At 50.6% G+C, this 439,182-nt stretch carries 380 protein-coding genes, 1 tRNA gene, 1 other RNA gene, 23 pseudogenes and 2 riboswitches (1 of these 407 cut by a window edge); of the genes and pseudogenes, 179 read left to right on the plus strand and 226 right to left on the minus strand.

The genetic code is table 11. The annotated features are described in order from the left end of the window. Nucleotides 1-301 carry the 3' end of an IS1634 family transposase gene (locus tag KDW_RS16210; RefSeq protein WP_151754429.1) on the plus strand. 1,340 nt of this gene lie to the left of the window's left edge, so the window shows 301 of its 1,641 coding nt (coding positions 1,341-1,641); its start codon lies beyond the left edge, outside the window; the stop codon is at nt 299-301. Nucleotides 302-486: 185 nt separating this feature from the next. Continuing rightward, a complete protein-coding gene (locus KDW_RS16215; RefSeq protein WP_151756915.1) occupies nt 487-714 on the plus strand; it encodes a hypothetical protein in 228 nt (75 codons plus the stop codon). A 28-nt stretch (nt 715-742) separates the two neighbouring features. Here the strand turns inward: KDW_RS16215 and KDW_RS16220 are convergent, their stop codons facing one another. Then, nucleotides 743-967: a hypothetical protein gene (locus KDW_RS16220; RefSeq protein WP_151756916.1), complete on the minus strand. Its 225-nt coding sequence runs from the start codon at nt 965-967 to the stop codon at nt 743-745. Nucleotides 968-1,120: 153 nt separating this feature from the next. On the opposite strand from KDW_RS16220, the gene KDW_RS16225 reads away from it, so the two are divergent. Together KDW_RS16225 and KDW_RS32845 are read left to right on the plus strand one after the other, a co-directional pair. Next, nucleotides 1,121-1,972: a C40 family peptidase gene (locus KDW_RS16225; protein WP_151756917.1), complete on the plus strand. Its 852-nt coding sequence runs from the start codon at nt 1,121-1,123 to the stop codon at nt 1,970-1,972. 145 nt (nt 1,973-2,117) lie between these two features. Continuing rightward, nucleotides 2,118-2,513 (plus strand): hypothetical protein, encoded by a 396-nt coding sequence (locus tag KDW_RS32845; RefSeq protein ID WP_198925288.1) that lies wholly within the window; start codon nt 2,118-2,120, stop codon nt 2,511-2,513. A gap of 46 nt (nt 2,514-2,559) precedes the next feature. On the opposite strand, the gene KDW_RS16235 is transcribed toward KDW_RS32845, so the two are convergent. Continuing rightward, nucleotides 2,560-3,738, minus strand: coding sequence for an FAD-dependent oxidoreductase (locus KDW_RS16235; RefSeq protein WP_162005285.1), 1,179 nt, complete (start codon nt 3,736-3,738; stop codon nt 2,560-2,562). A gap of 518 nt (nt 3,739-4,256) precedes the next feature. On the opposite strand from KDW_RS16235, the gene aroA reads away from it, so the two are divergent. Continuing rightward, nucleotides 4,257-5,612 (plus strand): 3-phosphoshikimate 1-carboxyvinyltransferase, encoded by a 1,356-nt coding sequence (gene aroA, locus KDW_RS16240; RefSeq protein ID WP_198925289.1) that lies wholly within the window; start codon nt 4,257-4,259, stop codon nt 5,610-5,612. A 10-nt stretch (nt 5,613-5,622) separates the two neighbouring features. On the opposite strand, the gene KDW_RS31805 is transcribed toward aroA, so the two are convergent. Further along, nucleotides 5,623-5,760, minus strand: a complete 138-nt coding sequence (locus KDW_RS31805; RefSeq protein ID WP_162005286.1) for a nucleoside phosphorylase — start codon at nt 5,758-5,760, stop codon at nt 5,623-5,625. Nucleotides 5,761-5,779: 19 nt separating this feature from the next. Next, nucleotides 5,780-7,344: pseudogene (locus KDW_RS16245) on the minus strand (nuclease/transposase family protein). Between the two features lie 414 nt (nt 7,345-7,758). On the opposite strand from KDW_RS16245, the gene KDW_RS16250 reads away from it, so the two are divergent. From KDW_RS16250 to KDW_RS16260, 3 genes are all read left to right on the plus strand, one after another. Beyond that, the gene (locus tag KDW_RS16250; RefSeq protein WP_151756919.1) at nt 7,759-8,064 is read left to right on the plus strand and encodes a hypothetical protein; all 306 of its coding nucleotides are present in this window, start codon (nt 7,759-7,761) and stop codon (nt 8,062-8,064) included. A 205-nt stretch (nt 8,065-8,269) separates the two neighbouring features. Then, nucleotides 8,270-9,400, plus strand: coding sequence for a radical SAM family protein (locus KDW_RS16255; RefSeq protein ID WP_151756920.1), 1,131 nt, complete (start codon nt 8,270-8,272; stop codon nt 9,398-9,400). A 208-nt stretch (nt 9,401-9,608) separates the two neighbouring features. Then, nucleotides 9,609-11,747: an APC family permease gene (locus tag KDW_RS16260; protein ID WP_233097723.1), complete on the plus strand. Its 2,139-nt coding sequence runs from the start codon at nt 9,609-9,611 to the stop codon at nt 11,745-11,747. A gap of 56 nt (nt 11,748-11,803) precedes the next feature. On the opposite strand, the gene KDW_RS16265 is transcribed toward KDW_RS16260, so the two are convergent. The 3 genes from KDW_RS16265 to waaF (KDW_RS16275) are packed head-to-tail and all read right to left on the minus strand — an operon-like array spanning nt 11,804 to nt 15,165. After that, nucleotides 11,804-12,973: a glycosyltransferase family 9 protein gene (locus KDW_RS16265; RefSeq protein WP_151756921.1), complete on the minus strand. Its 1,170-nt coding sequence runs from the start codon at nt 12,971-12,973 to the stop codon at nt 11,804-11,806. Between the two features lie 7 nt (nt 12,974-12,980). Beyond that, on the minus strand, nt 12,981-13,826 hold the full coding sequence (locus KDW_RS16270) for a GNAT family N-acetyltransferase (RefSeq protein WP_151756922.1): 846 nt from the start codon (nt 13,824-13,826) through the stop codon (nt 12,981-12,983). Continuing rightward, nucleotides 13,807-15,165, minus strand: coding sequence for a lipopolysaccharide heptosyltransferase II (gene waaF / locus KDW_RS16275; RefSeq protein ID WP_151756923.1), 1,359 nt, complete (start codon nt 15,163-15,165; stop codon nt 13,807-13,809). The genes KDW_RS16270 and waaF (KDW_RS16275) overlap by 20 nt, the downstream gene beginning before the upstream one ends. A gap of 125 nt (nt 15,166-15,290) precedes the next feature. Here waaF (KDW_RS16275) and KDW_RS33895 point away from each other — a divergent pair, with 125 nt between their 5' ends. Further along, the gene (locus KDW_RS33895; protein WP_233097724.1) at nt 15,291-15,491 is read left to right on the plus strand and encodes a hypothetical protein; all 201 of its coding nucleotides are present in this window, start codon (nt 15,291-15,293) and stop codon (nt 15,489-15,491) included. A 59-nt stretch (nt 15,492-15,550) separates the two neighbouring features. Here the strand turns inward: KDW_RS33895 and KDW_RS16285 are convergent. From KDW_RS16285 to ispE, 5 genes and pseudogenes are all read right to left on the minus strand, one after another. Beyond that, nucleotides 15,551-16,542, minus strand: a pseudogene (locus KDW_RS16285) (glycosyltransferase family 9 protein); the annotation flags it as partial. A gap of 3 nt (nt 16,543-16,545) precedes the next feature. Beyond that, the gene (gene waaF / locus KDW_RS16290) at nt 16,546-17,598 is read right to left on the minus strand and encodes a lipopolysaccharide heptosyltransferase II (RefSeq protein WP_269822478.1); all 1,053 of its coding nucleotides are present in this window, start codon (nt 17,596-17,598) and stop codon (nt 16,546-16,548) included. A 122-nt stretch (nt 17,599-17,720) separates the two neighbouring features. Next, nucleotides 17,721-18,587, minus strand: a complete 867-nt coding sequence (locus KDW_RS16295; RefSeq protein WP_151756926.1) for a hypothetical protein — start codon at nt 18,585-18,587, stop codon at nt 17,721-17,723. 177 nt (nt 18,588-18,764) lie between these two features. Continuing rightward, nucleotides 18,765-18,926, minus strand: coding sequence for a DUF5679 domain-containing protein (locus KDW_RS32280; RefSeq protein ID WP_170296548.1), 162 nt, complete (start codon nt 18,924-18,926; stop codon nt 18,765-18,767). 29 nt (nt 18,927-18,955) lie between these two features. Continuing rightward, nucleotides 18,956-19,885 carry a 4-(cytidine 5'-diphospho)-2-C-methyl-D-erythritol kinase gene (gene ispE / locus KDW_RS16300; protein ID WP_151756927.1) on the minus strand — a complete coding sequence of 310 codons (930 nt, stop codon included), beginning with the start codon at nt 19,883-19,885 and terminating at the stop codon, nt 18,956-18,958. Between the two features lie 247 nt (nt 19,886-20,132). Between ispE and KDW_RS16305 the strand changes: the two genes are divergently transcribed. Continuing rightward, entirely contained in the window at nt 20,133-21,140 is a 1,008-nt protein-coding gene (locus KDW_RS16305) for a hypothetical protein (RefSeq protein ID WP_151756928.1), read from the plus strand. Nucleotides 21,141-21,201: 61 nt separating this feature from the next. On the opposite strand, the gene KDW_RS16310 is transcribed toward KDW_RS16305, so the two are convergent. Next, nucleotides 21,202-21,999 carry a hypothetical protein gene (locus KDW_RS16310; protein WP_151756929.1) on the minus strand — a complete coding sequence of 266 codons (798 nt, stop codon included), beginning with the start codon at nt 21,997-21,999 and terminating at the stop codon, nt 21,202-21,204. A 377-nt stretch (nt 22,000-22,376) separates the two neighbouring features. Here KDW_RS16310 and KDW_RS16315 point away from each other — a divergent pair, with 377 nt between their 5' ends. Together KDW_RS16315 and KDW_RS35945 are read left to right on the plus strand one after the other, a co-directional pair. After that, on the plus strand, nt 22,377-23,258 hold the full coding sequence (locus tag KDW_RS16315; protein WP_162005288.1) for a tyrosine-type recombinase/integrase: 882 nt from the start codon (nt 22,377-22,379) through the stop codon (nt 23,256-23,258). 73 nt (nt 23,259-23,331) lie between these two features. Continuing rightward, nucleotides 23,332-24,179: pseudogene (locus KDW_RS35945) on the plus strand (purine-nucleoside phosphorylase). 114 nt (nt 24,180-24,293) lie between these two features. Here KDW_RS35945 and KDW_RS16325 read toward each other — a convergent pair. Further along, nucleotides 24,294-24,977 carry a hypothetical protein gene (locus tag KDW_RS16325; RefSeq protein ID WP_151756931.1) on the minus strand — a complete coding sequence of 228 codons (684 nt, stop codon included), beginning with the start codon at nt 24,975-24,977 and terminating at the stop codon, nt 24,294-24,296. A gap of 506 nt (nt 24,978-25,483) precedes the next feature. On the opposite strand from KDW_RS16325, the gene KDW_RS16330 reads away from it, so the two are divergent. Further along, entirely contained in the window at nt 25,484-25,792 is a 309-nt protein-coding gene (locus KDW_RS16330; protein WP_162005289.1) for a twin-arginine translocase TatA/TatE family subunit, read from the plus strand. Nucleotides 25,793-25,915: 123 nt separating this feature from the next. Next, nucleotides 25,916-26,269 (plus strand): 4a-hydroxytetrahydrobiopterin dehydratase, encoded by a 354-nt coding sequence (locus KDW_RS16335; RefSeq protein ID WP_151756933.1) that lies wholly within the window; start codon nt 25,916-25,918, stop codon nt 26,267-26,269. Between the two features lie 170 nt (nt 26,270-26,439). Here KDW_RS16335 and ispF read toward each other — a convergent pair. From ispF to KDW_RS16380, 10 genes and pseudogenes are all read right to left on the minus strand, one after another. Continuing rightward, nucleotides 26,440-26,911, minus strand: a pseudogene (gene ispF, locus KDW_RS35950) (2-C-methyl-D-erythritol 2,4-cyclodiphosphate synthase). 2 nt (nt 26,912-26,913) lie between these two features. Continuing rightward, nucleotides 26,914-27,606 carry a 2-C-methyl-D-erythritol 4-phosphate cytidylyltransferase gene (gene ispD / locus KDW_RS16345; RefSeq protein WP_151756934.1) on the minus strand — a complete coding sequence of 231 codons (693 nt, stop codon included), beginning with the start codon at nt 27,604-27,606 and terminating at the stop codon, nt 26,914-26,916. 94 nt (nt 27,607-27,700) lie between these two features. Next, entirely contained in the window at nt 27,701-28,345 is a 645-nt protein-coding gene (locus KDW_RS16350; RefSeq protein WP_151756935.1) for a PIN/TRAM domain-containing protein, read from the minus strand. Next, nucleotides 28,339-28,782 (minus strand): hypothetical protein, encoded by a 444-nt coding sequence (locus KDW_RS16355; protein ID WP_151756936.1) that lies wholly within the window; start codon nt 28,780-28,782, stop codon nt 28,339-28,341. The genes KDW_RS16350 and KDW_RS16355 overlap by 7 nt, the downstream gene beginning before the upstream one ends. A 655-nt stretch (nt 28,783-29,437) precedes the next feature. Continuing rightward, the gene (locus tag KDW_RS16360; RefSeq protein WP_151756937.1) at nt 29,438-30,166 is read right to left on the minus strand and encodes a DNA repair protein RadA family protein; all 729 of its coding nucleotides are present in this window, start codon (nt 30,164-30,166) and stop codon (nt 29,438-29,440) included. 86 nt (nt 30,167-30,252) lie between these two features. Continuing rightward, on the minus strand, nt 30,253-30,765 hold the full coding sequence (locus KDW_RS16365) for an ATPase domain-containing protein (protein ID WP_151756938.1): 513 nt from the start codon (nt 30,763-30,765) through the stop codon (nt 30,253-30,255). A gap of 243 nt (nt 30,766-31,008) precedes the next feature. Beyond that, nucleotides 31,009-33,441 (minus strand): annotated as a pseudogene (locus KDW_RS35955) (ATP-dependent Clp protease ATP-binding subunit); the annotation flags it as partial. A gap of 1,070 nt (nt 33,442-34,511) precedes the next feature. Continuing rightward, nucleotides 34,512-34,664: a hypothetical protein gene (locus KDW_RS31810; protein ID WP_162005290.1), complete on the minus strand. Its 153-nt coding sequence runs from the start codon at nt 34,662-34,664 to the stop codon at nt 34,512-34,514. Next, complete coding sequence (locus tag KDW_RS16375; protein ID WP_151756939.1) at nt 34,648-35,286, minus strand: S1 RNA-binding domain-containing protein; 639 nt, start codon at nt 35,284-35,286, stop codon at nt 34,648-34,650. Before KDW_RS16375 ends, KDW_RS31810 begins: the two co-directional genes overlap by 17 nt. Before the next feature lie 22 nt (nt 35,287-35,308). Then, a complete protein-coding gene (locus tag KDW_RS16380) occupies nt 35,309-36,145 on the minus strand; it encodes a S1 RNA-binding domain-containing protein (RefSeq protein WP_151756940.1) in 837 nt (278 codons plus the stop codon). A gap of 429 nt (nt 36,146-36,574) precedes the next feature. Between KDW_RS16380 and KDW_RS16385 the strand changes: the two genes are divergently transcribed. After that, nucleotides 36,575-37,189: an NUDIX hydrolase gene (locus tag KDW_RS16385; RefSeq protein ID WP_162005291.1), complete on the plus strand. Its 615-nt coding sequence runs from the start codon at nt 36,575-36,577 to the stop codon at nt 37,187-37,189. 171 nt (nt 37,190-37,360) lie between these two features. Further along, complete coding sequence (locus tag KDW_RS16390) at nt 37,361-37,744, plus strand: hypothetical protein (protein ID WP_151756942.1); 384 nt, start codon at nt 37,361-37,363, stop codon at nt 37,742-37,744. A 65-nt stretch (nt 37,745-37,809) separates the two neighbouring features. Here the strand turns inward: KDW_RS16390 and KDW_RS16395 are convergent, their stop codons facing one another. From KDW_RS16395 to KDW_RS36450, 11 genes and pseudogenes are all read right to left on the minus strand, one after another. After that, entirely contained in the window at nt 37,810-38,772 is a 963-nt protein-coding gene (locus KDW_RS16395; protein ID WP_151756943.1) for a P1 family peptidase, read from the minus strand. 374 nt (nt 38,773-39,146) lie between these two features. Then, on the minus strand, nt 39,147-39,812 hold the full coding sequence (rpe, locus tag KDW_RS16400; protein WP_151756944.1) for a ribulose-phosphate 3-epimerase: 666 nt from the start codon (nt 39,810-39,812) through the stop codon (nt 39,147-39,149). 11 nt (nt 39,813-39,823) lie between these two features. Beyond that, the gene (gene pgl, locus KDW_RS16405) at nt 39,824-40,561 is read right to left on the minus strand and encodes a 6-phosphogluconolactonase (protein WP_151756945.1); all 738 of its coding nucleotides are present in this window, start codon (nt 40,559-40,561) and stop codon (nt 39,824-39,826) included. A gap of 424 nt (nt 40,562-40,985) precedes the next feature. Further along, the gene (locus KDW_RS16410; protein WP_162005292.1) at nt 40,986-42,251 is read right to left on the minus strand and encodes a glucose-6-phosphate dehydrogenase assembly protein OpcA; all 1,266 of its coding nucleotides are present in this window, start codon (nt 42,249-42,251) and stop codon (nt 40,986-40,988) included. 92 nt (nt 42,252-42,343) lie between these two features. Then, a complete protein-coding gene (zwf, locus tag KDW_RS16415) occupies nt 42,344-43,894 on the minus strand; it encodes a glucose-6-phosphate dehydrogenase (protein WP_151756947.1) in 1,551 nt (516 codons plus the stop codon). 367 nt (nt 43,895-44,261) lie between these two features. Further along, nucleotides 44,262-45,407 carry a transaldolase gene (tal, locus tag KDW_RS16420; RefSeq protein WP_151756948.1) on the minus strand — a complete coding sequence of 382 codons (1,146 nt, stop codon included), beginning with the start codon at nt 45,405-45,407 and terminating at the stop codon, nt 44,262-44,264. Between the two features lie 128 nt (nt 45,408-45,535). After that, nucleotides 45,536-47,560: a transketolase gene (gene tkt / locus KDW_RS16425; RefSeq protein WP_151756949.1), complete on the minus strand. Its 2,025-nt coding sequence runs from the start codon at nt 47,558-47,560 to the stop codon at nt 45,536-45,538. Between the two features lie 187 nt (nt 47,561-47,747). Next, complete coding sequence (gene mutS, locus KDW_RS36435) at nt 47,748-49,103, minus strand: DNA mismatch repair protein MutS (RefSeq protein ID WP_151756950.1); 1,356 nt, start codon at nt 49,101-49,103, stop codon at nt 47,748-47,750. Further along, nucleotides 49,100-49,621 carry a hypothetical protein gene (locus KDW_RS36440; protein WP_162005293.1) on the minus strand — a complete coding sequence of 174 codons (522 nt, stop codon included), beginning with the start codon at nt 49,619-49,621 and terminating at the stop codon, nt 49,100-49,102. Before KDW_RS36440 ends, mutS (KDW_RS36435) begins: the two co-directional genes overlap by 4 nt. Nucleotides 49,622-49,666: 45 nt before the next feature. Beyond that, a pseudogene (locus KDW_RS36445) lies at nt 49,667-49,828 on the minus strand (hypothetical protein); the annotation flags it as partial. A 179-nt stretch (nt 49,829-50,007) separates the two neighbouring features. Then, nucleotides 50,008-50,526 (minus strand): annotated as a pseudogene (locus KDW_RS36450) (MutS N-terminal domain-containing protein); the annotation flags it as partial. Between the two features lie 257 nt (nt 50,527-50,783). Between KDW_RS36450 and KDW_RS16445 the strand changes: the two are divergent. After that, the gene (locus KDW_RS16445) at nt 50,784-51,230 is read left to right on the plus strand and encodes a LapA family protein (protein WP_162005294.1); all 447 of its coding nucleotides are present in this window, start codon (nt 50,784-50,786) and stop codon (nt 51,228-51,230) included. Here KDW_RS16445 and KDW_RS16450 read toward each other — a convergent pair. From KDW_RS16450 to KDW_RS16520, 15 genes are all read right to left on the minus strand, one after another. After that, nucleotides 51,207-52,634 carry a hypothetical protein gene (locus KDW_RS16450; RefSeq protein WP_151756953.1) on the minus strand — a complete coding sequence of 476 codons (1,428 nt, stop codon included), beginning with the start codon at nt 52,632-52,634 and terminating at the stop codon, nt 51,207-51,209. The genes KDW_RS16445 and KDW_RS16450 overlap by 24 nt on opposite strands. Continuing rightward, a complete protein-coding gene (locus tag KDW_RS16455; protein WP_151756954.1) occupies nt 52,631-53,242 on the minus strand; it encodes a hypothetical protein in 612 nt (203 codons plus the stop codon). The genes KDW_RS16450 and KDW_RS16455 overlap by 4 nt, the downstream gene beginning before the upstream one ends. A gap of 212 nt (nt 53,243-53,454) precedes the next feature. Next, entirely contained in the window at nt 53,455-54,876 is a 1,422-nt protein-coding gene (locus KDW_RS16460) for an FtsW/RodA/SpoVE family cell cycle protein (RefSeq protein WP_233097725.1), read from the minus strand. A 90-nt stretch (nt 54,877-54,966) separates the two neighbouring features. Then, on the minus strand, nt 54,967-55,419 hold the full coding sequence (locus KDW_RS16465; RefSeq protein ID WP_151756955.1) for an FHA domain-containing protein: 453 nt from the start codon (nt 55,417-55,419) through the stop codon (nt 54,967-54,969). A 12-nt stretch (nt 55,420-55,431) separates the two neighbouring features. Next, on the minus strand, nt 55,432-55,854 hold the full coding sequence (locus KDW_RS16470) for an FHA domain-containing protein (protein ID WP_151756956.1): 423 nt from the start codon (nt 55,852-55,854) through the stop codon (nt 55,432-55,434). Further along, a complete protein-coding gene (locus tag KDW_RS16475) occupies nt 55,841-56,332 on the minus strand; it encodes a DUF3662 domain-containing protein (protein ID WP_162005295.1) in 492 nt (163 codons plus the stop codon). The genes KDW_RS16470 and KDW_RS16475 overlap by 14 nt, the downstream gene beginning before the upstream one ends. Further along, the gene (locus tag KDW_RS16480; RefSeq protein WP_151756958.1) at nt 56,329-57,291 is read right to left on the minus strand and encodes a bifunctional riboflavin kinase/FAD synthetase; all 963 of its coding nucleotides are present in this window, start codon (nt 57,289-57,291) and stop codon (nt 56,329-56,331) included. The genes KDW_RS16475 and KDW_RS16480 overlap by 4 nt, the downstream gene beginning before the upstream one ends. Before the next feature lie 123 nt (nt 57,292-57,414). After that, entirely contained in the window at nt 57,415-58,305 is an 891-nt protein-coding gene (gene truB / locus KDW_RS16485) for a tRNA pseudouridine(55) synthase TruB (RefSeq protein WP_162005296.1), read from the minus strand. Between the two features lie 18 nt (nt 58,306-58,323). Continuing rightward, the gene (locus KDW_RS16490) at nt 58,324-59,388 is read right to left on the minus strand and encodes a DHH family phosphoesterase (RefSeq protein WP_151756960.1); all 1,065 of its coding nucleotides are present in this window, start codon (nt 59,386-59,388) and stop codon (nt 58,324-58,326) included. Continuing rightward, entirely contained in the window at nt 59,385-59,822 is a 438-nt protein-coding gene (gene rbfA, locus KDW_RS16495; RefSeq protein ID WP_151756961.1) for a 30S ribosome-binding factor RbfA, read from the minus strand. The genes KDW_RS16490 and rbfA overlap by 4 nt, the downstream gene beginning before the upstream one ends. A 72-nt stretch (nt 59,823-59,894) precedes the next feature. Continuing rightward, nucleotides 59,895-61,961, minus strand: coding sequence for a translation initiation factor IF-2 (gene infB / locus KDW_RS16500; RefSeq protein WP_151756962.1), 2,067 nt, complete (start codon nt 61,959-61,961; stop codon nt 59,895-59,897). Further along, on the minus strand, nt 61,954-62,637 hold the full coding sequence (locus tag KDW_RS16505) for a hypothetical protein (RefSeq protein ID WP_151756963.1): 684 nt from the start codon (nt 62,635-62,637) through the stop codon (nt 61,954-61,956). The genes infB and KDW_RS16505 overlap by 8 nt, the downstream gene beginning before the upstream one ends. Before the next feature lie 509 nt (nt 62,638-63,146). Next, the gene (gene rnpM, locus KDW_RS16510) at nt 63,147-63,518 is read right to left on the minus strand and encodes an RNase P modulator RnpM (RefSeq protein ID WP_151756964.1); all 372 of its coding nucleotides are present in this window, start codon (nt 63,516-63,518) and stop codon (nt 63,147-63,149) included. A gap of 17 nt (nt 63,519-63,535) precedes the next feature. Continuing rightward, entirely contained in the window at nt 63,536-64,789 is a 1,254-nt protein-coding gene (nusA, locus tag KDW_RS16515; RefSeq protein WP_233097726.1) for a transcription termination factor NusA, read from the minus strand. Nucleotides 64,790-65,077: 288 nt separating this feature from the next. Beyond that, complete coding sequence (locus KDW_RS16520; protein WP_162005297.1) at nt 65,078-65,626, minus strand: DinB family protein; 549 nt, start codon at nt 65,624-65,626, stop codon at nt 65,078-65,080. Between the two features lie 192 nt (nt 65,627-65,818). Between KDW_RS16520 and KDW_RS16525 the strand changes: the two genes are divergently transcribed. Beyond that, nucleotides 65,819-66,970 (plus strand): acyl-CoA dehydrogenase, encoded by a 1,152-nt coding sequence (locus KDW_RS16525; protein ID WP_151756966.1) that lies wholly within the window; start codon nt 65,819-65,821, stop codon nt 66,968-66,970. A gap of 161 nt (nt 66,971-67,131) precedes the next feature. On the opposite strand, the gene KDW_RS16530 is transcribed toward KDW_RS16525, so the two are convergent. From KDW_RS16530 to KDW_RS16550, 5 genes are all read right to left on the minus strand, one after another. Then, a complete protein-coding gene (locus KDW_RS16530) occupies nt 67,132-68,439 on the minus strand; it encodes a hemolysin family protein (RefSeq protein WP_151756967.1) in 1,308 nt (435 codons plus the stop codon). Nucleotides 68,440-68,619: 180 nt separating this feature from the next. Next, nucleotides 68,620-70,743: a (Fe-S)-binding protein gene (locus KDW_RS16535; RefSeq protein WP_151756968.1), complete on the minus strand. Its 2,124-nt coding sequence runs from the start codon at nt 70,741-70,743 to the stop codon at nt 68,620-68,622. Between the two features lie 199 nt (nt 70,744-70,942). After that, the gene (locus tag KDW_RS16540; protein ID WP_151756969.1) at nt 70,943-71,908 is read right to left on the minus strand and encodes an electron transfer flavoprotein subunit alpha/FixB family protein; all 966 of its coding nucleotides are present in this window, start codon (nt 71,906-71,908) and stop codon (nt 70,943-70,945) included. Nucleotides 71,909-71,918: 10 nt separating this feature from the next. Continuing rightward, a complete protein-coding gene (locus KDW_RS16545; protein WP_151756970.1) occupies nt 71,919-72,704 on the minus strand; it encodes an electron transfer flavoprotein subunit beta/FixA family protein in 786 nt (261 codons plus the stop codon). 286 nt (nt 72,705-72,990) lie between these two features. Continuing rightward, nucleotides 72,991-73,680: a hypothetical protein gene (locus tag KDW_RS16550; protein ID WP_151756971.1), complete on the minus strand. Its 690-nt coding sequence runs from the start codon at nt 73,678-73,680 to the stop codon at nt 72,991-72,993. 69 nt (nt 73,681-73,749) lie between these two features. Between KDW_RS16550 and KDW_RS16555 the strand changes: the two genes are divergently transcribed. Continuing rightward, complete coding sequence (locus KDW_RS16555) at nt 73,750-74,271, plus strand: GNAT family N-acetyltransferase (protein WP_198925292.1); 522 nt, start codon at nt 73,750-73,752, stop codon at nt 74,269-74,271. Beyond that, a complete protein-coding gene (locus KDW_RS16560) occupies nt 74,240-74,479 on the plus strand; it encodes a hypothetical protein (RefSeq protein WP_151756973.1) in 240 nt (79 codons plus the stop codon). Before KDW_RS16555 ends, KDW_RS16560 begins: the two co-directional genes overlap by 32 nt. Nucleotides 74,480-75,160: 681 nt before the next feature. Here the strand turns inward: KDW_RS16560 and KDW_RS16565 are convergent. Both KDW_RS16565 and KDW_RS16570 read right to left on the minus strand, forming a co-directional pair. Then, complete coding sequence (locus KDW_RS16565) at nt 75,161-75,388, minus strand: hypothetical protein (RefSeq protein WP_151756974.1); 228 nt, start codon at nt 75,386-75,388, stop codon at nt 75,161-75,163. Between the two features lie 255 nt (nt 75,389-75,643). Further along, entirely contained in the window at nt 75,644-76,162 is a 519-nt protein-coding gene (locus tag KDW_RS16570) for a PRC-barrel domain-containing protein (protein ID WP_151756975.1), read from the minus strand. A gap of 244 nt (nt 76,163-76,406) precedes the next feature. Between KDW_RS16570 and KDW_RS35000 the strand changes: the two genes are divergently transcribed. The 3 genes from KDW_RS35000 to KDW_RS16585 all read left to right on the plus strand — a co-directional run bounded on the left by KDW_RS35000 (nt 76,407) and on the right by KDW_RS16585 (nt 78,686). After that, a complete protein-coding gene (locus KDW_RS35000) occupies nt 76,407-76,907 on the plus strand; it encodes a prenyltransferase (protein ID WP_162005298.1) in 501 nt (166 codons plus the stop codon). Continuing rightward, nucleotides 76,907-77,335, plus strand: a complete 429-nt coding sequence (locus KDW_RS35005; RefSeq protein ID WP_151756977.1) for a prenyltransferase — start codon at nt 76,907-76,909, stop codon at nt 77,333-77,335. The genes KDW_RS35000 and KDW_RS35005 overlap by 1 nt, the downstream gene beginning before the upstream one ends. A 544-nt stretch (nt 77,336-77,879) precedes the next feature. Then, nucleotides 77,880-78,686, plus strand: coding sequence for an RIO1 family regulatory kinase/ATPase domain-containing protein (locus KDW_RS16585; protein WP_151756978.1), 807 nt, complete (start codon nt 77,880-77,882; stop codon nt 78,684-78,686). A gap of 10 nt (nt 78,687-78,696) precedes the next feature. Here the strand turns inward: KDW_RS16585 and KDW_RS16590 are convergent, their stop codons facing one another. Both KDW_RS16590 and KDW_RS16595 read right to left on the minus strand, forming a co-directional pair. Continuing rightward, entirely contained in the window at nt 78,697-79,149 is a 453-nt protein-coding gene (locus KDW_RS16590; RefSeq protein ID WP_151756979.1) for a hypothetical protein, read from the minus strand. Next, a complete protein-coding gene (locus KDW_RS16595; RefSeq protein WP_162005299.1) occupies nt 79,146-80,267 on the minus strand; it encodes an APC family permease in 1,122 nt (373 codons plus the stop codon). The genes KDW_RS16590 and KDW_RS16595 overlap by 4 nt, the downstream gene beginning before the upstream one ends. Nucleotides 80,268-80,656: 389 nt before the next feature. Here KDW_RS16595 and KDW_RS16600 point away from each other — a divergent pair, with 389 nt between their 5' ends. From KDW_RS16600 to ptsP, 4 genes and pseudogenes are all read left to right on the plus strand, one after another. Then, on the plus strand, nt 80,657-82,198 hold the full coding sequence (locus tag KDW_RS16600; RefSeq protein ID WP_151756981.1) for a pyridoxal phosphate-dependent decarboxylase family protein: 1,542 nt from the start codon (nt 80,657-80,659) through the stop codon (nt 82,196-82,198). 123 nt (nt 82,199-82,321) lie between these two features. Beyond that, a pseudogene (locus KDW_RS33930) lies at nt 82,322-82,656 on the plus strand (alcohol dehydrogenase catalytic domain-containing protein); the annotation flags it as partial. A gap of 42 nt (nt 82,657-82,698) precedes the next feature. After that, the gene (locus KDW_RS16610) at nt 82,699-83,346 is read left to right on the plus strand and encodes a zinc-dependent alcohol dehydrogenase (protein WP_269822480.1); all 648 of its coding nucleotides are present in this window, start codon (nt 82,699-82,701) and stop codon (nt 83,344-83,346) included. A gap of 63 nt (nt 83,347-83,409) precedes the next feature. Continuing rightward, nucleotides 83,410-85,157 (plus strand): annotated as a pseudogene (gene ptsP / locus KDW_RS33935) (phosphoenolpyruvate--protein phosphotransferase). A 50-nt stretch (nt 85,158-85,207) separates the two neighbouring features. Here ptsP and KDW_RS16625 read toward each other — a convergent pair. From KDW_RS16625 to KDW_RS16680, 12 genes are all read right to left on the minus strand, one after another. Further along, entirely contained in the window at nt 85,208-85,471 is a 264-nt protein-coding gene (locus KDW_RS16625) for an HPr family phosphocarrier protein (RefSeq protein WP_151756986.1), read from the minus strand. A gap of 70 nt (nt 85,472-85,541) precedes the next feature. Continuing rightward, nucleotides 85,542-86,216, minus strand: coding sequence for a class II aldolase/adducin family protein (locus tag KDW_RS16630; RefSeq protein WP_162005301.1), 675 nt, complete (start codon nt 86,214-86,216; stop codon nt 85,542-85,544). Between the two features lie 25 nt (nt 86,217-86,241). After that, the gene (locus tag KDW_RS16635; RefSeq protein WP_151756988.1) at nt 86,242-89,133 is read right to left on the minus strand and encodes a VWA domain-containing protein; all 2,892 of its coding nucleotides are present in this window, start codon (nt 89,131-89,133) and stop codon (nt 86,242-86,244) included. Further along, complete coding sequence (locus KDW_RS16640) at nt 89,120-91,186, minus strand: vWA domain-containing protein (RefSeq protein ID WP_151756989.1); 2,067 nt, start codon at nt 91,184-91,186, stop codon at nt 89,120-89,122. The genes KDW_RS16635 and KDW_RS16640 overlap by 14 nt, the downstream gene beginning before the upstream one ends. 20 nt (nt 91,187-91,206) lie before the next feature. After that, nucleotides 91,207-91,656: a DUF58 domain-containing protein gene (locus KDW_RS16645; RefSeq protein WP_443092586.1), complete on the minus strand. Its 450-nt coding sequence runs from the start codon at nt 91,654-91,656 to the stop codon at nt 91,207-91,209. After that, nucleotides 91,554-92,102, minus strand: a complete 549-nt coding sequence (locus KDW_RS16650; protein WP_162005302.1) for a DUF58 domain-containing protein — start codon at nt 92,100-92,102, stop codon at nt 91,554-91,556. The genes KDW_RS16645 and KDW_RS16650 overlap by 103 nt, the downstream gene beginning before the upstream one ends. Before the next feature lie 19 nt (nt 92,103-92,121). Continuing rightward, nucleotides 92,122-93,234 carry an AAA family ATPase gene (locus KDW_RS16655; RefSeq protein ID WP_151756992.1) on the minus strand — a complete coding sequence of 371 codons (1,113 nt, stop codon included), beginning with the start codon at nt 93,232-93,234 and terminating at the stop codon, nt 92,122-92,124. Between the two features lie 3 nt (nt 93,235-93,237). Then, nucleotides 93,238-94,890: a DUF8809 domain-containing protein gene (locus KDW_RS16660; protein ID WP_151756993.1), complete on the minus strand. Its 1,653-nt coding sequence runs from the start codon at nt 94,888-94,890 to the stop codon at nt 93,238-93,240. Nucleotides 94,891-94,968: 78 nt separating this feature from the next. After that, entirely contained in the window at nt 94,969-95,862 is an 894-nt protein-coding gene (locus KDW_RS16665; RefSeq protein WP_151756994.1) for an ABC transporter permease, read from the minus strand. Next, nucleotides 95,859-96,851 (minus strand): ABC transporter ATP-binding protein, encoded by a 993-nt coding sequence (locus tag KDW_RS16670; protein ID WP_198925293.1) that lies wholly within the window; start codon nt 96,849-96,851, stop codon nt 95,859-95,861. The genes KDW_RS16665 and KDW_RS16670 overlap by 4 nt, the downstream gene beginning before the upstream one ends. Nucleotides 96,852-96,863: 12 nt before the next feature. Continuing rightward, on the minus strand, nt 96,864-97,502 hold the full coding sequence (locus tag KDW_RS16675; protein WP_162005303.1) for a DUF8815 domain-containing protein: 639 nt from the start codon (nt 97,500-97,502) through the stop codon (nt 96,864-96,866). A gap of 86 nt (nt 97,503-97,588) precedes the next feature. Continuing rightward, nucleotides 97,589-99,580 (minus strand): DUF8726 domain-containing protein, encoded by a 1,992-nt coding sequence (locus tag KDW_RS16680; protein ID WP_151756996.1) that lies wholly within the window; start codon nt 99,578-99,580, stop codon nt 97,589-97,591. A 477-nt stretch (nt 99,581-100,057) separates the two neighbouring features. Between KDW_RS16680 and KDW_RS16685 the strand changes: the two genes are divergently transcribed. Next, the gene (locus KDW_RS16685; protein ID WP_151756997.1) at nt 100,058-100,588 is read left to right on the plus strand and encodes a hypothetical protein; all 531 of its coding nucleotides are present in this window, start codon (nt 100,058-100,060) and stop codon (nt 100,586-100,588) included. On the opposite strand, the gene ilvC (KDW_RS16690) is transcribed toward KDW_RS16685, so the two are convergent. The 4 genes and pseudogenes from ilvC (KDW_RS16690) to rpiA form a co-directional block, all read right to left on the minus strand. Then, nucleotides 100,589-101,569: a ketol-acid reductoisomerase gene (gene ilvC, locus KDW_RS16690; protein ID WP_151756998.1), complete on the minus strand. Its 981-nt coding sequence runs from the start codon at nt 101,567-101,569 to the stop codon at nt 100,589-100,591. A gap of 57 nt (nt 101,570-101,626) precedes the next feature. Beyond that, nucleotides 101,627-102,491 (minus strand): annotated as a pseudogene (gene panB, locus KDW_RS16695) (3-methyl-2-oxobutanoate hydroxymethyltransferase). Next, complete coding sequence (panC, locus tag KDW_RS16700) at nt 102,476-103,408, minus strand: pantoate--beta-alanine ligase (protein ID WP_151756999.1); 933 nt, start codon at nt 103,406-103,408, stop codon at nt 102,476-102,478. The pseudogene panB and the gene panC overlap by 16 nt, the downstream one beginning before the upstream one ends. 30 nt (nt 103,409-103,438) lie before the next feature. Then, nucleotides 103,439-104,137 carry a ribose-5-phosphate isomerase RpiA gene (rpiA, locus tag KDW_RS16705; protein ID WP_151757000.1) on the minus strand — a complete coding sequence of 233 codons (699 nt, stop codon included), beginning with the start codon at nt 104,135-104,137 and terminating at the stop codon, nt 103,439-103,441. 340 nt (nt 104,138-104,477) lie between these two features. On the opposite strand from rpiA, the gene KDW_RS16710 reads away from it, so the two are divergent. Both KDW_RS16710 and KDW_RS35010 read left to right on the plus strand, forming a co-directional pair. After that, the gene (locus KDW_RS16710) at nt 104,478-106,352 is read left to right on the plus strand and encodes a response regulator (protein WP_151757001.1); all 1,875 of its coding nucleotides are present in this window, start codon (nt 104,478-104,480) and stop codon (nt 106,350-106,352) included. A gap of 164 nt (nt 106,353-106,516) precedes the next feature. Beyond that, nucleotides 106,517-106,639 (plus strand): hypothetical protein, encoded by a 123-nt coding sequence (locus KDW_RS35010; RefSeq protein ID WP_269822454.1) that lies wholly within the window; start codon nt 106,517-106,519, stop codon nt 106,637-106,639. A 19-nt stretch (nt 106,640-106,658) separates the two neighbouring features. On the opposite strand, the gene KDW_RS16715 is transcribed toward KDW_RS35010, so the two are convergent. From KDW_RS16715 to metH, 9 genes are all read right to left on the minus strand, one after another. Beyond that, nucleotides 106,659-107,510, minus strand: coding sequence for a PspA/IM30 family protein (locus KDW_RS16715; protein WP_151757002.1), 852 nt, complete (start codon nt 107,508-107,510; stop codon nt 106,659-106,661). A gap of 125 nt (nt 107,511-107,635) precedes the next feature. Next, nucleotides 107,636-109,189: a flotillin family protein gene (locus KDW_RS16720; protein WP_151757003.1), complete on the minus strand. Its 1,554-nt coding sequence runs from the start codon at nt 109,187-109,189 to the stop codon at nt 107,636-107,638. A 6-nt stretch (nt 109,190-109,195) separates the two neighbouring features. Further along, nucleotides 109,196-109,936, minus strand: a complete 741-nt coding sequence (locus KDW_RS16725) for an NfeD family membrane protein (RefSeq protein ID WP_151757004.1) — start codon at nt 109,934-109,936, stop codon at nt 109,196-109,198. Then, nucleotides 109,923-110,261 (minus strand): hypothetical protein, encoded by a 339-nt coding sequence (locus tag KDW_RS16730; protein ID WP_151757005.1) that lies wholly within the window; start codon nt 110,259-110,261, stop codon nt 109,923-109,925. The genes KDW_RS16725 and KDW_RS16730 overlap by 14 nt, the downstream gene beginning before the upstream one ends. Nucleotides 110,262-110,423: 162 nt before the next feature. Beyond that, complete coding sequence (locus KDW_RS16735; protein WP_151757006.1) at nt 110,424-110,906, minus strand: transcriptional regulator; 483 nt, start codon at nt 110,904-110,906, stop codon at nt 110,424-110,426. A 472-nt stretch (nt 110,907-111,378) separates the two neighbouring features. Further along, the gene (locus KDW_RS35015; protein ID WP_151757007.1) at nt 111,379-111,819 is read right to left on the minus strand and encodes a penicillin acylase family protein; all 441 of its coding nucleotides are present in this window, start codon (nt 111,817-111,819) and stop codon (nt 111,379-111,381) included. Further along, nucleotides 111,726-113,828 carry a penicillin acylase family protein gene (locus KDW_RS16745; protein ID WP_151757008.1) on the minus strand — a complete coding sequence of 701 codons (2,103 nt, stop codon included), beginning with the start codon at nt 113,826-113,828 and terminating at the stop codon, nt 111,726-111,728. Before KDW_RS16745 ends, KDW_RS35015 begins: the two co-directional genes overlap by 94 nt. Nucleotides 113,829-113,938: 110 nt before the next feature. Further along, on the minus strand, nt 113,939-115,360 hold the full coding sequence (gene cysS, locus KDW_RS16750; RefSeq protein WP_151757009.1) for a cysteine--tRNA ligase: 1,422 nt from the start codon (nt 115,358-115,360) through the stop codon (nt 113,939-113,941). Between the two features lie 542 nt (nt 115,361-115,902). Beyond that, nucleotides 115,903-119,484, minus strand: a complete 3,582-nt coding sequence (gene metH / locus KDW_RS16755; protein ID WP_151757010.1) for a methionine synthase — start codon at nt 119,482-119,484, stop codon at nt 115,903-115,905. 929 nt (nt 119,485-120,413) lie between these two features. On the opposite strand from metH, the gene KDW_RS16760 reads away from it, so the two are divergent. Next, nucleotides 120,414-121,586 (plus strand): carboxylate-amine ligase, encoded by a 1,173-nt coding sequence (locus tag KDW_RS16760; RefSeq protein ID WP_151757011.1) that lies wholly within the window; start codon nt 120,414-120,416, stop codon nt 121,584-121,586. Between the two features lie 54 nt (nt 121,587-121,640). On the opposite strand, the gene KDW_RS16765 is transcribed toward KDW_RS16760, so the two are convergent. Then, a complete protein-coding gene (locus tag KDW_RS16765) occupies nt 121,641-122,825 on the minus strand; it encodes an aminotransferase class V-fold PLP-dependent enzyme (RefSeq protein WP_151757012.1) in 1,185 nt (394 codons plus the stop codon). Nucleotides 122,826-122,990: 165 nt separating this feature from the next. Here KDW_RS16765 and KDW_RS16770 point away from each other — a divergent pair, with 165 nt between their 5' ends. Next, on the plus strand, nt 122,991-124,022 hold the full coding sequence (locus KDW_RS16770; protein ID WP_151757013.1) for a homoserine dehydrogenase: 1,032 nt from the start codon (nt 122,991-122,993) through the stop codon (nt 124,020-124,022). Between the two features lie 8 nt (nt 124,023-124,030). On the opposite strand, the gene KDW_RS16775 is transcribed toward KDW_RS16770, so the two are convergent. Beyond that, nucleotides 124,031-125,680, minus strand: a complete 1,650-nt coding sequence (locus KDW_RS16775; protein ID WP_151757014.1) for a mucoidy inhibitor MuiA family protein — start codon at nt 125,678-125,680, stop codon at nt 124,031-124,033. A 436-nt stretch (nt 125,681-126,116) separates the two neighbouring features. Here KDW_RS16775 and KDW_RS31815 point away from each other — a divergent pair, with 436 nt between their 5' ends. The 5 genes from KDW_RS31815 (at nt 126,117) to KDW_RS35020 (ending at nt 132,432) form a co-directional block, all read left to right on the plus strand. Further along, the gene (locus tag KDW_RS31815) at nt 126,117-126,281 is read left to right on the plus strand and encodes a hypothetical protein (protein WP_162005304.1); all 165 of its coding nucleotides are present in this window, start codon (nt 126,117-126,119) and stop codon (nt 126,279-126,281) included. Between the two features lie 19 nt (nt 126,282-126,300). Beyond that, complete coding sequence (locus KDW_RS16780; RefSeq protein ID WP_151757015.1) at nt 126,301-127,797, plus strand: zinc ribbon domain-containing protein; 1,497 nt, start codon at nt 126,301-126,303, stop codon at nt 127,795-127,797. Nucleotides 127,798-127,958: 161 nt separating this feature from the next. Beyond that, on the plus strand, nt 127,959-130,667 hold the full coding sequence (gene mutS / locus KDW_RS16785) for a DNA mismatch repair protein MutS (RefSeq protein ID WP_151757016.1): 2,709 nt from the start codon (nt 127,959-127,961) through the stop codon (nt 130,665-130,667). Continuing rightward, nucleotides 130,664-132,019 carry a DNA mismatch repair endonuclease MutL gene (mutL, locus tag KDW_RS16790; RefSeq protein WP_151757017.1) on the plus strand — a complete coding sequence of 452 codons (1,356 nt, stop codon included), beginning with the start codon at nt 130,664-130,666 and terminating at the stop codon, nt 132,017-132,019. The genes mutS (KDW_RS16785) and mutL overlap by 4 nt, the downstream gene beginning before the upstream one ends. Then, on the plus strand, nt 132,016-132,432 hold the full coding sequence (locus KDW_RS35020; protein WP_151757018.1) for a DNA mismatch repair MutL family protein: 417 nt from the start codon (nt 132,016-132,018) through the stop codon (nt 132,430-132,432). Before mutL ends, KDW_RS35020 begins: the two co-directional genes overlap by 4 nt. 243 nt (nt 132,433-132,675) lie before the next feature. On the opposite strand, the gene KDW_RS16800 is transcribed toward KDW_RS35020, so the two are convergent. From KDW_RS16800 to KDW_RS16830, 7 genes are all read right to left on the minus strand, one after another. After that, entirely contained in the window at nt 132,676-132,903 is a 228-nt protein-coding gene (locus KDW_RS16800) for a hypothetical protein (protein ID WP_151757019.1), read from the minus strand. A 160-nt stretch (nt 132,904-133,063) separates the two neighbouring features. Further along, the gene (locus tag KDW_RS16805; RefSeq protein WP_151757020.1) at nt 133,064-133,891 is read right to left on the minus strand and encodes a hypothetical protein; all 828 of its coding nucleotides are present in this window, start codon (nt 133,889-133,891) and stop codon (nt 133,064-133,066) included. 66 nt (nt 133,892-133,957) lie between these two features. After that, nucleotides 133,958-134,209 (minus strand): hypothetical protein, encoded by a 252-nt coding sequence (locus tag KDW_RS16810; protein WP_151757021.1) that lies wholly within the window; start codon nt 134,207-134,209, stop codon nt 133,958-133,960. Then, nucleotides 134,191-135,393, minus strand: coding sequence for an MFS transporter (locus tag KDW_RS16815; RefSeq protein ID WP_162005305.1), 1,203 nt, complete (start codon nt 135,391-135,393; stop codon nt 134,191-134,193). The genes KDW_RS16810 and KDW_RS16815 overlap by 19 nt, the downstream gene beginning before the upstream one ends. 145 nt (nt 135,394-135,538) lie before the next feature. Continuing rightward, nucleotides 135,539-135,763, minus strand: a complete 225-nt coding sequence (locus KDW_RS16820) for a DUF951 domain-containing protein (RefSeq protein WP_151757023.1) — start codon at nt 135,761-135,763, stop codon at nt 135,539-135,541. A 3-nt stretch (nt 135,764-135,766) separates the two neighbouring features. After that, nucleotides 135,767-136,396 (minus strand): nicotinate-nucleotide adenylyltransferase, encoded by a 630-nt coding sequence (gene nadD / locus KDW_RS16825; protein ID WP_151757024.1) that lies wholly within the window; start codon nt 136,394-136,396, stop codon nt 135,767-135,769. Nucleotides 136,397-136,478: 82 nt separating this feature from the next. Next, entirely contained in the window at nt 136,479-137,543 is a 1,065-nt protein-coding gene (locus KDW_RS16830; RefSeq protein WP_151757025.1) for a mechanosensitive ion channel family protein, read from the minus strand. A 263-nt stretch (nt 137,544-137,806) separates the two neighbouring features. Here KDW_RS16830 and KDW_RS16835 point away from each other — a divergent pair, with 263 nt between their 5' ends. After that, complete coding sequence (locus KDW_RS16835; protein ID WP_151757026.1) at nt 137,807-138,346, plus strand: hypothetical protein; 540 nt, start codon at nt 137,807-137,809, stop codon at nt 138,344-138,346. Nucleotides 138,347-138,407: 61 nt separating this feature from the next. On the opposite strand, the gene KDW_RS16840 is transcribed toward KDW_RS16835, so the two are convergent. The 13 genes from KDW_RS16840 to KDW_RS16900 form a co-directional block, all read right to left on the minus strand. After that, nucleotides 138,408-139,067, minus strand: a complete 660-nt coding sequence (locus KDW_RS16840) for a Maf family protein (protein ID WP_151757027.1) — start codon at nt 139,065-139,067, stop codon at nt 138,408-138,410. Between the two features lie 3 nt (nt 139,068-139,070). Continuing rightward, nucleotides 139,071-140,372 carry a class I SAM-dependent RNA methyltransferase gene (locus KDW_RS16845; RefSeq protein WP_151757028.1) on the minus strand — a complete coding sequence of 434 codons (1,302 nt, stop codon included), beginning with the start codon at nt 140,370-140,372 and terminating at the stop codon, nt 139,071-139,073. Beyond that, nucleotides 140,369-142,378 carry a tetratricopeptide repeat protein gene (locus KDW_RS16850; protein WP_151757029.1) on the minus strand — a complete coding sequence of 670 codons (2,010 nt, stop codon included), beginning with the start codon at nt 142,376-142,378 and terminating at the stop codon, nt 140,369-140,371. The genes KDW_RS16845 and KDW_RS16850 overlap by 4 nt, the downstream gene beginning before the upstream one ends. A gap of 42 nt (nt 142,379-142,420) precedes the next feature. Next, nucleotides 142,421-144,649, minus strand: coding sequence for a tetratricopeptide repeat protein (locus KDW_RS16855; RefSeq protein WP_151757030.1), 2,229 nt, complete (start codon nt 144,647-144,649; stop codon nt 142,421-142,423). Nucleotides 144,650-144,878: 229 nt separating this feature from the next. Continuing rightward, nucleotides 144,879-146,408, minus strand: coding sequence for a glycosyltransferase family 87 protein (locus tag KDW_RS16860; protein ID WP_151757031.1), 1,530 nt, complete (start codon nt 146,406-146,408; stop codon nt 144,879-144,881). Nucleotides 146,409-146,672: 264 nt separating this feature from the next. Next, the gene (locus KDW_RS16865; protein WP_151757032.1) at nt 146,673-147,140 is read right to left on the minus strand and encodes a GNAT family N-acetyltransferase; all 468 of its coding nucleotides are present in this window, start codon (nt 147,138-147,140) and stop codon (nt 146,673-146,675) included. A 128-nt stretch (nt 147,141-147,268) separates the two neighbouring features. After that, nucleotides 147,269-147,469, minus strand: a complete 201-nt coding sequence (locus KDW_RS16870) for a hypothetical protein (RefSeq protein ID WP_151757033.1) — start codon at nt 147,467-147,469, stop codon at nt 147,269-147,271. 154 nt (nt 147,470-147,623) lie between these two features. Further along, nucleotides 147,624-148,241 carry an NUDIX hydrolase gene (locus KDW_RS16875; RefSeq protein ID WP_151757034.1) on the minus strand — a complete coding sequence of 206 codons (618 nt, stop codon included), beginning with the start codon at nt 148,239-148,241 and terminating at the stop codon, nt 147,624-147,626. A 95-nt stretch (nt 148,242-148,336) separates the two neighbouring features. Beyond that, nucleotides 148,337-149,374 (minus strand): NAD(P)/FAD-dependent oxidoreductase, encoded by a 1,038-nt coding sequence (locus tag KDW_RS16880; protein ID WP_151757035.1) that lies wholly within the window; start codon nt 149,372-149,374, stop codon nt 148,337-148,339. A gap of 59 nt (nt 149,375-149,433) precedes the next feature. After that, nucleotides 149,434-150,993, minus strand: coding sequence for a DNA repair protein RecN (recN, locus tag KDW_RS16885; protein ID WP_162005306.1), 1,560 nt, complete (start codon nt 150,991-150,993; stop codon nt 149,434-149,436). Between the two features lie 71 nt (nt 150,994-151,064). After that, a complete protein-coding gene (locus KDW_RS16890; protein ID WP_151757037.1) occupies nt 151,065-151,358 on the minus strand; it encodes an AAA family ATPase in 294 nt (97 codons plus the stop codon). Then, nucleotides 151,348-152,232 (minus strand): NAD(+)/NADH kinase, encoded by an 885-nt coding sequence (locus KDW_RS16895; protein ID WP_151757038.1) that lies wholly within the window; start codon nt 152,230-152,232, stop codon nt 151,348-151,350. The genes KDW_RS16890 and KDW_RS16895 overlap by 11 nt, the downstream gene beginning before the upstream one ends. A gap of 119 nt (nt 152,233-152,351) precedes the next feature. Further along, nucleotides 152,352-153,899 carry a tRNA nucleotidyltransferase/poly(A) polymerase-related protein gene (locus KDW_RS16900; RefSeq protein WP_151757039.1) on the minus strand — a complete coding sequence of 516 codons (1,548 nt, stop codon included), beginning with the start codon at nt 153,897-153,899 and terminating at the stop codon, nt 152,352-152,354. A gap of 393 nt (nt 153,900-154,292) precedes the next feature. Between KDW_RS16900 and KDW_RS16905 the strand changes: the two genes are divergently transcribed. The 20 genes and pseudogenes from KDW_RS16905 (at nt 154,293) to KDW_RS16975 (ending at nt 172,110) form a co-directional block, all read left to right on the plus strand. Next, nucleotides 154,293-156,158 carry a PrsW family glutamic-type intramembrane protease gene (locus KDW_RS16905; protein ID WP_151757040.1) on the plus strand — a complete coding sequence of 622 codons (1,866 nt, stop codon included), beginning with the start codon at nt 154,293-154,295 and terminating at the stop codon, nt 156,156-156,158. A 379-nt stretch (nt 156,159-156,537) separates the two neighbouring features. After that, complete coding sequence (locus KDW_RS16910; RefSeq protein ID WP_151757041.1) at nt 156,538-157,626, plus strand: thiamine pyrophosphate-dependent dehydrogenase E1 component subunit alpha; 1,089 nt, start codon at nt 156,538-156,540, stop codon at nt 157,624-157,626. Further along, nucleotides 157,623-158,612, plus strand: a complete 990-nt coding sequence (locus KDW_RS16915) for an alpha-ketoacid dehydrogenase subunit beta (protein WP_151757042.1) — start codon at nt 157,623-157,625, stop codon at nt 158,610-158,612. The genes KDW_RS16910 and KDW_RS16915 overlap by 4 nt, the downstream gene beginning before the upstream one ends. 82 nt (nt 158,613-158,694) lie before the next feature. Continuing rightward, nucleotides 158,695-160,056, plus strand: a complete 1,362-nt coding sequence (locus KDW_RS16920; RefSeq protein ID WP_151757043.1) for a dihydrolipoamide acetyltransferase family protein — start codon at nt 158,695-158,697, stop codon at nt 160,054-160,056. Between the two features lie 110 nt (nt 160,057-160,166). Beyond that, nucleotides 160,167-161,041: pseudogene (gene lipA, locus KDW_RS16925) on the plus strand (lipoyl synthase). Nucleotides 161,042-161,047: 6 nt separating this feature from the next. Next, nucleotides 161,048-161,851, plus strand: coding sequence for an alpha/beta fold hydrolase (locus KDW_RS16930; RefSeq protein WP_151757044.1), 804 nt, complete (start codon nt 161,048-161,050; stop codon nt 161,849-161,851). Nucleotides 161,852-162,066: 215 nt separating this feature from the next. Continuing rightward, nucleotides 162,067-163,605, plus strand: a complete 1,539-nt coding sequence (locus KDW_RS16935; protein ID WP_151757045.1) for a DUF1800 domain-containing protein — start codon at nt 162,067-162,069, stop codon at nt 163,603-163,605. 142 nt (nt 163,606-163,747) lie between these two features. Continuing rightward, on the plus strand, nt 163,748-164,140 hold the full coding sequence (locus KDW_RS16940) for a DUF1501 domain-containing protein (RefSeq protein WP_151757046.1): 393 nt from the start codon (nt 163,748-163,750) through the stop codon (nt 164,138-164,140). 1,329 nt (nt 164,141-165,469) lie between these two features. Continuing rightward, complete coding sequence (locus KDW_RS16945; RefSeq protein WP_151757047.1) at nt 165,470-165,733, plus strand: hypothetical protein; 264 nt, start codon at nt 165,470-165,472, stop codon at nt 165,731-165,733. Nucleotides 165,734-166,298: 565 nt separating this feature from the next. Next, nucleotides 166,299-166,685, plus strand: a complete 387-nt coding sequence (locus tag KDW_RS32855) for a hypothetical protein (protein WP_233097800.1) — start codon at nt 166,299-166,301, stop codon at nt 166,683-166,685. A gap of 79 nt (nt 166,686-166,764) precedes the next feature. Further along, nucleotides 166,765-167,040, plus strand: a complete 276-nt coding sequence (locus tag KDW_RS32860; protein WP_198925294.1) for a GAF domain-containing protein — start codon at nt 166,765-166,767, stop codon at nt 167,038-167,040. A gap of 53 nt (nt 167,041-167,093) precedes the next feature. Beyond that, entirely contained in the window at nt 167,094-167,363 is a 270-nt protein-coding gene (locus KDW_RS35025; RefSeq protein ID WP_198925295.1) for a hypothetical protein, read from the plus strand. Beyond that, nucleotides 167,357-167,880 (plus strand): annotated as a pseudogene (locus KDW_RS33940) (GAF domain-containing protein). The gene KDW_RS35025 and the pseudogene KDW_RS33940 overlap by 7 nt, the downstream one beginning before the upstream one ends. Nucleotides 167,881-167,929: 49 nt before the next feature. Next, nucleotides 167,930-168,250 (plus strand): hypothetical protein, encoded by a 321-nt coding sequence (locus tag KDW_RS32880; protein WP_198925298.1) that lies wholly within the window; start codon nt 167,930-167,932, stop codon nt 168,248-168,250. 89 nt (nt 168,251-168,339) lie between these two features. Then, nucleotides 168,340-168,453, plus strand: a complete 114-nt coding sequence (locus KDW_RS32885; RefSeq protein ID WP_198925299.1) for an ATP-binding protein — start codon at nt 168,340-168,342, stop codon at nt 168,451-168,453. A 6-nt stretch (nt 168,454-168,459) separates the two neighbouring features. Continuing rightward, a complete protein-coding gene (locus KDW_RS16955) occupies nt 168,460-168,828 on the plus strand; it encodes a response regulator (RefSeq protein ID WP_198925300.1) in 369 nt (122 codons plus the stop codon). Between the two features lie 89 nt (nt 168,829-168,917). Next, nucleotides 168,918-170,036, plus strand: coding sequence for a hybrid sensor histidine kinase/response regulator (locus KDW_RS16960; RefSeq protein ID WP_151757048.1), 1,119 nt, complete (start codon nt 168,918-168,920; stop codon nt 170,034-170,036). A gap of 159 nt (nt 170,037-170,195) precedes the next feature. Next, nucleotides 170,196-170,726 (plus strand): response regulator, encoded by a 531-nt coding sequence (locus KDW_RS16965; protein WP_162005307.1) that lies wholly within the window; start codon nt 170,196-170,198, stop codon nt 170,724-170,726. Further along, nucleotides 170,651-171,082 carry a PAS domain-containing protein gene (locus KDW_RS16970; protein ID WP_151757050.1) on the plus strand — a complete coding sequence of 144 codons (432 nt, stop codon included), beginning with the start codon at nt 170,651-170,653 and terminating at the stop codon, nt 171,080-171,082. The genes KDW_RS16965 and KDW_RS16970 overlap by 76 nt, the downstream gene beginning before the upstream one ends. Next, nucleotides 171,079-172,110 carry an ATP-binding protein gene (locus KDW_RS16975; RefSeq protein ID WP_151757051.1) on the plus strand — a complete coding sequence of 344 codons (1,032 nt, stop codon included), beginning with the start codon at nt 171,079-171,081 and terminating at the stop codon, nt 172,108-172,110. The genes KDW_RS16970 and KDW_RS16975 overlap by 4 nt, the downstream gene beginning before the upstream one ends. Nucleotides 172,111-172,187: 77 nt before the next feature. Here the strand turns inward: KDW_RS16975 and KDW_RS16980 are convergent, their stop codons facing one another. The 6 genes and pseudogenes from KDW_RS16980 to KDW_RS32285 all read right to left on the minus strand — a co-directional run bounded on the left by KDW_RS16980 (nt 172,188) and on the right by KDW_RS32285 (nt 177,320). After that, on the minus strand, nt 172,188-172,700 hold the full coding sequence (locus tag KDW_RS16980; protein ID WP_151757052.1) for a hypothetical protein: 513 nt from the start codon (nt 172,698-172,700) through the stop codon (nt 172,188-172,190). A gap of 154 nt (nt 172,701-172,854) precedes the next feature. After that, nucleotides 172,855-174,425: pseudogene (mctP, locus tag KDW_RS16985) on the minus strand (monocarboxylate uptake permease MctP). A gap of 89 nt (nt 174,426-174,514) precedes the next feature. Continuing rightward, nucleotides 174,515-174,714 (minus strand): annotated as a pseudogene (locus tag KDW_RS35965) (DUF3311 domain-containing protein). A 263-nt stretch (nt 174,715-174,977) separates the two neighbouring features. Continuing rightward, on the minus strand, nt 174,978-175,415 hold the full coding sequence (locus tag KDW_RS16995) for a hypothetical protein (protein ID WP_151757053.1): 438 nt from the start codon (nt 175,413-175,415) through the stop codon (nt 174,978-174,980). 714 nt (nt 175,416-176,129) lie between these two features. Beyond that, the gene (locus KDW_RS17000; RefSeq protein WP_151757054.1) at nt 176,130-176,804 is read right to left on the minus strand and encodes a hypothetical protein; all 675 of its coding nucleotides are present in this window, start codon (nt 176,802-176,804) and stop codon (nt 176,130-176,132) included. Between the two features lie 75 nt (nt 176,805-176,879). Beyond that, nucleotides 176,880-177,320 carry a hypothetical protein gene (locus KDW_RS32285; RefSeq protein WP_170296538.1) on the minus strand — a complete coding sequence of 147 codons (441 nt, stop codon included), beginning with the start codon at nt 177,318-177,320 and terminating at the stop codon, nt 176,880-176,882. A gap of 485 nt (nt 177,321-177,805) precedes the next feature. Between KDW_RS32285 and KDW_RS17005 the strand changes: the two genes are divergently transcribed. Continuing rightward, nucleotides 177,806-178,528, plus strand: a complete 723-nt coding sequence (locus KDW_RS17005) for an HD-GYP domain-containing protein (RefSeq protein WP_151757055.1) — start codon at nt 177,806-177,808, stop codon at nt 178,526-178,528. Here the strand turns inward: KDW_RS17005 and KDW_RS17010 are convergent. Next, nucleotides 178,511-179,689, minus strand: a complete 1,179-nt coding sequence (locus KDW_RS17010; protein WP_233097727.1) for a sigma-70 family RNA polymerase sigma factor — start codon at nt 179,687-179,689, stop codon at nt 178,511-178,513. The two genes, KDW_RS17005 and KDW_RS17010, sit on opposite strands and share 18 nt — an antisense overlap. Nucleotides 179,690-180,138: 449 nt before the next feature. Here KDW_RS17010 and KDW_RS17015 point away from each other — a divergent pair, with 449 nt between their 5' ends. The 4 genes from KDW_RS17015 (at nt 180,139) to KDW_RS17030 (ending at nt 183,014) form a co-directional block, all read left to right on the plus strand. Next, nucleotides 180,139-180,537, plus strand: a complete 399-nt coding sequence (locus tag KDW_RS17015) for a hypothetical protein (protein WP_151757056.1) — start codon at nt 180,139-180,141, stop codon at nt 180,535-180,537. Nucleotides 180,538-180,635: 98 nt separating this feature from the next. Next, nucleotides 180,636-180,794: a hypothetical protein gene (locus tag KDW_RS31820; protein ID WP_162005308.1), complete on the plus strand. Its 159-nt coding sequence runs from the start codon at nt 180,636-180,638 to the stop codon at nt 180,792-180,794. A gap of 569 nt (nt 180,795-181,363) precedes the next feature. Then, nucleotides 181,364-181,609, plus strand: coding sequence for a hypothetical protein (locus KDW_RS17025; RefSeq protein WP_151757058.1), 246 nt, complete (start codon nt 181,364-181,366; stop codon nt 181,607-181,609). 79 nt (nt 181,610-181,688) lie between these two features. Further along, nucleotides 181,689-183,014, plus strand: coding sequence for a HEAT repeat domain-containing protein (locus KDW_RS17030; RefSeq protein WP_162005309.1), 1,326 nt, complete (start codon nt 181,689-181,691; stop codon nt 183,012-183,014). A gap of 52 nt (nt 183,015-183,066) precedes the next feature. On the opposite strand, the gene KDW_RS17035 is transcribed toward KDW_RS17030, so the two are convergent. Then, on the minus strand, nt 183,067-184,359 hold the full coding sequence (locus KDW_RS17035) for an NAD(P)/FAD-dependent oxidoreductase (protein WP_151757060.1): 1,293 nt from the start codon (nt 184,357-184,359) through the stop codon (nt 183,067-183,069). Nucleotides 184,360-184,372: 13 nt separating this feature from the next. After that, entirely contained in the window at nt 184,373-185,677 is a 1,305-nt protein-coding gene (locus KDW_RS17040; RefSeq protein WP_151757061.1) for a DUF1015 domain-containing protein, read from the minus strand. Between the two features lie 459 nt (nt 185,678-186,136). Between KDW_RS17040 and KDW_RS17045 the strand changes: the two genes are divergently transcribed. Genes KDW_RS17045 through KDW_RS17055 form a run of 3 tightly spaced genes read left to right on the plus strand, consistent with a single transcriptional unit; the run spans nt 186,137 to nt 188,182 of the window. Beyond that, the gene (locus KDW_RS17045) at nt 186,137-186,424 is read left to right on the plus strand and encodes a protein kinase family protein (RefSeq protein WP_151757062.1); all 288 of its coding nucleotides are present in this window, start codon (nt 186,137-186,139) and stop codon (nt 186,422-186,424) included. A 38-nt stretch (nt 186,425-186,462) separates the two neighbouring features. After that, nucleotides 186,463-187,317 (plus strand): serine/threonine-protein kinase, encoded by an 855-nt coding sequence (locus KDW_RS17050; RefSeq protein ID WP_233097728.1) that lies wholly within the window; start codon nt 186,463-186,465, stop codon nt 187,315-187,317. Continuing rightward, a complete protein-coding gene (locus KDW_RS17055; protein ID WP_151757064.1) occupies nt 187,307-188,182 on the plus strand; it encodes a QcrA and Rieske domain-containing protein in 876 nt (291 codons plus the stop codon). The genes KDW_RS17050 and KDW_RS17055 overlap by 11 nt, the downstream gene beginning before the upstream one ends. 114 nt (nt 188,183-188,296) lie before the next feature. Here the strand turns inward: KDW_RS17055 and KDW_RS17060 are convergent, their stop codons facing one another. Continuing rightward, nucleotides 188,297-188,932 (minus strand): YbjN domain-containing protein, encoded by a 636-nt coding sequence (locus tag KDW_RS17060; RefSeq protein ID WP_151757065.1) that lies wholly within the window; start codon nt 188,930-188,932, stop codon nt 188,297-188,299. Between the two features lie 585 nt (nt 188,933-189,517). On the opposite strand from KDW_RS17060, the gene KDW_RS17065 reads away from it, so the two are divergent. The 8 genes from KDW_RS17065 (at nt 189,518) to KDW_RS35030 (ending at nt 197,083) form a co-directional block, all read left to right on the plus strand. Next, nucleotides 189,518-191,233 carry a serine/threonine protein kinase gene (locus KDW_RS17065; protein WP_162005310.1) on the plus strand — a complete coding sequence of 572 codons (1,716 nt, stop codon included), beginning with the start codon at nt 189,518-189,520 and terminating at the stop codon, nt 191,231-191,233. A 227-nt stretch (nt 191,234-191,460) separates the two neighbouring features. Then, on the plus strand, nt 191,461-191,724 hold the full coding sequence (locus KDW_RS17070) for a 4Fe-4S dicluster domain-containing protein (protein WP_151757067.1): 264 nt from the start codon (nt 191,461-191,463) through the stop codon (nt 191,722-191,724). A gap of 224 nt (nt 191,725-191,948) precedes the next feature. Then, on the plus strand, nt 191,949-192,668 hold the full coding sequence (locus tag KDW_RS17075) for a hypothetical protein (RefSeq protein WP_151757068.1): 720 nt from the start codon (nt 191,949-191,951) through the stop codon (nt 192,666-192,668). Nucleotides 192,669-192,933: 265 nt separating this feature from the next. Further along, complete coding sequence (locus KDW_RS17080) at nt 192,934-193,695, plus strand: Bax inhibitor-1/YccA family protein (protein WP_151757069.1); 762 nt, start codon at nt 192,934-192,936, stop codon at nt 193,693-193,695. Nucleotides 193,696-194,119: 424 nt separating this feature from the next. Beyond that, nucleotides 194,120-194,470 (plus strand): thioredoxin, encoded by a 351-nt coding sequence (gene trxA / locus KDW_RS17085; protein WP_162005311.1) that lies wholly within the window; start codon nt 194,120-194,122, stop codon nt 194,468-194,470. A 164-nt stretch (nt 194,471-194,634) separates the two neighbouring features. Then, a complete protein-coding gene (locus tag KDW_RS17090; protein ID WP_151757070.1) occupies nt 194,635-195,357 on the plus strand; it encodes a GntR family transcriptional regulator in 723 nt (240 codons plus the stop codon). Nucleotides 195,358-195,638: 281 nt separating this feature from the next. Then, a complete protein-coding gene (locus tag KDW_RS17095) occupies nt 195,639-196,814 on the plus strand; it encodes a tetratricopeptide repeat protein (RefSeq protein ID WP_151757071.1) in 1,176 nt (391 codons plus the stop codon). Then, nucleotides 196,790-197,083, plus strand: a complete 294-nt coding sequence (locus KDW_RS35030) for a tetratricopeptide repeat protein (protein WP_151757072.1) — start codon at nt 196,790-196,792, stop codon at nt 197,081-197,083. Before KDW_RS17095 ends, KDW_RS35030 begins: the two co-directional genes overlap by 25 nt. 83 nt (nt 197,084-197,166) lie before the next feature. Here the strand turns inward: KDW_RS35030 and KDW_RS35970 are convergent, their stop codons facing one another. From KDW_RS35970 to KDW_RS17120, 4 genes are all read right to left on the minus strand, one after another. Further along, nucleotides 197,167-197,313, minus strand: coding sequence for a HepT-like ribonuclease domain-containing protein (locus KDW_RS35970; protein WP_151757394.1), 147 nt, complete (start codon nt 197,311-197,313; stop codon nt 197,167-197,169). Then, nucleotides 197,267-198,004, minus strand: coding sequence for a type VII toxin-antitoxin system MntA family adenylyltransferase antitoxin (gene mntA / locus KDW_RS17110; protein ID WP_151757073.1), 738 nt, complete (start codon nt 198,002-198,004; stop codon nt 197,267-197,269). The genes KDW_RS35970 and mntA overlap by 47 nt, the downstream gene beginning before the upstream one ends. Nucleotides 198,005-198,188: 184 nt before the next feature. Further along, the gene (locus KDW_RS17115) at nt 198,189-198,602 is read right to left on the minus strand and encodes a molybdenum cofactor biosynthesis protein MoaE (protein WP_151757074.1); all 414 of its coding nucleotides are present in this window, start codon (nt 198,600-198,602) and stop codon (nt 198,189-198,191) included. After that, nucleotides 198,602-198,850, minus strand: coding sequence for a MoaD/ThiS family protein (locus KDW_RS17120; protein WP_151757075.1), 249 nt, complete (start codon nt 198,848-198,850; stop codon nt 198,602-198,604). The genes KDW_RS17115 and KDW_RS17120 overlap by 1 nt, the downstream gene beginning before the upstream one ends. A 516-nt stretch (nt 198,851-199,366) precedes the next feature. On the opposite strand from KDW_RS17120, the gene KDW_RS17125 reads away from it, so the two are divergent. The 3 genes from KDW_RS17125 to KDW_RS17135 all read left to right on the plus strand — a co-directional run bounded on the left by KDW_RS17125 (nt 199,367) and on the right by KDW_RS17135 (nt 203,413). Beyond that, a complete protein-coding gene (locus tag KDW_RS17125; protein WP_151757076.1) occupies nt 199,367-200,797 on the plus strand; it encodes an acyltransferase family protein in 1,431 nt (476 codons plus the stop codon). Nucleotides 200,798-200,994: 197 nt separating this feature from the next. After that, nucleotides 200,995-202,428, plus strand: coding sequence for a phytoene desaturase family protein (locus KDW_RS17130; RefSeq protein WP_151757077.1), 1,434 nt, complete (start codon nt 200,995-200,997; stop codon nt 202,426-202,428). A gap of 253 nt (nt 202,429-202,681) precedes the next feature. Continuing rightward, complete coding sequence (locus KDW_RS17135) at nt 202,682-203,413, plus strand: IMP cyclohydrolase (protein ID WP_233097730.1); 732 nt, start codon at nt 202,682-202,684, stop codon at nt 203,411-203,413. 80 nt (nt 203,414-203,493) lie between these two features. Here KDW_RS17135 and KDW_RS17140 read toward each other — a convergent pair whose 3' ends face one another. From KDW_RS17140 to KDW_RS17180, 7 genes and pseudogenes are all read right to left on the minus strand, one after another. After that, nucleotides 203,494-205,545 carry an ATP-binding protein gene (locus tag KDW_RS17140; protein WP_162005312.1) on the minus strand — a complete coding sequence of 684 codons (2,052 nt, stop codon included), beginning with the start codon at nt 205,543-205,545 and terminating at the stop codon, nt 203,494-203,496. 205 nt (nt 205,546-205,750) lie between these two features. Next, nucleotides 205,751-206,634: pseudogene (locus tag KDW_RS17150) on the minus strand (leucyl aminopeptidase family protein). Between the two features lie 32 nt (nt 206,635-206,666). Next, nucleotides 206,667-207,263, minus strand: a complete 597-nt coding sequence (locus KDW_RS17155; protein ID WP_162005313.1) for a M17 family peptidase N-terminal domain-containing protein — start codon at nt 207,261-207,263, stop codon at nt 206,667-206,669. A gap of 158 nt (nt 207,264-207,421) precedes the next feature. After that, entirely contained in the window at nt 207,422-207,820 is a 399-nt protein-coding gene (locus KDW_RS17160; RefSeq protein WP_151757082.1) for a response regulator, read from the minus strand. 116 nt (nt 207,821-207,936) lie between these two features. Further along, nucleotides 207,937-210,521: pseudogene (locus KDW_RS17170) on the minus strand (sensor histidine kinase). A gap of 272 nt (nt 210,522-210,793) precedes the next feature. Then, nucleotides 210,794-211,303, minus strand: a complete 510-nt coding sequence (locus tag KDW_RS17175) for an anti-sigma factor family protein (RefSeq protein WP_151757084.1) — start codon at nt 211,301-211,303, stop codon at nt 210,794-210,796. After that, a complete protein-coding gene (locus KDW_RS17180; protein WP_151757085.1) occupies nt 211,300-211,836 on the minus strand; it encodes an RNA polymerase sigma factor in 537 nt (178 codons plus the stop codon). The genes KDW_RS17175 and KDW_RS17180 overlap by 4 nt, the downstream gene beginning before the upstream one ends. A gap of 545 nt (nt 211,837-212,381) precedes the next feature. On the opposite strand from KDW_RS17180, the gene mtnA reads away from it, so the two are divergent. From mtnA to KDW_RS17210, 6 genes are all read left to right on the plus strand, one after another. Then, nucleotides 212,382-213,491 carry an S-methyl-5-thioribose-1-phosphate isomerase gene (mtnA, locus tag KDW_RS17185; protein WP_151757086.1) on the plus strand — a complete coding sequence of 370 codons (1,110 nt, stop codon included), beginning with the start codon at nt 212,382-212,384 and terminating at the stop codon, nt 213,489-213,491. A 15-nt stretch (nt 213,492-213,506) separates the two neighbouring features. Then, the gene (locus KDW_RS17190) at nt 213,507-214,142 is read left to right on the plus strand and encodes an HD domain-containing protein (protein WP_151757087.1); all 636 of its coding nucleotides are present in this window, start codon (nt 213,507-213,509) and stop codon (nt 214,140-214,142) included. 89 nt (nt 214,143-214,231) lie between these two features. After that, nucleotides 214,232-215,176 carry a PfkB family carbohydrate kinase gene (locus KDW_RS17195; protein WP_151757088.1) on the plus strand — a complete coding sequence of 315 codons (945 nt, stop codon included), beginning with the start codon at nt 214,232-214,234 and terminating at the stop codon, nt 215,174-215,176. A gap of 182 nt (nt 215,177-215,358) precedes the next feature. Then, nucleotides 215,359-216,627: an adenosylhomocysteinase gene (gene ahcY, locus KDW_RS17200; RefSeq protein WP_151757089.1), complete on the plus strand. Its 1,269-nt coding sequence runs from the start codon at nt 215,359-215,361 to the stop codon at nt 216,625-216,627. A 206-nt stretch (nt 216,628-216,833) separates the two neighbouring features. Further along, a riboswitch (SAM riboswitch) is annotated at nt 216,834-216,944 on the plus strand. Nucleotides 216,945-217,112: 168 nt separating this feature from the next. Continuing rightward, nucleotides 217,113-218,363 (plus strand): methionine adenosyltransferase, encoded by a 1,251-nt coding sequence (metK, locus tag KDW_RS17205; protein ID WP_151757397.1) that lies wholly within the window; start codon nt 217,113-217,115, stop codon nt 218,361-218,363. A gap of 185 nt (nt 218,364-218,548) precedes the next feature. Beyond that, entirely contained in the window at nt 218,549-219,697 is a 1,149-nt protein-coding gene (locus KDW_RS17210; protein ID WP_151757090.1) for an acyl-CoA dehydrogenase family protein, read from the plus strand. Between the two features lie 88 nt (nt 219,698-219,785). Here KDW_RS17210 and KDW_RS17215 read toward each other — a convergent pair whose 3' ends face one another. Further along, complete coding sequence (locus KDW_RS17215) at nt 219,786-221,708, minus strand: anti-sigma factor family protein (RefSeq protein WP_162005315.1); 1,923 nt, start codon at nt 221,706-221,708, stop codon at nt 219,786-219,788. Beyond that, nucleotides 221,705-222,517: an RNA polymerase sigma factor gene (locus KDW_RS17220; RefSeq protein WP_151757092.1), complete on the minus strand. Its 813-nt coding sequence runs from the start codon at nt 222,515-222,517 to the stop codon at nt 221,705-221,707. The genes KDW_RS17215 and KDW_RS17220 overlap by 4 nt, the downstream gene beginning before the upstream one ends. A 584-nt stretch (nt 222,518-223,101) precedes the next feature. On the opposite strand from KDW_RS17220, the gene holB reads away from it, so the two are divergent. The 6 genes from holB (at nt 223,102) to KDW_RS17250 (ending at nt 229,252) form a co-directional block, all read left to right on the plus strand. Continuing rightward, nucleotides 223,102-224,115 carry a DNA polymerase III subunit delta' gene (holB, locus tag KDW_RS17225; RefSeq protein WP_162005316.1) on the plus strand — a complete coding sequence of 338 codons (1,014 nt, stop codon included), beginning with the start codon at nt 223,102-223,104 and terminating at the stop codon, nt 224,113-224,115. Between the two features lie 72 nt (nt 224,116-224,187). Then, entirely contained in the window at nt 224,188-224,985 is a 798-nt protein-coding gene (locus KDW_RS17230; protein WP_151757094.1) for an enoyl-CoA hydratase/isomerase family protein, read from the plus strand. Between the two features lie 6 nt (nt 224,986-224,991). Next, nucleotides 224,992-225,933, plus strand: a complete 942-nt coding sequence (locus KDW_RS17235) for a hypothetical protein (protein ID WP_151757095.1) — start codon at nt 224,992-224,994, stop codon at nt 225,931-225,933. Between the two features lie 468 nt (nt 225,934-226,401). Continuing rightward, entirely contained in the window at nt 226,402-227,715 is a 1,314-nt protein-coding gene (alaS, locus tag KDW_RS17240; RefSeq protein ID WP_151757096.1) for an alanine--tRNA ligase, read from the plus strand. A 270-nt stretch (nt 227,716-227,985) separates the two neighbouring features. Continuing rightward, a complete protein-coding gene (locus KDW_RS17245; RefSeq protein ID WP_151757097.1) occupies nt 227,986-228,678 on the plus strand; it encodes an MFS transporter in 693 nt (230 codons plus the stop codon). A 73-nt stretch (nt 228,679-228,751) separates the two neighbouring features. Beyond that, complete coding sequence (locus tag KDW_RS17250; RefSeq protein WP_151757098.1) at nt 228,752-229,252, plus strand: MFS transporter; 501 nt, start codon at nt 228,752-228,754, stop codon at nt 229,250-229,252. Nucleotides 229,253-229,357: 105 nt separating this feature from the next. On the opposite strand, the gene KDW_RS17255 is transcribed toward KDW_RS17250, so the two are convergent. Further along, the gene (locus KDW_RS17255; protein ID WP_151757099.1) at nt 229,358-230,533 is read right to left on the minus strand and encodes a phosphoribosylaminoimidazolecarboxamide formyltransferase; all 1,176 of its coding nucleotides are present in this window, start codon (nt 230,531-230,533) and stop codon (nt 229,358-229,360) included. Nucleotides 230,534-230,635: 102 nt separating this feature from the next. Continuing rightward, a complete protein-coding gene (locus KDW_RS17260) occupies nt 230,636-232,174 on the minus strand; it encodes a glycine hydroxymethyltransferase (RefSeq protein ID WP_151757100.1) in 1,539 nt (512 codons plus the stop codon). 52 nt (nt 232,175-232,226) lie between these two features. Continuing rightward, nucleotides 232,227-232,314, minus strand: a riboswitch (ZMP/ZTP riboswitch). Nucleotides 232,315-232,577: 263 nt separating this feature from the next. On the opposite strand from KDW_RS17260, the gene KDW_RS17265 reads away from it, so the two are divergent. Continuing rightward, on the plus strand, nt 232,578-234,140 hold the full coding sequence (locus tag KDW_RS17265; protein ID WP_162005317.1) for a HEAT repeat domain-containing protein: 1,563 nt from the start codon (nt 232,578-232,580) through the stop codon (nt 234,138-234,140). 94 nt (nt 234,141-234,234) lie between these two features. Here KDW_RS17265 and KDW_RS17270 read toward each other — a convergent pair whose 3' ends face one another. The 6 genes from KDW_RS17270 to KDW_RS17295 form a co-directional block, all read right to left on the minus strand. Continuing rightward, a complete protein-coding gene (locus KDW_RS17270) occupies nt 234,235-235,803 on the minus strand; it encodes an APC family permease (protein ID WP_162005318.1) in 1,569 nt (522 codons plus the stop codon). A 450-nt stretch (nt 235,804-236,253) separates the two neighbouring features. Then, a complete protein-coding gene (locus KDW_RS17275) occupies nt 236,254-237,477 on the minus strand; it encodes an aspartate aminotransferase family protein (RefSeq protein WP_151757103.1) in 1,224 nt (407 codons plus the stop codon). Nucleotides 237,478-237,780: 303 nt separating this feature from the next. Continuing rightward, on the minus strand, nt 237,781-239,790 hold the full coding sequence (gene ftsH / locus KDW_RS17280; protein WP_151757104.1) for an ATP-dependent zinc metalloprotease FtsH: 2,010 nt from the start codon (nt 239,788-239,790) through the stop codon (nt 237,781-237,783). Between the two features lie 174 nt (nt 239,791-239,964). After that, entirely contained in the window at nt 239,965-240,696 is a 732-nt protein-coding gene (locus tag KDW_RS17285; protein ID WP_269822456.1) for a ComF family protein, read from the minus strand. 177 nt (nt 240,697-240,873) lie between these two features. Continuing rightward, on the minus strand, nt 240,874-241,338 hold the full coding sequence (greA, locus tag KDW_RS17290; protein ID WP_151757106.1) for a transcription elongation factor GreA: 465 nt from the start codon (nt 241,336-241,338) through the stop codon (nt 240,874-240,876). A 95-nt stretch (nt 241,339-241,433) separates the two neighbouring features. Further along, complete coding sequence (locus tag KDW_RS17295) at nt 241,434-242,291, minus strand: biotin--[acetyl-CoA-carboxylase] ligase (protein WP_151757107.1); 858 nt, start codon at nt 242,289-242,291, stop codon at nt 241,434-241,436. 1,528 nt (nt 242,292-243,819) lie between these two features. Here KDW_RS17295 and KDW_RS17300 point away from each other — a divergent pair. Together KDW_RS17300 and KDW_RS17305 are read left to right on the plus strand one after the other, a co-directional pair. Next, nucleotides 243,820-243,999: a hypothetical protein gene (locus KDW_RS17300; RefSeq protein ID WP_126597342.1), complete on the plus strand. Its 180-nt coding sequence runs from the start codon at nt 243,820-243,822 to the stop codon at nt 243,997-243,999. A gap of 216 nt (nt 244,000-244,215) precedes the next feature. After that, a complete protein-coding gene (locus KDW_RS17305) occupies nt 244,216-246,717 on the plus strand; it encodes a mannose-1-phosphate guanyltransferase (protein WP_151757108.1) in 2,502 nt (833 codons plus the stop codon). Between the two features lie 67 nt (nt 246,718-246,784). On the opposite strand, the gene KDW_RS17310 is transcribed toward KDW_RS17305, so the two are convergent. Together KDW_RS17310 and KDW_RS17315 are read right to left on the minus strand one after the other, a co-directional pair. Continuing rightward, entirely contained in the window at nt 246,785-247,792 is a 1,008-nt protein-coding gene (locus KDW_RS17310; protein ID WP_162005319.1) for an NAD-dependent epimerase/dehydratase family protein, read from the minus strand. Nucleotides 247,793-248,214: 422 nt separating this feature from the next. After that, nucleotides 248,215-248,469 carry a helix-turn-helix domain-containing protein gene (locus tag KDW_RS17315; protein WP_151757110.1) on the minus strand — a complete coding sequence of 85 codons (255 nt, stop codon included), beginning with the start codon at nt 248,467-248,469 and terminating at the stop codon, nt 248,215-248,217. A 330-nt stretch (nt 248,470-248,799) separates the two neighbouring features. Between KDW_RS17315 and polA the strand changes: the two genes are divergently transcribed. The 6 genes from polA (at nt 248,800) to KDW_RS17340 (ending at nt 257,843) form a co-directional block, all read left to right on the plus strand. After that, nucleotides 248,800-251,895, plus strand: a complete 3,096-nt coding sequence (gene polA, locus KDW_RS17320) for a DNA polymerase I (protein WP_162005320.1) — start codon at nt 248,800-248,802, stop codon at nt 251,893-251,895. A 64-nt stretch (nt 251,896-251,959) separates the two neighbouring features. Then, entirely contained in the window at nt 251,960-252,532 is a 573-nt protein-coding gene (locus tag KDW_RS35035; protein ID WP_198925304.1) for an aminotransferase class I/II-fold pyridoxal phosphate-dependent enzyme, read from the plus strand. Then, on the plus strand, nt 252,466-253,125 hold the full coding sequence (locus KDW_RS35040; protein WP_198925356.1) for an aminotransferase class I/II-fold pyridoxal phosphate-dependent enzyme: 660 nt from the start codon (nt 252,466-252,468) through the stop codon (nt 253,123-253,125). Before KDW_RS35035 ends, KDW_RS35040 begins: the two co-directional genes overlap by 67 nt. Before the next feature lie 214 nt (nt 253,126-253,339). Then, on the plus strand, nt 253,340-255,529 hold the full coding sequence (locus KDW_RS17330; RefSeq protein WP_198925305.1) for an amylo-alpha-1,6-glucosidase: 2,190 nt from the start codon (nt 253,340-253,342) through the stop codon (nt 255,527-255,529). Nucleotides 255,530-255,657: 128 nt separating this feature from the next. Further along, nucleotides 255,658-256,335, plus strand: coding sequence for a response regulator transcription factor (locus tag KDW_RS17335; protein ID WP_151757112.1), 678 nt, complete (start codon nt 255,658-255,660; stop codon nt 256,333-256,335). Continuing rightward, nucleotides 256,332-257,843 carry a sensor histidine kinase gene (locus tag KDW_RS17340; protein ID WP_151757113.1) on the plus strand — a complete coding sequence of 504 codons (1,512 nt, stop codon included), beginning with the start codon at nt 256,332-256,334 and terminating at the stop codon, nt 257,841-257,843. The genes KDW_RS17335 and KDW_RS17340 overlap by 4 nt, the downstream gene beginning before the upstream one ends. Before the next feature lie 13 nt (nt 257,844-257,856). On the opposite strand, the gene KDW_RS17345 is transcribed toward KDW_RS17340, so the two are convergent. Then, nucleotides 257,857-259,821 carry a protein kinase domain-containing protein gene (locus KDW_RS17345; RefSeq protein ID WP_151757114.1) on the minus strand — a complete coding sequence of 655 codons (1,965 nt, stop codon included), beginning with the start codon at nt 259,819-259,821 and terminating at the stop codon, nt 257,857-257,859. A 311-nt stretch (nt 259,822-260,132) separates the two neighbouring features. On the opposite strand from KDW_RS17345, the gene KDW_RS17350 reads away from it, so the two are divergent. Then, entirely contained in the window at nt 260,133-261,113 is a 981-nt protein-coding gene (locus tag KDW_RS17350) for a hypothetical protein (protein WP_151757115.1), read from the plus strand. A gap of 64 nt (nt 261,114-261,177) precedes the next feature. On the opposite strand, the gene KDW_RS17355 is transcribed toward KDW_RS17350, so the two are convergent. The 4 genes from KDW_RS17355 to KDW_RS17370 form a co-directional block, all read right to left on the minus strand. After that, on the minus strand, nt 261,178-261,642 hold the full coding sequence (locus KDW_RS17355; RefSeq protein WP_151757116.1) for a class I adenylate-forming enzyme family protein: 465 nt from the start codon (nt 261,640-261,642) through the stop codon (nt 261,178-261,180). Next, the gene (locus KDW_RS17360) at nt 261,543-262,232 is read right to left on the minus strand and encodes a class I adenylate-forming enzyme family protein (RefSeq protein ID WP_151757117.1); all 690 of its coding nucleotides are present in this window, start codon (nt 262,230-262,232) and stop codon (nt 261,543-261,545) included. The genes KDW_RS17355 and KDW_RS17360 overlap by 100 nt, the downstream gene beginning before the upstream one ends. A 5,782-nt stretch (nt 262,233-268,014) precedes the next feature. Next, nucleotides 268,015-268,392 carry a hypothetical protein gene (locus tag KDW_RS17365; protein WP_151757118.1) on the minus strand — a complete coding sequence of 126 codons (378 nt, stop codon included), beginning with the start codon at nt 268,390-268,392 and terminating at the stop codon, nt 268,015-268,017. 193 nt (nt 268,393-268,585) lie between these two features. Next, nucleotides 268,586-269,485, minus strand: coding sequence for a slipin family protein (locus KDW_RS17370; protein WP_151757119.1), 900 nt, complete (start codon nt 269,483-269,485; stop codon nt 268,586-268,588). 162 nt (nt 269,486-269,647) lie between these two features. On the opposite strand from KDW_RS17370, the gene KDW_RS17375 reads away from it, so the two are divergent. The 4 genes from KDW_RS17375 to KDW_RS31825 all read left to right on the plus strand — a co-directional run bounded on the left by KDW_RS17375 (nt 269,648) and on the right by KDW_RS31825 (nt 271,208). Continuing rightward, nucleotides 269,648-269,719: transfer RNA gene (locus KDW_RS17375), tRNA-Val, on the plus strand. Nucleotides 269,720-269,871: 152 nt separating this feature from the next. Next, nucleotides 269,872-270,519, plus strand: a complete 648-nt coding sequence (locus KDW_RS17380) for a protein-L-isoaspartate(D-aspartate) O-methyltransferase (RefSeq protein ID WP_151757120.1) — start codon at nt 269,872-269,874, stop codon at nt 270,517-270,519. 171 nt (nt 270,520-270,690) lie between these two features. Next, on the plus strand, nt 270,691-271,035 hold the full coding sequence (locus tag KDW_RS17385) for a hypothetical protein (RefSeq protein WP_151757121.1): 345 nt from the start codon (nt 270,691-270,693) through the stop codon (nt 271,033-271,035). A gap of 17 nt (nt 271,036-271,052) precedes the next feature. Further along, nucleotides 271,053-271,208, plus strand: a complete 156-nt coding sequence (locus tag KDW_RS31825; RefSeq protein WP_162005322.1) for a hypothetical protein — start codon at nt 271,053-271,055, stop codon at nt 271,206-271,208. Between the two features lie 107 nt (nt 271,209-271,315). On the opposite strand, the gene KDW_RS35975 is transcribed toward KDW_RS31825, so the two are convergent. The 10 genes and pseudogenes from KDW_RS35975 to fdnG form a co-directional block, all read right to left on the minus strand. Then, nucleotides 271,316-271,543, minus strand: a complete 228-nt coding sequence (locus KDW_RS35975) for an ATP-binding protein (protein WP_151757399.1) — start codon at nt 271,541-271,543, stop codon at nt 271,316-271,318. Beyond that, nucleotides 271,474-272,004 (minus strand): sensor histidine kinase, encoded by a 531-nt coding sequence (locus KDW_RS17395; protein ID WP_162005323.1) that lies wholly within the window; start codon nt 272,002-272,004, stop codon nt 271,474-271,476. Before KDW_RS17395 ends, KDW_RS35975 begins: the two co-directional genes overlap by 70 nt. 14 nt (nt 272,005-272,018) lie before the next feature. After that, nucleotides 272,019-272,453 (minus strand): PAS domain-containing protein, encoded by a 435-nt coding sequence (locus tag KDW_RS17400; protein WP_503826628.1) that lies wholly within the window; start codon nt 272,451-272,453, stop codon nt 272,019-272,021. Continuing rightward, nucleotides 272,433-272,612 (minus strand): annotated as a pseudogene (locus KDW_RS36520) (GAF domain-containing protein); the annotation flags it as partial. The gene KDW_RS17400 and the pseudogene KDW_RS36520, both read right to left, overlap by 21 nt. 29 nt (nt 272,613-272,641) lie before the next feature. Then, entirely contained in the window at nt 272,642-272,995 is a 354-nt protein-coding gene (locus KDW_RS17405) for a hypothetical protein (RefSeq protein WP_151757124.1), read from the minus strand. A gap of 9 nt (nt 272,996-273,004) precedes the next feature. Beyond that, complete coding sequence (locus KDW_RS17410) at nt 273,005-273,382, minus strand: hypothetical protein (protein WP_151757125.1); 378 nt, start codon at nt 273,380-273,382, stop codon at nt 273,005-273,007. Nucleotides 273,383-273,642: 260 nt separating this feature from the next. Continuing rightward, the gene (locus KDW_RS17415; RefSeq protein ID WP_151757126.1) at nt 273,643-276,273 is read right to left on the minus strand and encodes a CDC48 family AAA ATPase; all 2,631 of its coding nucleotides are present in this window, start codon (nt 276,271-276,273) and stop codon (nt 273,643-273,645) included. A 267-nt stretch (nt 276,274-276,540) separates the two neighbouring features. Next, nucleotides 276,541-277,665, minus strand: a complete 1,125-nt coding sequence (nrfD, locus tag KDW_RS17420) for an NrfD/PsrC family molybdoenzyme membrane anchor subunit (protein WP_151757127.1) — start codon at nt 277,663-277,665, stop codon at nt 276,541-276,543. A gap of 13 nt (nt 277,666-277,678) precedes the next feature. Next, nucleotides 277,679-278,674 (minus strand): 4Fe-4S dicluster domain-containing protein, encoded by a 996-nt coding sequence (locus tag KDW_RS17425; protein ID WP_151757128.1) that lies wholly within the window; start codon nt 278,672-278,674, stop codon nt 277,679-277,681. 20 nt (nt 278,675-278,694) lie between these two features. After that, entirely contained in the window at nt 278,695-281,838 is a 3,144-nt protein-coding gene (gene fdnG, locus KDW_RS17430) for a formate dehydrogenase-N subunit alpha (protein ID WP_151757400.1), read from the minus strand. 900 nt (nt 281,839-282,738) lie between these two features. Here fdnG and KDW_RS33955 point away from each other — a divergent pair. The 12 genes and pseudogenes from KDW_RS33955 to KDW_RS17480 all read left to right on the plus strand — a co-directional run bounded on the left by KDW_RS33955 (nt 282,739) and on the right by KDW_RS17480 (nt 295,438). After that, nucleotides 282,739-283,446: an ATP-dependent metallopeptidase FtsH/Yme1/Tma family protein gene (locus tag KDW_RS33955; protein WP_233097733.1), complete on the plus strand. Its 708-nt coding sequence runs from the start codon at nt 282,739-282,741 to the stop codon at nt 283,444-283,446. 7 nt (nt 283,447-283,453) lie between these two features. Next, nucleotides 283,454-283,861, plus strand: coding sequence for an AAA family ATPase (locus tag KDW_RS33960; RefSeq protein ID WP_233097734.1), 408 nt, complete (start codon nt 283,454-283,456; stop codon nt 283,859-283,861). A 137-nt stretch (nt 283,862-283,998) separates the two neighbouring features. After that, nucleotides 283,999-284,577: an ATP-dependent metallopeptidase FtsH/Yme1/Tma family protein gene (locus tag KDW_RS33970; protein WP_233097735.1), complete on the plus strand. Its 579-nt coding sequence runs from the start codon at nt 283,999-284,001 to the stop codon at nt 284,575-284,577. After that, nucleotides 284,574-285,005 (plus strand): RNA 2',3'-cyclic phosphodiesterase, encoded by a 432-nt coding sequence (gene thpR, locus KDW_RS17440; RefSeq protein ID WP_151757129.1) that lies wholly within the window; start codon nt 284,574-284,576, stop codon nt 285,003-285,005. Before KDW_RS33970 ends, thpR begins: the two co-directional genes overlap by 4 nt. A 941-nt stretch (nt 285,006-285,946) precedes the next feature. Beyond that, nucleotides 285,947-287,703: pseudogene (gene ilvB, locus KDW_RS35980) on the plus strand (biosynthetic-type acetolactate synthase large subunit). Beyond that, a complete protein-coding gene (gene ilvN / locus KDW_RS17450; RefSeq protein WP_151757130.1) occupies nt 287,693-288,238 on the plus strand; it encodes an acetolactate synthase small subunit in 546 nt (181 codons plus the stop codon). The pseudogene ilvB and the gene ilvN overlap by 11 nt, the downstream one beginning before the upstream one ends. 136 nt (nt 288,239-288,374) lie before the next feature. Then, nucleotides 288,375-289,397: a ketol-acid reductoisomerase gene (ilvC, locus tag KDW_RS17455; protein WP_151757131.1), complete on the plus strand. Its 1,023-nt coding sequence runs from the start codon at nt 288,375-288,377 to the stop codon at nt 289,395-289,397. A 54-nt stretch (nt 289,398-289,451) separates the two neighbouring features. Then, on the plus strand, nt 289,452-290,630 hold the full coding sequence (locus tag KDW_RS17460; protein WP_151757132.1) for a 2-isopropylmalate synthase: 1,179 nt from the start codon (nt 289,452-289,454) through the stop codon (nt 290,628-290,630). 261 nt (nt 290,631-290,891) lie between these two features. After that, complete coding sequence (thrB, locus tag KDW_RS17465) at nt 290,892-291,920, plus strand: homoserine kinase (RefSeq protein ID WP_151757133.1); 1,029 nt, start codon at nt 290,892-290,894, stop codon at nt 291,918-291,920. Continuing rightward, on the plus strand, nt 291,871-293,364 hold the full coding sequence (gene thrC, locus KDW_RS17470) for a threonine synthase (protein WP_198925309.1): 1,494 nt from the start codon (nt 291,871-291,873) through the stop codon (nt 293,362-293,364). The genes thrB and thrC overlap by 50 nt, the downstream gene beginning before the upstream one ends. Continuing rightward, entirely contained in the window at nt 293,361-293,663 is a 303-nt protein-coding gene (locus KDW_RS17475; RefSeq protein WP_151757134.1) for a hypothetical protein, read from the plus strand. Before thrC ends, KDW_RS17475 begins: the two co-directional genes overlap by 4 nt. After that, nucleotides 293,660-295,438, plus strand: coding sequence for a glycosyltransferase family 39 protein (locus KDW_RS17480; protein WP_151757135.1), 1,779 nt, complete (start codon nt 293,660-293,662; stop codon nt 295,436-295,438). Before KDW_RS17475 ends, KDW_RS17480 begins: the two co-directional genes overlap by 4 nt. Before the next feature lie 345 nt (nt 295,439-295,783). On the opposite strand, the gene KDW_RS17485 is transcribed toward KDW_RS17480, so the two are convergent. Next, complete coding sequence (locus KDW_RS17485) at nt 295,784-297,106, minus strand: RNA-guided endonuclease InsQ/TnpB family protein (protein WP_151757136.1); 1,323 nt, start codon at nt 297,104-297,106, stop codon at nt 295,784-295,786. 148 nt (nt 297,107-297,254) lie between these two features. Between KDW_RS17485 and KDW_RS17490 the strand changes: the two genes are divergently transcribed. Next, complete coding sequence (locus KDW_RS17490) at nt 297,255-297,707, plus strand: TMEM217-like (protein WP_151757137.1); 453 nt, start codon at nt 297,255-297,257, stop codon at nt 297,705-297,707. A 15-nt stretch (nt 297,708-297,722) separates the two neighbouring features. Here the strand turns inward: KDW_RS17490 and KDW_RS17495 are convergent, their stop codons facing one another. The 4 genes and pseudogenes from KDW_RS17495 to KDW_RS17510 form a co-directional block, all read right to left on the minus strand. Continuing rightward, nucleotides 297,723-298,685 (minus strand): type I phosphomannose isomerase catalytic subunit, encoded by a 963-nt coding sequence (locus KDW_RS17495; RefSeq protein ID WP_162005324.1) that lies wholly within the window; start codon nt 298,683-298,685, stop codon nt 297,723-297,725. A gap of 120 nt (nt 298,686-298,805) precedes the next feature. Further along, nucleotides 298,806-299,141, minus strand: coding sequence for a thioredoxin family protein (locus KDW_RS17500; RefSeq protein WP_151757139.1), 336 nt, complete (start codon nt 299,139-299,141; stop codon nt 298,806-298,808). Between the two features lie 190 nt (nt 299,142-299,331). Next, nucleotides 299,332-301,051, minus strand: a pseudogene (locus KDW_RS35985) (DNA repair helicase XPB). A gap of 39 nt (nt 301,052-301,090) precedes the next feature. Next, on the minus strand, nt 301,091-301,651 hold the full coding sequence (locus tag KDW_RS17510) for an alpha/beta hydrolase (RefSeq protein ID WP_307767754.1): 561 nt from the start codon (nt 301,649-301,651) through the stop codon (nt 301,091-301,093). A gap of 976 nt (nt 301,652-302,627) precedes the next feature. On the opposite strand from KDW_RS17510, the gene KDW_RS17515 reads away from it, so the two are divergent. Next, nucleotides 302,628-303,656 carry a GGDEF domain-containing response regulator gene (locus tag KDW_RS17515; protein WP_151757141.1) on the plus strand — a complete coding sequence of 343 codons (1,029 nt, stop codon included), beginning with the start codon at nt 302,628-302,630 and terminating at the stop codon, nt 303,654-303,656. Nucleotides 303,657-303,752: 96 nt separating this feature from the next. Further along, nucleotides 303,753-304,184 (plus strand): hypothetical protein, encoded by a 432-nt coding sequence (locus KDW_RS17520; RefSeq protein WP_151757142.1) that lies wholly within the window; start codon nt 303,753-303,755, stop codon nt 304,182-304,184. Between the two features lie 37 nt (nt 304,185-304,221). On the opposite strand, the gene KDW_RS17525 is transcribed toward KDW_RS17520, so the two are convergent. Continuing rightward, nucleotides 304,222-304,542: a hypothetical protein gene (locus KDW_RS17525; RefSeq protein ID WP_151757143.1), complete on the minus strand. Its 321-nt coding sequence runs from the start codon at nt 304,540-304,542 to the stop codon at nt 304,222-304,224. Next, nucleotides 304,539-304,898 carry an antibiotic biosynthesis monooxygenase family protein gene (locus tag KDW_RS17530; protein ID WP_162005325.1) on the minus strand — a complete coding sequence of 120 codons (360 nt, stop codon included), beginning with the start codon at nt 304,896-304,898 and terminating at the stop codon, nt 304,539-304,541. Before KDW_RS17530 ends, KDW_RS17525 begins: the two co-directional genes overlap by 4 nt. Nucleotides 304,899-305,006: 108 nt before the next feature. On the opposite strand from KDW_RS17530, the gene thiL reads away from it, so the two are divergent. After that, on the plus strand, nt 305,007-305,966 hold the full coding sequence (gene thiL, locus KDW_RS17535; protein WP_151757145.1) for a thiamine-phosphate kinase: 960 nt from the start codon (nt 305,007-305,009) through the stop codon (nt 305,964-305,966). Between the two features lie 124 nt (nt 305,967-306,090). Here thiL and ruvA read toward each other — a convergent pair whose 3' ends face one another. The 3 genes from ruvA to KDW_RS17550 form a co-directional block, all read right to left on the minus strand. Then, the gene (gene ruvA, locus KDW_RS17540) at nt 306,091-306,681 is read right to left on the minus strand and encodes a Holliday junction branch migration protein RuvA (protein ID WP_151757146.1); all 591 of its coding nucleotides are present in this window, start codon (nt 306,679-306,681) and stop codon (nt 306,091-306,093) included. 66 nt (nt 306,682-306,747) lie between these two features. Beyond that, complete coding sequence (gene ruvC, locus KDW_RS17545) at nt 306,748-307,290, minus strand: crossover junction endodeoxyribonuclease RuvC (protein ID WP_151757147.1); 543 nt, start codon at nt 307,288-307,290, stop codon at nt 306,748-306,750. Between the two features lie 41 nt (nt 307,291-307,331). Then, on the minus strand, nt 307,332-308,102 hold the full coding sequence (locus tag KDW_RS17550) for a YebC/PmpR family DNA-binding transcriptional regulator (protein WP_151757148.1): 771 nt from the start codon (nt 308,100-308,102) through the stop codon (nt 307,332-307,334). Between the two features lie 475 nt (nt 308,103-308,577). Here KDW_RS17550 and KDW_RS17555 point away from each other — a divergent pair, with 475 nt between their 5' ends. From KDW_RS17555 to KDW_RS17595, 9 genes are all read left to right on the plus strand, one after another. Further along, nucleotides 308,578-308,958, plus strand: coding sequence for a YraN family protein (locus KDW_RS17555; protein WP_151757149.1), 381 nt, complete (start codon nt 308,578-308,580; stop codon nt 308,956-308,958). A 61-nt stretch (nt 308,959-309,019) separates the two neighbouring features. Beyond that, the gene (locus tag KDW_RS17560) at nt 309,020-309,532 is read left to right on the plus strand and encodes a zinc ribbon domain-containing protein (protein WP_162005326.1); all 513 of its coding nucleotides are present in this window, start codon (nt 309,020-309,022) and stop codon (nt 309,530-309,532) included. A gap of 277 nt (nt 309,533-309,809) precedes the next feature. After that, nucleotides 309,810-311,807 carry a hypothetical protein gene (locus KDW_RS17565; protein WP_151754490.1) on the plus strand — a complete coding sequence of 666 codons (1,998 nt, stop codon included), beginning with the start codon at nt 309,810-309,812 and terminating at the stop codon, nt 311,805-311,807. A gap of 986 nt (nt 311,808-312,793) precedes the next feature. Continuing rightward, nucleotides 312,794-313,033: a hypothetical protein gene (locus KDW_RS17570; protein WP_151757151.1), complete on the plus strand. Its 240-nt coding sequence runs from the start codon at nt 312,794-312,796 to the stop codon at nt 313,031-313,033. A 280-nt stretch (nt 313,034-313,313) separates the two neighbouring features. Continuing rightward, the gene (gene tsaE, locus KDW_RS17575; RefSeq protein WP_198925312.1) at nt 313,314-313,877 is read left to right on the plus strand and encodes a tRNA (adenosine(37)-N6)-threonylcarbamoyltransferase complex ATPase subunit type 1 TsaE; all 564 of its coding nucleotides are present in this window, start codon (nt 313,314-313,316) and stop codon (nt 313,875-313,877) included. After that, nucleotides 313,858-314,679 (plus strand): tRNA (adenosine(37)-N6)-threonylcarbamoyltransferase complex dimerization subunit type 1 TsaB, encoded by an 822-nt coding sequence (gene tsaB / locus KDW_RS17580; protein ID WP_162005327.1) that lies wholly within the window; start codon nt 313,858-313,860, stop codon nt 314,677-314,679. Before tsaE ends, tsaB begins: the two co-directional genes overlap by 20 nt. 10 nt (nt 314,680-314,689) lie before the next feature. Continuing rightward, a complete protein-coding gene (gene rimI / locus KDW_RS17585; RefSeq protein ID WP_162005328.1) occupies nt 314,690-315,298 on the plus strand; it encodes a ribosomal protein S18-alanine N-acetyltransferase in 609 nt (202 codons plus the stop codon). 47 nt (nt 315,299-315,345) lie between these two features. Beyond that, entirely contained in the window at nt 315,346-316,521 is a 1,176-nt protein-coding gene (tsaD, locus tag KDW_RS17590; RefSeq protein ID WP_151757154.1) for a tRNA (adenosine(37)-N6)-threonylcarbamoyltransferase complex transferase subunit TsaD, read from the plus strand. Nucleotides 316,522-316,529: 8 nt separating this feature from the next. Next, nucleotides 316,530-317,540 carry an ROK family protein gene (locus KDW_RS17595; RefSeq protein WP_151757155.1) on the plus strand — a complete coding sequence of 337 codons (1,011 nt, stop codon included), beginning with the start codon at nt 316,530-316,532 and terminating at the stop codon, nt 317,538-317,540. A gap of 606 nt (nt 317,541-318,146) precedes the next feature. Here the strand turns inward: KDW_RS17595 and metG are convergent. Continuing rightward, nucleotides 318,147-319,817 (minus strand): methionine--tRNA ligase, encoded by a 1,671-nt coding sequence (metG, locus tag KDW_RS17605; RefSeq protein WP_151757157.1) that lies wholly within the window; start codon nt 319,815-319,817, stop codon nt 318,147-318,149. Nucleotides 319,818-320,015: 198 nt separating this feature from the next. Further along, nucleotides 320,016-321,035, minus strand: a complete 1,020-nt coding sequence (locus tag KDW_RS17610) for a ThiF family adenylyltransferase (RefSeq protein ID WP_151757403.1) — start codon at nt 321,033-321,035, stop codon at nt 320,016-320,018. 410 nt (nt 321,036-321,445) lie between these two features. Between KDW_RS17610 and KDW_RS17615 the strand changes: the two genes are divergently transcribed. Both KDW_RS17615 and KDW_RS17620 read left to right on the plus strand, forming a co-directional pair. Then, nucleotides 321,446-321,883 (plus strand): response regulator transcription factor, encoded by a 438-nt coding sequence (locus KDW_RS17615; RefSeq protein WP_162005329.1) that lies wholly within the window; start codon nt 321,446-321,448, stop codon nt 321,881-321,883. A gap of 151 nt (nt 321,884-322,034) precedes the next feature. Continuing rightward, nucleotides 322,035-322,430: a response regulator transcription factor gene (locus tag KDW_RS17620; RefSeq protein WP_162005330.1), complete on the plus strand. Its 396-nt coding sequence runs from the start codon at nt 322,035-322,037 to the stop codon at nt 322,428-322,430. Nucleotides 322,431-322,474: 44 nt separating this feature from the next. On the opposite strand, the gene KDW_RS17625 is transcribed toward KDW_RS17620, so the two are convergent. From KDW_RS17625 to KDW_RS31830, 12 genes are all read right to left on the minus strand, one after another. Continuing rightward, the gene (locus KDW_RS17625; RefSeq protein ID WP_151757160.1) at nt 322,475-323,479 is read right to left on the minus strand and encodes an ABC transporter ATP-binding protein; all 1,005 of its coding nucleotides are present in this window, start codon (nt 323,477-323,479) and stop codon (nt 322,475-322,477) included. Nucleotides 323,480-323,494: 15 nt separating this feature from the next. Continuing rightward, nucleotides 323,495-324,472, minus strand: coding sequence for an ABC transporter ATP-binding protein (locus KDW_RS17630; protein ID WP_151757161.1), 978 nt, complete (start codon nt 324,470-324,472; stop codon nt 323,495-323,497). Nucleotides 324,473-324,489: 17 nt separating this feature from the next. Further along, nucleotides 324,490-325,623 carry an ABC transporter permease gene (locus KDW_RS17635; RefSeq protein WP_151757162.1) on the minus strand — a complete coding sequence of 378 codons (1,134 nt, stop codon included), beginning with the start codon at nt 325,621-325,623 and terminating at the stop codon, nt 324,490-324,492. An 8-nt stretch (nt 325,624-325,631) separates the two neighbouring features. Beyond that, a complete protein-coding gene (locus tag KDW_RS17640; protein WP_151757163.1) occupies nt 325,632-326,591 on the minus strand; it encodes an ABC transporter permease in 960 nt (319 codons plus the stop codon). A 513-nt stretch (nt 326,592-327,104) separates the two neighbouring features. Continuing rightward, nucleotides 327,105-328,814, minus strand: a complete 1,710-nt coding sequence (locus tag KDW_RS17645) for a peptide ABC transporter substrate-binding protein (protein WP_151757164.1) — start codon at nt 328,812-328,814, stop codon at nt 327,105-327,107. A gap of 547 nt (nt 328,815-329,361) precedes the next feature. After that, the gene (locus tag KDW_RS17650; protein ID WP_151757165.1) at nt 329,362-329,913 is read right to left on the minus strand and encodes a periplasmic substrate-binding domain-containing protein; all 552 of its coding nucleotides are present in this window, start codon (nt 329,911-329,913) and stop codon (nt 329,362-329,364) included. Beyond that, nucleotides 329,868-331,106 (minus strand): peptide ABC transporter substrate-binding protein, encoded by a 1,239-nt coding sequence (locus KDW_RS17655; protein ID WP_162005331.1) that lies wholly within the window; start codon nt 331,104-331,106, stop codon nt 329,868-329,870. Before KDW_RS17655 ends, KDW_RS17650 begins: the two co-directional genes overlap by 46 nt. Nucleotides 331,107-331,501: 395 nt before the next feature. Then, nucleotides 331,502-332,944, minus strand: a complete 1,443-nt coding sequence (locus KDW_RS17660) for a hypothetical protein (protein ID WP_151757167.1) — start codon at nt 332,942-332,944, stop codon at nt 331,502-331,504. 52 nt (nt 332,945-332,996) lie between these two features. Beyond that, nucleotides 332,997-333,776, minus strand: coding sequence for a hypothetical protein (locus tag KDW_RS17665; RefSeq protein WP_162005332.1), 780 nt, complete (start codon nt 333,774-333,776; stop codon nt 332,997-332,999). Nucleotides 333,777-333,968: 192 nt separating this feature from the next. Continuing rightward, nucleotides 333,969-334,574 (minus strand): tetratricopeptide repeat protein, encoded by a 606-nt coding sequence (locus tag KDW_RS17670; RefSeq protein WP_151757169.1) that lies wholly within the window; start codon nt 334,572-334,574, stop codon nt 333,969-333,971. Further along, the gene (locus KDW_RS17675) at nt 334,457-336,028 is read right to left on the minus strand and encodes a tetratricopeptide repeat protein (RefSeq protein ID WP_162005333.1); all 1,572 of its coding nucleotides are present in this window, start codon (nt 336,026-336,028) and stop codon (nt 334,457-334,459) included. The genes KDW_RS17670 and KDW_RS17675 overlap by 118 nt, the downstream gene beginning before the upstream one ends. 35 nt (nt 336,029-336,063) lie before the next feature. Beyond that, nucleotides 336,064-336,207 (minus strand): hypothetical protein, encoded by a 144-nt coding sequence (locus tag KDW_RS31830; protein ID WP_162005334.1) that lies wholly within the window; start codon nt 336,205-336,207, stop codon nt 336,064-336,066. 367 nt (nt 336,208-336,574) lie between these two features. Here KDW_RS31830 and KDW_RS17680 point away from each other — a divergent pair, with 367 nt between their 5' ends. Then, the gene (locus KDW_RS17680; protein ID WP_151757171.1) at nt 336,575-337,003 is read left to right on the plus strand and encodes a cyclic nucleotide-binding domain-containing protein; all 429 of its coding nucleotides are present in this window, start codon (nt 336,575-336,577) and stop codon (nt 337,001-337,003) included. Nucleotides 337,004-337,137: 134 nt separating this feature from the next. Here KDW_RS17680 and nrdR read toward each other — a convergent pair whose 3' ends face one another. Beyond that, nucleotides 337,138-337,659, minus strand: a complete 522-nt coding sequence (gene nrdR, locus KDW_RS17685; protein WP_151757172.1) for a transcriptional regulator NrdR — start codon at nt 337,657-337,659, stop codon at nt 337,138-337,140. An 82-nt stretch (nt 337,660-337,741) separates the two neighbouring features. After that, a complete protein-coding gene (locus KDW_RS17690) occupies nt 337,742-338,014 on the minus strand; it encodes a DUF6788 family protein (protein WP_151757173.1) in 273 nt (90 codons plus the stop codon). 367 nt (nt 338,015-338,381) lie between these two features. On the opposite strand from KDW_RS17690, the gene hpf reads away from it, so the two are divergent. Beyond that, entirely contained in the window at nt 338,382-338,993 is a 612-nt protein-coding gene (gene hpf / locus KDW_RS17695) for a ribosome hibernation-promoting factor, HPF/YfiA family (protein ID WP_162005335.1), read from the plus strand. Between the two features lie 77 nt (nt 338,994-339,070). On the opposite strand, the gene KDW_RS17700 is transcribed toward hpf, so the two are convergent. The 3 genes from KDW_RS17700 to KDW_RS17710 are packed head-to-tail and all read right to left on the minus strand — an operon-like array spanning nt 339,071 to nt 342,313. Next, entirely contained in the window at nt 339,071-339,712 is a 642-nt protein-coding gene (locus KDW_RS17700; RefSeq protein WP_151757175.1) for a ClpX C4-type zinc finger protein, read from the minus strand. Between the two features lie 30 nt (nt 339,713-339,742). Beyond that, complete coding sequence (locus KDW_RS17705) at nt 339,743-340,633, minus strand: type 1 glutamine amidotransferase (protein ID WP_151757404.1); 891 nt, start codon at nt 340,631-340,633, stop codon at nt 339,743-339,745. A gap of 3 nt (nt 340,634-340,636) precedes the next feature. Next, nucleotides 340,637-342,313: a Mur ligase family protein gene (locus KDW_RS17710; protein ID WP_162005336.1), complete on the minus strand. Its 1,677-nt coding sequence runs from the start codon at nt 342,311-342,313 to the stop codon at nt 340,637-340,639. Between the two features lie 643 nt (nt 342,314-342,956). Here KDW_RS17710 and topA point away from each other — a divergent pair. Together topA and KDW_RS17720 are read left to right on the plus strand one after the other, a co-directional pair. Next, nucleotides 342,957-345,380: a type I DNA topoisomerase gene (gene topA / locus KDW_RS17715; protein WP_151757177.1), complete on the plus strand. Its 2,424-nt coding sequence runs from the start codon at nt 342,957-342,959 to the stop codon at nt 345,378-345,380. A 104-nt stretch (nt 345,381-345,484) separates the two neighbouring features. Beyond that, a complete protein-coding gene (locus KDW_RS17720; RefSeq protein WP_151757178.1) occupies nt 345,485-346,573 on the plus strand; it encodes an isocitrate/isopropylmalate dehydrogenase family protein in 1,089 nt (362 codons plus the stop codon). Nucleotides 346,574-346,642: 69 nt separating this feature from the next. Here KDW_RS17720 and glpX read toward each other — a convergent pair whose 3' ends face one another. Beyond that, complete coding sequence (gene glpX, locus KDW_RS17725; protein ID WP_151757179.1) at nt 346,643-347,647, minus strand: class II fructose-bisphosphatase; 1,005 nt, start codon at nt 347,645-347,647, stop codon at nt 346,643-346,645. Nucleotides 347,648-347,649: 2 nt separating this feature from the next. Next, a complete protein-coding gene (gene gmk, locus KDW_RS17730) occupies nt 347,650-348,315 on the minus strand; it encodes a guanylate kinase (protein ID WP_151757180.1) in 666 nt (221 codons plus the stop codon). A 326-nt stretch (nt 348,316-348,641) separates the two neighbouring features. On the opposite strand from gmk, the gene KDW_RS17735 reads away from it, so the two are divergent. After that, nucleotides 348,642-350,630: an Rqc2 family fibronectin-binding protein gene (locus KDW_RS17735; protein ID WP_151757181.1), complete on the plus strand. Its 1,989-nt coding sequence runs from the start codon at nt 348,642-348,644 to the stop codon at nt 350,628-350,630. A 12-nt stretch (nt 350,631-350,642) separates the two neighbouring features. On the opposite strand, the gene rpoN is transcribed toward KDW_RS17735, so the two are convergent. Further along, the gene (rpoN, locus tag KDW_RS17740; RefSeq protein WP_151757182.1) at nt 350,643-352,097 is read right to left on the minus strand and encodes an RNA polymerase factor sigma-54; all 1,455 of its coding nucleotides are present in this window, start codon (nt 352,095-352,097) and stop codon (nt 350,643-350,645) included. 57 nt (nt 352,098-352,154) lie between these two features. Then, nucleotides 352,155-352,835, minus strand: coding sequence for a ribonuclease III (rnc, locus tag KDW_RS17745; RefSeq protein WP_151757183.1), 681 nt, complete (start codon nt 352,833-352,835; stop codon nt 352,155-352,157). Between the two features lie 588 nt (nt 352,836-353,423). On the opposite strand from rnc, the gene rnpB reads away from it, so the two are divergent. Beyond that, nucleotides 353,424-353,805, plus strand: an RNA gene (gene rnpB, locus KDW_RS17750) — RNase P RNA component class A. A gap of 92 nt (nt 353,806-353,897) precedes the next feature. Here rnpB and KDW_RS17755 read toward each other — a convergent pair. Both KDW_RS17755 and KDW_RS17760 read right to left on the minus strand, forming a co-directional pair. Further along, complete coding sequence (locus KDW_RS17755) at nt 353,898-354,098, minus strand: hypothetical protein (RefSeq protein ID WP_151757184.1); 201 nt, start codon at nt 354,096-354,098, stop codon at nt 353,898-353,900. 236 nt (nt 354,099-354,334) lie between these two features. Further along, nucleotides 354,335-355,489, minus strand: coding sequence for a glycerate kinase (locus KDW_RS17760; RefSeq protein ID WP_151757185.1), 1,155 nt, complete (start codon nt 355,487-355,489; stop codon nt 354,335-354,337). Between the two features lie 148 nt (nt 355,490-355,637). On the opposite strand from KDW_RS17760, the gene KDW_RS17765 reads away from it, so the two are divergent. Further along, entirely contained in the window at nt 355,638-356,498 is an 861-nt protein-coding gene (locus tag KDW_RS17765; protein ID WP_151757186.1) for a cytochrome c oxidase assembly protein, read from the plus strand. Nucleotides 356,499-356,505: 7 nt separating this feature from the next. On the opposite strand, the gene aat is transcribed toward KDW_RS17765, so the two are convergent. The 4 genes from aat to KDW_RS17785 all read right to left on the minus strand — a co-directional run bounded on the left by aat (nt 356,506) and on the right by KDW_RS17785 (nt 360,835). Next, complete coding sequence (gene aat, locus KDW_RS17770) at nt 356,506-357,093, minus strand: leucyl/phenylalanyl-tRNA--protein transferase (protein WP_151757187.1); 588 nt, start codon at nt 357,091-357,093, stop codon at nt 356,506-356,508. 35 nt (nt 357,094-357,128) lie between these two features. Continuing rightward, complete coding sequence (locus KDW_RS17775) at nt 357,129-358,865, minus strand: lipopolysaccharide biosynthesis protein (RefSeq protein WP_151757188.1); 1,737 nt, start codon at nt 358,863-358,865, stop codon at nt 357,129-357,131. 83 nt (nt 358,866-358,948) lie between these two features. Beyond that, on the minus strand, nt 358,949-359,389 hold the full coding sequence (locus KDW_RS17780; protein ID WP_151757189.1) for a hypothetical protein: 441 nt from the start codon (nt 359,387-359,389) through the stop codon (nt 358,949-358,951). 21 nt (nt 359,390-359,410) lie between these two features. Continuing rightward, nucleotides 359,411-360,835, minus strand: coding sequence for a glycoside hydrolase family 3 protein (locus KDW_RS17785; RefSeq protein ID WP_151757190.1), 1,425 nt, complete (start codon nt 360,833-360,835; stop codon nt 359,411-359,413). Between the two features lie 291 nt (nt 360,836-361,126). On the opposite strand from KDW_RS17785, the gene KDW_RS17790 reads away from it, so the two are divergent. The 5 genes from KDW_RS17790 to KDW_RS17810 all read left to right on the plus strand — a co-directional run bounded on the left by KDW_RS17790 (nt 361,127) and on the right by KDW_RS17810 (nt 369,084). Then, a complete protein-coding gene (locus KDW_RS17790; protein ID WP_151757191.1) occupies nt 361,127-363,715 on the plus strand; it encodes an NACHT domain-containing protein in 2,589 nt (862 codons plus the stop codon). Between the two features lie 50 nt (nt 363,716-363,765). After that, nucleotides 363,766-366,360: a HEAT repeat domain-containing protein gene (locus KDW_RS17795; protein WP_151757192.1), complete on the plus strand. Its 2,595-nt coding sequence runs from the start codon at nt 363,766-363,768 to the stop codon at nt 366,358-366,360. 47 nt (nt 366,361-366,407) lie between these two features. Next, the gene (locus KDW_RS17800) at nt 366,408-368,018 is read left to right on the plus strand and encodes a serine/threonine protein kinase (protein ID WP_151757193.1); all 1,611 of its coding nucleotides are present in this window, start codon (nt 366,408-366,410) and stop codon (nt 368,016-368,018) included. Then, a complete protein-coding gene (locus KDW_RS17805) occupies nt 367,964-368,431 on the plus strand; it encodes a WD40 repeat domain-containing protein (protein WP_151757194.1) in 468 nt (155 codons plus the stop codon). The genes KDW_RS17800 and KDW_RS17805 overlap by 55 nt, the downstream gene beginning before the upstream one ends. 212 nt (nt 368,432-368,643) lie before the next feature. Continuing rightward, nucleotides 368,644-369,084, plus strand: coding sequence for a pyridoxamine 5'-phosphate oxidase family protein (locus tag KDW_RS17810; protein WP_151757405.1), 441 nt, complete (start codon nt 368,644-368,646; stop codon nt 369,082-369,084). 86 nt (nt 369,085-369,170) lie between these two features. Here the strand turns inward: KDW_RS17810 and KDW_RS17815 are convergent, their stop codons facing one another. Together KDW_RS17815 and KDW_RS17820 are read right to left on the minus strand one after the other, a co-directional pair. After that, nucleotides 369,171-370,547, minus strand: coding sequence for an NAD(P)/FAD-dependent oxidoreductase (locus KDW_RS17815; protein WP_233097738.1), 1,377 nt, complete (start codon nt 370,545-370,547; stop codon nt 369,171-369,173). A gap of 209 nt (nt 370,548-370,756) precedes the next feature. Next, nucleotides 370,757-371,737, minus strand: a complete 981-nt coding sequence (locus KDW_RS17820) for a threonine ammonia-lyase (protein WP_151757195.1) — start codon at nt 371,735-371,737, stop codon at nt 370,757-370,759. 458 nt (nt 371,738-372,195) lie between these two features. Between KDW_RS17820 and KDW_RS17825 the strand changes: the two genes are divergently transcribed. Then, a complete protein-coding gene (locus tag KDW_RS17825; protein WP_151757196.1) occupies nt 372,196-373,122 on the plus strand; it encodes an MFS transporter in 927 nt (308 codons plus the stop codon). Nucleotides 373,123-373,560: 438 nt separating this feature from the next. Here the strand turns inward: KDW_RS17825 and KDW_RS32920 are convergent, their stop codons facing one another. From KDW_RS32920 to KDW_RS17860, 7 genes are all read right to left on the minus strand, one after another. Further along, nucleotides 373,561-373,755 carry a hypothetical protein gene (locus KDW_RS32920; RefSeq protein ID WP_198925315.1) on the minus strand — a complete coding sequence of 65 codons (195 nt, stop codon included), beginning with the start codon at nt 373,753-373,755 and terminating at the stop codon, nt 373,561-373,563. Between the two features lie 64 nt (nt 373,756-373,819). Beyond that, nucleotides 373,820-373,978 (minus strand): thioesterase, FlK family, encoded by a 159-nt coding sequence (locus KDW_RS32925; protein WP_198925316.1) that lies wholly within the window; start codon nt 373,976-373,978, stop codon nt 373,820-373,822. Between the two features lie 37 nt (nt 373,979-374,015). Beyond that, a complete protein-coding gene (locus KDW_RS17840) occupies nt 374,016-375,362 on the minus strand; it encodes a dihydrolipoamide acetyltransferase family protein (protein WP_151757198.1) in 1,347 nt (448 codons plus the stop codon). Nucleotides 375,363-375,414: 52 nt separating this feature from the next. Then, nucleotides 375,415-376,389: an alpha-ketoacid dehydrogenase subunit beta gene (locus KDW_RS17845; protein ID WP_151757199.1), complete on the minus strand. Its 975-nt coding sequence runs from the start codon at nt 376,387-376,389 to the stop codon at nt 375,415-375,417. Then, on the minus strand, nt 376,386-377,114 hold the full coding sequence (locus KDW_RS17850) for a thiamine pyrophosphate-dependent dehydrogenase E1 component subunit alpha (protein WP_162005337.1): 729 nt from the start codon (nt 377,112-377,114) through the stop codon (nt 376,386-376,388). Before KDW_RS17850 ends, KDW_RS17845 begins: the two co-directional genes overlap by 4 nt. Continuing rightward, complete coding sequence (locus KDW_RS35045; protein WP_151757201.1) at nt 377,111-377,491, minus strand: thiamine pyrophosphate-dependent enzyme; 381 nt, start codon at nt 377,489-377,491, stop codon at nt 377,111-377,113. Before KDW_RS35045 ends, KDW_RS17850 begins: the two co-directional genes overlap by 4 nt. Nucleotides 377,492-377,697: 206 nt before the next feature. Further along, complete coding sequence (locus KDW_RS17860; protein ID WP_151757202.1) at nt 377,698-377,994, minus strand: EthD family reductase; 297 nt, start codon at nt 377,992-377,994, stop codon at nt 377,698-377,700. 237 nt (nt 377,995-378,231) lie between these two features. Between KDW_RS17860 and KDW_RS17865 the strand changes: the two genes are divergently transcribed. The 8 genes from KDW_RS17865 to KDW_RS17900 all read left to right on the plus strand — a co-directional run bounded on the left by KDW_RS17865 (nt 378,232) and on the right by KDW_RS17900 (nt 384,068). After that, complete coding sequence (locus tag KDW_RS17865; RefSeq protein ID WP_162005338.1) at nt 378,232-378,885, plus strand: TetR/AcrR family transcriptional regulator; 654 nt, start codon at nt 378,232-378,234, stop codon at nt 378,883-378,885. Nucleotides 378,886-379,046: 161 nt separating this feature from the next. Beyond that, nucleotides 379,047-379,988 carry a 1,2-phenylacetyl-CoA epoxidase subunit PaaA gene (paaA, locus tag KDW_RS17870; protein ID WP_151757204.1) on the plus strand — a complete coding sequence of 314 codons (942 nt, stop codon included), beginning with the start codon at nt 379,047-379,049 and terminating at the stop codon, nt 379,986-379,988. Between the two features lie 19 nt (nt 379,989-380,007). Then, on the plus strand, nt 380,008-380,592 hold the full coding sequence (locus tag KDW_RS17875) for a hypothetical protein (RefSeq protein ID WP_162005339.1): 585 nt from the start codon (nt 380,008-380,010) through the stop codon (nt 380,590-380,592). Further along, on the plus strand, nt 380,592-381,101 hold the full coding sequence (locus tag KDW_RS35050) for a 1,2-phenylacetyl-CoA epoxidase subunit PaaC (protein ID WP_151757206.1): 510 nt from the start codon (nt 380,592-380,594) through the stop codon (nt 381,099-381,101). The genes KDW_RS17875 and KDW_RS35050 overlap by 1 nt, the downstream gene beginning before the upstream one ends. Continuing rightward, entirely contained in the window at nt 380,990-381,445 is a 456-nt protein-coding gene (locus KDW_RS35055; protein WP_162005340.1) for a Phenylacetic acid catabolic protein, read from the plus strand. The genes KDW_RS35050 and KDW_RS35055 overlap by 112 nt, the downstream gene beginning before the upstream one ends. A gap of 22 nt (nt 381,446-381,467) precedes the next feature. Continuing rightward, complete coding sequence (paaD, locus tag KDW_RS17890; RefSeq protein ID WP_151757208.1) at nt 381,468-381,989, plus strand: 1,2-phenylacetyl-CoA epoxidase subunit PaaD; 522 nt, start codon at nt 381,468-381,470, stop codon at nt 381,987-381,989. A gap of 42 nt (nt 381,990-382,031) precedes the next feature. After that, nucleotides 382,032-383,237, plus strand: a complete 1,206-nt coding sequence (locus KDW_RS17895) for a thiolase family protein (RefSeq protein ID WP_151757209.1) — start codon at nt 382,032-382,034, stop codon at nt 383,235-383,237. A gap of 66 nt (nt 383,238-383,303) precedes the next feature. Then, complete coding sequence (locus KDW_RS17900) at nt 383,304-384,068, plus strand: enoyl-CoA hydratase/isomerase family protein (RefSeq protein ID WP_151757210.1); 765 nt, start codon at nt 383,304-383,306, stop codon at nt 384,066-384,068. Between the two features lie 82 nt (nt 384,069-384,150). Here KDW_RS17900 and KDW_RS17905 read toward each other — a convergent pair. From KDW_RS17905 to KDW_RS17925, 5 genes and pseudogenes are all read right to left on the minus strand, one after another. Beyond that, nucleotides 384,151-386,062: pseudogene (locus KDW_RS17905) on the minus strand (ABC transporter ATP-binding protein). Next, nucleotides 386,059-387,786: an ABC transporter ATP-binding protein gene (locus KDW_RS17910; protein WP_151757211.1), complete on the minus strand. Its 1,728-nt coding sequence runs from the start codon at nt 387,784-387,786 to the stop codon at nt 386,059-386,061. The pseudogene KDW_RS17905 and the gene KDW_RS17910 overlap by 4 nt, the downstream one beginning before the upstream one ends. Next, nucleotides 387,783-388,271, minus strand: coding sequence for a MarR family winged helix-turn-helix transcriptional regulator (locus tag KDW_RS17915; RefSeq protein WP_198925317.1), 489 nt, complete (start codon nt 388,269-388,271; stop codon nt 387,783-387,785). Before KDW_RS17915 ends, KDW_RS17910 begins: the two co-directional genes overlap by 4 nt. 456 nt (nt 388,272-388,727) lie before the next feature. Continuing rightward, a complete protein-coding gene (locus KDW_RS17920; protein ID WP_151757213.1) occupies nt 388,728-389,147 on the minus strand; it encodes a nitroreductase family deazaflavin-dependent oxidoreductase in 420 nt (139 codons plus the stop codon). A gap of 476 nt (nt 389,148-389,623) precedes the next feature. After that, the gene (locus KDW_RS17925) at nt 389,624-389,860 is read right to left on the minus strand and encodes a hypothetical protein (RefSeq protein WP_151757214.1); all 237 of its coding nucleotides are present in this window, start codon (nt 389,858-389,860) and stop codon (nt 389,624-389,626) included. Between the two features lie 359 nt (nt 389,861-390,219). Between KDW_RS17925 and KDW_RS17930 the strand changes: the two genes are divergently transcribed. The 3 genes from KDW_RS17930 to KDW_RS17940 all read left to right on the plus strand — a co-directional run bounded on the left by KDW_RS17930 (nt 390,220) and on the right by KDW_RS17940 (nt 393,283). Next, complete coding sequence (locus KDW_RS17930) at nt 390,220-390,495, plus strand: FHA domain-containing protein (protein ID WP_162005341.1); 276 nt, start codon at nt 390,220-390,222, stop codon at nt 390,493-390,495. Further along, nucleotides 390,489-392,189, plus strand: a complete 1,701-nt coding sequence (locus KDW_RS17935) for an FHA domain-containing protein (RefSeq protein ID WP_151757216.1) — start codon at nt 390,489-390,491, stop codon at nt 392,187-392,189. Before KDW_RS17930 ends, KDW_RS17935 begins: the two co-directional genes overlap by 7 nt. Nucleotides 392,190-392,290: 101 nt before the next feature. Next, nucleotides 392,291-393,283 (plus strand): ABC transporter permease, encoded by a 993-nt coding sequence (locus tag KDW_RS17940; RefSeq protein ID WP_151757217.1) that lies wholly within the window; start codon nt 392,291-392,293, stop codon nt 393,281-393,283. An 81-nt stretch (nt 393,284-393,364) separates the two neighbouring features. Here the strand turns inward: KDW_RS17940 and KDW_RS17945 are convergent, their stop codons facing one another. The 3 genes from KDW_RS17945 to KDW_RS17955 form a co-directional block, all read right to left on the minus strand. Beyond that, on the minus strand, nt 393,365-393,709 hold the full coding sequence (locus KDW_RS17945; RefSeq protein WP_151757218.1) for a hypothetical protein: 345 nt from the start codon (nt 393,707-393,709) through the stop codon (nt 393,365-393,367). 208 nt (nt 393,710-393,917) lie between these two features. Continuing rightward, nucleotides 393,918-394,601 carry a hypothetical protein gene (locus KDW_RS17950; RefSeq protein ID WP_162005342.1) on the minus strand — a complete coding sequence of 228 codons (684 nt, stop codon included), beginning with the start codon at nt 394,599-394,601 and terminating at the stop codon, nt 393,918-393,920. Further along, nucleotides 394,585-395,655: a TIR domain-containing protein gene (locus tag KDW_RS17955; RefSeq protein ID WP_151757220.1), complete on the minus strand. Its 1,071-nt coding sequence runs from the start codon at nt 395,653-395,655 to the stop codon at nt 394,585-394,587. The genes KDW_RS17950 and KDW_RS17955 overlap by 17 nt, the downstream gene beginning before the upstream one ends. A gap of 200 nt (nt 395,656-395,855) precedes the next feature. Between KDW_RS17955 and KDW_RS17960 the strand changes: the two genes are divergently transcribed. The 8 genes from KDW_RS17960 (at nt 395,856) to KDW_RS17995 (ending at nt 403,537) form a co-directional block, all read left to right on the plus strand. After that, complete coding sequence (locus KDW_RS17960) at nt 395,856-396,416, plus strand: vWA domain-containing protein (protein ID WP_162005343.1); 561 nt, start codon at nt 395,856-395,858, stop codon at nt 396,414-396,416. Further along, entirely contained in the window at nt 396,413-396,613 is a 201-nt protein-coding gene (locus KDW_RS17965) for a hypothetical protein (RefSeq protein WP_151757222.1), read from the plus strand. The genes KDW_RS17960 and KDW_RS17965 overlap by 4 nt, the downstream gene beginning before the upstream one ends. Before the next feature lie 21 nt (nt 396,614-396,634). After that, nucleotides 396,635-397,501: a protein phosphatase 2C domain-containing protein gene (locus tag KDW_RS17970; protein WP_151757223.1), complete on the plus strand. Its 867-nt coding sequence runs from the start codon at nt 396,635-396,637 to the stop codon at nt 397,499-397,501. After that, nucleotides 397,492-398,430: a serine/threonine-protein kinase gene (locus tag KDW_RS17975; RefSeq protein ID WP_151757224.1), complete on the plus strand. Its 939-nt coding sequence runs from the start codon at nt 397,492-397,494 to the stop codon at nt 398,428-398,430. The genes KDW_RS17970 and KDW_RS17975 overlap by 10 nt, the downstream gene beginning before the upstream one ends. A gap of 170 nt (nt 398,431-398,600) precedes the next feature. Further along, nucleotides 398,601-398,906, plus strand: coding sequence for a WXG100 family type VII secretion target (locus KDW_RS17980; RefSeq protein ID WP_151757225.1), 306 nt, complete (start codon nt 398,601-398,603; stop codon nt 398,904-398,906). 174 nt (nt 398,907-399,080) lie between these two features. Next, nucleotides 399,081-399,449: an EsaB/YukD family protein gene (locus tag KDW_RS17985; protein WP_151757226.1), complete on the plus strand. Its 369-nt coding sequence runs from the start codon at nt 399,081-399,083 to the stop codon at nt 399,447-399,449. Between the two features lie 75 nt (nt 399,450-399,524). Beyond that, nucleotides 399,525-402,674, plus strand: coding sequence for a type VII secretion protein EccCa (gene eccCa, locus KDW_RS17990; protein WP_151757227.1), 3,150 nt, complete (start codon nt 399,525-399,527; stop codon nt 402,672-402,674). Beyond that, nucleotides 402,671-403,537 carry an FtsK/SpoIIIE domain-containing protein gene (locus KDW_RS17995; RefSeq protein WP_151757228.1) on the plus strand — a complete coding sequence of 289 codons (867 nt, stop codon included), beginning with the start codon at nt 402,671-402,673 and terminating at the stop codon, nt 403,535-403,537. Before eccCa ends, KDW_RS17995 begins: the two co-directional genes overlap by 4 nt. A gap of 144 nt (nt 403,538-403,681) precedes the next feature. Here KDW_RS17995 and KDW_RS18000 read toward each other — a convergent pair whose 3' ends face one another. After that, nucleotides 403,682-404,077, minus strand: a complete 396-nt coding sequence (locus KDW_RS18000) for an ankyrin repeat domain-containing protein (RefSeq protein ID WP_151757229.1) — start codon at nt 404,075-404,077, stop codon at nt 403,682-403,684. 249 nt (nt 404,078-404,326) lie between these two features. On the opposite strand from KDW_RS18000, the gene KDW_RS18005 reads away from it, so the two are divergent. The 4 genes from KDW_RS18005 to KDW_RS18015 all read left to right on the plus strand — a co-directional run bounded on the left by KDW_RS18005 (nt 404,327) and on the right by KDW_RS18015 (nt 405,718). After that, nucleotides 404,327-404,542, plus strand: a complete 216-nt coding sequence (locus KDW_RS18005; protein WP_151757230.1) for a hypothetical protein — start codon at nt 404,327-404,329, stop codon at nt 404,540-404,542. A gap of 383 nt (nt 404,543-404,925) precedes the next feature. Further along, nucleotides 404,926-405,114 (plus strand): hypothetical protein, encoded by a 189-nt coding sequence (locus tag KDW_RS18010; RefSeq protein ID WP_151757231.1) that lies wholly within the window; start codon nt 404,926-404,928, stop codon nt 405,112-405,114. A gap of 83 nt (nt 405,115-405,197) precedes the next feature. Further along, a complete protein-coding gene (locus KDW_RS32290; protein ID WP_170296539.1) occupies nt 405,198-405,359 on the plus strand; it encodes a hypothetical protein in 162 nt (53 codons plus the stop codon). Further along, complete coding sequence (locus tag KDW_RS18015) at nt 405,356-405,718, plus strand: hypothetical protein (RefSeq protein ID WP_233097742.1); 363 nt, start codon at nt 405,356-405,358, stop codon at nt 405,716-405,718. Before KDW_RS32290 ends, KDW_RS18015 begins: the two co-directional genes overlap by 4 nt. A 681-nt stretch (nt 405,719-406,399) precedes the next feature. Here the strand turns inward: KDW_RS18015 and KDW_RS31835 are convergent. After that, entirely contained in the window at nt 406,400-407,026 is a 627-nt protein-coding gene (locus KDW_RS31835) for a hypothetical protein (RefSeq protein ID WP_162005344.1), read from the minus strand. A 590-nt stretch (nt 407,027-407,616) separates the two neighbouring features. Here KDW_RS31835 and nifJ point away from each other — a divergent pair. Together nifJ and KDW_RS18030 are read left to right on the plus strand one after the other, a co-directional pair. Continuing rightward, nucleotides 407,617-411,245: pseudogene (gene nifJ, locus KDW_RS35990) on the plus strand (pyruvate:ferredoxin (flavodoxin) oxidoreductase). 30 nt (nt 411,246-411,275) lie between these two features. Next, a complete protein-coding gene (locus tag KDW_RS18030) occupies nt 411,276-412,286 on the plus strand; it encodes a dihydroorotate dehydrogenase-like protein (protein WP_151757233.1) in 1,011 nt (336 codons plus the stop codon). An 87-nt stretch (nt 412,287-412,373) separates the two neighbouring features. Here KDW_RS18030 and KDW_RS18035 read toward each other — a convergent pair whose 3' ends face one another. Further along, nucleotides 412,374-412,964 (minus strand): hypothetical protein, encoded by a 591-nt coding sequence (locus KDW_RS18035; RefSeq protein WP_151757234.1) that lies wholly within the window; start codon nt 412,962-412,964, stop codon nt 412,374-412,376. Nucleotides 412,965-413,515: 551 nt separating this feature from the next. Here KDW_RS18035 and KDW_RS18040 point away from each other — a divergent pair. Both KDW_RS18040 and KDW_RS18045 read left to right on the plus strand, forming a co-directional pair. Next, complete coding sequence (locus tag KDW_RS18040; RefSeq protein WP_151757235.1) at nt 413,516-413,827, plus strand: hypothetical protein; 312 nt, start codon at nt 413,516-413,518, stop codon at nt 413,825-413,827. Between the two features lie 544 nt (nt 413,828-414,371). After that, the gene (locus KDW_RS18045) at nt 414,372-415,511 is read left to right on the plus strand and encodes an ATP-binding cassette domain-containing protein (RefSeq protein WP_233097805.1); all 1,140 of its coding nucleotides are present in this window, start codon (nt 414,372-414,374) and stop codon (nt 415,509-415,511) included. Between the two features lie 41 nt (nt 415,512-415,552). Here the strand turns inward: KDW_RS18045 and KDW_RS18050 are convergent, their stop codons facing one another. The 4 genes from KDW_RS18050 to KDW_RS18065 all read right to left on the minus strand — a co-directional run bounded on the left by KDW_RS18050 (nt 415,553) and on the right by KDW_RS18065 (nt 419,002). Beyond that, entirely contained in the window at nt 415,553-416,251 is a 699-nt protein-coding gene (locus tag KDW_RS18050) for a response regulator transcription factor (protein ID WP_151757236.1), read from the minus strand. A 33-nt stretch (nt 416,252-416,284) separates the two neighbouring features. Continuing rightward, nucleotides 416,285-417,280 carry a sensor histidine kinase gene (locus KDW_RS18055; protein ID WP_151757237.1) on the minus strand — a complete coding sequence of 332 codons (996 nt, stop codon included), beginning with the start codon at nt 417,278-417,280 and terminating at the stop codon, nt 416,285-416,287. 144 nt (nt 417,281-417,424) lie between these two features. Next, nucleotides 417,425-418,432, minus strand: a complete 1,008-nt coding sequence (locus KDW_RS18060) for a phosphotransferase family protein (protein WP_162005345.1) — start codon at nt 418,430-418,432, stop codon at nt 417,425-417,427. A gap of 63 nt (nt 418,433-418,495) precedes the next feature. Further along, entirely contained in the window at nt 418,496-419,002 is a 507-nt protein-coding gene (locus tag KDW_RS18065; RefSeq protein ID WP_151757239.1) for a mycothiol transferase, read from the minus strand. Between the two features lie 197 nt (nt 419,003-419,199). Here KDW_RS18065 and KDW_RS18070 point away from each other — a divergent pair, with 197 nt between their 5' ends. The 4 genes from KDW_RS18070 (at nt 419,200) to KDW_RS18080 (ending at nt 421,755) form a co-directional block, all read left to right on the plus strand. Further along, complete coding sequence (locus KDW_RS18070) at nt 419,200-419,514, plus strand: PadR family transcriptional regulator (RefSeq protein WP_151757240.1); 315 nt, start codon at nt 419,200-419,202, stop codon at nt 419,512-419,514. Next, on the plus strand, nt 419,511-420,293 hold the full coding sequence (locus KDW_RS18075) for a hypothetical protein (RefSeq protein ID WP_151757241.1): 783 nt from the start codon (nt 419,511-419,513) through the stop codon (nt 420,291-420,293). The genes KDW_RS18070 and KDW_RS18075 overlap by 4 nt, the downstream gene beginning before the upstream one ends. 14 nt (nt 420,294-420,307) lie before the next feature. Next, nucleotides 420,308-420,439 carry a hypothetical protein gene (locus KDW_RS35060; protein ID WP_269822457.1) on the plus strand — a complete coding sequence of 44 codons (132 nt, stop codon included), beginning with the start codon at nt 420,308-420,310 and terminating at the stop codon, nt 420,437-420,439. Nucleotides 420,440-420,558: 119 nt separating this feature from the next. Next, the gene (locus tag KDW_RS18080) at nt 420,559-421,755 is read left to right on the plus strand and encodes an alpha/beta hydrolase family protein (RefSeq protein WP_162005346.1); all 1,197 of its coding nucleotides are present in this window, start codon (nt 420,559-420,561) and stop codon (nt 421,753-421,755) included. A 70-nt stretch (nt 421,756-421,825) separates the two neighbouring features. Here KDW_RS18080 and arsM read toward each other — a convergent pair whose 3' ends face one another. From arsM to KDW_RS18105, 5 genes and pseudogenes are all read right to left on the minus strand, one after another. Then, nucleotides 421,826-422,761 carry an arsenite methyltransferase gene (gene arsM / locus KDW_RS18085; RefSeq protein WP_151757243.1) on the minus strand — a complete coding sequence of 312 codons (936 nt, stop codon included), beginning with the start codon at nt 422,759-422,761 and terminating at the stop codon, nt 421,826-421,828. A 16-nt stretch (nt 422,762-422,777) separates the two neighbouring features. Next, entirely contained in the window at nt 422,778-423,461 is a 684-nt protein-coding gene (sigZ, locus tag KDW_RS18090; protein WP_151757244.1) for an RNA polymerase sigma factor SigZ, read from the minus strand. A 105-nt stretch (nt 423,462-423,566) separates the two neighbouring features. Further along, a complete protein-coding gene (locus KDW_RS18095) occupies nt 423,567-424,010 on the minus strand; it encodes an arsenate reductase ArsC (RefSeq protein WP_151757245.1) in 444 nt (147 codons plus the stop codon). Next, a pseudogene (locus tag KDW_RS35995) lies at nt 424,003-424,805 on the minus strand (MIP/aquaporin family protein). The gene KDW_RS18095 and the pseudogene KDW_RS35995 overlap by 8 nt, the downstream one beginning before the upstream one ends. Beyond that, nucleotides 424,795-425,580 carry an arsenate reductase/protein-tyrosine-phosphatase family protein gene (locus tag KDW_RS18105; RefSeq protein WP_151757246.1) on the minus strand — a complete coding sequence of 262 codons (786 nt, stop codon included), beginning with the start codon at nt 425,578-425,580 and terminating at the stop codon, nt 424,795-424,797. The pseudogene KDW_RS35995 and the gene KDW_RS18105 overlap by 11 nt, the downstream one beginning before the upstream one ends. Before the next feature lie 284 nt (nt 425,581-425,864). Between KDW_RS18105 and KDW_RS18110 the strand changes: the two genes are divergently transcribed. After that, nucleotides 425,865-428,210, plus strand: a complete 2,346-nt coding sequence (locus tag KDW_RS18110; RefSeq protein ID WP_151757247.1) for a DUF4012 domain-containing protein — start codon at nt 425,865-425,867, stop codon at nt 428,208-428,210. 111 nt (nt 428,211-428,321) lie between these two features. Here KDW_RS18110 and KDW_RS18115 read toward each other — a convergent pair whose 3' ends face one another. Together KDW_RS18115 and KDW_RS18120 are read right to left on the minus strand one after the other, a co-directional pair. After that, the gene (locus tag KDW_RS18115; RefSeq protein ID WP_151757248.1) at nt 428,322-430,043 is read right to left on the minus strand and encodes a protein kinase domain-containing protein; all 1,722 of its coding nucleotides are present in this window, start codon (nt 430,041-430,043) and stop codon (nt 428,322-428,324) included. Between the two features lie 219 nt (nt 430,044-430,262). Next, nucleotides 430,263-431,045, minus strand: a complete 783-nt coding sequence (locus tag KDW_RS18120) for a DUF899 family protein (RefSeq protein ID WP_151757249.1) — start codon at nt 431,043-431,045, stop codon at nt 430,263-430,265. Between the two features lie 328 nt (nt 431,046-431,373). Here KDW_RS18120 and KDW_RS18125 point away from each other — a divergent pair, with 328 nt between their 5' ends. Both KDW_RS18125 and KDW_RS18130 read left to right on the plus strand, forming a co-directional pair. Next, on the plus strand, nt 431,374-432,123 hold the full coding sequence (locus KDW_RS18125) for an MFS transporter (protein WP_151757250.1): 750 nt from the start codon (nt 431,374-431,376) through the stop codon (nt 432,121-432,123). Nucleotides 432,124-432,155: 32 nt separating this feature from the next. Next, a complete protein-coding gene (locus KDW_RS18130) occupies nt 432,156-432,743 on the plus strand; it encodes an MFS transporter (RefSeq protein ID WP_162005348.1) in 588 nt (195 codons plus the stop codon). Between the two features lie 65 nt (nt 432,744-432,808). On the opposite strand, the gene KDW_RS18135 is transcribed toward KDW_RS18130, so the two are convergent. After that, nucleotides 432,809-433,420: a Uma2 family endonuclease gene (locus KDW_RS18135; protein ID WP_162005349.1), complete on the minus strand. Its 612-nt coding sequence runs from the start codon at nt 433,418-433,420 to the stop codon at nt 432,809-432,811. A 354-nt stretch (nt 433,421-433,774) separates the two neighbouring features. Between KDW_RS18135 and KDW_RS34005 the strand changes: the two genes are divergently transcribed. Next, nucleotides 433,775-435,367 carry a YegS/Rv2252/BmrU family lipid kinase gene (locus KDW_RS34005; RefSeq protein WP_233097744.1) on the plus strand — a complete coding sequence of 531 codons (1,593 nt, stop codon included), beginning with the start codon at nt 433,775-433,777 and terminating at the stop codon, nt 435,365-435,367. Nucleotides 435,368-436,577: 1,210 nt separating this feature from the next. Continuing rightward, nucleotides 436,578-436,868 carry a hypothetical protein gene (locus tag KDW_RS31840; RefSeq protein ID WP_162005350.1) on the plus strand — a complete coding sequence of 97 codons (291 nt, stop codon included), beginning with the start codon at nt 436,578-436,580 and terminating at the stop codon, nt 436,866-436,868. A gap of 274 nt (nt 436,869-437,142) precedes the next feature. Here KDW_RS31840 and KDW_RS36455 read toward each other — a convergent pair. Then, nucleotides 437,143-439,169, minus strand: a pseudogene (locus KDW_RS36455) (helicase-related protein); the annotation flags it as partial. Nucleotides 439,170-439,182: the final 13 nt, after the last annotated feature.

Here is a 439,182-nt window from a genome sequence, read left to right on the forward strand (position 1 = left end):
AGAACGCATTGTGGCATTGAGCTTGATCATGGTGCTCGCGTTGTTGGTGTACCGTCTGGCTGAACATCGCTTGCGTGAGCAATTGCTGGCAAGCGGGCAAACGATCCCCAATCAAGTCAACAAGCCTACGGCTCGACCAACGATGCGCTGGGTGTTCCAATGCTTTGAAGGCATTGAATTGTTGCAGATCCGCACAGGAACCAGAACGGAGTCGGTTGTCCTCCGCTTGCAGCCACTGCATCAAAAGATCCTTTCGTTACTGGGACCAGCCTATCAACAATTCTATTTTTTTTCAGATTGAAACTGCGGAATGTGGGTCTTATAACAGTTTTTACAGAATAAACAAGTTGAACCACAATAGTACGGGGGTACACTAAATGATACTGCCCCAGAGGACCTATTTGAGGCTTCCTTTTTAGTATACGGCATGGTTTCAAAAAGAGCATCGCATGCCTGTGGCGCCTACACCGAGACGGATCCTGTTTCGTGATCCTCTTTGAGAAGGTACGGGGAGGATCCACGCGCTCTCCCACCACGTTGCTGCGCAAGCAGGCCACGGCACACACGATCCGTGTAGGCGCCACAGCACTGCGCGTCGTTCTTGCACGCTGGCCTGCGCAAACGCAGCAGTGCGGCCTCCGCGTGTGGCGCCCTCTCCACGTACACCGTGCTTGCTGGTCACGTCCAACCATCTCTCAACGTATCGCTAAGTGAAAAGTATTAGCCACCAGGGCAGCCGCTACTACTCTTGCACCTCAACGCTCTGTGTCTCGGTTGTACCGTCGCTGAACTCAACGACGAAATCAACTGAGCTGGGTGCATCTGGATTATCAGGAACGATTTCAATATTTTCGACTGATTCTAGCGGACGCTGTAGCGTCTGGGTGATCCAGTCGGTCAGGAACTGGACGGCTGGATTGTCTTTGTTACTAAGCAGCCATTTTTGCGCGTGTGATGAATTTTCCATGGTCGTATGTAACTCCTCCTGATATGTAGTATATCAAAAAGAATATGTTGATCGCGCTGGATGTTTGGAAGTTTTTGTGGAAATGATGGGTTATAATAAAAGTAATCAAAACTACCCGGAAATATTTCTATCTATAGACATGGGGTATCTAACTTGGAAGATATACTGACACAACATTTTATTATTGCGACCAGTGTGGCTGACATCCGTCATGATCCCGATGCTACATCGGAACTGGTCACGCAGGCCTTGATGAATGCATCTGCCCGTGCGAATGAGGCGTCCGGTGAATGGACCCATGTGCAGCTTGCCGATTATAGCGGTTGGATACGAACAAGTGAATTGGAACTACCGATTGTACGCGGTGTCTGTGAAGGGGACGAGGGTGCCTGTGGGGTGGCACTGCCTTATTCGGTGGTGGTGACTGCCACACACACGTCGGTTTATGCTCAGGCTGAAGGTGACGATACGTTGTTTGATATCTACCTCTCGACTGTTTTGCCTTATATCGATCTCTCTCATCCGCAGCGCTTACGGATTGCCCTGCCTGGTGAGCAAGAAGGCTGGATTGCGCGTGAAGCGGTAGCTATTCGCAGTAATAGCGAGCTGTATCCAGTCCAGGAGCTTTCGACAGTCATTGCCTATGCTAAAGCTTTTCTCGATATCCCTTATCTCTGGGGTGGCACTAGCTGGGGTGGCATTGATTGCAGCGGCTTTGTCCAACTGTGTTACCGTATGGGCGGCCATAACATCCCACGTGATGCAGATCAGCAATATGATTTTCTAACCCGGTCGATCGACCGTCAGGATATGCAGGCAGGGGACCTGATTTTCTTTGGAAGTAAGAGCATTACCCATGTCGGTATGGCGATCAGCCCACGCGAATTTATCCATGCCGAAGGCCAGGAATTTAATCGCGTCATCATCAATAGTTTTGATGACCAGCATCCCGCTTATCATGAACGTCTGGATAGTATCGTCTGGGGGATGAAGCGCGTTAGATAGTCCCGTGTAGTCAGGCCTGTTGTTGCACAATACCTATTTTGTCGTAAGAAGAAGCTTTTTGATTGCTAAACCCTTGCAGTGTGATATTATTGGGACGGATAGGATAGTAAGCAAGTCATACAGTTGTATGCGAGGGGAGGCTTTTGTGCGGCTACCATCATTTTTTGGCCAACGTTCTGAGAACCGTTCTCTACGAGATCGGATTTTTGCTCAACGGGTCTATCCAACTGAGGCTTTACGCAAAATTGTGCGCAGTATCGATGCGCCCTCGGGACGTGCAGCAGTCCCAACAGAGGACCAGAGACATTTTGTGCTTACCAGTTTTACTCTTGGTTGCGTGAGTATTGTGGCAGCATTTTTACCTATCTGTGGGTTACCAGTGGCTATCACTGGTCTTCTGTTGGGACTGTATGGTCGTCAATCTACACCGCTCAAAAAGGCTTCTAGCTGGGCAATTATACTTTCGTTGATTGGATTAGTGCTGACTTGTATAAATACTGTTGCTGTTATCAGTATTTATATGAGCGCATACCTCTGGTAACGATGTAGCTATGATTGAGTCTATCTGTCTGACTGTGCAGGAGACTTTACGCAACTGAATGGGTCGGTTCCTGCCACTGATGTGCGAAGCGAGAAAGTTGGAAACGCGTCAGTGGTACCACTGATTCCTCTCTTCTGACCAGTGAACTTAGCATCTCTCCTAACAAAATACCAAACTTGAAGGCATGACCGGTGAAGCCAGTACCTATAACGATACGAGGATCATCAGGCAAATAATCTAAAATAAAGTTTTCATCCTGACTCACATCATATATATAGGATTCTATGCGGTCCAGCCTGGCATTACGCAGCGCTGGAAGCAAGGTATAGAGGCGTCTGACGGCCTGTTTGACAACCAAATCATCAATAGGTGGTACTTCACCGGGTTCCGCTGGTGCTCCAAAGCTGTGTGAGGCGGCCTTCAGCAATGCTGGTCCATCCGGACTTTGTTTATGCATAGGAAAACCATAAAGATCATCGGCCATAAAAGCAGGAAAAGCATAAAGTCCAAAATCTTCAATGGGAAGGTTTGCGAAATACAGTAAATATTGGCGTGTTAATCGTACCGGCAATTCTAGCTCTTCTCCAAGGAGGCGATGGATCCATGGACCTGCCGCCACCACGACTTGCTCAGCTTCAACTCTCTCACCATTCGCTATTTTTAAGCATATAGGGCGCTGCGAATCAGCATGTTCGATTGCCGTCACTTGATGATGTTCCAGTATTGTCCCACCCATATCACGTATACATGCACGCAACGTGTGTAGACAGGTTGAGGCATGGAGCATACCGGCGTCTAGATTATAGCTTAAAAAATCAAATCCCTGCGTATTAAACTGTGGAAAACGCTGCGCGCAGGAGCGCGATGTCAGACGCTCTGGTGAATGTCCCAACTTGCGGATGGTGTAATAACTTTGCCTGGTAAAATTTTCCTCCTGATCATTGCCAAAAGAGAGGATTCCCGTCGGCGTATAGAGGTGTTGTTGGGTGCGCTGTTCCAGTTGTTTCCAGCGCTTCTGGCTTAATCGTACCATCTCTGAATAGAAGGAATCGTTTCCGTACTCGAAGCGGAGTAGACGAGATATGCCATGCGAAGATGCCAGGTTATGATCGACAGTTGCCTGCTCCAACACTGTTACCTGTTGCATACCTTGCTGTAGAAGGTGATAGGCTGTAGAGAGACCGATAATACCCGCGCCTACGACTATAGTGCGTTGTTGATACACGATAAAACTGCCTCCTGTCTATTTACCTGTATTGAGTAATACGATTATAACAAAATACGCACTAAATTTCAAATAAACTAACAAAATACAAAGCATAAAATAGTGTATTTATAAATGTGATCATTTAAGTTGTAAATGTAATAACAGTGTAATTGTTTTGTAAATATATTTGTTTTAGCTCATGTATATACAAAGTAGAACCTCGGTAGTACAACGTGTTCTATGCTCAGGATATTTGTAGCATGAAAATGAGCGAAGTATATACGCGCTCCTGATGTATGAAGCGAGGTTATACAGTCGTGAATGAAATTGAAATATGCTTGAATCCTGTTCACATAACAAGTAGTAGCAAGCAGTGTTACAGGTGGCTTTGCTATAACGCGTTATCTCTCGACGGAAGTTGTGTGGTCGTATACAATTGATATACATGTCCCGCTAGAATCTACTATACCGTTGGCTATTAGTATGACGTGTCAGTGTAATCACTTATCAATTTATGCCAGGAAAGCGAAGACTGTATGAATGCACAAAAGCCTGAGTTGTTACAACATCCTATTTTTGTCGCTCCATCGAATCTCATGGCTGCCCAGCCCGAAGTCCCATCCTCGAAATACTATACATTGCGCTATGTATTGGCGGCGGCGCTGGCAGCAGGTGAGAGTCGAATTATCTTGCCTGCACTCAGTGATGATAGTGATGCTCTTTTTCGTGGCTGTCGTGCCCTGGGGGCCGACTTAGAGTGGGAAGATGAGCAGCAGCAAGTATTGCTCATTCGCGGAAGCGGCCGACCCCGTGCGACTGGTCCGGTGACGATTAACGTTGGTAACGCCGGTGCCGTCGCGCGACTCTTTCTTGGCCTTGGTGCGCTGTTACCAGACATTACCTTTGTGACCGATCACCCTCAGTCCCTTGGTAAACGCCCCAATCGAGAGTTACTGGAGGCCTTAACTCAGTTAGGTGTCACCTGTGAAGGTACAGGTGTCGAAGGTTGCCTGCCGATTACCCTCCATGGAGGAGCTATTCGTGGAGGTAAGGTAACGATTTCGGGCGCGCGTAGCTCACAATATCTTAGCTCACTGCTCTTCCTCGCCCCTCTCTTGCCAGATGGACTGGAGATCACGGTTGTTGATGGCTTGAAGTCTCAGCCATTGGTGCGCGCCACCCTGGAAGTGTTGCAGGAAGCCGGTATTCGGGTCGAGTACGATGATCATCTCCTCGCTTTCCGCATTGCCCCTGGACAGCAGTATCAGGCGCGCACGTATACTATTCCTGGTGATTATCCTTCCGCAGCGGCGTTACTGGCGGCCTATGCCGTTTCAAATGATCCTGCCAGCGAACTGCGGCTGTCCCGACTGCGTCCCGGGGATGAAGTCGGAGAGGCTTTGCTGCAGGCCTTTCGCGATATGGGTGCCGACCTGCGTGTGAATGGAGAACAGGTGACTCTAAGAGGTGGTCGACGCTTGCGTGGTTTTGAACTGGACGGAGATCCAGTTATCGATTGTATTCCTGTCCTGGTTGCCGCCGCCTGTTTTGCCGAAGGCGAGAGCGTGATCTCTAACATTGAGAGCTTGCACTACAAAGAATCTGACCGCATCAATGACCTCTGCGCGGAGCTACGCAAAGCGGGTTGTTCAGTCGAGCCACAAGAAGATGCGATCATCATCCAGGGACGTCCACAGGGCGTTGAAGGTGGGGCTGTCGTAGATGGGCACAACGATCATCGTGTCTTGATGGCCCTGGCGATTGTAGGCCTGCGCAGTCGGCGTGGACTGACCCTCACCGGTGCTGAACATATTGCTAAAAGCTATCCGCACTTTTTTGAGGAACTGCAGCGCTGTGGAGCGGATATCCATCCAGTGACTCCACAGGCATAAGTACACTATTTTAAAGTTCGAGACAGGCTTCGGCAGCCAGCCAGAACAGTTTTTCTCGCACCGAAGTTTGTCTTGTCCAATCCCGTCCATCCCACTGCTCACTACCAACATCATCACCTCCATAGACTGAGACCTCCCCGGCATACATGCGCGGGGGTTCCTGTTACTCACCCAACGCTTCCGGTCGCTCCGGTGAGAGCGACCGGCTCTTGGTGGGGATAGGCAAGACTTTTGAGCCGACGCGCTCCGGCACGGGCGGCTTTGCGAGAAGCCGACAAGCCCATGCTTCGAGGCAAGGTTTGCCCCTCATTTGCACGTTGTTGCAGGCCCTCCATCACGGCTCGCAGGCGCGGTTCCGCACCTTCCCAGACATGCTGAGTGATAGAGGGAATGGTTTGCTCCGGTTCCAGGTGGGCAAGCAAGAAAGCCGAGTACAGATCACGTTGTACTGGTCCGCAACCGCAGGAGCAAGCGTGCCAGCGTTGTGATCGCGTCTTCTTGACATAGTTCCCACACTGATGGCAGTACTGACTCAGTTTGGTCTTGAATGCAGCGATTTCGTTAAGGGAGCCGCCAGTTTTTGCAACTATGCGAGCCAAATGTGCTACAAACATCCCTGGTGCGCGAATACTCATGCTTCGTCCATACTGTTTCTGCCATCCTTTGAATGACGTCTTTTCTATGATGATGGTCGTGCCCATCTGTGCGATGCGATGAGCCAGGTGCCCATGCAGACTCTTGCGGTGAGCGGCGAGTCTTCTTTCGGCCGTGCCATGGTGTCGCCTGGTCGCCTGGTACCGCTTACTCTCCTTCCAGCGCAAGCGACCCTTTTTCACACGACCCACCTCGTCGTAGTTCTCGGGGTTCGTAGCGCGTCTTTGGCGGTCCATCTTGCGCTGCAATCGGCGTTTTTTGCTGGTATTGGGCGCGACTTCCTGGCAGGACGTGACCAGGTCCGCTGATCCCTGGCGTGGCACAATAGCAAGGGTGGATGGGCCAATGTCCAGGCCGATCGTATCCTGCCCCACCTTTTCGTGCTTTGGTTTGATGAAAGCATGGCCCTCTAAGACCAGTTGCACCCAATAGCGGTTGCCGTCTCTATCGGCCCCCCGAGCCTGTGGAGAAGAAGCTTTGCGGCGCACCAGGCGCACATACTTGATGGGGTGGCGCATGCCATGTTGCACCACCGGATCACGCCAGTCGATAAGGGCCGGGATGACGTGCTTATTCCAGATCAGAAAACCACCATCGCTCGCATTGGGATCGAGCACAAAACGCATGCCGACATCGTTGCGCTTGCCCTCCACGCTATCAATACCGCGACCCTTACTCCGGAAGCGTACCCGTTTGGCGTGGCCTGTACAGACGCGATTGGTGGCTTGATAGGCTCGTGTAGCCAGGGTTTGAGCCATCGTGCTATCGATATGGTCAGCGATCCACGAAACGCGGGCACGCTTTGCATACTCGTGCAACGCGTATTCCGAGAAGTGGTACTTTTTGCGCAACAGGGAAAAGGCCTGTGCCCTTTCCTGTTTGTGTGCGTGAGGGATGGCACGAGCCTGTGCCCATACCGGATCATTGCGCATACATCGGAGCCGCTTATTGCACTCAGAAAGCAGAGCGTTATACAGGCACCGAGCCGCTTCCAGGTGAGCACGTAGATCGGCTTCCTGGTTCCAATCGATCTGGAGGGCAATTCGATGAGAAAGGTCGATGTCTTCGCTCGCTTCATAGTGTGCTTTGCCTTTCAAGAGACTGCTGAATGGGTTCCTGCCTTACCTGTCATGCAGTTGAAATAGTATAATACGTATGAAATAGTATAATACGTATGAAATAGTATAATACGTATGAAATAGTATAATACGTATGATGTACATTATCAACAGTTCAGTTCAACCCATCCAACCAGCCTCAAAGGAACTGAGCTCTCATCCCCCGCATACATGACGGGGGCTTTCCCGCGCCGGTCGGGTAACGTGCTTGAGCCAAATTGCAGGTATAACGCTCTACTGACGCATCTAGAGTTGGCAACTATGGCAAATTTTGCAATAGAATGATACAATACTCTTCGGTCATAATGGAAGATATTTGTGTCTGCGTGGTCACTGTGCTGTTATATATTATATTCAGCCGAAAGGATACGATTGTGTATAGGTATAAAGGCTTTGATAGCGCTCTTTGTGGTGGTAGTATAGCCGCGCTGGAAGCTATCGTCAACGCCTGGATGGAGGAGGAGAGGCCACGTATTCGACAGATGAGCCAGAGTGTTCGCGGCCAGCATATCGTTTTAAGTTTTGTTTATGAAGCTACACATGAATTAGAGCAGCGGATCGCGCTACAAAATCCAGCGACCGCAATTACCGGGGCATACCCGCGTTTCTTTGAAGATGACATGGTTGAGGATCGGCCGACGAATCCAAGTATTCCCGCGACCCCTCCTCCTATGCATTGAGTTTTGTCTGGCACGACTCTCTCTGTGCTCTAGCTTTACCTATTCAGAGAAATATTATAAGGACTAACATGGCGACTCCATATCTATTATATGTAACCCCGAGGGCGAAATTGTTGAAGAGCACCGTTTACAGGCTCTTTCGTTCGGCGATCGCCCCCTTAAAGAGAGCGATCTGATCCCGCTTCCAGATGGCGTCACTCTTTCGATGATGCCAGATCGTCTGGCCGTGGGACAGAAGCGCTCTGGCATGCGGCAGGTGCTCCCACAATCGCGTGGCTGGGCTGTCGCAGCTTTGCTGCCGATTGGTTATACGCGCACCCTCTTGCCTGCCTATGAAAAAGTTCCGGATACGGAGCCGCTGCCCTTTTTTGGTTATAGCGCCGTGGCTGGTATGAATGGCAAGCTGTATGTTGCGGCCGTCAAAACTGACGAAGTGAGGAAGTGGCATCCACGCGCCTTTAATCGTCAGAAGCTTGAGCGCCTGGTTCATGAGAAGCAGGAAAAATATCCCGAGAACCGTATTATTGGTCAACATGCCCATTGTGCGCTGGACTATTCGTGTCCCACCGCCAGCAATCTCTTTTTTGAGCGCTGGGAAATGGCTATTGCCGTCTCTCCTGGTTGTAATGCACGCTGTGTCGGCTGTATCTCCAAGCAGGAAGAAGAAGACCTGATCTCGCCGCAAGATCGTCTGGATTTTATTCCCAGTGTCGATGAAATCGTTGAGGTCGCGAAAGGACATCTGGAGAGCGCTGAGGATGCGATCGTCAGCTTTGGACAGGGCTGTGAGGGTGAGCCGCTGCTCCAGTGGCCACGCATCGGCAAAGCCATCAAAACCTTGCGCCAGCAGACGGATCGGGGTGTGATCAACATCAATACTAACGGGAGTAATCCCCGCTGGCTCCAGCATCTCTATGACTCTGGACTGGATACCCTGCGCGTCAGTACGATCTCTGGCCATCCTGAAACCTATAACGCCTACTATCGGCCGCTTGGCTATACCTTTGATGATGTCAAAGAGTCCTTGCGCCGAGCCAGTGCCGAGGGTGTGTATAGCTCAATCAACCTGTTGAGTTTCCCTGGTCTGATCGATCGTGAGCGTGAAGTCGAAGCCCTGTTGTCACTAGCACGTGATACCAATCTGCGCCTTATTCAGTTACGTAACCTCAACATCGATCCCGAAGTCTTCCTGCCCCGTATGCCAGACTTCGAGACCATGGGGAAGGCATTAGGCATGCGCAAGTTGATCCAGATCCTCAAGCAAGAATTGCCTGAAGTCGAAATTGGCAACTTTACCCGCCCGATCCAGCGTCAGTCCAGGACTGCACAGGTTTAATCTGAACCCCATCGCAAGCCAGACGGGCGCCAAACTCGCCTGGCTTGCTCCTCGGCAAAATTTCCTCAAACACTCCTTGCAGGTTACGTTTACACTCTCGATTAATTTTTTAGGATTTCTTGAGTATCCTGGCTTATACAATGAGATATAATAGGGCCCTGGTGAGCCTTTTGACAGGACGGTATAAGCATTCAGGAGGAAGAGAGGGATGAGTCCGCTCCACGCATCTGAAGATAAGCCTGAGCACCAACCAGGCAAAGGTCAACAGGACGGATCAATGGCAACGGATGACTTTGATGTTATCTTGTTTGGCCCAATGGAAGAACGTTCGGGTAGCAGGTTGGGCGATCGTCGAGTACGGATGGTGCTACCAGCCAGACAACCATTTCATCGTTTAAAAGAAGGCACGCTGGAAGCCACTGAGTCGGCCGAGATTCCAGAGGGGCGTATGCGGCAGGCTACGTACTGGCTGAAACGGGCGTTGATCGGTGTGCCGATCGCTACGGCACGCGCTGATAATGAGCGCCTGACGAAATTTAAAGCCCTGGCGGTACTTTCCTCAGATGCTATTTCATCGGTTGCCTTTGCCACTGAAGCTATTCTGATCAATCTGGTGGCTGCAGGCTCATCAGCACTGGTCTGGACACTACCGATCAGCCTGGTTATCCTGGCCTTGTTGATTGTGGTGACACTCTCTTATCGCCAGACCATTCCTGCCTATCCCAATGGCGGTGGCTCTTATACCGTGGCGCGTGAAAACCTCGGCGTTGTTCCGGGACTGGTAGCGGCTGCCGCATTGATGATTGATTATGTGTTGAATGTTGCGGTTTGTGTTGCGGCTGGTGTCCATAATGTCATTTCACTCTTTCCCTCTTTACAATCCTATGTCATTCCGATGGATCTGACGCTGGTTCTGCTGATGATGGTTCTCAACTTACGTGGCATTCGGGAATCTGGTACCATCTTTGCTCTGCCAACCTATTTCTTTATTGTCAGTGCCTTTTTGCTGATCGGTTTAGGCCTGACGAAAGCCTATGTCTTTCATCATCAGCCGTTGATTGGACATTTTGTACCGGTTGTACAGTCGATTGAGCCGCTCACAATCTTTGTGCTGTTACGGTCATTTGCCACGGGCTGTTCAGCTATGACTGGTGTTGAGGCTATCTCTAATGGGATACCGATTTTCCGCAAGCCAGAGACGCGCAATGCCTCGATTACGCTGACCTGGATGGCCTGTATTCTGGGTGCATTGTTCCTGGGTGTTACGCTGCTGGCCATGACCTATGCGGTGCAGGCTGAGCCCTCGGGCAATCCAACGGTCATCGCGAAAATTGCCAGCGATGTCTTTACGGGTCCACTGGTCTTCTTATTTCCCATTTTTCAATTGTCTGTGCTGGGTATCCTGACCCTCTCCGCAGAGACCAGTTTCGCAGACTTTCCCAGGCTGGCCTCGCTCCTGGCGCGCGATAAATTTCTGCCCTTGATGTTCTCATTTCGCGGCGACCGTCTGGCCTTTAGCTCTGGTATTATTGCACTGGCTGTGCTCTCTGCTATTCTGCTGATCTTCTTCAATGGTGATACCAACGCACTGATCAACCTGTTCGCTGTTGGTGTCTTTATCGCCTTTACGCTTTCGCAGTCAGGCATGGTTGTGCACTGGTGGAGACTGCGCACCTCCCAAAAAAGCTGGAGGCGCAGCATGATCATCAACGGAACCGGTGCCCTGACCACGGCCCTGGTCGCGCTGGTGGTGGCCACCATGAAATTCCTGGAGGGGGCCTGGATCGTGGTGATCCTGATTCCTTTGATGGTCTGGCTCTTTTTGAGCATTTCGCGTCACTATCACCTGGTAGAACAGGAACGCACCTTTGATCTGCCGTTGCGTCCCCAGGATATTCATCATCGCATCATCGTGCCAATTGATCGGCTGGATCGAGCGACTATCCAGAGTCTGGCTTATGCTCGTTCGATTGCCACACACGTCACTGCCGTTCATGTAGATGTTGATGAAGAGCACACTGATCAAATGCGGGCTGACTGGGAGCGCTGGCAGAAGCAGATTCCTGAAGATGAAGGGATCCACCTGTTGATTATTGCTTCCCCATTTCGCTCACTGGTGCGTCCACTGCTTGCTTATATAGACATTATCCATCAGCGTCATCCCGAAGCGATCCTGACGGTGATCCTGCCAGAGTTTGTTGTCTCGCATTGGTGGGAATATCTACTACACAACCAGACCGCGCTGCGCCTGAAAACATCCCTGCTCTTTCGACCAGGTATTGCCGTGCTCAATTTGCCTCAACATCTGCGTAATCATATGCCCGCTGGCACAGCCCATCGCGAGTAGAGCTGAAATATAGGTAATGTTCAGCTCTGCTCGTGTACTGGTTTGCTAAAAGGGCGTTACAATTGGGCGTACGGCCCGGATTGGTAGGTGTTTTTAAGCATACGTCGGGCCGCGCTGGCGACGGGATCGACACCGAGTTGGACGATGCAGTCGCGGGTGGCACAGCCTTCAGGGGTGCCGAGCAGATGTCCGCTATAGAAGCAGGGCATACACGGCAGATCCAGGCGGACAACGGTAGCACGCTTGCTGCTGGCATCGCCGGTATAGGGTCCCCAGGCCTTGTGATTGGAGAGACTGAAGATGGCTACCGTGGGCGCGCCGACCGCTGCGGCCAGGTGCATCACACCGGCATCATTGCCCACAAAAAGATCGACCAATGCTAAAACGGCGGCAGCGGTTTTGATACTCCCACGGCCTGCCAGGCTGCGGACCGGCATCGCAGATTGCATCAGGCCGATAATCTGCTGATGGAGCTCTTTTTCCTCTGGACCCCCCATGAGGAGTAGTTGCCCGCCAACATCAGCGTATAACCTATCGGCTAGCTGTGCAAAGCGTTCCGGAGCCCAGCGGCGGGCCGTACTGTAGCTACCGCTTCCTGGATGCATGGCGATCAGCGGACGAGCTATACTCTCGGCGTCCTGGCCTTCATACACGATAGCGCGTGCCTGCTGGTGTTCTACCTCGCTCAGTGGCAGAACCAGTTTTTTATCCTTGATGGTCGCCCCCGCAGCCTCGGCGACCGCCATAGCGTATTCAGCCTCGTGCATGGCCCCAAAACCACTATCTTTGACCCGCACATTGAGAAACCAGCCATGGCCATTATCCAGTCCAATGCGCCATTTCGCGCCCGTGGCTCGCATCAATAGCTGGTGCTTCAGGCGCCCAAATGGCAGCGTGAGATGATGGAGTAACAGGACCGCATCATAGTTACCGGCCCGCAGTGTTTGCCAGAGTTCTTTTAATTTCAGCAATGCCTGTGGATTCTTCAAGAGTTGTTTCGGTTGATCAAAAAGATATTTATCGAGCACAATTGTGTTATTTACAACCTCCCAGCCATTCAGGAGTCCAGCGGAATCAGGCGTAACCAGTAGATCAATACGTGCCTGTGGATATGTCTCGCGCAGGGCACGCAGAGCCGGTGTCGCCAGTAAGAGGTCGCCAATTCCCGCCATCTTTACCACCAGGATACGCGCATTGGCGGGCAAAGTTATCTGTGTTTTATGCATAATTGCTTTATATTTCTTCGCTGCGTTCTTCGTGAGAAGCTATTCTATAATGATGAAGATGACAATAATTTTGAAAGCCTAAACGGCGATAAATACCATCGCTCATTTCGGTAGGCGAGAGGCTGGCAATAGTATATCCCAGACGCTGTATTTCCTGTAGTACGTGGCCCATCAACGCGGTGCAAATCCCTTGCTGACGTGTTTCGGGAAGCGTGCTCACGCCATAGATCCCGGCTACTCCGTGATAGAGAAGGACTGCCGCCACCGCCACCGCTTGTCCATCTTTTCGGGCGATATAGTGATGCCAGTTGGCAGTAGTGCCAAAACCACTACTGAGATAGGTCTGATAATAATGTTGGGCCATCATTTCGGTCGCGCGAAAGCCCACCTTTTCGATGGCGCATTTGGTTTGCAGATCCTCAACCGTGAGCACTTCCTGTATGCTCAAACCATCTGGCATCGTGCCAGGAATCCTGGCGGCTTGAATATTCAGCACCATACAGTTCATGGTAGCCTTATGGACAAAGCCCTGATTCTCCAGATGATTGGCCAGGTCTGGCGGAGTTGCCGTCGGGCCGACGCGCCAACCAATTTCCTGGATCTGATATTTTCTAAATTGCGCCAGCGTATCCGCAATCCGACCCTCGATATATGCCTGATCATCCTGAGAAAAATGGGTCAGTAAAATGCCATTGGGGCCGGCAGGGCCGGTCAGAAACCAGGTGAGCTCATTATCCTCATGCAGGATGGCACCTGGTAAACTGCGACCAAAGCAGGCCATCTCCTCAGCAAAATTGCCCTCGATGGCGGCCAGCACCCCTGGCTCTGAAAGACTACGAAAGATCGTGTCCATCTTTTATTTCCTCTACTGACTGTGTTTGTTCCCGGATGGTTGCCTCTTCTGGCTGTCGTTTGCTACTTTGCCCTAACACAGTCTCTACAGTATTGAAAACGTGCTGGGGTGTGATATTTTTCATACATTGGGTGGTGAAGAAGCGGCAGTCGGCGGGTGCGCCTTTGGCTTTATAGCAGGGACTGCACCAGATGTCGTCGCGCAAGATCGTTGCTCGTGGGCTGACTGGACCACTCAAGGCGGGATCGGTAGGACCATGGATGGCGATGACTGCGGTGCCAACAGCACAGGCAATATGCATAGGGCCACTATCACCGGTGATGACCAGGTCCGCGCGTTGTAGCAATGCAGCTAATTGTCCCAGGCTGGTCTTGCCGGCCAGATTAATAGCTTGCTCTTGCATGCGTGCCGTAATCGCTGCGATCAACTCTTTATCGTCGGGTGCGCCGGTAAAGACGACCGTGGCGCTGTCATTCCTGATGAGCTGGTCGATCAATCTGGCCCAATAGGGAATTGGCCAGCGTTTTGATTGGCCATTATTCGAACTGACATGGCAGGCGATGAGTGGTTTGTCTGCTACGACACCTTCCTGCTGGAGCAACGTTTCAACTTCCTGTTGTGCTGTCTGGCTGACAGTCAGCGTGGGAACGCGATCTTCAGCTTGGATGTTTGCACCGGCGGCCTCGGCCAGACGCAAGCAGTAATCTACCTCATGGATATGGTCGCGTGGATCCCAGTGTTGACCTGCGACCGAGTCGGTCAGCAAACCGGGATACCCCTCTTTGCCAAAGCCTACTCTACGCCGGGCTCCGCTAAATACAGAAAGGAGCGCTGCCCAGGGGCCAAAGATGCTGATGGCCAGATCATAGTTGCGTGCCTGTAAACACTGACGCAACAGACGCGCATCACGCCAATTCCTGGGATTCAGCAAGCCTTTTGGCCGTCGCCAGATATTGGGATCATACGTGAAGAGGGTGTGAATATCTGGATCACTGGTAATAACGCGAGCGCTTGAAGGCAAGGCCAGTACATCTATCTCAGCATCAGGATAGGTCCGTTGCAAGAGGCGTACCACCGGAAGAGACAGTACCAGGTCCCCGATCAGGTCCAGTCGAATGACAAGAATACGTCGGGGGTGGAAAGTCTCGGGCCGTAGCGCCGGCCGACTTTTGCCGCGTGCCTGTACCTGTAAGACCAAGCCAAACAGACTCATCAAGATATAGATGACAGCAAGCAGTATCCGTTTGCTGCTGTGGACGGCGGTATTACGCAGTTTCTTGCGCGAGTCAGGTTGCGTCGGATAGCCGTATTCGTCTCTATTGTGTAATGCTTGTGCCATGTTTTTTCTTATTCCTATATCAGCCCAAACAGGCTCTTTCTGTCATTATAGGAGGCGAGGATGGAAGTTGCAATGAAACGGGATTTATGTGGGACTGTATCCGGCGGGTGGTGGAGAGGATGGCCATGAAGCAGTATCCGCTACTTCAGGGCCGCAGTTATTTCGTTGTCCTGGCAGGCAGTAGCTGTTTGATGGCTTGCTCGACCTGCTGGTCAGGGATCAGTCGGACACAGGGATGGGCTGGCAGTTCTTCTGGCGTGAAATCTAAGCGGCCACAGGGGATCGCCGGACAATCAGGACAGCGTTGGGTTGCCAGCAGGACCTGATGCCTGTCTGGCAGGCCCCATGGTCCAAAAATATGCGAGTCAGTGGGACCAAAGAGCCGTAATGAGGGGATATCCTGGGCTGCCGCGATATGGAGTGGACCATTGTCTACCCCAGTACCAGATCCGCGCGTGAGATTAACGCTGCCAGCTGGCCAACCGTCATAGAGGTCATAATCAGCGGCTTTTCTAACAGCGAGCTGGCAATCTCTTCGATCATAGGCTGTTCAGCTTTGCTACCGGTAAAAATAACATGGGCCGGGGTTGTCAGTAGCTGGCCGCTGGTAAGTTGGTTGGCTATCTGGGACCAACCAGCGTTTCTCCATAGTTTGACTGCTCCGCCAGTGCCCGGATGAATGAGTATAATTGGTGCGCCAGGCTCCCATCCTGTTGTTTGTATCTGCTCATCGGCCCAGGCTAGCTCATCCTCGTGTGGATGAAACACCAGTGGATAACTGGCAGGTGTAAACGGCTCGGGTAACGCTGAATATCCCAGTGCCTGGATGCCTGTGCTGGCCAGGCGCAAGCTGGATACTGTAGCATGTTCCACCTCGGGAAATGCTAAGGCCTGCGTGAGAAATGGCGTGTTCAGTCTGGTTGCGTAACCAATGCGGTAAGGGATGGCGGCCAGATACAGTAGTGCCGCGCCCCACCAGAAATCGGGCCGTAGATTAATGGCCAGATCGTAGTGATTCTGTTTTAGCTCTCTGGCAGTACGAAAAAGCAATTTATAGGGATCTAATGGCCTCTGGCCTGCACGCTGAAAGCCCGGAAAGGGACAGGTGAGCAGGCGATCGACGGCTGGATGCCGCGCCACGATCTCACTTGACCAGGGTCCGATCATCATCGTGATCTGTGCTCCAGGCACCTGTTCTTTTATCGCCTGTACTATCGGGGTCGTCAGCACCATATCTCCCAGATGGTCGGGACGCACCAGGAGAATACGCGGAGCCGGGTTCGGTTGCCCTGAGTGCTTGTGGGTTGCTTTTCTCGCCCGGGGACTACCATAAATGCGCACCAGGAGTAGAATAAGCGAGCGTAATAGGCTTTTCATGGCTTAAACCTCTTGTGGACGGCTATGCGGTACCAGATGGATAATCGCATCCCATACATCATCGATGGTTACCGATTGCATACAGGTGCAATTGTCACATGTCTGCATTTTGCCCAGGAAGAAACACGGCTGTCCCGTAGGATGACGCCAGAGCGCGATATGTTGTGGATCATCGAGGGGATACGGACCATATTCCGCCGGACTGGTGGGGCCAAAGATGCCTATTACGGGCGTTCCCACGGCCGCTGCCAGATGCATCGGACTGCTGTCATTGCCGATAAAGAGGGTACAGGCTTCAATCTGGGCTGCTGATTGGCCAAAGCTGGTTTTGCCGGCCAGATTGACGACCATGTTGGCTGGCACATCTTCCAGCCCATCAATCAAGGTTTGATTAAGCTCTTTATCGCTTTCCCCACCAATCAACAAGACTTGCATCTTGAGCTCATTCACAATTTTCTGGGTCAGGATGCGATACCGATCCAGTGGCCAGCGTTTAGCTGTCAGGTCCATGCCGGGATTACTGCCGCCCCCAGGAAAAACGATAACCTGTGGATAGCTGGATTGGTAGATCGTCTGGCGTTCCTGCTCCGTAGGCACAAAACGCATTTTGGGCTGCTCGATTTTGAGCTTGATCGCGCGTGCCAGATCCAGATAGATTTCGGCCTGATGTTGCAGGTGTGTGCGATCTGTTGACACCGCCACCCGATCGGTCAGGGAAAATCCTCGGCCCAGGCTGTCAGGTCCAACGCGGCGTGGGATACGGGCTAACCACGGGAGCAGAGTCATCAGCGGCGAACGATCCAGCACAAACGCCAGATCAAAATGCTGACGACGCAACTGTTTGGCCAGTTGCCGATACTCTTTCAGCGTATAGCGGCCAGCAATTCCGATACTGCCGCAGTCAATAATTTTATCCACTGCGGGATGATGTTCCGCAATCGCCTTTGACCAGGTACCTGTGAGATACGTGATTTTTGCTTCCGGATAATTTTGTCTGAGCACTTCCAGGAGAGGAGTGGTCATAACAACATCTCCGACACAGCAGGGTTTAATCACCAGAATTGATTTTGGATAGCGCCTGGCTTGCCTGGTGAATGGTTTGCGTAAGCTATCAAGCAGCGCAAACGGCAGACGCAAACTGGTGCACAGCGCTGTTATAAGTTGTTGACGCAGAGCTATTATCCTCTATCTTTCTCCGAAGATGGTGTATCTATTGATGGTGAAGAACTCTCATTGCTCATGATCTCATTTTCCTCGCTTCCAGCTTGCAAGGCATCGGCACGGAGTTGCTCAAAGGCTGTTGAAGGTGACGTTCCTCGGATGGTTGGAAGTTGATCGACCATGGGTTGTTGGAGTGCAGTACCACAGTTATGGCAATAAAGGCTCTCTGACTCGGCTGGCGAGTCACAGGCAGGACAGTGCTGCGGCAAAAGAGAGGTTGCTATCTCGTCTTTTCTGTTCGAGTCATCTGCGCGATGTATGTCAGCTGGCTCGTCCTGAATACGCGGCGCATCCATAGTGTCTATGATAGCCCCCGGCGCATGGATTGTCAAAGGATCAATACCCGGTGGGGGAGGTGGCAGAAGGGTCGCAAATTGATTTTCCTGGACGGTGACTGGCTGGGTCTCCTGTGATGACGGCGTCACAGGAATAGTCGGACTCATGTAAGGTTGCTCATAGGGAAGGGGTGGCGCATACTGTGTCGGATGTATCTCTCCATCAGGTGTTTGTATTGGATAAGTGGCTCCTACCTCTGGTGGTATCGTGGTAGGATTCTGGTTATGGAGTGTCTGAAGCTCTTGTTGCGCCTGCGTCAGTTGTTGATGTGCCTGGAAGAGTTCCTGGCAGGGAGACTGCAATTCATTCTGACTCAGCAAGCCAGTTGAATACAAATCCATTACTTTTGCTACCAGCTCGCGTTCCTGGTCCGAAATCTGGCGTCCAAGTTGAGTGATCTGTAAACGAGTGCGCTGGATTCTGGCTATGCGTCCTGCTTCATGAGAAGCTTTTTCAAGACTCCGGTGAACTGAATCCCAGATGTTCATCACGGCCCTCTCTTTACCCTCTATATGCTTCTTCTATACATCATGTATGGTCTTCTTGATTATATCAAAGCAAAAGAGCTACGTCGAGGTTGAGAACCAGCTTTTGAGAAGCGGTAGAAGTGCAGGGGTGCTATGTGTACGATTCTCCTTGCACTTCTACCGCTACCGATAGGAAACCTATGCCTGGGCTTTTTTGGTACTGAGAATAGCGTTGACAGTGGTTCCGCAGATCGTGCATTGACCTTTTAAGGCCGGCTTGCCGTTTTTCATGGTAACCTGTTGAGTATCTTTTAACTCGTTTTTCTTGCGACATTTGACGCAATAGTATTGCTCTGCCATATGTGATGCTCCTTCCTACTAAAAAATTTTTAGAAATAGGTGATGTCGTTGTTCGCTGGATTGATTGCGCGAGTAAGGTATACTTCATAACCTTGTGTGTGGAGTGCCTGTTGTACGGGGGCCGCCTCGGTCAGGGTGGCGAAGGTGCTGAAAAGCGTTGGGCCGCTCCCTGAGAGACGAACATAGGGAGCACCGGCATCCAGCATCTCCTGACGGGCCTGAGCAACTTCAGGATACTGTGCCAGTACACCTCGTTCCAGGCTATTGTAAAGGTCGCTGGCTTGCAGACCGCTCTGCGTCTGTAATGCTACCTCGATCGCCCGGCTCCAGGCACCATTGGTATAATCGCTGGAGGTCAGGTTGCGGAAGACCGTGGCGGTAGAAACACCGATGGCTGGTTTGACCAGCAGGAGCCAGCGCATGGCCGCGGGCCAGTGAGCCGCCAGGGGCGTAATACGCTCACCACGGCCCTCACAGAGGGCCAGGCCGCCGGTCAGAAAGAAAGGTACATCTGAACCCAGGGACGCAGCTATTTCCCAGAGTTCCTGCATGGATACTGGTAATTGCCACCACCTCTGCAAAGCCAGCAAGGTTGCGGCGGCATTACTGCTGCCACCACCCAGTCCAGCAGCGACTGGCACGCGTTTGTTGAGTTCGATCGTGAGTCCCTGTCGTAATCCAAGCTTTTGTCGTAACGCCTGAGCAGCACGTACCACCAGATTATTATCATTGCTGAGCTCAGTGCGATTACAGCTCATGCTGATTCGATCTTCGTTTGTGGTTGTAAAACACAGAGTATCGTAGAGATCGATCGTCTGCATGATGGTCGCCAGCTCGTGATAACCATCGGCGCGCTTTCCCAGCACATCCAGGGTCAGATTGATTTTTGCATACGACTGGACAAAACACACCTTGCCAGAAGTAGCCTGTTGCTGTGGGCAGTCCTGTGATTGATTCATGTGTGCATTGTGCCTAGAAAAGCCCGGCTTGTCAAGCTCACCTGTGCTTAATCAGACGAGAGTACTTTGCATCTCTAACCTGCACACGTTGAAATAATCCTGCCGGACGTTTATTCTCCTGGATAGCCTAAAACTACTTGCTTTTAGAATTAATGTAGATATGATGTTATACTGTAGCGAATGCCTGTGTAAATATTATTTTATGCACGCTTGTATTTTCTTTTGCGACAAATATTGGGTAGGGAACATGGATATAACGGTTGCATATTTTCATCCACTTTTTCATGAAGAGACTGTCAGACGAGATTTTGAGCAAATCCGTGCTTCAGGCGCCAATAGTATTGTCTATGCTCTGCATGAGCAGGAAGAGCAACGCTGGCCACGAGATTTTGAGCGCGGATTACGGATCGCCCAGGAAGTTGGGCTGAAGGTCTATTTGAGCCTGGGCCGCTTTGGTAACCTCTTTGCCGGGCCTGTCTTTATGCCGAGCTGGTATACATTTCGTCATCCAGAGTCTCTGGTAAAGGATCGGCATGGGCGCTCGCATGATATGACCTGTTTTAATCATGAATCGTTTCGATCCTGGCTATTTGGTGAGATTGAATACTATTTAAGCAATTATGGTTTAAGTGGTATCATTATTGAGGAGCCACGCCTGCCAGATATTACCTGCTTCTGCTCGGTTTGCCGCGCGCTCTGTCCTGATATTACCGACCTGCAGCACTTCCGCCGTCGCTCGATGATCGATTTTCTCAACGAGTTATTTGCCTGTGCCAAACGCGCCAATCAGCAGGCGAAAACGACCATTATTTTATTGCCACAGGACCTCAATATGATTGAGGAGCTTGCGACTATTCCGGCCCTGGATACTATCGGTTGCCACCTGTTCTGGCAATTGCTGGGTGAAGATGTTTCGATGGTGGAAACCTGGGGCCATGAACTGGTGGATATGGTCAAACAGCATGGTAAACGCAGTCAGCTCTGGCTACAGAACTTTAATCTGGATGAACCCGATGAGCAATTGTTAGAGACGGCATTCTCTGGCTTGCTACGAGTTGAGCCAGATGAGCTCGCCTGCTACTATTTCTGGCGCAACAATGCCAATCCTGAACACGTCTGGCAACAGACCAGAGGGCTACTGCGGCGCATTCCACGGCGCCAATTATTCTGGCAAACGGCTCCGCGCCTGCCCATCACCCAGCCGCTGGTGGATGAACATGCCTGCTCAGGCTCTACTGAAAATAAAGATAATTAGCAAAAAAGAGGACAACGGTTGGCCGGTGTCCCCTTTTTTATTCCTGCTAGCGATGCTATATTTATTTACGACCCGCTGATGGCAGCGATGGAGCATCTTTATCATTCTCGTCCTGATGGACTTTTTCCAGCAAGGTACGTAAATTCTTGATCTGCTCGCGTGTCCCCTCTTCGCTATCTTTGGCTGATAGCACTACTGCCTGGATACCCAGTGTATTGATGGTATAGGCATCGGCTTCGCTCAGATTGCTATTCACATAGATGAAGGCTGGAAAGCGTACGGCTTCGCGGACCGCGCGATAATCCAGGATCTCTTCAATGGTCATAGCTCCGGTTTTTTCACCCAGATCAAAATCTAGCAGTACCGCTGCAATGTTGTCAAAGGCGGTCAGGTTGCGAATATAGAGAGGATAACTTTCCTCCTTGCGCATCGGCACCACAATGACTTTTTCCAGATCCTTGGTTTCCTGTGCCAGCAAGCGTGCAGGAGCGTTAAATGGGAGGATCACATATTGGACCCCTTGTTCTTTCAGGTCCTTCAGGCTCTCCATCGTCAGTTTATTCAGACCGCCAGTAATGTTCAGACCAGTAACCGTTTGAGCACTATGAGCTCTGGCAGCTTCGATCTCCTGTTTCAACACCTCAAGCTGGGTGCCGCCTTTCCCATCCCAGTTGAAGAGAATACCATCAGCACCAGCTTTGAGTGCGGCTTCAGCGCTGCCAGCGGTAATCTGCTCTAGCTCAACAACGAGAGCGGCCGCACGTGCTTTTGTTTCATTTTTATTTTTGCCCAGGAAGCCCATCCCACCACCATTTTGCGCACGACGTGCCTGCGTAAACATATCTTGCAGTTTTGCCATTGCTAGTCTCTCTCCTTATCATGAAACGAGTGTAATGCTAGTATGACTCGCATATGCATGTGGACAAATTATTATGGCTATAGCTACACATTTCCAGGCCTGAAGCAGGCTTTTTGGGAAGGTAGTATAGCGATATCAATCGGGTAGTTACGTAAATGCAACGTGCAGAACGCACGAACGTTAGTCCATTATAGCACTTTCTGAGAAAAAAGGCGGAGGCTACTGTTGCTATACCATTGAAGGAGTCGCTCATGTTACGTCTATGCTGTATGTACTAGTCAATTTGCTTCCCATACAGGTATCGATTATACTGATCACAGACCCGATAAATAGGGAGTATCTACCGCAAGCAAATGAAGAGATGTGGGAAGTGTGTTATGTTGCAAGAAGCTGTTGATGATTTTCTTGCCTCGCTGGCTGGCGGGGAAGTGGAACGTAGTGGTGGTAGCCTCAATACGATGATGGCGTATCGGAATGATTTAGGGCAGTTGTGTACGTATATATTGTCACAGGGTATCCACGATTGGTGGCAGGTGACGCATGAGCAACTGGCTACCTATATGGATAAGATGCGCAGGGGACAGGGATATCGACCTGCGACGATGGCGCGTAAACTGGCTACGATGAAAGCGTTTTTTCGGTACCTGTGGCACAAAGGTGCAGTAAGTGTTGATCCAACAACAGATGTCATCCTTCCTCCGATTGAACGCGACCAACCCCAGATATTAAGCTCGGAACAGATTCATACGCTCTTTAATTGCGTCGATCGAGATACACCGCTGGGCCTGCGGGACCTGGCCATGCTCCATCTGTTGTATGCGACGGGAATTCGTACATCTGAACTTATTTCCCTCGATGTTACGCATTTTCAAGCTCAGGAGACGCTGGTCCACTGTGTGAATGTGCGTGGACATGTGAAGCGTAACCGTGTATTGCCGCTTACTGCTGTTGCTGCCGACGCCTTAGAGCGTTACCTGACCAATGGACGCCCGCTCTTGCAGCCCGCAGTCGGTCAGCAAGCCATCTTTTTGAATCACCGTGGTGAGCGCCTGACCCGGCAAGGCTTCTGGCTGGTCATCAAAGGCCACGCGCAGCGTGCCGAGATTGAGGAACTCAGTCCGCATATGTTGCGGCACTCATTTGCGATGCTTATGCTTGATAGTGGCATGGACCTGAGTTCGGTTCAAGAATTATTGGGACATGCGCATATCTCGACGACGCAACTCTATTGCCATATCACTCCAGGCCTGAACAAGTAGTCCTGAGGAGCGCTGTTTTTCTCTATGCCTCTGTGCTATCCTGTAGCCAACTATTAGAAGGAGGCACAAGTATATGCTTTATGATCAAGTAGTGGAAGCTGTCCAGGCCATTCAAAAGAAGACGAATGTTCGGCCTGTACTGGCAATTATTCTTGGCTCAGGTCTGGGTGATCTGGCCACAGAGATCCGGGATGCCGTGTCCATTCCTTACGCGGAAATTCCGCATTTCGCGCAATCGACCGTGGTTGGACATGCTGGTCGCTTGCTGATTGGAACCCTGGAAGGCGTGCCCGTGGTGGCGATGCAGGGACGTTTCCATCTCTATGAGGGTCACGCTCCCGCCCTGACGACGCTACCAGTACGAGTCATGCGTCTGCTGGGCGCTGAGACACTGATTGTCAGTAATGCAGCCGGTGGTATCAATCCTGCATATCGGCCAGGAGATTTTATGCTGTTGCGCGACCACATCTACTTTCCTGGTCTGGCCGGTGGCAGTCCGCTGGTTGGACCCATGATGAGCGTCTGGGCACGCGTTTTCCGGCGGTCGCTAAAGCCTATGATGCGGAACTCCGTGCCCTGGCCCAGCGTGTGGCACAGAGCCATGACGACATTACCCTGCATGAGGGTGTCTATACCATGGTGGCAGGACCCAGCTATGAAACGCCGGCCGAGCTCAATTTCCTGCGCATCATCGGAACAGATGCCGTTGGCATGTCTACAGTCCCCGAGGCCATTGTGGCCCGTCAGGTTGGTATGCGCGTGCTCGGCTTTAGCCTGATCACCAATACCGCCACCGGCAATGAAACCACCGAGGTCAATCACGCCGAAGTCCTCTCCACCGCCGACGCTGTCCGTACCAAATTCGCTCACCTGGTTATGGGCGTGGTCAAAGTCGTTGGCAACCAGACTGAAGCCCTCTAAAAAGTGCATAAAACGAAAGAAGAGATCTCCATACATTGGAAGATCTCTTCTTTGTAGACGGAATGTACTCAACTCTTGAGTTATGCTAAATGTTTGTGACTGTGCCCCTGATTATTATTTCTTAATCAGCAATCCAGACCAGCTCCAGTTATAGAATACTCCCCAGGATGTCAGGCCAACAATAAAGTATTTTCCTTTTTCTAAGGCTGGGGATAAGCTCACGTTCCAGTTAGCCTGGCCCTGTTTGCACATCTGCGTTTGTGAAGCACCGTTACTAAAAACAAGGCCATTAGGGACTTCGTTTGGAAATGGTGTTGCGAAACTTTCTGGCTTGTTAAAAAGGTCTGTGTCAGCCTTCTCAATTACCGGATGTTGGTCATCTTTTGCCTTTGCAAGCCAGATGCGACAGGTGACAAAATCATTAGCTATAGTTGACGCGCTTTCAGGATGATTGGGACATCCTGCTATTAACTTCTGTTTGGCTACGATGGTAATTGTGAATGTGACCCCATCAATGTTGTTTGCAGTACTCATAGCGGGGCAACCTACAGGTTGGGCCACAACAGAGGGTGTTGGTGTGGCGGTTGGTTTGACCGCCGTTGTTGGTTTAGCCGCTGGTTTATTATTATTGTTGTTGCTATTATTGGCGACCTGCTGTGGTGTACGTTGATGGTTAAGGGCACCAATGGCAAAGCCCAGGATGGCGCCGGCGAGGGCGAACAGGGTGATGGCTGTAATGATAATAGATTGATACTGTGAGTTTCCACCTGCTTTTTGTGGTTTAGCCGATTGTTGCATTCCGTCTTAACTCTCTTTTTCTCTTTATACTGTTGATGGTTTGTTTCCATCATACCATGTGACCAGTTATTGGTCTGAAAAAAGCGTCTATAAATAGCCTAAATTGGTACATGCTTTATTACTTTTGAACGCTACTAGTAGGAAAGAGGGGGATTTCAACACTCTATCGCGGAGAAAATATAGGTAAAGAAGAGACTGATCAACGTTCTGGGGAGACGTGATCAGCACGCTCAGGCGGTAGGTGGGGAAATGTCTGAGCATAATAAGCAGCGAGTTGCAAGAATGGTCAATTACAGAACCAGCTACAGACTGTAGCAAGCCTCAACCATTGTGTGCGGACCCACTGTTTATCCTCTATATCTAAACAACCGCCCTGGTAGCTTTTTTTGTGTAAACAGGACAGCCAAACTATAAGTGACTATCTCGCCTGTGGTAAAATAGCAGTGTTGATGAACTGTTTGTCAAATAGAGTGGGCAATGGTACCGCTTGCGAAGGAGTAACCTCGATGCATCTGTTAGAAATCCTGATTGTGGCTGGTATTGCTCTGGCCTTGTTTGGTCCCAAGGCATTGCAATCAATTGCTCGCAATGCGGGCAAGACCACTGGAGAAGTAAAGAATGCCAAAGATAAATTTATGTCTCAAGTGCCTGCCGAGGATATCTCAAAGTTGCACCAGCAGTTGAATAAAGTTCCGACGAATCCTGCTCAGGCAATGCAGATGTTTTTGTCTCCAGATGAGAAAAAAGCCGCAGCCACTGGCGAGAAAACTCCAGCCAGCACGACAAAGGCCAGACCTGACATGCCCGAAAAGTAGGTGTTGTTCCTGGTAGGTAGGTTGTGGTGCTTCTGATATGATGCATATAGCTATACTTAAGAGAGAGGCGGTAGCGTATCCGGGCCGCTTTCTCATCTTTTATGTCAAAGGCAGGTAAATTCCATGGACAAATTGACGCAGATGAAGTGTGATGCGTGCCATTCAGGTGCACCAAAGGTAACCATCGACGAGATGGAAATATATCATAAGCAGGTGCTGAACTGGGTCATTATCGAGCGTGAAAGTGTACAGCGTCTGGAGCGCGTCTACAAGTTCAAAGATTTTGTTTCTGCGCTCTCATTTACGCAGAAAGTTGGCCGGTTAGCTGAGGATGAGGGCCACCATCCCGCCATTCTAACCGAATGGGGATCAGTGGGCGTGGCCTGGTGGACGCATAAGATTCAGGGATTGCATCGCAATGATTTTATCATGGCGGCTAAGACTGATGAGATTTACAAAGACTTTGCCAATAGCTAGCTCATAGTCTTGTGGTAGTGTCCTTCTAAAAAAGTTCCTTCTCTTATGCAGGAGCTTTTTTTTGTGGTGTGTAGCCAGATATGTGATAGCTTGCGCAGCCAGAGTTCGTCTGGCTTTCTTTGGGAAGGGTATGACACACACCCTTCCCAAAGAAACATGTGGTGGCTGGTTTACGCTTTCTCAATCAGGGCGACGGCATAGCAGGCGATACCTTCGCGGCGACCGGCAAAGCCGAGTCCGTCGGTGGTTTTGCTTTTGACACTGACCTGGTCAAGAGATAAGGCGAGATGTTTGGCGAGATGCTCACGCATGGCTGGAATGTGGGGGGACAGCCTGGGCTGCTCGGCGACAATGGTGGCATCTATGTTCCGATGGTCCAGTTGTGCTGCTTCAAGAGATCAACCGTGTAGGTGAGAAAGACGGTACTGGGCTGATCTTTCCAGCGTAGATCTTTGGATGGGAAATGCTGACCAATGTCACCCAGCGCGGCTGCACCCAACAGGGCGTCCACGATGGCATGGATGACGGCATCCGCATCAGAATGACCCGCCAGACCATAATCATGGGGATCGTGACGCCACTCAATACCAGTGGACGTCCCTCTGTGAAGGCGTGAACATCATACCCGGAACCAATGCGTATAGTCATACTTCTTGTCCTTTTATACATGCCTCAGCGAAGAGTAAATCTTCCTGAGTGGTGATTTTAATGTTGGTGTAGGAGCCAGGAAAAATAGCGACATGGTGTCCCAGTCTTTCCAGCAGGAGCGCATCATCGGTGGCATCTCCACTGGCAAGAGGGGAGTGATGTGCTTGATGGATCAGTGGGAACGAGAAGACCTGTGGGGTCTGGATCGTCCAGAGCAGGGAACGGTCTGGCGTGTCCTGGATCAGGCCATCACGGACCTGCTTGATGGTATCCTTGACCGGCACGGCTGCGATGGCCGCCTGATGGTGCTGCGCCGCCTGTAGGCCAGCCTCAATGATACTGCCTGAGACAAATGGTCGTGCCCCGTCGTGAATCATTACCCAGCGACATTCAGGTTGCAGGCGTGCTATAGTATCCAATCCCTGACAGACTGAATCCTGCCTGCGTGCTCCCCCTGGAACAATTGCCAGTATCTTGTCCCAGGCTTCTTGCTGACAGAGTTGCTCGATATCTGTCAGGCGTTCCTGGCTGGTCACGATAATAATCCTATCGATTTGTGGTGCGTTTTGAAAGGCATCAATCGTACGGGCCAGGGTAATACGGCCCGCCAGGGGTATCCATAGTTTATCGCGACCCATGCGCCGACTGGCACCCGCTGCAACGATAATTACGGCTGATTTCTCTTGCATGACATGTGTGGAGGCTGGTTACTGGCCATCCTCCTTCTCCATAAAAAATAAAGAGCACCACAAAGGGTGCTCTCTGTCCAGATGCTGCTGCGAATTAAGCTTGCCTTTGCTTCAAAGACGATTGTGGTGCTGGAGCCGGGTTACTGGCAATGTTGGCCTGTTGTTTCGGATGAGCGAAAATCATGCGGCCCGCCACAGTTTGTAGCACGCGTGTCACGGTGACCTCGATCATCATATTCATGAACTGCCGTCCATTTTCCACAACGATCATGGTGCCATCATCCAGATAGCCAACACCCTGTCCAAGTTCTTTACCGTCCTGCATGATTTTAATGTGAATATCTTCTCCTGGCAAGAGGACCGGTTTAATGGCATTGGCCAGTTCGTTGATATTGAGCACTTTGACACCCTGCAACTCGGCAACGCGGTTGAGGTTGAAGTCGTTGGTAATGATTGGACAGTGCTGATCGCGGGCCATCTTGACCAGTTTGCCATCGACATCGGCGATCCCCTCGACATCAGTATCTACGATCTCAATGGGTACGGTGGCATCTTTCTGCAAGCGGTTCAGAATCTCAAGACCGCGCCGACCGCGATTGCGCCGCATGGTATCCGCGGAATCCGCGATGCGCTGTAATTCGTTCAGGACAAAGCGGGGGACAACCAGGGTCCCAACGATAAAGCCAGTCTGACTGATATCAGCGATGCGACCATCAATAATCGTGCTGGTATCTAACAAGATTGGCAGAACAGGGCCAGTAGGAGTTGGGGGACTTCTTTTTCCTGATCGCGTTTCTTGCCACGCTCACCACGATCCTCATCACGGTCCCGGTCGCGCCGACGCGCCACCGTGGATTGGAATAAGTGAGCAATATCGCTTTTACGCAATACTGCCGTTGTCAGGCCGATATAGCCAAAGATCACAGCGCCCAGAAATGGGGTAATCTGTCCAAGTCCAAAAGGTAAGTACTGCAAGGGAATTGCCAGTAAAACGGCAAGGATAAGTCCGATAGCCAGACCAATAGCGGCCGCGACCAGATCACTGGCTGAGGCTGCCCGGATTTTATGGCTGATCCATTGAAAGGGGATGACCGTAATATACGGGGTGATAATAAAGGCGGCAATGGCGCTCACGGTTGCAATGATCACAATCGTCCAGGGCAGCGGTAATGGCAATGTGATTAGCGATGCTGAGCGTACAACGAAATACTGATCGCAGCCGCCTATTGCGACCAGAGCTCCTATGATGCGGGTAACGGTGTTTTCACTGACATCCCTGCATCCTCCAAAGCAAAGCACATAGTTATAGATATGTGCTCTCTCAACCAGCTCAAGAGGGTAACGTTACTTCTTTGTACGATTGGCAGGTCTCATGTAAGAATAAAAGGATGATAAATGATAATTCCAGATGAAACGGTTTTTTGGCCTGCTGTCCAAGAAAAATACGCGGCACCTTTTGTAAGCAAACAATTCTTCAAAATATATACGCACTGACGAAGGTTTTTGTTACGAAAATTTTTCTTCAATCGAAAGAACAGATTTCACTTTCATCGCTCCAAACGCCACGTAAAAGAATTCTTCCCGATGTCGTAATCGAGCTGAACCATACAAGCTACCATGGTAGCATAGGCTGAGTATGAAGTAATACACCGTTTTTTGTACTGGAAGCAATAGACTTTCTCTGTAGATATGCTTTTGTTGCTTGTATTACAGATACAGGATGAAATAAGTGCTGCTCATGCTCCTTTTATTAGTGAAGTGCAATCTCCAGTGCGAACGGCTAATGAACTGGCGGTAACCACTTTAAAATCCGCAGGCAGATTGGCTTCATTTAATTCTTGCGCACTCGACTCCCCTGTCCCGCACCTGGAATCAAGCAGCGCTTAAATCCTAGTTTGGCAGCCTCGCGTACACGCAATGAGAGGCGACTGACAGCGCGTAACTCACCGGATAGTCCTACTTCACCAATTAAGGCCATATCGGCTGGAATCAGCTTCTCACGATAACTGGAGGCAATCGCTGCTGCCACACCCAGATCGATCGATGGTTCCTCAATGGTAAAGCCACCAACAACATTGGCATAGACATCATGCCCACCAACGGCCAGACCAACGCGTTTGGTCAGGACAGCCATTAACATCACCAAGGCGATTATGATCGATGCCGTTAGTCGTGCTACGTGGATTGCAAAATTGCTGGGTGTGACCAGAGCCTGAACCTCGACCAGTAATGGACGTGTTCCTTCCATACTCACTACGACTGCTGAGCCGGAAGCATTGGTGGCGCGATCAGATAAAAAGACCGCGGAAGGATTGGTGACTTCAACCAGACCCTCACCATGCATCTCAAAGACACCAATCTCATGGGTGGCTCCAAAACGATTTTTGACGCCGCGTAAGAGCCGATAGGAGTGATAGCGTTCACCTTCCAGATACAGGACGGCATCCACGATATGTTCCAGTACCTTTGGACCGGCAACGGTTCCTTCTTTGGTGACGTGACCAATTACAAAGATCGGTACCTGGGTGTTTTTGCCAGCTGCATGAGCTGGAGCGTGCACTCACGTACCTGGCTGATACTGCCGGAGCGCCGTGAGATGCCCTGCCAGTACGGTCTGAATGGAGTCAACAACCACCAGCGCGGGCTTTAAACGATTGACCGCTCAACAATGATATCCAGTTCTACCGCGGCCAGGAGATAAAGTTGCTCGCCGGTGATCTCTAAACGTTCAGCCCGCATCTTGATCTGTTCAACTGATTCTTCGCCAGAGATATAGAGGACCGGGCCAACATTTTTGGCGATCTCACCGGAGACCTGAAGGAGGAGGGTCGATTTGCCGATACCGGGTTCACCACCCATCAAGTTCAAGGAGCCAGCTACCAGACCACCGCCCAGCACGCGATCCATTTCTGAATAGCCAACGGAGATGCGTTCCTGTACGAGTGGTTTAATCTGGGGAAGCACAATGGGAGTATGTGCATTATGGGTTGAGGGAGAGACGCCCAGCAAGCTTTGTCGCCGTTGTTGCGCAGGACTTTGCGGAACATCGACCACTTCCTCTAAGGTATTCCATGTCCCGCAATCGGGACATTTTCCCATCCATTTGCTATGTTCCCCACCGCATTGCTGGCAGATATATTTTGTGCGAATTTTTGGCATGTAAGGATCTGCAATCTATTGTCTGCCGAAAAATGGTTGTTGGGAAACAACTGCTTCTGGCAGCGTTTTGTTAAGAGCGATGAAATATACGAGGTAGAAAGAAAAGGGGACGTGAGATCTTTCACGCCCCCTTGATGGTTGACTAGGCTTCTGTATTGGTGCTACTACTACCTCACCGCCGGCCGAGAGGGCCGCTTCAGGGGTAGCGGATGCAGGTGGTGGCAACTGCTCGATGCGGTTGCGGACCTCGAGTGCAAGATCGTCGTCAACAATGCTTGCCTCGACCAGATCACCAGGATGGAACTTGCCTTGCAGCAAGCCTTCGCCAACGGATCCTCAACCATACGCTGGATGGTGCGGCGCAATGGACGGGCACCATACTGCGGGTCAAAGCCTTGTCGATCAGGAAGTCCTTGGCGTTCTGTGGAACCACCAGTTCAATCTGCTGCTCAGTTAACTGTGCACGTACGCGGTTCAGTAACAGATCAACGATAGAGTACATCTCTTCCATACGCAGGGAATGGAAGACGACCACCTCGTCAATACGGTTTAAGAACTCTGGCTTGAAGGTATTCTTCAGTTCACCAAGTACTTTACCCTTCATGGCATCATAGTCTGCCTGGTTGGCTTTCGTCTTATCTTTCGAAGCCTTAAAGCCATTGAGGCCTCTTTATTTAAGAGGGAAGCGCCGACATTCGATGTCATGATGATAATCGTATTGCGGAAGTCGACCGTGCGACCCTTGGCGTCTGTCAACTTACCATCTTCCAGGATCTGGAGAAGCATATTGAAGACGTCTGGATGAGCCTTTTCGATTTCGTCGAGCAGGATCACGCTATAGGATTTGCGGCGGACTGCCTCGGTTAACTGACCGCCCTCTTCATAACCAACATATCCGGGAGGGCACCGACGAGACGTGCGGCGCGTGACGCTCCATAAACTCTGACATGTCAATTTTGATCAAGGACTCTTCACTGCCGAACATAAATTCGGCGAGTGTTTTTGCCAGCTCTGTTTTACCAACACCGGTGGGGCCCATAAAGATGAAAGAGCCAATCGGGCGCTTCGGATCTTTCAGACCGGCACGAGCGCGGCGGACAGCGCGTGCGATTTTTTCTATGGCTTCGTTCTGGGCGATCACACGAGCATGGAGTGCGTCTTCCATCTGGAGGAGTCGCTGTGACTCTTCCTGGGCAATACGCATCACCGGGATGCCGGTCCACATCGAGACGATCTGTGCGATCTCCTCTTCGCCAACCGTTGGCTTCTCATTGCCACGCTCTTTATGCCAACCAGATTCAAGTTTCGCGATACGATCACGCAACTTCACTTCGCGATCACGCAATTCAGCGGCCAATTCATATTCCTGTTGCTGGATTGCTGCCTCTTTCTCGCGCAGTACAGACTCAAGACCCTTCATTGCCTCTTTCAAGTTGAGAGGAGCCAGTGAATTCTGCATACGGACACGGCTGGCAGCTTCATCGATCAAGTCGATGGCTTTATCCGGCATGAAGCGATCGGTGATATAGCGGCTGGCCATATCGGTCGCGGCCTTGAGCGCCTCGTCTGTAATAATCAGGCGATGGTGTTGCTCATAGCGTTCGCGGATGCCTTTGAGAATCTCAATGGTCTCCTCGACGGTTGGCTCGCGCACAATTACTTCCTGGAAGCGGCGCTGAAGTGCAGCATCGCGCTCGATATACTTGCGATATTCATCGAGTGTGGTTGCACCGATACATTGCAATTCACCACGAGCCAGGGCGGGCTTCAAGATATTGGCTGCATCGACAGCCCCTTCAGCGGCACCGGCACCCACCAGGGTATGGACTTCATCGATAAAGATGATGCAGTCGCGGCTATTGCGAATCTCTTCTATAATCTTTTTCAGGCGCTCTTCAAATTCACCACGGTATTTGGTACCTGCGACCAGTGAGCCAACGTCCAGCGTAAGCAGGCGTTTGCCCGAAAGCGTTTCAGGAACCTCGCCAGAGATCAGGCGTTGAGCCAGACCTTCAACGATAGCGGTTTTACCAACACCGGGCTCACCGATGAGAGCCGGATTGTTTTTGTTGCGTCGGGAAAGAATCTGGATCACGCGCTCAATTTCTTGATGGCGTCCAACAACTGGATCGAGCGTGCCTGCGCGGGCTGCTGCCGTCAGGTCAATACCCATCTGATCGATAGTAGGGGTTTTGGAGTGCTTGGCGTCGCGTTCATGAGGTGTGCCAGACTGGCTGAGCACTTGAATGGTTTGCGTACGCACTTTTTCCAGGTTCACGCCCAGGCTCTCAAGGACCCCGGCCGCAATCCCTTCACCCTCACGGACCAATCCAGTAAGAGGTGTTCTGTCCCAATATAATGATGATTCAGGCGACGAGCTTCATCAACGGCTAACTCAATCACCTTTTTGGCACGAGGTGTCAGACCGATCTCGCCGAGAACAATGCGATCACCACGACCAATGATAAATTCAACGGCGCTACGAACTTTGTTAAGTTCAACACCGAGATTTGCAAGTACTTTAGCAGCAACACCTTCGCCTTCACGTACAAGGCCGAGGAGGAGGTGCTCTGTCCCAATATAGTTGTGTTGGAAGCGTTGGGCTTCTTCCTGGGCGAGGCTCAGAACTTTTCTGGCCCGCTCTGTGAACTTATCGAATCTGTCTCTATCATTCACCTGTTTGTCACCCCCCTTTCATTGGCAGAGGGTGGAACCGAGCCCTCTGTGTCGCTCAGGTAAACTATTTGCTTCATCATACAACACCCATTATACAGCGTCAAGGATAACAACTGTAGCCTCCCGTCTGTCGATAAACGCTCAACCTTCTTACTGAGAAACAATCGACCTCAGCCCTGCATTGGCATAGGTGCACGCAGCGGAGAGGTCGCGAGATCATCTGTTCAGGTACGATGTGCTCAAACAGCCAAGAAACCTTGCCTATTCAGCTGTCTCCGTATCTTCTTTGATGCGTTGACATGCGAGCAGCTGCACGGAGTGCTGCAGCCATCATTAAGTTCGTGCGGGTATCCCTGCCTTCAGGCATAGGGAAGGAGCACGCCTCCTTTTTTCAAGGTCTTTCTTCAATCAAATGCCCCCAAAGGGAGGGGGAGAAATGTGCGGTTTCTCCTCCTAACCAGAGATGGCTGGCACCCTTTTCCGCACGAAGTAAAGTTTGCCTCGCCAATAATACCGGCCTGCCTATTCTCTCAGCACTGCCTCGAACCCCGTCTGGCTGCTTAACTGAGCGATTATAGAGCCTGGGACTGGCGTGTATCCCAAGGTATGTTCTTGAGCACTACCGATATCGTAGCCCGATAAGGATTGCTCCCCCTGGCTGAGGCTGGTCAAGTCCGGGCTTGTAGAAGACGAGCAGAAGTCACTCCATCTGCAAGCCCCCGCCTTTCGGCGTGGGGTACTTGACCGTCACTGTCACTGGTCAATACGCGATTTGATGAACCTTTATTGTACAACAAATACGTGGAAATAGCATCCAGGATGGTCACCTGTTACTTTATATCGATGTGGCGTTGAAGACAAACCCTCGATCGCTCATAAGTTGCTCATTTCATCATACTACAACTCTTTTTATAGCGTCAAGAACAAATTCCTCTTCAGTTAGCAACAATGCCTATTCTGTGCAGAAAAACTGTTGATAAAACAAGGAACCCCCTGCGCTCTCTTTTATTGAAAGACTACAGGGAGGTTCTCTTACAGATTACATCTGACGTATTGTACGGCTAAGGAATTTACTGCTCGGACGTATCACCCTCATCCTTGGATGAACGCTGACGAGCAGCTGCACGGAAAGCTTCAGCCATCGCAGTCAATTCGCCCTCATCGCGCGAGCCGCTTGCGGAACTGTCACCTGTGCGCTCCTGGCGCTCACGGCGCCTGGTCACGCTTGGAGGAAGGCTGTTCGCCGTGTGCTGGCAGTGACTCCAGAGAAGGGGTGCTGGGAGCAGCTGGTGTTTCAAGCACTGCTGCCGGGGCACTCTCCTGAGGAGCGGCACCTTCGGTTTCCACTTCTTCCTGGGCAGGCATTTCCGTTGTCTCTTCTATGGCATCGACTTCATCAGCCTGACGCAAGCTGAGACCCAGACGACGGCGCTCTGCATCGATGCGTAAGATACGCAACTGCAGCTGTGCACCTTCATGCAGGATTGACTTGGGATCTGTGCCAGGTGTTAACTCGGACAGATGGATCAAGCCCTCAATGCCGTCCTCGATCCGTGCAAAGGCACCAAATGGTGCAATCTTTGTGACGGTTCCGGTGACAACCTGTCCAGGTGTGTAGCGCTGCTCAACGGTAGTCCAGGGATCAACCTCAGCACGTTTGATCGAGAGTGCGATTTTCTTTTTCTCTTTATCGACGCTCAAGACCTGTACTTCGACTTCCTGGCCGACGTGCAAGACTTCACTTGGATGGTTGACGCGGCTCCAGGCTAACTGGCTGATATGAACCAGTCCGTCTGCACCGCCGAGGTCTACGAACGCACCAAAGTTAGCAAGGTTGCTAACCACACCTTACGGACTTCGCCGGGCTTCAGCTCATCGAGCAGTTCCTCGCGACGGCGCTGACGCCATTCCTGGACTGCAGACGCTCTGAGAGGATCAAGCGGTTGCGCGCTCGGTTGATCTCGATAATTTTCAACTGAAGCTCTTTATCCTTCATGCTCTGCAATTTGGCCGCAGTCTCCTGGTTTTCACCACCAGCTGCAACTTCTTCGCGTTTGAGATTAAGGATTTGAGAGATCGGCACAAAGCCACGAATTCCTGCTACATCAACAATCAAGCCACCTTTGTTATAATCAATGACTTTAGCTTTGAGGAGCTCGTTGTTTTTGTACTGCTCTTCTGCGATACGCCACTGGCGCTCAGTGTTAGCCCTCTTCAGTGAGAGGACTGCATGCCCCTCCGAAGTTTCTGGTTGGATAACATAGACCAGAATTTTATCATTGAGGTGTAGCTCGCTAAAAGAGCCATAGCCACTTGATGGCAACTCTTTTGTTGAGAGGACGCCCTCTGATTTGAGGCCGATATCCACCAGGATTTCGTCCTGGTCAATGCGTACGATAACGCCCTCGACTACATCACCTCGTTTGATGCTGATGGGGTTCGCTGATTCTGCCAGCAGCGCTGCCATCTCATTCTGGTTTTCTTCCATCTCTTCGGGGTTGTTGTTTTGCCCTTGTAGGTCATTTCCTTCGATCATCGTCTGTACCCGCCCGCTGTTTTGATTTTCCGCTGGCATTGTCGAAAGGTGCTGTGCTGTTGTGCATGCATGGGTAGTTAACCCCCTTCGAACCACGGTTTGTGCCTCGTCTACGATGGTACACGTATACCAGCCCTTTGTTTGTGTGCGGTTTGTGTTGTCAGTCATGCCGAACCGACCATTCTAGATGGTGTTCTTTAAACAGTAAGAACAACGAAATAGAATGCACTGCACGTTGGGACCCTGGGGAGTGTACCATCGGACTTGGGCTTAATCGGAGGAGGTGCTCAGGCGGTCATCGTTTCGGTTTCTGATACCTTAAGCTGTGCTAAGGATATCTTTTATAACCAAATTGTTTGCTTTACAGAACGGTGATACGAAACGATACTCGCAGGCAGCACGCCATTATGAAAAATAATGAACGCCTGAATGTAAGCATACCCCCACTCGATACTCTCTATTATACCAAATGCGCTCACCGATTGCAAGACAATATACAACCTTTTAGCAAATCTCTCCGATGTTTTTTCTGAATTCAAATTGTATCACAGTGACGCAACCCCCTCTCTATGTGTTACAATACACGCTATGGATGTGTTGAATTTATCAAATAATGTAGAGGTAATACGCGTCTTGCGTGAGCGGCTACAGCCCGTTTCTCTGGCTGAATCCCTGGTTGATACTATTGAGGGGCAGCAGGAAAATGCCCGCAAAGCTGCAGTGCTGCTGGCATTTTTTTTACAAGACGATGAGTTACACCTGATTTTGATTCGTCGAGCCAGTACATTACGCTCTCATAGCGGCGAGATAGCTTTTCCTGGTGGGAAAGTTGATGCGACTGATCACTCTATGGTAACAACTGCATTGAGGGAAGCCTACGAAGAGATAGGACTCCAGCCGGAGCTCGTCGAGCCCCTGGGCGTGCTCAATCCAGTATTTACCGTGGTCAGCAATTATCTGATTATGCCTGTAGTGGCTTATTTACCTCATGGCTCAGGAAACCTGGTCCTGCAGGAAAGCGAAGTGGCTGAATTACTCACCGTGAATCTGACACGCCTGGCTGATCCGGCTATTACCCATACCGAGCAATGGACGCGTGGCAATCAGACACGCACAATTCACTTCTATGACTATGACCAGTATCGCATCTGGGGAGCCACCGGTCGGATCATTTCTTCTTTACTTGAGCTGCTTAAACCGGCCTCTCCCTGATTTTTCGTTCATTTTTCATTCATTTTTCCCCCATTAGTCACATTCCCCTTGCGAAACTCAGACAGATCACTACAATTAAAAGTAGTCGGACAATAATGCTGTAGTGCGTACGTTGTAAGCTGTTCCTTGTTGCTGCGGTCGATAAAGAAACGCCTGAAGTGGAGAAAAGCTGTGACGTTGCCTGGTCCTGATGCGCGATCCAAAAGAACAGTGCCCCGCCGGCCACAAATGATCTCACCCAACCACTCGATGCCCAAAAGACCTGTTGTGTCTCCCTCCTCATTACCCCCGGCCTCTCCCTCAATGCCGGCATCGGCAAACTCTCATTTTTCGGATCACGAACATGCCCTGGATTTTGCAACTCACTCCTGGGATCTAGCCACCGGTGGTTTAAAAACCCTGACCGCAAAACGAGAGCTCCCTATACGACCTGACCGGCGCTATACCAGCGTCGTACCAGATATTGTAGCTACCTCACGTAGCTATATGTTTGCTCTGGTCATTATGGGATGCGTCCTGCTGATGGTAATCGGCGGGGCATCGTGTTATTTGTAATGCTACAACCATGACTTACAGATTTGGAGTTCGTGTATATATATCAATAAGTCTACTTTTCTGATTTAGCGTAAAGAACTGGCTGCTGGAATATTGTGTAAAGTGTGTGCCTGGCGTACCGCTTTGACGATGGCTCGTGCAAGTGTGTTAGCTGCCGCTGCTCCTATGATACTTACAGTTTGTGCCGCGGTTGCTGTGTCATGCTGTATTGCTGATGTCCTATCGCCTAATGCCAGTGTAAATATTGTATCACCATCAAACATTGTATGGGCAGGTCGGATGACGTGTGCCATACCATCATGCGCCATTTGCGCTACTTTGCTGGCTTCGGCTTTGGTCAGGGTAGCATTGGTGGCGATGACGGCGATGGTGGTATTCCCGAACGGATTGCTTCGCGCAGGATTTTTTCCGGCGGCATTTTGTGTACCTGCAAGCACGTGTTGCGTCTGGGGATCAATGATATCTCCCAGGGCGTTAACAAGCACGATGGCACCCACAACAATCCCCCCCAGGAGTTCCTGACTGGCTGATCCCAGGCCACCTTTCATGGCAAAATCAGGACCTAACATTTTGCCTACGGTTGCTCCTGTGCCACCGCCAATCGTTCCCTGCTCAATGGGTCCTGTTGCAGTATCAGCCTGTTCGCAAGCTCGATAGCCGGAATCGCTATCGGGTCGGATTGTCGCGGAGCCAAATGGGAGATCAAAGATTGCCGCAGCTGGCACAATTGGTACTCGCGCCACGCCTGCATCATAGCCAATACCACGCTCATCCAGATAGCGTACGACCCCGCTGGCTGCATCCAACCCAAAGGCACTTCCACCAGTCAGGAGCACCCCATGAACCTCATCGACCATGCATAAAGGATCTAAGAGATCCGTCTCACGCGTCGCTGGAGCCCCCCCTCGTACATCCACTCCACCGACCGCTGGTGTATCGCACAGCACCACTGTACAGCCCGTTCCAGCCTCCAGATTTGTATCATGTCCAACTCGGATCCCGGGCACATCTGTAATATCATCAAACATCCCAGCTTCTCCTATTTAAATATTCATAGCATGCAGAGTATGTCTGAGATTCACGTTGATCGGGAGCGTCGAGTGCGGCCGCACTCGGGCACTAAAGTGCCCATACTTCTTTTATGGGGTGGTGGAAATGCGTGCGCGATGCGCACACATTTCCACCACCCCATAACATTTTTGAGCGCCGCAGGCGCGAAAATCTGGCGACACAGTGCCCGATGGAAGTGCTTTTCAGACACACTCTTAAAAAAAGGTTGTATTAAGTATAACTGATTTTTAGCCATTCTATCAGGGGTATTTGTGTGCCATGGACAACAAAAAAGGTTGTGATCATTCAGAGCACAACCTTTTTTTGTTGTTTTGCTTTAATGAGGAGCGCCTCAGGATTCATTGGGAATCGCGCGACGTAGCTTCTCCATTGTCTGTTCAACACTTTCTCTGGTATTGTAGAAAGCGGAACCCGCTACCAGCAGATTGGCTCCGGCGCGCACAACCTGGGGAATGGTTTCGGCATTAATGCCACCATCCACCTCAATATCGCATTTAAGATTGCGCTGTTGAAGCATACGGTGCAGTGTTTCAATCTTGGGCAATGTCTCTGGAATAAGTTCCTGTCCACCAAAGCCAGGATTGATCGTCATGACCAGAACCAGATCGCAGAATGGCAGCATGTCCTGCAACATGAAAACCGGCGTTGAAGGATTAATCGCTACGCCAGCCTGTTTGCCGGTCGCTTTGATCTGTTTGAGTACGCGATGCAGGTGGGGCGAGACCTCTTGATGAACAATGATCACGTCCGCGCCAGCTTTCGCGAATGTCTCAATATATTCCTGAGGATTGCTGATCATCAGGTGCGCTTCCAGCGTGGCTTTGGTACAACCACGCACCGCCTCAACGACCATTGGTCCCATGGTGATATTAGGAACAAAATGGCCATCCATGACATCAATCTGGATCCGTCGCGCTCCGGCAGCCTCGGCGTCTCGCACTTGCTCGCCCAGGCGGGTAAAATCCGCAGACAGAATAGATGGGACGATCTCTACCATGAACACATCTCCTAGCTCTGTTTGCGTAATTTCCCCGCAGCGGCCGTATCAAGCATCCAGGTGACTTCACCATTGGTTGGGCGCACAATCTGGGCTGGATATTCTTCGGGCTGCTCAGGACCTTCCAGGACCGCCTGGAGCGCTTCGTCTTTTTCGGCTCCCGTGACCAGGAAGAGGATGTGGGCAGCGGCATTGAGCAAGGGTGGTGTGAATGTCAGGCGTGGTGGTGGTGGTTTGGGTACCGTCACCGGCATGATCAGTCGCGCTTGTTCCTTGAGCGAAGCCTGATGTGGGAAGAGCGAGGCAGTATGCCCCTCGGGCCCCATGCCCAACTGGATCAAATCAAAGCGCGCGTTCCCATTGCTTCCAACGACGCGTTGGATCTCCTGGGCGTAAGCCTGTGAAGCGGCGTCGCGATCGGCCTCATCCGCAGGTACGCGATGGATTTGTGCTGGCTGGATTGGTAGTTTGCTCAGCATGACCTCATTGGCCATCCGGTAATTGCTTTCAGGATCATCAGCAGGCACACAGCGCTCATCGCTCCAGAAAATCTCAATTTTTGACCAATCGATCTGGTTGCGATACGGCTCGGTGGCTAGTAATCCATACAACTTTTTCGGTGTGGAACCGCCGGAGAGGGCCAGCGTGAAGTGGCCATGATCGGCAATTGCTTCCTGAGCGACGCGCACGATATACTCGGCGGCGGCGCGGCTGAGTTGTTCTCCATCTGGAAAAATGGTAACGTTCATACAATTTCAATCGTGCGGAGACCCCTGCCTTCGGGCATGGGGAGGAAGCACGCCTCCTTTTTGCTGTTCCTCGTGTGTTGTCCCTTGCGGGAGACCGCTTTTGGTGGGAACGGCCAAACCCCACTGGTTTCCCAGGTAAGGTGTGCCTCGACGATGATACCGGCCTGCACATCTTCTCAGCACTGCCTCGAACCCCGTCTGACTGGTTAACTGAGAAGTTCTAGAGCAACGCGCTGGCAAGTACGCGTTGGTAGGTTCTTTGACACGTCCGGTATCGTAGCCCGATGGGTGTAAGCACCCCTGGCTGGGTCTGGTCAGGTCCGGACCTGGAGAAGACGGGCAGCAATCCCCCCATCTCTAAGCCCCCGCCGCAGAGGCGTGGGGTACCTGACACAATGCTCCAATTAGAATGATGATAGTAACACTATTCTGCAAGAAGTGCAAACACCTCATGCAGCATTTGCTCATACAGGCGATCGCGCCCCATGATCTCTAACTCATTGTGTAGCAGATCACTTTCCTTATGGGTCGCTGCTATACTCACGGTTCGAGGGGGGCGCGGGCTTCCAGGCACTTCAACAGATGTGAGCACGTGATCGTCATCATCGCCACGCTCAATAGTAAAGATCGCCTGTTTTCCCTCTACGGTGCAGACCATACGCACCAGGCAGAGTGTACCAGGAGCTGATTTTACCAGTTCACGTGGTTGGACAGAGATGCGAATACCTCCCAGTGGCGCGCTAGTTTTTTGTTCACCAGAAGTGATAGCACTGAGTGGTTGCGTGACAACTTTATTCATATCCCGTTCCGACATATGCCAGGAATAGGTTCCTGTCACCGGGTCCCGACTATTGTCACTCTCATCCTCTGACAATTTCCAGCCCAGGCGCGTTTTCAACCAGGCGGCCAATAACAAGGCCCTGATTGGATTTTTCTGGCTTGAATGATGATCCAGGGCCTGACTAGAAGTGGCAACGATATGTTCTATCGAAATAGTATCCACTGCCATCAGATACGGGCGGTACTCGGGGATATCAAAAAATTGTGCGATCAACTCACGCCAGGCAGTGACGCGTCCCCAGGTGAGATCACTGAGAGCACACTGCGGAGCCTGCTGCAAGATGGCCGAAGCGGCACTGATCTGCTCTTCAGGCTGCGTGAAATGGCTGGAATCGATAATGACCCGGCTACTGAGTTTAATCAGACGGTGGAAAATATCATGATCTTCAGGAAGATCATTTAACCACCACAAATAGACGGGTAGATCAGGTTTGAGCAGGGACTGAACGATATTATCCACATATTGAATGGCTTTGCCACCGACTGTGGCAGTAACCTGTTCAAAATGATGGCGCATAATATCTGAAATGATCGGGAAGGAGCGCAGCGTGATCCAGGTAGACACCTCGGATGGACCATCGCTGCGCGTGTCAAGAATTAAAAGGGTAACTCTAGCGATGTGGGTACTGGCTAAGTCGCGGAGAACGGCGCTGGCCTTACGCGCTGTTTTTTCGTCCTGAGCACAGATCACGAAATTGAGCACGCTTGTACGCACATTCATATTCTGACTAATACGCATGTTATCGGCAGCCAGACGCCAGAGCGTTGACAACTCGACTTCTACATGTTCCGGGCTGACCTGTTTGCCTGCCCAGGGCAATTGCATTCCTGGGGCTGCGGAGTTATCCATTACCATTCCTACACCCTTCATCAGTGAACCTCATTGTTCTAAAGGACAACATTGTGCTATTGAGTTCTAGATTTGCTCTTAACGCTTGCTCACTATGGGCGGCGCCAGCGGCGACCGTCACGCCAGATGAACTCATCGGCGGCCTGGGGTCCCCATGAGCCAGACTCATAGCTATGAATGGTATCGCGAGGAGCCGCGCCCCATTCGTCCAGAATGTTCTGTACGAAGGCCCATGCTGCCTCGACCTCGTCACGGCGTGTAAAGAGTGTTGAGTCACCATGCATGGCGTCAAGTAAGAGGCGCTCATACGCTTCCGGTTGTTCACGCACAAAGGATGAACCATAGAAGAAGTCCATATTCACCGAGCGAATCTGCATATCGGTGCCTGGTACCTTGGCGCCAAATTTCAGCGAAATACCTTCATCTGGCTGGATACGTAAGGTAAGGACGTTTGGTTCTACCTGACCCTGTGTGTCGTGATCCTTGAACAGCATCAGTGGTGGCTGCTTGAACTGAATAGCTATTTCGCTTACACGCTTGGGCAAATGCTTGCCGGTGCGTAAGTAAAATGGTACCCCGGCCCACCGCCAGTTGTCAATAAAGGTTTTTATAGCAACATAGGTTTCCGTGCTAGAAGTAGGGGAGACTCCATCTTCCTGGAGATAGCCAGGAACCTGTTTGCCGCCGACCCAACCCGGACCATACTGGGCGCGAATGGTATTATTCTGTACTTCGCGTCCAACCAGGGGTTGTAGCGCATGGAGCACTTTTACTTTTTCATCGCGGACCGAATTGCCGTCAAAGGCGATTGGTGGTTCCATCGCGACCAATGTCAGCAACTGGAGCATATGATTTTGAATCATATCGCGAATGGCACCAGATTCCTCATAGTAGCCAGCGCGTCCCTCCAGACCGAGATTTTCCGCGACGGTAATTTGAACATGATCAACATAACGCCTGTTCCAGACCGGCTCGAAGATGCCATTGGCCAGACGGAAGACCAGGATGTTCTGAACGGTCTCTTTACCCAGGTAGTGGTCGATACGATAGATCTGATCTTCTTTGAAGACTTTAGCGATCTGGCGATTGAGCTCACGCGCAGTGGCGAGGTCATGACCAAAGGGTTTCTCTACGATGATACGTGTCCAACCTTTGCGGTTCCTGTTTAAACCGGCGGCCCCCAGATTCTGAATAATATCAGGATACTGGCTGGGTGGTGTGGACAGATAAAAGATACGATTGCCACTGGTACCGCGCTCTTGATCAAGTTTGTTTAATAATTGATTGAGTTTGGTATAACCCTCGGGATCGTGAAAATTTGACTGCAGGTAATGAATACCGGAGGCAAAACTCTCCCAAACTTGAGGATTAACCGGCTTTTGGCGAGAATATTGATTAATTGATTCGAGGGCCTGCTGGCGGAATGATTCGTCGGTATAAGGGCGTCGCGCAAATGCTACGACCGAGAAGCCTGCTGGTAATGGATGTTCCAGCGCTAGATTATATAGGGCGGGAAGTAATTTACGGTGTGTCAGGTCGCCTGTTGCACCGAAGATGACCATAACACAGGGTTCAAGGCTCTCTTTAATGCGTAATCCTTCGCGAAAGGGATTAGGCGCCTCGACGACGCTACGCTGAGGCATGTGATATCTCCTAATGACTTGTTTTAGTTTCTTACAACTAATGACGTATTTTTAAAGTGTTTACTGAGTACGTTCAGGTCTAACTGGTAAAGCCTACAGGGTTGTAACGTTTTACCATGGTTTGCATAATACCATATTCACTGGCGAGATGGTTGGCTCATGAGCCTGAGGTCCTGCTCATATAAATAGCATATATGGATTAGAGGACATAAGCAAGCCCTGAGCCATCGGCAAAAATGGAATTCGCTGGTATGTGTACTCAGGAATATCTCCACCTCGATGCATGATCATCATGATCGAGATGGAGATACAATATGACTAACATTGAGCTCTTACAGCGAAAAACTCATGGTGTGGATGGACCGTCCTAGTTACCAACCTGAGTCTCTTTGATAGCATTTTTCTTATTATCGATGCCTTCAAACAACTGGTGGAAGGAGTCCGCAAACTTCCTCACGCCTTCGTCCTGTAACTGCTGGGTCACCTGAGCGTAGTGGATGCCAACCTTCTCCAGGGCATCCAGAGCAGCTTTAGAACCAGCAATATCATCCTCAATACTGTTACGGACCTGACCATGATCGCGGAAGTTCACAATGGTCTCCAGGGGCATGGTGTCAACGGTATCAGGACCAACCAGTTCCTCTGCATACAGCACGTCGCGGTAGGCAGGATTTTTGGTGCTGGTGCTGGCCCAGAGTGGACGCTGGACATGCGCGCCAAGATGTTTGAGTGATTCAAAGCGTGGGGTATTGAAGATGCGTTTGAAGTCCTGATAGACGACGCGTGCATTCGCGATCGCAGCTTTACCTTCGAGGGCCTTCAACTGCTGTTTCTCGCTCTCGTTGCTGCTGGCCTTAATCTTGTCCTCCAGCATCTTGTCGACCAGGGTATCAACGCGGCTGACAAAGAAACTGGCGACGGATGCGATTTTGCTGACATCCTCACCACGACCATTGCGATCCTCAAGCGCACGGATATACGCATCGGCGACATCGCGATAGGAATCCAGCGAGAAGATCAGGGTGACATTGACATTGATACCGCTGCGCAGCACTTCATAGATGGCAGGAATACCAGCGGGTGTGGCCGGAATCTTGATCATCAGGTTCGGGCGCTGGACCATGCTCCAGAAGCGTTTGGCCTCTGCGACGGTGCCTTCGGTATCGTTTGCCAGTTCAGGTGAAACCTCAAGGCTCACATACCCATCTTTACCCTCTGTGCGATCATAGATCGGACGCAGCAGGTCGGCAACCGTGCGGATATCTTTGATCACGACTGCTTCGTAGATATCGCTGGTGCTCTTGCCTTCTTTAATCAACTGGCTGATCTGCTCATCATAGGCATGGCCAGCGCTGATCGATTTCTCGAAAATGGTTGGATTGGCGGTCACACCAAGTACACCATCCTCGTCCAACATCTTTTTGAATTGGCCGGAGGCGAGTTGTGAACGATCGATATTGTCATACCAGACGCTCTGGCCCTCGGACTGCAATTGTGTTAAAGGATTTGCCATGGAATTGTACCTTCCTTTTACTTATCAAACATTTCCAGCAGGCCTGCCCTGCCAGCATAGTGGCTGAGGCAGGCTGTTTTATTGCTTTTCTGGATGTGCAGGCAATAAATACTCTGTATAAATGCTTCTTATTTGTGTAACAGAGCTTTTGCTTTCGCTACAACATTCTCAACTGAGAAGCCAAATTCCTGGAAAAGGGTCTTCGCAGGAGCGGATGCGCCAAAGTGATCCAATGCAATGATATCACCGTCGAGACCCACATAGCGACTCCAGCCCATTGACAGGCCAGCTTCAATTGCAATACGTGCACGAACATTTTTCGGCAGGACAGACTCTTTATATTCTGCACTCTGCTCTTCAAACAGTTCCCAACTTGGAACACTTATAACACGGACTGCTACGCCATCCTGATGCAATTGCTGGGCAGCATCAAGTGCCAGCGAGACCTCAGAGCCACTGGCCATCAGGATAAGATCTGGTGTACCTTCACTATCCATTAGCACGTAAGCTCCCTTGGAGAGGTTACTTGCACTGGCATAGGTTTCTCGATCCAGGGTTGGCAGGTTCTGACGTGTTAAGGCCAGAGCGACAGGACCCTTGTGGGTGATGGCGACGCGCCAGGCTTCGGCGGCCTCATTGGCATCACCAGGGCGCAGCACGGTCACACCAGGAATGGAACGCAGGGCTGCTAATTGCTCAACTGGCTGGTGGGTCGGACCATCTTCACCGACACCGATGCTATCGTGTGTGAAGACATAGATCGTTTTGACTCCCATTAAGGCTGCCAGGCGGATCGGTGGGCGCATGTAGTCTGAGAAGATCAAGAAGGTCGCGCCGAAGGGGATCAAGCCACCGTAGAGGGCCATACCGTTCAGGATGCTTCCCATGCCATGTTCGCGAATACCAAAATGCATATTGCGACCGGATTCAGTACCGCTGAAGTCTCCCAGGCCCTTCATGTTGGTGTTGTTGGAAGGAGCCAGGTCGGCGGAACCACCGATCAGGTTGGGCAGGTTAGGAGCGATCGCGTTGAGGGTCTTGCCGGAAGAGACGCGAGTAGCGATTGCTTCACCAGCTTTGAAGACAGGAATATCTTTATCCCAGCCCTCGGCCAGCTTGCCACTTAACTCTTGCTGCCACTGTGCGGCCAGTTCAGGATTGGCGGCGGTATATGCATCATATTGCTTCTGCCATGCCTCCTCGAACTCGGCACCACGCTCAATCGCCTGGCGGAAGAAGTTTAGTGACTGCTCAGGTACAAAGAAGGACTCTTCTGAAGGCCAGCCCAGGTTGCGTTTGGTCAGGACGATTTCCTCGGCGCCCAGTGGGCTGCCATGAGCGTCGTGACTGCCCTGTTTGTGAGGACTACCATAGCCGATTTTCGATTTGACGATAATCAATGAAGGTTTGTCGGTCTCAGCTTTGGCGGCCTCGATAGCCTGATCGAGGGCGGCCAGATCATTGATATCAGCGACGCGCTGTACATGCCAGCCATAGCTCTCGAAGCGGGCGCCCACATTCTCGGTAAAGGCGATGCTGGCATCTCCTTCAATGGTGATGTTGTTATCATCATAGAAGTAGATTAAGCGATCCAGTTTCAGCGTACCAGCTAATGAAGCGGCTTCAGAGGAGATACCTTCCTGCATATCACCATCACCAGCGATAGCATAGATGTAGTGATCGATCACCTCATGACCAGGACGATTGTAGCGGCTGGCCTGATAGCGCTGAGCGATTGCCATACCAACACCATTACCAATACCCTGTCCCAGTGGACCAGTGGTGGTCTCGATGCCGACGGTATGTCCATACTCAGGATGGCCTGGTGTGAGGCTACCCCACTGGCGGAAACCCTTCAGGTCGTCCAGTGTGAGGCCATAACCGGTTAAGTATAGTAAACTGTATTGCAACATTGAAGCGTGACCGGCTGACAGCACGAAGCGATCGCGGTTGACCCAATGTGGATTTTTTGGATTGTGGCGCATGTGGCGGGTATAAAGTAAATATGCCAGAGGGGCTAGCGCCATCGGTGTGCCAGGATGCCCTGAATTTGCTTTTTGTACGCCGTCCATGGCTAGTGTGCGAATGGTATTGATATAGAGATTTTCTAAAGCTTGTTTGTCTTCTACAGGAACTTGTTGTTGGGTTGTCATTGATCCTCCCAATTTGGATTTTTATTATTGTACACAATACACTAACCATCATTATCATATCACATCTGATGGCTTGATGTCATGCCATTCAATCGTGTGAGCGAAGCTAGCCGCGAGTGAGCGGCGTTCACGATTGCTTTTTAATAGTGTGTTAATTGGTGGCAAACTCTGTGAATTAAGCTCTCAATCAGGAATCTTTCCTGGCTTTTTGTTGCAATTCATAGAGTTTGCTAATAGCTTCGATCGGGGTCAGTTCATCGACCGCCAGTTCTTTAAGCTCTTCAATGAGCGGGTGGGCTTCGGGGGCCATCAAGGTCATTTGCCAGGCGACCGGCATGGTCATATCGCGCATGGTTTTGCGCCGCATTTTGGCATCACCTTTGCGCTCCAGTTCTTCAAGGATCTCTTCTGCGCGATGGATCACCGGACGTGGAATGCCGGCCAGTTGGGCCACGTGGATACCATAACTTCTATCCGCGCCACCGGGAACAATTTTGCGCAAGAAGATTACCTGACCGGCTTCCTCAGTCACAGCCACATTCAGACACTTGATACGTGGCAGTATCTGCGCGACCTCGACCAGTTCATGATAGTGGGTCGCGAACAGGGTACGGGCGCCGCTGCGCTTATTATTGTGCAGATATTCGACGACCGCGCGCGCAATGGCCAATCCATCATAAGTGCTGGTACCGCGTCCGATCTCATCAAGAATAATCAGGCTGCGTGGCGTGGCATGATGGAGGATATTCGCCGTCTCCACCATCTCCACCATAAACGTACTCTGTCCTGTAGCCAGATCGTCCTGGGCACCAATACGCGTAAAGATCCGATCCACGATACCGATCACGGCAGTCTCCGCTGGCACGTAGCTACCAATCTGGGCTAGCAAGACGGTCAGGGCAACCTGACGCAGATAGGTGGACTTACCGGCCATATTGGGACCGGTGATAATACCAATCTGGGCGTCATGATTGGAGAGGTTCGCATCATTAGGAATAAAAGGAATATCAGGTTGGGCTTGTTCCACCACTGGATGGCGGCCAGCCACGATATGAATAGTATCCTCATTATTCAAGACTGGACGGCAATAGTTTTGTTTGGCGGCCACCTCGGCCAGACTCTGATAAACATCGATCTCTGCCAGGGCGTGGGCCGTATCCAGGATGCGCTCGGCGGCGTGGATGGCGATATCCGAGCGGAGTTGCACAAAGAACTCATTCTCCATTTTATTGACGCGCTCTTGTGAGTTCAGGATGAGCGTCTCATACTCTTTCAGGTCCGGTGTGATATAGCGCTCAGAATTCGTGAGTGTCTGGCGGCGAATATATTCCTTGGGTGCTCGACTGAGGTTGGACGTGGTAATCTCAATAAAATAGCCGGTGGCCTTATTAAAACCAACCTTGAGATTATTGATGCCGGTGCGCTTGCGTTCGCGCTGTTCCAGATCCGAAATCCATTTGCGTCCATTCTGGGAGGCATCGCGTAATTGATCTAATTCAGCGCTAAAGCCAGCCCGGATGATGTTACCCTCGGTAATACTCATGGGGGATCATCGGTGATGGATTTTTCGATCAACTCGATAATATCGTCGTTATCAGCCAGGCGTTCCACGATGCGTTGTAGCGACGGCTTACTGGCAATCTCTTCCTGGGTCAGGCAGCTGCGCACTTCAGAGGCGGCGCGCAATCCATTGGCCAGAGCCACCAGGTCCCGGGGGGAGGCAATGCGCTGCTTGACGCGATTGATCAGGCGCTCAACGTCACCAGCTTTTTTCAGTCCTTCAGTCAGGCGCGCCTGTAAAAGAGTATCACCAATCAGCTCACTGATAGCTTGCTGGCGCTGTTGCAAGATCCCGATCTCCAGCAATGGCTGGCCGATCCAACGGCGCAACAGGCGTCCACCCATTGGGGTGCGGGTACGATCCAGTACCCAGAGTAACGAACCCTTGACCGAGCCACCACGACCGGTCTCGAACAATTCAAGATTGCGGCGCGTATAGGGATCCAGGGTCATAAAGCCATCGGTAAAATATGTTTCCAATGCATTCAGCTGTTGCAGCAAGCCCTTTTGGGTTTCCTGTACATAGGCCAGGACTGCACCGGCAGCGCGAATGGCCAGGGGCAGATGGGCGCAGCCGAAGCCTTCCAGCGATGCGGCATCGAACTGGCGCAGCAGTCGATGGCGGGCATCATCTTCACTGAAGTAGCGGGTATCATAGGGCGTAACGTGTCCGGCGACCCCTTCGAGTAATTTTGCCAGCGGGGCCACATCATCCTCTTCATCTTCGTCCAGGTCGGGATCTCAGCATTAGGATTGCCATTGCTGCCGACTTTGGTCACCTGTTTCTCATTCATGACTGCCGCCAGCCAGCGGCGTTTGCGGCTACCATGACGATGATAATTGGCTTCAACCAGCACCTCGGCCGGTCCTACGCGGGCAATCTCCTGTTGCGCGGCCACATCTGGTTCTGTGGAACTAAACTGGGTGACCGCGAACTCACCTGTGGTGATATCAACGTAGGCGAGGCCGACCGCATCGCGACCCACAATGACTGACGCCAGAAAGTTGTTGCGTTTGGCCGCCAGCATGGCTGGATCAATGACCGTCCCAGGTGTGACGATGCGTACTACCTCGCGATCAACCAGGCCTTTGGAGAGTGCGGGATCACTGGTCTGTTCGGCAATGGCCACGCGATACCCTTTGCCGACCAGCCGGGCGATATAACCATCGGCTGCGTGATGGGGGATACCAGCCATCGGAGAACGCTGACCCTTACCGAAGTCGCGTCGTGTCAGGGCGATCTCTAATTCGCGCGCCACGATCTCCGCATCATCATCAAACATCTCATAAAAGTCGCCCATGCGGAAGAAAAGAATGGCGTCAGGATTTTGACGTTTAATATTCAGGTACTGTGCACGTACCGGGCTATAGACCGGATTTTCTTTTTCGTATTCTTCAAATAGCACGTTCGTTCTGCCTCCCTAATGCTCCACCCAAGTATAAGCCTATTGCCGTATGCCGTCAATTTGCCCCACGGCAAAGAGGATGTTCGGGGTTGAGGGTTTATTTTGCTTGCTTGCAGGTCCTGTGAATATAATGTAACAGGTTATTCGTATTATTTATAAGCCCAATAATTGAACACAAGTGACTATCAATTGCTTGTAGACGTTATTGGACATAGGAATTATTTTCTATTACGACGCGATTGCGAAGGAGGTCGTTTTTGTTCTACCTCATACTACTACTATTCTTATTGGTATGTGGCGGACTGGCAGTACTGACCATTTGGAATTTTTCGACACAGGTTCATGTGGATCTTTTTTTCTGGCAGTCTCCTGCCCTCCCCATTGGTATGTGGATTTTAATCTCTTTCTTTCTGGGTGCATTGCTACTCTATCTGGTTTCGGTGGTCTCGGCCTGGTCTGATAAACGCTTGATCAAGAAGTTGCAGCAGCAGATTGCCAGCTTGGAGCAACAGGTTGAGGCCAGCAAGGCTACTCCTCCGACCAGTAGCAGTCCGATGAATGTACCAGAAAATACCTATAATCCGATCATGCCGATGCCTGGTAATATTTCTCAAAGTGGTAATCTACGTAATACCCCCCAGAGTGGTAATCTGCGTAATACTTCTCAAAGTGGTAATTTATTACCGCCCAAAGATTCTCGCTAGCCAGCGTGGTAACAAGCCTTGCGGTTGCTCTTCATGCGTTACGTGAGGCTTGCCGGATTTTTCCTCCTCTGCTTCTTCTTCCGTGTGCTGTAATGTGCTGGTGGGCTCCATTGCTACTGGCATTACTGGTGAGGACTCCAGGACTGGCTCTGGTGGCTCCTCATCACTATATGGAGGCTGCGTCGGTCCTTCTTCATCCTCAGTCTGCGTCGCTTCTATTGCCAGCGGCTCTTCGGTGGTTGTTTCCGAAATATGATCTTCTATTTCAGAGGCAGGTGGCTCAGGTTCGGTCTCTTCTTCAGAATGCTGCTCTATTTCAGACGCGGATGGCTCAGTTTCGGCTGCTTCCTCTGGTGTAGCTGTGATCTCTGAACTTGTGGCTGGCTCTTCTAGCGCAACAGACTCTTCAACCTGCTTGCCTGGCTGTTTGTTGTCATCTGGCAGTGATGGTACCTCAGTATCTGAAGGTGATAGCTCCTCAACTGTTGTGGTTTCTGTCTCCTCAGGCTGCTCTGGTGTAGACTGATCCTGGATTACTGCCTCTTCAGACTCCTCAGATTGGCCCACAGGCTGTCCTGGGCTCTCAGTGGATCCCTTTTCACTTTCACTCTCCAGTTCCTGGACCTGTTCATTACTGCTGGCTTCTGACTGCTCAACGTCCCTGATCTCGTCATCCGTAGGCTCGACCGTATGAGTGGACTCAGTAGGTGGTTGACTGTCTGCTTTTGATCCAAGTAACTCTACCAGGGCAGGAGGGATATCTAGTGGTACAGATTCTTCATCCTCAGGAGGCAATGGTTTGGTCTGTCGCGATCCTTCAGGGCTGCCCGGCTCACTCATCAGCTTTCGTAGCAACTGGTCTTCAGTAACTTTTGGAGCGTTATCTGTGGATTGGGGTTCAGAAATTTCTGGTGCCTGTTCTTCAGTCTGTGTTTCGGGTAGTTCAACTTCAAAGTAATTACTGAGTCCTGAATCGTTCATCGACCACATCCACTCATAGGCACCCTCCAGGGCATGCTCACACCATTGCGTATAATTGCCCTGGATGACGTTGAGTGCTTCACAACGGCTCAATAACTGCATTGTATTGTCCAGCCAGTCTTCGCCGCGCTCCAGCATACGGTCCAGTAAATCTATATCCTCGACCCCACAGGCGCGCAATTGAGCGATCGCCGCCAGCGCAATTGCTGATGGCGTGTATGCCTGGATTTGTTCGGTGTTTTGAGCCTGTTTGACATGCAGCTTCTGTATTTCCTGCTGTAGCTGGTCCGCTTTTTGACGTTTTAACCAGAGCTGGTAGGTGGCATAAAACTGCTCTACTTCCTGATGAGTAAGCTGCGAAAAAAGTTTATCGATCTCGGCATCCTCGATCCGCCCGGCAGGCTGGATTTCACGCTCGTTCATTGCTGTTCCCTTTCTGGCGTTTCTCCAGTCTGTTTGCTTTGTTCGCCCCAGCGTTCAAACCAGCGCTCCACCAGGTGATTGGTGCGGTTACTTTGTTGATCGATTGGGCTGGTATTTTGTGGATCTTGCTCAGGTGTTTTGCGAGTATTGCGCAGCCACCAGGGAACCTTCAGCTGTGGATCTGTCTGACTGTGTCCTTCGACAAATGAGCTGATATCATTGGGTAAAAGATTGTCAGGAGACGCAGAGGGGTGTGGTACTGGGCTCTGAGTGGTAGCGTTGACGATGGGTTTCTGCATCTCTTGCGCATCAAAATTTGGTAACTGTCCCCAGGCAAAAAGTGCTGGCGAGACAGAACCACTTGCCTGTTCCGCCGTTTTCTTATCCTGTGCAGTTGTGGCAGGCATGGACTGTCGGTTGGCGCCTGGTCGTGTCTGTTGGATCCCGATCAGCGTCTGCAAAATAATATTGTCTGAATACGTTGTATCATTTTCTAAATGGCGTATCTCAGCCTGTATTATCGCCAGCTCTTGCTCAAACGCCTGAATCTGGCTTGTGAGTTGCTGGTCAATATCGCGATAAAATAGCCATTGCCTGTATTGGCCCATTATTTCCCCACGCATTCTTACTGTAGCATGTTCAAGCCTTGTTTTATGGGCAGTATAACATGTGCCTTGATCTCAGACAAGCAACCCTATCTAGTGTCCTATCCGTAACTATCACTGTCTCGCTAATCTCTGTTGTTGCCCGGCCTGATAAACAGAAAAAAAGCAGGCAAAGCTAAAATATGCTTCACCTGCTTTTTTTCTGTTCCACCTGGTCAATAGGCGCCTTCGCGTTCCACGGCGGAGTTATGCGAAATGCGTAGTAGAATACCGACGATGATAAAGTTGGCCATAATGGCGTTACCGCCATTGCTCAAGTAGGGTAAGGGGATACCAGTCAGAGGAAGCAACTTGAGATCACCAGCGGTAATAATCAGCGTTTGCAGGGCGAAGACTGAGGTCAGTCCGGCTGCCAGCAACTTACTAAATGTATCAGAAGCCTCGGCAGCGATACGGAAGCCGCGGTGCACAATCAGCAGATAGATGCCGATGATCGCGAACAAGCCCACCAGGCCAAATTCCTCAGCATAGGCGGTAAAGGCCATGTCCGAGTCGACAACTGGTACACGCGCTGGTAAACCTAATCCAAAGCCGCTGCCCAAAATACCGCCACTAGCCACGCTGGTCAATCCCTGATAGACCTGGTTGCCACTACCCAGAGCAAATTTGTCTTCTGCTGGCGTCAGATGGGCCCAGTCGGCTGGGTTAAAGGCTACCGTCGCAAAGCGATTCTGGACGTATCCAAGCAAGCTGTAGCCAATGAAGCCCAGGAGCAGAAAGGCGCCCAGACTCACGAGGACATAGGATTTTTTGCCGGTGGCGACATAGGTCATGCACAGGAACAGGCTATAGATCAGCAGTGCCAGACCTAACTCACGCACGACCAGGAAGCTGAGCAGGGCGATACTGAGCATGAAGAGTAATGGTCCGAGCTGGCGTAGCGGTGGCAGACGTAGGGGACCCAGACGATAGTGTCCTTCGGCCAGGATGTCGCGGTTATCATTGAGATAGCCGGCAAAGAAAATTACCACACCAATCTTCAAAAACTCGGAAGGCTGTAAGTTCAACGGTCCAAAGTTAAGCACATCACGGGTAGGATCCGCATTTTTGAAGGTGAGGATACCCTTGATGACACTGGGAAGCAGGACGGCGAAGCAGAAGAGCAGCCAGGTATATTTATAGCGTGACAACCAGCCAATGTTACGCAAGATAAACATGGTGCCCAGACAAATTGCCAGGCCCACTAACACCCATACTAATTGTTTGGAACCCAGGTTGGGAATCGGCCCAACTCGAGGAGGAATATCAGGTCCAAGGCGAGTCATCATGACCACACCCAGGCCACTGAGCAACGAGACCAGCGGCAAAAGCACTTGATCAGCTTTGCGGAAAAAGATATTTAAGATAAAATGCACGACTAAAATAGCTGCGATAAAACCCAGGATGGGAATCAGACCATCTAGAATGGGCAGGTTTTTTAAATTGTTCAGGGTGGTGGTGTCATTACTTGAGTGAATGACGAGCAACTGTGTCATCAATAATAGCAAGATACTGCAAGGAAGAATCAGGAGTCCCAATTCTTTCCAGCGATACTGGCGGATGGCTCCTGTTGCTTGTTGCGTTATTTGTTGTGCCATGTATTAAAACCTCATGTAACTAGGAGCAGGAGTGCGTCTGGTAAGAAGTGTTTGTATAAGGGAAGGCAACCTGCAAGGGTTGCCTTAAGATTATTGCGTGAGTTTGAATTGAATATACCCGACGCGTACGATATCGCCAGCGCGGGCAGGGATGGGTTCGCGGGCTGGCTGATTGTTGACGTACGTACCGTTGACACTTCCTGCATCCTGTACATACCACACACCATTACGGAACGAGAGTCGCGAGTGTTCCGATGAGATAAAGTTATCAGAGATCTGAATGGTATTTGTGGGACCACGCCCGATAGTTGTTTGCTGCTCCAGATCGAAACGCATGCCTGGTTGAACGATGGTACTGGGACCGCTATCGACAACGATCAGATGACCAAAGGACTGAGCAATGCGCGCTGCGTCAGGATTATCCCCGATAGCGGCCGTCTTGCGCAGGTCGCGTGTAATGGCGATTACGACCTGCATCAAGAAAAGATAGAGCAGGACGATGAATAAGAGACGCAATATAAGTAAGAATACTGGTAGTTGCATAGGGCGAAGATCTCACCTTCTCTCGAAGTAAAAATCATAGCTGCCTATGGTGAATTGGTCACCATTGCGCAGAATATGTTGGCGCATATGTGGCGTATTATTGATGGTAATTCCATTGGTACTGCCAAGATCATAAATGCCAAATTGTCCATCTGGCTGATATTTGATTTGTGCATGATAACGGGAGACGCGCTTATCTTCAACAATGATATCATTACTGAGCTGTCGACCGATATTGACGAGTGGCTTTTCGATGCGATAGGTCTGTTGTCCCGCCTGCGGCAAACGGATCGTGAGCCAGGCCTGTGGCATCGCTGGCGCTTGCGGCGTAGGTGGGATAGTTGGTGCGACCCCTGCACCACTCTGATGATGCGCACCAGAATGAGCACCACGTGCGTGTTGATTGGGCGAACTGGCAGCATCAATACCAGGCAATGCCTGATTTGGGCGCCAGTTGTGAGCGTATCTGTGCTAATTGCTCGGCACTCAGAGCCTGTGTTGACATTAAGCCGTCGCCGCTATTACTGCGTGCATCGGCCTGTTCTGTCTCAATGCGCACGCTGCCCGGGCGCAACGAAGTATCTGAGTGCAGACGAATAATCGGCACCGTCTTCAAGGTATAGTGCCGGCGTCGTGCGAACTCCACCAGATGGTTCTGCCAGTCCCTGGTAAGAGAGGCCTGGCCGGGTGCCATCTGCTGATGATCATTTATGCTCAGATAGATATCATACACATTTGGCGACAGTCGACGACCCTCACCCTGTAACATTGTATTATCATCCATCGCACGCTCTAATTTACGGGCTATCTCAATCGGCTCCATCTTTGATGGAAAGAGCCGATTGAAGGGAGCCTCAATCATGCGTTGCATAAATGCTTCTAATTTTGCGAATGGGTTCCGGCGAGCGTTCAATGGCTCACCCTCCTGCTAGTTAAAATCTGACGTGCCTGTTGCACATCGATCGAAATTTGATTTTTCAAGGCATCAATTCCTGCGAAACGTTGTTCACCACGAAGATGTTCGATGAATTCAACACGCATGTAGCGGTCATAAAGATCCATGTTTACATCCAACAGATGAACTTCTACAAGACGTTCTTTTCCATTAAAAGTAGGACGAATACCAATATTGGTTACACCATTATAGACGGTAGAAGATTCTTCTAAGTCACGTGTTTCACTGTCATGCACAGTAACCCTTACTGCATATACGCCGTTAGCGGGTAGAAGTTTGTGTTTATCGGGACGAATATTGGCGGTTGGGAAACCCAGTAGCCTGCCACGCTCGTCTCCGTGAACGACAGTTCCTCCCAAAACGACGGGGTGTCCGAGCAAGGTATTAGCTTCTGCTATCTGCCCCTCGCTGACCAATGACCTGATACGTGTACTGCTAATGCGCGTCTGGCTATCTTTTTCCAGTGCCAGGGCACGCACCTCGATGCCATGCTGCTGTCCATACTGTTCTAGAAATGCTACATTTCCCATTCGATTATGACCAAGGCTAAAATCAGAGCCAACGATCAGTCCTCGAATAGCAAAACGTGCGCAGAGATTATCCATAAAATCTTCTGCAGATAGTGCAGCTACCTCAGGTGTAAAATGAATGACAATCGAGTCTTCAACCTGGCCATATTTTCTCGCCAGGGCCAACTTCTCTTCTAGCGTGGTCAGATATAAAACATTTATATCCGGGCGCACAACCATCAGGGTGTGCGGCGCAAAGGTCACCATGACCGGTGTACACTGTAGCGTCTGTGCCATCGCGCGTACTTCCTGGAGGAGTCGTTGATGTCCAAGATGGATACCATCGAAGTTTCCAATTGTAATCGCGATAGGAGTCTGCTCTGATAGGGTTGTCTGGTATTCAGTCATTTTTGTAGAGGTCCTCTTCCATGGTTTGCCGGTTTGGAAGTGCCTTTTCCTTGTTATTCTCTCGTTTATAGTACCACAGCCGGTGCATGCTCGCAATAAAGGTATGATTGTGCAGGACCATGTTTAAACAAGAACTTTTTTGGGTTTCCAGAGTTGCTGTTCGGCATCCCAGATGGCGATGGCTAAAAATTGTCCGTTAGCGGCATAGACGCGTCCTAATGTGGCCTGTTCGGCGCTAGCAAGATCCGGATAGGCAAAGGCGTTGCCATGTATCACACGCTCCGTGAGTTGTTGATCCAGGTGGAGTGCTGGATAGCTCTGGAGGGCGAAATCAACCGGGAAGAGATGTTCCGCTAGCTTGCCCTGTTCTTGCTCGCCCGCTAGCTGTTCCAGGGTAATGCTGCTGTCCAGGACAAAGGGACCACTGCGCGTGCGGATGAGTCCGGTGAGGTAGGCCCCACAACCCAGATACTCGCCCAGATCGTAGGCTAGCGAGCGAATATAGGTACCCTTGCTACAGGCGACCGCCAGTGTCAGGTGTGGGTTTTCCCAGGCGAGAATTTCCAGGGACTGAATTTCGACTGGCCGGGATTGCATGACAACTTCTGTACCAGCGCGGGCAAGTTTGTACGCGGGCTGCCCCTGAATTTTGATGGCGGAGTAGCGTGGTGGCATCTGTAACTGTGCACCCATAAAGTGTGGCAAGGCAGCAACGACCTGTTCACGCGTTAACTGAGAGGCGTCAGCGGTACGTAGAACCGTGCCTTCTGCATCATAGGTATCGGTAACCGTGCCAAAGGTGATCCTGGCCTGATAGGCTTTACCACTCTCGCTGAGGTATTCCGCTACCCGTGTTCCCTGACCAACACAGATAGGAAGGACGCCACTGGCTTCTGGATCTAGCGTGCCGGTATGACCGACGCGCTTTTGCTTCAGCAGCTTGCGTATCCTGGCAACCACATCATGTGAGGTCATATGCAGATCTTTATTGATATTCAGAATTCCGTCCACCACGCTTATATTTCTCCGCTCTTAAATTTCGGCTTCCAGGATCGCGCCTGCTTGCCGATCCGTCTCGTGCATCTCGCGCTCAATCTCTGCCAGCACCATGGGGATAGCTACATCCAGTGGTTGATGAATGGTAGCTCCAGCCGCCCGTGGATGTCCGCCACCGCCCAGGCGCATACAGACGGCCGCCACATTATATGGTTCGCTGCTGCGCAAACTGATGCGCGTCTCAGCTGGATTGCCATAATTTTTAAAGAAGGCCGCCACCTGTACACCCGCGATATCGCGCAACATTCCCGATGCATTGGTATCCATATCATCGGTTGCGCCCGTGGCGCGCAGGGTCTCATCAGTCGCGAAGGACCAGATCAGACGGCCATTCAGGGTAGTCTGGGCGTTGTTGATAGCCGCGGCTGTAAAGCGCATCTGGGCTAATGGATGGGTGCGAAAAATTGGCTTGACAATTGTTTCTGCTCTGGCACCGGCTTCAACCAGCGTTGCTCCAACCATCATCGTGCGGGGTGAGGTACTGGGATATTGGAATGAACCAGTATCGGTAATCAATCCAGTGAGTAAGCAGACAGCCGCATCTTTTGAGAGTGTCAGGCCTGCCTGTTGTTGAAATAAGACGAGCAGTTCAGTTGTAGAGGCAGCTAATGGCTCAATAATATTAACCTGACCACAGCCGCTACTGCTGATATGATGATCGATATTGATGATTGTCGCCTGGTCCAGAAATGCCTGATGCTGTTCATAGAGCGCGCCATAGCGACTCAACTCACCGGCATCCAGCGCAATGACCAGATCAAATTGTTCGTCTCCCAGGGTGGTCTGCAAGGTTTCGACCCCTGGTAGAAAGGAAAATGACTGTGGGACAGGATCTGCACAGGCGGGAACACATACTTTGCCATGCTGGCGTAGGATATGGGCGAAGCCCAGGGCAGATCCCAGACAATCCCCATCTGGATGTTCATGAGCGAGCAACGCAATACGCTCTGCTCGCTCAATTAATGCCATTGCCTGTGTGACTTGCACAGGATTCAATTGTTCTGCCAGGGAATCGGTCCCTGGACAAAAAGATGCGTTCATTCCACCTCTTTTATACTGCTTGCTTTCTCTTGCTCTGCGAGATTGGTTGCTTTCTCTTGCTCTTCCAGGCGGGCCGCTCTTTCGCGATCTTCTTGCTCAACTCTGCTGATCAGGCCCAGGATGCGAGCGCCTTCTTCGATAGAGGTATCAAGTTTAAAAGAAAGGTCTGGCATATAGCGTAAAGTCAGGCGGGTCGCGAGCTCATGCCGTAAGTACCCACTGGCATTTCTCAGCCCTTTCATGGTTTCGGCCTGCTCTTCAGGCGTGCCCATCACGCTCACAAACACCCTGGCATGACGCAGATCGCCACTGACCTCGACGCGGGTAATGCTGGCAAAACCCACACGTGGATCTTTGACGCGGGTGCGAATGAGCTCACTCAGGTCAGCCGTCATCAATTCGCCTAATTTTTCTTGTCGATGACTATTTGGCATAGTCTTTCCCCTCAACGGTGCAGGCGTGGCCTGCTACAAACATGAGCAGGCCACGTCATTCCACCATATATTCTATGCTCCAGGTGCAACGCGCTCCTGTGAGTATGTCTCGATGATGTCGCCAACTTCGTAAGCGTTGAAGTCTTCGAGCAGGATACCACACTCGTATCCAGTCAATACTTCACGTACATCGTCTTTACCACGACGTAAGGAGGCAACTTTTCCGTCCAGAACTTTCTCTTCTTTACGCATCAGGCGAACCTGCGAGCCACGAGTGATTCTGCCATCCAGCACACGACAACCTGCGATAACAGTTTTACCTGATTTGAAGGTCTGCATGATTTCAGCATGTCCATCGATAACTTCGCGGAAGGTTGGTTCCAGCATACCGACAAGCGCGGCCTGAATATCTTCGATCAGCTTATAGATGACGTTGTAGTAGCGGATGTCCACGCCTTCGCGTTGGGCTTCGCTAGCTGCCGCACCATCTGCTTTGACGTTAAAGCCAATGATGATGGCTTTAGACGCTGCTGCCAGGTGAATATCGGTCTCACTGATGTTACCGATACCTTCGCGGATCAAGCGTACCTTCAAGTTCTCCTCACCCAGTTTGGATAGAGAGCCCTTGATGGCTTCCAGTGAACCCTGAACATCACTCTTAATGACGACGTTCAGCTCTTTGACCTTACCCTCTTGCATCTGCATATACAGGGTATCCAGGCTGACCTGACCCAGCGGTGTGGCTTCGCTCTTACGCTTCTCGCTCTCGCTCTCGGCCTGCTGTTTGGCTGTGCGCTCATCTGAGGTCACTTCCAGGCGATCACCGGCGTTTGGTACCTCGGGCAAGCCCAGGATACTGACTGGTGTGCTTGGTGTGGCTTTCTGGATGCGCTTACCACGGTCGTTGAACATGGCACGCACTTTACCAGAGATCGAGCCAACCACGATATTGTCACCCATTTTGAGGGTTCCCTGTTGGACCAGAACCGTAGCAGTCGCACCACTATTTTTCTCCAGGCGAGCCTCGATGATGACACCGGTGGCCAGACGATTAGGATTGGCCTTGATGTCCTGTACCTCTGAAACCAGCAAGATGTAATCGAGCAGTTCATCGATACCTTCGCCGCGACGAGCAGAGATTGGCACACAGACGGTATCGCCGCCGTACTCTTCGATGACGAGCCCGATTTCGGCCAACTGCTGTTTGACGCGATCAGGATTGGCGTTAGCTTTATCGATTTTGTTCAGCGCGATGATTATGGGCACTTTAGCCGCACGAGCATGGTCAATGGCTTCACGGGTCTGAGGCATCACGCCGTCATCCGCTGCAATAACGATGATGGCCAGGTGGGTAACCTGAGCACCACGGGCACGCATGGCGGTAAAGGCTTCGTGACCTGGGGTATCCAGGAAGGTGATTTTCTTCCCATTAACCTCAACCTGATAGGCACCAATATGCTGCGTAATACCACCAGCCTCACCGGCGGCTACCTTTGTTTTTCGGATCGTATCCAGCAGGGAGGTTTTACCATGGTCGACGTGACCCATGATAGTGACAACCGGTGGAATTGTGACCATGTCATCTTCACCACGCGTGGCCATCATGGCTTCGTTGGCAGAGAGGGGCCGCTCGCCACGGACGGCGGGATTCTCTACGGCAGCGATTGGGCTGGGCTCGAAACCAAGATCCTGGGCGACCAGCGAGGCTTTGTCATAGTCCACAACCTGGTTAATGCTGGCAAAGATTGCATGCTTATTAATCAGATCACGAATAACCTCGATTGGTGTGATACCCAGCATATCGGCCAGATCTTTGACCACAATCTGTGGTGGCAGAGAAATTGGCCCTGTTGGCTTTTCTTTCACTGGAGCCTGCCGGCGTTCCTGTGTGCGCTGAGCGCTATGTCCGCCTGAGCGTCCACCGCCAGGACGATGATTGCCACCGCCAGGACGATAATTGCCACCACCCGGACGTTGTTGGCTACCGCCAGGGCGCTGTGGACCAGCACCTGAGCGCTGCGGACCACCGCCACCAGGACGTGGTGAGCTGCTATCGCGATTATATTCGCGGCTGCGATCGCGTGAACGATCTCGCTCGGGTGCATGTGGTGCTGGAGTGGTCGCTGCAGTACTATTCATGGCCGGGCGAGGACCCGATGGGTTGCCACGATAGGGGGGCGACTGCCACCACCGGCCGGGCGGGAAAATCCACCTTGTCCTGGACCACCAGCGGGGCGAGGTCCTGTTCCAGCAGGACGAGGTCCACCTTGTCCTGGACCACCATATGGACGAGGACCTGAGGGTTGATTAGGATTGCGGTTATAACCACCAGGACGTGGTTGTCCACCCTGGTATCCACCCTGACCACCACCCTGATATCCGCCCTGACCACCGCCATTATAAGGGCGATTACCCTGATACGGTGTAGATGGGCGAGGTGCCTGATCGCCTTCGCGGCGTGCAGGGCCGGGCGAGGTGCCTGATCGCCCTCACGGCGTGCGGGAGCAGGACGAGTTGCTGGCTGTTGATCTGTCCCCTCACGGCGTGCGGGAGCAGGACGAGCTGCTGGTTGTTGGTCTGTCCCCTCACGGCGTGCGGGAGCAGGACTAGATGTTTGCTGTTGCTCTGTTGCTGGAGCGGCTGCATCGGTTGGCGTTGCTGTACTACGACGCCGAGGCGCGGGTTTGGTCTCCTGTTCCTGGCTGCCCGTTGCTTGATTTTCTGGTTTTGGGCGGGGGGCAGACCGAGTTTTTGGTGTGGCTGGTTTAGCTTGAGTCTGCTCGGTGCCCTCTGGAAGCTCTGATATATCTCTCATGAAGAAGACTCCCTTTCTTATCAGATGATGCGCCACAAGTGGCGGCGGAATCTCTCTTCACAGCCATAAAAAAGGTCTGTCCCCCGTTCCTTAAAGGAAAACAGGGTGACAGATCCTCGTTGGTGCAGTGCCAGGCGAAATTAGTCTGCGCTCTCTGGCGTAGAAACTATGGTTATATAATCATAGCTAATCGCTCCGCAAACATTCGCTTACAGCTGCCCTGTATACGAGGGGCTGTGTCTCTGTCAAGAGTAGAGAAAAAACGAAACATTGTTCAATCCTCATCTAACCCGGAGATCAGATGCCAGTATTGAAAGATCTATCCCCACATCGGAGATAGGAACAATATACATACTAAGTCAGTATAGCGTACTGAATAGATCCTTGCAATATCATATCGTGGTAGTTGATAAGCTGCGAAGCAGCGAGGCACGCCAGGAGCGTTTATGAGCGCTTTTTTGCGCCTGCTGCTTGCTACAAGGATGAGTTTATGTCTGATGTGAGAGCTATTATGCTTTCGTTTCAGATGCGCTCTTACGGTTTACTGGTACTTTTGGCTTTTTAGCTGTAACTGACGCTGGCTCGTCTTTCGGCAACGTCTCAACGTACTCATCGAGGGCGGCGCGATCTTCTGGCGAAATTTGTGTCTCGAAGACCTGCTCCAGACGATGTTCCTTGAGTGCCTTTTGCCAGCAAGAAAGCCGGGCGCAGAGATACGCTCCTCTGCCAGACTTCTTGCCAGTCGCATCGATTAGGACCTGGCCCTCAGGTGTGCGCACCACGCGTAACAGCTCTCGTTTCGATTTATTTTCGCGGCAGGCGATACAAGTGCGCAGCGGAAGATGCTTCTGTTTTTTGGGTTGTTTGTTCGCTGTCTTCACCAGACACACTCTCCTCCCTAATCGCGATCGTATCCATACCCGGAATGGCTATGGCGTCCTCCTCGTTCTCCGCGGTCGCGGCCACCACGTCGAGAAGAACCATTGTTGTCCCGTTCATGCCTTCCAGATGAACGCTCCGAACGCTCCGAACGCTCACGGCGTGGGTATGCGTTACTACTGCTTGATGGTTGTTCGGCCAGTTCGCCAACAGGTTCCTCGAACACTTCGCCCTCAGCCGGTTTGGTGACATCCACCCGCCAGCCGCTTAGCCTGGCTGCCAGACGAGCATTCTGTCCGTCTTTACCAATGGCGAGCGAGAGTTGCTTCTCGTGAACCGTCACTAAGGCTGTATGATCTTCTTCACGCAATTCAACTTTAAGCGGTTTCACTGGACTCAGTGAGTTCGCGACGAAGGTCGCTGGATCTGGACTCCACTGGATGATATCAATTTTCTCATCATTGAGTTCACGCACAATATTATTGATACGTGATCCACGTACACCGACGCACGAGCCGATGGGATCAAGTCCTTCCTGGCGCGCTACTACGGCTACTTTGGAGCGACTGCCTGGCTCACGAGCGATGCCTTTGATTTCGACGGTTCCCTCATAGATTTCAGGAACTTCTGACTCAAACAAGCGGCGTACAAGATCACGATGGGTCCGTGATACCAGGATCTGGAGCATGCGACCCTGAACCCGACGTACATCATAGACAAAGACACGAACACGCTGGCCGTTACGGAGACGTTCACCCTGGACTTCCTCGCTGGGTGGCATGAAACCTTCTACTTTATCTACCTGATCAAGGTCAAAGTCGAGCAGCCAACCACGGATAGGATCTTTATGGGTGAGGGTACCCAGGCGAATCTCGCCGACCCAGTTCTTAATTTGATCATAGAGGTGTTCATGTTCAGCTTCGCGAATGCGTTGCAGAATCACCTGTTTTGCAGTTTGTGTCGGAATACGGGCGAAGATGAATGAAGAATCAACATCCACAAATTGTCCAAGCGCTGCATTTGGGATGAGGCGTTGTGCCTCTGCCAGAGAAATCTCTTCGTTAGCGTCCCGGACCTGGGCAACGACTCTTTTTGAGGCCCAGACATGAACTTCTCCGTTTTTGTCAACTTCGATACGGACATTCTCTCCGCCGCCGAAGCTTTTACGGTAGGCCGCTAACAGGGCGGTGGCTACGGTTTCCATTACCACTTCGCGGGGTAGTCCCTTTTCGGCAATTAGTTGCGCGATTGCCGCCTGAAATTCGCTCCTCATAGGCCATGCTCCTCCCGCTGGCGCCCGGTAATCAATACATCATTTTTTCGAGTGCAAAAGAAAAAAGTCTCTGGCATACAGAAAAGTGGGGGGTCCCCACTTTTCTTTACATGTTCACTTAATTCTGTAGCTATTATATCACGGAATTAACCGTATGTAAATGAGATTCTACGCTCCTGACATCCCAGGAGATATGCACGGACAACTATTATAGCATTCTTGTAAAGAGGGGGAATCTGGCCTCCGGATGCGGTATTTTTTGAACTATATTCTCTAATTTGGATGAATTTAGTTAGTAATACTTAGTCCGGTCCAATAGAGCGCTGGTTTTAGCACATCGTTAATATGCTCGGCTGTATGTTGATAGGTTTTTGTTACTGTCCAACGTAGTGTGACTGTGCCCCATACCGTTGGACGTGTTTCTTCCCAGGCAGTGGCAGGAATCTGGGATAACAAAGTTATCTGTAATATACGATTCGCTTGAAAGCTTTGAAGTAATGTTTCGACTGCTGGGTGTTGTAGCCAGACTACTTCTTCATCCTGCACTAGTGCCTCAAATGAAGCATACTGACTAATCAACTGATTATCTTTCCTGGCATAATCTGTACGTTCTGGCAACCACAGCCGCATATTGGGTAGAACCACCTGCTCCTCTTGAAACTGTAGATGCAAAATATTGCGTGCTACCGACCAGCTATCCGGTCGGCGTGGAGACACACTATACAATTTCTCTGCCGGTATCTGTTGCGTAGCCCATATAAAGTCTTCTGTACTTGTCTGAAGTAAACGCGTAAAATGTTGTATGTAATTCATATATTGATTACTTTCTGATGTCATTGTGCTAAATTCCATTTGTATTATATCACCAGAAAAGCTGTTTCTCCCTGCTATTTGTTTGCTGTAATAGTCCTGCTAGAAGGATCACAGATATGATTCACTTTCTTATTATCAAATCGAGCAAGCCATATGCTATACTTCTATATAGATATATGAGCCTCAGTATTGAGCAGTAAAAAAGGAGTCATTGTCATGGCGGTATCTCATGTCATTGAAGACGAACAGGCACTGATAGCAGCAATTCGCGAGATTGCTCAGGAGCGCGTTGCTCCCCGTGCCGCAGAGATAGATCATAATGGGCAGTTCCCCTGGGATATGAAAGAGTTGCTGGCGCAGCAGGACATTCTGGGAATGCCTTTTCCTGAACAGTATGGTGGTATTGGTGCCAGTGAACTGGCGATCGTGATGGCGATCGAGGAGCTTTCCCGTTGTTGTGCTACGACTGGTCTGCTTCTGGCGGTTCAGCAACTGGGTAGTCTGCCGATCCTGCTAGGCGGAACTGAAGAGCAGAAGCAAAAATATTTTCCCCGTCTGGCGACAGGTGAGTGGCTGGCTGCCTTTGGTTTGACCGAGGCTGGCTCTGGCTCGGATGCCGCTGCTATGACTACCTTTGCGCAGCGCAAGGGTGATTCCTATATTTTGAATGGCTCCAAGCGCTTTATCACCAATGGTGGTCTTGCCCAGGTCAATACTGTATTTGCTCAGACGGATCCTTCTAAGGGCACACGTGGTATTAGCGCCTTTATCGTCGATAAGGATTTTCCTGGTTTTTCGGTTGGCCGCATCGAAGATAAAATGGGCATTAAGGGTTCGCAGACCGCTGAATTGATCTTTAATGATTGTGAGGTTCCAGTCGAGAATCTTCTGGGACGTGAAGGAGATGGCTTCAAGCTGGCGATGATGACGCTGGATCGCACGCGTCCTGGTATCGGAGCACAGGCGGTTGGTATTGCGCAGGGAGCGCTGGATCTGGCGGTGGCTTATTCCAAACAACGCGTGCAGTTCAATAAGCCGATCGCGGAGAATCAAGGTATCCAGTTTATGCTGGCTGACATGGCCACACAGGTCGAAGCGGCACGCCTGATGGTCTATAACGCGGCAGAGATGATCGATCGTGGCGATAAAAACTTTAGCAAATATTCAGCTATGGCCAAGATGTTTGCTTCAGATGCAGCGATCTCGGTGACCAACGATGCGATCCAGGTACTCGGTGGTTACGGGTACATGAAAGAATATCCCGCTGAGCGTATGATGCGTGATGCCAAGATCACCCAGATCTACGAGGGCACCAATCAGATTCAGCGCCTGGTCATTGCGCGTGCCCTGTTGACTGAGCAAGCATAAATACTCCATCTACGAGTTTTCGCACCTGCGATGCGAACAAGAATTTAATCGTCTGTGTCCAAAATGCTTTTCACGCATTTTGGACACAGACGATTAAAAGAAGTATGGGCACTTTAGTGCCCGAGTGCGGCTAACTGCACGTGCCCCGATGAGAGTGGGAATCAAACTGTATTTATCAGAACCTTGTCGATGCGCCGACCATCCATGTCCACGATCTCAAACACAAAGTCCTCAATGGTAACCTTATCGCCAGCCTTAGGAATGCGTCCCATTTTAGCCAGGAGCATGCCGGCCAGTGTATGGTAATTGTGGCGTGCCTCTTCATCCATCGTCATACCAATTTTCTTGCGCACAATTTCGTGGTCCGTCATCGCATCAACCAGCCAGCTTCCATCCTCGCGTTGCAGAATGGCGCTATCCTCTGGTTGATCGTACTCATCATTAATCTCACCAACCAGTTCCTCCAGCACATCTTCCAGTGTCACCAGACCCGTAATCTGACTGTATTCATCGATCACCAGGGCGATATGGATGCCTTTGCGCCGGAAGGTAGTGAGCAGATCGTCAACATGTTGAAATTCTGAGATAAAGAAGGCCGGTCGCACCAGGGAGCGTAGATTTATCTCTTCTTCCTTTTGATTATTTGCTCGCGAGCGTAGCAGGTCCTTGGCATACAGGACACCGACAATATTATCCAGGGTGTTTTCATAGATTGGCAGGCGCGTATAGCCGGAACTCATAAAGGTCTCGATGACCTGTGGAAATGGCGTCTGTACATCGATAGCAACGATCTCAGTACGTGGCATCATCACACTACTCACGGTGCGATCAGTAAAGCGGAAGACGCGATTAATAAACTCTTCTTCTTCAGTCTCTACCGTTCCACTGACCGCGCCCTCACGTGCCAGATAGACGATATCTTCTTCAGTGACCGCCTCTTTTTTATGTTCGTATTGTCCCAGCAGGCGTAAGATCAGATTCGTTGAGAATGTCAGGAAGCCAACGATTGGTCCCGTAAATTTTGCCAGACGAACCATGAAAGGGGATACCGCCACCGCAATTTTTTCAGCTGACTGCAGGGCCAGGCGTTTGGGTGCCAGTTCGCCGATGACCAGTGAAAAGTAGGTAATCATCATGACAACCAGACCAAGGGCGATTGTATCAGAGTAGGGACGCAGAACCGGGAACGTCGCGATCCATTTGGCCAGGGGTTCGCTGACACTGGCACCCCCAAAGACTGAAGCCAGCGTACTGATCAGCGTCATACCGATCTGGACGGTAGCCATAAAGCGATCCGGGCTCTCGGACAATTGTAGTGCTTGTTTCGCGCTCTTCTTGCCCGCATCAGCTTGCTGTTGCAGACGACTACGCCGCGAAGAGACGATAGCGATCTCAGACGCCGCAAAAAAACTATTGGCGAGAATCAGAGCAAAAATAACGATTACTTCAAAGCCGGGAAAACCACTCATCGTGTATCACCTTTTTTAACTTCTTTTCTTGTAATATACCATTGCTGGTAGGTGTCCATCACAGACAATAAAATAGTAAGTGGACTCTTATAATACGGTTTAGCGGGCAGAGGGATGACATAATAAAATATTGGCCCGCTAGCAGCGGGCCAATACAGGAGAAATGGGTAGAAGTACTGACTAATTTGTGACTGGTTTCTCAATGGCGCGGGCGATGATTTCAGAAATGTCTTCGACTTTCATCTTTTCTTCGGCCTCGACACCTTTGATGCCATCTTCAAACATCGTGATACAGAAAGGACAGCCAGCGGCCAGAACCTCAGCCTCGGTTCCCAGTGCCTCATTCACACGGGTCTGATTAATGCGTTGGCCGACCTTTTCCTCCATCCAGACGCGACCGCCGCCACCGCCACAGCAGAAGCTTTTATTGCGGTTACGGCCCATCTCGGTCACTCCCTTGTCATTGATGACTGTCAGGACGCGCCGTGGCTCGTCATAGCTGTCATTGTAGCGACCGACATAACAAGGATCGTGATAGGTCAGTTTGCGTTTATCAAAGCCAGTTGTCAGCTTCAATTTTTCGGCTTCCATCAAGTTGTCGATGAAGACGGTGTGGTGTATGACCTCATAATCTCCACCCAACTGCGGGTATTCATTCTTGATGGTGTTAAAGCAGTGAGGACAGGCGGTGATAATGGTGCGATGTTTAGTTAACGTTCCTGTCCCTAACTTTTCCACTGCCCGTGCCGCCTCGGTTTTTTCGGCATTTTCTGTGCTGGCATCCTCTGCTTTGGCCGTCTCAGGTTTGGTATTGAAGCCATAGCCATTGAGGGTCTCAATGTTTTGCATGGCTTGCATCTGCCAGAGATATTCATTACCGATACGGCGGGCTGGATCACCGGTACAGGTTTCCTCAGGTCCAAGGATGGCGAAGTCGACATTGGCCGCTTTTAAGACCTTGGCGACTGAAGTGGCTACCTGCTGGTTGCGGCGATCAAATGAGCCCATACAGCCGACCCAATAAAGTACCTCGGCTTCGGGATTTTCTGCCAGCAACGGAATCTCCAGGCCGGCCGCCCATTCGGCGCGTTTGTCGTTGCTGATCTCCCAGGGATTGCCATTGCGCTCAATATTATTGAAGAGCGAGGTAACTTCCTGTGGGAACTCACTTTCTTCCATGACCAGTGAGCGGCGCATATCTACGATCTTGGGCACATGCTCGATCGAGACCGGACAAATCTCGACGCAGGCCATACAAGTGGTACAGGCCCACAAGGCTTCTTTTGAGATGATGCCACCAATCATTGGCTCATGATGGGCTTCTTTTTCGGCCGGTGTCTTGTCAGCCTTAATACCAGCGATACCCAGTTTGTTGTAGATCGAATCTTTACCCAGAATCTCACCACTACGCACAAACAAGGCTTCTTTCGCACCGAGAATAATCTCTTTTGGATACAGTGGTTTGCCAGTATTGAGTGCGGGACAAACAGTATTACAGCGTCCACATTCAGTACAGGCATAGCCATCCAGCAACTGCTTCCAGGTGAACTGCTCGACTTTGGAAACACCATAGTCCTCGCGCTCTTCCAGATTCTCAATCAGGGGAAGTGCACCTTTAGGTTTGTAGCTGCGGAAAAAGACGTTAAAAGGCGTGGCCATCAGGTGCAGGTGTTTGGAGCGCGGCAGATAGATCAGGAAGCCAAGCACTGTAATCATGTGCAGCCACCAGAAACTGCGATAGGCGATGATGTTGGTCTGTTGACTGGCACGGCCCAGTAAAGGATGTAAGAAAGCCCCAATCGGTGTCCAGGCTGCGCCATTGCTGGCGGCATATTCAAAGCCTTCAACCAGTGCCAGGGTTAGAATAACCAGTAAGATCAGGCCCAGGATAATAAAACCGTCCCAGGGACCGTGCAATGCGCTGTTAAGCTGACGTGGGCGTACAATACCACGCCGAATCGCGAAGACTATCAGCGAGAACGTTACCAGGACCACAAAGATGTCCAGTATAATGGCAAAAATACGATTATCGCCCAGAAATGGCAGGGAGCCATTAAACGCTCCCAGGATCAGATTTAAGAGCCCAAATTGGATCAGGATAAAGCCCCAGAATGTAAAGAAGTGGGCGATACCTGGAATAGGATCGCGTAGTACGCCGCTCTGTCCCAGCACAACCTTAAAAAATGCGCCGATACGATCGTTAATATGATCGGTGCGATCTTCTGGCCGTGCTTTGGTCAACAGGGTAACCAGTTGACCTGCACGGATCCCGAAAAGGATCAGTGCTGCCAGGAACAGCAACACAAAGAGCGTGGTACCAGGCCATCCCCGGTTGGTGAAATTGCAGGGGGAGTCATATGTAAACCTCCATTGGTTGGGGCGCAGTTACGATGTGCCCTGTTTGAGGATGCGTATCTATGGATGCGTTTTTATACGCAAGTGGCATACGAGAGACACCACGGATGGATGCCTCTCGTATGCTGGTTAATCCCTTGCTGATGGTTTATGCTTTACGGCGTTTGATCTCAGTGCTGAGCTGTGGCAAGATGCTTACCGCATCGCCGATCACACCCAGATCAGCATTGGCAAAGATCGGAGCATGCTCATCTTTATTAATGGCGATGATATACTTTGATCCTTTCATGCCTGCCAGATGCTGGATGGCGCCACTGATACCCGCTGCGATATACAGGGTCGGTTTGACCGTTTTACCGGTCTGGCCGATTTGATAGCTATAAGGCAACCAGCCAGCGTCTACAATAGCGCGGGTCGCGCCAGGAGCGCCGCCCAGGATCTCGGCGAGTTCTTCGACATAGTGGAAGTTCTCGGCCTTACCCAGTCCACGTCCACCACTGACAACCACTGCGGCATCTTCGAGGGCTGGACCCTCACTCTTGACCTCAACGGTCTCGATAACCCTGATTGTCTGTGATTCAGCGCTGATCGTTGTGTTTATGTTTTCAATTTCAGCGGTACGTCCCGCGTATTGTTCAACTGAGAAGGCTTTTGGCCGTGTCAGCACAATACCTGGACGCTGTTGCGTGAGGGTGGCCGTCACCACCGTCTCACCGCCCCAGGGAACCGTTACTTTTAATCCATCATCTCCAATGGTCAGATCCGTGGCATCGGTGATCAATCCCATGCCATTGCGCATGCTCAGGCGTGCGGCAATATCGCGTAGATCATAAGTCGTAGGCAGCAGCAGCAGCGTGGGCTGGTGTTCTGCGAATAGCTTACTGACCGTCTCTACGGCTGGGAGGGTCAGATATTGATCATAGGCAGCGTCAGCATGGACATAAACTTTTTCCGCGCCATATTCACCCAGGGTAGGAGCTACTTCAGCGGCTCCACTTCCCAGTACAATCGCCTCTGCTCGTCCAAGCCTGGCGGCTTTGCCCAGCACTTCTAGCGATGAGCGAACGGGCGCTCCACCTTCCAGTTCTACCAGGACCCAAATAGTGTTTGCCATTGTAAACCTCCTAGAGTAACTGGTAACGCTGCAAAAACTCCGCAATCTGTTGCGCGGCGTTGCCATCGTCTTTGATGATTTGACCGGCGGCGCGGGCTTCCGCGGTGCCAATACTTAGAACTTGTTCACGTGCTCCAGCCTCACCAACCTGGGATGCTTCTAAGCCAAGATCAGCCAGGCTGACCTGTGAATAGGGCTTCCTTTTGGCGCCCATGATACCCTTCATGGTTGGATAAATGGCTTCAAAGGAGCCGCTGGCAATGGTAATGACAGCAGGTAGTGAGCTTTCTATGGTCTGGTAGCCTTTGGGGATAACGCGTTTAATAACCGCTTTTTGACCTTCGATATTTATTTCGCGAGCAAAGGTTAATTGTGGGATCCCCATGACTTCAGCAATGCCACCAGGCACCATACCGGTGTAGCCATCGGTGCTCTCGGTCGAGCAGAAGATGACGTCAGCGCCTTCTTTTTTCAGCAGGGCTGCTAAAACACGGGCCGTCGTGCCAGCATCTGATCCAGCCAGGGCTGGATCGCTGATCAGGATTGCGCGGTCGGCACCCATTGCTAAGGCCCGGCGCATAGCTTCCTGTGCGCTGGCTGGACCCATGCTTACGGCGACTAGTTCGCTATTGCCAACTTTATCGCGTAATTTAATGGCCGCCGAAATCGTGCTTTCATCACCTGGATCTAGTACCAGCGAAACACCATTGCGCACGAGTCGTTTTGTATTGGGATCAAGTTTACTTACAGTCGTATTGGGATCAGGTACTTGTTTTATACAAACAAACATCTTCATTGTTATATCGCCTCGTCTTCTGTTGTGGGGGGACGTAGGATATACGAGAAACTACATTGTTTCCCCGAGCTATCTTATTGTACCTGTCAAAAAATTGTACTGTCAATATAACTGGCTAACAGTTCCTCAAATTCGTTGCCAGCCTGCTCGTTTATCATGGAAAAGGCCTGCCATGCATGCTTGTATATCTGCATATTTGCAGATTATGAATTCCATGGTATAGAATGAGCTGAAAGCTGTAAGCCAGGACTATGACGTTCTTTGGGTAAATAAGAGACTGATAATTTTATTGTGGTTGGCGGCGGGCCAGAAAACTGGCGGCCACGGCGACAAAGCCTGCAATAAAAAGCGGGGCACTGATGGCAGTGCTATGGGTGGTAAATAAAAGGGCCAGACTAACAATCTCCAGGATAATACCACCGACCAGGAGAAGAACCGCAGCCAGTGAGGTATGCTCGAATGGACGACGTATCTGCTCGCGATTATAGACCGGAGCTTGCTTTGGCTTGCTTGCCTGTACCTGCACCTGTCCCGTTGCCGCAGTTGATGGCTGATCTACTGTCGCTTCTGGTTCCGGTTCCGTCTGGACCGCGTTGGTACTGGTGGCTGCCTGCAAGGCTTCATATAAGGCCTCACTCTTCTGGCGTGGGGTACGAATATAGACGCTACGCTTGCCATCCTTGACCTGAATCTCACGAAAAACCGGCTCATGATTTTTCTCGCGCCAGGTTATAGTACGCAGGTCGGCCAGATTCATGGCATCGATAAAGACTCGTTCGCGAGGAAAACTTTTATAATAATAGCCCAGCAGACGCTGATTGGTGATAACCACATCACATGGTGTACTATTGCTACTCTGCCCACCATCCCAGATGGCAGGGAGGGCCAGTACTGGTTCTTCACCGGACTGCATCTGCGCCCGCAGCCCTTTCAGGCGATTGAAAATTTTCTCCGCTGTCGTGGTTGTATTCGGCATGCGTACCGGAACCTTTCTTCTTTTTCTGCGAAGATTATAGCATATAATATAGGGGGAGAACGTAGTCTAATGAACATGATCAGGCAAGCTACCTTAGAGGATGCTCCGGCTATCGCTCGTGTGCACGTTGAGAGCTGGCAGAGCACCTATCGCGGTATTATCCCGGATACCTACCTCGATAATCTTTCCACGGCACCACGCGAGCGCATGTGGACGCGTATTCTTAGCGCTACCGCTGACACCTCTATTGTACTGGTCGCTGTGGATAAGGCAGGCGAGATCGTTGGTTTTATCAATGGTGGTCGCGAACGCGACAATGATCCGGTCTATAATGCGGAGCTTTACGCGATCTATCTATTGGATAGTTGTCATGGCCATGGAACTGGCCGCGCTTTGACACAGGCGCTGGCTGCTCACCTTGTCCAGGCTGGCTATAGCACCATGCTCGTGTGGGTTCTGGCAGACAATCCCACTGTGGGCTTTTATCAACACCTCGGAGCCCATTACCTGCGCTCCAAGCGCGACGAGATCGGAGGCGCTGACCTTGAAGAGGCTGCTTATGGCTGGTCCGATATCCGCGCCCTGCTGTAGCGGCAGCCCTGGTGGCCAATACTTTTCGTTTAAGCGCATCCAGGGCGAGATGGAGAGACCTGGCGTACCGGCAGCGCTGGTCGCTGCGGCCTGTTGGCGTACGCGAAGGTACACGCTGAGCGCGTCTGCCCTCTTGCTTAAGGGACATGGCTTACGCGTACTGATCGCAGCGACCAGCCCTACCTTGCAATCGTGTGAGCGCAGCTAGCCGCGATTGAGCGGCGTTCACGATTGTCTTTCAAAGGCGCTGCCGGTACGACACATCATTGCCATTTCACTTAAGAGATAACCTCAACCCCATAGCGTGGCGTCGTGTACGTGGAGAGGGCGCCACACGCGGAGGCCGCACTGCTGTGTTTGCGCAGGCCAGCGTGCTCGAATGACTCGCAGTGCTGTGGCGCCTACACCGAGACGGATCATATCTCGTGTGCTTGCTCACACAACAACATGATGGGAGAGCGCGTGGATCTTACCCGTAGCGGTGCGCAGAGGTTCACGAAACACGATCCGTCTCCATGTAGGCGCCACAGGCATGCGATGCTCGTTGAGCCCCTCGCTCCACGATCACGCCGCATGCCGGCCTCGCGTGTGGCGCCCTCTTCACGTACGATCTGCTGCTTTTCTCCACACCGTCTTTCGCCGCCACAAAACTCGTTAAACGAAACGTATTGGCCCTGGTGGCTAATACTTTCAACTTAAAGATGGAAATGGCGATGATGTGTCGTACCTCGACCGTTGCTTAACCGAAAAATATTGCCCCTGGCCCCTTCCTCGGTAACCATGTGCTCAGTTACTCGAAAGCGTTTTCACAAGGACAGTACAGGAGCGCTCAACCATCTGGCTGAACGCTCCTGCTCTTTGTCGGGCTTGCTCGGGACGAGCACCAGACTTAATGTGTATGTGGCCTGAGGATCTTGTGGAAGAGGCCAAAGAGTAAGAAAGTTGGTGGCCACTGCCCTACAAAGATGCTCCAGTCGCGTTTATTTGAAATGAACAGTATTGCTGAAGCGACTATGGAGCCTAAAGCAGCCCAATACCAGATCTCTTCTGGTACTTCGTCAGTAATACGGAAGTATTGCTCTTGCACATTCTGTGTTGCTTCTCTTGTATCAGTCATGGAATGAATAACCCTTTCTTTTATCTACTCAAGAGGTGTTTCGTATTGGTTCGTCATGATGACATATCCTTATATGAGACGCACGTCTTTTTAAATCTGGGTAATGGCTATTCTATTCTGGATACAATAAGGTTAAGTATTTGTGTATGAATATGTAGCCATCCGCATAATATATAGTGAACGGCTACATAAAGAGGAGACTATGCTGGCGGCGCAACATAGTGCGTGGGCGGCGTTCCTCTTGATATATTGATCTTATTTCATCAATTCTACTGCTACGGCATCCGGAACCACCAGCACATCTTGTCCGTAGCGTGCGATCTGTTGGATCGTGAAGGTTGGATAGCGTTTGCCAAAGCGTTCACGCAGGCCTCCTGTGAGTTCATAACCGATGACCTGAATGGACTGTGGCAGGTTGACGGCTAAAAGGATGTTGCCTACTGTTCCCACTACTGTGCCACCTTCGCTTAGGACGCGATAGCCCAGGAGATCCCGGCCTTTAAATGAGCCTTTCAAGACTGGCTCATCGCTTTCTTTGATTAGCGCATCTTCATTGGTAAAGGTCAGTGCATCGTCTCCAATGCCCTTGACTGCGTCTATCAACATAGAACGATGTCCAATCAAGCCGGTTTTCACCTCAAAACCAGGCACAGTATGGGTCTGGATATCCAGATAAAAATCCTCAATTGAGCCCATTTTTTTGCCGAGATCCATGGTTACCGCAGCTAATCCTTTGATCTCTGACCATTTTTTTGTTGACGGTGGCGTTTGCATGGCGTGCTTTCCTCTTTTCTCTCCATTATAAGAACTGGTGGAATGTGTAGATAAGGACAGATTGTTTCTTTACATTACTGTATCTGCTTGTTAAACGGAACAGATGGGTTACTTAGCTATGTTTGTGAGAGGAATGCGCGGCGAGTTATAGTGATCTCCCGGGGCGGGCTGAACATTTCTCTTTTTTTGAGATATACTAATGACGTTATCCTTTCTATTAGTAATCTATTTTGAGAGAAAAAATATGCGAGATGCTCAAACAATAGCCCGGAAAAAAACGCCACCGGTGGCCTGGAAGACCTGGGTTAAAACGAGTCGTCCTTTTACATTGACTGCGGCGGTGAGCCCGGTTCTGGTAGGGACGGCTCTGGCTGGTTATGAAGGAACCTTTCATCTCTGGACTTTTCTGGCCACGCTTTTTTCATGTCTATTTTTGCAGATAGGCACAAATTACTTTAATGAATATTTTGATTATCGCTATGGCCTGGATCACGCGGGCTCATTAGGTGCTATGACGGTTATCTTTAAGCAAGAGATGACGGCAGGACAGGTGCTGGGCGGCGGTATTTTCTGTTTTGTGATCGCGGCCCTGCTGGGTATTGCCTTGATCTTTATCGTGGGACCCGAGATTATTCTGTTTGGACTGGCTGGCATCTTGATTGCTTACTTTTATAGCGCCAAGCCCTTTAAGTTTTCCAGCCGTGGTCTGGGAGATGTGATGGTTTTTCTGGCGATGGGGGGTTGATGACATGGGGTTCCTACTATGTGCAGATCCATCACTGGTCCTGGAGCGCGTTCGCGGCCAGTGTGCCGGTTGGTTTTCTGGTTACCTCGATCTTGAATATGAATAATGTGCGCGATTATCAGGATGATCTGGCGGTCAACAAAAAAACCTTGCCAGTACGCTTTGGCCTTACATTCGGTCAGCGTTTCCATGCGGCATTGCTCCTGGGAAGCTACCTGTCCACCACCATTTTTGTGATCGCTCATTTACTCCCCTGGACCTGTTTGCTGGTCTGGCTGACCTTTCCCCTGGCTTTCATCAATATCCGTTCTGTCCTCTATGCGACTGAACGCCTGGCTTTTATCAAAGGCATCAAAAAAACCTCACAACTTCACCTTGTCTTTGGTGTGGTCTTTGCCGCCTCTATCCTGCTGGCGGCCCTCATCTAGTCCACTTCCTCATTTCAAGTTCCTCATTTCAAGTGTGGAGTGTGTGTGGTGCGCGGCTGCGCACCACACACACTCCCAACCCGGCACCGCAGGCGCCAAAAAGAAGCATAAAAAAGCCCTGGCCTGTTTTTATGCTTGACAATCTTTTTGGCATCTGTTATGATTTTTTTAGATTAATTTGTTATTGCTTGCCGGAAGCTTTACCTGCTTACCGATAAGAAAGGAGCGTGCCACATGCAAGACTTTGTAATATGTCAGTTGCATCACGCATCCATGCAGGCCATAACCTCTCAGTATACAGGTGGAATGATACGCGCATAAAAAAAGCTATCATTCACTAAGATCCTATCCTGTTGTGGCCATCTGCTGAAAAGATGGCTTTTTTCATGTTCTGAGAAGGCTGTAAGCGTGATGCTTGCAGCCTTTTTTTGCTGTGTCAGTGCGGACTGATACAGACGAAAGAGAGGTGCCCGATGAAAAAGATTGTATCTGTGCACAGCACTATATTACTGACCGAGTATGTTTCATTTCAAAGGAGTAGCACTTGTCGAAGCGAAAAATGTTCCGCGCCATGGATGAACTGGAAGAATTAGCCGCCCTGGAGGCGATGGAAGAGCAAGCGAAAGATCCTATTCTGTCTACCCTGGATAGTTTTTTTACTGAAGGTTTGATCACTGAAGTTTTACATGTTGTGAAGAGTGGCAAAGAGGCCACGGTGTATTGTTGCCGCGCCCATCCATCTCAGGGTGTAGCGTATCTGGCGGCGAAAGTCTATCGGTCGCGCAATAATCGTGGTTTTAAAAACGACTCGGTCTATCAGGAAGGCCGTGCTATTACCGACCAGCGTGCCAGTCGTGCCGTCAAAAACAAGTCCAGTGCGGGTCGCGATATGCAATTTGGTATGTGGGTGGCCCATGAGTTCCAGACCCTGACCACACTCTATAATGCTGGCGCGACCATTCCCCGGCCGTTTGCGAGCAATGGCCATGCCATCATCATGGAATATCTGGGCGATCAGCAGGAACCCGGTTTTGCCTTGCAGAATGTACAGTTGAAGGATGATGAGGTCTATCCCGTGTTTGAGTTGCTGATGGACAATATTCAGCTCTGGCTCAAGCATGATGTGATCCATGGTGACCTCTCTCCCTATAATATCCTCTACTGGCAGGGTAAAGTTACCATCATAGATTTTCCGCAGGCAGTGGATCCACGCTTTAACTCGCATGCCTTGTCGTTGTTGACGCGTGATATCGACAACGTCTGCAAGTACTTTGCACGTTATGGTTTGAAGCGGGATTCCAGCCAGCTTGCCAATCGGCTCTGGTATCAATTCAGGAATGCCCGCTTATAGGTCCTGTCCTTTACTGCTGGAGATTTGTCCTCATTCCGGGACGAATCTCCTCTGGTTTTGTGGTCTGGTTGGTTGTGAGTTCAATGATCTCTCTATTGAGTGTTTGCCAGTCCACTTCGCTTTTAGCAAAGATACTGATGAATGCTGAGAGGATCAGAAAAACAATAGTCAGGCCACCAACCAGATACCACCACTGGTAATCTGGTAGCAGGTTGGTCCAGGAGAAGAAGAGTGTATCAATGATAGTGGCGCTACAACTCACCAGGCCAACGACCACGCTTAGCCAGATGACTGGAAGAGGAAAGTGACGCTGGCTGATAAAAAAGCGTGGATTTTTCAGGTAGCAGCCAATGATACAGATAAACAGGAACGCTGATGAGATGGTCCAGACCAGGGCGGCTGATGCCTGACTGACCGTGTAGATCTGGGTTGACAGGTTTTTGACATTGCCCGTAATGCTCAAAAGGGAGGAAGATTAAACAGTAGCAGTGTTACGATGCAGGCCAGTATTGTTTGTACCAATGCAGCATTGATTGGTACCCGCCACTTATTCAGTTTGCTTAAGCTGTGTGGGAGCCGATTGTCAACGCTGGCGACAAATAACAGCCGGGCATACAGATAGTTATAGACCAGGATCGTGGCTAGAAATGAAGCCATCAGACATGTTGCCGTGATGATCGCAAAGCTTTTGCCCAGGACGATGGCAACTGTATTGACCAGCGCGAAAGGATCAGATGCCGCCCGTGGACCCAGCACAATCAAGACGGCCAGCGTGTTGCAGATATAGATCAAGCCAAGCAGCATGCCTCCCCATGTAAGATGGCGCTTGATCACTGATCGTCTGGTAATCTCACCGGCCAGATTTAAAGGACCTTCTGTTCCCAGATAAGCAAAAGCCAGCAAACCAAACATTACAATGTTGTCAGGTCGCGGTCGCCAATCGGTCCAGTTTGTGAATATTGTTGCAGAATGATGACCTCGTATCAGCCAGAGAATACAGGCAATACTGATCAGGAGGGTTCCCAGTAACATCATGATAACCAGGAGATTGATCAGATTTTGTACCCAGCGAAAACTGCAGAGTGTCAATATACCTGTTGTCACCAGGACAAGGCAGGTCGCAATGCCTTGTTGCCAGGGTTGGGCAAGCAAAGGTGGATAGATCAGCGGGGCCGCATAAATCACCAGCAGGTTGGCCAGACTGCTCGAAATCAGCACACCCGGAAACCAGGCACAAAAGCCTGCGAAGAAGCTCCAATAACCTCCGATGGCATGATGCGCCCAATTGTAGAGGCCGCCTTCGTGCGGATACATCTGGCCGAGTTGTGCGGTCGCAATTAAACAGGGTACAAAAAAAGTCAGTCCCACCAGCACCAGATACGTAATCGCTGCAGGACCGCCCGCAGCCGCTGTTGAGGCGCATGAAGCGAGATACGTGGACACGACAAAGGTCGTGGTCATATCCCAGCTATTCAAGATTTGTGGCATCTTCTGTGGAATAAACACTTCTGAATGCAGATAAACTGGCTTTAGCACCAGACTCGTTAGCGGCTGACCGCGCTTGTCCGATAGTTTCATCATCTTTCTCCTCACCTCACCCCACATAATCCCCTATGTTGATGTGTGCATAGTAGCAGGTCTCAATGGCTTTGCGTCTGCCAATCGAGTGGTATTGTTAAAAGTTCTCATTGCAAGGTACCACGATCCGTAAAAATCTACGCACACATTTTTCATATCATAGTACTAATTGATCATTGGCGTTTTTTACCTTATGCAATAGATGAAATGAACTTTTTGTCACTTTTTTGTAAGGAAGATTCTTTGTACCGCATAAAGTTCTTTGCGTATTTTTGTTTACTTCAGTATAATGAATAGTAATTATATACATCTTTACTAATCGAGAATGCTTTGAACATGTCCAGTATAATCATTGCTTAAATTTGTCCCTTTACAGGGTACAGGAGGGCAAGATGGAGGAGCCTTCAGGCGGTGAGTACCGCCAACCGGGTGATATGGATGCCGATTCATTGCGCCGTTATGGGCATCAGGTCGTGGATTGGATGGTGGATTATTTGAATGGTGCGCAAAACAATCCTATCCTGGCACAGGTCACTCCCGGAGAGATTTCTTATAGTGTAGGAAATCGTCCTCCTGTACAACCTGAAGCAATGGATACGATTCTAGCTGACCTGGAAAGCCTGATTATGCCAGGAATAACGCATTGGAACTCGGCTGGCTTTATGGGGTATTTTGGTATTAGCGGTTCCGGACCCAGTATCCTGGCTGAAATGTTTGATGCGACCTTGAATGTGACGCGCATGCTCTGGCGTACTGCTCCAGCGGCAACTGAACTGGAACAGGTGGTATTAATATGGTTGCGTGAGATGCTGGGTTTGCCAGAAACCATGTTTGGTATGCTTTATCCTAACTCCGCGATCGTTCATGCTCTGGTTGCTGCACGTGAGGCTATTCCTCGTGGATTTATTGCCTGCTCAGGCCTGGCTGGCCGGGCTGATCTACCTCCTCTCTGCCTCTATACTTCGCAGGAAGCCCATGTTTCGATAGATAAAGCCGCAGTCGTACTGGGTATTGGTCTGGAAGGAGTGCGCAAGATCAGGACGGATGCTGCTTTCCGGATGGATACTGAGGATTTGAAACGTATCATTCAAGAGGATTTGCGGGCTGGTTTCCTTCCTTTTGCGGTGGTGGCGACGGTTGGAACAACCTCTACCACCAGCATTGATCCTGTGGCGGCTATCGCAGATATCTGTAAGCAATATGGACTCTGGTTACATGTCGATGCGGCTTATGCTGGTGCCGCTGCCCTGGTACCTGAGAAGCGCTGGATCCTTGCGGGATGTGAGCGGGCCGATTCGTTCTCTGTCAATCCGCATAAATGGCTGTTTACCACATTCTCTTGTAGTGCCTTCTTTACACGTCACCCGGAGATGCTTAAATCGGCTTTAGGTGTCACCTCTGATTATCTGGCAAACGGCGAGGGTGATAACCAGGCAATGCCTGATTTAATGGATTATGATTTTTCATTGCCCCATCGTTTTCCAGCGCTTAAATTATGGATGGTGATACGCTATTTTGGACAGGAAGGGTTGGCAAAACGTATTGCCGAACATTGCCGTCTGGCCACATTATTGGCAGAATGGATCGCTGCCTCGGCTGATTTTGAATGTATGGCGCCGGTACCACTGAGTGTCGTCTGTCTGCGGGCTCATCCACTGGGAATTGATCAAGACAGTAAATTGGATACTCTCAATGAACGGATAGTACAGCGCGTTAATGCCAGTGGCAACTTTTTTCTCTCTCATACCCGTATACATGGTAAATACACCATACGCGTGGCTATCAGTCATATTCGCACCCAGGAGATCCAGGTGCGGGGCATCTGGGCTGCTCTACAAGGTTCCTTACAGGTGGAACTTGGTATGCTGCGCCGCCAGAAAATGGGCCATTCAGCTCTCCATATGCTCAATCTTCCAACGCGTTCTCTGCTATAATCCAGATAAGAACTATATGCAGGAAACAGGCGGTGTATAATAGCTGGCAGTTTGAGTTTTCTGTGTTGCCAATCTGTGCGCACAGCTGAGAGATTGAAGGGTTTTGCTTGGATGAAAGCCATTATGATTACCGAGCCGAGTGAGGCTCATGTTACTGAACTGGAGCGGCCTGTCATTCGCGCGGATGAGGTGCTGGTTCGTTCACGGGTAGTAGGATTATGCGAGAGTGACGTTGAGCTTTATCAAGGCAAGCGTGCGGATGGTTATTTTCGCTATCCGATCATTCCAGGCCATGAATGGTCCGGGGAGTGGTAGCGGTTGGTGAACTGGTAAAGGATGTTATGCCTGGAGCCAGGGTGGTCGTAGAAAGTGTTCGTTACTGTGGTATCTGCCGCAATTGTCGTGAGGGTGCGACCAACCTGTGCGAGCGTGGCTATGATGAACTTGGCTTTACCAGTCCTGGCGGCTTAGCTGAATATGTAGCAGTCCCGGCACGCCAGGTGCATGTATTGCCAGACCACGTCTCCTTTGAAGAGGGCGCATTATTAGAGCCTGCGGCAGTGGTGGCACATGCTTTTTTGCGTGCCCAGCCGCGTCCAGGTGGGATAGTAACCATTGTTGGTGATGGACCCTCCAGTCTACTGGCGGTGCAGATCGCCCGACTCTATAGTCCTGCAGTAATTGCTGTACTGGGATTCAGGACTGAACGCCTGCAGCTGGCCGAACTCTATGGAGCTACCCATACTATTACTATGAGTCGTGAGGACTCCCAGACTGTCATTCGCGAGCTCTCGGGTGGTGTCGGTGCTGATCTGGTTTTTGAGGGTACCGGCCATGTACAGGCTGTTGAAGAGGCCTTAAACACGGTCCGGCGTGGCGGCACAGTGCTACTTACTGGACTGGAAGCTTCAATCGCGCCCCTTGGTTTCTCAAGCAACCTGTTTGTATTAAACCAGATAACTGTTCATGGCGTCTTCGGTGCCAGCTCTGCGGCCTGGAATTATGCCATCCAACTATTGAAGAATGGTTCGCTCCAACTTGCAAACCTGATCTCTCACCGCTTCTCCCTCGATGAATATGATAGCGCTCTCGATGCCCTGATCCTGCGCCATAATCGCGCAGTAAAGGTTATAATAAAACATGAGTAGTTATAGCTGTATCAATGTAGATGGACTATAGTCTGGTAAACAGGATTTTCTAGAGGGGCGCTTATGTCTACAATCTTAAAAGGCATTCCAGTCATGGGTGGTATCGCGATTGGTCCCTGGATTGTGTATGATCCTACGCCACCAATCATCTCGAAAGAGCAGATCAAGGCATCAGCCGTGGATGCTGAGAAGGCACGCATGCGGCAGGCCATTGAGGCCTCTATTGCCGAGGTGACACAGTTGCGTGACCAGGTACAACAGCGTTTAGGGGATGAAGATGCAGCGATCTTTGATGCTCACCTGTTGTTGTTTGAAGATGATACCCTGTTAGAGGGGACCTATCAGCGTATTGAGCAAGAGCATCAGAATGCGGAGTGGGCATTGGCAGAGACGACCGATGAGATTGCTCAGATGTTTGCAGAGATTGAGGATGAGTATATTCGGGCCAGGGGCGCGGATATGCAGGATATCCGTCTGCGCCTGCTCAACCATTTGCAGGGTCGCCCGACTGGCCGGCTCAACCATTTACGTCAACCAACTATTGTACTTGCCCGTGACCTCTTACCCTCTGATACGGCCGGACTTGATCCACAATTTGTGCTTGGTCTGGCTACTGAGCAGGGGGGGCCAACCTCGCATACCGCCATTCTGTCACGCCAGTTACGTATTCCTGCTGTGGTTGCTATCCCCAACTTATTAGCACAGGTCTCAACCCTGACTGATCAGGATAATGGCCTATTTATTTTAGATGCACGCAGCGGGGAGTTCATTATAGATCCGGATGGAGCCACCCTTCAGCTGTATCAACAGGCCCAGGTCGCTTATCAGCAGCAGCAACAACAGCTATTAGCCTTAAAAGATCTTCCAGCCATTACAGAGGATGGGATAAGTGTGGAGGTTGCAGCTAATATTGGTCGTGCGGGAGATGCTGAAGCCGCTATCGAAGCTGGAGCTACCGGGGTTGGCCTGTTCAGGACCGAGTTTCTTTTTCTGGAGCGCGATACCGCTCCTACTGAAGCGGAGCAAGTGGCCGCCTATAGTACTGCACTAAAGGCGTTTGCTGGGAAGACGGTGATTGTGCGTACTCTGGATATCGGGGGGATAAAAGCGTATCCTATCTTTCATTGCCAGAAGAAGACAATCCTTTTCTGGGTGTGCGCGGCATTCGCTTGTGTCTGGCTCCTCCGTATCAACAACTCTTTCGTACCCAGGTGCGAGCCTTACTCTTAGCCGCGCAGGATAATCCAGCTTCAACGCTCTGGATAATGTTTCCGATGATCTGTGATCTCCGCGAACTGCGGCAGGCTAAAGCGTTTGTTGCTGAAACTGAGACGCAACTACTCCAGGCAGGCCAACTGACAGAGCCGATCTTATCACGTATCCGGCAGGGAATCATGCTGGAGACGCCGGCTGCAGTCTGGTTGATTGATCAACTGGCTAAAGAGGCTGATTTCTTTAGCATCGGCACCAACGACCTGGCCCAGTATACGCTGGCCAGTGATCGTATGAATGCCAATCTGGCGGAACTCCAGCGTCCTTTCCATCCAGCCGTCATGCGTACGCTCGCGCATATCATCCGTACCACGCGCCAGCTAGAGTGCTGGGTTGGTATGTGTGGTGAGATGGCGGGCGATCCGCGTGCCAGCGCCTTCCTGCTTGGATTGGGCATTAATGAGGTAAGTATGGAGGCGGGTTCCTTGAATGCGGTCAAGCATGCTATTCGGAGTACTTCACTGGCTCAAGCCCAGGACATTGTCACACGTGTACTGGCAGCCGAAACTTCTGCTGAAATAGAAGCCTTGCTCTCTTGATACAGAATAAGCGAGCAGAGGGGCTGGCCTGAACCAGCCTCTCTGTTCTCTTATTCTGCAAAATTATTGTTTACCAATCCAACCAGAGCGGTAATGGCTTCTTTTTCATCCGCGCCCTCAGCTGTAATCTCTATCTCTGCATCTTTACCAGCACCAACGGTGAGGAGCCGAATCAAACTCTTGGCATCCACCGTTTTGGCATTATATGTCACCGTAATGGTACTGGTAAACTGTTTGGCTAGTTTGACAAACTGGGCGGCTGGCCGTGCATGGAGACCTACCTCGTTGTGAAAACGCACTCGATCTTTTTGCATAGAAATCCTTTCTTCTCTGGACATAGAAATAACAAGTCTTATGATACCATGCACAGGCTAGTTGTCCGGTTTAACCCGTTGCCACTGGTTTGTCGAGTGCGACCTGGCGATAGCTTTCAAGCCAATGTTTATGCAGCTTTGCAACCTCGTCAGCAGGAATGGGAACCGGGGTGCCGATCTGCCGGGCAATGGTGTAGATATGGGCAGTATCTTCAAGCGCATGGGCGATTGAGAAGGTCAGGGCCAGATTGGCTCCTACTACCATTGCTCCATGGTTGCCCCAGATCACGGCTGGACCGTCGCCAAGGGTTTGTGCCACCAGTTCAGCGAATGCCTGTGTGCCAGATTCCTGGTAGGGTACAATGGGCACATCACCACCCAGGCAGGCGGCCGATTCTTGTAGGATCATCGGCAGTGGCTGATAGGCAACCCCAAAGGCTGAGGTATAGAGCGCATGGCTGTGCATGACGCAGTTGATATCCCGGCGCTGGCTAAGGATAAAGGTGTGAAGTGGTGTCTCTACCGATGGCTTCCACTTCCCCTCTATGATCGTTCCTTGTTCATCCAGGACAATGATATCTTCCGCTGTCAGCAGTTGATAATCTGCTCCACTTGGTGTGATACAGATCAACTGGCTCGCGGGATCGCGGGCGCTCAAATTACCCTGGGTGGCGCGTACGAGCTGGCTTTCATACATTTTCCGGGCATAGTGTGCTACCTCAGCACGTAAATCTGCTAACAGCATAGTTAACCTCTTATTGCTTTTATCTTTATTTTTTTTCCTGAATGCGCCGGCGTTTGGCCGCGACCAGTTGCGAGGTCGTTGAAGGCCCTGCTGGCGCAGTGGATGTGGTTGGCGCTGGCTGTTTTGGCGCTGCTGCCTTTCCATTCACCGGAGCTGGCATTGCCGTTGTGCGCCGTGGCTCAATCTTCTCTGGCTGGGTTGTTGTACTGGCCTTTACCTTGTTCTCCACCGGTTGTGGAACTGGCTGTGAGCGTTGTCTGGCCCGGCGGTCACGAATACTATTTAATGAGGCGACGCTCGGACTTCTTGTGGCGGTGGCCAGTTGTGGCGTTCTCCCTATACCGAAGCGTGCCAATAACCATTTGTAGCCTTCTGGTATGAATTCCAGGCTGGCCAGACGGCGGGCTGCAATATCAATCGGCAACAATAGTGCTGCCAGTATCAAGAACCAGAATGCCATTGGAATGGATGCGTTGGTTGGTATCAGGTTCTGGCTAAAGGCCGATCCAGTATCGTTGAGACTGAGTAGCGTGCCCGCGCCAGTCTGGGCGAGCAGGCGTAAAAAGCGTAGATCCGTGCCTTGATTATAGTATTCTGGTGAATATGGTACCACCATTCCCGTTGTCGCGGTGAGACGACTCTCATTTTTATTGGCTCCCTGCCAGGTTACCTGCAGGAGATAGCCACCAACTTGCTCGGCTGGAAAGCTCCCCTCCCAGCGTTCAGGGGCTGTTGGCTGCAGGTTGACACTCTGTTGTGAGAGATCAGGTCCAATGATATGTACCTGTACTTGCTGCTGGCCTCCTCCTGCCGTTGTACCAGGTGGAAGATCCACGGTCAATTGTCCGGTGCCATTGGTAACTTTGCCATTGATGTTCATACCCCCATCATTGGCAGCGGGTAAGGTCCAGGTGACCAGATTCGCCCACCACTTAGGTGCATTATCCCAGGCAATCCAGTTCTTTGTCCAGAGCCCCAGGTCATCGCTGGTCCAGGCTACCACACGTCCCAGACCATATTGCCAGACCGCCAGCACTGGATCATCCAGATGGCTGACCAGTACCATCTGGGCCGCTGGCTTGGGCGTGGTGGCGACATAGCCACTCAGGGTTGGCAAACCATCGATACCAGTCAGGATTGGATGATTGCCAACGACGGCTGGATTAAAGTTTTCGTTGATCAAGGAGCGTTTGGCGGCTCGTTGTGTCTCTTTGAGCAGAATTTGTGGAATGATGCTGGCATTGTCGGCGCGGTAGAAGCGTCCCTTGCCCCATTGCGCAATATTTTGCATGGTTGCCAGATCTTCATTGCTCATTGCATTGGTTTCGACGGTCGAAACAGTGATGTTTTCGCTGGCCAGTTTGGTGACCTGCGGCGCATAGTTGTCATAGGCATCACCATCACCCAGTAGAATAATATGTTTGATTTTGGCATCGGTATGCAGCAATTCTTGCTCGGCGTTGGCCAGATCAGGATTGTAGCTTTGTGGATCAAGTGGATTCATGTTGTCGATGGCTTTTGTGATAGCGCTCTTGTCAGTAACATGTTGCATCTTGATACTGAGCGTCCCATATCCAGCCGAGATTCCGACCTGATCGCGGGGTGTGAGCAGCCCGATAACGCCTTTGGCCGCCTCTTTGGAGATATTAATCTGTACCTGTTGCTCCAGACTTTCCACGATCAAGACAACGGCAATGGATGGCGTTTCTTTATGCTGTGGAATATCCATACGTACCGGCAGGGTCTGTTCCAGTGGCGTATCGGTATAGCCACCGACGCCATAGCTGTTCTGCCCACCACTGACCACCAGACCATGGCCGAGATCGCGCACAAACGATTGCAGGATCTGCATGCGCGTATTTCCGAGTGCAACGGCTGGCACATCGGCCAGGATCACACTGCTATAAGGGACCAATCCATCCAGGGTAGTTGGCACATCTCCCGGTGTACCGACCGTAACGTTGATATGGGTGGACTGCAGGGCTGTGACAATATTGTGCCCACTGCCAGGTTGTCCTTCAATAACCAGGATTTTAGGTGGTCCCTGGACGTTCACAAAGGCGGCGGCCTCATCATTCTGGGTAATTGAATCTTTTGGAGCTTCCAACGTAATACGGAAGGTATGGAAGCCGACTGCCGGAGCCAGCATGTTAAAGCTGATTTCTTGCTCGCCGCTGACCAGCGTCAATTTTTGTTGCGCGATCACCGTTGAGTCCAGATAGATGCGTGCAGTGGCATTCTGGGCCACGCTACTATAGATCCTGGTATGTAGATTAAAGTGTTCATTGGTATGCAGATTATTGGGTGCATCAAAACTATCAACACGTACATCTTCACTGCTGACAGATGGGAGAGGGACAATGTCCAGTCGAATCCCTTGTTGCTGTAAAAGCTGAGCTTCCTGGAGGGCATCCTCCATATTTTGCTGGCCATCAGTGAGCAGGACTATGTGGCGCTGGCTGTCGGAGGGCAGTATGGCGGACGCCAGGCGTAATCCGGCGGCCAGATCAGTATAATTCGTATCTGGTGTGGACTCAAAGCGTGCGAAGTCTATGGTGGCTGACTGTAGCGATTGCTCGACCAGGGCATTGCGTCCGACCGCTACAATGCCTACCTGATCATCGGTATGTTTGTGTTTGATGGCCGAGGTGATCCATTGCTCGATAAAAGTACGCTGAGGACCTGTGCTGGCCGAAATATCTCCTACAAAGACGGTTGCCTGCCGCGTGACAGGCATGGCCCAGGCTGTACCCGCCAGTGCCAGGATAACGCATGTGAACAGCAGCAGGCGGCAGCCTAGAATCAACCAGCGTTGTTTCCTCGGATAGGGTAGCGACATGCGTTTCCAGGTCAGATAGACCAGGATGCCGATAGGGACCAGGAGCAAGAGTAGCAGTGGTTGCTCAAATGTTAACACGGCGCTCCCCTTTCGTTTGTTTTTTCAGTTTTATATTCAGTCGTTTCTTGATTTTCTTACTTTGCTTTTGTGCTCGACTCCAACTTTGTTCTATCCGGTGTTGCACGTTTGCTGGCAGTGGATAGCGGCTCACACGTTGTTTGGATTTTCCACGCTGTGTGCTGGTACGTGTGTTTGAGCCGCCAGTTTGTCCACTGGCTTGCGTTTGATAATTGCGGCTGAAGAGCCACCATTCAGCGCAGAGGATCAGCAATAGGATTGCCGCGATCCATGGCCAGATCTCACGTAACTGGCGAGAGATCGTATTTTTATCTCCACCCACGTTTGTACTGTGGGCTACTGGAATCGCTTTAGCGGGTGCCAATTGTGATTGTACAGGATTAAACAGGTTCACGGTGAATAAGCCATTCAGGTTTTGTCCATGCACCTGTTGCTTCACCTGATAGATACCTACCGCATTGGTACGCGCATACGGCGTCACCGGAAAGGGTGGTCCGACGTTGACAGTTTGCTGGTCGGGTCCGGTTACGCTGACTTGATCCGCGCCAGGCCAGGTCTGTATTGAGACTGGCACTCCGGGTGTTACCTGGCTATTGCCACTGACAGGTGAGGGCAGGAACCAGTTGACCAGATTGTAGATCAGGATAGGGAAGGATGGTTGCAGTGGTAGATCGGTTTCATGCAGGTCGAAGCCAAAGACGGCGATGCGCCGATTGTTGTTTTCTCCCGCCAGTATTATTGGTGTCTCTGGTGTATTTATAATTGTCTGGGCCCACAGGGCTGGTTTTAACTGGTGACTGGCATGCATGGTATGGATACTGCTCAAGTCAACATTGCTCAATAAGTTCTGTGGATCGTTGCCCGCGCTGATATGTGTGACGGCCGTTAGTGGATTAGAAGAGCCAAAGGAATAGGTGTGTTCTGGTGGATTGACATAGAATATATTGCCAGCAGGTTCTCTGGGTGGCAGATAGCCATCAAAGATCGTCAGATCATAGCTCCCCGTGCTGTGCGCATATTTATCAGGATCGATTGTGTATAGAGTGACATTGGATTGCAGACGCAGGGCCGTTTCCAGATACATATTGCCTTTACTGACCAGCAGGACGCGCCCGCGAATTGAGCTACCCACCAGGGACCAGGCCTCATGGTCGCTGGTCATAGCGTCCTGGGATATCAGACGAGCATGTAGCAGGCTGGTTTTGGCTGCCAGCGGCCCCCACTCGATGGCTCCACTGGTTCCCGCGTTGAGGGTGACGGTTTTGACACCGAACAACTTACCATCTGTATATAATTCGACTGGTATCGAGCGCTGCTCATGGCTATAGTTGCTGACCTGTGCGAATCCGATCAGTTGGCCCTGAATGGAGCGTGCCGAGAGCGCCATCAGCGCCACATTGGCGGCATCCGTTCCGATGGACATATACTGCACAGGAAAAGGAACATCCAGATTCTGGTTGCTGTTCATTACATGGCCATCGCCAATGACCAGGACACGTGTATTGCTTTGACCAGCCGCCAGTGAGCCTGCCAGCGAAAGCGCCTGTTCCAGATCAGCATCCTGGTTGGTGACCCGCGCATGCTGCAAAGCGTTGTCGAGTTGCCCTTTATCCTGTGAATTCGCGATCAGGACCTGGGGTGTGCGTGCCATCGTGATCAGCGAGAGATGGTCGTCAGGTCCCAGGGCGCTGATAAAGTCATTGATGGTTTCTTTGGCTTTATCAAAACGTGTCGGGGCCACATCGGTGGCTTGCATGCTGGCTGATGATTGCAGAATGACGATGGTATTGCCGCTGATAGGACTGCTGAGAAAGATGGCCGGACGGATCAGCACAATGATAATGACGATGGCTGCCAGCAATTGTAAGAGTAAGAGGGGCGTGATGCGCAGGCGCTGCCAGGGACGGCTGGCCTGGAGGTCCTGCATGGCCTGTTGCCAGAGCAAGGTGCTGCCAATGACGCGTTCCTGACGTTTGGGGCGCATAAAATAGAGCAGCAGAATAATCGGAATGATAGCGCTGAACGCGAGGGCTGCTGGAACAAGTATGCTCATGGTGTTATATCCTTCTAGCGCTAGCGAACCAGTTCTACTTGTCGCAACAGCCGTTGGACGACATCTACAATATCGGTATCACTGGCGATAAGTGTATAGGTTCCCATGTGGCTATGTGCGCACGCAGCCAGATCTTCGGTGAAGCGTGCCAGACGCTCCTGATAAGCCTGAAGAATATTCGAGGAGGCGCTGACCTCGACACTCTGGTTATTCTCGCTATCCCGTAATTGCCAGTCACCCTGGATCTGTGGGTCCAGTTCGTCGGGCGATAATATCTGCAGGAGTGCCACCTCCTGTCGTAGCTGGCGTACCGCGCGTATTCCCGTCTGGTAGCCCTGAGGAACCAGGAAATCCGAGATTACCACGGTCAGTCCGGGAGCATTAACGACGCGACCGATATCATAGAGGGCCCGATTAAGATCGGTCGTGCCTGAGTGGGGAAGTTGATGCAGAAACTCCCCACATTCCAGATCGCGTGTTTGCCACCACTGATGCGCCGATACGAGACCAGCCGATCCGTGAGTGCACCCAGAATCACGCTATCTTCGTTTTTGAGCGCGATATAGGACAGCGCGGCCGCCACGGCTACCGCCAGCTCATTTTTCTGGGGCGAGCCATGGTACATCGAGTCCGAACAATCCAGCAGGATGGTCACAGCAATATTTTCCTCGGCCTCAAAGATGCGCAGGAAGAGTCGCTCCAGACGTGCAAAGGCACGCCAGTCAATGCGGCGATAATCATCGCCCGGTGAATAGCGGCGATAATCGGCGAATTCCATGGATGAGCCTGCCAGGGGCGAACGTCGCCGCCCCGGTCGGCCGGTTGCCATTGGTCGACGTGTCAACAATGCGATATTATCCAGACGCTGCAGGACACTGGCATCCAGCGGGAAACGCGCTTTGTCGGTATCAGGCATGGATTTTCTTTCTACGCTTTTATGCGGCCTCATCTAATTCGGCAATGATGGCCTCAATTAATTGCTCGGTGGTAATATTATCGGCCAGACCATCAAAGTTCAGGACAATACGATGGCGTAAGGCCGGAAAGGCGACGGCCTTGATATCTTCAAGCGAAACGTTATAGCGGCCCTCAAGTAATGCTCGTACTTTGGCTGTCATGATCAATGCCTGTAGACCGCGTGGACTGCCACCATAGCGCACATACTGGCGAATCTTCTCAGGGGAATCTTCCTGATCGGGATGTGTTGCCAGGAGCAAGCGCACGGCATATTCTTTGACATGGGTGGCGATTGGTACCGCACGCGCCACGTTGATCATGTGTGCCAGATTCTCGCCCGTCGTTACCGTCTCGGCGCGTAGATTCTCAGTTCCGACGGTTGTATCAATGATGCGCATCAGGTCGACTGCCTTGGGGAAATTGACCATGATCTTGAGCATGAAGCGATCCAACTGCGCCTCTGGTAAGGTATATGTGCCTTCCATCTCCAGAGGATTTTGCGTTGCCAGGACAAAGAATGGTTGTGGTAGTGGGCGCGTGCGGTCACCAACGCTGACTGTCCGCTCTTGCATGCCTTCGAGCAAGGCGGATTGGGTTTTGGGGGTGGCGCGGTTGATTTCATCGGCCAGCACGATGTTCGCAAAGATCGGACCGGGCTGAAAGCTAAATGCGCGTTTGCCACCGGTCGTACCATCGCTTTGTTCGGAGACAATATTGGTGCCCACTATATCGGCTGGCATCAAATCGGGCGTAAACTGGATACGAGCAAATTTCAGCGCGAGCGCATCTGAGAGTGTACGCACCAACAACGTTTTACCGAGTCCCGGCACACCTTCCAGCAAGACATGGCCTCCTGCCAGCATGGCTAACAGCAACTCACGAATGACGCGATCCTGGCCTACCACGATGCGGCATAGTTGTTCCTCTAACTGACGGGTTACCTCAATGAACTGAGCAATATCCCGCTCACTCGGTTCCTCCAGCTGACCGCCTGGTGTTCTGGTTGCTCCTTCGGAGCGATCCGTCTGTGACGGTTGTTGGCTTAGAGTATCATCATATGAGTTAAACGTATTTTTACCTGCATTTGCCATGATTTATTGTTGCCCTTCTAGTGTATTAAAGTAATCATGCACCAGATCTTTTTGGTTGGGAGAGACATTGCTATTATCGATGGCGTCGTGTGCTTTCTGGTTATACTTCTCGATAACCTGCGAATAAGGTACATCGGAGCCTGGCTGGACGGTTCCTGTATTATTATCGTTGCTTTGCGTACTTGAACCCTGGCCACTTTGTCCCTGCACATAGACGCGCTCATTCTTATGGTTGCCTGTACCATTAGAGCCACCCGGACCGCCACCGCTGCCGCTACCGCCCTGACCACCACTGCCGCCCTGTCCCTGTTGACCTTGACCTTGTCCCTGTTGACCTTGCCCCTGGCCTTGTTGGCCCTGACCTTGCTGACCCTGCCCCTGACCTTGCTGACCCTGTCCCTGGCCTTGTTGTCCCTGGCCCTGGCCTTGTTGTCCCTGACTCTGCTGACCTTGTTGAGCCTGGCTGGTTGTATTATCGGTGGCAGAAGCCAGATCATTGGCAGAATTTTGTAAGTCCTGACTGGCTTTATTGATTGCGTTCTCACCAGCTTGATCGGATGCGGATTGGCTGCTGGCAGCTCCCACTGAGTTGGCAGCATCGGATGTTTCGCTACTGCTGCCATCGGCTAGCGATTTGGCAAGTTGATGTAATGAAGAACTGAGAGCGGGATCTTTGCTAGCCTGATTGGCGGCTTTTTCCATATCTTGCGCAAGCTGTTTACGCTGCTCTGGAGTCAGGGATTTGGCTTGTTTGGCGAGATCTTGTAAGGCCTGCTTCAGACTCTTGCTATCGTTATTGCTTAATGCGTTTCCTGCGGCTCTGGCATTGGCGTTTGAACTACTTTTGAGCGCGTCACCGGCTGCTGAACGTGCTTGATTTTTGTTGGCGGCCTGCGGATCGCGCAACTGGTCCAGTTTCGCCTGTGCTTCCGAGAGGGCTTGTTGAGCCTCGGTAGGATTTTTCGCTTGCTGGAGTTTGTTTTGTAGCTTGCTTAACACCTGGTCGATTTTCTGTTTTTGGTCCTGTGTGAGCGACGGCTCCTGGGCGATGACCTGCTTGAGTTTCTCAATGTTATTGATCTGTTTGGCGATCTGCGTTTGCATGGCCGCTTGCTGTTTGAGTATAGCCGTCATCGGGTTAGGCACAAAAATCAATGGGACCAGGAGTAATAGCAAGACAATGAGTGTGATACTGGTGGCGCGCTGCAGGCGCAGTGAGATAGTTCTGGCCGGGGTATGAGCCTGCAATTTCTTGAGTGCATCCCGGCGTTGTAAACCGGCCAGTATCGATGTTTGCTCGCGTAACTCCCATGCGGTCCCGATGCGATCATGGAGTGCCAGGCGCTGATCAACGTTCTGCGCGGTTGTGGTAAAGGTTGGTCGGAGCCAGAGTGCCAGCGCGATTCCAAGGAGTGGAAAGGTGATCCCCATTCCCAGTGCCCAGTAAGGAGCCTGAGCCCAGGGAATGATGCGAGAAACAAGTAATACCAGACATGCCAGGCATAAGCCTGCTAGCAAGCCTCTTATCCCCCAGAAAAAAACCTTCTGGACCCAGATGCGTCTGCGCCAGGGTGCAAGCACGCGCTGGAGCGTGCCTGCTGTTGGTACATCCCTGATAGTTGTCGTTGGTGTATGTGACGGTATAAAGGTTGCCATGCTACACCCTTTCTCGCGTCTCATCAGTTGGACGGATGTATTGAATCATTTGCGGTACCTATACCTGTCTTCTTTGAATTACGCTGTAACTGACGCCTTTGTTTCGTGCTTTTCGTTCAGGCTGTGATTTTTATGAAGGCGTTGTTTCAATCTATTCCAGCCCTGGGGTTTGACCAACCACAGGCTCAAGGCGATAAAAAACAGGATTGCCATGCTGCTGAAGATGCAATAAACTTGCCAGATTGGCATTATAAATGGACCAAACATCGTTGCGTTGTTGCCGATAATGCCCCCATAATTATAGGTGCTCAGCAGGGCCATGACTGGATGCCAGTTCAGGTAAACTGGAATATCCGGTGACGCCATTGTTGAATGCGTGCTTTGAGGTACTATAATGGCCAGTAACACAGGGAGTCCCAGCCAGAGTAATAACAGCACATACGAGAGTGCCGTTGAAATGGCTGGACGTGCTACCAGGGTGGAACAAAAGATGCCCAGACTGGCTGCCAGCATAGCTGTGAGCACAAAGATTAACAATGCTTCTAGTGCCTGAATGGGAGAAACTCCGCCAAAGAAAAAGACCAGGCTGAATATTGGGATCGAAGCCGCAATCAGTAGTAGCGCATTGATTAGTCCTGCTAACCATTTGCCCGTAATTAAGGCAGTGGATGAGAGATTTGAGCAGAGGAGCAGATCAAAGGTCTGGCGCTCTTTCTCTCCATTGATAGCGGTAGAAGTAAAGGCCGGGGTGATAAAAAGAATCAGAAATAACTGCACAATTAAGAGCAAGCTGTATAAGCCCAGGCCGATATTACCCCAGTTACCACTATTATTGGCTCCGGCGCTGCTGACACTCACATTCAGCCATCCCAATAATCCTAGTAATAAGATGTAAGCAACAATCAGCCAGATGGTGCGTTCGCGTCGCATGCGTAGACGCATCTCTTTAATCAGAAGTGCGGTAAAGGTCATGACTGACTGTTCCTTTCGGTAATATTTAAGAAAACTTCTTCCAGGCGGCCACCGCCAGAACGTGGCGCGAAGGAGACAATCGGCAGGCCTTTAGTGATCAGGGTGGCCAGAATCTGATGGAGCGCCTGATCATCGCCGGTAAAATCAGCTTGAATCAGTGTTTCTTCAGGTGTGGTCAGGTTATGGAGATCGGTGACATCTTTCAGGTGATTGAGCGCTTCTTCTACACGCTCTTTGTCCAGCAGACGGATCTCTATTTGTCTGCCTCCACCCAGTTGATGGATGACTTTTTCTACATCGCCCGCAATGACCAGTTCACCATTTTGCAGGATCGCGATATCGGTGCACATTTCTGCCAGTTCAAGCAGGATATGTGAACTGATCAGCACGGTTTTGCCCATGCCCTGTAACGTTCTTACTAATTCACGTAACTCTACGCGTGCGCGTGGATCGAGTCCTGAGGCAGGTTCGTCGAGCAGGAGGATCTCTGGATCGTGTACCATGGCGCGGGCCAGGCACAGGCGCTGCTTCATACCACGGGAGAGTGTCTCTACCATCGCATCGCGCTTGGATGTGAGTTCCACCAATTCTAAAAGATCGGTGACGATCCCGGCCCGTTTCTGCCGTGGAATACCATGAATGCCGGCATAAAATTCCAGATACTCTGTCGAACTCAGATCAGGATAGACGCCAAAGAAGTCTGGCATATATCCCACTTTCCGCTGAATAATAGCAGGCGTGCTCGTTACCTCTTGTTGCCCGAACCAGACCTGTCCGGAACTGGGTGTGAGCAGCGCCGCCAGGATTCTCAGGAGCGTCGTCTTGCCGGCCCCGTTGGGTCCAATCAGACCGAAGATGGTGCCACGTGGAATTTCTATGCTGATATCTCGTAACGCATGCGTATTGCGATAGCTTTTTGAGATATGTTGTATTCTGATTAACGGCTCTGTCTTGTCAGTGACCGTAGATGGTAAAACCATTGGTTGCATAATTGCCCCTCTCTAATGTGCGATCGTTCCTTGTAACTGTAAGGCGGGTTTATCAAAAACAGCACTGGTATCGTGATTGTTCAAGTGGAGCAAAATGCGGCCATCCGGTCCAATATAAGCTTGCGCATTTTTGACTGTACACGAAAATTGGCTGAACGAAATCGCATCCCAGGATTGTTTTTGCCAGTTGTAGAGATAGGACTGTATGTGATTAATATCGCTTGTAACTCCCAGATTCATAGGTATGTTTTTCGTCGGTGATGTTGAAGATGTCAGCGTGAACTGGCTATCCTGTATCGGGGCCGTTGTTGGTAGCATGTATTCTATTGTCATGTTTCCTGATGTCATCATATAGGTCTCTGGTATCGGTTCCTGGATACTACCTGGAGAATTCTGCTGAACATGCACGATCTGACTGTTGATGACACTTGATGGTAAGGTGATCGGTCCCGAAAATTGCATATCTAATGGAGCCTGGACCATGGTTTCTTGTGAGCCATTGGTGGACTGTCCGTTGACTGTGATTCCGTTCGCATTATTGCTGGCGTTTTGAGCCCAGCCGATAATTGTGCCCCTCGCCCCCGGGAGCAGCAATGGATCTCTATCACTGAAACCGGTGTTGTTGCCATTGTTCTGCATAAAGCGTTTCATGATCATGCCATTGTTAGCGAAAATCTGTACCCCTTGATGGTAGCAGGTATTATTGTCACAAGATCCTCCACTGAGTGCCTCTAGCATTACCGCATGGCGATGGGGGTGTCCCTGGGTTGACTGGAGCCATTAGACGCATAGTAACCATCATTGGGACTGCTCGTTAGTCCGCGACTATTCGCGATCTGGTCGGCGATCGTCAGGTTATTGGCAGAGGGACTACTCTTACTTGTGAGGTTAATAGTGATCTGTTTTGTGCTATTGGATTGCAGGTCTCCGATTGCGACATAGCTATTTCCCACCAGTACAAATGCATCGGCGAGTGTATATGGTAGCGTGCTGGTGACGGTTCCGCTCACTGTGTTGTTTTGCACCTGTAACTGAGAAGTAATGCCGCCGGTTGTATGTGTATCTTGTTGTGTTAACAGTGAACGGGTCGTCCAGATATCTACGCCTTGTAGATTGACATCAGTATTGTTGTTGCCTACGGTAAAAATTGAATTTTGTGTGCCGCTGGACTGGCTATAGGGCGAATACATGGGATTGACCTGCTCGACTGGTTGTACCAGGGTCGTCCCGGGCACATGCACCTGGAAATCACCCTGGCTGGGGACAAAAACGCCTAACCAGGTCGTTGCATGTCCACTTGAGCCTGTTTTATCCGGGGCGTTAAGTTGGAGCAGGGTGATGCTGCTATTGATGATCGAGGACCCCTTTTGCTGGAGGGCCAGTCCATAGCTGAGGAGAGTAAAAACCACGATAGTGGATAAGACGATGCGCCAGGTCCAACTGCGCCGCTTCAAGACGCGCACCAGCAAGAGGCGAATGGGTCCTAGAATGGCAACATAGCTGAGGAGAAGGACCAGAATCAGCCAGATGGAAGGATAGGCATTGGGGAAAAAGGTTTGTAGTAATGCCGTCATACCAGGAAAATAATTCATACCACTCTGCATCTGGCCTTTGTTGATATTTGTATTATTTGCGCTGGTAAGGACGCGATCACTCAGCGATCGGAGTAATACGCTTGACCATAATTGATTGGTCTGCTGCCAGCTGGTCAGAGGCTCAAGAGTTGGATCATAGGCCAGATAATAGACGGTACCCTGCCCGAGAGTTTTCTGGGCAATCAGGGGTGTCTTGCCATCAGCGAGTATTGTCGTGCTGTTAGGTGTTGTTTGTGCCAGACTGATGGGCACTGTAGCGTTGACCGTATCCTTTGCCGGTTGGTCCCCTTTGGTCAGGGTATTTACAGGCAGTAAATGCTTGCCAGCTGCCAGTGTGCCGTTTCCCTGGATCGTGACTGGCAACAGACTGCCTGGCAGGGAGCTTAGAGTGCGTTTCCACTCGGGACCACCGCTCACGATCAAGTTACCACCCTGATTGACCCAGCTTTGCAGTGCTCCCAGTTGGTCCTGTGAGAGGCTGCTGGTGGTAAAATTGTCCAGGACAATGGCATCAAAATTTTTGAGTACCTGTGCCTGTTTGGGTAGAGTGGCTGCACTCAGGTTTTTAATCTGTCCCGAGGTACTAAACAGGTTGGAAAGAGATAAATTCAACTGACCAAAATTGTTTGGAGTATCGGAGAGGATGCCAATCAAGGTCAAATTGTTATTGTTATTACCAGACAGAATGGCTTGATGCGCCACGCGATGCCCTGCCTCATCCAGGAGATCTACTGAGATCTGGGCATTGGCACCTTGAAAACTTAAATCGACGGGAACTGATAGCGTGACTTGTTTCTTTGCACCCGGAGGAAGATTAATCGTTTCTTGATAGGCATTCGCTCTTTGCATCATATTTGGTCCGGGAATCGCAGCTGAAGGCACGTTGATAGATATTTTTCCCGTAAAATCGTTACCACTGTTGCTGAGATCGATCTGGATCGGAGTCCAGTTGCCGTCTTGATAGATGCCATCAAAGCCGATACTGGCTTTAAGGATGGTCGGCCCATTTACCATATGTTGTGTTGAGCGGGCGGAGACGGCGGGGGCGAAAAGGATAGATAAGAGTAAAATGGTGATACCAGCCACAATAGAGATTGTGGATCGTAATACGTGCCGAGGCCGTATCATTAACATGAGCATATCCTTGAGCCTCTCTAATCCATGTATTATTACATTAATGCAGGTCTTTAGACATGTGTTTTGCTCAATTGGAACATATATCTCTACTTATATAATCTCGTCTATAAGTTCGCCATGAACATACCTGAAGAGATATGTCTGTACCAGATTTTAGAGTACTGTCAGTAGATTAGACGTTTGATAGTGGCCTTTTGTTGCACATGGAAAATTTATAGGCTATTTTTCTTGTTTATATGGCAGAAAAGCAAAAGAGCGGAAGAAATATGCTGTATTAGCAGTATGATCCTCCTGCTCTTTTCAATGCGTTCTCCGTCCTTTAGGGGGAATCGAGATGCAGGGGCTGTCGGCGGCCGATGCGCTCAATCCTATTGAGAAGCATCCCAACGTATTGGGTCTTGTGCCTGCGAACTGTTCACGTCCGAGCAGGCACAAGACCCAATACGTTTCGTTGAAGGAGAGAACCTCAACGGTATGGCGTGGCGTCGTGTACGTCGAGAGGGCGCCACACGCGGAGGCCGCCCTGCTGCGTTTGCGCAGGCCAGCGTGCAAGAACGACGCGCAGTGCTGTGGCGCCTACACGGATCGTGTGTGCCGTGGCCAGCGTGCTCGCGTAGCAACGTGGTGGGAGAGCGGGTGGATCCTCCCCGTACCTTCTCGAAGAGGATCACGACACAGGATCCGTCTCGGGGTAGGCGCCACAGGCATGCGATGCTCGTTGAGCCCCTCGCTCCACGAGAACGCCGCATGCCGGCCTCGCGTGTGGCGCCCTCTCCACGGACGATCCGCTGCTTTTTTTTACAACAGCTTTTGCAACCACAAAAGTGCTTAAACGAAACGTATTGGGTCTTGTGCCTGCGAACTGTTCACGTCCGAGCAGGCACAAGACCTGCCGTTACGTTGGGAGACGTGCTTGCTGAACCCCAACGGAGCGACCAGGATGCGCTTACGTTGAACGTATTGGTTCTTTTCCCTGCTTTCCCCTTAAAAGACGGAGGACTATGATTATGGGAGCAAATCTCGCATCTGTTTTCCTACTGTCTCAATCTGGTGTGCTGCGTCTTTTCTACGCATGGCTTGCAAGGTGGGGCGACCAGCTTGATTCTCTAGAATCCAGTTGCGCGCAAATGTACCAGTCTGGATTTCATGGAGCACATTCCGCATCTGTTCACGGCTCTGCTCGCCGATAATGCGTGGTCCAGTCACGTAGTCCCCGAACTCGGCTGTATCGCTGATCGAGTTATGCATAAAATGAATGCCACCTTTATAGAGCAGGTCGGCGATCAATTTCACTTCCTGTAAGCAACAGGTATAAGCGACTTCTGGCTGATAGCCTGCTTCGACCAGGGTCTCAAATGCGCTCCGAATCAGTGAGGTGAGTCCGCCACACAGCACGACCTGTTCGGCGAAAAGATCTGTTTCGGTCTCCTCGGCCAGTGTGGTCTGGATAATGCCCGCGCGGGTACAGCCCAGCGCACGTGCATAGGAGATGGTTAATGCTCTGGCCTGACCCGTGATATCCTGATAGACGGTCCAGAGCGCTGGAATCCCTGAACCCGCCTGATACATCTGGCGCAACTGTACCCCTGGACCATTAGGAGCAACCATCGCTACATCCACATCAGCTGGCGGCACGATCTGTCCGTATTGCAGACTAAAGCCATGCGCCACCAGGAGGATTTTTCCGGCAGACAGCGTATCTTTGATGCTCTCGGTATATACCTGACCCTGATATTGATCGGGAACCAGCAGCATAATGCAATCTGCTCTGGCCGCTGCTTCGTGTGGAAGCAGCGGTGACCAGCCATCCTTTTCAGCCTTGAGCCGACTGCGGCTAATTTCTGGCAGACCGATCAGGACTTCGCAGCCGCTGTCGCGTAAGTTGAGGGCATGGGCATGGCCCTGACTTCCATAACCAATGATGGCGATGCGTTTGTGCCGTATCAGTTCGATATCTGCATCTGCGTCATATAAAAGAGTTGCCATGGATCCTGTTTATCCTTTGTCTCTCGTGTGAGTATGATCTCGTAACGTCTTTTCTGCTCAGGCTTCGGGCCTGTTGGATGCGTCGGTTCCCTCATCTTGTAAAGCCTGTGCGACGTCAGCATGGGTATGATATGTTTCTTTGGCGGAAGGAAATGTTCCGGCCTGCACATCGGCACTGTATTGTTGTAATGCCTGTGTCGCGATCTCGGCGAGCTGTGCATACTGACGCACAAATTTGGGAGGTGACCGCTTGTGAGTCCGAGTAGATCATGAAAGACCAGTACCTGCCCATCGCAGTGTGGTCCAGCCCCGATCCCGATGGTGGGAATCGCGATCTCTTCACTAATCCTTTTGGCCAGGATGTCCGGAATACCCTCTAGCACCACGGCGAAAACCCCCGCCTGTGCCAGCGCCTTTGCATCCTCTAATAGTTCACGGGCGGCTGCAAGGTCTTTTCCCTGTACCTTATAGCCTCCCATGGCATGGACCGATTGCGGGGTGAGGCCAAGATGACCCATAACAGGAATCTCGGCTGCCAGTATGGCTTCAATCATTGGTAGTCGTTTGCGTCCACCCTCCAGTTTGACCGCTTCTGCCTTGCCTTCGCGTACCAGACGACCGGCGTTGCGAATTGTTTCTTCTGGGGAGATATGATAGCTGAGCCAGGGCATATCGGTAACGATCAATGCTTTTGGCTGGACCTGTGCTACGGCAGCACTATGGTAGATCATTGTCTCTACGGTTGCTGCCAGGGTATCTGGCTGTCCCAGGACCGTGGTGGCCAGGGAGTCGCCAACCAGGATCATGTCGATCCCGGCCTGGTCGACAATCCGGGCCATGGGGCATCATAGGCGGTAACCATGGTAAGTTTGCTCTGGTGTTTGCGGGCTTTAATGGCCGGAACCGTCACTTTGTCGCGCATTGTTTTTTTCTCTCTTGTTCCAGATTATTTAGCTGTGGAGGGCTGGCTCGTTGTCGTACCAGTATCCATGTTCCATCGGCGTGCAGGACAAAATTATCAATCAAACGGATGGTGTCCAGGCGCACGGCAATCAATAAGAGGGCTGGTGCGCGCAGGGTTGTCAGGGGCTCAAAGGTGTTGGCATCTCGGAGCTCAAAATATTCTAGCTGTAGTCCCTGCTCCTGTTGAAGTACCGCTCGTGCCGCGCTGATGATGGCGATGCTATTTGTTTCATGTTGCTCATCAAAAGCAGCCTGAGCGGCTCGGAGTGCCCGATAGATCGCGCTTGCTCGGGCGCGTGCACTGGCATTTAAATAACTATTGCGGCTGCTCATCGCTAAGCCATCGGGTTCCCGTGTCGTAGGTAGTACATGCAAGATCACTGGAATATTCAGATCTTTAATCATCTGGTTGATGACCGCGACCTGCTGGGCATCTTTCTGGCCAAAATACACATTGTGTGGTTGTACGATATGGAACAACTTTTGGACCACCGTCGCCACACCCCGGAAATGTCCCGGTCGGATGGCTCCTTCCCCCTGCGTGGTCAAAGAACCTTCAGGATGTACATAGGTGGTAAAGCCTGAAGGATACATCTCGGCGACCGAGGGAAGAAAGACGCTATCTACCTCAAGTGTCTTAAGCAATTCCAGATCTTGCTCGATATTACTGGGATAGGTAGCAAGGTCCTCTTGTGGTCCGAATTGGGTTGGATTGACAAAGATACTGACGACCACATGGGCATTCTCACGGCGAGCCCTGCGCACCAGTGAGAGGTGCCCCTCATGTAGATATCCCATTGTCGGTACAAAGCCAACGCTCCCTGTCCACTGCTCATGTTCATGCCTCATTGCCTGAACGGTGCGGACTATGCGCATAGTTATAGAACTCCTCTTTATATGAATGGATTATGGCTGGAATACCTGCACACCATCAGGACCGCCCAGAATGGCCTGGCTGGCCATATTGATGAAGAGGCCGGTCTCCACCAGACCAACAATACGATGCAGCTGTGCATCCAGTTCGGCCGGATTGCTGATGCCTTGAGGGAAGGTGCAGTCAAGAATGAAATTGTGGTTGTCTGTAATAAAAGGAGTCGCTCCTGTCTGGCGTAGTTTTACCCGGGCTCCAAGCTGGGCGATTTTGCGGCTGACCGGTGTGATGGCCAGGGGCACTACCTCTACAGGAAGAGGATAATGGTGTCCCAGCTGCTCAACACGCTTGGTTGGATCTGCGACAACCACAAAACGTTTGGCGGCTGAGGCCACGATTTTTTCCCGCAACAACGCGCCACCGGCTCCCTTGATCAGGCACAACTTTGGATCAATCTCATCTGCACCATCGACATACATATCCAGTTCAGGATGCGTATCCAGGTCTGTGAGGGGAATGCCCAGGCTGGCGGCCAGGGTCTGGGTGACTTGCGAACTGGAGACGGCCCCAACGATCTGCAAACCTTGCTGAATACGCAGACCCAGCGCCTGTACAAAAAAGCTCGCGGTTGAACCGGTTCCCAGGCCTACGACCATACCATCTTTGATAAGTTCGGCGGCGGCAACACCAGCCATTTGTTTCCATGCATCTTGTGGATTGATTGCTGCTGTCATCTTGAATACTTGCTCCTTTTCTACGGTGATCAGGTGCCCATGATAGCGAGAAGAAGTTGGATAGCGAGAACACACGCTGACTCTTTTTCGCGGCAGGGTACCGCTTGTTGTGTCGAGTATAGCACTTTCCTGGAAGATGCGACAAATCTGCTCGCTGAGTTGCCTGGTACCTGATCCTATTTATCTTGCCATCCCTACAGTGTCGTGATACACTCTTCGAGTAATTAAAGAAATTTGCGAGAAAAGTCCTGCTCCTCCTTTGGCTGTTCGATGCAGGCTGGTGTTGAGGGCGGCGTTGATGTGATTAGAATAGCCGAATCTGTTTCAGGTGGTAGTAATAATGTCTGATGTCTGGCGCGTTATTGTGGTTGCGAGTGATGATACTCTTAACCAGAATCTGGTCAACTCTCTGCACAAGGATGGCTACGTTGTACAAGGGGTTCTGAGTGGAGCGGATGCGGTCCGCGTTCTCTGGTCAGAAGAGTGTGATGTGCTCATTTGTGACGTGAAGACGCCTGGCACTGATAGCCTTGAACTGCTTCAATGGCTACGTGCATATCGGCCAGGCATCCGTATGATTATGCTTGGTGAGGCGAACTCGGAAGCATTCCGGGCTCAAGCCCTCGAGAGTGGAGCCGTTAGCTATTTAGAGAAGCCATTAGATATCCGTTCGTTGAAAGAAGAGCTTCGTTGCCTTCTCCAACAAACGGGATTTTCTGCTAGCCTGGACTCGTTTGATCTGTTGGATGTCATCCAGATCATTAATATGAGCCGCAAAAGTATTATGCTCCTTGTTAATACCGGACTGGAAGAGCGCGGGACTTTGCGTTTCCAGAATGGCGATTTAATCTGGGCTGAATATGGTGTGCTGCGTGGGGAAGAAGCGTTTTTTGCGCTGGCTGCTCATAAAAATGGCACGGTTATTCAACAGCCCTGGAACGAGCAGGCGGTCTCAAATATGACGCAGCCGCTCTCGCGCTTAATTTTTCAGGCATTACAATATCGCACAAAATATGCCAACCAGCAGCAATACAGCGGCGAAATTGAGTCTGTTTCTGCTCCAACTTCCTCTGGATTAGATGAGGTAGACGATCGACCATTTACGTTTGCAGATGAACCCGGCTCATCATCCCCGACATTTCATACCACTGAAGATCATCTGGATAGCGTGTTGACCGAGGTTACCGAGTCTCCCATGGACAAAGAATGGTGGGAGCGTACCGGTCAAATGCCTCGCGTAGAGAATGCCGAGCCAAATACACCGGACAATGATGCGTCTGTTGCTCCTACTGTGGCGATGAATGGGAATGAGTTGATGAGTTTGCTACGCAAGATGGGCAATCAGGGGCAGCCTTTACAAGCAGCACCTGATCCTGTGCAGCAGACGCCGCGAGTTGACCTTCCAGGCTGGCTGACGAATCAAGCCACTTCTTCACAACATGCGCTACAGACCTCTCCAGCTGCATCCCCGGCACCTGAGGAACATACCATTCCCGCTACACCTGATGTGCGGACCGGATCTGGCGAGTGGCCTACGAGTGCACCGACTCCTTTGACGACAACCGAACTGCTTGCCTCTGAACAAGTAGGCTCTGGATCCAATCCACAGTTACAGCAGATTGAGTTTCTCCAGTCCTCGGGACTCGATTGGAATGAGGGTGCGCGGGCAACTCCGGCGCTCAATCCAAGAAGAACGACGCAGCTTTCTGGACCCCTGTATTCGGTGCAGCAACCACCGGTGCAGCAGGATGTTCCTGGTGAGGCTCCCGAACGTGAGCAGACCCTGGATAGTAATCCACAGTTAGCTTCTGGCGTGATCCGGGCGCAGCAAGCGGCTCGTCGCAATTATGCTTCTCTGATCTCATCCTTGCAAACATTAGGCTACTCGGTCGCCGGTTTTATTGCCGCCGCTGTCGTGACCATTGAGGGGCAGCCCATTGCGCAGGTCGCGATTGATGATACAGATATCTCTAAATTGTGTCGTTACTTCAGCACCATTCAGAAAAGTATCCTGTTGACCGCCTTTGAAGAGAAACCCTGGGGGGACTATGAAGATACGGTCATTACCAGTGCGGAACGGCAGATTTTTATGCGCATGCTTGGAAGCGAGAAGAAAGCTTTTCAGGTCCTGATTACGACCCGCGAAGCAAATGCGGTTGAGTGTACGACCTTGATGGCTAATGTTGCAGAGACCATTACTATGGCGTTACAATAATTTTATGCTGTGATGGATTATTGCGCATCGCGCAATAATCCATCACAGCATAAAAGAAGTATGGGTACTTTAGTGCCCGAGTGCGGCAAATCGCGATGTTCCCGATCAGAGTGTATCTCAGACACACTCTGGCAGAGTAGTAGTATAAAAAGGAAAAAGAATCCATGAGTGGAAAGCACATAGATACACAGAAAGAAGAAGCCCCGAACAAGGGATATTCCTTTATTATTGGTATGGTGATTGCCCTGGCCATCATTGTGCTATTTGTATTTCTCTTCCCAAACTAGCATCATCCCGGCTTGATCACTATTCCTGGTTCTGAGGTGTTTCTAGCAGCTTTTTAAGATATTCCAGGTCCAGATCCCTATCGGTACTTAGTTCAACTTCCTTACTGGTATGTCTGGGCTGGATTTTTATACGCCTGCGTGTCGTTGTTTCTTCCACTGGCTGTATGCTTTCAAGCGGACCTGTACCAGGTTTTTTGTTTGTTCCATTTGTGCGTGCTTGCTGCTGATTTTTGATGGTGTTGAGTTGATTTTCAACAGTCTGTTCCGCACTCAGGGTTTCCAACTGGTTGGCCAGATCTCTGCGATTGAGTTCTGCCAGTGCCTGGGCTCGTGCCTCAGCATCCAGTAGAATATCCTTTGGATCCCGGGAATTAGCGGCTGCGGCTGCATTGCCCGTTTTTTGCAGCGCTTCATAGACCTGTTGTTGAATCAATGCATTGCGTTTACGGGTGGCGAGCAACTCAATTGTGGTATCCACCTCTGTGATTTTGGCCTCTAACTTATGCAAGAGGTTGCGCATCGTGACGACCAGTTGCTCCTGCTCTTTTTTCTGCTTCTGGTAGCGTTGCACGACCTTCTGGTGTTCGTTATATTGCGTGAGCGCTTTACGAGCTGCCCCATCATTACCCTGCTGAACTGCCTGTTCAGCCTTTTTCAACCAGGTATCGCTCTCGGTTGTGCGGGCCTGAATGCGTTTTTGCAGAACATGTCCCTCGGCAATCGCTTTAGCAACCTCTGTCTTGACCTGAACAAGCTGATTGCGCATATCCAGTTGCAACTGCCGCAAGGTTTTTTCGGGATCTTCAGCTTTTTCAGCGACTGTATCGAGGTTTGCCCGTAGCAAAGTCAGGGCACGTTCCAACAAATTCATAGTTATCTCCGTCTGCCGCGTTTTTGTAGGTATTTGTATTCCTGGCTGATGTAACTACTTATACATACGTAGAATTACCTGCTAAAGAGTAGGCTTGCATGAGCAAACCTACTCTCTTGTTGATACTAGTTTTTACCGGGGGTGGACTCAACCGCGCTGGCTCCATTGACACCAGGACCATCCTGCTTGTTTTTCGTATCCTCGTCATTGGTGCGCAAAGGAGGAACATTGTTCATCAGATCCCCGATGCGAGTACCACTGAGGAGTTCGAAGAGGGCAGGAACCTGGGCGACCATGTTCATCACATCGCCGGTCAGGCGGCTGGCACCGACACCATTGTGGTTGCCGTCGCCGCCAGTAGAGACGATGGTAACCTTGTCTACTTTGCTTAATGGCTCAGCAATGGCACGTACGATCTCTGGCATACCGGTCAGCAGTTTATCCAGTACAGCAGCCTGATTGTATTCGTGGAATGCGGCAGCTTTGACTTTCATCGCATCAGCTTCAGCTTCACCTTTGGCGCGGATAACTTCGGCTTCAGCCAGACCACGGGCACGAATGACTTCAGACTCCGCGAGACCACGGGCACGATTGGCATCGGCATCACCAACACCACGTGCCTTGGATGCATCCGCCTGACCTTGTGCTTCCAGGATCAAGCGCAGGCGCTCGGCTTCAGCGACCGTTTCGATCCGGCGACGTTCGGCTTCGGCAGCTTTCTGGATGGTGGCTTGCAATTCCAGTTCACGGCGTTGAATTTCGGCCTGTTGCACTTTGATCTGGGCGTTTTTCTCTACCTCGGTAACGCGTACCGCTTCAGCAACTACCTGCTGCTGGGTCACATTGGACTGGATATCATAGGCTTTGTCGGCGGACGCCTGTTGCTTTTTGACTTCGGCGTCAAATTCGGCCTTTTTCAGGGACAGGTTACGCTGCGATTCAGCCTGCAGGGCCATGGACTCGGCTTCCGCTTTTACACGCTCTTGATCTGCCAGTGCGCGGGCAACCGCGGCCTGACGTGAGGCATTGGCCTGCTCAATCTGCGTATCGCGCTGGGCGAGGGCGGCGGCGATATCGGCCTGTTTGCGAATCTGGGCAATCTGTGGACGACCCATGTTGACGATATAGTCATTTTCGTCGCGCACATCTTTAATGGTGAAGGAGATAACTTCCAGTCCCATTTTCTGCATATCCGGGGTGACGGTACGCAGCATCTTGCCGCCAACGCTCTCTGGATCTTTGACCAGATCCTCAACCGTTAACTGACCGACGATACCACGCAAGTGACCTTCCATGACCAGGCGGATCAGGTTTTCGCGCTCTTCCTGGCTCTTGCTCAGGAATTGCTCGGCGGCGGTACGAATGCTTTCGTCATCCGAGCGCACTTTGATCTGTGTGACGGCCTCAACGTTAACTGCCACACCCTGGGTGGTGTAGAGCGCCTGACGTGGCGCTACATCGAAGGACATTAATTCTAGCGAGAATTCCTGAGCACGATTGAACAAGGGAATGACCAGTTTGGCACCACCGGTGATGACGTGGGTACCACCCTGACCATAGACGATTAAGGCCTGGTTCGGACCCACTTTGCGTAACAGGCTACCCCATACACGTACAAAGATGGTCACAATGATGAGAACTGCTGCGGCACCAATGCCAATCAACCACAAGAGGGGCATATTGATTTACTCCTTTTTTGTATCATTGCGCATAATCATTTCAGATTCATTTTTATTTGGTTCTTCAAGTAGAGCGCGTAGCGTTGCCATGTCATCGGTTTCTGGTACATGGACGCCAGATGATTCTTCCTGGCTGACAAAATGATCCCAGGTATCGACTTCGGCGATGCCGCGTTGATAATTCACGACCACAACCTCTTGATCGCGTTCTAAGCGACGACCATCGATACTGCGAGCCGGAATACTTTTTCGCATACCACCGGGAGAGACATAAAGGATCTCGCCCAGTCCATCCTGGTGAATGGTTGTGCTGACTTTACCCAGCAAGCCGGTTCGATCCGAGATATCTTGTATCGTGGCGGCCTCGCTATTGCCAAACATGCGTGAAAACAGCGAAAGCATCAAAGCCGCTACCGCCAGTCCGATGATGCATGCCAGACCTAAGACAATAGGGATCTCGAAAAACGTAGTTGTGTGTAAGGCATAACCAAAGAAACCAAAACCAATCAGAAAAAGAACAATACTCGTTGGATTCAGAATACTGAGCAGTGAAAAATGATTCTGATCACTGTTATTGGTATGATGGGCACCACCCTGGTGGCCGTGGATATGGATATGATGTGCCTGGTGGGCTCCATCCCCACTATGGTGTCCAAGGTTGCCGAAGAGCGCTGTGATGATTAAGTACAGCATTCCAAGTAGAAAACAACCAATAAACAGTAACGACAGCTGATCAGTTGCGATCATAGGTATGCTCCTTTAGTTCTGGACATACTATGACGTATACTCCTTGTTGCTCAACGCGTTCAATGATGTTGATGATGCTGGCGAGTATACCGCATGTCCCCAACACACAGGCCAGTAACAGGCATGGGAGTGCGGGTGACGCTCCAATAAAAGTTAATAAAGGAAATAGTGTATCCGCCTGATAGCCGATGATAGCAAGTAAACAGGCACTGGCAATCAATGCTAATGAAGCCAGGACTGGATGGCGTTGCAACACTGGATGACGCCGTTGCCTGTGTTTCATCAAGCGCGATTGACCAGACAAGTGATACGGCTCCGGGACCATTGTTCTGCTTTCCTTCGCTTTCTGTAACATGACTCGTTTGTTTGAAGTGCTCGTTACTCTATACCCTTCCCACACGTGATTCCATTCCTTTATTCAACCTGGAACTGGCTCATACATCACCACATAGATATAGACGTTACCTCAGCTTTAAAATACAATGCGCTATTCGACTTCTTCATGCATATCCAGGGCATCAATAATAGCTTCAAGCTCTTCAATAGATAATTCCATAAACGTACGAAATACTGCCAGGTAGCGTCGGGGTTCCTCTACTTCAGCGAGCAAGTGTAAAAGTTCACTGAGAACTGGTTCATTGCGCCATTCGGCCGCATTGGCCAGTAACCAGGTGCCCAGCCGATCCCCTTCTTGTCCTACCTCTGTCAGCAAGTCAGTACTATAATCTGGCGGATCGCTCACCAGATAACCTGGATGGACCTTGAAAAAGCGTGAGAGCAGATCACGGCTGGAAGCGGTCAGGTGCAATCTTTTTGAACTTTCTAATTGTGAAAGATAGGCCTGACTGATGCTTTCACCCAACTCCAGGTGCATCGCTTTTACAACTTCCATCTGTGTCATCGGGCGACTAAACCCTCTCAGCTCGCCTTCAACTTCACGTAAATGTTTAATCTTTTCCGCTAGATTCATGACAACCTCATAACTATTTGCTATAAGGAGTATAGCTAAACGCTATGTACTTGTCAAGGGGAAAAAGGGTTTTTACCGGAATGGGGGAATCTTACTGGTGGGTCAGCTATTTCCTTATACAAGGGAAGGGCCAGGGAAAAAAGGTTTGACCTATCTCTTCTATTATAACTGTTCTGATGAGAAGTATATACATAGTAGGCTAAAATAACCAGAGCGGCCATCCAGGTCTGGATGACCGCTCTGGTGAGAGGGTACTGGTAACCAGAGAAATGGGTCGGAAAGAAGGGTCAGGGTATCTGTAAAAGTAAAGAAAAGGTTTCAGGTTAGAAATGGTGAGGCCTGTACATGCGAACAAGCCTCTCATCAAGTGATGCAGAGCCTGTGACTCACTCTTGCTACTCACATGTCCCTAGTATAGACCCAAATCTTCAAGAAACCATCACAGATTTGTAAAGTTTGTTTAGGGATTTCCTTACAACTTTTTGGGTTGTAAATACATTTTCCCTTCCGCCTGTTTTTTGATCTCTTCTTGCTGATAAAGCATAGGATGCGTTTCGCCGTTGCGCCAGAGGGCAATAAAATCATCATAGTGTTTGCTGGCGGGATGACCCGATTGTCCTGGCGCATGGATCGAGCGTGAGGCGGAAAAATCTTGCAGGTCGATGATCTGGCGATAGGATGGGACGACCAGCACGTTTTCTGGCTCAGCTGAGTTTGCTGAACCTACATTGATGGTATCGCCATCGCCACCGACCGGGAAAGGACCGCGATTGAAAAATGACTCCAGCGCTTTGACTGTTCCCAGCGGGTGGGTGTATTTCATTGTATGGATTGCTCCATATTGCCAGCGTAGGATATTGCCGCCCAATCTCTCTTTGAGTTCCTCCAGCGTGCCTGCCAGTGCTCTTTCCATGGCAACCTTCCAGGTGGTGGGTCCATTGGGAGGACCGAATTGGCGAACCAGCTATCCTGTTGCTCACGCAATAAACGCAGTAGTAGTGGACGCGTACGGCCAGCGTACCCGTTCAGGGTGCCCAGCGCACTGATACTTTTGCCCAGATAGTTATGTAGCAAGTCCTCATCATCTCCCAGGACGGCATCCAGCACCAGACGTTCTAGTTTGCGCACAAACGTGCTATAGAGGCTGGCCCCGATACTATCAGGTCGCAACTGGTAATCCCAGGTCTGCAGAATCTCCTGGGCCGCGCGTGCCATCGCGTTGGCAGGCTCTATTTGTAGTATGTAAGGAACGATCTCAGCGGCGGGTAAGCAATACTGATCATGTTGAATCTCTGCCATGTCTGCGACCGTCAACTTTTTCTTACTGGTTAACAGATCTTGAATGCGCTGGGCGCGATAGCCGTTGAGCCATTCGTGGGTAATGTAGTAGGGATAGTCGTCATTTACCACTCGATGGTTGGCCGTCACCAGGAAGTGTTGGTCAGGATTATATGTGCGCGGCAGTTCTTCAAATGGAATTCTTCCAGTCCATTCGTATTCACCGCTCCAACCTGGTACTGGAACGATAGATTGGCCTTTGGCGCGGATTGGAATATTACCGGCCATGGTATAGCCGATATTCCCGGCATTGTCCGCATAGACAAAATTCTGCGCTGGCGTATCCCAGCTACGTAAAGCATGCTGGAATTCCTGCCAGTTTGAGGCGCGATTGATTTGCCGTACAGCGGTCAGTAATGTTCCCGCTTCCAGACTGGTCCAACGCAATGCCAGTGGCAGTTCGGTGAGCTCGCCCTCGGTAGTCTGAGCCTGCGAAATGGCAGGGAGATGGGTAATGATAGGACCATGGCGCGTTACCCGCACCTCTTCCACTACTGGTTGTTCGTTCCCCTTGACCAGGATCTCCTCGCGGATAACCTCGGCCTCGGCCCACTGACCACGAAACTCATACTGGCGTGGATTTTCAGGATTGAACTTCTCGACATAGAGATCCTGCACGTCTGAGACAGCGTTGGTGACGCCCCAGGCGATATGTTGATTATGTCCGATAATCACACCAGGCGCGCCTGGAAAGCTGGCCCCGGTCACATCCAGGTCACCAGCTATCAGATGACATTCGTACCAGATCGAGGGCGCGGCCTGACCCAGGTGTGGATCATTGCAGAGCAGGGGCGCGCCACTTTCCGTCATAGTGCCATCGACGACCCAGTTATTGCTACCACCCATAATGCTAAAACCGCTCAGCGTCTGAAGCTGTTCGTATTGTTCGAGCAGTCCCAGGTTGATGCCCTGGTAGGCGACGCCGGGAGGAATGATCAGTGGATGCTGGGGATCGTAGCCAGCCTCGAGTTTCACGGCGCGTTCGGGTCCGATCTTGGAGATGATGCGGGCACGAATCAGCTCGGTTTCCCAGTTACCATTCAGGCTCCAGGCCTGGACTTTTCCCCATTGCAGGGTATCGGAAGGCTGCCAGGGTTCAGGCTGGTAACCCAGGATGGTGAATTCGACGGAGAGTTTGTTTTTGTGGTGGGTAATAAAGCTGTTGACGCCCCGGGCATAGGCCTCCAGAATGTGGCGGTCGTGGTCAGGTAAGGTGGCTGTATCAGCGACAGCAGCTCGGTGCATACCCAGACGACGACTAAAGCGGTCCACTTCCAGCGTCATTGGTCCCAATATCTCAGAGAGGCGACCAGCGCCAATACGGCGATGCAGATCCATTTGCCACAGGCGATCCTGGGCGTGTACATAGCCCTGAGCAAAATACAGATCATCTTCATTGGCCGCATAGATATGCGGAACGCCATAGGGATCTGTGACCACTTCAACCGCTTCATGCAAGCCATCCAGTTGAAATGTCCCGTTTTTGGAAGAAAGTTGGCGGTGCGTCACTAGTGAATACATGCCACTGACAAAACCGGTTGCCGCACTGGTCTTCGTCAGGTTTTTACGCCATCTGGATGCCATGGGTTTGTCCTCCTTCGTTGGAAACAGACCATAAAAGAAGTGCTGAGTAGCAGCGAATAAACTCGTAAGGCGGATGACTACCTGTCTGGTACATCATCCGCCTTTGTATTTTACACCAATTGGGTTCCTTTTGGCGTATCACGGACTTCAAAGCCCATATCTTTCAACGCATCCCGTAATCGATCGGATTCCTTCCAGTCGCGGTTGGCGCGGGCGGCATCGCGCTGGCGTACCAGTTCCTGGGCCTCGTCGCTGATCGTGACGGGAGCCTTTGGACTAACCGTATCCAGGCGCAGTCCCAACACACGATCAAAATCCAGGATCAGGTGGCGGCGCTCGCCTGGCTCGATCTTATTGGAACGGGCCGCTTCGCGGGTAATGCTGATAGCGATTGGCAGATCCAGATCATTATTGATGGCTTCATGGAATGCCTCCAGCTGTTTTTGTGCTTCTGCCGACCACGTTGTGGGTGCCTCAGTCACAGGCAGGTCGGCGATATCCGCACGCAAATTGTTCAACGCGTTTTGCGCGGCCACAATCGAGTCATCGGTGAAATTCAGTTTTGAGCGATAATGGGCCGTCAGCAACAGGTAGCGATAAGCCATAGGCTCGATGCCGCGCTCTTTGAGCGAGCTCAGTAACAGCACATTACCAACGGAGCGTGACATCTTGCTATTGCCAAAATCCAGAAACTCGCTATGCACCCAGTATTTTACAGGCTGTTTTCCGGTGGCACCCTGACTCTGAGCGATCTCGTCCTCATGATGGGGGAAGACCAGATCGATACCTCCAGTGTGGATATCGAATTGTTCGCCCAGATATTTGGTAGCCATGGCGGAGCACTCGATGTGCCAGCCAGGGAATCCGAGTCCCCATGGACTCTCCCAATTCATCTGGCGTGACTGATCACCATGTTTCCAGAGCGCGAAGTCCTCTGTGTTTTGTTTGTCCTCCGCTACCTCCATCTGAGCGCGCCCATGGCCGCCGGCACGTAGATTCTCCACGGTATTGCCGGACAGTGCACCATAACTTGGGAATTTATTCACTGCATAATACACACTACCATCACTGACATATGCCAGACCATTCGCGATCAATTTTTCAGTAATTTCAATCATTTCATGAATATGATCGGTCGCCTTTGGCACCATATGTGGTGGCAGGATATTCATCTCATCGCTATCTTGCAGATACTGCTCTGTATAGTGGGCTGCAATCTCATAGGCTGAACGGCCAGTCGTGCGGGCCTCATGTTCCAGCTTATCCTCGCCGCCGCGTGCATCATCATCCTCATGTAGATGGCCTACATCAGTAATATTGCGGACAAGATACACATCATAACCGTTATATTCCAGCATCCGGCGTAGCCAATCTGTGGTAGTAAACGTACGCAAGTTCCCGATGTGGATATCTTTATAGACGGTTGGTCCGCAACCATAGATGCCCACTTTTGGAGCGTGAAGCGGTTGAAAAGGACTTTTTGTGCGCGTCAATGTATTATAGAGGTAAACTGGTTTGTTTGTTGTTGCCATGAGCTATTTCTCCTCTAGATGCGTTGTATTTATGCTTGTGCTTGTGCTTGTATTCGTGTTCTAGATGCATGAATCGTGCTTGTATGGTACGAGGTAGTAGCTCAGACGGAAGACGTGTGGGGGAGCGATGTATCTGGCCTTTGCGTTGGAGGACACGCCAATACGTTCACAGAGGGCTGAGCTACCGCTTGATGCTGCCTCCGTGAACGCATAGACAGGTGCAATTGTGCATTCGAACGTTCACAAGTCACTCCAACATGATCTGAATTTATTGGCTTAATTCATTTTCAGTATAACACATAAACCCGGATCAGTACAGAGCCTCGTACCGGTGTAGCGGCAGCGCTGGTCGCTGCGACCCGTTCACGTCCGAGTAAGCAACCTCCACGCAACGGCGCCTTCACGGCTGCCTCCGTTGCACGTACAGATAGGTGGCTTTCTTATACGTGAAGGGGGGCAACGGCAAGCGTTCCCGCTACGTGGGGGGCCAGTGAGTACGTCCACGGGTCGCAGCGGCCAGCGCTGCCGCTACGACGGGATATTTATACGCCGATCGTTTCTTCGTTTTGGACGCGGATGGCGAAGTATACGGATTGTGGATGGTGGACGACCATCGCGGCTGTTGATTGTTCTGGGACCAACTGATGAGCTTCGGTGAGATTGACGCCGATGGTCTGTTCAACTGGTAGCAGTTTAAACAACTTCTCGTGGTCGGTCAGGTCGGGTATGGCTGGATAGCCCCAGCTATAGCGACGGCCGCGTTCACCTTCCAGTTTGAGTTCCTGGCGCACGATGCGATTGGTGTATTCAGCTAGTCCCTCGGCCATCTCAACGGCCAGACCATGCAGGAAATAGGATTCTGAGTAGTTACCCTGATCCTGCAGGGCCTGGATGGCCACGCTGGCCTCGTCGCCCATCGTAACCACTTGTAGCGGCAGCACATCTACCAGACCACTCTCAACTGAGGCAAAGTAGTCTGCCATACATAGTTTGTCGTGCTCTGTCTGCCTGCGGAACACAAAGCGTGTTACTTCTTTTCGCTCGCCTTTCTGCTGATACAGATCTGGATCATATACCAGTAATTCGTTGCCGCTGGACTGACAGGGATAATAGCCATAGACGGCTTTGGGATGTAAGGTGCGTTGCTGACGGGCTTCGCGTAGCATGCGCTCCAGGCGCGGCTTGAAGTCCTGTTCAACCAGGCGCGTGAACTCTTCGCCGTGTGTTTTGCCGCCCCAGTGCAGGCGATAGAGCGTTTTGTAGTCCATACAGACCGCGACATCTTCCAGTCCGATTCTTTCAAGCATTCTCGCGCCCCAGAAAGGAGGTGTTGGCGGTGCTGTGACCGGCTTGATGCTGCTGGATGGCGTGGCCAGTTCTGTCGCGCTGGTGGTTACCACCTCGGCAGGTTTGGCGTTTTTCTTGTTCCGCTCATCGATGGCCTCGTGCTGGATGCGCTGTACGAATTTTTGATGCTCTTCCGTCGATTTCGTCAGCTTATCCACGATATCCAGACCTTCAAATGCGTCGCGGGCATAGAAGACACCTGGCTCATAAGGATTCGGGGTCGAGTCGGCCTTCTGCTCATCCACAAAGAGGATGCGGCGTCCAAACGAGCGGTTGATGGCGGCCCCACCGATGATGACCGGGAAGGAAAGATTGCGTTTATGCAGTTCCTTGACGCACAACGGCATCTGCTTGGACGTACTGACCAGCAGGGCTGAGAGGCCAATTACATCCGCCTTAACCTCGATGGCTTTTTCCAGAATGGTGTTGAGGGGCACCTGTTTGCCCAGGTCGTAGACGGTGTAGCCATTGTTGCTGAGGATGGTGTTGACCAGGTTTTTACCGATGTCATGCACATCTCCATAGACCGTGGCCAGGACGACCTTGCCTTTGGTGTAGCCTTCCTGTTTCTCCAGATAGTTTTCCAGATGTGCAACGGAGCGTTTCATCACTTCGGCCGATTGGAGTACAAAGGGTAGGATCAGTTCACCGGCACCAAAGCGGTCGCCGACATCTTTCATGGCGGGTAGCAGAACGGTGTTCAGTACATTGACGGCGGCATCATTGTTGTTTACTTCCATGCTGGTGGCTCGTTCGGCCACAACCTGATCGATCAGTGGCTCAATGCCTTCTTTGCGGCGATGCAGGATTTGCCAGTGGATGCGTTCTGCGACATTCATGCCTTCCGTGGGATCAACCTTGTCGTTGCCCTCATTTTTCTGGGGTCCATGGCTCTCAAAGTAATTGATATAGTTGGGCAAAGCCTCCGGTCGATTAAAAATCAGGTCGTCCGCTAACTGGCGCTGTTCGGCATCAATCTCAGTATACGGCGTGATATGGGTTGGATTGACGATGGCCATGTCGAGTCCTGCCTTGACGGCATGATACAGGAAGACGCTGTTGAGGACTGCGCGGGCATGTGGTTTCAATCCAAATGAACCATTGCTGACGCCCAGGATTGTCATGACGCCTGGTAGTTCTGCTTTGATTTGTTTGATCGCATCCAGCGTCTCAATGGCGGCTGTCTGCAACTCTTCCTGTCCGGTGGTAATCGGGAAGGTTAACGGATCAAAGATGAGTGAGTTGGGTGAAAGGCCATACTCATTGACGCAGATATCATAGATCTTATGCGCGATCTCGACTTTGCGGGCAGTCGTTTTGCCCATGCTGATCTCGTCGATCGTCAGGGCAATCACGGCTGAGCCATGCTCAATGGCCATCGGTACCACGTTATCGATGCGTTGACGGCCCATCTCCATATTAATAGAGTTGATCATGACGCGGCCGGGCGCAATTTCGAGTGCGGCTTTGATCACATCGGCCTCGGTACTATCTATAACCAGCGGGGCTTCGTTACCCATCGAAAGCTTTTTGACCAGGGTCGCCATCTGCACATCTTCATCGGTCCGCTCGGTCAGGGCAACCTGCACATCCAGTACATGGGCTCCGCCCTCAACCTGTTCACGGCCAATGGCCAGCAGGGTATCATAGTCATCCGCCAGCAGTGCCCGTTTGGCTTTACGGCTTCCAGTGGCATTAACGCGCTCACCGACGATCAATGGGGCTGGATCCTGTTGGAGTGAGATCGCACGGATGCCGCTGGATAGGAATGAGGGCGTGATCTGCTGGAAATCCTTCTGGACGATATTGTTGTCCGCAATCGGACGAGGCTGGCGTGGAGCATTGCGACAGGCTTTGACGATGGCGCGCAGATGCTCATGACTGCTGCCACAGCAGCCGCCAATAATATTCACTCCGAACTCGGTCACAAAGTCCAGCAGCGCCTGAGCCATGGGTTCGGGCTCCATCGGATACACGGCCTGACCATTGACATTGAGTGGGATACCGGCGTTCGGGATGGTCGAGATTGGTAAAGGGCAATTCTCGGCCAGGAAGCGCACCGGTTCGCGCATATGCTCTGGTCCGGTGGCGCAGTTCAGTCCGATGATATCTACGCGCAAGCCGAGCAACGTCGTCATCACTGCGGCGATATCGGTACCCAGCAACATGCGGCCACTGGTGTCCAGTGAGACCTGCGCTTGAATAGGGACCTCGCGGCCAACTTCTTTCATGGCCTGGCGTAGTCCAGTAATGGTGGCTCGCACCTCAAGAATATCCTGACTGGTCTCGATCAAGAAAACATCGATTCCGCCCTGGAGCAGGCTGGTGCCTTGCTCGCGGAAGATAGCCACCAGTTGTTGATAGGTAATGTTGCTGAGCAATGGATCGTCGGAGGAGGGGAGCATGCCGGTGGGACCGACCGAGCCGGCGACAAAGCGGGGCTGTTCGGGTGTACTGTAGCGATCGGCCACCTTGCGGGCCAACTGGGCGGCAGTAAAATTCACCTCGTGGGTCAACTGACCCAGCCCATATTCGTCCAGCTTTAAGCGACTTGCGGTAAAAGAATCGGTCTCAATGACATCACAGCCCGCTTCCATAAAGCCCGTATGGATTTCTTCGATTACGGATGGTCTGGTCAGGACCAGGTATTCGTTACAGCCTTCCGTCTTTTCACCGCCGTAGTCTTCTGCGGTAAGTTGATAACGTTGAATATTAGTGCCCATGGCCCCATCATAAATTAAAATATGTTGGGCCAGTGTATCGAGAAATTGGCTCATGTATCCTCCGTACTGCTGGGGGGATAAGCGGTGTTTGCTCCCCGGATGACGCTGCATATAGAGTCAGGCGCTGATGAAATCAGATGAATTGTTTCAATCCAGGCACGGAGCGCGTTTCTTGTGGATGTAAACTACTGCCCTATCCATAGCAAAACACAATTGTCACGCGTCAGGGCATGACAACCTGTAGTCACTTCTATACACCCTCTATCTAGTCGTTTGTCAAACATCAAATGATGGGAGAGCGGGGATGCAAGGGGCGGCAAGCCCCTTGACTGGGGACCGGGGGCTGTGCCCCAGAATCCCCCCCCATCCCGCCCGCGAAGCGGGCGCACAACCCACCAAATGATGGAGAGTGGGGATGCAAGGGGCGGCGAGCCCCTTGACTGGGGGATCGGGGGCTGTGCCCCCGGAATCCCCCCCCCCATCCCGCCGCGAAGCGGGCGCACAACTCATCAAACGATGGGAGAGCGGGGATGCAAGGGGCGGCGAGCCCCTTGACTGGGGGATCGGGGGCTGTGCCCCCGGAATTCCCCCCCCATCCCGCCCGCGAAGCGGGCGCACAACCCATCAAATGATGGGAGAGCGGGGATGCAAGGGGCGGCGAGCCCCTTGACTGGGGGATCGGGGGCTGTGCCCCGGAATTCCCCCCCATCCCGCCCGCGAAGCGGGCGCACAACCCATCACACGAAGTTTGACAAAGTACTGGCCTCTGGCCAGATAGCAAATATCTCTTTGGAGTATAGGTGTTATGGTGTATTATAACATGTGTTGCGAACAAATAGAAATTCATTGTTTCGGGTGTTGCAGCTTTTTGTCAACCCTACGTGAGGTTGACCCGGATAAATCTGTAATGTAGAGTCTTAACCTTCTTTCTGCGCGTAACAATAGTAAAACTATCAACTGGATTTTGAGAGAGGTGTTGGTATATGACCAATCGTTTTATGCTTGGTATTGAGGAAGAGTTCCAGTTAGTTGATGTTCGCACAGGGAAGCTGGCCTCACGGGCTCAGAGTATTTTAGCTAAAGGCGCTCCAATTTTTGATGAGCAGATCAAGCCAGAAATGTTGCAATCGGTGCTGGAATTTGTCTCGCCTGTCTTGCCAGATATCGGCGCGGCCCGTATGGAGTTATATACCTCGCGTGCGCTACTGGCCAGGATTCTGGAGAAGGAGCATCTGGCCTTGATCAGTGCCGGTACGCATCCTAGCTCTTCATGGCAGGATCAGAAGCCCACCCCAAAGGAACGTTATCGTGAACTGGAAGAAGAGTATCAGGATGTAGCTCGCTCAATCTTGATCTTTGGCTTGCATGTACATGTATCCATAGCCTCAAAAGAGCTTGCGGTCAAGGTCATGAATCAGGTTCGCACCTGGCTACCACAGATCCTGGCACTATCATCTAATTCGCCATTCTGGAATGGCCGTATGACAGGCATCAAATCCTATCGCTCGGTAGCCTGGAAGCGTTTCCCACGCAGTGGGACGCCAGATGTGTTCAGAAATCAGGCGCACTTCGATGGTTTTGTCAACGATCTGGTCGAGATGGGCTGTATTGATGATGGCAAAAAGATCTGGTGGGATATTCGGCCCCATCCCTTCTTTGATACCATCGAGTTTCGTATCTGTGATATGCCTGGTACCATTGAGGATACCCTTGCGCTGGCCGCGCTTTGTCAGGCCCTGATCGCCAAACTTTCTGCCATGGATGAACAAGGCAAAGATGTTCCGGTGCTGTCGCGTGATTTGATTGATGAGAACAAGTGGCGTGCCATGCGCTATGGCCTGGATGCCGAGGTGGCAGATTTCGTTGGACGCCGTCGCCTCTCTATGCGGGACTCCATTCGTGAATTGCTCGACTTTGTCGATGATGTGGTAGATGAACTGGGGAGCCGCAAAGAGATCACCTATATCCGTACGCTGCTGGATGATCCACAGGGAACTGGAGCCGATCGGCAGCTGGCTATCTATGAGGAAACCAATGACGCGGATAAAGTCAGCCAGTTTCTGATCGAGCGAACGATGCAAGGTGTGCAACTCGAAGACGCCAGCTTATACGATAAATTCATCCGCTTCAAGCCGCAAGAAATACTGCCTCAGTGACATGGTCGAAAGGGCATTCTCCTGCTGGAATGCCCTTTCTTGCTGGTCCAAGTATTAAAAATCTGCCAGTTGTGCAATGGCTGAGCTAAAGCGTGTGAGCTCTTCGGGCGTATTATAATAGTGCAATGAAGCTCGGACCATGGTGGTTAATCCACGTGCATCCATATCCAGCAGGGTCGAGTTACGCACAGCCACCGATACATTAATCTGCTGTTTCGCCAGTTGCTGTTTGATCTCCTCAGGCTCAATTCCCTCGACTGTGAAGGTCACGATGCCGCATTGCGTAACGCCCCGATCCCGTACAATCACACCAGGAATAGGACTCAACTGGGTACGCAGATTATAGGACAGGTCTTTAATGCGACGCCAGATGGCATCGATGCCCCAATCCATGGCATAGTCGATGGCAGTAGCCAGCCCGATTTTACCAGCGTAATTCGTCTCCCAGGTCTCAAAGCGGCGTGCATCCTTACGAATCTCATAGCTTTCCGGGGAGGTCCAGTTAGCGGAATGCAGATCCAGAAATACTGGTTCCATCTGCTCAATCCGCTCGCGACGTATATAGAGGAAACCTGTGCCACGAGGACCGCGCAGATACTTGCGGCCAGTGGTAGAGAGGATATCGCAGCCAATCTTCTGCACATCAATCGGCATCTGTCCCACTGATTGACAGGCATCCACCAGATAAAGGATGCCAGCCTCACGTGCAACCTTTCCGATCTCCGCGATTGGATTCACCAATCCACCGCTGGTTGGTACATGGGTAATCGAAATAAGCCTGACGCGCTCATCCAGCATATTGCGCAGAGCCTCGACCGAAACCTGTCCATAGGCATCATCTGGAATCGCCTCTACCACCGCTCCAGTCTTCTGTGTCACCTGTAAATACGCAATATAATTGCTGGCGTATTCCGACATCGACGTCAAGATACGATCCCCGGCCTTAAAGGGAAGTGCATAAAAAGCCATATCCCAGGCCCTGGTTGCATTCTCCATAAAGGCAATCTCATCCCGTGAACAATTAATCAAGGCCGCAGCCGCATCATAGGCATGTTCAAGTACCGCCTGCTGCCGCTCAACCGCTTCATAGCCGCCGATCTGTGCTTCCAGTTGTAAATGAGCCACTGTGGCCTCCAGGACTGGTTGTGGCATCAAAGATGAGCCCGCATTATTCAAATGTAGAATGTGCTGGCTTCCTGGTGTCTCCTGACGTGCCCGCTCAATATCAAATAAAGCCATAAGTTCCCTCCCCTTTTTTCTCTATTGTAGCAGACTACTCATCTATTCTCCAAAGCTTGAAATGTCAGATTGAGAAATGAGAATGAAGTGGATTTTTATACTTGCCAATGTGCTTGATAACTCATATGCTAAAACGAGTGGATATATTTTCAAATAGGAGTGGCGATGAAGACGTATAATCTTTGTCTTTTAGGCTTTGGGAATGTTGGGCGTGCGTTATTGCGCCTGTTGCAAGAGAAAACCGTTGAGCTGCGTGAGCGCTATGCGATCGAGTGGCGTCTGACCGGTGTGGCCACACGTCAGCTGGGATGGCTGGCAGATCCCGCAGGACTGGATGTTGCGGCTCTGCTTGATGGCGGTGTTGAACAGATTGCGGCCTATCAGGATGTGCGTGGCTGGCTGGCTGCGGCCCGGGCGGATGTGTTGTTTGAGTTGACCTCGCTGGATGTAGCGACCGGCCAGCCGGCGATTGAACATATCCGGGCGGCGCTGGAACATGGAGCGCATGCTATTACCGCCAACAAGGGTACGGTGGTACATGGTTATCAGGAGCTGTCGGAACTGGCGCGCAAGCAGCAGCGGCGTTTTCTGTTTGAGGCAACGGTGATCGGCGGGGCCCCGATTTTTTCGCTTTTTGATACCACGTTACCAGCCGCGAACCTGTTGCGCTTTCGTGGGTTATTGAATGCGACCAGCAATGTCATTATCGAGGAGATGGAGCGCGGCAAAAACTTTGCGGATGCAGTCAGGACTGCTCAGGAGCTAGGCATCGCTGAGACTGATCCAGCGGCCGATGTAGATGGCTGGGATGCGGCGGTCAAAATCTGTGCGATCTCCACGGTCTTGATGCGTAAGCCGATTACGCTGGAACAAATCGAGTTAGAGGGGATACGTAACCTGAGTGTGGATCAAGTGCAGGCAGCTCGTGCAGCCGGAACTCCCTATAAACTGGTTGCTCAGGTGGAACGGCTGGAACAGGGTGTTAAGGCGTTTGTGCGACCTGAGCCTATCGCTGCTGATGATCCACTGGCAGGTGTTACAGGCGGATCGCTGCTGGCCCACTTTGAGCTGGATGTATTGCCAGGCTTAACGGTCAAGCTGGATGTGCCGGATAAAGGTCCCGCCGGACCTCTCGGCCCGGCGGTGACGGCGTATGACGTGCTGGCCGATTTTATTCGCGCCGTCCAGCAGTCATAAAAGATCTGTTAGGGCAGACCGACGACATGTAGATTCTGCGGATGCTCGACGATAAAGCGATATTCGATGATATATTCGCCATTAGCCGGCAAGAGTTGTTCCCAGGTTAAGAGTTCTAACTTGGTGCGCTCAACCGGCTGGGGTGTGATAGTCTGGACTCTTACTTTGATGCGCTCATGTTGTGGCACAGGAATATGGTCCTTAATCACCACCTTACGCGGGCTGGTGGCATAGTTATGGACGGTAATCCGGTAAGCATAGGTGCTGCGCCGGATATCCCCTTGTAAGAGGTTTCCTTTATCCACGGAGCGCTCAATTGGCTCACGTTTAATTTTCAGGCTATCGTCGATGCCCAGGAAGATTTTGAATTCTTCTCTGGCAGCGGTAAAGGCCAGTTTGGTTGTGCCGACATACTCGGCATCCAGGAAAATGCTGGCCTGTCCCTCTAGCAGGATGCGTTCGGTGGTGTTGGTGATCGTTGCTCGTACATGAGCATTGGTCTCAAGGGCTGGCGCGCTGACATAATCAAAATCCGCTGGCAAATCATCGCGGGCAATGGTTGTCTTGTGTGGTGAGTTGTCCGAGGGAATATCGATCGAGCGTCCAACCCGGAAGACCAGGGCCGTGCCACTGCGTTCAACTGTAGCCGTAGCTACCTCTGCCTCGACCGGAGCCGGTAGGGCTTCCTCTGCCAGACTTTGCATTTCCATATCGCCGGTGATGTCCATGCTTGATTTTCTGGCCATGGCCATTGGTCTGGCGCGGGAGACACTGGCACCAAAGGCCGGTGCCGCGCCCGGGACTGCCAGGGGACGTGGTGGCGGTGGATTATACTCTTTAAGATACCAGGGTTGTAGTTCTGGCAGAATAGCGGCCAGGCTGGGCCTGGCGGTCGAGAGTGCCAGTTCAACTTGATCCCAGTTTTCGCCCGTGGATTGTTGGACCATACCAATGTAGGTCAGCTCAACCCGGCCCCGGTTCTGCTGCTCATCCATATGGACACGGATATCGTATTGTGGATACCAGGAGGCGTTGCGAACCAGATAGGAGATCTCTACTTCAAGTTCACCTGGCTGAGCCAGTTCTACCAGGATCACGGCCGCCTGACGATCGGTGCCGGTATCATTGCCCTGGCGCTGATAATATTCACGCTGTTTGGCATCGATCTCCAACTGCAATTGCTGCATCTGTATCTCAAGCTGCAATGCCGCCTCGGCATCTTGCGTCGTCTGTGTGGACATAAAACTGAAAAAATCAGAGCACTCCTGGGGCTTTATCTGGCCACGAGCCAGTCCACGCGCAAAATCTTTCGATTGTTCGCCCAGGGAGCGGAGCCACTGCCGCCGATCATTCAATGCATCTTGTCTGGACTGAAGTAGTCTGTATTGTTGTTGCAGCTTCTCCAGTTCTGTTTGAAGGTGCGCAAAGTCCTCTTCAGGGGGCCGTGGATAAAAAGCAGTTGTAATATCTACATTCAGGATCCGTGTGCCTTCTGGTCCTCGACCTGAAGCACGGAGCGAGTCACGCAAAAACTGCGGCAAATTATTCACACGGATCTCATGCTCACCTGCCTCCAGTGTGATTTTTCCCTGGCGCGTCACCAGCGCCCGATCGGAATAGACCGTGACGGCCGTAATTGCTGCGGTAATATCATCCATATATGCATGCCTTCCCTTCCTACCGGTCAAATGTATGAACCTTATTGTTGCAGCGTATCAGGTTTGTATGCAGAAATAACTTTTTTTGATAGAGTACATTATAAAGTCGCGTGGTGAGTTATGGCAATGGTGTACATCGCGACCGGGCGGTATTGATGGTTGTTTGTTTCAGAGCTACACTATGAAGTACGCAGTAGAGCCTGAAAAGTTTTGCTCAATCCTGCATTCTTTGACATGTTCAGAGTATATATTCCTTTTGAGCCGTAGCCATCTATCGATGCCGTACAAACAGTACCACCTTTTGACAGAAGGGGCTTTAGCCAGCCGCAAACCGCCGTCTCTTTAGAGCGTGCGGTTAGGAGTGTTCAGGCTTTAGCCAGAAACTTGTTCTGGTAAATCTCTTGCATGTATGTAGTAAATATAGTATAATTACTACATGAGCACACCAGAATATACAACCACTCGTATATGGGTACAAACATTACGAACACTCAAGCTCGTTGCTGCCATGAGCCAGGAAAGCATGGTCAAAGTCATGGACAGACTGGTACAGCAAGAGTTAGCACGCCTCAAAGAGCTCGAGGCAAAACAGATGAATTAAAGGAAGGAAGAAACCAGGGATGGCAAAGGCAACCACGACCATTAAGCAGGTTTTAAATTACCAGCCCGCTCATGTCGCGTGGTTTGCTGTCAACCAGGTTCTCTTTAATCAGGTCGCGGCTTTCTATTTTGATGTTATCCAAGCGCATATCAACGTGCTGGATCACTCCAGCAAAGAAGCACTTACCATTCTTGAACAGCTTACTCATACCACAAAAAGCAACCCAACCCCGGTCATGCCTCTTTCAGACATGGCAGAAGACGTTCCTGCCTATTTTCGTCGAGCGGCCATTCATGCGGCCCTGGGTTGTGCCCATGCTTTTTACGCTCACCTTGAGAAATGGAGGCAGCGCAAAGAAAAAGCCAGAACGCAGGGGAAAAAGTTCTATGAACGTCCACCCGTTCCCCCGCGTTCTTGGAATAAAGCAGTCACCCTTTATCAAGGGATGTGGAAAGAGCGTACAAGCTCCTCTCTCATGATCAAGGTCTGGACAGGGACCTGTTGGAGTTGGATCAAAGTTCGCATCACCGGGCGTGCGTTACCTGCTGGTCGTGAGTTGGGAAGTCCTCAACTCGTTCAAAAGGGAAAACAGTGGTGGTTACATACTCCTGTTGAGAAACTCTTTCAAAGCCCTGGAAACATCGAAAAACAGGTGACCACCAATCCAGGCACAAAAATCTGTGCAGTAGATCTGAATATCAATGAACATATCGCTGTGTGTACGATTCAAACGGTCGAAGGTACGATCCTTGCCACCAAATTTATTGGTGGTGGCAATGAGATATCCGGCTTTAGGAAGTGCCAGCTTGGACGTATTGCACGCAACCGATCTCAGACAGGGATCATAGCAGAGGGCGAACAAGATAATGTCGACCTCTGGAAGAAGATTCGCCAGGTGGATGAGCAGGCTGCTCATCTGATTAGTGCTCGCATTGTTCAGTTTGCCAGGCAGCATGAAGCGACCATCGTGGTGTTTGAGCATCTTGGCAATTTGAGACCTGCCAGGGGCAAGTATAGTCGACGAGGCAATACCAAACGGGCCTATTGGATGAAGGGACGTATCTTTACTTACGCCAAATATAAAGCGTACACTATGGGCATGGTGACCAGTCGAGTGAGTCCAAGAAATACCAGTCGAGAGTGTGCGTGTTGCCGGAGCCTGATTGCCCGTTATGATACAGGCAAGCCAGCAGAAGGGTATACCCCTGGTGCTCCTTTAGCATTCTGCTTTCAGTGTGGAATGAAGGGCAATGCAGATCGCAATGCCAGTCTGGTCATTGGTCAACGTTTACGTGCACGCTATCACCCAAAGGAAAAGCCTCAAGCTCTTCGGAGGGTATCGAAAGATACAGGTGTTGCTCTTTCCCAGGACGCCAAATGTGAAGAAGGACCATCTATTCTTTTAGCAGGGCATGGAGAGAGTAACGAGCATGGCACCGCTCAAGATGGGGTGTTCAGGATGGATGAACACGCATCAGATATTCCTCACCAACTACGGTTTCCATTTGAGTTGTAGCTATGCTACGTTTTCTCAAGAAACCGACTATGTAGGAGTGTCAAGTAGCTGCAGGGGGTTAACCCTGCGGAGTGTCACAAGCTGAAAAGAATACGGTAATGTACAGACGTTCGATACAAAAATAAACGTCTATCTTTGTGTTATGTCGAGGTGTGTTGCTCATGACGAGTTTGAGTCCGGCCCGCAAACAGTATCTTGAATTCAAAAAACAATTTCCCGATGCCATATTGATGTATCAGGTTGGAGATTTTTTTGAGACTTTTGATGAAGATGCATATACGACTGCCCGTGAATTACAAATAGTGCGTACAACCCGCAGCTATAGTAAAGGTAAAGAACGGGTTCCTCTGGCCGGTATCCCCAAACATGCTTTGGATAATTATATTGGCAAATTGATTCAGCGTGGGTATAAAGTAGTTATATGTGAACAGACCTCAGAATTACAAAAAGGGCAGGATGTTGTAGAGCGAGCAGTGACACGTATTTTGACGGCTGGAACCCTCTCTGAGCCTAATCTGTTGCCGGCCCGCCAGAACAATTATCTGGTCGCTATCGCTCCCGGCCGCACCCAGACTGGTCTGGCTTCAGTGGATGTCAGTACAGGCGAATTTCAGGTCACATGGTTTACTCCCGATGAACTACCAGTGGCATTGGACGCTGAATTGCAGCGCCTGGCTCCAGTTGAGTGCTTGCTCGTTGAGGGAAGCAACGCCGAAGACTATCAATTCCCCTCCAAAAGTATGACCGTAACCCATTGTCCTGCCTATTTTTATCAGCAGGAAGCCGCTCAGACCCGGCTCTGTCGTCAATTTGGTGTGCAATCCCTGACCGCCTATGGCTGCGCCAATGAGCCTCAGGCGATCGCGGCGGCCGGGGCCATCATCGCTTATGTCGAAAAAATGAATAGCGCGCTCCTGAGCCTGTTAACCGCACTGAATTCTTATAGTACGAAGCACTTCATGATTCTGGATGCCCATACGCAACGCAATCTTGAGCTATTACAGGGCACACGTAGTGGCTCGCTTCAGGGAAGCCTGTTAGGGGTGTTGGATCGTACGATTACGCCTATGGGGGCGCGCCAGTTGCGGCGCACAATTACGCAGCCTCTCCTGGATCTGACAGAGCTCAATGGACGGCTGGAATGTATCGAGGAGCTTTATGAGAGTCCGGCTATTCGCAATCGCTTTACCATGTCCTTACAGGAACTGGGAGATTTAGAGCGCGTCTCGGGCCGTATTCGTCAGGGAACGGCGGTGCGCAACGAGGTTCTGGGTTTACGCGACTATCTGGCAGAGCTACCAACGCTGCGGGATCTGTTGCAAAGTTGCGAGTCCGAGCTGTTGCTGGCGATTGCAGACGAGCTTGATCCCTGTCCCCAGGTCAGTGAACTGATTCAGCGCTCCCTGCTGCATCCTGATGAGGAACTGGATGAAGGGGATAATGGTCGGCTGATTCGGCCCGGCTATCATGCCGAGTTGGATGAATTATTTAACTCGATTCGTGATTCGCGCCGCTGGATGATCTCATTAGAAGCCCGCGAGCGTCAGCGGACTGGCATCAAGGCGTTGAAGGTCGGCTTTAACAAAGTTTTTGGCTATTATATTGAAGTCAGCAATGCGAACCTTAAACTGGTGCCGGATGATTATATGCGTAAGCAGACGCTGGTCAACGCCGAGCGCTATATTACGCCGGAATTGAAGGAGCATGAGGCGCGCATTTTGAGCGCGGTTGAGAATATTGAGGAACTGGAGCGCAGTATTTATGCTGATGTGTTGCGTCAGATCGCGGCCTTTTATCCTCAACTGATGACCACAGCGCACGCGGTAGCCAGAATCGATGTTTTGTTGAGTCTGGCCGAGGTAGCGGCTCACCAGGGCTATGTGCGTCCGATGCTGGAGCAGGGACATCGGCTAGATATCGTGGGAGGGCGGCATCCAGTGGTTGAGTATACCCTGGATGGTGATATGTTTATTCCTAATGATACGCACATGGAAGCAGCGGATGGCGAACGTATTTTACTGTTGACTGGTCCGAATATGGCTGGTAAATCCACTTATTTACGCCAGGTAGCTTTGATTAGTTTGCTGGCCCAGCTTGGGAGTTTTGTACCGGCGCGTAAGGCTCAGATTGGTCTGGTTGACCGCATCTTTACCCGCGTAGGTGCTGAGGACGACATTGCATCTGGTAAGAGCACCTTTATGGTTGAGATGGAAGAGACCGCGACCATTATCAACCATGCCACCAGCCATAGCCTGATTATCCTGGACGAGATTGGACGCGGCACCAGTACCTATGATGGTCTGGCGATTGCGCGGGCCGTAGTTGAGCATCTGCACAATGAGGTTAAGGCGCGTACCCTCTTCGCGACCCACTATCACGAACTGGCGGCGCTGGCCACTGAATTATCCCACCTGCGGGTGTATACCGTTGCCATCAGTGAAGATGAGGCCGATGGGATTGTCTTCTTACATCGCGTCGTTCCTGGTTGTGCTGAACGCAGCTTTGGTGTACACGTCGCCAGACTGGCGGGTATGCCAGGCTCGATTGTGCAGCGTGCCGAAACAGTGCTGGCACAACTGGAAACCAGCCAGCCTGGTGGGGGAGCTTCCTATAGTTTATCTCACGATACACTTCAAGTAGCCAGGATTGCTGAAGCTGATGCGGTGTACAAACCGGCACATAGTCAGTCGGCCGCATTTTCATCAGTCTACTGGCAGAGCGAGGCGGCCCGGCGCATGGCCGAGGCTGTTGAAAAAAATGGCCGCGAGCCCTCACTGGATGAGATTGATGTCCAGGCGATCACGCCCCTGGATGCGCTGAACTTATTGTCTTTATTGCAACAAAAGAAAAAGAATATTTCGCATATATGAGTCAGTTTTTGCATACGCTCATTGAACGTCCCGCTTTTGTGCGTACACCATTACATGAACTGCCAACCGCAGTCGCCGAGCGCATCGCGGCCGGAGAAGTGATTGAGCGTCCAGTCTCGGTGGTTAAAGAACTGCTTGAGAATGCCCTGGATGCTGGAGCGCAGGATATTCGCATCGAGATCCGTGGTGGGGGACTGCGCTTGATTCGGGTCAGCGACGATGGCTATGGTATTCCTGCCAGCGAATTAGATGCGGTGTGTGTGCGCCATACGACCAGTAAAATCGTGTCTTTTGAAGATCTTGAGCATCTGGCCACGCTGGGCTTTCGTGGTGAAGCCCTGGCCAGTATCGCGACAGTAGCCGAGGTCACTATTCAGAGTCGTGTTCGTGGGAGCGGTGATGAAGATCCAGCGTACTGGATTACCTGGCGCGGTGGTCAATTGCAGGAGCGTGGCAGACGCGCGCGTCCCGAGGGTACCACGGTGACAGTTACCGATCTCTTTTATAATGTGCCGGCGCGCCTGAGCTATACACGGGCGGCTCGCACCGAGAACGGCCATATCGTCCAGCTGGTGCGTCGTTATGCGCTGGGCTATGCTGGCGTACGCTTCTCGTTGGCTCTGGATGAACATATGGCGGTACAGACCAGTGGAAGTGGAAATCTGGCGACTGCTTTAACGGAAATCTATCATCTGGCGCTGAACGAAATGGTCCAGGAGATCCAGGCGAGCGATGGGCAACACTATGTGCTGCGCGGCTATCTCGGTAACCGTGTGCTTGCCCAGAGTAGTCGGCAATATATCAATCTCTTTGTTAACGGTCGCTGGGTACAATCGCGCATTTTACAGGATGCGTTGGAGCGCGGCTATCGTAGCCTGCTTCCCAAAGGCAAACATCCCCTGCTCGTCCTGTCGCTTGAAGTGCCAGCACACGAAGTCGATGTTAATGTGCATCCAGCCAAAACTGAGGTACATCTGTTGCAGGAAACTGTGATCGCTGAGGCTTTAACCCGGGCAATCAAAGGTGTGCTTGAACGTAGTCCAGCCCTGCCAGAAGCCGTGCAATTTCCCGGACCAGTCCTGGCTAACCAGCGGCGTTTACCTGGCCCACGCCGCCGTGGCTTGCATGTTTCTGAATCCGCTGAAGGCTATCGGGCCGAGTCCGCAGTTCCAGGTACCGCTGAAGTTATTGCCAGCCTGCGCCCCCTGGCCCAGTTACAGCAAGCCTTAATCCTGGCCGAAGCCACTGATGGTAGTCTGTATCTGATCGATCAACATCGCGCCCATGAGCGTGTGATCTATGAGCATTTACGCAGTACCTATGCTGGGTTCCAGATGAAGAGCAGGAGATGAATTCTCATCTCCTCCTGGAACCGGTGATCATTGAAATGAAGCGCTTTGAAGCTGAGCTCCTGGAGCAGCGCTTGCCCGTGTTGCGTGGCCTTGGCATCGAGTGCGAGCGCTTTGGTGGACGTAGCTTCGTTATCCGCTCTGTCCCTGCGGCCGAAGGGAGCGAACAGCTTGCTGCTCATCTCCAGGAATTGGCCGAGATTGCTGCCGAAGACAGTACCGATTGGCAGGACCATCTTTTGATCGGGCTTGCCTGTCGCTCAGCGCTCCGACGTGGCCGTGAGTTAGGTGCTGGTGAGCAACGAACCCTGCTCAAAGCCCTGACCAGCGCCGCTGCTCCCGCGGTCTGTCCACACGGTAGCCCCATCCTGCTCCACTACAGCCGCACCTTCCTCATCGACAAATTCGACTGGTAACCCCCATAATCCCATCGTACCGGCAGCCTTCACGGCTGCGACCAGTTCACGGCCGAGCAAGCAACGCCAACCACGCCACAGCAGAAGCCACCAGTTCCAGTCAATAAACTTGCATACATATGAGAAGCATGCAGGCCATGAGCGATACGTGCTCAGTCATGGACCAGGCCTACTGGGGAACCTGCTTGGACGCGAACAGGTCGCAGCTGCAAGCGCCAATACGTTTCGTTGAAGGAGATAACCTCAACAGTATGGCGTGGCGTCGTGTACGTGGAGAGAGCGCCACACGCGGAGGCCGCACTGCTGCGTTTGCGCAGGCCAGCGTGCAAGAACGACGCGCAGTGCTGTGGCGCCTACACGGATCGTGTGTGCCGTGGCCTGCTCGCGCAGCAACGTGGTGGGAGATCGCGTGGATCCTTCTCGAAGAGGATCACGAAACAGGATCCGTCTCGGTGTAGGCGCCACAGGCATGCGATGCTCGTTGAGCACCTCGCTCCACGAGAACGCCGCATGCCGGCCTACGCGTGTGGCGCCCACTCCACGTATGATTCGCTGTTTTTCTCCATAATGTTTTTTATGGTCACAAAAGCGCTTAAACGAAAAGTATTGGCTGCAAGCGCTGCCAGTACACTTAATGTCTGACGAGGCGTACAAGGGCTTCGGCGATGACCAGGAAGACAATATCCAGGGCCAGCAGGATACCAAGGGCGAAGTCGATGCGCGATGAGATAAATGTTGCCACGATGAGTAGCTCATTGAGCCGCTGGGCATACCAGATGGCTGCCAGGAATATTGCGAAGATAATAAGCATGCCAAGTACAAACCAGCGCGCTCCGTGCCAGTCTTGATGGCTGGGCCAGAGTTCGGAGGTTACTGACAGAATCAGGTAAGGAGCGAAGATCAGCGTCCAGAGCGGCCAGCCAGTACGAATGATATGCCATTGCTGATGGAGACCATCAAAGGGAATATCCCAGATGGTATAGCCGGTAGCGGCCCAGTAGAGAAAAATAAAAACTGCGATGCCGCCGAAGAGGGGGGCGACACCACTAAAGCCGTCTCCTATATAGCTCATCAACCGTCCCTGCGGTCGAACATATTGCACTTCTCCCAGTTGTAGCGACTGTGGTCCATTGCGGCGAATCACGCGTCCGTTCGCTCCGCGTGGGGTGACCGGCTTGATACGGAAGAGGGTGACGCTGGTAATGCGAAATCCAAAGGGTGAGAAGAGGAGGACAACCAGGGCGTGGCTGAGTTCATGGACTATCACACCGGGTGCGTTGAGCCAGAACCAGATCAGCAAGCCTTTTTCGCGCATCGTGCGATAGCCGAACTCATCGACGCGCCGGCGCAACGCTTTGCGTGTCATGCGTAACAGGCTAAAGAGAACAAATACCCCTGCAATAATGAGCCAGGGTTGATAGGGAGCGATTTGCTCCATCAATTGGGTCTCTTGTGACATTTCTCTGCTATCCTCACTTTGTTCTCAATGGTCTCTCTTCTCGAATCGTACGCACATTTCTATGTCTCAATCAATGGTTTGTGGCTGGTTTAATTCCAACAGTTGTTTGGCTGCGGCGGTTAGCTCTTCGCTACTCTGCATCTGGCGTGCTAATGGATGCTTACGTTCATAGTAAACGCTCCAGATACCGAAAAGCAGGATACTGGCTGACATCAGGTAAAGCACCCGGTCGATATGTAAGATATCGATGAGCGCGCCGATGGATAAAATAATCGGAATAGACCAGGCATTGTACAGGACTAATTGCAGAGCCAGCACACGACCTTTGATCCATTCGGGGTCAGCTCCTGCATTGCGGTCTGAGCTGGAATATTCACGAAATCCAGTGCGACGCCCGCGATAAACATACAGATACCGATAGCTACTAATAGCAGTGGTCCTGTATTCCAACCCCGAGGATTTATCCATTGCGCAAAGAGGGTGATGCATGGTAGCAAGAGCGTCGCCAGTACCAGTCCCAGATTTCCGATCAAAACTGTGCGTGGTTTCCCTAATCTTCTGGCAAATCTGGGTAGGATGATTGAACCAAGTACCAGTCCGACACCGGCTGGTGCAAAGACCAGGGCCATTAAATTAACTGGCAGTAGCAGTAGATGGGTCACGATTGAGGGCGCGATCTGTCCGATAACCAGGATCAGTACACCGGCAAAGGATAATTGAATGACTGCCAGTAGCAGGGATTTGCGCTCACGAATAAAGCTCCAACCTTGCTGCATCTCGCTTTTCATATTATTGATGATGCCGAGCGTCTGGCTGGTCAGATCTGGAGCAGGCTCTGATTTGTTTTCGTTGCGCTTGACCAGTCCCGATCGGGGAATGGATAAAATCAAGCCTGCACAGACCAGATAGAGGAATGCGATGGCGGCATACAACTGGAAATATGCATCGAACTGTATATGAAATAGGGTAATGGTCGGCAGTAAGCTGATGGCGATCGGAGCCAGCAGGACATACCCCACGGCCTGTGAGATCATAAAGGTGATGTTGAATAGGGAGAGCGCTGGCATGAGTTCGTCTTCATCAACCAGCATGGGAATAGCCGAGCCCTCGGCGGGCGTAAAGAATTGTCCGATGGCTGAGGTGATAAAGGTCAGTAGATACAATAAAACCAGCATACCACTGCGATTCGCCAGCAGGAGGACTGCAAAGACCAGCGTGACAAGTGCCCGCAAGCAGTTGCTGACCCACATGACCCGCCGTTTATCCATGCGATCGACAAAGACACCCGCCGGGGCGCCGAAGAGTACAGCGGGCACACTGAAACAGATGACGGCGAGGCCGATCATCAGCGCGGAATGCACGATACTGTCGATCAATATAATCAAGGCGTAGTTGGTCGCGTTGAAGATGGTCATGGAGATAAGTTGAGCCAGCCAGAGGCGCAGAAAGTTTCGTTTCTTAAAAAGTGTTAAAAAGCCTTTATTCGATTGGGCTATTGCCATTATGCCATATCCTTGTCGTGCATGCTCGTAAACAGGCATGCAAAATAATTCCTTTTATAAAGCTGAGTATACAGGGATTTGGCAGGAAGATGCAAGTGGCCGTTGACCTTGAACACTGATTTTAACTAACCGCCAACTCCGCTGGCTATTCTTCGTCAAATGGATCCAGTTCGGTGCGTGGGAGCGGTGGGAGCACCTGTTTGACGCGGCGTTCAACCTCTGAACGTGGCAAAAGGATACGGCGGCTACATTTTTCGCAGCGTAGCCCGATATCTGCTCCTAAGCGTACAATTTCCCAATCGAAGCTGCCGCAGGGATGTTTTTTGCGGAGGCGCAGGCGCTGTCCTAATTCAAAACGCATTGGTTGCATAGTTTACTGACTTTCTGTCGATGTGTGATAGAGGTTGTGGGTCAGGATATATTCTTCGACCGCCTCAGGCACTTGATATTTGATTGGTCTCTTTTCAGCAATGCGGCGGCGCAGATCAGTTGAGGAGATATCCAATTGTGGGATAGGTACCAGGCAGACTTTTTGCATCAATCCAGGCAGGCGTGTCTCCAGTTGTTGATTGTTGATAGGACTATCCTCATAACCCGGGCGATGTACCACTACCAGACGCGTCAACTGCGCTAAAATTTCAGCTGGTTGATGCCAGTCAGGAAAATCTTTCAGGCTATCCCCACCGATTATAAAGGATAGCTCAACATCGGTTCCCCATTCCTTCCGCAATAAGCGTAGTGTATCCACCAGGTAAGATGGTCCTGGACGATCCAATTCGACCAGCGAGATCGTAAAGTGGGGATTAGAGGCGATGGCCAGTTCAACCATTGCCAGGCGATGCTGTGCCGCCGCCTGATGGCGGCCAGCCTTGTGGGGAGGCTCGCCGGCAGGAATAAAAATCATCTCGCTCAAATTCAAGGCCACCCGTACCTCCTCCGCCATGATCAGGTGTGCATGGTGGATAGGGTCAAATGTGCCGCCCATTAAGCCGATTGATCGCATACCTGTTTATTGCTCCCCTGTGTGTTTTCATATCCTTTTGTCTCAAAGGATTTTATCATAGAGACTTGATTTAAGATAGAGCTTAGATTGGTTCTTTGACGCTAATATCCGCAGTGGGAAAAAGGTTATGCAGTTCATACACCACATGCGAAATATCGATGATCTGCCCGGTCGCGACCCAGAAGCGTATCTGTAATGAGATCTTGCTATCCTCATAGCCATTGACCATGATCACCGGTTCCGGTTTGGACATCACTTCTGGATATTCTTTGAGTAACTGCATGATCTTGCTGGTGGTCTCGTCACGCTCGAAATTTTCCTGTGGCATGGTAAGCATCAGGATCGAGCGGCGCTCACCGAAGTGCGTATTGTTGATGACGGCGTTGCTGAAGATAAACAGATTGGGAATGCTAACCTCCTCGCCGCTTGTCAGGCGCAGCATGGTGGCGCGTAACTGGATATCTTCTACCTTGCCAATGTAGGTGATCACACCAGAGGTGATATTAATCTGATCCCCGATATAAAATGGACGCTCGACCAGGATATAAAAGCCAGCGACCAGATTCTTCAGGATATCTTGAAAGGCGACCGTGATCGCGACAGTAAATGCCCCCAACACGGTAACTGGTATCGCCACGGGAATATTCCAGACCGAGAGTATAAAGAATCCTGTGATAGACAGCACGACAATATACAGCACGCGTGCGAACAGCGTGCGCATATTGATATCCATGCGACTGCTTCCCAGGCTTCGTACCATCATGGCCCGTAACGTGCGCGCGATACCATTGCCCAGTACCAGGATTAGCATGGTCTGGGTCAAACTCCAGGAGAAATTGATTGCTAGCTGGGGATTTTTAATAATATTTTGTTGTAGCGCCATTACGACGAACGACGCATTAAAGATTGCGACCGCGCCTACTACTCCCAGTAAGATGGGAGTCACAATGACCAGCACGCCCAGCGTCTGGACAATCCAATTGTCCAGCACCGTTTTTCGCAAGCGCCGAACCAGTAGCCGTCGGAGCAAAATACCTAATCCAATGGAAGCCACAACTGTAGCAATACCAAGGGCGATATTAATAGTCAGACTGACGTCGTATATCGTTTGTGGCCCTACGGCCACACTATTGATAACTTGCATCATATGAGATAAGAAACCAACCCTCTATAAAAAATGGTGAATACGTGCTCAGCTATGTGTCTTTGCGCGCATTATACCATAGCTTTTTTTCCGTCGGATTCGACAAGCCGTTTAGTACTGATCCACTTTTAGGATGCATGTATAAATATCAATGTATTGGTCGCTAAGTGTCGATAGAAATTGCTCTCTTCGGTCGATGTGGTAATGAGGGGAGTGGTTATCTGATTTGAAAAAAGGATTGGCAGCATTGGCAGAGTGGAGTGGTTATGACCGGGATGAAGACCTATGATATTGTGGTTCGCTTGAATGATATCAATGAGCTGTTTACGCTACCGCCACAGGATGTTTTTGCGGATCAGGTGCGTTTTGTGCCAGGCATTGAGGTGATCCGGAGTCAGGTCAAGCCTCATATGTTGAAGCACGATAACCGGTCACGCATTGTCATGGTATTACCAAAGAAGTATGATGAACCGGACCTGGTAACTAAGCTTAAAAATGCCATTAGCTGCTACTGTCATTTCAAGATCTGGCAAAATCACGATGTCGCGGCCACACTCAAGAATGATTCGCTACGAGCCCTGGTTATTGGTACGCTGTTTATGGCGCTCGGACTCTTCATACTGGGTTATTTAGATATTCTGCCCGCCTTCATCAGCACATTCCTCAACGACGGCTTTAACGTTGCCTTCTGGGTTATTTTATGGCGGCCAGTGGATTTTCTTCTTTTCGACCTCACAGCATCCATGCGCGAAACCCGCATCTACAAATACATTGCCCGAATGGACATCGTTGTCCATTTTGAATGAACGCTCCCTGCCTGTGAAAACCATCTCGTAGGTTCGAGGCATGTCCTCGATTGCCTCGAACCTACACATGGCATTGTTCAGACCAGGGACAGGTACTATGCGCGGAGCCATTATTGACAGGATGGACATCAAACATGGCGAGCAGTTGGACCAGTGTGCAGAGTGGGAGTCCGACGACATTGAGATAGCAGCCGTCGATGCGTTCGGTCGGACGAAAGTCGGTATGTTGAATACCATAAGCCCCCGCTTTGTCCATTGGATCGCCGCTGGCGATATAGGCGTCGATCTCTTCATCACTATAGGGTCGCATCAATACGGGGGTGCTACAGCTCGCGCCTCTGGTATGTAACTGGCCATCGTACATCGAGGTCACTGCCACACCAGTCACGACGCGATGCCAGCGTCCACGCAATGAGCGCAGTAGCTCGCGGGCATGATCTTCATCGCGAGGCTTCCCTAACACCTGCTCATCCAGCAAGACGGTTGTATCGGCGGTAATCACCAACTGCCGGGTTACCTCGGCTCTGGAAAACATCATCAATGCTTTATATGAAGCGGTCCATTGGGCCATGCCATCCGCAGGTCCACGATACTGGGTCTGGGCCGCATCTTCATCACCCGGCGCTACCGCGACGTCGTAAGGGAGTCCCAGCGTAGCGAGAATCTGCCTCCGCCGTGGTGAGGCAGAGGCAAGTAACAAAGGATGTTGTGTCGTCGTCATATTTTATGCGCGCTCCAATACGGCTACATTTTCAATGTGTGCCGTTTGCGGGAACATATCCAGGGGTTGAACTGAACGCAGATGGTAGGCCTGACTGACGTTGCAAAGAATATTTAAATCGCGTGCCAGGGTGGATGGATCACAGGAGACATACACGATCCTGGCCACGGGATGCTGGATCAGAGCATCTAAAACAATCGGTTGACAGCCCGCGCGTGGTGGGTCAATCACGAAGCCATCGATCCGGTCGGAAAGTGTCGGGAGCATGTCCTCTACTTTGCCTTTGAGGATCTCAACGTGCTCGATGTCACGCATATTCCACTGGGCGTCTTTGATCGCGCTGGCCGATTCTTCAATTGCGATGACTTTGCCCACATGTGGGGCCAGTAGCGCGGCAAAAGTACCCACACCACAATAGGCATCCACCACCGTCATCTGACTGATTTTCTCGGCTGGCTGATTTGCCAGCAGGCCCTGTAAGACCATCTGTGCCATCTTTTCAGCCTGCGCACTATTTGTCTGGAAAAACGAACTGGGTCGAATGCGGAAGGTGTGTCCACCCAGCACTTCTTCCATCGTATCAGTGCAGACCTCGATGCCTTGCGCGGTTAATTCCTGCGTGACCTCTGCGTTTTGAATGGGCTGCAAGAGCATTTGCTGATTGGCGGTGCCACAGCGGATCAGGACCTGTGGTCGTGGATTGATATGCTGGTTAACCACCTGTAAGGCTTGATTGATCTTTGGATGGGCGATCGGGCATTCGGCAAGTGGTAAGACCCAATGGGTGCCACGGGCGGTTAAGCCAGCCCGACCATCACGATTGACCGAGAAACGCATGTGGTTACGATAGTTCCAGGGCACATCACAGGCCACAGTATCCAATAGCGGTGGATGAGTAAATAGACCGACCTCTTGCAGTAATTGTCGTACGACTTCACGTTTCCATTCCAGTTGAGCTGGATAGTTCATGTGCTGGAGCTGACAGCCACCGCAGGTACCAAAAACGGGACAGGGAGCATGGACACGCATGGGCGATGTCTCATGCAGCTCTGTGATCCAGACTTTTGGTGGGCGTGGCTTCCAGTGACGACGTTTGCGACCGGGTTTAGGACCGAGTGGAGCCTCTACGGCGATGGTTGCCCGTTCGCCTGGCAGTCCAGCGGGTACCTGAAGCAGGCGAGTTGTGACCTCGCCTGCTTCATTCTGCTCACTGATTTCGGCTGTGGCGTGACCATCACGCGTCAGCGCACCCAGCGTCACAGTATGATACGTAATTACGCGTTCTTGTGGTTGTGTCTGTGTCATTTTTTCTTTGCTTTATTATGGTGTTTGTTTTTGTTTGGTCCACGTTGTTGCTGTGATTTTTGCTGCTTGTTTTCAACATTATAGCGCTCCCGAGCTTCTTGTAAAAACTCATCCTCGCTATCAATGGCCTCACCTTGCGTCAGGTATTTATGTGCACTGCGGAAATCACCGCTGTTCATATAAATCAAGGCCAGCGTGGCATACATATCGGCAGCCTCTGGATTCTCTTCGAGTCCATCGCGAGCGACTTCGCGTGCCTTTTTGTCATCGCCTTCAATCAGGTAGATGCTGGCCAGTTCGCTATAGGCCTCGGTTAAGGATGGATCCAATTGTATACTCTGTTCCAGGGCCTCACGAGCCTTGTTTAGATGCTGCAACTGGTGTTCCAGATAACCGATACGATACCAGACCTGGGCATCATCTGGCGATAAATGGGAGAGGGTCTGGAAATGGTGCAGCGCTTGCTCATTATCTTCGCGTTGCATGGCCAGTTCAGCTAACCCCATCGCGACATCAATCGAATCCTCTTTGCTCAAAGGACCCTTCTGGGCCTTGCGCAAATACGACTCGGCTTCATCCAGATCTTTTTCCTGCTGAATCAGGATTGTGGCGAGCAAGATCTGATTTTCGGGACTATCTTCAACGGCCAGCGCCTGACGGATAGTGGGCTCGACCAGGGCTTCAAAGTGCTCTTCTTGCTCATGGTCCTCTTCATTATGAAACTTGGCAGCAAGGGAATGATAACTGTAGGCCAGGTTACGTAGAGCTGTGCCACGCTCGGCAGGTACTTTTTCCGCCAGCTGTTGGGCATAGTAGGCGGCGCGTTCAATATCAAAGACCGAGCCTGCGATATTAAAGGCTTCTTTGTAGATGTCTCCACTCTCCTCGGGTGCCTGTGCAATCAAGGCATCATAGTAGTTCAAGGCCTGTGACATCAGTCCGACCATGGAACCCATATGACCAAGAGCATTGGCCAGGAGCGCTTCCTGCATTCCTACTTCATCATCATCCTCGTCCTCGTCCTCATCTTCATCTTCATCAAACTCATCATCCTCGTCCTCGTCCTCATCACCAAGTTCTGCTTCGATGAGTTTTTCTTCGTCGCCGATGAGCTCATTGAGTGCCTGGACTCGTTCGCCGATCTCATCCTTTGTCAATTGACGGGCATTGGCAGCCTCGTCACTGGCATCCAGGATCACCCATTGATCATTTTCAAGCACCAGCGTATAGCGGGTCCAGAACCAGTGGCGGCCAGTCTCTTTAAAGGCCAGCGTGGCGACAGGGACTTCAGGCAGTATGGTGGTTGCTTCTGCGCTTAAGCGAAGCGACCAGCCTACCGTAACCACTGCGCGTTCAGGACCACATTCATCTTCCACTGGCTGAGCAAACGCGATATTAGGATCGTCAGGCGTGGTGATATTGGTCCACTCTATCCGGCTGCTGATCCAGTCATCTTCAGAGAGCCCTGCGCGCAACGGACTCTGCGTGGAAAGGGATCTATAGGCGGTCTCAAAGTCTTCTGCGGCCCAGCTCTCTATGAAATCGCTGACGACATCCAGATATTCTGGTTGTTGCATCATGCCTTCGGCCTGGCCAAAGAGTGATTGGAGTTCAGCTACAAACGGATCGGTCTCCGTTTTTTCTGAGTTGGCAAGATTAGCCATGGCTTCAGTCAGGCTCGGACCAGATGGGATGGTCCAATCGGCATAGATATCCTCGCCCTCAAGCTGGATCAAGCGGCGTCGGGCCTCTTTGCGGATCTCTTTGTTCTCATTTAAGGTATACATTGCTTGAATGATATCAGCCGCTTCGGTGTTATGTTGTTTGGCTAATAACTTCAAAAAGGCCACCTGGGTTGCTTCTGGTTGACTATATATCGGTTCCAGCACAGCTTTAGCCTCAGCAACGCTGTCGCTGCTATTCAGCTGGTGCGCAATATCCTGGTAGTGCTGTAGCAGGGTGGCTTCGGTTTGTAGCACTATTTTCTGTTCATCCTGATCTGACATAGTGAATACTTTCCTTTCCCTTTTTCCTGGTGAGGAATGATACTATATGCGTTTGCGATCACCAGCGATCTGCTGGCGTACGGCTGGAATAAAATCTGATTCGGGATCAAGGCGTTCGGCTTCATCCAGGTGCTGCTTCGCCTGTCGTTTATCTCCTGCTTCAGCCAGAACCGAGGCCAGCAAGGCGTGCAGATTGGCGACACCGGGATTCTGGCGGAGCGCATCTTGCAGCAGGCTTCTGGCTTTGTCTGACTGTGAACGTTGCATATAGATAGCTGTTAGCTCGCTATAGACTCGGATATCAGCAGGATCTTGTGCCAGGGCTTTCTGGTAATACGTTTCTGCCTGCTCAAAGTGGCCAAGCTGGCGATGAGCAAAGCCCAGGCTAAACCAGACGCCTGGATATTCGCTATTAAGTTCAGCAACCCTCTGATAATGTGGGATTGATGCTTCAACGTGTTGCTGACGCATGTCAACATTGCCCAGTCCAGCTTCAATGGCTGCTTCTGTCCTGGGATCAGCATTTCCTTTGGCCAGCAACTCCTGACTGCGCTGAAATGCTGCGCGTGCATCGTCATTCCGGTTCAGGCTCATCATTAGCTCGCCAAGCAAGGTATAGCTGATCGTGCTATTATCCAGCGTGGCGGCCTCCTGCAAGGCCTCTTCAGCCATTTGGAGCAGATGGCGATGGCGTTCACCAAGCTGTCTTTCATCGTACTTAAAGGCCAGTTCGGCCAGCGTTGACCCCAGGCGACGGAGTGTCTCGGCGCGATGGGTTTGTGGAAAACGCTGCGCCAGACGATCCAGATAGACCATAATACGTTCTGGATTGCCGGTCAGGACTGCGCGGCCATATGCCTCTTCATAAGCATTATAATCAAGCGGCAAATGGGCGATCAGCGCATCCTCGAAGTGCAGGAGCTGACCCAGGCGCCAGGACATCTCTTCGATAAAGTTTTCGGTATCTTTATCAGGCTGTTTTACGGCTTTATCAATAGCATCTTCGTACTCTTTGATGCGGTTTTGCAGCTCACTAACCGAGAGACCCTGCAACGCGGCACCTTCATCCTGCACCTGCTGGATACGCCAGACGTTTTGTTCTTTGACCAGCGTATAGTTGTTCCAGAACCAGTGCCTGCCAGTCTCTTTATTGATGGCGGTCCCCATGGGCATCTCTTTGATGGTGCCGTTGAGTGGAGTGTCCAACAACTCTACCGACCAACCCACTTCCAGTTCTTTGGATTTGCTCTGTGCGCGAGGGACGCTGCCGGGAAGCCAGAGCGCACTTTGTTTTGGCTTACCCTCATGGATGAATCCCAATTCCATACGTGTAGGATGGGCCTCGTCAAACCAGGATTGATGCCGTGTGACCCATTCCTCGCGATCCAGATTATCACGCACAGGACTGGTGCTGGTTAGCAGATCATAGGCCAGACCATAGTCTCCAAATGACCAGGCTCCAATGAAATTGGCAACCACCTCTTGCTCTTCCAGTTCTGGTGTAATAAACGTTTGCCCGTTATCAGGACCTGGTTCGGCCATCTGAAATATCAATTTCTGGAGTAAGGGCAATTGGGTGCGGTACTCTTGCGCTGGCTGGATTTTATGCCAGGCATTGACTTCGAGCGCCTCTTCAAGTAAGCGTTTCCCCTCGGCCAGCGAGCATTCAACCTGCCCGACACTTGCAAGCTGCCGGCGCATTTCTTTGAGGCTGTTCTCAATATGCCGTCTGGTGCCGGTTTCCATCAGAAAGTCTTTGATGCCGTCATTCCAGAAATCGAGCTGAAAAGCGCAGAGCCGCGCTTCGCCGTAGTCATAGCCATATTCCCAGGTGAAGATCAGCTGGATCTCGCCTTCTTCTCGCGTCTGGGTGGCAACGCCCTGCCAGAAACGTGGTGGATTGCTAACACGGATCTGGACGGCGGGGGTCTGAGCCGCCGGAGCAATCCAGCGTGGAGTGATCTTTGATCCTTCCAGGCGGAGTAGTCCACGCCGTGCCTCTTTGCGTACCTCTTTTTGTGGACTCAAAGCATTGATCGCGACCAGTACATCAGCCGCCTCTACGGTATTGGTTTTTGCCAGCGACTTGACCAGACTGATCTGGGCAGCCTCGGACAAGGCGAATATTTCCTGGAGTGCTGTTTCTATCTGTGCCTGCCCATCGCTGGCATGGAGTTGTTGGCTTATTGATTGGTAGCGAGAGAACACATCCTCAACCTGCGTGTTCTCCTCGGCTGAAAGTTGAATATCCTGCTGTTTTTTCGGTGACATGGTCGCTCATTACTCCTCACTTCAACTGTCTATCCTGTCGATTGTACCACGAAGCGCCTGAAGAGTCGAGAAGGACGAATGGTGCCCTCTAACAAGAAGGAAGCTCCTGAGAAAGGCCTATCAACATTGATCAGGTCTTTCTCAAGAGCTTCCAGCCGACGAACATTTCCCGTCGCGGGATATTTTTAGCGGTCCGTCTCTTTTGCGTTAGCGGACGTGGCTATCAGGACTAGACATGCAGCGTTGATGTCAGTTGCTGAGTGTTCGTTTTCCGATTCCGCAAGTACTCAAAGGCGTTCTGTCTGGCCGGTTTCATCTGGGCCGAGAACAGGATAAACGCCGGGAAGGCGACGCAGTAGAAGTATGATGAGAGACTGCGCCAGGCCAGGAATAGTGGCAGGACTGCCAGCAGCATTGCCGCTTCTGGTCGTGTACGGCAGATGCGCCAGTACCAGACAAAGGTTGCCAGCATGCCACCCAGTTCCAGGGCCGAGTAAACCCAGGTTGGCATGTATGGGATCAGGTGGGAAGTACTTAAACTTACCAGGCCTACCCCCATCGGGAACATTGGATCCGCGATCGGTGCCATGACTCCCGCGAACCAGGAATGGTAGTCCCACATGATAAAGGGCAGGTTAATTGCCAGTCCGATACCGCCAGCGATAGCCAGACGATAACCAGCCTCTTTCCATCCATAGTGTTGTAGCGCCATGATCAGGTAGAAAGGGACAAAGTACCAGGCAATCTGTTTGGTGGCCAGCGCCAGACCCAGGAAGATGGCTGACAGCCAGCGTTGGTCACGTTTGAGCCAGCAGACTACCAGCAGCAGGGTATAGAAAATGTCCAGATTGCCACCGATGGTTGAGGCCCACATAGGCACATTGGCAATGGCCAGTAACGCTACCCAGGGACGCAACTCCGGCCGTACCGCGCGCCAGGCGACGATGATCAACAGCAGGTACGACAACATGTAGAATGGGAGGACATTATAGTTGTTGAACAGAGCAAATGGGACCAGTGTCAGGAACGAGAGTGCAGGATAGCTGACCTTGGCTTCAAATTCTGGCACATCGCCCGATTTTAGCGAGGTGTTGAGAATCGATTGCAGTTCCGACATGCTGGGATAATCTAAGCGATCCGCAAACTGGCCCTGACGCAAAGGCGTTGTCCAGTTAGCATTAATATCAAAGCGGTGAAACAACTCTGGAATATTCGAATCGCTATAGGGATTGCGGCCCTGTACCAGCAAGATAGCTGCGTTGGTGTCCAGAGATGTGCCATCATTCGAGAACTGGGGGGCTGAAAAACTCCAGATGGCACCACGGCTAAATTGAAACATTCCGGCAATGGTAACCAGAAAGGTTAAAATGAGCACCACACGTTTCCACAATTGTGGTTGCTGCTTCTGCTTCTGCTGTTGCATCGATTGGTTTTTTGCCGCCGGACGCAAAGCCATCCACATGGCCCAGAAACTTCCCAGTAACAAGAAGAAAGGGATCAATGCACTGACATCCGCTATATGTGGAATTTCATTGGAAGCCTGAAACAGGATAGCCACAGCAATCCAGGCTGCACGATGTTGTAGTTCGACAATAGGACGCTGTGCATTCGATGTATCTTCAGTAAAAAAGTAGCGCATCCATCGATAGTGAAAAAGTTGTTTATCTTCTTTTTTTAGAATACTCTGTTTGATTACAGCTTGCTGTGCCATATACTCGCGCTTGGCCTCATGGATAACGCGTGCAATTGTCCGAAACATTTCAAGTAGGTATTCATACGTGCACGATTCATAAATGAGTGTGAGGCGACGCGCTTTTTACCTCCCATCGAAGTACCGAGAAGATGAGTGTAGTGTAGCGTCCAACTAAAGTCAGCCACCTATAATGAAATTATAGACGTGTTTTCTCGGTCCAAGTTTTAAGACGAAGGGAAATAGAGATCCGTCACAACTTGTGGCATGTATTTCTGAATCTTGTTGAATTCTGGCTCTCTTCTGGCACTTTTTTGTTGTAATAATGGATATTTAGAGTGAGAGACGGTAATAAAGCTCCCGATGCTGTAGATCAAATCCCAGCTTTTCGTAGAGATGGATTGCTGAAGCGTTTTGATCCCAGACATGCAGATCAATCGCATCCAGCTTCTGTTCTGTTTTCCCATACGTGATGATATGTTCGATCAGGCTTTGTGCATAGCCTTTACCACGATGATCGGGATGCACGATGACGCGTTTTATATAGCCAATGGGCTTGAGGGAATCCTGGGGGGGAAGCATCAGTTCCGCTTTAGCCACGACAGCACCTTCAAACTCTACTAAGAAGATTAACGTACGTTCATGTGTTGAGGGGTCAACCGAGCCAAAGTACTTGTGCATGTCACGGTGGATATCACGGGTGGGGGATGCACTGAAGCTGTCGAGATGATCGATGTGGACGATATCTTCGGGATTGGCCATACGGATGCCCAACGTCGTTGTTGGTAATTTATCTGTCATTATTTAGATCGTGCTGGTACTCCGGCCTTGCGGCATGAGGAGGATGCACGCCTCCTTATTTTATTGATAGAATAGTGTCCCTGGTGGGAGGCCGTCTTTGGGGGGAACGGTCAAACCCCACTGGTGATTTACGAATGGTTTTTTCTGGGCAACATCAAAATAGCGACGAGGGCTGCCAGTGAACAGCCGAGAATCATTACAGCATAAACGATACTCTCGCCGTCTTTCGGTGCTGCGGTGACGCTGCTATAGAGCATACTGCCACCCCAGATAAAGAATCCTATAAAAACAGCAAACAAAAGAATTGTGCTGGTATATTTCTTATTCATCGTGGATGATTAGTCCCTTGGAAAATGCAATCGTGCCCGCAACGAACGGCGCTCACACGATTGAAAGTATAGTATTTGGTTTGAATTATATCATACCTGTGCTATATATGTGCTAAAACAGGACGGTTGGATAAGCTGGTTTGCATCGCACAGGTTACTTGTGTTTGTCCGCTGGTGTTTCCAGTGCTTGCCAGACCAGGCGGTGGATGATAGCCCGGAAACGTCCCCAGTCGCCCCAGCGGCCCTGAAGTTCTGGACTATATTGTGCCCCTAAATGATCGAGATGCTCAGCCAGTGGTAGTAATTCTGCCGATGTAATCTCGCGGAAATCGTCCACTTGCTCATGTTCGTCTTCTACAGCCAGGAGGCCACCGACTTCATCAAGTAAAAAGGCGAAGGTATAAAAGACCGGTGTCTGATCTGCTTCTGTAAGATGATAGGTGGCCACGGCCAGGAACTGTTTGACCTCGACCTGCAGACTGGTCTCTTCCTGTGTTTCACGCAGCAGCGCATCCAGTACATATTCACCATGATTGATACCTCCGGTGAGCAGGCGATAAGCTCCGCCGGGATAGAATGACTTGATCATGGTCAGCAGGCGACCATTTTTGCGGCGAATAACCATACAGACTTCGCCATAGCGATCTTTTTTGCTGACAGGATCAAAACTTTCATTGGTATGTATCTGTGCATGTTCGACAATCGGTTGACCATAGCGCGTGGCGAGTTGCTGTAATTCATCCTGAATATTTTGAGGCAGTGTTGAAAACATAAAGCGTCTCCATTTAGCTGTATATTTGATATAATGCACATCGCGTGCCAGTGGATAGGATTGTGATGGAACGCAATCGGAGGCAAGCCCCGAAGCTACGAGCGTTGAGCGAGCAATTTTTGCGCTATCATTATACCATGCTCAAGCGCGAGGTGAAGCCGACCACCGACAAAGCTATCCCCACTAAATGCCAGACCGTAGGGCAGCGTCTGTGCATTCAGTGCATCGCCATCGGCTTTCCGGGCTGGAAGTGCATAGTGCCAGCGCTGAATATCGCTAAACACTGGCTCTGGTAGTTCTTCTTGAATGAGCGTGGCGACCTGGTGTGCGACTTGCTGAATAATTGCCGCATCGGCGTGTTCCATATGTTCCTGACTATAGTCAGGAGCCATTTGTGCCAGCAGCAGACCACTATTGGCGGGCACGCGTTCCGCCGCCTTCTCGTGTTCCCAGGCCAGCCAGGAGATCGTATGCTTCTTATCGCTATTGACCAGCGCATAGTATGGTCGTTCTTGAGGGCATGGCTGATAGCCAAGCATAACTGAGATCAAAGGATTATAACGCGCGGGTGTCAGGTGTTGGAGAATAGTCTGTTGGATATGTTTTTCCAACAAGCTATCCTGGATTAACGCTATGGTTTGCGGTGAAGGAATCGTAATGAGGAGGGCATCAAAACCATCATGCGGCTGACCGCCTTGATCAAACAGGTGCCATCCCGCGTCTGTCTGTTCAATCCGCACGATACATGTATCAAGATGGATAGTCAGTCCTTCTGCCATCTTTTTCGGCAGGGCCGTCAGGCCACTGCGATAATTCAGTTTCTGTTCGGCATTCTGGGTTTGATCGCCAGTCTGGATCTCACCTGTGCCAGTAAAGGTCCAGACTGGTTTTTGAATATCGATCAGATCGGGAGCGCGGAAGCGTTGAGTAATCAATGCCAGACTGGTAGGCGTACCCTCTTTGATATATTGGGCACCATGGTCATAAATAAAACCGGCCCGTTTGCGGGTGGCGGCTCGCCCACCCACGCCATGGCTTTTTTCAAAGAGTGTAACCGTATAACTCGCATCCTGTAATGTATGGGCTGCGGCAAGTCCGCTCAGTCCAGCACCAATAATGGCAACAGATGGCATAACGTATTAACCCTCTAGCGCTCCCAGGCATCCGATAGTAAGATTGCTTCGCGCTCTACTTACAGCCGCGCCTTTTCAGGCTGGCTTTTTGTACGTCGCCAGTTGTCTTTCCAGTGATTGGAACGACCCAGCATTTCTTCGGCGCTCTTCATCGCAATATCCGTGGCATTGCCGCCCATGATATGGGCTATTTCACGGATACGCTGTTCAGGGCGTAGCTCGTTAACAATCGTCATGGTGCGATTATCGAAGATTTGCTTATTTACATTGTAATGAGTATCGGCAAACGCCGCGATTTGCGGCAGGTGGGTGACACAAATCACCTGATGGTTTCTGGTCAATTGCCAGAGTTTCTCGCCCACAACCTGTCCACTACGACCACTGATACCGGCGTCAATCTCATCAAAGATCAAGGTTGGCGTGGCATCGGCATCCGCCAGGATAGTTTTCAGGGCCAGCATGAGTCGTGATGTTTCACCGCCAGAGGCGATTTTTGTCAGTGGTTTAAACGGCTCACCCGGATTTGGCGCAATCAGGAACTGGACACGATCTATGCCGGTCAGGTCGCAGCTATAGTGTTGCTCGCTTTGACCATCAAGACTGATCGGGACGCCCTGCTCATCCGGTGTCTGGATCATTTCGACCTGGAAGCGTGCGCGTCGCATGTTGAGATCATTGAGTTGCTCTTCCATAGCCGTCGCCAGTGTATGAGCGGCCGCTGAACGCTGCTCTGACAGCGACTGTGCCAGTCCACCAATCTCCTGTCGAAACACACCATCTTGCTGTTGTAACTGCAAGATCAGCTCGTCCCGATTATCGATGGTCTCTAGCTCAGCCTGATCATCAACCATGCGCTGCAGGATCTCATCAATGGTAGTGCCATATTTACGTTTCAGCTTGGTAATCAGGTCCAGTCGCTCTTCAACATCCGCCAGACGATTAGGATCATCCTCGATATCGGCCTCATAGCTACTGATCGAGGTGGCCACATCCTCTAACTGATAGATCGCGCCAGCCAGTGTCTCCTCGTATTCCTCCATGGATTTATCGAGGCGAGTCAGTTCGCTTAACGAGCGTTGAGCCTGACGAATCTGATCCAGCGCGGCTTGAAAGCCCTCGCCACCGAGATCTGAGCCTTGAATGGAGCCATAGATATGGGCACATAACTCGCGTAAACGTTCCGCATTATTCAGGATCTTACGCTCTTCCTCAAGTTCTTCAACCTCACCGGGTCGCAGGTTGGAATTTTCAATCTCTTCGATTTCAAAGCGTAGAAACTCGGCGCGGCGTTCTTGATCACGGATATTTTGTTGTAGCGACTGCAATTTCTTGCGTGCGTTGCGCCACTCCATGACCTTCTCGCTCAACTGCTCACGTAAGGAAAGGGTTTCGGCATAGCGATCCAGAAAATTGATATGTTGATCGGGCCGCAACAGACTGATATTTTCGCTCTGCCCATGAATATCCACCAGCCAGCTAGCGACTTGCTGCAAGATATGTAAGGAGAGCGCACGCCCGTTGATGCGGGCAACAGTACGTCCGGAACGGAAAATATCGCGGGTGAGGATCAACTGACCGTCTTCTGGATAGAGATCGAATTCGCGCAGGAGGGCAGCCAATGCGACCAGCGCATCGGCACTATGCGAAGCGGCATCAGGACGTGTGCCCCGCTCCGCTTGCTCAACCAGGGTTAGTAGCGGCGCTTCATCAGCAGTACCCGCGTCTGAACCCTCTTCAAAAGGAAGCCAATCGGTGGGGAGTTGGGGAGGGTCTCTACTGAGAATACCCCTTCGACCGTGGCGCGTTCACAACCAGCACGCACAAACTCAGCGCCAATTTTCCCACCAAGCAATGCATTGACCGCATCAATGATGATTGACTTACCTGCGCCTGTCTCGCCTGTAAACACATTAAAATTAGGACTCAGGCGCAGTTGCAGGCGATCAATAATTGCGAAATCTTTAATCGTTAACTCAATTAGCATGATTTGTTTCGTTAGCAGATAGGTTATCGTTACTTAACTTCGCGTTGATAATTTGATAAAAGTACGTTGGTGGCCGGCGTCGGAGAAAGCGGGTGGCGTACTGGCTTTTCTGTACAGTGATCATCGCGCCATCTTTAATCTCACGATTTAATTGACCATCGGCGGAGAAAACTCCGTTTTGAGAGCCGGTGAAAATTTGCAATTTGATGGTTGCTTCTGGTTGGATAATTAATGATCGATCCGAGGCAAGGTGTGCTGCAATCGGGGTCAGAACCAGATTTTTGACCTGCGGATGCAGTAGTGGTCCACCTACCGCCATATTATACGCGGTCGAACCGGTTGCCGTAGAAATAATCATGCCATCAGCATAACTGGTATTATAATAGTAATCATCCACCCAGACGCGTACCTGCACAACACGTGGCCAGGTGCCGCGCGCAATGACGATGTCATTTAAGGCCAGAAACTCCTCACGGTGACCATCTTGTTCCAGGACCGCGTTGAGCATGGCGCGCTCATCAACCCAGACAGAAGCATCGCCATTTAAATAGTGGCTTAAGTCGGTAGCTATGTCGTCTGGTTCCATCTCGGTTAGAAAACCAACACGTCCAAAGTTGATACCCACAATGGGAACTCCGGTACTGGCACACATACGAGCCGCATGTACAATAGTACCATCGCCTCCCAACACCAGGACCAGGTCAAGTCCTTCAAATGCTTTGGGATCGTAAGCCGCTTCGGATTCAAGGCCTTCTTGATGGATATCAATGGCGCGAACGCTATGTCCTTGTTTTTCCAAAGTGGGTACGAGTTGGGCTGCAAATTTGGACGAAGCTTGCTTGCGTCCCTGGTAGAAAATCGCAATCTTCTTCACTAACTACTCTCCAATTGGCAAGTGAGGGCGAACACGATGTGCCGCCCTTACATGTTTAGCCTCAGTAATGGTACGCCATAGGGCGCGTATTGTCAACCATATTTGTAGTATGAATGTTCTTATTTTTCGCGGTCTGGCTGTATTTGCTGGAGCTTTTCCTCGACAAACCAGAGCACCTCTTCTTTGGAATGCAGCACTCCTTCTGCCTGTGCTTCAGCAATGGCTTCCAGTATTTGTCCGATTAAGGGTCCTGGTGAGAGCTTAAAGCGTCGGATTAACTCTTCCGATTGAATCAGCCGCGGTGGCAGAATCTGTTGCCGTTCGCGAATGTAGCGTGTCAATAAGGTACGAACCGTGCCTCGGTGCCGCTGCCAATGGATGGTTAGTGGTTCGGGACCGCGCATAGAGAGATGATCAGCCAGCGAGACGAGCGCGACATAGATGCCATTGGGCCCGAGGTCGACAAAGAAACGCCGAATCGCTCGTGGTGTGACGCTATCATGACTGAGTTGTCCGGGCCGCATATGGTGTGCCACAACCTGCTGGATGGCACGACTATCGTGTGTACTGACACTTAAACGTCGCGTGATCTCCTTTGCCAGTGGGATTCCTGCCTGGGGATGATGATAAAACGTAATGTTTCCTTCTTCATCCACTGCGTGTGTGGTCGTCTTGCCGATATCGTGTAAGAGGGCCGCAAGCTTCATTTCTGGTGAGGTTAACCTGGCGAATGAAAAAATCTTCTGTTGTTCAGCCTCGCGCAGTAACTGTTGTATCGCCAGCATATCTCCCTGTCCACCCGCCTCTAAGTCCGATTGAGCGATCTCCTCTGGACGTTGCTGTAAGGTTCTGGCCAGTCTCTCCAATGTCGCCACGGCCTCCAGGGAATGTTCAAAGACATCCCAGTGGTGCAGGCTGGGTTGTTGCATACCTCGGCCTGGCTCCAGTTCAGGAATCAGGATGGTGAGCAGACCATAGCTGTCCAGAAAGCGCAGGCGAGCGCTGGCACCATCTGATCGTAACAGACTATAGAGTTCTTCATGGAGGCGTTCCGAGGCGACCCGTGGGAGCAGATAGGCATCCCGTTTGATCAGACGAGTCGTTTCAGGTTCAATCTTGAGTTGATAGTGCAGCGCAAAACGCACCGCACGCAGCAGGCGCAGGGGATCTTTTTGAAACGTCGCGTCTGTTGTGACCCGCAGGGTTCGTTGCGCCAGATCTTCACGACCATGCAGCGGATCAATCGTCAGTGCCGAAAAGGCATCCAGACTTGATTCTATAGTCAGGGCAGTCATGGCTGCTCCAAACGGTGCCGCGATGGCATTGATCGTAAAATCGCGGGTGCATAAATCCTCTTCAATGCTACTTCCCTGTAGCGGAGAAAGATCCAGCACTAACTCCTGCAGTTCTTGCTTGACGATGACGCGGCTGGCCCTTTCATGCATAGGTGCATAGAAGCCACCTAAACGGTCGGCCAGCAGGCGAGCCAACTGGCGTATATCTCCAGTTGTGGCAATATCCCAGTCAACACAGGGTTGTCTGAGGAGAAGATTGCGTATAGACCCTCCCACTAGATATGCTGATTGGCCTTGCTCGTCAAAAAAACGGCTGCTTTGCTCAAGCACATGCAGGACCCAGGAGGAGAGCGTTGCTTCTTGTTTGATCATATCTGCTCACTGATTATATAAGTAAAGATGATGGGTTTCACCTTGAGATCTCTGCCTTATAGTATCATCTCTGTCTACCTATATCAGGAGTAGCAACCCTGTTTTCCTATGGTCTGTTGCCGCATACCTTGTCTTTCTTTCGCGTCCCATGTATAGTGATGATGGGTTTAGCACCAGGGCACGAGCTCTAAAAAACAGACAGAGTATATATTTGTCGCAATCGATTGCATGGTACAATTTATAGCAAACAGGAGATTGGTTGTCTGGGTGGGGTGATAATGATAGTAAGCTTGTGCCTGTATATTGATGGATTGGATTAAGCGTCAGATCCACACCGAGAAAGAGGGATAGACAAGCGGACCTTGTCTTGCTTGTTAGTTGGGGTAGAGATACATGAGTGTAAGTCGCAATTATGGAGTGTTGCGTATCATACGTGTGCGTCGATCCGCCCACAAGACCAGGCATCTGGAAAAAAATCCACCGGGATTGTTGTCCGAAGAACATCTGGTACACGTGTTAGCGGAACGCGAAACTACCATTGGGCGGGCTTTAAGTAACGATCTTATTTTGATGGATCCAACGGTCTCGCGTGAGCATGCGCGCCTGATCCTTACTGATGAGGGCTGGTGCATCCATAATATCTCTGAACAAAACGCTTTACAAATTAATGGTACAACTATTGCGGCTGGCTCTCAGAGTCCTATCCAATCCCAGGATTTCTTGTTGCTAGGCAATACTATGTTGCAACTGGTGGCTCCAAACCAGCCCATGGCTAGTCCATTGCCATCACTCACTATCAATCAGACGTCGGACATAGCGCTTCCCACCACTCCACATCCCGCTGGTGCGGATCAGGATACTTCAACACGGATCCTGAATGCCTTGCCGCTGTCGCCGCCAGAGAAATCCTCCAGACTCAATGGTAAGCGCCCACTAGAAAATTTGCCCGTGCCGCTCTCTCCTGCGCTGGATCAAGAGCCGTTGTCAGACCAGAAACGGGACTCCCAGGCCTGGGATGAGAGCGATAAATTTCATGATAATAGCAGTATCACGCTGCAATTTGCCCTGCCGCAGAGATTTAAAAAGCAGGTACGCTGGGCACTGGTGGGAATTATTCTGGTCTTCTTACTGTTGAGCGCGCTGACGGCCATTATCTTGAATAACCTGTTAGGCATCGTCTCGTTGATCCAGGAAAGTCCTTTGAACGTTCTATCTGTGCTGTCCATTCCTATTGTAACTGCTCTGGGTATTAATCTCCTGGTGAACTTTATTGATCGCTATGAGCGTGAACCCTGGTTTTTACGACTGGCCGCCTTCTTATGGGGAGCGGTAATTGCTATTCCTCCGACTACGTTTATCGAAGGCAATATTGATGCCCTGCGAGCCACTATTTTAGGACCACAGGCGGGAAAAGCCCTGCATGCACTCTTTTCAGCCTTGAATGCCGGTATTACTGAAGAGACCGTGAAAGGTCTGGGACTGCTCTTACTCTTCATTGTATTGCGGGATGAATTTGACAATATTACTGATGGCATTGTGTATGGTGCCTTGATTGGTGCCGGTTTCGCCATGCTGGAAAACATCTTTTACTTTGCGGGCAATCCTAAAGCCTTTGTCTTTCTCTTGATTGGTCGCATTGTGCTGGGCTGGTTAAGCCACTCAACCTTTACCATCTGTTTTGGTATTTCTCTCGGTTATATGCGCCATACCCGTGTGCGCTGGCAACATATAGTCATTCCCTTGATCGGATACGCCATATCGGTCGGCTTGCATACAGCCTTTGACTTTATCAATTTCTTCGCGAACTCGCTGGTTCTGGCGTCCCCAGACAATACCAGTATCGTTATGTTCTCGGTTGTGGCCAGCATTGGTGACTACATCCTGCCTTTTATCGCCCAGATGGTGATCATCTATTGTTTGATTAAATCACTGGCCCACGAAGCCGCCGTTATCCGCGAATTTCTGGCCTCAGAAGTGAGTAGTGGCATCATTACCGTCGATGAATATGCCCTGTTGCAGCATTCGTTTTTGCGCACAAAAATTGAACGGCGGGTGTTGTTTTATCATGGCTTCAAACAATGGTTGCGCGTTAAAGCCCTCTATCAGACTGAAATCGGTCTGGCCTTTCGCAAATGGCATGTCAGCATGGGTGACAAACCCAAACTTGGCTATGTTCAGCCCGAAGATGCCTACCGCCGACGTATCCAACGCCTGCGTTATCACATCTATCTGGCTGAAAATCCCAAACCTCTCACTTAATAGGTAGGGCTATTTCATTTTTAGATAGAAGCCATGTGGGAACCATTGTCTGGTAATCAAATTCACATTATTTTATGAGCGGAGTGTGTCAGTCGTGCGGCCGCACGTCTGGCACACTCCGCTCATCTCAATCTGGCGCCGCAGGCGCCAAAGAGGAAAAATAAATAGCCCTGATCAATAGGTAGTAAAAGATAGATAAAATAAAGATAATCGTCGATAATACATACTATAGAAATCTCCATGTGGTAAAGTGTACAATGAGAGCACAATAACAGCGATGAAAAGGGAACAGGAAGGCACTGTTGCAATCTTGACACCTCTTCTTATCGCATGTTAGCATGAACGAAATTGCACCTGATACAGAAAAGGATGGGTGATTATGGAACTGGAGCGGGCAAACCTGCTACAGATCTACCGTTTTATGCGCCTCACCCGTGTTATGGAAGACCGCATCCGCACGCTCTTTTTACAGGGGCGAATCGTGGGTGGTGTCTACACAGCACAAGGGCATGAGGCCACTACCGTCGGGGCAGCGATGACGCTTCACGATGGGGACTGCATTGTTCCGCAGCACAGGGATCTAGGGATGCATATTGTTCGAGGTGTCTCGCCTCGAAGTATTATGTGTCAATGGCTCGCTCGTGGTAACTCCCCCACCTTAGGTCGTGATGGTCAAATGCATATCGGTGATATGCATGCGGGCGTTGTCCCAATGATTAGTATGTTGGGAGCATCACTGCCAGTGGCATGTGGTGTTGCATTAACCATGAAAATGCGTAAACGTTCGAACGTGGCGCTGGCTTCTTGCGGAGATGGCGCGACCAATACCGGTTCCTTTCATGAAGCGTTGAATTTTGCCTCATCGCAAAAATTACCGCTTGTGTTTGTGATTGAGAACAATGGCTACGCGTATTCAACTCCCACCTCTAAACAGTTTGCCATTCAAAATCTTGCTGATCGCGCTCTAGCCTATGGTATGCCTGGCCAGAGTGTGGATGGTAACGATGTGTTTGCTGTAATTGAGGCCGTTGGAAAAGCCGTCGAGCGCGCGCGCAATGGTCAGGGTCCTTCCCTGGTAGAATGCAAAACCTTTCGTGTCCGTGGCCACTCGGAAGCCGATAAGGCTGACTATGTGCCAGCAGAACTGCGAGCTGAATGGTTAGCAAAAGATCCTATTCAGCGTTTTGCAGACTATTTATTCCGCTATGATATCCTGACGGAAAATATAAACGCGAAGATCGAAGCAGAGATCAAAGCTATTATTAATGATGCTGTAAACTTTGCAGAACACAGTCCTGCACCAGATGGGGCAACGGTTTCAGACTATGTTTATGCCCCAAATGGACCAATTGCAATTGTTGGCGAACCAGATGCGGACAATCCTCAATACATCAATGCGTTCGATAGCCGTACCGGTCAGCCGTTTTCCATCGTGGACAAGGCAGAGGAGGCCGTTGGACGTCGATGAATGATAAAAAAGTAACCTACTTAGAGGCAATCGGTCAGGCCATCCGTGAAGAGATGCTGCGAGATGAGGCCGTGTTTCTTCTGGGCGAGGATGTAGGTGCGTATGGCGGGGCATTCAAGGTGAGCGCGGGATTACAAAATGAATTTGGCGTTGACCGCGTGATTGATACTCCGATGTCTGAGGCTGCCATCATTGGTTCAGCGGTTGGATCAGCCCTGATGGGGATGAGACCAATTGCTGAGATGCAGTTTATTGACTTTATTACCTGCGGCTTCGATCAGATTATCAATATGGCCTCAAAAATGTACTGGCGTGCTGGCATGCCGGTATCGATGGTGATACGTGGACCATCGGGTGGAGGAACCAAGGGTGGACCATTCCATTCTTCAAGTCCCGAGGCCTGGTTTTTCCATTCGCCTGGCATGAAAGTTGTCGTGCCATCCACCACCTATGATGCCAAAGGTATGCTCAAGGCCGCGATTCGCGACAACAATCCGGTCCTCTACTTAGAGCACAAGTTGCTCTATCGTATGCCTGAATTACGCGAGGAACTACCGACTGATGACTATATCGTTCCCCTTGGTAAGGCCATTGTACGCCGCGAGGGTGAAGATATGACCATTCTGACCTATGGGGCGATGGTCCATCAGTGTTTGAAAGCAGCCAGGATTCTCGAAGAGGCTGATGATCTGGAAGTCGAAGTGCTGGATTTACGCAGCCTGGCTCCATTGGATCGCGAAACCATTCAGGAATCTGTCAAGCGCACCAATAAGGTGCTGATCGTGCATGAGGATACCTTGACCGGAGGTATTGGTGCTGAACTTTCCGCCATCCTCGCACAGGACCTATTCGAATATCTGGATGGTCCCATTACCCGGGTCGCTGCTCCCGATGTTCCTTTTCCTTATGCACCTCAACTAGAGGCTGCTTTTCTGCCTGATGCAGACAAAATTCTTGTGGCCGCCAGAGAACTGGCTGCTTACTAAATAGAGGTACTATTTTTATGCGATGTGATTGTGTATGGTTCCCATGCAGATGCATCAGTAAAGTAGATGAAGGAATGTATTTATGCCAACTTCAGTAACAATGCCGCGCCTGGGTGAATCTGTGGCTGAGGGGACGATTGGTGCCTGGTTAAAGCAGGAAGGTGACCTGATTGAGCGCGATGAATCGCTCGCCGAGGTCATTACCGATAAAATTAATGCTGAACTACCCTCGCCGGTTGCGGGACGCCTGGTAAAAATCCTGATCCAGGCAGACGAAACAGTTCCTGTCGGGACAGAAATAGCCTTGATTGAAGAGAGCGCTGACGTGGCTTCTGAAGGGAGTCCCGCCGGCCCTGATGCCGCTCCGGTTGACAGTGTGCAGGAAGCGAAGACCCCGCTGTCAGAGCCACAATATGCCACCGGTGTCACGCATGCGAATGGTGCGAATGGTGCAGATGGCAGGAAAGAAGATGAGGAGCGTCAGCGGATCTCTCCACTGGCCCGTCGTCTGGCGCGCGAGCATGACGTTGATCTCAACGAGATCGCTGGCACGGGTGCCGGTGGTCGTGTCCGTAAGGAAGATATTCTGGCGTATGTTGATCAGCGACAAAACGCTTCCGTTTCTTCCGGTCGCACACCTGCGGTAGCCGCTGCTCCTGTGGCTCCTGCTCCCAAACCCGCACCTGTTGCACCTGCTGCGCCAACGCGTCCAGCAGCAGTGGCCAGCGAACTCACCGCGTCGGGCGATGAGATTATTGTACCCAGCCGTATGCGTATGGCGATCGCCGAGCACATGGTGCGCAGTAAACGTACCTCGCCTCACGCCACCACCGTGGTTGAGATCGACATGACCAATATCACGCGCTGGCTGGCCAAAAATAAAGAAGAGTTCAAGCGCCGTGAGGGGTATGGCATCAGCTATGTCCCATTTGTCATGAAGGCCGTCTGTGAAGGTATTCGTAAATTTCCCATCATCAATTCCACCTGGACCGAAGATAATAAGATTATTATCAAGCGGAACATCAATCTGGGTATGGCTGTCTCCACAGACACAGGACTGGTGGTACCAACGATTTACGATGCAGATCAATTTACTCTGGCAGGACTGGCTAAACAGGTGAATGCGCTTGCGCAGCGGGCCCGTGCCAATAAACTGACGGTCCAGGATATGCAGAACAGTACGTTTGTGGTGAATAATCCTGGCGTATTTGGTACAATTATATCGATGCCAATTATTAATCAACCACATGCTGGTATTCTCAGTATGGATGCTGTCGTGAAACGGCCTGTGGTGATTGAGGATGATGCTATCGCTGTACGTTCGATGATGTTCATGTGCTTGTCGTTTGACCATCGCCTCCTGGATGGAGCAGGTGCTGGTGGCTTCTTACAGGCTGTACGAACTAAATTACAAAGTTATGGACGCGATATCGACGTCTATTAGCCGTGGTCAGGTACGTCAAGTACCGACAATAAAAGGGACGGCAGCCGGTCCACTATCTGATAGTCGGGCTGCTGCCGTACTGTTGCAGATCTAGAGCAAGGGAAATTTCCATGACGACCATTATCCCAGAGCGCCGTCCTGAGTGGCTACGCGTACGTGCTCCCAAGGGAGAAAATTATCAAGAACTCAAGCAACTGATGCGTGGTCAGTCGCTCCATACCGTTTGTGAAGAGGCTCGTTGTCCAAATATTGGTGAATGTTGGGGCCACAAAACCGCGACATTTATGATCCTGGGTCGGGTTTGTACACGCAGTTGTGGCTTCTGCGCCGTTGAGACTGGCCGCCCACTGGGATTAGACTGGGAAGAGCCGAAGCGTGTGGCTGAAGCGGTTCAACAGATGGGGTTGCGTCATGCTGTGGTAACTTCTGTCAACCGTGATGAGCTAAAAGATGGTGGAGCCGCCGTTTTCGCATCTACGATCCGCTGGATTCGCCGCTTAAATCCTGAGTGTAAAGTCGAAGTGCTGACACCAGATTTTAAAGGTTCGGCCGATGCTTTACGTGTAGTGATGGATGCTAAACCGGATATTTTTAACCATAATGTTGAGACCATCCCCCGATTGTATAAGCGCGTGCGTCCACAGGCTGTCTATCTGCGCTCACTGCAGGTGCTCAAAATGGCCAAAGAGATGTATCCAGGCACCCGTACCAAGTCTGGCTTTATGCTGGGGTTGGGTGAAACCTGGGATGAGATTCTTGAAGTCATGCGCGATATGCGTGAGTATGATATCGATATCCTGACCATCGGCCAATATCTACGTCCATCTTTCCAGCACCTGCCATTCAGCGCTATGTGCCTCTGGAAGAGTTCGCAGCTTTAAAGGCAGAGGGTAAGAAACTAGGTTTCCGCCACGTAGAATCGGGTCCATTTGTGCGTAGCTCATATCATGCACATGAGCAGGCCGATGGAGCTACTAAGGAGTAGATAGTGATGGCGCTGAGAGCAAACATAAACTCGGCGGACCTGGCTTATGAAGATCATGGGATCGGAATGCCTGTCCTGTTGCTGCATGCATTCCCTTTGAATCATGCCATGTGGGATGGAACCATTACCGCTCTTCTCGCTGAGCAGCGTTATCGTCTGGTGGCACCAGATTTCCGTGGCTTTGGTGAGAGTGGTCTCAATAATGACATTTCGACTATGGATCTGCTGGCCGATGATCTGGCCGCCTTAATGGATACTCTGGGGATGCAGCAGGCGATACTCTGCGGCCTCTCTATGGGTGGATATGTTGCTTTCGCGTTCTATCGCAAATATCCGCAGCGGGTAGGTGGCTTGATCCTGGCGGACACGCAGGCTGGCGCAGATAGTGAAGAGGCGCGTACAAATCGGGAAAAGGTTGCTCAGATGGCTGAGCAGCAAGGTCCTGATGCTCTTGCCGAACTCCAACTGCCGCGCCTGATCTCAGAACATGCACGTACACACCAGCCTGAAGTAGAGACCAGGATTCGGCAAATGATTACCGCGGCTAACCCGGCGGGAATTGCCGCGGCTGCGCGAGGCATGGCTTTGCGGGCTGATTCGACCGTTATGCTGGAAACAATCACCTGTCCTACGCTGGTAATTGTTGGCGAGCAAGATGTGTTGACACCACCCGCTGTTGCCCGTGCCTATGCGCAACGTATTCCTGATGCGCAACTGGCTGTGATACCAAATGCTGGCCATCTCTCAAACCTGGAACAACCTGCCATCTTTCAGGAAGTTGTACGTACTTTCCTTAGCAGTAAGTTCTAAAACAGACCGTTTGAAATATGCTTTAAGAAAAAGGACAGGCATGCTCAGTCATGCCTGTCCTTTTTCTTTTGCCTTCCGCGCCCCATTCTTTCACATCCACAACCTCTCTCGGCCAAAAGTAGAGAAAACTATTATCCCATCTTGACTTTTCCTTGATAACTTTCTAGTACAATTTCTTATGGTGAAACACTCAAATGTGATAAGAGGAGTTTTTAATGGACATACACGATCAGCCAACTGAACCATGGAAGGATAATGAGGGCGCGCCAGCAGGATTTGTGTCGGGGAATGTCGTGACATCTGCTTCTAAATCCGGTCGTATCTCGCGGCGGGCTCTTTTTACCGGATTGGCTGGAGCGGGCGCGGCTGTGGCGGTGGGTGGTGTTGCCCTGGCTGAATGGCAGCAATCACAGTCCAACCCGAATTCTATTCCAGGTGCACAATCTGGATCTGTCGCCAATGCACAGATAGGACACCTTTTGCGCCGTGCTGGTTTCGGCGGCCGCATTGAAGATCTGGCTTTCTACAATAGTCTGGGCTATGAGGGTGCGGTTGACCATTTATTGAATTATCAGCGGATCTCAGATCAAACGCTAGAACAACGTTTGAGTGCTGCTAAACTGGATTTGAATAAGGCTCCTAATCAGCAGCGCTGGTGGTTGCTCCGTATGATTGACAGTCAGCGCCCACTGCAAGAAAAAATGACGCTCTTCTGGCATGGTATGCTGACAAGCAACTATCAAAAGGTCGGTGGTCCCAAAGTATATACGCGCATGATTGTACAGAACAACTTTCTGCGCGCCCACGCATTTGATACGTTTGACAACATCTTACTGGGCATCACCAGCGATCCAGCCATGCTTTTCTATCTGGACCTGACCCGTAGCCGCAAGAATGCACCGAATGAGAATTATGCGCGTGAATTGATGGAGCTTTTTACCCTTGGACTGGGTCATTATACCCAGGCCGATGTCTCGGCAGCGGCAGCGGCCCTGACCGGTTGGCATATCAAAGGCGGAACGTTAGAGGCGCAGTATAATCCACGTGATCATAGCAACAAGGAAATTACCTTCCTGGGCCACACGGGTAATTTGAACTATAAGGATGTTATACAGATCCTGACCAATCATCCCGCTGCGGCAGCATTTTTGTGCCGTAAATTGTTTACGTTTTTTGTGTACGAAAATCCCAGTAATGAAGATCTGGCTCCATTAATAGATACATATAATAAGAGCAATCATAACGTTGGCGCGGTGATGAAAACCCTTTTGCTCTCGCCACAATTCAGGTCAGATAAAGCCTATCGTGCCCGTGTGAAGTCACCCACCGAGTTTGTGGTTGGGGTTTATCGGGCCCTGGATGCTAAAACTGATGGCAAAGAGTTACCTGCCCAGACCATCATCCAGGGACAAACGCTGTTTGGTCCTCCGAATGTGGCGGGCTGGCCAGGCGATAAAGTGAGCGCTACCTGGCTGAATGGTGGCACCTGGTTGTCACGCTTAAATTATCTCAACCTGCTGATCGCTGGCGGCCGTAGCCGTACCAGTGTCTATAAGCCCTTTGATTTTCAGAGCAATATCGATAAATATAAAATTGACACCCCGGAGGCGTTCGTTACGCATTTTGCTAACTTCTTACTTGATGGCGCGCTTGATGATCAGCGTAAGGCACAACTGGTCAGCTACTTTACCATTGCCGATCCACGCTCGCGTCAGGGCCACGTGACCCTCGTCAACGGAAAAAGCTATCCTTAAGTAAGGTCCGGGTACCCTCTATCTGCTGATGGCCTCGCCCGAATACCAGTTGAATTAAAACTCCCTGACCCGTGCTAACCAGGAGTATTTCCTGCTGGTTGGTGGGTCTGAGAAGAGTAGCGTGAGAAAGGAAAGATGAGAGATGAAACTTTCGCGTAGAGCCATGATCAAAGATGGCATGCTGGTAGTATCTGCTGGTATGGTGATGCCCGCGATTTTCAGCCGTGGCCTGGCGTCAGCTAAAGCCCTTGGCCTGGATGGTGAGCGTATTGCTCAGGTCGGTAACGATCATACCTTGATTGTTGTCCAGCTGGCTGGTGGCAATGATGGTTTAAATACGGTCGTGCCGTATGCCGATAGTACCTATCATCAGAAGCGTCCGACCATTGGCCTGGGTGCAGACAAAGTGTTATCCCTGGATGGACGACTGGGCTTGAATGCTCAGCTAGCCCCACTGAAAAACTTATGGATCAGGGACATCTGGCGATTGTTGAAGGTGTCGGCTATGAAAATTAAAACTCCCTGCCCGTGCTAAAACCAGGAGTATTTCCGCTGGTTTGTGGGGTCTGGCAAGATAAGCGTGAGGAAAGGAAAGATGAGAGATGATACTTCGCGTAAGCCATGATCAAAGAGGCATGCTGGCTATACAGACTTGGCATTATGCGTGTAATCCCCGGATTGTTCCAGCCGTGGCCTGTCGTCATGATAAGCCCCTTGGCCTGGAAAGGTGAGCTGTATTGGTCAGTGTCCGGTAACGATCAATACCCTTGATTGTTGTCCCAGCTGGCCGCTGATGCAATGTGGTTAAATGACGGGTCGTGAGTATGCCGATATGTACCTATCATCAGAAGCGTTCGACCCTCTTGGCAGGTGGGTGCAGACAAAAGTGTTATCGCCTGCACCTGGAGCGAACTGGCTTGAAGCTCAGTCTAAGCCCACTGAAAAATCTTATCGGGATTCCTAAAAGGAGACACAAATTCTGGCGAGTGTTGAAGGTGTCGGCTATGCAAATTCCAAGTTTGTCCCATTTGTACCAAAGTCGATGGTATTGCTGGTCAGACCGATTAACGACCGGCAACTGTGTCCAACGGGAAAGGCCAGTTGTTTAGCGACCCGACTGGTCTGGTTATGGTGGAGATACGACAGGTCAACTGACTTCGACCTAGTATATAACCGACCATCAATGGTAATTTGCGCCACATGGAACCTGCCAACGACAGCCCGTCGCCCTATTCTCATTCCAGAATACTTTGACGAGTACGTGCAAACCCTGAGCACGATCAGGCCTATCGTGGCCTTTGCATACGTAGAGTCCGATGCACGAAACAGACACTCGGTGGTCATAATAGCGCGCGCTGACAAGAGCCTTCTCGAAAGAGTCAGCAATACTAGCCCGTCTGTCACCGCGCTATATCTCAGCATCAACATGAGTGCGGCGACTCTTAGATACATTGCCCTGCGTGGATCAATGCCGAATTGAAGTGGTAAACAGCTCCAGCAGCGCGAAAGAACGTACACAAACCTAGGCAGCGTTGACAAAACCCCGCTATCCCAACAGGCATCCAGATATCGGCACCACCACGTGAGCTTAACTAGAGGACGATTAGCCGAAGGACTAATATAAGTCCAGAAACTTGGGTTGCGTGGTGCTATTGTCACCGCTGGGTAGGTTTCGACACTACGCTCCCTGCCCGGTCAGCAGCAACACTCCAAAAATAGAGACGCCGAAGGAAAAGAAAGCCCCACCTGCTGAAAACGTTACGCTAAAGGACTGCAATCAAGGTCCTTCTTAAGAGATCCATGACTTCAAGCCTAGCCGGAAAGCTCGAACGATTATTCCTCGTCGTGATGACGTGGTCCGAATTTGGTCGACGCGTCGAAAGAAAATGGGAGCCTGGGCACCGATCATGGAACCCGCCGCCCCGCTTTTTGTCCTGGAAATGCGGTACAAAAAGGCATCTATGGCGAACCGCCAGATCTCCAGCAACTTGATCCTAACGGCAACCTGAAATATACCACCGACTTCCGTTCCGTCTATGCGACCGTTCTCGAACGGTGGATGGGAGCATCCTCCAAAGATGTCCTCAAAGGTACCTATCAAAGCCAGAACTTCCTACCCAAACTGTAGTAGCGTCAGCGCTGATTTTCGCGCCTACGGCGCTCAAAAATTTTAGGAGGTGGTGAAAAATCGTGCGCGCCGCGCAGGATTTTTCACCACCTCCTAAAAAGAAACATGGGCACTTTAGTGCCCGCGTGTGGCTAAGTGCAACGATCCTGGGAGGTTTGAGTCTCAGACACACTTTTATAGTAAGGCTTCCCCGGATTCTTCAGCTCAGGCGTCTTAGCTATGTGTCCCTATAGCTAGTAGGAGAGAATGATATCGTCTGGCCTATACACTTGAGATTTAGGATGAAGTGTGATAAATAGAATGAATAAGTGTTAGCGTGGCTCTCTTTCTTTCTTTTTTTGCAGGATAGTCATGAATTTTTTGTAGTAGCGTAAGCTATACAATCTGTGATCTATAAAGGTAATAATAGATACGTATGCGCCAGTTTGATGAAAGAACATAGCATAGCGGCAAAAATGGCAACAGAAGATATAAATCTTACAAATTGTGAACGCGAACCGATTCATATCCCGGCTCTATTCAACCCCACGGCATACTGTTTGTACTCAGTATCCCTTCGCTTCAGATTACGCAGGTGAGTAATACTACTCAGCTTCTGCTAGGTATCGCTCCTGAACAGTTTTTGCAGCAAGATCTGGCAGATTTTTTGCCTGCCGCTCAAATCACTGAAATCAGAGCAGCATTACAATTAGCTGAGATTGAAGCCGCTAATCCGCTACTGATTACGCCACAATCTGGTCAAGGGGAAGCACGAGTTTTTGATGGTGTTGTCCATCGTGTGGTTGGTCATGAGAATGAGTTGCTCCTGTTGGAATTAGAGGTTGCACCAGACCAAAATAAGGTGCATATTCCGAATTTTTATCAGGTTATGCGTACCTCTGCTACCGTACTTCGGGGGCTTCCAGTTTATTGGATCTGTGTCAGTCTTCGGTTGAAGTGGTACGCAAGCTGACGGGCTTTGATCGTATTATGATCTATCGTTTTCATGAAGATTGGCATGGTGAAGTGATTGCGAAGTCTGCAATGAGGACATGGAGCCCTACCTTGGCCTGCACTATCCAGCCTCGGATATTCCCAGCCAGGCGCGTGAGTTGTATCGCTATAACTGGCTACGTTTAATTGCTGATGTCTCCTATCAGCCAGCTGCGATCATTCCCACCGATAGTCCTTTGACGCAGCATCCTCTTAACCTGAGCACTTCGGTGTTGCGTAGTGTCTCGCCAATGCATATTCAATATTTGAAAAACATGGGGGTAGCATCCTCCATGTCAATCTCTATCCTCAAAAATCAGCAACTCTGGGACTGATATCCTGTCATCATAATGAGCCAAAATTTGTTCTTACAGTATTCGTGCAGCCTGTGAATTTCTGGACAGTTGTTATCTTGCAGATCGTGGCTCGTGAGGATGTGGATGATTATGCCTATGAACTGAAGGTCAAGGATCTCCAGTCTCAATTGCTTGAATATATGCGTGGTGAGCATGGTCATTATACGCAACTCCTGGAACATCCTCAGGAACTCTTACAATTGGTCAATGCTCAGGGAGCCGCTTTCTTCTTTGATGATACCTACACTTCTGTTGGCGCGGCTCCTGATTCCGCAGATGGCAGGCGTATCGTTGAGTGTTGAAAACTACTATAACGAGTGATATATTTGTCACTGAATCCTTATCCAGACATTGGCCAGAGGCAGCGCAATTCAAAGAGCGTGCGAGTGGCTTGCTGGCTATCTCTATCTCTCCTTTACAGGCGAGCTATGTACTCTGGTTCCGTCCAGAAGTGGTGCATGAAATGAAGTGGGGGGAGATCCGCATAAACCGATGCAAATGCAGGATGGGAGCACACTTCTCCATCCTCGCACGTCATTTGCTGCCTGGGGGGAAACCGTTAACTTACAGTCACAGGCCTGGAAAGAAAGTGAAGTGGCTGCCGCGCGTGTGATCAGAAGTGCCATTATCGATCGCGTTCTGCAAGATCTGGTCGTGCAGCGTTCTAATGAGTTGCAGAACTTGAATCAGATGCTGGAAGCTAGTAATCAGGAACTGGATTCTTTTGCCTATATCGTTTCTCATGACTTAAAAGAGCCACTGCGCGGCAATTACCAATTATGTCCATATTCTGAAAGAAGACTACGGCGACAGACTTGATGCAGACGGTCTGAGCCGCCTGACAACACTGCTACGTTTAGCGCAGCGATTGGATACGCTGATCGAATCCCTCTTACACTATTCACGAGCGGGCCGTGTAGATCTGGCCTTTGCTGAAATTGATCTTAATAGCATACTGGAAAGTGTGCTGGAACTGCTGCAGGGTAGACTTGAGGAGAAGCAGATTACTATTCGCATTCCGCGTCCTTTGCCGACTGTCTGGTGTGATCGTGCTCGGATCGGGGAGATTTTTAGTAACTTGATCAGTAATGCGTTGAAATATAATGACAAAGCAGACAAATGGATTGAGATAGGTTATCAACAAACCGAGGATAAACAAGCCCCCCCGGTCTTTTTATGTCAGAGATAATGGCATTGGTATTCGGGACAAGTATTTTGACTCGATCTTTCGAATTTTTAAACGCTTACATGGTCGTGATAAGTTTGAAGGCGGTGCCGGTGCTGGTTTTGACTATTGTGAAGCGTATTGTAGAGCGGCATGGAGGAAAGATCTGGCTTGAGTCGGTCTATGGAGAAGGAACAACATTCTATTTTACCCTGCAGGAGGACTAAACAAGCATGTTTAATCGTGCCGATTATCCAATACTTATTGTAGAGGATACTGATGAAGACTTTGAGATGATCCTATGGGCGTTAAAGAAGTTGTCGATTACGACGCCTATTTATCGCTGCGAAGATGGAGATGAGGCTTTGGATTTTCTTCGTCATCGTGGAAAATATACAGACAGCACACTGGCTCCGCGACCTGCGCTGATTTTGCTGGATTTGAATCTGGTCTTATTGAATGGTCAGGAGGTACTGTCCCAGATTAAACTGGATGATGAACTTAAAATGATCCCCGTGGTCGTCTGGACCACCTCTGATGATCCCAAGGATATCGAGGTTTGTTTTAAGCAAGAGCTAATAGCTATATTCTCAAGCCAATGACCTCTGAAAAAGTCTTGCAAGCCGTGGATTTTGTTGAACCAATACTGGTTTGGTGTGGTTAAGCTTCCTGAGACTGCTGAGATGTAAGCATGACGGAGAAGAATCCTACAATTTGTATTATTGATGATAATCCAGAAGATCGGGAAGTTTTTCGACGCTACCTGTTGCAGGATACCCGTTATCGCTATCAATTTTATGAGGAAGAGACCGGGGAAGATGGTCTGACCCTCTGCCGGAAAATACAGCCCGATTGCATTTTATTGGATTATAAATTGCCGGATATTGATGGGCTGGAGTTTTTAGCCAATCTGGCAGATAACTCTGGTTCTATTCCTTTTGCGGTCATCATGCTGGCGGGCCTGGGTGATGAATCGATTGCGTTACAGGCGATGAAGAGTGGTGCCCAGGATTATCTGGTCAAGGATGAGATGACGCCGGGTAACCTGTTCCGCGCTATCCATAACGCGATTGAACGTACTACCATGCGCCGAACGCTGGAAAAGCATCAGCAGGATCTGGAGCAGAAAAATCAAGAGATTCAGGCTTTTGCATACGCCCTGGCTCATGATTTGCGTGCCCCTTTGCGTGCCATCACGGGTTTTTCGCAGATTGTAGAAGAAGATTATAAAAATGTCCTCGATGCTGATGGTCGTCATTATGTCGAAAATATCGTCCACGCCTGCACACAAATGGACCGTTTGATCGAAGATCTCTTGAATTATACGCGTATTGAGCATCGGGCTATCCGCTATAAACCAGTGGCATTGGGCTACATGATCTCGCAAATCGTAGAGGGTTTGACTGAACGGATCAATCAGACGCAGGCGGTGATCTTGATCGCAGAGGATCTGCCGATGGTCTACGGCGATAGTACCTTGATCAACCAGATTTTTATCAATCTGCTTGAGAATGCTCTGGTCTATCGAAAGCCAGATCGCCAGATAGAATTGAGCCTGACATGGATGCAGGAGGATGATTTTGTGGTGGTGCGTCTGGCGGATAATGGCATCGGTATTGATCCCAAACATTATGAGAAAATATTTAGCCTGTTTCAGCGCTTGCATAGCGACGACCTGTATCCTGGAACCGGCATCGGCCTGGCCATCGTCAAGAAGGCCACTGACCTTTTGGGTGGGCAGGTCTGGGTCGAGTCTACCTTAGGGATAGGCAGTACTTTTTTTGTGAAACTTCCCGTGTATATATTGTAGAGGCGTATCTTTGTGAGCATGCAAAAGACTATTCTGGCTATGAAATTGATGACTCTATCTAAGAGTATATATTTTATATAATGGATGAGTTTTGTTATCTCTACCCAGAGCGATATATCTATTGCGATGTAAACACAAACAATTATGTTGGAGTTGCCTGTGAGGTTCCTTATTGTTGATGATAGTATGAATGATCGTGAGCTTGTTGTACGCAGACTGAAAAGAGAATTTCCTGCGGCAGAGTATGTGGAAGTGGGATTGCCAGAAGACCTGGACGCTGCAATTGTTCATGATCAATTTGATATTGTTTTGACGGATTACCAATTGAACTGGGCCAATGGCTTACAGATTCTCAAGACTGTCAAGCAGCGTTATCCAGATGTTCCTGTCTTAATGGTGACTGGAACAGGGAGTGAGGAGATTGCTGTTGAGGGCTTACGCTCCGGTTTAAGTAACTATATTCTGAAGAGCCATCTAGAGCGCCTTCCACAAGCTGTTCATGAGAGTCTGGAGAAGGTGCGCCTGCAGAAGCAATATGATGAAGCCCTCTTGCAGCTACGGCAGTCCGAAGAACGCTATCGCGAAATTTTTGAACAGGGACTCACCGCATCTTTATGTGTACACCTCAGGGAGAGCTTCTCACCTGTAATGCTGCCTTTGCACATATCTTTGGCTTTCCTTCTGAAATAGAAGCTTTACAAACAAACATATCCTCACTCTATCCCTCTACTGATGGTTATCAGACTTTCTGTTCACTATTAGAGCAGCAGAAACGTCTCGCGTACCATGAAGTTACTATGATGCGCCATGATGGTACTCCTATTTATATTGTTGAGAACGTAGTTGGAACGTTTGATAAACAGGGTAATCTGGCGGAAATCAAAGGCTACATTTTTGATACAACTGAACGCAAAAAATTGGCTGATCAACTCCAACAGGCGCAGCGCCTGGAGAGCGTGGGATTATTGGTCAGTGGTATCGCCCATGATTTTAATAATATGTTGGGGGCATTCTCGGCTATACCAGTCGTGGACTTAACCGTGTGACTCAGAGTCATCCCCTCTATGACAACTTGCATCATATTCAGGAAATTGCTAACCGCGCTGCTAAGATGACTCATCAGTTGCTGGCATTTTCACGGCGTCAGGTTTTGGAGCCCAGTGATGTTAACCTGAATATGGTGGTTGAAAGCCTGTTGAGCTTATTTGGCAAAATATTGGCCGATCAGATTGAAATTGAGTTTCTGCCAGAAGCAGACCTGCATACGGTACATGTTGATTATGCTCAGATTGAACAGGTTCTCATGAATTTGTGTGTGAATGCTCACGATGCTATGCCAGATGGCGGGAAATTGACGATCAAGACCGCTAATGTGCCGTATGAGGAAGCATATCTGAAGAGCCGTGGTCAACTGGGACCGGGTGAGTATGTGTTGCTTTCGGTACAGGATACTGGCACTGGCATGGATGAACAGACACAATCACACATTTTTGAGCCTTTTTTCACAACCAAAGAGATTGGCAAAGGGACTGGCCTGGGCTTATCCATGGTTCATGGTATTATTGGTCAGCATAATGGCTACATTGGCGTGCAGAGTGTCCTTGATCAGGGAACAGAGTTCTGTATTTATCTTCCTACTATCGACGCTCCTGTCGTCGAACTCGCTGTGGCCAGTGAGCCTGAAGGCATGCCACTGGCAGTACAGGGCGGGGATGAAATGATTCTGGTGGTTGAGGATGATCCAGACCTGCGCTGTTTGATGGAAGAAGCCCTGGCAGAGTATGGTTATACGGTCATGAGCGCGGCCGATGGCATGGAAGGACTGAAGCTTTTTCAGTCGAACCAGGAGGCTATCGCGCTGGTAGTCTCGGATCTTGTGACACCCAGGATGAAGGGAAAAGAGCTCTACGATGCTATTCATGAGCTCAGGGAGGATGCCCGGTTCCTGTTTATCAGTGGGTATCAGGCGAACCAGATCAGCCAGAATTTTGTGCTGGACAAAGGGTTTGCGTTTCTACAGAAACCGTTCGATCTGGATGAATTGGCTGCCAGGGTGCGTGAGATTCTGGGCTAGTTGCTGGTAAGTATGGTGTGTGAAAAAAACACGCTCAGCACGTTTTTTTCACACACCATACTTAATCTTCTTCATACTTAATCTTCTTCGTAGCTGACCCCGACGCGCTCAATGCGGTTTTGTACCTCGAAAAGTGCTTCAAGTCGTGGCGTTGTGGCTTGATTACTTTCTTCAAGCCCGGTCTGGATCAGGTCTTCAATTTGCAGATAATATTCAACCAGTAGTCGTTCTCCCACCGTCACATGATTCACACAATCTTCCAGCATCTCGCCTGCCTCTTCATAGGTAGCCAGACGCTCCTGAGCACTCTGAAAGGCGTTCTGCTGACTTTGTAGCCGTTCTGTCAGTTCCTGGTAAGCACGGCGCCGCAAAGGGGCTGAGCCTGTGCTGATCTGCAATTCCTGTAGCACCAGTGCTACCGTCCCCATATCCATCGTGGTCTCTTTTTCCTTACGTTTTAACCATGCACGCACGGCATGTAAACGAACCAGTGGATTGGCGCTGGCAGGTAAACGTAAATTATCATCTGAAAGCAGTTCATCACTGCCGGTTTGATCTTCTTGTGCTGACAACTCGTCGTCAAAATCCATCTGATGCAATTCCTTTTTTTCGCTACAACGTTTGTTGTAATCGTAGCATAGTTTCGCAAGGTCTTTCTAATTGTACTTAACCAGCCATGCTACAAAAAAGAGGGATAGCCAGATATGTCTGGTTATCCTCTGTAAACAATTACAGCGTAGATGTTTAACCTAAGGCTTCCTTTGCTACCTCTACGCGTTCAACTGGGGCGTACTCCTCCTCATAATCAGCGGGACTGGTGCTATCCTTTCCGCTATCCAGGCCGATCGCCTTGAAAATAGGTGTCAGGATAACTGCGAGTAAGAGGTTAAGCACTAGTACCGCGACTGCGATATAGATAGGGACATTGAAGAGGGCCATGGTGGGTTTATTGCCAGCAATGATAAACATACTCGTGCCCGCAATCATACCCGCTGCCCAGCCAATTAATAGCGCCCAGCGATTAAACCAGTTGGTGTAGAGTCCCAGGAAGACCGAGGGAAGCGTCTGGAGAATCCAGATGCCACCCAATAATTGAAAGTAGACGACCTGGGCTGGATTGATCGCCACGATGAATATTAACGCGCCAAATTTAAGGACCAGTGAGGAGACTTTCGCTGCCGGGCTTCTTCATGATCGCTGGCCGCAGGCCGGAAATATTCTTTGTAGATGTTGCGCGTAAAGAGATTGGCCGCGGCAATTGACATCACAGCCGCCGGTACCAGTGCGCCGATGGAGAGGGCGGCAAACGTAAAGCCAGCAAACCAGGAAGGGAAGATGGCATTGATCAAGGCAGGTACCGCGCTGTTATTTCCAAAACCTCCAAAGGGTTTGACCTTTTGCGCAATCGCCATATATCCCAGCAGGGCTAGAAATCCCAGCATCAAGGAATAAATGGGCAGGAGGGCCGCATTGCGCTTGACGACTTTGGTACTGTTACTACTCAGCACACCAGTCAGTGAGTGTGGATAGAGGAAGAGTGCCAGGGCTGAGCCGAGTGCCAGAGTTGAGTAGGCAATGGCCTGGTTCGCAGGAATAATATCCGAGAAGGTTTTGGGATTGGCCAGCGCTTTCTGGTGCGCGGCATCGAAGATTGGTCCAAAACCATGGAAATGCGTGGGAATGATGGCGATGATGGCGAAGAGCACAATGAAGATCATCACATCTTTTACCAGAGCAATCATAGCCGGTGCACGTAGTCCGCTGGTATAAGTGTAGGCCGCCAGAATCACAAAGGCAATCAGCAACGGCACATCGACTTGGAAGCCTAGTAACGGAACTGTTATTGGTATACCCATCGCGGCAAGTGAAATTTGAATCCCATACATCTGGAGCGCGATATAGGGCATGGTGGCAAGGATACCAGTAAAGGCGATGGCCAGGGCCAGACTTTTACTCCCAAAGCGGTCTTTGACAAAATCTGAGGCCGTCACATAGCCGCGTTGTTTACAGATTGTCCAGAATCTGGGCATCAACACAAAAACGAGGGGATAGATAAGGACGGTGTAAGGAATAGCAAAGAAACCCGAGACCGCGCCCGCGCCATACATAGCCGCAGGAATAGCAATAAAGGTGTAGGCAGTATAGAGGTCTCCACCCAATAAAAACCAGGTTACAACGGTGCCAAAACGTCGACCTGCCAGTCCCCATTCATGCAGGAGATTGAGATCTCCCTGTCGCCAGCGTGCCGCGAAAAAGCCCAGAACCGTTACGACCACGAAAAAAAAGATGAAAACTGTAATGGCTGTGGCGTCCAATTTCATTGACGCACTCTCCCTTCCTTGTTTAAGAGATTGCCAGTAAGTAGCGTGCTTGACATGACCCGCAGGCTAATGCCGTGCCTGTGTCAATCGCCGAAGAAGTAGACAAATGCGGTGATAATAGATGTGATAATAATCCACAGCATTTGATACCAGTAGAAAAAGGGCATGCCTAACAGCGGTGGCTGTAGCGAATTGTAAAAGGGCGTATCAGTAAGAAGATGTAGGGGATGATCAATAAGAACAGGATCCAGCGACGCTTTTTTTTGATGGGGCGAGTTACCATACAAATGCTCCTTTGCTCTGTCCAATGGAAAACTGGCCAAAGAGGTTTTTGCCTGCCATTAAGCATTGCCTGCGACGCACCTTTTATACCACTAAGAGAAAAAGCATGAATGCCATTCTGGCTACGGTATAGTAAAGAGATGCAAAGACCATTGCTGGCTAAAATAATACCCTGGAAAGTTTCTCAGGCATCTTTGTGGCTTATGTAAAGACTACGGTATTTACATTTAATTGTCAATTGATTGGCTTGTCTGTGTGCGTTGCTTAAATGCTACAGAGGAGCCCCAGATCGTATTGAGTCGCCTGTTGTACGATTTGTAGAAAACTAGCCGCATGTTCTGGCAGCACTTCATCGATTGTGCGTGCATTTTGGACTGAGCGTTGTTGTAGCCGGAATAAGGCGTAGTCCTGGCGGGCTCTGGCAGGATCTGGTGGTTGCGCATGCTCAAGGCAACTGGCCAGTTGCCTGGTTTCATCTGGTGTGAGGTAACCAATATAATCCTCATAGGGTTCTCCAGGCCTGTAGCCAAAAGGCATGCGTCGGCGTCCGCATGCCAGCAATTCAAAGAGTGCCATAGCTCGCACTGAAATACCGGCTAACCAGCCACGCAGATGTAATGTGGCTGGATGGCTGCCAATCTCTATGCCAGATGTCTCGCTACAATCGTCAGCGTCCAACAACTGTTTTTTGGCTGTCGTCATAGCATATGAGGAGCGGTTTTGTACTTCCAGAGCCAGTTTATTTAAGCCTGCCGAGCGCAAAAGTGAGATGATTTGTGCCTGGTTGGCCTCCTCTTTTTCTTGTTCTCCTGGTATCTCGGACTGATTCTGTAATAGAGGGAGTCCAAGCGGGATCTGGCAATATTCTTCAAGGAGTGCCCCCAGATTGCTCGTAGCGTGTCGGGATTTTGATAAAGCTGGGGAGGATGTTTATGTATATAGTTATCGCTAACTTCAGTAAAGGTTTCTGCCATACATAATAGCTGGTATTCATGGTATGCCTGTGATCCTTGAGGTAATTGTTTTACAAAAGACTGTGCCCGTGTCCAGGTACGCAGGGCAACATTGCAGGTGGAATAAATTGTTCTTCACGTGCGCAACGTGTCTCAGCGTAAAGTTGATAGAGTGCGTTTTCCTCGCCTTGAGTAAGCCAGAGTTGAAAAGCTGGCATTATGCGCCTGGAATATGTATCCCAATCAAAACCATGCAGGCGTGTTATCATACACCACTTCCACCTATTATTTTTAGCTTTAGTCTATGCTTGCCTTACTACATAATACTGCTGTTTTTTTATATCTCCAAATATGTAGCGCGAGAGTACCACTTCCAGCTTTTATCTGCTAACATATAAAATCGCAGAGATCCTTCATCAGTGTAAATGAAAGGACATCTGCGATTTCTGGTGGATTAAGCCTCTTAAGCGAGGAAAGGATCATCGTTACTATCGGTTGTTTCTGTCGGATCCTGATTGGGAAGGGCATAGAGGCCCATTTGTGCCTGACGCATGATGGTTTCCAGCACTGGATCATCCTGGACATTTGGCGCAATGAGCGGCGAGAATGAGATCGGCTGCTCTTTTTCCTTGCCCGGAGCATTCCATTGTATGTCCTTGTCTGCGACTTCTTTCGGGAGTACCTGCGAAAGATCAAAGTTGTCTAAAGGCAATGGGCTCATATCGCTGGTACTGACAGGATTTTTCCGGGGCGTTGCTGCAATCTGACCGGGTAGGGGTGATGTGATGGGCTGTAGCGCGCCGGGCATATAGCCAGGATCTGCTTCTTTGGACGCAGGTGTAATGGCTTGCTGTGGACCGGTAGGCATAGAGATAGTGCGGTGTGGATCATTGAACAGAGGGGGTGGGGTGGGCGTAAGCGCCTTATGTGAGCCAGTTGGCATTGCAATGACAGGTCCTGCAGGTTGCATAGGCATATTCATTTGTGCGGAAACTGCAAACGCTGCCTGCTGTTCTACACCAGGTAAGACAAAGGTGGCATCCGGATCTGCTCGATTTAGCCACGGGGTTGGCTGAGCGGCTGGTCTGGCAAAACGTGCATAGGAGATTCTTTGGGGCTTTTGTTTACGTAAAAACATAAAGGCGATTAAGCCGGTAATCAACAAAAGAAAAACAGAGCCAAACGCAATCGGGATCAGGACTCCTCCGATCCGCTACCCTGGGTTGTTGCCTGATCCGGTGCATTCCCACTGGCAACCACTGCCGTCGCGGTTGGTGTGACTGCTGCTGCATCTGGCGTTGCGGTTGCGGTTGGTGTTGCGGTCGCCTTTTTGGTCGGGTCTACTGCTGATGGCGTAGTGCAGGATTACCCGGATTGCCAGGATTACCCGGACCCACAGGCGGAATTGCTGGCTGTACTGGCTGAGTTGGGTTTGTGGTCGGAATCGGGGTAGGAGGCACAGACGTAGCTGTAGGGGGCACCGGTGTAGCCGTAGGGGCACCGGCGTAGCCGTAGGAGGTACCGGTGTAGCCGTAGGAGGCACCGGCGTATCAGTTGGTGTAGGTGTTATTGCTACAGGTGTATCGGTGGGTAAGACATCGATAATTACCAGGGTTGATGTGACTGTCGCAGTTGCATAGGCATGTGTTTGCACAATTACTATGTTCAAACCAATAAAAAAAATAAATACGCCGCAAATCATAGCCTTCTTGAAGTGTTTTAATGCTTTTTTTTTCATACTTCTGTTCACTCGCATCAATCTCCCAGCAGATTGGTTCTGTGTTTTGAGCTTTGCCTCTCCACTTTGATATGTTTACGACGTAGCGGAGTTATAGGGAGCTTTTCCATTGAAAAACATGGACCGAGTCAAGTGTAGATGCACTCTGCATATGTCGTCAAGCTGATAGAAAAATGTACTAGTATATATCAATTCTTGAGGGCTTTTACTACGAATCCTATGCATGGCTAACCTCAATACACGCTTTAGCTCCACAAACTCTATTTCAAATATCCTTGCTTGTTTGTGTCTCCTGGTGTTTCAATGTTGTGTATTGTGTAACACCAGGACATTTTTGACGTAGTATTACATATAAGATTTTATCGCACGTTTAGCCGCCCACCTGGAGAAGGAGTAGATATATGCTCATCAATGGCACGGCTACTTTGCGTTGCAAAAATTTTCTACGCTATCGAACTGATCTTTCGTTAGAGCTCTATGGCTATCGCAGGATCCTGAATGATCAGGATGTAGCCTATCTTTTGCATTCAATGGAAATGGCTGTTGTTGATACTTTAGCCATCTGGTGTGATTGCGCTACCAATATGCATGCACAGCGGCTGTTGAATTTAGCAGAGGCAGTTGGCATACAACTGCACCTTTCTCAGAGCGACCTCGGATTATTGCGTCTGGCTGCCTTATTACATGATATTGGCAAGGTAGCTATTCCATCTGCCATTCTACAAAAACAAGGCCCACTCGATCCACATGAGTGGGCCCTGATCCGTTTGCATCCAGAAATTGGTTGGAGCATATTGCAGGGAGCGGGTGCAATCCTGGAGCAGGTGGCCTTACTGGTCATCGCCCATCATGAGGCCTGGGATGGCAGCGGATATCCCAGAGGGCTACGCAAAACAGAGATTCCTTTTTTAGCACGCATCCTGGCCGTGGTAGATTCCTATGATGCTATGGTCTCCGAGCGCGCCTATGGGAAACCGCTGCCAGCAAGCAGTGCCTGCCATGAATTAGTGCGCTGTGCTGGCCAACGATATGATCCTCACGTAGTAAACGCTTTTCTACATGTGTTGATCGGGACAAAAACGTACAGCGACATGCGTGGTTTCTATTCAAGCATAATCCTTTAATAAATGGACCTGCACAGGTTGACGAAGAGTGCGTAAAGCTTTTACTTCGATCTGACGAATCCGTTCGCGCGTCAGTTTAAAGTAACTGCTGAGCTCTTCCAGGGTATGGCAGTAACCATCCTGTAACCCATAGCGTAACTCAATAACCTGCCTTTCACGCTGGCTTAAGATCTCAAGCGAGCGTGAAATTTGATCCCGCAAGACTTGATGGGTGACAATATCCGCTGGAGCCGCGGCATGCGGATCCTCGATCACATCTGCGAGATGATACTGCTCATCATCGCTGAGTGGCGCATCGAGAGAGATTGGAGCTTCGGACATGCTCTGAAGCTCTACAATGCGCTCTTTGGTGAGCTGTAGGGCCTGGGCGATCTCTTCTGGAAATGGATCACGCCCCAGATCTTGATAGAGTTGGCGTGTGATCCGCTTCATCTTATAGATTAATTCGACCACATGGACTGGAATATGAATAGTGCGTGTATGTTCGGCGACGGCCCTACTGATTGCTTGCCTGATCCACCAGGTGGCATAGGTGCTAAAGCGAAAGCCGCGTCCAGGATCGAATTTTTGGGCGGCCCTTATTAAGCCTAGATTGCCTTCTTGAATTAAATCAAGGAGTGAGACACCGTGGTTATTGTATCTTTTTGCAATGCTGACGACCAGGCGTAAATTCGCCTCAACCAGATGTTGTTGAGCTCTATTATCGCCTGCAATAATGCGCCTTGCCAGATGCATTTCTTGTTCAGCGGCCAGGAGGGGATAGCGGCCAATTTCTGCCAGGTATTGGCGGATAGCATTTTCCGCTTCGAGATCACCCTCTTCGACCTCTTCTTCTTCATCTAGATATTCCTCATTTTCATTGTAGCGTGCATCTCCATAAGTGACACTATTTTTTCCTTTTCTGTTCTCATTGGTGGCCTTATTTGATACCCGGGTAGATCGATTTTCGTCATCAATGGCTGGTGTATAATAAGTCATATCATCATCGTTGGCTTGATTAGCTCTTTTCCCTTTTTTAGACGCGAGTGTACTTGCGTGTTTTGTGGTCACTCTGGTTTTTTCTCTTTTACAGGAAAGCTCGACTTTGCCGGTTGAGACATATGGCTGGACTTCGACATGATCATTTGAAAGTGTTTGCATGTTGCTGGTGATGGCTACCATATACCTACTTCCTCCTTAAACCTCAAATCCCATTCCACAAATTTGGTAACCGGAGATATGTGTTGCGTGGGCCAGGTTGAGCAACACTGTTCATAAATTTTTACGAACTATCCCCCTCATATACTACTACTGCAAGATATGTGCCAATATAGAGTTGTAGGGATGTACGTGCCTGTTGCCTGGCTTTATGAGGGAAAATGAGGTTAATCAGTGACGTGTCACTGCTTTGGGCACCAGCATATGCCGAAATTTTTTCCATGTACTGGGGATTTTTACGCAGTTTCTCTCGTCAGCGCGAGAATTCGGGTGATTATTTTTCTTACCTGTTTGAATTTATTATACTCCGACAAAAAAGTGGGGATGGCCGTTTATTTGCACAGGTAGCAGAGGTGAAGGGTGAGAATGATCTGAGGTGTATATAGAGACATGGTGGATAGGAAACAAAGGACATGGAGCATTCAATACATTCTGCAAATAAGGAATTACGAGCCTATGGAGGGCATTTTTTAACCGGAACATATAGTCCTGCTCGCAGGTCACCGGAATTACCAGCTATTCCTGCTCGCGCCTCGGCACATCCAGTGGCAGTGGTTAAAATACGTCCGCGCTATCCACGAATAGCGGAAACAGCAGAGGGTGGTGATATTACCCGTATTCCAACCATGCCACAGTCCCGGGCGATCTGGGAATATGAGACGCCGCACTATGCTGCCGCCAGCAGTTTATCTGTGTTGACTCTGGCTGTTACCGATACTGCTTTAACTATTATCCGACCATCCAGGCAATCTGAGATGCTTTCGCAAGAAACGGCAGAGCAACCACAGGTGGCCCTCGCTATTCCATTGTAGAACGTTTGCGCACGCATGATATCGAGGAATTTGATACGGTTCCTCCATTGCTGACTTCACCACTAAAAAGCTATCATGTGTCATCAAAGAGATGGTCATTGATAGCTCATCCCATTGAGGGTCTGCGCTGGTGGTTAGTGCATCCTGGTCGATTAGAGTTTTTGCTCTGGTTGCTTGGTACTATGCTTTTGCTCTGTGTGACTGTCCTCTTTACCGTGTTACTATTGTCGAATCTTGGCTATCTCACTTTTCATTAAGCACATCCTGGCCGTTCCGTTGGGGTTCAGTGAGCAGGTTTCTCCGACGTGATCAGGTCGCAGGCTCAAGCCCTGCCGCTACGTTACGTTTTATGTAGCGAGTCGAAAGTGTCAGGCGTTCTTTGAGAGAGGATATGCCAGAAAGCTGGAGGAGATTTTTTGGTTGAGTACATAGTAGGGCATCGAGTGTTATGCATATCTGGTGATCTCGACGCCTATAAGCCAATGTGGTACAATTCCTTGCATTGATGCTCACCCAGCCAGAATGTATTCTTCCTTACTTCTAAGGAACCATTGAAGGGTCCGGGAAAGTCGTACAGCGACGATAAGCGAGCGTTATAGCAGGTGGGGGAATTTCCACCACTGTACTCCATGGATAGCGAAGTGCCAGGTAAACCTATGCCTGAATGGTAAGAGGCGATAAACTGTTGAGTGCGCTATCTCGGGTTGTTAATAGCTAACATATCGTGTAAAATCATCAACATGGTCGCGTCTCTGAGGTGCATTGAGATGGTGATACAGTAACCAAATATGTTTAATCATAAAAAAGGAAGGCAGAGCAAACGCTTATGCCAAGAGGACGCAAGGGGTCTCCTCAAGAGAGCGTGGATAGCATTTTACTGGCGCTAAGCCGGCGTGAAGATATCGATGCTGAGACCATGTCCCATTATCTGGATCGTCTGGATCAAGAATGGGCTGAGGGAGCGCGAGAAAAAGTACTGCATTTGCTGCGCAGTAATGATCCTATGGCCCAGGCTGCGGCATTGCGCATTCTGGCTGAATTAGCGACCGATTTTGATATTGAAGGGCTTTGAAGATTTTATCACTGATCCAACGGTCAGTGATCTTGCCAAGCTTTCTCTCTCGCCTATTTTAAAAGAATTAGGATCAGAGATGGCAGATGATGGCATCATCGAGTACTTGAATGATCCTGCCGGTGCTATTCGTCAGATGCAGATGCGCCTGCTTGAGCTTGTAGGACAAAATGAGATGGGCGTTGAGACAATTCTGGAAGATGTTGTTTCCATGCCTGTCGAACGACGTTTCGCCTTTATTAATTGGCTAGGGAATAGTAATGATCCACGTGCTGCAAATCTGTTGGTACCGTTGTTGGAGAATCAAACCGGCAAAGTGGTAATGGCAGTGATTGAGGCACTGGAATTGTTGGGCCCTATTGCGATTAATCAGACGATTCCCGCTTTGAATCATGTGATCGCAACTACCTCTAATCGACAGCTCAAGCAGCAGGCGCGTACAACGCTTGGACGTCTGACAATGCAATCGATGTTAGGGTCAGAGGATGCTGCGTTGCTTGAGGCGCGCCAGCAGCAGTATCCAGCTTATCAGGCTCGTGTGAGCTCTATTGACGGTTCTGGTACCCAACTCATTATGTTATCCTGGCTGCGTCCTGATGGCTTGATTAAAGGCGTCAATGTCCTGTATCAAGATCAGAAGGGCATCAAGGACTGCTATGGGGTAGACGAGATGGACACAGAGCAGTGGGAGTCACTGATAGGGGATCTGGATGAGCAGGGCTTTAGTAGCTTTAAGGTTTCCTTCGAATATGCCTGTGCTGTGATTCTGGAGGCTCGAGCCTTGAATCGGCGCACCCGCACCCGCTTACCCATCGCGTATTCGATCTGGCGTCCGTTAACAGAGGCGGGCGTACGTGATAAGAAAGCTGTCGCTAGTTTACCTGCTACTACACTGCCATGTGTAGAACTGACCGCTGAAGCACGTGCCATGGCTGACCGTGCGGATGAGCTCTATCAACTCAAAGAGTTTTCTTCCTGGTTATATGAGCCGATCGAACGCATCGAACCATTTATTAGCCGCTATTGGGCGGCGCTCAACATGGTTGAGTCCACCACCAATAAGCGTAAGAAAGCCCGTATGCAGGAGCAGCGCGATCTTTTGACCTCATTGGCCAGCGAGTCTCTCCATGAGTTAATAGATGATAAGTGGCGTACTACCTATGCCGCTCGTTTGTTGCGGCAGGCTGCGTTACTTCAGCAGGCCGACCAGCATGAATATGTGCCAATGATACAAGCAACCGCTACGTTGTTGGATCCGGCTTCTCAAGTTCCTGTGCAGGACCAAACATTTCCGATTGCTCTGATCAGTATATCCATTGAACAGGGTCCGCTGCGCTTAATGGTTGAGTCCTTACGTAGTGGAAGCTTGAGTTCTTTTCCGGTGGAGTTTTTTCAGCAGGATTAAACAAGGGCCCTGGCTTTTTGCTTGCGAAAGCCTGGAGCCCTTGGCTGCTTCTTCAGGATTGACTGGGTACTAATTGCCGCGTTTTCAGCAGCTCTCGCGCTGCTACCTCTCCGCTATGCATTGCTCCTTGAATACTGCTCGATTGGGTATATTCTCCTACCAGATACAGCCCTGGTACATCTGTCTGACTGGCTGGCAATGTGTCGTAAATGCCAGCTGGCTGATAGAACTGGGCGAAAGGAATACGGTAGAGCGCTAGCAACTGCCAGTGACTTAAATCATGATGGGGGAACCAGCCAGCGATCTCAGCCTTGCTGCGTTCGGCCAGCAGCTCATCATCCTCGCTCGGATTTCCCAGCACCGTGACTGAGAGGAGATGTTTGCGTGGTGGGGCATAGGTTGGCGCAATATTGCTGACCAGTACCGCATTATTAACATAGGCGTGTGGATCAGCATTGAGTAGAATTTTACGTTGATTGTATAAACGTTCATCGCCAGCGAAGTATAAGCAGACCGCACCAACTCCCTGGGTAGGTAGTGGCTTGTGGGTAAACTTTTCCGCAATCGGACTCGAGGTTGCTACTACCACAGTTTCAGCTTTGATTTGTTCACCAGTGACCAGACGTACGCCTTGAACGGTGCCATTCGTGATTAACAGCTCGCCAACGCGGGCGCTATTGCGTACCGTTCCTTTTGGCAAACTGGCGACGAGCTGCTCAGGAATACGTTGAATACCTTCCGCCGGCAGGATAATATCACCGGTTGCCAGCATTTTAAAGGTAAACTGAAACATACGCGCGCTGGTTTGCAGTGAACGATCCAGGAAGATACCACCATAAAAAGGCCGGAAAAAGTTATCAATGATTTTGTCCGAAAAGCCCTCACGGCGTAAATACGCTTCAGTTGTCTCGTCCTGATGACCTGGTTGCAGGGCTCCTGAGAAGATTTCGTCGCTGGATACACGTTGCAACTGTGTCCTTAATTTAAGGATGCGCAATTTATCCATGGTCGAAATCAAAGGATTTAGCAAGCCGGAAACTGCATGCGCGGGCTCACGGATGGGATCCGTAATGGTGTAATGCTTGCCATTTTTCTCTAAGATTGCACCAGGATCAAACTTGCGTTGCTTGAGCGTCTGATAATTTAAATGGCGTGTGGCTGCCTCATACGACGTAAAGAGCACCTGAAAACCACGATCGAGGCGATAGCCATCTTCGTGATAGTCGGTGCGTACCCGCCCTCCTACTTGATCGGCTGCTTCGAGAACAAGGACTTTTTGTCCTGCTTCCGTGAGCAATTTTGCGCAGGTTAAGCCTGCCAGACCCGCGCCGACGATGATAATCATGCTTCTGTGCTCCTTACCATAAAGGATTGATCACCAATCCGGTGATGAGCTTGGGATAGAGGTACGTAGATTTCTGTGGCATACGATCGTCTGCCAGTGCCACATCGCGTACCTGCCGGAATGGAATACCATTGAGTAATATGATTGCCTGGGCTGTGTGATCAGGTAATGTTTGCAGTGCCTGTTTTGTATCATGCATATAGCGCACGTTTTTACCCGCCGCGACATCTTCTGCTGTAATCTGAAGCAACGTCTCTAAAATTAATCTCTGTACCATGGCAACATCCAGGTTATTCCAGGCTTCTGAGTGGCCGCTCTCTTTCATCAACTGTTGACCTTTTTTATTGATGGTCAGCAGCAGGGTTTGTTCCGCAGTCTTAACCACCAATGATGGTTGAGATTGACCAGCTTGCGCGAGCTGTTCCAGCATCTTCTCATCGCTCATAGTGTCTAACGTTTGTACTGAGAAATAGGCTGAAAGTTGTTCTGGCGAGAGCTTGTGTAGTTGCTCTGTTGTAAGATCAGCTAACAGGCGGTGTGTGGGTAATACCAGCATGCCTGGATCATCCATATCAATCAACGCCATCAGCATAAAGTTTGCGCCATCCTGTGGATGCAGACCACGGCGCTGTTCGGCCACTTCATTCCGATATGCCAGAGCTGTCGTATAGCGATGATGTCCATCGGCAATATAGAGTTGACGTTGCGCAAAGAAATCCTGGATCAATGCGATATGCTCTGGATCAGTAATGGGCTGGAGCAGGTGCTCTTCTCCATTTTCATCCACCACTTGCACCTCTGGTTGACTGGCATAACTGGCCAGCAGGCGACGGACGCGTCCCTGAGGATCATCATACATGCACATAATGGGACTAAAGTTCGTCGCACAGGCTCGTAGGAGCTGCATGCGGTCTTCTTTATCTTTATTGCGTGTATGTTCATGAGGCAATACTACACGTGCTTCCCATGGCTCAAGACGAATGCGAGCGAGCAGGCTGGTGCGTGTGTATTGTTGCCCGCCATAGGTGAAGCGTTGCTGGTAGAGATAATAGCAGGGATCAGTTTCCTGGCTCAATACACCTTTTGAACGCCACTCTGCCAGTGTTGTTGCAGCACGAGAATAAGCATTATTGAGTTTATCATCAGTGGGATAGCTTTTCCCCAGTTCTAAACGAATAATGTTATATGGATTTCGTTCGTAGTACCCGGCCTGTGCTTCCGGGCTAATCACATCAAATGGAGGGGTAATTACCTCTGCCTGATCACCAATGATTTCTGGTGCAAAACGTAATCCACGTAGTGGTTGGACATCTGCCATACAACGATTCTCCAATCCCTTTTGTATTTAAAATATGTATGTATTTCAAAATGAATGAAAACACAATACAGAAAAAAGCTTTTCTGGTGGCTTTGTCAAAGATCTTCCGCGCTCATTGTACCATGTTTGGGAGAAACGGTGGGATGGATGGGACTCCCTGCACCGGTTAAGGTTTTCGACATTTTTTATCCACAAGTCCTGTTTTATGCCTATCAAATTGACTCAATTTGATACAGCGAGTAGATTCAATATTGTGGATGAGAAAAACGATTTTTATCGCATCATTGGCGCTAGCCCCATGTTGATTGGACCCGTATAGGTAAATGCATACAGATAACGAATCTATCCAGTTTTACTGTTTGAGTTAGGCTAACTCTTGAAACCGAAAAGTCATCTGGGGTGGCATGAAGATACATAGATTGTTTACTGTATGTAGTTTGTACTTTGGAGAAATGTTGGATGCAGACAAAAACAGAAGACCAACTTGTTGGACACGTTCTTGGGCAATATCGGGTGGAGCGTTTTGTGGGCAGGGGACGTTTACAGTCCGTTTATCTGGCTCGGCACCAGACTCTGCAACGCGTGGATGCGCTGACGCTTTATTCTTTGCCTGAGCAGTTTTCAAATGAGGCACGCACACTTTTCTTGACGCGTTTTCGTAAAGAGGCCTCTTCAATTACGACCTTAGACCATCCACATATTTTGCCCGTCTATACCTATGGTGAAGTGCTCGGGTCCCATACTTAATTACACCTTACAACACCAATGGTTCACTGGCAGATGTCGTGAAGCACCAGGGGCGTTGCGAGCACCCATTTGTCACTTCTTTGTTGAATCAGATGGTCGATGGATTGGCATATGCGCATTCAAGAGGCTTTATACATGGTACTTTAAAGCCATCGAATATCGTGGTTCAGGATGATGAGAATATCCAGGTAGCTGGATTTGGTCTGATGCATATCTTACAGCGCAGTGGTGTTGATAAGACTCCTTTACCCTATGCCCATCTTTTGAGCATCGGAGATACGTTTTTAGCGGCCTCAGAATATATTGCCCCAGAGGTTGTTCAGGGACAGGCGGTGGATCAGCGTTCGGATATTTATGCACTTGGATGTATTCTCTATGAGCTTTTGAGTGGCCGCCCACCATTTAGCGGTAGCAATCCCCTCGAAGTGGCACAGATGCATATACGCCAGACGTTTCCTGCTTTGCGTAAACTGTGTCCGGACATTCCTGTGGCGCTTGTTTCAGTCGTCAATCAAGCCCTATCCCGTGATCCTGATGCGCGTTTTCAGAGCGTTCGCGAATTGGGCGAAGCCTTCACACAGGCTTCAATTGGCGCGACCCAGAGCGTGCCTGTCGTGCGTATGCAGCGGATGAATGCCCCTGCTCAGAACTCGCAGGAGATGCCTCGCCAGGGCTCTACAATGGGAACAACTGGCAACTCGTTCCTCCTATTGTCACCGGACACCTTCCAGCTATTGGGGCAATCACACGTGAGACTCCTCGCCGCGAGCAAGCAGGCATGGGATCGAATAGAGGTCGTCAGACGAACTATCTCGCTCAGACAGGCCCGACCGCTGTGCCCGCTCCTCCCACTATCCACCAGCCGTTCCTCAGGACCTTCCCATGGTGGCTAAACAGCAGCAACCAGATGAGGATGTAGTCGCGCTGCTTACGCCTGGTATGACGCTGGCGGGTACGCATGCAACAGATGCCGAGTTGATGAAAGCCTATGAGTGGTGGTCACCAGCCGAGCCAGTTCAGGCCCCACCTGCTCCAGCTCCATCCAGAAGCGCCCAGCCGCCAGCTGCGCCAATGGTACTTCCGTCCACTGATATGTTGGATTGGGGTTTGTCAGATACCCCCACCTCTGCAGTGACAAAAAACAAAAAACGCCCGCAGCAAGGATCGCCGGCCCGACCGTCTACACAGAAGATGAATCGTCGCAGTGTGGTTGCACTGCTGGCCTCAGGTGCTGTTGTGGCCGGTGGCGTAGGTCTGGCTTTCAATCTCGGTAAATTGACTGCGCCCTTTCAAGCTAACCAGCCGCTTGCTCAACAACCTGCTCCGGCGCAAAATACTCCTCAGAAGCCTGCCACAAATCCTGTGAACCAGAAGCAGCCGGTGAAAAATCCGCCTGCGAAGCCGCAAAATGGAGGTAACACTACCCAGAAACCTGCGGCCCCTGGTCATGTTGGTACTGTTGTTGGTTCGCAAAACCAGCCTGTGAATAGCGCCATCAGCTTTAATAATCCTGCTGATCAGCAGGCAAGTCTCCTGGTCCGTCTGCCTGCTGGCACCTTTGTGGCCTATGAAAAAGCCTGTACCCATGAAGGGGTTAAAGTCAACTATGATCCGGCAACTAAGATGTTTGTTTGCCCGGCCCATGGTGCCATTTTTGATCCTGCTAATGGCGGTCGAGTGGTGCAAGGTCCTGCCGATGCGCCATTACCACCGGTCAAAGTAAATGTTAATGCCGACGGCACTATTACAGCTGTCTAAACTGGCATTCATGATCACTTTTCAAGCTTAAAACGTAAAATCTCCCAGACCGGCAGAAATACTGTTGCCGGCCTGGGAGATTTTACAGTTGTGAAGGGTGAAAAAGGGCGAGTTTTACTCTGGATATCTGCTGAGCAGGCGCGCAACCTCTTCCAGGACTTCATTAACATCCAGTTCTGGTTGCTCGTGTTGAGGCGTTGTTGATTGTTCGGGCGTCTCGGTTATCTGTGCCATGGCGGCTGTCAGGCCAAAATCGCTTTCATCAGGTGCCTGGGCAAAAAACTCATTTTCACAGGACTGCAAGGCGTCCTCGGGTGTCTGGTTGCCTTCAATAATACGGGGTAGTAAGTCATGGTAGATTGCAACAGTCTGTACCAGTGCGCTAAAGGCCAGACGGAACTGCTCAAAAGTGATTTTTTGATCTGCGAGAGGAATACTTTCTTCCAGGCGTACCTCGCCATCGTTCAGATCAATGCCAAATTTACCCATTGCGATACGATAGTTGACCGCAAGTAAGGCTTCAAGGCACTCCAGACGTTTTTGCTCGCTGACTGTCCCTATTAGTGGCACGATCAACATGAGCTTGCTTGCATTTCCGCTATGATGAATACCTGTGATCATATGCCACTGTCCTTGTTCACCGCGGAAGGTCAGCTCGATGGTATGCTGGGAGCGATCAACCTGTGAAATCTTTAATCCTAATCGTTTCAGGTATTCTGCAACGTGGAGGATGCTAAAGCTATTTGTCATGCAGCTCTGCTTTCTCTTAAAGGTGATGAAGGATCAAAGGGCTGGTAACCCATCTGTAAAATTTTTTCAAGTATAACATATCAGTAAGAACTGAGTGCAGAGAGGGAGAGGATTCCCATTATCCCCCCACAGATGTACTAGCCCGGAGGATTGTCCAAAAGTATTATTAGTCTTTCCTGATGTTACCTCTACTTCAGGCGCTCGTATATGCGATTGTATTTGTAGAAAGGGCTTGTATTCTTGACGTAAGTTGGGTAATGTAGTGAGGATTTTATTTGAAGTTGATGGGCACATAATCATGCGCGACGGACAATTCCTGCCCTAAAAAGGACAACCTCGTGAGTGTTGAATGGAGTAAAAGATTATTTTGTCTCCTATCGCAAGCAGAAATTCCATATCGCTGAGAGTACTCATTTTATAGAGAAAGATGCGAATCGAATTTTCTCTAGATACATAAGTTTAAGATTTGACAGTAGGTGACAGCCATGATTAAAATACATATAGTTTCCTGGTGTATTATGGCAGATCATAACGTTTCAATTATTGCACCTGATCTCAAAGGGGAAGTTAGAGAGGAGCTTGAGCGTGGCTTCAAATAGGGGGCAGCATCTGATTGGTAAGGTGCTAGGCTCATGTGTGTTGGAAAAGCTGCTCGGTTATGGCGGATCCAGTGCCGTTTTTCTCGCACAGCAGCAGGATCCAGCGCGGAAGGTCGCAGTCAAAGTCTTCTTACCACGTTCGGGGATGGATATGCGCATGCAGCGCGATTTCTATCTGCGGTTCCTGCACGAAGCAGAAGCAGTCAGTAAATTGGAGCATGCGAATATCCTTCCCGTGTATTCATATGGTGAACAGGATGGTCTGCCCTATATTGTGATGCCCTATATGCCAGGGGGAACGCTTTCTGAGTATATGGCGAAGCGGGGTCCATTGTCCTTGAAGGAAGCTCGCTGGTATCTGGAGCAGCTGGCGGCAGCTTTAGATTACGCGCATGCCCATGGTTGTGTTCACTGTGATGTTAAACCCGCGAATATTTTGTTGAACAGTGAAGGACATGTGGTGCTATCTGATTTTGGCATTGCCAGGGTCCTGCAACCTGAACTTGCTACGGGACAGAAAGATTCCAGGCCTTCTGAAGCCGTGATGGGTACACCTGATTATATTTCGCCGGAGCAGGCTTTGGGCCGACCGGTAGATGGCCGTTCGGATGTTTATTCTCTGGGTATTACCTTGTTTTTTGTGTTAGCGAAGCGCTTACCCTTCCGAGCCGATTCGACCATTGCGCTGGCATTGCTACATGTGCATGAACCACCCCCATCGCTGGCCTTAATCCGGGCAGATATCTCCCCTTTGTTGGATCGCGTGGTGCGTAAGGCGCTGGCAAAGGAGCCAGGTGAGCGTTTTCAGTCAGCGGGTGAGCTGAGCCGCGCTTTTACTGCTGCTATTAATGCAGGCGAGAAGCGTTCACAACTGGCGCAGTCGTCCTCCTTTGAGGAGGAACAGAATTTCATCAGTCCCCCATCAGGCGTGGCTGCTCCTCGCCCTGTGGTGCGGGTCAAACCGTTGTGGACCAGTCCTGTGAAGTCTTCCAGGTTTAAGCGCCTGGTTTTCACGCTGGTAGTGCTCCTGATGATTGTGCTCACGACTGGTTTTACTCTGACTTTTATGAATAATAATCAGCGACATGCACCGCCAGTCGTTCGCGTGCAACCTACCGCAACGCCTACGCCAATCCAGATGCCCACTAATCCTTTTCAGTTGATCACAAAGTGGCCACAAAGCTCAAACTTTTTCTTTGATAGCAATCATCGGTATCATATCAAAAACACTCAGCAGAAATCTGCCATGTTTGCTCGCTTCAGGGATTATCAGGTGCAGGATTTTAAGCTAACCGTGACGATGCTTGAGGTTAACAACAAGCAGGATGATCGTGATTTTCATGGTGTCATCTTTCGTACCGCTGCTGATCAATCATTTTTTTATTTGTTTGAGATCTCTCCTTATGATCATCAACAATATGCTTTCCTCCGCTTCTCGGATAGCGATAAACAGCAGCAATGGAAGACGCTTGAGACCGGCAGAAGTTCGGCTATCATGGCCGATACAGGAAAGAGCAACACGATAACGATTGAGTCACGAGGAAATGTCTTTTCATTTGCTATTAATGGGATCCCATTAATAGCAAATGAAAAGGTGGATGCGAATGCGAGTACCCCACGGTCTGGCTTGATTGGACTCTATGTTGAAAATCAAGGTGTAGAAGTCATGTTTTCTAATCTCTCAGTCGCAACGTTTAAATAACAACCAGGGGCATGTTTTTTTGATGCCTTGTGCATTTTGGAAGAAAGAGTTAAAGACTTCTCATTAGAAGGATAGCTGATAGCTTCAATGAAGGGTGGAAGTACTGGCGCAGGCAATTGACATCATCTGGACAACCCTCTATACTGAAGTTGGCCCAAAACAAAACTTCGCTACTGTATAGCTTTCCTGGCTATCGCAGCATGCTAATAGGAGGATGTTTAGAAACTATGACTTATGTAATTACGCACCCATGTATTGGTGTTAAAGATGCATCCTGTGTTGATGTTTGCCCGGTAGATTGCATTCACCCTTCAGCCGGTGAACCTGGATTTGATGAGCAGGAGCAACTATATATTAATCCTGATGAGTGTATCGATTGCGGTGCCTGTGAGCCTGCTTGTCCGGTAACGGCTATTTTTGAAGAGTCAGCAGTTCCTGCAGAGTGGAAAAGTTATATCAAGATCAATGCCGACTTCTTTAGTGGTCAATAGTCCGGGTGAGCGTAGATCATAGCTCAAAAGAGGTCTCTTTAAGTAAGGTGAGCTCAATGGGCTTGTAACAGGGTGAGTTACCTGCCTTTCTCACAATCGTGGGGACTCGCCCTCTATCTTGCCTGGATATTTTTTTCTCTTCTCTTTACAATGTGATATAATACATGTGCTGCGCTTTACTTTGCACGCACACATAACTTCTTTTCTTATGGAGTGAACCTCTTATGCCAATTACCCGACGAAGACGTGCTACTAATCCACCAGAACAACCAGAACAGGCAAATCCTGCTGCTGAGCAGTCAGAGCAAGCTGCCGATACAAAGGCTACGACGCCTGCATCCGAGGCTAAACAGGAAGCTGATGCCCAGACGCCAGCGAGTCCTTCAACTCGTGCGCGCCATGAGGCTGCACCTGCATCTCCTCCATCTTTTGCTTCTACGCAACCTCCTGTGACACCTGTTTTAAATGGTGAGCGTACAGAGAGCTCGGAGGCACCTGCTGCTCCGCAACGACCAGAGCGTGCACCACGGATGGATCGTGGGGAGCGCCATGAGCGTCCTGATTACACCCCCACGATAGAGGGTGGACGACGAACCTCGCGTGGAGAATTATTCCGCCGACCGCCGCAGGTCCCGAATGCTGCTTCGGTGCCACCACCACCAGCAGCAAATCCTGCGCCATTACAGCCACCATCGCATGAAATTAGTCTACCACTGGGCAACCTGCTGCATCTGGCATACAATCCTGGCTATACCGGCTCTGATGAGGCTCGTAGTGCTTTACTAGAGAAGCTGGAGAGTGAGAGTAAAGCTGGTGGTCGTGCTCGCTGCTGGAGTTGTGGATCCCTGGCCATCGTGTATGATCGCTGGAATACACGCAGTAAGAATTTTGGTGAAGTTGGCGTCGCTTTTTGTGAGATTTGTGGCGTATGGAGCGTCATGTAATCAATATCGTGATTACATGCGCTTTGTCTATAGAACCTGATAGCTTTTGATACTGTAGAGATGGCTCTGAACCAATGCCTGGGTTGGAGAGAAGATGGAAGTGTGGTACTGGTTGGGGGAATGGTTCATCTCACGAGAAATCAAAGTGTGTTTGAGCCACCTGCAACCAGCACTCAGCGTTGCACGTATATACGTGGTGAAAGAGCCTTTTTTGCAAGGTATTTTTCAATGATTGCGTTGCTAGTGTTTCAAACTGAGGTTCACGATGTTTAACCAGAATCCAAGAAACAATTATCCTTACGGAAATAACCCCTATGGCAACAACAACAGGGGCAACAATTCGTTCGGTTCTCAATATCAGTATCAGACCTTACCTTATGGGTATCCCGAAACTGCTGTTTCTGCCAGTGGTTTGATTGGTAAGGTGATGGGCTTGCTGGCCTTCTCCTTCATTTTTGCTACCCTGGGTACCCTGGTTGGCGTTACAATGAGCTTAAGCACCGGTAGTTATTGGGTGGTGGCTATTGCCGGCTTTGTCGTGCTGATCGCCTTGAATCTGTTGATTCAAAAGCCGGGCATCAATCTGTTCTTGCTCTACCTCTTCACCTTCCTGGAAGGTTTAGCGCTGGGGCCCCTGGTTTCGATCTACCTATCATCGGGACTCGGAAATATCCTTGGCCAGGCGTTTGTGATTACGGCTCTTACCTCTCTGGGATTAGGCTTGTATGCCTGGACAACCAAGCGCGATTTTTCGCGCATCGGGGATTACCTTTTCTTTGGCGTGATCCTGCTGCTTGTGACCGGGCTGATTGGTATTTTCTTCCATAGTACCCTGTTCACATTGTTGGTCTCCTTTGTCGGCGTTGCCATCTTTTCTGGCTATGTCTTGTTCTACGTTCAGCGTGCCAAATATATGGCTGATACGCTGCCAAACGCGATTGGATTGACGGTCTCCCTGTTCATCACCGTACTGAATCTGTTCCTTTACATCTTGCGGATTCTTTCAATTATGCGTGATGACCGTTAGTAAGCGCCATGCACAACTTTTTGTTTTCAGCGCTCTAGTACACTGTCAATGTTCATACGACAAGCAGGGGTGCAGGGGATGCAATCCCCTGACGGGGTTCCAGGGCTGTGCCCTGGCCTCTCCACCTCCTTCTCGCCCGCGTAGCGGGCGAAGCTTGCCAATACAGATTGACAGGGTACTGGCTGCCGATAAGATAAGAGTTCTCTGGCCATCGCTATTCCTTGCTGTCTCTTTCTGTCCCAGATGGGAAGAGTTTTTTTATGCCATCTTTACCAGTTCAAAGAACATAAAGAAGCGCATAGAATGGAATAAAATAAAATCCTATTGGTGTTGTCTTAATGTAGTAAGGTAAAATATAACAAGCTTTGCTTACTTGATTGTAATGATCAGAATAGATTTAGTTGGAAAGTGAGTGAGAAGTATTATGGAGAATGCTAATCTTTTTCATGTTGGAGATCAGGATTTTGAGTCAAAAGTACTGAAATCTTCAGCACCGGTTATTGTGGATTTTTGGGCTGCCTGGTGTGGACCCTGCCGGAATATTGCTCCAGTCTTTGAGCGTTTGAGTGCCGAATATGATGGCAAACTGCAGTTTGCGAAAATGGATATTGATGAGCACGGTTTGACCCCATCACGCCTCGGAGTTCAGGCTATTCCTACTCTGTTGATGTTTAAAGATGGGAATGTCATTGGCCGTTTAGTCGGTCCACACCCTAGTCGCCTGAAAACTGAAATCGATCGCGTTTTAGCCGAAAATGGCATTCAGGTTGCCTAAAAAATGACATATGACCTGGTATATGATCAAATTTACCAGGTCATATTTCCTGTTTATTCAAATTTATTCTATTACCCCTCGACTCTCTTCTCTTTTTGTGATATATTCTTCCCATAATGTTACATATCCAAAAATTTGTTGTATGGACATAAGGGGAACCGTATATGCCAATCTTAGAGCGCTCAAATCCTCTACCACTTTACTATCAATTAAAAGAAGTGCTGAAGCAGCAAATTCGTGCCGGACATCTTGCTCCTCATACTGCTATTCCTTCAGAACCCGAGTTGGTAACGCAATATCATGTGAGTCGTGCGACTGTACGTCAGGCTCTCACGGAGTTAGTGCATGAGGGTCTCTTGTATCGCCAGCATGGTCGCGGCACATTTGTGTGTGAGCCACGTGTACAGCAACAAACTATTAGCGAACTTACAAGCTTTTCTGAAGAATTACGTCGTCGGGGGAAGCGTCCCGGGGGCATGCTCTTTATCAGTGAATTAGTGCGTGGATCGCAGACGGTACGTGAGCAATTACGCCTGACTGATGAAGAACAGGTTATTCGCCTGGAACGTTTGCGTACTGCTGATGACGCTCCTGTTGCTTATGAAGTTGATTACTTACCATATCCTCGTGCCGCTGGTGTGTATCAACGCGCTAAAGAAATTGCTGATGGCTCTCTGTACAACTTAATGGCCTCAGAAGGACTTCAACCATATATTGCTGAACAATCGATTAAAGCTGATAGTGCTTCTGCTCGTGAGGCTGAATTGCTGCGCGTCTCTGAGAAAGAGGCAGGCTTACGTTTGTTTTGTACTGCTTTTGATGAGACCGGGGCCCAATTGAGTATACCGAGGCCTTTTTTCCAGCAAGTTTGTATGAATTTCGCCTGACCCTGCGTGTTACAAAGTAGAAACACGGACCGTTTCGCGTCTTTAAGACTGATGAAGCCCAATTGTAGCGTCTTGAAGACGCGTTCATTGCGTCTTGAAACTGTGAATATATGCCGCCGTTGATATGTGAGCTGACCGATTTGTGTGTGCTGCGCTATTTCCGAAGCTGCTGGTTTGCATAGCAAAGCAAAGAAGGGGCGAGGCGTGCTATACTACGCATGGATTTATTGAATATTCCTGCGTACAGTACAATATAGAGTATAGAGGAGAGTAGGCCACGTATGAGTAACATGCAAGATGAGCCCAATACCAATACGAATACCAATACGAGTATGCCCGTTCAATTTGTGAAACGCAGTGAACTGGCCCGTGATGAGCAGTCATGGACTGATCGCGGCAACACTGCGGCTCAGGAAGGTGATTATGAGACCGCCGCTGAAGCGTTTGCTCAGGCGGTTGAGGTAAGCCCTGATAATGCCCGTGCTCGCTATAATCTGGCATTGGCGCAACAATATCTGGGTGATGTCGAGACGGCGATAGCTGGCTATCGCCGCGCGATTGATCTGGATCCACAACTGATTGATGGTTATATCAATCTTGGCAATTTATATGGTGAGTTAGGTTTGTATGAAGAGTCTCTGGAAACCTTCCAGCAGGCGATCGAACTGGATCCTGAGAATGACGAGCTTTACCTGAGCGTTGGCGATGCGTATCGCACTCAGAATCTTTATCAGGATGCTATTCAGGCCTACCGCCAGACTCTGATGCTCAATGGCGATAATGCGTCTGCCAGTGCTAATCTGCTGGATGTCCGTGAGCGTGTCAATGAGCAGTGGCGACGCGTGATGGAGCAGGAACATAAAATTGATGAGGATCCTACTGATCCTGCGCGTTATGCCGAACTCTCGAGCATTTACCTGGATATGCGCCGTTATGATGATGCTCTTTCAACCGCTAATCAGATCTTAACCCTCGATCCAGAAGGACGTGTTGGTTATGATGCGCTGGCAGCTATCTATGAGCAGATGGGTGAACGCGATCAGGCGGCTGAGATTTATCGACAGATTGTGACGATTGATCCTGAGGATGCTGAGGCCTGGGAGCATCTGGGTACCTGGCGCTCGATCCAGGGAAATAGTGAAGAGGCGATTGAGGCTTATTTGCGCTCCACGCAGATTGATCCTCAACGTGTCACCACCCGCTTTAGCCTGGCTGAGACCTATTTGGAGTCCGAACGTTATGATGAGGCTCTGGTCCTCTATCAGGGTCTGGTTGAGAGTGCGGATCGTGGCGATTTGCAATTGGACGATCTCGCCGCTGCTTATGCCGGTCTGGCGGAAACCTATAACTCTCTGGGACGTTATGAAGAGGCTATTCAGCTCTCTCAGAAGCTGCTAGAGCATTCTGAAGGGGATCCTGAGGGTTCTACCAGCTGGCGACTGCCTATGACGCTCTAGGACGTTATGACGAAGCGATTGAGAATTATCAGAATGCCATTGAGAGTGATCCCCTGAATGCGGATTACTATAATGATCTGGCAGATACGCTGCGTGAAGTCAAACGCTATGATGAGGCTCTGGATACCGTCCAACAGGCCATTTCGATGGATCCTTCGATGATCCTGGCTTATGAGACAATGGCCCAGATCTATGAAGCAACTGGTCGGGCTGATGAGGCCGCACAGGCGATGAGCCAGGCCAATGCCCTGCGTTCTGTTGCCGAGTAATGGTGACTTGCTATTCTTCTTAATAGCAAAAAGAATGGCGAAGTATCCCTGACAAAACAGGGCGGCTTCGCCATTCTTTTTCTTTATGCCTGTTTTTGCTCAATGCTATCCGCGAATTCCACAAAATCTTTCACATTATGTTGTATATAGTCATAGATCTGCTCGTGACTGAGCGCGGCCGGATCATGGACGAGCTGATCGCGTACATTCGCTAATACCTCCCAGACGATAGGACAGGGGGCGGGGAATTAACTGCTGACCAGCAACAATACTCAACAATTCATGGTAGCCTTCAGCTCGGCGCAGGCCAAAGGCCGCGATCAACGTGCTACAAATTGAGAGACAGGCTTCAATCGCCAGTTGCAGGTAACGTTCTGCCAGGCCATAGTAATGATAGTCGGCGGTAAAAATCTCCCGGGGCTGTTGTCCTGTTTCTTCCAGAATCGTTATCGCAGTGCGTAGTTGCTGTAAGAACGCTTGCACCAATCCTTTGTCAATTGGCAACCGGTTTCCATGCAGTCGCCGCCCTAACGCCTGGTTCTGAATCTCATCAAACTTTTTAAAGTCCAGATAATCCATTACCGCGCGGGTTTCAAAGGTTACGCGTTGCTTCTCATTGCGACTAAAAACGATCTGACCATATTTGATGACCTGTAGTTTTAAGAGGAGCGAAGCTTGATTTAAGATGACCACATCAATGGTATCGGACTCCAGACGTTTGGCCAGTTCGCTCAGGAAGTACAATTGATAATCGAGAAATTGATCTGCTTTAATTTGATCCATTAACAGGACCGCGATATCAACATCACTGAGTTGACCAAATGTGGCTCGATTGGAGAGAGCACCTGCGAGGTAGGCAGCATTAACAGGGCTTTGAGCAAAGAACTGATTTAGACGGGACTGTTTTTCGAATAAGTTCATCAACGACCTCCGCGAAAAACCCTGGATCTGTCCCAGATCGTTGGCTTATGCAAGGTAACGCACTTATTAAGGATAATACTCGCTTACTGGCAAGTATACCATAAAAAAAATTCGGGACATAGCTTTGCCGTAAGTGTCAGGTGTTTATGCTTGAGGATAGCAGGAAAAAAGGGAGGGCGTGTTCTTAGCCCTCAACCCATTCTTCTCCGTTCGTGGCGACTTCTTTTTTCCAGATGGGGACTGTACTTTTGAGGGTGTCGATCAGGTAGCGACAGGCCTCAAAGGCTTCTGCGCGATGCGGTGTGGCAACGACGATAATCACACTGGCTTCACCAATTTCTAAACGGCCAAAACGATGGGCCACGGCAACGTGTTCCAGTGACCAGCGCTGACGCGCCTCCTCAATAATCGTGGCTATTTGCTGTCTTGCCATCTCCTCATACACATCATATTCCAGATAACGCACATTTTTGCCGCGTGCATTATCGCGGACCACGCCCTCAAAGACCACAATTCCGCCAACGCTGGGATGGCTCACCGCTGCGACCAGCGCATCTCGATCCAATGGCTCGCGTGTCAACTGAATGATTGGCTCCATTACTGTCCTCCCCCTGTTGGTGGAATAAAAACCAGTTCATCATTTTCGTGGAGGACCGTTTCCGCCGGAACATAGCGATGGTTGAGCGCATTTACCGATCGCTCCATAATCGGCTGCAGACGTGGATTGCGCTCTACTAAGAGTGCTCGTATATCCACGACTCGCGTCGCATCGGCTACCGTTAGCAATTCTTCGCCCTGCCCGATAAGCTCACGAAATGAGGCAAAATAGCGTATCTTAATTTTCATGTCCAGAGTATAGCATATTTTCTTCTGTGAGATAATCACAAAGTTTAATCAGGGTGAATAGTATCATTTTTCTGACAAAATGATACCTATTAATGCTAATAATGCTGATTAGAGTAATGGTTGTTTCTTTATTGTATAGTACTCTTTGGAATTGATTGACAGAAAATAATGATTTTAGATAGTATATATATCAGGGATTTTTATAGAATAGAAAGATTATCTACTGAATGGGTAATGAATATGTTCCAGATCGTACTAATTTTTACGTAATGACGCGATGGATAACTTTTCATTACCAATTTTTATGTGGTCGTAGGAAGTTGCGGCACACAAAAATAAATGCGTGGCGCAGTCGCGAGACGTCAGAGAAAGCACATATCCATTGCGTTAAATACTTATTTAGCCTTTCTGCTGTCTGATTCTTACTTGGATTGCAATATTCCTGGAGCTTGATGACCAATTTTGTTTTGCTGTGTTAAACCTGTGTAAACGCTTCAATTTCATGAAAGGCAAAAAATGACTATCTCGTATTCAGCTCTTGAAAATCAACCTGTTTCCCTTAGAAGTCGTTGGACAGATTTTAGTCAGAAGGTAACGGATTCTTTAGAGATTAAGAAGCAGCGAGGCCATCTTCTTGTGCTTGATGGTGTACGTGCAGTGGCATGTCTGGCTGTTGTGCTGCATCATATTATTTATCATATTGTTTTACCTCTGCACTGGTCTGGCCTTTGGGTACCGTCAGGAAAACTGCAAGTTCTACTGGCATCTGTGCTTAGCTTTGGCGCTACTGGAGTATTTCTTTTCTTTTTGCTTTCCAGCTTTCTGCTATTTTTGCCATTCGCTAAGATGTTGCTATTGGATGGACCACGGCCGGGCCTGGTACGTTTTTATATTCGTCGCGTTTTTCGTATTGTTCCAGGGTATTTCGCAGCAATTATTTTGATGGTATTATTCTTTCATCCCGAATTTGTGCATGCTGTAAATAGATGGAAGTTACTGCAGTTCTTTACGTTTACTATGCAAGCCTCTGTGCCAGAACAGTTGAATGGGCCGTTTTGGACAATGGCTGTTGAGTTTCAGTTTTATTTGCTCTTACCACTTATTGTGGGGCTCTTCAGTTTAGTTGTGCCTCGTGGCCCGTTGCATTGGCGTATGATCAGGTTATTTGGGTGTTTGATGCTGTTACTGGGTTGGGGGGCTCTCTCGCGCTGGTGGGGATTGAATCTTCCAGCTTCTGCGACTGGTTTTCCTCAGAATTTCCTGGTGGCGTTGCGGCCATATTATTATGGTGATGGTGGAAAATATTTCGAGTCTTTTACCATTGGTATGTTGTTAGCCATGCTGTATGTCTATACCCACCATACACCCAACGGCGATCTATTGCGTCTCAAATTGCAACGCTGGAGTGGGTTGATGTTTCTGATTGGTGGGATGATTGTCGCCTTGCTCTCAGTGTATATATTTTGTGTTTCTAATAGCCATTATAGCGCTATAGTGCCGATTGTGAATACATATCGAGAAACGCTCGTTCCCATGTATGCACAGTGGCAATCTACCCTCTATTCTATTGGGTATGGACTTTGTGTCTGTGCTCTACTCTATAATGCTGGTTGGTTGAAACGACCATTTGAAGGCTCCGTCTTACGTTGGATTGGTCTGATCTCTTTTAGCCTGTACATGTGGCACTTGCCCTTCCTCTTTTTGTTTATGCATATGATGCAGCAATTCCATGGCGTCGGGCGCGGTATCGAATTTGTGGCTCTTATTTGTTGGGTTATTTTTGTGATTTTTCCTATTTCATTGACACTATATCGATGGATTGAAATGCCTGGTATGCGTTTGGGAGAATGGTTTGTTCAGCGTGTGACCAGAGTAAAGAAAAATAAACCTGTAGATGTGGCTGTAGAGGAAACCCAGCGAATACCGGTGGCCGCCAGAACTTTTTAGTCTGGTTGTATTAAACTTGCCGCCTCACATTGGATAAACTGGTCAACGAACGTATCACATTGAGTATAATCGGCGTGGTACGTTCGTATTTCTTTTTTGGCATTTTTCGTAGAAACCGCTATATAGTATAACTAAAGCATTGTTCGTATAGCGTCAGAAGCGCTTTGCGGGTATAGTCTAGAAATGTAGGAAGTTTTATGGCCAGACAGTATGCATATGATGCCGTTGTGATTGGTTCGGGTCCGAATGGATTGGCAGCTGCGGTTGAGCTGGCGCGCTCCGAGCGGTCAGTGCTGGTCGTTGAGGCGAAAGAGACGATTGGTGGTGGTGCGCGTTCAAAAGAGCTAACATTACCTGCTTTTGTCCATGATGTTTGCTCGGCAGTTCATCCACTCGGACTGGCCTCGCCTTTTTTTCGCACGCTACCGTTGGAGCAATTTGGTCTGGAGTGGCTACAGCCAGAGATTAATCTGGCCCATCCTCTGGATGATGGTTCAGCAGTTCTGTTGCACCGCTCTATCGCTACGACGGCGGCGACATTAGGGGTGGATGGGGATGTATATCAGCGGCTGATGATTCCGCTTGTGAACAGTTGGGAGGCGATCATCCAGGCTTTCCTGGGTCCTCTACGCTTGCCACCATTGCTGCATCCGTTCAAGCTCGCCCCTTTTGCGCTGGCAGCTCTTAGCTCGGCTCAGTTGTTGTCTGATGTGGCCTTCCGTGGACCACAGGCACGGGCACTCCTGGGGGGGATTGCCGCTCACTCTATGCTTTCGTTGCGTCAACCTACCAGCGCGGCTGCAGGAGTCTTACTGGCCACGGCTGGCCATGTTTCGGGTTGGCCAGTACCGCGTGGTGGCTCGCAGGCTATCGTGGACGCTCTGGCCGCTTATTTGCGTTCCCTGGGTGGTGAGATCAGGACCGCTACAGAAGTGACAAATATTGATGAGTTGCCAGCCGCGTGTGCCTACCTCTTTGATGTTACCCCACGTCAGTTGCTGCAACTGGCCGGCCATCGCTTGCCAGATACCTATAAACGTCAACTGCGCCGTTATCGCTATGGTCCTGCGGCTTTCAAACTGGACCTGGCGCTGGATGGTCCGATTCCCTGGACCGCCCAGGAATGCCTCAAGGCCGGTACCGTTCATCTGGGTGGCACCTTTGCCGAGATCGCGCTCTCGGAGCAACAGGTCCAGTGTGGCCAGCCGCCCGAGCGGCCGTATGTGTTGATTGCTCAACAAAGCATGGTTGATGCGACACGTGCGCCTGCTGGCAAGCACACGGCCTGGGCCTACTGCCACGTACCGAATGGCTCTGACTTTGATATGACCGAACGGATCGAGGCCCAGATCGAGCGTTTTGCCCCTGGCTTTCGTGATCGGATTCTGGCCCGTCACATCACGGATCCTGTTGCACTTGAGCACTACAATCCTAACTATATTGGTGGAGACTTTAACGGTGGTAAACAAGATATCCGTCAGCTTTTTACCCGTCCCACTATACGTGTAAATCCATATACCACACCGGCCCCGAACATCTTTATCTGTTCATCCTCAACCCCGCCAGGAGGAGGAGTACATGGTATGTGTGGCTACTTTGCTGCCCAGGCCGTACTGAAACAGCAGCACTAAGCCCCAGAACCGCTGTGCTGGGGCTCGCCTGACAATTTACCTGTGCCCGGTTTTAAGGTATACTCGCTAGTAGAATATTTTATGTACTGTCCTTTGCAGGCTTTTTCTCTATTATCTCGCGCCTGTGGCACTTGTTTTATTTTGAGGATAATAAGCTTATAGTACGACCACCGTTACCCTATAAGCTCACCAGCCTCAAAGAGAAGAGCGACAAAAAGACGTTTTATACTTTAAAAGGAAGCTAGTGGGAATTATGGATGCTAGTGCTATCGCAACGGCAAATCTGGATGTACTTCGGAAAAATCCTTATCCTGGAAGAGGTCTGGTCATTGGCCGTTCTTCTGTAGATGAAGCCTGGTTGATGATTTATTGGATTATGGGACGTAGCGCCCAGAGCCGCAACCGTAAGTTTGTCGTTGCTGGCAATACCTTGCGTACCGAGCCGATTGATACGCGCCAGATGGATAATCCTGAACTGTTGATTTATGATGCTATGCTTGAACTGCCAAGTATCTATCTGGTCAGTAATGGAGATCAGACCAGGACTGTCTATGACGGTTTGCTGGCTGGCGGAAATTTTGATTCGGCACTGGAAAAACGGGAGCGAGAACCGGACGCTCCGCACTATACGCCACGTATCAGTGGCATGCTTGACCTGCAGAATTATCCGGGTGCCGTAACCTTGAGTATCCTCAAAGCCAACCAGGCGAATCCTGCTAAAACTGATCGCTTTACCTATCATCCTGCCCGGCCGCCACGTGGTTTTGGGGTGGGCCTGACAACCTATCGTGGTGATGCCAACCCATTACCAAGTTTTAGCGGTGATCCGCTCCTCCTGCCGTGTGTCGGTAAGGCTGAGGCAGTGCTGGATACGTATTGGAACGCCTTGAATGCAGAGAACCGTGTCGCGATTGCGGTCAAGCAGATTTCTGCCCAGGAAGGAACCAGCCGTATTCTGGTACGCAATCGTTTTACGGCCCAGTAGGCTTCTCGGTGATTCATAAATCACAGGAGATAGATCGGATGGAGCCGCCGATGATCTGTTTGAAATAGGGCGATAACGTACTAGTGTGCGTTGTCGCCCCGTGCGCGTGTGTGTCGTATCTCTGCTTTACGCCGCAGGAACAGGCGGCGACGAGCCTGGCTGATTTCCTCATAGGCTACTTGACGGGTTTTTTCATGACTGAAACGGTACAGCAACGAATTTCCAGGTATCTGTGTTCCGTCATCTGTCCTTACCTCCAGAATAAAGCCCTGATCGATCAATTCCTCAAGTGCGGCTACTGTTTCCTTCTCATCTGCATCACAGGTCTCACAGAGGGTATCAAAGTCAAAAGTACGTCCAATCGTGGCTGCCCCACCTAAGACCTGCCTGGCGGTTTCACTGATGGCTGCCATATGGAGGTGGAGCAAGTCACGCGCGTGTGCAGGAACTGGCCAGTTGCTCTCTTTAGGGGTACGAGTACCTGTTTGCAAATTTGCCAGGTATTCGATCAATAAGAATGGTAACCCTTCACTTTCTTGATACAGGCGGGTCATGGTTGCTAGATCGGGCAGGACGTTATTGGAGGTCATGAATGTCGAGACTTCCTGGAATTGTAAGCGTTCCAGTTTTAGCAGTGTTGCCTGACCGTTTTGTTGTAGCTCGCTTAATAAATGGTGCAGTTGATAATCTTTCGTGCGACGTGGAGTGCGGTAGGTCAGGAAGAGACAGATGTTTTTTTCTATGCTTCTGCGCAAGCAATAGATCAGAAATTCCAGCGAAGCCGCATCAATCCAGTGGATATCCTCAAAAAAGATAATGCCTGGGATGATGGTTTTTGAGTTCCGACACAGAGACAGAAAGAATTGGCGCAAGCTTTCAAACAAATGATACTGCGATCCTGGCTGCTCAAATCGCGGAACTGGATCCTGCCTGTAGGTATCCAATTCGGGAAGCAGACGCGCGACTTCGGTCAACCAATGTGCAGGTAAGCGCTTAAGCGCATCCTGTTGCTGGACCATGGCGGCCCTGAGGCCAGCGACGATAGAACTATAGTCCATGTGTTGTTCTGCTTCATAGCAACGTGCCATCAGGATTGTGGCATCTTGTTGGCGTGCATAGGTCAGCAACTCTTCAGCCAGGCGCGTCTTGCCTATTCCTAACTCTCCTTCCAGCACCAGGATCTGACCATGGCTGCTGGCTTTTTGATATGCTGAGCGCAGGATCTCCCATTCGGTGCTACGGCCAATTAATGGCAAGTATCCCGGCTGTCTGGCCTGTGTGGTGTGGGCTTGCATATTCGTTGTGGAGATGGGTTGTGCCACAGGTTTGTGGAGTTGTCGACTCGTCTCGATGAGTAGCGGTGGTGTGGGCAGGCGGTTTTCTTTGATGGTTTGATAGAGTTGTGTGGTTGCCTCAAGTGGTGGAATCTCAAGTTCCTGTTGCAAAATGCGTACGCACTCTTCATATTGATAAAGGGCGGCGGCCCGTTGTCCCGACCACGCATAGACCTGCATCAGCATACGCTGGGCAGGCTCATGCAGTCGATCTAATGCCAGCCAGCGTTGTGCATAACTCAGTGCGTGATCAAAGTGTCCTTGTAGACAATAACATTGGACCAGCCTTTCCAGTGCATAGGCATATTCACGCCGCAAGTGATCAGCTTGAAAAAATTGCCAGCTCTCAAAATTCGTATTGCCATGCAGATGGAAGCCAGCTAAAAATTCAGCTTGATAGAGTTCTACCGCGCGCTGAAGCGGTTCCTGGCAATCCTGGCATATTTCAGTACCTGGATGAGCGTGCTTCTGGCAGATAGCCAGTTGAGCATGAAACGCTTCAACATCCAGCCATATCTGCGCATGAGAGTCGATAGCTAATGTATCGCGATCGATTTGTAGCCAGTGGTTGTCAAGAGCCTTGTTCAAAACGGAGAGTGTGCGTCGTAGCGTTGCCCGCGCATGTGTCTGATCATAGTCTGGCCAGAGTAAATTAGCCAGCGCATCCCGGCGATGCCGGCGCCGTGTCATGACCAGATAGATTAAAAGAGCACTGGCCTTGCGCGTATCTACACTGATGCGTGTCCCATTATATTCTATATTTGGTGAGCCGAATAAAAATAATGCGAGTTCAGCCATATAATTAGCACCTCCACCCATTTCAAAATTATAGCCCCGTTTATAGATAAAATCAAAGAAAGGCATATATTTCTGGTTGATACGGCTCTATGGCAAGTGATGAAGCAAGAAAATCACGGGGGTATGCGTGCAGCATATATAAAATATAGAGTAGATAAAACTCTTCTGAAGCGATTTGTCATCGCCCCAGAGGAGTTTCAAATGGCTACTTTTTGTTGGATTGTGCGAGGAGTTGGGCGAGCTCGGTCAGAGTGCGCACACCGACGCCGGTGCCGCCTTTTTCTTGATGAGCTTTGACACTATCCACATAGCTGGTACCGGCGATATCCAGGTGAGCCCATCTGGCATTGCCAACAAAATGCTCCAGGATTTTCGCGGCAGTCACTGAACCAGCACCTCGACCGCCAGTCTGCTTGATGTCGGCGATGTCGCTGCGGATATATTCTCCATACTCTTCGTCCATGGGCATTGGCCAGTATTTTTCACCGGCGGTCTTACCGCGGTGATGATATCCTGTGTCAGTTGCTCATCATTGCTGAAGATGCCGCTCATACTGTGGCCAAGTGCTATTACCATAGCTCCGGTCAGGGTGGCCAGATCCAGGATGGGTGAGAGGCCTTCATGCTCGGCAAAGGCGAGGGCATCGGCGAGGATCAAGCGTCCCTCTGCATCGGTGTTGACTATCTCAATGGTTTTACCATTTGAGAAGCGTACGATGTCACCGGGCACATAGGAACTGCCACTGGGCATATTGTCGCAGGTAGGAACAAGGGCGGTGACGTTGATGGCAGGTTTGATACGGGCAATGGCTTGCATGGCACCAAGTACGGCCGCAGCCCCACCCATGTCGCCTTTCATCTCGTCCATACTGGCACCTGGTTTGAGTGAGATGCCACCAGTATCAAAGGTGATGCCTTTTCCTACCAGGGCCATTCCCTTATCAGAACTGGCTCCGCCACGATAACGCAGTATAATAAAGTGTGGGGCATTGGCGCTACCTTTGGAGACGGCCAGCAGGCCACCCATTTTGTGCTCCTGGATCTGGGCTTTGTCAAAGATCTCGCATTCCAGGCCAACTTCTTTGGCCATGCTACTTGCGCGATTAGCCAGTTCGCTGGGGGTCAGGACGTTGGGGGCTCGTTGATCAGGCTGCGCGCAAAGTTGGTGCCTTCCGCCAGGGCCTGCGCCCGGTGCAATGCCTGCTCAAACTCTGCTTTTTGTTCCTGCGTGCTGACTAAAAGCACCTGTGAGATGCTGCTCGCATTTTCCTTGTTCTGATAGGCCCGGAAGCTATAGGTACCCAGCAGTATGCCCTCGATGGCGGCCTGGGCCTCTTCGACTTCCTGGAAGTTGTCGCTGGCAAAGCCACCTGCGACTGCGATGGTTTTCGCGCCTGTCTTCTGGAGATGACGAGCGGCGATGGCGCTGGCCCGACGTACTGCTTGCGTATCCACTTTCTCCTGCGCACCCAGACCTACCACGACGACGCGTTTGGCGCCAAGCTTATTATGGGGATGGATGGTAAGCAGCTCACCGAGCGTGCCTTTGAATTCTCCATCTGCACAGCGCTCGGCAATCAGGCCTGAGAGGGTGCTATCAATGGTTGATGCTGGAGCCGATAATTCTACGCCGGCCTCTCCGCTTTTGCGGGCGGCTGCCACAATGAATGCATCACAGGCAATATCCTTCACGGCCTGTGTTGTCAACTTGATATCCATGGCCACATACTCCTTCATTGTACTTTACCAGGCTGTTACAGCTGTACACAGCCTCTTGAAAGCACAAAAATACACCAACTGATCCAATCAGTCAGAACTTCTTATGTGTGATCTCTCTTCAGTATGGCACATGAGCCGTAGAGAGAACAAGCGCAATTCTATGGATGTCGATTGAGTAAGCGCTCAACAACTTCGAGTAATTGGCGGGGCTTGAAGGGTTTGGTGAGATATTCGGTACAGCCGATCTGTCTGGCTGCTTCGCCTTCATCGTTAAGAGCAAACGCGGTGACGGCCACAATCGGCACATTTTCCATACCTGGACGCGCGCGGATCAACTGCGTGGTCCGATAACCATCCAGCACAGGCATTGAGAGATCCGTCAGAATGAGATCGACGCGTTCCTGTTCTAGCAATTCTAACGCTTCCCGTCCATTGGATGCGGAGATACAGCGATAGCCGCGGGTAGATAAGACGCGCTCAATTAAAATGCGATTGGAGACTTCGTTCTCAATTACCATGATGGCTGGTGGAAGCATGTTGTGTGCTGATGTATTCATGATTTTTCTCTCATTATATGAATTGCTCTGCCGGTCGCGCCTGCTTGTGGAAACAGTGGGCGACGCAGACGGAGAAAGTTTTAATCCTCTTTAAGCGAGATTGTGAGCATGCTGTTTTAAGCTATGGCAACAGGCAACGTGAAAGAAAAGGTGGAACCTGCCCCGGGAACGCTCTCCACCGCAATCTCACCACCCTGTAATTCAATTAACTTCCTGGCAATCGTCAGGCCAAGCCCTGTACCCCGAAGCGACGCGTGGTACTGCCGTCTGCCTGCCGGAATGCCTCGAATATATAGTCGAGGGCGGCGGGCGAGATACCAATCCCCGTGTCGGTGACGGCGATCTGGACCATGCCATGGTCTTTGAAGTGGAGGCAGCGTACGGTGACGCCTCCCTTCTCGGTAAATTTGATGGCATTTGACACCAGATTAATCACAATCTGTCGCAACCGGTGACCATCCGCTGCCACCATTGGCAGGGTTTCTGGAATCTCTAATTGGAGTTGGAGTTCTTTATTGTTGGCGAGTGGCCGCACCTGTTCAAGTACGGCGGTCAGGCTGGTCGCCAGTTGCAATGGTTCAAGTTTTACTTCAATGCGATCAGCTTCGATTTTTGATAGATCCAGCATATCATCGACCAGATGAGAAAGATCCTCCGCTCTCCCAACCATGAATTGGATATGTTGCTCCTGTTCCGCTGTGAGCGTTCCATCTACAAACCCTTCTAAAATAAGGGCCCCATAGCTGATAATACTATGTAACGGAGTGCGTAATTCATGCGTAACATTGGCCAGGAATTGTGATTTTAAGTGGTTGGCACGCTCAAGGGCAGCATTTTTGTCCTTGACTTCTGCGAACAATAACGCATTTTCGATCGCCATCGATGTCTGTAATGAGGCTGAACTGAGCAAAAAAGTATCGCTCCGACTGATCGGATAGGCTTTTTCGGTATAAAGTATAAATGCGCCGATTGCTTGATCTTGTAAAAGCAATGGAACCGCGACTGCGGATGAATAGCCTGCCTCAAGTGCCAGGCGAGCCCAGGTTTCCTGCCGTTTTTGATAGATGGTTGTAATATCTTCTCCATAAACGATTTTTTGTCTCTGGATAGCCATGCGGGCCAGGGTCATATCCAGTTCGCGCAAGGCATGATTTGGTATGCGTGCCGCCTGGATTGTCGTCGACTGCGCTGGTACCCTGGCTCGTACTGCTGCTCGCTTGGCGCTTGGCGTATTTGAGCGTGGATTGGGAATGGCGGCCATTTTTTTTGTGACTGCCATTGTAATATCATTATCTGGATCAATATAGACGGTGACTGGACTTTCTGGTTGCGGGAAAGCCTGGGCTTCAGTGTCTTCAGTAGTATCAGACCACTGCGAGACTGCCCAGGGGGCAATGCTTTCTCTTCCATAGAGTAGCAGCGAGACATGCCGGACCTTCATGATGTGCCCCATGCGCGAAACAAATTCGCCCAGTAACTGCTCAAGATTAAGCGTGGACATCAAGGCGTCGCTCATAATCAACAGGTTGCTCATCTGGTCCAGCAGGGCCTGGCTCTCGTTTGACTGTGCTTCATGTAAGAGTTGGTAGGACTGTGCCAGCATCGTTAGCTCATTTGCGCGTGATAGCCCCATCTGTACGCCCGTCGTCTGGGTTACCAGAACCTGGGCATGAGCCTGCAGGCGACGCAGGGGTCGGATTAACAGGACGCTGACAAAGAAAGTATACAGGATGATTCCCAGTGCCAGAATGAATAAGCCTGTTCCGATCAACAAGAGTATCGAATATTGTGGATGGGTCTTGAAGACGTATAAAGGTTCAACTGTTGCCAGTCGCAGTGCAGGTGAATCCACTGTCTGTTGTGTGAGTCGCACGCTCCTGAATTGCAGAAAATAACTTTTTTGTGCTATGTCCAATGTCTCTGTATCTTGATCCGGACATAACTTATTATCTGCGTTGACGTCGGATGGCATAAGGTCCAGTTCGGTTGCGCCCAGGACTTGATTTTGCATACAGAACAGTACCTGGGTGCCTGCTCGCTGGCTTATGTCTTGTGCCAGTAATGTATCGAGCGCTTGAGACGCCATTAAGGTACCTGTATGCTGGGGATTAGCAGGCATCATTACCACCAGAGACCATTGGGGCTGGGAATGAGCTAACAGTCCGGATAAGGAGACCTGTTGGAGTACAACCACTGTTTCTCCGCGATTGGCTCTTTGCAAGAGTAGCTGTATGCCTGGTTGTGCTTCAGGGGTACCCGGGAGCACAGCCTGCCCGGCCGCATCAAAGAGATCCAGGGATTGCAGGTGCTTGCTATTGGCATATTGGTTCAAGAGGGTGCGGCCGTTCTCATTTTGTGCCGGTAGGGTTGGATGGCTGAAAATAGTGCTAATGCGCTTATCCAGTGTCACCTGTGACATGTCGTGCAGTAAGGCCTTTGTGTGTTCCTGGTAGGCTACCTGTATGTGTGCAAGATGTGTTTGCGCGTCTCTCCTGGCTTGATATTCGGAATAGAACCTGAACATGCTCCAGGACAATAAGCAAAAGAGCAGCAGGCAAAGCAACAGAGTCAACGTCGCAAGAATTATCAGTTTTCCACCAAGTGACCGGACTGTGAATTGCATGCGACCCTTCCTACCCATGGTTAAAAGTAAAGAGAGGACGGGGTGCCAGCTCGTCCCCTCCTTACCGCGCGTCTGCATCTGGCTCGACGCGAAACGTCAGGAGGTGCGCGTGCGAACCCCATGGGGAAAAGGTTGCACGTAAATCTTAGATGTACGGTACAAGCTGCTCGTCGAGGTGGGTCTGCTTGTCAGCGCGCACATCCCGCCATCCATCCCAAGCCTATGTATTATAACGCATCAGAGAGTAAATTGTTATCGTTTTTGGAGGCAAAATTCCGCCTTTGAAGAAATTTACTGAATTTTAATGCTATAGTCTGCATTGCTGCTTTTCTTTTTCAGGCTGACACGCTCTATATTTCTTTGGATGATGGAATACGCAAGTGGTATTTGGGTCGCAGATAATAGATATAGAACAGGCTGAATCCTAGCGTCAGCAGCCCCAGCAGTGTCAAACTGTTAAACAAACGCTTGTTTTTCCATGGTATGGTTGTAATCCAGGTCGGAACAGTTTTTTTTTGCGGTTGAGGATAGCGACAGCGATAGTAATTCCGTTTGCTGGTTGAAGAGACGTGATAAGCAGGAGTAGAACGTACACGTGCGGTTGGGGTTTCCTCTTGAACGGGTTGCGTTTCATAGACAAGCAAACTTGCGCTGCTACCTACCAGTTTTCCTGGTGATAATGGGTGAGGGGAGAGGCGTGGAAGGCGGGCCAGGAGGGCGTCAAAGCGGCGGTAATCCACTAGAACAGCGTTGCATATCTCGCAGAGCTGCAGATGGTTCGTAACGCTTTGACGCTCGTGTGCTGTGAGCTGATCGTCAAGGTAAGGGCTGAGCAAATCCTTGACCTGCTCACAGTTCATTTTGTGCCTCCTCCCTGTTCCAGGGATCGATAATGTTCTCGAAAAGATTGGCGGGCCCGCGAGAGATACATTTTGACGCCGCTCTCAGCAATGTTTAACGTATGGGCAATTTCGCTGTAGGAGAAACCCTCCTGTGTATATAATAGCAATGCTGCCCTATACTGCTGAGGCATCCGGCGAAGTGCGGCACGCACTATCTCCGTCGTTCCATAAATTTCTTGTGGATCGGCACTTTCAACATCAGCAGGTTCGTGGTCGAGATCTTGCCATGGCAACCAGGCTATGAGCTTACGACGACGAAGCGCATCGTACGCAGTATTTGTGGCAATACGATACAACCAGGCCGATAGTTTTAAGTTTGCATCCATTTTGGGTAACGCGCGAAAAGCTTTTAAAAAGGTATCCTGAGTCAGGTCGTCAGCCTGTTCGCGATCCCCCACTAAATGGTAGACATAATTATAAATAGGTGTCTTATATTCGTCGTAAATTTGTTCGAAAGACCAGGAGTTTTCCTTGGTTTCCACCCGGACCATGCGCTACAATCCCTTCGATAGCTACTGTGTTCTCTTGTCCGTTCCATGCAAGAGAGGTTCGTAGCTGTCTCCGGGCCATCTGTGCTGTGTGGCACCCATGACAAACGTGCCTGTGGGTACATAAACAGCCTGCTGGCGAATATGGAAACGCTTTTTCCTTCTGTCTAGTGGAACGGACAACTAACGCTATCAGTAACATGATAGAGTAGTCATGCATACTTGCTGTTGAGTGATGTATCGTTTATCATGGTAGCATACTCTGGTGGATTTACTGCAATCATTAGTTGATTCGTTAGTACTATTGGGTCAATAATACGCTGTTCGTGTTACCCCTTCGTTACATAGCGGGGGATTATGCCCAAAATGTCTTTCCCGGTATACCATTCAATCGTGTGAGCGAAGTCGCCTGATTGGCTGTATCGTTGCTGCAGACATGATCAACTTCTCACGGCTGCGATGTGGCGACCTCGCTAGCCGCGAGTGAGCGGCGTTCACGATTGCTTTTAAATAGTAAGCCGGAAAGATTTGAAGGAGTTCATGCTCCCATGAATGAGTACAACTTTACTTCACAGGTGCGTACGGTGTGGTGGGAGGAAGCTACCGACGGTCGCGCGGTTGTGCATATGTTGGATCAATCCCTCCTCCCACAGCAGGTTGTGTATCTACAACTTACCCATGAGCAGCAGGTAGCTGACGCTATCGCGAGCTTAAAGGTTCGTGGCGCACCTGTAATTGGGGTCGCTGCAGGTTTTGGCATGGCGCTGGCCCTGGCGCGTTTCCTTGAAGAACGGACCGCTGCGCAGGTGGAGACGACTCCAACTGAGATTGAGGCCCATCTCTCTGAGGTTGGTCAATTGTTGCGCCAGACGCGGCCAACGGCGGTCAATCTTTTCTGGGCGATTGAACGTATGCGGCATTGCGCGCAGCAAGCCTGTAAGGAAGACGCTTCGCCACACCATATTGCCGCCATGCTGAAAGCAGAAGCGCATGCTATCGCGGCTGAGGATGTCCAGGCCTGCTGGCAGATGGGACTCTATGGGGCCGAGTTGATTGCAGACGGGGATACACTATTGACACATTGCAATGCCGGAGCACTGGCGACCACAGGGATTGGCACGGCGCTTGCTCCCATCTATATGGCGGCTCATACCGGCAAACGCGTGCATGTATTTGTAGATGAAACCCGGCCAATCCTCCAGGGGGCGCGCCTGACCGCATGGGAGTTGCAACAGGAGGGTGTTCCCCTGACGCTCATTACTGACAATATGGCAGGATATTTTATGCGTCAGAAGAGCATCCAGGCTATCTTTGTTGGCGCAGATCGTATTGCCGCCAATGGAGATGTTGCCAATAAGATCGGCACATACAGTGTGGCCGTACTGGCCCATGTGCACCAAATACCTCTGTATGTGGTGGCTCCTTGTTCCACCATCGATCTGGAACTTCCTTCTGGTGAGCATATTCCTATAGAGCAGCGGAAAGCAGAAGAGGTAACGACCTTGTATGGGATTCCCATTGCTCCCATGGATGTTGCCGTTGCTAATCCCGCGTTTGATGTGACGCCCCATACTTATGTGACGGCCATCGTGACAGAAAAAGGCATTATTCGTGCGCCGTACGGTGAGACATTACGCGCTATTTGTACGAAAAATTAAACCAAGGTAATTAAGATGGATAAAGAGATTGTGCCAGCAGTGGCCCAATATGCCGAAGAGGTCATGGGCACTGAAGGTTTTCGTTATGTAAGTGCGGTTGTTGCGAACTGCAAAATGTTGGCCCTGGAGCTAGAGGCCCAGGAGGATGAAGAGCCGCCGGCGATTGATCTCGATGCTTTAAGTATCGCAGGTTATCTTCATGATATTTCTACCGTGGCTCATGGTTTTCAGGACCATCAGGTGAAATCGGCTGAAATGGCGGTCGAATTTTTACAGAGTCAGGAGGCTCCTGAAGATTTGATCCAAAAAGTGCAACAGGCTATTTTAACGCATACTCAGGTTGCTCAACCTGATCAACAGGATGAACCTGTGACCGAGGGACGCATCTTGTATGATGCTGATAAACTAGGAAGGTTGAGCGGCCTGGCGGTTGTCACCTCCCTGATCGAGTTTGGAGCTCGTTATCCCAATCGAGCTGTGACTGGTGAGGTACTGGCGGCAATCTTGCGCCATGTCGAGGAGCGTTTTATTGAGCTCTACCAATCCTTAAACACCGCTCCTGCTCGCAATATGGCACGGGACAAATTCAACAACGCGATTGCATTTCTTGACGGTGTGATCGAACATCTTAGCGACGCCACACCAGTATAATGGTTCTGGAAAATCTGGCGGTGGATAATGAAACTTTTTGAGCGCTTTTGGGCTCTTAACTTTTAGCACATTTTAAATGGAGGCGAATCTTGCCTATTGTTGTTGTGGGCTCTGTAGCCCTGGATACTGTCGAAACTCCTTTCACCAGGATGGATAACGTCCTGGGAGGAGCCGCATCTTACTTCGCAACAGTTGCATCTCTTTATGATCAGGTGAATATGGTGGGGATTGTGGGAAGTGATTTTCCTCGTGAACATCTCGACTTCTGGCGTAGCCACTCAGTCAATCTCGCAGGCCTACAAATTCAGGAAGGTAAGACTTTCCACTGGCATGGTCGTTACCATATGGATATGAATACGCGCGATACCCTGGATACACAATTGGGTGTCTTTGGCGATTTTCATCCCGTGGTACCAGAAGAGTACGCACAAAGTCCACTGGTCTTTCTGGCGAACATCCAACCAGAATTGCAGCTAGAGGTCCTTCATCAGACTCCAAATGCCCAATTTACGGTGCTGGATACGATGGAACTGTGGATCAATATTGCACGTGACTCGCTGACCGAAGTGATGAAACAGGTGGATGTGCTTCTGATGAGCGAAGAAGAGGTTCGCCAGTATACCAATCAGTCGAGCATTCTGACCGGGGTACGGCACTTTTTTAGCCTGGGCTTAAAGTATGTGGTGGTAAAATTGGGGAGCTATGGTGCGCTGCTTTTCGGCGCGGATGGCACCTATTTTAGCGCTCCAGCCTATCCCCTGGAAGAGGTCGTTGATCCTACCGGTGCTGGTGATTCCTTTGCCGGCGGTTTCCTGGGTTACCTCTCCATGGTACAGCCAGAGGCCCCTGGACGATATGCGATTGATGATCTCAAGCGTGCTATCGTGCATGGGAATATTGTTGGTTCTTTTGCCTGTGCTCAGTTTGGCATTGGTGGTGTGGCTTCGCTGACTATGAAGGATATCGAGACCCGCTACCAGGAACTGGTCAACTACTCTCACTTTGATCCGACCTGGAACAACCAGGCGAAGTAATAGTTTAGATTTGGGATTGTGGGTGTGCGATGTTCAAGATCGCATTTTGACGTACGTGCTGCCGCTTTTGTGCAATAGTCGTATCTGAAGAAATGTTGTAGAATATCTTGAGACACTCTTGCGAGCGTTTTTTTGTTGCCCTATGCAATCCTATTTCATTATGGAAGGAATGTTATCAATACATGACAACTTCAACACATGGAGATGTAAAAGATCTCTCCCTGGCTCCTCGCGGTAAAGACCGTATTGAGTGGGCTGCTAAAGAGATGCCAGTACTGCGCCTCATTCGTGAGCGCTTTATTAAAGAGCAGCCACTGAAAGGCCTGCGCATGTCGGGCTGCTTGCATATCACCACAGAGACCGCGAACCTGGCCATCACCTTAAAAGCCGGTGGCGCTGACCTGGTCCTGTGTGCCTCGAATCCTTTGTCCACTCAGGATGATGTGGCTGCCGCTCTGGTGAGCGAGTATGGAATTCCTACCTATGCCATCAAGGGTGAGGATGAGAAAACCTATTATAATCACATCAATGCTGTACTGGACCACAAACCACAGATGACCATGGACGATGGTTGTGACCTGGTTTCGACCCTGCACACCAAGCGTACCGATCTGATCCCTGAGATCATCGGTGGCCTGGAAGAGACCACCACTGGCGTTATTCGCCTGCATAGCATGGTCAAACAGGGCGTCCTGCGCTTCCCGGTGCTGGCCGTTAATGATTCTGATACCAAGCATCTGTTCGACAACCGCTACGGTACCGGTCAGAGCACCCTGGATGCCATCATCCGCTCAACCAACATCCTGCTGGCTGGTCGCACCATCGTCGTCTTTGGCTATGGCTGGTGTGGTCGTGGTGTTGCCTCTCGCGCACATGGACACGGTGCTAACGTGATCGTGTGTGAGGTTGATCCTACCCGCGCCTTAGAGGCCGTCATGGATGGCTACCGTGTCATGCCTGGCGTTGATGCTGCTGCTCTCGGTGACATCTTCATCACTGTAACTGGTGATATCAATGTAATCGACCAGGCGCATCTGGAAAAAATGAAAGATGGCGCTATCATTGCGAACTCCGGTCACTTCAACGACGAGATTAATATTCCCGCCCTGGAGAAACTTGGTAAGAGCAAACGCCGCGTCCGTGACTTTGTTGATGAGTATACCTATGCCGATGGCCGCCATGTTCACCTGCTTGCCGAAGGCCGCCTGGTCAACCTGTCCGCAGCCGAAGGCCATCCTGCCAGTGTAATGGACATGAGCTTTGCCAACCAGGCACTGGGTGCAGAGTATGTACTGAACCATGCCAAGGAGCTTAAGCTTGAGGTTTACACCCTGCCTCAGGAACTGGACAAAGAGATTGCCAGCCTTAAGTTGCATGCCATGGGTATCAAGTACGATACACTCACCGAAGAGCAAGCGAAATACCTTAGCTCCTGGGAGTCTGGCACCTAAGTCATAGTTGCCATATGAGTAGTTGCAACCCGCGCTACTCACTATTTTGCTTATTGGCTACCTGATGGTGGTCGATAAGCAAAATAGAAAATAGCTGCTTCTATTGACATCTGGCCAATCTGTAAAGTACAATCTAGAGTGATAACAAGCCCAGAGATGGTAAGCATCCATCTACACATGGACAAATAAATACATGAGTGTAATCACTCTCATCAAGAGAGGTGGAGGGAAACGGCCCGATGAAGCCCGGCAACCCGCTTGTTTTTAACAAGAAGGGTGCCAATTCCGGCGGTCTATGCTATGCCGCAAGATGAGGGGAATGTGCAAATGTCACACCCCCTGATGAAGAGGGGTTTTTTTGTGCCTGAACCCCGCAAATAAATTCTCATTTCAGCTTCAGCATAGAATATATATAATCACCTGGCCATACATATGCATGTATCACAAAGTTTTTTTGAGAAAGGAATGGCCCCATGACGAGTTTCATGCGCAGCCCTAAAACGTTTTTTACCAGTGAGTCGGTGACCGAAGGCCACCCCGATAAACTGTGCGATCAAATCTCTGATGCTATTCTGGATGCCATCCTGGTACAGGATCCCATGGCTCGCGTAGCATGTGAGACGGCCACGACTACTGGTCTTGTACTTGTGGCTGGTGAGATTACTACCTCGGCCTGGATTGACATGTCCGCTGTGGTACGTCAAACAATCGAGCAGGTTGGGTATATCAATGCTGACTACGGTTTCGACTATCGCACCTGCGGTGTGACGACCTCGATTGGCAAGCAGTCGCCAGACATTGATATGGGCGTGAGCAAATCCTTAGAGTCCAAAGGCGATAAAGTTGTCCATTTGAGTGAGGATGAGCTAGAGCGGATTGGTGCCGGCGACCAGGGTATGATGATTGGTTTTGCCTGTAATGAGACCGATGAACTGATGCCAATGCCGATCAGCCTGTCGCATAAATTGACTCGCCAACTCTCCCAGGTACGCCGTAAATCCTGGAGTGGCAAGGGTCCAATGACCTATTTACGTCCTGATGGTAAAGCACAGGTTACAGTTCAGTACGAGAAGGGTGTTCCGACTCGTGTTGATACCATTGTGGTTTCTACACAGCACGCAGACTATGTGGATCGTGCCCAGATCCGCCAGGATGTGCTTGATTATATTATTAAGCCTGTTATTCCTGCGCATTTGTTGGATGCTGACACCAAAATCTATGTTAACCCAACCGGCCGTTTTGTGACTGGCGGCCCGATGGGCGACGCTGGCCTGACCGGTCGTAAGATTATTGTAGATACCTATGGCGGTATGGCTCGTCATGGTGGTGGCGCATTCAGCGGTAAAGATCCCACCAAGGTGGACCGTTCCGCTGCCTATGCTGCTCGCCATATTGCGAAGAACATCGTGGCGGCCGGCCTGGCGGATCGGGTGGAGTTGCAGATCGCTTACGCGATTGGCGTCGCTCGTCCGCTCTCGCTGTTCGTTGAAACCTTTGGCACCGGTAAGGTCTCCGATGAAGAGATTATACGCCTGATCAATGAGCATTTTGATCTGCGCCCGGCCGGAATCATTCAGGCCTTAAACCTGCGCCGACCAATCTACCAGCCGACCGCTGCCTTTGGACACTTTGGCCGTACCGATGTGGATCTGCCATGGGAAGCTCTGGACAAGGTGCCTATGCTGCGCAAGGGTGTTGGTGCCAACCTGCAAAATAATGAGGTGGTTTCACAATAATCCTGGAAGCATTCTGTTGCAGCGCCACTGTCTTCTCAACAGTGGCGCTGCTTTTTTTGATTCCTTTTTCTGTCGTCGATGGTAATCCTCGCCATTTATTGCCTCTATCAACTATAATAAGAGCGGCTACCAGATTGATAGCCGTTTCACATAACATGTATAGTGCAGAAAGGCGGTCCCTCGTAATGGACTTTTCACTCAACGAAGAGCAGATGGCCATTCGTCAGACGTGTAGAGATTTTGCTGAACAAGAAATTAAGCCAATAGCTGAACATATAGATGCGACAGGCACATTCCCTTATGATCTGGTGCGCCAGATGGGAGAACTCGGGTTATTAGGGCTTCCTTTTCCAGAGGAATATGGTGGAGCCGGTGCCGATTTCCTTTCGTATTGTCTGGCAATTGAAGAGATTTCACGTGGGGATGTATCGGTCGGTATTACCATGGAGGCTCATACTTCTCTTGGCGCAACACCATTTTTTCTCTTTGGTTCACAGGAACAGAAGGAACACTATCTGAGACCCCTGGCTCGTGGCGAACAATTATGGGCCTTTGGTTTGACCGAACCTGAAGCTGGCTCGGATTCGGGTGGCACCCAGACGCGCGCAGTCCTAAAGGATGGATCCTGGCATATTAATGGCGCTAAAACTTTTATTACTAATGCTGGTACTGATATGACCGGTGGGGTAACGATTACGGCCATTACTGGCAAAACCGCCGCTGGTCGTAACGCGATCTCTAATATTATCGTTCCTAAGGGCACGCCTGGTTACGTGATTGGCAATTCCTACAAGAAGATGGGCTGGAAGGCGTCGGATACGCGCCCGCTCTCCTTTGAGGACTGTCAGGTCCCTGCGGAAAATATTTTAGGACAGCCAGGGGATGGTTTTAAGCAGTTTCTACGCATTCTGGATGCTGGCCGCGTGGCTATTGCTGCTCTCTCCGTTGGACTGGCCCAGGCGTGTCTTGACGAGGCGCTGAGCTATGCTCAACAGCGTAAACAGTTCGGACAGTCGATAAGCAAGTTCCAGGCTATTCAGTTTAAGCTGGCTGATATGGATATGGAGATCGAGCTAGCGCGTTTGATGTACTATAAAGCGGCCTGGCTGCATATGCAGGGCAAACCCTATACGCGTGAAGCTTCGATGGCCAAGTTGTTTGCTTCAGAAACGGCCAAGCGTGCAGCCGATCAGGCAGTACAGATTCATGGGGGCTATGGATTTATGGATGAGTATCCCGTCTCACGCTACTGGCGCAGTGTCAAAATTAATGAGATTGGTGAAGGAACAAGCGAGGTACAGCGTATGCTGATTGCCAAGCAGCTTGGTTGCTAAGCATTTATCTTACTGGCCAGTATATAAACCAGAAGGACCTGTCGGAATAATTCCGGCAGGTCCTTCTGGTTTGGTTTGCAGTGATAGATTATTTAGGCCATTTCAAGGTATTGAAAACGACATTCGACTCGCCGTTTGGATCCTGCTGTGTATTATCTGGACTGAGATATTTGGTCCAGATCACCGTTGTGTTATTGACCGAGACAAAGGCGGCGCTATCCCGGTTGATGTTGTTGATACCATTGACCATCACTTTGGCCCGCGTATCATACATCTTGAAGTCGCTGGCACTGTTTTGCCAGATCAAGAAGGCTCCGCCACTTTGTAGTCCTGTCAGGATCTCGTTGTCATTGATGGTCGTTGTTTCAGGCGTCATACCATTGGCCGAGAAGGCCAGTAGTTTTCCTGAGACGTGGGCATCAAGTTGGGGTGTGAGCACGGTAGGATCAACCTCGGTTGGATTGAGCAATAAATTGGTCACATCCTGTGGTGTAGCGGTAGCGCTGGCCTGTACCGTTGGCGTGGCACTATTTTTAGGCGTAGCCAGAGATGTTGGCGTGGCAGTGGCTTGTACCGTGGGAGTCGCGGGCGTTGGATTACTGGTTGTGCTGGTGTTGAGCATGAAAAGGGTTCCATTTACCAGTTGAGGCCGGAACGAATGCTCATCATTGCGATATACATACGTCCGGGCGATGCTATGAGGCATCCAGCGACCTATTTGTGAAGGCTGGGAGTTCTCTGCCTGTTGCGTCCAGATATTGCTGTGGAGCTTTTGATCGGTTGATAACCACTCGTCAGCCCAGTAGATACTGTATCCATCGTTTGTAGCAGTGGGAGAAGTCAGTACGTGCTGATCCTTTGCTGTGGCTATCTCGGTTTTTCGCTCAAGACTATCCTGGGCAAATTGATAATTCAGCAAGTGTGCTATCCCTTTGCTGTCCAACAGGGATACCAGAGCATGGTTATGATAAAAACTCAGTCCCTGGATTGGAGAGGTAACCCAGTCCGCTACCCTGGCTTTATTAAAGTTATCAGTATAGAGGGTTAATGGTTTGATGCTATCGTCACTCTCTATTTTCTGGGTGTTGCTAGTGGTTGTACTCTGGCTCTTACCCATGTAGAGCGCTTTAAGGCTCCAGGTACCTTCAAGCGTATTTATTGTTGTGTCTGATTGCTGGGCTTGTTTGCCGTTCGTAGCTTTGGACTGCTCCATCTGTAGCCAGAGGAGCCAGTTCTCGCTGCTGCCGAGTATAATCATGGGACGCGTGCTGGGATGGGTCAGGAGCGCGGTACTGGCGCGATTCGTCGTTGGATCGCCCGTGGTATCGAATTTTTCGAGCATCCAGTTTGCGTTATGATCATAGGCCGAATAATAAATAGTGTCGTTGCTGGTACTGGCGCTCACTACATGGGAGTAGAGCGTTTGTGTCGCAGCAATGGCCGGATCCGCCTGCGCAACCTCTGGATGTCCTATACTGGCGGTATTGGATGGGAGCGAAACCACAGGTTGTCCTTGATTAGCCAGCAAGAGTAGTGAGATCAGGCCTCCCAGCATCACAACGACCATAAATGAGGCCGCCAGACCGATGATGGCAAAATGCTGGGTTTGCCGTATACGTCTTGGACGTGTTGATTGAATAATCGGCAATGGACCAGTATCGGCGGTTGAAAATGCAGCTAAAGAATTAGTCCTGGCTGTTTTGGCCGCAAGATCTTTTAAATAAGGACCGAGGAAGACTGGTGTTGGAGTGGAGGTAGCTGACGCTGGTGCGTGTTGTAGAAAACGCACATGTTCAGCCGCTAATGCCTGCATCAACTTATGACGAGCATCTGGCGCTGGTTCGATTGCTGGCATAGAACGGATGTGGTCACCAACTAATTGGTATTGAGCGTATGCGGCTTTGCAATCTGCACAATGGGCCAGATGCCCTTCTAACTCGGGCATCTTCGTCGGATCTTGCTTTTGTTCACGGTATATGGCGAGCTGTGCCCGCGCCTGATGACAGTTCAATCTTCACCGACCTCTTTTTGATACAAACCAATAAATCGATCTCTTGCTCGCATCAAACGCATCTTCACTGCCGAAGGACTAATACTAAGTACTTCGGCAATTTCTGCGCAGGATAAACCATCATTTTCGTAAAGCCAGAGGCACGCTGAATATTTCTGCGGTAACTGTTGAAAAACTCGTTCTACGATTTCGCGATCCGCCACCCGACTTTCAAAACGTCCACCATCGTATCCGTTGCGCTCGTACATCGAGTTAACTGAACTGGAACGGGGCTCAGCGCCTGGTTCATCACCTGTACTGAAGCCGTCTCCTGTATTGCCACCTGAATCTGAAACCATGCCTGCGCCGATACCGCGGTCTTCATTAAATAATGAAAGCGGTAGCCATGAAATTAAGCGCCTGCGCCGCAGTGAGTCAGTTGTGGTGTTGGCCGCAATTCGATAGAGCCAGGCCGATAACGCGCCTGGTTGGACAACCGTTCCGCCTAAAAGTGCTTTGTAGGCTTTTACGAATACATCTTGAGCAAGATCATAGGCCTGTTCTCTATTTCCTATCAAGTGATAGATGAAGTTAGTAATGGGGCCTTGAAAGCGCGTAAAAATCGCTTCGAAGTCCGCGACATTTACCTGTTCTGGCTGTGCCGCCATCTCTGGCTGGGAAGGTTTTAACGTCTCATCAGCTTCAATAGCTGTCTCTTCAACACCAGCTTCATCTTCAGATATAGGAATAGTCGAATGGCCTTGTTGTTCATCGCTTGTAGATGAACTCAATTTGCTATTCGTATTGTAGAAACGTATAGAGGTATCCATCGGTTACATCGGCCTTACATAATGCAGAGTTTTCATAATTTCTACGGGAATGTGTAGGAGTAACAGTCGTAGTGCAAGCACACCGACGTCTGCATCGCTTCTATTTCTATCCTCTCATTCTTTTGTTTGCTGTCTATGTTGAGAGATCAAGGGTATATACATAAGAACCGTGAGCTTAGCGGGCTCACGGAAAAGAGTTAAGCTGTACTCTTGCTGTATTGATTGGTGCTGTTTATAAAATTCTCTTGTTGGCTGAAACGAGCACTCATAGGAGACAGTATATCATATTTCCCTTGAGATTGATGCAGCTTATACCCTTTTTATCACAAGAGATTGTTGCTCTATAACAATGTGGAGCATTTTCTCTGTTTTTCGTCAGGTATAAAAACTCTTCCCACTTGCGGCGGGAAGGAGAAGAGAGAAGCGGGGGGCGCCCCCGTTCCCCGGCAGGAGGGCCTGGCCAGGCCCTCCTGCACCTCCCAGCTTATTCTGGCTTTGAGTATGGTGAAAACCCTGGTCTGGTGGCTGTTTTGCTTGCTATGGTAGGGTAATTCTGCTACCATATATATATGGGAACCCCGCAAATGCAAGCACCAGGTTGGAATATTGTTGGCCATGAACATATCGTGGATATTCTGCGCCGTACATTAGCCGCGCAGCAGGTGCGTCATGCTTATTTGTTTGCTGGTCCACCACGTATTGGCAAGAGTTTACTGGCTCGACGACTGGCACAAACCCTTTTATGTACCGGTGGCCCTGATCCTCATATTTCTCCTCAGGAGCCATGTAACAATTGTCTCTCATGCCGCAAGGTTCTCCATGGTAATCATCCCGATGTGCATATCATCACTAAGGCTGCGGACAAGCAATTTATTGTGATCGAGCAGGTGCGTGCCTTACAGAGCGATGCTGCCCGGCGTACGATGGAGGGACGGCGCAATATTTTCATTATCGAAAATGCGCAGGATATGAATGTGCAGGCTGCCAATTGTATCCTGAAGACCCTTGAAGAGCCTGAGCCGGACGTGGTTCTATTGTTGACTGTACCAGATGCAGGGGTCCTCTTACCAACGATCATTTCGCGGGTACAAATGCTCTCAATGCAGTTATTGACTTCGCAGCAGATCAAGCAAGCCCTGATTGAGCGATGGGAGGTTGAGCCTGAAGAGGCTACGTTAGTGGCGGCGCTGGCTGCTGGCCGGCTGGGCTGGGCGGTGCAGGCCGTTGAAGATGAAGACCTGCTGGATGAGCGCAAGTCTCAGTTAGAGCTCCTGACCAAAATTCCGACCATCTCCACGGTGCAGCGCTTCGATTTTGTGCAACGCCAGGGAACCGATAGTGAGAAGCTACGCCATATGCTTGAGTTGTGGTTATTGTGGTGGCGTGATATGGTATTGGCAGCAAATGGTTGTCTTGATCTGACTGTTAATGTGGATATGCGCGACCTGCTCAAAAAGCAATCCACCAGGATCGGGACACATGAGGCTGAGCGTATGGTGCGTGCTATTCTACAGACCCAGGAATCTCTGGACCAAAACGTTAATGCGCGTGTAGCTCTGGAAGTCTTAATGCTGGATACCCCATCCATCAAAGCTTAGGATCGCCCGCCGACCATATCTCGCTCTCACCAGCATATATCTGGTAACAAATCAAGGAAGAGGAGTTATGCCATGCGATCCGATTTTCAACACGTTCTTGTCAACTTCGAAGCCAATGTACTGACCATTACCATGAATCGTCCTGCGGTTTTAAATGCCTTCAATGCATTGATGATCCAGGAAATGACTGAGATCGTTGAGGCTGCGGCACAGGACGAAAGCATCCGCTGTATTGTCCTCACTGGAGCTGGACGCGCCTTTGGCGCCGGACAGGATCTCTCGGCCTTTGCTGACAAGCCTGCCACAAATCATGCGCAAGCTACCCAGGAGCATCTTGGTGCCTACCACCGTCTGGTTAACAGCATCTTACAACTACCACAACCAAGCATTGCAGCTATCCATGGCGTGGCTACCGGTGTCTCTTTGAATATTGCCCTGGCCTGTGATCTACGCGTGGCGGCCGAAGACGCCAGATTATCCGAAGCCTTTGCCCGTATTGGCCTGGTACCTGATGGTGGCGGCGCGTATTTTCTGACTCGTTTGCTTGGTGCTGGCAAAGCCTTAGAACTGGCGTTATTAGCTGATGAGATCAGTGGTAAAGAGGCTGAGCGCATTGGTCTGGTGACCAGTTGTGTTCCGCTGGCAGGGCTTGAAGAGGCCGTGCGCATGCTGGCTACCCGCCTGGCTCATGGTCCGACGCAGACCTATGGCTTGATCAAAAAGTTGTTCCAGCAAGCGCAGGATAAAGATCTCGCAGCCGTGCTACAATTAGAGAGTAAATATCAGTCAATGGCCATCGAAACTGCCGATCACCGTGAAGGTGTCCAGGCATTTATGCAGAAACGGCCGCCAAAATATAGCGGGAAATAGCAAATCGTGCGTATTGATACACTCTCTTCATATAATAGTCAGATGCAAGGCAAGGAGCGGCGCGAGTGGTTTCGCCAGCATGCGCCGCAACACCTCAAAAATTGTGCCACCTTTGTTTCGCGGGGATTAACTCAGCGCTCAGTAGGAACCTCCAGAAGTAGTCTCATACTGGGCGCGGGCGCCTGTACGGAGGTTCCACTTTCCGATGTCGCTCGCTCTTCTGAAGAGGTCGTGCTGGCAGATCTGGACCTGAACTCTATGCAGCGCGGCCGGGATGAATTGCTCGCGGCTTCACTGCGCAAGCGGATACGTTTTGTACAGTGTGATATCAGCGGTGGCGTCAGCAGCAATCTGACGCGCCTGCTCCGTCGAGAAGACTGGTCAGCCCTGGCCGCCGCAGGAGGACAGGCCTTTTTTGATGCCGCCGCTCGTTGCCTGGAGCAATGTCCTGTTCCGGATCCCCCAACTATTCACACTCTGCGCAGTGGTGACTTTGGTCTGGTTGTCAGCTCGCTTGTGCTTTCACAGCTCTTCAGCTATCCCTTGCTCGATGTGCTGGATCGTGCGCAGCAGGCTTCACCTGATCTGTTGTTAGAACAAGAGCGCCATCGCCGGTATCAGGATGCTGCCCAGAACTTCCGCATCAAAGTCATCAACGCTCATCTGCACTATATGCGTTCCCTGCTTGACCTGGGCGGAATCGCAGTGCTACTCACGGACATTCGTGGCTTTGCCTTTGATGTGCATGGTACCGACCACGATGCTACCCACCGGCGTACCCTCCCCCTTGTCCCACGCACCTTTCCCGACCTCATCAAAGCCACCTTTGAAGTCGTTGAAGAAGGCCAATGGGAATGGCTCACCGACCTTCCCGACAACGAACGTCCCGGCCGTGGCTACGAAATCGGAGGCTATATCCTCAAGTCTCTGGATCACTTTTTTTCGTGATTTTCAAGCTCTTGACTATTTTTTAGGGAGCAGGTATACTCAAAATATCATATTGAGAAATCGTCGCGAGGGACGAGTACATGTTGCTCTGAGCAACAGCGAGCCGGAAGTGGTGAGAGTCCGGCATCTCAGCAAGCAGATGGAATGCCCCCTCTGATATGGACCGCCATAGTGGTCTGGATCGCGATGCGGAACGAACACAACCTGCGTTGTCAGTAATTCTTGCCGGTAGCCCTCCGTTATCCAGGGGCAGGACATCGAAGATGTGGCATTGCTTGCTTCCGTGTCTGATGAGTGGGAAATCGCACATTCCAGCGTGGCTTCCAATACAGGTGGTACCACGGGTCTCGATAAAAAATTATCAGCCCGCCCTGAGTTTTACTCGGGGCGGCTTTTTGTTATTGTTCGGACCTCGCGTTCGGTTACTGTGGTACGGCAAATGGCATCAACAAAAGGAGAATTAACATAATGCAAAGCGAGCAGATCAGACAAACCTTTCTTGCATACTTTTCCCCGCGTCAGCACCAAATGGTGTCCAGTAGTCCGCTTGTCTTGTCATCAGATACGAGCTTGCTGTTTGTGAATGCTGGTATGGTGCGCTTCAAAGATGTGTTTCTGGGTTTAACGCCCCCGCCCTCTGAGCGTGTCACCAGTAGCCAGAAGTGCTTACGCGTCTCCGGCAAACATAATGATCTGGAGGGTGTAGGTGTATCTCCGCGCCACCATACCTTTTTTGAGATGCTGGGCAATTTCTCGTTTGGCGCTTACTTTAAGCGTGAGGCGATTGTTTATGCCTGGGATTTGCTGACGCGCGTTTTTAAGCTACCAGTCGAGCGCCTCTGGATTACTGTTCACCAGGACGATGTTGAAACAGCGCGCTTATGGGAAGAGGTAGGGGTTAAACCCGAGCGCATCTTACCCTTTGGCGATAAAGATAATTTCTGGTCTATGGGGGAGACCGGACCCTGTGGACCCTGTTCGGAGATCCACTATTATCAGGGTGACCTTCAGTTGCAGCGCGCGGAAGGCGTAAACACTGAGGATGATGACTACATGGAGCTCTGGAATCTGGTCTTTATGCAGTACAACCGTGACGAGCAGGGAGAGCTCACAGCATTGGACGTGCCAGCGGTCGATACAGGCATGGGCTTAGAGCGTCTGACGATGGTGTTGCAGGGTGTCAAAACCAGTTATGAGACCGATCTTTTTCAGCCAATACTCCGCCGTCTCAGAGAACTGACCGGACACGATGAGGGCCAGTATGACAGGCAGCGTGTCAGCTATAACACGATCGCGGATCATAGTCGTGCCATGGCATTCTTGATTGCAGATGGTATTCTCCCTGGCAACGGCGGCCGCAACTATGTCCTGCGTCGTCTGATACGCCGAGCAGCATACTCTGGGCAATCCCTGGGATTAGAGCAGCCATTTCTGTCTGCGGTGCTTCAGGTAAGCGTGGAGCAACTGGGGCCATACTATCCAGAACTTCAGGAGAAAAGCGCGGAAATCCAGGAAGTCGTAACTACTGAAGAAAAGCGTTTCCTGCGTACCTTGAATAAAGGATTGCGTTATCTGGAGAATATCACGAACCAGCTCTCAGAATCGGGCCAGCGGATCCTGCCAGGTTCTGAGGCATTCAAATTGCACGACACCTTTGGTTTTCCGCTGGATCTGACCCAGAAAATTCTGGCTGACCAGGGAGTAGCAGTGAATACCGTTGAATACGCAGTCGAACGCTCCAGGCAACAGCAGCGCTCGCGCCAGCACGCTACATTTAAATAATGGTCAATATGTCTTATAGTACGGAGAAGCTTGATGGGAGACTACTCTATTAAGCTTCTTTTCACGTGTCTAGTTGGGAGGTTATAATCAGGTTTTAGATTGTCATTTATTATTTTTTTTATTTTATGCAGAAAAGCGCATGTGAAACTCTTGATTTTGCGTTTTTCTGCGTTTATTATAAGGAAAGTACTGCAATTTTCTGCATTTTTTTATATGATGTCGGGATGGTTAAGGTTTAATTGCTGAAAAATGCGCTATTGAAAGGTCGAAATGATATCAACGTATACACATGTAGATAGACAACATCGCTTACGGTTAGCCCGTGTGGCCGTTATTGCTTTGTTTTTTATTAATGGATCCTTGATTGCTAGCTGGGCGGCCCGTATTCCCGCGGTGCAGTCAAGACTTGGTTTGCAGCCTGGCCAGCTGGGTATTGCTTTACTGGGGGCCGCGATTGGTGCTCTGGTTGCGATGAATATTGCCGGGCGCATCGCTATTCGTTTCGGTAGCGCTATCATTACTGTCCTCACTGCCATTGGCTTATGTATCTCTCTACCTTTGCTGGCTCTGGCGCCTGATCTGGTATGGCTGGTGCTGGCCCTGGTCTTCTTTGGTGCCAGCAATGGAGCGATGGATGTGACGATGAATCTGCAAGGTGCAGCCGTTGAGCGTGGGTATGGGAAACCTATTTTTAATTCATTCCATGCTTGCTATAGTGTGGGTGCATTAGTAGGTGCCTTTATCGGTGGTATTGTTGCTTCCTATAATATTAGTCCTGTCTTTCATTTTTCAGGTATCTCGCTTATTGGTGTCACTGGCATTCTGATTGCTTCGCATTTTCTTTTACCGCCTGAGCCAGCTGTGGTGACAGAGACGGAAAAAGCTGTACCGAAGAAGAAGTCTTTGTTTATTCGTCCATCCCGTACCCTGGTAGCGCTGGGGCGATTGCCTTTTGTGCCCTGATCAGTGAAGGAGCCATGTCTGACTGGAGTGCTCTATATTTATCTGGTCGTCATGGCTATGGCACGTCCGGTACATGCCAGCGCGGACTGCGGCCGCTGGTTTTGCGGTCTTTTCGCTGTGTATGGCTATTGGCCGTGGCATTGGTGACTACCTGGCCGCTCGCTTTGGTTCCGCTGTATTGATTAGCCTGGGAGGTCTGTTATCGGCAGGTGGTCTTGGTCTGGGCTTGATCTTTGCCTGGACGCCGGTGGTAATTATTGGTCTGGGCTTGATTGGCCTGGGTCTGGCTGTCTTATTTCCACTGGTCTTAAGTGCAGCTGGTCAGAACTTTCCTGGTAATAGCGAGGTTGCACTGGCTACTGTTTCAACCTGTGGATATCTGGGATTTCTGGTCGGACCGCCGCTGATCGGTTTTGTGGCGGATGGTTTTGGCCTGCGTACCGCGTTGGGCTTTGTGGTGCTTCTAGGTCTGGTGATCTTCGCTTTAAGCTGGCTTATTCGCTCTGTTCGTCTTACGCCTGATGAGACTGCTAGCGTCGCTATGAGTGATGAAACTGCCGCTCCTTTGTCTTGAAACCTCATGAATAATAATGCAAAAGCAAGCGCTGGTAACTACTACCAGCGCTTGCTCGTACGTCGAGAGGTCGCAGCGACGAGCGCTGCCGCTACAGGTTACGGTTTAATGGTGGAAGAGGCGGACGCCGGTGAAGGCCATGACCATGCCATAATCGTCACAGGCGGCGATCACATTGTCATCGCGCAATGAGCCACCGGGTTGGGCTACATATTTGACACCATACATCGCAGCGCAATCGATGCTATCCCGGAATGGGAAGAATGCGTCAGATCCCAGGGCTACGCCGGTCAGCGTTTTGAGCCATTCTTGTTTTTCCTGAGCGGTCAGGCGTTCAGGAACTTCTTCAAAGTTCTCTTTCCACTGTTCCAGTTCAATTGGTGCCACATCGTCGCGTAGGTAGAGATCGATAGCGTTGACACGATCCTGGCGCTTGATGCCGGCTTTCCAGCGCAATTCCGCGATGCGTGGATGCAGGCGTAGATACCAGATTGCGGCTTTGGAGGCTGCCAGACGGGTACACTGGATACGGGACTGCTGTCCGGCACCGATACCAATGCACTGGCCATCGACCGCGAAGCAGACGGAGTTGGACTGGGTATATTTGAGCGCGATCAATGAGATCAGCAGGTCGCGCTGAGCGGCTTCTGTTAGCTCGGTGTTTTTAGTTGGAATGGTGCTGAACCAGTCAGGACTGGCCAGGCTGCTATTGCGCTTTTGTTCAAATGTGACGCCAAAGACCTCGCGTTGCTCAATCTCGGCTGGCTCATAGGTAGGATCGATCTGGAGAATGATATAGCGACCCTTCTGTTTCTTTTGCAGGATCGCCAGGGCCTCTGGCTCATAGCCAGGTGCAATTACGCCATCCGAGACCTCGCGGTTTAACAGGCGGGCGGTTGGTACATCTACCACATCACTGAGGGCTGCCCAATCGCCAAAGGATGCCAGCCGGTCAGCACCACGGGCTCGTGCATAGGCACTGGCCAGCGGCGAAAGCTCAAGATCATCGACATCATACGCTTTTTTAAGCTCAGCGCTCAAAGGTAATCCCACGGCTGCACCTGCCGGGCTGACATGTTTAAAAGAAGCCGCAGCGGGTAATTTCAGGACAGTTTTGAGCTCTTTGACTAATTGCCAGGAGTTGAGGGCATCCAACAAATTAATATAACCGGGAGCGCCGTTGAGGACCGTAAAGGGGAGCTCACCAGTTTTTGCCAGTACACGTGCTGGTTTCTGTTGTGGATTACATCCATAACGTAGTGTCAGTTCTGTATTTGTCATGGTAAATCTTTTTTTCCTATATATAAGCTATCCATAAAAATAGCCATACTTCAGCCAGGCTACAAATAATAGTAACCTGGCTGGTGAATTCTTTGAGAAGTTTTACAGAGAAGCGCTGGTCAGCGTATCAGCCTGAACCAGATCCAGATCCAGTTCAGGATAGAGTGGATAGCGGGCCAGGAGAGCCTCGACACGCTGCCGGGCTTCGGCCTGAATCTCATTATCCAGAATATATTTGTTAAGGCTCTTTTTGCCACTGGCGGTTTTAGCTGCGGTAACATTTGAGAGGACGCGCTTGATGATACTGGCGATCTCACGCATTTCAGCAGGACCCATACCAAGTGTCGTGATGGCTGGTGTGCCGATGCGCAGTCCGCTGGTATACCAGGGTCCATTGACATCAAATGGTAAGGAGTTGCGGTTCAGAGTGATTTTACATTCGCGCAACACTGACTCTGCCTGGCGACCGGTCAGGCCAAAGGTTTTGGCGACGTTGATCAGGAGCAGGTGATTGTCGCTACCACCGGTCAGGACATCTAAGCCTTCAGCTACGCAGGCGGCCGCCAATGCCTGGGAGTTCTCAACAATTTTTGCTGCATAGGTTTGGAACTCAGGCTTTGAGGCCTCGCGGAACGCAATCGCCTTGGCCGCCATCACATGTGGCAATGGTCCACCCAGCATGGCAGGACAGCCCTTATTGACCCACTCGGCATATTCCTCTTTACAGAGGATCAGACCACCACGTGGACCACGCAGCGTTTTATGGGTGGTTGAGGTGACGATATGCGCATAGGGAACAGGATCAAACTCGCCGGTGAAGACTTTACCCGCAACTAGTCCGGCAAAGTGAGCCATATCCACCATCAGGACGGCTCCGACTTCATCTGCCAGTTCACGCATACGGGCAAAGTTGAGCTTGCGTGGATAAGCACTATAGCCAGCCAGCAGGATCAACGGTCGTACCTCGTGCAACTGCTGTCGCAACTGCTCCAGATCGATCAAGCCAGTCTGACGATCTACCGAATAGGTTGAGACGTCGAACAGATGGCTGGAGATATTATGGCGATAACCATGGGTGAGGTGGCCGCCGGAATAGTAGTCCAGCGAGAGCAGGCGCTGATTGTGTACGACCTCGCGCACCTTATTCCAATCCTCACGAGAGAGCTTGGATGGATCTTCCTGACCCAACTCGGCTAGTACTGGTTTCTGAGCTTTCGCAGACAAAATAGCCAGGAATGCGACCAGATTAGCATCGGCACCAGAGTGTGGCTGCACATATGCATAATCAGCCCCAAATAGCTCCTGAGCCAGCTGGGCCGCCTCAGCCTCAATGGCATCCACATTATCACAGCCAGCATAGAAACGATGATGGGGATAGCCCTCTGCATATTTATCTGTGAGCAGATTGCCCATCGCCAATTGCGTTGTTAATGAGCTATAATTCTCACTGGCGATCATCTTCAAATTGCCGCGCTGATCTTGCAACTCCTGGATAATATTGGTTGCGATCGAAGGGGAGACCGTTTTTACCTGATCAAGGGAAGCATAAAAAGCTGCCGCAGCAGAATTGGGGGCCTCTCCCTGAAGTGTTTGTAGATAGCGAACCAGGAAGGATTGTTCAGTGATTGGTGTAGATAACATCGCTACTCCTTTGCTGTTGTTATGCCAAAAACGCGTTAAGACGTTCTTCGGTATGTCCAGCCCAGGCGAGCGACTGTAGAAGGAATATCTCCAGGCTTCCTCGTGGTTGATCCACTCTATCGCCAGTTACCAGGAGAACAGAATTTGTATTTTCAACGGATGCCGTTCTATTTCGGCATGCCTACTATAGTAGTATAACAGGCCGATAAACAGAGTCAAGGGGCACAGTGAAGATGTGTCATTGACGAGTTTATTTTCCTGTTTTTGTAAAAGTTTGTGAGTGGCGTCGATAACATGGCGTAGTGTTAGTAGAAGATGTTGCTAGGAACTTCTTGCAAATTGGCAGATTGGCATGCGTTTACGTATGCTGTTTTGCCGGATAACGAGAAACTTAAGGACCATTATGATAGACCTAAAGCAGTCTTTAGATCGGTTGATAGCTGATCTAAGCAGTGAGGAAGATGTTGTTCAGGTTCAGACCAGGGGGGAGTATGGGGAGAAGGAAGATGAGCCAGACGCGGAGCCTTTAATAGCTACTCTCAATGTTGAGACTAGTTCTGTAAGACCTGCTTTGTTGCCACACGATTCCCAGCTATTACATGAGCTACTAACGACACTCAATCATCTTCAACCGCAGCAGCGTCTGGAGGCCATTCGGCGTCTGGGCGAATTGCGTGATCCGCATGCCATCGGACCGTTGCTGTCATTATTTGAAGATGAACCTGCCGAGATCAGTCTGGTTGCTGCTAAAGCTCTGGCCACGATTGGAAGCGCAGCCTTGAAGCCGTTGCTGGCTGCCCTGGCTGATACCTCGTCATCTGATATGCGTTATTGCGCTATCGAAGCGCTGGGCGAGATGCGCGATAAACGTGCTGTTATTGCCTTGTTGCTCGCTACGCGTGATCCAGATAAATATATTCGCGCTCAGGCCGCTGAGGCGCTGGGAAAAATCGGTGATGTACGTGCGCTAAAAGCTTTGATTGCTTTATTGCATGATGAATATACAGATGCACGCAGCCATGCGGCGGCGTCCCTTGGACTTCTCTGCGATTATCAGGCGGTCGTGCCATTGATCCTGGCCTTGAACGATCCAAAAGAGCGTGTACGCGTGGAGGCCATTCATGCGCTTTCCTTACTCGGGGATCCTCGTGCAGTAGAGCCTCTGCTGGCTTTGCTGCCGGATTCGCAACCCTATGAGCGTATTGAGATCATTGAGACGCTGGGCTATTTAGCGGACGAGCGGGCGGTAGAGCCTCTCCTGTATCGCGCTTTTCACGATCGAGAGGAACGTGTCTGCCAGGAAGCTATCATGGCGCTGGGTCGGTTGGGAATTGAGCGTGCCATCCAGCCGCTCCTGAGTGCCCTACCTACTATCAGTGACAGTATTTTGCGCTCGTATATTATTAAGTCCCTGGGTCAGCTTGGCATGAAGCATGTTCAGCATATCTCGTGTCTGGTACTCTCGTTGTTGCCCTGGCTGTATGATCGCAGTCAGGACTTCTCACATTATGTGCGAGCAGCGACTGCGACAGTATTAGGCTGGTTGGGCGATGATCGCGCGGTAGAGCCCTTGCTGACACGCTTGCAGGATGATAATTTTTATGTGCGCGAACATGCTGCCAGAGCGCTGGCAGAACTTGGTGCTAGCCGTGCGATTATTCCGCTCATCCGTATCCTACCGGACAGGCATCCATCGGTACGTGCCGCGGTCGCCGAAGCGCTCGGTCGACTGAGAGATAGTCGCGCCACTGCGCCGCTCTTATCTGTATTGAAAGATGAAAGTAGTCTGGTACGTGCCAGGGCTGCCGAAGCGTTGGGATTTCTCAATGCTCGACAGGCCATTCCGTTGCTTAACAGCTTACTTCAGGACGAGGCTCTTGCCTGGCCTGATAACAACGACGGACAGCGCCAGCGCGTACAAGATATTACCAACCTGGCGATCCAACGTATTAGCATGCGCAATTAGTTTATTTTGTAAGTAAATAATATAGAAAAACAGGCCAGCGGAATCTTTCGCTGGCCTGTTTTTCTATATTATTTGTAATCGCTAAAAGAAAACCTTAATGGGATTCTACATATTTAAGTGATCCAGCTTCTTTTGTGCTAGCAGCCTGCGCCGATAATTCTTGTTTTTGTTCGCGCTTGCCCCAGTAATAGAAGATGATAGTTAATAATACGACGATGCCCAATGCGGTTAGCTGGGTAGCTTCATAGGGGAAGCGCTCAACTTTGGCTTGTTTGATGACATCGTCAGTAGGGAAGAGCATAAAGAAGACCGCAATAGCGGCGTAGCCTGTCGTCAGGATCGTGACGAGCCATGCTCCAAATTTTCCGCCCGGTACGCGATACGGACGTTTGACCTCTGGATATTTGTAGCGCAATATCAGGTAGGTCGGATAAATCAACAGGTAAGACAGAGTATTGATAGAAACGGTGAAGCCGAGTACCAGCGTAAACAGTGATTGGACTGAACCATCTCCAAAGGAGGTGATCAGGACGGCGGAGACCATAGCAATAGTGGCGATAATTCCACAGGCCAGAGTCGTTACGAGTGGTGTGCCATATTTGCTGCTAAAGCGTCCCAGTGCCTGTGGCGCTGCATGATCCAGCGCGGTAATCGCATAGGTACGGTTTGCCCCACCCATCCAGGTGGCTCCGCTTGAGGCCATGGTGATAATGATGGCTGGCACCAGAATGACTTTTAAGGTGATGATCAGTGGTTGTGGCAAGACGACCAGGACGTTGCTGATGGCCTGCAAGAAGCCGCTGGAATTGGCGATCTGCTGTTTATTGAGCGCCAGCAGAATAACCGCAATCGGAATGACATAGGCAACCACGGCCACGCTTCCGGCTCCAAGCAGCGAGCGTGGGACGTCGCGTTGTGGATTCTCCATCTCTTCTCCCGCACCGCTCTGAACCTCAAAGCCGGTCCATTTGAAGATCAGCAATGGCAGAATGCCACTGATAATCAGGCTCCAATCATTGGTCGGTAAGAAGTCTTTGAACTGTAGATGATCGCCCGTTGCATGACTACCCAGTAGGAGCGCGAGTGCTAAAATCACAAATAATCCCAGCAGCACTAATTTCAGGATCGAGCCGACCGTGGCCAGCCATTTGCCGGTACGCATTGGTAGCAGTACACAGATGATGGTGCCCCAGATAAAGGCCAGTGCGATCAAGATCGTGATGATCGTATCACTGACTTTATTGCCACCGAAGAGCATATTGATGTCGCCAAACCAGAACAGCTTGATTGAGGTTACCACTGTCACAAACATGGTCCCACCAATCCAGAGTGGATTAGAGATCCAGTAGAACATTGAGGTCAGGGCCGCATAGAAGCGTCCGCAGGCCATTTTGCCCCATTCATAGACACCGCCTTCCTGTGGAAAGGTACTTCCCAGTTCCGCGGTCAGCAGTCCATAGGGTAGCAGGAACGTCACGGCCGAAAGGAGAATCCAGAATAGTGCCTGACCACCATACGATGAGACTGCTCCCAGCGTATCAATGCCAAGAATGGCCGCAATGGTATAAAAGATCATATCTACAAAGCGAAAGTCACGTTTGATTTTCTTTTTTTCCTGGGTTAATAATGAAGGTATGACTGAAGGGGATTGTTCATTAGACACTGCAAGCTCCTGATTTTTTTCCAGATAGTGATAATATATAAAAAATCGCACGCACCGTAGCGTTTGCAGTTGGAAAAATAGTGACAGATCGTTGAAGTATTGCCTTTCCCATCCACATCTGCACTTCAATGTGCCACGATCCCAGAATACCTGAATGTAAGATATTGTTGAGGAAATTATTTGTAAAAAGTATAGCATAGCTTGAAACTATGTGTCAAAATCCCTGCTATTACTAGTCTATAATAGCTAGTACTTTGTCAAACTTCGTTTGATAAGTTGTGCGCCCGCTACGCGGGCGGGAGAGGGGAGGGAAGCCAGGGCACAGCCCTGGAACCCGGTTAAGGGATTGCATCCCCTGCACCCCTGCCTTTCTCATCAGCACATACAATTGGTTATGAAGAAGAGCGTGCAACGTACTGAAAACGTTGCACGCTCTTTTAGTTGTTGTGTTCAGGCTTGAGCGGCTGGGAGTTCAGCTACTTCAGCCAGGGTTGTATTGAGTATATCGGCGGCCTCATCGATATCTGCTTTACTCAGGACCAGGGGTGGAATCATGCGCAGGGTTTGTGGATTGGTGCTATTGAGGAGCAGTCCATGGGCCATGGCATTCTGAACAATGACGGGTCCCAGGCCGTGTTTGACGTTGACTGCGCGCATCAGACCAATACCTCTAGGGCTGTCGATGAACGCATATTTCGTACACAGCTCTTCCAATTTCTCTTTCCAATATTCACCCATGCGGGTAGCATTGTCGAGCAGGTTGTGTTCGGTAATGGTTGTGATGGTGGCGGCACCCGCAGCGCAGGCGATCGGATTGCCACCAAAGGTGGTTCCATGATCACCCGGTACAAACAGGTCGGTGCGTGGACCAGTGAGCATCGCTCCAATCGGTATACCACCGGCCAGTCCTTTCGCCATGGTGACGATGTCCGGGCGTACATAGTGTTGCCAGCTAAAGAATTTGCCGGTGCGTCCTGAGCCAGCCTGAACCTCATCACAGATTAAGACCAGATTCTGTTCATCGCACCAGTCGCGTAGACCCTGCATGAATTCCTGACTGGCTGGCCAGATGCCACCCTCGCCCTGCACCGCTTCCACCAGGATTGCCACAGTCTTCTCACTGGTGGCGTCTTTGACGGCCTGGAGATCATTGAACGGCACCTGTTTGAAGCCATCGGGAAGAGGAACCCAGGTTGCCTGATAGGCGGCCTGGCCTGTGGCGGCCGTGGTGGCCAGGGTCCGACCGTGGAAGCTGTTATCCATGCTGATGATCTCATAAGCACCATTGCGGTGCAGGCGACCATACTTACGGGCCAGCTTGATCGCGCCTTCGTTCGCTTCCGCGCCGCTGTTAGAGAAGAATGAGCGCATACCATCGCTCTGGATGCTGAGGAGTTCAGCCAGTTCAATCTGGCGGGTGTTGTAGTAAAGATTTGATACATGTACGAGCTGGGTTACCTGTTGCTGTACCGCCTCAACAATGGCGGGATGGCAATGACCCAGCACATTAACGGCGATGCCAGCGACAAAATCCAGGTAGCTTTTGCCTTCACTATCCCAGACGCGCGTTCCCTCACCACGTACGAGCGTGATAGGATGGCGTTTAAACGTACCTTGATAATATTTTTGTTCAAGACTAACCCAGTCGCGTTGATTCAACTCTGTTGTTGTCATAGACCGCTCCTCTTCATCCAATAGTGCTTGCATGGTTTAACGGTGTTCTAGTAAAATAATGTGTTATTCAATCGTGTGTTGTGTGCTGCTTTGCACGGTAGAACACCCGATTTCAATGACAAAAGCTCCAGGCTATAGCTTCGGCTCCCAGATCTATTTTGCCTGCGCAGGAACGAAGCCCCTGGAACTCTTCACTATTCCCATTGTACTATGAGGAACCTGACTGGACAAGCCCTGACCTTTTCCAAATCATGCTCGCTGCGCAACTACCCAGAGAAGTAGCTGTGCAGCGATTATGATTGACTAAGGATGCGGGGTATTTGTCTCATTGCTATATGGTGGTTGTAATTGTGGTGGTAAAGGATATGGTGATCTGGGAAGAGATAAACTTTTCCTTTCGGTATTGCCAGTGGGTGGCGTTCCCGCATATCCTGTCAGGATCGTTTGTACTTCTTCCTGCGCCTCATCACCTGGAGGTTGATTGAAGAGTGCTTCAAAAGTTGGACCTTCCAGGGTTTCCTCTTTGATCAAGCGTTCGCTGATCAAGATCAGGCGACTTTTGTTTTGCAACAAAATGTTATACGCCTTATCAAAGGCTTCCTGAATGATGCGATGGATCTCTTCATCTATCTCGCGGGCAGTCTGTTCGCTATAGTTGCGCTGTTCCCCAAAGTCTCGACCCAGGAAGACCAGTTCTTCTTTGTGTCCCAGGGCCATCGGACCAATGAGGCTGCTCATACCATACTCGGTCACCATTGAGCGTGCGATTTTAGTCACACGTTCAATATCATTGGAGGCACCCGTTGTGACTTCGCCAAAGGTAATCAACTCGGCGACATGTCCACCCAGGGCATAGGCCAGCATATCCTCAAATTGAGGTTTACTCCAGAGATAGCGATCTTCGGTAGGGAGAAGCATGGTAAAGCCACCGGCCTGTCCTCGTGCGACGATGGATACTTTGTGGACCGGATCTGTATTGCGCAACATACGAGCAACCAGGGCGTGTCCAACTTCGTGGTAGGCGGTGATGGATTTTTCGCGCTCACTGATGATGCGACTCTTACGAGCAGGACCAGCCACAACTCGGTCGATGGCTTCTTCCATTTCGCTCATGCTGATCTTGCGCTTATTGCGACGGGCTGCCAGGATCGCTGCTTCGTTTAACAGATTGGCCACGTCCGCGCCGGAAAAACCAGGAGTCTGCTTGGCCAGCACGTCTAGCGAGACATCGGTATCCAGGGGCTTGCCTTTCGCGTGTACCTGCAGGATGGCGATCCGGCCGCGAATATCTGGCCGATCAAGTACGACCTGGCGATCGAAACGGCCAGGACGCAGTAAGGCAGGATCCAGCACATCTGGTCGATTGGTGGCGGCGATGACGATCACGTTGGTATTAGTATCGAAGCCATCCATTTCTACCAGGATCTGATTGAGGGTTTGTTCACGTTCATCGTGCGAACCGCCCAGTCCTGCTCCGCGTTGACGTCCGACGGCATCAATCTCATCCACAAAGACGATACATGGACTATTGCGCTTGGCCTGTTCAAAAAGATCGCGCACCCGACTGGCACCGACGCCAACAAACATCTCAACAAATTCAGAGCCACTGATACTGAAGAAAGGCACTCCGGCCTCGCCCGCGACTGCCCTTGAGATGAGCGTTTTTCCAGTTCCGGGAGGCCCCACCAGCAGTAATCCTTTAGGGATGCGTGCCCCGAGGGCAGCAAACTTCTCAGGATACTTCAAGAACTCAACAATCTCCTGGAGTTCTTGTTTGGCTTCTTCTACCCCGGCCACATCGGTAAAGGTTACCGATGGCTTGTTGCCCATAAAAATGCGTGCGCGGCTCTTCCCAAACGACATGGTTTGATTATTGCTTCCCTGAGACTGGCGGAATATTACCAGCATAATGATAGCTAGAAAGATAAATGGGAGAAAGCTCGAAATCGTGCCTAACCAACCCCAGATCGGGCTGGGGTTTTCAAACTGGAGCTTGATGAGTTCAGGATTTGTGTAGTCGATGTTGTTCTCTTTTAACACCTGGGTGGCGTCAAAAGTACTATCAATGGTCGCTGCTTCCTGCTGAGAATTCGCCGTTTGTCCCCTGATCAGCGTGAACGTTCCGTTGCTAACGGTTACTGTGTCAAGCTGTTTTCTGGCAATATCAGTCTTGAGGTGGCTTAACACGGTGGATACTGATACCGATTTCACATACGTTTGTGGGCGGAATATAAAGACGATGATCAGAACGGCGATTGGCAAGATCAGGAGCCAGAAAACGCTCGTTCTGAGCCATTTTCCATTATTCGGCATGAGGGCTCCTCTCTAAGGTGAGTAGATACAAGTAATACCAGTGAGAGTTGCAATATGGGCATAGTGACTCCCGGGTATTGAATTTGTGACTCTTGTGTGCTTTATTATAGCACATCCGGCTGTCAATCTCTTATAGAACACATGCAAAATTGTTGAATAGAACTTCTCTAGTCTTTACGCTGGACCAGTAGCTTTTGTTACAATTGGCCGTGCCAGTACCAGTCCCCATACTGCCTGTGCTCCTGCCGCGAAGAGAGGGGCCGCGCATGCCTCGAGGGTTGCGCCAGTGGTACTGACATCATCAATGATAAGAATTTTACGCTTGAACACGGTTTTAGTTGTAGAATCAGGAGCGCAATAAAATGCCCCGCGCAAGTTCTCGCGCCGTTCCAGGGCTGTCAAAGCTACCTGGGTTGAGGTGGTTTTCCCCCGGTATAAGAGCGTTGTCTCCAGTGGTATCTGTAATGTGGCGGCACACGATTGGGCCAGTAATGCAGCTTGATTGTAGCCACGCTGACGCAAGCGTTCTTGATGGAGTGGAACAGGAATAATCAGGTCCGCGTCCAGGTGATGGCGTTGATAGGCCTGCGCCTGTAGAACTCCTAATGGATCAGCCAGGCGTGTATTCCCATTGTATTTAAGGGCATGGATGCTTGAGCGTAATGGTTCCTGATAGCTGCTGATAGCTCGGAGTCCACTTAACTGTAGCGGATGATACAAGCAGCGCCGACAGGCTTGTCCTGCTAATTGGGGCAAACCACATAATCTGCATAATGGTGGTTGCAGCCATGGAATAGCCAGTAGACACGTATCGCACAGCACACTCCCACTCCTGTGGCACTGAACACATAGTGGTGGAAAAAGTAGATCTAACGCAGCTCTGAGATATTCCTGGATGATCCGCATTTTTCATCCCTCCCCTTCATTACAGAAATACCTTGTTTCCCTGAAAAAACGTCATGGAGGATCCGATAGCTGCGGAAGGTCCCATCAGGATGGCATAAAAAAGGCCTGCTTGTAAATAAAACAAGCAGGCCTTTTTTATAGTTCTCTTCATTGGTTGTTGCGACAGGAGAAGTTCGCTTACTCGATGCTTGTGATCGTGTATTCTTTGACGCCACCGGGGGTTGAAACGATCACCATATCGCCTGCTTTATGTCCGAGCAGGGCTTTTCCAACAGGGGATTCGTTAGAAATACGTCCGGAGCTGGGTTCGGCCTCAAAAGCACCGACCAATTGATAGCGGTATGAGCGGCCATTGCTTACTTCTAGATGGACAACGGAGCCGAGAGAAACAACATCTCCATGCACATCTGCAATTAATTGTGCACGAGCCAGCATTTCCTCTAGTTCAGAAATGCGACCTTCGAGACGAGCATACTGACTTTTTGCCTCTTCATACGCTGCATTATCGATGACATCACCAGATTCCTTGGCATCATGAAGATATTGGGCAATTTCAGCACGCTTCACGGTACGTAAAAACTCGAGCTGATTAGCTGCGCGAGCGATACCGTCATTGGTGAGGAATATTTCTTGTGACTCCATGGTTGATTTCCTCTCGTTTGTGTGATGGAGGGGGTCCTCCGAATAGTTTGTTCATCTCTCCAGTGAGTTTGTACAAAACATCAAACGGAATAAGGTTATTCGATGTCTCCCCATGTGATAGTAATACATTCACCAGAATGATCGCGGAGTAACAGCTCTCCCTGGTCATTCACATCCTCAGCAACACCGCTGAGTAGTTTCTTCCCCTGATGGACGTGTATGGTACGCCCAAGGGTTGAAAGTCGAGCACGCCATTGCTCTCGTATAAAGCGAGAGATAGACCCATGGCCATGGGTCTGCCGCGTTTCTTGCTGTAGGGCCAGATAGCGGGTCTCGATCTGGTACAGCAGGTGGGCAATGAACGCTTCGCGACTCACTACATGGCCACTCTCTTCTTCAAGTGTGGTGGCTGTAGTAACAAGCCCTTGATTGGTCTGTAGTGATGTCTGAGTGGTATCGAAACGTGAAATATGCCCATTAATATTGACACCGATGCCCAGGATAGCCACGAGGTGGCCAGCACGATCATGGCTGGTCTCGATAAGTATGCCAGCGACTTTGCGATCCCTGATCAGGACATCGTTTGGCCATTTAATATTTGCCGTGACATTACATGTATCAGCGATAGCATCTACAACCGCCAGTGAAGCAATCATCACCAGCTGATACGGTGGAAATAATGGTCGGAGCACAGTAGATGACAATACATTCCAGCCTACTACATCAACCCAGCGTCGTCCCTGTCTGCCCTTACCGGCTGTCTGACTATCGGTAAGTACCACTACCCCTTCCTCTGACCCATTCTGGGCCAGCTGCATTGCCAGAGCATTTGTCGAATCAACTACTGGTTCGTATATAAGGTGTTTGCCAGTACCAAGTATTTCAGTTTCCAGAAGATGCTGTATGCGCTCGACATCTAGCTTTCTGGATGGTGGAGTATCAATGTTGTCCAAGCTCTACCACTTCTATCTATCAATGTAGCTTCTTCCCATTGAGCCTGGATCCAGGATCAGAAGGGAAACACGCGCCAGACAGTCTGTTCTTTTTTTGTTTTGCACCCACAATTTTATGTGTTATCTCTGTTGATGTGTACTCAAAACAGCTTCTGTGCAATAACAAATACGTATCAGCGTGCTTCTGCATTGGATGAGTTGTGAGTATCTACAAAAAACCCAGAGCAAGGCAAATACATGTTTTGTTCGCCAATGCTCTGGGGGTGCTGCACAGACAGGGAAATTGCCTTACCTGCCAGTGTGTGTTTGTTTAAACCCTCACCAAGCTCCAAAGCCAGGTGCTAGCGAATGTGGCTTAACGCCCCATTCCTCTCTGCTGGAAGGTGCGGGATTCAACAACGCTGCCTGCGCAGCGATTATGTTCGTCCATTACACACCACCTCCTTTCGATGTCGATATTGTACCATCGAGATTTAACTGTTGTCAAGCTTTATCTTAAAATTCATTCAGGACATCGTAGCGATTGATACGCACAAATGGCTTGTCATGTGCCTTTACACTCTACCATTCATTGTGAATATTGTGTGAAAACACAGTGTTTTATGTCATTATGCCTGCTTGTAAAGAACTTCCTTTGCTATGGTAAAGAGAATCATAGCTGTTTACCACACCTTATTTAAGCTAAGAGCGTGTCTGCGATTCACACTGATCGGGAGCGTCGCGATCAGGCGCACTCAGGCACTGAAGTGCCCATATTTCCACCACAGCATACAATGTTTAAGCGCCGCAGGCGCGAACAAGGTTTTTAGTATGGTGTGTCAAAAATGGGCCGGGCCCATTTTTGACACACCATACTAAAAAGAATCATGGGCGCTTTAGTGCCCGAGTGCGGCTGGTAGCACGCTTCCCCAATGAGAGTGGAGAGCAAACACTATCCACTAATATATTCTATAGTTGAACTGGTACGTTATGGGAAAGATATGGCATCCCCAGATGATCATATGCTATACTAGTGTAAGTAACAGATAAGAGGGTAGTGTAGAATGAGGAGGATGGGAGATCTGTTCTGCCTGTTGTGCTCCATGCCATCACTGTATCACTGTGGACCCGTTTCAATGTAGCGATCGGCATTTGCATCCTCTCTGGAGCTTCCAACTGCCGAGAAACTTTTGGCCATAATCTGGCCTGTTTGGATCTAGCAAGCAGTGACAATCGTGATGAATATGTAGCCTGTGACATGGCAACTGCATACACAGGATATGTTGTCTGTTTCCAATTTAGCATTTATTCGTGAGATCATTGCAACTCATTTGAATGGAAAGAGATAGCACTCTGTATTCCAACCGACAGTGGCACTTCATACTTTTTCGTCTGACTGATACGGCCAGGATGTCTATGTGTCCAGGCAGTCAGTTTTCGATGCTGAAAAGCTTGTACTGCTGAGAGCCGTCGTCGGTAAAAAAAAGTGTCCGGTGCTTCGCGTGCGTTGGTTGGAAGAGTAGTAGAAGCGAAGGAAGGAGGACTTTTTATGCAGCAATATATGGATCTGCTCGTCGATGCCCTCCTGGATGAGGGTTTTACTGTAGAGGAAGCTCAACGACTCATTCAACTTCAGCAAGAGTACGAAGAGCGCAAAGCCACCGAAGAGACCAATCATCATCGTTTTGTACGCTGGCTTGTAGAGCATGGGCGGTTTAGTGAGTGGTAGTGATGCTGGGATAGAATAGTATGCACTCTTACGAGGAGTGTGTACGGCTATTGGTCAATAGCGTACGAAAAGTTACCTTGCGGGGCTCTTCGTGGATGTTGTACAATGAAGATAGCGGAGCAGATGGGACGGCGTGGCATTGCTACGCCGTCTTTATATTTCCTATAACAGCCCGGGTAACTATGCAAGTTGCCCCGATACACAAGGGAGGCCTCTATGAAAGCGGTTGTAATGGCCGGCGGGGAAGGATCGAGGCTACGTCCATTGACGATTCGACGTCCAAAACCGATGGTTCCTATCGTGGGCAAGCCTGTGATGGAGCACATCCTCAACTTGTTGAAGCGTCATGGCATCACCGAGGTCGTCGTCACCGTTCAGTATCTGGCAAGTAATATCGAAGATTACTTTGGCAATGGTTCACAACTGGGTATGCGTATTACCTACTCGCGTGAAGATGTACCTCTGGGTACGGCGGGTAGCGTGAAAAATGCCGAAGACCAACTGACTGAGCCATTCCTCGTGATTAGTGGGGACGCCCTCACTGATTATGATTTGACAGAACTGATCAAGTATCATAACGAAAAAAAATCTCTCGCAACTCTTCTTCTCGCGCATGTACATAATCCTCTTGAATATGGTGTCATCATTACCAATGAAGACGGCCATATTACCCAGTTCCTGGAAAAACCGAGCTGGGGAGAAGTGTTTAGCGATACTATTAATACAGGTATCTATGTCCTTGATCCCAAAGTATTTAGCTACTTTGAGCGGGATAAGCAGTTTGACTTTAGCCAGGAACTCTTCCCGATGATGTTGAAGCAGGGAGATCCGATTTATGGCTATGTGGCTCCTGAGGGCTACTGGTGCGATGTCGGTAACCTGGGTGAATACATGCGGGCGAATGCGGATATGCTCCAACATAATGTGAATCTTGACATTCCTGCCCACCATCTTGGTAATAACATCTGGTGTGAAGAGGGAGCAGAGATTCATGAGGATGCGCAACTGTACGGTCCGGTCTATTTAGGACGGGATTGTAAGGTGCGCGCCGGGGCGATTATCCATGGTCCAAGCATGATTGGTAGCTATTCGATTATTGATGAGCGCGCGCAGGTTGATCGCAGTATTGTCTGGAACAACTCGTATATCGGGGATCGTGCTGAACTGCGTGGGGCGATTGTTGGTTCGTCTTCAAATATCAAGAGTAAAGCCGTGATGTTTGAGGGCTCGGTAATCGGTGATAATTCCATTATTCAGGATGGGGCGATCATTCAACCGAACGTGAAGATCTGGCCTGATAAAGAGATTGAGGCCGGGGCTGTCGTGAATACCAGCATTATCTGGGGTTCGCAGGGACGCCGTGGACTCTTTAGTCGCTATGGTGTTACTGGCCTGGTTAATGTGGATTTGACGCCAGAGTTCGCGACTAAACTGGGTGCTGCCTATGGTGGAATTCTACCTAAAGGTTCGGCCGTCTGCTTGAATCGTGATACCCATCGTACTTCTCGTATGATTAAGCGTGGCATCAATGCTGGCTTACCGTCAGCAGGTATTAATGTTCACGATATTAATCAGGTGCCGCTGCCTGTTGCACGCTACTTTATTCGTACTACTGAAGCCGTTGGTGGTGTCCATGTCAGTATGTCTCCTGTAGACCAGCGTGTGGTGGAAATTAAAATTTTTGATCAAAATGGTCTGGATATCAATAAAACAACCGAACGTAAGATTGAGAATTTATACTTCCGTGAGGATTTCCGTCGCGTTTATATTGATGAGATCGGGGCGATTGATGTCTTAAGCACGAAGGATATTGATGGGCACTATCTTGAGGGCTTTAACCGCGTTGTGGATTACGAGGCGGTGCGCAGGCGTAAGTTCCAACTGGTTGTGGACTATGCTCATGGTAGTACCAACGAGATGTTCTCGAAGATTCTGAGCAATCTGGGTTGTGAAGTCATTGTGTTGAACTCGGACTCAGAAGAGGCTAATCCTTCCCGTACACCGGATGAGCTAAGCAAAGATATGCAGCGCCTGGCCACGATTAGTTCGGCATTGAATACCGATATGGGTATTCGTATCGATCCCAGTGGTGAGCGTATCTCGGTCGTGGATGATCGTGGTCGCATTCTGGATGGTATGAAGATATTGTCAGTGATGACCAGCCTTTTCTTGCGTCGCCATCGCAACGGGACCGTGGCGGCTCCGGTGACCGCACCGAGTGCTCTGGAGCATATTGCGAAGCGCTATGATGGTCATATTCAGCATACCAAAGTGCTCCCCCATGCTTTGATGACGGCGGCGGGCCGTGAAGGTGTGGTTCTGGTCGGAGATGGCAGCGGCCAATTTGCCTTCCCCGAACTCCATCCTGCCTTTGATGGCATGCTGGCCGTAGCCAAGCTGTTGGAACTGCTGTCTACCTTTGAGATGCGCTTATCCGAGGTCGTGGATGATCTTCCTGCTTATTATATGAGCAGTACACGCGTTAATTGTCCCTGGGAACACAAGGGCAAGGTTATGCGTATCTTGAGCGAACAGTACCGTGAGCGACGTGCCAAGCCAATCGATGGTATTAAGATTGACCTGGGTAAAGAGTGGGTACTGGTGCTTCCGGATGCGGATGGTCCATTCTTCCATGTGTTTGCCGAGTCTGTTTCTACCGAACATGCTCAGGCCCTGGCGGAAAAATATGCACGCGTGGTGAGTGGTCTACAGCAGTAGGCACTACTCAAAAAAAAGGACTGGTCGAATATATCTCGATCAGTCCTTTTTTGTATTTGTTTGCAGGTCAGGCTCTTGAGAGGGTAGCTTCAGCTGCAATGACAAACCTGGGAGCGTCAAACTCTCTCACGTGTGCTGGCAGTTGTTGTTCTGGCAGCAGGCGCAGCATCGCCTGTCGAATACCATCGGATAGTGTGACGCCTGGTTGCCAGCCTAACAGATGGCGTGCGCGCGTATTATCCAGGATAATCGAAGACGTTTCTAGATGTGGACCAGAGAGATAGATGGGCTCTTGCTGGCTATTCTGCATGATTGCTAGCATATGATAGAGCTGATTTAATGAGCAGCCCTGACCAGTACTGATATGGAGGGTCCGATTTTCGCTACGAACCAGATTTTTCAGTAAGTGCAGATTGGCCTGGATCACATCGTCAATGAAGATGTGGTCACGCACCTCATTGCCGCTGCCGCGAATAATGGGACGCTTGTGCTCATGAAGCATGTGTATAAAGTAGCTGAGCGGATGATGATGGGGTGTGATACGGATTTCGCCATAGATATCTGCATAGCGCAGAATCGTATGTTTGAGTCCATATTGTTGTGTATAATAGCGCGCATACCATTCTCCTGCCAGCTTGCTTATATCCTGCGCGCTGCGCGGTTGCAGGCAGGTTTCTTCCGGGAGCGGCAACAGTTCGGGCGTGACTCTTCCGTACAGATTATTTCCGCCGGAGGCAAAGATAAACTGTTTTACTGAGGCACTAACACAGCTATCCAGGACATTGATTAAGCCTCTCACGTGGACATCTGCGTCCGTCAGGGTGTGTGCGCCCGTTCCTGTTTCGTGTCGTTGAGTTGCATGGTGGCTAACGAGATCTGGACGTTCCGCCTGGAATATGTCCTGCAGTTTTCTATCGCGTATATCTACTTGATAGAAACGTGCACGTGGATCGATAGCTTCTGCTGATCCTGTGACAAGGCTATCGATCACAATGACATCGTGTCCAGCGTCTTGATATGCTTTCGTTAGATGGCTTCCGACGAAACCAGCTCCACCGGTGATAGCTATTTTCATACTGGGCCTCTCCATGTATTATTTTTAGTCTCTATCTTATGCCAGTTTCAATGGCTGAGCTGCAGCGATGTAGCGAGCCGCGACCGAGCGGCGTTCACGATTGCTTTTGTATAGCGTGCGTGCCATTTCAATGCTGCGTGCGCAGCCAGGCGTGAGTGTGCGGCGTTCACTCCATTGCTAAAGCCGAACTATCCACACTGCACGGTATGAGAGAATATCTCTTGCTATCCCTCTCCCTATTAGTGTATGCATTTCCCCTATTGATATTGGTGCATCTTTTATCTAATAAAAGAAATGAAGAAAAAACCCGTAGCCGCAGGCCTGCCGCATCGAAAAAAGAGCACGACTACGGGTTCGAATGGACTGATATATAGAGTGTAAAAGTAGCGGTTAATAAAGCAGGTGAGAAGATGAAAAAACCATCAGGCAGCTGGAAGAGCATCGCCGAGAAGAGATTCCAGGGTTGAACGTTTGATTCGGTAGGCCTGGCGTTTTCCACGGTGGGGCAGTGTAATTGCATCCAGGGCACTACTTTTAATCCAACGGCGTACAGTTGTGTCATCGACCCGTAAACGGCGTGCAACTTCGCGTACCGTCAACAGTTCATCCTTTTCCTCTGTCTTCTTCTGGTCTCCTACCTCAGACTGATGTTTATCTAAGACATTACTTTGTGGCATAGAATCCCCTTTGGTGTATTGCTATTTAAGGACGGTCCTTAGTACATCCTAAGGACTAGTCATGCTAACAGCAGTGTCCCGGCTCACAAGAGGATCTTCTTCGCGCTATGCTTGCGTTGAAATGCTCTATCGTGCAGCTTCTGGTATACCATGAGGAGGCAATAACACTGCCCGCCAGTTAACTATACTATACATCTCGACTCAAACATATTAAAATACAGCAAGAGCAAATGTTACTTACAAGAAAGATGCATGCTTTTACCGGGTTCAGGCATAGAGCTTGGAATAGATATAGAAAAGATGGTTTTATAAAGAGAAATGACAGCAGAGATGAAACGCAAAAAACTGATTTTGATAGATGGACATGCCATTATCCATCGCGCTTTCCACGCTGTGCCAGAGGACCTTTCGACCAGTGCTGGTGAGCCAGTAAATGCCACGTTTGGCTTTACGTCGATGTTAATGAAAGCGTTACTTGAAGAAAAACCGGATTATATCGCGGTGACTTTTGATCGTCCTTCGCCAACGTTTCGGCACAAGGAATATAGCCTGTATAAAGCCCATCGTCCGGCTTTGCCTGATAATATGAAGCCGCAATTTGCCCGTATTCGCGAGGTGGTGGAGTCATTTGGGATTGCTATCTATGAGAAAGATGGCTTTGAGGCTGATGATGTGCTGGGTACGCTCTCGGTTCAGGGACGCAAGCTGGGGGTGGATACGGTTATTTATACAGGTGATATGGATACGCTGCAGCTGGTCAATGACCAGGTCACTGTCAAGGTTGCCAAGCGGGGTATTACCGAGGTCACGGACTATGATGAGCATGAAGTCAAGGTGCGCTATGGCTTTGAGCCGAAGATATTACCCGATTTCAAGGGTCTGGTCGGTGATAAGTCAGATAATATTCCTGGCGTGCCCGGTGTGGGTGAGAAGACGGCCAGTCGTTTACTTGGTGAGTATGGAGACCTGGAAGGTATTCTGGCCAACCTTGATAGCTTAAAACCAAAAGAACAGAAATTGATCGGTGCGGCCTCCGAACAGGCGCGACAGAGTAAGTATCTGGCCACTATCGTGTTAGATGCACCCGTACAGCTGGATCTGGATGCCTGTCGGATGACACAGGTGGATGGTGATAAGGTGATGACGCTTTTCCGTCAGCTGGAATTCAGGACCTTGATTGAGCGCGCTCTGGCGCTTTTCCGTGAGCTCCATATTCCTGTCTCGGATACCCACAGCTCGGCTTTATCCTCAACTCCATCAGGTACAGCCTCTGATCTGACTGATAAAACTGATATTGAGGCATTGGGTGAGAACCCGAGGTTTGCTCCTCCCATGGGTGTGGTGCCCATTGTCATGCCGCCGCTGCCTCCTGGTGAGGAGACGGCAGTGCCGCAGGATGTGCTGGAGCCGTTGTCGCTGCAAGCTTCCAGTGTTGAGCAGAACGCGAGTGCCCAGGTTGCAGTGGCTACCAAAGAGCCAGGGCCGGCCCAACTCAGTTTATTTGAAGTAGAGGCACCGCATGAAGAGGTGGTACATAAGCTACGCCTGCCCGGTCTGCCGAGTGCTGATAATGCCTTGCTCGCCGACCGTGAGAAGTACAAGCAGACCAATACCCTGATCGTGAATAGCGAAGAAGCCCTGCGCATCCTGATTAAAAGCCTGACAGATGCAGGAAGCTTTGCGATTGATACCGAGACCACTTCCGATGAGCCTCGCCACGCGGAACTGGTGGGTATTTCACTCTCTATGGCACCTGGCGAAGCATACTATATTCCGGTTGGCCATAAGCAGACGCCAGACGGCCATGAGCCCGATACCCAGTTGTCCTGTGCTTATGTGCTGGAAAAGCTGAAGGTGGTGTTGGAGAACGAGCACGTCCTGAAATATATGCATAACGCCAAATATGATCTGGCGATCCTGTTGCGCTATGGTATTGATGTCAAAGGTCTGGCCTTTGATTCTATGCTGGGTGCGTACCTGGCTGAACCGGGCCGACGTGGCGTGGGACTCAAGGATCAGGCTTTTCAGCGCCTGGGTATTATGATGACGCCGATTAACGAACTGATTGGTTCGGGCAGCAAAATGATTAGTATGTCCCAGGTGCCGATTCGCAAGGCGGCCGATTATGCTGGCGCGGATGCTGATATGACCCTGCGCCTGGTCGAGCCGATTCAGGAGGAGTTACAGCAGCACGGCTTGATGGATATGTATCAGCGCATCGAGTTACCGCTGATCACTGTGTTGATGCAGATGGAGTTGTATGGTGTGGCCCTGGATGGGACCTTCCTGCGTGAGTTTGGTCAGACGCTGGAGGAGCAACTGCACACGCAGGAGGATGCGATCTATGCGGCGGTTGGACATCGCTTCAATATTAATTCCACCAAACAACTGGCGGATGTGTTGTTTGTCGAGCTGCAATTGCCCACCGGTAAAAAAACCAAGACGGGCTATTCGGTGAACGCGGATGTGATTGAGGGACTGCGTGGCAAACATGAGGTGGTGGATTATCTGCTGGAGTATCGCCAGTTGAGTAAGCTGAAATCAACGTATATTGATGGCTTGCTGACCCTGATGGAGCCCCACACTGGTCGCGTGCATACATCCTTTAATCAAACCATTGCTTCCAGTGGTCGACTTTCATCCAGTAATCCAAACCTGCAAAATATTCCAGTGCGCACAGAACTGGGACGCCAGATCCGTCGTGCCTTTATCGCTGATCCCAGCTATGTCTTGCTCACGGCCGATTACTCACAGTTCGAGCTGCGCATTCTGGCCCATATTACACATGAGCCGCGTCTGGTTGAGGCTTTTACCAATGGTGAGGATATCCATACCATCACGGCCTCGACTCTCTTTAGTGTACCCGTGGAAGAGGTGACTAAAGATCAGCGCCGCCTGGCTAAGACGGTGGTGTATGCAGTGCTGTATGGGCAGTCTGCCTATGGACTGGCTATGGTTACTGGTATGACTAATGCCGAGTCGGCCGAGTTTATCAAGCACTACCATGAGATTTTCCCCAACGTCAAAACCTATGTCGATAGCACGCTACAGCAGGCTCGGACCCAGGGATATGTCAATACGCTCTATGGACGTAAACGCTTCTTTCCTGATATGCATGCGCTCTCCCATACTGAGCGGCAGGCGTTGGAGCGTGAGGCGATTAACATGCCGATCCAGGGAACCAATGCGGACCTGATCAAGATTGCGATGATTCGTCTGCACCATGCGCTGAAAGAGAATCGCATGAAGACACGCATGATCCTGCAGGTACACGATGAGTTGGTATTTGAGGTACCTGTTGAAGAACTTGATCGTGCTAAAAAATTGATCCGCTCGATGATGGAAGGCGTCGAGAAGTTGGACGTGCCGATCAAAGTGGAAATGAAGATGGGCAAAAATTGGTACGAAGCCGAACCCATGATATAACATAACGAGAGGGCACTGTCTTGTGCATGCCTGCTTGTTGGTACATGGAGGAGGAATTTTACCCATGCGTTTGTCGAAACTGATTGCTAATTTACCGCCGTATCATTTTGCCAATGCCAAACAGCGGATTCTGGATCGCCAGGCTGCTGGCGTGGATGTGATCTCCCTTTCAATGGGAGATCCAGATCTGCCGGCACCTGAGTCTGTGATTGAGCGGCTCTGTACTTCCTTGCAGGATGTGCAGAATCATCACTATCCAGAATACCGTGGGATGCGTGTGCTCCATGAGGCGATTGCTGAATGGTTCGCACAGCGCTTTGGTGTACAGCTAACGCCAGAACACGATATCTTGCCATTGTTAGGCTCCAAGGAAGGCCTGGCTTATGCTGCCACGGCCGTGTTGGATGCTGGCGATATCGCTCTGGTGCCAGATCCATATTATCCTGTCTATATTTCAGGGACGACAACGCCAGGGGCTGAACCATATCTCTTGCCATTGAATGAAGAAAATCACTATCTCCCGGACCTGGATAAGATTCCGGCCGAGGTGGTAGCCAGAGCACGCGTGCTCTGGCTCAACTATCCAATAATCCTACTGCGGCTTGTGCCGATGGTGCCTTTTTTGAGCGGGCCGTAGATTTTGCGCGCCGACACGATATCGTGATTATTCATGATATGGCCTATGCCGAGGTCTATTTTGACGATTTTCGCCCTATGAGTATCTTACAGATACCCGGTGCTCGTGACGTGGCGGTCGAACTACACTCACTCAGCAAGACCTATAATATGGCTGGCTTTCGCATAGGCATGCTGGTGGGCAATCCTGAACTGGTCGATGCCGTGGGTCGCTTGAAGAGTAATATTGATAGCGGCATTTTCCGTCCAATTCAATATGCGGCCATTGAAGCCTTACGTCTCCCACCGTCCTGGCTGGCTGAACGCAATGCGCTCTACCAGCGACGGCGTGATATTCTGTTTAGTGGCCTGAATGCCCTTGGTATGCGCGCTGAAAAGACACGCGCCGGCCTCTATGTCTGGGCCCACATTCCTGCAGGCTCTACCTCAAAAAATTTTGCTGACTGGCTTTTTGATCAGACGGGTGTTCTCCTCACGCCCGGTACTAACTTTGGGTCCGGTGGAGAAGGCTATGTCCGCATCTCCATAACAGAACCTGAAGAGCGCTTACGTACAGCACTACAACGAATGAGTACAGTTCTCCGTGTAGAATAATAGAGAGCACATATGCAGGCACCTCTTATCAGGTGCCTGTAGCATCAAGCGCTCACTGTATGGCTGCGCTTCCACCAGCGAATTGTGTTTGCTTGATTTAACAGCATACCTGTGTTGCAGTCAATGTTTGTGGAACGTTTCTCCGCTTCCTGTGCTTGTTATGAATTGTGCCAGTTTATTGCGTAAGCTTAATGGTAAGAGGATATAGATTATTATGGTCCTGAAGCAAGATGCATCTACACCTTATTGTGCGCAGCCGAATCCCTGGCATATGCGGATACCCGTTGAACTGGACCAGGATATTCGATCTGGACTTGATCGTGAGTGGCTTGTCACGAATGGCTTGGGCGGTTATGCCTCAGGTTCTCTTGTCGGCGCAACGACGCGTTGTTATCATGGCTTGCTTGTCGCAGCCCTGCATCCGCCAGTCCAACGGACTGTACTGGTGGCAAAAGTTGATGAGGTTGCGCTTCTTCCTACCGGGGAGAAAATAGCCCTGGGGGTGAATGAATATGCAACCGGTACCATTACGCCGCAAGGGTACACACATTTACAATCTGTTTCGCTGGATGGTGATATTCCTTGCTTTTTCTATACGCTTTCGGAGACGCTGACCCTGGAAAAGCGTATCTGGATGGAGTATGGACAAAATACGACCTATGTTCAATATGTGTTACACGGTGCTTTTGATGAGCATAGTGAGCAGACTGGCAACGGGAAAGATCCGTTTGTGCCTGCTTCATTGACGCTGGAAATTTCGCCATTTTGTCTTTCACGAGACTATCATGCGACGACGGTGGGCTCGGTGAACTGGCAGTTTCAGGTGGAAAACACTGGCAATCGTTGTCGTATTCAGGCTTATGATGGGGCTCCTGCCTACCATCTTATCGCAGCCCCGGCGGCGACCTTTACTTCTGGCGGCTTCTGGTACTGGCATCTCTGGCATCGTCGCGACCATGAACGTGGTCTGCCTGATCAGGAAGATGTGTATCAACCGGGCACGTTTCAGTTGCAGTTGGTCCCGGGCATGCCAGCCACCCTGGTCCTGACTGCAGAGAACGAGACTACCTGTACTTCGTTGGGCTATGGTGGTGCGCGTCATGAAGAATTAGCGGCCCAGGCTCTGCTGCGCCATCGACGACGCATACAACAATTGCTGAATGTGGCCGATCGCTCCAGTGCTTCTCTGTCTGAGCAGGATCCCATGTTTGCGCGCCTGGTACTGGCGGCCGATCAATTTATTGTGGCGCGTCCCGATTATACGCATCCCGATGAGGATCAGCAGATGTTGCGGCTCGCGCCCGATCGCAAGACCATTATTGCGGGCTACCCCTGGTTCACTGATTGGGGGCGCGATAGTATGATCTCTTTGCCGGGACTACTATTATGCACGGGACGCTACAGTGAGGCACGTGGTCTGCTCAAAGCCTTTGCTTCCTTTGTTCACAATGGCTTGATCCCCAACCGTTTCCCTGATGATGGTTTCGCGCCTATTTATAATACCGTTGATGCCACCTTGTGGATGTTTCGAGCACTGGATTACTATCTTACGACCACGGGCGACTGGTCTTTACTGAAAGAATTATTTCCTACCTTATGTGAAATTATTCAGTGGCATGTCAATGGAACCGATTATGGTATACAGATGGATCCTGCTGACGGTTTGTTAAAGGCTGGGGTGCCAGGAGTACAATTAACATGGATGGATGCCAAGGTTGGGGATTGGGTGGTGACACCACGTTTTGGGAAGCCAGTCGAGATTAATGCACTCTGGTATTATGCGCTGACCGCGATGGAAGGTTGGGCGGTGCGTTTGTCGACTGATGCGGCCCAGTATGGACATTTGCGTACCCTGGTGCGCCAGCACTTTGCTACGCGCTTCTGGTATGCGGATGGTGGCTATCTCTATGATGTGGTTGATGTGGCCGGGGTGGCTGGACAAAACGATGCTTCGCTACGCCCCAATCAATTGTTTGCGGCCTCATTGACCCGGGATCTATTGTCTGAACAACAGGTGGAAAGTCTGTTTCAGCGGGTGACTGAGCAACTTTTTACTCCGGTTGGCCTGCGCTCACTGAGTCCGCAGGATCCTGCCTATCAAAACCATTTTGCGGGAAGTCGTGAGCAGCGTGATGGCGCTTATCATCAGGGGGCTGTGTGGCAATGGTTGATTGGTCCATATGTTGATGTCCACCTCCAACTTCATAATGATCCGGCGGCGCTGATTCCTTTACTTGAGCCATTTGTGCAGCAGTTATGGGAAACCTGTCTGGGCACAATCAGTGAATTAGCTGAGCCAGAGCCTCCTTTTATCAATGGTGGTTGTTTCGCTCAGGCCTGGAGTGTCGCGGAAGTGCTACGCTGCTGGCTCTTTATTCGTGATCAGCGGGATTACCAGGTGTAATTTCATCCTCTTCTCATGAAAAGACGCTAGACTACATGTGTTGCATTGGTTGTGTTTTCTACTGGAGTCGTAGGACAACAATCAATGCACTGCATTTTTTTGCGGATAAACACCAATGAGGAGGGGATATGCGGATCCTGGTTGTTGAGGATGATCCACGTCTGGGTCCCAGTTTAAAAAAAGGCCTGGAAGGCAATCACTATGCCGTTGATTTGATCTCCAATGGCGAGGATGCCTTTCTGGCGGCCCTGGCAACGGCCTATGATCTGCTGGTGTTGGATATCTTGCTACCTGGCCTGAATGGTTTTGAAGTCTGCAAACGCTTACGTGAGAAGGGACGTGTGATGCCGATCCTGTTGTTAACAGCGCTCGGTGAGGTGGATCATCGCGTCAAAGGTCTCGACCTGGGGGCGGATGATTATCTGGTCAAACCCTTTGCCTTCAGTGAATTGGAGGCGCGGGTGCGGGCATTGTTGCGACGTAAAGGACCGACCAGAACCCCTGTTTTACAATTTATGGATATCAAACTGGATACCCGTACCCATGATGTGTATCGGGGCGATCGCTTGATTGCATTGGGGAGTAAAGAATACTCGCTACTTGAATTCTTTATGCGTCATCCTCATCAGGTGTTAAGTCGGACCATGATAGCTGAGCATGTGTGGGATAGCGATACCGAGCATCTTTCAAATGTGATTGATGTCTACATTCGTTATCTGCGCCGGAAGTTGTGCGAACAAAATGAACCAGATGTGATCGTTACGGTTCGTGGAGCAGGCTATCAGCTAAAGGAGCCGCCGCTATGATCAAACGTTTGCACTCTCTTGCTCCACCAGGATTGCGTTTGCAATTAACCCTCTGGTACACAACCGTGTCGGTTGTCCTCATGCTTATCTTCTGTATCGCTTTTTATACGACCCTCCAGAGTATCCTCTTCAACAGTTTCGATGCCGCTCTGCAACAGCGGGCCCAGCAAGTCGCAGAGAGTGTGGGTGTGGAGGGAGGAAAATTATTTGTCGATGATATAGATCCCGATGCCCCTGAAATGGACGCTCCTGCCGCTCTGATTGAGCCATATAACAATTATGACAACGCTAAATATACATCGAATCCACATAAGATTTATTGCAAGACTGCGCATCGCGACATGGTTCTGGTGCGTGTATTGGATAAGAGTGGCCGTGAGATCTACGCGACTGGTACCTCGCGCGCGCTGGCAATCCCTCGGACCAGTGTGATGTTACCACTGGCCGGACAGCCCTGGCGTGCGACCCTTGCAGCGGGCCATGACCGGACAATGCGTGTGTATAGCACCATGCTGGTTGATGGTCGGACGATCATTGGGATTGTACAGGTTGGCCAATCGCTGGATCCTTTATATCGCTCGTTGGATCATATTGTACTGATCCTTTTCCTCTTGATGCTGCTGGCTCTGGCGATCTGCTCGCTTGGTAGTTACTGGCTATCTGGCCGTGCCTTTCGCTCAATCTATCTCTTAACCAGGACTGCTCGCGAAATTACCGCCACCGGTCTCCATCAGCGTGTTCTGATTCCTGCGGCCAGAGATGAGGTTCGCGATTTATCAATCATTTTTAATCAGATGGTTGCACGCTTGGAGCGTGCTTTTATTCAACAACGCCGCCTGGTCGCGGATGCTTCACATGAACTGCGGACGCCGGTTGCGGTGATTCGTAATCTGACCGAGGTAGCCCTGGCGCAGCCTGCTCAGGCCGACGAATATAAGCATGTGCTCGCTGAAGTCAACGCTGAGTCCGAACACCTTGGCCATCTCCTCAATGATTTGCTCGTGCTGGCCCGCGCCGATGAGGGACAGCTCAAACTGGATTGTGAGCCGGTGCGTTTGGATCTGCTGGCGCTGGATGTGCTGGATAGTCTGGAGCCCCTGGCCCGGGAACGGGCGATTGCTCTCCAGGTACGTCGGTTGACTCCGGCCACTGTGGCGGGAGATGCGGCCCGCCTGATCCAGGTTATTATGGGTCTGGTCGATAATGCTTTGAATTATACGAACGCTGGTGGGAAGGTAACCCTCTCGGTTGAAGTGCGTGATACGCAGGCCTATCTGCATGTTGCGGATACTGGTATGGGGATCGAGCCCAGAGATATCGAGCATATTTTTGAGCGCTTCTACCGCGCTGATCCTGCCCGCTCCCGAGCGGCAGGTGGCAGTGGCCTGGGGCTCTCGATTGTGGAATGGGTCGTGCGCGCACATAGAGGTTCAGTTGAAGTGCAGAGCGAGCTCGGGAATGGTTCTATCTTTACTGTAATTCTGCCCTGTCTCGCTGCTCAGATATAGTGCCAGCTAAACATTATTGCACGCGTATCACGATGGCGCTGACATTGCCTTCGCCCCCGGCTGTATTGGCGGCTTCTACCATAGTTATGGCGAGTTTTTGTGGATCTTCTTCTTGCGCCAGAAATTGGTGGATACGCTCATCGGGCAGCATATGCCAGAGTCCATCCGTACAGAGCAGGACGAGGTCGCCTGCCTCTACCTTAAATTGAAATATATCAATTGGTATGGTGTAGTTCTGGCCTAGATAGCGATAATGCTGGTTGCGTTTTGGGCTTTTCGCCACATCGTCAGGATGGAGCAGATTGGCTTCGACCAGATTGGCTGCCAGTGTATGGTCGCGCGTAATACAGCGCAAGCCTTGTTTGTCATTATAATGATAGGCGCGGCTATCTCCCACGCTGGCAACATATAAGTGTCGCTTATACATCAGGGCCATCGTCAGCGTACTGGCCATGGTCGCCTCATAGTCGGCATTGCAGTGATAGATGACCTGATTTGCCTGTCTGACCGCATCCCGGATCCATTGTTCCAGGATGGCCTCGCCGGGCGGGGTTGGTCGTTGCAGCGAGCGACTGATCTGCTTGTTGCCGGCAGGAGTACTGTAATTATGCCGGGTCGTACCAACCAGCGGGGTACTCAATAAGGGTAACAGGATATCTGCCAGCGTCTCTACTGCCAGTCGACTGGACTCATGGCCTTTGGCCAGTTTGTTGGTTGGATTCCGTAGACCATCGGCGACTGCAAACAGTCCGAATGGACGTGGTGGAGGTTCCAGGTTTATGCACAATCCCTGCACGATCAGCAGCATATCTTCATTGCTGGTCGCATTGCGCCCACTATCACTGATGTATCCTACCTGGCAAACCTCATGGACCAGTGGAGATGTGTCACTCAGACTATGGCCGCAGTGGCGACAGAAGCGCGAGACCTGGCGGTTTTCCCGACCACATTTAGCACAGGGATTTTCTGGAATGATCATACGCACGATTGCGTTGTCATCTCCTGTGGCGATCAAAGTAGCGGCCATATCTAGAGGGACGGGATTACTGACCGCTATGGTTTCTTCCGCCCAGATCCCCTGGTTGTTCAGCGCTGCATTCAGTGCATCTGTAAAGGCTTGTCCACTCTGAAAGCGCCGGGTGGGATCAGTGTCAATGGCTTTAAGAATGACATCATCAGCGGCTACTGGTAAGGCCGAATTGAGCTCACTTGGGTGGGGAAGGCCACTGGTATGCTGCTTGATGACGGCCTGGAATGGGAGCAAGCCAGTAAACATTTGATACGTCACCACTCCCATTGCATAGATATCGCTGGCTGGTTCTGGATTGCCCTGTTCTTGTTCGGGGGCGATATAATGTTCAGTTCCAAGTGACCAGCCACGCTGTGTGAGCGGTTTGTCCTGCTGCATTGCTCGTGCAATACCAAAGTCCGCTACCATTAAGCGTTGATCATCCTGATGAATCAATAAATTGGATGGTTTGATATCACGGTGTACGATCTGTTGTGGATGATGATGGATCGCATCAATGGCTGCGCCTAATTCACCGGTATAACGCCGGGCCATCTCAAGAGGGAGTGGCTGCTCTGGTTTCAGCAGCATTTTCAGCGTGCCGCCAGTAATCAATGGCATAGTTACATACAGTAATTGACCATCCTGCCCAAAATTCAGGACCGGTACAATATTGGGATGTTGCAACTGATGGGCATAACGTGCCTCGCGACGGAAACGCTCGATAGCAATAACAAGATCTGTCTTGTTGGTGGCCAGGGTCAGCACTTTCAGTGCAACCTGTTGGCCTTCAAACGTATCGCTCGTCCGATATACGACCCCCATGCCGCCCATACCGATCAGCGTCTCAATACGATAGCGGCCAGCCACCAGCGCCTCTGGCAACAGGCAGCGACAAAACGGATTCGTACATTGTGTTGTTCCGGGTGTATAGACAGTCTGGCAGCGGGGATTCAGGCAAGACGGCATGCTTTTTCTCTCAATGATCTTATCCAGTTGCTCTGGCAGGTTGCCAGGAGCGTGTGCCCCCTAAGTGTAGATGAATGGCGTGCATCTGTCAATATAAATGAGTTCATTTTATTGTTTTAGTGGCTACGTAAATTTTGTGGGATGTTTCGCGCCTGCGATACATGTTTACCAGTTGAATGCTGGACGAGTGAGCGCGAATTTTTATGTAAGAGAAGTTGTCGATAGGCAAAGACAGCGCTATAATCTGGATAGTTATAAACGATTTCATATTTCAGACACTGATCGACGCACTCAAAGGATAAAAGGATATCATGCTACAAACGTTACCGTTAGTTCTCTTTATAGTGATGGCCGAGGTCTCTATCGGCGCAGTAAGCGTCCTGGTTTTTCTTGATTGGCGTAACGAGGTCAAGCGTGGTTTTCTGGTCTCGTACGCTCTGATTTACCTGGTCCTGGCGGGCTTAACTTATTGGTTTCAGCAGAGTTTTTCGACACCAGAATTGCTTAATACCTACGCAAAACTGGATAAGGCCTGGACTGGCTATCTGTCGCTGCCTCTTTTGCTTTTTTTCCTCTTGCTCATTCCTTATAGCTTCTTTTTGTTACTGGACAAAACGGCGGGCGTACAGGATGCTACATTGAAAGATAACGAGGCGGTAACTGAGCAACCAGTTGTGCGTAAGAATTCGCCTGTCCGTGTTTTGCGCTTGCTCAGTGGCGTTGCGACAGTGGTTGCAGGCCTGGTGACGCTGTTTGTGATGGCGATGATTTATCGGCCTATGGCTGGTAGTGAGATTGGTGGCATCATTACGGTGGCTGGCTTCTTTGCGGCGGCCTTTGCGCTGGGTGGTGTCCTGACTGCTATGTGGCTTGGACACTGGTACCTGGTGACGCCAGCCCTTTCTGAGCGGCCTTTACAGTTCTCGACGACGCTGGTTCTGGTCGCGGTCGCGGCCCAGGTCCTCCTCTTCATCGTGGCCGGTGGCAATGCCAGTGATGCTGGTAAGGCGCATCCTATTACGCCTCCTCCTGTGGCGGCACAGGCCACACCGGTTCCTTCCAATCAGGTCAAGCCAGCCAATGCCCCGGTTGTCACACCACTGGGAACAGATGCCATCGGCTGGATCCGCGTCCTGGTTGGCTATGTCATGCCTCTGGTCCTGGGTGGCTTGTCCTGGAAATTGATCCGTGACCGCTCCTTCCAGTCCGCTACCGGGATGCTTTATCTGGTAGTTGTGTGTTCGCTGGCTGGTGAAATCATGTCGCGCGGCCTGTTTGTCGGCGGCCTGTAATCTTCTGTACATGCAAAGAGGACGTCTACTACAGACGCCCTCTTTTTTTTATGGATTGAATGATTTAGTTCTGTTTGCGTTCTTTCTCGCGTGCTGCCAGTTCACGGCGCAGGATCTTGCCGGAAGCGGTTTTGGGGATTGCATTGATGAACTCAATAAAGTGTATGCGTTTATAGCCAGCTAATTTGCCATTGGCAAAGGTTAAGATCTCCTCTTCGGTGACCGTTGTGCCTGGCCGCTGGACCACGATACCTTTGATCAACTCGCCCGCTTCATCATCAGGAACTCCAATCACTGCAGTATCAATGATGGCTGGATGTTCAAGCAGCAAGGCCTCAATCTCGGCCGGGGCTACGCCGAAGCCGTGATATTTGATCATCTCTTTCTTGCGATCCACGATATACGTGTATCCGTCTTCTTCGACGTAGGCTATATCTCCAGTATGTAGCCAGCCATCGCGTAAGGCGTTTTTGGTCTCTTCAGGAGCATGCCAGTAGCCTTGCATAACCTGGGGACCGCGTACCAGCAATTCCCCCTGTTCTCCGGTGCTACCTCCTGTGTTCCGGTCTCGATATCCACAATCTTGCACTCGGTATTATGGATCGGTAAGCCGATACTGCCGAGTCGGATTAATTCGGGGTCGCGTGGTTGTGAGTGGGTGAGAGGTGAGGCTTCGGTCAGACCATAGCCTTGCACAATGTGGCCAGGAATCTTTTCCTGGAGCCTGCGCGCCGGATCAACCGGCATCGGGGCAGCACCCGAGAAGATAAATTTGACGGTAGCCATTTTGCCGAGATCGACGGGGGCATTTGCCATGCCGATGATAATTGGCGGGACCGCAAAATAGTAGGTGACCTTGTGCTTCTCACAGAGTTCCAGGGACTTCATTAAGTCGAAGCGTTCCATCATGACCTGTGTGCCACCGCAGGCCAGGAAGCTACCGGTGAGCATGACTCCATAGATATGGTAGAAAGGCAGGAAGAGGAGTGCTACATCGGTGATGGTGATGCCCAGACATGAGTTAAACTGTAGATTATTGCTGACCAGATTGCGGTGCGAGAGCATCGTACCTTTGGGCAAGCCTGTCGTCCCGGATGAAATATGGCAGCGCCAACGCATCCTGAGATCATCGGCCGCTGACTACTTTATCAACATTGGTAGAATCAAGTGAAGCGCTCTTTCCTGGCAAAAAGAGGATTTGGGCGCAGTCAAGGTAAATAGATATTAAAATAGATCCTTTTGGCTTATCCACGCAGTCCCCTTACCTACTATACTGTTTATAAAATAGTTTTAAAATAGTTGGTACAAGGTTGTTTCTTGCCCTCTAGTGACGACGATATGTTTTTAGTTTGGAAAACTCAGTTATTGGTGAAAAGCGCAGATAGCAGTGACCATCGGCAAGAGATCGCTCTGACCAGGATACCTTTGGCCTTCCAGATGGTGGTTGGACGCGCTGTGATCGTTGATCTGTGCTTTGCTGATTGTACTAAGGATTCTCGAATATCAAGAGAGGATTTGCTGACCACAATACGCAAAGAACTGATCTGCGCTCTAAATCCAGGATATGACAATCAGTGTCAAGCGACGAGAAAGCCTAGCTCAGAATCAAATCCAACCAGATTGATAATATTCTCCGGGCCGGTTTAAGATTGGTAGGTGACAGAGACAGAGAAGGAATATCTCACATAATAGAGCGCCAGGACCTAATTCGATTTTAAGATCCAATAGTAGAGGCGCGATATATCATGGTGGTTTGACTATTTGAGTGGATCTTTGCGAAATACAGAATAAGGACTTTCAGCTAGCGTTAAGATAGACAGAATAGGCCAGTTGCACTCTGATTACGATGACATCGATACTAAGCTACGAAGACAATGATCAGTAGGGAACATCAGGAATCCATTGGTGGGCGAAAATAGTTCAGGGGTCAAACCATTTTTTCGACATTTGCCAGCGTCCTTTCTGTCACGAACTTGTCAACTAGTGAGTTTCAAGACAAATTGTCCCTCTACCAGATACAGTGTGGTGTCCTATCTTCTGTGTACGGCCATCTTATGCGACGCTAAGCTTGTATTAGAGCCATGATCTGTTGCTTGATCATAGATTAGGCATACTCTTCAGTTATTTCTGGGAAGGTCAAGACTTTGCAGGCTAATACTCAATCCCCGGTCTTCTCGAAATTTCTCTTCGCTGTGGCAAGGGGTGAAATGTCAAATGGTGCGGCCTCGCACTCCTTGCCGGAGCTGACTCCGTAAGTGTTTTAAGTTCTCGCCTGATACTCCCTCACATACTGCTCCTTTTATCGCCCCGGGTGGAAATCGCGGAAGGCCGTAAGGCGGGACCAAAAGTGATAGTTGGACAAGCCCGTGGACTAGACCATCTAGGAACTCGACTATAGAGACGCTGGAGTGATATATTATAGCATGAGCGGTGAATCGCACGTTCTATTGTTGAATTACTGATTGAGCTATCAACTGTAGCTACTACTGGTGGGCGATCCCAATCATGTTGATGACGAGCATATTTCCTGCACCTACACATTTGTCATGACTGTATAGTCGCTGCCTGAGGGTGCACCGGTGCTGTGCGATGAGCTCAGTCCATACACCGGGGACAGTAAGGCGAGTAGAAGCGGATCTTCATCGTTCCGCTCCCGGGTCTATCTGGGTTACCCAGCAGGATGAAATTTTTCTGGTTTCTTGAGCAATCTTTTGTTTCTATTCCCCTTACCTATGTTGACCTGACCGGTGTCTCGGGCCCTGCATTGCGTTGCTTGCCACCATATAAGTTGTTTAAAGGCCTGATTATTAATGATTCCTGCTCTGCCTGTTACTATTAACGTATTGCACCACCATGGCTGACTGCAGGATGGTTTGTGTGCGTCCATCACTGTTGGGCTTGCAGACATAAGCTGGTATTGCCAGTGTTGACCGTATTTGCGTCAGTATGGTGAGAGGATCTGGTGTGAGTGACACTCTCACTGGCTCTGGAGCAGCTACAGCGCTGCGATAGTGTTTCAAGCAAATCAAGTGCTTGCTGGGAGACTGACATCGGGCTCCATTTTTGTGGTGATGAGCGTTGCGTTCCTGGAGTTAGCGTCTCTCCCCGCCTTGCTGATACTCTGGCTGGTTCCACGGCGAGATTAAGATACTTGCCGGTTGATGACATCAGCAATGAACAATCAAAGCCAATATAGGATAACCTGTGGTCAAAAAAGAGGCTGAGCCGCGCCCGTCGGTGCTCAAATACAGAACCTCTGAGAGTGCCCGCTTAGCGTATTATGCCGGGCTCAGTGCTTATGTTGAGACATTACAGAAATCAGGCAAGTCCGATTTGTAAGGGACTCGGCCCGTTCCACAATGGAGGCGTCCACGGTGATTCATGATGTTCCTATGAGCGGCGTGTCTCGTCTCTGGTTTCCCGTATGAGGCTGCCAACCATTGCTAGACGCTGTGTTTGTTGGGCTCGGCTATGTTGTAACGAAGTGAGGAGACATATTTGCCTTGTTCACCTGGGGTTGTGGCAAAAACGATCATTCCTGTGCCGGCGTGTTGATTAAGCTAGTTTCCATCCCCAGTGCCTCGGAAGCCGGAGCAGATCTTCTCACTTATACTCAGTAGCCGCGTCAATGAGAAAGAATTTAGCTAACTTCTGCGCGCTTACTATGAGTGATGGGGAAGACGCAATTAGCTGTCGTGCAGGTCTGCGCCACTCTGGCAAGATCCTCCGCGGTACATACCGCTTGGATGGATTTAGCTAGCATGCCATTTTCTGGCTTTTCAGGCGGAAGCTCCAGTACAAATGCGGATAACTATGTAGACGTACGCCGCGTGAAAGAGTACTCGTCGAAACCGCGAATGGATTCTCTGGCCGGAGCCCACTGCGATATGGGATGCGTTCTTTTAATACTGGGTATCTTCTTGTTGGCCTGCAGATATGGCTTGCTACTAAGCTCACTAGTGACGCTCAAGCAGTTAACGCTGCGTGGCGTGTTAGGGCGGTTTTCTTTTCAGTTGATGACGGAACATGGTCGTAATAGTGCTGGATGTGGCCTCGCAAAGTAAGCCGATATATCGTACGGACTTCAGAGTGGCCGCCGCGTGAGTTTAAAGGTATTGCAGTAATCGAACCACGGAGAGGCATCGGCACTGCAACGCTTCTTGTGGCTTGAACAGGCTCTACTCTTTCTATGCGTCGTTGAGGATAGGTGAGGTGGCGTACTACGGTTATACGTCCGCCCGTGGATTGAGTAGCTATCACGAGAATTCCTATCGTCAGCCACTCGACGCGCCTCGAGCGTGTAGCTGTTTAGAGTGCCTACTCTCCCTCTTTCTAGAATCTCTGATCAGAATTGCGAGACACGTGGAACCGATGAGAGCTCGTGGATACAGGTCACTCTTTCTGAGCGTGTGTGATCTGTAGTGTGTATATATCGACATGCCGCCACACGCGAGCCAAGCATGGACAGGAGACTGGCATCGAAAATCTGACATGGGAGCTTCTCCTGGTACATTACTTTCTATGCTTCCAGGTTAAGACAAAAGCGCAGTGGCAATGACCAAAACAATCTATTGGACACTCGACTTTTTGCCTGCGTGTTCTGATGATTGACTGTGAGGATGGGTGCAATTGATCTGTTCTGGATTATACTATAATCGAGCTTATTTCATCTCCATTCAAATGTATATTCGCTTCGTCAGTCTGTTTGCTCAATCCAGTTTGTATTACGGTTTGAATACTACCGTCTAGAATAGGACGCGGCGAGTCTTCATTACTCGCTCTATAATCACATATTGTCTCGCGTGCGATAACTGCCCGGACTAGATATCTTTCCTATACGGACAGTATTGTTCCTCCATGCTTCACGGCCCGCCTGAAGTTGAGGTACGGCTATGTGCCCTGGCCTTCGGGCATGCATAAATGAGCTAATTCAACTGCATGTTATCTTTCCTGTCGGGGACTGGTAAAACAATCCTGAATAATCAGTATATATACTTACTGACTTCTAATCAATAAAGGGATGTTTATCGTAGAGGAGCGGAACTTTGCCGCGAGGTAAGCCGGATGTGAAAGGATGCAGCACTGAAACGACCAGCTATTTGAGCTGCACGATATATCTCAGAGATCAGTTGATTATGATCATATTTTCGGATAATCCATTTCGAAAGTTTAATCTTGCTCATTAATATTTAGCTAATTGATAATCGTGCGAAAATGCATACAATACCAAGACATAAGCGTGTAGGAACCACCTTACCGAACTGCATATTGAGTGATAGACCGTCAATGCATGATGATTGGTGATCGAAGATAGCATGTCTCTCTTATTGATCCTTATTTGTACTCTCTTAAAAGCTTATTACAGCGAACAGAACAGACCGTTGTTCCTGTGCGTTGTCATATTGCAGACTTGCAGCGGCGTCGGTACTCTCAAAATGTATAAGCTCTGATGGAGTATTATGACATACTGTGCAAAAAGCCTACTGAAGACCTCATCCTGGGCGGCAAGTGCTGTCAAGCTTTATCATTGGCAGCGCCATTGTATTCCGGATGCCAGCTAGCGACGCATGCTCAGCTCGGAACAAGATTAGTGCACGCGTTTAATTCTAATAAAGATATGCGACCAGAATGTTGAATACGATTATTTACTATGTCTAGCTATCCACAGTTGTCGAACACCTTTCGACTGGTGTCTTAGTATAGGTGACCAAATCTGTCTCTTTACTTTGCATGTGCGGACTCGAGACTTCTTATGGCTACGCACGAGGGCCCTGATGGTGCTGAGAAACACACATAGGCACTACGAGATGACAGATCGCCATTGCAGCTATATCTCGCGCACAAAGACCGGGTTACTCAATTATTGATTGCGCCTATAGTGTAGGAGGATCGACATGAGACGCTGAAATTCAACGTTCCTGCCTCCCGCCAGGGTGTGTGGAACTCAGACGACTCGGTTCAGGCGCCGAGGAGCTTGCAACAGTAGATAATTTTCTCTCTGGGACAGTGATTGTGCGTCCACCTCCATATCCTCGCTCTTGCTGTATTCTGTTAGCACGACTCTCACTATTTCACCATCTCCTGTCTGGTCGCCAACTACGTGTGCATTGATTGATTATCCCATTATTGCTTTTGACGAGTTTCCAGACCGCTAGCGTGATCATGTGGTGGAATGAATGCAATGTGCAGCAGATCGCCAGATAAAATCGAGACAGTCCCGCTGCCTCAACGGTGCCGAGTAGGAGAGAGTCCTCGGCCGCGAATGGTCGTCGCAAATCCATAGTGGCTAAATTTCGCGACCTGTCATGGCCGTCATCAAGTCCTTGTGCGAGCGTAAATATATTTCGCTCATAGGTTGTAGCCCAGTCTATATGAGGTCGGTGTGCGCATTTCTCGAACTCCCTCGCTCAATGCTTTCTTATTGGCTGAATATTGCACAATCCGAGTTTGCTCAAGAGTCGCATTGCCAGTGTCTTAGTCGTTGCTATCGAAGCAATCGCAGGTGGACCGCGATTTTAGTGGAGATAGTGGTATCTCGGAGGCAGGAAAAGTTAGCGCTGGCCGTCACGCGCCAACTCACATCTATCAAGTATCATAGGCCATTGCAGACAAAGAAAACAAGTTTTACTAGCTCCTGTAAATAGTAGCTCGTGAGCAGAAGTGCGAGACAGCGGGTCAGAAAAACTTTAAGGGGTGATAGCTGCGGTTAAGTGCAAATAGAGTATGAATTCCTGGTTGCTCTCTCTAAGGCACGTGTGGTTGAAGTGGAGTTGGTCGGCATTGCCCAGTGTCTATCAGTTTGCTAAGAGACGTTGATCGGGAGCAGGGAAAGTAGCGCCCTCCCGCCCCCCATCTCAAGTATCAGGCATTGAGCGTTAGTGCTGATTTAATGCCTGCCTGTTCAGAAAACTTTAAGGATACCTCGTGCAATGAGTATAAATAGACCAACCTCTACCACAATCATCGTCACCCACAACCAGATGAGCTGAGGTTCTTTGACATCATTGGTGCTCCAGGCCTGGATAGAGTTGTAAAGCAACGGAATCAGAATAATTAAAGGTATAACCAGCAATGCAACACAGCTGAGGATCACTACAGCTGGCAGCAGAATGCGCCAGAGTCCTGAGTCGCGTAAGTTTTCAGTTTTCGCTGTACCATAGACCTGCCGCTTTTCACTGTCGGCTCTCTCCGCTGAGGCTGCAGCTGGTTGTACGCTTGTCTTCTGAGAAGGCATATTTTCCGTAGGTTCCGCCGTGGAACTTAAAGTTTGTTCGTCCATAGGTATGGTCTCTCCTGAAGAACGTGTATTAGAACTACGCTCCTCAGTATATCATACGGCGGCCCACTTCTCATGGCAAATGCGAGCGTTTTTTACAAATGTTTATCGATTTGTTCAAAGATGCTCTTCTGTAAGATCATGACCACTGCAGGTAGCACCACGGCGGTAACAATCCATTTGGCGACTAACTTCTTCATGTTCTATTTTCCTTTTCTTTCATCATTTCTTGTCGTACTGGTCGAGCAGTTGTTTGATCGACATAGACATTTTGTGGTGTTGGGCGTTCAGGATTTTCGGCAACGGGCCGTGTGCCGGGCCGTTCACGATTTTCTTCGGTCTGTTTGGGCAGGGATTTCAGGAATGGTTCGATAATATCCATTGGCAGTGGGAAAATGATGGTTGAGTTTTTCTCGACTGAGATCTCTGTCAGTGTCTGCAGATAGCGCAGTTGTAGGGCACTGGATTGTGAGCCGATTATGCTGGCGGCCTGAGCCAGTTGTGTGGATGCCTGCAACTCACCTTCAGCATGGATGATCTTGGCGCGTTTCTCGCGCTCTGCTTCAGCCTGCTTGGCCATCGCACGTTGCATGGTAGCTGGCAGTTCGATATCCTTGACCTCAACCGCCGTGACTTTCACGCCCCAGCGCTCGGTATATTCATCAATGATGGTTTGCAGGCTCTGGTTGATGCGATCGCGGTGTGCCAGCAGTTCATCCATCTCAAATTGACCCAGCACATTACGCAATGTTGTCTGTCCAATTTGCATGGTGGCGTCAATAAAGTTGACGACATTCGTGACAGACGCCTCAGGATTTACCACATGGAAATATACAACCGCCGTGACGCGAATGGTAACGTTATCACGTGTAATGATTTCCTGTGGAGGAACCTGCATCGTCACGATACGCAGATCAACCTTCACCATCCGTGTAATCATCGGGGGCACCCAGAAAATTCCAGGTCCTTTGGCACCTTGTAAGCTTCCTAAAATGAAGATCACGCCGCGTTCATACTGCTGCACGACCCGTAGACCGGGGAAGACAAAGAAGAGCAAGATGAGCGCCACAATAATAATACCTATGATTAACCACATACAGTATCTCCTTTAAAACGAGATGCAATGAACACCATACATCTATAATGAGAGACGGTAATCCGACTGTCAAATCAAAACGCTATGGTACTAAACGTTACGCTCAAAAAGCGCTTGACAACCTGATGCATCTGGTGGTATAGTTATCTCCGTCAGTAATTAGGGCGCTTAGCTCAGTGGGAGAGCGCTTCGTTCACACCGAAGAGGTCACTGGTTCGAACCCAGTAGCGCCCACCCTAATCTCCTGAAGTTCTTCCCACCTTATATTGTTCAATTGCTTTTCAATAGTGTACTGTTTTATACGAGTATCCCACTGTTAGAGTTGTTCATTTGTTCCCTCTATTCCTGATGTATTATTGAGTCAACAGTGGCTACATTGGATTTGCATGACGAAAGATTTCTCTTCCCAACGCCAACAATTGATTGCCCGACTCCAACAAACTGGTATTCATGATGAACGTGTCCTCCATGCTCTTGCTACTATCCCACGTGAACTATTTGTGGATCAATCCTTCCAGGAACTGGCATATGCCAACCAGGCCTTACCTCTGGTTTTAGGTCAGACCATTTCTCAGCCTCAGATGGTCGCTATCATGACTCAGGCGCTCCAATTATCTGGTCGTGAGCGTGTTTTAGAGATTGGTACTGGCTCAGGTTACCAGACGGCAATTTTAGCGCGCCTCTCTGAGTTCGTTTACAGTATTGAGCGTCACGAGGAACTTGCAGTGCAGGCATCCCGGCGTCTCGGCCAGCTTGGTATTGAAAATGTCTCTTTAATTGTCGGTGATGGGTCGATTGGTTGGAATGAGGAAGCGCCTTTTGACCGTATTCTGGTCACGGCTGCTGCTCCCTATATTCCTGATCAGCTTATCAACCAGCTGTCACCGGGCGGACTCCTGGTCGTACCAGTTGGCGACCAGAGCCAGCAAGAACTTCAGGTTGTACAGCGCCTGTCTGAAGGGACCAAAACCTACTCTCTGGGCCGCTGTGTTTTTGTTCCTTTGATTGGCGAAGAGGGTTGGCGCCGGGAATAATCTCATGCACACAAAGTGTACGCCCAGTAGGCGTGGGTAGACAAAACACGCAGTATTGAGAATATCTAATCTATTTGGGTTGTTCAATTGCGTGATCAACAACTGTTGCTTTATAATAAAGAATATAATGTGTTCTCAGGAAGCCAGTTGTTGCTGTGGAGGAAAATTTGCATGCCAGATTTTTTAGCTGGAATCTCTATCACAAATACATTGAACCTGGTCTTGTTCCTTGTGATCTGGATTATCCTCTGTGAATTAACGCATGTCCTTGTATTACTCTGGCGCCGTGAGCCCCTGATTGGTTGGGCTGTTGGCCCCTTTGGGCTGACTTTTATGGCGTTACGCGAACCTTCTCCACTTTATATCTGGCTTGATGTTTTTGTGCCTGCGGTGGTCTCTGGTAGCGTCCTCTTTATCGGACTCTTTACCGCTTTGAGCCCGGTCGTTTTTCCGAGTACGTTCCTCAAAGTGCTCGTGATGATTTGTGGCCTGCTCTTTACAGGTATCCCGACCTGATACGAGCATTGCAGGATATGTGTTATCCGCTCTGGGGCGAAGCGCGTATTCTGCGAACCATCCAATTGTTGCGCGCTAACTGGTCGCAGATTCACTTTACCCCGTTTGGCCTCTCATATTTACGCACGCAATTTGGCTCAAATCCAGCTGAATTGCTACAGCTTCTCTCTTAATGGGGGGGAGGGAGCATCCTGCAACTCTGGTGTTTCTGATTGTTGATGGTTGGGTGGGACAACTGGTAGCGTTACGTGAAATGTACACCCTGTGCCTTGATTGTTTTCTAACCAGATTTGTCCCCATGACGATCTATAATGGCTTTCGCCACATAGAGCCCGAGCCCGATGCCTGCATAGTGCTGGCTGGCCGTATTTTGAATGCGGTAGAAGCGTTCAAAGATATGATCAAAATGTTCGGGATTGACCCCGATCCCCTGGTCCTTTACGCTGATGTGATAACTGTTGCTTTGTACTTGCAGTTTAACGATAACCTGACCCCATGCGGCGAATATTTGACGGCATTGTCCAGAACATTGCCGATGACTTGCTCAATGCGGGCCCGGTCAGCTACTACTTTAGCGTCTTGCACCGCGATTTCTAATGTCAGGAGATGCTGTTCAGCGCTGGCCTGTATCGAACGCACCAGGTCGGTCAGCACCGCTGCTAGCTCGAAGGTTTCATAGTGCAGGTGTATCTGTCCCCATTGCACCTGTGAAAGATCCAATAGATCATTGACCAGCCGTTCCAGGTGTTCCGTCTGGCTCTGGATAATGCTCAGGCTGCGTAAATCCTGGTTTTCTGGCAAGTCGTTGGCGGGATTCTCGCTACTACGCAGTTTATGGAGTCGCCGTTCGATACGCCGCACGAGATGCTGGGTGTAGCCCTTGATTGCGGTAAGGGGTGTGCGCAATTCATGTGAGACAACAGAGACAAAATCATCCTTTAATTTTTCTACCTGTTTGCTGGATGTCACATCATTAACGACGGCTACAACTCCGACTGGCTTACCTGCATGTTCGCTTGCATCGCGCAGGGGGCCGCACTGATATTGAGTGTGAGTGGAACGCGTACATCCTCTTTGCCGGCTACCAATTCCTGATTTTTCACCGTCTGACCACTGAGTGCTTGCGTAATAATATCTGCCAGTCGTGGGAGCCAGGATGGTCCTTCACTGGCAGCGGCCAGTGTTTGTATTGGCACGCCCGGAGTGAACTCTGTCTGGGTCTGGATTAACATTTGTTCGGCTGATTTGTTCAGTGACGTAATAGCTCCCCTGGCGTCGGTAATCACCAGACCCTCAGCCATGCTACCAATAATTAACTCCAGGCGCATCCGTTCAAGTTCCGCCTCACGCCAGAGTGCGTTTTCCCGTTCGCGTAAGCGCACATTATCCAGCGCGACCGCGGCATAGTCTGCAATCATGGTGGTTAGCTGGAGTAACTCTTCGTCAAATGTTCCCACCTTCTCATCAAAGAGACTGAGCATACCAATGATCCGGTTCTCTACTGTCAGAGGAATATTTAAGCAGGAACCAATGGTAGTACTGGAGATCTCACCAGCACCACGGCGCTGGGCGAGTTCATCGGGTGCATCAAAGTAGGCGCTCCGGGCTAATTGCTCGGGGTGAGGTTGGGAAAATTCAGCGCATTAGATGCGCTGGCAATACGTTGAATCATGGATTCTAAAAAGGAGGCATTGAGTGGGTAGCAGGGAATGATAAAGAGGTCAAAAGGATCGCCGGTCAGGAGAATACAACAAGCTGAGAAACTATAGAGATCTTGCAATGCTGCCAGCAGGGCACGGTGAACCTGAAAACGATCCAGGGCAGCCACGAACTGTTTCCCGATGGTATTGAGATATTCCATTTCCCGTTTAAGCGCGCTTAAGCGGTCCGCACTCGGTCCATTTGGAGAGCGGCAGGAGATATCCGTAGTATGTGACTCAGATTGAACACTGCTCTCCATGCGGCCCCCTTACTGCAAATGTTGTAATTGATGCGTTACTTCTTCATGAAGGGGTGGACCGATGAGATCACCGGTCAGTTCACGCAATCCAGCAAAACACTCATCTAACAGGGCACTGAGCCCTTGTGCCAGTTCATATGCAGTAATGCCACTGAGTTGTTCATGGATAACGGATGGAATAAGATCTGTATAAGGACGATTAACTAAACAGCTAAGAAATGGATACGTATCTTTGATACGTTTAGCGGCACTTTGCACGAGAACACGAGTAGTAGCTTTCCCTAAATAGGGGGCGACTCGCTCATCAATCAACCCAATGGCCTTCAGGTACGCCTCTGTAACTTGCTCACGGGAGACGGAAGAGGAGTTGTCATGTATGGGTAACACTGTTTCCTCCCTTCGCTTGTTGCTAATGTGCTTCGATGTTTATTATAGCATAGTCACCTATATATTGTAAGTGGATAGTACCTACAACGATATTGCGATTAATCACTATAGTTTATCTACTCTTGTATATTTAAATTGTCACTTCTAATAAAAACGTCAGATATGTTACTGTTATGAAATTTATGATGCAGATGAAAAAGCTCGGCTTTTCATAAAGCCGAGCTTTTTCAGGTACCTCTAGTATTAGTATTTACTGAGACTTAGACCAGTCCAAACAGGCGGGCAAGCCAGAGTCGGAAACCGCCCAGGGCTGGTTTTTCGGCTGGATTATTATAATCGGCGGCCATGTCGATCAGTCGTTGACGGCCGCGCTCCTGACGGCCGCGTTCTTCTTCTGCGGCTTCCTGGATTGAGTAGCGTTCTTGCTGCTCGTCGATGGCTCGGGCAAAATGTTCGGGCCGAATCAGGAAGCGTTTCGCTACGGTATCCGTAGTTTCTTGCGTTGTTGTTTGTGGCTCGGGATTGCCATTTGCCTCGATCGGGGCGGTATGTCCATCGGCTGTTTCAATAACTGGTGTGACGGAAACATGTCCCAAACCAAGTCTTGGCGCGATCCATTCGCGTAGCGCAAACAGGGCGGCTCGACGGCAGATGGCTTCGATATCGGCACCACTTCTGCCTGGTGTGAGTTTGGCCAGTTCCTCGACAGTGATCTCTGGTGCGATTGGTCGCTCGCGCAGGTGAACTCCAAAGATAGCGCGACGCTCTTCTTCGCTGGGATACTGCAACTCAACGCCCAGGTCGAAGCGACCAGGACGCAGGAGGGCTGGATCGATCATGTCTGGTCGATTGGTCGCGGCCAGCACGATAACTCCTTCGCGGCCTTCGATGCCATCCATCTCAGTGAGCAATTGGGCTATAACGCGGTCGCCGACATTGCCATCATTGCCACTGCCACGGCGTGGTGCCAGTGCGTCAAGTTCATCAAAAAAGACGATACAGGGGGCGGCCTGTTTGGCGCGTCTGAACACTTCACGAATACCCTTCTCGGATTCACCAACCCACTTGGAGAGCAATTCTGGTCCTTTGATCGAGATGAAGCTGGCTTCACATTGATTCGCCAGCGCACGGGCAATCAACGTTTTACCAGATCCCGGAGGGCCAGAAAGGATTACACCGCGTGGCGGTTCGACATGGGCATTGCTATATATCTCTGGATAGCGCAGTGGCCATTCGACGCTCTCGGTGAGCATGTTTTTGGTATACTCGAGTCCCCCAATGTCATCCCAGGAAGTGTCGCTAACTTCTACATATACTTCACGCGTTGTTGATGGCTCAACCTCGCGCAGGGCAGCCTGGAAGTCGGCCATGGTGATATTAAGATTCACCAGTGTCTCATAGGGAATATAGCCGCGCTGGTAGTCGATATATGGTAATACACGGCGCAGGGCGATCATGGCTGCCTCACGACATAAGGATTCCAGGTCGGCTCCGACGAAACCAGGTGTGAGCTGGGCCAGACGTTGGACATCTACGTCGTTGGCGAGTGCGGCATCATGACTATGAATCTGCAGGATTTCCATGCGTCCGCGCACATCCGGAACGCGCAGGGCGATCTCACGATCAAAGCGTCCAGGACGGCGGATGGCTGGATCAAGTGCGTTTGGCTGGTTGGTCGCACCAATAATTACAACCTGTCCACGGGACTCCAGACCATCCATCAAGGCCAGGAGCTGTCCGACAATGCGGCGCTCGACCTCTCCACCCGTTTCAGCACGTTTTGGTGCCAGGGCGTCGATCTCATCGATAAAGATGACACTGGGCGCTTTCCGTTGGGCTTCCTGGAAGACTGAGCGCAGGCGCGATTCGCTTTCACCATAGAATTTATTAATGATTTCTGGTCCATTGATGATGAAAAAGGTCGCTTTGGTCTCAGCTGCGACTACGCGTGCGATCAATGTCTTACCGGTGCCTGGAGGTCCATACAGGAGCACTCCTTTGGGCGGCTCGACGCCTAAGCGGTCAAAAACGGCTGGATATTTCAGTGGCAGTTCAAGCATCTCCCGAATGCGCTGGAGCTCTTTGCCAAGTCCGCCAATGTCTTCATAACCGACCCGTTTAGGGGCACCATTATTGGCACCGCGTGCCTGGGCGCGTACAACGGTTCCAGGTTGGACCAGTACCGCCTCCACTTCGGTGTTTGCCGCTGGTGATGCTACGATTGGGAGCTCGCCGGTTTTCTGGCGATTTTGCAATGTATAGGCGGGCGTAGGTGGATTCGTGCCGATAATTAAAAATTCACGGGCCGCTGTGCCCGGGGTACCCACCCGTAGCAGGTCGCCGATAGTAACGGGCAAACCAACCAGGTAACGTACGATATATTGCAAGTCGGATTCCTGGATTGGTGCACCGCCGCTCAGTGGCAGGATGGTGATTTTTTCGGCCGCACTGACTCTGGCTTTGTGCACATGCACGTGTTCACCCAGGCCAGATGCGCTATTCTGGCGTACCTGGCTATCCATTTGAATTGATTGTTGACCGCGATCAACCAGGGCACTGGGAACGACTTTGGCGGCGGTGGTGCGTGATCCTTCAATCATGATGATATCGCCGGACTGACAGCCCAGGCGGGCCATATCACTGGGATCGATGCGTGCAGCGCCACGCCCGACCTGGAAACCCTCGACGACGATCAACGACAAACGATCTTCCGTGGAATCTGTGGCTGCTTCTGCTGTTGATCCATTGGTCGCCTGCTCTGCATCCTCGGCAACCAGTTTGGTTGTGGTATGCTTTGATGCCTCGCCTGCAAGTCTGGTCGTAGTCTGCGTTGGCGAGTCGGAGCTATTGTTTTCTGTATTTGTATTGGGAGTAGTATGTGGCTCCTGCATATATCCTCTCTTTACATCCACGAAGAAATTTGGGTCTTGTTGGTGACATTATATTGGCCGAGACCAACGCAACTTTTTTATCATCAATGGTCCTGAAATTATGAATAAATTCTGATGCATAAGGCATGTACGAGACAGTGGAGAGAAAGTTAGAACCGAGATCCGGGTTGCCTATTCGGGCTACTCAAATCTCGGTTCTTGTTCTTGTTTGTTGCTCAATGGTGTGAGCGATGTTCACGATGGCCTGTTAAGCGCACGTCACCACTACTAACGTCGGGCGTTCCACAATGAGGTGCGAGCATCAGCGCTGGAAACATGGCCGGCTTCAACGACGGTTTTCCGCAGGAAGTAACCGCCGAGCAGCACCAGCAGGGAAACGATCAGACCGAGGCCACCGCGCTTCTTTTTCCTGGGAGAGACTGGTTGTTTCTTAAATAATAACCAGGTCTGTAAGAGCCATGGCAAAACCAGGCCGCTTCCAAACATCATACTCCAGAAGGTTGGACCTTTTTCGCGCGGGCCGGTGCCTACCAGTGCTCTGGCGGCGCGACCAGTGATGCGTAAAAAGGCCAGCAGGTTGACCAGTTCGATCAGCATGTTTACCCATTCAATGCGCTCCAGCTTATGCAGGGTTTTTACTGGAGCACCCACAATGCGCAGGATACATGAGATCAGCGCAGTGCTGGTTGAGAAGGCAGACGAGACGAACAGAGCGCCGAGCATGCGGCTCCGGGACCAGACTGCAATACTGGTTGCTGCCAGCAGGACGCCGGTATAGCCACTGAGGAAGATGGCGAAAATGCTACCAGGTACCGCCAGTGCTCGTTGTGGCAGTCTGGCCAGCAGCTTTGCGCCCCACCATTTTCCCAATAGTCCATCACGGGCGGCCTGAATTACTGCGGTCAGGGCGCTAAACATTGAAAAGGTGAGCAAGCCCCAGACGCCCATCGACATCGGTGACTTCACTTTAAAGACCCGCATCATATTTAAGAATTTTTTGGGCTGACCCAGATCCTTGATCAGCAATGGCGGACAGGGCAGGAGTGCGAGCAGGGAGGCGTAGTAGCCTACGCGAGCCACGATGCGATCTTCTTTAGCACCGAAGAGTGAAGCGATCGTCGCGAGCACATAGCAACCTCCGGCCAATCCACCCATGAAAAAATACCAGATGATCTCCCAACTCCAGACAGGAGCTTTGAGGGCTGGATAGTCATAATATGATTTTTCTTGTAGCTCTCGTACCGGATCGGGCCGATAGCCAGTAGTCCAGACTGCCAGTGTTTCCAGGAGCGTGGGTTGTGGGAGCTGACTGCTTGTTGGCCATTTATTCTCCCGCTCCTTATTGACTGGAAGCGTGCTGCTGCTTGTTTCTGAGACACGTGTGTTATCCATGAAATGCCTCAACCTATTCTTTATTACTGAAAAAGAAGATACTCATCAAGCCCATCAGCAGCGCGGTAATGATGGTTCCCAGTGAAGTGGGAAGCACATGGTTGCTTGGGCGCGCTGGATTTGCTGGTAGGTTGTATACTTCGGGTTCGTCCAGCAGTAAAAAGAAAGAGTGGAGTCCTCCTTCCAGAATCTTGTCATCGGCGCCATACAGACTGGCCTCGCTAACGCCGTGCTCCTGCAGGAGCCCCAGGCGCTCTTGCGCATTTTTCTTGAGTTCCTGCACCTCGCCGAATTGGATTGATTCAGTGGGACAGGCCTTGGCACATGCCGGTTTCATGCCGTCCTTCAAGCGATCATAGCACAGGGTACATTTGTGTGCCTGACCATCGCCTCCGGTATCGCGGGCAATGACGCCAAACGGACAGGCGACGACGCAGTAGCCACAGCCATTGCAGATATCCTGTTGTACATAGACCGTGTCGTATTCAGTGTGAATAATTGCTCCTGTTGGACACGCTTCCTGACAGGGTGCATTGGCGCAATGTTTACAGACATCACTATGCATCAGCCAGCGGTCACTGTTAAAAAATGGCAGGGCTGTACCCGGTGGTGTCGCAGGAATGGCTTCAGCACTATCCATTGGTTGGAAAAGGGATAATTTTGGTAGCGTACTGCTTGTTTGTTGTGCTGACTGTCCTGTTCCGGCTGGAATGCGGCGCTCGATCTGCTCGATAAACTGCACATGTCGCCAGGTGGTGGCACCAAGATGCTGGGTATTATCATAACTGGTGCCGCTCCAATCCGGCGTGGCGGCTGGCAGCTGGTTCCATTGTTTGCAGGCGATCTCACACGCTTTACAGCCGATACACAAACTTGTATCAGTGAAGAAGCCTAGCGCAGGCTCTTCTGGTGGCGGTGTTTCTTTGTGTAAGAGGGTCAGCAGCTGTGGTAGCTGCTTGACCCCTTGCGCAATGGACGAAACACTTTCTCGTCCACGTTGTTCTAACATTGCCTGTGGGTCCTCTCTACTTATGAAAGGCGTCCAGGACGCACGTTACAGGTAAAGGCCTTGGCCTCTTCAATACTTACGTTGGGCTCAAGCACGGAATGGGTCAGATCATTCGCGATACTGCCAGTGCTCTTCCCCTGGAAGCCCCAATGGAAAGGGAGTCCAATCTGGTGCACGACGCGACCACGAATGCGCAGCGGTTGCAGACGACGGGTAACCATCGCTCGCGCCTCAATCTCACCCCGTGGTGTTTTCAACACCATCCAGCTTCCATGCACAATCTGTCGCTCTGCTGCCAGTTCTGGACTGATCTCGGCGAACAGTGATGGCTGCAGGGCGTTGAGCCAGGGCATCCACCTCGTCATCGGACCACTGACATGATGCTCGGTGAGCCGATAGGTAGTAATCACGACTGGATAGTCTGGATCTCCTATGCTGGCCAGTCGATTGTCTTTTCGATTCTTATGGAACTTGGCGGCTGGATTGCTCTGCTGCTTATAGAGAGCATTATGCACTGGTGATTCGGCGGCCTCATAATGGGTTGGGAGCGGTCCATCCTTCAGGCCTACTGGCGCATAGAGCCAGCCACGACCATCGGGTTTCATGATAAATGGATTGGTCCCTGAAATGCCATCCATGCCAGTTGCCTTTGGATCAGGACGATAATCTGGTGCTTTGTCCACTGGAAAATCGGGAATATCCTTACCCGTCCATTTTTTCTGCTCTTCATCCCACCAGATGTATTTCTTGCGCTCGGACCATGGTTTGCCTTCAGGATCGGCCGAGGCCCGGTTGTAGAGGATACGCCGGTTAGCAGGCCAGGCAAAGCCCCAATCCAGGTTGGTTCCTCCATCGCTATGGCGCGAGGCGGCCCGATTTTTCCCAGGCTCTGGATAAACACCGCTATAGATCCAGGATCCACAGGCCGTACTGCCATCATTTTTCAAGGCGGTGAAGGCTGGCACGTGGGGAGCCTCGCGGAAGCCATAGGTATTGGTGTTCCCCTCTTCGTCTTGCTTGCGAACATAGAAGCCGTTGAGTTCTTTCAGGACTAGCTCAGCATCCGGCTCATCCAGCAAGCGCGATCCCGGTTCTGGCTCAGCGCGATCATAATCCCAGGTCAGGGCTCGTAGCGCTTGATCTTTTGGCTCGGTACTGTCAGCATACAGGGCCTTCAGTCGTTTTCCCAGATCATAGATGAACCAGAGGTCCGAGCGGGCATCTCCGGGTGGATCGACCGCTTTATCGCGCCACTGGATCAGGCGCTGTGTATTGGTAAAGCTACCTTCCTTCTCTGTGGACGCGGCTGCCGGGAGCAAGAAGACCTCGGTCTTGATCTGCCTGGGATCCACTTCTTCAGGACCCTTATACCAGAATGTGGCTGATTCTACTTCATAGAGGTCGCGCACAACCATCCAATCCAACTGTGCCAGTGCCTTGCGCTGCATACGTGCATTGGTACTGCCGGCGGCTGGATTTTGTCCGAGCAGGAAGTAGCCTTTGACTTTACCATCCAGCATGTCATAACTGGTATTGATATGTGAATGGTCGCCGATAATTTTTGGGAGCCAGTGATAGCCCCAGTCGTTTTCGGCTGTGGCGGCATCCCCATACCAGGCTTTGAGCAGGCTGACAATGTATGAGGGGACATTCGACCACCAGCCAAGTTTCATGCCGGCGACATCGATGTATTCCTGCAATGTTTGCTGCGTGCGTTTATGCACATGCTGGTCTTTGCGCTCTCCCCAGGTAGTGGCTGTGGGACTATGTTGAGCTTCTGGTTTTGCGTCCAGCATCTCTGCGGGTTGAGGCATATAGCCGGCGAGCAGATCATACAGGGTTGGGACATCGGTTGAACCCTGGATCGATGCGTGTCCTCGTAGGGCCAGGATTCCACCACCAGGACGTCCAATATTGCCCAGCAGTAATTGAATAATGGCGCCAGCACGAATAATTTGTACGCCTTTGGATTGTTGTGTCCAACCAACCGCGTAACACAATGCGCCGGTGCGCTCGCGTCCAGAGTTCTCAACCAGTGTCTGCACCACTTGCAGCCAGCTTTCCTGTGGCACACCGCACTCCGCCTCAACCATTTCAGGTGTATAGCGAGCGAAATGGCGGCGCATAATTTGCAGCACACAGCGTGGATTCTGCATGGTTGGATCTGTCAGAGGATTGTCGTTCTCGTCGCGCTGATAATCCCAGCTACTATGATCTGTATAGGTTTTAGACTCTTGATCATAGCCGGAGAAGAGTCCATCCAGGTCTTCTGTATCCTGGAAATCCTCACGAATCAGCATGGGAGCATTCGTATAGTTGGCGACATACTCGTGGAAATAGGCATTATTTTCTAACAAGTAGCGAATAATGGCCCCTAAAAACACGATATCGGATCCTGCTCGCGTGGGCACGTAAAGATTAGCCAGTGCCGATGTACGCGAAAAATGCGGATCAACATGAATGACCTTTGCGCCTCGTTCTTTGGCCTTCACGACGTTGGCAAATCCGACCGGATGCGCCTCTGCCATGTTGCTGCCCATGATCAATATACAGTCGCTATTGACCAGATCTTGTGGAGATGTTGTGGCACCGCCACGTCCTACCGTTGTACCCAGACCGGGCACTGTAGAACTGTGTCATATACGGGCCTGGTTCTCAATCGAGACGATACCCAATCCAGCATTAAAGAGTTTTTTGATGACGTAGTTTTCTTCAACGTCCAGTGTCGCACCACCCAAAGAGGCTATGCCAAGGGTATGATTTACCTCCCGACCGTCCTCAAGGCGTTCCACAAAGGTCTCATCGCGCGATTTTTTTACACGTTGCGCGATCTGACCCATGGCCCAATCCAGCGTTTTGGTTTCCCAGTGATCACTGTAGGGAGCGCGATACAGCACTTTGGTCAGGCGGCTCGAATTGATGGTATATTGGAATGTCGCCGATCCCTTTGGACAGAGCGTGCCATGGTTAATAAAACTATCAGGATTGCCCTCAATATCAATAACCTGACCATTTTTCACATAGACATTGAGACTGCAGCCGACCGCGCAATAAGGGCAGACACTGTGCACAACGCGTGCATCCCGAATGCGTGCTGCTTTATCCCGGCTTTCTCGGCTAAAGGGTTGTACCCTGGAGCCAATCTCCATCACATCCGTAAGCATTTTGGATGTGCGTCCTGGCTCGTTCGCATGTTCTTGCATAGCAATATCCTCTTCTAGGGAAGCAAATAAGCGTCTGCGTAAAGAAAAACCACTCTTGCTATTATTACCCTGGCACCACATCCCTTTAAATTAGCAACTGGCCTCTTTCGCTTCCTTCATCTGTTGTCATATTGTAGCATGCCTGATGTAAAGATAAACTAGTGCACTGTCCAAGTTGATAAGAAAGGCAGGGGATGCAATTCCCTGACTGGGTTCCAGGGCTGTGCCCTGGCCTCCCTTTCCCATGGAGCCTGACAGAATACTAGTAGACTGTCAGACATCATGGGAAAGGAAAGCGGGGATGCAAGGGGCGGCGAGCCCCTTGACTGGGGGATCGGGGGCTGTGCCCCCGGCATTTCCCCCCCCCATCCCGCCCGCGTAGCGGGCAAACAACCTATCACACGAAGTTTGACAAAGTACTAGAGGCGATAAAAATCACCTTTGTAGTTACAGAAAAGTACCCACTTTCTGGTACTTTTCTCCTCTTGAATTTCAGGTACTAAAGTAGCTAATTCATAGATTTAGTTGTTAAACACATAGGCTTTCAACTTTAATACGTAGTATCCAACTACCATCGCTACATATCCTTCTGTAGCGGGCGAGAACGTGAACAAGACGTAGTACTAAGCAAGCTGTATGCGAGATAAAGTAATTTACCATACTATGTACGTTAGTACTAATTCTAAGTTTTCTCAGGCTTCTAAGCTTATACTTATCTTGCTAAACATTTTCTTATAAGCTATACTAGCCTCAAGTGTCACCATGAGTAGCAAAAATGCGCTGCGATACAAGCTGATACAGGCGTGGTAGTCAGTACATTAGAAGAATTAGAAAATATATAGAAGGGTCTAATGTAATCGCATGGAAATGCCTCCAAAAGAAAATCAAAAAACAACTAAATCAGATTCTCATAACTCTACTCCCAAAACAACGCGGAAGCGTAGCTTTGCAGCCCGTTATGGCCTGCCTATTGCATTGATTATTATGGGCTTACTCCTTCTGGGAATCGTAGGAGCAAGATTTGCCGCTGTCTCATTGAGTGGACCTGCTGTACAAGAACGATCGATTGGTACTGTATTAGATATGGCTGATCAGCATCAGCTGAAATCGGTTGTTCTGGCTGGTAATGATGTTACTGCGACTGGTGTCACAGGTCAGCAGTACCATGCAGTCAAAGAAGAAGGTCAGTCTGTTACTGAGTTATTTAGACGTGACAAAGTCAATGTGAGTATTGATACTAATCAACAGGGGCAGTGGTTGCAGGGTGTGATGGGATTATTACTCGTGTTGCTCGTGGTTGGTCTGACATTTATGTTTATGCGCCGCAGTGGTCAGTCAATGCCATTTGCGCGTTCTAAGGCCAAGCGTTTTTCTGAGTCTCGTCCGTCAGTCTTATTTAAAGATGTGGCTGGCGTTGAAGAAGCCAAGCTTGAGTTACAAGAGATTGTTGAATTTCTGAAGCAACCTGAGCGCTTTACTGCGATGGGTGCTCGTACCCCTAAAGGGGTGCTGCTGGTTGGCGCACCAGGTACTGGTAAAAACCCTTATTTCTCGCGCTGTTGCTGGTGAGGCAGGTGTGTCTTTCTACAGTGTCAGTGGTTCTGAGTTTGTCGAGATGTTTGTTGGTGTCGGTGCAGCCCGTGTCCGCGACCTGTTTAAAGAGGCCAAGGATCATTCGCCATGCATCATCTTTATCGATGAGATTGATGCTGTTGGTCGTCAGCGTACCAATTCTGGTACCGGTGGTAACGATGAGCGTGAGCAGACTTTGAACCAGTTACTGGTTGAGATGGATGGCTTTGATAAGCACGCCAATGTGGTTGTGATTGCCGCCACCAATCGACCAGATGTCCTGGATCAAGCGCTCCTGCGTCCTGGCCGTTTTGATCGCCGCGTGATGTTGGACAATCCTGATATTCGTGGTCGCCAGGCTATTCTGGAAGTACACGCTGCTGGCAAGCCACTTGCCGAGGCGTCACCCTGACCGAACTGGCTCGCCAGACCGCAGGCTTCTCCGGAGCCGATCTGGCTAATCTGCTGAATGAAGCCGCGTTATTAGCTGCCCGTAAGGGACAGAGTACTGTAAGTAAACTAGACCTGGAAGAAGCCATTCTGCGTGTTATGGCTGGACCTGAGCGTAAGAGCCGTATGATCACCGAGGCTGAGAAGGCGATTATCGCGTACCACGAAGTTGGACACGCTATCGTGATGCGTTCAATGCCTAATGCTGATCCGGTGCAAAAAGTTTCTGCCATTGCTCGTGGTATGGCGCTGGGCATTACCGTTCAATCACCTTCAGAAGATCGCTATTTGATGCGCCGTTCCGAACTGCTCTCCAAAATGGCCGGTGCCATGGGTGGACGTGCGGCTGAAGAGATTATCTTTGGTGATATCACGACCGGTGCCAGCCAGGACATTGAATATGTCTCCAGTATTGCTCGCCGGATGGTTTGTGAGTTTGGTATGTCGCCACTGGGTAATGTCTTGTTGAAGGGTGACGCAGAAGGTAACGTCACCATGAGTTCAGAGATGGCGTCTCGTATCGATAGAGAAGTATCGGTTCTGATCGATCAGGCCTACGAGACAGCCTTACGGATTTTGCGTGAGAAACAAGAGAAACTGATGTTGATCTCAGAGCACCTGATTCAGGTCGAGACTATCGACGGGGAAGAGTTGGATCGGATGTTGTTTGCTGCATGACCAGGACTTTTATTGCCCTTGAAATGAATAAAGCATTACAGCGCCACCTGAGTGGATTTATCCATCAGGTGGCACCTGTACTTCCAGGCATGAAATGGGTGAATCCGCAGGGAATTCATCTGACGCTGGCTTTTCTTGGGGAGCTTGATGATGACCAGTTGCAACTTCTATCTGCTGCTACCCGGCAGGCTGCCAGCCAGGTTGCTCCTTTTACCTATCGTCTTACCAGACCTGGCATCTTTGGCTCGCCACGTCAGCCGCGTGTCTTGTGGATGGGTATCGAAGAGCGTACTGGTTCTCTGACACAGTTGCATCGACTCCTGCAGCAGCAGTTAAAGCAACGCGATTTTCCCGTCGAGACGCGTCCCTTCTCTCCTCATCTGACCCTCGCCCGTGGCAAAGCCCCCTTAGTCCCAGGAATATACTGAGCTTCAAACTCTCCTTAACCATCCTCCACGTCCTTCTCAACCCTATCCAGTCGCTCATCTTCATATCATGAAAAGCGAATTAACCCAGGATGGAGCTATCTATAGTCGTCTGCAAGAATATCCTTTACAGCAGTAATAGTGGAAGATGAATTTGTTATTCCTATTTGGATATATATCCTTATAGTGTAACATAGGAATATTCTTGAATTCAAGTTTTAACACCAAAATTATATGTAATAAACATACATAGCTTGCCGGGTTGACGTGTATGCTTTCTCCAAACCTATCCCCAGGAGTGATAATTAGGGTTGACAACTATTCGCACGGTGGTGTATTCTCGAAAACAACAACAACATATTACGAAATGGCCTGGCAAAGTTGCTTATGGTGTATCCGTAAATGTATCAAACTACACAAAAAATGTTTTGCTATGTGGACACACATGTATACTATGCGTGAATGGAGCAAGAAATGATGGCGATGTCACACGGAAAGAAGATGGCAATGAATGCCTATCAACATCCGTCTGGACGTATGCCCTTTTCGATGCCCGCACAAAGTATGTGCGCTTGTGACGCAACAGCAGCAAGCGCAATAGCTCTGATAAATAAAACCGACGTGATTACGTCGGTTTCTTTGTTTGTGCTTGTTCACATATTGATTCCGGGTTCCCTCCTCTTAGAGCTTGTGGTCACTATTATTCTTAGCCTCCTTATTATCGGCCTTATCGGACTCGCAAGGCATGAGAGTCTGGTAGGGCAAAACAGTAAGGTAGCCACAAGAAACACATGGGGAGATTAAACGGGAGCAAAGAAGCCACCCAATCCAAAGAAGGTATCCTGACGAGGACCTCCCACCATGGGAGGTCTTCTTTTTTTTATAGTCGATTTTTTTCAGGAGGAATTATGGTAATCGCTACAAAGGATATTCAGCAGACGGGCATGGCTTATCAGACTGGTCAACATGGGGATGAGGTTCGCGAGTTAACTGGTAGTGAGATCATTTGTGAAGTGTTACAACATGAAGGTGTCGATTTGATGTATGGGTATCCCGGCGGGGCTATTATGCCGTTCTATGATGCGATTACATCTTATCCAGCATTGCATCATGTGCTTGTGCGCCATGAGCAGGCTGCGGCGCATGCGGCCGATGGCTATGCCCGCGCTACAGGGAAGGTTGGTGTGTGTGTGGCGACCAGTGGTCCAGGTGCCACTAATCTGGTCACAGGGCTGGCTACAGCATTTATGGATTCTATTCCCCTCCTGGCGATTACGGGTCAGGTAGCTCGTAATTTTATCGGGCGCGATGCTTTTCAGGAGACTGACATACTGGGCGTGACACAACCCATTACCAAGCATAATTTTCTGGTCCGCAATGTCGAAGAACTGGCTGCTACTTGCATGAGGCTTTCCGTGTCGCGCGCAGTGGCCGCCCCGGTCCTGTCCTGGTTGATGTGCCAAAGGATGTGCAGTTCGCCAGGACCACTTATCGTGCGGCTGACCATCAGACCTCCTCTGAATATCTGGATGCGCTCGTAGCCCAGACAGAGGCTCCCTCGGAATATCTTCTTGGTCAGGCGGCTGCCTTGATTGCTCAGGCAAAACGCCCTGTAATTATGGCGGGACATGGAGTCATCCTATCAAATGCCTACGCTGAGCTGAAGGCGTTCGCGGAGAAGGCATCAGTACCGGTGATTACGACCTTGCTGGGCCTGAGTGCTCTCTCTGATACGCATCCACTCCATATTGGTATGCCTGGTATGCATGGACCAGTGCACACGAATCATGCTATTGGTGCAGCAGACCTGATCATTGGTGTGGGAATGCGCTTTGATGATCGCGTTACTGGTGATGTTTCCAAGTTTGCGCCATATGCAAAGTTGATCCACATTGATATCGATGCTGCGGAGATGCACAAAGTCAAGGTTGCCACGGTACCTATTGTGGCTGATGCTCGTGTCGCGTTGGCCGCCCTGACCGCGACGCTTGAGGCTGGTGATCACCGGGATTGGCTGGGAGAGATCCGTTCCTGGGAGCAGGCCAGTGATGAGCGTGGTAAGCAGCTACAGCGCAGCGATGAATTGCCAGATCCTATCAGTATTCTGGGAACGATCCATAAGGTGACAGACGGCGAGGCAATTGTGGTTTCGGATGTTGGTCAGCACCAGATGTGGACCGCACGCTTCTATCAATGGACGCGGGAGAATAGTCATATCACTTCGGGTGGCCTGGGAACCATGGGCTTTGCCTTGCCGGCCGCGATGGGTGTGAAAATGGGCGTGCCTGACGCTCCTGTTTGGGCCGTGGCTGGTGATGGAGGTATCCAGATGAATATTCAGGAACTGGCGACTCTACGGCAGGAAGGGATCGCGGTCAAGGTTGCGATTATGAATAATGGCTATCTGGGCATGGTGCGGCAGTGGCAGCAGTTCTTCCATTCGCGCAACTATTCCGAGACACCAATGACGGGACCCGATCATGTGAAGCTGGCGGATGCTTATGGCTTAAAAGGTATTCGGGTGAAGAGGCGCGAGGAGGTTGAGCCGGCGATTCGTGAAGCCATGGCGACCGAGGGGAGCGTGATTGTCGAATTTATTATCGAGCCCGAAGCCAATGTGTATCCCATGGTTGCTCCTGGTAAGGCAATCACCGAAATGATTGAGGAAACGGCGCAGGAGAAAGCAAACGATGACAAATAATGCTGTGACATCTGTCCGCGCACATCATACCAATGCACCACAAGGTACCGCGAAAACACATACACTGATCATTTCGGTGGTGGATCGGCCAGGGGCCGTTGATCGTGTGGTTGGTGTCTTGCGGCGGCGGCGCTCGATGCTGAAATCCTTTGCCCTGGCACCCGATACGCAGCCGGAGGTCTTCCGCGTGACGGTCCAGGTACAGGATGCCGAGGTTGTAATTGATCATCTGGTCGCCCAGATCCGCAAAATTATTGATGTGCAGGAGGTCATTAATGTGACGGCCGCACAGGCCGTCCAACTTGAAATAGTCCTGATCCAGATTGCCACGTCTACTGTACAGTCCGCTGACCTGATTGCCGCTGGCCAACAGGCGGGCGCAACCGTGGTAGATACCACACCTGTGGCCATGACCTTCGAAGCTACAGGAAGTCCCGAAGAAATTGATCAGGTCGTGGCAGCCTTTCAATCCTATCCAATTCATGACATTGTTCGTTCGGGTTGCGTGGCGATGGCACGCCTTTCAAGTGTGTAAGTAGCGTTCTCGAGTACTGCTTTAATCAGCCGGATGGAGTGCTGAAAAAGCGAGGTAGCCAGGTCTTTTCTTTACACGTACGTTTTGGGGTCTTTTATTTGAGACCACATAGAAATGTTTAAGGAGTGAAACACTGATGGCAAATATTTATTACGATGCCGATGCAAACTTAGAACTTATCCAGAGCAAGCGGATTGCGATCATTGGTTATGGAAGCCAGGGCCATGCCCATGCCTTGAACTTGAAAGATAACGGTTGTGATGTTGTGGTCGGTCTACCCGCAGGCAGTAAGAGCCGTGCCAGAGCAGAGGCCAATGGTCTGAGGGTTCTTACTCCTGCTGATGCCGCCCAGCAGGCTGATGTAATCATGATCTTGATTCCTGATGAGTTGCACCGTGAAGTGTTTGAGCGCGATATTCGCCCGGGCCTGGCCGCAGGAAAACTTTTGCTGGTCGCGCACGGATTTAGCGTCCATTTCTCACAGATTGTGCCTCCAGCCGATATCGATGTCGCCATGGTGGCTCCTAAGAGTCCGGGCCATATGGTGCGCCGAGTGTTTGAAGAGGGCGCCGGTGTTCCTGCGCTGTGGGCTGTTTTCCAGGATGCCACCGGTCAGGCTGAAGCCCTGACCCTTTCCTATGCTCGCGGTATTGGCTCAACTCGTGCTGGTGTGCTGCGCACCACCTTTGCTGAAGAGACCGAGACGGATCTGTTTGGTGAGCAGGCTGTCCTCTGCGGTGGCGTCTCTGCATTAATCCAGGCTGGCTTTGAGACCCTTGTGAACGCTGGATACCAGCCGGAGGTTGCCTACTTTGAGTGTCTGCATGAGATGAAGTTGATTGTCGACCTGATGTACCAGGGTGGTATCAGCTATATGCGCTACTCCATCAGCAATACCGCCGAGTATGGGGATTATGTGACCGGCCCGCGTATTGTGACGGATGAGACTCGTGCTGAGATGCAGCAGGTCCTCAAAGAGATCCAGAATGGTACCTTTGCGAAGAACTTTATTCTGGAAAATCAAGCTGGCCGTCCAGGCTTCCAGGCGATGCGCCGCGCTCATGCTGCCCACCAGATCGAAAAAGTCGGGAGTGATTTGCGCGCTATGATGCCCTGGCTGAATACAAAACAGGCTGAGAAAGCCGAATCCACGAAATAACGCTTGAGGCGATTGAGCCTCATAGCAGAACTGATCACAGGGAGGAAACAGAACATGGGAAATCCAGCAGCCGTAAAAATTTTTGATACCACTCTACGTGATGGTGAGCAGTCTCCCGGCGCAACTTTGACCAATGCTGAAAAGCTTCAAGTTGCTGAACAACTTGGTCGTTTGAATGTCGATATTATTGAGGCTGGCTTTCCCGCTGCCTCGCCTGGAGATCTGCTGGCGGTCAAAGATATTGCGTCTCTGGTACGCAATGTTGCTGTGGCCGCTCTGGCCCGCGCCAATAAAGATGATATTGATGCGGCCTGGGAAGCTGTTCGTGGGGCTGAACAACCGATTATCCACGTGTTTCTGGCTACCTCCGACATCCATCTGGAGCATACCCTTTCTTTGAGCCGCGAGGAGGCCCTGGCGTCTGTTCGTGCCATGGTAACGTATGCCCGGCGTCTCTGTCCACACGTGGAGTTTTCTGCAGAGGATGCCACGCGTAGCGATCGTGACTACCTCTGTCGGATTTTCGAGACGGCGATCCAGGCCGGTGCCAGCACGGTTAATGTGCCGGATACCGTTGGGTATACCTTGCCGCACGAGTATGAAGCGCTTTTCCGGATGTTGCGCGAACGTGTTCCGGGTATAGACACGGTTACCATGAGCGCTCATTGCCATGACGATCTGGGGATGGCTACGGCTAATACCCTGGCGGCCATCAAAGGTGGCGCACGGCAGGTGGAAGTTACCGTCAACGGCCTGGGTGAACGCGCTGGTAATACACCCCTGGAAGAGGTGGTGATGGCCTTGCGGACGCGACCAGAGCTCTTTGGAGGGGCTGCGACACGGATTGATACGCAGCAGTTGCTGGCTACCAGTCAGCTTGTCAGCCAGTTGACGAGTGTGCCCGTCCAGCCCAATAAAGCTATTGTTGGAAGCAATGCCTTTGCCCATGAAGCGGATCTGCACCAGAATGGCATGCTCAAGAATCGGATGACCTATGAAATCATGACCCCACAATCTGTTGGCTGGGAAGACATGAATATTGTCCTGGGCAAACATTCAGGCCGGCATGGACTCGATGCGCGCTTGCGGAAACTCGGCTATAAACTCGACTCCGAACAATTGCAGGCCGCCTATGGACGTTTTGTGGCTCTTGCCGACCAGAAAAAGCTCATCACGGAGAATGACCTGCTCTACATTATTGAAAGCGGCAAAGAAACACCCGCTGCCGTATAATGTTTTGAGGACAATCAGCCGGGGACATTATTGTCCCCCTTATTTTCTCACTCCCGTCTCTATAGATGAGAAAACAGGTTTTATCTCTCAGGAAGTTATTTTAGTGTGAGAAAACTCCATTCTATCCACAAAATCTGTGCATACATGTTCAGGATGACTTTAGTCCTCGCAATGGCCTGAGCATAACAGAACATGATAGAATAGGTAGATTGAAGAAAGGATGAATTATGCATTCATCGTCAGAAAGGCAGGTAGCCGGCGATGGCACTGGTATTACCTGTTGCTGTTACAGTCTTAACCCCAGCAACATCAGCTAATCTGGGTCCTGGTTTTGATAGTCTAGGCTTAGCACTACAGCTGTATAATCGTTTTGAGGTTGAAGAGTGGGGAGATGATTCAGAGCATCCGAATATCGAGATCATCGGTGCGCTTGGAGCAGGCCTATCAACTGGACCTGACAATATGTTCTTCCAGACCTTTGTGATGCTTTTACAACGCTTACAGGTACCCGTTCCATCGCTTCGCATTCGTATGACCATCAATATTCCTCATGGTTGCGGACTTGGCAGTAGTGCGACCGCGGTTGTGGGTGGTTTGATGGCGGCCAATGCCTGGGTTCGTCCACTGGGCCTTGATGTGCCCCGGGAAGAATTATTGGAATTGGCAGTTGAGGCGGAAGCTGGCAACCATCCAGATAATGTTGCTCCGGCTTTGCTGGGTGGATTAGTTGCCACCACGCATATGGATGGCAAAATTCATGCAATCAAGACGAAATTCCCCAATGCGCTGAAGGCGGTCATTTTTACTCCTGCTTTTCCCATGGATACCGTTGCGGGCCGTAAACTTTTACCGGCAAACTATTCTAAGGCGGATGTGACGTTTAATACTGGACGCGTCGCACTGCTTTTGACCGCATTACAAACCGGGCGTTATGAGTTGATTGGCGAGGCCATGCAAGATCGGCTTCATCAACCTTATCGCCAGGTGCTCTTTCCTGCTATGACTGAAATTATCAACGCTGCCGTTGCTGCGGGCGCTCATGGCGCTTGCCTTTCTGGAGGTGGTTCATCCCTTATCGCCCTTGCCAGTTCACATTTCCATGATATCTTAAGTGCGATGCAACAGACTGCTCACGCGGCTGGTGTAGAGGGAACTGGCATGATTTTACAGGCGAATCAGAGTGGGGCACGAGTCCTTAATACATCTCGTAGTCGCATACGAAAGGAAGTCAGTGCGCGTTATGGCGATCAATTCTACTGGTCTCCAGCCAGACCGGGAAGCGGACGATAATTCTCATTCAACGCTTCCTACTCTTGCTTCCGATGTGATTGAGGCTTTGTCCTCAATCACATTGCGGTGCCTGGAGTGTTCTACTGTTTATCCTGCTGTTGAGTCTGGTTTACCGCCTCGCTATCGTTGTGATTGTGGTGGGGTGCTTGATGTGGAAACCGAGTTTAAGCTACCGCAACAGGTAACTCTGGCCACGCCGGAAGTAGACACCATGCTCTATGGCTTTGATTCAGAGCCCGATGGTGGCACGCCTACGGCCGGTTCTCCCTGGCGCCAGGTTTTTGATGAGCGGGCTGCGAATCCACCGATCTGGTCGATTAGCTCGGACAAAATGTTGTTGGATGGCAGTGGGGTCTGGCGCTATCGCGAACTCATTTTGCCGGCTCCAGAGCGTTTTGTGGTCACGCGGCCAGAAGGCAATACAAACCTTTATCCTGTCGGCATTGAGAATTGTGGCGCCGGCCGTGTGGGCCATCGCCAGATTGGTAGCTATGCGGGCCTGGAACGCTTCTTCTTGAAGCACGAGGGTGAAAATCCTACCGGTAGCTTTAAGGACCGTGGTATGACGGTCGGTGTGACCATGGCGAATATGCTGGGGGCAAAAGCTGTTGCCTGTGCTTCAACCGGAAATACCTCGGCCTCGCTGGCCTCCTATGCGGCCCAGGCTGGCTTGCCGGGTATTGTCTTTCTGCCCGCTACTAACGTGGCCGCAGGCAAACTGGCACAGTCACTGGCCTATGGGGCCAGAACCATCCAGATTGAGGGTGACTTTGATGATGCTATGCGTCTGGTTGAGCAGGTGTGTAATGAACTTGGGATCTATCTGCTGAATTCATTAAATCCTTTCCGCGTTGAAGGCCAGAAAGCCATTGGCTTTGAGTTGCTCCAGCAGTTGGATTGGCAGGCACCAGATTGGTTGGTGTTGCCTGCTGGTAATCTGGGTAATACGTCCGCGATTGGCAAAGCTTTCCGGCAGGCGTATAATCTTTCCTTGATCAGTCATATGCCGCGCATCGCCTCGATTCAGGCTGCCGGGGCCAATCCGTTCTATAAAAGCTTTACGCAGGGTTTTGCCCAACGCGAAAAAGTGCAGGCCGATACACTGGCCACCGCTATTCGCATTGGAAATCCTGTGAGCTATACACGGGCCCGGCGGGTGATTGAGGAGTCTGATGGAATTGTGGAGCAGGTGACTGACGAGGAAATTCTGGCCGCCAAGGCGGTGATCGATCGTGCAGGTATTGGATGTGAGCCAGCTTCTGCTGCTACGCTGGCCGGCGTACGTAAATTGGTGGCGGCAGGTATTATAAAGAGAGATGAGCAAGTTGTCGGTATCCTGACGGGTAATCTTTTGAAAGATAGCAAGACAGGTATCCCTCAAACCATTGGTGGCGGCTCAGTAAAGGCAACTATTGAAGCCGTGAGGAGTGTATTGGCACAATGAGTCTGGACATGCAGAAAAAAACCTTCGTGGCTGGCAAGGATGAACAGGTTGTTCCTACACAGCGCCCTTTCCGGGCGCTGCTCAAATCCTGGGAACTGTATCTTATCCTGCTGGTTGCGGCATTTTTACGTTTATATGGCATCAACACGACTGAGTTCGATGGAGATCAAGCGGATATCTTTTATATGGCTCACAATGCTGTGAGTCATGGCCATCTGGTCGCAACCAGTAATGTGGCTTCTATTAAAATTTTTAATCCTCCAGCTATTATTTATGCTTTGATGGTGCCGGCGGCGTGAGCGCTAATCCATTGTGGGGAGCGGTTTTGACGGCTGTCCTGGCTATCGCTGCAGTGGTACTCACCTATATTTTTACACGCCGCTATTATGGTCGCCTGGCTGGTACGTTAACCGCTTTGCTGTATGCGGTGGCTGCCGTGCCCATCTTCTATTCCCGTTTTATGTGGAATCAGAATCTGTTATTGTTTTTTGTGCCGCTTTTAATCTGGTGTTTATTTCGTGGAGCGGTGGCGCGGCGACCAAACTGGCTTTTTCCTGCGGTGATTCTGGTTGGCCTGTTAGTGCAGTTTCATGCTTCGAGTATTGTGCTGGCGGCTCCGCTACTGGTGACGCTGGTACTGGCTCCTCGTAAAACCCTGCGCTGGTATGACTTGCTTTTGAGTGCTGCCGGCGTGTTGTTTCTCTACTCTACCTATATCATCTGGCTTTTTCAAACACACTTTCAGGATATATATACGCTTCTGCATACATCCAAAGGTCAAAGCTTAATTGATGCACAGGCGCTCATCTTCTATCTCCAATTTCTCGGACCATTGCAGTATCCTATGACCAATAGCAAGTCTGTTTTGTTTCCTTATTTGAATGCCTTTGTCTGGCTTTTGCCGCTCATGGTCTTACTGCTGGTCGCTGGAACTGTGTTGGCTGTGGTCAAGGTTGTCTCCGCGCGTGGGAATGAAGCCAGTGCCGCTACTCAGTCTACTTCATTCTTTGGTCGCCTGTGGGGATGGTGGAAACAACTGCGGCAGTCACCGCTGCGTTGTGGACTGTTGATCTTGCTGACTTGGCAGATTGTGCCATTGATCTATTTGACGCGTCATGATATTGTGCTGCATTTACATTACTTTATTATGTTTATGCCCGGACCCTTTATCTTGATTGGCTTCTTTCTGGCAACGCTGTGGCACTGGTTGCGTACCCGTGCTATTAGCAGGCAGCAGGGATTGCGCATTGCACTTGATCTTGTGTGCGCCCTCTTAGTCGGGGCTTCAGGCTTGTCTGCTCTCGGATATGTGTATGATGCTTCGCATGGCCGCTATAATGATGTCACGTGGGCGGGCCAGTATTATAATGATCTGGCATCCTTACAAAAAGCGTTGCAAACGGCTGATCAGATGGCGCAGCAGCGGCACCTTAATCATATCTATATAAGTGCTGATCCGGCGACGCAGGTGGCCTTTACGTATCTGGCGGGCCAGACCAGAACGCCTACGACTGTGGTAAATGATAGCTGCCTGGTTCTGCCGGGCGCTCAGTCTGGCGCGGCTATGTTGTTGACTGCTCCACGTTCCCATCGCTTAGATCTGGTGAGCAGTTATGTGCATGCCACCCCTGCTGGTAGCTTGCCGCATCCTGGTGGACCCGCCTTTAATCTGTATGTGTTACAACCTGGAAAAACCGTGGCGGCCGGTCAAGACAATTTTACCCATGGACTCAGTTTTGTCGATGCACGTTCATTTAATAATGGACAGCAGGATGTACTGGCCACGCGCTGGCGTGTGCCGCAGTCGATGCCAGCAGGATATCGAACCAGTTATAACTATAGCTTTACTGCCGATGCGCAGGGGGGCCAGGAAACGCCTGCGACGCGCACCTGCTCCTTTGATTCGTTGCGTGCTGGTGATGAGCTTGTCGTACCCCTGGGTGATCCCGCTCAGACGCAGACCGCTATGCAGGTTTCCACCTTTACAACCCTGCCAACTACCCTCTCGTATACTTTTATGGGGTCTTTCCACTTCAGTTCGATACATTTAAACAATACGATACAGTCAGGGTAAAATTGCAGGCGAAAAGTGGCAAGGATTACCTTCCGATTTTGATCTCCAAAAAATAATAATTTTGGCGAGAAGAGCTAACCAGAAAGAGGAGGCAGACCGGAAGGATGCTTCCTCTTTCTATATATGATAAGCTTTAGCTAATGGATGTGTATTTACTCCCTGGCAGCAGAATTACTGCTTGCTATAATATGTGTATCTATCGGCGTAACGCATCACTCAATCATTTTTTAGAGCGTTGTCTTTGCAGCAGGAAGTGATCAACGAAACGTTGTTGGGTGAGTGCGTTTCTTTAGCTAATCGGTCAATCAAGCAAGCATTCATTACTGGTTAAAAGAAGGTCTATTGTCAAATACCCCGGCCTAGAGACACGGGGCTTGGATCTAAGCTCCACCGCAATTCAGCATACTTTTGCAAGCGTGCTGCTTTGACTTCATCGCTTGATCCATCAGGGGTTAATGACAACAACCCCGTACTCGTCCAGTCTTGCCGGGCGAGCAACGTTCGCATCGTTACATTTCTCGCTCCTACCAGATCGGCATGAAGAGTATACGTACAGTTCTGACAGACAAAGAGCAAGCCTTGCTTGGGACGATTATCAGGGGTGGTATGCCCACACATCGGACACGCTTGCGAGGTGTAATGGGCATCTACCTTGATGGCCATCGACCCATGCGAGAGCGCCTTATACGCAATCATGCTCTGCAATTCAGCAAAACTCCATTTGGAGTACGCATGATTTGCCTTGCGTTGCTTTTTTGACGCTTTCTTTCCCTTGCGACGGCGGGTTTGCTCTCTGATATCTGCCAGATTTTCTAAACCGATCAAGCTGTGAGGATGAGCTGTTACGATTCTTTTTGAGACTCGATGATTGGTGTCTAATTTCAACCGTCTCTCTCGTCCACTCATCGCCACCAAACGGCGGGTCGCAGAACGAGTGCCTTTTTTCTGAAGACGCTTTCTCAGTCTCGCGTAATGGTTCGCTTTCGGCACCATCTGTTTGCCTGAATAGAAGGTACATGCGCCCTTCATATCACTCGTGACAGCCAGATAGCGTACACCGACATCCACACCAGCAATACCAGTATGCGTGTCGGGTGTTGGATCTGCCGTCTTGATTTCCAAGGAGACTAATAAATAGAACGTTTTCTTTTGTTTATCATACCAGAGTTTTGCCGCGCCGATCTCTGCACCACGTTGGATGAAAGCCACATGCGTAGCATATCCGGTATATGCTACGATGACACGTCCCGCAAGTGTGAGGATGCTGACGTGTTGATCCTTCTTGAAGGTATAGTCTTTGCGGTTCTGATAGGTCAGGGTAGGAGAGACAAACTTGGGAGGTTGATCCAAACCCTTATACCGCTTCTTGGTATGCCCGGCCTTCCGTGCGGCAGCGTTTTGCTTCACTTTTGTCCATAAGGCTTTATACGTAGCTCCGACTTGGCGGGGAACGGAACAAGCCATTTGCGAAGGGAGATGAAAACGAGCGCGAATCTCATCATAGGTGCCATCTTGCAACCGCACAGCATTGCTCATCTTGCCGTGTGCAAAAGCGTACTGACTTACAGCGTTCAATGCATCCCGATATGCAAGTTGAGTAGCACGTAATGCGGCAAACTGTTCTGGTGTTGTATTCAGTTTTATCTTCGCGGTAAGCATCGTTTTCATAGAAAAAATCTATCATGTTTTCAACCACCTGTCAAGTAAAAAATAAAAAGTGAACGAACAAATGTTTTACCCTGATACCCGGCCCCAAATAAGGTAGGCCCATTCCTCCCCGGTCTAAAGACGCGGGGCTTTCAGAAAGGGACGATTTGTGAATAGAATCAAACGTTGGCGCGCATCAATTCCACCCTGGAATATGCCCTCAGATCCAGTACAGGCTATCTGGTGGTTCTTACGCTGGTTTTTGCAGGTCCTGGTCCATTTCTTCTGGCTACCCATTCTGATCATGGTCATCTATGAAGTGTATAGTAATGGTCTGGTTGGTGGGATTTTCAATGGATTGGTGAGTGGAATTGTGACGCTGTTGGTTGGTATGCTTGTCTGGGCAGCGTTATATGCTGTACTCTTTGTGGTGAATATCGGTACAGGCATCTCGCGTGCGGTCTCGGATGTGAAGCGTATGCAGCAACAAACTGAATTTCTTCGTCAGACGTATTCGTCGCCATTTATGGGTGGTGGTTCCAGTGTTCCCAAAGAGGATCGGGTGGTTGAAGGAACTATTACTGATCTGGATGAGGAGCGGCAGAAGCGTCGCCGCGAGTAAAAACGTGAGAGTGCTCTAAAGAGCACTCTCGGGATTGGCTGTTTTCCAGGCTTGCCAGGCGGAATCATCGGATGCTGGTACATAGGAAAAGAGCAGTGAGCCCTCGCCTTCAATACGGTAATCTCCTAATGTGGCCGGCAGTACGATGGTCTGACCACGGCTGAATGTTTCGTATCTGGCCATGTTCTCTCCATAGACCACCCTGGCTGTTGCACCCAGTGATGTCAGGATGATACAGCTACCCTCAGTCGTACCAGTACGCACCCCATCCTTGAGCTCTATTTCGCGGGTCACAAAATATTTACAGGCCACCAGGCAGCGTTCGCTGTATTCCGCTGTATTGCTGATCTCAACCGGACGCATCTTAATCTGTGGAGAGGCTGTATAGTGGGAAACATCCAGTGAGCGCTCAATATGCAATTCACGTGGTTTGCCATTAGCGCCTGGACGTCCATAATCGTACATGCGATAGGTAACGTCTGAATATTCCTGCAATTCGTATAGTAAGATACCACCGCCGATGGCATGCACGGTTCCGGCCGGTACAAAGACGATATCGCCAGCATGCACCGTCTCTTCGTGCATGAGATCTTCGAGTTTCACCTCTTCAATGGCCTGGCGCACCTCATCTGGATGAGTAGCGGCTTTAAAGCCATGAATGATGGTGGCACCCGGTTTGGCGCTGAGGATATACCAGAACTCGGTCTTCCCCAGTTTGCCGCCTTCAAATGTAGCGGCGTAATCATCCTTCGGATGTACCTGTACAGAGAGTTGGGCATTGGCGTCAATGAATTTCGCGAGGAGGGGGAAGCGTTTCCCAAAGATGGCGACGGCCTGGGGACCTAAAAATGCCTCACCGGCATCCTTCACCACTTCTGCCAGCGTTTTACTTTCATAGGGACCGTTTTGAACAATGGTGCTGACTTCAGTTTCCCAGGATTCTCCAATGAGGCTCGCGTTTTGTGGAGGGTTTTCCACTGATCTTGTTCTAATCTGCGACCTCCCCAGATTGTTTCGTGCAGTGATGCGTGTAAGCGAATGGGATAGATATGAGACAAAACACAACTCCTAATAGTAGCGGCAGAAAAATAGGGGTGTCTAATTTGCGAGTAAGACACCTTCGAGCTGACGACGTAACTTTTCGCGCATCACGATGCCCGTGATACGGTGGATCTCATTCCCGCCTTTAAAGAAGATCAGGGTTGGTATACCCTCGATATGCCATTTTTTTGTTAGCTCTTCTTGTCCGGTGACGTCCAGGCGGGTAAAAGTTGCACGTCCCTGATAATGTGTGCTGATTGCTTCGATTTCGGGGTCCTGTATTTTGCAGGCATTGCTTTGCTCAGCCGAAAAATTGACGACCACCAATTGGGAAGACTGGAGCACTTTCTCAGCAAAATTATCTGGTGTTACCTCTATATAATTATTTGCCATGCCATCCTCTTGTCGTCTATAAATAAATTATACTCTTGCCTACTCAAAGTATCACCCTGTACAGGTGCATGTCAAGCGGCTCAATCGTATGGATATAGCCTGCGGCATGTCAGTAGCAAGCACGATTGTTTATGCAGTACACATTTTGTGTGGTCAGCATCTTCACCGGAAAATGCTGACGTTGTTCTTATTATGGCTGTGCTGTCAAGAGTGCTTCCGCATCTTCAATCACGTAGCGATATCCCTGTTCTGTCAGGAACAATTGGCGATTAGCGGAGAACTCCTGGTCGCGGGTGTCGCGGGTGACCACTGAATAGAAGTAGGCATTGCCCCCATCTGACTTGGGACGCAGGATACGGCCCAGGCGTTGGGCTTCTTCCTGTCGTGAGCCAAAGGTGCCCGAGACCTGAATGGCGACGTTCGCATCGGGTAGATCGATGGCAAAATTCGCGACTTTGCTGACCACGAGGCGTTTGATCTCGCCTTTGCGAAATTGTTCATAGAGTTTTTCTCGTTGTGCCGTGGCGGTTCGACCGGTCAGGAGCGGGGCCTTGAGCTCTTCCGCCAGAAGCTTGAGCTGATCAATATATTGTCCAATGATCAAGATCTGAGCCTCTTTGTGTTTGTCGATCAGATGACGGACAACGTTGAGTTTGGCTGGATTTTCGGCGGCCAGGCGGTATTTTTCACGGGTTTCGCCCATGGCATAGTTTAACTGCTCGTCTTCGCCAGGAAAACTGACGCGGATCTCATGGCACTCGGCGGTGGCAATCCAGCCCTGATGTTCCAGTTCCCGCCAGGGGACATCGTATTTTTTAGGACCGATCAAGCTGAAGACATCGGCCTCACAACCATCCTCTCGCACCAATGTGGCGGTTAAGCCTAAGCGGCGGCGAGCTTGAATCTCGGCGGTAAAGCGGAAAACGGGCGCGGGTAGCAGGTGAACCTCATCGTAGATGATCAGTCCCCAATCGTAGTTGGTAAATAGCGAGAAATGTGGATAGGCCTCTGGTCCAGCGTTATTTTCTTTGTCCTCTTTGTTTTCTTCATGGCGGCGATAGGTTAAAATCTGATAGGTACTGACCGTGATCGGTGCGATCTCTTTGCGTTCACCGGTATATTCGCCAATCATTTCGGGGGGATATCTGTCTTGTCCAGGATTTCATGTATCCATTGACGGACCGCGACGGTGTTGGGGTAAGGATTAAGGTTGCGCGTTGCAGGGTGGCGATGGTGGCGATGCCGACAATGGTTTTTCCAGCTCCACAGGGCAGAACCACCACGCCGCTACCACCACTGGGTGCGCCGCCCGCATAGAACGTTGAGACGGCAGACTGCTGATACTGACGTGGCTCGAAGTCTTTGCCCTGGAGTGTAACGCTGCGCATCTGGAGCGGCAGGGGAGAGCCCTCAGTGTAGCCGGCCAGATCTTCGGCGGGAAAGCCAATGTGGATCAATGCTTGCTTGACATGCCCACGTCGGCTGGCATCAATTTTAATGGTATTGCGATTTATGTGCTGCTGAATATAGGGCTGCATCTTTTTATGATTGACAATCTCGGTCATTAAGGCATGATCATCCGAGTAGAGCAGTAGATCATCACCTTCACGAATCAGCTTGACGCGTCCATAGCGGTGCACATAGGTCTGGATCTCGGCCGTGATATTGGCTGGCAATGGATATTTACTATAGCTGGTCAATAATTCCAGGATCGCCGGTGCATCCATACCGCCAGCGGCCGCATTCCAGAGTGAGAGCGGCGTTAAGCGATAGGTGTGAATATGTTCTGGTGATTTTTCAAGCTCGGCAAATTGAGCCAGCGCGTCACGTGCCTCATCGTGTAATGGATGATCAACCTCTAATAAGATGCTGCGATCACTTTGTACAATCAGGGGATTTCCTGGATTCATAAGTATTCCTCTTCTTCCAACGTCTTCTTCCAGTGAGCTTTATACTCCTGGCATCTCGGCCCATGCCTTCACATATTTTAGAATCGCTTCCGCGGCTGGTTCTTCGTAGCCACGCATCAAATGTCGGGCTCCCACAATGACCTTGATGCCTTTAGGACCTGCCTGTTGTTCCACAAATGGCTCTAGTTTGAAAAGCGGACAGATTTCATCAAACTCGCCGGTCACAAATAATTTTGGTCGCTCAAACTGGCGTGGAAAACCGCTACTGGCCCGGAATAATGGCAAACTGATGGCAACCACTGTGCGAATACGCGTATCGAATGGTGCGTAGAGTAGCGTCGTATAAGCCCCAAAGCCATGACCGATCACACAGAGCTTGGCGGGATTAATGCCAGGAAACGTGAGCGCGGTATCGATGGCCCCTGCTAAATCCAGTGGTTCAAGCCGCCCTTCGCTCTGTTGACCCTGACTACGACCGACACCCCGGAAATTAAAGCGTAGCACCACCATTCCGGCTGCTGCCAGACTTTGTGCCAGCGCGACATTTAATGGATCATGCATATTACTGCTGGCAGGTTGGGGATGGCAGAGAATAATTATCGGTGCTTTCTCTGCCTTCGGGGCGTATGTACGACTCCTTCAAGAAGAAAGGCCGGCTGGCCTTTACTATGAAATGTTATTGGTCGTCCCGCCTGTTTTGATAAGGTCATCGCTGATCCTTTGCTTCCCTGATGTAATTCCTGGCAATCGTGTGAGCGAAGCTAGCCGCGAGTGAGAGGCGTGCACGATTGAATTTTAAAGCTTTCATGCCTCTATCTTTAAATACTATCTCAGTCAGGCTCATGCGTCAATATTCTTGTATTATTGTGTTTGAAAGTGCCTATTTTTCCCGTCACAAAATTCGCTGCGTTTTGCTAAAATTATACCTCATTTTTGCCACCAGCTAATCGTCTCTACTAGTATGTGAGGTTATTCTGCCTCCCTTTCAATACTAAAATGTTTAGCGTAAACGAAAGATAGCGGGAGAGACCCCTAAAAGTCATAGTTGTGTGAGATTTTCGCAATCCGTGACGAATTGGCGCGATTTGTTCAACAAAAGCTTTGCATGTGAGTCGAAGGATGTTATACTAACTATGACATATGCATACTTACTTTTATTCAGGTAGGTATGGTGTGTACATTGAAGTACAACCTGTTTCTCTCATTTTTTCTCACAGGTATTGTGCTACAGTGGCTTCTCGTCGGGCACAATGCCCCACTCTCCCATAAGATGGGCTCGCATCAGGAGGTGATTTTGTCCTTTTGATACGCATGCCGCGTATTTTGTGCTACTTATACACTGTTGGCTTCAGGACACATTATGTTTTATGCATGTTGTATCTTTGTTGGTACGCTGTGATTCATATGAAACGTTCAATGCTACGGTGGTGTACCTATAGCAAACGGCGGAACACTAGTATTTTGACTCATAAAAAATCGATATGCGCGCTGAATATTTCACCCGTATAAAGAAGCAGGTGGGTCTTCTAAAAGGTATACACGGTGTATATAGTGAAACGTAGAGGTAGGAGCATATATGTCCAGCATTCTAGTCGTCGAAGATGAAGGAGTTATCACTCAATTAGTCAGAGAACATTTTGGGGATGAGGGATATCAAACTGTGATGGCGGTGACTGGTGAAGATGCTGTACAGTTTGCCATGCGCGAGATGCCCAGTCTGGTTATTCTGGATGTTGAGCTTCCTGGTGTCGATGGCTATCAAGTCATCCAGCAATTACGCGACCACCCCAAATGTATGCACATTCCTATAATTATGATGAGTGCACATACTTCTCTGGTTGATAAGGTCCGTGCCTATGAGCTCGGAGTAGATAGTTATATCACAAAGCCGTGTTGCTCTGATGAACTCCTTGCGCATGTCCGTAGACAACTCCGTCGTATGCAGCAAAGTACGCTGTCTCCTCTAACACGTCTCCCGGGCGGTCTCCAGTTGGAACGCGCCATCGATTATAAGTTGCGTGGTTCAGATCCCTGGAGTATTCTCTATCTAGATTTAGATAATTTTAAAGCCTTTAATGATGCCTATGGTTTTGTGACTGGCAATGATATGATTCTGCTGGTTGGTCGCATCTGTCAACGCGTCGTGTATGAATATGGCAATGCCGATGATTTTGTGGGGCATATTGGTGGAGATGATTTTGTGATTGTGACGACGCCAGATCGTGAAAAGTTGCTCTGCCGGCATATCCTGGCTCGCTATAAAGAAGAGAGTCTGGCCTTTTATCGACCTGAGGATATTGCGCGTGGCTCGCTCAGTAGCGTGGATCGCAAGGGACGCCCGCATCAGTTCCCGCTGGTGTCGCTGTCCATTGGGGTTGTCAGTGATCAAATCAAATGCTCGCACTCGATGAATGAGGTTAGTTGCCTGACCGCAGAGGCCAAGCGCCTGGCAAAGCAATCCTCAAATAATGTCTCACGTGTTTCTCCTCAATGGGGCATTCCCTCACAGGTCTCACACACGCCAGCAACGTTTAATCTGGTGGGCAATATTGGTCGGAACCTTTTTCACTTCGCGGATGAGGATATCCTGGCCAAATTTAAATAACGGTTTGCACGTGTGTTGTGTCTGGTAGACTCTTGCTCTTTTGTGCTATGCTGGGGATATTAACTATCTATTGTTGCTGTTTTTTGGAAGGTTATTATGTCTACAAGCCAGGATTATCAGGAATCTGCATCCGAGTTGGATGAGTCACTCCATGAGCAGGAGCAGGAAGCGCGTCGGATTGCTACGCGCGAGAATGCCAAGCATGTATTGCGTGAAAGCGGATTGGCTGAGATGCTTCAGAGCATCAATAAAAATTTACTTAAGGGGCGCGGCCACTTTGAAGAGTATGATTCTCTGATCCTTTTTCGTTGGGGCACGCATTCTACGCGCCGCCACATGTGGATCGAAGTGCGCGGTAGTTCTCTTTTGTTCCGTTTACACCCTCATCGCACCTGTGCGAACAGTGCTCCCATCTGTGATGGCGAATACCATACTTTTACTGCCGCTATGTGGTCTGATAGAGAATTCCTCAAAGCCGAATTAAAAAAATACTATGATCGGCCTGTTGCTGAAACCTCCGCTGACTAAAGCCAGCAATTGGCTATGAACAAGTATCGCATCATGGCTACAGGGTCTCCAGGGGGAGGATGGTGATGGTTCCTTCTTGTTCAGCGCTTTTTTTGAGCTGCTGATAGGTTCCATGGGCGTAAAACTCTTCGCGTTCCATTTCGTTCGACCAGCTGAAGAATCCTAGCAGGAGTGAACTACGCTGAAAGAAGAGCTCACGGTAGCCAGCATGCTGAGATGTGGTGGCCATACGGGTGGCGGTAGGCGTATCATTGATGCCACGTGCGAAAAAGGCAAAGGTAAGCTGGGATTGTAGCTCTGGCTGTTGCAGGGCTGTCAACCAGCTTTTCTGCACCTGCTGTATACGTTGGGGGGTCATCCCATCAACTGTACCGCAGCATGCTGTGGTGGCTGTGTAGGCCGGCTATAGCCCCAGAGATAATACATTAACCACTGCTCGGGTGGTGCGACCAGGAGATCTTTAGCGTGTAAGGACAGTAGTTGACGGGGGGTGTGGCGTTCCTGCGCTTTTAGCCAGCTCTCCTCATCATCCCAGGTAGTGAAGAGCAGATAGAACATCCCATTATTGCGTCCGGCGTATATGCGCGTTGAAATCAGCCCTGGAGCGCTCCGTAATGTCTCAACAACCGAGCGTATACGTCCTCGCGCTTCAATATCTTTTTCCGGTAAGACCCGTGCGAGGGTAACTACCAATAACTCCGAACTTTGCTGCACGATGATTGCCTCAACTTTGTTTGCATATCCGTTAGAACGCAGATAGAATAGCATAGGGATGCTATCTGTGCAATAGGTTTATTGCCGTGGTACTAGAGAGGGATACGAATGAATATTGCTGAACTCGGGGAGTTCGAACTGATCGCGCGCCTGACCGCAGGTCTTCACACCCATTCAGAACATGAGATAGGCGTTGGGGATGATTGTGCTATTCTGGATCTGGGTAGCGAGGATCTATTGCTGGCAACCTGTGATAGTCAGGTAGAAGCTATTCACTTTATGCTCCAGACTTCAACTCCCGAAGCTATTGGTCAGAAGGCGCTGGCTATCAATCTAAGTGATATTGCTGCGATGGGTGGGACTCCGCGTGCGGCGCTGGTCTCGCTGCTTCTGCCCGCTACGCTGCCAGTGGCTGTGCTGGATGGTATTTATGCTGGCTTACGAGCAGAGGCACAGCGTTTTGAGACGGCGATCGTGGGTGGCAATATTTCTGGTGCTGGCCCGGCTGGAAAGCTGGTCATTGATATTACATTGCTGGGAACGGTGAGGCGTGGCCATGCCATCCTGCGCAGTGGGGCGCGTGTAGGTGATCTCCTCTGCGTTACGGGCTGGCTGGGAGATTCCGCTGCTGGACTGCAATCCTTTCTGCAGGCCTGTCCACATATAGAGCCACATGACCTCCATTGGGTACAGCGACGCCATACCACTCCTACTCCACGCGTGCAGGAAGGTCAGGTGCTGGGTGAGCTTGGTCCTGAACTGGTTACGGCGATGTTGGATATCAGTGATGGCTTGAGTGGAGATCTTCAGCACCTTTGTGAGCGAAGTGATTGTGGCGCACAGATCAACCTGGCCGCCTTACCGCTTTCTACCCCGCTGAAGGCTGTGGCCCATGACCTCCAGCAGGATCCAGTGCAATGGGCGTTGCACGGAGGAGAAGATTATGAGTTGCTCCTGACGCTACATCCCCAGGCCCTGGATACGGTAAGAACGGCCCTTGCAGCCAGGTCTAATACGCCACTGACCGTATTGGTTCCATCCAACCAGCCTCCAGTGGCATACAAGTAGTCCATCCTGATGGTCGCCTGGAAGAACTACAGGTAAAGAGCTGGGATCATTTAAAATCCAGCCCCTGAATAGTAGCGGTAGGTCTTGGGCCTGCGCCCAGTTCACGTCCGAGCAGGCAACCGGCTTAACGGGAGAAGGAGCGCAGGGCAAACGTAACCTGCTCTTCCAGCGTCATCGGCTTATCCTGAGGAATTTTGGCGAGAGCTGCCTGAGCTTCAGAGGTTGAGAAGCCCAGTCCCTGTAAGGCTTCCAGCGCCTCTGCCTGGATCCTGCCAGCGACTGGTGTCGTGCCAGTACTGCTCAGAGCCGCTAATGATGGTAGCTTGCCCTTTAACTCTAACACGAGATGCGCAGCCAGCTTTTTGCCCACCCCTTTTGCTAATCCCAGGCGTTGCTGATCTTCTTCTGCGATGGCTTGATAGAAAGCGCTGGCATCCATTACGGACAGGATCGCCAGTGCTACTTTGGGACCAACTCCACTGACCCCGATTAACTGTTCAAAGGCATCCCGATCAGCAGAATTGGTAAAGCCATAGAGAGAGATACCATCTTCACGCATATGAAAGTGTGTTGCCAGCGAGACCTCTATTCCCGGCTCGCTTAAACGATTCAGTGTTGAAGATGGCGCGAAAACGCGTATTCCGAAACCACCCACGCGTACAATTGCATAATCACTCCCGGTTACTTCCAGGGTTCCGTGAATACTTGTAATCATCGCCCGACATATCCCTTTTTATGTTCCAATGTATGAAATTGCCAGCGTTTAAAAATAGCGCATAGCCTACGATCGATTATAGCGCAGGAGATTGGCGGCATATGTTGCAGTATTTAAGTGGCAAATAGCCACGGCTGCTGCATCTGCGGCGTCATCTGGTTTAGGAATGGCTGTTAATTTGAGCAGGATACGGACCATCTCTCCGACCTGATTCTTATCGGCGCCGCCATATCCGGTAACGGCCTGTTTGACCTGTTTCGGTGTATATTCGGCGACGGAGAGACCGCCATTTGCCAGGGCCAGCATTGCAACTCCACGCGCATGTCCCACAGTCATTGCGGTGCGTGCGTTTTTCGCAAAGAAGAGTTCCTCCATAGCCGCTTCCTGCGGTTTGTAGGTTGCAATGAGTTTACTCAAACCTTCATAAATAATTTGCAAGCGTTGTGCCAGTTGCATTTTGGCCGGGGTCGTGATCACATCACATGCTAGCATGCTTAGTTCACTCCCCCGAGCCATAACCACGGCATAACCAACGATTGCTGTACCTGGATCAATGCCGAGCGCGATACGCGCATTTGAAGGTGGAGGCGGCACGAGATCTTTTTGCATCTGCCACGCTCCCTTCTAACATTGACGACTTTTACAAAAATTTACGCGTTGTAAGAAGCCGCAAATGCCTCAGGGAAGTCAGCGTTGGTATACACGTTCTGGACATCATCCAGATCTTCCAGTTTCTCGATCAGACGGATGGCCTGGTGGGCGGTTTTCTCTTCGTCCAGTTCGATTCTGGTCTTTGGTACCAGGGTGCTCTCGGCCTTCAATACCTTCAAGCCATTATCTTCGAGCGCTTTCTGCACTTTTTCCAGTTCGGCATGCGATGGATCAGTGTAGATGACAAGTGTTTCATCACCTGGATTAGCCGGCTCGACATCCTCAGCACCCATGTCAATCGCTTCCAGTGAGAGCTCGTCGGCGTCATGGCCATTCAGCTCAACCTCGATGACCCCTTTGTTTTCAAACAGCCAGTCCACGCAGCCATTCTCACCCATATTGCCCGCATTACGGTTGAAGGCATTACGTACCTCGGCCACGGTGCGGTTGCGGTTCTCGGTTAATGTCTGTACCAGGATTGCAGTGCCACCAGGACCATAGCCTTCGTAGGTGATCTCCTCAAGGTTGTTGTCCTCGCTACCACCGAGGGCGCGTTTAATATTGCGCTCAATATTATCCATTGGCATGTTGGCGTCGCGCGCTCGCTGTACCGCAATGCGTAGACGGAAGTTTGCAGCTGTGTCACCACTGTTGCCCTCACGTACCGCGACAACGATCTCGCGTCCTAGCCGAGTGAACAGTTGGCCTCGGCGTGCGTCATTGACGCCTTTTGAGCGGCGAATCTGTGCCCACTTTGAATGTCCTGACATATCGTTGCTCCCCTAATCTATTCAGAAGATTCTCTCTATAAAATATGCCGTAAGCATACATTACATGTTGCTGTGTGTTATCAATAGCTGTCGGGCCTATTTTAACACGAACGGGTATAGAGCGTCGAGGGGTGTCCCCCTGCGAAGTTTGCGGATGTGCATCTCCTACGAGCTATCTCCTTTCATTATAGGTATACCGCCAGAGACAGTGGGCAGCGGCATTCTATCCTTCCTCTGATTGCTAACAGCAAAAGAGTTCTTGCCGCCACAAGGTTTTTTTGTGTTAAAATGAGCATAGCGCACACTCTTTTTCAGCGTTGATCCAATACAGCTGGTGGCATCCGTTTTGCTGCCTGTTTTGAGCCCTGCCAGGGACAGTATAGAGGATCTAACATCTATCTATACAACACAACGGCTTACAGAGCGTACATAGATACAGAGAGGCGAAGTGGTAGATGTCAAGGAGGAAGCAAGCATGGATCTATCCGGACGTGGGGCTCGCCAGGGACTGGGAAGAACCGGGGAGCGCCTGGCGGCGCTTCAACTCGAGCAATCAGGTTATACTATTCTGGAACGGAACTTTCGTTGTCGCTATGGAGAGATAGATCTGGTTGCCGAGCACGAAGCTGATCTTGTCTTTATTGAGGTCAAGACGCGCCGAGGAATGAGCCATGGTTTGCCTGAAGAGGCTGTAAATTATCGCAAGCAACAAAAAATTATCCAGGTAAGTCAATACTATCTGTTTCAGCATGATTATGCGCTGCGTGATTGGCGTGTTGATGTTGTGGCCGTTCAACTCAGTGTTACTGGCCATCTTGAAGCGATCCGTATCTATCAACATGCATTTACTGAATAAATCACCTCGCAGATATTATATAGAAGAATACACCTTACAAGGGTTCTATGGAGGCAAATTAATGAGTGATTTTCTATCATCAGCCAAAAACTTTGTGAATTCCGCAGTCAGTCGTACCGGCTGGGAGGCGCAGAAGCAGATGCGTGTGCGCAGCAAACAGACGGAGATCGATAAATTGTTGGAACAGCGCCAGCAATTGATGGATGAACTGGGCCAGGTGGCTATGAATCTGTATCAGCAGGGCTCACTTAGCGATTCTCAGTTGTCACGCTTATGTGCCAGTATTTTTGAGCTGGACCACGATATGCGCACGCGTGAAACGCAACTGCAGGAGGTTAAGAACGAGGCTTATCCCGTCGACCAGCTTGGACCCGAGCCAACGATGAACTATGCCCCGCCCCCATCTTCATCCAATGCTAGTACCTCTGGCAATCCTGCGAATACTAACGCCAGCTATGTAGCGCCCACACCTAACGCCGCCCCGGATGCCCAGACGCAGCGCTGCCCACAGTGTGGCAATCCTCTGCGTCCAAACGCCCTCTACTGCCGTAGCTGTGGTGCCAAACTACGCTAAATCAGCCTGGCATAGATGCCCGGGATGAAATCTCATCCCCGGCGTACCGGCAGCTCTTGGGCCCAATACGTTTCGTTGAAGGAGATAACCTCAACGGTATGGCGTGGCGTCCTCTCCACGTATGATTCGCTGCTTTTCTCCACCATGTTTTTTACCCACGGGATGCGCAACGAGATTTGTAACTGATCCGCAGAGACTGGCGAAACGCTAAAAAAAAGTGTCTCCTATAAGAGAAGAAACCTCAAAATTTTTCTCAGAAGGAGGACACCTTTCTAGTATGACGCATTCGACCACCACCGTCCAGACGACTCCAGAGTCGCAACCTTCCACTCCCAATTGGATGGGAGAAGCGGCAGCTTTTGCTCAGAGCCTCACCCAGACGGGTATTCTCACGGCTATCACCCAACGAGTCCGCTTCGCGCGCGCCCGGATGGGGACCTACGATCTCATCGATTTTGTCGTGGTCCTCGTCGGCTACGCGCTTTCCGGTGAACCGACCTTGCAAGCCTTTTACGAGCGCCTTGTGCCGTTTGCCGACGAGTTCATGGCCTTCTTTGGCCGCCAGCGTTTGCCCTCGCGCTCCGCGCTCTCTCGCTTTTTGGCGGCGCTGGATCAGGCCAGCGTCGAAAACATGCGTACCCTCTTCCAGCAAGACGTGCAGGCCCGCACGTCGTTTCCTGATCCCGGCGGGATCATCGATCGGTGTGGGCAGAGCTGGCTGGTCGCGGATGTGGATGGCACCCGAAAGGTCGCTCGCCAACGCGCCTTGCCCCAGGCCGAGTCGCTGCCTGCTGCGCGCCGTCGCTTTGACCAGGTGTGCGCCAAAGGGTATCAGGGCCGCAAGCGCGGGGAAGTCGTACGCACCAGGACCGTGGTGCTCCAAGCTCATACCCATCAGTTTCTGGGAACCTTTGGAGGGTCGGGCAACGGCGATTACCGGGGCGAACTGCTGCGAGCGATCCAGGTTCTGCTCGACTATGGAAAGCAGGTTGGTGTACCTGCCCAGCAGATCGTCATCCGCCTCGACGGCCTGTATGGCAATGCTGCTCCTCTCTGCGATGTCCTCACCTCGGGCCTGGCAGTGGTGGCCCGCCACAAGGATTACCACCTGCTGGATGTGGCGGAAATGCAGGCCGTGTTGGCTGCCGCTCCCGCTGCCACCTGTACGCACCCCGAAAGCCAGATGACCCGGACCCTGTTTGATTGTCCAGCCGTCCCGCTTTCCCCTACGGGGCCTCTGGTACGCGTGATCGTGGCGACCCATCCAGCCACCTCAGACCCTCCCTCCGTTGGGGAGCAGCGAGCGGAGACTGTCTACGAGCTCTTTGTTTCAACGCTGCCTTGCCCTGCCTTCAGCGCCAAAGATGTCCTGGATGTGTATCTGCATCGCGGTTCTTTTGAAACCGTGCTGGCGGATGAAGATGGTGAACAGGACGCTGACCGTTGGGTCTCTCACACGGCCTGGGGACAGGAATGCTTCCAGATCCTGGTTCAGTGGCTCTGGAACCTGCGGATGGAACTCGGCCTGCATCTGACTCCCGCAACAGTGCGCACGACCGAATTTGCTCCGGCTCACGCAGTTTTGCCAGTCGCTCTCAGTGAGCCAGCCGTTCCCAGTGGGTCAGCCGCTCCGGTAATCTATGGTCCTGCGCAGTGGGCCAAACGCTCGTTTACCGGCGGTTTTCCTGGCTCAGTGTTTACGCTGCAACCCGACGGTACCTTGCGCTGTCCCGCTGATCATCCGCTGTACGCGCAAGAGCGTCGACCCGAACATGATGGCTCTCTGCGTGTCTTGTATGCGGGCCGCATTGGCTTCTGTCGGGCTTGCCCCTTGCGCGAGCAGTGTCAAGAACATCCTTCCACCAAAAAACCACGCCGCGTCAGTGCCGTCTTCTGGCCTCTGCCTCCTGATCCGCTCTCTGCTCCTGCGGTGCCATCCTTGCCGCATGTTCCCGTCGTGTCTCCGTCGGCTCCCTTGCTCTGGCGCGATTGGCCTCGTCGCTCTGTGCGCCGTCACTGGACCCAGCTCCTACGGCGAGAAACAGCCACCTTTTCCTGGGAAGCTTGCCCTCAGTCCTCACAGCCAGCACATCCTCTGAAGCCAGACGAGACGCTGCTGACTCGCGAGCAGCGTGCTCATTATCGGCTCTCCTGGTCCCAGCGCCTCGCTCGCAATGCCCGTTCCGCTGATGCTCCCAGGCTCTCTGTTCTTTTACATGGCCTGCCCGTCCGCTTCTTCGAAACGTTTGGCCCTCCTGCTCAAGCCGTCGCGTAAGCCTTTTTTCCTGTCTTTGGCAACCCTTCCGATGCGCTGCTGGCTGGGCATCACCTCTTCATCGAAGTCTATCGATGCAAGGCTTTTGCTTCCTTTCCTTTTCCTGTTGAGGTTTTCAATTGATTCCATTGCCTGAGTTTACCTCGTTGCGCATCCCGTGGGTTTTATAGTCACAAAAGCGCTTCTCTGAAACGTATTGGGTCTTGGGCCTGCGACCCTGCTCGCCTCGGATCTCGTCAATGTCCCTCCTCCATTCCCAGGAAGATACTTTTAATATATCGAAAAACACTTATGTTATAACCGTTTGTGTAGTATAACATACTGTGCAAGATATTGATATTATGCGGAACACACTAAAAATGTGACGCATCTCATAGATTCATCTACCTTTACAATCTATAATTCCCCGAGTAAGAGATGCACGTAATACGAACGGCTTCTTTACCTAATAGTGCGAACTATCATGGCAAAAGCGTAACGCGTCGCAAATCGCTGTGGTTTAAAATCAAGCGGATAGACGGGTTTTTACTGGGCTTTAGCCCTTGATTGTTACATTTATTGCATTATTGAATTAGACTGGATAGGTGCAACGAAGGCACGACGGCACAGGCTGTACGGCCTTAGGAAGTGTTGCCAGGTAAAATCGTGCAAGAAAAGCCTCCCACTGATGCGTGCATCAGTTTTCGAAAGAGAAAGGTGTTCACCCTTTCCAGGTCGCCAAACACCAGACGTTGGCTGCACACCCGTCGGGTACGGCATGAAACGGTGAACGGGCATGGCACCGCCCTTTAAGCAAGCAGATGTGTAGATCTGTGCTTGAGCGTATTCCTCACCCACTACGGTTCTTCAACGAGTTGCCTCAACGAGGCACCGACTCAGAGAGCCGACTACGTAGGAGTACAAGAAGCCGCCGCCTCTTTAGGGCGTGCGGAGTGTCACAACAAAAGTAAAGGAAATTAATCACAAAAGTAAAGGAAATTAATCACATGAGCAATTCAATGCAATCTAGCGCCGAAATCAATGCACAGGTGACCAGCGTCGAACTGAATGATCAGGAACTCGCCGAGGTCGTAGGTGCCTTTGGTGGTTGCTGCGAGACCGTTTTAGATGTTTGTTGCGGTACTGAACACCACCACCATGGTCACTTCTTCCATCACCACCACCGCCATCACTTCCATAATAGCGATCCTTGCTGCGATCCCTGCTGCGATCCTTGCTGCTTCTAGTTCGCTAAAAGCCAGCATAGCAGCAATTCTATAAAAAAGCCCCGGACCTCCAACTACTTGATTGGGAGGTCCGGGGCTTTTTTTGTCGGGTTTGACTCTGCCTCTGAAATGGTTGAGTCGGATTGCCGTAGCAAGTTCCTTGTATGCTATAATGGTATTCACTATTCTCTCTGTGTGTTTGGGGCGTTTGGCTTTTTTGGGCTCTGGGAATTCGGGTTGGGAATAGCTATTTGGAACCGTGAATTCGGTGTGCGCTAAAAAAACGGTAGGGAGGCTTCCAGTGCGCGAGGAGCGTGATGTCGATCTGTCTGTCCAGGATGGGTCCTGTTCTCTTGAGGTTGTGAGCCAGCGGGCAAGTCAAACCCAACGCATCGGGATGGCCCTGGGTGGGTTATTGCAGGCTGGCGATCTGATTCTATTGGATGGACAGCTTGGGGCGGGCAAGACGACGTTTACTCAGGGTCTGGCGAAAGGGATGCATGTAACGGATGTTGTGAATAGTCCGACCTTTACCCTGTTAAAAGAATATATGGGGTCTCAGTCGCGGGATCAGAAGGAGTCAGCTGGCGCACCACTGGCTCTCTATCATTTTGATCTGTATCGACTGGATGATCCTGATGAGATTGTTGATCTCGGATTTGAAGATTACTTTTATGGTTCGGGCGTATGTGTGGTTGAGTGGGCGGGCAATGCCGATGAGCTGTGGCCTGCGGATCGACTCTATATTCGCCTGAGTACTGTGGATGAAACGAAGCGCCGCCTGTTGTTTGTGGCAACCGGGCAGCGCTATTGTGAACTGCTACAACAGTTACAGAAGAATATGTATGCTATTACTCGCTCTTGATACTTCGACTCGCTTTGCGAGCGTAGCTTTGTGTTCAGAAAATGAGTTGCTGGGTGAATATACCTGGTATGCGGAAAATAATCATAGTGTGGATTTGTTGGAACGTATCCAGGCTATGACGGTTGAACGACAACTCTCTTTGCAACAACTCGATGCGGTCGCGGTGGCGACGGGACCTGGCTCATTTAATGGTGTGCGCGTTGCTCTGGCAGCGGCTAAGGCCCTGGCTTTTTCGTTACAGAAGCCGCTGGTTGGCGTTGGGACGCTGGATGTGATTGCCGCCCAGCAGCAGCAGTGGCGGGGACCCATCTGTGCAGTCCTGGAGGCGGGCCGTACTGAATTATATGCAGCCTGTTATCTTTCCCGAGAACAGGGCTCAGCCGAGGCTGAGGTCGTGTATCGTCAGCAACGGGTTGGTGAGTATTTTCTGGGGACACCCGAGCATTTGCTCGAGCATCTTAAGACTCAACTGGCTGACTGGCCGGTGCCGGTTTCTGAACCGGTTCTTTTCTGTGGAGAGATGAAGCCCGTGTCGCGCCAGGCCTTACAACAGGGTATGGCGGGTCAGGGCTGGATAAGGGATGGCCTCCTCTCGACACGCCATGCTTCAGTGCTGGCTCAACTGGCTATGCAACGCCTGCAGGATGGTCACACCGACGATCCTCTGTTACTGGAGCCTTTATATTTACGTCGGCCATCTATTACGAAGAGTACGCGCAAGCAGCCATTGCTTGGTGCTGGCTCACAACAAGCTATCGATCATGATACCAAAGAAAGGGAACAGGGTGCGTTACGCCATTGAACGAATGACGATGTCGGACGTGCCTCGCGTTATAGAGATTGAGCGTCTGGCTTATCCATCGACGTGGCCTCCGAGCGCCTATCGCAAGGAACTACAAGATAATCGCTGGGCGCATTATATCGTGTTGCGCGATAAGCACATCTTTGAAGAGCAGACGGCGGTAACTTCTGAGCCGGAAAAGGTTCGTAAGACGCGTCCGTTTCCGCTTTCACTTTTGCCCAGTCGGCCAGCTGTGACTGCGCCATCTCCGGACCTGGCTTCTATTATCGGGTTCTCTGGCCTCTGGCTGATGGTCGATGAGGCGCATATTACTACTATTGCTATGCATCCGGAATTTCGCGGGAATGGCCTGGGCGAATTTTTATTAGTGAGCTTGATTGATATTTCATATAATATAGGCGCAAAATGGGTCACGCTAGAGGTGCGCGTTTCGAATCATCCGGCGCAGAATCTGTATCGGAAATATGGGTTCCGTGAGGCTGGTGTGCGGCACCGCTATTATAGCGATAATCAAGAAGATGCTTTAATTATGTGGACCGACGAGATCAACTCTCCTGCTTATAAACAAAAATTTCTAGAATTAAAGGCGGCGTTGTTACAAAAGCTAGAGGCGAAATAGCGTCTATATATTTGTGTGTCATGGCTGCATTGTTGGGGATGTAATCTATGCTTGTACTGGGTATTGAAAGTTCATGTGATGAGACCGGGGCCGCTGTTGTACGTGATGGGCGTTATTTGCTTTCCAATGTAGTGGCTTCACAAATTGAGATTCATAATCGTTATGGTGGTGTTGTCCCCGAAGTGGCCTCACGCCAACAAATTGCTGCGATTATTCCTGTAGTAGAAACGGCGCTGGCCCAGGCTTCGTGTTCCTGGGATGATCTGGATGCGATCTCAGCGACCTATGGTCCTGGTCTGGCCGGTTCATTACTGGTCGGTTTGACGGTTGGCAAGACGCTGGCCCTGGCGCGCAATAAGCCGTTTCTGGGCGTCAACCATCTGGAGGCGCACTTATACGCTAACTGGCTCCGCGATGAGCCTGCTCCTGCGGAGGACGCTGTTGAGGCGGCCTTGCGTGAGCAACCGGGAGATCCACTTTTTCCTTTGATCTGTCTGGTGATCTCAGGTGCGCATAGCGAGATCGTGCTGGTGCGCGAACATGGTGATTATCAATTGCTGGGCCGTACACGCGACGATGCGGCCGGCGAGGCCCTGGATAAGGTTTCTCGTGTGCTTGGACTTGGTTATCCAGGTGGTCCGGCTATTCAGCGTATGGCGCAGCAGGCTGAAGATGCCTACGTAGAACAAAAGAAGTCGGTCAAGAAGGCGCGTAACGTCTATCGTCTACCACGGGCCTGGCTGCGTGGTACCTATGATTTTAGCTTTAGTGGTGTCAAGACGGCCATGTTGCATCTGGCTGAAGGCGCCACTGACGCTACTCGTACACATGAGGAAGGGAAGCCATCTACCCAGTACACACGTTATACACGTATGGGGGAACAGGCAGCTCAGGCCGGGGCTCCTGATGTGGCCCTACTGGCATCTGGTTTTCAGGAAGCTATCGTTGATGTCCTGGCCGTCAAAACACGCATGGCAGCGCAAGAATATCAGGTTAAGCAAGTGATTCTGGCTGGCGGTGTCGCTGCCAATCTGAGCCTGCGAGCACGGATGCGTCAGGAATTACAGCCACTGGGCATTCGTCTGAGCTATCCTTCTATTGATTTTTGTACCGATAATGCCGCAATGATTGCGAGTGCAGCCTTTTTCCACTTAAGTTTAGGTGAGCGCCACGGCATGGAGCTGGATGTTCAGCCTGGATTAAGTCTGCCATTTAGAAAGTGAGATGCATAATGCCAAAGTCAAAGTCCTATGCATTGGGGATTGATCTGGGCGGTACCAAGACCCTTGCCGCAGTGATTGATCTTTCCTCAGGAAGCGTTGTGGCTTCCGCACGTAAGCGAACTCGTGCGGAACGTGGACAGGATTTTGTGTCGCAGCGCACAATTGAGCTGGCAAATGCTGCAATTACTGCGGCGAAGCTTCCCGATGATGCGGAATTATTGGCCATTGGTGTCGGTGCCGCCGGACAGATTGATCGTGCCGCGGGCGTCGTGCTGGATGCTCCGAACCTGGGCGTACGGAATATGGCCCTGGGTGAGATCTTAAATAAGCGCTTCAACTTACCTGTCGTGGTTGGCAATGATGTAGAGGTTGCTGCCATGGGCGAAAGCCTGTATGGTTCTGGCCGTGGCTATAATAACTTTGTCTGCCTCTTCGTTGGTACTGGCATTGGATCCGGTATTGTGCAGAATGGTCGCATGTATACCGGTTTGACCGGAACAGCTGGCGAAGCCGGACATATGACTATCCAGGCTGGCGGTCGTATCTGTGGCTGTGGTTCACGTGGCTGTCTTGAGGCTTATGCCTCGCGTACCGCGATCACCAAAGCGATCCTGGCCGAGATGCACCATGGCCGTCCTTCAATCCTGGCCGACGATGCTCTGGGACAGCTCAAAGAAGGGGATACCATTATTCGCTCTGGTATCATTGCCAATGCCATCGACCACAAAGATGAACTGGTCACTGAAATTGTGACGGAAGCTGCCAACTACCTGGGCTATGGATTGGGATCGATTATGAACTTCTACAATCCCGATTGCATTATCCTCGGTGGTGGCGTAATTGAGGCCGTGGATCTCTTGTTTGAGACCGCCGTCAGTCGTGCCCGTACCGTTGCCCTCTCGGCATCCGGTAAACAAACGCCGATCGTACGTGCCAAATTAGGCGATTTTTCTGGTGTTGCAGGTGCCGCTGCCCTGGGAGCCATGCGCACCGGTTATGCCGTTGATACCAAAAACTGATTCCCACCACCGCTAAACCAGACAAGCCGGACGTATCTTGCATACGCCCGGCTTGTTTTTGGTAGGCGTACCGGCAGCGCTGGTCGCCAATACTTTTCGGTTAGCGAGACGTTGAGAGATGGTTCGACGTGACCAGCAAGCAAGGTGTACGTGGAGAGGGCGCCACACGCGGAGGCCGCACTGCTACGTTTGCGCAGGCCAGCGTGCACGAACGACTTCGCAGTGCTGTGGCGCCTACAGGGATCGTGTGGATCCTCCCCGTACCTTCTCGGAGAGGATCACGAAACAGGATCCGTCTCGGTGTAGGCGCCACAGGCATGCGATGCTCGTTGAGCCCCTTGCTCCACCATCACGCCGCATGCCGGCCTCACGTGTGGCGCCCTCTCCACGTACGATCCGCTGCTTTTCTCCACCTATTTTTATGGCCACAAAAGCGCTTAAACGAAAAGTATTGGCGCTTGTCGCTGCGATCTGTTGACGTACGAACAAGCACCAGCAGCATGCTGGACGCGCTTGGATACGCTTGCTTTTACACGACGACGGGTTTCAGGGACATGGCTTACGTGTACTGATCGCAGATACAAGACCTGCCGCTACGGTTGTTGCTTATTCTACGGTGGCTACGGCCTCTTCTAATTTTGGGAAGAGGGGACTGGGTTTGGGCAGGGTGATTCCGGCTGGAATATCCTGGCGTTGCCAGCGCTGGGTGCTGACTTCGCCTTCAAAACCTAGATAGCCATGCAGCTTCTGCGATGAGAATGGCAGGTAGGGACAGAACAACAAGCGTAAGCCACTCAGGACTTGTATCATGGTGTAGATGGTGGTGCCGGCGGCCTCACGATCTACTTTGATCTGTTTCCATGGTGCCTGTTCGTCCAGATAGCGATTGGCGGCTCGGGCGACGATCATAGCGCTGTTCAGGCCCTCTTTAAAGTGGCACTGTGAGATTTGCTCGCCAACGACCTTGAAGCCGTTCTCAAGCTCGGCCAGGATGGCCTGATCCACAGGACGCAGGGCTTGCGGTTGCGGGACGACACCACCGAATTTGCTTTGCAAAAAGGTCAGGGTGCGGTGGATGACATTGCCATATGTCGCGACCAGTTCGTCGTTGTTGCGACGCAACATCTCATCAAAGGTAAAGTCGCTGTCGCGTCCTTCAGGAGCCGTGGCTGAGAGATAGTAGCGCAACGTGTCAGCCCCATATTTGTCCAGCACATCTTTGGTCCAGATCACATTACCACGGCTACTGGAGGCCTTGGCTCCACTCATGGTCATGAACTCGTTGGCGGGCACATCATACGGCAGATTGCGGTTCCCATAGCCCAGCAGCATGGCTGGCCAGATGATGGTATGGAAAGGAATATTATCCTTACCAATAAAGTAGTAAGGTTTGACTGCTGGCTCGACCTGTCCTGGTACCCACCAGGTCTTCCAGGCTTCGGGATTGCCCTGCTGGTTGGCCCATTCAACTGAGGCGGAATAATAGCCAATTACGGCATCAAACCAGACATAGATACGTTTGTCTTCGTAACCTTCCAGTGGAATTGGCACACCCCAGTCCAGATCTCTGGTGATGGCACGCGCACGCAGACCCTCTTTCAGCCAGTTCATGGCAAAGGCCAGTGTGTTAGGACGCCAGTGTTCTTTGCCCTGTTCGAGCCATTTCATCAGTGGCTCTTGTAGTTTGGGCAGATCCAGGAAGAAATGCTCGGTCATACGCATCTCAAGCTTACTGTTCTTACTGCCACACAGCTTACATCTGGCGTCAAGCAGATCGATTGGATCCAGTGTGTGACCGCAGTTATCACACTGGTCCCCACGGGCTTCTGTATAGCCACATAGTGGGCAGGTGCCTTCTACATAGCGATCTGGCAAGAAGCGGCGATCGGTAGGACAATAAGCGGACTGCATACTGTCTTTGAAGATATAGCCTTTATCGAGCAGTGTCAGGAAAAAATCTTGCGTAATCTGATAATGATTCTGGGTACCGGTCTCGGTATAGAGATCCCAGGAGATGCCGAGGTTCTCCCAGACTTCAGTAATCTGGCGGTGATAGTTGGCGACAAATTCGCGGGGCGAAATGCCTAAGCGCTCGGATTCAACCATGATCGGGGTGCCATGCTCATCGCTACCTGAGACCATCAGCACCTGGTTTCCTGCCATGCGATGATAGCGTGCAAAGGTATCTGCCGGCAGATAGGCCCCGGCAACCTGTCCAACGTGCGTCGATGTTTTTGCGTACGGCCAGGCTACGCAGACAAGAATATGTTCACTCATAAAATTTATTGTACTCCCTTTATAGGTTTGAAGGATTGTGTTGTGTGTGGGGAGGGTCTTCTATTCAATCTTCTGCGTATCTCAATGAACCATGACAGAGAAAACAGGAGCTGAACCACGGGTATTATAACAAGTGTGATGAGGGAGTACAAGAACCAGATTACAGACAGGTTTTTGTGCTCCCGCGAATCCTCCTCTTTACATGCCGATGTAGCGTGCATAGACTGAGCGTGCTACCTGTTCGTTATCGGTCCCTTTGATAATCGCGCGGGCATCGGGAAAGACAGTCAGTTCATAGTCATCTACCTGGAAGCGCAAGAGATAACTATTATACTGGACGGTGCCGATGGGCTGTAGACGTTCGGCTAATTCGACAAAATTCAGTTTTGCCTGCGGTCCTGGATTCGTATTACGTACCTGAACGGCGTTGCGACCGCAGAGACTGGTGCTGCTATTGCCACGGGCATCCAGAAATGTAAACTGTTGCTGCCCGCAGGCCGGACAATCCGGCTGACGGGGGATCTCAATGCGCTCAAACGTATTGTCCCATAGATCCATCCAGGTCATATCACGGCAGATCCTGTCACTATTGAGTAATATTTTTAAGGCTTCTGTGGATACAATACCAGTGATTGCCCCTACGATGCCATTTAATACGCCTGCCGTATCGCAGGTGGGGGTCGTGCCAGGAGGAGGGAGTTCTGGAAATGCACAGCGCAGGCAGGCCGTCTGGCCCGGGAGGATATTCATGGTCACACCATAGGCTGCGATCACGCCGCTATAGATCCAGGGGCGTTGGTGCTTAATACAGGCATCATTCAGGATATAGCGTGTCTCAAAATTGTCCGTGGCATCCAGTACCAGATCAGCTTCACGTACCAGTGACTCGATGCCATCGGCAGTAATATCATCGACCAGCGCTTCAACCTCAACCTCACTATTAATGCGTGCCAGACGCCGCTGCGCTGCGATCGCCTTGGGGAGATGTTCTGCTACATCATCCTCATCAAACAGAATTTGCCGCTGGAGATTATTCATCTCAATATAATCGCGATCAGCAATCACCAGATGGCCCACACCTGCGCGACAGAGATTATTGGCCAGCACTGTTCCCAGTGCCCCACATCCGATAATTGTTACCCTCGCCTCTTTCAGGCGCTCCTGTCCCATCTTCCCAATCGGACCAAATAAGGTTTGTCGCGAATAGCGCTCAAGCATCGCGTGTCCCCCCTTCTCAAGCATACAGACTAACAGCTGTCCCTTGTATTGTAGCACGCCATTCAATTGTGCCAGATTACACCTGGCCATTTCATTTATCGCAAAAAGATCCACAGGTATCGTGGGCTAGTGCATCCCCGCCTCCCCATCACATGATGTCTGACAGACTACTGGTCAGTCTGTACTCGTTTATGGTGTGTGAGTGAGGTGCGGCCGCGGCCGCACCTCACTCACACACCATAAACCCCTATCGGCGCCGCAGGCGCCTAAAAATAAAATGAAATCGCATTGGGAAAGTTGGCAGCAGGGCATAACTGTGCTACAATGCGAGGGGTACAAAACTCTTTTTTGAAGAAATATGTAACCAGTACATTGTGCAATTCTTTGCGAGAGGCGGCTACATGGGCAGCATGAATGCAATAAAGAAAGTATTGGTTATCGATGACAATCCAACGATAGTTGAGCTCATCAAGTATGCCGTGAATTTACAGGGCTCTTATCAGGTTGTTGTCGCTTATGATGGAGTTCAAGGACTTGAGCGTGTCTATGCTGAACAGCCAGATTGTGTCATTATCGATGTAAAGATGCCCAAGATGGATGGATATCAGCTTGTACGCTGTTTACGTGGCGATGCCCAAACCGCAAATGTTCCGTTGATCATTTTAAGTGCGATGACACGTGAAGAAGATCAGATGACCGGGTTGCTTTCTGGTGCCGATGAGTATCTGACGAAGCCATTTAAACCGACTGCATTAAATGCCGCGATTGAACGTGTGCTCCGCCTGACTCCTGCCGAACGCCAACGCCGCACTGATTCTCTGGTACAAACCCAATCTGAGCGTGAGTAAAACGCGTCTTTGTACGTATATAGAAATGTTCTATACTCTTCTTTTGGATGTCTACCAGCTCTATCTGGTGCTTGATAACTTCAGATATGAAACGTAGGTATTCATCTTCGTCATTATAAATCAGCGCTGGTGCGCATGTGAGCTACAGGTATTGCGTAGGTTACATATTCTTTTTGTGGATCCTGATCCACACATACATGATAGAATGAAACATGCGCTGGGTGGGGATTTTACGGTACAGTGTGTCGGGTCTATTTCAGAGGCCGAATGGAGCCTCTCTCAATCTCAGCCCGATATACTTATCTCGGAAGTGGTGGTGGGGCAGGAAAGCGGCCTGGATCTATGTCGCTATGTGCGTAATGTTTCCTCTTTTCAACATCTCCCGATTATGTTGTTAACCTCGATGGCAACCTTACAGGATAAGGTCGCCGGTTTCCAGGCGGGAACCGATGACTATGTGGTGAAACCATTTGATGTGCATCATCTGGTTGCACGCATCAGGTTGTTGGCAAGAATTAAGCGTCTAGAGCGGCGTACAACCGTCTAGACGCTTAATTCTTGTTGCTTGCAGTTTCTGTTTACTGTGGTTAACTAACCAGGGAAGTGACAGGCTGCATAGTGATTGGACTGTTTTTCTTCCAGCGGTGGGATGACCTCACGACAAATGGCTTGCGCTTTCCAGCAGCGAGGATGGAAATTACAACCACTGGGTGGATTGACCGGGCTGGGTACGTCACCTTCCAGAATGATACGTTTACGACGCAGTTCAACCTCTGGATCTGGCACTGGAATGGCTGAGAGCAGGGCCTGGGTGTATGGATGCAGAGGAGTCTCATACAGGCTTTCACTCTTGGCAAGCTCCACGACACGACCCAGGTACATAACCGCGACACGGTCACTGATGTGTTTCACGACTGAGAGGTTGTGAGCCACAAACAGGTAGGTCAGGCCAAATTTACCCTGCAAGTCTTGCAGCAGGTTCAGAACCTGAGCCTGGATCGACACGTCCAGCGCTGAGACGGGCTCGTCGGCGACCACAAAGGATGGATGCAATGCCAGCGCGCGGGCGATACCGATACGCTGGCGCTGACCACCACTGAACTCGTGCGCGAAGCGATTGACGTAGAAAGGATTCAAGCCCACCGTCTCCATGAGATTGGCGACCTCTTCCTGAATCTCTTTAGCGTTACCGCGTTTGAAGTTTTCCAGTGGCTCTGAAATAATCTGACCGATCGTATAACGTGGGTCCAGTGAGCTATAAGGATCCTGGAAGACCATCTGCATTTCCGCGCGCTTGCGACGGATGTCGTTGGATGAAGCTGTGGTGAGCTCCACGCCATCCAGTTTTACGGTGCCTGCGGTTGGTTTGATCAACTGCAGAATGGCGCGACCGGTGGTCGATTTACCACAACCACTTTCACCAACCAGACCGAGTGTCTCACCACGGCGGACAAAGAGATCGACGCCATCGACAGCCTTGACTTGTCCGACTGTGCGCCCAAGGAGACCTCCCTTTACAGGGAAGTGGACCTTGAGGCCTTTGACATCAACGAGTGTGGTTCCGATCGCTTTAGTTTTCTGAACTTGTTGTACCATAGTTTTCCTCTTGTGCTAGTTTGGATAGAAGCATGCTGCAGATTGATCGCCACGACCAACGAGTTGGAGCTCGGGCCTTTCCTGGCGACAGCGAGCCTGAACCTTTGGACAACGGGCGGCGTAAGGACATCCCTGGGGAATATTAACCATGTCAGGTGGCTGTCCAGCAATAGGCGTGAGTCGTGCCCCACGTGCATCGTCTACACGCGGAATCGACTGCAGGAGTCCCACGGTATAAGGATGAGCAGGTGTCTGAAATATCTGTTTGACGGGTGCTGACTCTACGATGTGTCCGGCGTACATAACATTGACATATTGGCATGTGCCAGCCACAACGCCCAGATCGTGGGTGATCATCATCACAGCGGTTCCAAACTCCTGTGACAGACCTTTCATGAGCTCCAGGACCTGTGCCTGAATGGTAACGTCCAGTGCGGTGGTGGGCTCGTCTGCAATCAGCAACTGGGGATTACAGGCCAGCGCAATCGCGATCATCACGCGCTGACGCATACCACCACTGAATTCGTGGGGGTAATTTTTTGCCCGCCGTTTAGCATCTGGAATACGCACCAGATCCAGCATCTCAACTGCACGACGCCATGCCTGCTCGTTGCTGACATCTTTGCGGTGCCGCTTGACTGTCTCAGCAATTTGATAACCGACCGTAAACACAGGATTCAAAGAGGTCATGGGATCCTGGAAGATCATCGAGATTTTGCTTCCACGCAGTTCGGTCAGCTCATCTCGACTCTTATCTAAAATATTTTCGCCGTTAAAGAGGATTTCTCCACCAGCGATTTTGCCAGGAGGGGTCGCAATCAGGCGCATCACGGAGAGGGCGGTGACGCTTTTTCCGCTTCCGCTTTCGCCCACAACACCCAGGGTCTGACCTGGTTTCATGATAAACGAGACATCGTCAACGGCTTTGACCACACCTCCTCTCGTGTAGAAGTATGTCTTTAAATTATTGACTTCCAGCAAGTTTGCTGCCATATATCTATCTCCACTTACTAGTCTTTTGAATGAGGATCGAAAGCGTCGCGCAATCCATCACCTATAAATGAGAATGATAGCACGATGATGACAAGTGTCAAGGATGGGACTAAGAGTTCCCAGGGATACGCTGATAGGGACTGTGAAGCATCGGAAATCATCAGTCCAATACTTGCACCAGGGGGGCGTACACCCAGACCCAGATAACTGATTCCAGCTTCACCAATGATGGTACCAGCGATATTAAGGGTTGAGGCCACCATGACGATGCTGAACAGGTTTGGCACAATGTGCCGCGTTAAAATGGTTAAGTCATTGGTACCTGAGGTTCTAGCGGCCTCAATGTACTGTTGCTCTTTGATTTGCAATGTCTGACCACGCACATAGCGCGCCATTAATGGCCAGGATGTAAAGGCCAGCACGATTGAGATCAGCAGCAGACGGGCGTTACCACCGGCTCCAATGACTGGAACGGCACCCAGGGTGTCATCGGCCCAGCCGCCCAGGATACCGGCAACCAGGATGATGAACAGCAGGCCAGGAAAGGCGAAGAGTAGATCAGCCAGACGCGCTAGAAACTGATCGATCCAACCACCATAATAACCGGCCAGTACACCAACCGTGATGCCCAGTGAGATATCAACAATTTCAACCACCACTGCCAGGACGATTGAGATCAACATACCTTGCATCAAGCGAGCTAATATATCACGACCGATACCGTCTGTTCCCAGCCAATACTGGGGCGATGGCATCTCATGAGCGCGATCTAGCTCCTGGTGATCGTATGTATGATAGACATCAGGGCCAATAATATGGGTGCCCAATTGCTGTTTGTAGAGTCCGCCAATATGATGATAGATAAAAGGACCCAATATGGCAATTACAACTATGCACAGGATAACTATCAGGCTGATCATTGCACGTTTATCGCGCCGGAAACGCCTGAGTGATTCCTGAAAAGGCGTGCGCGATTTTTTCGGCTTTGGATCAATCGGGGCACTATCAGCGATAGCAGCCTCTTCTGGGATCGGCGCCGCGTTTTCATGGCCCGGTACCGTACTGAGCTCAAATTCTGGCTCGACCGCATTTGATGTCGGTGCTATAAATCCGGACGCATTTGTTTCGGGCTTGTGATCATGTGTATCCATATCTTCTCCTATGAAACTTTAATGCGCGGATCTACTACTGTATACAACAAGTCGGAAGCCAGATTTCCTAGCACTACGGCTGTCGCTAACAACACCGCTGTTGCCTGGATGACTGGATAGTCACGTGTATAGATGGACTGGATCGTAATATAGCCAATCCCCGAAATGTTGAAAACGTTCTCGGTGAAGAAGGCGCCTGAGACCAGGAAGCCAAGTGAGACACCAAGCACTGTGATGATCGGGATCAGCGCGTTACGCATCGCATGGCGATAAATCACAATACGCTCTTTGAGCCCCTTGGCGCGTGCAGTCCGGATATAATCCTGGCGTAGGATTTCCAGCGTGCTGGTACGGGTGAGACGAGCAAAATACGCCAGACCGATAGCTGCGTAGATAATGATTGGACCTATTTTTGTCTGGATATCAGTTGGGCTATATTGCCAGGTATTGCCCCAGCCAGAAACTGGCCAGTCCACACCGAAGGAAAGGTGGAGGTAAACAATGGCCACCTGAAAGAGGGATGCAAGAATGAAGGAAGGAACTGCAAACAGGAAGATTGCTAAGCCCATGCTGAGTGTATCTATCCAGGTACCGGATTTCAACGCAGCCAGGATACCCAGGGGCACCCCGATGATTAACTGGACTAATAATCCCCAGAGCCCCAGTTCTAGTGAAGTAGGTAAACCATCCTGGAGAATCGCGAATACCGGGCGGTTCACTGTCTGGAAGGAATAACCCAGATCACCACGTAAGAGGCGGAAAACGTAGTTGAAATACTGTTGATACCAGGGAAGATCCAGGCCATAACTATGCTTGAGTCGCATATATTGCGCAAGATTGAAATGGTTGCCGAGCATTTCCTGGATTGGATCACCTGGCGCCGCGTATCCAATGATGAACGTGATAAATGTCACGCCAACAAGGACAAAAACAAGGCCAATCAGCCTTTTGATGAGAAATTGAGCCATCTTGAACCTTCTACTCCCTTGTTCAAAACACCTGGAGGGTTACAATGGTCGTGCTTGTGCAACGGCTACAAAATAGACAAAATTGGAATCAGGTAAACGTTGGATGACAGCATCAGAATCTGAGCTTCGCACGCCAAATGTTCCTCGTTTCCTGGTACAGAAAAACTTGAGGGACGTTGCTCGTGTATCCTTTATGCTGTTGTGCTTCGGCTCTATCTATGCGAGGCACCTTTCGCTAGATATCCGTTTTAAAATACCGACAACAGATTGTTATACATGAGCTCATTTTTGCTATTTTATTTGAGGGCTTTATTATTGTCAAGGTAACTGGCTACTATATATGTATTATTGCCTATGGCCTTGCAGTGAATAGATATACCCTTCAACAATTCACGTACCTGAACAGAAAATTGGATGTTGTTGCACAGTGTGATGAATAGGATCAGGGATAATGGACGATTTCCCGTCCATTATCCCTGAACTGTGGCAGGTCCACCTGCCACAGTGTATAACCTAGTGGTTAGCGACGGAGACTTTTGCCCACTCGAATGGAGGGGTTGCGTCACCGGCGTTGAAGGTGCGACCAATGATATAGCTCTTCAACACACGTGAGCGGGCCATCTGGAAGGTTGGCAACCAGACGACATCGTTCACCAGGGTCTGCTCAGCATCATTGTAGGCTTGCATACGCTTGGTGTTATCTTGCTCAATGTCAGCGGCAGTCAATGCAGTCTGTACTTTGACCTGAGCAGCAGCATCAGTGGATTTGTTCTGTCCCCAGTTGGTCTGGTTGTTTGGTGAACCAGCAGTGAATTGCAGGGTCAGGAAGTCCTGAGGATCTGGATAGTCATCGCCCCAGCCACTCTCGAACATCTGCACACTGTCGTTACCAACGGTTTTAGGCAGTGAAGCGCTCAAGGTCTCGAAGTCAGTGGGGACAGCCTGGACGGTAACTCCCAGGACATCTTTCCACTGCTGCACGGCGGCGGCGATTTCTTTGTCGGTATCAGGGCTACCACTTGCATACTGGAATTTGATCTTTGGCAGGGCTGCAGCGTTTGCATAATGACCTTCCTGCAGACCTTTTTCAAACAGTTGTTTTGCGAGCGTTGGGTTACCAGCTGTGCTGGTGGTGCCATCCGGGCCTTTGAGGTTCTCGTTATAACCAGGCATACCACTTGGTACGATATGGTTCGTTGGAGTGTAAACATCCTTGTAAACAACTTTGATGATCTCATCTTTGTTCAGAGCCAGCGCAAAGGCTTTACGGATGTCGATGATGTCAAATGGCTTGGCCAGGAAGTTCATACCATAGTAGAAGATGGAAAGAACAGGGATTTTGTGATACTCTTTACCCGCTTTGGCCTCTGCCAGATAGTCGGTTGGCACTGCAGCCTGGTCAATCTGACCATTTTTGTAGGCCTGATAAGCGGTTGCTGAGGTTTTGTAGAAGGTGCTGACAACTTTGATGGTTGGTTTGGCTTTGGCGTAGTTTGGATTTGGAACAAAGACAATACTTCTGCCATGGGTATATGATTGAACTTTGAAAGGACCTGTGCCGCCGCCCTCGGTCAGGTGGTCGGTGAAGTTTTTGTTACCATATTTGGTAACCAGGTCTTTGTCAACCACAAAAGCGGTTGAGTAGGTCAAGGTAGCCAGGAAGTAGCTAGCAGGTGTCGTGATCTTAATGACAACAGTGTCCGGTGTCGGGGTTGTGATGCTGTCACCAATGATGGTTTTGATTTTACCAGCTAACAGTTTGTCCGAATCTTTGATCAGATTCAGGTAGCTAGGAGAAGCTGGCGAAGCAAGGTCAGGCTGTAGGGCGCGATCCAGGCTATAAGCTACATCGGCCGAGGTAACTGCGCGACCGCTGCTGAACTTCAGACCGGGTTTCAATTTGAAGGTATAGGTGAGTCCCTTATCAGTAACATTCCAGCTATCGGCCAGTTCAGGCACGACTTTCTGGTCGTTATCCAGTGAAACCAGACCGGTGAAGACCATACCGATGGCCTGCAAGGAAGTCTGAGTGGTGGCCATTGCTGGATCGAATGTTTTGATGTCCGCAATTCCGACCAGTGGCCAGTTAAATACTTGTTTGTCGGCTGGCGCTTTGCCGGTATTGTTCGTCGATCCTGAAGTGCCACAGGCGCTCAGGATGGTTGCCATCAGGATCAGCATTGTTGCTACGACCCCTAAGGCTGATTGCTTTTTCGCTCGCATGAAGACTTCTCCTTATAAAGGAATAAAGATGAATAACAGGAAAATCTTTTCGCTTCAGTGATATGTGGCAATATCTGGATCAGTTATTGCTTCATCACATGCTTCCATCGACGAAAGAAGTTTTGCCCTGTCTTTTTCATGGACCACTTTTCATTCTACTAGTTAAAAAGTGTTGTTTTCCATGATCATACATACAGTAACCATTCACAGTAACCATTCACAGTAAACGTATACGAGCTATCAGGGTATAGAAATAGGGACAGCTCAGTGTGAAATGTAACTGTGATTATTGGTCTTTGTATAATAATTACGTCATGCCTTGGGTAAATCTCACACAATATGACCAGATAAAATGGAGAAATAAAAAAATCTTTTAAAGTTTGGGCTGAATGTGTGATTTTTGCTTTGTCCTATGAGCGATTGGGATATATTTATGGCGAGGTGTGGATGGCTGGCATATTTAGTAGTATTGCATAAATCTGGCCTTAAAAAAGGATGAAGGAGATGTAACTATCTTCTTCATCCTTTTTTAAGAGGGACGTATGGTTTATTGGACGCGGTAAATTCTGGCCCAATCATCCGGGGCGATGGTATTCTGGGCGTTATCTACAATACCTACAATGGCGGGACTGCGCAAAAAGGTTTCTGTGACCTGTTGCATTGGCAGCCAGGCGACATCATTGATGAGTTGTTGTTCGGCATTTTGATAACTTTGCTGGCGTTCACTGGCAGTAAGATTCTCATCCGCATCCTGTAATTGTTTCTGTACAAGTTGCTGTTGTGCTGCTGTGCCGCTGGTGTTCTGTCCATAATTCATATTATTGTTTGGCGAACCCTTAGCAAACTGCTGCGAAAGCCAATCCTGTGGATCTGGATATTCTCCTACCCAGGCCAGTCCCCACATCTGGATACCGTTGGCATTGCCGGTGGCGCCAGTAACTTTGTCCAGCAAGGTATTATAGTCCACTGCTTCAGGCGTTACCTGAACCTTGAGGACTTTTTGCCATGTCTGGATCAGGACTTTGACTTCCTGGCTAAATGTATTGTTTTCAGCTACATAGGTAAGCTGGATCGGTGGTAGCTCTGCTGTGGTCTGCAACTTTTCTTCTTGTAAACCTTGTTGCAGAAGTGCCTGTGCTTTTTTCGGGTTTCCCCCAGATTGGTGGTGCCGTCAGGACCCGTGATCTGGGCGTTGTAGTCTGGCATCCCTTCGGGAACAATATGGTTCGTGGCTCTGGCAGTGTTTTTCCATATATCTCTGGCAATGGCCACTTTGTCGATTGCGAGGGCAAAGGCCTGCCGGATATGGATATTATCGAACGGTTTGGCCAGATAGTTCATGGCATAGTAGTTGATCCACTGCTGGGGAATTTGATGGAAATCTGTGCGTTTCATGTCGCTGGCAAAGGTATTCATCGGGACGCCAGTCATGTCAAGCTGATGATTGGTATAGGCCTGATAGGCTTCCTGGCCGGTCTGATAAAAAACGTAGGAGACTTTTTGTAGTTGCGGTTGGGCATTATAGTATTTTTTATTTGGTACAAAGTCGATATGCGAGCGATGGGCATAGGTCGCAACTTTGAAGGGTCCGGCCCCACCGCCTTCGTTGAGATGGTCAGTAAACTGGGTCTTGTATTTTGTAATCAGGCTTTTTTGTACGACATAAGAGCAAGGATTGGTCAACATTGAGAGAAAATAAGCGGACTGTTTGCTGGTGGTGATGACGACCGTCTGGGCATCTGGTGTCTGGATACTGTCGTTGATGAGTGTGGTGATGCGGCCAGCTAGCAACTGGTCGGAGTCTTTGATCAGGCGTAAATAGATAGGGGCCACGGTGGACTTTGTATCTGGCTGTAAGGCACGATCCAGACTATATGCCACATCGGCTGAAGTTAATGGGGTGCCATCACTAAAGGTGAGATGCGGTTTCAGCTTAAAGGTCCAGGTGACGCCATCGCTTCCCAGTTGCCAGGATTTTGCCAGTTGAGGTTGAATGTGAAGCTTACTGTCCAGCTGTACGAGTCCTGTAAACATCATCTGAATTGCTTTGAGTGAGATTGGATCATGGGCGAGCGCTGGATCCAGTGTATCAAAGTCGGCTATGCCCACCAATGGGGCGGTGAAAATTTGTTTGCTGAGTGGCGCTTTGGTGTGCATCTGATTGGTGGTGTCACCACCGCCAAATGGATTGCTGCAGGCTGCCAGGAGCAGCGTCAAGAGACAGCTCAGGAGCAAGAGCGCAGGTATTGGGCGCTGCTTGTCTGCCGTTGAGTATCTTCTTCCAATTGACATCGAGAGCATCTCCTTCAAGTTCACGGACAAAAATCCTTTTTGCCATGTCATAGTTTATGGGGGAGTGGTCATTCAATTGTATGTAAGTTCGGGTTTGATTCCCATGTGTTCCATAGTTTCTCTGCATGAGTTTTCGCACCAAAGAAGTATGGGCGCTTCAGTGCCCGAGTGCGACTGTTAGCACGCTCCCCGCTGAGAGTGGGAATCAAACACTAACTCATACATAGAAAGCAGTGGTACCTCTGGTTGTTTTTATCGCGTCGCCGTTATGCTTGAGCTCTATGGCGCACATGAATATTCAGCCAGGAGGCCACTGCTTTATTGTGAACGTGTGTGGTTCATGCGCATGCGCACAGACACATATGCTGTGCGCATGCTTTTTCAACGAGCTGTTGTTACAACTGCGAACTGAGGGCATCGCGTTTGCCCAGGGCCGCGGCCCGCAGGGCGATGTGCAGATAGCTCTCGATATGCGTGCTGGCAAGATCCCTTGGCCAGCTGATAAATTCTTCACCTGCTGCCTGCACGATTTGCAATGCATGGCCCTGATCAAGCGTGATGTCGTTCATGGCAGCGACCAGACCGATGCTACCGAAGAGTGCACGTGGATCATGACCTAGCTTCAAATAGCGCTGTGCTGTGGCGAAAGCACCATGCAGATCTTTGTTCTGCAACTGGCTCTCCAGCGTCTCTAGCTGGCTGACCGCGATCAGGCCACCGCCGGTACCAGTATGAACGCCAGCCTGTGGCTGGGCGGCGGGAGCAAACTGTGGGGCCAACTCTTTAAAGAGGCTATTGACATAGGATGCTGCGGTGAAGAGCAGATTGTAGACTTCTTCATCCTGCACCTGGCGGAAGGCATTATGTGCCGCCGAAGCAAACAATAAGCCATGTCCAGCGCGGATAAACAGTTCCCGATCTTCGTCGCCGATTTGCTGAAGAATGGTAGCTGCGGCCAGCGCGATCACTGAGGCTACTGCGACTGGCGAGGCTTCGCCTTTGATGAGCACATCATAGACGTTGTCACAGACGTGAGCGGTCTCTGCATCGCTGAGAATAACCTGCTGTAAAGGCAGGGCGCTGGCATTTTTAGGTGCTGAGAGGCGTGTGCGTACACTGGCAATGCTGTGTTTCGGTTCAGCGATGTAGTCACGCACGACTTTGGCCCAGGCCGGCTCAGGTTTTTGTGGCTGTAGTGGCAGGTGAGGAGCCAGCCAGTGTAGTATGGTTGGGACCTCGTCACCCCATTCCACCGCATCCAGTAGCTGGAAGCCACGCACTGTATAGATCAGTGGGTGTCCCCCGTTGCCAAAGGTCGTGGAGACGGATTCGTAGGCACGCACCTGCATGGTTCGATAGTCAGCGCCGGTACTAAAGAGTCCGAGCAGGATGCGCTCCGCCATTTTGGCGTCGTTCTCCAGCACGGCCTGATTCATAACATAGTTGACGCTTTTGTTCTCATCGAGCAGCTCACTCGGGAAGAAGGGTTTGGGCTTCTCATAGGTAGCGTTTTGACCATTGCGAATAGCTGGTGCTGCCGCGATCAGGGCCCGTACGAATAATGGTAGTGCACGCATCTGTGATGGTACTTCAGTATCCAATGGGGCTGGTCGGGCGCGCAGAAAGCGAGCCAGCATGGTCGCTGCCGCCAGGGCAATGGTGACATGACCCTCTGGATCGCCTTTACTGGCGAGTACACCGATACGGCCGATCAAGACATCGGCATTACGTTCTTTTTCTAATAGCGCGCGGGCACTTGAAATAATGCGCGCATTGTCTCCGCTGATTACTGCATCAATCAGCGTTGAGAGGTCCACTCTCAGTTCTACTGCAGCCATTTATGACTCCTACATATGTAAGTACGTATTTATAAGAACATGTATAGAAATGTTATCCCTCTTTTAATTCACGAATAGCATTTTCTATACGGGGAATTTCTGCATATTCTTCATCGATAAGTTTATAGGCTCGACTTAAATAGAGTTCCGCCAATTTCGCGCCGCGCTCATTGGGTGCGGTGGCCGCCTTTGCAATTTCGGATCCACGATATTTATCGGGTAACAGGCGTGCCAGGCGTTCGATGCGTCGTTGTGTATCCTGGAGCAATGTTTTATCCTGCCCCTCAAGAGCATAGCGAGCCATACCCACAAGTTTGCCAACTTCAGCTAATTTTTGCCGTTCAGACATAGTTTGCAGCAGGAGTTCCTCGGCATCCAGATTCTCAATCGGGGTTGCTTCCGCAATAGTGTTTTTGGTTGGTTCCTGCGCGAGTTGACTGGCTTGTGGAATGGTATTGGCATAGAGTTGAGCATATTCCTGGCAGCTGGTAGCCGCCATTTGCATACGCTCGACCTCTTCACTTGAGGTCGAACCAATATCGCACAGATCGTCACCACGACGGTCTGCCAATGCTTCCAATTGTTCCAGGCTCATTCCTTCTTCAAGCATTGGTGGAATGGGCATACCTGAGATACTCTCGGCTCCTTGTAGTTCCTCGGAGGAAATCTGGGCGGCAAAGAGTGGAGGTAGATACTTCGCGATCGACATGGGTATTGGTGGTACGAGACAATAGGTACTATAGACAACTCGCGAGTTGCTTCTACTTCTTGCTATGAAAATAGCATGCCCTTTAGGGGCTTGTGGATTTCCACGTAAGAATTGTATACCCATAACGAAGTGTCCCTTCAGCTTTCGGGGCAGAGGCGACCGGAGATCGCCTTTGCCTGTTTGTAATAGTTTTTTTCAAGTAGTAGTGTCTACTACTCAAGCTCGTTTTGAGAAGGAATGGCTTTCCGCGTTTTTTGCCCTTCAATAGGCACGCGGCACGCCTTCTAGTATATCATCGATAGCAATATTTCTGCCTTAGAGACTACGACGAAGTTGTGCCAGACGTTTAACCAGGTCGGTGTTACGCTGAATCTCTTCGTTGCTGAGCTCTTCGCCCCCAATGGGAATGTCTGCCTCATAGGCCTGGAGTCGTGCTACGACTTCCTGAGAACCAGCGATGCGCACAAAATTTTCGAGCAGGGAGCGGGCCTGGGCATCATTGTTCTGCCGCAGATCGGTAATGGCGGTCTGGGCATATTGTTCCGCATACTGGCGCAGGAACATGGACCAGCGCTGAGGCGTACTGATACTTTCCATGACGCGCTCGACCTGCAGGATGGCTTTGCTTTGCTCGTCGCGGGCACGTTCAAAATCACCGCGCAACAGATAGATAGCTCCGCGTGCGAAGCGGGTATCGGCAACGCCGAGTGGACGTCGCTGCTGGTGATAGTGGTGCAACGCCTGCTCAAAATCATTGAGCGCCTGTTCCTGTTCATCTTTTGCGCGATTGGCCAGTCCACGGGTCAGGAATGCGTCCGCCTCGTTGACCTGATCATCAGTTTGTCGATAACGGACCAGGGCGGCCTCACAATTTTCCAGCGCCTCATCCCATTGTTGCTGACCGATATGCACCTGGGCCACACAAGAACAGCTGAACCATCGCCATTGGTATTTTCAATCAGCTGGAACTGGCGTCCGGCTTCATAGAAAGTATTGAGGGCGGTTTCCAGCTCACCTTTGGCTAACTGTGCCTGGGCTTTTCCCAGAATGGTTTCGGTTGTCAGGGTTGCTTGCTGGAGCTTCTCTGCTTGCTTGTGGACGTCGTTAAAGAGCGTTTCGGCTTCGTTGAAGTCCCCTTCCGCCAGACGTAACTGGCCGCGTACCGCAAGGATTTCGGATTGCAGTTGTCGGGATCTCTCATTGTGTTTGCTGTGCTCCTCGGCAGCCTTGAGCTGATTTTCTGCATCTTTCAGGTCGCCAGCCAGGATAGATAGGCGCGCCAGGCCAATCTCTGCGGCGGTAATAACTGGTATGCCGATAGCTGGATCCGTGCGCTCGCCTTGCTCATGAGCGTCATTGAAGATCTTTTTTGCCTGTACCAGTTCACCTTTCTGTTTGTTGACGAGCGCGAGCAGCAGTAAAGCCCGGCCTTCAACATCTGGATTATCCAGTGCATTCGCTTGTTTGAGTGCATCTTCCAAGGTTTGTCTGGCCCGACTGAGGAAACCACGCTGATATTGGAGACTGCCCAGACCAACCGTCGTTTCTGCCTGTCCCAGTTTGTATGACACTGCCTGGTAGGTGCGCAGTGAGCGTTCCATAATTGAGTTGGCATAGGAAAGCTGGCCCCGGCGCAGGTTGACTTCTCCTAACAGGCGACCAGCATTGGCCGTGCCGAGTGCATTGTGTTGATCGCTATAGATCTGCAAAGCGGATTGTGCGGCGATCAAGGCTTGATCGATCTGGGATTGGAGGAAGTTGATCTCGCCCAGGCCCAGATTGGCATCAGCCTGGCCTAATTCATATTCGATTAAGCCAGCACGGTTAAGGGCATCTGCCAGCACATTGCTGGCTTCATCGAGACGTTCCTGTCCGATATAGATCTGGCCCAGTCCAACCTGTGCATCAACGATGCCATAATTATCACCGCTTTGCTGGTAAATTTCCAGCGCACGCTTGTAGGCACTTTCGGCTTCGCTAAAATGGCGGCTGAGACGCTGGATATCAGCCAGACTGCGGCTGGCATCTGCCTCATTGGTTGTTTCGTTCGCTTCTTTAAAGAGGCGAATCGCATCCTGATAATGTTCCGCTGCATACGTCGTGTTGGCGCGCTGCAACTCAATATGACCCAGGGCCAGCTCAACATTGCCCAGGCCTTTCGTATATTGTTGCTTGCGATAGATCTGTTCAGCTTTTTGATAGGCATCCTGTGCCCGATCCAGGTGGGCCAGCCGTCGCTCTACATGTCCCATTGAGAGAGAAGCTGAGGCGGCGAGCAAGAGGCGATCGGCCTGTTCATAATGTTTAAGTGCACGCTGGTAGCTATTGATCGCCGCTTCGAGAGAATTATTCTGTTCTTGAATATCTGCTATCATTGCTCGACAATCGCCAGCTTGTTTAAAATCGCCAATCATGCGAAAACGAATCTCGGCGTCCCGAATGCCTCGGTCGCCTGGTCTAACTTGCCATCATTATAGGCAGTAAAGCCAACTTGCAGCCGTTTCTCTGCGAGTTGACGATCTTTTTCTTTTTTTTCGTTTTCTGATGTCGTCATAACTTATATATTCCTTAACTCATGTTTTGCTGAGTATAAATCTTGAGGGCTTTGAGTTCTTTTCCATTGTATATTCACTGGCTTTGGAAAGTCAAAGAACTCTTGTGATGATTTTTAGTGGATAGGCTGGGAGAGTGCATACTGTAGCAGGAACAACTAACCAGATATGCTGCTTGCTCGCTTTTTCGGAATTGCTGAAAAAATACAGACAGGAGTCCTCTGCTAATGGTATAATGGCAGAGTACAGGATAGCCATATGCACATACTTCTGCGTTGGCCGCTGCTTTCCTTTGCAATATCTGTCCGGGAATATGGCAGCATTTTGACAATAGCTATGTGCTAGTATTTTTGAAAGGCAGCTCTTTTTATGTATGAAGATGCTCTTGCACGTGTAGATCTTTTTTCCGCATTAGATAAAAAGGAACTTCAAGCCCTTGCCAAAAGCTTCCAGGAACGCTCATATACTGCCGGCTCGACCATTATCGCTCAGGGTGATTCAGGCGTTGGTCTGTATATTGTGACGGCTGGTAATGTGCGTATTACCAGAAGTAAAGATGCTGACCATGGGGATGAGGATCTGGGCGTCCAGGGACCTGGCAACGTGTTGGGCGAGATGTCGTTGCTGGATGATTTACCCCGCTCAGCTACCGTTACAGCGGTTGATGATGTGACGGCTTTGTTGGTGCCCGTCTGGGAGTTCCGCAACTTCTTGCGCAATCATCCTGATGTCGCGTTGAAGTTGCTGGCCGTTTTGAGTCGCCGTTTGCGCAAAGCGGAAAATCTCCGACCTGAATAAGCCTGGTCTGTCTGGCTCTGACCGCTAAAGGGTCGTCAAGCTGAAAAAAGGCAAAAGCGTATTCCACACAGGGAAGATCCATCGGGTACTCCTGTCTGGAATACATTTTTTATGTGGTCAGCAGACACCATGGGCTAAAAATCGTCTGCCTGATAGATTTCAGCTTCGGTGCTTACTGCCATGTGATCAGGTGGAGGGGAGTCGGGTTTCTCTCGATTCAGCAGTTTTTGCATCTCCTCGAACATGGTTTCTACATCTCCGAAACTGCGGTAGACGCTGGCAAAACGGATATACGCGATTTTATCCATTTGCCGTAAATGTTCCATGACGAGTTCTCCAATGACGTCGCTGGGAATCTCTTGTTTGCCAAAGCGATAAAGTTCCTGCTCGATCTCTTCAACTGCTTTTTCAACTTCCCCTGCCGGGAGTGGACGCTTTTCACAGGCTTTGCGAATGCCCACATACAGCTTTTGTCGGTCGAAGGCCTCGCGGCGCTGATCCTGTTTAATCACCATCAGGTGAAATTTTTCGACCCGTTCATAGGTGCTAAAGCGACCTTTGCACTGCTCGCATTCGCGACGCCGGTGAATTGCGTCTCCAATATCCCGCGAGTCTTTCACCCGAGACTCGGCTCCTCCACAAAAAGGACATTTCATTTTGAGTTGTTAAATCCTTGCTCTGAATGTCGTGTAGCACTATTCTATCACAACTACCATCATTCAGGCGGTCTTTACCTTGCTACATCAGAGCCGGGGCGGCAGACGCTTTGCTGTATTCTGCCGTTTTTGCTACGGTCGATTTCTGCTTTTTTTCGGTTGGATTGCCTTGCTTGCAGCCCGCTGGCCTGACTTTGCCAATATACCCAGAGCGTAAACGTGATCCCTGGCGCCAGTAAGCATACCAGTAGGGACCATGCCCTTGCCCGGTACGGCAGGTGCTACATGATGGTTTTCCACACTTACGAAATTGTAACTGGTAAGTAATATGCTGATCACTTGGTATAACTGCCATAAATCACGTACCCCTTCCACAAATCTAATACATATAACTGTGACCGTTAACCCTGCTTATATAATACCATCATTGTATGAACATTTTATGAATTTTTTGCAGCAAAACATGAAACAATGTTAATTTTTTGTCAGTGTTTATGCATGCAAATGTATTTTTATATAACACATTCTTCATAGAAAGAAAAAGGCAGTTCGTTGTGTGCCAGACTAGAGCAGAATTGGTACGTGTTGCTGCTGATCAGCGCACATCTGAACGCACCGACGTTTGTGGAATAGTGATATAATAATGTGTACCCATTTTTTCAGCGATGAGTCATCTGTTTTGTTCGTTACATCGTGTTGTTGGATTGGAAAGAGAGCGAACTATGCAAGTGATTATCAAAAGCAGACAGATGCAGGTTACACCACAGTTGCGCCAACGGATTGAGCGTAAGACTCAGCGACTTTCACGCTGGCTCAATGACGATTCGCGCGTAGAAGTAACTGTATCAGAAGAACAGACCCGTAGTGCCAATGACCGCTATTCGGTACAACTGGCACTGGCTGGAAATGCCCATGCTATTCGCAGTGAGGTGAGCGCCTTAAGCGCAAGCGCGGCCCTTGATCTGGTACTTGATAAAGTAATTGCTCAGCTTGGAAAACAGAAAGATCGGCTGACCACGCGCCGCCAGCATGTTACACCTATCAAAATCCTATCTTTGTCACGTCTTGGTGAACTTTCATCTGTGGATGAATACGAAGACACCGAGGCGGTGTCGTCCTCAGTCAGTGAGGAACATAACGAAGAGATCTGGTCCAGGGTGTTGGAAATTCGCCGTCTGCCAACGAAGCCAATGACCGATAACGAGGTGATTGAGCAGATGGAACAAACAGGCAACGCATTCTATCCATTTTTCAATGAAGAAACCAACAGTGTAAACGTCATGTATAAGCTGGAAAATGGTGGGTATGGATTGCTGGTTCCAGCACAAGGATAAGAGAGATTGACTCGCCGGTCGCTGAAAATGGAGAAAAAAAGTAAAGCCCCCGTCTTCTAAAGAGGCGGGGGCTTTACTTATGCTGTGATGGTGATTTCAAATTCCCACGGCTGTGGGGGTGGCGTTTCAAATTGTCCGAGCGGATCAACTGCACGAATGGTTAATGTACGAGCTTCAGTTGAAGGCAATGGCCGGAAGCGTGCGGTTCCCTGATAAACAGCATTGTTGGGACCACTGGCCAGATCAGGTCGAGATAGAATCATGCCACCTCGATCTCCTGTCCATTGGATACCGGTATTGTCCTTGACGAAAAAGATGATGCGTGGCACAAAGGCAAAGCCGGCGGTAAAAGGTGGTCGTATCCACAGATATTGTAGTTCAAAGAAATCCTGATAATACTGGATCTGATGTAAGATTAAGGTCATGCCTTGCTGTTTTTGCTCTAACTCTACAGTGATTGTGCGCACAGGAGTACGTGTGCTCGTACTTTCGCTGCGGTCCTGGTTGAGTGGCGTTGGGGCCGCGACCACTACAGGTGGTCGGGACGCCAGTTCCAGGGCCTGCGGCGAAAAAGGTGCAGGATCACGGAGAATATCATTGCATAACTGTAAACAGTCATCACAGATGTATGCTGCTCCCGGGCCCGCGATCATGCGTCGTACATCTGAAGAATAGCGACCACAAAATGAGCAGCGAGCCATCGACCGATCTAAACTCATAGCATATTCCCCATCAGTTAAACCAACGTATCAGCTTTTGTGGGTGCGCAGGATGGTCGCAGCCTCACTATACAATCCTAGACGTTCAAGCATAGAGGCATGTGCCTCCCATTCTAATGAATCTTCTAATGGCGTAAGTAATGGCGATACAGTTGTTTTTTGTAATTCTAACACAGTTGCACCAATCTCTGCAGCTTTATTGGTATGATTCCCGTTGAACAGGTCGTTCTCGGTGATGGCTCGATCTCCATATTTGCGTTGCAGAGCTAGCTCGATTAAGTGGTCTGCGAAATGTGGATTTTTGGGGAGCAGGGAACCATGCAGATAGGTTCCATAGGCATGACGGTAGATAGCGCCCTCAGTCTGGTCCTCCGCATTGTTGCCATTGCCTTTCAGGACCTTACCCAGTGGTTTGGCTGTTCCTAAATAGGTACGGCCGCCATGGTTTTCAAAGCCAACCAGTGTCTGCCCATTCCAACTGATGGCCACGTTGCCAATACAACGTGGAACTTTTGTGCCTTTGTGCTCTGTCCAGGCGTCAAAGACGCCCAGGCCGCGCATGTCTGGACCTTCGGCTGGTCGATAGTAATGGGCTAATAACTGATAGCCGCCACAGACGGCGAGGACTGGCATATCATCTTCAATGGCTGCCCACAGGCCGATCCCTTTCATCTCATGCAGGTCATCGGCGACCGGGGCCTGTTCTTTGTCTTGTCCACCGCCAATAAAGAGCATATCATATTCATCGGGTGCCAGGGCATCTCCAACGCCTAAACCTACTACGCGGAGCTCAATGCCTCGTAGCTGACAGCGCCGACGCAGGGTCAGGATGTTCCCTCTATCGCCGTAGAGGTTTAATTGATCTGGATAAAGGTGGCCCAGGGTAAGTGTGAGCGGTTGCTGGGTCGTGTTGGGCGACATCATTTAGGCATCTCTTCCTTCCCAATAATGTGGGGTGAAACCGCGCTGTTCTAACTCGCGATGTACTTCCAGTAAACCTGTATACGTTGGTACCACGAAGAGAGTTTCGCCAACCGGTGTTTGTTGCAATGCACTATCTAACGCGATTTTGATACCATACTGGCGTTCCTGACTTCCCGGCATCTCTGCTAGTTGTTCTTTTATTTCTCTCTTTTTCTTAAGACGCTTTTGCCGGGGTGTTTCGGTATTTCTGTGCGCTTTTAAACGGGCAGTTGGGATAATACTCATATTTTTCTCGGCTACGCCAGCATATTTTAGCCGCAGGGCCAGGTCCAGTGCGCGTGTACCACTGATGACCAGGGTTTCTGTCTGTCCAGGGACACGCTCAAAATCCACATCCCAGATCCAGGAAATATCCTGTCCATCGGCGATGTTATCATTAAGAACAAAGAGGATGTGGCGTGAGATTCCATCGGAGAACAGGGTACGTAGTACTTCGTTAAATCCGGTTGGATTCTTGGCCAGTAGCAGACGCATGGTCTTGCCATCCGCCTGAATGCGTTCACCGCGTCCGAAGACAGGCTTGGATTGTTCGATGCCACTGATGATCGGTTCCCATCCAATACCGAGAGCCCGGGAAACGCTGGTGGCTGCCAGGGCATTGTAGATATTATAAAGACCTGGCAATGGCACGACGATTTCGCGCTGCTCATCGGCTGACTCGATCTGGATGCGGATGCGATCAAATGTGTCCATCTGTACATGTGTTACGCGTACATCAGGCGTGGGACGTTGCTTGCCGCAGTTTGGACAATGATAGTGGCCCATATGGCTGTAGAAGCGCTTGCTATATTCGTAGTCGCTACCACAGTTGCTACAGGTGCGGACATCCAGTACCTGGTGGCGTTCGGCTTCCTGTTCGGCTGGATCATCTTTGAGCGAGAGGTCATCTATACCATAATAAAGAACGCGCCCTGCAAAGGAATCGCCCAGTTGGGCGATTGTCGGGTCATCAGCGTTCAGGACCAGCGTGGTGGTGTCTGGAAGTTGCGCGATGGCTTGCTTCCATTTGGTGACAATGCTATCTACCTCTCCATAGCGGTCTAATTGATCACGAAAAAGATTGGTAAAAACGATGACGCGGGGAGGGATCGCATCCACAAGTTTGGGGAGGGCGGCTTCATCGACCTCTAAGATTGAGATCGCCTTACCGGCACGTCGTAAGTGTCCATTTGGTTGGGCCCGGATTACCAGTGAACTGGCGACACCACCCACGAGATTTGAGCCCTCACGATTACGCCAGACCCGCAGGCCGTCATCGCGTAAAATGGCGGCGATAAAGCTACTGGTTGTGGTCTTACCATTGGTGCCTGTCACCATCAGGCTCCCATGCTCAAGTTCGGTTGCGAGGTGCTCGATGATATCAGGATAGACGCGTTGTGCCACAACGCCGACGATACTGGTGCCTCCGCCAAGGTGTAAGCGGCGACTGATCGCGCCAGCTGTGCGACCTGCCATCACCGCCAGGCCAGCGCGCATGGTATGCTGTTGGCGTTTAGGCTGTGGCTTTCTGGTCATCTCTTCATCCGCGGCAGGAAGCGGCGCGGGTTCCAGCGTACTATCTGGAGGTGACTGATCTATTTCAGGCGAGAGTGGCTGGGATGGTTGTTCGTTTCGCATGTGTTCCTCCGCATCGGCGCTTCTGCTTCTATCCTCTATAGTAGATGAATGCAGCATAGCATGCAAGCCTGATAGGGGTCAAGTCTATGGCAAAGATAGTCATCAGGATATATGTATACTTGTGGTACGTCCGGAATGGATGAGGGCTGAACGACACACCACCATCCACACCGCAGGTCCGGCTACACTTGCCAGAATGTGGTCATCGTGATTATGCTTAAAGAAATGTACTCTTGCCATGTATGGTATGCTTCAAAAGAAATTTTTGCTGCTTCCCTGACATTTCTCCTTAAGCATCCGTAAGCAACATTCAAAAAAGCAGCTATAAAGTGTTCGTTAGAGGTTGAATATGTAGTAGGGGTGAAAGAAAAGGACAGCAGTACTTTTTGAATAGATGGAAACAGGATAGAATACCTACTTGTCACGATATGCTATTCTATCCTTTGAAACGAAGACTCGTGAACAACCCCTGAGTCTTTAGCTCCGAGGTTGTTCACCCACGAAGCTGAAGACATCGTGGTTTTCTCGCCGGATGGCATTATACCGGATGGCATTGTGGTTTTCTCGCCGGACGGCTTTATAAATATACAGATTTGTTTAATAACGAAGGTCAGGTAAAACTTAATGGCAAAAAAAATTAGTAATTGTCGAGTCACCGGCCAAAGCAAAGACTATCGAGAAGTTTCTTGGTCGCGATTATGAGGTCCGCGCTTCTATGGGCCACATTATTGATTTGCCTAAAAAAGGCCTTGGTGTCAATACGCGCAAAGACTTTGCTCCTAAATACGAGATTATCGAGAAGAAAGACAAGCTGATAGACGAGCTTAAAGCTGCGTCTAAACGTGCCGATGAAGTGTACCTGGCCCCGGACCCTGATCGCGAAGGTGAATTTATTGCCTGGTCACTCAAAAATATCCTGGAACTCCAGAATCCGCATCGCGCAGTCTTTAATGAGATTACGAAGCGTGCAGTCCAGGAGGCTATTCGAAAACCTCGTCAGATTAATGAGGACCTCTTTAATGCTCAACAGGCGCGTCGCGTACTTGACCGTCTGGTCGGCTACAAAATCAGTCCTTTGCTTTGGCGCCGTATTCAGTCCGGGACGAGTGCTGGACGTGTTCAATCCGTGGCTTTACGCGTAATTTGTGATCGCGAGGCGGAGGTCCGCGCGTTTGTGGCTGAAGAATACTGGAGTATTGCAGCTACACTCAGTAAGCAGAAGCACAAAGATCGTTTTGAAGCTATGCTGATTTCTCGCCTTAAGGATGTAGATGCTGTGGGCGGGGATGATCCTTCTATAGAGGGGGAGGAGCCGGCGGCGGTGGAGGCTTCCGGGGCCAATGGGAGTAAGCCGGCAAAAGGTAATAAAGGGCGGATCAAGATCTCTTCTCAGGCTGAGGCGGATGCGATTCTGAAAGATTTGCAGGGGGCGAGCTATAGCGTGCTGAAGTATGATGAGCGCGAACAGCGCCGTCAACCACCTCTGCCATATACGACCAGTACGCTCCAGCAGGATGCTTCGCTACGGCTCTACTTTAAACCGAAGAAGACGATGAGCCTGGCTCAGCAGTTGTATGAAGGTATTGAACTGGGTGAGCGTGGTCAACAGGGTCTGATCACCTACATGCGTACCGATTCGACACGTATCTCCGATGAGGCGCAGGTGAGCGTTAAAGCGCATATCGCGCAGGAATATGGTGATCCTTATGTTGGTCAGGGACGCGTGGGAAAATCCAAGGCGACGACCCAGGATGCCCACGAGGCTGTCCGGCCAACGGAGGTGTCTTTTACTCCGCAGATCGTTAAGCCCTATCTTTCTCCGGATCAGTTTAAGTTGTATAACCTGATCTGGCGGCGCTTTGTGGCAAGCTTTATGACATCGGCGGTCTTTGATACCGTGCGTGCGGATATTGTGGCCCGGCAGTATGTGTTCCGTGCCACTGGCTCGAACCTGAAGTTTCCGGGTTTCTATGCCGTCTGGTCGCGTGAAGAAGATGAGAAGTTGCTGCCAAAAATGCAGGTGAATGAGCCGCTGGATTGTCATGGTCTGAAACCTGAGCAACACTTTACGCAGCCACCTCCTCGCTATTCTGAGGCCAGTCTGATCAAAGAGCTGGAAGAGCGCGGTATCGGGCGTCCAAGTACCTATGTACCTATCATCAGTACGATTCAAGATCGTGGCTATGTGGATCAGGAGCAACGGCGTTTTGTGCCGACCTGGCTCGGTGAGACGATCAATGAGGTCATGAACAAGCATTTTCCTGAGATTGTGGATACCGGTTTTACCGCTGATATGGAGCGCAAGCTGGACGATGTCGAGGATGGGAAACGTTCCTGGACTGAGTTCTTGACCACGTTCTATGGCAATTTCAAGACCACGATGGAAAAGGCTGAGGCCGAGATGAATCGTGTGCAGAAGCCATTGGAAGAGACCGATGAGCTCTGTCCTGATTGTGGCCGTAGTCTGGTTATTCGTACAGGACGCTTTGGGCGCTTTATCTCATGCTCCGCTTTTCCGGATTGTCGCTATCGTCGCTCGGTAGTTAATAAGACGGGGGCGCTGTGTCCACAATGTGGCGGAGATCTGGTTGAGCGCAAGACACGCGTGAAGAAACGTCTCTTCTATGGTTGTGTCAACTATCCAACCTGTAACTTTGCCATCTGGGAGCGTCCTGTACCTGAGTTATGTCCTGATTGTGGCGGCTTAATGGTAGTACCAAAAGGAAGCCAGGAGCCAGTCTGTTATAAGGAAGTAATTCTGGTTCAGCGCAGCGCTGAGGATAAGCCCTTGCAGGATGGTGAGAAGGCTCCCGCACGTACCACGCGTAAACGTAGCACGGCCGGGACTGCTTCTGCCAGCACGACGACCAGGCGTACCACGACGCGTAAGAAGGCCAGTGTGGGAGTGGACGGAGAAGAAGCAGCGGTGGTGAAAAAGCCAGTCAAGCGTGCCACTGCGAGCAAGCGTACCACAAAAACGACGGCAAAAGCTTCAACGCGACGTACGTCAGGTACTACAAAAAAAGCAGCAACCGCGGTAACAAAGCGGACAAAGACCACCAGGTAATCGCAAAAGCAGAATGAATCTGGAAAAGTGTGATATAATCGGGAAATAATTACACTCTCCAAATTCCCGAAACAAAGGGTGTTCTGCTTTAGATGGAGGATTACATGCCGCATGCAGTGACGCTGATTCCCGGTGATGGAACCGGGCCAGAAATTGCTGAGGCGACTTGCCGCGTTCTCGAAGCGACCGGGGTGCAGTTTCATTGGGATGTGCAACAGGCGGGTGCGGCGACTCTGGCAAAACAAGGTACTGTTTTGCCAGATGAGGTGATTGAGTCGATTCAGCGTACAAAGGTAGGATTGAAAGGGCCGATTACGACGCCGATTGGCAGGGGGCAGCGTAGCGCTAATGTCACGTTGCGTAAGAAGCTTGATCTCTATGCCAACCTGCGGCCCGCTAAGACTTATCAGGGTTTGCGTTCACGCTATGAAAATATTGATCTGGTCATTGTGCGTGAAAATACGGAAGATCTTTATGCGGGTATCGAATTTCAACGTAATACCGCTGAATATGAAGAGTTAGCTGAACTGATTGGTCGGACTACCGGGCACCACATTGATTTGAATTCTGCTATCAGTATCAAATATATCTCTGTTGCTGCGTCTCGACGTATCGTTAAATTCGCTTTTGAATATGCGCGCGCCAATAAGCGGCGTAAAGTAACGGCCGTACATAAAGCTAATATTATGCGACTCTCCGATGGTTTGTTTTTAACCACGGCGAACGAAGTTGCCAAAGAATATCCTGATATTCAATATGAAGACCGCATTGTCGATAATATGTGTATGCAGTTGGTGCAGAAGCCTGAGCTTTATGATGTGCTGGTCCTGCCCAATCTTTATGGCGATATTATCTCTGACTTGTCGGCTGGTTTGATTGGTGGTTTAGGGGTAGCACCGGGAGCAAATATTGGGATTAACTATGCTGTGTTCGAGCCTGTGCATGGTAGCGCGCCTAAATATGCTGGCCAGAACAAAGTGAATCCTATGGCGATGATGTTTTCTGGTGTGATGATGTTACGCCATCTGGAGGAAAGAGATGCCGCTCGACGCCTGGAAACTGCGCTGATGCAGGTGCTGGCTGAAGGAAAGGCTGTGACGTATGATTTAAAGCCACGGCCTGATGATCCAACGGCTGTGGGAACTTCAACGGTGGCTGATGCAGTAATCGAACATCTGCACGCGCTCTCATAAATAACTGACCAGGCCAGGGAAATGGAGAACAACAGAGTTCCATTTCCCTGGCCTGGCTTGCTCTGAGGCTTATTCCTGAACGACGCCTTTGCGCCATTTGTGACGAGCCTGGATATAGCGAACTGTACCGGAATGGGCACGCATCATGATTGAAGAGGTACGAGCACCCCAACCGAAATACTGGACTCCGTCAAGCAATTCACCTGTGGTGATACCCGTGGCGGCGAAGCTCACATCGTGGCCGCTGACCAGATCATCGGTGCGATAGACCTTGTTGAGATCGATGCCATCCGCTTTGAAGCGTTCACGCTCCTCCTCGGTACGTGGCCAGATTTTACACTGGATCTCGCCACCCAGGCATTTTAAGGCCGCTGCGGCCAGCACGGCCTCAGGAGCACCACCGACGCCCATCATGACATCAATACCACGATAGTCTTCCATGGCGGCCTGAATTGCGGCCGCTACGTCACCATCAGTGATCAAACGAATACGTGCACCAGCTTCACGGATCTGGCGGATCATATCCTGGTGGCGTGGGCGGTCGAGGATCGCCACTGTGAGATCGTCGATGTGAGATTGACGGGTGCGGGCAATGCGGTCCAGATTAACGGTGACGGGCGCATTGATGTCAATGACGTGCTTCATCGCTGGTCCAACCGCGATTTTTTCCATGTAGTAGACCCCGGGAGGTGCCGAGTACATGGAACCGCGTTCAGCGGTGGCAACAACCGCCAGGGCGCCAGGCAGACCCAGGGCCAGCAGGCGTGTACCATCCACCGGATCAACAGCCACATCTACATCTGGCTTGTTGCCATTGCCGATCTCTTCGCCAATATACAGCATGGGCGCTTCGTCTTTTTCGCCTTCACCAATGACGACGACACCATGCATATCGACACCATCGACTGCGTGCCGCATCGCGTCCACAGCCGCCTGGTCGACCATTTCTTTGTTGCCTTTACCCATCCAGCGGCCAGCACTCAGTGCTGCGGCTTCGGTAACACGGATAAGCTCCATGCCAAGATTGCGCTCAATTGTGCGCGACGGTTCAAAACGTGCCTCTTCTGCTGACATTCTTACAATCCCTTTGTGTTATTTTGTATTTGTACGTAGTGGGGTTTGGTGCGGCAGTGCTCTGCCTGCATAATCGCTTGCAGATGATTGACGGCCTCAGCCAGTTGCCCCTGTCGGTTTACAATAATATATTCATAGTGCTCTTGCTGGGCTAGTTCATACCTGGCATCTGTAAGGCGACGGTTGCGCTCTTCTTCCGTCTCTGTCTGACGATGGTTTAAGCGTTCCACAAGTTCTTCAACGGAGCCGGGAACAAGGAAGATATAGATTGCTCCTGGGACCTTCTGTCGCACGGTTGCCGCTCCCTGCACGTCGATTTTGAGCAGGACATCGCGTCCCTGTTGCAAATTATCGGCGATCTGTTGGCGCGGCTGTCCATACCAGTTTCCATGCACCTGGGCGTGTTCGATCAGTTCGTCTTTTTCGATCATGTCCTGAAATTGGGCCTGACTGACAAAATGGTATGGATGCCCATCGCTTTCTCCGGGACGAGGGGGGCGTGTGGTCACCGAGGCTACAACGTGGAAATCAGCGCCCTTTTTTTTCAGGGCATTGATAACTGTATCCTTTCCTGTTCCAGATGGGGCTGAAAGCACAAAAAGGAGTCCTGGTTTGCTGATTGTAGCCTGACCAGTTGGTGACAACGGTGATGACGTCTCAAGTTGCATGCTATTCTTCCTGCGGTTGTTCAAATAGAGAGAGGGTTAGTGTACGAACAAACATCTCTTTGTTATACTTTAAGGTATGTTCGCGAGCACATTGGCGTAGAAAAGCCAGATGGAACTCAAAAACTTGAGTCGGTGCGTGCTTGCACTACTATTGTACAACACTGACAGGTATCTCGAAAGTCGCTCAGCTTGTCTTTTTGGGTTTCGTTGCGCTTCACAGGCAGGACGAAAGCAAAAAAAGACAGAGGCGAGGACAAGACGTGCAGCCGGATGAAGGGCTTGCATCCCTTTGTGCTACGTCAGGATAGTAGATTGGAATTGACATTATGTATATGGATGCTATGACGCTGGCGGCGGTGGCCGATGAATGGCGTAAATTGTTGCTGGGTGCTCGTATCGATACGATTATTCAGCCAACCGAACACGCGGTGGCGCTGCAATGCTACGCTCCGGGTTCCGAGGGTGAGGGCGGGAAAAATCGCTGGATCTATCTTTCGGCCCATCCACAGTTTGCGCGGGCGCATATTACAGCGTTGAAGCCGCAAAGGATTGCCAGTGAGCCCCCGGCTTTTGTGATGTTGTTGCGCAAATATTTAGAGGGGGCGCGCATCGAATCGATCCGTCAGCCGCGCTGGGAGCGTGTGTTAGAGATTGTGGCCGGGTATCGGAAGAGTCCCGATAGCGATGAGCGTATTCGCTTCCATCTGATTATTGAGTTAATGGGCCGTCTTAGCAATATTATTTTTTGTGATGACGAGGGCCGTATCCTCGGTAGCTTAAAGCGCGTGGGCGCGGATGTGAATCGCTATCGTGTCGTGGCAACCGGTTTGCCTTATGTACCACCACCACCCCAGCAGCGCCAGCTGGCGGGTCAGCTGTTGCCACGCTTAGAACCAACCACGGTGACGGCCTCCCAACTGGCCATCTGTGCCGCCGATGAGACACCTCCTGACGAGCATGCTCCCCGCGATAAGAAGCGTAAGCGGACTCCAGAAAAGCCAAAGCTGTGGCAATTGCTTTCCCAGCATGTGCTGGGCTGTAGTCCACTGCTGGCGCGTGAAGCAGTGTTTCGGACCACTGAGAATGCTGAAACGCTGGTGTCAGAGGCGGATCAGGCGGTCTGGGAGGAGCTGGCCTGGAATGTGAGTGATCTGACCGGTATCTATGATAGCCATCAATGGCAGCCGCAGTTGCTTGAGCGACGTCTGACCGCCGAGGAGCAACAGAATTCCTTCGCTACCGCAGGCGAGGCCAGCTATGTTCCGCTGGCTTTTTCGGCCTATGCGTTAGAGCAATATGCCGAGCGTTCCGATGTGCGCCTGCGCCAGTCGCCTGCGCTCAATGTCTTGCTGGATGAATATTTCGCGCGTTCCGAGTGGCGCGATGCGCTGGATGTGCTGCGTTCACCTCTGCGTAAAATCCTCCAGACCAATAGTGAGCGCTGTCATCGTAAAGCCGAATTGTTACAGCAGGAACTAAACAATTCAGCCGAGGCGGCGAATTATCGTCTGTATGGTGAGCTGCTGCTGGCACATCAGCAGGAAGTTGGCCAGGGTCCGACCAGCGTAATGCTGGAGAATTACTTTAATCAGGATGAGGGAGCGGAGACGCAGGTCAAGGTGCCCCTGGATCCGCGTTTTGATGCTGTGACCAATGCCAATCGCTTCTTTAATAAATATCATAAGCTGCGTCGTGCTGTTGAACTGGTGCCGGAGCAGATCGAGCAGAATAATACCGAGCTGGCGGTGCTGGAACAGTTGTTGACGGATCTGAAGCTGGCCGAGAATGCGGCCGAGATTGCTCATGTGAAGTCTGAGGTTCAGGCGGCAGGATATATTCGTGGTAAGGCTCTGATCGATAAGAAGGCGTTGAAGGCGGCGAAGAAAGGGAAGGGCAATAAAGGTGGTAAACAGGCCAAAGGACGACCGTCAGGCCCTGGTGGTGGTGTGCCGCTGCATATTCAGAGTCGTGAAGGCTTTACATTGTTAGTGGGCAAAAATAGCCGTCAGAATGAGGAAGTGACCTTTCATCAAGCAGCCTCAAACGACATGTGGCTGCATGCCCGTGGCGTTTCGGGTGCCCACGTGATTATTAAGGCGGCTGGACGCGAGATCCCACGCAGTACGATTGATCAGGCGGCCAGCCTGGCGGCATATTATAGTGAGGCACGCGGCACGACCAGCGCGCCAGTTGATTATACCCTGCAACGCCATGTGCGACATATGAAGGGTGGTGGGCCCGGCATGGTCATCTATGAACGCGAACACACCATCTATGCCGAGCCGGATGCGGCCATCACGCTGCTCAAATCCTGATCATGTGTTCCCTTAGCTGCGCTCACGCGATGAACCGATGCCCATCTCTTCACGGTACTTGGTAATCGTGCGACGCGCTAAGGGAATACCCCGTGCGGTCAGGATACGGGCCAGCTCTTCGTCGCTAAGTCGATGCGCTGGATCTTCGGTGTGCAGCAGTTCACGCAGGATATCTTTGACTCGCAGGGAGCTATCAAAGAAATCGGCAATGGGAATCAAGCGACCATTGGGGAGCAACGCATATTTATTGGCCGTGGCGCGACTGACCGTACCCTCATCCAGATGCAGGATCGTCGCGACTTCGGCCCGGGTGAGGGGATAAAGATAGCGAATACCTTTTTCTAAAAAATCTTTTTGTTGTCCCACCACGATCTCTGCAACCCGTTTCAAGGTCCGCCAGCGCCGGTGGATACAATCCACAAAAAACTTTGCCCGATCACGATGCTGATACATGTATTTTTGGACATCGTTATTGCTTTCTATGTAGCCTTGCTCTGGTGAACCTGCATACTGGGTCTCGATACGGAAATTGTAGCGTTTTTCTTCCATCAGCTCGACTTCAAAGCCACTCTCGCCCGGGCGGATAATCACGTCTGGATGAATATACGAGGTGCTACTTCCCAGGGGAATATCATTGATCTCTGAGCGATACAGCAGGCTGGGGGAGGGATGTAGCTTGCTGCGTATGTATTTGCTGGCCTCACGCACGTCATGTTCTGGCCGTTTGAGCTGGCGTGCGATCTCCGCAAACTGGTTGCGCGCCAGTTGATCCAGATGGTCATCAATGATTGCATAGGCCAGAGGATGCGGCGGACTCTGTTCGTTGATGGCTGCCAGTTGGATTAACAGGCACTCACGTGGATTGCGTGCCCCAATCCCGAGTGGTTCCAGGCTCTGGAGCTGGCTGAGTACATACGCGACCCGCTCAATCGGTACTTGCAGGTGGTCGGCAATCTCTAATAGACTGATTTCCAGATAGCCGCGTTCGTTGAGGTTGCCCACCAGTTGTTCCGCAATTGGAGCATCTTCCGGCGGAACCAGTGCCTCAAGCTGGGTGAGCAGATGTTCTGCCAGTGTCTCCTCAGTAGGAATACGCGCCATGGCATCGTAAACATCATCCGCATCAACCTCATTAAAACCATAGTTGTCGCTATCATAAGAGAAAAGCTGTTGTTCCCATTGGCTTTCAGAACTGATGGCATTGCGTGGAGTCTCGGGGGTAAATGACAGTTGTGGCGTATTCTGGGTGATACGCCCACAGATTGTGCAGGTCGGTCCATAGAGTGGAGTTGAGCAGAAGAGGCACAGGCGCTGTTCGGTTACCTCAAGCGCGGGATTCTCTGTCTGCTCCTGATTAATGGTGCGTTCAAGCTCGTCCGCTGAAAGATGAAGTATGGTGCTCGATGTCACCAGACGAGCACTGATTTTGACGGTTTGTTCGGTCCTTGGCGTTTGTTCCAATCGCATACACTACCTCTACCTAAACCCCTGTTAGCGCCTCTATTGGTACTCGTACTAAGTGGTTTACATCCAACCCCGGCTCACAAGAGCGCTGCGTGCTGCTTCCTGTTCTGCCGTTTGTTTGTTGCGACCCTGACCCTGACCGGCAACGTGATCACCTAACATAACTTCGACCGTGAACTCACGATTATGGGATGGACCTTCCTGGCTGACCAGGCGATAGGAAGGCGTGATCCCTTCGTGTGCCTGGGCCATTTCCTGGAACAAGGATTTATTATCTTTAAATAGGCGTTTGGTAACAATGGTATGGGCCAGTGGATCCAGGCGTGGCAATAAAAAGCTGCGGGCCATATCGAGTCCCTGATCCAGGTAAATTGCTCCTAGAACAGCTTCGAAGGCCGATGCTTGTACACGTTGTCCACCCCCGCTATGTTGTTCGCCTTTGCCCATCAGCAAAAACTTGCCCAGATTGATCTCATTAGCAAACTTCGCTAGCGTCTCGGTTCTCACCAGGACCGCGCGCACATCGGTCAACTCGCCCTCACTGAGATCCGGGAAGGTGCGATAGAGGAAGTCCGCACTGATCAATGCGAGAATCGAATCGCCCAGAAACTCCAGTCGCTCATTTGAGCTTTGTCCTACGCCGGGAGTTTCATAAATATATGAGCGATGCGTCAGGGCTAATCTCAGGAGTTTGGGGTCCTGGAATTGTACCCCTAAAATCTCTTCCAATTGTTCGTGCATGAATATACCTCTATAATTAGACGTTCCTGACAGGTTACAAAGAATAGCCTGCCATTCAATGGTGTGAGCTGTGGCGACTGCGCCCACCGTTCACTCATGGTGAGCACAATTGAAAAGTAATCGCATGCTCTTGTGTTTATCATACCACCTTATTAGACTTACTTGTCTACAAGGCAGACTTGCTTACAACATAGTTCTGATGCAGGTCATTGTAACGCGTTTCGCACGGAATCGCAACGCTACCATGTAGGAATATTTGGCTGTCCCTGTGCGTATACACGCAATTCAATTAGAGAGTGCTTAATTCTCATCCTCATTGGGGAGCGTGCAGCCAACCACACGCGGGCACTAAAGTGCCCAGACTTCTTTTATGCTGTGGTGGAAATGCGTGCGCGTCGCGCACGCATTTCCACCACAGCATAAAAGAAAATTTTGAGCGCCGTAGGCGCGAAATTCTGTCAAAGAAGTCCCTCATGGAAGTGGTTTTCAGACACACTCTTAGGATTATAAGGTCAAATCGGGCGCTAGCTCCGAATCTATCGTGTCTGGACTGTTTTGGGAAGATATGATACTCTTATGGCGTGGGTTTGAGGAAGACTGGTAATCGCGGACCATCTGGTCCGAGGAAAGTCCGAACTCCATAGAGCAAAGATGCTGGCTAACGGCCAGTGAGGGTGACCTCAAGGAAAGTGCAACAGAAACATACCGCCCGGGCTTTTCTGTTCGGGTAAGGGCGAAATGGTGAGGTAAGAGCTCACCAGCAGCCAGGTGACTGGTTGGCTGGGCAAACCCCATCTGGAGCAAGACTAAACAGAAGATTCTGGTCTTTGACCGGGCAGGTTGCTCGCCTGTTCATCTTCGGGTTGGTCGCTTGAGGCGATGGGCAACCATCGTCCTAGATAGATGATTACCGCCTGTGGTGGCGTAAGCGACTGCGGGTACAAAATTCGGCTTATGGCTTCCTCAAACCTCGCCCACACAATCCCCACAAATGCACAAAAAAAGAGAATGGAAATGTTTCCATTCCCATCCTCTGGTGTTTATCTATAAAAAACGTACCTTCTAGTGACTGATACGATCGTGATCAATGAGCCAACGGATAAAATCCAGGCGACGGCTTTCTTGTAACAATTCTCGGTATTCAGTTTGCTCGGTAACATGATCTTTCATATGAACGAGCTTTGCAGCCTCGATCTCTGAAAATCCCATGGTAAGCAGACTTTGGAAGTCAGCACTTTCGGCCGTATATGAATGTTCTGGCATAATGAATAAGCTCCCTCTGATAATGAACCGAACAAACTACATGGCTAAGCTTGGGTGAGATTTCTCGCGAGCTACAGGGGATGTAGCCTTAAAGGAAAATCTCTCACTGTATATAACGTGTTCCTTTCACTAATTATTCCAGTGTTTTGACATTGGTGCTAAGAGCTTTTCAGCATATATATTGCCGCTGGCAATTACAGAGACATCCCTACCTGAATGAGCAATACAGTTTTGACTTAGAGGGTTTTCCCTTTATATTGTAAGCCTAGCTTGAAAAGTTTTAGCGCTCGTTCGGTTGCTTCACTCATCAATAGTGCTGCATGTTCCATTGAATAGACTAATGACATCGGGCCAGTGGGTAATACTGCAAGCGCATCTATTCCGAGCTCGTAAATACCTTTATACTCTTTTCCTAAACTTCCTGCCAGTGCCAGCACAGGCACCCCATATTGCTTCGCCAGGGCGGCAATAGCACCGACGCTTTTTCCATAGGCGGTCTGTTCGTCGATCTGGCCTTCGGCAGTAATCACCAGATCCGCGCTTTTCATGTATTCATCGAGGTGCAACGCCTCCAGGACAATCTGTGCACCTGGCCGCAGTTCGGCGTTCAGGAAGGCCAGCGTGCCCGCTCCCAGTCCACCCGCGGCCCCTGCGCCGGGAATAGCTGAGACGCTTTTTTTGAGATCACGTTGAATGATGTATGCATAGTGGGCGAGAGCCGCGTCGAGCTGGACGACCATTTCCGGGGTGGCACCTTTCTGTGGACCATAGATGGCGGAGGCGCCGGTCGGCCCGCAGAGTGGATTATTGACATCGCAGGCGACTTCAAAACGACATGCTTGCAGGCGTGGATCCATCTTCTCAATTGAGATGCTGGCTACATCTGCCAGGGCTGCGCCTCCGGCTGACAGGCTTTGTCCCTGTGCATCCAGGAGTTCTGCGCCCAGGGCCTGAGCCATGCCGGCACCACCATCGTTGGTTGCGCTGCCACCTATGCCAAGGATAAAGTGGCGTCGACCCTCGTTGAGGGCGGCTGTGATCAGTTCTCCTACACCATAGGTTGTGGCGCTGAGTGGATCGCGTTGTTCAGGACTCAACAGAGGCAGGCCGGAACTGGCGGCCATCTCGATGACTGCTCTCTGACCATCTCCGAGCAGTCCATACAGCGCTGTTACCGGTTGACCCAATGGACCTGTCACCGTCTGGCTGCGCACTTCTCCGTGGGTAGCATCGACCAGAGCCTGGACGGTTCCTTCTCCGCCGTCGGCAATAGGAATAGTGCTGATCGTGGCGGTGGGGAAAATACTGTGTACACCCAGGGCAATCGCGGCCCCTGCTTCGGCCGCGCTCAGGCTTCCTTTTAAGGACTGGGGGGCGATGAGTATATGCATGCTTGCCACTCCTTTTCGCTATGCTGGCTGGTTGAGTTATGTGCATTATATCAAACCAGGTGGAAAGCAATTTGCACGTTGGCGTGTCCTGCTTTATACTACGAAATAATATCTTTGTGTTCATAGCCAAATTTCGTGGAGTCTATCTATGCCAACTGGTCTTTCGCTTGCCTGGTCCTGGAGTCCGGGTGCTCTGGTGTGTGTGCTTGTCCTGGGAATACTCTATCTGTTGAGGTTGCGGAGCGTGCAGCGCCAGCATCGGCAAGATCCTCAGGCTCCTACCGTTCATCCATTACGTATCACGTTATTTTTTGTCGGCCTGCTCATCTTTGCTGGACTCTTTTTCTCGCCGATCCATACGATTGGACGCACGCAATTATTCTCTGTACATATGGCCGCAGTGGTTGCGCTGACCACGGTGTGTGCTCCGCTCTTGCTGGCAGGCTGTTCTGAAGCTATTTTGCGTCCTCTGCTAGAGGTATCCCTGGTCAAGACAGTGGTGCGCCTGGTGACACAACCGGTGGCGGCATCGGTAATCTTTAATGTCTCGTTCCTGCTCTGGCACACCCCCAAAATTTATAATAATGCCATTGGCAGTGTTCCTCTTTACAATACCATGATGCTGGTCATCTTCCTGACCTCACTGCTCAACTGGTGGCCGATCATTGGCTCGTTGTCCGAGCTAAAAAAGCACGGCTATCCTTTGCAGATGCTCTATGTCTTTTTAGACGGGCAGCCAGTCGATATCTTTGCGTTTATCCTGGTGTATACCGGGATTCCTCTGTACCATTATCCAATCAATGCCTTGAGTCCGGGTGGTGATCAAGGGGTTGCCGGTGCGATGCTGCTGATTCCTGGTCTGGTCGACCTGGCAGTGATGTCGCCCCTCTTTATCAGTTGGATGGGTCAGATTGAGCATAAGACTCGAGCGGCCGATCAGCGACGTTTAGAGGCGATGGAAGAGTATTACGAAGAGGATGAGGAAGATATGCAGGTGCAGCAGAGTTAAGCCGTGCTTACCAGGAGCAGCGTAACTGTAAAGCCTGGCGGAGCCGCTGCTCATACTCTCGGCGTGAGATCTCAATCACGCCTAGCGTGGCCAGATGTGGTGTGATAAATTGCGTGTCATGGAGGAGATAGCCATGGCTACGCAAATGTTCTACCAGTGCCACCAGACAGACCTTGGAGGCATCCGTGGCGCTGGAGAACATGCTTTCACCCATAAACGCACCTCCAATGGCCACGCCATACAAACCTCCGACCAGATATCCCTCGCGCCAGGCTTCGACGGAATGTGCCAGACCTTTCGTGTACAGGTAGGTGTATGTCTGGATAAACTCCTCATTAATCCAGGTCTCCTGGCGCTGGCCACAGCGGCGTATGACCTGCTCAAAGGCGGTATCCATGCGGATCTCATAGATATTTTTACGGAGCGTGGTCTTCAGCGAGCGCGACACATGGAGCCGCTCATGTTCCAGAATCGCGCGTGGATCTGGCGCATACCAGTTGATTTCACCTGACTCTTCCGCCATGGGGAAGATCCCCTGGGCATACGCCTGTACCACTAGCCTGGGATCGAGCGGCTCCGCTTTGTTTCGTCTCATCACTGCGATGCTTCCTTTGCTTTCTCATGTTTTTGTTAGTGGCGGCGACTAAAATAGGTCAGGTATTTCGCCATGCGTGGATTTAAATCGTAAAGCATTTCCAGATCGGCTCGACTGAGTGGCTTGATCAACAGTAATAGCAGCAGGCAAAAGAGTACAAAGATCGCACCTGAGGCGCCGAGCAAGAGGCGGTTGGCTGGATGCCAGAGGAGCGAAGGTATGGCGGCGACGGCCAGAGCGAGCATAAAACGCAAGGTGAAGGTCAGCAACTCACGACGATGGGCACTGGGAATGGCACGGGCCAGGAATGCCAGCAGGAGTATGGCGACAACTGTTTTTGCCACGCCATCAGCGATCAGGGCTCCAGCGGCTCCGAAGCGTGGTATAAAGATCACTCCTACCCCCACCACGATGGCTAATCCCAGCCATTGACTGAGCACGACCTGGCGTGGCTTACCAACCACATACAGGCTGGCTTGATGGACGGTACCACCCAGAATGCGTACCAGCAGGTTGAAAAAGAGAAAGATTGTCAGCAGCGGCCAGACGGGATCATAGCGGCTACCATAAAGGATTGAAGTGATGTTGGCGGCGTTAAACAGACAGAAGACCAGGACCGGCGCGGCCAGCAGGGTCTCGACTTTGATCAGGGCCTGCCAGGTTTGTCCGAGTCGTTCGTGATTCTGTCCCACAAACGCGGTTGAGAGGGCCGAACTACCAACGCCTGCAAAGCCTGCTACCAGCAGCAGATTGGCGGCATCGGCCAACTGGAAGGCGAGATTAAAGTAGCCGATTTGCTCTACGGTAATCAGGAAAACGCCCAGCAAGATGATCGAGATTTGTTTGAAAAGGGCTCCAGCTGCCAGGTTGGTTAACCAGGCCGAGAAACTGAGTCGCAGGATATTTCTGATGGGCAGCTTATAGTCATCTGGACCTTTGAGCAGGAAGGGCGTTTGCCAGCAGACAAATGCCAGGGCGTTGAAGAGAGCCACCAGTGCCTGTAACCACAGAATACCATCGATGCCCCAACCGGCGGAGAGCAGAAAAAAGCTGGCTACCAGTAGGATAGCCTGGGTCAGTCCTCCAACTACCAGGACGATCTGCATGCGCATCTGTGCCGCACAGCAGGCACTGAGCAGATTGCCGATGCCTGTGCCAAACATATAGAGGGCGATCGGAATACTGTATTTGACCAGTAATGGATTCTGTAATCCCTGACTGATCTCCTGGCTGGTTGGAAAGGGCAGGAGCGCGATACCTTTTGATAGCCAGGGCAGGCCAAACAGCAGGAGCGCGATGCCGATACAGAGGAGTAGCAGGCGTAATAATAAGAGATAGCGAGCCAATCTGGCTGCGGCAGCCAGACCATATTCGGCCAGGACGCGTGGCACAAAGGTAACCGTGGCGTCCTCTAATCCTAGCGCGACTATATATGTCAGCGTATTCAGGGCTGTCTGAATAATCGCATAGACGCCATACTGACTTGTGGCGACCGCGCGCGTAATCAGAAATGTTAATAGAAATGATGACAGAAGGAACCAGAAATTATAGATCTGGTTGATTAAATAATTATTTGGCGTGCGCTTGAGGAGACGTTGTGCTTCAGCGTCTCCCAGTGGTGCCTTCTCATCGATTGTATGATCTGTTGGCATAGTCGTTAAAATTTCTGGATCTAGATATTTCACAGATAGCTTATGCTGTCCGGTCATGTCTGCAAGAGTGCAGAAGATAGTATCCGCGTCTTCTTCTTCATCCCTGCCATCTATCCCCATTCCACAACTATCCTCTCTGTACTGGTTGGACGCCGTGTGTCCAGTGTAATGGTTGTACCGGTACTTTTTATACAGTTTACATTCTAACTCATTTTGAATAAAAACCGTGCTAACCAGCCAATAGATCCTAGTGCCGCAAACAACTCTAACAGGCTGACGTTAGCGCTGACATGGTCCGGGGAGACCAGATAGAAGGCACCGACTTTAAAAGTTGCCGCCACTAGAAAAATACCCAGCCCGATCCAGGCTGGCAATGTTGCATATAATAGCGCTCGCTGCCATTGCTGGCAACTGAGGCCGATCAGGGTTGGAATGAGATATAAAAGTAAGGTAATCAGTGGAGCGATGCTGGCTGGATAGGGACCATTGAGTGGTGTATTGGCGGAAAGTGGCAGGATACGGGTCCAGAGTTGTGCTGGTACGAGTGCGGTCGCGACCAGAATCGTCTCCAGCACAATGGCCCCAATGCGCAGTAGGTCTTGATGTTTGAGGGCTTGCGTTTGCATAAGCCGCAAATTAATCATGAGCGAGCTATCCTTCTATGATTATTTTGTCGGGATTGGTAATAATCCCATCTGATATTTCAGCAGTAAGATGCGCTGCACCGAGGCATCGATGCGAGTTTGCGAAATAGCGCCACTGGCGATTGCCTGCTTGATACCCTGGATCATGGTGGCGACATCGTCGGGATTGCTGGCTCCCATGATCATGTCGGAACCGGCTTCAATGGCGATGGCGGCGGCCTGATCGGGTGGATAATACGCTGTAATACCAGCCATGGTCAGGCTGTCGGTCATAATCACACCCTGGAAGCCCATCTCATCTCTGAGGATACCCTGGATGAGTTTTGGCGACAATGAGGCGGGCAGCGTGGGATCGATGGCGGGTACGATTTCGTGGGTGACCATAATCGCATGAGCCTGTCCCTGTTTGATCAAGGCGCGATAAGGGGCCCAATCGATATTTTCCAATTCACTCTTTGAACTGGTGACACTCGGTATCCCATAATGCGGATCAATCGTCACGTTGCCCAGGCCTGGAAAATGTTTGAGGGTGCCGACAACGTTATGGTTTTCCTGGAGACCCTCCAGATACGCTTGCGCCATACGCGTCACCGTGTCCGGCGTCGTGCCGAATGTTCTCTGATCTTGATGCAGCTCTGAATATACTGCCGTATCCACATCGACCACGGGAGCCAGATTCAGGGTAATGCCATAGGATGAAAGATCCTGGGAGGTCTGGGTACCGGCCGCTCTGGCTTGCTGTGGATCATGAGATGCACCGATGGCTGCCTCCGAGGGACGTGGACCATCTAATTCCTGCAAGCGATCTACCGTGCCTCCTTCCTGATCAAGAGCGATACTGACTGGAAGATCAGGCTGACTACGTTGCAAATCGTGTGTCAGGGTTTTGAGCTGTGACTTATCGACAATATTGCCATTGGCATAAAATAATAAAACAGATCCAACATGATATTGATTCACCATCGTTGCCAGTGGTAAAGAATAGGTAGCCCCGACAAACTGCACCATCATCATCTGCCCAAGTTTCTGGTCCAGTGACATTTTACTGACAAGTTGATTGGTATATGCCTGTGGCGTTACTACTGTTTTTGCAGTCTTGCGGGAAGATGTTGCGTTATTCTGTCCCGCCTGGTTTTTTGTCATAGCCTGTGTTGTCGAACCGCTAACCTGATCAGGTGTCAGGACATTAGCCCATCCCTGTGAACCAATAAACTGCTCCTGACTCATGTTGATGGCTTGCGCAACGAGCAATAGCAACAAGATAATCAGGGCAGCCGCTTTTTTTCGGCTTAGCAATGGTTGAGACGCCAGTGACCCTTGTCCATTATCGAGACCCGATAATGATTCAATCGTGGTCGCCTCGGCCTCTTCTATTGTGTTCTGGTTGACCAGTGGCGGTTTTTCTGGTTCTGAATCGTGCGCAGATAGAGGAGCGATCGGCTCCATGCAAGACCCCCTTTTAAAAAGAAATTAGTCTTTTGTTACGCTTAGCCAGAACAGCTATGCTGAGTGTCCACGCGCACCACCACATTACAGTCATACTTCATATAAAAAATATATTTGCACATTGCAATGACAATCTTTCCAAAGTAAAACACATATCCCACAAAAAAACCAGTGACCTTTTTTGGCGGCTCGGCTGTGGTATGGGCAATATTTATTATTTCTTGTTTAGATGGATTGACTGCGATATACTGTTTTTATTATGTGTATAAAAAGAAATCCGGGGTGGCTTCAATGAAACAGGTACAAAAAATACATATCCCCCTGGTCTCAAGTGGAGGACAGCGGGCCAGCATTACGCCGCAACGCATCCTCCTCTGTTTTCTTGTGGGACTGGGCATAACCTGCCTTCTGACTGTAATTCTTGTCTTTGGTATTCTTTTTCCTTTTCATATACTTGCACAATTAACCTTTATTCTTTTACTTGCTTTACCAGAATTATGTATCTTTACTGCTCTGGCATTATTTTTATCTCGCCCTCTGGCAATTATGCGTTATCTGCGGGCCGTCCATGCGGCTCAACAAACGTACCATGCTTTATATACGCCGCTGACGGCCCTGACGAATATACGGCAGACGGCCGATCTGGGCCAGATTGCAGACCCGCATGGAGCGGTGCAGCGTGATGAGCAGGTCTCGATCTTACACCTGGTAGAGAATCAACGCGGTCATCTTTTGATTCTGGGTGTACCTGGGGCTGGTAAGACGATGGCTTTACGCGTCTATCAGTATATTTCTTCGCAAAAAACCTTTGGGCTGGCCATGTCGCGTGCCAGGATTCCCGTGTATGTGCCAATGAAGAACTATAGCCTTTTTCTCAAGCAGCAACAGCTAGATGTGTTGATTGGTGAGAATGAGACTCAGTCTGCGGTAAATCAATCTTTGCTGCTTTCCTATATTATGCAGAGTGATTTGCCAGGCATCCGCCAACTCCGTCCCTATCTGGCGACGTTGTTTGCTCAGGGACGCTTGTTGTTACTCTGTGATGGTTTGAATGAGATCGACAGAAGCTATCTACCCCAGGTGAGTGGCGAACTGGTGGAGTTGATGCGTGGGAGCCAGAATCGCCTGGTGATGACCTGTCGCGAGGTGGATTACCGTGAGCAGCCGGAGTTTGTACAACTGGTCGAGGATGGGCAGGCGGCCCGCGTGGTCGTGTATCCTCTGCAACCTGAGCAGGTCGCGGAATTTGTGACGCGCTATGTCGAGAAACAGGATGATCAGTGGCAACATAGTGCCGAACAGATTATGACGGTGATCGATCGCAGTCGTTTGCGCTACCATTGCACCAATCCGATGATGTTGTTCACATTGATGGAGATTATCGATACCATAGGGGTGGAGCGTGGCAAGCAAGTGGATACACGTGGACGCTTGCTACGTGAGTCGGTGCGGCAGCTTTTGCGGCAGGAGATTGAGAAGTGGGGAAGTGGGGCTCCCAACGAGTATGAGGTGGTACGTTTCTTAAGCGAGGTCGCGTGTGCGGCGCGGTGGGCGCAGGATCGCAACGCGATTCAACTCTCGGTCTCAGCGGCCGGCGCAGCTAATAATAATCATGGCACGCGTAACTTTGATGAGGTACGCGATGAGCTGAAGTTCTGGCTGGATGACCATCCCGCTCAGGGACCCTTTATGTCGGAGAACGAGCCGCTCAATGATCCTTATGATGATATTGCCTTGCTCTTACAATTTGCCCAGGCTGCGGGCCTGATCGAGATTAGTGCCGATGGTGTCTTGAGTTTCCGCCATGAACTGATTGCCGAATATCTGGTGGCGGAGTACTTTGCCGCCAGTGCACCACGCTCTATGTCCACCCTGACGATTCGCGAAGAGCTTTTGGAGGATGTGGGACGCTGGAGCGAGCCAGTCGCGATCTGGGCTGGTCTGCTGGATAATCCACTGGATCTGGCGGATAGCTTTGGTTTGCTGGGCTTGAATAATCAGGCTTATGTCTTGCAGGCGCTGACACTGGGATTGATCTGCGTTGGCGTGTTGTGGACGCCGCCACAGGCTGAAAATCAGCAGCGGGTGGTGTTGCCTCCAAGTATTGAGGAGGCGCTCTCGGTGGCGGTGCGCAATAAAGCCGCGCGTGAAGAACTGGCTTTGATTTTTACCCATTGTGCTGAAGAAGGCGGTCAGGAGGTGTATCGCTCCTTGTTGCCGCTGATTACGGCCGATGGTGTTGATGAGTTGCTAACCCTGCTGGATCGTACGGTGGTTCCGGATCTCCTGTTCACGCAGTTGCAGGATGCCGTGGATGATATGGCCTATGAGCAGCAGGTCAAGCGCATCGTGCGCGTACTCGGTCGCTTTGGTGCACCAGTCGTCGAGCGTGCCGCTATGCTGAGTCTGCCTGCGCCTGAGCGTTCTTTACGCCTGCGGGCGGCGGCGGTTAATACCCTGGGTTGGACCAACGAAGGCGCTGCGGTGGAGCCACTACTTGAGCGACTCCGCGATAGTGATCTGTTTATCGCGCAGCGCTCTACCAATGCCTTGATTCGGCTGGGACCACAACTGATCTTGAATCGCGCCCTTGAGGAATTAGAGCAGCGCAACAATGGACCTTTCCAGGCACGTGTGCATCAGGCGTTGCTGACGATTATTGATCGTTTTCTGGATGAGCAGGATGGCGCGAAGTATCAGGTTACGTTGATGCAGTATCAACATATCATTGAGCATGTGGTGCCGATGCTTACCGCGCAGTATCAGGTTGAGCCTGAGACGCAGCAAGTTGCACGCGAGTTTCTGGTCCGGCAGGGCAAGAGTTTCACGCTGGCCGGTGGTCGCGAAAGACGCTGGAGAAGGCGATTGATGCGCTGTTAGGACTGCTTTCCTCACAGGATACCAGCGCGGTCCAGAATGTAGTGCAGGCGTTGCAGGAGATTGGTTCGCCGGCAGTGCCGCGCCTGATCGAGCGGCTGAATAATCCTTCTGAAATTGTACGTACGCGTGTGGTGCAGATTCTCAGCGAGGCCCATGATTTCCGGGCTCTGGATCCACTCTTGCGTCTGCTTGGTGATCCTCAGCAGTCGGTGCGCCAGCAGGTCTTTCAGGCCTTGAAGCTCTATGCACCTGAGAGTATCCCTGGCCTGATCGAGCGCATCTTGACCGATGCCGATGATGTCGTGGCTGAACGCGCGGCAACCGTACTGGAATCGATCGGCGAGCCGGTGGTTGAGCCCGTTATTGATGCCCTCTCCACTGGATCCTCAGGGCGCACACGCTTCCTGGTGCAGATCCTGGAACATCTGCATGATCCACGCGCTATTCAAGCCTTGATTCAGTTGCTGGAGCAGCCGCAGCTTGAGCAACTGGTAATCATTGCTATCATTCGAGCGCTCTGCCAGTTCCAGGATGTACGGGTGGTCAAGCCACTGCTGGATATCCTGTCCATGAGTAATACCCTGGTGTATGAAGCCGCTATTCAAGCCTTGAGTCAACTGGGGCTGGTCGCTTTTGATGGATTGGTGACTGCGCTGGATACGCCAAATGAGACGGTGGTGACGCAGCGGGTGCGTCGCGCCTTGATGATGATGACACCTTTCCCTGGTGAGCGGTTGGTTGCTGCTTTGGAACAGCGGCATAGTGCTGCTCAGGGTGAACAGATCCTCGCGGTGCTCCGCGATAAGGGCCGCGATGCCGCCCCGGTGCTGGTACAAAATCTGCTACATCGTGACGAATCGGTGCGCGAATATATTCAGCAGGCTCTGGAGCAGATGCCCGGGACGACCGTTGTACCTGCCCTGTTGGAGGCACTCTATCAGCCTGCGACGCGTAACGCGGCCTCCAGTCTACTCCTGAAATATCCCGATGTGGCCATTCCGGCCCTGGTGAGCCTGCTGGGAGAGCATGAGCGGGGTCCGATTGTGGCGGATCTCTTGCCACGATATGGTCTGCCAGTCTTGCGTCCATTAGTATCGGGCTTAAATGATCAGCGGGCCACGGCTCGGGAGATGGCGCAACGTGTGGTAATTACCCTGGTGCGTCAGCGTCAGGGCCAGGAGCAGCAAGAGATCGTGCGTGAGATCGTGCGCCTCTTCCATCCAACCTTGCCGCCCTATGCGCGTGAGGCGCTCCTGGATCTGCTCTCCGAAACGCTGGCTGATGTCAGTATCCTGGCCTTGCTGGATGGATTAGAAGATGCGCGCTTGATTGAAGATGTGGCTGAAGCCTTTGTGCGCCTGGCGCGTAAACCTGCTCTGCACGAAAGCGTCCTTAATCGACTGGTGGATGCTTTATTTAATGAGGAGCAGCGTCGGGGTGCTGAAATCGCCTTGATCAGAAATGGTGGCTCGGTCGTCACGCGGGTTGGTGATCTGATCGTGAATAGTGATCCAGCGGTTGCCAGGTCAGCCCAGTTTATTCTGAGCGAGATCGGCGTACCGGCGCTGTCATTTATCTGGACCGCGCAAAGTGATCGTAACAATGTGCCCCGGCGTGAAGCCGCGATGAAGGTCTTCCGTAGTATGGCTCCCGAAGTCATTAAGGATGAACTGGTCTCGTTACTGGTGGGTGACAATCGTGATGATATTGCGATGGCGGTCTCGCTGCTCCTTGAACGCATCTATGAGGAAGCAAAGCTGGATTATCAGGAACATGTGATGGTGCCCGAACTGATCGATTTCGTCGAGCATAGTACGGCGCAAGAGACCAACCTGCGGGTGATGGCCTTGCTGTTACTCCTGGGTGAGCAGGCGATTATTGATCACCTGGTACAATCCTTGATTAATAATCCTCAGCAGCGTAAGCAGTTGATCTACCTGTTCTTGCTGCTCGGATCCAGGACGCAGCATCTCTTGCTGGAAGTGTTTGATGATCCAGAGTCGCCTGCGGCCTTGCGTGCTGAGATTGCGTCCGTGTTGAGCATGACTATTGCACCAGAAGATGTCACTGAGTACGTTTATTCTATTGATCGCTATGGCATTGCCAATCGGCGACCAGGATCACCATATCCAGAGGAGCTTTCGGTCTCCTTGCGGGCGCTTGGTGGTTTGCTGGCCAGTGGTCAATGGGATGTACGCAAATTGCAAGAGTTGCGCGAAGATAAGTCCGATCAGGGCGCTCTACATGAAGTGTCCAATGTGTTGCTGGGATGGCGCTATGAGCCTCAACTGTTGAAGCTACAACAGGATCTTGATCAGCAGCGCGAGACCTTTAAGAAGGAACTGCTGACCTCAGCTATGAAAATGGCGGAGCAGCAGAAGACCATCAGCGGCCTGGAAGAAGAGTTGATCAAGGTTAAGGAAGAGCAAGGGTTCAACGAGGACGAGATCAAGAAGGTGATGAGTGATAAAGAGAAGCTCAAAACTAACGTGGACCAGTTGACGAAAGAGCGCAATCGGTTACGCCTTGAGCTTGATCAGGCCAAACGCGATAAAGAAGACCTGGCCGAGCAATATCAGGCCATCCAACGCCAGCAACCATCATCCCGAAGCCAGCCCGGCAGCCCTTCACAGCGTATTCGCTAGTGAGTGAACCACCATTACCGCTAGCCCTCTGTTAACAGGTTGACCAGGTGCGGGATGGGGAAGGACGCAGCGTCCTTCCCCATCCCGCACCTGGTCAAATCACTACTGTCAAAAAGGCGAAACCATCATTGGGAGGAGCCATGAGCGCTGAGCGCTATCTTTTGAAGAGGACCTTGCCCAGTGGACATATGAGCGAGGTCTGGCTGGCACAGGATCGCGAGTCGGGGCGCGATGTAGTGGTAAAGATTATGAAGGTGCATGAGGGTGATGCGCAGCGTAACCAGAAAACTGAGGAGCGCTTTGTCCGGGAAATCAATATCCTTCAGGGCCTGCACCATCCCCAGATTCTGCCATTATTGGATTCCGGCTATCGCCACTATAAGCAGCACAATGTGCCATTTCTGGTCTCACCATACATTCCAGAGGGATCGCTGGCGAACTTGATGAATCAGCGTCCCCCCTGGCAATCCTGGTCTCTGCGCCAGGTGGCCGATGTTATCTTTCAGGCGGCTGGTTGCCTCTGGTATCTGCATTGCCAGAATCCTCAGATTGTCCATGAAGATGTAAAGCCCGGTAATTTCCTGTATCGTTCCGTGGATACACCTGAAAGAGCCGTTTATCTGTACCTCTTTGATTTTGGGATCTCTCGCTATAAGCATCAGTCGTTTGAGATGGCCAGTGAGGTCGTGGGGACGCCGGCCTTTATGGCTCCTGAACAGATTGCCTTGCAGGTAGATAGTGCCTCCGATCAATACGCGTTAGCTGTGATGGGCTGTGTGTTATTGACTGGTAAATTTCCTATCCAGGGCGTTGATCAGCAGCAGCAACATTATCTCCAGGCCCACCTCTATGCGCCGGCTGTACCGCCCAGTAGTTTGTTACCAGAGCGCCTGCAATCCTCGGAGATTGATGCTGTCTTTCTGCGTGCACTCGAGAAGCAACCTGAGCAGCGTTATTCCTCGGTCATGGCCTTTGCCCGTGCACTCCAGCAGGCAGTGTATGCTTATGGTGAAGATAAAACAGCGCCCGATCCTGGTCCACGTTCCCATGAAGCGCGCTTCTCGCTCGCGCTGGATTCCTCAGATGTCCAGGATGTGCGCTCCTTAGATGATCCTCTCCCGATCAAGCCGCCCCGGGCGATTGCACCTGAGCGCCCAGAGGGACTGATCCTGAAGCCTTTGTTATTGCGCAGACTCACCAGAATGGCTTTCGACGCGCGACCAAAAACGCTGACCTGGTCGCCAGATGGCTCAGCACTGGCCTGTGTTCTCTATGGCTCTGTCTATATCTACTGGCCTGGTAGTGGGGCACTGAGCCAGGTGGTGACGCCAAATGCGGCACGTGCCAGCGCGATCTGCTGGTCTGCTGATAGTCTGGTGCTGGCCGTCGCAGGTGATCGCAAAATCTGCTTCTGGCGGGTGCAGGACACCGCTTTACTGCCTCAAGTCCTGCAATTGACGCTGAGTATGCCCCAGGGACTGGACTGGTCTGTGCGCGACCAGTTAGCGGTCTGGGTGGATACCTCTCTCTGGATCTATCATCTACCGGCGTCGCGTCTGCAACAGGGACGTTCCATGACTCCTCAACACCTCTCAACCGGGGGATGCGTTGTGATAATCCTGGTACCCTGCGCTGGTCGCCAGATGGCACACAGCTAGCCGCAGGTTCCAGTCAGGGAACGGTTGTCTGCTGGCCAGTTGGAGGAAAGCAGGCGGTCTGGCAGGTTGCTAACGTAGGCCAGAAGATCCAGGGCCTCTGCTGGTCATTGGATGGTGCGCTGCTGGTAGTGGCGACCAAGGATCATCGTGTGCTGTGCTGGCAGGCGCAGGACCATACTGAGTATATGCTATGGGAGAAATTACCGTCGCTGCTGCGCATGTTATCCATTTCTCGTCAGGGCTGGATCACCCTGGCTTCCAGCGAGAAACGTTTACTGCTTGGCTCTCCACAAGATCCTGCTCCAACCCTGACTGCTTCCGGACAACTACTGGCTGCCTGGTCACCAATACGAGATGAACTGGCGACGCTGGATGAACATGATGCTAACGCCTTAACGATCTGGTCCGTGTAGGCCTGAAGCTCTACCGCAACTAGTTTCAAAAGGTTTCATATTGCATCTTTCAACCTGTGTACTGCGTGTATTATTGGTATTCACCAGGATGAAAATGATCCAAATGTGGTTTTTGATGAGATAGATTGGAGAGTGGTTTATGAGTTCACATACCGAGCATAAAAGCGATAAAAAAACTCCTGAGCGAAAAAATCAAAGACGTGCGCGTCGCTATGATGACCACCATCGAGTCGGATGGCAGTCTGCGTAGCCGTCCAATGGTGACCCAGGATCTGAAAGCGGTCGAGTTTGATGGTGATCTCTGGTTCTTTACCTATGCGACCGCACACAAAGTGGGTGAAGTAGAGCAGCATCACCAGGTTAACTTAAGCTATAGTAAGCCTGGCGACAACCTGTATGTCTCGGTTTCCGGAACCGGACAACTGGTTAATGATCGCAAGAAAATCAAGGCGCTGTGGAACCCGATCTACAAAGCCTGGTTCCCTAAAGGTGAAGATGATCCAGAACTGGCGCTGATGAAGGTGCATGTCGAGAGCGCAGAATACTGGAATGCACCCGCAGGTAAAATGGGCGCCCTCTATTCCATTGTGAAAGGCCTGACTTCAAAGGGTGAGCAACCCTCAGGCTCTGATGTGAAATTAGATATGAAATAAGCTTTACCCTACCAGTCAACCCACTTTTGTCACGAAAAGGCCATCGCGTCATAGCTACGACGCGATGGCCTTTTCGTGTATACATACTATTGCCCGGGTATAGTCGAGACTTCAGTTTTTTCTGCTGCTGGCATGTTGTTATGTGCTGGATCCGGCACAGGATTGTCCCGGGTGGACGGAGCAATGATGCGTACGCGCCGCTTTAAGAAGATGTAGGACCAGGCCCATTGTAGCAGGACCATGATGCGGTTATCATAGCCAATCAGATAGACGATATGTACGGCCAGCCAGAGGATCCAGGCGCTAAAACCGGAGATGCGGATGCGTCCAATACTGGCAATCGCATAGGCCCGGCCGACGGTGGCCAGATAGCCTTTGTCATGATAGTGAAAGGGCTCGCTAGTTTGCTCGCCAGCAATTTTCTGCTTGATTACCACAGCCACATAGTGCCCCTGCTGCATGGCTACCGGCGCAATGCCGGGGAGCGGCTTATTATCCTGCATAATGGTAGCAGTATCCCCCAGCACAAAAACATCAGAGTGATTGGGAAGTGTGAGGTCGGGGTTTACTAGTACACGTCCGGCACGATCTGTCTCCGCACCCAACCACTGGCCCGCGGGAGATGCCTGTACGCCCGCTGTCCAGATGATTGTATTCGCGGGCATCCATTGGCCACCGGCGACCGCGCCTTCCTCAGTGATCTCTTCTAATAGCGTGCTGGTTCGAACATCGACTCCCAACCGTTCTAGCTTTTTCCTGGCCCTGCGTGCAAGGCTCTTCGGGAACGTACTCAGGATTCTGGGCATGGCCTCGACCAGAATCACACGGATCATACCGGGATCGATATGGCGATATTCGGGTGGTAGCGTCTGATAGGCGAGTTCGGCGATCGCGCCAGCCATCTCCACCCCGGTTGGTCCGCCGCCAATGACCATAAATGTCAGCAACCTTTTTCGCTGCTCAGTATCCATCTCCAATTCAGCCTGTTCAAAGGTCAGTAGAATCTTACGACGGATCTGCTGGGCATCTTCGATTGATTTCAGCCCTGGTGCGATCGGCTCCCAGCTTTCGCGGTGCCCAAAATAGTTTTCATGGGCACCGGTAGCAATAACCAGATAATCATATGGGATACTGACATCGTGCATGATCACCCGCTTTTGCTCAAGATCAACATCCGTTACCTCGGCCATCACTACTTCAGTACGCTTTTGTTTGCGCAACACATGCCGAATTGGCGTACTGATATCCGCTGGTGACAGGGCGGCTGTCGCCACTTGATACAGTAAAGGCTGAAAAAGATGATGGTTGGTGCGATCAATAACGGTCAGATTAACCTCTGGCTGCTGCTTACCAATATCCAGTGCCGCCTGTAAACCACCAAAGCCGGCCCCAACAATTACCACCCTGGGATGTCCCGTCTGTGTTGTCCTGGCTTCTGCATCCATATCTGCTAAACCTTTCAAACATTCTATTACTGCTCAGCTAATGGAATTATGAAACATCTTGCATATTATAGCCAACACATGCATAATCGCCTCCAGCAGTTTAACTTCAAATTGCTCATCTATGATATTCTACTGCGGCTGCTTGCATGCCCTTGCTCCTGAAAAAATATACTGAATCTGAGAACAGCGAATTAAAAGAAAATAAAAATGCGCTTGCGATGAGCCAGTTATAAGCTATTTGTGAGTGCCTGTGCATAGACGGCTGGATCGACATTGCCTCCGCTGACGATGCAGCAAACACGTTTGCCTTTGAAGCGTTCTGGCTGTGTCAGGATAGCTCCTAGAGCGAGTGCGCCCGTTGGTTCGACCTTTAAATTGCAATACAGGAAATACTGGCGCAGGGCCTCAAGGGTGGCGGTATCGGGAACCTCGACAATATCAGCCAGTCCTGAACGTAGTATGTCCCAGTTGATCTGGCCCAGACTTAGCGTGCGGGCTCCATCGGCGATGGTGGCGGCTTCCATTTCATTAGAGAGTAATGTTTTACTGCGTAACGAGCGAGCGGCATCATTGCCTGGTATTGGTTCTGCGCCGATAATTTCCGTGCTTAATCCCATATGATCGCGTGCCACGACCGTCCCCGCACTTAAGCCACCACCGCCAATAGGTACCACCAGTGTATCAAAGCGATCGGCGCTAAAAATTTCATATCCCAGCGTTGAATTGCCTGTCACCACGCGATAGTCATCGTATGCCTGAGCCCAGAACCCATCCTCTGTCTTCTCAAGCAATTGTTTTACCCGCTCTGTGCGGCTGACTTTGCGTACATCAACGAGATCTACGGTACCTCCAAAGGCCTGTACTGCGGCGACTTTTACCTGGGCAGAGGTGTCTGGCATTACCACCGTACACGATTTGTTGAGTAGTTGACATGCATAGGCAACTGCCTGACCAAAATTGCCTGAAGAAGCGGTCATGATCTGTGTGTGAGGGACCTGTGACAACAAATTATAGGCTGCCCGAAACTTAAAGCTGCCCGTGTGTTGCAGCGTTTCACTGGCGATGGTCAGTTCACAGCCCAGGATTGTAGTAAGTCGAGAAGCAGGAAGCAGCAGTGTGGGACGCACGAAATCCGGCAATGTCCGCCACACCTCGTCCACATAAGCAGCAGTTAATTCTGGAGCCGAGATATAAGAAGCAAGCATCATAGACCTCCTATAATAAATGAATGTTTAGATTGATTGATGATATTTCAGACAAAGGATTCAGAGGCGGCAGTCTGTATCGTACTCGAAAGGGTCCTCAAATGTAAAGAGGGGTTATAGTAACATTGCTAAATAGATACTCTTTGACAAGAAGATAAGCAGTGTGCTATTTTTTAAAGGCATCTTTAACACAAACTTGTATCCAGAAGGAGGAGCGCCCTGAGTCATATGACGCAAACCACAGACCACTCAACGCTGTGGGGACTTGGCACACCATGCATGATCGATAGCCGTGCCGTTGCCCACAGCCGCACTCTGTCCTTTTTTGGGAGCCTCTGAGCGAAGAACAACTTGAGAAGAGAGCAGCCGTGGGTGACGTTTTCCCACGGTTTTTTTGTGCGTGAAGGCCGTGATGTGATCATTTCACCTCATGGCTTTTCCATCTTTTCAGGGAGTTTTCGATGCATTTTTTCTTGCCACAAGGATTACGCCATCACAAGGATTTTCTCAAATTCTGGACAGGAGAGACCATCTCTGCATTTGGCTCGCAAGTAACTGCATTTGCCCTTCCCATGACTGCTGCGCTCATATTGCACGCTACAGCCATTCAAATGGGAGTCCTCTCGTTTTTAGCTTTCGCTCCCATGTTGTTTTTGAGTCTATTTGCGGGTGTGGTCGTTGATCGGTTTCCACGTCGGCCTGTGCTTATTATCACAAGCCTTGGGCAAGCGGTGAGTATCGGAACCATTCCATTCATGGCCTTCCTTCATCTGTTGCGCCTGGAATATCTCTATGGTATTGCCTTTTTCAGTGGATGCCTGAGTGTCTTTTTTGAAATTGCGTATCAAGCCTATCTTCCCTCACTTGTTGAACAAGAGCACCTGCTTGAGGGAAATGGGAAATTGGAGACGAGCCATGCATTTGCTCAGATCGCAGGTCCGGGACTTGCTGGCTTAATTGTTCAATGGCTTACAGCGCCTTTTGCCATGCTGATTGATGCCTGCTCATTCCTCATTGCTGCACTTTTTCTTTGCAGGATCAGGAAATCTGAACCGAGAAAAGAGCATCATGAAACGGAGCAGGCTGTCTTCAAAGAGATCGGAGAGGGGTTGAAGGCAGTTTTCCATCATCGTGTACTCTGGTCAATTGCAGCATGCAATGGGACCATCAATCTCTTCAATGGTGCTCTTATGAGCATTGTGATCCTTTATGTGGTTCGTGATCTCAAAGTAGAGCCGATCATATATGCTTTTGTGCTCTCTATGGGAAGCGTGGGAGCATTGGTGGGGTCATTTCTGGCTCAACGCATTGCCGATCGTTTTGGCATGGGGCCAACCATTCTAGGATCTGCACTCTTTTATGGGATAGGGGGGGGCTCCTTCCGTTAGCAAGTGTGTCAACGAGAGTGGCTATTCCATTTCTCATGCTCAGTTGGTTCGTGCAGAGCCTGACGTTGATCGTGTTCAACATCACCCAGGTGAGTTTTCGTCAATCTCTTATCCCCGGACACCTCCAGGGACGTCTGAATGCCAGTATGCGTTTTCTTATCTGTAGCGCCTTGCCGATAGGATCCTTTTTGGGTGGTGCAGCAGGTGAAGCATTTGGGTTACTTCCAACCGTAGTGCTCTCAAGTATTGGCATGCTTTTCGCTTTTCTCTGGATCCTTTTCTCCCTATATCCACCTTACGAGAGCAACCCACATTGAAGAGCCTGACATTTTTTAAAACAGAGGAATAACGCCTATGAAAGGGGAAAGCATCTTTTCTCGGAGAGAGCTTCCTCTTTTTTTTACTCGCCGTGCCAGGCAGTAGCTTTCTTATATTTGTTTATCCTGCTTCCTGGTGGTCGGCGCTGCGTTGTTGGAGGGTGGCGAAGTTGGTCTGGAGCTTGGTTTTGGGTAGCACGACCTGGGTGGTATGTCCTTCGCCAATCAGGTCGTGTAGCTGGCTGACTGCTTTGCATTGTACATAGATCCGATTCTTGTCGGTACGTGTATAGTGGGTGGTGAAATCGATCCACATGCCGGGAGGGCTGAGGCCAGGTGACGTACCGTGACCTCATAGCCGATGGCGTCTTCGTCTTCCTCTAGAAAAGCAGGATCAGCTTGCGACCTGCCAGTTCCATGTGTCTGGTTAGCCAGTAGGTCGCATAGACAGGATGTACCTCGCCCATTTCCTCAAATTGCGCGGTCATCTCTGCGGTCACCACAATCCGCATCCTTGTTTCATGGTTTGCCGGGATCACGCGCATATATCCTCCAAACTTATGGTCAATTTTATGCTTACCGCATATTCAAGAGCAGGCGTTGTGGCTGCTCCAGGGTTGATATCAGGGTGTTGAGGAAACGCATGGCGAGCTCTCCGTCGATCAGGCGGTGGTCGGCTGTGAAGGAGAGTGGGAGCACCGGTCGCACCTCCAGCTGGTCTTCGACGACCCAGGGACGTTTGGTGATGCGGCCCAGTCCCAGGATGCCAGCCTCGCCAGGATTGATAATCGGGGTGGTGAAGAAGCCGCCGATGTTGCCATAGTTGCTGATGGTGAAAGTGCTGCCACGTAGCTCGTCGCGCTGGAGTTGCTGCTGACGGCCCGCTTCTGCGAGTCGATTGATTTCAGTAGCCAAAAGCGTGAGCCGGTCGGCATGGCGCAGTACTGGTACTAGCAGACCATCGGGTATGGAGGTGGCGATGCCGATATGATATTCGCGCTTGAGCACAATCTCCTGACGTTCATTGTCGATGCAGGCGTTGATATAGGGATATTGTTTGAGTGCCTGCACGAGGGCTTTGACGATGAATGGCAGATAGGATAGCTTGATGTTTTGTGCCTCGGCCACTGGTAGTAACTGCTTGCGTAGCTCGACCAGTCCACTGGCATCGACTTCGACCAGGGATGCCACCTGGGGAATCGTGCTCACTGAGAGCACCATATTCTCTGCGATCTTCCGGCGCATACCACGTAGCGGGATACGCTCTTCTGCCTGAGCGTCTTCCTGATTGCGGACTGGTTGGGCGGCCGGGGAAGTGGTAGCTGTACCGTTATTGGAACTGACAGGTTTACTGGTTCCGTTACTGCGTGTGGCGGCGACAGTTTCCTGCGGAGCGTTCAGGCGTGCAATCGCCTGCTGCACATCTTCGGTCCGCACTCGTCCGGAGTGACCGGTGCCGGTGAGGCTGGCGATATCGATGTTAAACTCACGGGCCATACGGCGGGCAACTGGTGTCGCCAGGGTGCGGTTGGGATGTGGTGGGCGCTGTCCGCCAGTCTGCTTGCTTCCATTGTGTTGGCTGGGAGCTGCGGTCTGAAGAGATGAGACAGCGGCTGTCAGGGTTACTGCTGCACTTTGTTTGGTGTGTCCATTTACCTGACTACCGTTACTGGTTGACTCCTGGTTCTCCTCGCTGAACCTGAGCAGTACGCTTTTGACCGGCACGATCTCGCCTTCGGCCACGGCCAGTTCGATGACGGTTCCAGCCACCGGCGATGGCAGCTCTACGACCGCCTTATCTGTTTGTACAGCCACAATCTCTTGATCCTGGATCACATTATCGCCAGGCTTGACTAACCAGCGGACGATCTCCGCTTCTGTAATACCTTCTCCCAGATCCGGAAGGTGAAACTCTACGGTCATTTTCAGCTCCTATGGACGGCTTGCTTTTTTAGCGGTGTATAATCAGCCGCCACTAGACGGTCATACTGGCTCTGGTGGCCTGGATGATGCGAGCGGCGCTCGGCACATGGTAATCTTCCAGGATCACGGGGGAGACGACGTCGTAACCGGTGACGCGTACGACTGGAGCTTCGAGCCAGAACAGGGCTTTCTCGTTGATGGTGGCCACGATCTCAGCTCCCACACCTGCGGTTTTCGGTGCCTCATGGACCACGATGGCGCGCCCGGTTTTTTCTACCGAGTGGATAATGGTCTCTGTATCAATGGGTGAGAGGGTGCGCAGGTCAATGATCTCGGCTGAAATACCTTCGTCGGCCAGTAGCTCGGCTGCTTCCAGGGCGGTGGCGACCATGGCGCTCCAGGCGATAATCGTGATATCTGTCCCTTCACGGACCACGGCGGCCTTTCCCAGTGGGACGGTATAGTGTCCGTCTGGTACCTCTTCGCGTTTGGCGCGATAGCCACGCAGGGGTTCCAGGAAGACAACCGGATCAGGATCGTTGATGGCCGCGAGTAGCAGGCCTTTGGCATCGTAGGGAGTGGCTGGCGCGACTACTTTGAGTCCGGGGGCGTGCACGAAATGGGCCTCCAGTGCATCACCATGAAGCTCAAAGGCGCGCACACCGCCGCCAAAGGGAGCACGCATCACCAGCGGACAGGTGAAGCGGCCGCGTGAGCGTGTGCGGATGCGGGCCGCCTGCAATAACAACTGTGCGAAGGATTGCATTGAGAAGCCGAGAAATTGAATCTCTGCCACTGGCTTTAAACCATAGGTCGCCAGGCCGATCGCGGTCCCGACGATGCCTGCCTCGGCCAGCGGGGTATCTACCACACGGTCCTCGCCGAAACGCTCGATCAAACCATCGGTGGCCCGGAAAACGCCGCCATTGCGGCCGACATCCTCTCCCATAACCATGACGTTCTCGTCGTCGAGCATCGCTACCTTTAGCGCGTCATTAATAGCCTCAATTAGATTGCGTTGGGTCATGGAAAAGTAACTCCTTTTTGTGTTGCCTTCAGATGGTCAAGGAGTTCTTGCCGTTGCTGATTCAGGATTGGGGTGGGCTCGGCATAGACCTGCTCGAACATGGTTTCAGGGGCGGGAATAGGCTCGGTCAGGGCAGTGGTGATGCTGCGGGCGATATATTCGCGTAACTCTTCTTCTAGCGCTCGCTGTCGTGTCTCGTCCCAGAGCTTTTCGCGCTCCAGACAGATACGCAGGCGTGTAATGGGATCGCGTTGATCTTTCCATTCGGTCAATTCACCAGCAGGTTGATAGCGCTGTGGATCATCGGCGGTAGAGTGAGGACCGAAGCGATAGGTGACGGCCTCGATCAGGGTTGGACCCTGGCCACTGCGGGCCTGTTTCAGGGCGGCCGTGGTTTCACGGTACATCGCCAGGACGTCGTTGCCATCTACCAGGCGGCCAGTAATGCCATAGGCCACAGCCTTCTGCGCGAGAGTCTCGCTGGCAGTCTGACGTGAGCGTGGTACTGAGATCGCCCAGCCGTTATTCTGGCAGACCAGAACCACCGGAGCTTTAAAGACGCCCGCGAAGTTAGCGCCCTCGTGGAACGCGCCTTCTGAGGTGGCGCCATCGCCAAACATCGCCAGCGTAGCCGTTTTTGCCCGCTTCAGTTTCATACCCCAGGCTACACCAACTGCATGTGGAATCTGCTCGGCAATACCAATCTGCAAGCCGAAGACATTCACATCAGCCGGAATCGCGCCAGCTTTAGGATGGCCGCGGAAGAAGAGTGGAACGTGTTCGGGGGGAGTCCATGGACAATACTGGCCAGCCCATCGCGATAGGAACTAAATAGCCAGTCATCCTGTTGTAGCGCCAGGCTACAGCCAACCTGGGCCGCCTCTTGTCCGGCGACCGGAGCATACGTACATAGACGTCCCTGGCGTTGTAGGTGAATCAAACGTGTATCAAAAATACGCCCAAAGCTCATCCAGCGATACATCTCCAATAACAGTTCTGGGGATTCCTCTAGCTGCATGCCTGGTTGCAATGAGCCATCGGGTGCCAGAACGGAAATCGGCTCGGGTGGGCGTATATCCTGTTCATGTAGTGTGCTCGTCATAGTCTACTTCCTGCACTTACTATTCATAGTATTTTCAGAGAAACCGCGCCCTTGCGGCCAGCCCTGGCAAGTTCATGTGACAAAAAAATATGTTAATTATCCTATCCACGTATGCACATACCCCGAACCTGCCCGACTTTTTCTGACTGCATAGACTGTACTGGAAACTACCGTATCAACTTACGAGATACGGTAGTTATTCCTATTTATATAATCTCGGCAAAGGCGATCGTAACGCTACTGGGATCAGCAAAGTTGGGTAGATCGTCCGTGGTCGCCTGACCTTCTGGTGAACCAAGTCCAGCTTTACGCTCATCTTTATTGTTGAAATAAAGGGTCGCCATCAGATAATAAGGAGCACTCTTGCCCGAAAAGCGGCTAACCTCTACTTTTTGCAGACCTGGAATTTTTTTTACCAGGGGGATATGGGTTTCAAAGTAGTGTTTCTCGAACTTCTCACGGTCGGCTGGCTCTTTATATAGGGCCATCATTGTGACTGTCATTGTCAACACTCTCCTCTTTGTATTTTTACCACGTGGTAAAAATATATCCTAATACGCCATTAAAAGTCAATATTTAATTTTGTCTACTTTACGTTATGCTAAAATAGCAAGAATTGAGATTGCCTGACTCTCCTGCAAACTTGAACGTTCGGCAGTATGCCTTACAGGATCGTGCTATGATGCGTAATGGAAGCTGACAATCCCTTCATAATAAATATACAGCAGGAAACAAATTTTATGAAACAGCATGTACAGAAGCTATCAAGCAGTCAGCGAGGGCGTAAGCAGGATGGCCAGGGTGAGGTGGTGAAGCGGACGCGTTTAACGCAGAAAGCGATTGTTGAGGTGGCGGCCCGTCTTTTCGCGGAACGTGGCTTTGGCGCGACCAGCCTCAACGATATCGCGGATGAACTGGGTGTCACCAAGGTTGCGCTTTACTATCACGTCAAAAACAAAGAAGAGATCCTGCGTCTGGTCTATCTGACCGTGCTCAATATCGCTGAGGAGCCGCTGCGGCGTATTGTTGAGTCCGAGCTACCTGCTCGGGAAAAGCTACAGCATGCGATTGAGCACCACATTGCTATTACCGCCAATACTTCTCCGGCCGTCACCGTTTTTTATCGCGAACAGGCCCATCTCTCCGGACCCTTTGCGCGTGAAATCGCGCTACGTGAAAAAGATTATGAGCGCTACTTTGAACAGATCTTGCAAGAAGGTATCACTCAGAAGATCTTCAAGCCTGATTTTGATTCCCAAATAGTCACCTTTGGTCTGCTCGGTATGTGCCACTGGCTTTCCCACTGGTATAAATCAGACGGGCGCTATACCCATCAACAGATTGCTACCATGTTCATTGGCATGATTGAAGGTGGCCTGCTTACCACCCCATAGCGGATTATACTGACCGATAAAATTATTTCTGTTATTGATTGACTTTTTAATCTTTCTCTTTTATATTTTTACCAGGCGGTAGAATTTTAGTGATATAATACGTTATCAAGCCGTTATTGCATATCCCGTGCCTCCGGGAAAGAGAGAGGGAAAGAGATTTTATGATTCAGGATAATGTTGAGGCGCGAACAGCGCAGTTCCGTGACTATCTGGCCGCAGGAGGCAAGGTTGAGGCTACTGATTGGATGCCGGATGCCTATCGACAGTCATTAATACGCTTCATTGAGATGCATGCGAACTCTGAGTTAATGGGAGCTCTGCCTGAGCGCGATTGGATTATGCGGGCTCCGACGATTCATCGCAAGCTGGCTCTGACCGCGAAGATTCAGGATGAGGTGGGGCATGCGGAATTGCTGTACCGGTTGGTTGAAGATCTGGGTAAGCCTCGTAGTGCCTGTCTGGATGATCTGATCGCGGGCAAGGGCAAATTCCACAATACCTTCCATTATGCGACCTATAGCTGGGCGGATGTTGGTATTATCGCCTGGTTGGTAGATGCGGCGGCGATTGTCTCGCAGCATGCTTTACGTGATAGCAGCTATGCTCCCTATGCACGCACTATGCAGAAAATTTGCTGGGAAGAATCATTCCACATGATGCACGGGCGCGACATGATTATCACTATGATGAATGGTACCGATGCGCAGCGTCAGATGGTGCAGGAGTCGCTGGATCGCTGGTGGCCCGCGCTGATGGTTTTCCATGGTCCTGCTACCCCACCCGAAAAAGATAAAGATTTGCAGTGGTGGCGCATTAAAGCGAAAGCCAACGAAGAGTTGCGCCAGGAATTCTTGAATGTCCAGGTTCCACGCTTACGCGAGGTCGGACTGGTGATTCCTGATCCAGAGCTACGCTACGATGCCGAACAGGGCCGCTGGCTGTATGGTGAGCCACAATGGGATGTTTTGCGTGCGATCTCCCGTAACCAGGGTCCCGCTTCCGCTGAGCGCATTGGCTTCCGCCGCCTCTCCTATGAAGATGGTCAATGGGTACGTCAGGTTATGCAGCAACGCTCGCTGGCCACCCAGGCCAACATCGCCTGAAGTCGAGAAAGAGGAAACTATGTTGGAGCCCAATGCCTTATCTACGGCTTACTCGACCTCAGTCGATGAGGGCGAGGTGTTTGAAATTTTTCAACAGGCTGGCCGCGATCCTCTGCCACGTCATGGTGGCAACCTGCGCGCGCCCGATCCAGAACTGGCGGTCCACTATGCCCGCGAGTTTTATGGTCGTCGGCAGGAGAGCGATAAGATCTGGATTATTCCACGCCGCCGGATGGTCGAACTTCTGGCTGATGCGAATCCCGCTGCCGTAGCTGAACAAGCCGCCAGCGAAGTGTCAGGCACTCCAGAAACCTTTGCGCTCTTTGCGCAACAGCAGCCAGGGCGGCCCATGCTCTGGCTCCATAACCTGGAAGCTTCCGGCCTTGCTGAGGCCGAGGCTGCTGCGTTACAACTGGCCAGAGAGCATGCAGGTGTTTACCTGCGCTTCTGGCTCTGTCCATTGGCGGCTATTGCTCTCCTGGATCTGCCAGACCTGCTTAAGCCGCCGCTGGATCGTTCATATCGCCGCCTGGATGGTTACGATATCCGTGAAAAATTAGCACAGGCCCGCCAGCGTGTGAAGGCCGAGGAAGCGAGTCACTGATGATGAAGATGGCGGATGCCACCAGTGTGCCTGTTGAGCTCAGGCAGCCTTTAAGTAACATGCTGCTGGCCCTGGCCGATGATGAATTTATCCTGGGCTACTGGGATTCAGAATGGACCGGCGTGGCGCCGATGCTGGAAGAAGATGTGGCCTGTAGCTCTATTGCTCAGGATGAGATTGGTCATGCCCGACTTTTTTATCAAGAGGTGGCGGCTTTAACCGGTGTCAGTCCTGATGATATTGCTTATGGTCGCAAGATTGAAGACTATCGCCAGATTCAACTGGTAGAACATCGGCGTGGCAACTGGGCTTTTACCATCGCTCGTCGTTTCTACTATGAGACGGCGATCAGATCGCTCGCGATCTGGCCAGCCTGCAAGGTTCGGTCTATGCACCATTGGCCCAGGCAATCGCCAAGATCCAGCGGGAAGAGACATATCACCAGATGCATATTGGCACCTGGCTGCAACGCCTGGCCAATGGCACTCCCGAAGCTCGCCAGTTATTAGAGCAGGCCCTGGTCCAACTCTGGCCGGATGCTCTGGGGATCTTTGAGCCGTTTGCCGACGAGGAGACTCTGCTGGCGGCTGGTATCCTTCCTGACGCATCAGAAGTCTTGCAGCAGCAGTGGTTGAGTAGTATCGCTCCCATCATCACGCAATTGAATTTGCCTGTCCCTCTGGAGCGTGTCTCGCGTGCTGGTGTTGCGGAAGACCGGGATCGCGCAGAGGTGCTAAGATCTACTGTACCAGCCCGCTATGGTGGTCGCCAGGGACAGCATAACGCGGACTTCGCGGACCTGTGGGAGCAGATGACGATGGTCTATCGCCTGGATCCTCAGGCTAGCTGGTAGTTACACGCACAGGAGGTGTACGATGTCTGAGCCAATTCCAATACCAACCAATCAAGTAGTCACCGAGCAGCAGGTCTGGGATGCTCTGCGGACGGTACCAGATCCAGAATTGCCGGCGATTTCGGTGGTGGATATGGGAATTGTGCGCCGCATCGAGATTGATAGCGAGCCCACGGCTCTGCGCGTCACGATTACACCTACCTTTGCAGGCTGTCCTGCGCTCAGCCAGATCCAATTGACGATTCGCGAGTGTTTGTTGCAGTTCACTACAAATGTCGAGGTGCTGGTGAGCATGGAGCAATCCTGGACCAGTGATATGTTGAGTGAGGAAGCTCAGGAGAAGCTCAGACACGTCGGGATCGCGCCGCCACCAAAGGTCGGCCGTGGACCGCTCTTACCTGTGCTGATGCAGAAGCCACTCACCTGTCCTTATTGTGGTTCGCAACAGACCAGCCTGGAAAATACGTTTGGGCCTACTCCCTGTCGGGCTATTGCCTACTGCGCGAACTGTCACCAACCTTTTGAACAATTCAAGCCGATTTAAGCTTGTCGTATCCTCCAAAGAAGTGGGAAGGAAATCATATTTATGTCACAGGAAGCAGTGATTCTGGCCGCTGTCCGTACCCCGATCGGGCGCTATAATGGTGTCCTTAAAGATGTTCGTCCTGATGATCTGGCGGCTCTGGCTATCCATGAGGCCGTCAAGCGCGCCGGGATTGCGGGCGATGAGATCGAGGATGTAATCCTGGGTTGCGCCAATCAGGCGGGTGAAGATAACCGCAACGTGGCGCGGATGTCCCTGCTCTTAGCGGGACTCCCTGTTACAGTAGCCGGTCAGACCGTTAATCGTCTCTGTGGCTCTGGTTTGCAGGCGGTCAATACCGCCTCCCAGGCTATCTGGTCTGAGCAGGGAGCGTTATTTGTGGCTGGCGGCGTCGAGAGTATGACGCGTGCCCCATTTGTGATGGGCAAAGCCGAAGCGGCCTATCCCCGCGGCAATATCACCATGTACGATACCACCCTGGGCTGGCGCTTCACCAATCCTCGCCTGGCTGAACAGTATTATCCATATAGTATGGGTGAAACCGCCGAAAATGTGGCCGAGCGCCACGGGCTGTCCCGGGCCGAACAGGATGAGTTTGCTTTGCGCAGCCAGCAGCGGGCCGTGGCGGCTCAGGAAGCCGGGCGCTTTGCCGACGAACTGATAGCAGTAAGCGTGCCCCAGAAAAAAGGTGAGCCGCTCAGCATTATCAAGGATGAGCATCCGCGCGCCGATACCTCACTGGCAGCCCTGAGCAAACTCAGGCCAGCCTTTAAAAAAGATGGTGGCACTGTGACTGCGGGCAACTCGGCCGGCATCAATGATGGCGCGGCCGCCCTGATCCTTGCCTCCCGCGAGTATGCTCAATCCCATCAGCTCAAACCGCTGGCCCGCATCGTCTCGACCGCCGTCGCTGGAGTTGATCCCGCCTACATGGGGCTCGGACCCATTCCTGCGGCCCGCAAGGCCCTGCAACGCGCTGGCCTCTCGATTGCCGATATGGATCTGGTAGAGTTGAACGAAGCCTTTGCTGCCCAATCCCTGCAATGTATGCGTGAGCTAGAGATTCCTGTCGAGAAGCTGAATGTCAATGGTGGGGCCATCGCGCTTGGACATCCACTCGGTGCCTCTGGCGCACGTATCCTGACCACACTGCTGTATGAGCTGCGCCGTCGCAATGGACGTTACGGCCTGGCCTGTATGTGTATTGGCGTTGGTCAGGGCATTGCTACCATTATTGAACGACTCTAATCTAGCACTTGCTTCGTGTGAGTTATAATGATGGAATAGTTCATTTATGGGAGGATGTGCATACGTATGACGATTATATCGCAACAGCAAGAGGGGGTTTTGACCCTGACCTTGAATCGTCCAGAGGCCTTGAATGCCGTTACGACCGAGATGCTGGTTGAACTGGGTAATGCTCTGGAACAGGCTCAGGATCCCGCGGTCCGTGTGGTTGTACTCACTGGATCTGGCCGAGCTTTTTCGGTGGGACAGGATCTGAAAGAGGTGCAGGGGCGCAATGTGTCGTTTCAGGCGCACTTGAGCCACTATAATCGCGTGATCAAGTTGTTGCAGCAACTGGAGAAGCCAGTTCTGGCGGCTGTTAATGGGGCGGCAGCTGGTGCTGGCTTTTCATTGACGCTGGCCTGCGATCTGCGCCTGGCCTCGGAAAAAGCCTTTTTTACGCCGGCTTTTAGTCGCATTGGCCTGGTTCCGGATAGTGGCATGAGTTATTTTCTACCGCGCATTATTGGCTGGACCAAAGCCTATGACCTGATGACTTTTTCACCACGTATAAGTGGAGAGGAAGCGTTTGAGATGGGACTGGTGGATCGTATCTTTCCCGCTGAGGGCTTTGAGAAAGATATCCGCTTATTCGCTACCGAATTGGCTCAGGGTCCTACACTGTCCTTTGGTCTGACCAAACAGCTCCTGCGCCGTAGCGCCAGCTCCAGCCTTGAAGATATGCTGGATTATGAGGCAGAAATGCAAGAGATTGCTGGCCGGAGCCAGGACCATGCTGAAGGCCTCCAGGCTTTTCTGGAGAAGCGTGCACCGCGTTTTAGCGGTCAGTAAAAGTATAAGCAGTGAGCCGGTGAATATACATGCATATTCACCGGCTCGCTTTTGTGTTTACCGCCTCACGACGATATCTACATTACATTACATTTTCAGGAACCTGTATGGCTCCGGCTGCCGCTCCGCCTGTAAACTGGCTGTTGTACAGGTCGGCATAGAAGCCTTTCTGGGCCAGCAGCTCTTCATGTGTCCCTTTCTCGATGATACTGCCGTGATTCATCACCAGGATCAGATCCGCGTCGCGAATAGTTGAGAGCCGGTGCGCGATCACAAAGCTGGTACGACCCTTCATCAGCTCGCTCATAGCTTTCTGGATGTAGATCTCGGTACGCGTATCCACACTACTCGTGGCCTCATCCAGGATCAGGATCGAGGATTGGCCAGGATGGCGCGCGCGATCGTCAGGAGCTGTTTTTGTCCCTGCGAGATGTTGGTCGCCTCTTCATTCAGGATCGTGTTGTAGCTATCCGGTAGGGTCCTGATGAAGTGGTCAGCATGGGCAGCTTTTGAGGCCTGAATAACTTCTTCCTCAGTGGCACCTTCGCGCCCATAGGCAATATTGTCGCGGATTGTCCCATTGAAGAGCCAGGTATCCTGTAGCACCATGCCAAACATGTTGCGCAAGTTACCACGCTTCAGATCGGTGATGTCAACGCCGTCTACCAGGATGCGCCCACCATCGAGTTCGTAGAAACGCATCAAGAGATTGACCAGCGTGGTCTTACCAGCACCGGTTGGTCCAACCACAGCGATGGTCTGGCCAGGTTTGACATCGATATTCATGTTTTCCATCAGTGGCACATCAGGTTTATAGCCAAATTTGACATGATCAAACTGGACCGCTCCGTGGGGAGCCTCGATGACTTTGGCCTCAACGGCTTCAGGAATCTCCTCCTGCTCATCCAATAGTTCAAAGACGCGCTCGGCTGAGGCTACCGTGGATTGAATGATATTTGCGATATTTGCCAGCTGCGTGATCGGCATCGAGAACTGGCGTGAATACTGGATAAACGCCTGGATATCACCGATCTGGATGGCGTTCTGGGTGACCAGAATACCACCGATGACGCTGACAAAGACATAGCCCAGGTTACCAATAAACATCATCAGCGGCATGATGGTGCCCGAGATAAATTGAGCCTTCCAGCCAGACTCATAGAGCTTCTCATTAAGTTTATCGAATTCATCGATCGAGCGACGCTCAAAACCAAAGGCCTTGACGATCTTATGACCGGCATACATCTCTTCAACGTGTCCATTCAATTCGCCCAGCGCTCTCTGCTGTCCCACAAAGTATGTCTGTGAGCGTTTGGCCACCACGATGGTCACGACCAGACTCAAGGGAATGGTCAGCACTACTACCAGTGTGAGCAAGGGACTGATCGTCAGCATCATCACAATAACGCCAATGATCGTTACCAGCGAGGTAATCAACTGCGTCAGGCTTTGCTGTAAGGTGCTGCTGATATTATCCATATCATTGACGGCGCGACTCAGGATTTCACCATGGGTGCGTGAGTCAAAGAACTTTAATGGCAGGCGAGACAGTTTTTCTTCGACCTGTTTGCGCAGATCATAGACGGTCCGCTGGGCCACACTTGCCATGATATATTGCTGGATGTACGCAAAGACTGAACTGATGATATATAGAACTGCCAGGAACATCAAAATGTTCCAGATGGCATTAAAATCAACCCCGCCTCCTGGCACGCCCTTAAATTTAGCTATCAGACCTTCGAACAGCTTGGTAGTTGCCTGACCAAGAATCTTGGGCTTACGATATTAAAGATGGTACTGATAATCGCTGCGATAAAGACGATTGCCAGCAGAAACTTATGCGGCATCAGATAGCCTGCGAGCCGTTTGATCGTACCTTTAAAATCTTTGGCTTTCTCAACCGGCATTCCCATGCCCATACCCGGGCGTCCACCGGGTCCCATGCCCATGCCCCCGCCTGCTGGTGGACGTCGTACTCCACGTTCCTGGCTCATGCTATTTCCTCCATTGAAAGCTGTGAGGAGACGATTTCATAGTAAACCTTGCTGCTCTCCAACAGTTCACGGTGAGTGCCGATACCAACAATCTTTCCTTCATCCAGGACGATAATGCGATCGGCGTCCATCACGGTACTGACGCGCTGCGCCACGATCAGGACGGTTGATTTTCTCGTCTCATCTTTGAGTGCGGAGCGTAATCGGGCATCAGTCTTGAAGTCCAGGGCTGAGAAACTGTCATCAAAAATGTAGATCTCGGGCTGTCGTACCAGGGCGCGCGCAATCGAGAGACGCTGTTTCTGACCACCGGAGACGTTGTTACCACCCTGGGCAATCGTGGAGTCGAAACCATCTTTCATCTCTGAGATAAATTCGGTTGCCTGTGCCACGAGCGCTGCATGTTCAACTTCTTCGATGCTGGCGTCCTCTTTACCATAGCGAATGTTTTCAGCGATGTTACCGGTGAAGAGTACGGCCTTTTGTGGCACAAAACCAATTTTTGAGCGTAGCTCTTCCTGGGCCATTTCACGCACATCGATACCGTCTACCAGGATACTGCCCTCATCGATATCATAGAAGCGTGGGATTAAACCAACCAACGTCGATTTACCCGCACCGGTTCCTCCAATAATGGCGGTGACTTCACCGGGATTGGCCTGGAAGGTGATGTCTTCAAGGGCTGGCTGTTCTGCGCCAGGATAGCTGAAGGTAACGTGTTTGAATTCCACATACCCTTTTTTCTGACCGCCGTGTTGCAGTTTTTTTGCATCCACGATCTCGGGCTCGATGTCCAGCACCTTGTTGATACGCTCGGCTGACGCTGAGGCACGGGGAAGCATGACAAACATCATCGAGACCATGATCAGCGAGAACATAATCTGCATGGCGTACTGGAGAAATGCGATCAGGGCACCAATTTTCATATCTCCATTGTTGATGCGGATACTACCAAACCAGACAATGGCGATCGTCGTAAAGTTTAGCAACAGCATCATCAACGGCATCAGAAACGCAATCGTGCGGTTGACTTTGATCGCGGTATTGGTCAGGTCCTCATTGGCGTTATCAAAGCGTTGTTTTTCATGCGCAATACGGTCAAAGGAACGAATAACACGTACGCCGGTCAGTCCCTCATCTAATACCAGGTTCAGCTTATCAATTTTGAGCTGCATAACCTTGAAGAGCGGGATAGCTTTGCCGGTAATAATGAGGATAGAGATGATGATAATCGGAATCGCCGCCACAAAGACCCAGGAGAGCTGTACGTCCTGGGACAGCGCCATGATGATACCACCAATACAGGTCAGTGGTGCGCTGATCATCATGCGCAACATAATAATCAGGATCTGCTGTACCTGGGTTGTGTCATTGGTGGTGCGCGTAATTAAGGATGCGGTGCCAATCTGATCAAACTCGTGGAGCGAGAACTGCTCGACACGGTGAAAGATTTTGGCACGCACGATACGACCAAAGCCAACGGCGCTTTTTGATGAGAAGTAGCTGGCTATAACTGAACAGCAGGTGCCGCCCACCGCGATCAGCAACATAAAGCCACCGACCCGTAAGATATAATTGGTATCTCCTTTGACAATGCCTGTATCCACGATATCAGCCATCAGTGTTGGCAGATAAAGATCCGACAGAGACTGTAAAAGGACCAGAACCACGACTAGTGCCACATACCAGCGATATGGCTTTAAAAATCTGAATAACTTGATCATGCTTCCTCGCTTCCGCTCCAGTATGTATGTTGTAGGGCGGCTTCTTTTCCGTTGAAGTATGTTGATACGCTGATTAAAAGTTCAGCAAGTTGTTGGCTTTGTTCTTCACCCAGATACTCGATCAATCCGTGGAGCGAAGCAAAAAAGGCCTCAGCCGCTTTTGTTGCGATGAGATCACCTTTCTCGGTCAACTTGATGCCAACGGTGCGCCGATCTGAAGGATCGCTATGGCGTTCCACCAATCCATCAGCCTCCAGCCGTTTCAACAGCTGTGTGACCATAGGCGAGGTGACATGTAAAAGCCTGCTGATCTCTGATACCTTCATTTCCTGGGTAGGAGGCGCGACATTTCTTTTAATACATAGTAATACTTTGATCTCACTTGGCTTACAGCCTTCAATCGACCTCTTATGCCACTCTGCTCGATCGAACTGCATAAAAGACCGCAGGAGCTGTCGCGCCGTTGCATTGTCCTGTACGTACAATTGCGCACCTCCTTTTTGCATAGGATGGCAAATAATTTTGTAGATAATTAATTTGGTAACCTAATTATATCTACAAAAAATTATCCTGTCAATCACTCTTTTCACGCATTGTCGCTTACGCTTTTTATCACCAGACATGGCCCAATGACTTTAAAGGATCAAGAAAAGCACACAGGTAGGTTCGACCCTTTGGGTCGATTGGTGCCTGCACGATATCCTCCTTTTCCCATGATCAAGCCTCTGTACGCCTTGCTACGTGTGATCCTGCGGCTGTGAAGGTATCGTGGGGGTAACCAATCGACCCAAAGGGTCGAACCTACGCTTTTTACATCTCTTGATCCTTTGAGATGATGTTGATTGAAAGCCATGCCACCATAAGGCTGCACAATAAAAGAAAGCCAGCAACAACGATGTATACATTGCATCGTTGTTGCTGGCTTTCTCTGAGCTAGAGAATTAACCCTGAATGCGCTCTAAAACAATCACTGGAATCTGGCGGGTGGTTTTCTGCTGATACTCACCAAATCCAGGTGCAATGCTGACCTGGCGTGCATAGAGGTTATTGCGCTCCTCGCCAGTGGCTTCGGTCGCCTTTACTTTGAGGGTTTCTGTGCCGACTTCAACGGTCGCCTCTGGATTAGCGATCAGGTTGTGATACCAATCAGGATTGGTTGGTGCACCTGCTTTGGATGCGAAGATGACCATGCGCTCACCGTCTGGCAGATAGACCAGGGGTGTTGTGCGTGGTTGACCACTTTTGGCGCCTGTGCTGGTTAGCAGCAGCATATAAGCGCCTTCAAATGGGCCTCCGACCTTGCCGCCATTGGCGCGAAATTCATTAATAATCTGCTGGTTCCAATCATTTGGGTTAGCCATACAAAAAGCTCCTTCTTATAATCATTGTAATCTTCATTGTGTCGTCTGTGCTCGCTTGTCCGTCTATTCATTGCTTTGAAAGACCAACAATGCGGGAGGTACTCTACCTGTACAAGGCCAAATAATTGCAGCACATCCCCCCGCTATTTCCATAAGGAACAACACCGAGCTTCAATAGTTTTATTCCCAAATCTTTTTTTATTTCGCTGTGTGAAATAGCTTGAAAGTGGTAAATAAATAATATTATGGCATAATAAATGTAGAAGATGGCAAGGCGCATGAGGATAAAGCCGCTGTGGTTGTGTTACAGCAGCTTCAGGGGAGATGGAGCGGGAGCAAATGTGTGTTGGCACGCATGGCGAGCGTACTGCTGCACTGGTGCAAATCCAACTGGCCTTATCGTTGTATCAGGTCTGGTCAGGCTGAATTGAGTACACCAGCTGCTTGTATATCCGCCATCAATACGCAAAAAAATCTTAGAGAGTAGCTGCAATAAGATGTTCTTTCTTGTGTTGCTGTTCAACTTTTTGGGTTTCAACAGTGTTGTTCGCAGGTGTCTCGTTCATCTGATGAGCATATCTATATGCATCATGGCGTATGCTGAACGACTGGATCACACGGTCGTTGGGGCCTGGTCCTTTTTGGGCAGAGATGCGTTCACGAATAATAAAGGTTTGCTCTGAAAGCGGCTGAACATAGTAGCGGTTTTTCATCGAAGTACCTCCAATCTTTTCCCTGATACAGGGTATACTGGTTTACATATGCATATTGCTGCTGCTCATAAACTTTAAATTATTTGAACTCAAGCTTATGGGGATTTCTAGCGCGTGCAAATATAGCATATGTAAGAACGAATAGAAAGTCTTCTGAGTATACGCTACTTCCAGTGGGAACACAATGCTTTCAGTATTTTGCCCTATAATACGTTTAGTGGATTGGTACTTAACGCCAGGATTTTTTTAATATGGTAGTTAAATATTTGTGTTTCCAGCGTTGATAAAAGGGAAGATAATGTGCTGGAAAGTAGATGAGTGTGCTTTCTGGCCAATATGTTGCGCGAGGAGTTCTACTCTTGGGAATAGTACAGAAGCCTTTTGCTGAGGCGGCAGTGCGTTTTTTAGATGGTCCACTGGCTGAAAAAGTTATTTTTCTTGACAAGCCGATCATCTCGCTTGGCCGTGATGCACAGAATGATATTGTTGTCTCGGACCCTCGTGTTTCGAGGCACCATGCCGTCTTCGTTGGTTTGGTAATACGTGGATTGTTGAAAATATCTCTCAAAATAATCAGATTGCCCTTGATGAGCAGCGGATACAACAGGGGGCGCTTCACCATAATAGTGTGGTAAAACTGAATCCAACTATCAGTTTTGTCTTTTTCTTGCGTCAACCAGATGTCCAGACTCCGGCGCCTGGACCCCTTACTCCTAATCCTCCTGTTTTCCAGACACCAGCACCTGCTCCACCCCCCCCCTTTTCTCCTCCTGGACAAGCGGTACCCCAACATATCAGGACTGAACGGCTGAGTAACATGTTGCCGCCTGGATCTCCTGAGGGGACGCAACTGGCGCATTTGCAGGCCAACAAGATGCCTTCTTTGCTGGTGAGTAACAATACAAATAGTGATCGTCAGATCTATGCTCTCAATCAGAAGGTGATAAATATCGGGCGTACGCCCGATAATGAGATTGTCATTAACTCGCCCATTATCTCTGGTAACCATGCACAGATTGTGCAGGAGGAGGACAAGCTATTTCTGATTCACCCTCATCCTCGCCGTGGTCGCACGCTAAATGGTTTGTGGTATCAGGGACAACATATCCTTGGCAATGAGCCGTTCCGCCGACAATTACAGGCCGGGGATATTTTCCGTATCGGGGATGAGCATGGGGCGCTGGTAACCCTGACCTATGACGCGGGTACGGAGGCCCCTGTAGAACAATGGCCTCAAATGCCGCCGATTATTTTGCAGGAGGGACAACTCACGATTGGGCGCACTCCTGATAATATGGTTGTCCTTAACCATCCTCAGGTTTCGGCGCATCATGCTATCGTGGAAAAGGTTGCTGGCGGGTACCGTTTGCTCGACAATAATAGTACCAATCATGTCTATATCAATGGCGAGCCCGTCAGTACCCAGTTGTTGCGTACCGGTGATGAGATCCGCATTGGTCCCTACCGCTTAACATACACCGGGACCGAGTTACGGCAGTACGATGAGAGTAACCATATTCGGATTGAGGCGTTTCACCTGAAAAAGAGTGGTACCAATAATATTGTCCTGCTCAATGATATCTCGCTGGTTATCCCTCCCCGTAAGTTTGTGGCCCTGGTGGGTGGTTCGGGGGCTGGAAAATCAACCTTGATGGATGCCTTGAATGGTTTACGGCCGGCCCAGGATGGTGTGGTGCTGTATAACGATGTCGATTACTATAGCAATCTGGCGGCCTTTAACACACAGCTTGGTTATGTGCCGCAGGATGATATTGTGCATCGCGATCTCACCGTTGAGCGCGCGCTCTACTACGCGGCCAAATTGCGGCTACCGGGTGACTTTACTAAAGAACAGATCTCCTGGCGTATCGATGAGGTGCTCGAAGACGTAGAAATGACCGAGCGGCGTAGTTTGCTGGTCAGCAAGCTTTCAGGAGGACAGCGTAAACGCGTCTCAATCGCGCTCGAACTGCTGGCTAATCCCGGTGTCTTTTTTCTTGACGAGCCCACTTCTGGACTGGATCCCGGTCTGGATCGTAAAATGATGACGCTCTTGCGCCGGCTGGCTGACCGGGGTCGCACCATCGTACTGGTTACCCATGCGACCAATAATATCAATACGTGTGATTACGTCTGTTTTCTGGCCCAGGGTGGTCGCCTGGCGTACTTTGGTCCACCTAATGAGGCCAAGGATTTCTTTCAGAAATCCGATTTTAGTGAAATCTATAGTGCGTTAGAACCAACGAAGGATCAGCCAGATATTCCACAGCAGGCGGAGGAGCGCTTCCGTAACTCTCCGGATTATTTGCGCTATGTGGCAACTCCCTGAGCGAAAGTCAGGCGCAAAAGAAACTGGCGGAGAGCACGGGTACGCATACCAAAAAAGTACATCCACACGTCAAGTCTGGTAGCGGGTGGACACAATTTATCTTGCTCTCATCACGTTATCTGGAACTGCTCAAAAATGACGTTGGCAACCTGCTCATTCTGCTCTTACAGGCTCCAGTCATTGCGATCATGCTGGTATTGATGGTGCGCTTCGAGGTCGGTGCTGGAGTTTTTGATGCCAACAAACTGACACAGTGTCGCACCCAGATCCTGACCAATGCTGGTCCATTAGCATTGCCGCAGGCCAAACAGGTAGAATTGATCGACTGCCAGAAGGTGATGGACTTTCTGCATACAGATGCTGCCGCGCAGAGCTTTGTCCAGCAAAAAGGTAGTGTCGCCCAGGCACTGCAGCCCTTTTTGATTCAGGGACCAGGCGCGGACGCGCAAAAAGTCTTGTTCATTATGGCCTTTGCTACTGTTCTCTTTGGCTGTATCAACGGTGCGCGCGAGATCGTCAAGGAAGCCGCAATCTATCGACGTGAGCGTACTGTGAACCTGGGTATTCTGCCGTATATGTTCTCGAAAGTTGTTGTGCTGGGTCTGCTCTGTCTTTTCCAGAGTGCGATCCTGACCCTGGTTGTGCAGATTGGTGAACCGCTGCGTCAGGGTATCTTTCTTCCACCAATGCTGGAGACCTATATCACGCTCAGTCTGACCTCGCTGGGTGGTCTGATGATCGGCTTAACCATTTCGGCGATTGCGCCCAATAATGATCGTGCGATCAGTCTTGTGCCGATTATTCTGCTACCGCAAGTGATCTTTTCGGGAGCCATTATTCCGCTCAAGGATTGGGTGACACAAATCATGTCGATGGTCTTTCCCACTCGCTGGGCCATGGCGGCCCTGGGATCCTCCATCGGCCTGCATGCTGACACCACCGGGGCGATAAACTCTTTGGCGATGATTATACCTATCATGGCACGCTCTTCTCCATCTACAGTCACGCCGAGGCCATGCAACGCTTGCTCGTCTCCTGGGCGGCTCTGGAGGCATTGTGGTTGTCCTGATGATTGTCATTGGCATCTTCCTTAAACGTAAGGACGCCCGCTCTTAAATACTGCCTGGTAGAGTAATGAGAAAGTGCCTGGACGAGCAATCCAGGCACTTTCTCATCTACACATGAGCGTGAAATTTAACGTCTGCGGTTTTGTCTACGCGATTGTTTGGCCATCTTAATTTTGGTCTTTTTATTTGCTGCTGCACGAGGATTTTTGACGGGTGTCGGATTTTCCGCAACTTCGTCATCCTGGTGGGTATGAGTATGTTCATGGCATAGGGAAGGTTATGAGAATGGATACTGGCGGTTGACGTTTTTTTTGTCACTCTGGCTGAAGTGTTTTCATCCTCTTGCCCGGCCTTTGCATTTTCCTCTGTAGCTCCTGCGACTTCAGGTTGTTTATCATCACCATTTTCTGGCTGTACTGGCGTTGTCGCTTTGCTGGTATCTGTACTTTTCATAAAAATGACTCCTCTTTGACTGATGTGTACTCTCATCTCATTATAATGGATGAATCAGCCTGGAAGGCAATGATACCATAGCTGTGGACAAGAATATAGTATCGGGGAAGGGAGAGGGTTGGAGAAGGTGGATCAGCGCAGGCTATTCCTGGTTGGTAGACCTGCGCTGGTGCTCATGAGCAGACATTGTACTGCCAGAAGACAGTAATCAAGCTCCGTATTTTTTGACGGTAAAGCTGGATAGGTGCTGAATGTGATCATAGATCCAGATTGCGCCGCCGGTACGATCGCCGGTAGCTGAATCGAATTGGCCATAGTATGCGTTTGTGCTTTGCGTATAAAGATCATCCAGACTATTTGTATCGTTAGGATTGGCAACGAGTTTGGTAGCATCGTTATGTATCTGGCCTAACATATCGACGATGCGGTTGAGGGCCGCATTCACCTGGTTAATCTGTTGCTTCTCGTCCGCTGTGATAGCGGGTGCTTCGATCAAACCAGTCAGATGGTGTCCCATCAGTCGATCAAAGCCAGTCGGTTTCTCATGTTCGGAGTCAAGGGTCAACAGGGCGATGCGAGCGATTTTGCTATCGACAAGGATTTTTGTTTTGGGTGGAACATCGCGTGAAACGTATTGTGTTCCATCAATATAGTCCAGGATTTTAATGGCATCATTTTTTGTGGTGTTGACATTGTTCTTGTCACGCGCATCTTTGGCTTGCATCATGACGCGTTGCAGGTTTTGATGGAACCAGAAGGCGACCCCACCCTGGAGATTGATATTCAGGTCTTTGTTTTGTAAGGTAGGATCCTGATAGAGCAAATGCCTTAGATGATCCAACTGGGTTTTACCAGACATATTCATCGAACTGTCATTACCGCCCATGGGCATACTGGAAGAAGAATTTCCCTGGGGATTTCTGAATAATAGCGCCACATACTTTTATCGGTGGTTGGCGTGCCGGGGGGACCGTACTGCTTTCCTCGGTTACCAGGAGGCGGCTCCCCAACGCGAGCAGATTATTATGGGTGGGGCTGACATAAGACAGTGTCGCGATATTATCATGAATATCAGAGAGTTTGCCCAGTGGAATCGTATTTGCTTCACCTGCCTGGGCATCGGCCAATAACCAGACATAATAGCTCTTGTCAGCATGAGGGGGAGTGAGATTATTTAAAATTACGTTGAGGCCGTCATTGGCACCTTTTGTGCCGTCATTGTTAAATAATTCCGAGCTTGTAAAATAGGCATTGCCAGCAATTGGATTAGGTACAGGTGCTGGTGGTTTGGGACGCAATACATTTACCAGGATAATAATGAGACTGGCGAGCACAATCAGCGAGGTCAGTGCTATTGAACCAATGACCATGTTTTTACGGCCAATAGTATAGGGCATGTCTCGCAACCTGACCATCCTGGGTGGTGGTGCCAGGGGCCGATCATAGGTAGCAGCCTGGGAAGTGAAATTGCTGATCCGTTTGGGCAGGCGAGAAGGCTCGGGCGCTTCCACCTTATGCAAGCTGTTTGTATCTCCAAGTGAGAGAATAAATAAGAGCTTTTCTAGCGCCTTGGGATAGTCCAGTGCAATATTGATGGTATTAAGTTCTGCCCATTCATAAGGCCCTTGAACCGTCTCTGTGGGAGTCGGAATCAGGCGTAAGAGTTCTGTATCTTGCTGTTCTGCGAGTGTCTGGGCAGCGCTAAAGATCGTGCGGGTTCTGGTGTGTTGTACTGTCTCGGCCGACTGTACGAAAACTATCCACTGACAGGTAGGCAGTGAGCGAGCGATATATTGAGAAAAATCCTCATCTGTATTCCTACCTGCATCGGTAATGACCTCTGTGCCAGAAGCGCGCAGGTCATCAAACAATTGTCGAACCAATTGTTGCTCTACATCTTGAGTTGTACCTGGATAATAGCAAATGAAGACTCTCGGAACGTCCATGAATCGTCTCCTAGAAGTACTGTGTAGAAAATTTATTTGACGGTCATCGCGACTGAAAGTATAACAGAGTGTGGTATGCTTATTCAAGTAGTACTAGTCTATAGTTGCATTTTCGTTTTATACCATAAATGCTAACGTTATGGTCGTGGAATAGACCGGACCGTAGCCAAGAGCACAATAGTACGGGGAGTTTTGTATGTATGAATAGTATGTTGTATACCCAACCAGCAACGTCATTGACACCTGCGTTGATTATTTATTTGATTGATGCCAGCCATTCTATGAATGATCTATGTGGCCCGATGACCAAAATTGATCTGGTGAATCGAGCATTACGGGATGTCATCAAGGATATGGTGCGCCGCTCTATGCGTGACGGCGTTGTGCAACGCAGATATAAAGTCGCTATTCTGGCTTATAGTAGTGAAGTTGTGGATGTGTTAGGTGGCATTCGTGATCTCCCAGATCTGGTACGCGAAGGGACGCCGATCCTGAGCGCAGGTGGTGAGACAGATACCACGGCCGGTTTTGCTGCCGTAGAAACATTGCTGCAGGAGAATATCGCCCGCTTTCAATCCTATCCAGCCCCTCTTGTCTGCCATCTGACTGATGCCCTCTTTACTGAAAGTGACCCCTCCAGTTTGATTAAGCGTATCCAGACGATGACCGTCAATGATGGGCCAGTGCTCATCGAGAATGTCTATGTGGCGGATAAAATGCTGCGTGCATCTGTTTCTGACTGGCATACCTGGGGGGCGTGACCAAACCCGGTCAGCTTACCAATGAATATGCCAGATTACTTTTCCATCTTTCCTCTCCGCTGCCAGAGACGTATCGCCAGAATATCAACAACTATGGTTATCATTTGCAGAGTGGCGCGACTCTCTTCTTTCCAGGGGCACACACTGACCTTGTACGACTGGCCTTTGCCGTCTCCTCAGCTACGCAATTAAAATGATGATAAGGAAGAGAAGTATCTATGCCGCCAGATAATGCTATAAGTGCTTTTCGCATACTGGAAACCGATCAAGTGATTGATAGTTTTACCCGCGCCGAATTAGTACCTTCTACTATTGCTCGCTTGCTCTCGTTTCGTTGTCGGGAGGCGCGAGAACAGTCACTCCCTAATCAAGATTACGCCATGGTTTCTTATCGCAAGGATGGATCAGCGCTCAGTTTCTGTGTTTGCGATGGCGTAAGCAGTTCCTACAAAGGCGACTTTGCCGCTTGCTGCCTGGCATCATATCTGGTGAAATGGTTACAAGAGTTACCTGTTCAAGCAGAGAGGCCAGCCAGATTAGAGGCCGTACTAGAGGGACAGCTTAATCGTCTGGCGCTTGCTGCTCAAGGACAATTGATGAAGCTAGAGAAACCAACCGATGTTCCCGATCTCGTGCGCGAGGTACTGGATGACTTATGTCAGAACTATGGGAGTGAGACGGTCTTTTTTTGCGGACGACTGGATTATGAGGTGAGCAAAGCCGGGCAGCCAGCGCAGTTAAAAGATGGTTTGTTTTGCTGGATGGGTAATGTGACGGCGCGCCTCTTTTTAAATCCCCAGCAGTACATTCTACTGGGAGAGAAAACAGATAAAGACGGTCGCTGGTCAACGCGTCATGGGTGTCGTGGTGCATTGCATACCTGGAGTCGCTCGCTAACAACCCTGGAGCGTTTGACCGTGCATACGGATGGTCTGAATGACGTAGGAGAAGCGCTGGTTACACTGGATGACAATACATTGCTGGCCCGGGTTCAGCAGTTATTGGAATTGCCTGATAGTGATGACATGACAGCATTTGATCTCTCCTGGCAGACGGCAGACAATGAAGAGGTGACATGGCGGTGAGCACGTTCCATCCGACCCAGGATATGCTGCTGCCAATCGGCACGGCCTACTATCGCTTTTTGCCTCATCCTTATTTTTCAGATGACCGACAAGAGGTTTTTGTGCTTGAAGGTGGTGAAGCATTTGTTTATCGGATCCAGCATATGGGAGATAAGCAGGACTATGCTTTGAAGGTAATGAAGCCCGCATTTCGTGATAGCTCTACCCTTCAGATAACCCGCTATCTGGCACAACATATGAATACGCCCGGCCTTTTTCTGGCCCGGCGTCTCTGTCTGACACAGGAGCAATATCCCGAGTTGATTCGTCGTTTTCCTGACCTGGAATATGCGGTACTGATGCCCTGGATAGAGGGTCGTACCTGGGCTGGCTTGATGCTAGATCCTGTTGCCAGTGTGCAGTATACACCCTCCAATGCCCGTAAACTGGCGGCCGCGATGGCCTATGTTCTATGGAATTTAGAAGGACGTTCACTGGCTCATACCGATATTGCAGGCGGGAACGTTCTTCTGAGTCCTGATATGCGCCAGATTCAATTAATTGATCTGGATAGTCTCTACATTCCGGGCACGAAGATGCCAAAGAAGCGTAGCCGCGGCTCACCTGGTTATCAGCATCCAAAACAGGATGAGCGCGGGCAGTGGCGTCCCGATGGAGATCGCTTTGCGGGAGCTATCCTCCTGACTGAAATGCTTACCTGGTGGAATCCGGTCGTGCGTGCGGAAACACCTGAGGGCTCTGAATCGCTCTTCACACCGCAGGAATTACAACGGCAAGACTTCCCACGCTGGCGACGTATACGCCGAACCCTGGAACAGATGAATCCTGCTTTACGCGATTTGTTTGACCAGGCCTGGCACGCCCAGAAGATCGAAGATTGTCCAGATTTTAGTACGTGGTCTATGTGGATGGGTACATCTTTCGTATAGACTCATTGCAATTTTTCGATGAAAGTCGTAAATTAGATATCGAACGATTTGCATGCTGAATGGTCTCATAGCTAGTAATACTATTATTGGGATATTCCAGTAGCAAATTAAAATCTGAAGTCTCTATAGTTTGTTAATGCTTTATCCACCCTATCAAGAAAGGTTTTTTTATGAGCGGCAATCAAGTGGCAACAGATTTCGGAGAAATGGATGCAGCGGTAAAAACATTTGATACCAACGTTATTCATTTAGAAGAGGCCATTTCCAATGTGAACAGCGCAGTCCAGAAGCTGGGAGCTGTCTGGAAAGGAAGTGGTTATGATCAATTTTTGCTGGCATCACAGTCCTGGGAAAAAGTCTCGAAAGAGATGAAAGAGATGCTTCACGACATCAACGTCAACCTCAGCGCAAGTAACCAGGAATACCAGAAGGTGGAGCAAGCAGTTTCAAAATCTTTCCAGGGCTTCCAGATCTAATACGTTTGAGCCTCTACAAATAATAAGGTGCATATGCTGGTAGATACACTGGCATATGCACCTCTAACACTATCCACACTGTATAGGTTTTTTATCCTATACTATATTTTATAGGATAGGGTAGCAATACTATCTCACATCGTTTTATTTGCTGGCACTACTTGAGTATAATTTATGCAAACTCTTCTTGTAACTATTCTTGGCAACCGAAAATCATTTGACCTTGAACTACCCGGGGATATACCCATCAGCGATCTGATGCCTTTTTTACTGGATCTGTGTGGGTATGAGGAAACAACTGTCGAGCAGCAAGAAACCGCGCTCTGGTGTTTATGTTTAGCTGAACAGACAACAGCCTTAAAGAATACCCATACACTGATTGATGCCGGGATATTGGATGGTGCAGTACTCTCTCTGCAACCACTGCGATCTCTTGAAGAGACCAAAAAGCCAAAGAAATCCTTTATACCCAGGCAAATTACACCCGGCCCCGGAACAGGCGGTATTGGCGTACGTTGGAGTAAAGGCGACCTCAATTTTTGATGTTTCTGTGTGCCTCTTCAGATCAAATAGCCCTGACTGATACCGAGGAGCTACCGCTAAAGGGAAGTAAATACTATGCATGGAATAAAATTCTATCGACCCGCCAGGGCTTATCCTGCTGTTTTGCCTTCAGAGGAGATTGTGATTCAGGCTCCTCCAGTTATACAGCCTGCACAAATGGGTGCCATGGCCTGGATGCAATATCTGCTTCCGGTGGTTGGCAGCCTGGGATCAGTTGCTTTTTTGTTTGCCTATCATGCGAATCTGTTGATGATAGGTGCGGGTGCCCTGATGATTGTTTGTTCTATTGGCGGTGGTCTGGGAATGGGAATTGCCCAGCGGCATATGCAGAAGAAGGTACGCCAGCAGAACAGTGAGCTCTACCGGGCCTATCTGGCGCAGTATCGCACTCGCCTGCGTGCCATTGCGCACCAACAACGTCAGGTTGGCGAGCGCTTGTATCCGTCCTATGAACATTTAGTTGAGCAGGTAAAACAACATCAATATTTATGGGAGCGCCGCCCGGATGACGCTGATTTTCTGCGTGTACGTATCGGTGTCGGCCCGGTGCCTCTTTCCTGTCGCGTGCGTCTGGACCTGGGCGATAATCCAATGGTCCAGTTTGTTCCCGAGTTACGCGCACTGGCGGAATCGCTGGTGAATGAATATAGTTATCTGGATGATATGCCTGCCCACATACCTCTGGGAAGAATTGGGGTGATGGCTATCAGCGGCCAACGTGCTCAGACACGCTCCTTGATACAGGGCATGCTCTGTCAGCTACTGGCCTTACAATCCCCGGAAGATGTGCGCTGCCTGGTGTATTTTCCTGAAGCTCTGGCGCAGCAATGGAGTTGGATTAAATGGGCGCCACATCTGCGCCGCCTGCGTCAGATCAAGGCCGAGAAGCAAAATGCTCCTGATCATTTGTGTATGCTTGCCAGTACGCTGGATGATGTACGTGAGCTTATTCAGTTACAGATCAAGCCAGAATTGGATCGCCGCCGCCGCTTGCTGGCGGATAAAAATAAGCCAGATAACCAGAAAGGTGTGACGCGTCCACATCTGGTCATCGTTCTGGACGGTTTTACTCCCTATGGTCCGATTGGACAAATTCCTGAGATGGATGAATTATTACAGGATGCTGCACAACTGGGCGTGACGTTTATTTGTCTGGTTGATGATGTCAGTCAGGAGCCAACGCAGATTCAGGCCCGACTCTCGATCTCATCGATTGGCAGACTGAGTTTTGAAGAGATGCACTTTGGTGGTCGCCGTCTGGAAGGCCTGCAGCCTGATCACATCGACATCACGCTTTGCGAAAAGCTTTCCCGTAGTCTGGCCGCCATTACGCTGGTCGAGGCCAATGCGCAGCAAGATCTTTCGCAGGATGTGCGCCTGTTAAATTTATTATCAATCCCTTCGGCTGATGCGGTACGACCCGAAGAGGTCTGGAAGCCCCGTCAGAAGCAGGAGCTTTTGCGGGTGCCGCTCGGATTAAGGGCGGATGGCGAGCCGTTGATTCTGGATCTCAAAGAGGCGGCGGATCGAGGAATGGGGCCACATGGACTGGTTGTGGGTGCGACCGGATCCGGTAAAAGCGAGCTATTACGCACCATTGTGATTAGTCTGGCAACTACCCATGATCCTGAGACCGTCAACTTTGTTCTGGTTGACTTTAAGGGTGGCGCTTCTTTTGCCGACTTTGCTGCGCTACCGCATGTCGCCGGGATCATCACTAATCTACAAGAGGATGTGTCACTGGTCGATCGGGTCTATGACTCGTTATTGGGTGAGCAGCAGCGCCGCCAACGTATGCTACATGATGCGGGTAACCTGGATAATATCAAGCAATATCGCGAGAAGTGGCGCTCCGATCCAACTATGGAGCCGATGCCGCACCTGGTTATCCTGGCCGACGAATTTGCTGAATTGATCGAAAAGCGCCCGGACTTCCTGGATCTCTTTATGACCATGGGACGTGTGGGACGTAGTCTGGGACTACACCTGTTGTTTGCGACACAGCGTCTGGATGAAGGACGTATTCGCGGTTTAGAGGGCCATCTCCGCTATCGTATCTGCCTGCGTACGTTTAGTGCCTCTGAAAGTACTTCTGTATTGGGTAAGCCTGATGCCTACTATCTGCCATCCGCACCGGGAGTGGGATATTTCAAGGTTGATACCGATACCTATCATATGTTTAAAACAGCCCTGATCTCTGTACCTTTTGTGCCTGTTCAGGAACAGGTCTCTCCGCTGGCCCGGATACGCGACTTTACGTCCACGGGCACATTGGTGAAACATCAATATGCATCCCTAACGGCGACCCCGACGATGCTCCTGCAGGATGAGGCAAGTGAACTGCATACTGAGATGGATGTGGTGATCAGTCATCTGGATACGAAGCAGTTTGAGGCCGGGCAACACGCGAGCGTCCATCAGGTCTGGTTGCCACCACTGAGTAAAAACCTGCCGTTATATGAGGTCCTGGAGCAATGTCAGCGGCCAGATCTGGTTGGATGTTCCTGGAGTCGCACGCCACCATTTGGACCATTGCGTTTGCCCCTTGGCCTGGTCGATCTGCCTCTGCTGCAGGCGCAAGAACCCATGTGGTTAGACTTTTCAGGATCCGGTGGCCATCTGGCTCTGGTTGGTGCACCACAAACAGGGAAGAGCACATTTCTGCGTACCTTGCTCACTTCATTTATGCTGACCCATGCGCCAACCGATGTACAACTGTATTGTATTGACCTGGGTGGTGGTTTGCTCCGTGTATTTGAAGCGGCCCCGCATGTCGGTGTTGTCTGTGGCAAGGCTGACCGCGATAAAGTGCGTCGCGTGATTCGGCAGATGCGCAAGATCATCGAGGATCGTGAATTCCTCTTCCGTGAGCATGGCATTGACAGTATGAGTACCTTCCGTGCACGTCGCCAGGCGGGCGAGTTGCAAGAGATTCCTTTTGGTGATGTGTTTCTGGTGATCGACAACTTCGCGCTGTTCTGTCAGGAATTTGATCTGGAAGCCGAAGTGACCGAGATTATTGCGAGCGGTTTGACCTACGGTGTGCACGTTGTCCTGGCCGCTAATCGCTGGCCTGAGATACGTAGCAGATTGCGTGACAATATTGGTATGCGTCTGGAACTCCGCTTGAATGATCCACTCGACTCAGAGTTTGGTAAGATGGCCGCTGCGGCTCTTCCAACAGGAGTTCCCGGCGGGGTTTGAACAAAGAGAAATTGAACTTCCAGGTGGCGCTGCCTGCTGTTGAGAGGGGACAAGCTGAGAAATCTGACCAGAAGCTTGGGATGCAGCAAGTACTGGAACGGTTTGTACGGCAGGTCCGAACCTCGTGGAAAGGTGAGGTGGCCCCGCCAATCCGCCTGTTGCCATTGATGGTGCGTGCGGAAGAGTTACCACGCTCAACTACCGAGCCGTCCGGAGTATCATTGGGGCTCGAAGAATTTCGTCTCGATCAGATCTATCTTGATTTGCTCAAAGCAGGTCCACACTTCCTGATTCTTGGGGATATGGAATGTGGCAAAACGACGTTGTTGCGCACCTTTTTGCGTGGTGTTGAGCAGAGTTATACACCTGATCAGGTGAGATTTGGCATTATCGATTATCGCAAAACCCTGCTCGATTTTGTGGATAGCAAACATTTGTTGATGTACGCCTATAATCCGTCCACCCTGGCCGAGTGTATCGGCAACTTTAAAGCCGATCTGGATAAGCGTATGAAGGCAGGAGCCGATCTGCCCCTGCACCAGTTACGGAGCCGACCGCGCTGGAATGGACTGCACTATTTCCTGATTGTTGATGACTATGATTCCATTTCATCCTCACCGAGTAGTAGTCCACTCGGACCCCTGGTAGATTTCTTGTTGTCTGGTCGCGATATTGGCTTCCATCTTGTGCTGGCGCGCCGCGTTGGTGGTATGGGCCGCGCCTCGTTTGAGCCAGCATTGCAGCGCTTACGCGAGATGGGTACTTCTACCTTGATTATGAGCGGAGATCCCCAGGAAGGCGCATTATGCATGGTTATGCAGCCTCACAGCAACCAGCAGGCCGTGGCTCTCTGGTACAACTGAAACTCCCCCCAACCCTGGTACAGGTAGCGTATACAGAACCTGCTTACGCATATAACGCAGAGTAAGTAAGAGAGTGTCTGGCTCCTATTCTCATGGAAGTCAGACACTCTCTACAATCATTCAAGAAAAAGGCGACGCCTGGCGTTAGCTGAGTGTTTCGAGATATTGTAAGACTGGAAGGGCCGCCTCTGCACCTGCTTTCGCATGATTGATGAGTGGGATACCATGGGGACCTTTCGCGTGTCGCAGGTGTGGATATACTTTGAGGATCGATTGAACGATCTCCAGATGTCCAAGCATAGCCGCAGAGAAAATATCGGTTCGGGCTCCTTGCTCGATCAGGAAGAGTGCGATATCGCGGCGACCCATATGCGAAGCGGCACCTAAGGCTGTTTCCCAGTCTCCACCACCCCAATCCCAGGCAGCATTCAGCAAGGCTGGCTCCTGTGCCAGCAGTTCCTGTACCCGTTTGAGATCACCATGAGCATTCCCTACAAATTCGCTTACCAATTCTGAAGCAAGCGCTTCTCGTTTTTCCATGTATAATCCTTTCTGGTATCTATTTTCTTCATGCATCATACCATATTTGCTTCAAAATAGTTTTTTTGTTGTTGTGGTTGTGTCTCAGATGGTCAGAGCATATACTGGTACATGCAGGGAGATGAAAGAAGTATCTCTTGCTCAAATCATGCCAATGAGCAGCCTGCTTACCTGTGCAAGATCGTAGAGTGCGCCGATGGAGCTTACTATATGCTATTTATCTCAGCTTTTTGAAAGGCAGGAACAAGTATGACTCAGCAAGATATTAAAACCAGGTGTGCACATTTACGCAGGTTACGTGATCGTATGAATGAAGAAATTCAACTGCTACAAACAACGTTGCGCGAAACAGAAGCCAGAGGTTTTGATAATCCGATCCAAACAGTTGATGTGCTCAAAAGTCTGCAACATGTCTGTAATAAAGTAGACCTGGAACTGGAAAAGTGTCCTGCAGATGATGTATAAATACTATTTGCAGTATATGCACAGAAGTATTTCATCACACTTGCTCTTCTAGTGACATCCAATCTGAAACAGAGCGGACAACGCACCTGCAATGGCCAGGTTACGTTGTCCGCTCTGTTTCAATTCAGGATTAAAGATGCAGACACCAAAGCCAAAGAGGAACATTAAAAACCCCTGTCTAGTGGTCTAGATGTATTGACATATAACACGAAAAAAGGTACATTTTATACAGATAGGTTTCCGAAGTATACAACGTACATCATCGTCTGGATATCTTATCTTTTTTCTGGCCGTTGATGCACGCGGAATTTCGCATAAATAGTGCAGATAAGGCAAGGCGCCTATCTTTGCTATTATCTGGGCATATCAAGGAGGAATGCCTTATGAAACTTTTTCGGAAGGCCCCGGTTTTTTATTGTAGTGCGCGAGCTTGTGCTCGCCAGTCTCGTGATGGCCGTGGCTATGCTAACAAGGATGTGAGCAATGTGCATGCCACCTCTTCTTTTCCCCGTAAATATTTATTCCCAATCAAGGTGTCACCATTGGTGCGCCCCTACAACCAGCCACATTGAACCTCAGAGCCGCATAGACATTTATAAAACTCAAGTTTTATCTAGAAGAGGAGATTTTTATGTTTGCGAACAAGAGGTGCCTCATGCCTGCAGATCGGCAGAAATACATGCAGTTCGTTGCTCGTCGCATTGCGTTACTGACTATGTTCGCGTCTATACCGCCAACGGCTCCTCTGGTGGCGGCTCTGGAGCTCCCGTTGGTCACACTATCTGGCTCCATACCACCAATAATTACAATTATGTGAGCGCACGAACTGACCAGGCCAATACGCCCCTGCAGGCAAGCGTGACCCAGGTACAGGCATGGGAGGAGTTCGACGTGGTTGATGCTGGCAATGGACTCATCGCTTTGAGGTCGCATGCCAATAACAACTATGTAAGCGCCCGCAAAGATCAAACTAATTCGCCGCTGGAGGCAGTTGCTACCCAGGTGCAGGCATGGGAAGAATTCGTATGGCTCCCACAGAGCAATGGGACGGTCGCGTTGCAAGCCGTGGCCAATAACAACTATGTGAGCGCTCGCACTGACCAGGCCAATACACCCCTGGATGCCAACGTGACCCAGATCCAGGGCTGGGAGCAATTCACGTGGGGAACGGTCTAGAGGAGTAGGTGTATAGCATACTGGTAGTTATATACTTATGAAGAAATAAATGTGCCACATGAGGTTTGTCGAGCAGCAGATCTATATTGATTTGTATGTTATACTCTGGTTGTTGTGATGTAGATTGTGGATGTCAAGGAGGTACACCTGTGGCGCTTAACCCTCGGCAAGATGATGAATATACATCGATGCATGGCTATTCCTATTAACGAACGAGGCTTTCGGCAACTCAATAAGGCTGAGATCCCGTATGTATTGTACTGGAAAGAGTAAAAGCATCTTCTATCAGATATTAAAGTTGAACGTGTACTTCCTATTGTCTGTCCGCAAACAAAAAAAATCGGTACTGACGACATTGCAGTAGTCGATCTTTTTCAGTATTGATAGGTTGAGTGGATTTAGGGCCCTGTAAAACACCGACCTTGCGCTGTTAGTTCACTCTTTTGTACGCAGTAGGGAAGCATTCCCGTCACATTTTGCCGTTGGGCACCGAATTTCCAGACACTTTGTCACAGTGATCTGCACACTGCTATCATAACAGCATTAGGAATGATCGGTTGCTGCTCCTATCTCTGGATGTTTACTTTGATGTTTCGTCAGCAGCTGAATCACATTGTCTGTCACCGTTGCAGCTAAGCTGGCATCAATGGAGGTTGCAAGATGTGTTGCTACCAAAGTAGCTTATACACAGAATGCATTTGATGCACACTGGCTGTAGCTGCTGTCGAAGCAGATATCTTCGTTAGCCTGAGTAAAGACAAAGAAGATGTTTGTCAGACTGGATGACCAGCCATTAGCACTCTTTGCACGGTTAACTTCGTTCTGAATGTCGCTATCCAGCAAAGGACTCTCAGGATAACCGGCGGTGTCGGTCCAGGTGCCAGCTAAACGGCTGTTGGATGGAATACGGCCGCTGGAATCTTTGTACTGGGTGTTGTTCTTGTAGAGACCAGAACCGCCAACATCACCAAAATAACGCTGAATCAGACTGTGGTACGTTGACGATACACTGTGGTTGGGCTCCCAGAAAATAGCGTAGACATTGGTGGTACCACCCTGTACCGAGCCTCCATAGTAGCCCATGTTGCTGGCCATTGGCCTGACTGTGGATGCAACTGAGACACCAGAAGATTTTACGATCTGGGGAAAGTAATGGACTTTTTGCTGTTGCGAAGATACATTGGAACTGGCGGCAAAGGCACTTGTTGTTGCAAGAGTGCAAATGCCAGAAGCAGGAGTGGCAGGAAAAGGGTTGGTGTAAACCGTCTTTTCAAAATAAGCCTCCTTAGTACATCGAGGGGACAGCATATTGCTAGCGAGAGCCTTGCGCCCTTATTGACTCTTTAGCCCTCAGCTATTATCCATATATTACATTTCCTTTATGTACTTTTAATTAGCTGTTAATTTATTAATTACCTCTTAATAAAAAAGTTTAGTATAAGAATAAACGCTCTTCCGAGCTACACTTTTAGTGTTGTTTGTGTATTTCTTATGTAAGAATCTTTATTTCTTATGTAAGACTTTGTAAGACAGCATAAGAAGAGAAACGCTGTCAGCAGCTTTTTTTAGTCTGATTCATTGTTTTGTGCTTTTATGGATCGATAAGACATGCTATAAATGAACTGGATCTGGAAAATGTGAAAGCGCAGAGATACTCTGGACACATTGGATGTTGAGTGGAATGCTTTTGTGCGTACGCGTTAATATGAAGATCAATTTACCCTGGTATGATGCCGTGATGACATTGAGAGATTGTGTTTTTTGGCTGTGATTGTGGTGTGATTATTACAGGTTATGCTTCTGATGCTATCGAAGAGGTGAAGCATGGCTTTAACAACGATTCTCTCCTCAAAGCCATGCTTGCTTCGTAGAGCCAGAACTGGAAAGGAAGCAAGAGTATGGAACGTCAATGGATCATGATTGATGGCAATGAGGCGGTCGCAAAGGTTGCCCATGCCTTAAGTGAAGTCATTGCTATTTATCCGATCACTCCATCAACGCCGATGGGTGAGTTTGCCGATACCTGGTCGGCGAGTGGGCAGCCAAATCTCTGGGGAACTATCCCGCTGGTTGTGGAGATGCAGTCAGAGGGCGGTGCAGCGGGAACACTGCATGGCACACTCCAGACGGGCGCGCTGGCGACCACATTTACTGCCTCTCAGGGCCTGTTGCTGATGATCCCGAATATGTATAAGATTGCTGGTGAATTGACTCCTGTCGTTTTTCACGTGGCAGCTCGTTCTCTGGCGGCACAGGGCCTCTCTATCTTTGGCGATCACTCGGATGTGATGGCTGTGCGCTCGACCGGCTTTGCACTCCTTGCTTCCAATTCTGTACAGGAGGCGCAGGATCTGGCTCTGATTGCTCATGCCTCTACACTGCAAGCGCGCATTCCTTTTCTGCATTTCTTTGATGGCTTTCGCACCTCGCATGAGATCGATAAAATCGAACCATTGACGCATGAAGATATACGGGCCCTCATAGATGATTCGCTGGTACAGGCCCACCGCCAGCGAGCCCTTTCACCAGAGCATCCCTGTATTCGTGGCACTGCACAGAATCCAGATACATACTTCCAGGCACGTGAGAGCGTCAATAGCTTCTATCAGGTATGCCCGGCGATTGTGCAGCAGGCAATGGATACCTTTGCGGCTCAGACTGGTCGCCCATATCATCTATTTGACTATGCCGGGGCCGCGGATGCAGAGCGCGTTATTGTGATGATGGGATCGGGGGCCGAAACAGCGCAGGCAACAGTAGATTATTTGAGTGCCCAGGGTGAGAAGGTTGGTGTCCTCAATGTACACCTGTTCAGACCATTCTCAGTTCACCATTTTCTGCAAGCGTTGCCAGCCACGGTCAAGACCATCGCTGTCCTGGACCGCACGAAAGAACCGGGGAGCGCAGGCGAGCCGCTATATCTTGATATCGTAGCAGCTTTGCAGGAAGATTGGGGAAGAGCAAGCCTGCCTCGTGTTATTGGTGGGCGTTATGGACTCTCGTCCAAGGAGTTCACGCCTGCGATGGTCAAGGGCATCTATGATGAAATGCTGCGTGAGGAGCCCCGGAAGCATTTTATCATTGGCATTCATGATGATGTTACCTCGACGAGCCTGGACTATGATCCTGCCTTTGTGCTTGCAGAGACAGGCCTGGTGCAGTGTCTCTTCTGGGGACTGGGTTCTGATGGTACTGTGGGTGCGAATAAGAACTCGATCAAAATCATTGGCGAGGAGACGCCCAACTTTGCTCAGGGCTACTTTGTCTATGATTCAAAGAAGTCAGGCTCAGTTACTATCTCACATCTGCGTTTTGGCTCACATCCGTTCTCGGCTCCTTATCTGATTGGTGCAGGGCAAGCGGACTTTGTTGCCTGCCATCAGTTTGCTTTTTCTTGAGCGCTTTGATGTCTTGAAATATAGCAAGCCAGGTGGCGTTTTCCTGCTTGATAGTATGTACGATGTTGGGGAGGTGTGGAACTTCCTGCCACAAGAGGTGCAGCACGCCTTACGCGACAAGCATATTCGCTTCTATGTGATAGATGCGCACAAGGTTGCCGCCAGTGTGGGAATGGGTGGACGCATCAATACTATTATGCAAACCTGCTTCTTTGCGATCAGTGGCATTTTATCGCGAGAGCAGTCGATAGAACAGATCAAGCGCAGCATTCAGAAGACCTATGGCAAGCGCGGAGAAGCTGTGGTGCAAAAAAACTACCAGGCTGTAGACGAGACGCTGGCCCATCTGCACGAAGTACTTATTCCTGATGAAGAGGGGGTTCAGTCAGTAGCTCTGATAGGAACCGCGGTGGCGGGAGTGCAAGCGCAACGCAAGCCGGCTGTGGTTCTGCCCATGTTCACCAGGCGGCCACCAGTACCAGCCGAAGCTCCTGATTTTGTGCGCAGCGTACTTGGACCGATGATTGCAGGTGAGGGGGATAGCCTGCCTGTGAGTGCACTTCCCTGTGATGGGACCTATCCTGTTGGGACTGCCTGTTGGGAGAAGCGCAACATCGCGTTAGAGATTCCTGCCTGGGATCCTGATCTGTGTATCCAATGTGGCAAATGCGTGATGGTCTGTCCCCATGCTGTGATCCGCATGAAAGTGTATGATCCCCAACTTCTCGCAGATGCGCCCGAGACATTTCAATCCGCAGAGGCTCGCTTTAAAGAGTTTCCGACCATGAAATATACGTTACAGGTGGCGCCTGAAGATTGCACGGGGTGTGGTTTGTGCGTCGAGGCCTGTCCGGTGAAAGATAAGAGTCAGGTGGGGCATAAGGCGATCAATATGGTCGCGCAACCTCCACTGCGTGAGCGTGAAAAAGCCAACTGGGCATACTTCCTCAAACTTCCAGAGGTGGATGCCACCGATTTGAATGTCGCTGCGATCAAGAATTCACAACTATTGCAGCCGCTCTTCGAGTTTTCTGGTGCCTGCTCAGGATGTGGTGAGACGCCCTATATCAAGCTTGTCACTCAGCTCTTTGGTGACCATATGATAGTTGCTAACGCCACGGGTTGCTCCTCGATCTATGGTGGCAATCTACCGACAACGCCATGGACGGCCAATAGCGAGGGCCATGGTCCTGCCTGGTCGAACTCGCTCTTTGAAGATAATGCGGAGTTTGGGCTGGGATGCGTCTGGCACTGGATAAACAGAGAGAATATGCCGCTGAACTTTTGCTTCAGCATGAAGAGCGTGTCGGTAAGGAACTGGTGCAGGATCTGCTGCACGCTGACCAGTCAAATCAGATGGGTATTCATGCGCAGCGCGAACGGCTGGCCATCCTCAGACAACGTTTGCAGCAAAATGGATCGGCTCCAGCAGCGAATGCGCAGGGTATACAGCAATTGCTGAGTCTGGCGGATAGCTTGATCCGCAAAAGTGTCTGGATCATTGGTGGTGATGGCTGGGCATATGACATTGGCTATGGTGGTCTGGATCATATCCTGGCATCCGGGCGCAACGTGAACATCCTGGTTCTGGATACCGAAGTCTATTCCAATACTGGTGGTCAGGCATCAAAGTCAACGCCCAGAGGCGCTCTGGCCAAATTCGCGGCCCAGGGTAAGGCAACCCGAAGAAAGATCTGGGTATGCTCGCTATGGCCTATGGACACGTGTATGTGGCACGGATTGCTATGGGGGCCAATGATCAGCAGACGCTGCGAGCCATCCTGGAAGCCGAAGCATACGACGGTCCATCACTGATTATCGCTTATAGTCATTGTATCGCGCATGGTATCGATATGCGCAAAGGCCTGGAGCAACAAAAACTTGCAGTGCAGACCGGCTACTGGCCACTCTATCGCTACAATCCAGCCTTGCTTGCTGAAGGGAAGAATCCGCTCCTGATGGACTCGAAAGAGCCGACGCTGCCGCTTGAGCGCTACATCTATAATGAGGCGCGTTATCGGATGCTGCTCCAGAGCAACGAGGAACGGGCTGGACAACTGTTACAGCTAGCACAAAAAGATGTGCAAGAAAGTTGGAGCCGCTATCGACAGATGGAAACAGAGTCGTAGGATTTTCGTATCGAGAAGAGAGGAACGGATATGACACAGCCTGATTTGCACACAACGTATCTGGGTCTGAGCCTGAAAAATCCCCTGGTTGCTTCGGCATCGCCATTGTCAAAGCATGTTGATATCGCAAAGCGACTGGAAGATGCTGGTGCGGCCGCCATTGTGATGTATTCATTATTTGAAGAACAAATCACCCATGAGAGCTATGAGTTGGATCATTACCTTAGCCATGGCACCAATACTTATGCCGAAGCTCTGAGCTATTTTCCTGATCTCACTCATTATAACAAAGGACCAGATGCCTACCTGGAGCATCTGGCACGGGTGAAAGCGGCAGTGGATATACCGGTGATCGGGAGCCTGAATGGCATATCCACGGGCGGCTGGCTTGAGTATGCACGCAAGATTGAGCAGGCTGGCGCGGATGCCCTGGAGCTCAATATCTATTACATGCCAACGCATCTTACTGTCACCAGTGCGCAATTAGAAGAGACATATATCCAGCTCGTCAGAGATGTGCGCTCCATCGTCTGGTTGCCACTGGCGGTCAAGTTGAGTCCATATTTCACGGCATTGCCAAACTTTGCCATGCGGCTCGTCGATGCGGGTGCGGATGCCCTGGTCCTGTTTAATCGCTTCTACCAGCCCGACCTGGATCTGGAAAAGCTTGAAGTTGTGCCTGGTCTGGAATTGAGTACATCCAGTGAACTCCGTGTGCCGTTGCGCTGGATCGCCCTGCTCTATGGACGTATCCAGGCCGATGTTGCCCTTACCAGTGGAATCCACACGGCACAGGATGTACTTAAGGCGATGATGGCCGGGGCGAATGTTGCCATGCTTGCATCGGAGCTACTTGCGCATGGTATCGACCGGTTGCCTCAGATCCTGGCCGATATGTATGCGTGGATGGAAGAGCACGAATATGCATCGATCCAGCAAATGCGAGGAAGCATGAGCCAGCGCGGTGTTGTAGAGCCAGGAGCGTTTGAGCGCGCGAATTATATGAAAGTGCTCAATTCGTTTGAAGAAAGGCCAATCTAATCAGAGTAGCAGTAATAGCAAACATTGGCGCCCATGTGCCAAGCATCATGGGCGCCAATGTTTGCTATCAGTGAGCGAACGTTTAGCCTAAAAGGGTACTATCTCGGTGGTGAAGAAATCGCTATTGGGATTTGCCTGGTTATTGAGCACCACAAACGCACCTGAACTGCCAGGTTGCGTCAATTCTCGGATGGTTTTTGTTCCTCTTCCGTGAGAATCCGTGGTGATAGTGCCGTCATACACTGCACAATCTGATCCATTCGGTGTCTGAATCAGTCTGATATTGTAGGTAGCGTTAGGAGTGGCTTTTTTAAGCACTATTGTCGCAATTAGTCGCCCTGAGTGGGTTTTGTGGATGATTGAAAAGCCATGATCCAGGGTATCTATGGGCGGGGGAGGCACGATTTGGCCTGAACAGTCTCGATTAGCTCTGCTATTTAGCACCTTATTGTCATTATCCTCGTCATCTTCGGGATCCCACCAACGCGACCCCTTCTGGATCCCTCTGTGGTTGGGAGAAACCGCTCCTGTAAATCCGGTGTTGGACCTGGATGCTACAGATGCTGCTCCTGCAAATCCGGTGTTGAGTCCTAATCCTACGGTTGTGGCCCATACAACTATAGCCATGATCAACGCAGCTAGAGTCTGAGCATGTTTTGCTCTGAGGAATCTTTTCATCGATATTTCTCCTTGATTGCTGTTGTTATCCATATATACTGACGAGTACTATTGTTCAATCTCCATATTAAGTATAATTTTCATGAAAAATTATATTATCAAATGTATTTTTACTGAATGCATCTCTTAGTTTTTTACACATAGCCATCTTGTCCATTCTCAGTCCGTGTCTGAAAATCACTTCCATGAGGTACTTCGTCAACAGATTTTCGCACCTACGGCGCTCAAAAATTTTTATGCTGTGGTGGAAATGAGTGTGCGACGCACACTCATTTCCACCACAGCATAAAAGAAGTCTGGGCACTTGAGTGCCCGCGTGCGGCTGATTGCGACGTTCCCGATCAGCGTGAATCTCAGATACGCTCTAATAAGTTACAAAAAGCGCAACGTCTCAAAACCAGAAGACATGCCGGTTGAGACGCTGCGCTATAGATGCTGGTGGAGAGATCTAATAGTGTCATTTTATAAGTGTTTTTCCCTCTTTTCTTTTTCCGTTGTAATACGCTATAATGATGAGGCTATTTTATAGTTATGGAAGAAAGAAAATAAAAATGTATAATAATCCCAACCAATCACATGAACAAAATTCAATGCCACCCAACAATCAACCGTTCTTCCCGCCACCAGTAGCACCAGGATATTATCCTCAATCAGGGCCAGTGCCACCGGTCTTTGGCTATCCACCTCTACAAAATAAAAACACCAAGACCTATGCCGTCACCTCCCTGATCCTGTTTTGCGTTGGTGGAGGTTTGCACATATTGGGGTTGATCCCCTATCTCGGCATTTTCTTTGGTTGTATCGGGTTGCTGTGTGATATCGTTGCCATCGTGTTTTTGATCCTGGTTGTCATCAGTTTGTAATCAGTGCTTCCTGCCAACAGAAAAAAGGCGCTGTAGTTTGATGGCGTCTTTTTTCTCTCCGTCCGATCTTGCCGATCTTGCTAATCTCCTGTATATGTTCCTGTATCCCATACTCTTCACTTTGTATGATTGATGTTTGACAGCACCGTTGATAGCAATCGTTTATACATTGTTTATATCTCCTCTGGTGGCGTTTATGCCCTATTTATGGGGAAGAGGCTATAGTATAAGCGTGAACATTGAGTCTGGTATTAAATCTGTGCTAGATAAGCCATTATTGTTCCATGCTCTATCTGTACAGCAGTAATAATGTGTATTGGTACGTACGAAGGTGTATGAGAAGACCATCTTAGAAAGGGGGTCGGTATTTACCGCTCTCTATTATGACAGATGCATTCGCTATGACGCAAAAATCAGTGTATGAATCTACGTCTGCCGCCATTGAATTGCAGAATGTTACCAAGCAGTTCTTAACTCCTGGGGGCAGACCTATACCGCTCTCCGCGATCTGACGCTGAGTGTTGAGCCGGGTGAGTTCTGCGCTATTGTCGGACCGACCGGTTGCGGTAAATCTACTACCCTGGGACTCATCTCTGGCCTTGAGCGACCGAGCCTGGGTGATGTGCGCCTGATGGGAAATATTGTAAAGGGTATTGATCCGCGCATTGGCTATGTCTTCCAATCGGATGCTATTTTTCCCTGGAAAAATGTCCTGAATAATGTGGTGGCTGGGCCCCTCTTCCGGAATCAGCCGAAAAAGCAGGCTCTTGCACTGGCTCGTGAGTGGATTGCCCGGGTTGGCCTATCTGGCTTTGAGGATCGCTATCCTCACCAACTTTCAGGTGGTATGCGTAAGCGTGTCGCCCTGGCTCAGACCTTTATTAACGAGCCAAAAATTCTCTTGATGGATGAGCCGTTTAACGCCCTTGATGTACAGACACGTACCTTTAATCACACGATTGAGCTGCAGGCTGCGGGCAAACAGATGCAGTGCGTTATCCAGTTGGATATTGCTCCAGGTGAAGCTGAGATGGTTTCGAGCAAAGAGGCGGCTCAAATTCATTCCGCAAAAGATCTGGTAGGCAAGAATCTGGGCGTGACCGAGCTTGGTTCAGGTACACAGACTCTGACGACTGCGATCCTGCATAATGTCGGTGTGGAGCAGGACAAGGTTCACTTTGTTCCGGTTGGCGCTGGTGACACCTTTATCGCCGCTATGCAACAGGGTCGTATCTCCGCCGGTATGACAACCGAGCCTACCATCTCACGCCTGCTCACCAGTGGGGCGGGCAAAGTATTGGTCGATCTGCGTACACCAGAGACAACGCAGAAAGCCCTCAATGGCTCATATCCCTTTATCTGTGTCTTTATGCAAAATGATTATGTTAAACAGCATAAAGATATTGTACAGAAGCTCGTTACCGCCTATTCAGACACCTTAAAGTGGATGCATAGCCATTCGGCTGAAGAGATCGCGGCCAAAATGCCGGCAGACTACTATGCCGGTAACAAAGACCTGTATGTGACCGCGTTGAAGAGTCAGCTAGCCATCTTCAGTCCAGACGGTAAGATGCCCTCTGACGGTCCACAGTCTGTCCTCAATATTGAGAACCAGACCAATCAAACCGTCAAAGGCAAACAGATCGATCTGAATGCCACCTATACCAACGATTTCATTAAATAACCACCGTACCCTCCCCGTAACGGCCGCGCTTGTCGCTGCCGCTACGGGGGGGTCATAAAGCGATAACCTACACCGGGTTCGGTCAAGAAATAGCGTGGATTGGCAGCATCGGCCTCTAATTTCTGGCGTAAGCGATTAATGTAGACGCGCAAATATTCTGCTTCTCCTCCATATTCCGGTCCCCATATGCGTTGCAGGAGCGTGCGGTGGGTGAGTACTTTTCCTGGATTGCTTAGTAGCTCTTTCAGAAGTTTAAACTCGGTGGGCGAGAGCCGCACCTCTTCTCCGCGCAAACGTACAACATGACCATTGAGATCAACTTCAAGTTCACCAAAATGTTGAAAGCCAGTATCGATGATAGTTGTATCGCTGTGTGTACGGCGCAAGACTGCCCGTACCCGGGCCATCAGTTCCTCTACCCCAAATGGCTTGGTCAGATAGTCATCCGCGCCGAGATCGAGGGCCGTCACTCTATCTGGCTCAGCATCCAGGGCTGTCAGGACAATGATGGGTACAGCGGAATGCTTGCGTACCCGTTGACAGACTTCAAGCCCGTCCATCCGCGGCATCATAATATCCAATATCAACAAATGTGGATTTTCCCTTTCCCACAGTGCGACCGCCTCTAAGCCATTGCTGGCCTCCAGCACTTCAAAGCCGCGCGCTTGTAAGTTTCGGCTGATAAACTCACGCAGTGCCACTTCATCCTCTGCCAGTAAAATACGCTTCGCTTTGGTCATACATACCTCCTGTGAATTTATAAAATGGCCTGGTTACTCCTGAATAGTGATGGGTGTACTGGTGTGTGTGTCATGTGGTGGAGCGGAAACGTAAAGAGGCAGCGTAAATGAGATTGTGGTGTGCTCTTCACTACTCTCAGCCCGGATTGTGCCCCCATGGGCAGCGATAAACGCTTTACAAATGGTCAGGCCCAGTCCTGTCCCGCCTGGACGCTGCTGATGACCATGACGCGCGCGATAGAAGCGATCAAAGATATGCGGCAGTTCATCAGGTGGGATACCATGTCCCTGATTGGTTACCGCAACCACAATCTGATCCTGCTTTTTTGCTGCCGTGATTCTTATTTCGCCCTCGCCATACGCGCAGGCATTCATCACCAGATTATGCAGCACGACCTCTATACGTGCACTGTCGATATCAACCAGGAGCATTTGCTCGGGAATGTGCCAGGAAATCTTTGCGTCTGGACGATGGATACGCTCGATTGTCTCTATAACCAGGTCCTCAATACTGGTTGGCGTGCGATTGAGTTGGAGCAGGCCCGCCTCCTGGCGCGATAGATCCAGCAGGTTACTTACCAGTTGTGCTAGCCGATCAGCCTCACTACTAATGGTCTGTAAGAAGTTATGTTGATCCAGTGCTGACCAGATGACATCTTCTTGCAGCAGGGTGGAGGCATAGCCTTTGATGGAGGCAAGCGGCGTGCGTAGCTCATGTCCAACCGCCGCGAGCAGCGTGGATTTAAACTCATCTAGCTCACGCTCACGGGTGACATCGCGTAAGAGCAGGACACGACCGATAGGCTGTCCGGTTTCATCACCGACATCAAAGAGGCGTAACTGTAGCACCAGCCGCTGTCCATAGCGCTTCATCTCAACCATAAACTCGGTGGCTTCAGACGAAATTGCCTGCGCCAGTACATGCTGACACGCCAGGGGGTCAAGGGCGTGGGTGAGCAGGGCATCATATAAGATGGTGATGTGTTGCGAGACAAGTTCCTCGCTCGTGATATAAATATATGGATGCATAGTGTTGCACCTCAATACAAATGCTCATCCAGTATACCATTTTTGCTGTTTCGCTTCGATCGTTCCAGGGATGTTGGGATGTTTGAACTATTACAGCCAGGTAACTTGTTCATGCGGGAAGCGGTTGCAGCGGCAAGCGTGCCGCTACGATGCGAGCCTCTGCAATTCAGTCAGTGCTTTGTACAGGTCTGCATATACTTCTTTGTGATGTTGTGTGAGATTGAGCCGTTGCAGCCAGTTGAGCGCCTGGCAACAATGCATCCCTTTGTAGAGGCTTGTCCTGAAGCGTAGACCGGGTGTCTCTTCTGGTCGACCAAACGCTTGCCAGAAGAGTTCCTGGATGTGAGGAGAAGCCTTGCGTTCAAGCAGATTAAATGTCCAGTCGGCGAGCGGATCGCCCCAGGAACCTTGGTCGGCATCGAGTACAGCGCTGATTACTGGACCATCCTCTTGGCGCTGAATCAGGATATTGAACGGCCAGAGGTCTCCGTGTCGCAAGTATGGTGTGGTAATTTCATCAAGCAGGTCAACATGAGCAGAGGCGATATCGAGGAGCATCTGGATGGGCTCGCTGTCGAGTCCATAGCCTGCGGCCTCTCGTCGTGACTGCTCAAGTGTATCCAGTATTTTTCCGCCCCAGGTTGCGAACTGCTGTCCTGGATAAGGCATGCCGAATGCTTCTCCCTTGATAGTGGAGATTGTTCTGACAATGTGGGCGAACTGCCGCCATAGGGCATCATTTTCAGCTTCAGTCAATTCATCCATCACATTGGACCACAGCTCACCCGGCATATACGTCTGGAACATATAGTCCCGCTCAAGAAGCTGATGGGTAAAGTCTATCATGAGGATCTTCGGGATGAGCGGTGCGATTGGAGCAAAATATGGCTGGAGCATATACTCGCTCCGCATGAAACTATGCTCAAGCCATCCAACCTGCCCGGTTGACCGAGGAGCTACACGCAGTATTACCGCATCCCTCCCGACGAACTCGAATAGATAGACATTGTTGTACTCGCCATTGCCCAACTCTCGCGCTGCTACTACTTCGGTGGACTCCCCAAACGCTCGCTTACATAGCTTCTCAATCGTCTCTGCCGGTATCGGTTGCTGAAAGGCCCCCGCCTCACGCTCGATGTGTGTATATTTCAATGCTACTGCACTCCTTGTGGGCTTTGCTGGTACGTCGAGAGGTTGCAGCGGCGAGCGCTGCCACTACTTTTTGTTGTTGAGTAAGCCGCGAATGTAGGCGGCCTGGCCGGCGTGCTGGAGGTCATCGGTAATGACGCTGATGAGCCGTACGGCCAGGGTTACGGGTGGGTTCCAGCGTGTGTCGACGACTTTATCGTAGTCTTCATCCTTTAAGCTCTGCAGGTAGTTGATGGTGGCGGCATGGACCGCATCATAGTAGCCGAGGAGTAATTCTGCACTTGCCTGGACGGAGGCAACGTCTTTGCTGCTATGACCATAGCCAGTGTCATTGTCTTCCAATGGTAAGGCGAATTGCTTTGACCAGCCCGTGTGCCAGACTTGTTTTGTCCGGGCGACGCCAGCGATATGATCATCCTGTATTCGCGTTAAGTGCCACACCAGCCAGCCGATCGAGTTTGCCGATTCGTTTGGGCGGAATGCTAAATCTTCTCGACTTAGACCCGGGACTACCTGGTGAATGACTTCTTGTATGCGTCCAAATGCATCTGTGAGCAATTTATTTGATACCATTGTTCCCTCCTACATAAATTCTCTTTCTTTCACTATATCACATTATGCCTTAGCGCTTTGCGCATGCACGCAAGAACCCATTTTCAGGCACACAGGGTTATTGACAATGTTCTCTCCTATCAATTATAGTACGTTTAACGACATATCAGTAAATGACATATCGTTAAACGTACTATGGAACTAAGGAGGAATGTCGTATGGCTACGCCTGACCTGGGACGGTTTTCTGATCCGTCTATTTTGATCTTAGCGAGCCTGGCCGGTGGGAAAAAACATGGCTACGCTATTATGGAGGATATTGAGGCCATGGCCCGCGTTCGCCTGGGAACGGGAACGCTCTATGGAGCTATCGCACGCCTGGAGGAGTCTGGTTGGATTGAGGCGTTGCCATCTGAGGAGCGCGGGCGGCGCCCTTATCGCCTGACCTCTGCGGGAATCGTCTTCCTTCGTGAGCAGCTCACCAGTATGGAGACCCTGGCCGCGCTCGGTCTGGGGAGGTTGGCAACACTATGAGTATACAGAAGCTGTTGCTGTGCCTCTACCCTCGGGTCTGGCGTGCTCGTTATGAAGATGAGTTTCTGGTTGTGCTCTCATCTCGTCCTCTTTCCCTGCGGGAAGGGATAGATATCATACGAGGCGCGTTTGATGCCCATCTTCATCCTTGCTTTGGCACAATAGAGATGCCGTCACCAGAAAAGATGAGGCGGATGTATGTTCTTCTCCGTAGCTCATTGCTGACCATATTCTGTGCCTATGTTGCCTTTATTCTCGCGGGACTGAGCTTTCAGAAGATGACTGAAGCCGCAGCTTTTCAAGAGGTTGCACGCACACAGGATATGGTGGGTCTCACTTTTTCCCTGGTTGTTATTGGCGCTGTTGTGGCCTTGCTTGCTGTCCTGGTTGGTGGTGTGCCGATTCTTTTCGCTGCGATCAAATTTGCGCTGGTACGGCGGCGAGCTGGCCCGTTGATTGGGCTGGCTGTACCTGTTCTGGCGTTCGTGTCCTTTCTCTGGTCGTTGTCTCTGTTGAAAGTCCTCTTTCATCCAGATAGTCAGCTGCTCTCTCTGGGACAAATAGCACTGGGGCGAGGCCTCTTCCTGGGTGTGCTCCTTGCCTCCTCCATCATAAGCGCGGGTGCGATCTGCTTCGTGGTCACAAGAAGCGAGATTCCTGAGAAGTTCCTGCGCTTTGCGCTGCCCCCCTCCATCCTGGCGACGATTGCGATGGGATTCATGGCAGTAGCGACCCTGCTCTGGGCGTGGGCCTGCGTGTTGGTGCACCTCAACTCCTGACCGGGGATAACGGGGTGGTCGGATTGAGTGCTATCGGTACCTGGCTTGGTATTGTTCTGGCGATGGTGCTGGCGACCATATTCGCTGTGATCTCGCTTATACGCGGCCTCTCGGCTCGCTCCGTCCTATGTAGCGCTACCGTCTGAACGTCGGGCACAATTCTCTCTATCCTCTCGCTGGCCCGGTTACCAGGCCAGCCATCACGCGCCAGTAATCGATGTCCTATCAACCGTTCATCATGTTTAAAAGTTCAGGAGGGAACTGTATGTTTGCTCGGATATACCGCCGTCCATGGGTAAAAAGGTGGCTCAGGATCTTCCTGAGCCTGCTGCTCGTGTTCATAATCATTATTGTTTCCTGTGTGGCCTATATTGAGATCCAACGCCATCAAGTACGTGTGTTGCTGGCTCCCACGGGCACCTCTGCCGTTGGTAGAAGAGAGTATGATTGGACCGATCAGGCTCGGATAGATCCTCTTGCACTACATGCCGGGATGAAAAGAGAGCTGGTGGTCTGGTCCTGGTATCCCGCTGAGCATGTGGCGGGAGCGCAGACCGCTCCCTATCTGCCGCCGGCATGGGCGCAGGCGAGCGACAATGCGATCGTACAGAGCAGCGATGCGCTTCAGACCCACAGTGTTGATCGTGCACCACTCGCGACAGGTGCAGCACGCTATCCCGTGCTTATCTTTGAGCCTGGGATGGGTAAAATGCCGACACAGTACACGACCCTCCTTGAGGATCTCGCCAGCCACGGCTATATTATCTTCGCTATTACCCCTACCTACAGCTCGAATATCGTGGTCTTTCCCGATGGACGCCAGGCTCCTTCGACTCCGGCTGGCTCGGTCGAGGCTGCTGCGAATTTGCAGGCCGCCGGTAATCAGCTGATCCCGGTCTGGGCCCAGGATATCACGTTTGTTATGGACCAGCTTACAAGGCTGAATACGCTGCCAGGGGACATATTCAGCCAGCACCTCGATCTCACACGACTTGGTGTCTTCGGACATTCCTTTGGCGGCGCGGCTGCGGCCCAGGCGTGCCATCTGGATGCGCGCTGTAAGGCTGGCATTGATCTCGATGGCGATTTTTTTGGTAATGTGGTGCAGACGGGGCTTGATAAGCCGTTTATGGTGATCGAGCACGATGAGGGTAGCTGCTCTGATGTCGACTGTCACAGCTTCCAGACCGAGATTCGGTCTGTCTTGCGTACTGTACCACCAGACGCACGTTATCACATAAGCGTCAAAGATACAGAGCACTTTAACTTTTCCGATTACGCCGTCTATTTCTCATTGTTTCGTTTTTTCGGTGTGCTTGGCTCCATTGATGGAGTGCGTGGAGTGAAGGTCACGCGGACATATATACGTGCTTTTTTTGACACCCACCTGAATAACCACCCCTCACCGTTGCTCCATGGACCAGTGAAGGAGTATCCCGAGGTGCAATTCTCTTCTTTTTGAGGGGATAAACAACAGATCCAGCAAACAGGATGAATATTGTTTGCTGGATCTCAATGGGTCTGACTTTCTCTTACGCTTGCTGTTTTTCTGGCTTACGTGCTCGAACGAACGCACTGATAAAGCGTCCTTCAATGGCGCTTCGCTCTTCGGGTGAGAGGGATGCTACAGAGTTTTTTGCCCCGCTTGAAGCAATGTCATCCAGCCCATAGCGCCGGGTGACCTCTACCTCGATATCGACAAATCCTGCCGCTTGCAGTAACGAGCGATAGGTGTCTTCTTCAAGTGCCCCGGCCATACAGCCTGCCCAGGACTCCATATCATGGCGGATGGTGGGTGGGAGATCACCCTGCACGACAATATCTGAGACGGCAAAACGGCCACCAGGGGTCAGGATGCGGTAGGCTTCACGCAACACCTGGCTTTTGTCCGCCGAGAGATTAATCACGCAGTTGGAGATGACAACATCCACGCTGTCGGCAGGCAAAGGGATCGCCTCAATGATGCCTTTTAAAAACCGGACATTCTCGATGCCTGCTTCTTGTTGATTGCGCCTCGCCAGCTCCAACATGGGATCCGTCATGTCCAGGCCATAGGTAAAGCCGGTTGGCCCGACGCGCCTGGCCGAAAGCAGGACATCAATGCCTCCTCCACTACCCAGGTCCAACACTTTCTCGCCAGGCTTCAACTCGGCGAGCGCGGTCGGGTTGCCACAGCCAAGGGAGGCCAGGGCCGCTGCAACAGGTATCTCGCCCAACTCCATTCGTGTGTAGAGATCAGACGTAATCGGGTCGCCAGAATCGGTTGTAGAGGAACAACAGCTCGACTCACAACAGGAGTCTGTTTGAGCTGGTTGTGGCTCAACTTTTTCTGATGGCTCGCAACAGCCTGATGCACAACAGGATTCCGCCTGTTCCACCGGGGTACCAAGCACCTGTCTGGCGGTTCGCGCATACCGGGCGCTTACTTCTTGTCGCAACTGTTCATCACTTTGAGGAATGGTGTTCATAGAGGCCAAATTCCTTTCAATTTCTAACGATGAGAAGAGCATCACGCCCCTCTCGTTTTCCTTTGCTAGAAGAGACGGAGTTCGACAAAAAAGGACGCACAGGCTGCTGTGTGCTGCTGGTGGTCGTGTCGTCACAACAGGTGGCCTGTTCACAGCAGTCACAGCGCGATTGATAGTTCAGGATATGCCCACGGCGATCCAGTTCAAAATGACAACAGGCCAGCAGCTCTTGCTTGAGCTTTTCCCTGGCCCGTTGCACGCGTGATTTTGCGCCAGAAAACGAGAGGCCCAGTCGCTCACCCAGTTCTTTCTGCGTCAGTCCCTGATACTCCGTGAGGATCAACGCTTGCCGATCCTGCTCGGGCAACGCCAGGACCATGGCGCGAACACAGGGGAACAGCTCACTGACAATATCATTGTCTGGTAGTTCCTCTGGAAATTCCAGCTCCGCAGCCGCGTCCAGTGATGCCATGCTCTGGTGGCGGCTGCGGTAGTAATCAATGATCAGATTGCGCGTGATCTGGTAGATCCAGCTTTCCAGGCGTCGAGCATCTCTCAGATGCTCTCCTCGTTGATGGATTTTGAGAAAGACCTCTTGTAATAGATCTTCCGCGGTATCTTCATCTGCCACCCGGCGGCGAATGAAGTGGTATAGAGGCGCGTGAAACGCATCCCATGCTTGTTCCGTGATGGTTGCCATTGCTTTTCCCTTTCAGCATCGCTCTTGTTCTTCCTGAAGAGACGAATGGATCACCAAAAGGACGCACTCCATGCCGTTGTATAACAGGAGAAACAGCGAAGTGTCCTACTGGAGACGGAGAAACTGAGTGAGACGCTCAGCAATCAGATCACGGATATGGCGAAAAGCCGCCAGCCGTTCCTCTTTGCTGCCCTCGACCCGACTTGGATCGGGAAAGCCCCAATGCTCCTGACGACGCGCGTTTGGGAAGAAGGGACAGGCCTCTGCGGCCTCATCGCAGACGGTGATTACCAGGTCTACTGGTGGCTGCTCCCGAAATTCCTCCAGGCTTTTGGCCCGATGCTGACTGATATCAATGCCAATCTCCCGCATGGCTTTGATTGCCAGCGGATGCACCCTGCGTGGCTCGGTCCCTGCGCTCAAGACCTCAAACGCAGATCCTCCACGCGCGCGCAGAAGCCCTTCGGCCATCTGGGAACGCGACGAGTTATGGGTGCAGAGAAAGAGTATCCGCATAGGTTGCTGTGTCGAGGTCGTTTGCTCAGACATAGGTCTTCTCCTCGTGTGTGTGGGATACCTCAGTGCTCTCAGTGCTTCCAGTTTCTGCTGAGAGGAGGCTGAGCTCGCGCAGCCAGCGGTAGGCCAGTGCTCCGGTGACCGCGCCAAGCATTGGTCCCAGGATATAAATCCATTGTGCCGTGAGCGTCCCACTCATCAGGGCAGGACCCAGGGAACGCGCGGGATTCATCGAAGCTCCACAGATGGGTCCTGCAAAGAGCGCTTCCAGCCCCACCGTCGCGCCAATCGCGAGCGCGGCAGATTGTCCCACGGCACGTGTATCGGTTGCCATTGCCATGATAACGATCATCAGGAAAAATGTCAGCAGGGTTTCGAGTCCGAAGGACTGCCAGGCTCCCCGTTTCCTGCCGGAAGTGTGCTGCCCAGCGCGGCGGCATCGCCCAGAAGGAGCCGTAAGCAGCCGGCGGCCAGCAGCGCTCCCAGCAGTTGCGCGCTCCAGTAGCCAATGAGCCGCCGGACAGGAAAATGGCGGGCGACCACAAAGGCGAGCGTCACGGCTGGATTGAAGTGGGCACCACTGATATGTCCAAAGGTGTAGATCATCACCGTGATGATCAGGCCAAAGACGAGGCCAACCCCAACATGGGTGATGGCTCCATGTGAAAGTGTGTCAATCATGATGGCTCCGCACCCTGCAAATACCAGTCCAAAGGTGCCAAGCCCCTCTGCAATATATGCTGCCCAGGTAGCTTCTGTACGTCCCCGGAGAGATGAGCGCCGAAGGCGAGGTTGTTGACGACGTTCTATGATGGTGTTACTGCTCACGAGCGTTCCTTTTCTTGTGTGCTAACTGAGGTAATAATGAGCGAATGCGGGTGATTAATTGCTGTGCAGTCTGTTCAAAGGCCTGGAGTTGCTCCGCTTCTGTCCCCTGCACAGAAGCGGGATCGCGAAAGCTCCAGTGCACACGCTCAGGATCATCAGGGAAGGTGGGACAGGACTCAACGACGCGATCACAGACCGTGACCATCGCATCGAAGTCCTGTCCCTCAAAGACCTGAAAATGTTTGGGGACGGCCTGACGCATGTCGATGCCCATCTGCTCCATGACGCGGCGAGCCAGGGGATGAACCTTTACAGCCGGCTGACTGCCCGCACTGTATGCCTCAATCTCTCCGTGACTCAGGTGGCGCAGGAGCGCCTCGGCCATCTGGGAACGCGCGCTGTTTTCCGTACACAGAAAGAGTACGCGCAACGCTGGCAGCCGGGAAGGGGACTCTGAAAGCGGCACGTTTTCCATCAACGTCGTGAGCGCAGGGTGAACCAGAGAACCAGCAGCGAGATAGCTTGCCTGGAACTGCTCCAGATCCAGACGATAATACACCTCTCGTTCATCCGCACTACTCCGTCGTTCAGTCACCAACTGGCCTTCACGAAGTTTGCGTAAATGATAGGAAAGCAGATTTTGTGGGATCTGGAGCCGCTCGACCAACTCCTGAACGCGGTAGTCAGAGCGTGCCAGTTCCCGTAATACTGCCCAGCGAATCTCATGGGCTACCAGCTTGAGAACGCCGGGAGGATGTGCAGCCACTATCTTCATTGAGCTCTTCCAATCCATCAAATCTATTTGTATCAAAATAATTTGATGGAATTATAACAGCTCACCTGACGAAGCGCAAGGATATGGATCGGTGTGGGTAGCAGAAAGAAGGGACACAACTCAACCATAAATACTAGTGATGATACATTTATGTGCGTCGATGCGCTACATTGTATGATACCGCTTTTGCAAATACACAAAATATCTACCAGTTTATTTTATACAGCTTTGCCAGATTCGATGAATTTGCACTATTTTATGTATATATACGAAGGGAAGCATTTATGTTTGAGTCGCCTGATCACAAGCTGCTTCGCCCATCTGAACAGCCAGGATCGCCTCCAGGGCCAAGGTATACGCGTCCACTCAATCCAGGCGCTGTACCAGTTGCCCCTTTTGTACAGCAGCCAGGATGGTCTCCTTCTACCCCGGCTCCTCAAAACAAACAGGGTAAGAACAAAGAAAAGGGTATATTTAAGCGAGCACACAATAGATATAATCGACTCTCGAAGCGTGGCAAAGTGCTTTGTGTTGTGCTTGTATTTGCCTTGTTGATTCCGTTCACGATCAGTCTATTTGAAGCGATCAACGGCATCATCCTCTATAATCAGGTAGAGGGCGGCCTGACGCATATGCGTGCCATCGCAACGATCTTTCAAGGCGGTACCAGGGACGATTATTCGAGATATTTCGATGTTAATAAACTGCGCCAGGCTCAGACCGAGATGGATGCGGCACATAGTAGTTTTGTAGATCTCAGCGATGAGCTTGATCATGATGGCTCAATCTCGCTGGCCGGTTCGTTGCTGCCGAACCAGCTTACGTCTCTGCGCAAGATCGGTCATATCGCCGTTGATGGAACTGCCGCCGGGCAGCACGTCATCAAAACTGCCCTCATCCTTGCTCCTAAGCTTGGACCAGCGCTCAAGAAGAGCCACGATCCTAACCATCCCTATCTGGACCAGGATTCCTATAATCAGGTCATCGACCTGGTAACCACGATTATTCCACTGATGCACGATATGAATCATTACTCCCAGGGACTCTCTCTGACTGGCCTACCACTCAGTGGTAGCCAGAGTCAGATGATCTCTGATATTCTGCCTCAACTTCCGGCAGTCGATAACGCGCTCTCTCAGGTACCACAATACAAGGATGCTATCGCCTGGTTATTGGGTATTGGAGGTGTGCGCACGGCTCTGCTGGAGCCAATGGATACTGCCGAGTTGCGTTCTACCGGTGGTTTTACTGGTCAGTTTGGCGAGCTTACCTTTACGGGCGGACATATGGCACCACTAGCGATGAAGAACCTTGGTGCTTACGAGGAAGATCATAGTCACTTGTCTGGTGGAAGCGGGCCTATCGATCGTAATCTTTTTGACAATCGTGTTGTCGGTCAGGTCGCACCTGGATTATATAGAAATTGGTGGCCATTCGATAATTTTGGTATCCGTGATGCCAATGTGTCCGCTGATTTTCCAACATCGGCAAAGATCATTCTGGATCGTTATAGATTTGAGTTTCAGAAGAATGCCAATGGTCTGATTCTATTCACGCCACAATTGATTCAGCAGACCTTGCAGGTTACGGGCCCGATAGTGATTCCCCTCTATAATGAAACGGTCACCGCGCAGAATCTCAATGCAAAGCTCCACTTTTATCAATTAGATAATGCTGGGATCGGTAAAGAGAAGATCCTTGAGCATCAACCAGATGGGGAGCTTGCACGCAAGCTTTTCACACAGCGTGTCACGCAACAGCTTATGTTGTCTGTAATCCATCTCCCCTTGGGGAAACTGGTGCCAATGGCAAACCAGATGCTGCAAGCCATGAAGACCAAGGATCTGCAGATTTATTTTGATAATTCGCAGTTGGAAGGGCTGATTAAGAAGTATGGTTCAACGGCAAAAATGGATCGTTCGAATGCCTATGATGGGGTTTTTGTGGTCCAGAGCAATGACAGCGGCAGTAAAGCCTCACAATATGTGACCACCTCTATTCAGGATAAGATCACAGTAGATGCGCAGGGGAATGCTACCCATAGCATGTTAATGACACTGAGTTATCATCAAAAAGGGAGTGTGTATGGACAGGACACCTATCGTGATTATGTGCGTGTCTATGTACCGGAGAACAGTACACTGGTGAGTGGCACTGGTTTTTCGCAGCCACAGGTCCATTGTTCTGATCCCTATTGTCAGGCACCAGATGTCTATAATGATGGATCGTTACTGTGTACACCTCCTGTTACTATTGGTACTACAATCCCGTATAATGATAATTTGCCAGCCGCGGATTACACTCTTAATGAAATTGGTGGGCCGACTAATAATACAACGAGTGATGAGCCGGGAAAGGGCATGTTTGCAGGCTGGGTTACAGTTCCGAATAACTGTGTGATGAAGGTCTCGCTCTCGTGGTCCGTCCCGTCGCTCGGGAGCCATGCTTACCAGATGCTGCTGCAGGCGCAAGGTGGGCTTGATGTAAATGAGAATATAGCAATATCCGATGCTGCCTGCCCTGGCAATAGCGATTTACATTATGTGAAGACGATCCATGGTCAGAACACCATGTTTAGCATCCAGAAGAAAGGTGTAAATTGTACTCTGCAAAATAAACCAGTGTGGTGATGAAACCGCTCTATACAACAAAACAACGGGGATATCTTGTTAATCACATAAGATATCCCCGTTGTTTTATCATGATTTTTCCAGTCTGTCTGGCACGTCCTGGTGGAAATGTTAGCCTGTGGTGAGCGTGCCATCTGCATTGACGCGAATCGAGACAGGACTTAATGGCCTTGTGGCAGGTCCCTGAATAGCTTTGCCTCCCTGGGCCGGATCGAATATGGCTCCATGGGCAGGACATACCAATGTCTGTGTGTTGCTATCATAATACACTGGTACACCTCTATGTGTACAGGCGATTTCATAGGCGACAAAATTGTTGTTTGGGAGGTGAATCAGTGTGCTGGCATCTCCATTTGCTGGATTGGTGAAACTCTTCGCTGTATTGGTACCCATGCCGGTTGAGCCAATGACTGTACCCGTATGTGCTGGTGCGGGAGGGGCAGTAGGCACTGGTGTTGGTGTTGGTGTTGGGGGTGTCACTGGCGTTTGCACAACCTGGGGAGTTGGTGCCGTTGTTGGTTGTGTCTGAGGGACGGTTTGCGGCGCAGGTGTAGGGGCGTTTTTGACTTTTTTTGTAGGCACTGCTGTCTTGCTGCTTGCCGGTGTGGTGGCAGCAGGATGCTTTACGCTGGCTACTGATGAGGATGGTGTTGATTGAGTACGAAATACATAGGCCATTCCTACACTGCCAAGCCCCAATGCTGCCACGGTCGCGACGCCACCGGTAGCCAGTAATGCGACGACCTGACGACGGCTCTTCGCTGGCCTGGTGGCTGGTTGCCGTCGTGGTGTTTTAATTGCGCTGGAAGTGATCCCTTCAGCGAATGCTGCGGACGCCGAAGCATTCGTTGGCATGGTTAGTTCCTGATTGAGCCAATCAAACAGACTCTCATTATGTTGATCCACGGTTTGTTGGTTTGACTGTGGCGTAGCATGAGTGATCGGGGCGTAGAGTGCCTTCTCGAATGCTCTGGCCAGCTGATCAACTGTCTGGATGCGTTGGGCGGGATCACGCTTTGTGGCTTGTTGGATGACCAGATCGATATTTGGTGATATATCTGGCCGCAAACTGGAGAGAGCAGGTACAGTAACCTGTAGCCGTTGCTGTACATCATCCACCGAATGCACCTTTTTGAAAGGAAGCTTGCCGGTTAAGAGCTCAAAAAGCAGCATGCCGGTCGCATAGATATCGGCGTGTGGCGTTGCCAGAGCGCCCTGGACAACCTCTGGCGCAAAATAGTCGAGTCCAGTCAGTGGCGTATTCGCGATACTCAGGAGCTGTGGATAAGGGGAAGAGGCCGTTTCAATCCCCTGTATGCCACCGAGCCGGTTGAAGCCAAAGCGCACCAGGCGTACCTGCTGGTCTGCGTCAAAAAGCACATTGGATGTACTGAGTGCGCCATGCGTTACCCCTGTTTGATGGGCATAGTTCAGCGCTTGCGCCAGCGGTTTCACTATCTCTAGCGCCTGTTCGGGAGAGAAATAGCCTTGATGCTGTAATATGCTGGCAAGAGACGTACCTGCAATCAAGGGGGTCACTGCATAGGTATGGCCATCGTGGTCGCCGACATCAAGTAACGGCAAAATATGTGGATGGTTTAACCTGACAAGGATCGCTCCTTCTCGATACAGCCGTTCTATAAAACGTTTACGTGCGCTTGCTGAGTAGGTCTCCGGGAGAAAAAAAAGCGTCAAAAGGACGCTCCGGTTTGGTGTTTGCTGTTGCGCCTGGTAGACTGCATTCCATTGTCCTTGCCCGACGAGACGCTCTAATGTATAAGGGCCAAGTGTCTGGCCAATGAACTGCTCTCCCTGACTGTCTGCTACCTGCATACAATTTCCTCATAGCTCTTATAGTCGACGGCATGTAATCCATCTAATGTGTAGTTTAATTATACAAACCTTTCTATGTGATTGAGCCTTTTAAGGAGAGATGCTGGCAAAAGAGTACTATATATTGACTGGCCAGTTCACGATGTCGTGCCGGTAGTCGCTATCGCTACCGAACACAATCACCGTGAGCTGGCCGCCGCATTGCTACTGATTACCAGGTTACGGCTGGTTTTGGCAGCAGTGTGAGGTTGTAGAGGTGGTACTGGTGCCGAGGTCATCGGAGCGTCCGGCCGCGAGCCGGGACCATTGGGCGGTAGGGCGTCCATCTGTGCGGAACTGTGCGCTGTCGGTGGCCCACCGTTTCGTCCAGCCGGCGGGCGAGTCTTCCCATTTCTCCTGGCGGCCGGACACGGTCATATCCAACAGTCCGTAGCTGGGAGCCATCACCTCCACCCCGCGTCCAGTGGTCCAGTAGGTCTCGAACACGCGGTCGCCGTGTCGTAGATAGCACACCAGCATGCCGAACTCACGTCCGGCGAGCAGGGAGTCGGCAGAGTCTTGCACCGAGTACCACGGGACATCCCATCCCATGAAGTCGCGGTAACGGGCGCTCTCCTCGTACGGACCCTCACAGAACGTGGCGTAGGTGACGCCGCGAGAATGCAGATAGGACAGCTCACGAACCTGGCCGTTGAAGAAGGTGCAGCCCTCGCACTGACTGCTGGCGGGTTGGCCATTGTGCCACATGTGAAAGTAGACGATCAACTGCTGGCGGCCCTCGAAGACCTCCAGGAGCGTGGTTGGTCCATGTGGGCCGATCAATGTAATCGTGGGATCTACCTCCACCATCGGCAGTCGCCTGCGAGCTGCCGCGATGGCATCCCCTTCGCGGGTGTGTGCCTTTTCTCGCACCAGTAGCTTGTCCAGTTCCGCCTGCCAGGCGGACCGATCAGCTACCGCAGGCAGCGCCTCATGGTGATTGTGTTGATCCAGCGTATTCATAGGTGTTCCCTCCTTTTCCCTCGTGCATTTGGGAGAACGCATGGGGAGAATAGATGTACTTGCAATCAGCAACTAGCTTTATTCTACTGGCAAAGCAGGAATAAAACTTCTCCTATCTTGCTCAAATCCCTGGCCTGGCTATGGAAGCAACACAGCTTCCTCTCAACAAAAACCTGAAACCTGAAGACCTCCTTTGTGCTCAACTGAGAACATGGGTGTCTCAAATAGTAATGTGGCGAATAGCAGGATGAGTTAGTAGATATATGTCTATCTTCCGCGGAGTATCCTATGTTTATGTTGATGTTTTGTGTGTGTTGAGGAGATAAGAATGAAAAGAACACCAGAAACGTTGTCCGGATCAAAAATTGATTATCGCGTCTTTTTAAAACTGAAGCCAGTCACTACAACAGATCAAGCTCGCGTGGTGGTTATCATATTTACGCTGTGTGGACTATTCATGTCCACCGGTATGGGCATGACACTTCCTATTTTTGCTCATCTGTTTAAAGAATCCTCTTCGGGACTGAGAAACCTCAGTTTCATGACCATGGTTCCTCACATTGCCCTCTTGTTATTGGGTCCTTTTGTTGGTGAACTGGAGGATCGCTATGGCAAACGCGCATTTCTGCTGCTTGGCTTTGCTGGCCTTGTAGTTGCAGACATAGGGTTTATCTGTGTGCATTCAGTCTCTGCCTATATTGGCATACGACTGTTTCAAGCCATCGTCAGTGTGGGCATCATGCCAGCCATGATGGGCATATTTGCAGATGTAGTGCCTGGCCAGCAACGGACACATCGCATCAGCCTCATGATGGCTGGCAATGCGGGCGGTTTGACGCTGGGTCCTATTGTTGGAGGATTTCTCCTGACACACTGGGGACCTATTGCTCCTTTTAGCATATCTGCACTCTTAAACTTGATCGTGCTCTGCCTGGTGTGCATCATGATCCCCGGACCTTCACCAACCGGACCTATCAGCAGAAAACCTCTGTCCATCAGGCTTTGCCATGGAAGATATCAAAACACATCCTGCTATCACTCATGGTACCGCTCTCATTCCTCTTTGGTTTCCTCATAATCGATTTTGTGTCAGCATTTGGACAATCATTTGTGGCACCCCAGAAAGCGCTCTATCTCTATAAGGTTTTACATTTTACGCCCATCCAGTTCGGCTTGCTCATGAGTACCCATGGACTCGCAATGTTACTGGGACTATTACTCCTGAGCGTATGGGGAGAGCGTGTCAACAAACGCGCCACGATCGTACTCGGCTTCCTGAGTCACGCATTCCTCATCTTTGCGCTGCTATTTGTCCATCAATTTATTCTCTTATTTTTGATCTCGCTCTTCGCAGGAATAGGGGGAGGGATGGTGAGGCCGCTGCTCAACGTTTACTATCTCGATCGCACGACACTGCAGCATCGTTCAAGTCTGATCGGTATAAAAGAAGCCGTGAGTTCGCTCGGTGAGATCTCCGGATCATTGACCGTCGTACTCGCCAGTGCCTGGCTCATCCCGCAAAGAACCTTTATTTTTGGCGGATGCATTGTCGTCGGCGCAAGCCTGATTGCTCTACGCCTCTTGAAATCGCACCGTGTGTCCCTACCCACTCCAGCCCAACTGGCTCACGCCATACACTTAGACGAACAACTGAACGACATACCAGAAGTCGCACTCACTGGAGCAGAATACGAATAAGCATAGCTCAAAAAACATCTGATAAATCTTTTTAGCGAAGAGCTTTTTTTGCGTTTTGACGAGGCTTAAAAGTTCCTCTGATTATGTGCTCTTTTTCGTTTGGCTTGTCTGCGTGTCGCCTGGAGATCCATACCTCGGTAAAGGGTATCAACGGCAAACTGAATATTGAGATGTTCAAGACTGACAGTACTGCCTGGTCCGTACGTGCGCAGTTTCCATCCATCATCTTCACGGTGATATACCTCTATCCATATACTGAGGGAATCAACGATCACATATTGCTGTATGGAAGGATGCGCGAGATACGCACGAAGTTTCTCGCCGGTATCGGTAGCCTCGGTACTGGGAGAGAGAACTTCAATCACTATGCAAGGATGAAGAATGGAATTGTCGAGTGCATGATCGCTTTCTTCACAACTCACACTCAAATCAGGATAGACATAGTATGACTCTGACAACTCCAGGCGGATATCAGAATTATATGTCCAGCAAGAGCTATTTTCTAAGGCCCTTTCTAAGATAGACCCTAGTCGTGAACTAAGCGCAGAATGGTAGGTGCTTCCACCCGCAAGCATCCTGACTTCTCCATCGAGATATTCATAGCGTGCATCCTGGCTGTTATTATCGAGTGTTAGATAATCTTCTATACTCATGAATAGATACTCTGGAAGCGCCATAGTTGCTCCTTTAATGCTGCTACTTGCTGATATAATGGCCCTGCTCTTTAGCAGCATATCATATTTTCATCCCTACTGTTTATAGCTTTGTTAAATGATGGATCAGCGATCTGAGAACAAGTTTGATGAGGAAGAATGATGGGTAAAAAATGAGTTATGGTGGTAACTATCAAAATAAGAAGCCAATTCTTGATAATATCCGCTCTGGAATTGTAGAGGTCTCCGGATTATGGTACAATCGTGCCGACAGCCATGGTTGGGAACCTTGAACCATATATCGTGCTCTTGTCTGCGTAATCGAGGATTCAATCTTGCCAGTCACCGCTGTAAGATCCACTATGTAAGGAGACATTTATGGAGACAACGGCGTCATCTCAACCTCTTGTCATCCTCAATCCTGCCGCCCGGCATGGCAAGGTAGACCTCTATCGTACACTTGTGCGCAGCCGTGCGAAACAAGAAAATGCGGAGTATATCGAAACGAGCGCGCCAGGAGAGGCGCGGGAACGTGCCCGTCAAGCTGCTATGCAGAACCGTCCCGTGATTATTGTTGGTGGCGATGGCTCGGTGAATGAAGTCGTCAATGGCCTGTTAAGCGTGAGCCAGCGTGTCCCGTTGGGCATCATTCCAGCAGGTTCAGGTTGCGATTTCGCCTGGAATACACTAAAATTGCCTCGCGATCCCCAGGCCGCGGTCGAGCGAGCCTTCAATGGTAGATTGATTGATGTGGATGCCGGTCAGGTAAATGAGCGTTATTTCGCCAATTCGTTCAGTGTGGGACTGGATGCCGATATCGCGGTGGCAGCGGGGAGCCTGAAAAAATATTTGCGCTTGAGCGGTATGCCTCTCTATTACACATCAACCCTGCGCCAGTTGTTCTTCGGCTATCATCGCTGTCCCTGGCTGAAATTCAGTCTGGACGATGATCGAGAGGGGCATATGCAGGAACAGCGCTTTGTCCTCATGGCGGTCACCACCGGACCAACCTATGGAGCCGGCTTTCGCATCAATCCCCAGGCCGATCACACCGATGGCCTCTTTGATATCTGTACCATTCGCTACGCACCCTTACTGCGCGCCCTGCGCCTGTTACCAATCGTTCAGAAAGGTGAGCACGGCGATCTGTCGGAAGTCACCTTCTATCGCGCCAGAACCGTACATATTGAGAGTCGCAAGTCCGTAAATATCCAGCTGGATGGCGAAACCATGTCTGCGAGCAGCTTTGAATGCCACCATCCTGCCGAAAGCGTTGTGGGTGCGCGTATGAAACAGGCAACATCATATGGAAGTGGGCGGATGGGGCGCATCATTTACAATACGTTGCGTCCTGTCGCCCGGTTGTTGATATTTCTGGTGTGCCGCCTCTCCGTGCGTGGCTCTGAGCATGTGCCCGTGAACGGCCCTCTTTTGCTCGTTTCCAATCATCTCAGTTGGTTCGATCCCCTCTTAGTCGTAGGCGTTCTACCTCGCCGTACCTGGTTCTTTGCCAAGCAAGAGCTTTTCTCCTGGCCCATTGTAGGCTGGCTGGCGCGTCGTACCGAGCAGATTCCCGTCCATCGTGGCAAGAGTGATCGTGCGGCTCTGGAGCAGGCGCTTGCCTACTTACACGAGCAACGCGCCTTGCTCATCTTTCCTGAAGGAACCGTCGCTGAGGAAGAGCAGATGCTAGCGGCTTATACAGGTGTAGCTATGCTTGCTCTGCGCAGCGGAGCTACGGTTCTCCCCATTGCACTCAGCGGCACACGGCGTATCTGGAACTTAAGAGATGGCATTCGCCCGGCTGTCTCCGTGCGTTTTGGCGAGCCCTATGTTCCAGCAATATCACCGGACCTGACGCGTAAAGAGGCGCTACGCAACAGTACCCAGGAAATGATGCTACGCATCGCCGCTATGCTACCCCCAGAGCAGCAGGGAGCCTACCGCGACCTGCTGATGGAAGAGGTGTAAACAGCGCACAGGCTGCTGAAGCTGAGCTCAACCAGGCCGGTTACGGATGTTGGAAGGCTTTTCTCTCAAGCAATCCAGACCCGGCATCTTTGCCCGTAACAAGTCAAACTATAGTTCTTCGTGCGAAAGAGGATTATGGAATAGCGTGGAGACTTCATTTGCAAATTGCCGTAAGATCTAACAATGTACAAAAAGAAAAGCGTCTCAACTGGCTTGTAGCCAACATTTGAGACGCTTCGCTTCACAACTGCATGCTGGTGGAGAGATTCGCTTCTTTTTGTTTTCTGCCGTTTCTTATTGTCCTCCCTGATCTCAAATTAAGGCAGTTTATTTGTGTTTATTGGCTCTTATTTGTCTGGGTTGCTGTATTTTCTGTATAGCGGTGCTTCCTTTGGCGGCTAGAGGTTGGATGGTTGGAGGATAACTGGCAGAACTATTGATATAAAAAGACAAGGGCATTTTGTAAAAATATCCTCGCCTTTTTATTTTGCTGTGCTGAGAGGATTTGAACTACTCACTGGGCTATTTTTTATGGCTTGCCACTTACTTCGGTTGACTTCTCAAGCGGTTTGGCTAATACCATATTTTTTAGTGCGCTTAAAAATCCCATATTATGATTTTGTGTATTTCTGAATATTTCTGCATTTTTTCCATGTTTTTTCCATGTTTTTTCCGTTTTTCTTCTGAAATAATAAATTCTGCAAAAAAGCTTGACGTGTTCTTTAAGATGTGTTATCATATCTATGAACTGAAGGATATAGACTTGAGTTAGCTGAATCTATGCTGCGAAGTCGCGTAGATTGCCAAATTTAAATTTCGCAATCTATATCTCTGATAGTTAAAAAAAAAGGACTCATTGGCAATATCATTAGTGTGTTGTGACAGCAACCACTATTTGCCAATGAATAACCTTTTTATTGTTGTACAGAACAGGGGGTTGTTACGTACCTTGGATTGTTATAGCCCCAGAATTTTACATTTCTGGGCTATTAGTGATGTAAGGAATTGCCTAGTAAAAATACTTACATTGCCAAACAATAGCACAAACCTTATGGCATGTCAAATTTTAAGGGCTGATTTGCCTCATTTAGCCTTAAATGAGGCTGTCAATCTTTATTCTCAGCTTCTGAAAATTTTTATGTCACTAGGGTCGTGAAAGTCTAGGGGTCGTATGAAATAACATCCTGTATCTAATGGAAAAGAGGTACAGATGCCAATTTTAGATGTAAGTCATCTTCATCCAGTTGCTCAGTGCATGTTAATTGCTGGCTTTCTTTTAGTTCTTGTAAGTCAACGTGTGCGAAAGAATCTTGTTAGTTGTATTAAAGCGTTGCGACAAAAAGTAACAAAGATGTCTTCAGACAACCGACGTCGGCCCTTGCAAAATACATCTAGGGCAAATCGTATACCAAAACGCCCAGCATCAACACGCCGCAGGCCAAAGAGTGATTTTGGCAAAAAAAAGAAGAGCGTTAAACGTAATTTAGATTTGACGATCTAGGGTCATACATAGTAGGTCTAGATTCGCATTCAATGCTCGCCTAAAGAAATTTATCAAGCCTATTCATGGGTCTGGATGTATACTATGAGTAGGCTTTTTATTGACCACAATGGATATTAATCCTAAGGTATGGTTCATAGAAAGAGCAAACCATGGTGACTGTAGGAACTGCAAAAGACCTGATCGGACGTGAATTGGCGCTTGCTCTTGCTTTTCATACGACTGACGCTGTCTCCTCTTCCATCTATCACCATGATTTTAACTATGCCTTACCTCATGATGTTATTGGTGCAAAGAGACCAAGCGAACAAATGATTTGTGGTTCCTGGGGCTCCTCCTCCTCTAGAATATGGCAGAGACGGTTGGCGTCGCGTAGCTTGATGACGAGGTCGGCGAGGTCGTCGTCCTGGATGCCGGTACGGAGCTGGCGGTTCAGGGTGTCGCGCGCTGATTCTTGTAGCGGGTAGCGGTAGATTTCGTCGATGGCTTTGAGTAGCTCGGGTGATGCAGGAAAGAGTGTTCCTTTGGTGGTTTCGGTGAAGCGTTTCAGCTGGTTGTAGGTGCGCATGCGTGCTCCAGTGCGACTTCCTAGTTGTCCTATGGAGCCGATGGTTTCTTCTTCGATGATGTGTTTGACTCCGGCCATGACCAGGTCGTGTTGGATTTCCGGGCGCGCAATGGCTGGTGTCTGGGAGTCGCATGCTGCGGCGCGTAGGATGGCGAGCTGCGATTGGGTGACGCTTTCACCTTTGCGATTGATCCAGGCTAGCGAGTCGTTTCCTTCGGAGGTGCGCATATAGACGAGCACGCCTTCGGGGCCAGGGCTGTACCCTGATGGGCTCGGGTGGAGAAGGCGACACCTGGGAGGCGCTCGATGATGCCTTTCAATTTGGGATCGGCATCGGTGGCGTTTTTCCAGATTTGATAGGCTTGCGAGGCCAGGTCAATTTCGCTGTCGGTATCGCCGTCGAGGATTCCGGCTTTTTCGTTATAGAGGTCGAGCATGGATTGCTGCTTCATGTCGTCCTCGAAAAAGGATTCGTCGGCTCCTACGACTTCGGCATTTTCTTCCAGGCGTTTGCGCACACGTTCGCGGAGACGAATGAGGCGTTCTACGCCTTCCGCTGGCAGGAACGAATAGCAATAGATGTTTTCGGCGCGCTGTCCGATACGATCGACACGACCAGCGCGCTGGATGAGGCGGATAATGGCCCAGGGCAGATCATAGTTGACAACGATGGCGGCATCCTGGAGGTTTTGTCCTTCACTCAAGACGTCGGTGGCAATGAGGACACGGATCTCGTCGGCTGGCTTAACGTTGTCTCGATGATTGTTGCTGTTCGGACTGAAGCGCCAGGCATACATGGTCGGGTCTGCGTCATCGCCGGTAACCCCTTCAAGGGCGCTGATACCGCGGGCTTTGAGTTGATCGGTGAGATAGCGTACGGTATCCGCAAACTGGGTGAAGATCAGTACTTTTTCATTGGGATGCTGGTTGGTGAGCAGATCTACCAGGCCGTAAACTTTGCATCCTGCTCGGTATCCCAGGTGCCACATTGCGCTAGAATGGTGAGCAGTTTGCGACTATCCTGTTGCAGGTCTTTTTTCAGTGTTGGATTAAAATGTTCCGTTTTAATCCACTTAAAGCGCCGGCGGTATTGGGTGGCATAGAGTTGATAGGTATCGGCTGCCTGGCGCTTTAATGACTTTTCTGTCTGGGATTCACCATTATCTATCCCGGCATCTGACAGCACATCCACGATGGCCAGCCCTTCATTGCTGGCATCATCTTCATCCTGGGTATCAGGAAGCACAATTTCTTCGTCTTCGTCGTTGGTACTGTCCCCGATTCTGTGTACTGGTATCCAGCAGCTCGGCATTCTGGGTGCCAATAGGGAGCTCTAGATTGTGTTCAATGGCATACAGAAAGATATAGTTGCGCAGAATATGGCGCTCGATGGATTGGATAAAAGCCGGGCCACCACTTTCCAGTCGTTTAAAGAGGTTGGTGCGACAGAAGCCCATCAGGCGCTTGCCACCACGTGAGAGACTTTGCACGATGACCGCTTCAGCTCCAATAGGTTTGCTGCGTTTATTGAGGTAGCTGGCCATCCCATAGCGAGGCAGGTTGAGCTCACTGATGGTTTGCACGACCGCTTCAGAATAGAGGAGTGCGTACGGATCATTGTCTGGATCCTGCTCAGCATTGATAAGAAATTTGACGGTACGAGGGATACGCACAGGAAAATATGAGCGTGTCTTGTCCTGGAATTCCAGGTATTTGCGTCCTGTTTCGCCATCAATGTGTGCATAG

The organism is Dictyobacter vulcani (genome assembly GCF_008974265.1).
GTDB lineage: Bacteria > Chloroflexota > Ktedonobacteria > Ktedonobacterales > Ktedonobacteraceae > Dictyobacter > Dictyobacter vulcani.

What these genes read in the sequence shown, in the direction of transcription:
- KDW_RS16460 (WP_233097725.1), bottom strand. Translation starts at nt 54,876, where the DNA reads ATGGCACAACAAATAACGCAACAAGCAACAGGAGCCATCCGCCAGTAT.
- KDW_RS17775 (WP_151757188.1), bottom strand. Translation starts at nt 358,865, where the DNA reads ATGGGGATAGATGGCAGGGATGAAGAAGAAGACGCGGATACTATCTTC.
- paaD (WP_151757208.1), top strand. Translation starts at nt 381,468, where the DNA reads ATGTCTGAGCCAATTCCAATACCAACCAATCAAGTAGTCACCGAGCAG.
- thiL (WP_151757145.1), top strand. Translation starts at nt 305,007, where the DNA reads ATGAATATTGCTGAACTCGGGGAGTTCGAACTGATCGCGCGCCTGACC.
- KDW_RS17680 (WP_151757171.1), top strand. Translation starts at nt 336,575, where the DNA reads ATGTATGAAGATGCTCTTGCACGTGTAGATCTTTTTTCCGCATTAGAT.
- KDW_RS17025 (WP_151757058.1), top strand. Translation starts at nt 181,364, where the DNA reads ATGCCAAGAGGACGCAAGGGGTCTCCTCAAGAGAGCGTGGATAGCATT.
- ispE (WP_151756927.1), bottom strand. Translation starts at nt 19,885, where the DNA reads ATGAATCAATCACAGGACTGCCCACAGCAACAGGCTACTTCTGGCAAG.
- KDW_RS17515 (WP_151757141.1), top strand. Translation starts at nt 302,628, where the DNA reads ATGTCCAGCATTCTAGTCGTCGAAGATGAAGGAGTTATCACTCAATTA.
- KDW_RS17630 (WP_151757161.1), bottom strand. Translation starts at nt 324,472, where the DNA reads ATGGCAGCAAACTTGCTGGAAGTCAATAATTTAAAGACATACTTCTAC.
- KDW_RS18070 (WP_151757240.1), top strand. Translation starts at nt 419,200, where the DNA reads ATGGCTACGCCTGACCTGGGACGGTTTTCTGATCCGTCTATTTTGATC.
- KDW_RS16840 (WP_151757027.1), bottom strand. Translation starts at nt 139,067, where the DNA reads ATGACGACGACACAACATCCTTTGTTACTTGCCTCTGCCTCACCACGG.
- gmk (WP_151757180.1), bottom strand. Translation starts at nt 348,315, where the DNA reads ATGCAACTTGAGACGTCATCACCGTTGTCACCAACTGGTCAGGCTACA.
- KDW_RS16995 (WP_151757053.1), bottom strand. Translation starts at nt 175,415, where the DNA reads ATGACGACAGCCAAAAAACAGTTGTTGGACGCTGACGATTGTAGCGAG.
- KDW_RS18040 (WP_151757235.1), top strand. Translation starts at nt 413,516, where the DNA reads ATGTATAATAATCCCAACCAATCACATGAACAAAATTCAATGCCACCC.
- KDW_RS16455 (WP_151756954.1), bottom strand. Translation starts at nt 53,242, where the DNA reads ATGGGCCAATACAGGCAATGGCTATTTTATCGCGATATTGACCAGCAA.
- KDW_RS16305 (WP_151756928.1), top strand. Translation starts at nt 20,133, where the DNA reads ATGGATATAACGGTTGCATATTTTCATCCACTTTTTCATGAAGAGACT.
- KDW_RS17120 (WP_151757075.1), bottom strand. Translation starts at nt 198,850, where the DNA reads ATGAAAATTAAGATACGCTATTTTGCCTCATTTCGTGAGCTTATCGGG.
- KDW_RS35015 (WP_151757007.1), bottom strand. Translation starts at nt 111,819, where the DNA reads ATGGAAAGAGCACTGGCAGGCACGCTGGAGGAACTCAAAGAGAGATTG.
- KDW_RS16480 (WP_151756958.1), bottom strand. Translation starts at nt 57,291, where the DNA reads ATGACTGAATACCAGACAACCCTATCAGAGCAGACTCCTATCGCGATT.
- KDW_RS16490 (WP_151756960.1), bottom strand. Translation starts at nt 59,388, where the DNA reads ATGAACGCATCTTTTTGTCCAGGGACCGATTCCCTGGCAGAACAATTG.
- KDW_RS17810 (WP_151757405.1), top strand. Translation starts at nt 368,644, where the DNA reads ATGATGACCACCATCGAGTCGGATGGCAGTCTGCGTAGCCGTCCAATG.
- KDW_RS17925 (WP_151757214.1), bottom strand. Translation starts at nt 389,860, where the DNA reads ATGAAAAACCGCTACTATGTTCAGCCGCTTTCAGAGCAAACCTTTATT.
- KDW_RS18120 (WP_151757249.1), bottom strand. Translation starts at nt 431,045, where the DNA reads ATGAATACGCTGGATCAACACAATCACCATGAGGCGCTGCCTGCGGTA.
- KDW_RS16395 (WP_151756943.1), bottom strand. Translation starts at nt 38,772, where the DNA reads ATGTTTGATGATATTACAGATGTGCCCGGGATCCGAGTTGGACATGAT.
- KDW_RS18080 (WP_162005346.1), top strand. Translation starts at nt 420,559, where the DNA reads ATGTTTGCTCGGATATACCGCCGTCCATGGGTAAAAAGGTGGCTCAGG.
- KDW_RS18095 (WP_151757245.1), bottom strand. Translation starts at nt 424,010, where the DNA reads ATGTCTGAGCAAACGACCTCGACACAGCAACCTATGCGGATACTCTTT.
- KDW_RS17460 (WP_151757132.1), top strand. Translation starts at nt 289,452, where the DNA reads ATGGGAAATCCAGCAGCCGTAAAAATTTTTGATACCACTCTACGTGAT.
- KDW_RS16860 (WP_151757031.1), bottom strand. Translation starts at nt 146,408, where the DNA reads ATGTTTCGGACAATTGCACGCGTTATCCATGAGGCCAAGCGCGAGTAT.
- KDW_RS16560 (WP_151756973.1), top strand. Translation starts at nt 74,240, where the DNA reads ATGGCTGGTCCGATATCCGCGCCCTGCTGTAGCGGCAGCCCTGGTGGC.
- KDW_RS16450 (WP_151756953.1), bottom strand. Translation starts at nt 52,634, where the DNA reads ATGAACGAGCGTGAAATCCAGCCTGCCGGGCGGATCGAGGATGCCGAG.
- KDW_RS16900 (WP_151757039.1), bottom strand. Translation starts at nt 153,899, where the DNA reads ATGATCAAACAAGAAGCAACGCTCTCCTCCTGGGTCCTGCATGTGCTT.
- KDW_RS17305 (WP_151757108.1), top strand. Translation starts at nt 244,216, where the DNA reads ATGAAAGCGGTTGTAATGGCCGGCGGGGAAGGATCGAGGCTACGTCCA.
- KDW_RS16465 (WP_151756955.1), bottom strand. Translation starts at nt 55,419, where the DNA reads ATGCAACTACCAGTATTCTTACTTATATTGCGTCTCTTATTCATCGTC.
- KDW_RS17125 (WP_151757076.1), top strand. Translation starts at nt 199,367, where the DNA reads ATGACTATCTCGTATTCAGCTCTTGAAAATCAACCTGTTTCCCTTAGA.
- rimI (WP_162005328.1), top strand. Translation starts at nt 314,690, where the DNA reads ATGTCGGACGTGCCTCGCGTTATAGAGATTGAGCGTCTGGCTTATCCA.
- KDW_RS16815 (WP_162005305.1), bottom strand. Translation starts at nt 135,393, where the DNA reads ATGGCAATAGCCCAATCGAATAAAGGCTTTTTAACACTTTTTAAGAAA.
- greA (WP_151757106.1), bottom strand. Translation starts at nt 241,338, where the DNA reads ATGGAGTCACAAGAAATATTCCTCACCAATGACGGTATCGCTCGCGCA.
- KDW_RS16930 (WP_151757044.1), top strand. Translation starts at nt 161,048, where the DNA reads ATGGCGCTGAGAGCAAACATAAACTCGGCGGACCTGGCTTATGAAGAT.
- KDW_RS17190 (WP_151757087.1), top strand. Translation starts at nt 213,507, where the DNA reads ATGGATAAAGAGATTGTGCCAGCAGTGGCCCAATATGCCGAAGAGGTC.
- mutS (WP_151757016.1), top strand. Translation starts at nt 127,959, where the DNA reads ATGACGAGTTTGAGTCCGGCCCGCAAACAGTATCTTGAATTCAAAAAA.
- KDW_RS17955 (WP_151757220.1), bottom strand. Translation starts at nt 395,655, where the DNA reads ATGGACGTTCCGAGAGTCTTCATTTGCTATTATCCAGGTACAACTCAA.
- KDW_RS16380 (WP_151756940.1), bottom strand. Translation starts at nt 36,145, where the DNA reads ATGACTGACAACACAAACCGCACACAAACAAAGGGCTGGTATACGTGT.
- KDW_RS17345 (WP_151757114.1), bottom strand. Translation starts at nt 259,821, where the DNA reads ATGCCGTCTTGCCTGAATCCCCGCTGCCAGACTGTCTATACACCCGGA.
- metH (WP_151757010.1), bottom strand. Translation starts at nt 119,484, where the DNA reads ATGAGCCAATTTCTCGATACACTGGCCCAACATATTTTAATTTATGAT.
- ilvC (WP_151757131.1), top strand. Translation starts at nt 288,375, where the DNA reads ATGGCAAATATTTATTACGATGCCGATGCAAACTTAGAACTTATCCAG.
- mutL (WP_151757017.1), top strand. Translation starts at nt 130,664, where the DNA reads ATGAGTCAGTTTTTGCATACGCTCATTGAACGTCCCGCTTTTGTGCGT.
- KDW_RS16255 (WP_151756920.1), top strand. Translation starts at nt 8,270, where the DNA reads ATGATGCCAGATCGTCTGGCCGTGGGACAGAAGCGCTCTGGCATGCGG.
- tsaB (WP_162005327.1), top strand. Translation starts at nt 313,858, where the DNA reads ATGCTATTACTCGCTCTTGATACTTCGACTCGCTTTGCGAGCGTAGCT.
- KDW_RS18065 (WP_151757239.1), bottom strand. Translation starts at nt 419,002, where the DNA reads ATGGTATCAAATAAATTGCTCACAGATGCATTTGGACGCATACAAGAA.
- KDW_RS18050 (WP_151757236.1), bottom strand. Translation starts at nt 416,251, where the DNA reads ATGACCAAAGCGAAGCGTATTTTACTGGCAGAGGATGAAGTGGCACTG.
- KDW_RS17040 (WP_151757061.1), bottom strand. Translation starts at nt 185,677, where the DNA reads ATGGCAGATGTCCAACCACTACGTGGATTACGTTTTGCACCAGAAATC.
- KDW_RS17285 (WP_269822456.1), bottom strand. Translation starts at nt 240,696, where the DNA reads ATGCGGATCATCCAGGAATATCTCAGAGCTGCGTTAGATCTACTTTTT.
- KDW_RS16335 (WP_151756933.1), top strand. Translation starts at nt 25,916, where the DNA reads ATGGACAAATTGACGCAGATGAAGTGTGATGCGTGCCATTCAGGTGCA.
- zwf (WP_151756947.1), bottom strand. Translation starts at nt 43,894, where the DNA reads ATGCCTCAGCGTAGCGTCGTCGAGGCGCCTAATCCCTTTCGCGAAGGA.
- KDW_RS17360 (WP_151757117.1), bottom strand. Translation starts at nt 262,232, where the DNA reads ATGCGTTGGCGCTGCCATATTTCATCCGGGACGACAGGCTTGCCCAAA.
- polA (WP_162005320.1), top strand. Translation starts at nt 248,800, where the DNA reads ATGAAACGCAAAAAACTGATTTTGATAGATGGACATGCCATTATCCAT.
- KDW_RS16850 (WP_151757029.1), bottom strand. Translation starts at nt 142,378, where the DNA reads ATGTCAGATCAGGATGAACAGAAAATAGTGCTACAAACCGAAGCCACC.
- KDW_RS16545 (WP_151756970.1), bottom strand. Translation starts at nt 72,704, where the DNA reads ATGAAGATGTTTGTTTGTATAAAACAAGTACCTGATCCCAATACGACT.
- ftsH (WP_151757104.1), bottom strand. Translation starts at nt 239,790, where the DNA reads ATGCCGAATAATGGAAAATGGCTCAGAACGAGCGTTTTCTGGCTCCTG.
- KDW_RS17175 (WP_151757084.1), bottom strand. Translation starts at nt 211,303, where the DNA reads ATGAACTGTGAGCAGGTCAAGGATTTGCTCAGCCCTTACCTTGACGAT.
- KDW_RS35010 (WP_269822454.1), top strand. Translation starts at nt 106,517, where the DNA reads ATGAGTGGAAAGCACATAGATACACAGAAAGAAGAAGCCCCGAACAAG.
- infB (WP_151756962.1), bottom strand. Translation starts at nt 61,961, where the DNA reads ATGAATAGTACTGCAGCGACCACTCCAGCACCACATGCACCCGAGCGA.
- KDW_RS17755 (WP_151757184.1), bottom strand. Translation starts at nt 354,098, where the DNA reads ATGCCAGAACATTCATATACGGCCGAAAGTGCTGACTTCCAAAGTCTG.
- KDW_RS16685 (WP_151756997.1), top strand. Translation starts at nt 100,058, where the DNA reads ATGGCGTGGCGTCGTGTACGTCGAGAGGGCGCCACACGCGGAGGCCGC.
- KDW_RS16715 (WP_151757002.1), bottom strand. Translation starts at nt 107,510, where the DNA reads ATGAATTTGTTGGAACGTGCCCTGACTTTGCTACGGGCAAACCTCGAT.
- rbfA (WP_151756961.1), bottom strand. Translation starts at nt 59,822, where the DNA reads ATGCCAAATAGTCATCGACAAGAAAAATTAGGCGAATTGATGACGGCT.
- KDW_RS17690 (WP_151757173.1), bottom strand. Translation starts at nt 338,014, where the DNA reads ATGGCAGTTATACCAAGTGATCAGCATATTACTTACCAGTTACAATTT.
- KDW_RS16325 (WP_151756931.1), bottom strand. Translation starts at nt 24,977, where the DNA reads ATGCAACAATCGGCTAAACCACAAAAAGCAGGTGGAAACTCACAGTAT.
- KDW_RS17255 (WP_151757099.1), bottom strand. Translation starts at nt 230,533, where the DNA reads ATGACAAATACAGAACTGACACTACGTTATGGATGTAATCCACAACAG.
- KDW_RS35050 (WP_151757206.1), top strand. Translation starts at nt 380,592, where the DNA reads ATGATGAAGATGGCGGATGCCACCAGTGTGCCTGTTGAGCTCAGGCAG.
- ruvC (WP_151757147.1), bottom strand. Translation starts at nt 307,290, where the DNA reads ATGCAAAAAGATCTCGTGCCGCCTCCACCTTCAAATGCGCGTATCGCG.
- KDW_RS17975 (WP_151757224.1), top strand. Translation starts at nt 397,492, where the DNA reads ATGGCGGTGAGCACGTTCCATCCGACCCAGGATATGCTGCTGCCAATC.
- KDW_RS17875 (WP_162005339.1), top strand. Translation starts at nt 380,008, where the DNA reads ATGTTGGAGCCCAATGCCTTATCTACGGCTTACTCGACCTCAGTCGAT.
- ilvC (WP_151756998.1), bottom strand. Translation starts at nt 101,569, where the DNA reads ATGGCAACTCTTTTATATGACGCAGATGCAGATATCGAACTGATACGG.
- KDW_RS17595 (WP_151757155.1), top strand. Translation starts at nt 316,530, where the DNA reads ATGCCAAAGTCAAAGTCCTATGCATTGGGGATTGATCTGGGCGGTACC.
- waaF (WP_151756923.1), bottom strand. Translation starts at nt 15,165, where the DNA reads ATGGCACAAGCATTACACAATAGAGACGAATACGGCTATCCGACGCAA.
- KDW_RS17005 (WP_151757055.1), top strand. Translation starts at nt 177,806, where the DNA reads ATGCTCATCAATGGCACGGCTACTTTGCGTTGCAAAAATTTTCTACGC.
- KDW_RS17720 (WP_151757178.1), top strand. Translation starts at nt 345,485, where the DNA reads ATGCCGCATGCAGTGACGCTGATTCCCGGTGATGGAACCGGGCCAGAA.
- KDW_RS16870 (WP_151757033.1), bottom strand. Translation starts at nt 147,469, where the DNA reads ATGAATAAGAAATATACCAGCACAATTCTTTTGTTTGCTGTTTTTATA.
- paaA (WP_151757204.1), top strand. Translation starts at nt 379,047, where the DNA reads ATGATTCAGGATAATGTTGAGGCGCGAACAGCGCAGTTCCGTGACTAT.
- KDW_RS35045 (WP_151757201.1), bottom strand. Translation starts at nt 377,491, where the DNA reads ATGACGAGCACACTACATGAACAGGATATACGCCCACCCGAGCCGATT.
- KDW_RS16890 (WP_151757037.1), bottom strand. Translation starts at nt 151,358, where the DNA reads ATGCTAATTGAGTTAACGATTAAAGATTTCGCAATTATTGATCGCCTG.
- KDW_RS16550 (WP_151756971.1), bottom strand. Translation starts at nt 73,680, where the DNA reads ATGCCGAATACAACCACGACAGCGGAGAAAATTTTCAATCGCCTGAAA.
- KDW_RS17340 (WP_151757113.1), top strand. Translation starts at nt 256,332, where the DNA reads ATGATCAAACGTTTGCACTCTCTTGCTCCACCAGGATTGCGTTTGCAA.
- KDW_RS17210 (WP_151757090.1), top strand. Translation starts at nt 218,549, where the DNA reads ATGGACTTTTCACTCAACGAAGAGCAGATGGCCATTCGTCAGACGTGT.
- KDW_RS17610 (WP_151757403.1), bottom strand. Translation starts at nt 321,035, where the DNA reads ATGCTTGAGCGCTATTCGCGACAAACCTTATTTGGTCCGATTGGGAAG.
- KDW_RS17400 (WP_503826628.1), bottom strand. Translation starts at nt 272,453, where the DNA reads ATGATTGCAGACTATGCCGCGGTCGCGCTGGATAATGTGCGCTTACGC.
- KDW_RS16765 (WP_151757012.1), bottom strand. Translation starts at nt 122,825, where the DNA reads ATGGCTTTATTTGATATTGAGCGGGCACGTCAGGAGACACCAGGAAGC.
- KDW_RS17485 (WP_151757136.1), bottom strand. Translation starts at nt 297,106, where the DNA reads ATGAAAACGATGCTTACCGCGAAGATAAAACTGAATACAACACCAGAA.
- KDW_RS16730 (WP_151757005.1), bottom strand. Translation starts at nt 110,261, where the DNA reads ATGGTCCCGGAGCCGTATCACTTGTCTGGTCAATCGCGCTTGATGAAA.
- KDW_RS17710 (WP_162005336.1), bottom strand. Translation starts at nt 342,313, where the DNA reads ATGCGAAACGAACAACCATCCCAGCCACTCTCGCCTGAAATAGATCAG.
- cysS (WP_151757009.1), bottom strand. Translation starts at nt 115,360, where the DNA reads ATGGCAACAACAAACAAACCAGTTTACCTCTATAATACATTGACGCGC.
- KDW_RS35035 (WP_198925304.1), top strand. Translation starts at nt 251,960, where the DNA reads ATGCGTTTGTCGAAACTGATTGCTAATTTACCGCCGTATCATTTTGCC.
- thrC (WP_198925309.1), top strand. Translation starts at nt 291,871, where the DNA reads ATGGCGATCAATTCTACTGGTCTCCAGCCAGACCGGGAAGCGGACGAT.
- KDW_RS16530 (WP_151756967.1), bottom strand. Translation starts at nt 68,439, where the DNA reads ATGAGTGGTTTTCCCGGCTTTGAAGTAATCGTTATTTTTGCTCTGATT.
- KDW_RS18135 (WP_162005349.1), bottom strand. Translation starts at nt 433,420, where the DNA reads ATGGCGCTTCCAGAGTATCTATTCATGAGTATAGAAGATTATCTAACA.
- KDW_RS17075 (WP_151757068.1), top strand. Translation starts at nt 191,949, where the DNA reads ATGCCAATTACCCGACGAAGACGTGCTACTAATCCACCAGAACAACCA.
- KDW_RS16760 (WP_151757011.1), top strand. Translation starts at nt 120,414, where the DNA reads ATGACCAATCGTTTTATGCTTGGTATTGAGGAAGAGTTCCAGTTAGTT.
- thrB (WP_151757133.1), top strand. Translation starts at nt 290,892, where the DNA reads ATGGCACTGGTATTACCTGTTGCTGTTACAGTCTTAACCCCAGCAACA.
- ilvN (WP_151757130.1), top strand. Translation starts at nt 287,693, where the DNA reads ATGACAAATAATGCTGTGACATCTGTCCGCGCACATCATACCAATGCA.
- ispD (WP_151756934.1), bottom strand. Translation starts at nt 27,606, where the DNA reads ATGCAAGAGAAATCAGCCGTAATTATCGTTGCAGCGGGTGCCAGTCGG.
- KDW_RS16555 (WP_198925292.1), top strand. Translation starts at nt 73,750, where the DNA reads ATGAACATGATCAGGCAAGCTACCTTAGAGGATGCTCCGGCTATCGCT.
- KDW_RS16565 (WP_151756974.1), bottom strand. Translation starts at nt 75,388, where the DNA reads ATGACTGATACAAGAGAAGCAACACAGAATGTGCAAGAGCAATACTTC.
- KDW_RS32920 (WP_198925315.1), bottom strand. Translation starts at nt 373,755, where the DNA reads ATGTGGATCGATTTCACCACCCACTATACACGTACCGACAAGAATCGG.
- nrdR (WP_151757172.1), bottom strand. Translation starts at nt 337,659, where the DNA reads ATGAAATGTCCTTTTTGTGGAGGAGCCGAGTCTCGGGTGAAAGACTCG.
- KDW_RS35005 (WP_151756977.1), top strand. Translation starts at nt 76,907, where the DNA reads ATGACATGGGGTTCCTACTATGTGCAGATCCATCACTGGTCCTGGAGC.
- KDW_RS17095 (WP_151757071.1), top strand. Translation starts at nt 195,639, where the DNA reads ATGAGTAACATGCAAGATGAGCCCAATACCAATACGAATACCAATACG.
- KDW_RS17265 (WP_162005317.1), top strand. Translation starts at nt 232,578, where the DNA reads ATGATAGACCTAAAGCAGTCTTTAGATCGGTTGATAGCTGATCTAAGC.
- KDW_RS17230 (WP_151757094.1), top strand. Translation starts at nt 224,188, where the DNA reads ATGCGATCCGATTTTCAACACGTTCTTGTCAACTTCGAAGCCAATGTA.
- KDW_RS17765 (WP_151757186.1), top strand. Translation starts at nt 355,638, where the DNA reads ATGCCAACTGGTCTTTCGCTTGCCTGGTCCTGGAGTCCGGGTGCTCTG.
- KDW_RS17635 (WP_151757162.1), bottom strand. Translation starts at nt 325,623, where the DNA reads ATGGATACACATGATCACAAGCCCGAAACAAATGCGTCCGGATTTATA.
- ahcY (WP_151757089.1), top strand. Translation starts at nt 215,359, where the DNA reads ATGACAACTTCAACACATGGAGATGTAAAAGATCTCTCCCTGGCTCCT.
- KDW_RS17640 (WP_151757163.1), bottom strand. Translation starts at nt 326,591, where the DNA reads ATGGCTCAATTTCTCATCAAAAGGCTGATTGGCCTTGTTTTTGTCCTT.
- KDW_RS18030 (WP_151757233.1), top strand. Translation starts at nt 411,276, where the DNA reads ATGACACAGCCTGATTTGCACACAACGTATCTGGGTCTGAGCCTGAAA.
- KDW_RS17675 (WP_162005333.1), bottom strand. Translation starts at nt 336,028, where the DNA reads ATGATAGCAGATATTCAAGAACAGAATAATTCTCTCGAAGCGGCGATC.
- KDW_RS33955 (WP_233097733.1), top strand. Translation starts at nt 282,739, where the DNA reads ATGGAAATGCCTCCAAAAGAAAATCAAAAAACAACTAAATCAGATTCT.
- KDW_RS16830 (WP_151757025.1), bottom strand. Translation starts at nt 137,543, where the DNA reads ATGATGCAAGTTATCAATAGTGTGGCCGTAGGGCCACAAACGATATAC.
- KDW_RS17985 (WP_151757226.1), top strand. Translation starts at nt 399,081, where the DNA reads ATGCAAACTCTTCTTGTAACTATTCTTGGCAACCGAAAATCATTTGAC.
- KDW_RS17665 (WP_162005332.1), bottom strand. Translation starts at nt 333,776, where the DNA reads ATGGGTATACAATTCTTACGTGGAAATCCACAAGCCCCTAAAGGGCAT.
- KDW_RS18005 (WP_151757230.1), top strand. Translation starts at nt 404,327, where the DNA reads ATGACTCAGCAAGATATTAAAACCAGGTGTGCACATTTACGCAGGTTA.
- KDW_RS16650 (WP_162005302.1), bottom strand. Translation starts at nt 92,102, where the DNA reads ATGCCTGATACCGACAAAGCGCGTTTCCCGCTGGATGCCAGTGTCCTG.
- aroA (WP_198925289.1), top strand. Translation starts at nt 4,257, where the DNA reads ATGAATGCACAAAAGCCTGAGTTGTTACAACATCCTATTTTTGTCGCT.
- metK (WP_151757397.1), top strand. Translation starts at nt 217,113, where the DNA reads ATGCGCAGCCCTAAAACGTTTTTTACCAGTGAGTCGGTGACCGAAGGC.
- KDW_RS16600 (WP_151756981.1), top strand. Translation starts at nt 80,657, where the DNA reads ATGGAGGAGCCTTCAGGCGGTGAGTACCGCCAACCGGGTGATATGGAT.
- thpR (WP_151757129.1), top strand. Translation starts at nt 284,574, where the DNA reads ATGACCAGGACTTTTATTGCCCTTGAAATGAATAAAGCATTACAGCGC.
- KDW_RS17010 (WP_233097727.1), bottom strand. Translation starts at nt 179,689, where the DNA reads ATGGTAGCCATCACCAGCAACATGCAAACACTTTCAAATGATCATGTC.
- KDW_RS17035 (WP_151757060.1), bottom strand. Translation starts at nt 184,359, where the DNA reads ATGATTATCATCGTCGGCGCGGGTCTGGCAGGCTTAACCTGCGCAAAA.
- KDW_RS16265 (WP_151756921.1), bottom strand. Translation starts at nt 12,973, where the DNA reads ATGCATAAAACACAGATAACTTTGCCCGCCAATGCGCGTATCCTGGTG.
- KDW_RS16775 (WP_151757014.1), bottom strand. Translation starts at nt 125,680, where the DNA reads ATGGATGATATTACCGCAGCAATTACGGCCGTCACGGTCTATTCCGAT.
- KDW_RS17300 (WP_126597342.1), top strand. Translation starts at nt 243,820, where the DNA reads ATGCAGCAATATATGGATCTGCTCGTCGATGCCCTCCTGGATGAGGGT.
- KDW_RS17415 (WP_151757126.1), bottom strand. Translation starts at nt 276,273, where the DNA reads ATGCAGGAGCCACATACTACTCCCAATACAAATACAGAAAACAATAGC.
- KDW_RS16330 (WP_162005289.1), top strand. Translation starts at nt 25,484, where the DNA reads ATGCATCTGTTAGAAATCCTGATTGTGGCTGGTATTGCTCTGGCCTTG.
- KDW_RS17980 (WP_151757225.1), top strand. Translation starts at nt 398,601, where the DNA reads ATGAGCGGCAATCAAGTGGCAACAGATTTCGGAGAAATGGATGCAGCG.
- KDW_RS35000 (WP_162005298.1), top strand. Translation starts at nt 76,407, where the DNA reads ATGCGAGATGCTCAAACAATAGCCCGGAAAAAAACGCCACCGGTGGCC.
- KDW_RS31830 (WP_162005334.1), bottom strand. Translation starts at nt 336,207, where the DNA reads ATGACGACATCAGAAAACGAAAAAAAAGAAAAAGATCGTCAACTCGCA.
- KDW_RS16865 (WP_151757032.1), bottom strand. Translation starts at nt 147,140, where the DNA reads ATGACAGATAAATTACCAACAACGACGTTGGGCATCCGTATGGCCAAT.
- KDW_RS17250 (WP_151757098.1), top strand. Translation starts at nt 228,752, where the DNA reads ATGCCAGCGCGGACTGCGGCCGCTGGTTTTGCGGTCTTTTCGCTGTGT.
- KDW_RS16800 (WP_151757019.1), bottom strand. Translation starts at nt 132,903, where the DNA reads ATGCCTGTGGCGCCTACACCGAGACGGATCCTGTTTCGTGATCCTCTT.
- alaS (WP_151757096.1), top strand. Translation starts at nt 226,402, where the DNA reads ATGCAAAGCGAGCAGATCAGACAAACCTTTCTTGCATACTTTTCCCCG.
- KDW_RS33970 (WP_233097735.1), top strand. Translation starts at nt 283,999, where the DNA reads ATGGCTGGACCTGAGCGTAAGAGCCGTATGATCACCGAGGCTGAGAAG.
- KDW_RS16270 (WP_151756922.1), bottom strand. Translation starts at nt 13,826, where the DNA reads ATGGACACGATCTTTCGTAGTCTTTCAGAGCCAGGGGTGCTGGCCGCC.
- hpf (WP_162005335.1), top strand. Translation starts at nt 338,382, where the DNA reads ATGCAAGTGATTATCAAAAGCAGACAGATGCAGGTTACACCACAGTTG.
- KDW_RS16570 (WP_151756975.1), bottom strand. Translation starts at nt 76,162, where the DNA reads ATGCAAACGCCACCGTCAACAAAAAAATGGTCAGAGATCAAAGGATTA.
- KDW_RS16935 (WP_151757045.1), top strand. Translation starts at nt 162,067, where the DNA reads ATGGACATACACGATCAGCCAACTGAACCATGGAAGGATAATGAGGGC.
- KDW_RS16520 (WP_162005297.1), bottom strand. Translation starts at nt 65,626, where the DNA reads ATGACATCAGAAAGTAATCAATATATGAATTACATACAACATTTTACG.
- KDW_RS16820 (WP_151757023.1), bottom strand. Translation starts at nt 135,763, where the DNA reads ATGCAACCAATGCGTTTTGAATTAGGACAGCGCCTGCGCCTCCGCAAA.
- KDW_RS17760 (WP_151757185.1), bottom strand. Translation starts at nt 355,489, where the DNA reads ATGCATATACTCATCGCCCCCCAGTCCTTAAAAGGAAGCCTGAGCGCG.
- KDW_RS17115 (WP_151757074.1), bottom strand. Translation starts at nt 198,602, where the DNA reads ATGGAGCCAATCATTCAGTTGACACGCGAGCCATTGGATCGAGATGCG.
- KDW_RS17865 (WP_162005338.1), top strand. Translation starts at nt 378,232, where the DNA reads ATGAAACAGCATGTACAGAAGCTATCAAGCAGTCAGCGAGGGCGTAAG.
- KDW_RS16875 (WP_151757034.1), bottom strand. Translation starts at nt 148,241, where the DNA reads ATGTTTTCAACACTGCCTCAAAATATTCAGGATGAATTACAGCAACTC.
- glpX (WP_151757179.1), bottom strand. Translation starts at nt 347,647, where the DNA reads ATGTCAGCAGAAGAGGCACGTTTTGAACCGTCGCGCACAATTGAGCGC.
- KDW_RS16220 (WP_151756916.1), bottom strand. Translation starts at nt 967, where the DNA reads ATGGAAAATTCATCACACGCGCAAAAATGGCTGCTTAGTAACAAAGAC.
- KDW_RS17380 (WP_151757120.1), top strand. Translation starts at nt 269,872, where the DNA reads ATGACGAAAGATTTCTCTTCCCAACGCCAACAATTGATTGCCCGACTC.
- KDW_RS16960 (WP_151757048.1), top strand. Translation starts at nt 168,918, where the DNA reads ATGACGGAGAAGAATCCTACAATTTGTATTATTGATGATAATCCAGAA.
- KDW_RS17825 (WP_151757196.1), top strand. Translation starts at nt 372,196, where the DNA reads ATGCATTTTTTCTTGCCACAAGGATTACGCCATCACAAGGATTTTCTC.
- KDW_RS17565 (WP_151754490.1), top strand. Translation starts at nt 309,810, where the DNA reads ATGACGCATTCGACCACCACCGTCCAGACGACTCCAGAGTCGCAACCT.
- KDW_RS16655 (WP_151756992.1), bottom strand. Translation starts at nt 93,234, where the DNA reads ATGGCAAATGCAGGTAAAAATACGTTTAACTCATATGATGATACTCTA.
- KDW_RS17615 (WP_162005329.1), top strand. Translation starts at nt 321,446, where the DNA reads ATGAATGCAATAAAGAAAGTATTGGTTATCGATGACAATCCAACGATA.
- arsM (WP_151757243.1), bottom strand. Translation starts at nt 422,761, where the DNA reads ATGAACACCATTCCTCAAAGTGATGAACAGTTGCGACAAGAAGTAAGC.
- KDW_RS17055 (WP_151757064.1), top strand. Translation starts at nt 187,307, where the DNA reads ATGGTGGCTAAACAGCAGCAACCAGATGAGGATGTAGTCGCGCTGCTT.
- holB (WP_162005316.1), top strand. Translation starts at nt 223,102, where the DNA reads ATGCAAGCACCAGGTTGGAATATTGTTGGCCATGAACATATCGTGGAT.
- KDW_RS16725 (WP_151757004.1), bottom strand. Translation starts at nt 109,936, where the DNA reads ATGATCGCAACTGATCAGCTGTCGTTACTGTTTATTGGTTGTTTTCTA.
- KDW_RS17895 (WP_151757209.1), top strand. Translation starts at nt 382,032, where the DNA reads ATGTCACAGGAAGCAGTGATTCTGGCCGCTGTCCGTACCCCGATCGGG.
- KDW_RS16905 (WP_151757040.1), top strand. Translation starts at nt 154,293, where the DNA reads ATGAGTGTAAGTCGCAATTATGGAGTGTTGCGTATCATACGTGTGCGT.
- KDW_RS17735 (WP_151757181.1), top strand. Translation starts at nt 348,642, where the DNA reads ATGTATATGGATGCTATGACGCTGGCGGCGGTGGCCGATGAATGGCGT.
- rpoN (WP_151757182.1), bottom strand. Translation starts at nt 352,097, where the DNA reads ATGCGATTGGAACAAACGCCAAGGACCGAACAAACCGTCAAAATCAGT.
- KDW_RS17785 (WP_151757190.1), bottom strand. Translation starts at nt 360,835, where the DNA reads ATGGAGCCGATCGCTCCTCTATCTGCGCACGATTCAGAACCAGAAAAA.
- KDW_RS17370 (WP_151757119.1), bottom strand. Translation starts at nt 269,485, where the DNA reads ATGTGGTTAATCATAGGTATTATTATTGTGGCGCTCATCTTGCTCTTC.
- KDW_RS16920 (WP_151757043.1), top strand. Translation starts at nt 158,695, where the DNA reads ATGCCAACTTCAGTAACAATGCCGCGCCTGGGTGAATCTGTGGCTGAG.
- tsaD (WP_151757154.1), top strand. Translation starts at nt 315,346, where the DNA reads ATGCTTGTACTGGGTATTGAAAGTTCATGTGATGAGACCGGGGCCGCT.
- KDW_RS17570 (WP_151757151.1), top strand. Translation starts at nt 312,794, where the DNA reads ATGAGCAATTCAATGCAATCTAGCGCCGAAATCAATGCACAGGTGACC.
- KDW_RS16260 (WP_233097723.1), top strand. Translation starts at nt 9,609, where the DNA reads ATGAGTCCGCTCCACGCATCTGAAGATAAGCCTGAGCACCAACCAGGC.
- KDW_RS18055 (WP_151757237.1), bottom strand. Translation starts at nt 417,280, where the DNA reads ATGCATCCATATATTTATATCACGAGCGAGGAACTTGTCTCGCAACAC.
- KDW_RS16525 (WP_151756966.1), top strand. Translation starts at nt 65,819, where the DNA reads ATGGCGGTATCTCATGTCATTGAAGACGAACAGGCACTGATAGCAGCA.
- KDW_RS16805 (WP_151757020.1), bottom strand. Translation starts at nt 133,891, where the DNA reads ATGTCACAAGAGACCCAATTGATGGAGCAAATCGCTCCCTATCAACCC.
- KDW_RS16670 (WP_198925293.1), bottom strand. Translation starts at nt 96,851, where the DNA reads ATGCAACCAATGGTTTTACCATCTACGGTCACTGACAAGACAGAGCCG.
- KDW_RS16770 (WP_151757013.1), top strand. Translation starts at nt 122,991, where the DNA reads ATGAAGACGTATAATCTTTGTCTTTTAGGCTTTGGGAATGTTGGGCGT.
- KDW_RS17475 (WP_151757134.1), top strand. Translation starts at nt 293,361, where the DNA reads ATGAGTCTGGACATGCAGAAAAAAACCTTCGTGGCTGGCAAGGATGAA.
- metG (WP_151757157.1), bottom strand. Translation starts at nt 319,817, where the DNA reads ATGAGTGAACATATTCTTGTCTGCGTAGCCTGGCCGTACGCAAAAACA.
- KDW_RS17960 (WP_162005343.1), top strand. Translation starts at nt 395,856, where the DNA reads ATGAATAGTATGTTGTATACCCAACCAGCAACGTCATTGACACCTGCG.
- KDW_RS16845 (WP_151757028.1), bottom strand. Translation starts at nt 140,372, where the DNA reads ATGACACAGACACAACCACAAGAACGCGTAATTACGTATCATACTGTG.
- nusA (WP_233097726.1), bottom strand. Translation starts at nt 64,789, where the DNA reads ATGAGGAGCGAATTTCAGGCGGCAATCGCGCAACTAATTGCCGAAAAG.
- KDW_RS17000 (WP_151757054.1), bottom strand. Translation starts at nt 176,804, where the DNA reads ATGTTTTTACGTAAACAAAAGCCCCAAAGAATCTCCTATGCACGTTTT.
- KDW_RS17550 (WP_151757148.1), bottom strand. Translation starts at nt 308,102, where the DNA reads ATGTCAGGACATTCAAAGTGGGCACAGATTCGCCGCTCAAAAGGCGTC.
- KDW_RS34005 (WP_233097744.1), top strand. Translation starts at nt 433,775, where the DNA reads ATGGAGACAACGGCGTCATCTCAACCTCTTGTCATCCTCAATCCTGCC.
- aat (WP_151757187.1), bottom strand. Translation starts at nt 357,093, where the DNA reads ATGAGACGAAACAAAGCGGAGCCGCTCGATCCCAGGCTAGTGGTACAG.
- eccCa (WP_151757227.1), top strand. Translation starts at nt 399,525, where the DNA reads ATGCATGGAATAAAATTCTATCGACCCGCCAGGGCTTATCCTGCTGTT.
- KDW_RS16710 (WP_151757001.1), top strand. Translation starts at nt 104,478, where the DNA reads ATGTCTGATGTCTGGCGCGTTATTGTGGTTGCGAGTGATGATACTCTT.
- trxA (WP_162005311.1), top strand. Translation starts at nt 194,120, where the DNA reads ATGGAGAATGCTAATCTTTTTCATGTTGGAGATCAGGATTTTGAGTCA.
- KDW_RS31840 (WP_162005350.1), top strand. Translation starts at nt 436,578, where the DNA reads ATGCCAATTTTAGATGTAAGTCATCTTCATCCAGTTGCTCAGTGCATG.
- KDW_RS16625 (WP_151756986.1), bottom strand. Translation starts at nt 85,471, where the DNA reads ATGCAAAAAGATCGAGTGCGTTTTCACAACGAGGTAGGTCTCCATGCA.
- KDW_RS17910 (WP_151757211.1), bottom strand. Translation starts at nt 387,786, where the DNA reads ATGATCAAGTTATTCAGATTTTTAAAGCCATATCGCTGGTATGTGGCA.
- KDW_RS17700 (WP_151757175.1), bottom strand. Translation starts at nt 339,712, where the DNA reads ATGAGTTTAGATCGGTCGATGGCTCGCTGCTCATTTTGTGGTCGCTAT.
- KDW_RS17405 (WP_151757124.1), bottom strand. Translation starts at nt 272,995, where the DNA reads ATGGAGAGCAGTGTTCAATCTGAGTCACATACTACGGATATCTCCTGC.
- KDW_RS17555 (WP_151757149.1), top strand. Translation starts at nt 308,578, where the DNA reads ATGGATCTATCCGGACGTGGGGCTCGCCAGGGACTGGGAAGAACCGGG.
- KDW_RS17080 (WP_151757069.1), top strand. Translation starts at nt 192,934, where the DNA reads ATGTTTAACCAGAATCCAAGAAACAATTATCCTTACGGAAATAACCCC.
- KDW_RS16910 (WP_151757041.1), top strand. Translation starts at nt 156,538, where the DNA reads ATGGAACTGGAGCGGGCAAACCTGCTACAGATCTACCGTTTTATGCGC.
- rnc (WP_151757183.1), bottom strand. Translation starts at nt 352,835, where the DNA reads ATGCACGAACAATTGGAAGAGATTTTAGGGGTACAATTCCAGGACCCC.
- KDW_RS17525 (WP_151757143.1), bottom strand. Translation starts at nt 304,542, where the DNA reads ATGACCCCCCAACGTATACAGCAGGTGCAGAAAAGCTGGTTGACAGCC.
- KDW_RS17260 (WP_151757100.1), bottom strand. Translation starts at nt 232,174, where the DNA reads ATGTTATCTACACCAATCACTGAACAATCCTTCCTGGTTCGCTATCTA.
- KDW_RS16855 (WP_151757030.1), bottom strand. Translation starts at nt 144,649, where the DNA reads ATGTCACCGAAAAAACAGCAGGATATTCAACTTTCAGCCGAGGAGAAC.
- KDW_RS17070 (WP_151757067.1), top strand. Translation starts at nt 191,461, where the DNA reads ATGACTTATGTAATTACGCACCCATGTATTGGTGTTAAAGATGCATCC.
- KDW_RS16970 (WP_151757050.1), top strand. Translation starts at nt 170,651, where the DNA reads ATGTGTACACCTCAGGGAGAGCTTCTCACCTGTAATGCTGCCTTTGCA.
- KDW_RS31835 (WP_162005344.1), bottom strand. Translation starts at nt 407,026, where the DNA reads ATGCTGTCCCCTCGATGTACTAAGGAGGCTTATTTTGAAAAGACGGTT.
- rpe (WP_151756944.1), bottom strand. Translation starts at nt 39,812, where the DNA reads ATGGTAGAGATCGTCCCATCTATTCTGTCTGCGGATTTTACCCGCCTG.
- KDW_RS17220 (WP_151757092.1), bottom strand. Translation starts at nt 222,517, where the DNA reads ATGGATACCTCTATACGTTTCTACAATACGAATAGCAAATTGAGTTCA.
- KDW_RS17060 (WP_151757065.1), bottom strand. Translation starts at nt 188,932, where the DNA reads ATGACAAATAGCTTTAGCATCCTCCACGTTGCAGAATACCTGAAACGA.
- KDW_RS17425 (WP_151757128.1), bottom strand. Translation starts at nt 278,674, where the DNA reads ATGTTAGAACAACGTGGACGAGAAAGTGTTTCGTCCATTGCGCAAGGG.
- KDW_RS16780 (WP_151757015.1), top strand. Translation starts at nt 126,301, where the DNA reads ATGGCAAAGGCAACCACGACCATTAAGCAGGTTTTAAATTACCAGCCC.
- KDW_RS16955 (WP_198925300.1), top strand. Translation starts at nt 168,460, where the DNA reads ATGTTTAATCGTGCCGATTATCCAATACTTATTGTAGAGGATACTGAT.
- KDW_RS33895 (WP_233097724.1), top strand. Translation starts at nt 15,291, where the DNA reads ATGAAGCAGTATCCGCTACTTCAGGGCCGCAGTTATTTCGTTGTCCTG.
- KDW_RS17945 (WP_151757218.1), bottom strand. Translation starts at nt 393,709, where the DNA reads ATGAAAAGTACAGATACCAGCAAAGCGACAACGCCAGTACAGCCAGAA.
- KDW_RS17350 (WP_151757115.1), top strand. Translation starts at nt 260,133, where the DNA reads ATGCTACAAACGTTACCGTTAGTTCTCTTTATAGTGATGGCCGAGGTC.
- KDW_RS17245 (WP_151757097.1), top strand. Translation starts at nt 227,986, where the DNA reads ATGATATCAACGTATACACATGTAGATAGACAACATCGCTTACGGTTA.
- KDW_RS16980 (WP_151757052.1), bottom strand. Translation starts at nt 172,700, where the DNA reads ATGGATTTTGACGACGAGTTGTCAGCACAAGAAGATCAAACCGGCAGT.
- KDW_RS16880 (WP_151757035.1), bottom strand. Translation starts at nt 149,374, where the DNA reads ATGCCATCTGTTGCCATTATTGGTGCTGGACTGAGCGGACTTGCCGCA.
- KDW_RS17315 (WP_151757110.1), bottom strand. Translation starts at nt 248,469, where the DNA reads ATGCCACAAAGTAATGTCTTAGATAAACATCAGTCTGAGGTAGGAGAC.
- KDW_RS17140 (WP_162005312.1), bottom strand. Translation starts at nt 205,545, where the DNA reads ATGGCTGAACTCGCATTATTTTTATTCGGCTCACCAAATATAGAATAT.
- KDW_RS17780 (WP_151757189.1), bottom strand. Translation starts at nt 359,389, where the DNA reads ATGATTAATTTGCGGCTTATGCAAACGCAAGCCCTCAAACATCAAGAC.
- KDW_RS16940 (WP_151757046.1), top strand. Translation starts at nt 163,748, where the DNA reads ATGAAACTTTCGCGTAGAGCCATGATCAAAGATGGCATGCTGGTAGTA.
- KDW_RS16505 (WP_151756963.1), bottom strand. Translation starts at nt 62,637, where the DNA reads ATGAGAGATATATCAGAGCTTCCAGAGGGCACCGAGCAGACTCAAGCT.
- KDW_RS16410 (WP_162005292.1), bottom strand. Translation starts at nt 42,251, where the DNA reads ATGGATAACTCCGCAGCCCCAGGAATGCAATTGCCCTGGGCAGGCAAA.
- KDW_RS16915 (WP_151757042.1), top strand. Translation starts at nt 157,623, where the DNA reads ATGAATGATAAAAAAGTAACCTACTTAGAGGCAATCGGTCAGGCCATC.
- KDW_RS16315 (WP_162005288.1), top strand. Translation starts at nt 22,377, where the DNA reads ATGTTGCAAGAAGCTGTTGATGATTTTCTTGCCTCGCTGGCTGGCGGG.
- KDW_RS32860 (WP_198925294.1), top strand. Translation starts at nt 166,765, where the DNA reads ATGGAGCCCTACCTTGGCCTGCACTATCCAGCCTCGGATATTCCCAGC.
- KDW_RS16295 (WP_151756926.1), bottom strand. Translation starts at nt 18,587, where the DNA reads ATGAACATCTGGGATTCAGTTCACCGGAGTCTTGAAAAAGCTTCTCAT.
- KDW_RS17015 (WP_151757056.1), top strand. Translation starts at nt 180,139, where the DNA reads ATGGAGCATTCAATACATTCTGCAAATAAGGAATTACGAGCCTATGGA.
- KDW_RS35020 (WP_151757018.1), top strand. Translation starts at nt 132,016, where the DNA reads ATGAATTCTCATCTCCTCCTGGAACCGGTGATCATTGAAATGAAGCGC.
- mntA (WP_151757073.1), bottom strand. Translation starts at nt 198,004, where the DNA reads ATGAACTTATTCGAAAAACAGTCCCGTCTAAATCAGTTCTTTGCTCAA.
- tkt (WP_151756949.1), bottom strand. Translation starts at nt 47,560, where the DNA reads ATGACAACCCAACAACAAGTTCCTGTAGAAGACAAACAAGCTTTAGAA.
- panC (WP_151756999.1), bottom strand. Translation starts at nt 103,408, where the DNA reads ATGCGCATAGTCCGCACCGTTCAGGCAATGAGGCATGAACATGAGCAG.
- KDW_RS18125 (WP_151757250.1), top strand. Translation starts at nt 431,374, where the DNA reads ATGAAAAGAACACCAGAAACGTTGTCCGGATCAAAAATTGATTATCGC.
- KDW_RS16745 (WP_151757008.1), bottom strand. Translation starts at nt 113,828, where the DNA reads ATGGCATCCAGATGGCGTAAAAACCTGACGAAGACCAGTGCGGCAACC.
- KDW_RS16310 (WP_151756929.1), bottom strand. Translation starts at nt 21,999, where the DNA reads ATGGCAAAACTGCAAGATATGTTTACGCAGGCACGTCGTGCGCAAAAT.
- KDW_RS31805 (WP_162005286.1), bottom strand. Translation starts at nt 5,760, where the DNA reads ATGTATGCCGGGGAGGTCTCAGTCTATGGAGGTGATGATGTTGGTAGT.
- KDW_RS17805 (WP_151757194.1), top strand. Translation starts at nt 367,964, where the DNA reads ATGCGTTGTGATAATCCTGGTACCCTGCGCTGGTCGCCAGATGGCACA.
- KDW_RS17500 (WP_151757139.1), bottom strand. Translation starts at nt 299,141, where the DNA reads ATGGCAAATAATTATATAGAGGTAACACCAGATAATTTTGCTGAGAAA.
- KDW_RS17705 (WP_151757404.1), bottom strand. Translation starts at nt 340,633, where the DNA reads ATGTCGCCCAACACGACCCAGCAACCGCTCACACTTACCCTGGGCCAC.
- KDW_RS16720 (WP_151757003.1), bottom strand. Translation starts at nt 109,189, where the DNA reads ATGCCCCTCTTGTGGTTGATTGGCATTGGTGCCGCAGCAGTTCTCATC.
- KDW_RS16640 (WP_151756989.1), bottom strand. Translation starts at nt 91,186, where the DNA reads ATGAGCATACTTGTTCCAGCAGCCCTCGCGTTCAGCGCTATCATTCCG.
- KDW_RS32290 (WP_170296539.1), top strand. Translation starts at nt 405,198, where the DNA reads ATGCCTGCAGATCGGCAGAAATACATGCAGTTCGTTGCTCGTCGCATT.
- KDW_RS17790 (WP_151757191.1), top strand. Translation starts at nt 361,127, where the DNA reads ATGAAACAGGTACAAAAAATACATATCCCCCTGGTCTCAAGTGGAGGA.
- tal (WP_151756948.1), bottom strand. Translation starts at nt 45,407, where the DNA reads ATGGCAAATCCTTTAACACAATTGCAGTCCGAGGGCCAGAGCGTCTGG.
- KDW_RS18000 (WP_151757229.1), bottom strand. Translation starts at nt 404,077, where the DNA reads ATGGAAAAACGAGAAGCGCTTGCTTCAGAATTGGTAAGCGAATTTGTA.
- KDW_RS17655 (WP_162005331.1), bottom strand. Translation starts at nt 331,106, where the DNA reads ATGTCAATTGGAAGAAGATACTCAACGGCAGACAAGCAGCGCCCAATA.
- KDW_RS17155 (WP_162005313.1), bottom strand. Translation starts at nt 207,263, where the DNA reads ATGGATATCAAGTTGACAACACAGGCCGTGAAGGATATTGCCTGTGAT.
- KDW_RS31825 (WP_162005322.1), top strand. Translation starts at nt 271,053, where the DNA reads ATGTGTTATCCGCTCTGGGGCGAAGCGCGTATTCTGCGAACCATCCAA.
- KDW_RS16665 (WP_151756994.1), bottom strand. Translation starts at nt 95,862, where the DNA reads ATGACCTTTACCGCACTTCTGATTAAAGAGATGCGTCTACGCATGCGA.
- KDW_RS17520 (WP_151757142.1), top strand. Translation starts at nt 303,753, where the DNA reads ATGTCTACAAGCCAGGATTATCAGGAATCTGCATCCGAGTTGGATGAG.
- KDW_RS17130 (WP_151757077.1), top strand. Translation starts at nt 200,995, where the DNA reads ATGGCCAGACAGTATGCATATGATGCCGTTGTGATTGGTTCGGGTCCG.
- KDW_RS16630 (WP_162005301.1), bottom strand. Translation starts at nt 86,216, where the DNA reads ATGCTGTTAGCAGATTTACGTGCTGAGGTAGCACACTATGCCCGGAAA.
- KDW_RS16595 (WP_162005299.1), bottom strand. Translation starts at nt 80,267, where the DNA reads ATGATGAAACTATCGGACAAGCGCGGTCAGCCGCTAACGAGTCTGGTG.
- mtnA (WP_151757086.1), top strand. Translation starts at nt 212,382, where the DNA reads ATGAATGAGTACAACTTTACTTCACAGGTGCGTACGGTGTGGTGGGAG.
- KDW_RS17275 (WP_151757103.1), bottom strand. Translation starts at nt 237,477, where the DNA reads ATGACAACAACAGAGTTGAATCAACGCGACTGGGTTAGTCTTGAACAA.
- KDW_RS17180 (WP_151757085.1), bottom strand. Translation starts at nt 211,836, where the DNA reads ATGGTCCGGGTGGAAACCAAGGAAAACTCCTGGTCTTTCGAACAAATT.
- nrfD (WP_151757127.1), bottom strand. Translation starts at nt 277,665, where the DNA reads ATGGATAACACACGTGTCTCAGAAACAAGCAGCAGCACGCTTCCAGTC.
- KDW_RS17845 (WP_151757199.1), bottom strand. Translation starts at nt 376,389, where the DNA reads ATGACCCAACGCAATCTAATTGAGGCTATTAATGACGCGCTAAAGGTA.
- KDW_RS17135 (WP_233097730.1), top strand. Translation starts at nt 202,682, where the DNA reads ATGGATGCTAGTGCTATCGCAACGGCAAATCTGGATGTACTTCGGAAA.
- KDW_RS16835 (WP_151757026.1), top strand. Translation starts at nt 137,807, where the DNA reads ATGACCGGGATGAAGACCTATGATATTGTGGTTCGCTTGAATGATATC.
- KDW_RS16735 (WP_151757006.1), bottom strand. Translation starts at nt 110,906, where the DNA reads ATGAATCTAGCGGAAAAGATTAAACATTTACGTGAAGTTGAAGGCGAG.
- KDW_RS17365 (WP_151757118.1), bottom strand. Translation starts at nt 268,392, where the DNA reads ATGGACGAACAAACTTTAAGTTCCACGGCGGAACCTACGGAAAATATG.
- KDW_RS17645 (WP_151757164.1), bottom strand. Translation starts at nt 328,814, where the DNA reads ATGCGAGCGAAAAAGCAATCAGCCTTAGGGGTCGTAGCAACAATGCTG.
- KDW_RS17090 (WP_151757070.1), top strand. Translation starts at nt 194,635, where the DNA reads ATGCCAATCTTAGAGCGCTCAAATCCTCTACCACTTTACTATCAATTA.
- KDW_RS18035 (WP_151757234.1), bottom strand. Translation starts at nt 412,964, where the DNA reads ATGAAAAGATTCCTCAGAGCAAAACATGCTCAGACTCTAGCTGCGTTG.
- KDW_RS16365 (WP_151756938.1), bottom strand. Translation starts at nt 30,765, where the DNA reads ATGCCAAAAATTCGCACAAAATATATCTGCCAGCAATGCGGTGGGGAA.
- ruvA (WP_151757146.1), bottom strand. Translation starts at nt 306,681, where the DNA reads ATGATTACAAGTATTCACGGAACCCTGGAAGTAACCGGGAGTGATTAT.
- KDW_RS18105 (WP_151757246.1), bottom strand. Translation starts at nt 425,580, where the DNA reads ATGAAGATAGTGGCTGCACATCCTCCCGGCGTTCTCAAGCTGGTAGCC.
- KDW_RS17030 (WP_162005309.1), top strand. Translation starts at nt 181,689, where the DNA reads ATGGCAGATGATGGCATCATCGAGTACTTGAATGATCCTGCCGGTGCT.
- KDW_RS17950 (WP_162005342.1), bottom strand. Translation starts at nt 394,601, where the DNA reads ATGCCCATGGGCGGTAATGACAGTTCGATGAATATGTCTGGTAAAACC.
- nadD (WP_151757024.1), bottom strand. Translation starts at nt 136,396, where the DNA reads ATGCGATCAATCGGCTTAATGGGCGGCACATTTGACCCTATCCACCAT.
- KDW_RS16680 (WP_151756996.1), bottom strand. Translation starts at nt 99,580, where the DNA reads ATGTTAATGATACGGCCTCGGCACGTATTACGATCCACAATCTCTATT.
- KDW_RS31815 (WP_162005304.1), top strand. Translation starts at nt 126,117, where the DNA reads ATGAGCACACCAGAATATACAACCACTCGTATATGGGTACAAACATTA.
- KDW_RS18075 (WP_151757241.1), top strand. Translation starts at nt 419,511, where the DNA reads ATGAGTATACAGAAGCTGTTGCTGTGCCTCTACCCTCGGGTCTGGCGT.
- KDW_RS18110 (WP_151757247.1), top strand. Translation starts at nt 425,865, where the DNA reads ATGTTTGAGTCGCCTGATCACAAGCTGCTTCGCCCATCTGAACAGCCA.
- KDW_RS17820 (WP_151757195.1), bottom strand. Translation starts at nt 371,737, where the DNA reads ATGATGCTTGCTTCTTATATCTCGGCTCCAGAATTAACTGCTGCTTAT.
- KDW_RS17625 (WP_151757160.1), bottom strand. Translation starts at nt 323,479, where the DNA reads ATGGTACAACAAGTTCAGAAAACTAAAGCGATCGGAACCACACTCGTT.
- KDW_RS17560 (WP_162005326.1), top strand. Translation starts at nt 309,020, where the DNA reads ATGAGTGATTTTCTATCATCAGCCAAAAACTTTGTGAATTCCGCAGTC.
- KDW_RS32280 (WP_170296548.1), bottom strand. Translation starts at nt 18,926, where the DNA reads ATGGCAGAGCAATACTATTGCGTCAAATGTCGCAAGAAAAACGAGTTA.
- rpiA (WP_151757000.1), bottom strand. Translation starts at nt 104,137, where the DNA reads ATGACAGCAGCAATCAATCCACAAGATGCATGGAAACAAATGGCTGGT.
- KDW_RS17045 (WP_151757062.1), top strand. Translation starts at nt 186,137, where the DNA reads ATGCAGACAAAAACAGAAGACCAACTTGTTGGACACGTTCTTGGGCAA.
- KDW_RS17900 (WP_151757210.1), top strand. Translation starts at nt 383,304, where the DNA reads ATGACGATTATATCGCAACAGCAAGAGGGGGTTTTGACCCTGACCTTG.
- KDW_RS17840 (WP_151757198.1), bottom strand. Translation starts at nt 375,362, where the DNA reads ATGACCGTAGAGTTTCACCTTCCGGATCTGGGAGAAGGTATTACAGAA.
- KDW_RS17330 (WP_198925305.1), top strand. Translation starts at nt 253,340, where the DNA reads ATGGTCCTGAAGCAAGATGCATCTACACCTTATTGTGCGCAGCCGAAT.
- KDW_RS16540 (WP_151756969.1), bottom strand. Translation starts at nt 71,908, where the DNA reads ATGGCAAACACTATTTGGGTCCTGGTAGAACTGGAAGGTGGAGCGCCC.
- KDW_RS16660 (WP_151756993.1), bottom strand. Translation starts at nt 94,890, where the DNA reads ATGGCAACCTTTATACCGTCACATACACCAACGACAACTATCAGGGAT.
- sigZ (WP_151757244.1), bottom strand. Translation starts at nt 423,461, where the DNA reads ATGGCAACCATCACGGAACAAGCATGGGATGCGTTTCACGCGCCTCTA.
- KDW_RS17660 (WP_151757167.1), bottom strand. Translation starts at nt 332,944, where the DNA reads ATGGCTGCAGTAGAACTGAGAGTGGACCTCTCAACGCTGATTGATGCA.
- KDW_RS17860 (WP_151757202.1), bottom strand. Translation starts at nt 377,994, where the DNA reads ATGACAGTCACAATGATGGCCCTATATAAAGAGCCAGCCGACCGTGAG.
- KDW_RS17310 (WP_162005319.1), bottom strand. Translation starts at nt 247,792, where the DNA reads ATGAAAATAGCTATCACCGGTGGAGCTGGTTTCGTCGGAAGCCATCTA.
- KDW_RS16675 (WP_162005303.1), bottom strand. Translation starts at nt 97,502, where the DNA reads ATGAAACGCTTTATGCAGAACAATGGCAACAACACCGGTTTCAGTGAT.
- KDW_RS17385 (WP_151757121.1), top strand. Translation starts at nt 270,691, where the DNA reads ATGCCAGATTTTTTAGCTGGAATCTCTATCACAAATACATTGAACCTG.
- pgl (WP_151756945.1), bottom strand. Translation starts at nt 40,561, where the DNA reads ATGAACGTTACCATTTTTCCAGATGGAGAACAACTCAGCCGCGCCGCC.
- KDW_RS17970 (WP_151757223.1), top strand. Translation starts at nt 396,635, where the DNA reads ATGCCGCCAGATAATGCTATAAGTGCTTTTCGCATACTGGAAACCGAT.
- KDW_RS17920 (WP_151757213.1), bottom strand. Translation starts at nt 389,147, where the DNA reads ATGGCTAACCCAAATGATTGGAACCAGCAGATTATTAATGAATTTCGC.
- mutS (WP_151756950.1), bottom strand. Translation starts at nt 49,103, where the DNA reads ATGAGTATTACCGAGGGTAACATCATCCGGGCTGGCTTTAGCGCTGAA.
- KDW_RS17160 (WP_151757082.1), bottom strand. Translation starts at nt 207,820, where the DNA reads ATGAATACATCAGCACACAACATGCTTCCACCAGCCATCATGGTAATT.
- KDW_RS17335 (WP_151757112.1), top strand. Translation starts at nt 255,658, where the DNA reads ATGCGGATCCTGGTTGTTGAGGATGATCCACGTCTGGGTCCCAGTTTA.
- KDW_RS18115 (WP_151757248.1), bottom strand. Translation starts at nt 430,043, where the DNA reads ATGCAGGTAGCAGACAGTCAGGGAGAGCAGTTCATTGGCCAGACACTT.
- KDW_RS18010 (WP_151757231.1), top strand. Translation starts at nt 404,926, where the DNA reads ATGAAACTTTTTCGGAAGGCCCCGGTTTTTTATTGTAGTGCGCGAGCT.